Raw genomic sequence first — 461,373 nt, 5'->3', positions numbered from 1 at the left:
TCCACCTTGATATGGTCCCCTTCATATGTCACCGTTTCGCCCCGCATGAGACCGCGCCAGACGGTTAAAAATTCTTCAGTCGCCTTATAACGTTCATCGTGGCTGATAAACATGCCGTCTCCCGCCAGTTCATAAGGATCTCCGCCCGCTACGACATTTACGAGCAAACGGCCGTCTGACAGCCGGTCCATTGTCGACGCCATTCTCGCGGCGACAGACGGCTGCATCAGTCCCGGCCGGACCGCCACTAAAAATTTCAAGTCACTCGTTTCCCCCGCTAAAGCGGCAGCCGTCAGCCACGGGTCTTCACATGATCTCCCCGTCGGCAGCAGAACCCCCGTATACCCGAGTCTGTCCGCCGCCTGTGCCACTTGCTTAAAATAAAGATGATCCGCCGTTCTCCCTCCCGTTTGCGTCCCTAAATACCGGCCGTCACCATGCGTCGGAATAAACCAAAGAATCTCCATATGAATCTCTCCTTTTTTAATAGGTTACCCTTCATAACTGTTCCGCCATTTTAATAGTTTCCGCTCGAGCATTCTGACCAATGCATCTGTCAGCTTGCCGACAGCCGCAAAAATGATAATGCCGACAAACACCTTATTTGTCTGTGAAAATTGTCTCGCATCCATAATCATATAGCCGACGCCCGCGCTCGATCCCATCAGTTCCGCCACCACAAGGCCGAGCCACGCAATACCGAGAGAGAGCCGGATGCCGAGCAGGATATTCGGCAGAGACGCCGGAAGAATCAATTTCGCCATCTGCTGATACCAGTTAAACTCCAGCACCCGGGCGACATCAAACAGCTTTGCGTCCACGCTGCGGATTCCGAGAAACGTATTAATGTATACAGGGAAAAAAGCCCCCAATGCGATCAGCAGAATTTTTGATGTCTCATCAAATCCGAACCACAAAATAAACAGCGGGGTCACCGCCAAGTGCGGAACCGTCCTGAGCATTTGCAGAGACGGATCGAGATACGCTTCCGTCCGCTTTGAGAAACCGACCAGCAGCCCGAAAACAAGTCCGAGGCCCGCGCCAAGCAGAAATCCGGCAGCCGCCCGGTATAAACTGATCTCTAAATGACCCCACAGCTCACCTGAAAGAAGAAGTTCCTGAAACGTCTGCAAGATGACGACAGGTGACGGGAGCACCGTTGCAGAGACGATGCCCAGACTTGCGATAAACTGCCATACTGCGATGACCGCAGCCGGGAGTACAATCCCTTTCATCCATTGGTATGAATACTTCCGGGATCTTGCCAGAGCTTTCTTTTCTGATTGGCTTATTGCGCCGGCAGCCGTTGGTGCTTCTGCTTTCATTACTTGCCATCCCCCGTTTCACGCGCTTTTTTAATAAATGAATTGTCGACAACGTCTTTTACATGAATTTTCTTACGAATCGCTTTTGTTCGATATTGAAAATCAGCGGTTTCCTGCTGGGCTTTGACAATATCATCATTGATCGGTTCATTGAGAGGCTCAGTATTGTTAAGCACGTTTCTGACGACTTTCGGATCAAGATGTTTGATTTTCGCATATAAGGAGACGGCTTCATCTTTGTGTTCCTTTTGCCATGTAACTGCTTTATTGAACACTTTCAGAAAACGGACAACCTCATCCGGGTGTTCTTTGGAAAATCCCGTTCTGACTAACGTGAAACCGGGAGAATATAAATCCGTGCTCTCTCCGTTCGCTAATATTTCCGCCCCGTGCTGCAGCGTTTCAATCGACAAATACGGCTCCCAAATCGACCATGCATCAACTGATTTGTTTTCAAAAGCGGAAACCGCCTCATCAGGCTGAAGCTGAATGATGGTGACGTCATCGGCGGAAAGTCCGGCTTTATCCAAAGCTTTATAAAGAAAATCAAAGCCGCTGCTCCCTTTGGCTACGGCGATTTTTTTACCTTTCAATTCTTTCAGGCTCTGAATCCCGCTGTCCTTGTTTACGAGAATGCCGTTTGCTTTTAACCCGTCCTGAGACAGCCCGATCTCTTTAAAATCAATTCCTGCCGCCTGGCCGGAAATGACCGGTGAATTGCCGACCTGGGAAAAATCAAGCTTATCGGCGGCAAGACCTTCAAATTGCGGGGGACCGCTTTGGAATTCGACCCATTTTACTTTTATTCCGTCTTTTTTGAAGGTCTCTTCAAACCAGCCTTTTTCCTTGGCAATGAGAAGCGGGCTTAAACTCTGCTGGATGCCGATCCGGATTTCTTTCACCGTTTTCCCGCTCCCTCCTGTCCCGTCTGCACTGCATCCGGCTGACATCATGACTGCTGCGGCTAAAAGAATGATGATTTTTTTCACTTCGCTTCGTCCCTTCTATATCCCGGACCCGTCCGCAAACCGGAGGTCTTCCGTTTTCTCAAATTCAGAAAGCACCTTCTGCCGGACGGCCTGAAAATCCGCTGATGTCCGATTGCGCGGATGCGGAAGCTGAATCGGCATCAGGCTGTGCAGCCGGCCGGGCTTTGCCCTGAGGATCGCCAGCTTATCGCCTAAATAGACGGATTCATCAATATCATGCGTGACCAGAATCATCGTCGTTTTTTTCTCGCGCCATATATCAAGCAGCACATCCTGCAAATGTTTTCTCGTAAAAGCGTCAAGCGCCCCGAACGGTTCATCTAAAAGCAGCACCTCCGGCTCACGCAAAAGGGCTCTGGCGATGGCAACCCGCTGCGACATGCCGCCGGATAATTCGCGCGGATAAGCGTTCTCCGCTCCCTGCAGCCTGACAACCTCAATCAGATCATCCACTTTTTTCCGAACGGCCGGGTCGTTCATATTGAGATCGGCAGCGATGTTTTGTTTTACCGTCAGCCAGGGAAACAGCCGGTGCTCCTGAAAGATAAATCCCTGCCGGATGCCCGGTCCCGACACATGGCGGCCGTTTATTGCGACAGAGCCTTTATAATCGGTATCAAGACCGGCAATCAATTTTAAAAGCGTGCTTTTGCCGCATCCGCTCGGCCCGATGACAGTCAAAAATTCTCCCGATGCAATTGACAGCTCAATATCATTCAGCACCGGTGTTTTCCGGCCTCCATGCTCAAAAGCTTTTTCTTGTATGCTGATGGTTACAGCCATCTGTCTTCCCCTCTCTTTCTGCCGCATGCGATCGAAAAACAAAAAGGCCCCCATCTCCGATTGCTTGCAGAGATGGGAGCCTTCGGCGGTCCGATCGGCAACCCGTTTGTTTTTAAATTTGAATATCATGTTAATTCAAATTATTCCGACTTGTCAACTGTTTTTTATAAGGATTAAAATACGCCCTCCGGCATAACCCTGCCAGAGAGCGCATCAGCTGTATCACGTATTTACTTCCTTTTCTTGCCGGGCGATTTTTAATAATGTCCGCGCGTTGTTGCCGAAAATGTTTTCTATATCTTCTTCCCGCATATTGATTTCCCGGCAGGTCCTCACCTGCTCCTGAAGATATCTGTATACATATCCTCTCGGAAATCCGTTCGAATCCGTCCCGAAGATGATCCGATCAGCACCGATTAATTCAGATGTCTTTCGAAACAGAATTTCCAAATCAAGCGGGTACGGCATCCACCTCATCCACTGATTTGAGCCGGACGTGTCAATATACACATTCGGGCAGCTCCAGCACAGCTGCAGCAGTTCCTGATAATATCCGGCGCCGAAATGCGGAATGATGAACGGTATATCAGCATACTCTCTCGCGACGCGATAGATGGAGAGCGGGTTGATGTTGCGATGGCTGACAATGCCCCCCGCTCTCCCTAAAAGTCCGAAGTGAATTAATACAGGCAGTCTTTTGTCAGCCAGATACGTCCACAGCTTTTTCAGCGACGGATCATGAAACTCGATGTCTGTCAGCGGCCCGAACAGTTTATATCCTTTCAGACCGAGCTCTTCAACCGCTCTTTTCAGCTCCTCATACGCATCCTTTTGTTCCAAAGGATGATATGCAAATCCGGTAAACCTCGCCGGATTTGCTTGAATAAACGCCGCCATCCGGTCATTGCTCTCTGCAGTTAAAAAATTCAGCACATCAATGCCGTACTTATCTAATTCTTTCTCCCATCTTGTCATCAAAGCGATTTCGCCGTCATCGCCATCAACATCATGCGGATCAGGAAAATCCCAAGTGAGATTCATTCTTTCCGACCGCTCCCGGTTATAATCGGAAGAAGTCTTATCGTTTTTGCCGAAATTAAGGCTGTACGGCAGATGACCGTGAATATCGACAGGTTTAAAATGCTGCCGGAAAAGCATACAATCGCCGCCTCCCTTACCGCCTGACAATAAAAAAAGACCCTTATCCAGTGAAGAATAAGAGCCTCTTGTGTCCAAGTCAGCGGTTTCTATTTTTTCTCATATTAAACCTATTATTCCCCTCAGTCAAGTGGTCTTTCAAACCCAAACTTTCTTTCCGATAATAAAAATAATTATTTTATAATCATTATAAAATAATATTGACTTTTTACTGATAGGTGATATTATGTTCTTATAAATCTAAAGAGGTGATCACATGAGTTCAAATAAATTGACAACCAGCTGGGGCGCTCCTGTCGGAGATAACCAAAACTCAATGACGGCCGGCGATCGCGGTCCTGCTTTAATACAAGACGTCCATCTGCTTGAGAAATTGGCGCACTTTAACAGAGAACGAGTTCCGGAGCGTGTCGTTCACGCAAAAGGCGCGGGCGCACACGGTTATTTTGAAGTCACAAATGACGTTACAAAATATACGAAAGCCGCATTTCTGTCAGAAGTCGGTAAACGCACGCCGCTTTTCATCCGTTTCTCAACCGTTGCGGGCGAACTGGGCTCTAGTGACACAGTGCGCGACCCGCGCGGATTTGCCGTTAAGTTTTATACAGAAGAAGGAAACTACGATATCGTCGGAAACAATACACCCGTGTTCTTCATCCGCGATGCCATCAAGTTCCCTGACTTTATCCATACACAAAAAAGAGATCCGAGAACACATCTGAAAAATCCGACGGCCGTTTGGGATTTCTGGTCTTTGTCACCCGAATCCCTGCACCAGGTAACCATTCTGATGTCAGACCGGGGCATTCCGGCGACTCTTCGCCATATGCACGGATTCGGAAGCCATACATTTAAATGGACAAATGATAAAGGCGAAGGCGTCTGGATTAAATATCACTTTAAAACAGAGCAAGGCGTGAAAAACCTTGATGTTAATACAGCCGCAAAAATCGCGGGCGAAAATCCCGATTACCATACGGAAGATTTGTTCAATGCGATTGAAAACGGCGATTTCCCCGCATGGAAATTATATGTTCAAATCATGCCGTTAGAAGATGCAAACACATATCGCTTTGATCCGTTTGACGTCACAAAAGTATGGTCTCAAAAAGACTATCCGCTCATCGAAGTCGGCCGCATGGTTCTGAACCGCAATCCGGAAAATTACTTTGCGGAAGTAGAACAGGCGACGTTCTCTCCCGGCACATTAGTCCCCGGCGTCGACGTCTCACCTGACAAAATGCTTCAAGGCCGGTTGTTCGCATACCATGACGCGCATCGCTACCGTGTCGGCGCGAACCATCAGGCGCTGCCGATCAACCGTTCCCGCAATGAAGTGAAAAACTATCAGCGTGACGGACAAATGCGTTTTGATGATAACGGCGGCCGCTCCGTCTATTACGAGCCTAACAGCTTCGGGGGCCCGAAAGAGTCACCTGAAGATAAACAGGCGGCATATCCTGTATCAGGTTTCGCTGACAGTGTAAGCTATAACCATCATGATCATTACACACAAGCCGGCGACCTGTACCGCCTGATGAGCGAGGAAGAGCGCGCGCGCCTTGTCGCCAATATTGTCAGTGCGATGAAACCTGTGGAAAAAGAAGAAATTAAGCTGCGCCAGATCGGCCACTTCTACAAGGCTGATCCTGAATACGGCAGACGCGTTGCCGAAGGACTCGGACTGCCGTCACCAAAATAACATCAAAAAACCTGCCGGTCTGCCCGGCAGGTTTTTCCTGTTTATTATCAATAAAACCGTTTTTTTCTCAATTACACGAAGTGGCATGCCGCAAAATGATGAAGCCCTTTTTCTGACAGCGCCGGACTTTTCTCAGCACATATCTTCTCGGCTGCCGGACATCTCGTTCGGAATTTACAGCCTGAAGGCGGATCAGAGGGGCTCGGTATATCACCCTTTAAAATTATCCGCTCCCTTTTCGCTCCGGGATCAGGAACAGGCACGGCTGATAACAGCGCTTTCGTATAAGGGTGAAGCGGCCGTGAAAAGAGCTCCTCCTTTGACGCGTATTCCACAATCGTCCCTAAATACATAATGGCGACCTTCGTACATAAGTGCTCCACCACGCTTAAATCATGAGAAATGAACAAATATGACAGCCCGTGCTGTTTTTGAAGGCTGCTGAACAAATTGATCATCTGCGCCTGGATGGAGACATCTAACGCCGCCACGGGTTCATCCATAATGATAAATTGCGGCTTGAGCGCCATCGCTCTTGCAATCACGATCCGCTGCCGCTGCCCTCCGGAAAATTCATGCGGATATCGGTCGATAAAGTTTGCGGAAAGTCCGCAGGCTTCAAGAACCTCCGCCGCTTTATCACGCGCATTCCGCTTTACCGCCAATTGATGCTCGATCATCGCTTCACCGATGGCTTCTCCGATCCGGCGCCGGGGATTTAAAGAACTGAACGGATCTTGAAAGATGAGCTGCGCTTCCGATCTGAAAGTTTTGAGCTCGCGCCGGCTCATCCGAAACACATCACGCCCCTGAAAAAACACCTCTCCCCCTGTTTTCTCATGAAGCCTCAAAATGGTCTTGCCGATTGATGACTTTCCGCTGCCCGATTCTCCCGCTAAGCCGAACACTTCTCCCTTTCCTATCGTAAAACTGACGCCGTCGACCGCTTTTACGGGTTTTTTATGAGTCTTTCTCATCCCCCCATGCTCCTCGTAATATTTTTTCAGCCCCTTGACCTCCAGCAACACATCACTCATCTGCTTTCTCCTCTCTGTAAAGCCAGCACGCCGCCTGATGCCCCTTCCCGAATTCAGTAAAATGCGGGCTTGATCTCCGGCATATTTCTGTGCTGTGTTCACATCGCTCCGCAAAATAACAAGACGATCCGGACAGGTCCGCAAGCTCGGGGACCTGCCCCGGAATGGTGTAAAGCGTCTCCCTTTTTTGACCGATAACCGGCTTGGCCGCGAGCAGCCCTTTTGTATACGGATGCTTCGGATCAGAAAACAGCTCTGCAACCGGTCCTTCCTCCACAATTTTACCCGCATACATGACAATCACATAATCAGCCATTTCAGCAACCACGCCAAGGTCATGAGTAATGAATAAAATAGACGTGCGAAATTGCTTTTTCATATCCCGCAATAAATCCAATATCTGCGCCTGAATGGTTACGTCAAGCGCTGTCGTCGGCTCGTCGGCAATGATCAGTTTCGGATCGCAGCTTAGCGCGACAGCCGTCATGATGCGCTGCAGCATGCCGCCGCTCAGCTCATGAGGATATCGGTGCATAACCTGCTCGGCATTCGGGATCTCCACTAACGTGATCAGTTCAACGGCCCTCCGCCATGCCTCTTTCTTACTCAGCAACAAATGTTCGCGAATCGGTTCGGTCAGCTGCTCACCGATTGTAAATACCGGATTCAAAGATGTCATCGGTTCCTGAAAAATCATCCCGATTTCGCTGCCGCGGATTTTCTGCATGTCTTTTGGTTTCAATTCCAACAGGTTCCGTCCGGAAAAATGCACCGCTCCCCGTTCGATTCTCCCCGTCTCGGGAATAAGCTGCATAATGGACAATGACGCCATGCTTTTCCCGCAGCCGGACTCTCCTACAATACAAACCGTTTCCTCCTCATGTATCGTAAAGCTGACATCGTCCACGGCCTTTACCGCGCCCTCCTCTGTATAAAAAGCCGTTTCCAAATGCCTCACTTCTAAAAGCGGTTTTTTCATTTCATTTTCACCTGCCGTTTTACCTTAGGATCAAAAGCGTCTCTTAAACCGTCTCCAAGCAGATGAATCGCCACAACGGTCAAAAAAATGGCCGTTCCCGGCGGAATCCACAGCCACGGGCGGAGTGTAAAATCCATAAAATGATTCGCCGCTTCCATCATGTTTCCCCAAGAAGGTGTCGGCGGAGCAACGCCAAGCCCGAGAAAACTCAGCGCAGATTCACTCAGCATCGCTCCCGCCACATGCAAAGTCGCCGCTACCAGTAATAACGGCAATGTGTTGGGAAGCAAATGATAGAGGATTTTCCGTTTATCACTAAGCCCCAAAACTTCCGCGGCCATCATAAACGGCTGCTCCTTCAGCGACAAAATCTGTCCGCGTACAAGCCGCGCCAAACCGGGCCATCCGATCAGGCTTAACATCATCATAATCAGGTACATTCTGTATTCAGAAGGCACTTTCCACTCCGACATCACCGCAGCCAAAATCAAAAGCAGCGGCAGGCCCGGGATGGACATGAGCATATCAGCAATGCGCATAATGATCATATCAGCGGCTCCCCGATAAAACCCGGCCGCAGCCCCGAGTAAAGAGCCGATGACAAGCGACAGCACCATTGAAGCAAGCCCCACGGTCAGAGAAATCTGCCCCGCCAGCATCAGCCTCGTCAGCACATCTCTCCCGTACTGGTCGGTTCCAAGCCAATGATGAACCCCCGGCTGCTGATTGGCATTTGAAATATCCGTCCGATCTGTTATGTACGGAGAAAAAGACGGCCCGATAAAGCACAATAAAAACATAAAACATAAGAAAAGAAGACTGATGACCGTCAGCTTATGCTGCAGCAGGCGGCGGTACGTCTGCTTCCAAAGAGAAGGCGGCACCCCTTTTTGTTTTTTCATTCCGAACACCCCCTATTTCAGCCTGACCCGCGGATCAACCGCGGCATAAGCGATATCCGCCAAGAAGTTCCCCACAATCGTTAAACAAGACAAAAACAAGGTAAACGCCATCAAAACCGGATAATCACGATAATGCACAGATTCAAGCTGAATACGGCCGACACCCGGCCACCCGAAAATCTGTTCAATAATGATGGCTCCGGAAAACAGTCCCGGCAGTTCAAAAGCAAGCAGGGTGATGGCCGGAATAAGCGCGTTTTTCAACGCATGTTTCCAGATGACGGTGCGCTCTTTCAATCCCTTCGCTCTCGCCGTTCTGATATAATCCTGTCTGATCACGTCCAGCATGCCGGAGCGGAAATACCTTGTCAGCGAGCCGATGCCGAGCATAGATAAAATCACGACCGGAAGGATCATATGTCTGGCGGCTTCAAGCACGTACGAAAAACCTGTACTCGTGCTTCCGGTATCAATCATCCCGCCGACAGGCAATATTTTCAAATCCACCCCAAACCACTTAATAAACAGAAGGCTGATAAAAAAAGACGGGAACGCCATGGAAGCAAAAACAAGAAACGTCACGATCCCGTCAAACCATGAGTATTTCCTGACAGCGGATATGACACCCGTTATCATCGCGGCTGACCATGTGACAAGCAACGCCAAAAAGGCGACAAAAAACGAATTCCAGACATATTTCCGAAGCAGTGACAGGACGTTCTCCTGATATTTCAAAGAAAACCCAAAATCTCCGCTGAGCACATTTCCGAGCCACGTCACATAGCGCTTCCAAATCGGCTGATCCAGCCCGTAAAGCGCTTTTAACTCCTTCGCTCTTTCCGGAGTCAGGTTTACATTGGAATCAATATAATCGCCCGGCAGCATGGCGAATAAGAAAAAAATAATAAAGGACGTACCGAATAAGATCACAAGCATTTGAATGAATCGTTCTGCGGCATACCGTTTCATAAAAAGCCCCTCCTTTCCGCTGAAAGGGCAAAATCCCCAGGATGCATCGGGTATTTTGCCCAACCGTTCTATTGAATTGAGACATTTGAGAGACTTGAACTGATTCCAGAATAATTGTCAGGTTCAAGCCCTTTTATTTTTCCGCTGACCGCCCTTGCGCTCTGACGGTAATGAATCAGAATGTAAGGCGGGTTTTCCCCGAGCTCCCGGTACAGCTGGTGATAAATCTCTTTTCTTTTGCTGATATCAAGCGTGCCGGTTCCTTTCTCTATCAGCCGGTCCGCTTTCGGATTGGAATACCCCGTCACATTATTGGGATGGCCGGAAGCCAGCTTTTCCACCGTGTCATTCGGATCAAGGATCTGCGAGGTGGAAACGGCGGCAAGGTCATATTGTTTGTCATTGATTTTCGCTACTTCTGTATTAAAATCCATCACTTCCGGTTTTAATGAGATTCCGATGTCCGCATAATTTTCTTTCGCTATCGGGATGAAATCATCATCCGCTTTAGACGTGTAATAGCTGATTTCAAGCTTTTTGCCGTTTTTTTCACGTACACCGTCTTTGCCCGTTTTCCAGCCTGCTTCATCAAGAAGCTTTTTGGCTTTTTCAGGGTTAAACGCGTACCGATTGACACCCTTGTCATCATAAGCCCACGAAACCGGAGACACCGGAACATTCGCGACCTCTCCGTAGCGTTTAAAGCGGACATCGACGATTTTTTGACGGTCAAGTCCGTAAATAAGCGCCTGGGACACTTTCTTATCTTGAAAAGGCGGACGCTTGTGATTGACGTATACAAGCCCGTAATCATTCACGACAGATACGCTTATATTGGCAAAACCGAGACTTTTTAAATGCTGAACCGTATCATCATCAGGTGAGAAAGAAGCGTAATCAAGGTCACCCGTTTCAAACAGCTGAAGGGAAGTTGACGGATCGATAATTTTATAAATCAGCTTTTCCGTTTTCGGTTTTCCGGCATAATAGTGTTCATTAGCCTGATAGCGTATTTCCTGTCCCGGAAGGTATTCTGTAAATTGGTAAGGTCCCGCTCCGAGAGGTTTGGCATAAAGCTCTTTTAAATAATCCAGTTTGCCGAATTGATATTTCTTCCCGTAGTAAGCTTCTGACAGCACCTGCCCGCCCAAAAGAAGCAGCGACTTCGCACTGACTTTCTCAGTCGTGATTTGAATGGTTCTGTCATCAAGGACGCGAATGCCCTCTATCGTCTTTGCCTTTCCTTCTTTGTAAGCCTTACCGCCTTTAATATAAGCCGTGGTGATATCTTCATAGCCCGCGTATGCAGGATCATGCAGCAGTGTTAAAGTGAATGCGGCATCCTTTGCGGTCAGCGGTGAACCGTCGCTGAAAACGAGATTTTTTCTTAAACGGAACGTGTATGTAAGCTGATCTTTGGAAATTTTCCAGCTTTCCGCAAGAGCCGGAGCAGGCTTCCCCGTTTTATCCAGTTTGACTAACGGTTCAAAAATAGGATCTGTCGCATTTCCATCCCAGCCGTTTTCGTAAAAGTACGGCAGAAACACGCCGCCCGGCGCGGAAATCCCAGCAACAAAAGTGTCAGTTCTGGCTTTCGATTTAGCGGGAATCGCCGCCGGATGAGAAGCTTTAAATTCCTTTGTCTTGACATGGGCGATACGTGTTTCTTCCTTTTTATCAGCCGCAGATGACGGTTCTTCCCCGACACTCCCTAACGCGCACCCTGATAACACGATGGATACCGACAGCGCGAGTACCGTTGTTTTTATCCTCCATTTTCTCTCCTTCATCTTTATCGAACCCCCGCATGCTTTTCATCTATCTTTATATAAATCTGCTCCATCTGTTCCTCATTTCTCATAATCTCCCGTTTGTTTTTCTCTACAAGCAGTTCGAAATTCAATGTGTGTTTTCTGTACTTTTTCCGTTTTTTGCTCTTTTTGCGCACATGTGATACCTTTTTTAACGCCACTTTTCATCCCTCCGCTTTTCATTTCATTCAATGACTTTCACGCAAAAAAGGCCCTTATCTGTTTAATAGATAAGAGCCTTCGGTGATCCGATCAGCCATCGTTTGGAAATATGTAATGATTATGTTAATTCATACAATCCCTACCTGTCAACTATAATTTAAAATATCGTGTCCTTCCGGGGGTTTTCCTCATACACTCTCTCATTTTTCCGCATATGCTAGAAAACATAGCAGATTACAAGTGAAAGTGAGTGAGAATGTGGAAAAGACAACATTGACCGGTCGCATCGTCAAAAAAGATGACCCGGACTATAATGCTGCAAGAACCAATATCAATTTAAGCCTGCAAAGATATCCAGACATCATTGTGTTTTGTCAAAACAAACATGACGCCCTCAATGCGGTGAGATGGGCACGTGAGAACAATGTGCCCTTCCGTATCAGAGGCGGAAGACACAGCTACGAAAATTTTTCTCTGTTAAATGACGGACTAGTCATTGATCTCAGTGAAATGAAGAAAATAAGAGTAAATGAGGATAAGCGGCTGGTCTCGATTGAAGCGGGAGCCGAATTGGGGGAAGTCTACCGGACACTCTGGCGGTACGGCTTGACCCTTCCTGCGGGAACCATTGCGAATGTGGGAATCACGGGGCTGACGCTCGGGGGAGGAATCGGATATTTAACAAGAACTGCCGGACTGACTTGCGATCGTCTCCTCCAGCTTGAAATGATCATAGCGGACGAAAAAGCGGGTGCTGACTTGATCACGGTCAACCGCTCAAAGCACTCTGATCTATTTTGGGCATCTCAGGGCGGAGGGGGAGGCAACTTCGGCATTGTCACATCCATGATGTTTAAAGCCGTGCCGATCTCGTGCGTGTCTGTTTTTTCTGTCACTTGGGGCTGGGATGATTTCGAGGAAGTATTTAACACGTGGCAGCGCTGGGCTCCATTTACAGACAACCGGCTTACCTCATCAATTCAGTTTTGGCCTAAGGAAGTCAACCGCATAGAAGCGCTCGGTCAATTTACCGGGACAAAAGAGGAGCTGAAAGAACTGCTGGCTCCGTTAATGAAAGCGGGAAAACCGACAAGCGGCATGGTCAAGACAGTGCCATTTATTAAAGCGGCAGCCTTTTTTAACAGCCCGGGAGGCAATCAGCCGCAAAAGATGAAGCGGTCAGGATCCTTTATTGAAAAACCATTATCAACACGCGCAATATCCACTTTAAAGCGCTATTTAGAGCACGCTCCGAACGAAAACGCCAGTGTCTGGCAGCAATCTCTCGGCGGGGCGGCCGGACGGATCGCTCCGGACCAAACGGCATTCTACTATCGCAACGCAATCATTGCCCAAGAATATATTACAACTTGGACATCTGCTGAAGAAGAAAGACAAAATGTCCGCTGGATCGAAGGACTGAGAACGTCCCTATCAAGAGAAACGATGGGAGATTATGTGAATTGGCCTGATAGAGAAATCAGAAACTGGCTGCAAACGTATTACGGAGAAAATGTTCACCGCCTCCGTCAAATCAAAACGAAATATGATCCGGAAAATATATTCCGCTTCGAGCAGAGCATTCCGCCGCTTCGCCGTTCACCGTTTTTCTAAAAAAGATGAAGATGGACACACTCCATCTTCATCTTTTCTTTTATTGATATAAGCGGCTTCCCTTCTCTGCAAACTCTTTTGCTTTTTCTTTCAGCCCTTCATTGACGGCCTCGTCTTCAGTAAGTCCGTTTTCCTTCGCATAATCACGAATATCCTGAGAAATTCTCATGCTGCAGAACTTCGGGCCGCACATCGAACAGAAGTGAGCCGTTTTTGCGCCTTCAGCCGGCAGTGTTTCATCATGATATTCCATTGCTCTTTCAGGATCAAGCGACAAATGAAATTGATCACGCCACCGGAATTCAAACCGCGCCTTAGACAGAGCATCGTCACGGATCTGTGCACCCGGATGCCCTTTAGCAAGGTCTGCGGCATGTGCCGCGATTTTGTACGTAATGACGCCTTCTCTTACATCATCACGATTCGGCAGCCCCAAATGCTCCTTCGGCGTGACATAGCAAAGCATCGCCGTCCCGTACCAGCCGATCATCGCCGCGCCGATTGCTGAAGTAATGTGGTCATAGCCCGGAGCGATATCCGTCGTTAATGGGCCGAGCGTGTAAAAAGGCGCCTCTTTACAAATTTCCAGCTGCTTGTCCATGTTTTCCTTAATTTTATGCATCGGCACATGACCCGGTCCTTCGATCATCACTTGCACATCGTGCTTCCACGCAATCTCCGTCAATTCTCCGAGAGTCTCCAATTCCGCAAACTGCGCTTCATCATTGGCATCCGCAATCGAACCCGGACGAAGCCCGTCACCAAGTGAAAAAGCGATATCATAGGTCTTCATGATTTCACAAATTTCTTCAAAATGCGTGTACAGAAAGCTTTCCTGATGATGAGCCAGGCACCATTGCGCCATAATTGCCCCGCCGCGGGATACGATTCCCGTCGTGCGTTTAGCCGTTAACGGGACGTAACGAAGCAGTACGCCGGCATGGATGGTGAAATAATCCACGCCCTGCTCCGCCTGCTCAATCAATGTGTCACGATAAATGTCCCACGTTAAATCCTCGGCAATGCCATTAACTTTTTCAAGCGCCTGATAAATCGGCACCGTCCCCACAGGCACGGGGCAGTTGCGGATAATCCATTCACGCGTCGTATGAATGTCTTTTCCCGTGGATAAATCCATCATCGTATCGGCGCCCCAGCGAATCGCCCACGTCATTTTTTCGACTTCTTCTTCGATAGAAGATGTAACAGCCGAGTTGCCGATATTGGCATTAATTTTCACATGAAAATTCCGGCCGATAATCATCGGCTCGCTTTCCGGGTGGTTGACGTTAGAAGGAATAATCGCCCGGCCGCTGGCTACCTCGTCTCTGACAAATTCGGGAGACACATGCTCGCGAATTGCGATAAACTCCATTTCCGGCGTAATGATGCCTTTTCTCGCATAATGCAATTGTGTTACATTTTTCCCCGGCTTGGCCCGAAGCGGTTTCCGCTGCAGGCCGGGGTATTCGGCGGCACGGCCCTCTTTTTTATAGCCGTTGTCTTCAGGTCTCACGGTCCGGCCGTTATATTCTTCTACATCTCCGCGCCCGGTAATCCACTTTGTGCGGAGCGCCCCCAGACCTTCATGAATATCAATCTGTACATCCGGGTCTGTATACGGTCCGCTCGTATCATAAACACGGACCGGCGCATTCTCCTCTTCCCCGAATGCCCCCGTAGTCGCACTCAGGCTGATTTCCCGCATCGGCACTCGTATGTCGGGCGAAGAACCTTCTGCATAAACCTTTTTACTGCCGGAAAAACTCGACATAATGGAAATGTTCGCTTGCTGTACTGATTGATTTTGCATACAAATCTCTCCTTTATCATTTGAATAACAGAACCAAGCTCAGCACCAGCACAAAAAAACCGGGTTCAAAGAAGAACCCGGTTTTGCAGTCAGAAAGAAACTATTATTGTTTTCATTCATCAACAATAATAAAACCTTTACTTCCCCACGCTGGTACGAACCAGATCAGGTCCAAAGGGTTAAGAAGCCGCCGCTTCTCTCTCAGCCCGCTCAGACGGGCACCCCCAGTAACTATTGATTTCGCTCTCATCGTAACATAAGTTGTGTACAAAAAAAAGCATATTATCAAAATTCAGATAACGAGACGGTCATAAGCTCTGTTTCCCGAACGCCTTCTTCGGTATTAAAAACCCGATAACCCTTTGCGGTTTCCCGGGAAGAGACAGCGCGGAACAGCTGACCGTCTTTATAATGAAGCGCAGCGCCGTCATCAGCGGCATAGCCCTCCCTGAGTTTCTTTTCGGAAATCAGGCGGTGATACACCGGCCGGCGCTCCGCTTCTCCGTCATAGTGCGGACAAAAGCTGCCCGGCAAAAATCCTAAAGCTCTTAACTCTCGCAAATCCCCCGCTGAATCCGTCACTCCTTCTTCATACCAGCAAATCGCTCCGGCGCTGAGACCCGCCAAGATGATGCCGTTTTCCCAAGCTTCACGAAGAATAAGGTCAAGCCCCCACTCTTTCCATAAGACAAGCATATTGCGCGTATTTCCGCCGCCGACATATATAATATCTTTCTTCATGAGAAAGGATCTGAGATCAGAACCCGGCGGTTTAAACAGCGACAAGTGATCCGGCTCACACCACAGCTTTTGAAAGGCCTGATAAAACCTGCTGATATAATTCTCCGAATCTCCGCTTGCCGTCGGCAAAAAACAAACTTTCGGCTTTGACCGCGCCGACTGCTCTAAAATATACTGATCCAGCACAAGATGATCCGGCTCCATGGAAAACCCCCCGCCGCCCATTGCAATAATCTGCTTCAATGTCATCACCTCTTTTTTCTCAAGTATAACAGCTCATTAAAAAGGCGTTATCCCAATTTCGGATAACGCCTTCAAAAAGTATTTATTATCTGAAATACGCACCGTATAACATAACGGAGATCCCCGCGGCGATAATCGCCGGAACAAGCTTCGAACGGGCATACTTCACAACATTGATCCCCAACACCGTATTATCACTGAGGGGAGAAGCAAACCAAATGTTCCGCTCGCAAACACGGCCCCGATCGCTAATAATAAGCTGGTATGTAACTGAACCGCCAGCGTCCCAAGTCCCCCAGGATGACCCGATAAAATAGGATATAACAGCCCCCAGTATAAAAAGAGACGGCGCAATAAACATATGAGGGATCCATGATGTTAAATGAGAAGTAACATATTTCGAGAATCCCAGATTTTCAGCTACTGCTGTTACGGCCCAAATCAGCGATAACATAATAATAACGTTGACCAATTCGTTTCCGCCCTTAATAAAATGGGTAACAAGCTCGCCTGCAGGAAAGCGCTGAAACATAAAAAGAGCTAATGCTGCAATAACCGCTGCCAATAATGCGATTAACATGACCTCAAGCATATCGCTTTTGAATGGCAGCCCCACCAGCTGAGAAACAGTGTTAATAGCAAAAGCAGCCGATCGGAAAGATTAAACTCCACGGCCGAATCGGTGTTTCCTTAATATAAGCACGGTGCGCCGAATCCAGCTCCTCCTGCTGCAGGTATCATGTTTTCACAAGCCTTGGAGGATATTTTCATACAACAAAAAAGGCTTCTACAATATGTAGAAGCCTTTGTATACCGGTGGCCGGGGTCGAACCGGCACTCCAGAAGGAACACGATTTTGAGTCGTGCGCGTCTGCCAATTCCGCCACACCGGCATGTAATGCGTCGTGTTCAACCGACGTATATAAATATAACATGCATTTTATAAAGTGTCAATGGTTTTAGTAAAGTTTTTTCAAATGGTAATGCAGTATATACGATACAAGCAAGAAACTTATATTGATAGTCTTCACGCTTTTATTATATAAAAAAAAGCGACCTGCAATATGCAAATCACTCTCATATATGTTTTATAATAAGAAAATTGATGACCAATTTAACATAATTCGCTCAAAGTTAAATTGGTGCCGAGGGCCGGACTTGAACCGGCACGGTAGTCACCTACCGCAGGATTTTAAGTCCTGTGTGTCTGCCAATTCCACCACCCCGGCAATAGAAAGGCGACACCCGGATTCGAACCGGGGATAAAGGTTTTGCAGACCTCTGCCTTACCACTTGGCTATGCCGCCGTAATTGGAGCGGAAGACGGGATTCGAACCCGCGACCCCCACCTTGGCAAGGTGATGTTCTACCACTGAACTACTTCCGCAACATGTAAAAGAACTTAATACATCTTATGCTGTTGTTTTTAAAAAAATGCAACTGGGCTAGCTGGATTCGAACCAACGCATGACGGAGTCAAAGTCCGTTGCCTTACCGCTTGGCTATAGCCCAATGATAATATGGGGCGATTGATGGGAATCGAACCCACGAGTGCCAGAGCCACAATCTGGTGCGTTAACCACTTCGCCACAACCGCCATAATCTGAAGATGAATAAATAATATAGTGGCAGGGGCAGTAGGAATCGAACCCACACCGGAGGTTTTGGAGACCTCTGTTCTACCGTTAAACTATGCCCCTATTTATAAAATGGTGGAGGGGGGCAGATTCGAACTGCCGAACCCTGAGGGAGCGGATTTACAGTCCGCCGCGTTTAGCCACTTCGCTACCCCTCCATCATTTAGAGTGCCGGCCAGAGGACTTGAACCCCCAACCTACTGATTACAAGTCAGTTGCTCTACCAATTGAGCTAGACCGGCAAATGGTGGCTCGGGACGGAATCGAACCGCCGACACACGGATTTTCAGTCCGTTGCTCTACCAACTGAGCTACCGAGCCTTTTTATAAATGGCGGTCCGGACGGGACTCGAACCCGCGACCTCCTGCGTGACAGGCAGGCATTCTAACCAACTGAACTACCGGACCATTTTTTTGGTTGCGGGGGCAGGATTTGAACCTGCGACCTTCGGGTTATGAGCCCGACGAGCTACCGAACTGCTCCACCCCGCGATGATAATGGTGGAGGATGACGGGCTCGAACCGCCGACCCTCTGCTTGTAAGGCAGATGCTCTCCCAGCTGAGCTAATCCTCCATCATATAAGTGACCCGTACGGGATTCGAACCCGTGTTACCGCCGTGAAAGGGCGGTGTCTTAACCGCTTGACCAACGGGCCCTGGTATTTTTTCGTTTGTTATGTATTGATAATTAGTGGCGGAGAGCAAGGGATTCGAACCCTTGAGACGGGGTTACCGCCTACACGATTTCCAATCGTGCTCCTTCGGCCACTCGGACAGCTCTCCATAAATGGCTCCGCAGGTAGGATTCGAACCTACGACCGATCGGTTAACAGCCGATAGCTCTACCACTGAGCTACTGCGGAATGAAGTCTGCCTGGCGATGTCCTACTCTCACAGGGGGAACCCCCCGACTACCATCGGCGCTGAAGAGCTTAACTTCCGTGTTCGGCATGGGAACGGGTGTGACCTCTTCGCCATCATCACCAGACGTTTTAGTGACATGTATTATTATACTATGTATTTCAGAAAAAGCAAGAGTTTTTTTAAAAAATTCTCTCAAAACTAGATAACAGTAAGCATACATTCAAATTGGTTAAGTCCTCGATCGATTAGTATCTGTCAGCTCCATGTGTCGCCACACTTCCACCTCAGACCTATCAACCTGATCATCTTTCAGGGATCTTACTTCCTTGCGGAATGGGAAATCTCATCTTGAGGGGGGCTTCATGCTTAGATGCTTTCAGCACTTATCCCGTCCGCACATAGCTACCCAGCGATGCCCTTGGCAGAACAACTGGTACACCAGCGGTGCGTCCATCCCGGTCCTCTCGTACTAAGGACAGCTCCTCTCAAATTTCCTGCGCCCGCGACGGATAGGGACCGAACTGTCTCACGACGTTCTGAACCCAGCTCGCGTACCGCTTTAATGGGCGAACAGCCCAACCCTTGGGACCGACTACAGCCCCAGGATGCGATGAGCCGACATCGAGGTGCCAAACCTCCCCGTCGATGTGGACTCTTGGGGGAGATAAGCCTGTTATCCCCGGGGTAGCTTTTATCCGTTGAGCGATGGCCCTTCCATGCGGAACCACCGGATCACTAAGCCCGACTTTCGTCCCTGCTCGACTTGTAGGTCTCGCAGTCAAGCTCCCTTGTGCCTTTACACTCTGCGAATGATTTCCAACCATTCTGAGGGAACCTTTGGGCGCCTCCGTTACCTTTTAGGAGGCGACCGCCCCAGTCAAACTGCCCACCTGACACTGTCTCCCCGCCCGATAAGGGCGGCGGGTTAGAAGGTCAATACAGCCAGGGTAGTATCCCACCGATGCCTCCACCGAAGCTGGCGCTCCGGTTTCCAAGGCTCCTACCTATCCTGTACAAGCTGTACCAACATTCAATATCAGGCTGCAGTAAAGCTCCACGGGGTCTTTCCGTCCTGTCGCGGGTAACCTGCATCTTCACAGGTACTATAATTTCACCGAGTCTCTCGTTGAGACAGTGCCCAGATCGTTGCGCCTTTCGTGCGGGTCGGAACTTACCCGACAAGGAATTTCGCTACCTTAGGACCGTTATAGTTACGGCCGCCGTTTACTGGGGCTTCAATTCGCACCTTCGCTTACGCTAAGCGCTCCTCTTAACCTTCCAGCACCGGGCAGGCGTCAGCCCCTATACTTCGCCTTACGGCTTCGCAGAGACCTGTGTTTTTGCTAAACAGTCGCCTGGGCCTATTCACTGCGGCTCTCTCGGGCTTGCACCCTAACAGAGCACCCCTTCTCCCGAAGTTACGGGGTCATTTTGCCGAGTTCCTTAACGAGAGTTCTCTCGATCACCTTAGGATTCTCTCCTCGCCTACCTGTGTCGGTTTGCGGTACGGGCACCTCTCACCTCGCTAGAGGCTTTTCTTGGCAGTGTGGAATCAGGAACTTCGCTACTATAATTCGCTCGCCATCACAGCTCAGCCTTCACGGGAAACGGATTTGCCTATTTCCCAGCCTAACTGCTTGGACGCGGATATCCAATACCGCGCTTACCCTATCCTCCTGCGTCCCCCCATTGCTCAAATGGTGAGGAGGTGGTACAGGAATATCAACCTGTTATCCATCGCCTACGCCTTTCGGCCTCGGCTTAGGTCCCGACTAACCCTGAGCGGACGAGCCTTCCTCAGGAAACCTTAGGCATTCGGTGGAGGGGATTCTCACCCCTCTTTCGCTACTCATACCGGCATTCTCACTTCTAAGCGCTCCACAAGTCCTTCCGGTCTTGCTTCACAGCCCTTAGAACGCTCTCCTACCACTGTTCGAAGAACAGTCCGCAGCTTCGGTGATACGTTTAGCCCCGGTACATTTTCGGCGCAGAGTCACTCGACCAGTGAGCTATTACGCACTCTTTAAATGGTGGTGCTTCTAAGCCAACATCCTGGTTGTCTAAGCAACTCCACATCCTTTTCCACTTAACGTATACTTTGGGACCTTAGCTGGCGGTCTGGGCTGTTTCCCTTTCGACTACGGATCTTATCACTCGCAGTCTGACTCCCAAGGATAAGTCATCGGCATTCGGAGTTTGACTGAATTCGGTAACCCGGTAGGGGCCCCTAGTCCAATCAGTGCTCTACCTCCGAGACTCTTACCTTGAGGCTAGCCCTAAAGCTATTTCGGAGAGAACCAGCTATCTCCAGGTTCGATTGGCATTTCACCCCTACCCACACCTCATCCCCGCACTTTTCAACGTGCGTGGGTTCGGGCCTCCATTCAGTGTTACCTGAACTTCACCCTGGACATGGGTAGATCACCTGGTTTCGGGTCTACGACCACGTACTCAATTCGCCCTATTCAGACTCGCTTTCGCTGCGGCTCCGCATCTTCTGCTTAACCTTGCACGGGATCGTAACTCGCCGGTTCATTCTACAAAAGGCACGCCATCACCCGTTAACGGGCTCTGACTACTTGTAGGCACACGGTTTCAGGATCTCTTTCACTCCCCTTCCGGGGTGCTTTTCACCTTTCCCTCACGGTACTGGTTCACTATCGGTCACTAGGGAGTATTTAGCCTTGGGAGATGGTCCTCCCGGATTCCGACGGAATTTCACGTGTTCCGCCGTACTCAGGATCCACTCAGGAGAGAACGAAGTTTTGACTACAGGGCTGTTACCTCCTATGGCGGGCCTTTCCAGACCTCTTCATCTACCTCGTTCCTTTGTAACTCCGTACAGAGTGTCCTACAACCCCAAGAGGCAAGCCTCTTGGTTTGGGCTGGTCCCGTTTCGCTCGCCGCTACTCAGGGAATCGCATTTGCTTTCTCTTCCTCCGGGTACTTAGATGTTTCAGTTCCCCGGGTCTGCCTTCTCATATCCTATGTATTCAGATATGGATACCACTCCATTACGAGTGGTGGGTTTCCCCATTCGGAAATCTCCGGATCAAAGCTTGCTTACAGCTCCCCGAAGCATATCGGTGTTCGTCCCGTCCTTCATCGGCTCCTAGTGCCAAGGCATCCACCGTGCGCCCTTTCTAACTTAACCGTTAAAAAGAATCACTACGTGATATCTTGCATTACAATTGAATGTGAATTACTTCTGTTATCTAGTTTTCAAAGAACAACGCATAGGACATGCTAACACATGCGTTGCCACAGGAAGTGGCGCATTTAGCAGGTGTTCCTATGTTTTGAAGGAATGATCCTTCAAAACTAAACAAGACAGGGAACGTTCTGTTTATAAGACCCAAGGTCTTATATTCCGTTAAAATCCTTAGAAAGGAGGTGATCCAGCCGCACCTTCCGATACGGCTACCTTGTTACGACTTCACCCCAATCATCTGTCCCACCTTCGGCGGCTGGCTCCATAAAGGTTACCTCACCGACTTCGGGTGTTACAAACTCTCGTGGTGTGACGGGCGGTGTGTACAAGGCCCGGAACGTATTCACCGCGGCATGCTGATCCGCGATTACTAGCGATTCCAGCTTCACGCAGTCGAGTTGCAGACTGCGATCCGAACTGAGAACAGATTTGTGGGATTGGCTTAACCTCGCGGTTTCGCTGCCCTTTGTTCTGTCCATTGTAGCACGTGTGTAGCCCAGGTCATAAGGGGCATGATGATTTGACGTCATCCCCACCTTCCTCCGGTTTGTCACCGGCAGTCACCTTAGAGTGCCCAACTGAATGCTGGCAACTAAGATCAAGGGTTGCGCTCGTTGCGGGACTTAACCCAACATCTCACGACACGAGCTGACGACAACCATGCACCACCTGTCACTCTGCCCCCGAAGGGGACGTCCTATCTCTAGGATTGTCAGAGGATGTCAAGACCTGGTAAGGTTCTTCGCGTTGCTTCGAATTAAACCACATGCTCCACCGCTTGTGCGGGCCCCCGTCAATTCCTTTGAGTTTCAGTCTTGCGACCGTACTCCCCAGGCGGAGTGCTTAATGCGTTAGCTGCAGCACTAAGGGGCGGAAACCCCCTAACACTTAGCACTCATCGTTTACGGCGTGGACTACCAGGGTATCTAATCCTGTTCGCTCCCCACGCTTTCGCTCCTCAGCGTCAGTTACAGACCAGAGAGTCGCCTTCGCCACTGGTGTTCCTCCACATCTCTACGCATTTCACCGCTACACGTGGAATTCCACTCTCCTCTTCTGCACTCAAGTTCCCCAGTTTCCAATGACCCTCCCCGGTTGAGCCGGGGGCTTTCACATCAGACTTAAGAAACCGCCTGCGAGCCCTTTACGCCCAATAATTCCGGACAACGCTTGCCACCTACGTATTACCGCGGCTGCTGGCACGTAGTTAGCCGTGGCTTTCTGGTTAGGTACCGTCAAGGTGCCGCCCTATTTGAACGGCACTTGTTCTTCCCTAACAACAGAGCTTTACGATCCGAAAACCTTCATCACTCACGCGGCGTTGCTCCGTCAGACTTTCGTCCATTGCGGAAGATTCCCTACTGCTGCCTCCCGTAGGAGTCTGGGCCGTGTCTCAGTCCCAGTGTGGCCGATCACCCTCTCAGGTCGGCTACGCATCGTTGCCTTGGTGAGCCGTTACCTCACCAACTAGCTAATGCGCCGCGGGTCCATCTGTAAGTGGTAGCCGAAGCCACCTTTTATGTCTGAACCATGCGGTTCAAACAACCATCCGGTATTAGCCCCGGTTTCCCGGAGTTATCCCAGTCTTACAGGCAGGTTACCCACGTGTTACTCACCCGTCCGCCGCTAACATCAGGGAGCAAGCTCCCATCTGTCCGCTCGACTTGCATGTATTAGGCACGCCGCCAGCGTTCGTCCTGAGCCAGGATCAAACTCTCCGATAAATGGATCACAGACTAAGTTCACTGCATCCTGCAGTAACGTCTGTGTGATCTGCATCATGCAGACCTTAGTTTGACTGACTACGCACATCGCTGTGCGATTTATTTAAAACTTTGAATTAACAGGTACGTTTTGTCTTGTTTAGTTTTCAAAGATCATCTCAACCTCATCTCGAGGCGACTTTTTCAGTATAACATTTCAGCGTTTTGCTGTCAAATGTTTTTTGTTTTTATTTCTCCGCCGCTGTGAGCTTTTTGGTGAAGCGCATCAGCGACGTTTAATAATATACCATGCCTATGATTCAGCGTCAACACTTTTTTTGAAAGAATATCCTCGATGATATACTTCCTGCCCTTTGGTCTCTATTTGAGATACTTCAACAAAGCCTTTTTCCGTCAGGTAATCAAGCATGACACCGAGATCTTGGGTGAAGTGCACCAGTTCAGGGTGCTGAAGCAATTCTCCAAACTGCCACATTTCTTTTTCTTTCATCACTTGAAAAAGGTGCGCAGAACCGATTTCAGCTTTTGAATGGATGAGAAAATCATTTGCTAAGAATAATAATTCAAGCCTTTTCTCCAAGCTTTCGTGACTCTCGACAAGTTCGGAATATAGCTTATATACCTGCGGCTCAATGTGACGGACCTGGTTCCAGACTGTCGTTTCGGGATAAAACCCCCGGTCAATCACTTCTATGCGGGCCAAGTGGTGAAGAGCGTGCACTACCGCATAATATGCATCCAGAAAATGATCAGCTTCAAAAAACGCTTTTCCTTCTACAAATCTTCTGATCAGCTTGCCGTATTCCATTCCGATCTTTAATTTCCGCTCGGCGAAAGGAAAAGTGCTGAGCCGGTCATTGAGTTCAGATATATATTCATTGCGGTCAAACAGCACTTTACCGTTGATGATCCAATCTATGACTCTTCTATTTGTCCCAAGCAGAATCCATTCCTGAAGCAGAGCATCCGTTACAATATGTAAAGAAGCGGTTTTGTGTTCGAATTCATAATGCTTTATAAAAAGAGGTTCATCAGCCTGTTTGACAATGACAAGCATGACCGCATCAAAGTTATCCGTGATGGATGATGCTTTACTCCTTCTCTCAATCATAAGGACGGCCAGCGTATCGGGATGACTTGCTCTTTCTTGGTAAATTGGACGGAGAAGATTGTCCATTACGATTCCTCCAATGCGATTGTTTCACTAGCTATTGTTTCTACATTTCTATGATAAAACATGAAAGTCCTTTTTTCTAAACACATTGCACTATTATAACAAATTTCCTTTTAGGTGCCATATTTATTCTTCCCTTTTCTTACGAAAACATGAAGAATATGCCATCTGTTTTGTGCTATAGTTAAACCAGAGGGGGATGGACATGGCGAAATACTCAAGCAAAATTAATAAGATCAGAACGTTTGCGTTAAGTTTGGTTTTCGTTGGGTTTATCATTATGTACATCGGGCTGTTCTTTAAGCAGTCTGTTTTGCTTGCCAGCTTGTTTATGATTCTCGGCCTGCTGTCGATCGGACTCAGCACCGCCGTTTATTTTTGGATCGGCATGCTGTCCACAAAAGCGGTTCGGGTGATGTGCCCCGCTTGCGAGAAAGAAACGAAGATTCTGGGAAGAGTGGATATGTGCATGCATTGCAGAGAGCCGCTTACATTGGATAAAGGATTGGAAGGCCAAGCGTTCGATGAGTCTTATAACAGAAAAAACAGTGTAAAATAAACGAAGCTGACCGTATCAAAGCGGTCAGCTTCGTTTATTGGTTTTCTTTTTTGGAACATTCTTGGCAGACGCCGTAAATCTCCAAACGGTGGTGGCTTACCTTAAACCCTGTGACGTGAGCAGCAAGCTGTTCCACTTCGTCAAGCCCGGGATAATGGAAGTCCACTATTTTTCCGCAGCTTTCACAAATGGCGTGATAATGGTCAGAGGTGACAAAGTCAAATCTGCTGGACGCATCTCCGTACGTCAGTTCCTTTACAAGCCCCGCTTCCCGGAATACACGCAAATTGTTATACACTGTCGCAACACTCATATTAGGGAATTTCCCTTCCAAGGCTTTATATATATCGTCCGCTGTCGGATGTGCCATAGAATCCACGAGATATTCCAGAATGGCATGACGTTGAGGAGTAATCCGGACTCCCGTATCCTTCAACGTGTCTAAGGCTTCTTTTAATTCATGTGCAGCCATCCGTCATGCACCTCTCTTCTAAAAAAGATTCTTACTTTATAATGTTTATAATTAGTGTACATCTTTTTCCGGTCTCCTGTCAAATGTAATCTGAAGAAAACCCCGTGAGTTCAGCATTTGTCCATTAATTAGACGCAATTTGTTCCAATTCGCGAAGCGCCTCCGCAACGTGATCTTTCACTTTTACCTTTCTCCACTCCTTCACAAGACGGCCTTCTTTGTCTAACAAAAAAGTGGATCGCTCGATACCCATATATTCTTTCCCAAAATTCTTCTTCAGCTTCCACACATCAAAAGCTTCCGCCAGTTTGTGCTCATCATCAACGAGGAGCTGGAAAGGAAGATCGTGTTTTTGCTTAAATTTTTCATGTTTATCACGGCTGTCAGGGCTTACTCCGATGATAACCGCATCAAGTCCCGCGAAACTTTCGTGCTGATCACGGAAATCACATGCTTCCGTCGTGCATCCGGGTGTCATGTCTTTCGGATAAAAATAGAGAACGACGTACTTCCCTTTAAAATCCGTCAATGCTACTTCTTCCCCGCTGTCATTCACTAATTTCATATCCGGTGCTGTTTGTCCGATTTCAATCGTCATTTCTTATACCTCCGGGTTTTTTATTAAGCGTATCCAATTCACGTTAAGATTACAACCGTTATCCCCCCGCTCTTTTCTGGAAGCATGAACCCGTTGTGCTCGCAATGAAGCATGCTACAATAGAACATGATGTAAGGAGATATTAGGAGGGTCATTTTTTGTATACAAAATCAGTTGAACTTCATAAGGAAGCGTTAGAGCATATCGTCGGAGGCGTGAACAGCCCGTCCAGATCCTATAAAGCGGTAGGCGGCGGTTCACCCGTTGCGATGGAAAAAGCGAATGGCGCTTATTTCTGGGATGTAGACGGGAATCAGTATATCGATTATTTAGCGGCTTACGGCCCGATTATTACCGGACATGCCCATCCGCATATTACTGAAGCGATTAAAACAGCGGCTGAAAACGGCGTGCTGTACGGGACGCCGACCAAACATGAGGTCACTTTCGCCAAAATGCTGAAGGAGGCCATTCCTTCACTTGATAAAGTACGATTCGTAAACTCAGGCACTGAAGCGGTGATGACAACGATCCGGGTTGCACGCGCTTATACAGGCCGGACAAAAATCATTAAATTCGCCGGCTGCTATCACGGCCATTCTGATCTCGTACTTGTCGCTGCGGGTTCCGGCCCGTCTACGCTCGGCACCCCTGATTCCGCCGGCGTGCCGAAAAGCATCGCCAATGAGGTGATTACCGTTCCTTTCAATGACATTGAAAGCTACAAAGCCGCGCTGGATAAATGGGGTTCAGAAATCGCAGCGGTTCTCGTCGAGCCGATCGTCGGCAACTTCGGCATCGTTGAACCTGAAGAAGGATTTTTAGAACAGGTAAATGAATTGACCCATAAAGCGGGTGCGCTCGTCATTTATGATGAAGTGATCACGGCGTTCCGTTTTATGTACGGAGGCGCGCAGGATCTTCTTCAAGTGAAGCCTGATTTAACGGCGCTCGGTAAAATTATCGGGGGCGGCTTGCCGATCGGCGCTTACGGAGGCAAAAAAGAGATCATGGAGCAGGTTGCTCCGCTCGGCCCGGCATATCAAGCCGGCACGATGGCCGGAAACCCGGCATCTATCCTATCAGGCATCGCCTGCCTGGAAGTGCTGAAGGAAGAAGGCGTTTACGAGCGGCTTGATGAGCTCGGCGCCAGACTTGAGCAGGGCATTCTCGCCCATGCGGAGACACATGGCATTACCATCACCGTCAACCGTTTAAAAGGCGCGCTCACGGTTTACTTCACTGATGAAAAGATCGTCAATTACGAGCAGGCGGAAAATACAGACGGAGAAGCATTCGCCAAGTTCTTCAAGCTGATGCTTGAGCGCGGCATCAATCTCGCTCCATCGAAGTATGAAGCTTGGTTTATCACAACCGCACATACTGAAGAGGATATCGACGCCACTTTACAAGCCGTTGAAGATGCGTTCAGACATATGAAAAAATAACTGCTGAAACAAGCGGGAGCCCGGGGCTTCCGCTTTTTCTTTTTGTCCGATTTGTGAGATAATGGTTTTTTCAAAAAAAGACCTTGAATAATTGGTATGATCCCTGTATATTACTTTATTGTTTAGCAAATCAGCCGACAGGGAAATGTAAGTGTCAGCCGTTCGTTCGGCACATAATTTATTAGAGAAAGGAATGCACGCACAAACCAATGAAACTTGGTGCCCGCATTTTTAAAACAGGGATTGCGATTACGCTCGCGCTCTACTTAGCATCATGGATCGGACTTCCGTCGCCGATCTTTGCCGGGATTGCAGCTATATTTGCCATACAGCCCTCTATTTACAGGTCTTTTCTTATCATTATTGATCAGGTTCAGGCAAATATCATCGGCGCTGTCATCGCTACGGTATTCGGACTGATTTTCGGACCGAGTCCGATTATGATCGGATTGACCGCAGTGATTGTCATCACGATCATGTTAAAACTGAAAATTGAACACACCATTTCGATTGCGCTCGTGACAGTTATCGCGATTTTAGAAACACCGGGAAACAGCTTCCTGACGTTCGCTCTGATACGAACAAGCACCGTTATTTTAGGCGTGCTGTCTTCTTTTATTGTGAACCTTGTGTTTCTTCCGCCGAAATACGAAACGAAGCTGACTCATCATACGGTTGAATATACCGATGAGATCATGAAATGGATCAGGCTGACGATGCGTCAGTCCACGGAACACTCGATATTGAAAGAGGATATTGAGAAGCTGAAGGAAAAGATGATGAAGCTTGATCATACGTACCTTCTTTATAAAGAGGAGAGAAGCTACTTTAAGAAAACGACGTATGTAAAGTCGCGCAAGCTTGTTTTATTCAGACAGGCGATTATTACGGCAAATCGGGCGCTTGATACGCTGAAAAAGCTGCACCGCTATGAAAACGAGATTTATCATATGCCGGAGGAATTTCAGGAGACGCTGACAGAAGAAATTGATTATCTGCTTCATTGGCACGAAAGGATTCTGATGCGGACGGTCGGCAAGATCAAACCGCATGATGACGATGCTGAAGAAAGCATAAGATATAAACAGCTTTTGACGAAGTCTTTCTTGAAAAATCAGCAGAACTGCGAGGATGAACTGCTTGATTACAATATGCTCAGCATTATGGCTGCGGTTGCGGAATACCGCGAGCAGCTGGAGCATCTCGATACATTAATTACGAGTTTTCAGACATACCACCCGAAAGACAGCGAATTAGAAACAGACGAAGAGTAACCCGGTGCTTCCGTAAAACCGGGTTTTTTTGCATTCAAAAAAACGTATGCCGCCCATTCGGACGGCATACGTTTTTGTATCAGTTCAAATTCTGAATCGTAAATAAGTGTCTGTACTGGCCGCCTCGGGCCATTAATTCCTCGTGCGTGCCGGTTTCGACGACGGCGCCGTTTTCCATGACGACAATTTTATCCGCATGCGTAATCGTGGACAGCCTGTGGGCGACGATAAATGTCGTCCGGTTTTTCGCAAGCTTGTCCATCGCTTCCTGAATGTAGTGTTCACTTTCAAGATCAAGAGCCGATGTCGCTTCATCCAAAATCAGCAGCGGCGGATTTTTTAAGAATACACGGGCGATCGAAATCCGCTGCTTCTGCCCGCCTGACAATTTGACGCCCCGTTCGCCGACTTTGGTTTCGTAGCCTTCGGGGAAGTTCATAATAAATTCATGGGCATTTGCCGCTTTCGCAGCCGCAACCACCTCATCCAGAGACGCTCCCGGTTTACCGATGGCGATATTTTCACGAATCGTCTCACTGAACAGAAACGTATCCTGAAGCACCATTCCAACTTGATTGCGGAGGCTTCTCGCTTCATAATCGCGAATATCTGTGCCGTCAATCAGCAGGCTGCCGCCGGATACATCATAAAAACGCGGTATGAGGCTGACAAGCGTCGATTTTCCGCCGCCGCTCATTCCGACGAGCGCGACGGTTTCCCCTTTTGTCACCTTTAAGGAAACGTCCTGCAAAATCGTTTCTTTTCCTTCCTCATAACGGAACGAGACATTTCGGAATTCAACTTCGCCCTTAATGTCGTCAGCTTTTACTGCATTCGGTTTATCAGTCAGTTCATACGGCTCGTCGATAAATTCAAATATGCGGTCCATCGAAGCGATCGACTGGGTCAGCGTGGTCGATGAGTTGATCAATCTTCTGACCGGATTGTACATTCTGTCAATATAGCCGACGAACGCAACCATCGTCCCTACCGTCAGCGGACCGTTTATGACAAAATAACCCGCAAACGCGATAACAAGCAGCGGCGCCAAATCCGTAATGGTATTCACGACTGCAAACGTTTTTGCGTTCCAATTCGTATGACGGATCGCTCTGTCCAGAAAATGTCCGTTTTTTTCATCAAAATTGGCTTGTTCATAATCTTCAATGGCAAAACTTCTGATAACGGGCATCCCCTGAACTCTTTCGTGCAAATGTCCCTGAACTTGGGCGAGTGCCTGAGAACGCTCACGTGTCAGTTTTCGGAGGCGGCCGTAAAAGTATTTCACTGAAATTCCGTATAACGGAAACAAAATGACAGATATCAATGTCAGCTTGACATCGAGTGTAAACATAATGCAGATGACGATCAGCACCGTCATCATATCAAGCCAGATATTCATCAGTCCCGTTATGACAAAGTCTTTTGTCTGTTCAACATCATTTATCACCCGGGAAATGACTTCGCCCGTTCTCGTGTTGGCATAAAACCTCAGGCTCAATTTTTGAATATGATCAAACAATACCCCCCTGATATCGTAGAGCACCCGGCTGCCCGTCCATTGCGCGAAGTATTGCCGATAGTACTCTACCGGGGGACGCAGAATTAAAAACAGCACGAACATGATGCCCATTATCGTGAATAGCGATGAAGTTTTAGCGCTTGCCGTTCCGCTCCCTTGAATAATGTCATCGACCACGTATTTTAACAGAAGCGGGAGAGCCAGCGGGATGGAGAATTTTATAATGCCGATTAACACTGTGATAAAAATTTGTTTTTTATAAGGTTTTACAAATTGCATATAGCGTCTGATTACGCCCACACTTTATCCCCCTCTCTCTTTAAGGCGTGTGAGCCCATGTGAAAAACCTGTTGACACCCCAACAGGTTTTTTTATTGTATTCTTTATTTTGTATAGCGCAGATACCGTTCATACCACATATCAACAAATTCCGGAGCAAACGGTCCTTTCCGCTGATGAATCCAGTGCAGCAGCGTATTCAGATACTCCTTCAGAATGCTGTCGATCTCTTTAGGGTAATTCATTGATTTGCGGTGGTCATCGTATTCATCCTCGTCAAGAATGTTATATGTCATATCCGGAAACACCTTGACATCCAAATCGTAATCAATATATTTGATGGCCTCTCCGTCATAAGCGAACGGCGAGCTGATGTTGCAATAATAGTGTACCCCGTCATCTCTCAGCATTCCGATGACGTTAAACCACTGACGGGCATGAAAGTAGCAGATCGCCGGTTCTCTCGTCACCCACGTCCGTCCGTCGGATTCCGTCACCATTGTCCGGTCGTTGGCTCCGATGATACACAATTCCGTACTTTTTAAAATCGTCGTTTCATTCCAAATTCGATGAAGCAGCCCGTTATGCTTATAGCTGTGAATTTGAATGGTTTCTCCTTCCTTGGGATATCCCATATTTCTCCCCTACTTTCTGTAAAGCCCTGCAGTCAATGCAGCCGCAATTGCTTTCCGACAAGTCTTTTCACTATTATAACGTTACGAATTAAAAAATGAAAATAAAAGAACCACTCCGCTTCCGGAATGGCACATTCATTTCTGCACATAGGAAGACGGCTTTTCCGTGCTGCGATAAGACTGGATGACTTGCTCTGTCTGCCTTTGGAATAACTCCTGTATGCCGGCCAGGTCTTTTCGCTTTGTCGCAATTTCGTCCTGTACATTGTCCAGCTTTGCATCTCTTTCCAGACTGATAAGTTCCGCTTCCACCTGGCGGCAGCGGTCAAGTTCTGACTGCAGCTCGAGAAGCTGATCCATGATTTTCATCTGTTCACTTACAAGCTTTTCAAACTCTGACATCGGGTTCCTCCTTAGGCTTTTAGGTTGATACTCCTTACCATTTCGATTTTCCGCCGGAAAACCCTTTGACTCATTCTGTAGAGGAATCACAAGTTTTGTCGTTTCGGCAACAGAAAAAAGCACTTCCATCCGAAGATGAAGTGCTTTTTCGTTTCAGTGATTAGCTGTTTTGCTGTTTGTTTTGTTCAGCAGATTGGTTTTGCTTTCTAACCTGCTGCGCATCAGTTTCACTGGCGAATTCAGTGCCGAATTGACCCTGACCGGAAGCTGATTGCTGGTTTTGTCTTTTCACCTGCTGAACGTCTGTTTTGCTGTATTTTGAGTTTGCCATTGTTATCACCTCCACGCACTTTAGAATGCGCAGGAGACGATAAGGCTATTCATCTTTTTTAAAACTTATACGAGCAGAGAGCGTCCGCCGTCAATAATGATGGTCTGGCCGCGGATCATGTCCGCTTTTGAAGAAACTAAAAACTCCACCGTGTCGATCATATCTTTAATCTCGACCATTCTGCCGGCCGGCGTATTTTGGCGGGCATCTTCCAGCAGTTCATCTCTGTTAGGGAAATGCTTCAGCGCGTCCGTATCAATCGCTCCGCCTGACACCGCGTTTACGATGATGTTTTTCGGAGAAAGCTCAACCGCCAGATAACGGGTTAACGATTCTAAAGCGGCTTTTGAGACACCGACCGTCGTATAGTTTTCAAGATAGCGGATGCTGCCGAGCGAGCTGATGCTGACGATGTGGCCGCCTCCGTTTTTCTCCATCATCTTTGCCGCTTCCTGGGCGCAGAAAAGCAATGCTTTCGCGTTGATATTCATCGTCCAGTCCCAGTGTGTTTCTTCGAGTTCCATAACCGGTCTCAGCACGCCTGAAGCCGCATTATTGACGAACACGTCCAGTCTGCCGAATGTTTCGTCAATCTGGTGAAACATGTCTTTGATTTTTGCCGGCTGGCCGACATTAGCTTTAATGACGAGCGTTTTAACGCCGAGTTTTTCAATTTCTTCGGCGGTTTCTAATGCCGCTTTTTTACTGCGGGCGTAATTGATGACGATATTGTATCCTTTTTCCGCGAGTCTGATGGCGGCTGCTTTCCCGACGCCTCGGCTGCTTCCCGTGATCAGTGCGCATTTATTTTGTTCCATTTTTCCTCAGCTCCTTGCTGTGTATAGTTCTTTTCATTCAACAAACAATAAAAGCAATATCTGTTGAAAGGGGTCTTTTATATGTATGTCGGACGTGATATGGGCGAATTGGCCATGATGCCCAAACAAGATTGGAGAGATTCAGAGCTCGCCTATTTCCATCATGCCTTCCAGCAAATTATGCCGTATTTAAACGAAGAAGGCCAGTCCAAATACCGGGAACTGATTCAGGAAATCGAAGCCCGCGGCGGACTGAAACGGAATGAAGCGGATTACGGCCACGGCACTCGCGTCAGCTATGACTGACGCTTTTTAGCGGCCGCTTTCTTCCGCCATTTTCCATATCTTTTGATGGGAAACGGGAAATGCGTATTCCTTGAGCTCCTCTTTTGTGACCCGTATGAATTCCGTTGTATCCGACACTTGTTTTACTTTACCGAAAAAGACCGAAATATTCCAGACGAGATGGGTGAAAACATGTTCTACGATGCCTTCCAGCTCCCCGATTTCAGCGGTTATTCCCATCTCTTTTTCTAAATAGGCTTCAAGCTGCTCTCTTTCAGTTTTGATTCCTTTCTGGGTTTCGGTATTCGGAAACTCCCACAAGTTGGCGAGCAAGCCTTTTGGCGGCCGTTTATGAATATAGACATCGCCTTGTTCGTCTGTCAGCACAACGGCTGCCATTGTTTTTATTCCGGGCTTTTTCTTTTTGCTTTTAACGGGCAGCTCCCGCTCTGTCCCTTCCGCAAATGCCGAACAGTGCTTTTGTACGGGGCAAAGCAGGCATGACGGCGATTTCGGGGTGCAGATGATCGCGCCGAGCTCCATTAAACCCTGATTGAATTCAGATGGTTTTTCATGAGAAATGAAAGCGGATACCGCCTGTTCGAAAATGGTTCTGGTTTTAGGTTTTGCGATATCGTCCCATATGGAAAGAATTCTCGACATGACACGCATCACATTGCCGTCTACGGCGGGAATCGGTTTGTTGTATGCGATGCTGAGCACGGCGCCTTTTGTATAAGGGCCGACGCCTTTCAGTCCGCCAAATTCCTTTTCCCCGGCAGGGACGACTCCCCCGTACCGCTCATGCACTTCTTTTACGGCACTTTGCAGATTTCTTACACGGGAGTAATAACCTAGCCCTTCCCAGGCTTTGAGCACTTTTTCCTCATCGGCTTCAGCGAGCGCCGAAACGGTCGGAAATTGCTCAACAAACCGCAAGAAATAAGGAATAACGGTATCTACGCGCGTCTGCTGCAGCATCACCTCTGACACCCACACCCGATACGGGTCCTGATTTTCTCTCCACGGCAGAATTCTCTGTTCTCTTTCGAACCATGTAATTAAGTCCTCGCGAAATTTGTCTATATCTTTTTGTTTCATTTTTTCTTCAAGTGCGTTCATATCTTCTCCTCAGATGTTTCGGGTTCCGCTTTTCTTGACACTGTATTTTGGTGTAAACTAAGGGCACGTTACGATAATATGTTACATTAAATAGTGATAAAGAAAAAGCGGAAACATATGAGAACGGCGGATAAACGCCATGATTGGGCAAACAGAAAATGGGGAATATCTTATAATGCGAAATATGCGGGCGGCTGATTTTTAACGCCTGCTAGGAGGTCAACAATGGATACTGGCACTCACGTTGTCATGGGTATCGCGCTTGGCGGAATCGCAACTCTTGATCCTGCCGTCGGCATGCACACCCCCATGTCTCAGGCAGTTATGATCGCCGCGCTTGCCGGCTCTCAGGCACCTGATATTGATACCATATTGAAGCTGAAAAATAATGCCGTTTATATTCGAAATCATAGAGGATTCACGCACTCCATTCCCGCCGTATTATTTTGGTCCGTTCTGATTCCGGGCATTTTGTTTATGTTTTATCCGGAAGCGAACTTTTTGCACCTGTGGCTGTGGACGCTTCTGGCTGTCGTTTTGCATGTGTTTGTTGACATTTTTAACGCGTACGGCACACAGGCCATCCGTCCGTTTTCGAGAAAATGGATCGCTCTCGGTTTAATCAATACCTTTGATCCGTTTATTTTCGTCAGCCACTTGGCCGCGATTGCCGTGTGGTATATCGGAGGTCATCCGGGCGTGACATTTCTGATGCTTTATATCATCCTCGCAGGATATTACGCCGTCCGGTTTTTGATGCAGCTGCGGATAAAGCGAAGGCTGCGCGAAATGATTGAAGAGGAGATTGAAACCATCATTATTTCGCCGACGATGAAATTCAGGCAGTGGCGTATCGCCGTGACGACGGCGCATGCCTTTTATGTCGGCAGAAGCCTTGACGGCCATGTCGTGATATTGGATACATTCAACCGCGTGCCCGTTCCGGAAACCGACGTGATGAAGGCCGCGAAACAGGACGAAAATATTGCAGCCTTTCTTTCATTTTCCCCCGTTTACAGGTGGGAGGTCGATACTTTTAAAGATCATTATGAGGTGCGCTTTATTGATTTGCGCTACCGGAGCAAAGGCCACTATCCTTTTGTCGCCATCGTCCACCTCAGTCATGATTTAGAGCTTCTCTCTTCCTACACGGGCTGGATTTTCAGCGAGGAAAAACTGCAGAAAAAATTAAAGCTCGGCTCTGTTTAAGAGCCGGGCTTTTTTTGTCTTCTCACATATATAGCGGCAAACACGAGGCTGATCACCGATAGAGCGGCCGCGGGTTTAAAAAACGGCGGGTAATACGTTAATTGAATATCGTTTTTTCCTTTTTGCGCTTTAAATCCGATAAAGGAATAATCCGCTTTTTCAATCTGTTCTTTTCTGCCGTTTATCTTCAGCTCCCAGCCTTTTTCATATGGAATCGGAAGCATGATATACGGTGCGCGGGTTTTGTTTTCATACGAGATATGAAGCGTATTTCCGCGCCATCTGAGATCGGCCCGCGGTTCTTTTTCCGCTTTTCGGTATGCGTTTTTCAGCGTATCGTACCGTTCTTCGTAAAGCGCCAGTCTGTCAAGCTGATACGATCCTTTCGGCAGACGGATTTGGATGTTTTTTGTTTTCGGCACTCTGACAGTAAGATCGTTGACACCTGTTTTGTAAATGGATTGATTCGATTTTCTCGTTGTCGTGTAATCGTTCACTTTTAATGTAAAGCCCTGGTCCTTCGCTTTATTCTTCAAATAAAAGCTGACGTAATAATCGCCGCCGTCCATCTTAGCGGCTTGCGGCGTAATGATCAGGCCGCCGCCGTCTTCGTTTACCGTCAGGATGCCGTTATGATAATCGCCATGTTCGGCCGCTATCTCTGCATGGCGGATCATATTTTTCGCCTCAGGCGCTTTTTTCGTGTTGGCTGCGCTTGATTCCGTGATGATCCCGTCAAGCATTGCCCGTTCTCTGGCAAGGGCGGGCGCTTTTTTCAGGCCGTCCTCGTTATATATGCGATCAGCTGTCCGTACGAACGGAAGCATATATTGATTTTGATAAACCGCATAATGGGATGATTCCATGATTTTTTTGAACCCGTACGGCACGCCGGCCTCGTTTGTTTTTTCCGTCATATAATATTTTCCGTAAAGCAGGCTGTATAAATTAGCCCTGTTTCCTAATGTCGCATAGCGGCTGACGCTTTCTCTGCCCATATCAATCCGGAGATCGTTCCAGTAAAAGGACAGCAGATTGCGGTTCAGGATGCTTGAGTATACGCTGAATCCGTTGAACCCGTAAATGATCGGGGTGTTATTGAAAACACCGTTCATCCAATCTAAACGGGCAAACGGATCAGGGTCTTTTTCTTTCAGACGCTGAATAAGCTCTGTTTGTTCTTTGCCCTTATAGTCAGGACCCGTCATAAAGGTATGCGATACCGTATAAATCTTCCCGCCTTCTGATAACGCATATTTTTCATATGTATTAGCCGTCAGCACCGCCGTCAAGAGAATGACGGCATAGACGGCGGGCACCGCGCCTTTCAGTCTTGTCTTTGCTGCAAGGAAAGCGGCAATGGTCAGCCCCAGAAGGAGCAGGATAGGCAGGTTGGCCTGATCAGAAATATCCAGGCTGAACCGTCTCACTTGACTCCAATAGAGCAGAACGGCGAGTACGGCGGATATCAGCATACTCTTCATGCTGATGTCTGAAAGCTTAGAAAGCCCTGCTGCAACCGTTCCGGCAATCGTGAAGCACAGGACGTATTCAAACCTGTTTTGCGGAGCTGAAAAACCGTTAAAGGCGCTTGCCGCAAACGGACTGAAGTGAAACAGAATGTACAGCAGACTGATTCCCGCAAACAGCCGAAACAGCCGGTTTTTATATAAAGAAAATGTAAATAGAAAAAGTAAAAAAACCGCCGGCAGAATGATTATCCGGCTTGAAAATAAAATGTTGTCGGAAAAATCAAGCCATGCAATCTGCTCTGAATACGGCGGCCGCAGATTATGAAGATATCCGTATACGACAGGGATAAAGGAGACTGCGCTTATGCCGAAGCCGAGAAGGCCTGACAGAATAAACATTCTGCATTGAGTGAGCTTTTTGGCTTCATTGTCTTCAAGATGAATGATCCATCTGAATAAGATGTAAATGCCGATGAAAATCAGATTAATATACGCAAAATAAAAGTTGTTGATCAATGTCAGCGCACAGGCGAAGATAAACCACGCCGGCTTTTTTTCCCTGATGATTTTTTCCGCGCCGAGCACGAGCAGCGGCAGCCACACCATACTGTCAGTGAAAAAGTCCCAATACACCTCATGCCGGAAGTAGATAATCGAGACCCCGTACAACACGGCGCCGGCAAAAGCAGGCACCGTCCGTTTGACGAAATAGCGGAACACACACGCCGCCGTGAATATGATAAAACTCTGCTTGGCGATGCTGATAAAAACGGAGGCCTGCGCCCAAAACAGCGCATCAGCCTCACCCGTCAGCTGAATAAGCTGCAAAAAGCGGACAGCGGCGGAGATAAACAGGAATAGAAAAGAAGTAGAGAAATAATAGCCGAGCTGACTGTACACTCCCCCGCCCAGTCCGAACGAATAGCTGTAAAACAGCCTGCCGTTCATATATTGATCAAACAGCAGCTTTTTGAAGACCGCCATTTGGGCGATCCCGTCTCCAGACCCCGTCATATAGCGGCCTGCCGACCACTCTTTTAAGAAAAAAATATGAGCGGCTGCCGCAGCCAGCACACAGGCTGCCGGCAAGATCCATTTATTTTTTTTCATACAATGTCCCCAGACCCTGCGCACAGCGGCGGCTGTTTAATGGTTCCACTTGCGCTTTTTTGTATAATTCGTTTCATTTTGTTCTCCGTACGTTATATTCGCTTCTTTAATTAAATAGTGCGGGCGTTTTTTTGTTTCATAGTAAATCCGGCCGATGTATTCTCCGATGATGCCGAGACTCAAAAGCTGGATGCCCCCTAAAAACAGCACGGCGGAAATAATGGTGAAGTATCCGGGTACGGACACGCCGTGTGTCAGAATATGAACAAAGGTCGTTACAATATAAACCATCGACAGAAGCAATATCAGAATACCGGTGAAAAAGCATACCCTGAGGGGCTTGTTGTTGAAGGAGACGACACCGTCCATTCCGTAGTTGAACAAATTGCTGAATGACCATTTGGACGTGCCGTTCTTCCTTTCGACATTTTCATAAAATACGATTTTCTGGTCAAACCCGATCCAGCAGAACAACCCTTTCGAGAAACGGTTCCCTTCACTCAGCTTCAAAAGAGCATCAACGGCCTGCCGGCTCAGCAGGCGGAAATCTCCGACCCCGTCACGCAAGTCCACTTCGACGGCTTTGTTGATAAATTTATAATACAGGGAAGAAAGCACGGAACGCACGGGGCTGTCCCCTTTTCGGTTGCGCTGCGCGATGACTTGGTCATACCCTTCTTCATAGCCTTGAATGAAGTCTTTCAGCAGATGGGTCGGATGCTGCAGATCGGCGTCCATCACGATTACCGCTTCGCCCTGCACGTGTTCAAATCCTGCCAGAATGGCCGCTTCTTTCCCGAAGTTGCGGGAAAAAGATATGTATTTGACGCGATGGTTTCTGGCGGCCAGTTCTTTAATCTGCTGAAGGGTGTCATCCGCGCTTCCGTCATTGATGTAGAAAATTTCATAGTCATAATGAATCGTCTGAAATTCTTTTTTTAAAGATTCATGGATGAGCTTGACGTTGTTCCCTTCATTGTAAGACGGAATAATAATTGAGATTAACCTTTGTTTCATGAAGGCACCTTCTTTGTATTATTCTTTTTTTAGGACGGCCTTAAAGGAATTGTCCGCAAAACTTCAGTAAGGCTTTTCCTTTTTTTAATGACGTTTAAACCCTTTTTTTGTTACAGGGAAAGAAATTTTTTTCTGCATATGGTTTATATTTTGTCATGTTTTTCGGCAGATATGAGAAAAAAAAGAAAAAGTCTGTACGCGGGACAGACTTTATTGCTGAAGGTATTCATGAATCAAATGGCTGACGATGCGCGGTTTTTCGTGAATGACCCAATGTGAGGCATCATCTATGAAGATTAAGTCGCCGTTTGGAATCATCCGTTTTGTTTCCTTGGCGAGCTTTTTGCTCAGCGCGCGGTCGTTGACGCCCCATATTAACCGGTACGGAACGGGCATTTTAAGCGGAACGGCAGGGCCTAAACCGCCGGCTCTGATCGCCCGGTACCAGTTCAGCATCGCCGTGAGCGCTCCTTTTCTGCCCCATGCTTCTTTGTAGCTGTCGACATCTTCCCGTGAAAAAAGCGCCGGGCGTTCGGATAAGCCGATCGCGTGATCCAATACGCGGTAATCGTCTTCAGACAATCTCCGTTCCGGCTTTTCCGGAAGCTGAAAGAAAGCGATATAAGAGCTTTTCTTCCACTGCGGCGGGTAGAACGGTGTGACCTTCCGCATAACCGCCGGGTGCGGGATATTGACCGTGATCAATTTTTCAACGTATTGCGGCCGCGTGGATGCCAAATGCCAGGCCACGGCTCCTCCCCAATCATGTCCGATGACGACGGCTTTGTCATTTGTAAAATGAGTGATCAGCCCGATAATGTCGTCTCTGAGCGTATCAATGGTATAGTTTTCAATGCCCTCCGGTTTGTCACTGAGATTATAGCCGCGCTGATCAGGCACGACAACATGGTATCCGGCATCCGCCAGCGGTTTGATCTGACTCTTCCAGCCGTACCAGAATTCCGGAAACCCGTGCAGCAGCACCGCCAAAGGACCGTCTTTCGGACCGGCTGAAGCCGTGTGCAGCGTCACTCCGTTTGTTTCGATCATGTGAAACGTAATGTCATTCATCGATTCTCCTCCCCGTTTGTTTCAATCTTCTTTCTGTTAAGACGATGATCAGTACGCTGATCGCAATCAACAATACGGCCTGAACAATCAGGGCGAACGGCTGAGTCAGCCGGATAAGCAGGCTGCCCGAAAATCCAGCTGCCGCCGAAATAAGGCCGAACAGAATCATGAGGAGCGCACTGAATCGATTGCCTTCTTTCCACTGCGACTCATCCGCCATAGAGCGCTTCGTCCGATATCCGTATAGGCTGCTGATCGACTTCGGCGGAAAAAATGTGACTGAAATGCCGGCCGCAGCCATCAGAAGGCCGCCGATCACCATTATCATATCCATCACTCTCCTTTTCATCTTTTACGAAAGGAAAGGCGAAAGGTTTCAGAAAAAAAGCAGGCTCATTCGCCTGCCTGAATCTTTATTTTTGAGTTAAGTCGGCCGTTTTCACATAACCTGCTTTCCCGCCGTATGTGATGTACGCCCATTTACGGTCAAACCCTCCGTCATGGCTGAACCCCCAGCCGAGCACATTGACGGTTTCACCCGCTTTAACGGACCCTTTTTTGCCGGTTTCCAAAGTCGGCGTATAAAAATCGGTTTGTTTCGCGGTCACCGCCTTCACCGGCTGCTTCATCAGAAAATGCGTGGAAATATAGGCTTTGTGACCTTTGTAGTCAATTTCAGCCCACTCAGCTCCTTGAAGCCGTTTAACCTTTACGGAATCCTCTGAACGAAGCGTGCCGATAATCCGCCCTTGTTTATTGGGTTCTTTGCGGACATTAAGTTCTCCTGCTTTCACGATATATGTATCTGCTGCGGTGTCTATTTTTGTCTGGTGAACTGCTGCGGCATTCGCTGCCGGATCAAAAAAAACGGTGCCTGCGGCTAAAAATAAGCAAAGTCCTGCGGCCGGAATAAATGCGGTTAACCCCTTTTTCATGTTCATTGTGGTTCCTCCCCGCTATTTTATAAGTTATTACACATTTCCACATTCCGCCGGTCGTCAAACATGATTTTCCCATTTCTTTTATAAAAAGAAAAAACCGCCGGACGGTATCCGGCGGGCGCACTGCTATATTAATGCAGGAGACCCCTGCTTTGATCCAAATAATGAGAAACGTCTTCCCGAACGCTCTGGAACATATGGAGCTTGCTGCCGTATGATTCGATCCATTCCTTGACGACGCGTTCCGTCATTTGCTCTCCTTGATACGGGCGGCCGGCTTTTGCGTAAGTCGCTTCGAAATCTCCCCATAAAAGCTCAACCCAAGTTCGCGCTTGCAAATAGCTGAGCATGTCATTTTTCTCAAGCAGCAAATTCGTCAGTTTGTCGATATATGTATTCATGTCTCTGTCTCCTTTCCTTGGGAAAACCTGCTGCTTTTACGCAGCTTGTCACAGGCATATACTAACTTTACGTCTTCAGTCCAGAAGGCGCAACCTTTTGATATTGGCCGAGGGGGAAAACAAATGGTCCGGAACAAGGCAAAAGGATTTCCTAATCAGAACAATAATAAGTTTGAAGGCGAACCGCGGGCAAAGGATGACTACGCTTCTAAACGGGCGGACGGTTCAATTAATTCGCACCCGCAAGAGCGCATGAGAGCTTCAGGCAGACGATAACATACACCGTAAGAGACCGGGAATGACCCGGTCTTTTTTTTGCGAAAAAAAACATCCTCGTGCGGTCATAACGCTAAATAAATTCCATAATATGTTAAATGTTAAACCGCAAGCCGTAGACAAAAAAGGAGGGGTTTTATAAAATGAAGACAGTTTCAAAACGATTGCTGAGCCTTACCGCATTCTTACTGTCAGTTTCATTATTTGCTGTTTCAGCAGAAGCAGCGGGCAGCCCGCAGACATCTGTATCAAACAGCGGTGAGGAGTTTGACGCAAATCAGAATCAGCCTGTACAAACAACACAGACATCCCCCGCTTATGAAGGAACGGGCCTCACCAAAAGACAGCTTGCACAAAACAGCAAAGCTGACATCAAGTCATTAAAGCCTTCCAGTATTATTGGGACAGACGAACGAATCAGAATTTCTCCCACAACATCATTTCCATATCGCGCGACAGCACAGCTGACCGTTACATACAGCGGCAGCACAAGCACCTACGGATGCACCGGTTTTTTTGTCAATGCCGACACGATCGTTACGGCGGGACATTGCGTGTATGATCAGAAAAACGGCTGGGCATCGAAAATTACGGCAGCTCCCGGCCGCAACGGGTCATCGTACCCGTACGGCTCTTATTCAGGCAAGACATTCTACAGTGTCAAAGGGTGGACAGAAAACGGTGACACAAACTATGATTACGGCGCAATCAAAGTAAACGGATCGCCCGGGAATACTGTCGGCTGGTACGGCTACCGGACGACCAACAGTTCCAGTCCGGCCGGGCTTTCCTCAACCGTGACAGGATATCCGTGCGACAAAGTGTCCGGTTCCATGTGGTCGGACAGCAAGCCGATACGTTCTGCCGAGACATATAAACTCACTTACACGACAGATACGTTCGGCTGCCAGAGCGGATCGCCCGTTTACCGCAATTACAGCGACACCGGCCAGACCGCCATTGCCATTCATACAAACGGCGGGTCGTCTTACAATCTGGGAACAAGGGTGACAAACAGTGTATTCGACAACATTCAATATTGGTCAAATCAATAAAGCTTTTGTTATCTTTCTCGCGGCGGCCGTTTTATGCGGATGCGGCAAAGCGGATGATTCCGCCGCCAAAAAGGCAATGCCCGTTACGCTCCATGTTGAGGATGCAGACGGTTCACCGGCTGCCGGTGTGACGGTTACCGTGATGAAAGCGGCGGAGTCAGATCATCAGCCCAATATAGATCGCGGAGAGATAATAGGCAAGACTGATCACCACGGCGATATTGCATGGAAAAGCGGCGCGAAAGGAACCTATGCCGTCGTTTTTGAAAAAGACGGAGTACCGGAAACCCGGAATATTTCCTTAGCTGAGAGTGATAAACATACGGTGATCAGCATTACATTGAAACACTGAAAAAAGCTTGCAGGCGGAATATCCCCTGCAAGCTTTTTGTTATCCTTTATGCACTTGGTATTCATAAACATCTTTCTTCTCAGACAGATGAGCGAACGTGGAAAGCACAAGGCCGAGAGCCGTCATCAGCGCACCGCCGGCAAACAGCCATGAGTAAGATCCCGTTCCCCCGAGAATCAATCCGCCGATCCAGGCGCCGAGCGCGTTTGCCAGGTTAAAGGCGGAAACGCTCACCGCAGCGGCTATTGTCGTGCCGTTTTCAGAGGAAGAAATAACCTTGGTCTGCAAAAGCGGCGGCGTGCCGAACGCACATGCGCCGAACAAAAATGTCGCTGAAACGGCGGCGGCGGGAAAGACAGCGATATAAGGGAAAATCGCCAAGACGCCGATCAGGCCGATCATCACACCGATCATCGTGCGCGTCAGCAGTTTAAGCGGCACTTTCCCCGCGAAGAAATTCCCCGCCACTCCGCCGAGACCGTAGGCAAATAACGCGCCTGTGATGCCGACTGTGCCGAACCCCGCTGAATCTCTTAAAATCGGCTCAATAAACGTGTAAGCGATAAATACGCCTGAGTAGCCGAGAATGGTGATCGCAAAGGAAAAAATTACTTGTTTATGCTTAAAGACACTCCATTCATTCATCAGCATCGGAATCACTTTCGGTTTCCGGTTCGGTACGACCAGCATCAGTCCGATCAGCCCGATCAGGCCTAAAACGGAAATAATGAAAAAGACGGCCCGCCAGTTAAGGGCATCCCCTAAATAAGAGCCGAACGGGACGCCGAGCATCAGCGCCACGGTTAATCCGCCGTTCATGGAAGCCGCGGCGGCGGAACGTTTTTCAGGCGGCACCATTTCACTCGCAAACACCATGGCGATCGCAAAAAAGGCTCCGTGAATGGATGCGGATAAAATTCTGGAAATCGCCAGCACGGCGAAGTTCGGCGCAAAGACGCTCATCAGGTTGGCAAGGACGAAGATGCCCATCAACCCTAGCAGCACCGGCTTTCTCGGCAGCTTAACCGCGATAATGGTTACGATCGGGCCCGTCAGGCAGACGCTTGCCGCGTACGCCGTAACAAGCATGCCCGCTGAAGATACATGTATATGAAAGTCATCGGCAATCGACGTCAGAATACCCATGACAGCATATTCCGTATACCCGATGGAAAATGTGCAAATCATTAAAACAAAAATCATTAATTTCACAGATGGCTGTTTCATTTTGATATTCAACGCAAATCGCCTCCTTTTTATTAAAAAACAACGAATTCCATCTTAAAAGATATCAAAAATGAATTCAATCATTTTTTACTGAAAGGTTGAAACGAATGTGCCCGAAAAGAAAAAGAGGCCGGAACCGGCCTCTTTTGTTATTATTTTTCTTTTAAAACGGAAATCGGCAGTGCTTCTTCCCCGTCAGACGGGGAAGATCTGTGTCCCCAGGCGAATACGCCGTTGATGTAATCAATGCGGAAAGTGTCATCAGAACCTTCTATCTGATACACCCCGCCGGGCCGAAAGTCTTCCGGGTTCAGCATGTAAGCTTTGGCCATCGTCATTTTCCGTTCAAGCACGGCCAGTTCATTTACAATGCCCATCTGTTCCGCTTTTCGCGCTTTTTCCGTCAGTCCCGCAATTTCTGTCTGTAGTTCATGAGGCGTCATTTGACTGTATCGTTTGTCCATTTCAGTTTACTCCTCTTCCTGCAAGAATTGATCAATATCGTCAATCGAGAATCCTTTTCTGAATAAGTACTGTTTGACCTTCATTCCGCTTTCATAGCTGCCGTCATAGCGGTATTTCCTGATCGCTTTTTCCGCATGAGCCTTCAGAGCTTCCATCTCGGCTTCATCATCATTTTCATACTCCGTCTGCTCCAGAGCGGCATTGATGACGTCAAAAGGGAAACCTTTTCGCTGAAGCTGCATCTGCGCCCGCTGTCTGATCTCTTTTGTGGACAGCTTTTTGTCTTTTTTGAGGATTTTGCCGATATGTTTCAGCGCTTCTTGTATCTGCTCATCAAATGTAAACGCGCTGAGCGTCTCCTTGATGGTATCGTCGTCTATTCCTTTCGCTTTCAGCTCGCGGAACAGGACGTCAGGGCCTTTACCGTTTGTTTTTTTGTGGGTGCTCGCATAGGCTTCGGCAAATTCTTTGTCATTTAAGTAGCGGTAATCGTACAGTTTATGGATGACTTCAGAAATGACCATGTCCGGTGTTTCTTTTTTCTTCAGGTGATCCCGGACTTCTTTTTCAGACCGCATCCGATATGATAAAAATTCTACGGCGCGGTTAAAGGCTTTTTTCACGTCATCACCGTGCTGGATTTCAAGAATGTCAAGCTCGTCCAGTTCTTTCCCTTTTTTCAGGTCAAAACGCACAAGCACGTCGGCGTCGACGCTGAATGCATATTTCTCATCAAGAAAGATGTTGAAGCGCTCGGTATTTTTCTTTTGGGTCGATATTTTTGTAATAAACGGCATCCCGGTCTCCTTTCCCGCCCCGATGTTTAGGCGTTTTTCTTTTTGGCAAATGAGGTACAGTATATGTATCAACGTGTAAGGAGAGATGGATATGAATATCGCGATGACAGGCGGCACTGGTTTTCTGGGCCGGCATCTGACAGGTGTGCTTACCCGCCGGGGACATCATGTCTATATTTTATCAAGAAAACAGAGAGAAACCGAACAAAAAAATGTGACATATGTTCAATGGCTGGCCGAAAACGCGGCGCCTGAGCGCGAGCTTCCCCCTATTGATGTATGGGTGAACCTCGCCGGCAAATCCATCTTTGACCGCTGGACGGACACAACGAAAGAACAAATCATCTCAAGCCGGGTAGAAGCGACGAGAGAAGTCAGACGGATTATGAAGCAGCAGCCGAAAAAACCCCGGGCTTTAATTCAGGCAAGCGCAGTCGGCATTTACGGCACCAGCACAGAGAAAACGTTCACTGAGCAGTCCGATACGTCAAATGAAGACTTTCTCAGTCATACGGCTCATATGTGGGAGCGTGAAGGCCAGAAAATTGAAGCGCTCGGCATTCGGACGGTATATGCCAGATTCGGCGTGATGCTCGGTGAAAAAGGCGCCCTGCCGCTCATGGTTCTTCCTTATAAGCTGTTAGCCGGAGGCACCGTCGGCTCTGGACGGCAGTGGCTGTCATGGGTTCATGTCGATGACGCCGCGGAACTTATTGCTTTTGCGGCGGAGCATGATGACTTGTCCGGTCCCATGAATGTGACATCGCCGAACCCCGTAGAAATGAAGCAATTCGGAAAGACGATCGCAAGCGTCCTGCACCGCCCCCATTGGATTCCCGTACCGGAATTTTTTCTGGAGAAGGCCTTGGGAGAAATGAGCCTGCTGATCGTAAAAGGCCAGCGCGCCCTGCCTAAGCAGGCGCTGACATCCGGTTTTCAATTTACGTATGAAGAACTTGAGTTGGCTTTAAAGGATCTCTTATCTGCATAAAAACGGAAATAAAAGCCAATCCTATTGGTATTCTGTTTTGAAGGAGGGTCTTCTTTTATGGAAAAGAAGCGCGAAAAACATCAGCAGGGAGCCAATCTGAAAAAAATGCAGGAAGTCCTTTATTCCGGTGAATTCAAAAAAGCGGAAAGAGCAGCCAAACGGAAATAAACTGAATAAAGATCGGGACCGGGCAGATACTATGTTTGTTTGATATCACTTTTTTCAGGGGGCGATTGATATGGGCAGAAATCATACTCACAAAAACCGTGATAAAAACAAACAAAAACTTCCTCAAGTTCCGGATGCTTTGAAACGCGAAACAGACGGCACGTACGAGGAATATTCAAGCGAGCTTGCTGATTCCGCTGACCGCGAAGCGCAGGCGCGGATGAAAGCCGCTGACAACAGAGCTAAAAGCAAAACCCGCTAATACGAAATCCCCGCCTCTGTATGGAGACGGGGATTTTTTTACAACTCGGTAAACAGGCTTTTTGCCGGCGTCCGTTCTTTCGCCTTAGGCTGTTCATCCGGATAGCCCGTTTGAATGATGGCGGCGAAGCGCTCATTGTCTGCAAGGCCGAAGTCTTGGTGCACCTGTTTGTCATACATGATGCGGCCGCTTTTCCAGACCATGCCGATGCCGTTTTCATGTGCGAGAAGCTGAAGGTTTTGAATCATGCCGCTCAGCGCCGCGAAATCATCGTTTCTCGTAAATTCATTTTCATCTTCTTTTAAGACGACCAGCAAAAATCCCGGAACGGCGCTGAGGTTTTTTCTCATGTTCCGCTCTTTTTCCTCGTTGAAATCATCTTTTATTTTTTTGAAAAATGAGACGTAGCTGTCCGCAAGCTTTGCTTTTCCCGCTTCGCTTGCTGCGTAGATAAAACGCCATGGCTCCGTCAGTCTGTGGTTCGGTGCGTAAACGGCCGTTTCAAGCATATCTAATATGACTTCAGAAGGTACGGTTTCCGGTTTAAACGACCGGATGGATCTTCTGTTTCTGATTGTATGTGCAAGACTTTCGTTTTGCTGTAATTGTTCGGTTTTCGGCATGCCGATTCACCTTCCTATTCAATTGAAAATGATTATCATTTATAATATAACGGATACGACCGTCTTTTGTAAACCGTTACGGAAGCTGAAAATTGATTGATTCTGCATACACGGCCGTTCCCGTCATCTCGATGTTCATCTTTCCGTTATCTTCTGTAATCCTGATTTCCACTTTTCCGTCTTTCCCGATTTCCTGGCCTTGTTCGATCGTGAGGCATTCGGCTTCAGAGCCTCCGTATTGCCGCATATAGGCTGCCATGACGCCTGAAGCGGTTCCCGTGACGGGATCTTCGGTCGTTCCGGAGAAAGGGGAAGAAAAATGACGGCCGTGCAGATCACTTTCCGAATGAACGGTTTCCAGAGAAAACGGATGAACGCTCGCTTTCGGAAGATCGCGCAAAACAGCGGGGAATTGTGCGTTTTCAGGCACCATATTCCGTGATGCTTGAAGTGATCTCAGAGGAACAATCAGTGTCCAGATCCCCGTTGATCCGTAAACAATCGGCAGCTCGCTGTGAAAATCCTCAGCCGTAATCCCGAGCGAGGCCGCAAGCTTTTCTTTGTCGCCCGTAAACGGCAGAAATTGCGGGGGTGCCTGTTTGAGCGTGATGTATACCCGGCCGTTTCGTTCAGCGGCTTTTGCGGGAAGAATGCCGGCTTTTGTCTCAATTTGATATGTCTGATCAGCCTGAAGCCTTCCCTTTTCAATTAATGCGTAAAGAGAGGCGACGGTAGCATGTCCGCATAAATTCATTTCGTGGCCGGGTGTAAAATAGCGGATGCGCAGATCGGCTTCTCCGCTTTTGCAGAGAAATGAGGTCTCATTGTACCCTGCCATTTCGGCGATCATCTGCATCTCTTCATCTGAATAATCATCTCCGTTAAAGACGATTCCCGCGGGATTTCCCAAATCAGGAATATCGGTAAACGCTTCATATTTAAACACGGTTGCCTGTTTCATTCATCAGCCTTCCTTTCACCTTATGATCATGTTATTCAGTATAACAGAGTAAAATTAGAATTTTTAGTTAATTCTTCAAAAAAAAGACGCCTTTTAACGGCGTCTTTTTTTGGTTTTTCCGATCAGGCGGGTGACGAGAATCATCGTGACGGACAGCGATCTGTTTTTACGGTACGCCAAGTATTTCCCGCGCCACTCCGGTTTGTATTTTTCTTTAAAGGCCCGCAGCCCGCTGAAGCTGTACATATACCGGACGTTGTTGAAAATGACGGCCGCGATTCTTTCCGACCAGAAAGATGTAAAAGCCGTTCCTACGTTTGACAAAGGCGCCATGCCCATATTAAAGGTGGTATAGCCTTTTTCCTGCGCCCAGAGAAACAGACGGATGAAAAGCGCGTCCATAATACCGTTCGGCGCGCTTTTCCGATAACGCATCAAGTCGACTGATATCTCGCCTTCCTGATACATCGGCATCAGGTTGGCAAAAGCGATGATCTCCCCTTCCGCGTCTTTCACGTAAGCAATCGGCGCCTGTTCCAGATAATCCCGGTCGAAGAAACCGAGAGAAAAACCTTTCTCTTTTTTCGGTCCGAGCCATTCGTCCGAAATGTCTTTCAGCTTGGCGATAAACTCGGAGGAAAACGGCGGTTCCCCGACATGAAATGTGTAGCCTTCGCGGTCAAATTTATTGTTAATCGCCCGCAGCCCCGCTTTTTTCTTACCTGACAGCGTAAATGCTTCCATATCCACGAACGCCTCTTCTCCGAGCTTGAAGAAGTTATAGCCGAAGTCATGGTACAGCGCCAGATCTTCACGTTCGATCTGATAAAACATGACACTCAGCCCCTGCTTATGCGCTTCATTCAGAAATTCCTCAATCACAAGCGGAAAAGAGTCTCTCTGTCCTGACGGATCACCGAGCACGACAAGCCTTCTGGAAATCTGGCCGAACAATAAAAGCGCTTTGCCGTCGCTTGAGAAATAAAACCGCTTATCCCCGAGAAAGCCGAGATGGCTGAGGGCGTTTCCGCCTTCTTCCGCCAAAAAGGACTTCAGCCGTTCAGGATCGGCCTTTTCTCCGATCGGCTTCGATCTTTTATGATAAAAGACCGTAAACAAAAGGAAAAACAGCGGCACAACAATAATGGCCGTCATCGTGGCATATGTAATGTGAGAATTGTTATGAACGAAATAATCGTGGCGCAGCAGACGATTCATTTTATCCCAAATAAAGCCGGCAATGAGATTGTAGTTAAACAAGGCGATAATAAACAGAGCGGCGGCAAAAATCATCTGGCCGAGCGTATACGATGCCTGCTCTCTGATAAACTGCCGCTTTAACAGCACCAGCAATACAATGACGACAGGCAGAATAAAGATCGCGCTGATGTTCAATCCTTTTAAGAAACTGAACACAAAACCGCCGACCAGCGCGGCAACAGCCATTGAATAAGAACGTTTCGTCCGTTTGTATAATTCAATCGGCAAGATTAAAAGAATCAAAGCCGCGCTTAACGATAACGCGTTAAACGCAAGGAGCGCCGGGCGCGGAATATGCGGGATGACCGTCTCCCTGTCAATCGGCAGGGCGACGGACGCAAGCACAACGACTCCCGCCATAAAAACCAAAAGCGACAGCGAACCGTAAAGCACTCTGATTAAGATGGCGCGCTGGAATACGAGAAGCACGTTCGTCGTTTCCACGGCGGGCGCCATCTTCGGATTTGATTCCAGCCGTTTAAGCGTATTTTCCGTTAAATCGCCGGCCGCAAAGAACAGCCCGAACACAAACGGAATAAATGAATACACAATCCGGTAGATGACGATGGATGTCACAACCGCCTCCTGCGGAAAGCCCATATTCTGCATGCCGAGCAGAAACAGAAGGTCAAACGAACCGAATCCTCCCGGCACAAGGCTGATGATTCCCCCGATAGCAGCAATGGCAAATACACCGAATACATGGCGGACATCCGCGTGAATCCCCATGACATACAGGGAATAATACATGACGACGGCCGCCGCAAACCATTCGGCAAACGATGCCCCGATGTAAGAAAAAACCGGATGCCTCGGTTTTGCTTCACCGTCTTCTGCGCCAGCTTTTTTATTGTTGATCCAAGCGGCGATTAAGGCTGCCGGCACAATAAGCGCCACTCCGGCGATAACAGCCCACAGCCACGGTTTCTCACCTGTAATCTCTCCGACCGGCAGAATGCGGGCAATGGTCAGGATACTGAAGACGGACAGCCCGAGCAGCGCTGAGGACGTAAGCCAGGCGATGCCTGCGACGAGGCGTTTTACGTCATTCGTATGCTCTTTGTAAAGCATCGTCCGCAGCCCGACGCCCGCCAGACCGCCAAACCCAAGGACATTGTTAAAGGAATTGGCGATAAAGGAGACCCTGAATACTTTCCAATTCGGAATGTTGAGGCGAAGCGTCCGTTTCAGCACAAAGTCATAAAAGGACATCGCGCTGACGGCAAGGAGACCGAGCAGAACGAGAATAAATAAATCGTAACGCTCAATCCCGTTAATAATGTACAGCGTTCGTTTAAAAGAAAGGTCTGTCAATTCCTTTTTGGACTGATAAATGACTAAAAGCAAAACTGCAATAGGAAATAATACTTTTAATATCGATAAGGCATTCTTTTTAGTCAGCAATGTTCTCTCCAATCATCATAAAATAGCTTATTTATTATAATTCCCCCAATAATCTCCAACATATTATACACTACCACCTCACATTCAAACAAAACTCGTCTGCAACTTTCTTTCTCTGATTAAAATCAGTAATATGGTATGCAGGAGTATGAATGAGGAAGTGAGACGATGGATTATAATCTGCATGATACAACGGTATTAGGCGGCGATATTTTTTCTCCTGAGGAACGGGATATTTGGGTGCTGTACATGAAAGTGATGACCTCGGCGGGACTCGGCGATGTGTCGGAGTGGATGAAACTGGATATGAGCATGCCGCAAATGAAGGTGCTGATGCTTCTGAACAACCACGGAACGCTTAAGGTGAGTGACATAGCGGAGAAAATGGGCGCTTCCCTTTCAAATACGACGGGGCTGCTTGACCGTTTAGAAAAATCATGTTTCATTACACGCGCTCCGTCAGAAGAAGACCGCCGTTCAGTCGTCGTTCAATTAACGGAAAACGCGAAAGATATTTTCCGCAGCCTTTATCAAAAAGGACATGTGAAATTGAAGCGTTCATTGGAAACGCTGACCGCTGAAGAAAAACAAACGGTCAATCAAGGACTTGCCATCTTGGCAAGAGCCCTTGATTCTTCCAAACAGGCATAGAGATGAAAAAGGCCTGCCGGTATCGGCGGCCTTTTTTTGTTTGACATTTAATTCACTCTAAGTGAATAATATATTCGAAGTGAATTAAAACGGAAGGATTGATCAGTATGCCGGATCCATTGCAAACAGAAAAAAACCAGAGCCGGGCCATCACTCTTTTTACGATCGGTGTGTTCATGGCGGCGCTGGACAACGGAATTATTTCCGCTGCTCTGACGACGATTAACAGCTCTTTTGATGTTTCTCCTTCATGGGGATCGTGGGGAGTGACCCTTTACACATTGGGACTCAGTGTCAGTGTGCCGATTGTCGGCAAGCTGTCGGACCGATACGGGCGGAAAAAACTGTTTATGATGGAAGTCGGCCTGTTCGGACTCGGCTCTTTGCTTGTCGCACTCAGTCAGAGCTTCCCGATGTTTTTGGCGGCACGGCTCATTCAGGCGCTTGGCGGCGGCGGAATTTTTATAATCGGGAGTTCGCATGTGCTGGCCGTGCTTCCGAAGGAGAAACAGGGGAAAGCTCTCGGGCTTTTAGGGGCGATGAACGGTATGGCGGCCGTCCTCGGACCGAATATCGGGAGCTTTTTGCTTGATGTAACCGGGTCGTGGCATTGGCTGTTCTTGATTAACCTGCCGATTGCCGCCGCTTTGGTTGTGTGCGGCGGTTTGTTTATCGCTGAAACGAAAGAGCCTGAGGCGAAACGGCTTGATCTCGCCGGCACAATGCTGCTGTCTCTTGCGATCTTATCTTGTATGATCGGTATCACGAATCTCGATGGGGCGAAGCTGTCAGAAAGCATAATGGACGTAAAGGTGTACGGGTATCTTTTGGGAGCGGCACTTCTCTTTCTGGTGCTGCTTAAGGTCGAAAAGCGGGTTGAAAACCGGGGGGGCGATCCGATTCTCGCCTACTCGCTGCTGCAAAATAAAGTGTTTCAATGGACGCTCGTCATCGGATTTTTATCGGGAGGGCTGCTCGCTGCGGTCATTTTTATTCCTTCTTATGCGGAGCAATATTTGCACGTATCGGCGGAGAAAGCGGGTTATTGGATGACGCCGCTTGCGTTGGCGTCAGGCATCGGAGCGTGGCTCGGCGGGGCGGTCACGGATAAAAAAGGGCCGGTCTTCTCCGCGGCTGTATCAGGCGCCATCGCCTTTGCCGGATTCAGCCTGTTTCCGTTATGGGTGACGGATAAATGGGAATTTGTCACGGCGAGTGTCATTGCGGGGATCGGTTTCGGATTTCTGCTCGGGGCTCCGCTGAATGTGCTTGTATCAGAAACGGCGGGCCAAAACAAAGGAACAGCGCTCGGCACGCTGTCACTCGTAAGGCAGGTCGGGCTGACGCTCGCTCCGGCTTTATATGCCGGCTTCATTACAGCGGGCTTTGACCGGATCGGAGAGGACATTAAAAACCGCTTAATGAAAAGCGGCATTCCCGCTGATCAGGCGCAAACGCCCGATATTGGCGGCGAACTTTCTTCGTTGCAGGAGCAGGTAAGCCGAATCCCCGTTCCCGCCGTCAAAAAAGCGGTTTTTGATGCGATTGAAGCGGGCATTTCCAGCGGCTACCACCATCTTTATACGGCAGCCGCCGTCATTTCATTATGCACGATCGTGTCTGCGGCTGTTTTGGCGTTTTTCCGGAAGCCGGCATCCTCTAAGACAGATGCCAGCCCATCCGCCGGGAAAGCTCAGTAATATGGGCGATGTGATGTTCAGAGTGCCAGACATATAGCCCGAGCGCCTGTTCCAGCGTAACCGTCTCTTTAGATACAGGATGGAAGTATGCCCGTTTGAATTGGGCTTCCGTCATGGAGCGCAAAAGAGAGGCCCATCTTCTGTGCAGGATTGTTAACAGCTCAAGCGCATCCCCGCAAGCGGCGGTTTTGGAATCATGAAGATCGGCCCAGCCTTTTTCATCATAAGGACGGATTTCCGGTTCATTCTCCGTTAAGCTCAATTTAAACCGGGTATAGCCGTTCATGTGGCTGTCCGCCAGATGGTGAACCACTTGGCGGACAGTCCATCCCCCTTCGCGGTACGGCGTATCAAGCTGACTGTCCGACATCGCTCTGACAGCTTGTTTCAGATTGGCCGGAGCGTGTTCCAGCGCATTGATCCATTCTTGTTTCTGTCCGGACGAAATCCATTCAGCCGGCTGATATTCTCCAATCGGATAGCTGAGGGTTTGTTTTTCCATTTTTGTCTCTCTCCCGCTGATCGTATTATGAAAGTATGATGGTGATGTCGCAGCCTTCCGCTTTCGCTTCACGAAAGACCTGAAGCACACTCTCGGCGCCATTTTCTGTAAACTGCTTGCTTTGTTCAAACTGTCTCCATTCTAAAACGAGGGGATATTCCACCCAGCCGGTCAGACAATCCCATAAAGCGTCAAGGTTTTCACCGTAGTATTCAGGAAGGGCAAGTTCCTTTTTCAATGTCTGGTGCAGGTCGCTCATACTTCTGATTTGCTCCCCGTTAATAACTGCTTTATTCATGCGTTGCTCCTTTCTCTTGATTTTATTCTATCAGTTTACCATTTTCCTCTTCAGAAGTGACCGGAGTCTGCCGCGGTTCCAGCTGAACGATTCCTTGCCCGCCGTCAACGGCCACCCTGTCCCCCGTTCTCAGTTTTGACGTTGCATTTCCGCACCCGACAACGGCAGGAATCCCCAGTTCCCGGGCGACAATCGCCGCGTGGGACAAAGGGGCGCCGACGTCCGTTATGATGGCAGCCGCTCTTGGAAAAAGCGGGGTCCAGCCTACATTGGTTGTCGACGTCACTAAAATTTCCCCCGCCGCAAAAGAATCCCCGTCTTCCGGGACATCAAGGACACGGACAATGCCCTCCACTCTCCCGGCCGCTCCCGCGAAACCTTTTAAAGTATGCGCATCATCCGTTTCCGCAGGCATAAAAGCATCGTAATAATCCGCTCTTCTGTCAGGATCCTCAGCCCATTTAAACGGATTGAATCTTCCGTTAATAACGGATGGGAACGGCGGCAGTTTTTTATAGGTTTCATAGTTTTGCTTTCTCGCTTGAATCGATGCAACCGCCGGCTCTTTCCCCGCGAGCAGATCGGTTATTTCATGCAGATACAGAAAGAAAATATCGTCCTTCATGCCGGTCATTTCCGCCGCTCTGAGCGCGAATGCTCTGGCTGTCCGGTACACCCTGACAAATTCGGATCTGGTTGTTTCTCTCATATTCGCGTATTCTGACGCTTTTTCCATTTTGGCTTTGAGCCATTTGACCTTATGAGGATACTTTTCTGCAAATCTTCGGAAGGCCTGTTCATGCGCCCGCTGCTGTTTCAAAAGCAGTTGTTCGGCATCAATACCCGACTCCTTGTGTTCTTTGATCTGCTTCGTCAGCCAATCCCGGTTTTCTCCCGGATGCGGTATGGAAAGTTCGTATTCATGCGGACCACGGTGGCCTTGGTTCCTGAGATATTCTTCCTCGCTCATACGGCCTTTCATGACTTGATCAATGCCGATAATCGGCTCCAGGCTGGCCAGTCCGCCTTTTCCCCTCAGATTGGAAAGCAGGAGATTCGCATCTTCTATGCCTGCGAGTTTTGTTAATTGAGAGGTTAACGACGAAGAGGATTGCGCAGAATCACGCCCGCCGGATATTAACGCAAACCACGCGTTGCATAAATACGGATAGATCTCATTGTTCCATATCGCTAATAATGCCCGCTCCGTTTCGGCGCGTTTCAGCTTTTCCTCAATATTCCGGCACCACTCCGGCGATTCGTCCAAGTAGGAGGACATGTTTTTTTTCGCTTGCTTCATTTTCGACAGATACGGTTTCAGTTTTTTCGGGATGATCTTCAAAAGTTCATACTTTGAGAACGGATATAAAGGAATCTTCATTTCCGCCGGGATTTCTCCCAATGTATCGCTCATCATTTTTCCAATTTTTCCGCCTTTCGGATTCAGACCGAAAGCGGCGAGAACGGAAAGAGGCTGGCTCATATTGTTATAGGCTCTGCCGCAAATATTGCCGGACCAGACATAATAGCCCGGAATGATGCCCGACTCTTCATCCAGATTCCGGAGGAGCGACCATGTCAGCGGCGTCATCACATCGGGAATCGCTTCTCCTATATTGGTGTTTGTCCATAAAAAATCACCGCTGAAAGAATCGTTCCATTCATAGGTTTCCAGATTTCCGGCTTGTAAGGTCGTAATCGGGCGGGATTGAAGAATATACAATGTCCCGCCCGCGGCGGCCCATTCAATATCCTGCGGCCCTCCAAGATCTTTTTCCAGCTTTTTCGCCAGTTTATAGAGCTTTGACGCATATTTGCGAAATTCCCCGGGGCCGTCATATTTTTTCTTGGGCCGTGCCAGTTTAAAAGAATAGGCATCGGCTTCCCCGGAAACGAGCTGCTCCCCGAGACCGTAGACGTAATTGCCTGTCATCTCCCGCCTGCTCCCCGTAATCGGATCTGCGGTAAACAGCACTCCGGATATCTCAGACGGTATCATCAGCTGGATGACGATTGCGATTTCATGCTCATCTTCCATTCCCTGAACGGCGCTGTACGCTTTTACTCTTTCTGACTGTACCGACCGGCGGACTTCATCAATCGCCCTGGACATGTCTTGATCTGTTTTGACATTCAACACCGTATCGAATTCTCCGGCAAAGGAAGCCTGAGCGGAATCCTCGCTCAGCGCGGATGAGCGTACGGCAAACAACGCAGATGCATGGCGGCTGCGGATGGAATTCACATATTGATCAACAGCCTCTCTCGCCTGATGGCGGAGCTGTCCGTCCTGAAAGGCTGACGGCAAAATCACAAACCCTTCAGGCACAGGATACCCGCTTTGATACATTTTAGAGAGAATGCTTCCTTTTCCTCCCGCAAAGGAATAAAGTTCGGCCGGAAGTTCTCCGAATGTTTTGACACAGTCATTCATAATGTCCCCGCTCCTTTTTAGTCGTTCATCCAAGCTCACAGTTTTTCTCTTTTTCACTTTTTTTGAAAGTATTTCCTACAAGTATACAATATATCGGTCTTCACAAGGGAGAAAATCAATGGCGTTATTTTGTCATAAATGCATCCGTCAAAACAGCCGCAGGCGGGGGCTTTGTTTGCAGGATGTACAACTATCCGTCCTCGTGCCGGATAAAGCGGACCCGTATCAAAAAGGCGGCCGAAGCGCCGCCTTTTTTTCAGACTGTGCGGCCTTGATGCGCCGCCGTATTTCTTTTGGTCTGCTTCGGCTGATACACTTTCCCGACAAACAGGTATCCGTATCTGAAATGGTTGCACCCCCACGATACGAAAATGGGACCGAGCGTGCAGATCAAAAATAAAAGAAGAATGGCAGCCGCTAAAGGCATTGACCGCAAATAGCCTTCCAGAAGATATCCGCTGATTAAAAAGTAGGAGTGCAGCAGATAGATTGAAAACGAATAGTTGCTGATCATCATCACAATCGCGGGCACTTTTTTGAGCTTTGAAAACAGATGAAAACACAGAAAGATCATACTGACCGCGTAAATCATAATATCCGGACGCTTAGAGGAAATGGAGCCGCCGCTGATATATGAAACGGCCACAATCAATATTGCCGATACGGCCGCACTGAAGTAAACCGCATAACGGTACTGATTGATGAGCGATAAAAAACGCGGATATTCCTTTCCGCAATAAAATGCCAGACAGAAATAAAACACCCAGCCCGGAAACGGAACCCAAAAGAACGGAAAAATAGAATCAAGCCCCGATGATGCCGGCGGATGAAAGATCGAAAAGTAAGCCAGATAGACGGCGTTGATGATAAACGAAACAGACAGCACCCACACGGGGGATGTGTTGTTCAGCCAGCGGTGCAGCAGCATATGGAGAATGTAAAATTGAAAGATCACAAGAATGAAGTAGCCGATGAAGTTTCCTAAAAACACATTTTCTAAAAATTTACCGATCACTGAAACGAATCCGGCTCCTTCTTCCGCCACGCTTTTCATTAAAATGGCATCCACCGCGGCAATAAACAGAAACGGCACGAAAATGACTTTGCCCCTTTTCTTTAAAAAACCCGCTGGAACGCCTTTCGGGTATGACCTGGCAAGCAGAAATTCCGAAATAAAGATAAACGCCGGCGTGCTGAACATCAACAGGGTCCGAAACGCATCAACCGTATGGGCGGCACTGGCTAAGGACTCTTCCTGAATCATCAGCACCATTGAAACTGCGTGAAGCAGAACGACACTTAAACAGGACAGGCAGCGAATCACGAAAATTTCTTTTATCTGCATGCGGCCGCTCCTTTTTCACAAGCGCGCCGGACTTTGGCGTATGCTTGGCGCAGCCATTTTTCCCGCAGTTCGGGTGTGCTCGTTCTGACGACAGAAAAAAGGTTCCGCTCGGCTTTTTGAATGCCGCAAAATTGCAGAATACCTTTTTTCAGCGTAATCCAGTCCGAGTTTTTCCGGAACCACTTTAAGTACCAGCCCGGGGAGTCCGCCGTATAAAAGACCTGTGCCGTCTCTGCCCGGAGCAGTCCTTTTACGCGGCCGTTTTCATATGTGTAGGCTTCTCCGGCGACAAGCACTCTGTCAAAAAAGCCTTTCATAATCGCCGGAACGCCTCCCCACCACAGCGGGTAGATGAAAATGAGATGATCCGCTTCTTTCATCAGTTTCCGGTATTTCTTCGTTTCAGTGTCCCGGTTCATGTCAGAGCGCTTTTTTTCGCCGCCGTACTTCAGCACGGGATCAAATTGATCGGCGTATAAATCAATGACCGTATAGCTTTGGCCGCTGTCCTTTAAAGCCATGGCGACGTATTTTACGAGAGCCGCATTGAAACTGTTCTCATCTGGGTTTGCATACACAATCACCGTCTTCATATGTCCCTCCCAGTATTTAATAATTTTTACAATGATTATATCATGATGTCATATGAATGAGGCAAAGACATGAGAAAAGCTTTTTCCAGTTCTGCTGCCGTTTCGATAACCCCTTTCTGCATATTTTGCTGATTTTGCCGCCGCGGATTCAATGACAAGCATCCGGCGCTTCTGCGTTTTTAAGCGGCCGTATGGTATACTAGCTGTCAAATGAATGGGCTTGGAGGACAACATGAGAATTTTAAAGTACGCGATTTTAGGGCTTTTGCGAAAAGGCGAATTGAGCGGATATGATATATCGAGCTATTTTAAGGAAGAGCTCGGCCAGTTTTGGAGCGCAAAGCACAGCCAGATTTATCCGGAATTAAAAAAACTGACGGCTGAGGGATTTATTACGTTTCGCACTGCGATTCAAGGAACGAAGCTTGAGAAAAAAATGTACACGCTGACTGACAAGGGAGAGCTGGAGCTTGCTGCCTGGCTGACGAAAAAAGACCCGATTCCGGAAACGGTGAAGGATGAATTTATGCTGAAGGCTTATTTCATCTCAGCTTTGACGCAGGAAGAAGCGGATGAGCTATTCACCGATCAGCTCGTAAAGCGTAAGGAGAAATTGTCCGATCTGGAAAACAGTTATCAAGAACTGATGACATCGTCCGCGGAGGCGGATTCATTTTCTTCTCCTGATTTCGGCCATTATCTCGTGCTGACAAAAGCGCTTGAGCGGGAACGGAATTATATTTCCTGGCTTGAAGATATTTTGGCTCTCATCAAAAAAGCATAAACAAAACGGGGCGGCTCTGTATCTGCAGGCCGCCTGTTTACGTTCTGAGAACCGCATTGATAAACGAATCAGCCATTAAAATAAGAAAAAGCAGACTGAAATAAACAATCGAATAAAAAAACATCCCCTTCGACCATTGCGTGTCATCCGCCGCCTGAAAGCCTTTGACGCTCCGGTACAGCCAGATGGCCCCGAGCAGGAGAGCGGTTGCGGTATAAAACGGGCTGACGTCTATATAAAGAGGAACGAGCAGCGAAACCGCAGTCAGAACGGCGATATAGCGCAGCATTTTTATTTTTGTGACGCGATTGCCTTTTATGATCGGCAAAAGCGGAATGCCGGCGGCACGATACTCTTCCTTTCGCCTGATTCCGATCGCCCAGAAATGCGGCGGCTGCCACAAAAACATAATCGCGAATAACAAAATCGCGGGCATATCAATGTACCCGGCCAGCGCGCAATAACCGATTAAAGGCGGAGCCGCCCCGGGAAAGCTGCCGACAAATGTGCTCCAGACGGATTGTCTTTTAAACCAAAGCGTATAAACGACGGCATACAGCAAAAATGCAAGCAGGCCAAGAACGGCGGTCAGTACATTAAGCGAAGCAAGCATGATGAATCCGCATGCGCCGAGACATGTGCCGTACAGGATCATGACCGTCGGCGGTATTTTTCCCGTGACGCTGGCGCGGGTGCGGGTTCGCGCCATCTTTGCGTCCATGCCGCGGTCAAAGAAGTTATTAAAAACAGTGCTTGACGCCATGACTAACGCCGTTCCGATCATGGCAACCGCCATGGCGGCAAATATACCGGGCCCTCCGCCCGTCCTTTCCGACTGAAGCCACGCGATCCAAAATCCGCCCAATGCGGCGAGTGAATTTGAGATGATAATCCCCGGTTTGGCAAGAATGATAAAGTCCTTGACCGTCATCCGGTTTCCGTTATGCTTCATAGACTGTTCCGTCTGTGCTGCATTTGAATTCATTTGTGGAGGTTCTCCTTTTTCGGCTTATCATATCAGGAAGAATCAGGAAGCACAATTTATTTTGGGCATTTTTCACACAATTGTAAATTGTATATGAAAAGCCAATCTTGTGACCGGATGCGGCTTTTCCCTTTTTCTATTCAAAGTCTGCCCATACAGCTCCCTCATCCGCCGAACGGACACCCATTTTCAATCCAGCGGATGCCCTGAGTTCGGGCCGGCGATGGCAGGCTCCACGCGTCATTTTTGCGCCTCACTGAGATGTTCGCTCTCTTCAGTCACACAAAAGCCGGGTGTATATTGCAAATCGACGTTCTTCTTTCCCGAGCCTTTAGAAAAATAAAAACCCTTGCCGGTGAGACGGCAAGGGTTGTTTCTTACAGTGTAAATGCGATATCCGCCCCTGATACAGGGTCTTTGACGAATACGCCCTCTTCTTTTTCTTCGATCTCAAAGCCGGCATCGGTCAGCGCTTTTGTCACACGTGACAGCTCTTTTTGATGCGGCAGCGCGATGGTGTAATAATCCAGCCCGCTTGCATTTCCCGGTTTCGGCGGCGCATGTTTTCCGGCCCATATATTCAGACCGATGTGATGGTGATACCCTCCCGCCGAAACAAACAGAGCGGACATGCCCGCGTAATTGCCGACAATGTCAAAACCGAGGATATCGGTGTAAAACGCTTTGGCTTCCTGTAAATCCGTCACATGAAGATGGATGTGACCGATTACGGTTCCTTCCGGGAGACGGCTTTTCCGTTCAGCTCCGGCTTCTTCCAAAAGCCCGTCCACATCGACGGGCGCCGTTTGCATGACATAATTGCCCTCTGCATCCCGGCGCCACGTGCTGCGGGGACGATCGGCGTATATTTCAATGCCGTTGCCGTCCGGATCAGACAGGTAAAGAGCCTCACTGACCGCGTGATCCCCCTGCCCGAGCGCGATGCCGTTTTCAATCAGCCTGGCCAATGCGATGCCGAGTTCTTTCCGGTCAGGCAGAAGTATCGCGAAATGGTAAAGGCCGGTGACAGACCGCTCCGGCAGAACGACGGCGCTTGGATTTTCTTCAAGCACCAGCAGGACGCGTTTTCCGTCTGCTGACAGTTCTGCGGAACGATCGGTTTGCGAGATGACTTGAAGGCCGATCACATTTTGGTAAAAGCCGAGCGACCGTTCCATATTTTTAATGGTCAATTTGACATAACCGATTGCCGTATCTTGATGAATGCCGGTCATTTGAACGCCTTCTTTCTTATGCTGAAAAAGTTTCTCCCTTTTTTGATTTGAAAAGGAGCTGATCCAATGAAAGCAGTCGGCTTCCTGAAAGCGCTAAGTGAATTGACGCAACCAGTAAGATGAAATCAAATTCCGATCCGCCCATAAATGGTGAGGAAAGCTTCGCCGTGAAGATGGCGCCGACTAATGTGAGGGCAAACAGAACGCCGATTATGCGCGTCGCCAAACCGAAAAAGATCAGAACCCCGCCGACAAGCTCAATCGTTGCGATGACATAGACCATAAAGGCCGGAAGCCCGATGCTCTGGAAAAATTGCGTAGTTCCTTCCAACCCTTGAAACTTGGATAAACCGTGAACAAAAAAGATAATACCTGTTACAACCCTTAAAAGCAGTGTTCCTGTTTCGAATGATTTATTCATAAAATCCTCCTTGAAAATTATTATCACTTACTTTATGTAAGCTAGTATATATACATAACTTATTTACGTCAAGTAATTTTGTTACATTTAACGAAAATAACTTAAAAGTACTATTTGTCTTCGCAAAAAAAGACCTCCGCACTCTGTCGGAGGTCTTTTTCCCTATCTATGATTCCCGGAACTGGCTTTCATATAATTCCCGGTAAAACCCGTTCTGGCTGAGCAGTTCGGCATGGGTTCCTTTTTCAGCCATTTCGCCGTCTTTCAGCACAAGAATCTGATCGGCTTTTTGAATCGTGTTCAGCCTGTGAGCGATGATGACGCTTGTTCTGCCCGCCATTAAACGGCCGAGCGCTTCTTGTATTTTCACTTCCGTCACCGTATCAATGTTGCTCGTCGCTTCATCCAAAATGAGCAGCACAGGGTCCGCCAGCACAGCTCTCGCGATGGAAATAAGCTGTTTTTGTCCTTGGCTGATGCCCGCGCCGTTTTGGGTAAGGACGGTATCGTAGCCTTTCGGGAGCCGTTCGATGAATCCGTGGGCATTGGCGGCTTTTGCGGCTGCCTCCACCTCTTGGTCAGATGCATCCAGACGGCCGTAACGGATATTTTCCCTGATGGTGCCCTGAAAGAGAAAGGAATCCTGCAGGACAAACCCCATGTTTTTTCTCAGACTGGATCTCGTCAGTTTTTTGATGTCCGTTCCGTCGATGAGGATTTTCCCGTTATTCGGCTCGTAAAAGCGGGCGATCAGGCTCGTAACGGTCGTTTTACCCGCTCCGGTCGGTCCGACGAAGGCGATTGACTGTCCTTTCGGAACGCTGAAGGACAGATGTTTTAAGATCAGGCTGTCTTCCTGATAGCCGAAGGAGACATCTCGGAATTCAATCTCTCCCGTTTTGATCGGCTGGTGCGTCGCATGCTCTTCATCTTCCCGCTCCTCTTTTTCATCCAGCACGTCAAACACCCGTTCAGCCCCGGCGATGGCCGATAACATCGTATTGAACTGATTGGCTAAATCATTTAAAGGGCGCGTGAACTGCCGCGAGTATTCTGCGAATACGACGATGGAACCGATCGAAATCCACCCCTTCAGCGCAAACAGCCCGCCGACCGCCGCTATAATCGTAAAGCTTAAATTGTTTAAAGAGTTCATGACTTTCGGAATGAATCCCGAAATTGTCTGCGCCCAAAACCCTGATGATTGTAACGCCGCGTTTTTTTCTAAAAATTGCTCCATGACGCGGTCTTCCCTCGAATAGGCTTTAATGACCTTCGCTCCTGATATCGACTCTTCAATAAAACCGTTCAGCTCGCCGAGGTTTTTCTGCTGCTGCTTAAACAGGAGTCCCGTCCGATTGGTGATCCATTTAATGCTCAAAAGCATGATCGGAATAATCAAAAGCGTGATCAATGTTAAAAGCGGACTCATGTACAGCATGACGGCGATTGTGCCGACGAATGTAATGACGCTCGACAGCACTTGAATGACGGATGTATTTAAAGTGGAGCTGACATTTTCGATATCATTGGTAACCCGGCTCATCAAGTCGCCGAGGCGCTGTTTATCAAAAAACGGTATCGGCAGCTCATGCAGATGGGTGAACAGTTCGCTCCGCATTTTAAACACGGTGCTTTGCGAAATATTGATCATCCAATAGTTTTGAAACCATAAGGACAATGATTGCACGAGGTAAATCCCAAACAGCAAGAACAGCACCCCCGCCAATCCGTCCGTCGTCCGTACGACGATAAAATGATCAATTGCTTTCCCGATGACGAACGGTCCGAGCAGGCCGAATATGGCGCTTATGACTACCATGATGATCACAAGGGTTAAAAGCCCTTTTTTCTCGGCTACATACGACCAGATTCTGCGCAGCGTGCCTTTTGTATCTTTTGCTTTCGCGCGTTTTCTGCCTTCATTCGATTTGAGCGGTATTTTCGGATATCGGAAAGGTTTACGAATGTCTTTCTCCACTGTCAGCTCCCTCCTTTCCGAATTGTGATTCATAAATCTGCCGGTACAGATGAGACTGTGCCATCAGCTCTTTGTGCGTGCCTTTTGCCAGCAGTTCGCCGTCTTCAAACAATAAGATGGTGTCAGCCTTCATCGCGGTTGTTATTTTTTGCGTAATAAGCAGTGTCGTGCATTTATAGGATCTGATCGCTTGTAAAAGCTTTGCTTCCGTCTGAAGATCGAGCGCGCTCGTACTGTCATCTAACAGCAGGAGGGACGGCTTTCTGATAAAAGCGCGCGCGATGGAAATCCGCTGCTTCTGCCCGCCTGACAAATTGACGCCCCGCTGTCCCAGCACCGTGTCGTATCCGTTTGACAGTTTCATAATCGTGTCATGGATTTGCGCGTCTTTGGCCGCTTCCATTACTTCATCTAGTGAAGCATCCTCCCGTCCCCAGGCGATATTTTCACGGATTGTGCCCGAAAACAGAAGCACTTCCTGCGGCACATAGCCGATTTCCCTGCGCAGCCCGCAAGCGGAGAATTCACCGATCGGTTTGCCGTCTATGAAAATACTGCCCGAATCAGCCGTGTACAGGCGCGGAATCAGCTGAAAAAGCGTTGATTTCCCTGAACCTGTCGCGCCCATAATGGCAACCGTTTCTCTCGGGCTGGCTGAAAAGGACACGTGATGCAGCGCGTCTTTTTCCATGTCCGGATAGCGGAAGGACACTTCGCGAAACTCAATCCCGCCTGCTAGCGCCCGTGCCGGGTCGTGCCCCGTTCCCTCGCCGCCTTCTGTTTCCAGCACCTCGCCGATTCTTTCCCCGGAAGCCTTCGCCCGGGAAAATACCATAATGAGAAATGGCAGGACGGACAGCGCACCTGTAATCCGCGTCGCATAGTTAATGACGGAAACGACATCGCCGACCTGCGCTCCGCCCTGAGCAATGCTTTTGGCGCCGAACCATAAGATAAACAAAATGCAGCTGTTCATCAGCAGCATTAAAATCGGCATCGCCGCTTCCACGAGACGAAAAGCGGAGACCGTTTTTTCCATCAGCTTCGTATTCGATTTCAAAAAACGTTTCACTTCGTGGTTTGCACGGAGGAGCGCTTTAATCAGTTTGATCGCCGTCAGGTTTTCCTGCATGATCGTGTTGACCTGATCAAGCCGCTTTTGCACGGACCGAAACAGCGCGCCGCCTCTTTTCAGCACCCACAGCAAAAACAAAAGCAAAATCGGCACCGTGATCAGCAGAAAAAAACCGAGTTTCGCATTGACGGTCAGCGAGAGAATAATGCCGCCCGCGATCATTAACGGCGCCCTGAGCATAAACCGGAGACTCATGAAAAGCATATTCTGGACCTGCGTCACATCGTTTGTCAGCCGGGTGATAAACGATGTGGATGAGAATTGCGCAAACGTCGAATAAGAGAAGGATTGAATTTTTTGAAAAAGCCCTTTTCGCGTATCATACGCATAGCTCTGGCTGATGTGGGCGGAGTAGAATGAATTTAAAATTCCCGATGCGAATGAAACAGCGGTCAGTCCGATCATCACACCGCCCCACAGCCAAACCGTACCGAGATCCTGCTTTAAAATTCCTTCGTCAATGATTTTCCCGATCAGCAGGGGCTGTATCAGCTCTACCGCAAGCTCGATGAGCATGAAAAACAGAGCGATTCCCGCCAAAAGGGAATACGGTTTTACATATGATAAAGCCTTTGACATGTGTAAGCCTCCAAATCCTTTGTTCAATATTATTATTTTATGCCTTTCCGGCAAATGAATAAAGAAATTTGGTGTGCCGTTTTTTCAATAATCAGCGAAAAAGATAAAACCTTCCCGGGGAGGGGAAGGTTTTGACCTTATTGATCCAATTGCTGTTCAATGCGCTCCCGCATTTGCGGAACGCCTAATCCGACAATGACCTGAAGCGCCCTGCCTTTTCTGACGACGCCGTGGGCTCCCAGCTCTCTGAAATCGGCGTCACTTTTGACCTTTGATTCATCAGCGACAGTGACGCGTAGACGGGTGGCGCAATTGGTGACCTCCGTAATATTGTCCTTTCCGCCCAGCGCTTCAATATACAAAGCGGCTGTATCCCGCTGTGTTTCGTCTGCCGCGGCTGTTTCTTTTGAAGCCTGCTTCCGTTCTCTGTACTCCTTTTTCGAATAGAGCTTTGTTTCCTGCCCTTTCTCTTTTTCTCTGCCCGGTGTGGCGATGTTGAATTTGAGAATGAGGAAACGGAAGACGAAAAAGTAAACAGCGGTAAAACACAGCCCGATGATGATCTGGTATACATACGTCAAGCCGTGGCTTGACGCCAGCGGGATCCAGTTCAAGGTCGCAGCTTCGATCAAACCGCCTCCCATATTTCCGACGACGCCGGCCATATACATGACGGTTGCCATGGAAGCGGCAAGCAAAGCATGAACCGCAAATAAAAACGGCGAGATAAAAAGGAATGTAAATTCAATCGGCTCTGTAATCCCTGCGACAATGGACGTCAAGGTGACCGGGATCAAAAGGCCGGCGACGATTTTTTTCTTTTCCTTTGAAGCCGTGGCGTAAAAAGCGAGCGCGATTCCCGGAATGCCGAAGATTTTCGAGTTGCCGTGAAGCGCAAAGCCCCCCTGCGGGAACAATTCTTTCAGCGGTTTGACGCTTTGAGAGTATTCCCCGAGATGCTGGGCCCAATAGGTGACGATACCGCCTTCAGCCACAGCCGGACCGTAAATAAACGGCGAGTAAATAAAATGATGCAGGCCGGTCGGAATTAAAATCCGCTCCAGGAATGTGTAAATCCACACGCCGATCGCCCCGGAAGAAACGAGAAAACTTTGCAGCGAGCCGATTCCGGACTGAACCATCGGCCATACGTATGCCACCGCAAGTGAAATCGGTATCATAATGAAGAAAGAAATGATAACGATGTATGAAGAGCCTTGAAAAATCCCCAGAAAATCCGGCAGTTTTTTATCAAAATAACGATTGTGCAAATACACGACAATAGATGAAATAAAGATGGCGCCGATAATATTCGTATCAAGCGTTTTGATGCCGGCGATCATCGTCAGCCCGCTCGTTCCGCCGGCTTCCTGAGTCATATCGACATGAAAAGCCCCGCCCCAAACCGTTAGAATCGCATTGATAAAGTAATTGAATGTCAGATAAACTGTAAGCGCTTCCAAACAAGCCCGCGCCTGCGCTTTTTTCGCTAAGGCGACAGGGATGCCGATCGCAAACAGGAGCGGCATCTGATTAAAGACGGTCCAGCCGCCCTGTTCAATGACGTACCAGCATTGATACCAAAGCCCGTCAGGATCAGCCAGCGGCCCCATCAGCGTTTTATTTTTAAACAGCGTGCTCAGACCGACAATAATACCGGAAAATGCAAATAATAAAACAGGCACAAACATCGCGCTGCCGAAGCGCTGGACTTTTTGCATCATTTCACGTGACCTCCCGCTATTTATCAAAATTTTCGAGCTCTTTATAATCAACATATGCACGGAATAACGCTTCGCCCACCAGAAAAAACGGGGCAAATGCGACGATTTCCGTTTTATCGCTTAACGTCACCGGCTTGCTGGTCGCATAAAGATTATACGGCGTCGTTTGCGCCAGGACGTTGTTTTTCAGATTGGTGATTGAAATAAACGGAACTCCCTTTGCGGACAGGGTCCTTACCTGCGGAATTAATTCGGGTGTTTCGCCTGATAAAGAAATAATGATGAATACGTCATCAACCTTAAAATCATCACACATGATATCAAACTCTGTGATGTCCTGAATTAAAATCAGATACTTCCGCCGGGATACAAACATCCGCTGCAGCTCACGGGCGCACACCCTCTGAGCCGTCCCCGATCCGTAAACGAAAATCCGTTTTGCTTCATCTATCAGCCGGCACATCTCCGTCATATCTTTTGACTTCACGTATTTTACATTGGCTTCAATATCATCCAGCAGCTTTTCAAACGTCATATTCTCGCCCTCTTCAGGCTGATCCTCCCATTTCAGAAAAACACGGAATTCACTATAGCCGCTGAAGCCCAGTTTTTGGGCGAGCCGCAGGATGGAAGACCGAGAGACATTGCAGGCTTTCGCCATGTCATTGATACCGAGATGGTAGCACGTATGCTTATGATTCAATATATATTTTAAAATATAAAAATCGTTGTCATTTAATTTCGCGTAATGCTGATTAACCAGTTCTTCAAGACTCATCCCAAAAATCCCCCCGTTTTCTTTCTATTATATAGAATAACAGATAAAGAAAACGGGGAAGATTGTCATCAGGAAATAGGAGACGGGCTTACATCAAGCTCAGGCCAGTAGTCCTTATTAGCCTCCATCAGATCTTCAAGAATCAGTCTTGCCACACGGGCATTCGGCACTGTTTTTGACAGGATCAGCGCCTGCCACAGCTTTTGAAATGACCGCTCTTCCCACGCTTCAGCCGTCAGTTTTTCGACAGACACCTGCTGTTCCATCAGGCCTTTTTGAAATTGCGGTATGTTCCCGACTGAGAGCGGTTCCGGTCCGTTTGAACCTACGAGACAAGGAATCTCAACCATGGCTGACGGATCAAAGTTTGCGATCGCGCCGTTATTTTCAACGATTAACAGCATTCTCTCCCCTGTGTTGTAAGCGATGGCCCGGGCAAGATCGACGATATAGGAAGCATGATCATCAATTTTAATTTCACTGTTCTCCGATGATTGTTCGCGCGTAATCATATCGCATTGGCTGAAAATGAAAGCTTCCCGCCCTTCCATGACTTCGTTGGCTCTCGTATGGTTCGGATTTGATTTTTTCACCATATCATCCGGGAATAAGTAATATTGCAGATATGTGTTCGGAAGCGTATCCGGATCAGCCGCCTGTACGTCGCGCGCTTTTTTGAAGGTGTCATTCCAGCTTGCTTCAGTCTCTTCGGCCTCCGTCTTCGGAACGTAGCCGTATTCACGGACATGCTCTTTCAGCTTCGGCATTAAATCATTGCCATGCCGGTCTGTGATGGACGTCCACCAGCCAAAGTGGTTCAAGCCGTAGTAACGGACGTTCATTTCTTTTCGTGAAGAGAATCCGAGGATGTTCGCCATGCGATCCTCAATTCCGACCGGCATGTCACAGATGTTCAATATTTTTGAATTCGGTCTGAGGCGCCGTGTAGCTTCGGCCACAATCGCCGCCGGATTGGAGTAATTCAGCATCCATGCGTCAGGCGAGTACGTTTCCATATAATCAAGAATCTCAAGAACACCGCCGATAGAGCGCATGCCGTATGCGATTCCGCCCGGCCCGCATGTTTCCTGGCCGACCACGCCGTACTTCAGCGGGATTTGTTCATCGAGCGCGCGCATCGCATATTTTCCGACGCGGATATGCGCCATGACGAAGTCAACATCCGTAAAAGCCGTCTCTGGGTCATCAGTCGCCAAAAATTCAATGTCCGGCGCTTTTTCTTTTATGAATACCTCACACGCACCCGCAATCCGCTCCTGCCTTTCTTTATCATTGTCATAAAGTTTCAGCTTTCTGATCGGAAACTCTTCCAGGTGATTCAAAAGCATTAATACAATTCCGGGGGTAAATGTGCTGCCGCCGCCTGCAATAACGATTGAGAATGATTTGTCTGTCATGTGAAGCCCTCCTCTGATAACGTTTACATTTTATTTATATCATGAGAAGGTCCGATCTGTACCGGGTTTGGAGGAGTTAGATCATTTGATCATTTTTAGTTATTTTTCTCAAAAATCGGGAAAGTTCCCACAGGTACAAAAAAGGCCTGCTGTCATCAGCAGACCCCTTCTCAAAAATGCTCTTGTAAATCAGAAAGCAGCACTTCCTGCTCAAATTGTGGATTTCCGATCGGAAAAATCCTGGCTGTTTCCTTGTCTTCGTTGACATGCTGAATATAAATCGGAACTCCTTCATACGTCACATACGCCATGGCGGCGGATTCCGAAATGTCTTTCGCACGCTGTGTATTCACGTCTCAAACCTCCTTTAGGCCTCACACATAACGTGTCCGGCAGCCAAGAGAAGTATGCTTGTTTCTTACAATTGTCCGGCGGTGAGTTTGAATTTTTTGAGGCGTTTGTAAAACGTGCTCCGCGGGATTCCGGCCATTTTGGCGGCCTGTGTAACATTCCCCTTCGCTGATTCAAGCGCGTTTACGATGATGTTTTTCTGAATGTGCTCCCGGATGGAGACAGGGGACGCTTCTTCCTGTTCATAAGACTCGGCCGCCTCTTTAAGACCTGACGCTTCAAGCAGGGCTGCGATGGGGCGCCCTGACAGCCGTCCGTCCGGGAACATGACGGAAAGACGTTCAAATACATTAAACAATTCCCTGATGTTCCCCGGCCATTTCCGGCTCTTTAATAGGTCTAAAAAATCATCAGGAAGCTCCCCCCGCCAGCCGCGATTTCGCTGAAATTCAAGGAAGAGGCCGGGAATGTCTTCGGTGCGTTCTCTTAATGGAGGGAGGTGGATCGGACAGACGTGAAGCCGGTAAAATAAATCTTCTCTCAGCTTTTTGCATTCGACAAGCTGTCTCAGATCAGTGTGGGTGGCAGTGATGATTCTGATGTCAACGGGAATCTCTTTTGTCCCGCCGACCGGGGTGACTTTCCGTTCCTGCAGCACCCGTAACAGAGCGACCTGCATGGAGTGTGATATTTCTCCGATTTCATCGAGGAAAAGCGTGCCTTTATCGGCTTTTTGCAAAGCGCCGTTATGTCCTTTCCGTTTGGCCCCGGTGAAGGCGCCTTCCGAGTAGCCGAACAGTTCGCTTTCAATCAGCTTTTCAGGAACCGCTCCGCAGTTGACAGCGATAAACGGGCCGTTTTTCCTGGAGCTGTTGTTGTGAATCGCCCGGGCGGCAATCTCCTTTCCCGTCCCGGTTTCTCCCGTAAGACAAACGGTTGCGTCCGTTCGGGCGACAAGCTCCAGCTGCTGAAGCATATGTCGGGATGACGGGCTTTTGCCTGCCGCACCATGAAATATAAACGACGGCTTTTCTTCCCGTTTGGATAAGTAAATGCATGTGAAGCCGTTCTCCTCCCGCTTCGTCTGCTTGATGTGATAGCCCTGTTCCTCAAGCTCGCGCAGCATATGTCCGGTAAAATGCTGAACGGGACGGCTTGCGGCGATAACCCGGCTCATTTCATTGCAAAGCACGATCGGATCGTGAGACCGGGTAAGCCCGGCGAATTTGCTGATCATGTCAAGTTCTGTCATTTTGATCTTTAGGGCAAGCTCGCGTTCCGCCGTATAAGCGATGGAGGAGGCAATTCCGAGCATAAAAGGCTGAGCGCGGGCGGCGGGGCAGGAAATATCAATGACACCCGCCAGCCGCCCGTCTTCATAACGGATGGGCGCGGCGGAACAGCTCCATTGATGAGAAGCGAGCGAATAATGTTCAGAGCCGTGTATCATGACCGGTTCATTTGTATAAAGAGCTGTCCCGATCGCATTCGTGCCGACGGCCGTTTCCGTCCAGCGGGCGCCTTTTAAGAAATTGATGCGGTTCGCTTCATGAATGGTGCGCGGGTGGCCGTCAACTGAATGGACAACGCCGTCAGAATCAATCAGAAGAACCATCATTTCCATTTCCCGCATCGCCGTTTTCATTCTTTCTGCGTGCGGCGTTGAGGCTGCTAAAAATAACGCATGCTTTTCGGCCTGCCTTTCTAAATGATCTGCCGGCATTACATTCGGTCCCTTTTCTAGATAAGGGTTGACGTCGGCTTTTTTGCAGCGGTGCCATGAGGCGGCCACCCGCTTCTGAATACGGGATTCATCGAGCACGCCTTCTTTCACAAAACGCTTCCAGGTTTTAAAATCATTCCGAATGACATTCATTGTATTCGCTCCCCCCTGTTCAGACCATCTTTTCATATATTGTAGGGGAAAAGTAAAGCGCTTTCAACGAAAAATACCCCTTCTCATCTGAGAAAGGGTATTCCGGTTATACGGAATGCACCGCAAGTCCGGTGACATTCAGCAGGGCTTCCTGAAGCGTTTCTGACAGAGTCGGATGCGCCGCGATAAAGTGCTCCGACATATCCGCCGTCATTTCACCGTTCATCATCATGACCGCCTGACCGATCAATTCCGTCACGTCCGGCCCGATCATTGACACTCCGACGATTTCTCCGAATTCCGGTTCGGCAATGATTTTCATTTTGCCGCCGTGCTGATGCTTAATTAACGCTTTTCCGTTAGCAGAAAATGAGCATTCTCCGATTTTCACATCTCCGTATGTCTCTCTCGCCTGTGTTTCCGTCAGCCCGACAGCTGCCATTTCCGGCGATGTATAAATACAGCGGGGCACCGCCCGCATATTGACTTTGCTGTCCTTTCCCGAGGCATGCGCGGCGGCTGTGATTCCTTCATGAATGGCGGCATGCGCGAGCTGCATTCCTCCGGCCGCATCGCCGCACGCATATATATGAGGCACATTGGTCTGCATATGGTCATTGACTTCAATCCCGCGCGGAGAATACCGGATGCCGGCCTGCTCCAGATTCAGGCCTTGCAAACGCGGCTTTCTGCCGATTGCAACCAAAATGTGATCAGCCTGAGCTTCAATTTCTTTTCCGTCTTTTGTCCACACGGCGGTTTTCCTTTCTTTGTCAATCCGCTGAAGGGCGGCTTTTGTCTGAATATCAGCCCCGCTGTCTCTTAAAGAGTCTTCGAAAGCGGCGGCAATTTCCCCGTCTTCTGCCGGGAGCAGCCGGTCAGCCGATTCAATCACCGTCACTTTCGTTTTAAACCGGCTGAATAAAGAGGCAAATTCGCAGCCGATCACACCTCCCCCGACAATGAGCAGAGACGAAGGGATTTTCTGTAAAGAAAGCGCATCTTTGCTGTCGATCACCCAATCACCGTCAAATGGGGCAAACGGCAGCTCCGCCGATTCAGATCCGGATGCAATCAATATCCGGTCCGCTTCCAGAATGTCTTTTGCGCCTCCTTCTTCTTCAACAAGCAATGTCTGCTCTGTGAGAAATGAGGCTGTCCCGCTGATGACTTTAATCTGATTTGCTTTCATTAAGTATTGAATTCCCTGCACGAGCTGGCTGACGATTTGCCGTTTGCGCCCCTGCATGCGGTTCCAATTGAGTGTAATGTTTTGCGGCAGTTCGATGCCGAATGTATTTGCGTGCCTGATTTTATCGAGCACATTCGCACTTTCCAAAAGCGACTTTGTCGGGATGCACCCCTCATTGAGACAAGTGCCTCCGAGCGGCCCTTTGTCGATCAGAACGACTTCTGCTCCCCTCCGCGCGGCAGTCACGGCAGCTGCATATCCGGCCGGCCCGCCGCCGATAATGGCTAGTTTCATTTTTTCACCTCTCTCTATAAAATCAAACCGGCAGGCTCTTCAAGCAGCGCTTTGACCGTTTTCAGGAAGTCCGCAGCCGGGGCGCCGTCACATACTCTGTGATCAAAGGTAAGGCTCAGCGGCAGCATGGTGCTTTTGACAAGCTCATCTCCTTTAAACGCCGGCGTTTCATAGCTTGCGCCCACTCCGAGAATACCGGCTTCAGGCGGATTAAGAATCGGGGTGAAATGCTCAATTCCGTAACCCCCGAGATTTGTAATAGAAAATGTCGATCCGTGCAGGTCATCTCCGGAAGCATTGCCTTCCCGCGCCCGGCGTGCCGATGTGCTGATGTGATCCGCAAGCTCAAGAAATGAAAGCTTTTCCGCATCCCGGATCACCGGCACGACGAGACCGTTTTCAAGAGAAACCGCCATCCCGAGGTGGACATATGGATAGGTGATGATCCGCTCCTCTTGATAAGAGCTGTTCAGCTCAGGATGCTGTTTCAGCGCAAGCACCGCGGCCCGGGATACGAAATGTGTGACCGTCAGTTTAACACCGCTCCGCTTTTTCGCACTGTCGGCGAGCTGCTTTTGCCATTTCACAAGCTCCGTAATGTCCGCTTTCATCGTCAGCGTCAGCTGGGCGCTGTTTTGCAGGCTTTTGTGCATTCGGTCTGCAATCACTTTTCTCATCGCTGAAGCCGGTTTTCCCTCCGGCTGTGCCGTCTGAACCGAAGACTGCGGTTCAGCTTCTGTCTTCATGGCCTTGATGACGTCAGCTTTTACGATTCTGCCTCCGGGCCCCGTCCCGTTCAGCGTATCAACTTTCAACCCGGCTTTCTCCGCCATTTTTCGGGCAACGGGAGATATTTTCACGCGGTGTTTACGCTTTTGCCCGGCTTTGGGAGCGGGAATATGTTCAGGTTCAGATTGCGGTTTCCCTGCATTTTCAGGAGCCGGCGCCTCCTTCTCCCGCACTTCTTCGCCGTTTTCCCCGATATAACAGATGGGCGTTCCCGGGGGGACTCCTTCTCCCTCTTTGACTTTAATGTGAAGAAGCGTGCCGCTTTCAGGCGCTTCTATTTCCATTTCTATTTTTTCCGAGTTGATGCTGGCGATGCTCTCTCCCTTTTCAACCGGGTCGCCGACTTTTTTATTCCAGACGGATACTTCACCTTTCTTCATCGCCATTCCCAGCTTCGGCATTACTACTTTTACAGCCATTCTATATCCCTCCTTTAATTCATTGCCGGCTCGCCAAGCAATTCAAGCGTGACGCTGACAATTTGGTCTGGTGTCGGCAAATATTGATCTTCAAGCACCGGCGAAAACGGCACCGGTGTATGCGGCGCTGTAATCCGCTTAATCGGCGCATCAAGCAAATCAAAGCCCTTATCGGCGACAATCGCAGCAATATCCGTGGCGATGCTGCAGCGCGGATTGGCTTCGTCAATGATGATCAGCCGATTTGTTTTTTCTAGCGATGTGAAAATCGCTTCCTCATCTAAAGGAGACAGACTCCGGGGGTCAAGCACCTCGGCGTCGATGCCTTTCTCAGAAAGCTGTGCAGCCGCCTCAAGCGCGGTATTAACCTGCTTGCCGACCGCAAACAGCGTGATGTCGCTGCCTTCGCGTTTGATATCCGCTTTTCCGAGCGGAATTGTATAATAATCTTCCGGCACCTCGCCCTTCATGCTGTAGGACGTTTTGTCTTCAAAAAAGAATACCGGATCATTGTCTTCTATTGCCGCCAGCAGCAAACCTTTGGCGTCATACGGATTGGACGGCACAACCGTCTTCAGACCCGGGATGCTGGTGAACAGGCCATACAGCGCCTGCGAATGCTGAGCGGCTGCCCGGAACCCGGCTCCGTATGTGGTGCGGACGGTGATCGGCACTTGCGCTTTACCGCCGAACATATAGCGGAATTTCGCCCCTTGGTTGATCACTTGGTCAAAGCACGTTCCGATAAAATCATTAAACATCAGCTCGGCAATCGGTCTCAGCCCCGTGGATGCCGCAGCCATGGCCGCACCCATGTAGCCCGCCTCAGAAATCGGTGTATCCAGCACTCGGCTGCGCCCGAATTCCTGTACGAGCCCCTTTGTGACCCCGAGTACACCGCCCCATGCCTCATCATCTTGCAAATGATCGACCGCCGCTCCCCCGGCGACATCCTCACCGATTAAAAGCACATTTTCATCTCTTCTCATCGCAAGCTTCATTGCTTCATTGATCGCGTCCGACATGCTTATGACTCTCGCCATCTCACATTCCCCCTTTTTCATATGACACGTAGACGTCTGTCAACAGCTCTGACTCTTTCGGATACGGACTCTTTTCGCTGAACGAGACGGCTTTTTCAATCGATTCGCTGACTCGCTGTTCGATGTCTGACAATTTATTTGCATCTGTTTCTTTTAGAAGATAGTTTTTAAAGCCTTGGATAGCATCCTTTTCTTCAAGATGCTCAGTCTTTTCATCCTTTGTTTTATAAGTTTGGGCATCGCCTTCGAAATGGCCGTAGTTTCGGTAAGTCATACATTCAATCAAAGACGGGCCTCCGCCGTTTCTTGCTCTTTCTATCGCTTCCCCGGCTGCCTGATAAACTGCTAAAATATCTTTTCCGTCCACCGTGACCCCAGGCATGTTGTAGGCAGCCGCCCGATCGGCGATTGAATCACAGGCTGACGCGTACTCAAATGTCGTGGCTTCGCCGTAGCCGTTGTTTTCGGCGATGAACACGACAGGAAGGTTCCATACTGCCGCTAAGTTCAGCCCTTCATGGAAGGTGCCTTGGTTATTGGCTCCGTCCCCAAAGAAGCAAACGCTTACATTTTTAGTTTGTTTATATTTAGCCGTGAGCGCTGATCCGCATGCGAGCGTGAATCCGCCCCCGACGATTCCATTTGCGCCTAACATGCCTTTATCAAGATCCGCAATGTGCATAGAACCGCCTTTGCCTTTACACAGTCCGGTCGCTTTTCCGAATATTTCCGCCATCATGCCGTCCAGATCACAGCCTTTGGCGATACAATGGCCATGTCCCCTGTGTGTGCTTGTAATGCTGTCGCCATCATGTAAATGAGCGCACACCCCTGCTGCTACCGCTTCTTCACCGGCATACAAATGGACGAATCCGGGAAGCACTCCTTGCGCGAACAGTTCATGCACTTTGTCTTCAAAGCCCCTGATTTCCAGCATCTTTTGGTACATCCACAGCGCTTTTTCCTCAGTTAATGACAAGCCTTCTCGTTTTAACAATTCCATTTTGTGCGCCTCCTTCTATTTAGGGTTCACACTTATAAATGCAAGAAGCATGCCAGCCTTTGAAGCCCGTAAAATGAATGTTTTTATTTTTACAATGGAGACAGTTTGAGACAGGTGTCTCATTTTGTCTCGATCTGTTCCCTTTGTCTCGTTTTATGGCATAAAAAAAGACCGGGCATCACCCTGTCTTTGACAATGATCGACGTATTTATTTCCTCGGAAATCTTTTATTGCTTCATTCTTCCGCATACAGTCTATCGCGGCGTTTGAGTGGTTACACTCTTTTTTTCATATCCACGTGCTGCAGTTCATCCTTTTCTTCAACAGCCTGATTCAGCGCTTGAAGCATGTAGCCAATGCCTTTATACGATGACAGAGGCCAGGTGATATGCTGATGCTCTCCGATGACGGCATTTAGAACGCTTCGGTATTTTTTCCCGCCAAGCATGACAAGCTCTTCGACGTCGGAAAAGCCTTTTTCATGAAATTGACGGCGCAGCTCGTCCGCTGCCATGATCTCCGGGTGACCGGTTCCAAAAGTGACATCGTAATTTCCGGGAACAGTATCATCCGGACGAAGGAATCCGTGCTTCGCCGACAAAATCACCCACTCATCGAAAAATGCTTTCGCATATCGCTCGCATGCCTGATGAAACGGGCTGAGATAAGCGTCTTCCGCCCTTACCGGCCCTGTATCTGAATGGACATCCCAAATTTTTTTCTTGCCGCAGGGGATGATGCACAGTCGTTTCATTTTTCTCTCCCCCTTTATGATGTATGTCCTATCAATGTACCATTATTCGTTTATTTCTGCATGACGAAACCGGCCATGGATCTGTCTGGGTAAAAGCTGCACACAAAAAGACCCGGAATTCAAACCGAACTCCGGGCCGGATGAAGAGTTGTTTATGTCACTCTTGCTCCATCCCATCAAGATACTTTCTCTCAAAGTCATCGAGCAATGCACGCACTTCATCTGTTGACTTTGTATTCATGCATTGATTTCTTAATTCACTTGCTCCCCGGAACCCGCGGAGATATATCTTGAAAAAGCGAGGGAGCGGTTTATATGCTCTAGCTTCTTCTTTTGAATACTCATCATGGAGATCCAGATGCAATCTCAAAAGATCAAGCAATTCCTTACTGCTATGCTCTCTCGGCTCCTTTTCAAAGGCGAACGGATTAGTAAAAATGCCTCGTCCAATCATAATCCCGTCAACACCGTATTGTTCAGCGAGTTTCAAGCCGGTCTCCCGGTCAGGAATATCCCCATTGATCGTCAAAAGGGTATCTGGCGCAATCTCGTCACGAAGTTTCTTAATTTCCGGGATCAACTCCCAATGCGCATCTACTTTACTCATTTCCGCTCTTGTACGCAGATGAATGGAAAGATTCGCAATGTCTTGTTTCAGTATGTGTGTCAGCCAGCCGCGCCATTCGTCAACATCCGTGTAGCCAAGTCTCGTCTTCACACTTACCGGCAGACCTCCTGCTTTCGCCGCCTGTATTAATTCTGCCGCAACTTCAGGACGGCAAATCAGGCCGCTTCCCTTTCCATTCCCCGCCACATTAGGGACAGGACAGCCCATATTGATATCCAGGCCCTTAAACCCTAATTCCGCCATCCCAATACTCATTTGGCGAAAGTTTTCAGGCTTATCTCCCCATATGTGGGCAACCATCGGCTGTTCATCCTCCGTGAAAGTCAAACGGCCGCGTACACTATCCTTCCCATCCGGGTGACAATAGCTTTCTGAGTTTGTAAACTCTGTGAAAAACACATCAGGTCTGCCTGCTTCACTCACAACATGGCGAAAAACGACATCCGTCACATCTTCCATTGGTGCCAGTACAAAAAATGGCCGCGGTAATTCACGCCAGAAATTATCTGTCATAACAAATCCAAATCCTTTCATGATGGGATACAGCCAAACCTTTATCCCAAAATTAAAAACTGACCATGCTTCTTTTACACTTATAGCATGTGTCAGCACTTCTTATCAAACGATAGTAAATTTTGAACATTTCACTTTTTATACGTGAAAAAGCAAACTGGAGTAGAACACATTAATTGAGTTAACGTAATAGACTACCGCTATAGTTAACCCCATACCGTTCATTTCTGATCAAATCAGTCAACTCCTTAACCTTTAAAAGGGTTTGAGAGAGAAAAAAGTGTGATGATTATCTACACCTAATTTTTATTTATATGGTGGTTTATTAAGATTAGCGCTGACCTTCATCTTTCTTAGCGGCCTTACTTTTGCTCTTTTTGGATAAAAAGGAGTCCAACCTAAATAGAATATCATATGAGTTCTCCCTATTACCATAAAACAAATTTCAAGAAATAAGTTGATTAAGCAAATGGGGCTGGGGGGGTATATCTGAGTACTGAAGAGAATGTAAAAAGAAAAAGCCTTAACTTGCCGATTGTGAATCACATGAAGTAAAGAGGATGGGAAGAGAAAATAAACTCGAACTTAACAGAATTCAAAAACTTCAATCTGGATCTTTTGGGATTTGCTCATGGTTTAGAAATAACCAACGCAGCAAGTGGCTTCTGGCTCTATACAGTATATGTTCTAAGGGTCGATCGGCTTTCAAAGCCCATATGTTAATATCTTTATACAATCACCTATATATATTTGTATAAGGTTACGATCCGGTAATCCTGATCCAAAACCAATAAAATAGACTGCTGACTAAGTGCCGCAGTCTTCATTCATAAGATTAATAAGAAAGTGTTCATTTTCTTTCATCATTAAATAAGGCGTCAGAAGTTATTGCTTTCATTTCGAATATTCTTTGTTATACCTGTAATGATTTGTATAACAGTGAAAACCCCCAAGAAAACAGTGACAATATTAAACCATGGATTATCATAGAATGAAAGATATGTTTGAAAGAAATCCAGTTCAACTATGTTTGCTGGGAATCCATTCATTTCTCTATAGTTCGGACCCCATCCCGTTAATTCTACAAAATTAAAATAAAGCTGTGATATTAAAAATGCCAACAACGTGTGAAACCAACTTCTTTTATATACTTTACCCATTTCATTATCCATTTCCTTTTCTGCAATACTTTTTAGCCTAGTGTCAATCTAACATCATTATATGATGAAGCATGATTGTCGCAATAATTACTTATTAAGAATATAACCATCGCAGGTATTACTGTAAGAGTTGTTATCTCTTGCGGTTCCGCCTCATATTTATTCCTTTTTTTGGAACAAGAGAAATAATTGGGGTCCTTTTCCTGTTTAGGCTTTCATATTATGTATAACGACCAAACATGCTTTTTTAGTGTGTTTGATCTTTTATCGATGTGCCAACTGCCGCTGGTGATTAGTGTAAGTAAGCACCCTTGCCTTTTACAGCTTCTACTTCAGAACCTTCATTCAGTTGTTGAAATTCCAATATCTCTCATTCGGTTTCACCTCCTGTTTATCTTTTATTAAAGACCTACTTACTTTGGCATGATAAATACTTTACAGTTGAATAATGTTACAACTTCATCTCAAACCAATGATATCAAATTATTTATATTATCCCAATAATGTCATAATACACCACAGCGTCATTATACAAACGAGGTCAAAATTGGCTGTTTTTCACTCGCTTTTCCACACGTTTTTCACTCTTTTCGTCAGTTTAAATAAAGATCTCCGAGAAAAGAAGAAACATAAAGTTTAGAAAAGACAGCCAGGGCAAAGGCTCCGCATAAAAAAAACCCGGAAATCGGAAATGTTTATACCGAATCCAGGTCTGATTACGAATTGTTTATTTTAGTTAGACGATTTCAACACAAGCTTCGCCACGGCTTCCACATGAGCCGTCTGCGGAAACATATCCACAGGCTGAATATATTCGACGCGATAGTCCTTCGACAGCGTCTGCAAGTCTTTCGCCAGTGTGGAAGGATTGCAGGATACGTAGACGAAGCGTTTCGGTTTTACTTTTTTGATGGTATCTAAAAATGTTCTGTCACAGCCCGTTCTCGGCGGGTCGACGATGACCACGTCAGGACGGAAGCCTTCTTTCGTCCATTTCGGGAGCCAGTGTTCGGCTGTTCCTGTGACATATGCCGCGTTTTTGATGCCGTGTTTTTTGGCGTTTTTCTTCGCGTCATCAATTGATTCTTTAATGACGTCCATGCCGCGGATCTCTTTTGCGCCGCTTGAAACCCACATGCCGATCGTACCGACGCCGCAATACGCGTCTACGACTTTTTCTTTTCCTGTCAGCTGAGCCGCTTGTTTCACTTCGTCATACAGCTTGACCGTCTGCTCAGGGTTGAGCTGGAAGAAAGCGCGGGCGCTCAGTTCAAATGACACGTCACCGAGCACTTCTTGAATGGCATGGCTTCCGGCCAGCGCTTTTGTTTTGTCACCGAAAATGACGGATGTGCGCGCGCCATTGACGTTTTGAATAATCGATTTCACTTCCGGCAGCCGGTTCTGAATGGCTTTGACGATCTCATCTTTATTCGGCAGTGTCTCTTTCGCAGTGACAAGCACGACCTGCACTTCGCCTGTTTCAAAACCGACTCTCGTCACGATGGTGCGGACATCGCCTTTTTTGGTCCGTTCGTTATAAACGGATACGTTGTGTTTTTCCAAAATACGGCGGACGATACCCGTTGTTTTGTTTGTCGCCGGATGCTGGACAATGCATTCCTTAATCGGGACGATTTTATGGGAATCAAGTCCGTATAAGCCGGCAATGATGCTGCCGCTTTGCGAGCGTCCGACTTGGAACTGGCTTTTGTTCCGGTAATTCCAAGGGTTGTCCATTCCGATCGTATCTTTAATGTTCATTTCTTCGACATTGAATCTCGTATGACGTTCCAGAGACTGAATGACGATGTCGCGTTTTTCGCGAAGCTGCTGGGTGTATGCCAGATGCTGAAGCTGACAGCCGCCGCACTGGTCGTAGACCGGGCATGGCGGCGTGACGCGGTGTTCAGACGGCTTGCGGATTTTTTTGACGCGTGCTTCTGAAAATTTCGGCTGCACATTTGTCGCTTCGGCAACGACTTCTTCCCCGGGCAGAGCGCCGGGAACGAAGACAACTTTTTTCTTAAAATAGCCGACGCCCTCTCCGTTAATGCCGAGACGTTTGATGGTCAGCGGAAATGTCTGCCCGATTTTCAATTCGGCAGGCGCCTTTTTTTGATGTTGATTCACGTTTTTTTCTCTCCGTTTCTATATAAAGCCTTTCTCCTGGGAAAACGGCTGATTTGAAATATCACATCTTTTCAGTATAACATGCAGCCGGCGGTTCCTTCATGTTTTTCACTGGAAGTTTCCAAAAAATGATCAAAGCGGTTTTTCATTCAATACTTCTCCACAAATACAAGGACGCATAGCTTAAATACGGCGCCCATTCGCTGCTTACCTGAAGCATCACGTCTTTTGACGGTTTATCCTCAAGGGCGAAGCGGCGTTTGATGGCATTTTGCAGGCCGATATCCGCCAAAGGAAACAGATTCGGGCGGCCGAGGCCGAACATGAGGACGTTTTGGACGGTCCACGGGCCGATGCCTCTGATGGTGATCAGCTTTTTCATAATGTCTTCATCCGATAAATGGGTAAGTTCCGCCAGATTGAGCGCTCCGTCTGCAATCATGCGTGAAATGTCAATCGCATATTCCGCTTTTCTCATGCTGAACTGGAGCTCCCGCAAGTCCTGATAATCAAGCGCCGCGATCGTTTTCGGCTCGGGATAGCACCAGACGCCGTCTTTTTGTTCACCGAAGGCATGGACGAACCGTTCCGTTAAGGTAAATGCGAAAGACAGGTTGAGCTGCTGGTGGATGATGCATTTCATGAGACAGTTGTAGACGTCATATTCCAAGACGAGCGGGGTTCCCGCATGCTCCTCAAAAAGCGCCGACAGATTTGTTTTTGAGAAATGATCAAGCACAGGCTGAAGCGGCTGTTCCCATTGAAAAATGTGTTTGATCCGTTCAATCATCTCCTCGCGGTCCGTTTCTCCGCTGACGAGGAAGACCGGGTCTGCGGCGGTGCCTTCCGCTTGAACCGTGATGACGGACAGTTTGCCGTCCCGTGTTCTGAGCGGCACTTTGATTGATCTTGCATGAAGATCGACCGCATTCAGCGGATCGAGCGACAGCCTTTCAAGGACTTTATCAAAATGATACGGCGGCGTGACCGAAACCGTTTCCTTCCACATATGCTCCACCCCTTTTTGTCCAAGTATATCATGAAGCGGCCGGGCGGCAATTCGTATACTTTTCTTCATAACGCCGCATGATATAATGGCAGGCGGAGGGTTGTTTATGATACATATAACCGCAATCACAACACATAATGAGATATTAGATAATATCCCCCTATCACGTACAGAACAACCGGACATCGCATGGTACTGGATTGATTTTTTCGGCGCTGAGATGCATGAAACCGAGCTGCTGCGGGATTATTTTCACTTTCATCCGCTTGCGATCGAGGATTGCTTTCAGCACATGCAGCGGCCGAAAATCGACCATTATGACGGCTACCGTTTTTATGTGCTCCACGCCTTGAACCCGGACACACTGGAAATGGAAGAGGTGGACATTTTTCAGTCCGACCGTTTCATCGTCAGCTTCCATTTGCACGAATCGCCCGGCGTCTCAAGGGTGAGAGAACGGTTTTTCGCTTCTCCGGGTTTAGCCAAAAAAGGGCCCGGGCACATCACTTATATGATTATGGATCAGCTTGTCGATGAATATTTCCCCGTGCTGTACAAAATAGAAGACCGGCTGAATGAAATTGAAGACAGCAGAACACATAAATCTTACGGCACTTTAATGAATGAAGTGTTTGAATTGCGGACTGATCTTTTGAACCTGAGACGGACGATCATTCCGATGCGCGATTTAATGTACCGGATTTTGAGCCTTGACCATGTAAAAGAAAGCCGTGAAACGAAGGCATATTTCAGCGATATTTATGACCACCTGTTAAAACTGGCCGAGCTGATCGAGTCAAACCGTGATATGACGTCAGATTTGCGGGACAGCTATGTGACGCTGAATTCAAACCGGATGAACGCCATTATGATGACATTAACCATCGTCTCGACCATTTTTATCCCGCTGACGTTCATCGCGGGGGTTTACGGCATGAATTTCGATAACATGCCTGAGCTTCATTGGAAATACGGGTATTTTATCGTTTTGGGCGTCATGGCCGTTCTTGTGGCCGCCATGCTGTTTTGGTTCGCCCGCAAAGGCTGGTTTAATATTTTCAAGTAAGAACGGCTGCCGGCTGTTCTTTTTTTTGAGAAAACATGATATGTTGGAAAAAAACGTAAAGAGGTGTGCGCCGTTACCATCTTTTCTCACAAAATCATTTCTTCTGTCCTCCTGCTATTCAGTGTTATGTCCATTGCCCCGCTGTATAACGGCTGTACGGTGTCTGATTACATCTTTGAGTCGCTCGGCTTTTCTTCCTGGTCTGAAGACGGAGCCCATATCTCCGTCATTCCCGGGGTCGTCCTTTACTTTGCGGCGTTAATCTGGTGTGCCGCCGCGTTCAGGCGGACGCTTCCCGCGGCGGGGCTGTTTCTGATCTTTCTCAGTATGGGGGCCGCTTCCGGTATCAGTCCTGCCACCGAATATGCCGCTTTTTCCTTAAAACAGTTCGCGCCCGAAAAAGAGGCTGTCGAATATTTGAAGCACCGCAGCGAATGCAGCCATCTGATTGAGCGAAAAAGAGCGGGCATGAGCTGCACGCTTTATATCAATCATTATGGAAAAGGGGAACAAACCATTTCTGTCACGCCGGATTTATCAGAAAACATAAAGGACGTCACATTCAAATCAAAAACGTTCACTGTAAAACCCCGTTCAAAAACAATCATCAAAACGCGGTTTAGCGGATTTTATAAGGGGAAAGCCGCCTCAGACTCCGGATGGTCTTCAGAACCTGAACTGAAAGTGGCAATCCTGTACACAGCAGAATAACCATTTCGCATGTATAATGGTGGAAAACTTTTCATTGGAGGGACTGTCAAATGAAGATCGCCATCGTCGGACTCGGCAATATGGGCCGCCCCATCGCCGAAAATATCATGAAAGCCGGATACAGCCTGACTGTATATAACCGGACGAAAGAAAAAGCGGCTGACCTGCTGGATAAAGGGGCCGAATATGCCGAAACGCCCCGCCAGGCAGCTGAACATGCGGACATCGTGCTTTCAATGCTGTCAGACGATGAAGCCGTAACAGGCGTGACGTTCGGAGCTTGCGGCATTATTGCCGGGTTATCTGAAAACGGCATTCATATTTCAATGAGTACGATCAGTACGGCGCTGTCAGAACAGCTCTCCGCCGCACATTCGGGCAGAGGGCAGTCCTTTATTGCCGCTCCCGTCCTCGGCCGCCCCGATGCCGCCGAGAAGGCCGAGCTTCGCATCATCACAGCCGGACCGGCAGAAGCGAAGAAAAAGGCCGAACCGCTGCTTAACATCCTGAGTCAGCAAGTATTTGATACGGGTGAAGAAACAAAAACGGCCAATGCCGCGAAAATCAGCGTCAATTTCTTGCTCGTTTCTATGCTGGAGGCGTTATCTGAATCATTCTTAATGATGGAAAAGTTCGGTTTAGAACAAAAACAATTTTTAGAAATCGCCGGTGCGCTTTTTGGCTCTCCCGTCTATCAAAATTACGGCACGATCATGGCTGAGGAAAAATTTGAGCCTGCCGGTTTCAAAATGTCTTTAGGGCTGAAAGATACCAATCTGGCGCTCGCCGCCGCAGAACAGATTTCCGCAAAACTCCCTCTTGCCGAACTGGCGAAGAGCCATTTTGAAAGCGGGATCGCACAAGGCTTCGGAGATCTGGATTGGGCGGCATTGATTAAATGTATCAAATAACAAAACACCTCTCCATTACCAGGAGAGGTGTTTTTTACAGGCGCGGCAGCTTCATTTCTTTCTCAAACATCAGGTCATCAATGCTTTTAAACGTGTAGCCTTCTTTTTTCAAATCGGTAATGGCATCGTCCAGAGCTTCTGAATTGTCCTTTGAAACAGTGTGAAGAAGGTAGATCGCGCCGGGATGCGCCTGCTTTATCATGTGATCATAGGCGTATTGTTTCCCTTTTTGCTCGTTAACCTTCCAGTCGACAAATGCGACGGACCAGAAAACGGTTTGGTAGCCGAGACGCTTCGTTTCTTTGAGGACATATTCGCTGAATACGCCGCGCGGCGGACGGAGATACAGGTTGTCCCGCTTTCCGGTAATGTTGTACACAGCTTCCGTGACGGAATCGAGTTCGTCTTGAATCTGATCGCCCGTTTTTGTCGTCAGATCAGGATGATGAAAAGAATGATTGCCGATGATATGGCCTTCCTTTGACATCCGTTTAATCAAATCAGGCTGCTCTTTCACAAAATGACCCGTGACAAAAAAAGTGCCCGTGACGTGATGTTTTTTTAACACATCAAGCACTTTCGGGGTGTACCCATTTTCATATCCGTTATCAAACGTTAAATAGATGGTCTTTTCTTTCGTATTGCCCAAATAAAAGGCATCATATTTTTTGACCAGATTGTCCAGCTGTCTGCCGGCATCCGGCGGCTGATGATTGACGCTGCGTTTAAATCCCCAGTTTATCCGTTCATTCGGCACGGCTTCTGCGCTGTTGATGCCTCCCGCAAGTAAAACGGCCATGCAGCAAATTGAACAAAACCATTTCATGACCAGCACTCCTTCTGCATTTTTCCTTATTTTGCAGTTGGCCCTGCCCTTTTATACAGCCGCATTATGGAAAAAGAAAAACCCCGGCATCCGCCGGGGGTTATTCCCAATCCTTTTTAAAGCGTTCGTATTTTGCTTCCAGATCATCAAGCATGCCGATGAGCCGATCTATATCTTCAACGTCCGTTGATTCAGGGTCTAATGAATCAATGACATTCATAAACATATCGAGTCTGTTCTTCAGGTAATCAAGCTGCTGATCTTTGCTGTTTACTGCATTCCCCATACTTCCACTCCATTCATTTTTTATAATGGTAGCGTATTTTTTGGCGTTTTTCAATGGTTCCGCTACTTGCGATCTTGGCAGATCAGGTCTAAAATTAACAGTTGGCAGACGTTAGTATGCCCCATTTATAAAGGAGTTAGATAGTCATGACACAAAACACAGCACTGCGTCCGATCACACCGGAGTACGATCCTTGGGAAGCGTACATGGATGTCGACCAGTATGGAGATATGAAATTGACGAACGTTGAATTCACAACGACGACTTTGTGCAATATGAGATGCGAGCACTGCGCCGTCGGGTACACGCTCCAGCCGAAAGACCCGAATGCGCTGCCGATCGACCTTTTATTAAAGCGGCTTGATGAAATTCCTCTGTTGCGCTCTATCAGCATTACGGGCGGCGAACCGATGCTTTCGCTGAAATCGGTAAAGGAATACGTCGTCCCGCTTTTGAAATATGCGCATGAACGCGGCGTGCGCACACAGATCAATTCAAACCTGACGCTTGATATCGGGCGCTACGAACGGATTATTCCTTATTTGGACGTTCTTCACATTTCCCACAACTGGGGAACGGTCGAGGACTTTGCTGATATCGGATTTGCGATGATGGAGAAGAAACCGACATTTGAACAGCGGGCGCGCTATTTTGACAAAATGATTGAAAACAGCCGCACGCTGGTCGAAGCAGGCGTAATGGTTTCAGCGGAAACGATGCTGAACAAACGCACGCTGCCGCATATTGAACATATTCACCGGCAGATTACGGAAGAAATGAAATGCCAGCGGCACGAAGTCCATCCGATGTATCCGAGTGATTTCGCCAGCGCGCTTGAATCACTCAGCCTGAAGGACATGAGACAGGCCATTCATCATCTGCTCGACATTCGCGATGAAGAGACATGGATGCTGTTCGGCACGCTCCCGTTTTACGCATGCAGCCCTGATGAAGAAGACCAGAAGCTCCTCCGCCGCCTGCGGGAAGCGAAAAACGTTACGGTGCGAAACGACCCTGACGGCCGCTCCCGCCTGAATGTCAACATTTTTGACGGAAATATCATTGTCACGGATTTCGGCGATACACCGCCGCTCGGCAATATTAAAACAGACAGCCTTCCCGAAGCATATGACAAGTGGAGACAGACGAAGCTGAGCAAAGAGCTGAACTGCCGCTGCACAAACGTCCGGTGCCTCGGACCGAACGTCCTTGTCAAAAACAGTTATTATCAGGACACGGATTTTTCATTACGAAAAGCCAGAGGTTAACAGAAGATGGAAACGACAATTACGGATATTTTGAAAAGCAAAGTGGTTGAGATCATCATCGTCGCTCTCGTTCTTTACGCCGGTGTTTTTCTGATCAACCGCTTTGTCCAGGTGTTATTTAAACGCATAGATTTCTTGGAGGAACGGAAAGGGAAAACGATTGAAAGCCTCGTCCGATCCATCACCCAGTATACGGCGACGATCGGTTTTATCTTTTACGTCATTTCGTTATTCGTTCATGATTTCGGCCGAATTTTAGCCGGGGCGGGTGTTGCCGGTATCGTCATCGGTTTCGGCGCCCAGTCGTTAATCAAGGACATATTGGCCGGTGTCTTTTTGATATACGAACGCCAGCTTCATAAAGGCGATTACGTGACGATTAACAATCTGTTCAACGGCACAGTCGAAGAAATCGGGCTCCGTTCCCTTCAGATCCGTGAGTGGACCGGCAAGCTGCTTACCATTTCAAACGGTGAGGTCAGACAGCTTCAAAACTATAACATTGATTTTATGCGGATTACCGAGTCCGTCGTGATCAGTTATAAAGAAGATCCCGAGCGGGTATATGCCGTCTTAGAAAAAGCTTGCGACATGCTCAATGATGAGCTTCGCGATTCACTGAAGCGGGATGAATTTCTCAATGCGACGGAGCCGTTTCAAGTGCATGGAATCATGAGCCTGAACAAATTGACGAGAGGCATAGAATTTACCGTCAAAGGCATGGTTCAAGATAAAGAATACTTCTCGGCGAGCCTTGCGGTGAGACGCGTTCTTGCCCGGGAGCTGTACAACAACAATGTGCAATTGCTTGAGGAAATGTATCACACACAAAAAAGCTGATTCCCGAACCGGAATCAGCTTTTTTTAGTTATCTCGGCTGCGCTGTCATTTGAAAACCGAATGTGACGTGATCCTGAACCGGAATCCAAGCCCCGATTCCTTGCGAAGTCACATTTTTGACGACAAGTTTCCGCTTGCTGCCTTTCAGCACCAAATACACTTCACCGTATGTTACTTTTCCTTTTTCATTAACGGCCGGAGCGTAGGCGTGCAGGTAGCCGAGCCGCTGCGGAGAAATTTTGTAGGTTTGATCGCGTTTTGTGCCTGCGCCGATAACCGTTTCAAAAGCGAGCGGCAGTTTTGTTTTCTTCATCGCTTTTTGCATCATCATACTTTTTACGTCTTCTGCGTTCGGCACCTTCGCTGTGAGCCCGCCTTTGATTTTGTATTGCTGTTCTTGGGCGTATGAGATAACCGCGGTTTGCTGTCCGCCCCGGTTATCCGCTCTGTTCGTATTGATTTTTTTATATTCCCAGTTGGCGACCGTTTCGTTCGATTGATAGCCGAGCGCCCATTTCCCGAGAAATATTGTCGCCCGGTAGCCGATGGCAAGCGGTGAACCGGAAACCGAGGATTCATTCAGCATTTTTATCAGATGCGGATTTTCGATGTTGATCTCGGATGTATCTAACAATTCCTTTGCCAGTTTGCTCGGCTGAAGCATCGGCTGGTCCTGTGAAGCATTCGGATACGTATTTTCCTTTGAAATGCTTACGACAGAGTTAGGAACCTTAAACGGTTTCTTTGCACCGGCAGACGGCATTGCGAAAAAACTAAAGGATAACAGCAGAATCAATGTGGCATGAAACAGCTTTCTCATCATATCACTCTTTCTATAGCATTTTCCTTTAGTCTTTTCCTACGCAATCGTTGTTATCCGCATTTTTTACAGGTTAAAGCAGGAAAAAACCGATCGCCATGATGACATAAGCGGCAAGGAGCGTAGCCCCTTCAAACCAGTTCGAATCGCCGTCATTTGAAATCATCGTCATCAAAAGGACGGATGATATCATCGCCACAAGCTCGGGCAATGTGAATACAAGCGGCATATTGACCGGAAAAAAGATAGAACAGATCACAAGAACCGGGGCTACAAACATGGCGATCTGCAAAGTCGAACCTACCGCGATTTCAACGGCGACATCCATCTTGTCTTTGTACGCCATAATAATCGCTGACGCATGCTCTGCGGCATTTCCGACAATTGCGACGATAATCACCCCGATAAACAGCTCGCTCCAGCCGAACTGTTCAGCCACCGCATGAAACGTATGGACAAGGTTTTCAGATATGTAGGCGACAATAATAGTTGAAATAAATAAGACGGCCGTCGCTCTTTTCCCTGACCACTCAGGCTGCTCCTCTTCTTTCTTTGCCTCCGGCTGATTCGGCTGATAAACACCGCGGTGGGTGACGAGCTTGAAATAAAGAGCCGCCACGTACAAAAGGATCATGATAATGCTGATGCCGACACTCAAATTTAGCTTGCTTTTCTCCCCCATATCCATGGAAAACACTTCGGGAATGACAAAAGCTACGATAATGGCAAAAATCAGCAGGCCTGAATTATGCCGTGCATCATGAATATTGAATTCCTGCCGCTTATATTTCAAACCGCCGATAAAAAACGACAGTCCCGCGACGAGCAAAAGATTGCCGAGCACCGAACCGGTCAGTGAAGCAAGAACGATGCCCGTCAGCCCTTCTTTTAGGGCAAAAAGCGATATAATCAGTTCTACCGCATTGCCGAACGTGGCATTCAGCAGACCGCCGATCCGCGGTCCCGCGATAATGGCAAGAGATTCAGTCGCTCTCCCCATATAACTTGCAAGCGCAATAATCGTCAAGCAATAAATAATAAACAAAACCGCTGACGGCCAGTGCATCAGGCCGCCGATGACTGAAAGCGGAACTCCCGCCGCAGCCGTAAAGAAAAAAATCCGATTCATATCTGCCTGGCTCCTTTTTTCGAATAAGTCTTTTTATATCCTTCTCAAAAACTCCCTCAATTACACTTCCTCGGCAGCCCGAATTGGCATTTTCAGGTTGCCGGACGCGGAAAATCCGTGTACGATCAAGAAAGATACTGAAGAAGGAGAAATACGCGATGTCACGACTGTACTTCTTTATTTTGGTTCTGCTTGTTTCCATCTCCGGATTTTCCCAAGGCATGCTGCTGCCGGTGATCTCCGTCATTTTTGAAACGAACGGAGAATCCGCAGCCATAAACGGACTTCACGCAACCGGCCTTTATATCGGCGTGCTTCTGGCGTCGCCGTTTATGGAGGCCCCGCTGCGCAAGCTCGGATTCAAACCTCTGATGGTCATGGGCGGATTTCTTGTTATCATCAGCTTATTCAGTTTTATTTGGCTTCAATCCATATGGTTATGGTTTTTTCTTCGGCTGCTTATCGGAATCGGGGATCATATGCTGCATTTTTCAACCCAAACGTGGGTGACTTCCAAGTCAACGCCCCGAAACAGAGGAAGAAACATTTCGCTGTACGGACTGTCCTTCGGGCTTGGATTCGCTGTCGGCCCGTTCATGGTCCCTCTTGTGAAAACAAGTCCGTCCCTTCCGTTTATCGTATCCGGCTGTATCAGTCTTTGTGCCTGGCTGTTTGTGTTTGCCTTACGTAACGAGTACCCGGCGCAAGGTCCGGATGAAACATCCGGAGACAACAGCGCAAAACGGTTTTACCGCGCCCTTCTTTTCGGCTGGGTCGCTTTTCTCCCGGCTTTCGGGTACGGTTTTTTAGAAACGGCGCTGAACGGAAGCTTTCCCGTGTACGCCCTTCGTTTAGGCATATCCGTGGATGCCGTCGCGCTGATATTGCCCGCTTTTGCCATCGGAAGTATTGTATTCCAGTTCCCTCTCGGTTTATTAAGCGATCGATTCGGGAGAAAACGTGTCCTGCTCGTCATCTTATTAACGGGTGCCCTTTGCTTTTTGACGGCCGGACTGTTTCCGTCGCCTTCTGTCATCGGCTGCTGCTTTTTCACGGCGGGGATGGCGGTCGGCAGTATGTTTTCCCTCGGCATCAGCTATATGAGCGACCTGCTGCCGTCCCATCTGCTGCCGGCGGGCAACCTGCTCTGCGGCATTTCCTTCAGTCTCGGAAGCATGATCGGCCCGGTGGCGGGCGGCTGGTATATGCAGCGGTTTGAAAGCGCCAACTTGTTTTACTTTATTACGGTGATTCTGGTCTGTATTTGGCTTGCGCTCGTCTTCGGGAAAACAAAGCACAGCCCCGCTTCCGAATCCCATTCTTTTCCGGCCACATAAAAAAGCCGCCTGATCTGAGCCAGGCGGCTTCTTTCTAGTGGTATCCGTTCTGCCCGTTGGCGCTTCCGCTTGTTTTATTCTTCGGGCCGTTTTTTGAGTTTTGTTTATTATGGCTTCCGCCTTTTTTCGTATGCTTCGTCATAGCCGATTCCTCCGTTTTTCAGCTTGAACGTCATCCGTTCCTCTATAGCTTGCTCCCGCGGTACGGATTTTCATCAGGAAGCTTTTTACGTTTATGTAAAAGCGCGTTGATTTCTCCTCCTAAAATCAACAGGGTTCCCGTAAGGTAAAACCAGATCATAAGGACGATAATCCCCCCGATGCTCCCGTATGTGGCGCTGTAGTTGGCAAAGGTGCCGACGTAAAATGAGAACAGCATACTGACGATAATCCAGCCGGCTGCCGCGAATACGGCTCCCGGCAGGACAAAACGGAGGGAAAGCTTTTTATTCGGCGCGAATATGTAAAGCGCGGTAAACACGATTAAAAGGATAAGCGGACTGATACCCCAGCGGACAACCGACCACACCTGCAAAAACAGGTCCGAGGCGCCGATGAAATCCGCGGCCAGCATTCCGATTTCTCTGCCGAACACCGGCAGAAGCAGTGCGATTAAAATCGTAACCACCATCGCAATGGTTAAAAAAATTGAGGTCAGGCGAATGATGATAAATGAGCGGTTTTCCTCGACTTCGTAGGCATGGTTAAATGCTCTGACAATCGCGTTCATACCATTCGAAGCCGACCAGATGACGGCGATAATCCCGAATGACAAAAGCCCGCCGCTGCGCTTGTTCAGCGTTTGCTCCGTTATGGATTTCACCATGGACATGGCGCTGTCGGGCGCGTATTGATCGACCGCCCCGAGCACGTCTTCTGCCGATATGGGAAGATAGGCGGTGAGCGTCAGCATGAAAATCATCAACGGAAACAATGACAGCAGGAAAAAATACGCCAGCTCCGCCGATTTACTTTGTCCTTCATGCAGAGAAAACCTTGCAAACAGCTCCTTTATAAAACTCATGACATCCCACCTCAATGATCGTTTTTCGAAAAATGCTCCTTCGTTTCTTTTAACAGGTCAATGACCTGCGGTGTCGTCTGCTTCAGCTTGGTGATCTGCCCGTTTAAAAAACTCAGATCGTCCGATACGGTATTGGCGATGATTTTCACTTGATCCAGTTTTGCGGAAGCCTGCTGTTTCAGGGCTTCAGGATGTTTTCGGTAAAATGCCGCACGCCGCCTGCACGCGTCCATATTCCGGAAACATGCCTCTCTCGTCGGCTTATGTAATAAGGACAGTGCTCCGCCGGCGGCAGCGCCGATCAGAATCGCTTTTGCCATGATGCGTGTCTGCTTCATCGGTCAATCCCCCTTATAAATGATGGTCTTTCTTTATTGTCTCCAGCAAATGACGGCACCCGGACTCGACCAAAGCGTACACCTCGCTGAAATTTCCGGTATAATACGGATCGGGCACGTCGGCAAGGTCCGACTCCGGTACATAATCAAGCAGCCTTGCAATACGCGGCGCCGCTTTTTTATAACCGGCCATGCTGCGCAAATGTCCGATATTTTCTGCATCCATCGCAATGACGTAATCAAAATCGGTCAGATCAGACTCACGGACCTGCCTCGCCGTGATGCCGCTTGCGCTGATCCCTTTCTTCTCCAGGATCTCCTTTGTCCCTTCATGCGGCGGATTTCCCGCATGCCAGGCGCCGATTCCCGCTGAATCAATGTTAATCTGCCCGTTCAGCCCGTTTTTCTTCACCATATCAGAAAATACCGCCTCTGCCATAGGCGACCGGCAAATATTTCCCAGACAGACAAACAGCACATGTATCATATCGATAACCTCCCTATTCTTTCCCCGCATTTTGAGGATCAAAAACCTTATCAACATCTTAGCAATTTTTCTGCGGCTGTGGAAATAAGCTTTTATTCTAAATGAATTCTGTTAGAATAAAGGGTACGAAAACGGTCATGAAAGGATGCATGAATTTGCCGAGCCAACAAACAGAAACGTTAAACAAAATGATTGAAGACATTTCGCAAAAGCTCAACATGCTCAATGTCGGCGTCATCAGAGCGGAAGATTTCAGTGATGAAAAAATAGAAGATCTTACATACCTTCATCAAATGGTCATGAAAAAAGCATCATTCAGCCCGAGTGAAATGCAGGCCATTGCCGAGGAGCTCGCTTCTCTCAGAAAATAAACCCATGTCAGACCTGCCGAAAAACGGCAGGTCTTTTTTTATTTAAAAAAGTAAAAAATAAAAGTTCATCGGTTTGACACATATAAAAAGAAGGAGTATAGTAACTGTGAACTTGGTAGAACGATATACCAAATGAGCGGGCCGCTTATCTTTTTTTGTTTAGTAGAACGATATACTCATTGTGATATCAGCGTTATTCAAGTTTGTCTATGCAATCGTTTTATCAAACCAGTTTTCAAAGAAAGGCAGTGGTTCAATAAAGGGGAATGGTGCTGTGCTTTTATCAATTAAAAAAATAATTTAATTCTTTATTAACCGCATTAGGGGATGTCATCATGAAAAACATATACACCAAAATGGCAGCGGGTCTTTATATTAACTATTTCCTGCTGGGCATGATCAATATTATTATTGCATCCAATATGGAGGCATTATCAAAACAGCTTCATACTTCCGCAGCCGGTGTCAGCTATTTGGTCTCCGCCATCGGGATCGGGAAGCTGATTTCGCTTCTGTTTGCCGGGAAGCTTTCGGATACATTCGGGAGACGGCCGTTTATCGTGTCGGGCGCCTTTCTGTATCTGATTTTCCTAATCGGAATTCCGCTTTCGACAAACTATACGGCCGCGTTTATCTTCGCTATTTTCGCCGGGATCGCCAATTCCTTTTTGGATTCCGGGACATATCCGGCGCTTATTGAAGGATTTCCGAAAAACGCAAGCTCTGCAACCGTGTTAATCAAAGCGTTTGTATCCATCGGCGCGACGGTGCTTCCGTTTTTCATCGCGTTTATTGCGGACAGGCATTTGTTTTACGGCTGGACGTTTTTCGTACCGGGCATTATTTTCTTCCTGAACGGCTTTTTCCTGTTGAAAGTTCCGTTTCCGAATCATAAGCAAAAAGAAGACGGCGGCCGGACGGAAGCCTCTCCGTCTGATGACGCGTTCACATCACAGCCGTCGATATGGCGCGAAGGCCTCGCAATCATTCTGTTAGGCTTTTCATCAACGGCGCTGTTTATGCTCGTTCAAGTATGGCTTCCTAAGTTCGGGCAATCCGTTTTGGGCATGCCTGAGGTGCAGGCCGTCAAATTGTTGAGCTATTACAGTATCGGGGCGCTTGTGTCCGTGTTATTGCTGGCTGTGCTGTTAAACAGAGTGATTCAGCCGATTACGGTAATGGTGCTGTACCCTGTGATCGCGGCAATCGCGCTGCTTGCTCTGATTTTCATTCATCAGCCGGCCGTATCAGTCATCAGTTCCTTTGTCATCGGACTTTCAACTGCGGGCATTCTGCAATTGGCGATGACGGTTATGGCTGTTTTATTCCCTAAAAATAAAGGTACGATCACATCTTTTGTTAATATAGCATCAAGCTTATCTTTTATTGTCATTCCGCTTGTAACGGGAGCGATATCCAAAGCCGCCGGCCTGACGCCTGTTTTTCTGCTTGATATCGGAATTGCGGCCGTCAGCGCCCTTCTCGCATTGTTTATCGGAATCCGCTTTAAGCAAGTGATGAAAGCCTGACTATTTTTTAAGGGAGAGGATTTATCATGCATTCTATCACGATCAGAAACACGGTCATCGGCGAAGGGCTTCCGAAGATCATTGTGCCGCTGATGGCGGCCGGAGAGAAAGAACTGCTCGAAGAAATTGAAGCCGTCAACGGGCTTCGCCCGGATATCATTGAGTGGCGGGCGGATGTATACGAGCATGTTGACAGCCTGGACGCCGTAAAAGGCATGCTTGAAAAGCTGCGGAAAGCCGCAGACGCAACACCGCTGCTTTTCACATTCAGAACCCATAAAGAAGGCGGAAATAAAGTTATTGATGACCGCTTTTACATTGAATTGCTTAAAACCGCCATCGAAACAAAACATATTGACCTTGCAGACGTTGAGCTGTTTACGGGAGAAGCGGAAGTCAAATCAATTGTGAAAACCGCTGAAGACAACGGCGTATATGTCGTCATGTCCAATCATGATTTTCATCAGACACCGAAAAAAGAAGAAATCATTTCCCGGCTGCGGAACATGCAGGCGTACGGCGCGCACATTCCGAAAATCGCGGTGATGCCGCAAAGCACGGAAGATGTTTTCGTCTTATTGGATGCCACTCACACGATGAAAACACAATACGCGGACCGGCCGATCATCACGATGTCAATGGCGGGAACAGGCCTGATCAGCCGCCTGGCCGGCGAAGTCTTCGGCTCAGCGTGCACGTTCGGCGCGGGTAAAGAAGCATCAGCGCCCGGGCAGATTCCCGTTGAGGAATTGCGCAGCGTACTCAGCATTTTAAATAAACATATGTAATCAGCGTTTTTTGCCCTCAAAGCGGGTTGAAAAACAAATGAATGGACTAACGGAGGAATACATCATGAAGAAAGAATTAGGACGGATTAACGGAAAAACTCAGCTTATCGGATTATTCGCGACACCGATCGGACACTCTTTATCTCCGGCGATGCACAACCTGGCGTTTAAAAAATTAGGATTGAACTACGCTTACCTCGCGTTTGAAGTCGGCAATGAACAGCTGGAAGATGTGGTAACGGGAATGCGTGCCTTAAACGTCAGAGGCTTCAATGTCTCGATGCCGAACAAGATGAACATTCTCCCTTATCTCGATGAACTCGCGGATTCAGCGAAATTCACCGGCGCGGTAAATACAGTCGTTAATGAAAACGGCAGACTGATCGGACACTCCACTGACGGTATGGGATACGTCCGCAACTTAAAAGAACACGGCATCGATATCACAGGGAAAAAAATGACGCTGGTCGGTTCCGGCGGGGCCGCCACTCCGATAGCGATTCAATCCGCATTGGAAGGCCTCGGAGAAATCTCTATTTTCGCCCGCAATGACGCGTTTTTCGAAAAAGCGGAAGAAAATGTCCGCATCATCAATGAAGAAATGAAGGGATCTTCTTGTAAAGCGAAAGTCTTCCCGCTCGAAGATCAAGATGCGCTGCGTGCTGAAATCGCTTCAAGCGATATTTTCACAAACGGAACAGGTGTCGGCATGAAACCGCTTGAAGGCTTGAGCGTTATTGAAGATACATCCATGCTCCGTCCGGATTTGATTGTGACAGACGTCGTTTACAACCCCGTTACGTCGAAATTGCTTGAACAAGCTCAAGCGGCCGGCTGCAAAACCATTAACGGTCTCGGCATGATGCTTTGGCAGGGCGCCATGGCGTTTGAATATTGGACAGGCCGTGAAATGCCGGTTCAGTATATTAAAGAGCAAATGTTTGAATAACATATTGTGACAGAAGCGCCGAAGGACAATCCGTCTTCCGGCGCTTATCTTTTTCCCCCTCCTCTCTCTTTCTTCTCATGCGCCAAAACGCTTATAATGGATGTAACGAATAAAAACCAAGTGAGGAATGCGACGTATGAAACAGCAAAAAAAACGCCGGGTGACATTGCAGCAGGTCGCCGAACATGCCGGCGTCTCAACATCCACCGCTTCATTAATTGTCCGCAATAATCCCCGAATTTCCGAAGCGACCCGTGAGAAAGTGCTGCAATCCATGCGGGAGCTGGGGTACGTATATGATCGGGTCGCCGCGAATTTACGATCACAGACGTCTACAACGGTAGGATTGATTATCACTGACATTTCCAATACGTTTTTCTCAGAGTTTCTGATCGGCGTTCAGAATACGCTTGAGGAAGTCGGATTAACGGTGCTGTTAGGCACGACATTTGATTCCGTCGCCAAGCAGGAGCAGCTGATTTCGACCATGCTGGAGCACAGGGTCGGCGGATTGATTTTGTGTCCGGTTTCAGGTGCGGCTGAGGAAACCCTTTCCCGCCTTGAGCAGCTTGACATTCCGGTCGTGCTCGCCGTCAGGGAGATTGCCGATGCAGACTGTGATTTTGTCGGAGCCGATTATGAAGAAGGCACTTATAAGGCAGTGCGTCATTTCATTGAGAAAGGCCATCAGGAGATTGCGTTTCTGGGCGGCGTGAAGCACTCATCAACATGGACGAAGCGTATGAAAGGGTTTAAAAAAGCGCTCCGTGAAGCGGATCTGGAAGTGAAAAATGAATATGTCATTGACAGCGCGCCGACCCGCGAAGCAGGCTGTGAGGCCGTGACGGAGCTCCTCCGCCGGTCTGAGCGCCCGACCGCGATTTTCTGCTTCAGTGATTTGGTCGCGTTCGGCGTCATGCAAGGGATCAGAAAAGCCGGGCTCGTTCCGGGCGAAGATATTGACATTGTCGGCTTTGATAACGTGCCGGAAGCTGAAATTTCTTATCCCCCGCTTACAACCGTTTCTTCCTTTCCACGGCAGTCGGGAAAAGAAGCGGCTCAATTGCTGCATCATAAAATCACCAATGCCCAGCACAAAAAACAACGCATTATTCTGGCGCCTGAGCTGGTCATCCGGGAATCTTCACAAAAAAAGCGGAACGCCTGATACGGCGCTCCGCTTTTATATTACGCAAGCAGTTTTAATGATTCGCGGTTGAATGCCGGAATGTCATCCGGTGTGCGGCTTGTGACCAGCTGGTTCTGGCAGACGACGACTTCTTCATCCACCACATTCGCGCCCGCGTTTTCCATGTCGATTCGGATTGAAGTAAAACCTGTCGCTTTGCGCCCGTCCAATGCTTTCGCGTTGATGAGAAGCTGAGGTCCGTGGCAGATGGCGAACACCGGTTTTTTATCATCCATAAACGCTTTGGCAAATTGGACGAAACGGTCATCCGCACGCAGCATGTCAGGAGAGAATCCGCCCGGGATCAGCAATGCGTCAAAGTCTTTCGGATTCACATCATCGATGGACGCGTCCACTTTCACTTCCGCTTCCCCTTGTTTGCCTTTGACTGTTTTTCCTTTCTCCTGTTCAATTACGGTTAATTCATGACCCGCATCTTTAAAAGCTTTCGCAGGTTCAGTATACTCGACATCCTCAAAGTAATCCGTTAATACAACTGCAATTTTTTTACCCATAGTTACTACCTCCTGCTTGATGAAGTCTACATAAATCCATGTACCCCAGCCACACTAACATCAAACATAGGTAACGCGTTTACCGCCCGCCTGTTTTACATAGGTCATTATCCTCATTTTTTATCTTTTTACAAGAATCATCATGAAATCTATATAAACTTTCACAAAATATTCTTACAATGGTACTGCATGACAAAATTTGTTGAAAGGTGGAGAACAGGTGAGAATACAGAAAAGACGATGCAGCGTCAATATGACACTCCGTATTCTGCTGCCCCTAGTTATGATACTTAGTCTAATCCTCCCAACATCACCCATTAAAGCAGAAGAAAACAAATCCTCCAGTGTGAATCTCAGCATTTTAGCCACAACTGACGTTCACGCTAACATGATGGACTACGATTACTACAGCGACAAACCGACAACGGAATTCGGACTGGCCCGAACGGCTCAGCTTATTGAGAAGCACAGGCGCGAAAACCCGAATACGCTGCTTGTCGATAACGGAGACCTGATTCAGGGCAATCCCCTCGGAGAATATGCCGTAAAATATGAGAAAAATGATATCATTTCAGGCGCAAAGACCCATCCGATCATTGAAGTGATGAACAGTCTGCATTATGACGCAGGAACACTCGGCAATCATGAATTTAATTACGGGCTTGAATTCCTGGACGGGACAATCAAAGGCGCTGATTATCCGATCGTTAATGCCAATGTGAAAACAGTAAGCGGCGAAAACCGTTATACGCCTTATGTCATAAAAGACAAAACCGTCACGGATGAAAACGGCGGCAAGCATCAGCTAAAAGTCGGCTACATCGGCTTTGTTCCTCCTCAGATCATGACGTGGGATAAGAAAAATCTCGAAGGCCGCGTTCAGGTCGAGGACATTGTGGAATCCGCAAAGAAAACCGTTCCGAAAATGAAAGCTGAAGGAGCCGATATCGTCATCGCCCTCGCCCACAGCGGCATCGAAAAAAAAGCGCAGTCTTCCGGAGCGGAAAACGCCGTTTTTGACCTGGCAACGAAAGTCAGCGGAATTGACGCGATCGTATCGGGCCATCAGCACGGGCTTTTCCCTGATGCCGAATACAAAGGCGCTGCTCAATTCGACGTCGATAAAGGCACGATTAACGGCATCCCCGTTGTTATGTCAAGCAGCTGGGGCAAATATGCGGGCGTCATCGACCTTAGGCTTGAAAAAACAGACAGCGCGTGGCATGTGGAAGATGCAAAAGGCAGCATCGAGCCGATTGCCGGTAATGTGACTTCGGAAAACGAAACCGTCGTCAATACCGTCAAAAAAGCGCACGAAGGCACTTTAAAATACATCAGAGAACCCGTCGGCCAGACAAAAGCCGATATCAACAGTTTCTTCGCCCAAGTCAAAGATGATCCGTCCATTCAAATCGTAACGGATGCGCAAAAATGGTACGCCGAAAATAAGATGAAGGATACGGAATACAAAGATCTGCCTATCCTCTCGGCGGGCGCCCCGTTTAAAGCCGGCGGGCGGAACGGCTCAAATTACTATACAAACATTTCCGCGGGCGACCTCGCCATCAAAAACATCGGCGATTTGTACCTGTATGACAACACGGTTCAGATCGTCAAGCTGAACGGAAGCGAAGTGAAAGACTGGCTCGAAATGTCCGCGGGGCAATTTAATCAGATCGATCAGGCAAAAGGCGGCAGCCAAGCGCTTTTAAATGACGCCTACCGCTCATACAATTTTGATGTCATTGACGGTGTCACCTATCAGGTCGATGTCACAAAACCGGCGAAATACAACGAAAACGGAACAGTCATTCATCCCGATGCAAGCCGGATCGTCAACCTTTCTTATCAAGGAAAGCCCGTCAGCGCCAAGCAGGAATTTCTGATCGTCACAAATAATTACCGCGCTTCAGGCGGCGGAGGATTCCCTCACTTAAGCAATGATAAAATCGTATACTCTTCTGCCGATGAGAACAGGCAGGTCTTAATGGATTACATCATCCAGCAGAAAACGATTAATCCGCAGGCTGATCATAACTGGTCCATCCTTCCGGTCAAAGGGACAAACCTGACATTTGAATCTTCCTTGGCCGCAAAGCCGTTTGCCGACCGCGCAGATGACGTCGCCTATATCGGTGAATCACAAAACGCGGGCTACGGACAGTACAAGCTCCAATTCAAAGATGATGAACCGGGCACAGATCCGCCGAAAGATGACGCATGGAAACTCACCGTTATGCATACAAATGACACGCACGCCCACCTTGATAATGCGGCGAGGCGGATGACGAAAATCAAAGAAATCAGAAGCGAAACCGACCGCAGTATTTTGCTGGATGCGGGAGACGTTTTCTCAGGCGATCTCTATTTCACAAAGTGGCAGGGGCTGGCTGATTTAAAATTGATGAACAGCATGGGCTACGACGCAATGACCTTCGGAAATCATGAGTTTGATAAAGGGCCGGGCGCTCTCGCCAGCTTTCTGAGCGGTAACGGGAGCGCGTCTGACCCGTCCGGAAAATACAATTTTCAAGCGCCTGACTTTCCGCTCGTCAGCTCAAATGTCGATGTGTCCAAAGAGTCAAAACTCAGACCATTCATGAAAAAAGCAGACACATTTACGGCAGGGAAAAAGAAAAAAGCAGGCATCTATCCATATATTCTGCTTGATGTAAACGGAGAAAAAGTCGCCGTGTTCGGCTTGACGACAGAAGATACGTCCGTCACATCAAGCCCGGGAAAAAGCATTGTCTTTCATGATGCCTTCCAATCCGCACAAGATACAGTAAAAGAAATACAGAACAAGGAACATGTCAATAAAATTATCGCCCTGACCCATATCGGGCATCAGCGTGATCTCGATCTTGCCAAAAAGGTAAAAGGCATCGACTTAATCGTCGGCGGACATACGCATACGCTTGTAGATAAAATGGAAATTGTCAAAAATGAAGAGCCGACCATCGTTGCCCAAGCAAAAGAATACGGCGAATATTTAGGCCGTGTCGATGTCGCATTTGACAAAAACGGCGTCGTCCTGCCGGAACAATCCTCTCTTCAAGCGCTGCCGGTGAATGAGCAGACGAAAGAAGACCCGGATCTAAAAAAAGAGCTTGATCCGTTTAAAAAAGAGCTCGTCTCAGTCAAAAATGAAAAAGTCGGTTCAACGAAGGTCGCACTTGACGGCCAGCGCGAGCATGTCCGCTCCAAAGAAACCAATCTCGGAAACTTCATCGCGGACGGCATGCTGCAAAAAGCGAAGGAAGCGGCCGGCGCCCAAATCGCGATCACAAACGGGGGCGGCATCCGGGCAGGCATTGATAAAGGAGACATCACACTCGGCGACGTGCTGAATGTGATGCCGTTCGGCAACACGCTTTACGTCGCGGATTTAACCGGAAAACAGATCAAACAAGCCCTGGAACAAGGATTAAGCGGAATTGAGGCTCAAGGCGGCGCCTTCCCTCAAGTTGCCGGTTTAACATACACGTTTACACTGAATAAAAAGCCGGGACACCGCGTTCTTCAAGCTGCGGCCGTACAGGATGACGGCAGTGTAAAGCCGATTTCTGATAAGAAGACATACAGAGTCGCCACCAGTAACTTTGTCGGTGAAGGCGGAGACGGATATTCCGTCTTTAACGAAGCGTCCCATAAAGAAGACCTTGGCTTTGCCGACTATGAGGTCTTCGTTGAGCAGCTTGAAAAAGCGGGAAAAGCGGTGGAACCGAAAGTTGACGGCCGCGCGCAGGAAGTGTACCTGCCGACAAAACAAAAAAAAGGTTCGTGGACGCTTGAAGATGACAGCGCATTTGCCGTCTATGCCAAAAACGCCAACACGCCGATCGTGTATTACGATAAGAATGACGGCGCCAAAAAGCCGATTGATCTCAGCGTGACCAAAAAACAAATCAGCCTGTTAAAGGACAGAACATCGGATTCTTCCCTTACGATCCTGCATGACAAGTTCAGCATGAAAATGCCGATGGCAAACGCCGCTTCAGCTGATACACGATTCGGCGTGGCGCCGAAAGGAAAAGTTAGCGGGGCGCTTTCAAATGTATACGACTTTACAATGAAGCAGAAAAACAAAGACATCAAAACATTCAAAGCGCCGGTAAAGCTCACCCTGCGCATTGAGAATATGAAAAAGGCGAAACAGCCCGGCATTTATCATGTAGACCGGAAAAAGAACGTCTATACAAAAACAGACAACGGTTCGGTTTCACACGATCTCGTCACGGGCTATACAAATCATTTCAGTGAATACACCATATTAAACGCAAACACGAAGAGCGCGCCGCCGACAAGCGGAGATCACGGCTCCGGAAAGCAGCCAAGCGGACAAAAACCGTCATCCGGCCCTGCGCAGGACGGAGTATCGCCGGGCGGCCTGCTTCCTGATACGGCCACAACGATGTATTCCATCCTTCTTGCCGGGTTACTCATCAGCGCGCTCGGAACGGCACTGTATCTGTACCAAAGAAGAAAAGCAAAAAAAGTGAACGAAGCATAAAAAGACCGCTTTTATCGGGCGGTTTATCCCAAGAGCTCTCCTGATCTGATATCAGGAGAGCTTTTTCTGCCGGTCCCCCTCTGAGTCGACAGCCGTACGGCCGAGTGATAAAATATGAACGTTATTCGCGAAAGACTGCATCCGCATCGTTTAACACTTCACGGCGGGGCCTCTCTTTTACACGGCGCCGCCTGTTTGGAGGACTTTTTTTGAAGATTACAGGAAACAAACGAATCCGCATGTCTTACAAGAAAAAGCTGTTATACGTGATAACAGCGCTTTGTTTTATCAGCTCGCTCATTTTTGTCACTCACAACGCTTCTTTTTATGAGCGGCCGATTGCCAAAGTGACGAAAACAACATTGGAACATCAGTCTGACGTACAGGACATGCATAAAAACAAAGATAAGATTTTCACTCAGACGATCACAGCCAGACTTGAAAACGGAAGTCAGAAAGGACAGCTCATTCATTTGTCCAATCAGTATTCTTTATCCGGAGCAAATGATCAGAAATATTCGATTGGCGATGAAGTATTCGTTTCTATTGATAAAGGGAAACCATCAAACAAAGATATATCGGGAAGCATTATAGATAAAAAACGGGATAAACAGATTTTGCTGATCGCTTGGGTTTTCATCTTCACCTTGCTTATCGTCGGCAAAAAACAAGGCTTCTTTTCGATCGTCAGCCTGATGTTTAACGCCGTTTTACTGTCGTTTGCATTAGATTTGTACAGGAAGCATCCTAATATGGGGTTAATTTTCATCTGCGGTATCTGTATTCTCATCTTTACGGTCATCTCATTGCTGCTTGTCAGCGGTTTTCACGCGAAAACATACGCCGCCATAGCCGCGACGCTCGCAGGCACTTTCGTTTCCCTGCTGATTACGTATCTGGTGATGCTGGCAACCGGAGAGAAAGGTCTCAGATATGAGGAAATGCAGTATTTAACCCGCCCTTATCACACGGTGTTTATGGCCGGGGTATTTATCGGATCACTGGGAGCGGTCATGGATGTAGCCATTACCATGACGTCATCTGTCTTCGGATTATATGAAGAAAACAAGGGTATCTCATTACAAGCTCTCAGACGTTCCGGGATGGAGATCGGAAAAGACATCATGGGGGCGATGACCAACATTCTGTTTTTTGCTTATATAAGCGGCTCTATTCCGATGATGCTTTTGTATTTGAAAAATGATTCCCCGATAGGATTCACTCTTTCTATGAACATTTCCTTGGAAATAGCCAGAGCATTGGCCGGGGGGATCGGAATTGTATTAACCATACCCGCCAGTCTGTATGCTTCTGTCTTTTTTATTAAACGAAAGAAGGCAAGCTCATGAATGTCATCGTAATTCTCGCGGCGATTTTATTTCTATTAATGGTCATCATCGGCGGAAAAAAAGGAGCGAGGTCTTTTATTGCGTTATTCTTAAATTTCGGTGTTCTCTTTCTCACCATTATTTTCATGACAGACCCGCATATCAATCCGATTGTTTTAACATTGCTCTCTTCCGCCGTGATTTGCAGCATTACTCTTTTTTATATTAATGGAGGAAACGTCAAAACCGTAACCGCCTTTATTTCTGCAATGCTGACCATTGCATTGCTGCTGTTTTTTATTATGGCCGTAACAAAACATACTTCGATTCAGGGATTCGGTGAAGAAGAATTGGGGGATATCGGCATATTCACACTGTTTGTCGGGGTGGATTTTGTGAAGGTTACCGCAGCTATGATCATCATGGGCACGATTGGGGCGATTACCGATGTCGCGATTTCCATTACTTCACCCATGCGGGAAATTTACAGTCATAATCCGTCCATGAGCAGAAAAGAACTGTACACATTCGGATTAAGCATCGGGAGAGATATTTTAGGAACGAATACGAATACGTTATTCTTTGCTTTTTTCGGCAGCTATTTGGCTTTAATTATCTGGTTTAAAGACTTATCATACTCAGCTGAAAAAATAGTGAATTCAAAAGTATTCAGTGCGGAAGCCGTCACCATTCTCTGCGCCGGAATCGGGATCGGCATCATCATTCCCGTTACGTCCTGGATCACCGCCTGTTTTTTAGCAAAACCCAAATAAACATTAAAAGCTGCCGGGACACGCCCGGCAGCTTTTTTTATCTTATACCCACTTTACAACGTCTTTTGAGGCAGATCTTGTTTTCGGGCGCGGTTCTCTGACACGGTAGCCGAATGCGGCCATGACAGAGATGTCGAAACTTCCGTTTTCCAGAAGCCCTTCTTCTTCAAGAATCCGGTGGATTTCTTTGTAGTTGAAGCCTTCAACAGGACAGGAATCGATGCCGATCTGCGCAGCGGCTGTCATCATATTGCCGAGGGCGATGTAAGTCTGTTTGGATGCCCAGTCAAACAGCGCGCGATCTGATTCAAGCAGATTGAAATCATTTTTCTGGAATTCTTCCGTTTTGCTGATATAGCCTTCATACATATCTTCCGGCATTTTTTTGACTTCCCGCAAGTGATTTTTGACATAATCGGCGTCAAAACGGATATCCTTTGCCGTCCGGGCAAGCAGAAGTACGAAATGGCTTGCGGTCGGCAGCTGCTTTTGCGCCCCCCATGTGAACTCGCGGAGTTTTTCACGAAGCTCCGGATTTTGAACGACGACAAATTTCCAAGGCTCCAAACCGAGTGAGCTTGGGGATAATCTTCCCGTTTCTAAAATGAATTCAAAATCGCTTTCTGAAATTTTTTTCTCAGGATCAAATTCCTTTGTGGCGTGTCTGAATTGATACGCTTCGATGATCTGCTGTTTTTTATCTGACATTCATGATCTCTCCTTTTCATCTCGTTATGTACTATTGTAGCCATTATTTTTGAAAGTACCAGTACGCACATTTTTGTTGGATAGTATTCATTTTGATACTGACAAAAAAACGGGCTGCCGCGGCAGTCCGTTTTTATTTTTCTCTTCTCGCAAAGTCGACGAAACGGAATTTATCGAGCCTGTGCCGGCTTTCCGTATATTGGAAGAGGCTGGTATCCTCCAAAAAGACGCGGTTTTTCACGACCGCCATATGGCTGAACCCGCCGAGATCCAAATACTTCCGGTCTTCCTCCCCCGCCGGCTCCACGACAATTTCCTTTTGCGCGTAGCTGATGGACAGGCCGAGCTCTCCTTCGAGATACTCATAGATCGAATCTTCGCAAATCGCCTTCGTCAATTGAGGCACATGTTTTTTCACAAAGTAATCCTTGTCCAAAATAATATGTTCTCCGTCAATCCGTCTTGATCTGACGACTTCCCACACCTTTTCATCCGCTTCTGTACCAAGCTCTTTTGCGGCTTCTGAGGGAGGCAGGATCAGCCCGAGACGGTGAACCTCCGTTCTCGTCTCTTTTCCGAGCGTTTCCGAAAGCTCCTTGAAGCTGATCAGGCCTGAGACTGGAAAACGCATTTTTTCTCTGTCTAATATGACGGAGCCTTTGCCTTTGATTTTCTGGATGTAGCCGTTTTGCGCGAGCATATTGAGCGCTTTACGGACGGTTTCTCGTGATGTGCCGTATTGATCGCACAAATCATTTTCAGACGGAAGAACGTCTTCAGCCTTCCGCTGGCCGCTTTCAATCTGCCGCACCATATCTTTATAGATTGTGATATATTTATTCACTTTCATTCATGACCACCCAGATTAGTGTATCACGCTTTTGTCAGATGATAAACGATCGATTCATACGGACGGAGCGTCAATCGTTCCGGCCGCCCTTCCCTCGGTTCATCATTCGTCAGCAGCACCGTAAACCGCCAGCCGTCCGTGTCTTTAAGCGGAACCGTAAAGTCCGCTTCTTTCCCGTAGAAGTTGTTGATGCACAGAAGTTTTTCATCCTTGCCGTGTCTGACGTACGCCAGAACCGCCGGATCATCTTCAGCAAGCAGCTCAAACGTTCCTTCAGTCACGATGTCATATTCCTTTCTGAGCTTGATGAGCTTCTGATAATGGTAGAAAATTGAATCCGGGTCCCGCAAAGCCGCTTCCGCGTTAATGTCCCGATAATCATCCGCCGCCGGAATCCAAGGCGTTCCCGTCGTGAAGCCGCCGTGCGGTCCGCTGTTCCATTGAACGGGGGTTCTTGCATTGTCTCTTGATTTCTCTTTTAAAATGGCGATAATGTCTTTTTCTGACACGCCTTCTTCCTTCATCTTTTTGTAAATGTTCAGTGATTCGACATCGCGGTATGAGCCGATGTCATCGAACTTCGGATTGCCCATGCCGATCTCCTCACCTTGATAAATGTAAGGCGTGCCCTGCATCATATGAATGGCCGCCGCCAGCATTTTGGCTGATTTCGTCCGGTATTCGCCGTCGTCTCCGTATCTGGATACGGCCCGCGGCTGGTCATGGTTGCACCAGAATAATGCGTTCCAGCCTCCGCCGTTTTGCATCTCCGTCTGCCAAAACGCTAAAATCCGTTTCAGCTTCAGAAAATCAAACGGAGCGAGCGCCCATTTTTCACCATTCGGATAATCCACTTTTAAATGATGAAAGTTAAAGGTCATATCGAGTTCTTTATTTTCAGGGTTTGTGTACCGGATGCAGTGGTCAGCCGTTGTCGAGGACATTTCACCGACCGTCATGCTGTCATATTTCGAAAACACTTCCCGGTTCATCTCATGAAGAAATTCGTGCACGCGCGGCCCGTCCGTATAATAAGGGCGCCCGTCACGACCATCCTCGGCATCAGGAAACAATTGGTCTTTAGAAATGAGGTTGATCACATCCAGCCGGAAGCCGTCGATCCCTTTTCGGAACCAAAAATGCATCATGTCGTAAACCTGTTTTCTCATCTCTTCATTTTCCCAGTTCAAATCGGCCTGCGACACATCGAATAAATGCAGATAGTGCTGGCCTGAGGCCGGGTCGAGCTCCCAAGCGGAACCGCCGAATTTTGATTCCCAGTTGTTCGGCGCCCGGCCGTCTTCCTTTCCGTCTTTCCAAATGTAAAAATCCCGATACGGACTGTCGGGTGACGAAACCGCTTCTTTGAACCACTGATGCTCGACTGATGTATGGTTTACGACGAGATCCATGACGACCTTTATTCCTCTTTTATGCGCTTCATCGAGAAGGCGTTCAAAATCCTCCATCGTTCCGTATTCTTCATAAATGGTGCAGTAATCGCGAATGTCATAACCGTTGTCATTCTGCGGCGAATCGTAAATCGGCGTAAGCCAAATGACATCAATCAAAAGCTTCTGCAAATAATCAAGCTTCTCGATAATACCGTTCAGATCACCGATCCCGTTTCCCGTCGTATCATTAAAGCTCTTCGGATAAATTTGATATACCGCTGCCTTTTTCCACCATGGTGTGCTGTCTGTTTTCATTTTTCTTCACCGCCTGTATTGTTTTGAATGGAAAGGGAAAAGGGACAGCCTGTTAGAAGGCGCCCCGCAGGTTTTCTATTTTTGCCGTTTCAGCCGCGCATACCCGTATGTTCCCGCAAACGGGAGAATCAGCACAATCAGCATTCCGATCGCAAACGGACCCCAGTACCGGTTCATAATGGAGAAGATCCCCGGCACGCCGCCGACTCCGACCGAGCTTGCGAGAACGCCTTTGACGGAGATGAACATCCCCGCGATCCCCGAACTGATCATAGCGATCACAAACGGAAATTTGTAACGCAGATTCACGCCGAAAATCGCCGGCTCTGTAATGCCCAAATATGCGGAAATGCCGGCCGTCAGTGAAAGCCCCCGCTGTTTTTTATCTTTTGTAATCAGCATCATGGCCAGAGCCGCCGATCCTTGAGCGATATTTGACAATGCGAGCATCGGCCATAAAAATGTGCCGCCGAGCTTTGATCCGATTAATTGAAGATCGACCGCGAGAAACGTATGATGCATCCCCGTGATCACAAGCGCCGAATACAGCCCTCCGTACAGCAGGCCTCCGATGGCGGAGAATTGGCCGAAAACGGCAATCAATCCCGCCGTCAGCGCGTTACCGATCGCAAAGGTGATCGGACCGATGATAACAAAGGATAGAAAACCGATGACCAAAAGCGTCACCGGCGCGACGACCAACAGCTGAATGCCCTCCGGCGTCCGTTTCGTCAAAAAGAGCTCAAGCCTGGCAAGTAAATAAGACGCCAGCAGAATCGGAAGCACCTGACCTTGATACCCGACTTTCTGCACCTCAAGGCCGAACAGGTTCCACACCGGAATATCGCCGCTCTGCTCGGCGGCCCCGTAGCCCCATGCGTTTAACAGATCAGGATGCACCAGCATCAGCCCGAGCACGATGCCCAAAAGCGGGCTTCCTCCGAACCGCTTCACTGCCGACCAGCCGATTAAAGCCGGCAGAAAAGCGAAGGCCGTCCCTGCGATCAGATTAATCATATTGGCGAGATCCGCCCATTGCGGGTACACTTGGACAATCGATTTCGTGCTGTAGAAAATACCTTCCGCCGTTAAGATATTGTTCAGACCCATTAAAAGTCCGGCCGTAACGATCGCCGGCAAGATCGGAATAAAGATGTCCGCAAGCGTTTTCACAGCACGCTGCAAAGGATTCATGTTTTGCGCTGCCGCCTTCTTCACGTCATCCTTGGACGCTTCACCGATCCCCGTTTCCTTCACTAATTCCGCATATACTTTGTTGACCGTCCCCTGCCCGATCACGACTTGAAACTGCCCGTTTACCGCAAAAGATCCTTTGACAATGTCTATTGCATCAAGCATTTTTTGGTTTACCTTGGTTTCATCTATTAATGCAAACCGCAAACGCGTCACACAATGAGTCGCCGCCTCAATATTTTCGATTCCGCCGACAGCTTCAGCGATCTGCCGCGCAGCCCGGTTAAACTCACCCATGCCAACCCCTCCGTAACCGTTTTCATTTTGTCTCGCAAACTTGTATATACATGTTTATGACTCTATTGTAATGATGTATATACATGTCGTCAATCTATTTTTATAGCGCTTTCATCACAAATATACTGCGAAAGACCCTGAAACAAAAAAAGCCCCGCCGGAACCGGGCCTTGACTTCTTGTTTGGTCGTGAACATGTCCGGGCGGAATTCACAACAGGAGCACAAAAAGCATACAGTACTGTACAACTAAGTTAAAGAGGTGTGAAGAGATGCCATCCACTGTTATCAACCTGTACTATTTGAAGATTAACAGTATTTCTGGCAACGGATCTATTACGATTGGGGAAGCGGCATACAACAGTCCCACCACAAATAACAAATCACAAGGACTGAACTCTTCATTCGGCGATACGTCACCTATAGAATCGATGATGGAGAACTTGTTAAATGATCCTGATGTCAACGACCAGACAGCCATCGGAACCGCAGATACCGCAAATATTACGCCGGTGCCGCCCATTATAGATTAAAGGGGTTTTTATGAATGCCTTACCAAATTAACGTCGTCAATATAAAAGTAAACGGAGCAACGCAAAACGGAAACGTCGATATCGGTCAGACCGTACAAAACAGCCACACCGCCAACAGCAAGTTTGTCGGCGCAAACTTTTCTTTAGGGGATTTTTCGCCGGCCGCCGGATGTTTGAATTCGGGCCATCTTGACCCTGACGTGAGCGACCAGGATCAGATCGCCAACCCGTCAATGCCGATCGCAAATCAAATATAGGGAGGTTCTGCCGAAGTGGATATCGAAAAAATGAGAAAGTGGCTTGAGATTACGAACGAGCACAAGCCCAGCGACTTTTGGACCAATGTCCTGAAACGGAAATCTCCCGAAGATTTTTTCTCCTTACAAAAAAACACCCTGACTTATGATATTTATCAGGATGAACAGCACACATTTGTCATTGTGGAAATGCCCGGCGTTTACGAAGAAGAATTGACATTGAGGCTGCTGTCAAGAACACGGCTGCATATAAGAGGAAACATCACACCCCTTTTTCCGAAGAACATGGGCGTCTGCCAAAACCGGTATTACGGGGAAATCGATGAGACGATTGAGCTTCCTGAACCGGCTGAGCCCCACCTGTTACAGGCGCAGTGCGTAAACGGCCTGCTCCACATTTCCTACCCGCGCCTTATGGAGCACATTCCTTTTCAGAAAAAAATCTAAAGAGCCGGCTTACGGGCGGCCCAGCCGTCTGTATACTTTCTCCTTATAATGAGAAGATGCGGGTTTTGAGAACATGGCTTTCTCCTCCGTCAGTTTGTCGAGTCTGACTTGTTTTTCCGTCCGTTTGTTCCGCAGGTGATCCCGCTCCTGTTCATTGCGGCACTTGGCGATCAAATAATCGAGCGTCATCAGCTCTTTCTTCAGCGCGCCCTCATCCTCGGCGATCCCGGCGTTTTTTAATATGCGGTAGCCCATTCTGAGCGACTCCGGAAGATGTGCGGCATCGTCTTTCGGCAGGGGCTTTCCCATTCCATTGATGCCGGCGAACTCTCCATCCTTAATGGCGCGCTTGATTTTATCTTCAGCCACGATATGGGCAATATCCATCACTGTTCACCTCTTTCTTCAATAGAATCGGGTGTGATCATACGGAAATTCACATCCCAGTTTGTGCCATTTGTGTTTTTTAAAGCTGTCATTCAACAGATGAACCGCTGTTGCGACAGCGTTTTTCGCCCTTTTTCCGATGAGCCTTTTCCACCTTTTCTATTTGCTGGTTTCATGGTATATTGATTACGTTCGTTTTTTCTATCGTTCCGTGTAAACCGTGATCGGAAAAAAGGAGTGTAACAATGAAAACATTTATAAAAGAAAGAGGACTTGCCTTCTTCTTGATAGCGGTCGTGTTATTGTGGGTGAAAACATATGTCGCTTATATTTTAAACTTTAACCTCGGCATAGACAACACGATCCAGAAAATATTGCTTTTTGTGAATCCGCTGAGCTCCAGCTTGTTCTTTCTTGGATTTGGGCTTCTTTTCAAGAAAAAATTACAGCAGACAGCCATTATTGTGATTCATTTTTTATTGTCTTTTTTGCTTTTTGCAAACATCGTCTATTATAGATTCTTTAATGATTTCATTACCATCCCGGTCATGATGCAGGCAAAGACAAACGGCGGCCAGCTCGGAGACAGCGCGTTCTCGTTAATGAGATGGACAGACGCCTTCTACTTCCTGGATACCGTCATTTTGATTATTTTGGCCCTTAAGATGAAAAAACCGGCTGAAAAACCGGCGAAGAAATCATTCAGAATCGTTTTGGCTTCCGCCGTGCTTGTGTTCCTGATCAACCTCGCCGTCGCGGAATCCGACCGTCCCGAGCTTTTGACACGCTCATTTGACCGAAATTATCTGGTGAAATACTTGGGCACGTACAACTTTACGATTTACGATGCCGTGCAGAATGTGAAATCAAACAGCCAGCGCGCGCTTGCCGATTCAAGCGATGTAACGGATGTGGAAAACTATATGAAGGCCAACTATGACGTGCCGAATAACGTCTACTTCGGAAAAGCCGAAGGAAAAAACGTCATCTACGTCTCATTAGAGTCTCTGCAATCCTTTATCATTGATTACAAAATTAACGGCAAGGAAGTGACGCCGTTTTTAAACAAACTGGCGCACGATAATCAAACATTCTACTTTGATAACTTTTTCCACCAAACGGGACAAGGTAAAACATCTGATGCGGAATTTATGATGGAGAACTCTCTGTACCCGCTTTCGCAAGGTTCGGTTTTCGTCAATAAAGCGCAAAACACGCTGCAGTCCGTTCCTGCGATCTTAAAAGGCAAAAAGTACACGTCTGCCGCTTTCCACGGAAATACGCAGACTTTCTGGAACCGTAACGAAATGTACAAATCGGAAGGCATCGATAAGTTTTTCGATTCCGCTTATTACGACATGAGCGAAGAAAACACGAAAAACTACGGCATGAAAGACAAACCGTATTTCAAAGAATCCATGCCGCTCTTAAAGAGCCTGCCGCAGCCGTTCTATACGAAGTTCATTACGCTGTCCAACCACTTCCCGTTCGGAATGGATAAAGAAGACACGGACTTCCCGGCGGGAGACTTTGGCGATTCAGTCGTCAATAATTACTTCCAGTCCGCGAACTATCTGGATGAATCAATTGAACAGTTCTTTAATGACCTGAAAAAAGACGGCCTGTACGATAAGTCGATTATCGTGATGTACGGAGACCACTACGGCATCTCCGAAAACCATAATAAAGCGATGGCGAAAGTGCTCGGCAAAGATGAGATCACTGAATACGACAATGCCCAGCTTCAGCGGGTGCCGCTCTTTATCCACGCTCCCGGCGTGAAAGGCGGCCGCAATCATAAATTTGCCGGTGAAGTCGATGTCGCGCCGACCGTTCTTCATCTGCTCGGCGTCGATACGAAAGATTATCTCATGTCAGGTTCTGATATCTTATCGAAAGAGCACAGAGAAGTCATTCCGTTCCGTAACGGAGACTTCATCTCGCCGAACTATACGAAAGTGTCCGGCAAGTATTACGATACGAAAACCGGAAGACTTTTAGATGATTCAGAAGTCGACAAAAAAGAAGACTCTCTCGTCAAGACTGAGCTTGAAATGTCTGATAAGATCATCAACGGCGATCTGCTTCGTTTCTATCAGCCGAAAGGCTTCAAGAAAGTGGATCCGTCACAATTCGATTATACGAAGCGTGAAGATTTCTCAGCAGACGATCAAAAAGAATAAACAAAAGCCAGATCATATCAATGATCTGGCTTTTTTATGTTCAGCTCCCGGCGGCGGCCATAGTGCGCTTTTGCAGGCTGTCGGAAAGAACTGAATAAGCGACGACTTTCTTTTTCTGCTGCTTGACGACATCTACATGATCTTCGTAGCTGTATACAAACACCGTCACATCTTTTTTTCCTTTTCTCGTCTTAATGACAAGCGGATCGGCTCCGTTTTGCGGATGAAGATAACGCTCTTCATCCCCTGGGTATATATAATGCCGTTCGATAAACACGGCTTCGTTAAAATCATCAATCACCCGTCGTTTGTCTTCGCCTTCCAGACGTTTTCCGCCGAGGGAAACGGCAGCGGACTCGTCACTGAGCTTTGAATGGGTTTCAAACTTGCGGAGGATCCATTCCACCGCTCCGGTAGGAAGGCATGTCAGCACAATCTTAATCAGGCTTATGACAACAATTGAAACAACTGCAATCCATGTCACCTTACATCATCTCCATACTTGTTCTACATGAATCTTAACATAGAAGGAAACATTGTTTTTTGTACATTATGTGAAACTTGATATATGTTCAAAAAAATCCGGATCACATAGGTGATCCGGATTTTTCAAGTCTGCTTCTGATCGTCAAGGCGGACGGCCTCTCTCAGCTCTTCCGCGACAAATTCGACGTTCGGCCCGATAATGACCTGCGCCGTTTTATTCCCCGTTTTGATAACCCCTTTTGCTCCCGCTTTTTTAAGCGCCACCTCATTAATGAGAGACGTATCCTGCACGGTCAGCCTGAGGCGGGTCGCACAGTGATCAATCGTTTCGAGGTTTTGCCTGCCGCCGAGCCCCTTGAGCATGGCATGTTCTTCGACGGAACCGGCCGTATCTTCACTAAGCACTTCTTCCTCTTCCTCATCATCTTCCCGTCCCGGCGTTTTCAAGTTTAACGTTTTGATGAGCATATAAAAGACGACAAAATAGATCACCGCATAACAAAGCCCGACAACGAGCAGCAAAAGCGGTTTTTCGGCAATGCCGTAGCTGAGGAGATAATCGATCGCCCCCGCCGAGAATGAAAAACCTGACCTGATTCCGAGAACATTCACGATAAATAAAGAGAACCCGGTTAATATAGCATGAACCCCGTACAAAAGCGGTGATAAAAACATAAATGCAAATTCAATCGGCTCTGTAATTCCGGTAATAAATGCCGTCAGCGCGAGACCGATCATCATTCCGGCCGTCGCTTTGCGCTTACTTGGCTTAGCCGCGGCAATCATTGCCAGACATGCGGCCGGAAGCCCGAACATCATAATCGGGAAGAATCCCGTCATATAAGTCCCCGCCGTCGGATCCTTCGCAAAGAAGCGGGCCAGATCTCCCGTTTTTCCGTGAAAATCGCCAAACTGGAACCAAAAAATATTATTCAGCACATGATGAAGACCGAATGGAATCAAAAGCCGGTTAAAAATCCCGTAAATCCCGGCGCCGATCCCGCCAAGCCCGATCATCCATTCCCCGAAGGACGTAATCACCGACTGAATCGGCGGCCACACAAATCCGAAGATCCCCGCCAAAATAATGGTAATCAGCGCCGTTACAATCGGAACGAGCCTGCGCCCGCTGAAAAAACCGAGATATTCGGGCAGCTTCGTATCCTTAAAGCGATTATACGTGTATCCCGCAATTAACCCCGCGATAATCCCTCCGAAAACGGCCATATTATTTGTCGAATTGATTGATTTTACAGCCGCGTCCAGCATGATATAAGAAATGGCTCCCGACAGAGCGGCGGCCCCGTTGCTGTCTTTGGAAATCCCGATCGCGATTCCGATCGCGAAAATCAGCGGCAGATGATCAAATACCGCGGTCCCCGCCGCGTAAATGAACGGAATATTTAATAAGTCCTCTCTGCCGATGGCCAAAATAATACCAACGGCGGGCAGAACGGCAATCGGAAGCATAAAAGACTTTCCGAGTTTTTGCAAAAATTGAAGCATTTTACCCATCCCCCTTCTTTTTTCTTAAATATACCACATAAGTTATCTAGTGATCTATACCAATTTTCCTTCATTTATTCACATAAGGCTTGTTGGTTTTCTATTTATAAACCAGTTGTGGTAAGCTTGAATCAGATGATTAAAAATAGAAAGCGGGAATGACAATGATTGTAACGAACGATCAAGAATTAGAAGGCCTTAAAAAAATCGGCAGAATCGTCGCGCTGGCGCGTGAAGAAATGAAGAAAAAAGCCGAGCCCGGCATGAGCACGAAAGATCTTGACCTGATCGGAAAGGCGGTGCTTGACGAGCACGGAGCCGCTTCCGCTCCGGAGAAGGAATACGATTTCCCGGGCGTGACATGCATCAGCGTAAATGACGAAGTCGCTCACGGCATTCCGAGCGCCTCTAAAATCTTAAAAGCCGGAGATCTTGTCAATATCGATATTTCGGCGGAGTTCGGCGGTTTTTATTCCGATACGGGCATTTCATTTGTGCTCGGAGAAGGCGATGAACGTCTGCAAAAGCTTTGTAACTGCGCAGCATCCGCATTTCAGAAAGGATTGGATCAGGCAAAAGCCGGCAAACGTCAAAACCAGATCGGCAGAGCCGTCTACCATGAGGCCCGCTCCAACGGATTTACCGTCATTAAAACGCTGACGGGCCACGGAATCGGCAGAAACCTCCATGAAGCGCCGAACCACATCATGAATTACTACGATCCGTTTGATAACGCGCTGTTTAAAAACGGAACCGTGATCGCGCTTGAGCCGTTTATTTCCACGAAAGCGGAAACGATTGTTGAAGCGGGAGACGGCTGGACATATAAAACGCCGGATAAAAGCCTTGTCGCCCAAGTGGAACACACCATCGTGATCACAAAAGACAAACCGATTATTTTAACTGCATTGTAATGTTTCATCTCCCTCCCGAACAGGTATACAACAACTAACCCGAAGGAGGGAGACGCATGAAAAAAGATAAAGAAAAAATCAAAATCGAAAACGAAATACACGCCATGCACGGCGTAACGAAACAGCAGATTTTAGAGGATTTCGAGGAATTTAAGGCGTACCTTCATCAGAAAATTTCCGCCGGAAAAAAACTGGGTCTGGATGACAGCAAAATCATTAAAAGCGCCGCCATCCTCGGGGACTATCTCGCCAAACACGAGGAGCCCCGCAATGCGGAAGAAAAACTCTTACAAGAACTGTGGGACATCGCGGATGATAATGAAAAACAGCATTTGGCCCAGCTTCTCGTCAAACTTGCCGGACACTGATACAGTGCCCGGCTTTTTTATGCTCCGTTATAAGAGTTGTGCTACACTGGACATATGTCTGTGAAAGGAGCCATTTTTCAACATGTGGTTTATTATCTTCGGGTTTATTTTCTTTATTGAAAGCATCATTCTCACCGTTTACGGGGTGAAGAAAAAGAAGGGGATGCTGATTTATTTCGGCGTCGTTTTCGGAATCATGACACTCGGAACGGTGCTGTTAAAATTAACCGGCCATTAAGCATGAAAAGACCGCCCTTTACATATATATGTAAGAAAGCTTTACATCTCTGAATCGAAAGGCTCAGTTTTTGCATTATCCCTTTTCAGCGTCTTTTTATAGATGTTACAATGCCAAAAGTTTGGCAAAAACTGAAGAAACCTCCCCAGCGGGAGAACGGAGAAAGGAGTTTTCTGACATGCATTATGGCAGTAAAGGCTGGTATGTAGAAGAGTTAAAGAAAAAAGGAATTACCCACTATGAAGGAAGAAAGCTTCAAAGCTTCAAAAAGTACTTCCTTGCCAATCTGCTGGAAACAAAGAAACAAGCATAACGTAAATCAGCCGTGCTGTCAGTGCAGCACGGCTTTTTTTCTATACATTAGTGAGCCTGTCCCTTTTTTTAAGGAAGGACTCCCTCCAGCTTTCTGACAGCGCTTCTTCCCGCAGTATTTCTTCAATCGCTGACAGATTGCCTGAATCACGGTATTTCACTTCGTTCGCATACCAGACGGAAATGCTTTCTTTGCCTCTCGACAGACGCTTGAGGACGGGACGCGGATCGACATATCCTTCTTCAAGCACCCTGAAATAAAAGCCGGTAAATCCCGTCTGCTGTACACGGAGCACCATATCTTTGATGCCATATTTGAGCGCGAGTTTGACGCAGGGCTGGCGCGGCTGGCTTACTTGAACGACGGCTTCCCCCAGCTGAAAGACGTCTCCGATCCACACGTCTTGTTCGGCCAGTCCTTTGACCGTTACATTCTCTCCGAACGCGGCGGCGGGAAGTTTTCTCGCGAGCGTTGTTTCCCAATATGAATAATGCTCGGCGGGATACACGCACACCGCTTTATCGGGACCTCCGTGATGCTTCAGATCAGCCTGCCCGTCCCCGTCAAAATGGGTTTTATACAGCATGACGGGAGAATCTGCGGGCCGCTTGATGATGCCTGAATTGATTTGTCTGCCGGCAAATTCATGAATTGCGGGCTTTCCGAGATTGATAGATAAGACAGAATAGTCTTGCGTCATCTCGTTCACATCCTTTGCGAAATATCCTATCTTTCCTTTATCATAGTAAGAAAAAGGTGGTTTTTCCATGCTTCAGTATCATATGATTGCAGACGGCCGGGTTCAGGGCGTAGGTTTTCGCTACTTCGTCCAGATGGAAGCCGACAGACATAAGATAGCCGGCTGGGTAAAAAACCGTGATGACGGCCGGGTGGAAATCCTTGCCGAAGGCCCTGAAGAGTCGTTAAAACAATTTGCCGAAGCGGTCAGAAAAGGCAGCCCCTTCTCAAATGTCACAAACGTAACCATCGAAGAATCACACCGTCTGAAAGGGTACCGCACCTTTTCCATCAGTTACTGATAAGGCTTGTCCTGATAAAAATAATTCGGCTTCACAATCGTATCGTCATATAATTTATGGAAAATGTGGGTGGAAGCCGGCGAGATCGGCGGAATCAGCCAGGTCCAGTCGCCCGTCAGCTTTCTGCCCGCGTCTTGTTCCTGTTCTTCAAAACGTTTAAATTGATTCGCCGCCGTATGGTGATCGACAATGCTGACACCGTGTTTTTTGTATGAATAGAGCACTGCCTTATTCAGTTCCACCAGCACCTGATCTTTCCACAGGTCGGTATTCAGGCTGGCGGAAATCCCCATGACCGAAGCGGCTTTTTTGAGCATATCATACCGCTTTTCGTCAGCAAGATTCCTTGCGCCGATTTCGGTTCCCATATACCATCCGTTAAAAGGCGCCGCGTTGTACGACAGTCCGCCGATTTCAAGCCTCATATCGGCGATAATCGGAACCCCGTACCATCTGAGATTTAAATCGGCAAACTCTTCAATATCCGGATGGGTGATCGGCACTTCTTTCACGAGCGTCTGAGGCAGGTCATACCAGACCGGCTGCCCGTCCCCTTTCATCCGGAAAAGCAGCGGCAGAATATCAAAATCGGTCCGCTTTCCGCGCCAGCCGAGTTTTTCGCAGACAGCCGTCAGCTCATATGATGCCGGATCACCGACTCTTCCTTTTTCAGTCTCATATCCCGCATAGCGGATGAGCTGGTGATTCCAGATTTCCACTTGTTTCTCCCCGTTCTTCTCAGGAGGGAAAATCGTAATCGTCGGTTTAATTTTTCCGCCGTTCGTGGCGATTTCAATATGTTCAAATAATGCGTCACGCACCTCTTCTTTCGTGTTCACATTGCGCCGGTCAATGACGTTCAGCGATTGCCAGAACAGACGTCCAATACAGCGGTTGCTGTTGCGCCACGCCATTTTCGCCCCGTGTTCAAGCTCTTCCGCCGTATGGACGTAACTTCCCGTCCGCTCTATCTCATCTTTTATCGCGTGCAGTCGCGCGTTGATTTGCGATTCCATTCCGAGTTCCTGATAGCAGACATCAATAAAATCCTTCGCCTCATCCCAAAGTATTTCCGTATGTTTCAAAAAACTCTCTCCTTCAATTTACATCTGTTTCCCATTGTATCGTTTTTAGGTGTGAACACAATGGTTTTTTTGTATCATACTGGAAACTGCGAAGAAAAAACACCTGTGATTTTCGCAGGTGTTTTACAAAACGGAATGCAGTTTTTCAGCCAGTGTAAGCAAATCCTCACGGTAGTTTTTTCCCGTCATCGGAATTCCGTGACCCGTCAAAAGCGCTTCCGGCTCCAGTTCCGCCAGTTTCTGAACGGATGCGGCCGCCGTCTGCGTATCAGCTGTAAAATAGGCGGGCGGCCCGTGAAGCTCTTGCTTTTGTATGACAACGTCCGCAAGCGATTCCTGTTCAACAGTGATCACGGCATCACCGGCAAGCAGCACGCGGTCTTTATCCCGGAATAATGAAATATGGCCGGGTGTGTGGCCGGGCGTATGCACCCACCTCCATTCCTCAAGAAACGGAACGGTACCGTCTGAAGGCAGTGCCTGAACGGACGGAATGCGGATCGTATGGCGCGGAAACAGCGGTGACAGCTTTGCGACAAGCCCTTTTTTCGCATCGGGCCTGGCAGGCGGATAATCCGCTTTCCCCGTGACGTACGGGAGCTCCTTTTCATGAATGTAAACCGGCACATCCCAAAGCTCAAGCAGTTCTTCAATCGCACCGACATGATCAAAATGACCGTGTGTCAAAATGACCGCCTTCAGCTCATACCCCTCTTTGAATCGGCGTTTCATTTCTTCTGTTATCATCTCCGCCGATTGAGGCATTCCCGCGTCAACCAGAATGATTTCCCGCGGAGCTGAGGGATTTTCGATAAAGTAAACATTCGCAATCTGCACGGTCAGTCCGTAAACGCCGTCCGCCGCTTTAAAACCGGCGCCGCTTCTCACTGAAAAAAGCGGCATAAACGGATCACTCATCATGGCACCTCCTCTGATGCCTTTAGTGTGCGACGAACCGGGTGTTTTATGTTAAAAAATCGTGATTGCACCGATGATGAGCGCAAAGGCCGTCATGACGATAACGGCAAGAACCGCCCATTTCATCGCAAATTTCTGGTGTTCATCAATGGTGACCCCGGCAAGCCCGACTAATAAATGCGTCGACGGCACGAGCGGGCTTAACATATGAATCGGCTGGCCGATAATCGAAGCGCGGGCGATTTCCACCTTATCTACACCGTACGCCACGGCGGTCTCAGATAAAATGGGCAGCACGCCGTAAAAATAGGCGTCATTAGGCATCAGAAACGTAAAGATACCGCTCGTTAAGGCAACAATCGCCGGAATAAAACCTCCCATCTGTTCCGGAATAAGCGATACGAGGGAAATGGCCATTTCATCAACCATCTTCGTCCCCGTTAAAATTCCGGTAAACACGCCTGCGGCAAAAATCATCGAACCGATCGCAAGCACATTGCTCGAATGGGCTGAAATGCGCTCCCTTTGATCGTTAAGTTTCGGATAGTTGACAATCAGCGCGATACAAAACGCAATGATGAACAGCACGGTTAAATTCACTTTTCCTGACACTAAAAATCCCACTAAAGAAAGCGTTAACAGTAAATTGAACCACCACAGTTTCGGCCGCTTCCATTCATCTTCCGCAGCCGCAGCCGTTTCATTTGTATGGGACGGCTGCTTTAATTCGATCACCCCGAGCCGTTTCCGTTCCATCCTTCCGAGTACATAAGCGACCACAATCATACACACCATTCCGCTCGCGATGACGGGCAGCATCGGCCCCGTCAGCTCTGCCGGGTCAACGCCGAGCGCACTCGCCGCACGCGGCGTCGCGCCGCCCCATGGTATCGTGTTCATGATACCCATGCCGACACCGGCGATTCCCGCTAAAATAATCGGACGGATTCCGAGCATGATATACAAAGGCAGCATTGCGCTTGTCGTAATCATATACGTCGTCGAGCCGTCTCCGTCCAGTGCGACAAGCATGGTCAAAACGGCTGTTCCGACTACAATTTTGAGCGGGTCGCCTTTAACCAGCTTTAAAATACGCGACACCATCGGATCAAATAAACCGGTATCAATCATAATGCCGAAATAAAGAATCGCAAACATAATCATCACTGCGATCGGCGCCACCTGTTCAATACCGGAGATCATCATCTCGCCGACCCGGTTAAAAGAAAACCCGGCAATCAGCGCAAACACGATCGGCGTTAATACGAGCGCCGTTAACACTGAAAGCCGTTTTGTCATAATCAGCACCATAAAAACAAGCATCATAAGAAAGCCTAAGATTGCTAACACAGTATGTCCCCCTTATTATGAATACGCTTACATTTTAAAGGCCCGATTCCCTTTATCCGCCTTTTTGCTATCTTATGAGAATTGGATATTGAAGTAAATATTTTGGATTTTAAAGATTTTTAATTTTTTATAACCTTTTCGTTCATTTTGTTCATTTATAAATCAAAAGCCTTCCGCAAATATGCGGAAGGCTTATTTTTCGCTGCTCATCATCTCTTTATAGAACTCGGTCTGCTCTTCTAAAAAGCGTTTTGCGCCGCTGCTGTTTTTATAAAAGCTCTCCCAATCCCGTTTTTTCAACATTTGCTTCCACTCCGCGGATGAAGTAATCTGTTTCAAAGCCTGATCCCAATAGGCGATCTCGCCTTCGGTCATGTCTTTCGGCCCCATGATGCCTCTCCAGTGCGCAAAGACAAACGGCACCCCCTGCTCTTTCCATGTCGGCACATCGCTGAAGCCGGAGAGCCTTTTGTCAGACGTAACGGCCGCCAATGTGATTTTCCCTTTCCGATAGGCGTCTCTCGCTTCTGAAATGGTCATTGAGGCGGCGTCTATCTCGTGACTGATAAGAGCTTCAATGACTTCATTGCTGCTTCCGTATTGAAAAAAGCGGATATCAAACGGAGAAATTCCGGCCATTTCCGCCGCTCTCGCAAAGGAGAGCTGGTCATCATTTCCGAGGCCGGGCGCAAATCCGATTTTTATGCCGCCCGGATTTGCTTTAATATCGCCGAGCAGCCGCTTTCCGCTTTTTATCTTTGAATCCTTGGGAAGAGCGACGGTCTGCCACTCTTTTGCGATAATGGCCAAAGGCGTAAAATCAGCTGCCTTCAGCCGGCTTTGGCCCAAAATTTCATTGCTTAACAGCAGACTTGAATTCATACTGATGACATCCGTTTTTCGTTCGTTTACATATTTCCAGCCGCTGTCTCCGCCTCCGCCGGGTTTATAGATGATCTTTACGGGCCGGCCTAATATTTGCTTCCGCTCTATTACCGATTGCAAAGCTTTTGCCGTTACGTCCCAGCCCCCTTGAGGCGCTGCCGGGACGACAATTTCAATCGGCCCTTCAGCTGAGCGGAAGCCCTCCATCTGCCGTCCGTCAAAAGAAACCAGCGCCGCCAGCATGACAAGAAGCACTCCCAACCGCTTCATTTCTCCCATCCCTTATTCATGTGCTAAATAATATTTCCGTTCCGGCCTGCCGATAATGCCGTACTCTAATTCAGCGAGCGCTTCTTCCCGAGAAACGAGAAACTCGGCATAGCGCCGCGCCGTTGTTCTGGAGGCGCCCATTTTTTCTCCCAGTTCTTCAGCCGTCATCCCTTTTTGGGCCGTTCTGAGCGCGTTTTTGATTTTTTGAAGCGTAATCGAATTAATGCCTGTCGGCAGATCATTGTGCTGTTTTTGTTCTTTCTGACCGCTTCCGAAAAACATGTCGATCACAGACTGGCTGAGCTCCGGCTGTGAGTGCAGCCATTCTCTTTTTTCACGGTACTGCAAAAGCACTTCTGTAAATTTATGTGCCGACACCGGTTTTATGACATAATGGGAAACGCCTGATCTGAGCGCTTCCTGCAGCAGCCTTGTTTCGGCAGAAGCCGTAATAATGATGATATCAACGGAAGGAAAACGGCCGCGGATAAGCGGGAGCAGATCTGTTCCCAGCTCATCCGGCATATAAATATCCAAAAGCAGCAGATCAGGCTGCCGTTTCTCAAGCAGCGATATGGTGTCTTTGGCATTGATTGCTTTGCCGATGACATTGAATCCATCAAGATGTTCGATAAATTTTTCGTGAATTTGCGCTATTCGAAAGTCGTCCTCTGCAATCGCGATGTTAATCACACCGATTCCCCCTTTGGCCTTTCTTTCGGTATAAACACCGTAAATACAGCACCGCCGCTCTTTTGCTGCGAAATCTCTATCGATCCCTGCAATTCACTGACGGCTTCTTTCAGATTGGCTAAGCCGTATCCTCTCCTAGTCCCCTTTGAAGAGTAGCCCTTTTCAAATATCGTTTCTGTTTTTTCCTGAGGCACGCCGTCTCCTGAGTCCGCCACTTCGATGACGATATCCCTGCCGATATCGGTCATGAAAAAGGATACCTCTTTTTTCTCTTTTTCGGCGACGGCTTCGAAAGCGTTATCAATAAGATTTCCGATGATCGTAATGAGCTGGGATGAACCCACATGCTCCGGCAGCGATTCTAAAAAGCTGTTTTCATCTATTGAAAGCTTCACTTTCTTCTCAGACGCCTTTCCCATTTTTCCTAATAGTATGGCCTGAACCCGCTGTGAATGAATGTTTTGAAAGAGGATTTCATGCTGTTCATTCTGGATGGCGTACTCTTCTTTTATCAGTTCAATGGCTTCATTATATTCTCCCAGCTCTAACAGACCGAGTATCGCGTAAAGCTTATTCGAGAATTCATGCGTTTGCGCCCGGAGATCCTCCGAGTATTTTTTCATTTCAGTCAGCTTGTTGATCAGTTTCTTGAGCTCCGTTTTTTCGCGGAAGCTGATCACCGCTCCGTATACTTGTCCGGTCTGTTTCATTTCTTTCACATTTAAGATAAATACTTTATCTCCGGCACGCACCTCCACGTTCGGCGGTATTTCTCCCCCTGCCAACACCGGCATGAGCTTTGCGCCCGGCATGATTTCTTTTATATGCCTTCCGATCATCGGTTCCGGAAGATTCAGCATATCAGCCGCAGATAAATTCATCATGGTTACCGCGCCTTCTTTGTTTACGGCGATAATCCCTTCTTTCATCGCAAGGAGCATCGCATTGCGTTCCCTGTACAGCGCTGCAATTTCATGCGGTTCAAGGCCGAGTGTATCTTTACGGATGCTTTTTGCGAGCGCCGCCGCTCCCCCGATGCCGATAAGAAACACCAAACATGCAAAATAGCCTAAATGCCGCAGATGCGCTTTCATATCTTTTTCTATCTCATCTTGTAGAAACTCGACTGTCACCGTTCCGACGACTTCGTTATGATTTTTTTCCTCCAAAATAACCGGGGCGCTTCCCCGGACGGCCTTCATTCCGTCGGAAACCGGAGACCCGCCGAACATGACGGTTTTGTTTAGCAGATTTTGATTTTCTTTCGGAATACTGCTTCGGGCCGAATGAAATGCAACATGCCCTTTTTGATCAGTGATGTAGACGGCGTGCGCGCCTGCCTGTTCTTTCATTTGTTCAATGACGTCTAACTTTGTAAAAGCCTCTTGATCCGCAAGCCGGAACGCCTCTTTTACGGGAGGCAAATATGAAATGGTTTTTGCCGTTTGCACCGCCAGCTGTTCAGCCTGCTTCTGCCCTTCCTTTAATTGCTGAAAGGCAAATATAACCGTGAGCGTTCCGATAACAAGTATTAATAAAGCCGTAATTAATCCGGCGATTTTCATTTGCAGAGAGACATAAAACCGCTTCGCTTCCAACACAGCACCAGCCGTCCTTTCCTCCTAAAATCATACCATTTTTCAAATCTTTATTTCTCATTTTTGAGAATTTTCGTGATCTTTTTCTCTTGCGGCTTACCAAAAAGGTGATGATAGGTATATATTTACTTTTACACAATTGATATAACACATAAAAAAGACTGACCGAAGTCAGTCTGCAATCTATCAGGAAATTGTAACTCCCGCGCTTGCATATCCCGCCACTGTATTAATAAGCGAAAGGCCTGTCGCAGTGGCGGAGAATACCATTAACAGCCGGGTTTGAGGAGTTACCGCAATGTTCAGCCCTGTCGTGATTCCGTTGCTGATGCTGCCGATTGACAATACGCCGGTGAGGGGAGGAGCTAAAGTGACGGATGCTCCGGGGATCGGCGTGAACGTATTGTTCGGCACAGTAGAACTGTATAGTTGTGCGGTTATCGTAACAGTCGAGCCGACAAGCGACAATGCTGCGGTTGTACTGAAATAGGCGGCAATTGATGTAATGGTTCCGCTTCTCGGAGCAGAAAAAGCAAAGTTCAGCAGAGTTCCTCCAGCCCCGGTAAGATCAATTGCGCCTCCCCCTCCGACATTGACGCCCGTCACAGAATTGCCGAACCCGACAAGGCTCACCGTTCCGATTAATCCTCCGGCAATGGTCGTCACGGCAGTGGGAAGACCTGAAGCATAAGGAATGATCGCGCCTGCTCCGGTGATCCCAGTTGCTCCGGTTACTCCGGTGGCTCCCGTTATTCCTGTCGCTCCGGTTACTCCCGTTACCCCGGTGGCGCCTGTTACTCCAGTAGCTCCGGTGATCCCGGTTGCTCCCGTTACTCCGGTAGCACCTGTTACTCCGGTGGCGCCTGTTATTCCGGTTGCTCCAGTATCCCCGGTTGCTCCTGTTACTCCCGTTACCCCGGTTACTCCAGTTGATCCCGTTACTCCTGTGACTCCGGTGATCCCGGTGGCGCCTGTTTCTCCGGTGGCTCCCGTTATTCCTGTCGCTCCTGTTACTCCCGTTACCCCGGTGGCGCCTGTTACTCCAGTAGCTCCGGTGATCCCGGTTGCTCCCGTTACTCCGGTAGCACCTGTTACCCCGGTTGCTCCCGTTAATCCTGTAGCTCCTGTAGCTCCTGTTACTCCCGTTATCCCGGTTGCTCCGGTCAAGCCCGTTACTCCAGTAGCTCCGGTGATCCCAGTGGCTCCCGTTATCCCGGTGGCGCCTGTTACTCCGGTAGCACCTGTTACTCCGGTGGCGCCTGTTGCTCCGGTTACTCCCGTTACCCCGGTTGCTCCTGTTACTCCAGTTGATCCCGTTACTCCGGTTACTCCCGTTTCTCCGGTTACTCCAGTTGATCCCGTTACTCCGGTTACTCCCGTTACTCCGGTGGCTCCTGTTACTCCGGTGGCTCCTGTTATTCCGGTAGCACCTGTTACTCCGGTGGCTCCCGTTACTCCGGTAGCACCTGTTACTCCGGTGGCTCCCGTTACTCCGGTAGCACCTGTTACTCCGGTAGCTCCGGTTACCCCGGTCGCTCCGGTAGCCCCGGTTACTCCGGTGGCGCCTGTTACTCCGGTTACTCCGGTTACTCCAGTTGATCCCGTTACTCCGGTGATCCCGGTTACTCCGGTGGCTCCCGTTATTCCTGTCGCTCCGGTTACTCCCGTTACCCCGGTGGCGCCTGTTACTCCAGTAGCTCCGGTGATCCCGGTTGCTCCCGTTACTCCGGTAGCACCTGTTACTCCGGTGGCGCCTGTTATTCCGGTTGCTCCAGTATCCCCGGTTGCTCCTGTTACTCCCGTTACCCCGGTTACTCCAGTTGATCCCGTTACTCCTGTGACTCCGGTGATCCCGGTGGCGCCTGTTTCTCCGGTGGCTCCCGTTTCTCCGGTTACTCCAGTTGATCCCGTTACTCCGGTTACTCCCGTTACTCCGGTGGCTCCTGTTACTCCGGTGGCTCCTGTTATTCCGGTAGCACCTGTTACTCCGGTGGCTCCCGTTACTCCGGTAGCACCTGTTACTCCGGTAGCACCTGTTACTCCGGTGGCGCCTGTTGCTCCGGTTACTCCCGTTACCCCGGTTGCTCCTGTTACTCCAGTTGATCCCGTTACTCCGGTTACTCCCGTTACTCCGGTTACTCCAGTTGATCCCGTTACTCCGGTTACTCCCGTTACTCCGGTGGCTCCTGTTACTCCGGTGGCTCCTGTTATTCCGGTAGCACCTGTTACTCCGGTGGCTCCCGTTACTCCGGTAGCACCTGTTACTCCGGTGGCTCCCGTTACTCCGGTAGCACCTGTTACTCCGGTAGCTCCGGTTACCCCGGTCGCTCCGGTAGCCCCGGTTACTCCGGTGGCGCCTGTTACTCCGGTTACTCCGGTTACTCCAGTTGATCCCGTTACTCCGGTGATCCCGGTTACTCCGGTGGCTCCCGTTATTCCTGTCGCTCCGGTTACTCCCGTTACCCCGGTGGCGCCTGTTACTCCAGTAGCTCCGGTGATCCCGGTTGCTCCCGTTACTCCGGTAGCACCTGTTACTCCGGTGGCGCCTGTTATTCCGGTTGCTCCAGTATCCCCGGTTGCTCCTGTTACTCCCGTTACCCCGGTTACTCCAGTTGATCCCGTTACTCCTGTGACTCCGGTGATCCCGGTGGCGCCTGTTTCTCCGGTGGCTCCCGTTTCTCCGGTTACTCCAGTTGATCCCGTTACTCCGGTTACTCCCGTTACTCCGGTGGCTCCTGTTACTCCGGTGGCTCCTGTTATTCCGGTAGCACCTGTTACTCCGGTGGCTCCCGTTACTCCGGTAGCACCTGTTACTCCGGTGGCTCCCGTTACTCCGGTAGCACCTGTTACTCCGGTAGCTCCGGTTACTCCGGTCGCTCCGGTAGCCCCGGTTACTCCGGTGGCGCCTGTTACTCCGGTTACTCCGGTTACTCCAGTTGATCCCGTTACTCCGGTGATCCCGGTTACTCCGGTGGCTCCCGTTATTCCTGTCGCTCCGGTTACTCCCGTTACCCCGGTGGCGCCTGTTACTCCAGTAGCTCCGGTGATCCCGGTTGCTCCCGTTACTCCGGTAGCACCTGTTACTCCGGTGGCGCCTGTTATTCCGGTTGCTCCAGTATCCCCGGTTGCTCCTGTTACTCCGGTGGCGCCTGTTACTCCGGTAGCACCTGTTACTCCGATAGCCCCTGTTACTCCGGTAGCACCTGTTACTCCGGTTGCTCCTGTTACTCCGGTAGCCCCTGTTACTCCGGTTGCTCCTGTTACCCCGGTTGCTCCTGTTATTCCGGTAGATCCAGTATCTCCGGTTGCTCCTGTTACTCCGGTTGCTCCTGTTACTCCGGTTGCTCCTGTTACTCCGGTTGATCCCGTTACTCCGGTTACTCCGGTAGCGCCTGTTACTCCGGTGGCGCCTGTTACTCCGGTGGCTCCTGTTATTCCGGTAGATCCAGTATCTCCGGTGGCTCCTGTTACTCCGGTGGCGCCGATTTCTCCGGTCGAGCCCGTTACTCCCGTGGCGCCAGTTGCTCCAGTCGGGCCGGGATCTCCAGTGACGCCGGTTGCTCCAGTGGCACCGGTTACCCCAGTCGCGCCGGTATTCCCGGTCGAGCCCGTTGCTCCGGTAAACCCCGTTGCTCCGGTCAGCCCTGTTGCTCCAGTGAACCCCGTTGCTCCGGTCAGCCCTGTTGCTCCGGTCAGCCCTGTTGCTCCAGTGAACCCCGTTGCTCCGGTCAGCCCCGTTGCTCCGGTGCACCCCGTTGCTCCGGTGAATCCTCTTACATGAAAATGATTTGGATGACAGCATGGACACCATCTTTCATGACAGCAAGAGGTTTTGCAACAGAATTCTTCACAGCAATGGGCCCGATTTTGATAACTGCGCCTTTGATTTCTTCTTTTATGTTGAAAATGACAGCAGCACTCATTACAATTCCGGCAGTCGTAATCCCAAGAGTCGTATCTGTTATACCAAGTATCTCCTTTTCTCATTACACCACCTCTTCTTGCATAATATTTCCGCAAAAGAAAAAGGTGTGGCAAAATCCCATTTCTATTGGGCGAATTTTCAAATGTTCTTAAGGCTGCACCATGCACAGCTTTTAGAGAAAAAAGACCTAACTGTGCATAAGTCAGGTCTTTCATCTTTAAAATATCAGTCTGCTATTGTCATTAGGTTGTCGGGAAACGAATGCTGTTAAAATCGATATTGAGAGCTGACGCTGCTGTTATATTATTTGCAGTTGTGAAAACAACTCTCAACTGGTACGTATTTGTTCCTGCGGTCGGCGCTGTATCCACTGTTGTATCAGCAATCGAAAAACTATCCGTAGCTGCGGTAGTATTAGTTCGCGACAGAGTTCTTGTATGAATTTGCACTGCTCCCCTATATAATCTCACTTCAAAAACAAAGTTTGAATTCGCTGCAGTTGTTAGCGCGACACTGAGTGCATAATCAAGCTTTACATTCTGCAAAGCGTTAACCGGGATTGCCAGCGTAGCAATGGGAACCTCTGTATTTAACGGCGGATAAACAGTGAGCGGCCCGTTAGTTCTTGTGAAGAGCAAGGTTGGTGTACTGCCTGTGGCGCCGGTTGGGCCTGTTGGGCCTGTTGGGCCCGTTACTCCGGTTGCCCCGGTTACACCAGTCGAGCCGGTTGTGCCGGTTGCTCCTGTCACTCCCGTTGCTCCAGTTGGACCCGTTAGGCCTGTTGTACCTGTCGCTCCTGTTACTCCAGTTGAGCCGGTTGCACCTGTTACTCCAGTTACTCCGGTTACTCCGGTTACTCCGGTTGCACCTGTTGCTCCTGTTATTCCGGTTGAGCCTGTTGATCCGGTTGATCCTGTTGGGCCAGTTTCTCCCGTTGCACCAGTTACTCCGGTCGCTCCAGTTACTCCCGTTGCACCTGTTGGGCCGGTTGAGCCTGTTACACCTGTTGGGCCTGTTACACCGGTCGAACCTGTTACACCAGTTGGGCCGGTTTCTCCGGTCGAACCTGTTACACCAGTTGGGCCGGTTGAACCCGTTATGCCAGTCGATCCTGTTGCTCCTGTTACTCCGGTTGGACCGGTCTCTCCCGTTGGGCCGATTTCTCCGGTTACCCCCGTTGCACCGGTTTCTCCTGTTGGCCCTGTTGCGCCGGTTGGGCCTGTTACTCCGGTTGCGCCGGTTACACCAGTCGGGCCGGTTGTACCGGTTGAGCCTGTCGATCCAGTTGCTCCGGTTTCTCCTGTTGAGCCAGTAACCCCTGTTGGTCCAGTCACACCGGTTGGGCCCGTCGCGCCTGTTATTCCAGTTAGCCCGGTTGCACCTGTTGCTCCTGTTATCCCCGTTGCTCCAGTCACTCCAGTTGCTCCGGTTATTCCTGTTGACCCTGTTACACCGGTCGCTCCGGTTTCTCCTGTTGACCCAGTCACTCCGGTTGAACCAGTTACGCCGGTTGGGCCAGTTTCTCCTGTTGCACCGGTTACACCAGTCGAACCGGTTGATCCTGTTACTCCAGTCATTCCGGTTGAACCCGTGGTGCCTGTTACACCTGTTGGGCCTGTTACACCGGTCAAGCCGATTGCTCCGGTTGGACCCGTTTCTCCCGTTGAACCTGTTACTCCAGTTGGGCCGGTTGCTCCGGTCGAACCTGTTACACCAGTTGGGCCGGTTGAACCCGTTATGCCAGTCGATCCTGTTGCTCCTGTTACTCCGGTTGGACCGGTTTCTCCCGTCGCCCCAGTTTCTCCGGTCGCTCCAGTAACTCCAGTTGGACCGGTTGCTCCTGTCGGTCCTGTCGGTCCGGTTGTTCCCGTTCCCCCGGTTACACCAGTTACCCCAGTCGATCCGGTTGCTCCCGTTACACCAGTTGAGCCCGTGGTTCCGGTTGCTCCTGTTGATCCTGTTAAACCTGTTGGCCCTGTTGCGCCGGTTGGTCCTGTCGATCCGGTTAGACCGGCCTCTCCCGTTGGGCCGATTTCTCCAGTTACCCCCGTTGCCCCTGTTGCGCCGGTTACTCCAGTAGCTCCGGTATCCCCGGTCGAGCCAGTTTCTCCGGTTGCTCCAGTTACTCCCGTTGCCCCTGTTACTCCGGTTGAACCCGTGGTTCCGGTTTCTCCGGTTGGGCCGGTTACTCCAGTAGCTCCGGTTGCCCCGGTCGAGCCTGTTTCTCCTGTTGGCCCTGTTACACCGGTTTCTCCGGTTGTGCCTGTTACTCCTGTTGCACCAGTCGATCCAGTTGGACCTGTTACACCAGTTGAGCCCGTGACCCCAGTTGGGCCTGTTACACCAGTTGAGCCCGTGACCCCAGTTGGGCCGGTTTCTCCGGTTGAACCAGTCACTCCCGTTAAACCAGTTGACCCTGTTGGACCCGTTGCTCCAGTCTCCCCAGTTGACCCGGTTGTACCGGTTGCGCCAGTCACTCCAGTTGAACCGGTTTCTCCCGTTGTCCCAGTTACTCCGGTTGATCCCGTGGTTCCGGTTTCTCCTGTTACACCTGTTGGGCCGGTTGGACCGGTCGCTCCGGTTATTCCTGTTGACCCAGTCACTCCTGTTGCACCAGTTACGCCGGTTGGGCCGGTTTCTCCCGTTACACCGGTTGCTCCGGTTGAGCCTGTTACACCTGTTGGGCCTGTTACACCGGTCAAGCCGATTGCTCCGGTTGGACCCGTTTCTCCCGTTGCACCGGTTTCTCCAGTTGGGCCGGTTGCTCCAGTTACTCCCGTTGCACCGGTTTCTCCTGCTGCCCCTGTTACTCCGGTTGAGCCCGTGGTTCCGGTTTCTCCGGTTGGCCCTGTTGCGCCGGTTGGGCCAGTTTCTCCAGTTACACCAGTCGAACCGGTTGTTCCTGTTACTCCAGTTATTCCGGTTGAACCCGTGGTTCCGGTTACTCCTGTTGCTCCAGTTACTCCCGTTGAACCTGTTACCCCGGTTGGACCGGTTTCTCCGATTGAACCTGTTGCTCCGGTTGGGCCTGTCGATCCTGTTGGGCCCGTTATTCCAGTTACTCCGGTCGCTCCGGTTGAACCCGTGGTTCCGGTTGCTCCTGTTGATCCTGTTGGGCCCGTTATTCCAGTTACTCCGGTCGCTCCGGTTGAACCCGTGGTTCCGGTTGCTCCTGTTGATCCTGTTAAACCTGTTGGCCCTGTTGGTCCTGTCGATCCGGTTGTTCCTGTTACTCCGGTTGGACCGGTTTCTCCCGTTGCCCCAGTTTCTCCGGTCGCTCCAGTAACTCCAGTTGGACCGGTTACTCCTGTCGGTCCGGTTGTTCCCGTTCCCCCGGTTACACCCGTTACCCCAGTCGCTCCGGTTGGACCGGTCGATCCGGTTATTCCAGTTGAACCAGTTACTCCCGTGGCTCCGGTTGGTCCCGTTTCTCCCGTTGAACCTGTTACTCCTGTTGGGCCTGTTACTCCCGTCGCTCCTGTTTCACCGGTTATTCCTGTTGACCCAGTCACTCCTGTTGCACCAGTTACGCCGGTTGGGCCAGTTTCTCCCGTTGCACCGGTTACACCAGTTGAACCGGTTGAGCCTGTTACTCCAGTCATTCCGGTTGAACCCGTGGTTCCGGTTGCTCCTGTTGATCCTGTTACACCTGTTGGCCCTGTTGGTCCTGTCGATCCTGTTGCACCCGTTGCTCCGGTTGGACCGGTCTCTCCCGTTGGGCCAGTTTCTCCCGTTGCACCGGTTACACCAGTCGAACCGGTTGTTCCTGTTACTCCAGTCATTCCGGTTGAACCCGTGGTTCCGGTTGCTCCTGTTGATCCTGTTACACCTGTTGGCCCTGTTGGTCCTGTCGATCCTGTTGCACCCGTTTCTCCGGTTGGACCGGTCTCTCCCGTTGGGCCGGTTGCTCCGGTTTCTCCGATTGAACCTGTTGCTCCGGTTGGGCCTGTCGATCCTGTTGGGCCCGTTATTCCAGTTACTCCGGTCGCTCCAGTTGAGCCTGTTACCCCAGTCAAACCGGTTGAACCCGTGGTTCCGGTTGCTCCTGTTGATCCTGTTAAACCTGTTAGCCCTGTTGGTCCTGTCGATCCTGTTACTCCGGTTGGACCGGTTTCTCCCGTTGCCCCAGTTTCTCCGGTCGCTCCAGTAACTCCAGTTGGACCGGTTGCTCCTGTTGCACCAGTCGCTCCGGTTTCTCCTGTTGACCCTGTTACACCGGTTGAGCCTGTTATTCCGGTTGAGCCTGTTGATCCGGTTGGACCGGCCTCTCCCGTTGGCCCGGTTGCTCCTGTTGCACCAGTCACTCCGGTTGTTCCTGTTATTCCGGTTACTCCGGTTGCCCCGGTCGAGCCAGTTACTCCAGTTGGACCGGTTGCTCCAGTCAGTCCTGTTGCTCCAGTCAGTCCTGTTGCTCCAGTCGAGCCGGTTGAGCCCGTTACTCCTGCTGGGCCTGTTACACCGGTTTCTCCGGTTGGGCCTGTCATTCCGGTTGTACCGGTTGCGCCAGTCGCTCCAGTTGCACCGGTTTCTCCTGTTGAGCCAGTAACCCCTGTTGGTCCAGTCACACCGGTTGGGCCCGTCGCGCCTGTTATTCCAGTTAGCCCGGTTACACCAGTTGCGCCTGTTGCTCCTGTTATCCCCGTTGCTCCAGTCACTCCAGTTGCACCGGTTTCTCCCATTGTCCCAGTTACTCCGGTTGATCCCGTGGTTCCGGTTTCTCCTGTTACACCTGTTGCTCCGGTTGGACCGGTTTCTCCTGTCGCCCCTGTTACACCAGTCACTCCGGTTACACCAGTCGATCCTGTTATTCCAGTGGCGCCCGTTTCCCCGGTTTCTCCTGTTGTTCCAGTCACTCCGGTTGGTCCCGTTGCTCCTGTTGAACCAGTTGAACCGGTTCCTCCTGTTACTCCCGTTGCTCCTGTTTCACCAGTTGGGCCGGTTGAACCCGTTATGCCAGTCGATCCGGTTACTCCAGTTGGACCGGTCTCTCCCGTTGGACCCGTTACTCCGGTTGCGCCGGTTGTTCCTGTTGCACCAGTTGGACCCGTTACTCCGGTTGAGCCGGTTGCTCCCGTTACACCAGTTGGACCCGTTACTCCGGTTGCGCCGGTTGCTCCTGTTGAACCCGTTACTCCCGTTGCACCGGTTGCTCCAGTCAGTCCTGTTGCTCCAGTCGAGCCGGTTGAGCCCGTTACTCCTGCTGGGCCGGTTACTCCAGTAGCTCCGGTTGCCCCTGTCGAGCCTGTTTCTCCTGTTGGCCCTGTTACACCGGTTTCTCCGGTTGGTCCCGTTGCTCCTGTTGAACCAGTTGAACCGGTTCCTCCTGTTACACCCGTTGGACCTGTTCCCCCGGTTGCGCCGGTTTCTCCTGTTACTCCCGTCGCACCAGTTGAGCCGGTTGCTCCTGTCGGTCCGGTTGTTCCCGTTCCCCCAGTTACCCCCGTTGCCCCTGTTGCGCCGGTTGATCCCGTTGCTCCTGCTGGGCCGGTTACTCCAGTAGCTCCGGTTTCCCCGGTCGAGCCAGTTGCTCCGGTTTCTCCAGTCGCTCCGGTTATCCCCGTTGCCCCAGTCACTCCCGTTACACCGGTTGAGCCTGTCGATCCCGTTTCTCCTGTTACACCAGTTGGACCTGTTGAGCCAGTCGCGCCTGTTTCTCCTGTCGATCCCGTTGCGCCGGTAATCCCAGTTGAGCCTGGCGATCCAGTTGGACCGATCTCTCCCGTGGGTCCAGTTGATCCTGCTGCACCAGTCACTCCTGTTGAACCGGTTGGCCCGGTTGGACCTGTTATTCCGGTTGCGCCGGTTACACCCGTCGCCCCAGTTGGGCCTGTTACTCCAGTTGCACCGGTTACTCCTGTTGAGCCAGTATTCCCGGCTGCACCCGTTGAGCCTGTTACTCCAGTTGCACCAGTCACTCCGGTTGCTCCCGTTACTCCGGTTGAGCCGGTTGCTCCAGTCGCTCCGGTTATCCCCGTTGCCCCAGTCACTCCTGTTGAACCGGTTGAACCAGTTGGTCCTGTTGCACCAGTTGAGCCGGTCGTTCCTGTTGAGCCTGTTATTCCGGTTCGGCCGGTTACACCAGTTGAGCCAGTCACTCCAGTTGGACCCGTTACTCCGGTTGGGCCGATCTCTCCCGTTGGACCGGTCGAGCCGGTTACTCCCGTTATTCCCGTTGCGCCTGTCGCCCCGGATGCACCCGTTGCTCCGGTGGGGCCGGTTGCTCCCGTTGCTCCCGTTGAGCCCGTGGTTCCGGTTGCTCCTGTTACACCAGTCGAGCCGGTAGCTCCAGTTACTCCTGTCGGACCAGTTACTCCGTTTGGGCCGGTTACACCCGTCGCTCCTCTTGCCCCGGTTGAACCAGTTGCTCCAGTTGCACCAGTTGCTCCGGTCACTCCTGTGGGGCCCGTCACTCCAGTGGGACCTGTAATTCCTGTTACGCCAGGTTCACCCCCGGTTTGCGCCAATGAAACATCGTCTATTAAAACCGTGCCGGAAGAAACTTTACTTAATACAATGACGGCAGAGGCCGCGCCAGAAGGCACACTGCTTGTTTTATAGATTTCAGACCATGTGTGAAAGAGCACGTTCGGCAAATTTCCGGGTGTGATATTTTCTTGAATGGAACTGATTTGTTCACCTGCTGCGCTGACATAGATGATCTGGAGAGTGACTTGGGGACTTGGCTCATTTCCAAGCGTTGCGAGTGATACGAATAGAGTCACTGACTTGGCTGAAATGGGAACGATTTGACTGAGGTAAGCATATGGCTGAGCTCCAATAAATTGCGCAGAATATCTCCCTGAATGTGCAAACAAACTGTTAATCTGGGTATTTGCCGAACTCCAGCCCGCTAATGTGCCTGTTTCAAAGCTCCCGTTTATAATCGGATTATTCATTCAATCTTTTTCCCTCTCCTTCCCGTTGTTGACCGTCTTACTTATTAAGACAGCATATTAATACGGGCTGTGTTTTGACAACCTAAATAAAAAAGGTGATTTCTTTTCATCACCTTAATCCGATCCTTGAATGGGGAATCCCGTCGCAATGAGGGAGCGGTTTGCCGCTGCGACTTGTGTTACATAGTTCGAAGAAAGGACAGATAAATAGAGCTGATACGCGGCTGTTTCATCCGCCTTCATTTCGTCGATGTACGTAAAAGGAATTCCTATGATTTGCCCGCCTGAAGAAAAGAGGTTCCTCTCTTGTCTCTGTGTTTGTATCGATACGCCATTTCTTTGCAGCTCGACAGCTAAGACCAATGAGAAATGAGACGCGAGCGGATCTAATTCCACATTTACTTGTATGACGGCATCCGTTTTCACCAATTGATCTGTCGGCGCAGCTATCACTGCGCTTAACACGTTTATCGGTGTTCCTTCTAACGGAATCGTCATTAGTTCTGCTGTATTTTGAAAAGCTACCGCAGGAACCGCTCCCGGCGGACCCTCAGGCCCCGGGGGACCGGGCGGACCGGGCGGACCCGCCTCCCCTTGCGGACCGCGGGAGCCGGCGGGTCCTCTTTTGCCTTCGGGACCTCGCAGCCCGGGTACGCACAAGGCAGATCGATTTTCATCTGAAGACGGAAACCGTTTTTCCGTCCCTGTTTCCGGACTTTCAAGTTCACATGGTAATTGTTCATACCGGCGTTTCATATGTCTGCTCATATATTTGTAAGGTTTCTGTTTCAATATCATGTATTGATTACGGCCGCTGCTCATAATATCACCCCGGCAATATTCTATTCGCACTGAAGTCATCATGTGCAGGCCCTTCCCATTCCTTACAGAAATAAAAAAAGGCAGACCTGAGTCTGCCTTTTTTCTTCTACCATAACCCTAATACTTTCCACCATAATCCGCCGATCACAAGCCATGTCACAATATGGACGATTGACAGGATAAAGCCGATGGACCACCATTTGCTTTGCGATATATAACCCGCTCCGAAAAAGACCGGAGCCGCTCCTGATCCGTAATGCGTCGTCGAACCGAAAAGGTTGCTGAAAAACGCCAGGCTGAGCGCCGCCAACAGCGGCGGAGCGCCTGCCGCCACGATGACGGCGAGAAATGCAGCATACATGGCACTGATATGCGCGGTTGCGCTCGCAAAGAAATAATGCGTGTAATAATACACGACAATCAGAATCATAAATGCCACAATCCATGAAAAACCGGAAACAGATGATTTCATCATATCGCTGAACCAAGACACCATGCCGAGCTCATTCAGGAAATTCGCCAGCATCACAAGCGCCGCGAACCAAGTCAGCGTATCCCATGCACCTTGTTCTTTTTTGATGTCCTCCCATGTTAATACCTGTGACAAAAGCAAAACGGATAATCCGATCAGGGCCGTCGTCGTTGCGTCGATATTTAAGCTTCCTCCGAAAATCCACAGCGCAAGCACCAATAAAAAGACGATGACCATGGAGAGTTCGGATTTTTTAAACGGACCCATTTCTTTCAATTTTTCCGTTGCGATTTTAGCCGCGTCCGGTGTTTCTTTAATTTCCGGCGGATACAGCTTATAAATGACCAGCGGCGTAATGATTAAGCTCGCCAATCCCGGTACAATGGCCGCGATTGCCCAGCTTGTCCATGTGATGTCCACCCCTGCGACATCGTGGGCCAGCTTGGCGATCAGCGGGTTCGCCGCCATTGCCGTCAAAAACATCGCAGACGTAATCAAGTTTCCTTGAAAACCGGTTTTTAATAAGAAAGCGCCGATTTTCCGCTCTGTTCCGTCTGCCGGCGTTGATCCGAAAGTTTCGGATAATGATCTGATAATAGGAAAAATAATGCCGCCCGCCCGTGCCGTGTTGCTCGGAATGGCAGGTGATAAAATTAAATCACTGAAAAGCAGTGAATAAGAAAGGCCGAGTGTTTTCTTCCCGAACCGTTGTACGAATACGTAAGAAATCCTGGCGCCGAGCCCGGTTTTGATAAATCCCCGGGAAATAAAAAAGGCGATGACAATCAGCCAGATTGTCTTGTTTCCAAATCCGCTTAACGTATTTTCAATAGATAGCGTTCCCGTTAACGCGGTGACTGCCAATGCAAAAATTGCAATTGCGCCCATTGGCAAGGGCTTGGAGATAAAGCCGATAATTGTTGCGACAAAAATAGCGAACAAATGCCATGCTTTAGGTTCAAGTCCGGACGGCGCGGGAATAAACCAAATGATTAATCCCACAGCAACAGTAATAAGCAAAGGAATGATTTTTACTGCCTGCTGTTTTTTTGCGTCTTTTTCTGAAGCCATTACAGGTCTCCTCCTATTTTGTTGTCTTCCATCCCCTATCCCATTTTACTACTTAACTAAGTTAATAAACGTTTTTGTTAATTAAAAAACACAAAGGAATATTTTCCTTTGTGCTTCTTGTTTATTATTTTAATATACCCGACCCGGCTTTAGATATAACATCTGATTTTACATTTGATGATGAGCCGATGGAACCGTGCAATGACGGTGTCCAGCCGACGGACTGACTTAATCCGTTGGCGGCTGACGCATTAATTGCGGCGCCGTTTAAAAGAGTGCCGTCTTCATGAAGCGCTTTTCCGCCGCTGAAGACGCTGATGACTTTATCAGCAGCCAGTCCCGGCACTTCAAAGACATTATTCTGGGCATATATTTTTGACGCGTGGCCCGCGCCCCACGCATAGCTGAACGGGTATGCGGCGCTTTTAGAGCCTGCGTAAAAATTATTATAAATATGAACCTGCCCGTACCGGACCCGCGGTGCGCGCTGGACGATGTTCTGGTAATAGTTATGGTGAATGGTCACCTTCAGTTTTCCTTCATCCGACGTCTTGCTGTCGCTGTTTCCGATGACGGAGCCTTTGTCATGGTCATGATATTTATTATAGGACAATGTAATATAATTCGCCCCGTTGGCTATATCCGTCTGGCCGTCATGATGCTGATATTTTCTTCCGTAATAGTAGGGAAAACCGCTGTCGGGATTCGATCCGTCATTAAAGGTGCAATGATCGATCCAGATATGCGTCGCGCCGTTAATGGTGATATTGTCATATTCCGAGTTCCAGTTGCCGCTGCTGCCGTCCGTCGGGTCCCATTGCGGAAAATAGTCGTAAGCGTCTTGAAATTCAATGTTGCGGATGATGACATTGTCGACGCCGTTCTTTATATTAAAACTTCCGCCTGTCACTTTGGCATTTGAACCCGAACCGATGATCGTCGTATTGGAAGGAATGTCAATCACGACCCGTGCTTTCTGGTTTTTTTGAGATCGCTGTCTGGCGTCTTCCTGGGTGCCTGACGGCGCTTTTTTCCCCCATTTGTCCGGGTCGTACGCCTTCAGATAAGCGTTGAGATCATATGCCGGATCTTTATAATCATTAAAGCCGAGCGTTTTATTCCGGTCGTCCGTATTCATATTGATTGTGCCTTGTATGTAAATAATCTTCGGCGTGCTGTTGGCGCTCCCCCCTAATGCAGAAACGAGCTGCTGTCTGTTTGATACGGTGTATACATTCGATGAAGAGGCTTTCGCGCCGCCGGTTGTCCCGCCGGAAGCGGCTCCCCAGCCGTCATTTGTTCCTAACGTCTGCCGTCCCAGGTCAGCGGCATAGACGTCCGCAGGGATCATACATAAACAAACCGCCAGCATAAATAACATTTTTTTCATGAATTGTGCTCCTCCTGATTTTTCATTCCAATTTATTACAATTGAATTCTACCAAATCAGTTGAGAAACGGCACCGAAAATGTACAGCATGTGCCTTTCGGTTTTATTGCGGAAACCGCAAAAAAATCCCAAGGGACCGAAAACCCCTTGGGATCTGTTCAGCTTACGCCCATGATTTTACTTTTTCGTTATCCGTGACAAACAGAAGAACTTTTCCTTCATCTAAGCGCTTTTCAAATTGTGATGCTTCCTCTTCTGAAAAGCCGATTTCGTGAATTTTGTTGCGGAGCTCGTCGCCTTTTTTATTAAACATATTGCCGACCGCGTGTTTAATGCCCGTTTCTTTCGCTCCGATGGTATTGACATCAGTATTATCTGCCAGGCGGTCCGTTCTGTCGTCATCATGAGAAAGCACATATACGTCTTCTTTTGCGACACCCAATTGCTGAAGCTCTTTTACGTCCTGCATCAGTTTTTGATCATTTGTATATTCTCTTACTACCGGTTTCATTGATAAGTCCTCCCTTTTGTTTTTGTATATTGGATGTTTACCCGCTCAACCAAAGGTCAAACAAAAGAAAGAGAGTTCCGGGAAAAAACGGGCAGATTGTCGGTGGATATTTTCCGGCGGGACATGTTACAGTAGGGAAAGCTACATTTTCAGAAAAATAAAAATCTTCATGAGCCGATTAAGCAGGGAGGTGGTTCCTATTCATTACTTTTCACCGGAACAGCGATTTAACGCTTGGGTTGTCAGTGATTTAGTGAAGCAGGTATTCCGCCGGCATACCCGCTGCCCGGATGGAATAAAAGAGCTTACGGTCTTTGCTGAAGATACTTTTCATATTAATATCGATTTCGTTTTCTCTATCATTATCAATATCGGTGATATCGAATCCGTTCTGCCGAAAGAAATTGAAAATAAGCTGGGTTCTTATCTGACCGCGCTTCAGCCCGTGATTACCGCTGACATGCTTCATTCTTCAAAAACGAATGCCTATGAATATTTGGAACATGAGAAAAACACCGATGTGTACCGGTTATTCTTTTAAATACGCATATAAGGAAAGAAGGGCCCTGGCCCTTCTTTTTTTGTTGCCGGCGGACGGTTTGATTTTGTATTCGGGAAATGGTTCGTGTTACATTTGGAACAAACACTCATGTTGAAGGAGGATGCATCATGCCGAAAAATCAGCAGCAGATTCAATTGGCAAGACGCCCCAAAGGCGTTCCCGTCCATGACGATTTCCGCTTTGAAACGATTGCCGTTCCCGAACCGAAAGACGGCGAAGTGCTTGTGAAAACGAGTTATGTGTCCGTTGATCCGTACATGCGCGGACGGATGCAGGATACAAAATCATATGTAGAGCCGTTCGCTTTAGATGAAGCCATAACAGGCGGAGTGATTGCCGAAGTTCTGACAGACGGCGATAAGCTGAAAAAAGGAGATGTTGTGATCGGAAATCTCGCATGGCAGGAATATTCAGCCGTCAATGAGTCCGCCCTCCGCAAGTTGGATACGGATATCGCACCCGCCCAGGCGTATCTCGGCATTTTAGGGATGACCGGACTGACCGCTTACTTCGGGCTGCTCGATATCGGCCGTCCGAAAAAGGGCGAAACCGTCGTCGTTTCAGGGGCTGCGGGCGCCGTCGGCTCAACAGTCGGGCAGATTGCCAAAATCAAAGGCGCGCGGGTTGTCGGCATCGCCGGTTCTGACGAAAAAATCGCGTACCTGAAAGAGGAGCTTCAATTTGATGAAGCCATTAATTACAAAACGGCGGATGATATTCAAAAAGCGCTTGAACAGGCATGCCCTGACGGCGTCGATGTCTATTTTGACAATGTCGGCGGACCGATTTCAGATGCGGTGATAAACCTGCTGAATGAATTCGCCCGCATTCCGGTATGCGGAGCGATCTCTTCATATAATACCGAAAGTGAAGAGGAAGACATGGGCCCCCGCGTCCAGCCGAAGCTGATCAAAACAAAAGCGCTGATGCAGGGGTTCATCGTCAGTGATTATGCTGACCGCTTTTCCGAAGGCGCGAAACAATTGGCCGAATGGCTCAAGGACGGGAAGCTTCATTATGAAGAAACGATTACGGAAGGATTCAGCCATATTCCTGACGCGTTCCTCGGCCTGTTTAAAGGAGAAAACAAAGGCAAACAGATCATCAAAGTCAGTGATCTAAGTTAACATGATGATGAAAAAAGGAGGGCTTTGTCCCCTCCTTTTCTGCTTTTTCGCATCAGCCGCGAAGAATCAAAGTCAGAAAGCCGTCTTCATCAGGCTCCGTATCTTCCAAAGTGAATCCCGCTGCTTGAAAGCAGGCTAAACTGATTTGATTGTCTTTTTCGATGCTTGCCGCCCATTCCCGCACGCCGGTAAACCCAGGATCAGTCAGCAGTTTTTGCAAAATCTGTTTTCCGTACCCTTGAAGCTGGTACAAAGGATTGACGATCAATCCGATATACGCCCGTTCCTTCACAAACTCTATAGAGACCATTCCTGCCGGAAGCTGCCCGTCATATGCCATAATGACAGTATCGTCTTCATCTTTATTCAATCGTGCATACCACGCGTCTAATGGCAGCATCGCATCCATTCTCCGTCTGATGTTATCGTTCTTAAACCAGTGTTTAAGTATTTTCAGCTCACGTACCTTCAATATTTGAAATCGGTCTATTGAACCCATCTTCCCACTCCCCCGCCCGAACCTTTTCTATTATTTTACAATAAAAAAAAGAAGGGCTTCCCGCCCTCCGTTTCTTATTTCTCAGATAATTTTCCGCCTGAATAAACGGCCTCTTTCAGCTCAATTCCGAGTGATTTGGCCATTTTTTTCAGTTTGGATTCTTCCATCGGCGTGACAAGGCTGAGTACGGTTCCCTCTTTACCGGCCCGCCCCGTCCGGCCGGATCTGTGGATATATCCGTCTTCATTCGGGATGTCTGCGTGAATGACGTACGGAAGATCATCGATATCGAGTCCGCGCGCCGCAATGTCAGTCGCCAGAAGCAGCGGAAATTCTCCCCGTTCAAACGCTGATAATATCTTTGCCCGCTCCATTTTTTTCGCTTCTCCGTGCAGGATGCCGAGATCCACATGGTGATAGGCGAGTTTTTCCGCATAGACGCTTAAATTTCCGATATCTCTGACAAACACGAGCGCCTGCATGCCGTTCAGCCGTGACAGCTTTTGCAAAAGCTTCACTTTATCCCGCTGATCGCAGACGAGATATTGATGCGTGACGCGCGCTTTTTCCGCCGTATTCCGCTCCACTTTCAAAACGGCCGGTTCATGTGCGATGGCATTCAGCACCTCTTCTGTCTCCGGCTGCAGCGTAGCGGAAAAGCTTAAAAGCTGTCGGTCTTTCAGCGTCGTTTTAATGATTTTTTTCATCGTTTCGCGGTGTTCCTTTGTCACGAGCTGATCCGCTTCATCAAGAACGATCGTCTTGACTTCATGCATTTTCAGCTTTTTCGCCTGAATCAATTCGAGCACCCTGCCCGGTGTGCCTGCAATGATATGCGGTTTATTTTTGAGCTTCTCCACCTGCTTTTTCACGTTTGCCCCGCCGATCAAAGACAAAGCGCGAAGATCGGAGCCTTTTTTCCACTCCTGAATCACTTGAAAAATCTGCATCACAAGCTCGCGGGACGGCGCTAAAATGATCACTTGCGGATGTTTCTGTTCCGGGTTGATCCGCTCCAGAACCGGAAGCGTGTACGCCAATGTTTTTCCCGTTCCCGTCGGGGATTCGGCAATGACGTCTTTCCCTTCCATGATCACCTGAGCGGCTTTTTCCTGAATAACGGTCGGCTCCTGAAAACCTGACGTCTCCCAGTTTTCGGCGATAAATGGTTGTGTATGCTGTAAAAATGGCCATGTTTGGGTCATGTCGTTCTCCTCAATTCTTAAAATCTACTCCATAGTATCTCAAATGCACGCGCCAAACGCAATTTTCTTTTTCCTTCCAAGCCTTTTAACAAACGGTCTCCTCCTTTATAATCATAAATGAGAAAGACACATGATAAAAAAAGCGTGTCTGATAACGATAGAGGTGTAATGATGAGTATTTTATCCGTAAAAGATTTAAGCCACGGCTTCGGTGACCGTGTGCTTTTTAACAATGTATCGTTCCGTCTTTTAAAAGGGGAACACGTCGGCTTAATCGGAGCAAACGGCGAAGGTAAATCAACGTTTATGAATATTATTACCGGAAAGCTTGAGCCTGATGAGGGTAAGGTTGAATGGGCGAAAAACGTGCGTGTCGGCTATCTCGATCAGCATACCGTGCTTGAAAAAGGAAAAACGATCCGCGACGTGCTGAAGGATGCGTTCCATTACTTATTTGCGATGGAAGAAGAAATGAACGAGATTTACAACAAAATGGGCGAAGCGGACCCTGATGAACTTGAGCAGCTGCTTGAAGATGTCGGTGTCATTCAGGACGCCCTGACAAACAATGATTTCTACGTGATTGACAGCAAAGTTGAAGAAATCGCCCGCGGCCTCGGCCTGCAGGATGTCGGCCTTGACCGCGACGTCACTGATTTAAGCGGCGGACAGCGGACGAAAGTGCTGCTCGCCAAACTGCTTTTGGAAAAGCCGGAAATCCTTCTGTTGGACGAACCGACGAACTACCTTGATGAACAGCATATTGAATGGCTGAAACGCTATTTGCAGGAATATGAAAATGCGTTCATCTTAATTTCCCATGACATTCCGTTTTTAAACAGCGTAATCAATTTGATTTATCATGTGGAAAATCAAGAGCTGACGCGTTATGTCGGTGATTATCATCAGTTTATGGAAGTCTACGAAGTGAAAAAACAGCAGCTCGAAGCCGCCTATAAAAAACAGCAGCAGGAAGTGGCTGAGCTGAAAGATTTCGTCGCCCGCAACAAAGCCCGCGTCAGCACGAGAAATATGGCGATGTCCCGCCAGAAAAAGCTTGATAAGATGGATATGATCGAACTGGCGGCCGAAAAACCGAAACCGGAATTCCATTTCAAGCCTGCGAGAACGTCAGGCAAGCTCATTTTTGAAACGAAGGACTTAGTCATCGGCTACGATACTCCGCTGTCACGCCCGCTCAATCTCAGAATGGAGCGCGGACAGAAAGTCGCCCTGTACGGCGCAAACGGCATCGGGAAAACGACGCTGTTAAAAAGCCTGCTCGGTGAAATCCAGCCGCTGGAAGGCACGGTGGAGCGCGGCGAGCATCAATACACGGGCTATTTCGAGCAGGAAGTGAAAGAAACCAATAACAATACGTGCATCGAAGAAGTGTGGAGCGAATTTCCTTCCTTTACCCAGTACGAAATCCGCGCCGCCCTCGCCAAATGCGGCCTGACGACCAAACACATTGAAAGCCGCGTCTCCGTTCTCAGCGGAGGAGAAAAAGCGAAGGTCAGACTGTGCAAGCTGATCAATTCAGAAACAAATCTGCTTGTGCTTGACGAACCGACAAACCACCTGGATGTCGATGCGAAAGAAGAGCTGAAACGCGCGCTGAAAGAATACAAAGGCTCCATTCTGCTGATTTCCCACGAACCCGAGTTCTACATGGATATCGCGACGGAAACATGGAATTGTGAGTCTTGGACGACGAAAGTGCTGTAAACACAAAAAGGAACTCCCGCCCGTGCGGAAGTTCCTTTTTTTCTTAATGTCCGGCTTTTATTCCGGCGAGATGTTTGCGTCCCATGAGAAGGACAAGCATGCCTACAAAAACGACGATCCCGCCTACTGTATATGGTGTGCTCGCGGTGAAGTGTTCTGACAGCATTCCCGCAATCCACGGAGCGAGCGCACCGCCGATAAAACGGACTGAGCTGTAGGCTGAAGACGCGATTGAACGTTCAACCGGCGCAGCACCCATCACAGCGGTTGTCATGATCGTATTCACCATACCGAGAACGGCACCGGCAACAACGATACATGTAATGATCAACGTCTGATGGTCAGTCCAGACCCCCATAATAACGAGAATGGCCGCAAAGGCGATAAAGAGAACGACGAGCGAACGCACTGTGCCCAGCGCTTTGTGCACGAGCGGCGCCGTAAAGACTGACGTAATTGCCAGCAATAACCCCCAGCCGAAGAAGACATATCCAAGGCCGTGTTCATCTAAATCCAGCACGAACGGAGAATAAGCAAGCAAAATAAAAAATCCAAAGTTGTATAAGAATGCAGATACTGCCATTGTCAAAAGGCCTTTATATTTGAGCGCCTTCATCGCATCAAACACACCGACGCGTTTCGCCGGTTTCGGCAGCTTCGGCAGCATGAGTGAAATCGCGCAAAGCGCTATAAACATCAGGACAGACACTCCGAAGAACGGAGCGCGCCATGAAAGGCTGCCTAGCTCTCCGCCGGCAAGCGGTCCGACGGAAATTCCCAGTCCGAGCGCGGCCTCATACAGAATAATAGCTTTGGCGCTGCCGCCGACAGATACCCCGACGATGACGGCAAGCGCGGTTGAAATAAAGAGAGCATTCCCAAGCCCCCAGCCGCCGCGATAGCCGACAAGCTGAGCGATTGAACTTGAGCTTCCGCCGAGAGCGGCAAACACGATGATAAAAATAAGTCCGAGAAGCAGCGTCCATTTTGCGCCGATCCGGCTGGAAATCGCGCCGGAGAAAAACATCATAAAACCGGTAACGAGCAAATAACTTGTAAATAACAGAGATACTTCACTAGGTGAAGCATGTAATTGTGCGGCGATCGCCGGAAGAATCGGATCGACAAGACCGATTCCCATAAAGGAAATCACACAGGCAAACGCAACCGCCCAAACGGCTTTCGGCTGGCTGAATAAGCCTGTTTTCTGTTGTGATGATGTATCCATTTGACCAGACCTCCTGTTTTATCCATTAAAAGAAACGCTATATCCATAGCGTTTACAGCAAAATCATTCGATTGATTGAATGGCGCGGTCAGCTTGTTCTTTCATTCCGTTAAGGCGCGTTTTAAAATGCTGAAATGTGCTGATCTTCTCATCAATCATCTCAAGCTGGTGGTTCAAAGCGTGCTGAATCTCTTCCAGCTTTTCTTTCCGTTCCTTCGGATCCAGTGACAACAAGTACCCCTCTTTGTTTAATTCCAGCTGACGGCTCATCTCCATAAACTGCTGAAGTTCCTGAAGGGAAAAACCGAGCACTTCTTTAGTGCTGGTGACTTTTTCGAGCTCCTCCATATCATCTTCAGAGTAAAGCCGGACGCCGCCTTCTGTCCGTTTAGGAGCAGGAATCAAACCAATCTCCTCGTAAAAACGAATGGTTCGTTTTGTCAGTCCGCTTCGCTTGGCAACTTGATCAATCTTCATCCATTCCAAGGTGAATCCCCCTCTTGTCGTATCTGTTTCTATTATACACTATTTGAACCTTAACGTAAACGTAAACTTTCTATGCCGAATAAACTTGGCTTGGATGGAACCTTTGTCTTTAAAGCGCCGGGAGACATTTGTTTAAAACAAAAAGCCGGTATGACCCGCCATCTTCTCGGGGGCCGTACCGGCTTTTCTTAATTCTCAAGTTCTTCAATCATCAGTGACAATTCGGTCCAGCGTTCCATCGCCGCTTCAAGCTCTTCAGCCGTTTTTGCCTGTTCGGCCATCAGTTCTTGTATCTTTCCGAAATCACTTCCCGCTTCAGCGATTTCCGCTTCCAGACGCTGATGCTTTTCTTCAAGGCCGGCGATTTTGTCTTCGATGCCGTCCCATTCGATCTGATCCTTGTACGAAAGCTTTTTGCGCTTTTTCTTCGGCTCTTCTTCCGCCTTTTTCTCTTCGGCCGGCTGTTTTACCGCCGTCTTCTTCTCTTTTGCTTGTTCCATGTATTCACTGTATGAACCTTGGAAACGGGAAATGATGCCGTGTCCTTCAAATACAATCAGGCGGTCCACGACGCGGTCAAGGAAATAGCGGTCATGGGATACAGTGATGACGACGCCCGGGAACTGTTCGATATAATCCTCGAGCACGCTTAATGTTTCTGTGTCCAGATCATTGGTCGGCTCATCTAAAAACAGCACATTCGGCTCCTGCATCAGTACATTCAGCAAGTACAGACGGCGTTTTTCCCCGCCCGACAGCTTTCTGATATATGTCTGCTGCATCGGACGCGGGAACAGAAAACGCTCAAGCATTTGTTCCGCGGTGATGACATCGCCTTCCGCCGTTTTGACGATTTCAGCCGTCTCTTTTATATAGTCAATGACTTTCATATCACCGTTCATTTCGCTGTGATCCTGGGTGTAGTAGCCGATCCGGACCGTCTGCCCGATGGTGATATTACCGCTGTCAGGCTGAATTCTGCCGGCGAGGCTGTTTAAAAGTGTCGTTTTCCCGATTCCGTTCGGCCCGATGATGCCGATTCGTTCCCCCGGGATGACAAGCTCATTAAACTGGCTGATCAGCGCTTGGCCGTTATAGGTAATGGCGACGTTATCGGCTTCGATTACTTGTTTTCCGAGACGGTGGGAACCGATCGCGAAATCGAGTGATCCGGAGACTGCCGGCCCTTTTTGCTCCTTGAGCGCCTCCGCTCTGTCCACTCTCGCTTTTTGTTTCGTCGAGCGCGCTTTTGCTCCTCTTCTGAGCCACGCCAATTCGCGGCGCAGGAGGTTTTGGCGTTTTGTTTCTTTCTGCTCTGCCAGCGCCTCCCGTTCGGCCCGTTTTTCCAGGAATACTTCATAGTTTCCTTTATACGTATAAAGGCTGCCTCTCTCAAGCTCGTAAATTCTGTTCGTCACCCTATTCAGAAAATATCTGTCGTGCGTGACAAGCATAACGGCGCCCGGATATTGCGATAAGTAGCCTTCCAGCCATTCAATCGTTTCATTGTCCAAGTGGTTTGTCGGTTCATCCAAAATGAGCAGGTCAGCCGGCTGGATGACGTTTTTCGCAATCGCGACGCGCTTTCTCTGGCCGCCGGACAGCTCACTGACATCCTTCATCAGATCGGTGACGCCAAGTTTGGTTAAAACCGTTTTGGCTAACGTATTCGCCTCCCATGCATCATTCACGTCCATTCGGGCCTGCGCATCAAGCAGGTGTTTCTGGCGCTGGTCATTTTCCGGTTCTTCATTCAGCGCCTGAAGCGCTTTTTCGTATTCTCTCATCGTTCTCATGACGGCTGATCCGCCGGAATAAATATGTTCAAGAACGGTTTGTCCGGCCGGAAGCTCAGGGTCCTGATGCAAAAACTCAATATGCACGTTTCCTGAAGCCGTAATCTCGCCTTCCTCCGTTGATTCAAGGCCGGCAATGGTTTTCAGAAGCGTAGACTTCCCCGTTCCGTTCGGGCCGATTAAACCGATTCTTTCATTCTCTTCAATATGAAAGGAGATATGGTCGAATAATGTCTTATCTCCGTATGTTTTATAAAGGTTTTCCGCTTTTATGATGCTCATGGTTCCTATCAATCCTCACGTAAGTTCATGTGTTCATTTTAAATCAGGCGCTGGAATAAAACTAGTAAAAGGACAGACAAATTTCTTGGAAGAGATCATTTTGTCCGAAGAATGTTTCCGCCTCTCCTTTTATACACTGGAGGGGAAGAGGTGATGACATGATCAGCGTCAGTTTGTGCGTTATCGTGAAAAATGAAGAGGAAGTGCTTGCGGGCTGTCTTGATTCCGTCAAAGACATTGCGGATGAAATTGTGATTGCTGATACGGGCTCGACCGACCGGACGAAAGAAATCGCGGCCCGTTATACGGATAAGATTTATGATTTTGAATGGATCGATCACTTTGCGGCCGCCCGTAATTTTGTGTTTTCGAAAGCGGAAATGGATTATATTCTGTGGCTGGACGCCGACGATATGCTGACGGAAAAGGACCGTGAAAAGCTGATTGAACTGAAGGCGTCGCTTTCAAAAGAGGTGGACGCGGTATCCATGTACTATCACGTCGGCTTTGATGATCGGGGAGAGGTCAGCTTCAGATACCGCCGCAACCGACTCGTCAAGCGTGAAAAAGGATTCCGCTGGATCGGAGCCGTGCATGAGTATCTTGAGGTATACGGAAACATCATAGAAACCGATATTGCCGTCACACACCGGAAATCCGAGAAAAAGCACTCGCCTCCCTCAGACCGCAACTTGAAGATTTATGAGAAAATGGCGGAAAACAGTGAAACGATGACACCGCGCGATTTGTTTTACTTCGCGAATGAATTAAAGGATCACGGCCAGTATCAGCGCGCCATCACGTATTATCACCATTTTCTTTCCACAAAACAGTGCTGGATCGAAGACGAGATCAGAACGTGCCAATATCTATCCGATTGCTACAGGGCGGTCGGCCATGAAGAGGCCGCCATGACGTCTCTCTTAAAATCATTTCTGATCGATTGTCCGCGGCCGGAGTTCTGCTGCAGGCTCGGCGACTATTTTGCGGAGAAACGGCAATACCGGCAGGGCGTGTTTTGGTATGAGCTCGCCCTATCCGCCAAAAGCAGTGATGCAGGCTTTACCCAGCTCGAATATTCCACCTGGTACCCCCATCTGCAGCTCTGCGTCTGCCACTGGCAGCTCGGCGACAGAGAAAAAGCGAAGATTCATAACGACAAAGCCGCCTCCTATCATCCGTCACATCCGAGTGTCCTGTATAATCAAAACGTCCTCGGCACATAACATCGAAAAAAAGAGCTGCCCCCGTATGAAGGGCAGCTCCTTTTTGATTACGCTGTCGGAATTCCTCCGCTTACACTGTAAATTTGGGATGTCACATAACTCGATTCTTCTGAGGCCAAAAAGACATAAATTCCTGCCAGCTCCGCCGGCTGTCCGGCACGCTGTAATGGAACGGCCGGTGTTTCCTTGCCGAATTTCGGAATGTTTTCACCGGGCTGTCCTCCTGAAATCTGCAGCGGTGTCCAGATCGGCCCCGGCGCTACCGAGTTGACTCTGATTCCTTTATTCGCCAGCTGCTTTCCTAGGCCGACGGTAAAACCGATAATGGCATGTTTCGTCGCGGCATAATCCAACAGCATCGGGCTTGGATTATACCCTTCTACGGACGTTGTCGTGATAATAGACGCGCCTTCCGGCAGATACGGAAGCGCGGCTTTGACGAGCCAATACAGTGAGAATACGTTGACTTCAAATGTTTGATAGATTTGTTCTGTAGTAAGATCGCTGATATCATCCACTGCCTGCTGTTTGCCGGCAACAAGAGCGAGCGTGTCAAGACCGCCAAGCTCTTGATACGCTTTTTCCGCCAATTCTCCGCAAAACGCTTCATCGCTTAAATCTCCCGGCAGCAGAACGGCTTTTCTTCCCTCTTTTTCAATTAACGCTTTCACTTCTTCTGCATCCGGCTGTTCCTCAGGCAGATAGTTAATGGCCACATCCGCCCCTTCCCGGGCATAAGCAATTGCGGCGGCCCGGCCGATACCTGAATCGCCGCCGGTGACGAGGGCTTTTCTTCCCTTCAGCTTGCCGGCTCCTTTATAGCTTGTTTCACCGCAATCCGGCACAGGCTTCATCTCTTTCTGCAAGCCGGGCGGTTCTTGATATTGTTTTGGAAATTCATCATGATCATATTTCGTCAGCGGGTTGTGCAGATTTGCATCAGACATACAAGACTCTCCTTTATCATTGGTGATGTATTCGTATGTGTACCCCTTTAGCATGACGGATCAAACGTGTAAGTGCAGTTTCCGCTTGATAAAGGGAAAACAAAAAAGGAGCCCGTAAGCTCCCCTTTTTTTATGATTCTCCGAGAACGTTTTCAGCCATTTTCGCTAAATGCTGGGCGCTTCCTGAAATCTCCTGCATCGTGGCAGAAATTTGTTCAACCGCCGCCGCTTGGCCGTCCGTGTTCTGGTTGATGGATTCAATTGAGTCCTCCAGCCCTTTCAGCAGGCTGTGGATTTTTTTCGTAATCTGGTCAATTTGGCCGACATTGTCTTTTGAATGAGTGGCAAGCTTGCGGATCTCATCCGCCACCACGGAAAAGCCCTTGCCGGATTCTCCTGCTCTCGCGGCTTCAATGGCCGCATTCAAACCGAGCAAATTGCTTTGATCCGAGATGCCCTTGACAGTGACGGAAATGTCGGCGATTTCTCCCGCGCTTTCACTGACTTGTTTCGCCTGAGCGGAAATCCCGGTCATCTGTGCTGAGAAACCGCTGATGGATTCTGAGATATCCGCGATCGCCGAAGCGGTCTGTTCCACGACAGCGGACAGGCTTTCAGCGACATCATGAAGCTTGGCTGATTTTTCAAGGCTCGTGCCGAGACCGACGCCGCCGATGACTTTTCCGTTTTCATCGTGAAGCGGAATCGCTCTGGCGATCAGCGGAAATCCGAACAGCTCTTTCGGCACCATGCTTGTCTTCTTCTGATTCATGCGGATCGCGTCTGTAATGATGTCCCCTTTTTGCAGCGGATCTCCCGGCTTTACATTAAGAGAAAACGTTTTAGCCGGAATATTCACGATTAATTTTTCTGTATCATAAATTCCGATGGTGATGTCATCTTGGATCAGGCTGTTTAAAAAAGGCGCAACTTTGACAAAAGCGTCAAGCAGGCTGTGCGTTTGCTGCTCCGTCTGTATACTCATTTCTTTCACTCCTTCTTAATATGGGAATTGGCGTTTTTCATGCTGAACCGAAATCCATTTCAGCGTGGTGAATTCTTCAAGGCTCCATTCGCCGTTCAGCCTGCCGAGACCTGATTGTTTCTCGCCGCCGAACGCAACGTTCGGTTCATCATTAATGGTCGTATCGTTGACGTGAATCATGCCGGTTTCGATCCGCTTAGCAAACTCAACGCCAAGCTCCACGTTTGCCGTATGCACGGCTCCGCTTAAACCGAACGGTGTCGCGTTTGCGATGCTTACCGCTTCATCCTCCGTTTCAAACGGCATGATGCAGACGGCCGGTCCGAACAGCTCCTCCTTCGCGATGCTCATCTCAGGTTTCACATCTTTTAAAATGACGGGCTCAGCGACCGTTCCGCTGAATCGGCCGGACAGCACCGGAACCGCTCCCTCTTCTATCGCTTTTTCGACAGACCGTCTCAGACCTTCCGCCTGTCTCTCATTGATTAAAGGACCGATAACCGTATCAGGGTCCATCGGATCGCCGACTTTCAGCGATGACACTTTCGCTTCGTAAAGCTCTGTAAATTTGTCATATACAGATGTGTGAACGAGCACGCGGTTCGCCGACATACAGATCTGGCCTTGATGCGTAAACCGGCTGAATACGGCCGCATTGACGGCGTATTCAAGATCAGCATCCTCAAGCACGATCAGCGCGCTGTTTCCGCCAAGCTCCAACAGCGGTTTTTTAAAGTGTTTGACCGCAAGCTGTCCGATATAGCTGCCCACTCCGGTTGAACCTGTAAATGAGATTATCCGCGGCACGGGATGCTCAACAAAGCTGTCGCCGATCTCCCCGATATCCGTCACGATGACATTCAGCAGCCCGTCCGGTACGCCGGCCGCTTCAAAAATTTTCGCGATAAGCGTTCCGCCGCAGATCGGCGTTTCTTCATGAGGCTTCAGCACGACGCCGTTCCCCGCGCCGAGTGCCGGCGCAACAGATTTCATCGAAAGGAAAAACGGGAAATTAAACGGGCTGATCACCCCCACGACTCCGGCGGGTATTCTGTACAGCCTGTTTTCTTTTCCGTCAATCGTGGACGGGAGAATTTTCCCTTCCATCCGCACCGGAAATGTTGCGGCTTCTTTTATCATATTTTTGACAAGTCCGATTTCAAACTCAGCCTTCAGCCGTGTTCCGCCAAGCTCCTCCATGATTAAGTAAATAATCGCTTCTTCGTGCTCTTCAATGAAAGAAACGGCTTTTTCCAAAATGGCTCGCTTTTTAAAAGGGTTTACTTTGTCCCATTCTTGTTTCGCAAGAGCCGCGGCGCGATATGCCGCATCCACGTCATCAGGCGTCGCTTTTCGGAATGAGGTGATGACTTTTTGAGTATAAGGATTTCTGTTTTCCAATACGTTCCGGCTGCTTCCATCCCTCCATCGGCCGCCGATAAACTGCTTATTTAGTTCTTCATATTGAAACATGTAAACATCTCCCTTTCATCGAAACTTGAAATTAGTTGATGAGTCATCTTTTGTATCGGTCTTAAGGTGAGAAAATTGAACTATTTCACAATAAAATTCCCTTTCCTTCCGTGCATCGACGCTTTTTAGCTTTGTCCTTTTAAAGTGGAAAATTCTTTAATTGACTGCGAGAAATTTCGACAATATAATACAAACGTCAGTGTATATAATGATAAGAATATTATGAATTTTCAGGAGGACCCATATGTCTTTACTATTTCGGAAAAAGCCGCTGGCCGACTTAAAGGCCCAGAGCAAACAGACCAGCCTGTCCCGCTCGTTAAGCGCTTTTGACTTGGTTTTGCTCGGAATCGGCTGTGTTGTCGGCACGGGGATTTTTGTGATTACCGGGACTGTGGCCGCGACAGGCGCAGGACCGGCTTTGATTCTGTCGTTTGTGCTCGCGGGCCTTGCCTGCGCGCTCGCCGCGTTTTGTTATGCGGAATTTTCTTCATCCATTCCGATTTCAGGCAGCGTATATACGTATTCATATGTCACTCTCGGGGAGTGTCTCGCGTTTTTAATCGGATGGGACTTAATGCTTGAATATGTTATCGCGCTCGCCGCCGTCGCAACCGGCTGGTCATCTTATTTCCAGTCGCTTCTTGCAGGCTTCGGGCTGCATCTTCCGGAGGCGCTGACCGCCGCACCCGGCAGCAAAACGGGTGCCGTGTTCAACCTGCCGGCCGTTATCATTATTTTGGTCATTACCGCGATTGTTTCAAGGGGCGTGAAAGAAAGCACCCGCTTTAACAATGTCATTGTATTGATGAAAATTGCGATCATTCTGCTGTTTATCGTCGTCGGTTTCGGCTACGTGAAACCGGAAAACTGGTCGCCGTTTATGCCGTTCGGGATGAAAGGCGTCATCACGAGCGCCGCGACCGTTTTCTTCGCGTATCTTGGATTTGATGCCGTGTCAAACGCGTCGGAAGAAGTGAAAAACCCGCAGAAATCAATGCCGGTCGGAATCATCGGCGCGCTTGCCATCTGCACCGTCCTTTACATTACGGTATCGCTTGTCCTGACGGGAATGCTTTCGTACACCAAGCTGAATGTCGGAGACCCTGTATCTTTCGCGCTCCAATTTGTCGGCCAGAACAAAATAGCAGGCATTATTTCCGTCGGCGCGATTATCGGGATTACAACGGTCATGCTCGCTCTGCTTTACGCTCAGGTGCGCCTTACATTTGCGATGAGCAGAGACGGCCTCTTGCCCCGCATGTTTTCCAAGGTTCACCCGCGTTTTAAAACACCGTTTCAAAACACATGGGTGACGGGGATCGTTGCCGCCGGGATCGCAGGTTTTATTGACCTGGGAACCTTGGCGCATCTCGTCAATATGGGAACCTTGGCGGCCTTTACGGTCATTGCGATCGCCGTCATCGTTTTAAGAAAGAAACATCCGGAGATCAAATCTTCCTTCCGTGTTCCTTTCGTGCCTTTTGTGCCGATCATCAGCGCATGCTTATGCCTGTATCTCGCAAGCAGCCTGCCGGGCGTGACATGGCTCGCCTTTGTCATCTGGATCGCCGCCGGGATCGTCGTTTATATGATGTATTCTAGAAAACACAGTTTGTTAAATAAATAAAAAGGGAGGCTCTTTTTTCTGTTTGAGAAAGAAGAGCCTTTTTTGCACTTGATAATTCATTCACCTTATGAATAATATGGTGTATGCTTCGTTTACATAAAAAGGAGGAGAATCACTTTGGCAATTGCCGCCCCGCTTAAAGAAAAACCTGTCCATCGTCCCGAGACAACCATGTATTCTATTTTGTTCATTATCGGGATCTGTCATCTGCTGAACGATTCACTGCAAGCGGTGATTCCGGCGATGTTTCCGATTTTGGAACGTTCCATGAATCTTACATTTACGCAGCTCGGAATTATCGCCTTTACGCTGAATATGGTGTCTTCCGTGATGCAGCCCGTCATCGGCTGGTATACGGATAAACGCCCGATGCCGTATGCTTTGCCGCTCGGACTCACCGCAAGCATGCTCGGCATTTTAGGTCTCGCGTTCGCCCCGTCTTTTCTGACGATTTTATGCTGTGTCTTTTTTATCGGCCTTGGCTCCGCCGTCTTTCATCCTGAAGGATCGCGTGTCGCTTACATGGCCGCCGGCGAAAAGCGCGGGTTGGCGCAATCAATTTACCAAGTCGGAGGGAATACCGGCCAGGCGATGGCGCCCTTGATTACCGCGCTGATTCTCGTTCCGCTCGGTCAATTCGGCTCTGTCTGGTTTACGCTAGTCGCCGCAATCGCTGTGCTGTTTCTCATTTATATCGCCAAATGGTATAAAGGCCGCCTGATTCATTTGCGCGCCGCAAGTAAAAAATCACCGGCCGCCGCTGTGCAGACCGTGATTACAAAACCGATTATTCTCGCCCTTATCATGATTATCTTCTTAATTTTCGCGCGCTCCTGGTATGTGAGCGCGATCGGCAACTTTTATACGTTCTATGCGATGAATGCCTATCATGTCAGCATTCAGCAGGCACAGAGCTACATCTTCGTCTTTTTATTTTTCGGAGCTGTCGGAACGTTTCTCGGCGGGCCGCTTGCAGACCGTTTCGGAAAGCGGAACGTCATCATCGTTTCCATGACGGCATCGGCTCCCTTGACGATTTTCCTTCCGTTTGCGGGACCTGTCATCGCCTATGGCGTACTGGCGCTGATCGGCGTTGTTCTGATGTCCAGCTTCTCCGTGACGGTTGTCTACGCGCAGGAGCTTGTTCCCGGCAAAATCGGAACGATGTCAGGGCTTACGGTCGGGCTCGCCTTCGGAATGGGCGCGATCGGAGCGGTTGCGCTCGGAGCTCTTATTGATTCAGCGGGATTGACGCCGACCATGACAGCCGTCGCCTTTCTGCCCGTTTTAGGTCTGCTCGCCTTTGTCCTGCCGAGCGACAAAACATTAAAAGAATGGCATTCATAAAAAAATCCCTGCCGAAAAGGCAGGGATTTTATGTTTCAACCGTATAAAAATGAGTGTCAGGAACCGCATATTTCGGAATAAACCCGTCTCTGAAATCAGGAAACGCTTTTTGAATTTCATCAATCCATTTTTTTACGTTTTTGATGTACGGGACGTAAATCATACTGACTGTCGCCTCGTCATCAATGTGATAGTACCAGCAGAGATTGAATTCGTTCTCCGTGACGAGCGTAAAGCCTGAAAAATGATAAAAAATCAGCGGGGTGTCATTGACATATACAGCCCCGTCGCGCAGGCTGACGTCATATTGCTCAATATTCCACAGCGCCGCATTCGCGCCGATCGACTCCGTGACATGAACGTGTTCAAACTGCGCGGGCCACTTTTCAACATACCTTTGGTCACCGTATGTCTTTTTTTCTTCATTCATCTCCACCGTACAATAGGAGATGCAATCCTGTCTCCACTGCCAGACCGCCCGGTACGCTTCCCCGGTATTCCGCGCGCCGACAAACCCGGTGTTGTACTGCCCCGTCAGCTTGTAATAAGACGCAAACCGTTCTGAATTGCGGTGATCCGTCAGAAAAAGGGAAGCATCCGGCTTTTCCGCAAACAGCTCGCCCGCATCTGAGAAGAAAAAGAGATCGGTGTCCAAATGGGCAAAATATTCGGCTTCATCATACTCCGTCATCACATGGAACAGAAAAGCCGGCTTCAGCGTCCAGCAATATTCATGAAACGTCCGGCCGCCCTTTGCTTCCAGCAGCTCCGGGTCCTCCATTTCATGGAGCTGAACCGCCGTGACATGTTCCCACGGCACCTGCTGAAGCAGTTCGTACGCTTTCTGATCGACACACAGCACATACAGATGAAAATCCCGGCAATGCTCATGGAGAGAATGAATCATCGGCATCAGTTTAAAGATATGCGTTCTGGAAACAATGGTTGAAAAATGATATTTACTCACCATATCACATCCAATTTATTTAAGATCCACATGCAGTAAATCAGCAGTCAGCGCTTTGAACGCCCTTGCAAAATGCGTGACGCCCAGCTTTTTTTCCGCTTTTGCCAAAAGCTTTCCGACCTCCGGCAGCTGGAAGCTGTTCGCCGTGATCCGCGGGCTTTTCGTCTTCCAGTCCGGATCGAGGTTGCGTTCTTTAACCGCGTGCAGCAGCTCGAGAAAAATGTGCAGCAGGCTTTCATATTTCTCATAATCAAGCAGCACCTCGATGTCTGCCATTATACTGTTGGTTAACTCCGCGTCAAACGGGCCGTTAAACGCGAGGTGCACGTCAAGCGAATGAATGTCATTATACTTGTCGCACATGTACGCGATATTCGCCCTGATGTCATCAACGGAAGCGCAGTTGCTCGGATGCTCCTGATGGACGCTCATGATATCGCGCCGCAGCTGAAATCTCATTCCCGACTGATGAAGCCTGATGCCGAGATCATAATCTTCAAAGCCGTATCTGACAATGCCTTCATCAAACAGGCCGAGATCTTCCACGTGCTGCCTCTTAACTGATGAATTGTTCGTAATGAAAAAACGCCACGGCAGACGGTAGCCGTTCAAATCATCTCCGTATTTTCCCAAAATGCTTTTCAGCACCCGGATAAAGTCGGTATCTAAATCAAAGCATCTGTCAAGAAAGCTTCCGTCTCTGATGTCACTTTCATCAAGGAGCGCCTCTTTATCGCCCGGCAGCTCTTCATACAGTTCGGCGAGTTTTTCCTTATGCTCTTTTTCAAAACGGTCATAATAAAAGCTGTAAATCCGCTTCCAGAACATACCGCATACGACAAGATCGTCCCGGTTCTCATGAGCCTTGATATGCTTCGCCACCAAATCCTTTTCGGCAAGCATGTCGCTGTCATGGAAAATCAAAATATCGCCTCTGGCATTGCGGACCGCTTGATTCCGGCCGTAAGCGATCCCTCTGTTTTCTTTAATTCTTACAAAAATCAGCGGAAAATTCGCGCTGAATGATTCAAGCATGGATAAGGTTCCGTCTTCCGAACCGTTGTCAGCCACAATCACTTCGAACGGCTCTGTGCATTCCTGTTCATTCAGTGACAGCAGGCTGTTATAAAGCCTCTCCTTGGAATTATATGCGGGAACAATGACGCTTGCCTTCACTTTTCGTTCACTTCCTGTATATGATCATTTATTTGTTATCATCCTCAGATGCAAAGCCGCTGAACTCCGGGCAGACGGCGCTGACCGTCCCGATCACCCGCTTCAGAATGTCCTGATAAAGCTGATGGACAAACGGCAGGTCGGTCCGGTCCGTCTCATGAATCTGCCGAATGTCGCCGGCTGTGACGATCCGGTATCCGCTAAAATGATAGAAAATCAGCGGATTTCCGTCTTCGAGCACAAGACGCCCGTCCTTCCATGAAAACGTGTGGCGGCCGTAATTCCAATGGCCGATATTCACGCCGGGCGTGGTGATGTCACACACATTCGGGAACAGGCCGGACATGTAATCCAAGTAGCCTTGATCTCCGAATTTTCCTTCGCCCGGCGCATTTTTGCATTCTTCCAGGCAGCGTTCTTTCCACCATCTGAGACAATCTGTGCCGGCACTGTCGGTTTTGAAGCTGAGAAAACCGGAATTATACCGGCCTAAAAGACGCTGCAGCATGTCGATCTCCTGTTTTTCAAATGAGGGAATGACGATATCGCCCCGTGACAGAAGCACCGAACAATCCGGCTGATTGTCAAAAATCGCGCGCGGATCAGCGAAGAAAAACAAATCGGCATCAATGTACGTGACACGCTCTAATTCCGGATGTCCGTCCAGCACGAATTCGAGAAATACCGGCTTCACCGTCCAGCAGTATTCGCTCTGATTCCTCGTCCGCTTCAGTTCAAGGAGCTCCTCATTTTCCAGTGCGGACACCTGAATCAAGGTGACATTATCCGGCCGCATTGCCTGAAGCACGTCATAGGTGTCTTGATCCATACACAAAGTAAAAATGGGGGCGTCCGCCTGAACCGCTTTCAATGAGCCGAACAAAGCGATAGCCTGATACAGCCTTCCTTTTGATAAAACTGTGCAATATGCGCTTGTCACGTCTTTCTCTCACCTCTGTTTCTGTTACTTTTGAAAAAAGGCTTTATACCATTCGATCGTTTTTTCCAATCCTTCATCAATGGTATGCGCGGGCGTCCAATTCAGAAGCTTCCTCGCCTTTTCCGCTGATAAATATTGGTGCTTGATTTCGTGGCTTCCCTGGTTGAGCACTTTCGGCTTGAGGTCACTGTCCATGGCCTTAAGAATTTTTTCTACAAGTTCCAGCACCGTCAGCTGAATCTCATTGCTGAAGTTGAACGCTTCTCCCGCAAGATTGAGCTCCTCCATCTTTTCCGCCAGCAAAAGGTATGCCTCGACCGCATCCTCGATGTAAAAATAATCACGGATAAATGTGCCGTCGCTGCGGATTTCCGGCGCTTCACCGTTCAGCACGAGCTGAATCGTCTGCGGAATAATCCGGTTGAAGTTCAAATCCCCGCCGCCGTACAAGTTGCCGCAGCGCGTAATACAGACCGGAAGTCCGTACGTATTAAAATATGTGTGGCTTAACAAATCGGCACAGCTTTTTGATACGTCATACGGATGTTTGCCCTGAAGAGGCATGTTTTCATCGTACGGCAGTGTCGGCTGGTCGCCGTACGCTTTATCACTGGACGCGACGATCACCCGTTTGATGAGCGGATGCCTGCGGCACGCTTCAAGGATGTTCCATGTTCCGAGAATATTGGCTTCAAATGTGGAAATCGGATTGCGGTTTGCGACGCCGACGATCGCCTGAGCGGCTAAATGAAAGACCGTGTCAATTTCATATTCGCCCAGCGCCCGCTCAATCACATCCAGATCTTCAAGCGCGCCGTGCACGATATTCATTTGCTTCACTTGTTCTCCCTGATACAGGTTCGACTTGGGCACAGTGTCACGGACAAGTCCCGTCACATTAGCCCCCTGATCGATCAGTTCCTTCACCAAGCTGCTTCCTAAAAGACCTGTACATCCCGTCACAAACACATTTTTATTTTTCCAGAAACTCAAACTTGATCACCATACCTTCCATACATGTTGTCCCCGGTCCCACATCTTGTTGATTTCCAGCAGGTTTTTATACGTATCGATCGCCGTCCAGAAACCGTAATGCCGGTATACCGCCAATTCGCCGTCCTTTGCCAGCTCCTTCAGCGGTTCTTCTTCAAACATGACGTCCCTGTCTTTCGGCAGATAATCAAATACCTTCGGGCTGAGCACGAAAAATCCGCCGTTGATGATGCCGTCACTTGAGGTTTTTTCAGAAAAGCTTTTCGCCATACCGTCTTCAACCGTCAGCGTTCCGAATTGCGAGGTCTTTTCTATACCGGTGACGGTCGCCGCAGCCCCTTTTGATTGATGATAGCTGATCAGATGAAACAGGTTGATGTTCGCCAGTCCGTCCCCGTACGTCATAAGAAAGGTTTCATCACCGATGATGTCCTTCGCCTGTAAAAGCCGCCCCGCTGTCTGCGTGTGTTCCCCCGTGTCTAAAAAAGTGATTTTCCACGGCTCGGATGTTCCCAATATCCGCACTTCTCCGGTAGAGCTGTCCAGCGTCATGCTGTGATTCTTCCAGTCATAATCTAAGAAATATTCCTTAATCATCTCTCCTTTGAAACCAAGAAGCAGGATAAATTCGTTCACGCCATAGTATTGATAGAGTTTCATAATATGCCATAGAATCGGTTTGCCGCCTATCATGGCGAGCGGTTTGGGACGTTCATTGGTGATTTCGCTCATTCTCGTTCCTTTTCCGCCGCAGAGAATGACTGCTTTCATCTCTACCCCTCTTCTCTGTGAATATTGGATTCGAAACCGCCCGTATAAGAGAAACCAACCCGATAATTTGTCCGATTCTCTATCACCGGTTTCAAAATCTACTGTAAGATATGAGAGATTGGCGCCCTTTGTGACCAAAAGCTCTCTCTTTTTTCAGATTGGTGAAGATACACACAAAAAAAGAGCCTCACGGAAATTCCGTAAGGCTCTTTCTATTATTTATTATCCTGATTCAGCTTTTCTTTGCCGTAATGATATTTAGACGGATCAACCGGCGTAAAGTCGCTCAATTTGTGGAATCTGAGCAAGTCTTTGTACATCACGCTGTCAGACAGCTTCAGCTGCTCTGTGACTCTGGCTTTCAGGTTTTTCGTTTCCTGATTGCCTTTCAGTTCTTTTCCTGTCTTCGTATCGTATACGACATTGGAGATGGAAGTATATTTCGGCGTGACGTAATCTCCGTTACGGAACGTCACCGTATCATCATGGTCTTTCGAGAAGAGATCGGTGCCGAAATTAATATATTTCTTAGAATCGATGCCTTCCAAGTGAAGGATCGTCGGCACAACGTCCATTTCACCGCCGTACGTATGGTTCACCCCGCCTTTTTTGCCGGGGATGCGAAGCATAAGCGGCACACGCTGATTCTGCGCGTTTTGATAAGGCGTAATTTCTTTGCCGAGAATTTCTTTCATCGCGCGGTTATGGTTTTCAGAGATTCCGTAATGGTCTCCGTAAAGCATAATCACCGAGTTGTCATATAAACCGGATGACTTCAGATCTTTAAAGAACTGTTCAAGCGCTTCGTCAAGATAACGCGCCGTCTGGAAATAGTCATCCACAGTCGCGTCGCCCGTTTTCGCTTTTTCGATCGTTGCGTCTTTTTCATCAAGCGTAAACGGATAATGGTTCGTCAGCGTGAGCAAATGCGCGTAGAACGGCTGTTTCAGCGACTGAAGCTTCGGTATAGATTCTTTGAAGAACGGTTTATCCTTCAGTCCCATATTGACAAGGTTGTCATCAGACATATCGTATGTGCTGGCGTCAAAGAATTTATCGTAGCCGATATGTTTGTAAATCTGGTCACGGTTCCAGAATGATTTGTAGTCACCGTGTAAAACGGCGCTTGTATAGCCCTCACTTTGGTCAAGGATGGCAGGAAGCGATTGATACGTGTTTTCCCCTTTTGTCACGAAGGCTGATCCTTCAGGCAGTCCGAACAGACTGTTATCCATCATCAGCTCGGCGTCAGATGTTTTACCTTGGCCCGTTTGGTGGAAAAAGTTATCAAAGTACGTCATGTCCTCTCCGCCGCGGGCGAGTTTATTCAGGAACGGCGTGACTTCTTTTCCGTCAAGTTTGTAATTGATCAAAAATGATTGGAAGCTCTCCAGGTGAATCTTAATGATGTTCTTGCCTTTGGCCTTGCCGAAATACTCGGCGTTCGGCTTCGCATAATGCGACGATGTATAGTTTTCAACGCTCGTCAGGTCATCACTGCTGGCATATGCACGCTGTGATTCCGTCTGCGCCGTCTGTACGCCGTCATAAATCGTGTAATTATAAAGGCCTAAGTATTTTACAATGTAATTGCGGTCAAACGTTCTTGTCAGCAGCTCCGGGCGGTCCTCTTCGGCAATCGCCAGGTTCACGAAGAACAACACAATACCCGTCACGATAATTAATGACGTATACCGTTTTTTCAGCTTGAATTCCTTCAGCTCACGTCTCCACACCAGAAGCGCGATTAAAATAATAATATCAACAAAGTATAAAATATCATGGCCGGACATAATGCTGAAGATGCCGTCTCCCATATTTCCGACATTACCGGATTGCTTTAAGTTCGGGAATGTCAAGAAATCATCGAAGAATCGATAGAATAGGATATTGGCATACAAAATAAACGTCATGATGAAATCAATAATCACCATGATAATCGCTGATTTGCGGCCTTTCGCAAACAATGCCAGTCCTAAAAAGAAAATGGCGCTTGAGAACGGATTGATCACAAGCAGAAACTGCTGCGTCGGACCCTTCACCCCAAGGTTGAATTCAGCATGATAGGCTAAATACGTTTTGGCCCAAAACAAAATAATAGCCAGTACAAAAAAACTAAGTCTGTAAGAAAATAATTTCTTCATGGCAACCTCTACTTTCCTAAACACTTTAAATCTGTATTCTTACTTTTTGCTTCAATTCCTGCTTTCCAAGCAAAACGAAAGCATCACACAGCCCCATAAACACACCATTTTAAAAAACGATATATTTATCATTCGTGTCATGCCCATTGAACATCTTATCCCGCCAGCCATTAGACGCAGGATATCCGTTCTTCGTTTCACATTTTTTTCTGGCATTAAAAGGTACCGTATCAGACCCGGTCTGAAAATAGGAGATACCAAATATAAGAATAACACAAACTTCTAAAAACGAAAAATGAATATCAAAGACAGCCGCCCAACAGGCGGGCTGAAGTTATTGTATGCAAAGGGACTGAAAAACTTGAAGGTTTTTTTTGTGAGGTAAAAAAAGGACCGGAGTCATCCAGTCCTTTCCCTGTCAAATTATCGCTTAGACCCTAAAGATATACAAAAATGCTTTCTTCACGTATACCTTTTGTTTTTTATAATCCAACCATGCAGCAGAGCTGGCATTTGTGACTGCTTAAACTGTTCTCCAACACTGGTCCTTAAGGCGTCTTGCAAATTTCTGTTTCTCATTAGCGAAAAAAATTGTGAACTGGTTTCATCAAACCCGCCAATAAAGGAATTAGCTCCGTTTTTTTTCTGTTCAACAACGAGTTTTTTTCATACTTTTTAAATTGAGCCTCGACATACAGTTTTAGTTTTTCACTAATCATTTCCCGCTCTCCTTTTAGTCCCAGCTGCGTTTTAATATCTTAATTCTCACGGAGGTTTAATTTCTCGCCATTTTAATGTAATGTCTGTATCCAATTAGAGAAACTATAAATCCTAGTATTGTATAGCCCAGTACAACAAATGTTACCCATACTAGACTTTCTCCTCCCGATATCGTCGAGACCGATTGAATTAACCCTTGATGCGCCCAGTACTGAGGGAAGAGCATTCCAATAGTTTGAAGATAGCTTGGCAATTGATCATAAGGAGTCCATAAACCACATACAACAGCGGTACCTAATGCAATCACATTTGTCATGACCAAGCCGGTATTTTCAGTCTTTGCAAAGACCGAAATAGCAACTCCCCAGGATGTAACTAGTAAAGATATCAACACAACAACCCACAAATACGCCGGAAAATTATTAATTTCAATATCGTACAGAAATATTCCCAGAACGGAAAGGAGAAGAATTTGCATAAAAGTTATGACTAAAAAAGGGATACTTTTTCCTAAGAAGAAGTTATAAGGCTTTAAAGGAGTACTTGCCAGTCTTGATACAATTCCTTTTTCCCGATCCTTTACAAAACTTATAACGATGGAGATAATAATGAATGTTGAAAAGAATACGCTCATGCCGGTTACAGATTGAGAAGCTACTAAAGTTTTGTTTGCACTGTCTGTCGTAAATAGCTCAATCAGCAATATGATGGACACAATGGGTAATATAATCGTCCAAAAAAACAGAGACTTATCCTTTAACTGTTTTAGCGTTTCAATTTGAGCGAGCGGTAACATGATAAATTTCCCCTTTATTCTTCATCACGCAAATCAGTGCCGGTAAGTTTAAAGAATACATCTTCTAATTTTGGCTTATATAAAAACAACTGGTGAGGCACAATATTGTTTTCCTTACTGACCCTAATTAAGCGCTCCATGGTTTCTAAAGGTTCTTTGGTTTTTATTATCAACCCTGAATTAACGACTGAAAACTCAAAACCATGGCTCTTTATTAATTCAGGAGACAATGAGGAGTTAAACATAATAGATGATTCTTCATGTCGTTTAAGCAGTTCATTTATTTCTCCTTCATCGATAATTTGCCCTCTGTCGATAAAAGCTACATAGTCACAAAGAGTTTCAATCTCTTCCATGTAATGACTCACATAAATAATGGTTTTACCGGCTTTTTTGAGTCGATTTACGATTTTAAAAATGTAGCGGCGTGATTGCGGGTCCACACCTACCGTCGGCTCATCTAGAATAATTAAGTCTGGATCGTGCATTAATGCACACCCGATATTTAAACGGCGCTTCATTCCTCCAGAAAAGTTCTCCACAACGTCGTTTGCCCTTTCTAACAACCCGATATCTTCTAACAGTTTTTTTGTTGTTTGCTTTAGTTTTAAGCCATTCAGCCCGTGTAACTTTCCGAAAAATTCCATATTGGTTTTTGCGGTTAATTTTTCTTCAAGGCTGATATCCTGCGGAACATAACCCAGCCTGCCATTTTCCTTGCCGACAAATTCAACCTTACCGTCATATTCGCGGATGATGCGCGAGATGATCTTAATTAAGGTAGATTTGCCGGATCCGTTCGGTCCAACAAGTCCATAGCAGACTCCTTTCGGAATTGTTAAAGCAACATTGTCCAAAGCCAGAGTCATGCCATAGCGCTTACTTATATGTTCAACTTGCAGCATTTACACCATGCCCCCACTGTTATTTATTTTAAATATGGATTCAATCGTATTAATGTACTCCTTGTAGGCTGCTTTCCCTTCTTTCGTGATCTGAACAATAGTCTTCGGCTTTTTGGATACGAACTTCTTGGTTAGTTCTATATAAGCTGCATCTTCTAACTTTTTCAGATGCGAACCTAAATTCCCATCTGTGATGTCTAATGACTTTTTCAGGAAAGTAAAATCACATTGATCATAAGTCATCAATAAACTCATAATTCCCAACCGCACTTTGGCATGTATTAAATCATTGATATTGTTAACATTACTCATTTCCTTGCCCTTTTCTTTTCAAAATCATTCCTGTAAGTAATAGGCTGCCTCCGCCAATAAATGCAAAAACAATATTCATTGCATCAGGAAATAGGCAGAATGTAAGCATACCGAGTATGCTCAGCCAAAATCCCATAACAAAAATCTCTTTTGTTAACACGATGCCTAAGAATATGTACATAATAGACACCATTAAAACAATCAAAAACGATAGAAATTCTCCTGTTCGCGGCAATAATCCCATTAAAAACAGGAAAACAAAAATGCATACCACTAATATGAATCCAATCCAAGCATATTTTAATTGATTCTTTAAGAAAGTGGGCATAGGATCAAATTGTTTCTGCTTAAGATATGTCTTCAAAGTCAGTATCCATCCTAATACTGCCAGTATTAACCAGACACAAGCAAGGACTACAGAAAGTACCTTAAATAAAGAAACGGAATACGCAATAATCCATATACAGCCCCAAATAATGAAATATGGACTGGTTTGCCTTGAGTACTCAGTCTTGTAATTCGTCAAGACTTTGATATGAGATAAGTTTTCAGCTATCTCTGATTCACGAAAATTCTGATTTGACATAAGACAGGCTCCTCTTTTCGCAAAGTACTTTGTGAAACAGAGTATATTCTAATTCCATATATTTGTAAAGAGGTTTTATCCAAAATAGGCGCAACTATTTAGTCTTGGGAACAGCAGATGGGACTCTTTGCGCCGGTATGCTTCCATTACAGCATGAGACGTCCTTTATATAAGCATCCTAATAAAAAAGAGAAGCCTGCTGATCTTCAACTCAATAGATAGCATGCAATGGCTGTCTGAATTTCTGGCTAACGGAGGAACATATGGTAAAACTTTTAAGCCACACTTCTGATGACAATTTCTGCAGGTTTTAGAAATGACCAAAATAGAAGGTCCGGGAGTCAAGCAGGGAAGATATCTTGACCAGGTGTGGTTGGACAAGCCGAATGTATATCGATTGGAAAGCAATTCATTTTATTGAAGGAAAAAGGACCGGAGTCATCCAGTCCTTTTCATCACATCGGTCAAATCCCCGCCCAAACATCTTTTGCGTAAATGCCTTTTGTCTGGAGGTCCAAAAGCCATTCTTGCGCTTGCCGTTCGTCTGTTTCGTGGACCGACTGATACGCTTTTTGCAGCGTTGCCTCCACATCGGGCGCCATTTTGCTGCCGTCGCCGCATACGTAGAGGTGCCCTCCCCGGCCGAGGATGGAAATTAAAGCGCCGGCGTCTTTCGCCATTAAGTGCTGCACATACGTTTTCGGTACGCCTTCTTTGCGGGAGAAAGCCGTATGAAGCGTCACGATTCCGTCTTTTTCATAAGCTTCAAGCTCATCACGGTAAATAAAATCATGATCGTTTCTGCATCCGAAATACAGACGAGCCTCGCCCAGCTCTTTTCCTTCTTTTTTTAACGCCGCGCGGGCCTGCAGAAATCCGCGGAACGGGGCGACTCCTGTGCCGGGACCGACCATAATAATCGGTTTTTCCGGATCTTCCGGCAGCCGGAATCGTGTTTCCGGAGTGCGGACAAACATCACGATACCATCCTCAGGGCGGCGGTCCGCTAAATAATTCGAAGCAACTCCGCGATACTCACCCAAACCGCTCCGGGCGGGGCCTCGAACGACACCGACGGTAATTGAGGCCTGCCCGGGATGTTTCCGCGGCGAACTTGAAATCGAATAATACCGCGGCTTCAGCGGGCGCAAAAGCTCCAGAAATCGCTCAAACGGAAGTTCACACGCTTCATATTTTTCAAGGAGATCGAGCATTGAGACGCGCGATGTTAAGATTTGCTCCTGATAGACGACCTCCTCAAGAAAATCTTCCAATTCCCGTTTGTGCGGCGGACAGACCGTATAAGCGGCCATTTCCCGGATTTGGGCCCTTGATGCCGCTTCCTGCAATTCGACACAGCTGCTCAGAAGATCATGCAGCCTGACCGGCCGATCGAGCGGGAGATGAGCCGCGCTCTGTCCGCTGGCCGTCAGCAGCACTTGATCATTCCCGTTCAGATTGAACCGGCGGAGAACACGGCTGACCTGCTCTTTGCTGTTTACCGGCAGCACGCCGAGATGATCCCCTTCATGATAGGCAGCCTCTTTCGGCAGAGTGATTTCAATATGCCTTGTGCTCCGGCCGCTTTCCGGCGCCTGAAGTTCCCTGTTTTCCGCAACGGATGCGTAAACCGCTTCATACGTCTGTGCCAACGGAGACCCGCCAAGCCCGCTGACAAATTGAAGACCCAGCGCACTTCGCTCTTTTTCGGCATTTTCATTCAGCTTGAGACCGAATGCCTTCATGGCGTCCGTCCACATGCTTTTTTTCCATTCATCAAGCTTTCCTTCAAAATCGCCGCTGACGTCCCCTTCGCCTCGGGCAGAAAAGCGTTCCGCCCCTTTTTCGGCAAGCTTCTCATCAATCAGTCTCGGCACAGCCTGATATGTCGCCGCCCAGTTATGATCACCGCAGCCGAAGACGGCATATCGGACACCTTCCAGCTCCCCGGGTTTGACTTCTTCAAGCCATTGAACGAATTGTCCCGCGTTGCTCGGAGGCTTTCCGTTATAAGAGGACGTAATGATCAAGAGAGCTCCTTCTTTCGGCAGTTTTCCGATCCGGTCATTTAAAGGCGCCGTTTCAGTCCGGACGCCGTGCATCCCGGCAGTATCGGCAAGTTCCCGCGCCACGCCTTCTGCGGTTCCCGTATCTGAGCCGTACAAAATCAGAAGCGGTCGGTTATCAAGCCCGATAATGGATGCGCCTTTTGTTTCCCGTTTTTCTTTTTCGACGTCTTCCGCCGCTTTTTCAGCCGCCGGGAGAGCTGCCGCAACGGCTCCTTTGTTTCTCGGCCGCACCCGGATATGAAAGTCGCCGGGCTTAATCGTCAGTGTCTGTTTAATATCGAGCTCATAATCGGTGTGATCGATAAAGGTAAAATGCTGCAGAATCATCCCCAGAACAAGAGTTGCTTCATGCAGGGCGAACTGCATACCGATACACGCCCTCTGACCGTTTCCGAACGGCTTGTACGCATAGTGAGGCACTTGATCAGGATGTTCAAACCGCTCCGGATAAAATTCCTCCGCATTGTCTCCCCACGCGTCTTTATCACGGTGAAGCTGGGGAATTAAGACGGAAATTCTGTCTTTCGGCGTGATCGGATATTTCCCGCCGATCACCGTATCCTCTTTCGCATAAAGGCTGAACGCAGGCGCGGTCGGCCATAAGCGCAATGACTCCTGCAAAATCATTCGGATATAACTAAGCTCCAGTACTTGTTTATAAGAAGGAACGGGATCGGTCAAAACCCGATCGGCTTCTTCATAGGCTTTTTCCAAAACACGGGGATGTTTCAGCAGAAAGTAGATGGCAAAGGAAAGCAGGCCGCTGGTCGTTTCATGGCCGGCAATTAAAAACGTGATGATTTGAAACCGGATATTTTCATCATCAAGTTTTTCGCCCGTTTCCGGGTCTTCCACATTCAGCATTCTGGCCAGCAGATCCTTTTCATCCCGTCCGCCTGACCGGCGCTCTGCGATAATACTGTCTACTAACGAAAACATCGCCTGAATGTCATGATGAAATTGGCGCTTCGTCCTGATCATGAGCTTATCCTGAACATCGAGACGCTGCATTTGGTGCATCGCTTCATCAAGGGCGCGCACCATGCTGTTGATAAACGGATGAGGCGTTTCCCTGTAATAGCTGTTAAACCGATAGTTAAAGCCGCAAAGCCCGATCGTATCAAGCGTCAGGCGGGTCATATCAGCAGGCACATCAACGGCCTCATCCGGATTCAGCCTAGCCCATTTTTGAATCAGCTGCACCGCGATATCAGTCATCATCGAATGATAATCTTTCATCGCGCGCTGGCTGAAGGTCGGCATCAGAATATTATGCGCCTTTCGCCAGTTAGGCTCATGCGTCCAGCTTGTAAACAGCCCGTCACCGGAAAATGCCCGGACTTTCTCCAAAGCCCCTTCAATGCTTTTATCGAACCGCTCTTCATCGCAAACCTCTTTCACCAGTTCATGTCCGGACACGACGATAATGGCGCCCGCCGGGGTATGCAGCTGAAAAATAGGCCCTTGCTCGTTTGCCAGTTTGATCAGCGACATTGTAGGCTTGTCTTTATCAAGCAAAGGAAGATTGCCGAGCGGACCGAATGTCTTCGGCTGCGGAATCGGACCTGTTTCCTTCATGAATAACACCCTTTCTTACACATTGATGCGTTCCTTCCAACTACAGTGCCCTTTTCACCGGCCGATTATCCGCCGTTACGGATCAATCCCCGGATTGACGATCAATAACGGTTTTTTCTATACTGGAGAGGCTTGTTAAATACAGAAATAAGGTGAGTTCACATATGGATTTTGAAATCAAGTTTTTATCGTTTTATGTCATTCAAGTGGAAGGAAAAGACGAACAGGCAAATAAACAGTTCAAACATTTCCAGACCCTTGACACAGACGAATTTGAAGAAAGCGAGCTGAAGGATTTTCTTGACGGGGAATTGAAGAAAATCGTCAAACGGAAAGCTGAACGGCATCCGCAATCCGAGCAGGTCCCCACAAAAATCGGCCATTTTATCACGGAGCCGGGCCATGAGCTTGATTCAAATCCGAATTACAACCTTTTCAACCGCGCCAGACTTGCGGATACGAAGGAAGCATTTATCGAAGCAAGCGAGCAGTTCGTCCGTACTTATCTTGACACGAGCGCCGTGCGCGGCGGTGTTTTTATCGTGGCATCGGCCGTTCCGCGCAAATATTTTGAGGACAAATTCGTCTTTATGATGAAATGCGATTTCGAGCCGAAGGTCGCCCGCATCTCAGACGCCTCGTCTCTCATTAAAAAGGTCGAAATGGCCATCACGACAAAAAACATGAAAAGCATTCAATATCCGTATGTGCCGGAAGAAGGCATGACGGAAGAGCATGAGCTGAAAATCCACCAGGCCTCGCACGCCCGTTATTTCGAAGATTTTCTCAAATTTGTCGAATATGGCGAATCGATGCCGGAAATCATGAAAAACCAAGTCATGAACATGGTGCAGGAGCACGTGTATGAAACTTTTGAAGAAAACAGCGAAGAGCTTCAGCAGTTTGAGCACGACATTGAAATTTGGGAAGCGAGTGAAAAGCGGGAAATTCAGGAGCGCCTCGACACCCATCAAGTCATCGAGGCATCCGCGCAGATCATTGAACACACGCCGGAAGCCGAGCTGAAAATGAAAGTCGGAGAAACAGAGATTAAAGGATTACTGGCTGATTTCGGCGAATCCATCCATCTCGCAAAAGTGAACGGGCGCTATGTCGCGCTCATTGAGGCGGAGACGATCTCGTTTGAAAAAGGCAGTTCGCCGGTGGAGTTTCACAAGCCTGAGGGGCTGCATGAGGTGATTGAGCGGATACGGAATAAATCTGAACAAGACTGACAAAAGTCCAGACGCCATGTTCTGGACTTTCTTTATTTAATAAGGCTCTTTGAGCAATCGATAGCATTCACCGATGATGTCTTGGACGCCGGGCGTTCCCTTTATCTCGCGGCGGACGATTTCAGATGAGAGATTCTGCACCTGTAATGCCCGCTCCGCCCGTCTTTCAAAGTATGATTGACATGCAGTTTCATGGTTTTCGTGCTTTTGCAGTTCTTCACTAAGCACAATCGCGTCTTCAATCGCCATCGCCGCTCCCTGCGCCAATGTCGGCGCTCCTGCATGGACGGCATCCCCGCCCAGAACGACGCGGCCTCTGTGCCACGGTTCTTTGACCGCCATCTGCTCAATCTTATGAAACAAAACGGGATATTCCCTTGACATATTCTCTGTCACAAACTTTACTCCCGGAATTCCGCGCAGCAAGTCTCTCACCCGTTCAAAACGTGTGTCCTCGTCATCCCTGAAGTCAGCGTCATACGGCCGGATGATAAATACGTATCCTGTTTTTTCAGAGAGCGGCACGACCCCGACCTGCGTCTGCCCTTTTTTATACATCAGTGTTGAATCATGAAAAACCGGCTCGGGAAAAGAAATGTAAAATCTGCGCGCTCCCATGCCGAGATACTCTGTTTTCACTTCCCTTTGCAGCATTTGATCGCGGACAGCGGAGCGGATGCCGTCAAAGCCGGCGAGAATGTCAGCCGTCATCGCGGTTCCGTCTCCACAATGCACCGTTATTTCATCTGCCGTTTCTTCGTAAGACACGACTTTTTTACCGGGCAGAATCGTGACCCCCGCCGCTTCAGCATGCTTCCTGAGGATATCGTTTAATGTTTGCCGCAATATATTATTCCGCCCCGGCAATGTATCATCTAAAAACGCCTCACTCACTTTAAACTGCAGCGTTCCGTTTTCATCATGCTGCTTCAGCCAATCCGTTTGAAAGCCGTGTTGACAGCATTCATCATACACACCGATTTCCCGAAGCACCCGAAGCGCATTTTGAGGCTGAAGAATGCCCGCTCCGCTTTTTCGCATGTCGGACGCCGCCTCGCAAAGGGTCACTTCAAAACCCGCTCTGCCGAGAGAAATCGCTGCGGACAGGCCGCCGATCCCTCCGCCCGCTATGATGATCTTTTTCACTTCATGGTTCATCACGATACCGCCTTCTCGATTTATTTATCATTAATTAACTATTAGCCACCTTACTATATAGGCTGAAAAACTGTCAATCTTTATAGGTTGCCTTTTGAATCCGGCAAGCTTATACTTTGAATCACTAAAATGGTACGGAGGCTTACAAAATGGAGTTGAGACATTTGCCGGATTACTCGCAGATTGCCGGACGCGCTGAGATTTACGCCGATATGGATGCTGAATCATTGAAAACATTTTTGACGTTATTTGATATGTCTAAAAAAATGAATCAGGTCATGGAGCATTATTTCTCAAGTCACGGATTGTCCGAAGGGAAATTCAAAATTTTAATGTTTCTGTTTGACGCACCCGGCCACAGCCTGAGTCCGACGGAGCTGGCGAAAAAATCCAATGTCACCAAAGCGACCATCACCGGATTGATCGACGGACTCGCACGGGACGGCTTTGTAAACCGCAGCCGGCATACCGGTGACAGACGAAAAATCAGCATCGAACTTACAAGGGAAGGAAAAGAAAAGCTGATGCTGTTTCTTCCCGGCCACTTCTCCAACATTTCAGCAGTCATGGAAAGCTTCACTGCTGGAGAAAAAGCGGAATTGACAAAAATGCTTGAAGTTTTATTTGATAAGCTTCTGCTGTTTTCCGGAGACAGAACATAAAAAGGCGCCCCTCTCAGCAGGGCGCCTTTTTCGCGCGGTTAATCATCACTGTTTAAAATCCCGAAAAACCGAAGCAGGTTGATAAACAAGTTGATAAAGTCGATATAAAGCGTCAATGCCATCAAAGGAATCAGGTCAGCCGTGATGTCCCGGTGCTTGATCTGGTTCAGATCGTATAAGATGTACATTGAAAACACAATCGTTCCGATGACGGAATACGCCATCATGGCGGCGGAATTCAGCGGGCTGAAAATATTAAAGATCCCCACTGCGAGAAGCGCGATAAGAGCGACAAGCAAGAAGGACCATAAAAACGACAAGTCCTTTTTCGTCTTAGCGCCGATCGTGCCGAGCACCGCAAAAATCACAAACGAAGAACCGAATGCCTCCAATACGACATAGGCTCCGGCTGCGGACGCATAATGGCTGATGATCGGAAACAGCGTCATTCCGGAAATAAAAGCGAATGAAAAGACAAACACATATCCGACGGCTTTTTTTCGGCGCAGCCAAAAGGCGGCGATGATCATGACGACCTCTAAGATCGACAGCGGCAGCATCAATGCCGGCGGAATGAACTGGCCCGTATACAGGCCGATTGTCGCAACTAACAGTGTAAACACAAATACCGTGATAATGCGCTGCATAATAGATTGTTTGCTCTCATAAGCAGCAGTTTGCATGTCAAAAGTCCTCCCAAAAAATGATGGTGATAGGTCTATTATAAATAAAATGGGAGAAATTTGCATGATTTTAAGAAGATTTTAAGGATGTCAGGCCTGACGTTTTGCTGCGCACTCCTGCATATCCATGAAATCATGCAGTTTTTTCGTCAATCCGCCGTGCCCGAATCGGATATTCCCCTTCTGCCCCGGCGTTTTCACGAAATCGAGGAATGCCAGCACATAAAGACGCCTGACGGGAATCGGAATGACGCCCGCATCATAAAACCAGCCGTCAATTGTATTGAGCACGCCTTTATTTATGCCGTATTGCTTCGTGCACCAATGCAGAAAGCGCACTTCGGGCAGGTGCAGATACCGGCTCTCCCGGAAAGGAACAGTTGAATGCTTCATATGTACCGCCTCCTGTCATTGGCTGTTTTTTAAGATTGTTTTACTTCTTTGCTCTTCAGGGAAAATCGATATTTCTCCACCTTATCAATTTGTGTCACTTGGGAATTATGAACCGTAATCTGAACAGTCCCGAAATCGAGCGTTTCCAGCGCACTGATAATCTTTTCGATCACATGCGGATCTACGTTTCCTTTGGACGTCATCATGCTCCCCCTTTATGTCTGGCCGTTCGTCTTTTGACAATGAGCGTTTTAATTCATACTATTCTGATAAGAAATATATAATTATACTATTATGTTTTCATTCAGAAATCAACAGCATTTACACAATTTTCGGATATGTTTTCTTTGCGAAAACTTTCACTTCCTTCGCTTTGACATAAACCGTGTCGCCGACGCCCGCCCCCAAGGCGTCATATTGCTCTTTTGAGAGCTCAATCTCCAAGTGCTGGCCTGTGTCGGTACGGACGGCTTCCAATCTGACGGACGGTCCGATGGCGCGGATATGAGCCGCCTTTGCTTCAAATGAATGCAGACCGGACGGTTTTTTTTCTACGGTAAAATGGTGCGGCCTCACATAAGCGATCCCCTTGTCCTGATCAGCATGCCCGACAGGTATTGCTGCGTTTCCGGTGATCAGCTTTCCTTCCTCCACTCTTCCTTCAAATACGTTGACACTGCCGAGAAAGTCGTACACAAACGGATTTGCGGGGTGATCATACACCTCCTGCGGCGTTCCGATCTGTTCAATCGCACCTTCATTCATAATGACGATGCGGTCGGCCACATCAAGCGCTTCTTCCTGGTCGTGAGTGACGAAAATACTTGTCATGCCGAATTCATTATGAAGCCGTCTGAGCCATTGCCTTAACTCTTTTCTTACTTTGGCGTCAAGCGCGCCGAACGGTTCATCCAACAGCAGAATGTTCGGTTCTACGGCCAAGGCGCGTGCGAGGGCGGCTCTTTGTCTCTGTCCGCCTGACAGCTGCGAGGGATAGCGCTTTTCATAAGGTTCCAGTTTCACAAGCGCCAGAAGCTCTCTCACCTTTTCGGCAATTTCCTTTTTGGCGGGACGCTGCTTTCGCGGACGGACTTTTAATCCGTAGGCGACATTTTCAAAAATCGTCATCTTGCTGAATAACGCATAGTGCTGAAACACAAAACCGACATGTCTGCTTTTTACATGCGTATCCGTCACATCTTGTTTTCCGAACAGGACACGTCCCCCATCCGCCTGCTCGAGGCCGGCAATGACTCTCAATAATGACGTTTTGCCTGAGCCTGACGGGCCGAGAAGCGCAACCAGCTCGCCATTATTGACGTGAAGATTGATATCCCGCAATGCCTGATAGTTTCCGTAATGCTTAGAAATAGTGTCGATCGTAATCTCCATAATGACTCCTTCCTCATCCGGCTTTGACAGAACGATAACCGGCTTTCCATTCAATGATGTTTTTCAAAAACAGTGTCATAATCGCAAAAACCGACATGACGGAGGCCGCCGCAAAAGCGGCCGTAAACTGATATTCGTTGTACAAAATTTCGATATGAAGCGGGAGCGTGTTGGTAACACCCCTGATATGACCGGAAACGACTGATACGGCGCCGAATTCGCCGATTGTTCGGGCCGCGCTCAAAATCACCCCGTAGATCAGCCCCCATTTGATATTAGGAAGCGTCACATGCCAGAACGTTCTCCAGCCACCAGCACCAAGGGTAACGGACGCTTCTTCTTCAGCATTTCCTAAGCTTTGCATAAGCGGTATTAATTCCCGGGCGATGAAAGGGAGCGTCACAAACAAGGATGCAAGCACGATTCCCGGGACTGCGAATACGATTTTTATCTGGTGATCAAGTAAAAATGGACCAAGCCAGCCGTGAAGCCCGAACAAAAGGACAAAGATTAAGCCCGCGATTACCGGAGACACGGCAAACGGCAGATCAATCAGTGTCATAAACAGACTTTTCCCCCTGAATTCATATTTGGTCACAGCCCACGCCGCGGCGACGCCGAACAGCGTATTCAGCGGAACCGTGATAAAAACGACGAGGAGCGTCAATTTCATCGCGGCAAGGGAATCCGGATGCGTGACAAAGAGGATATATGCTTCCGCTCCCTTTTTAAAAGCTTCAATAAATATAAATGCAAGCGGCATGATTAAAAATATGGACAAAAAGAGCAGAACTGCTGAGATCAGCACCCATTTCACAACGGGTGATTCCCGTATCTCCCGCTTAGGCACGGCTGTTTTCGCTGTTTCCAGCTGCATGGCATATCCCCTACCTTCCTGCGTATTTTCTCGCGGTGAGCCATTGCAATCCATTGATGATGAATAAAATGAAAAATGTGATGACAAGCATGACTGCCGCAACAGCTGTTGCCCCGGCATAATCGTATTGCTCTAATTTCGTCATAATGATCAGCGGGGAAATCTCGGTTTTAAACGGCATATTGCCCGCGATAAATACAACAGAACCATACTCCCCGAGGGCGCGGGCAAAAGATAATGCGAAACCCGATATAATAGAAGGAAAAAGCTCCGGCAGAATGACCTTTTGGAAGGTTTTCCATTTCGAAGCTCCAAGTGACGCAGATGCTTCTTCCGTTTCCTTTTGGAGATTTTCTAAGACGGGCTGAACCATCCTGACGACAAAAGGCAGCCCGATAAACGTCAATGCGATGACAATGCCGATCGGTGTAAAGGAAATACGGAAAGGAAACAGCTGTCCGATCCAGCCGTCCGGTGAATACATTGCCGTTAATGTAATGCCTGCGACGGCGGTCGGCAGGGCAAACGGCAGATCAACCAGGCCGTCAGCCAGCCTTTTCCCCGGAAAGTCATATCTCGTCAGCACCCAGGCGATGACAACGCCGAAAACCGCATTGATCAAAGCGGCGCAGCCCGCCGTCAAGAAGCTCAGCCGATAGGAAGCCGCGGCCCTCGGCTCAGAAATGATATGCCAGACGTCCCCGGGCCCCATTGACATCGTATGAAAAAACACCATGGACAGCGGCACGATAACCAAAACGGCCATATATAAAAATGTAAATCCCATCGTTAATCCGAACCCCGGAATCACGGACGGTTTTGTTTTTTTGAAAAGTAACGTTCTCATACTCGTTTCCTCTTTCTATTTCTCATAGATGCTGTCAAAGGTTCCGCCGTCATTGAAATGGGTTTCCTGCGCTTTTTTCCAGCCGCCGAATTCCTTTTCGACCGTCACCGTTTTAATCTGCGGGAATTGTTTTTCATACTTTTTCAGAACCTCTTTATCGCGGGGCCGGTAAAAATTCTTCGCGGCGATCTCCTGCCCTTTTTTGCTGTAGAGGTAGGACAAATATGCTTCAGCCGCTTTTTTTGTTCCTTTTTTATCGGCGGTTTTGTCGACAACAGAGACAGGAGGCTCAGCCAGAATGCTGATTGAAGGATTGACAATCTCATATTTCTCCTTGCCGAATTCCTTCAGTGTGAGATAGGCCTCATTTTCCCAGGCGATCAGCACATCCCCCATCCCTCTTTCTGTAAAACTGGTCGTGGCTCCGCGCGCCCCTGAATCAAGCACTTCCACATTGCCGTAGAGGTCTTTCATAAACTGTTTGATTTTCGTGTCGTCATGATGATACGTTTCATCGGCATATGCCCATGCCGCTAAATAGTTCCATCTGGCTCCGCCCGATGTTTTCGGATTGGGCGTAATGACCGAAACGTCCTTTTTCACCAAGTCAGCCCAATCAGTGATGTGTTTCGGATTCCCTTTTCTGACTAAGAATACGATGGTTGACGTGTAAGGAGTTGATTGATCCGGCAGACGTGACTGCCAGTTTTGATCAATGAGTCGGGCTTTTTCTGCTATCGAATCAATGTCATAACCTAAAGCAAGCGTTACGACATCAGCGTCGAGTCCGTCTATTACGGATCTGGCCTGCTTCCCCGAACCTCCGTGCGACTGCTGAACGGTTACATCTTGACCCGTTTTCTTTTTCCAATAGGAAGAAAAGGCCTGATTATACTCTTTATACAGCTCCCGTGTCGGATCATACGATACATTCAGCAGCTGAACGGTCTTTCCGTCTGATGACGCGCTGCCGGACTCAGATTGACAGGCTGACAGCGCCCCTGCCAATAAGATCAATACTAAAAATGCCGCTGTTTTTTTCATGTGCCTGATTTCTCCTCTCTTTTTCCGCATAAAAAAAGGCATATTATCCCCTTTCAAAAAAGGGAAATAATATGCCTTCAGTTGACTGATGGGCAATTATACCGGTATCAGATTTGGGCAGAACGGCCAGCTTTCGTTTGTGTACGATCAGCTATTTGTGCCGGTTCGATGTGTATAAGAATAATTCAAACTATCCCTAGCTGTCAACTAAGTTTTAGAATATTTAAATTGTTTTCCGCTGACAAAAAAAGCGCCCCGCCTCTGGCCGGAGCACCTTTTTTCTATGCTTTTGCTTCCTCGATCACACATGTGACACCCATGCTGGCGAGCGCCTGCTCCAGGGAGCCGTAAGTTTGATACTCTGAAAAATCAAGCCCCAATTGGATAGAAGTCTGTGCCACATCAGGCCGAATGCCGGAAAACACGGTTCTGATGCCGAGGAGAAATAACGTTTTCGACAGCATATACAATTGCTGCGCCACCATCGTATCGACAATGGGCACACCGGACAGATCAATCACAAGGTTTGTGATCCGTTTGGCGACACAGTTTTCCGGCACCGACTCCAAAATCACACGCGCCCGTCTCGTATCAATCGGGCCGATGAGCGGCAGAGTGCCGATCGTATCCGCGATCAAAATAACCGGACAGCTCAATTCGGAAATAAGCTCCTGCTGAGATGACAGCCTCGCGATCATTAATTTCTGAAACTGTTCAGTAAAATCCGTCATCAGCTGATCAAACGAGCCGTTGACAATGTAATTCCAGCGGCGGGCATCCTCATTTGTTACGATGTCCTGATGCTCATCCATAAAACGGGTGACCGCCTCCCAAAAGACAGTTCTTGAATTGCCGATCGCCTCAACGACCTCATGAACCTCCGCGTCTTGCTCCACTCTGCTTTTCGCTACCTGTGCGGCCCATTTTTCTTTATTATGCTGAAAAACGGCCGGATCTTCCAAAAAAGCGCTTGCGATGACCGTGTTTGTAAAGGTATGCTGCTCGATCAGCAGCCGTTTCATTTCCTCGCTTAATTGATCCGCAGAATAAAAACGCCCTCTCAGCTTCCGTCTCAGCTTAAGCCATTTTTCCGTCAGCTCTGCCGAATGTGTAATAATATAATCATGAAGTAATTGGTCTTTGTTCACTGCCGTCTCCTCTTTCAAGAATGTACTTTTGTCTAAATTATAAATCGGAATCGCCGATCGCACTAGAGAAATTAAAAAAAGCCGGCACATTAAAGCTTTTGATTGCTTTTTCCGGCAGGAGGATACACTATAAAAGAAATGAAACAGGAGGTCAGTATGATGATCAAAAAAATCGCGACAGTCGCCGTATACACTGATGATCAGCAAAAAGCGAAAACATTCTGGACGGAAAAAGCGGGGTTTGAAACCGTTGCCGAGCATCCGATGGGACCGGGCGCCTTCTGGCTTGAGGTAGCGCCCAAAGGGGCCGCCACTCATTTGGTTATTTATCCGAAATCGATGATGAAAGGGGCCGAGCATATGAAGGCTTCTATCGTATTTGAGTGTGAAGATGTCTTTGCCGCATACGAACAGATGAAAAAGAACGGCATCACCTTTTTAGATGAACCGAAACAAATGGAATGGGGAAGCTTCGTGCAATTTAAAGATGAGGATGGTCATGTCTTTCTCCTGAAATCGTAATCCGTCAGGCATCTCAATTGACTTTGATAATCATTTTCATTTAAAATGTTGGATAAAGCGTGAAAATGATTGGAGAGCTGCCAGATGTTTGTGCAAATCAGAAAAATGACCGTAAAAGAAGGACATGCCGACAAAGTAATCGAACGCTTCAGTTCAGAAGGCGTGATTGAAAAGCAGGAAGGTTTGATAGACGTAACGGTTCTGGAAAAAAAAGTCCGCCGCGGTGATGAAGAAGTCGTCGTGTTAATCCGCTGGGAGTCTGAAGACCATTGGAAACAATGGGAAAAAAGCGAAGACCACATCGCGGCCCACAAAGCAAACCAAGGCAAGCCGAAACCTGATTATATGCTTGGAACGGATGTCGGTATGTATCATGTCAGAGCCGTTAAAACAGGCGTACACGAAAAATAATAAAGAGCATTTGCCCCAGGGCAATGCTCTTTTTAATTTTTCTCCTCATACGGCAGGACAAACAGCGGTTTATCGGGCTTCCATTCCGCATACAGCACGTCCTCCGTTCTTTTGATGTTCAGCTTTTTCAGCTCCTGAGTCAGCTGCTTTTCTTCCAGCCCGGCTTCTTTCAGATTTTCATACAGCACTTCGCCGTCAATAATCAGCGTGACCGGCAAAGAGACCTGCTTCGGCTTTATTTGCATGTCGCCGTTTTTCGTCGTGTCATATTGGAATTTCGGCAGGACGCTGACCATCCCGTTTGTTTCTAAAATCGCGTACTCCGCTTCCTGTATGGAAAAGCAATTCGCCTGTCTGAGAAGGCTTTGCAATTGATTAATGTCCAGCTTATTCTTTTTCAGCACATCATATTTCAGTTTTCCTTTATGTATGATAATACTCGGCTCGCCTTCCAACAGCTTTCTGGAGCTTTTTACTTTCTGCGTAATCAGTTCGATGAGATAAATTAAAACCCCCCATAACAGAGAAGCAAAAATGATTTCAATAATCCTGACGCCTTTATCATACACCGCATTTCCGACCAGTTCGCCGAGGATGAGCGCGGAAATAAAATCAAACGGCGTAATTTGCGAGAATTGGGTTTTTCCAAGCAATTTTAAAATCACAAATAAAATACCCAAGCCGCATACTAACTCCCAAGCCACTGTAAGTAAATGTCCCATATTCGCACCTTCTTCTTAAAAGTCATTACCATTATGGACATCCGCCTGTTTTCTATACAGCGGCCGGCAATACACAAAAAAACGCAGCCGAGGCTGCGTTTTTTTCACTTCTGCTTACTGTTTTTGATTCGATCTGACGACCCGTAAGCACACCTCAGCGGCATAACCGGCTGCCGCTCCGGAACCGGCAAACATCGCGGCAAGCCCTAAGCCCATTCCTTCCCAGCCGCCGACACCGAAAATGCTGTAAACAACCGTACCGAAAGCAGTCAGGCCCAGCACCGCCAAAAGGCACTCAGGCCACATCTTTTTCGGCCATTTCTTACGGAGCACAGCCGATACGGCAAAGTTAAGACAAAATGCGGCCAGACAGATCAGATAAAAAAACCCCATGTCTTTTGCACCTCCGTCATAAGGAGCTTTTTATTTACTCACCTTTTTTTCAAACAAATGATAACCCGGCGCGAGCCCTTTTGATTCGTAACCCATTCCGCTGTAAAACGACTGAAGCGCCTTGTTTTCGGCCACGCAGTCGAGCCGGATTTTCGTTTTTCCCGGACAAGACACACCCGTCTCCGCCCAAGTCATGATTGTCCGGCCGAGCCCCGCGCCTGCAAACCGCCTGTTAATCGCCAGCCGGTGGAGATATACGGACTCCTCATGTCCTTCATCGCCCCATAGACGTCTGTCCCACCCGCTTGCTTCGGGAAGCAGCATGACGACGCCGGCCAGCTCTTCATTCTGCCTGAATAAAAAAACATACCCTTTGGCGATCGCCTCCCGCATATTGTGGGTATCTTCCCCTTGCAGAAGACCGCTCCACTGGTTCGACCCTTTATCGCGAAGCCATTCTGCCGCCTGCACGAGCAGATCCATGACCTCTTCTTCATCATCCTTCCGGGCGGAGGTGACCCGGAATGCCCCCGCCTTCTCCTCCGTAATCGTAAATGGTGTCATAAAATCCTCCTATAATCAGAATATTCGACACCTTTATTATAGACCAAACGCAGAAAGGAAAAAAACAGCCGTCATGTTTGAGGGCCGTTTAAAAAATTTTCTTCTTATCACGTTCTTCTTTTAAAATCTCAACCGCTTCCCTGAAACGCATAGAGTGAACGATTTCACGCTCACGCAGAAAACGGAGTGAATCATTCAGGTCAGGATCATCGGAAATATCAATAATCCATTGATACGTCGCTCTCGCCTTTTCTTCAGCCGCAATATCCTCATATAAATCAGCAATCGGATCTCCCTTCGCCTGTATGTAAGACGCTGTGAACGGAACTCCGGCCGCATTGTGATAAAACAGCGCGCTGTCATGGTTGACGTAATGATCACTGAGCCCTGCATCACGCAGCTGCTCCGGTGTCGCATCTTTTGTCAGCTTATAAATCATCGTCGCAATCATTTCTAAATGCGCAAACTCCTCCGTGCCGATATCCGTCAGCAGGCCGATCACCTTATCAGGAATCGTGTAGCGCTGGTTTAAGTACCGGAGCGCTGCGGCCAATTCGCCGTCCGCCCCGCCGTATTGTTCAATGAGAAACTTAGCCAGCATCGGGTTGCATGTACTCACTTTAACCGGATACTGCAGCTTTTTTTCATATACCCACATTTACAGATCCCTCCTTATACTTGCCATGGCCAAGGACCGCGGCCCCAGTCCCATTGAGCGCCGGCCTGACTCACGCCGAATTGCAGAAGCGGTCCGTACTCAGGTTCAAACCGTTTTCTCAGCTGCCTTGAGTACCGGGAATATTCATGAAACTGCTGAAGCGCGAGACGGTCATGGGGATGCGTATCCAGATAAAGCGTCAGCTCCACCAAGACAAAGTCCGCCGCCTGGATTTGTTCCAGCAGCCGATAGTATTCATCATCAATCTTTTTCGCCATATTCGATTCCCCCCCGATAAGGATTATCATAGAAATCGTAAAGATCCTTCCAAAGGGTTCCTTTTCTCAATGCCTCCATCGGAGAAAACTGCTCCAAGTGATACGGCTGAAACCGCATATAAAGATGCGGCGGCGTTCTGTAGTATTTTCTTCCGATCGGCGGGCAGGGATCAAACCGGCTGTGGAAGGGTTTATAGGATTTGACCGGTGTAAACGGCTGATTTTCTTTCATTACGATCCTCCTTTCCTAAACACATGACCTTAATAGGTATGAATCCGTATCGGCATTTATGCCCTGTAAGAAAATAAAAAAGCCCGTTAAAAACGGACTCAATGCAACTCATCTGGAATTTGAAGTAAAAAACCATAATTTAAAAATCTGCTTGAAAACGCTGATAATGTTTCAATGTATATTCCGTAATTTGTTGATCATATTCAGGATATTCATATCTCAATAAATCAGCCACTGACTTTGAATATGCTCTAAAGAGACCTTGGCAGTCAAACAATGCCTTCCACACGCTTTCATAAGTATTGCCGACATAAGTATTCAGCAGAATTTCCCAATCTTTCGCATTCATGTAATGTTGAATATACTTATAATTCTTCCCTACACTTAATGAAAACTGATTCTCTATCCCGATATTCCACGCAATCATACGCAAAACATTAGGCCTTAAAATGTCATTCATATGATCCAGCGCAAACAGTATTTCTTTACGCATTAATCCTTTAATCACATAGGTTGAAACCATCCAAAATTCATTGCAGCAATCATCAAACTCTCTGGGAGTCGGTTTCTTTATATGATATTGTTCATCACTCGCAATCATCTTACTGTTGATTCGGTCATCCTTGTCTAATACTATTTCCGCCAAACCATCACTCTGTGTAAAATAATCCTCTGTTTGACTCAGAGGGATCAAAGTTAAGTCGATTTTATGATGATCTTTAAAAAGCATGAGATAGGAGAACCAGTCTCCGAGTTCCGGAGGGAAAAGTTCCATATCTTCAGGTTTTTGCATCATCATTCTTTCGCCAAACTGATCCAGCCAGCTTTCGTCAGATGTGAAAGAGTCCATATCGGTCACAAAATAAGAAATATCATAGTCTTGAAATTTGTCTCTCGGTACATTTTTATTGGTTCTTGATCCCTCTAAAGTGACAAGACGGATTCTCTCGTCCTTCATCGCAATATCAAGAATCAATTTCATCATTTCGTCTTCACTTCTCACATGTAAAACCTCCCGATAAAGAGTTTTTACAGATCATGCTTTTCAGTTTATAAACAACTTGCTCATAATTTACAGAAATGTCATATGTACTTGATGATTTTGCTCCAATCGTAACACAGCTGCAAGAACATGAGAAGAGCACTCTTGCTGTTCCAAGAGTGCTTTTCCCGAATGGTCAGATAAATTGGCTGTCCCGATGATGATGGTGATGGAACGGGTAGCCGCCGTAGCCTCCGCCATAGCCGCCAAAACCGTACCCCGGATATCCTCCGAAGCCGCCGTAGCCGCCAAAACCGCCGTAACCGCCAAAACCGTATCCCGGGTAGCCGTAGCCTCCGCCGAAACCGTATCCCGGATATCCTCCGAAGCCGCCGTAGCCACCGTAGCCTCCGTAGCCGCCAAAACCGTACCCCGGGTAGCCTCCGTAGCCTCCATAGCCGCCGCCGTAAATCGGTCTTCTTTCATTCATGATTTATCGCTCCTTCACATAGGTTACAGTCCAGTTTATGACATGCGGAAGGAAACGTATGGGCATCCGCCCAGTTTTGGTGAAATAATCAATAATTGCTTACGGAGAAATACGATACAGGCCGGCCGCATAAGCAAAATAAAAAGGCCGGAACTTATGCCGTCCCGGCCTTTTTGTCTTTATTCGCCTAAATCCACATTGTGATAAACCTGCTGTACGTCTTCGAGGTCTTCCAGCACATCGATCAGCTTTTCAAATTGAGCTTTCGCATCTTCCGGAAGCTCGACTTCATTTTGCGCAAGCATCGTCAGCTCCGCAACCGTGAACTCTTCAACGCCGGCATTTTTGAATGCCTCCTGTACGGCATGGAATTGATCAGGCTCGGCATATACGATAACACTGTCATCCTCTTCTAAAATATCGCGCACGTCCACATCAGCTTCCATCAGCAATTCCAGCGCTTCATCCGCCGTCTTGCCTTCAACGCCGATAACGGCGGTCGCATCAAACATGTAAGCGACAGACCCGCTCACACCCATATTTCCGCCGTTTTTCCCGAATGCGGCGCGCACTTCAGGCGCCGTGCGGTTTACATTATTCGTTAACGCATCAACGATGATCATTGAACCGTTCGGCCCGAAACCTTCGTAACGCAGCTCGTCAAAGTTCTCCTCCGCGCCGCCTTTCGCCTTTTCAATCGCACGCTCAATAATATTTTTCGGCACACTGTACGTCTTTGCGCGCTCAAGCACCACTTTTAACGCCTGGTTCGATTCCGGATCTGGCTCGCCTTGTTTTGCCGCCACATAAATCTCACGGCCGAACTTCGCGTAAATCCGGCTCGTATTTGCGTCCTTTGATGCTTTCTTTTCTTTAATATTGTTCCACTTACGGCCCATTTTGTTCCACTCTCTTTCACGAATTGAATCTGTATGATAAATACTCTGCTTCTATTATACCTCAGCGGTTGGGTTGTTTCGAGTGTAAGACATTAGAAACAACAGGTACGCTTAAAATCACCGGAGCGCAGTAAGCCGAATTTGAGGATTATTGTACAAAACATAAAAAAGCCTCCCTTCATACAGGAAGGAAGTCGCAAGTCAAAAGATTCATTTTATTCTTATTACCTATTTCCTACACTGTATATCCTGACTCCCGTGGTAAAATTTTGATATCGAACAAAAGAAAGGATATGGTCATGAAAGTTTTTGAAGCAAACACCCTCCTGGCCGCCGCCAAACAGCGCGCGGGTGAATACAAAAAACTGCGCGGCCAGATGGTCAATCTGAAAAAAGCGTTTCAAGGTATGGCTGATCTTGGTGACAATGATTTCTCAGGCCGGGGCGCTGACAACATCAAAGCCTTTTTCCAGGATCACGCCGGCGTCACAGACAGCTGGCTTGATCTGATCGATATGAAAATCGCATTTCTCACAAGCCTTCCCGGCAAGGTCGAAGATGCCGGACTTTCCAGTTCGCATGTGGAGGAATCTTTCCTGGAGCATGAACTCACCCACGCCCTCAGCAAATCAAAGGCGATGATGGAAGGGCAAAAAAAGGACATGGGGTCCATCCTCAGAGAGATCGAAGACATCATCTCGCTTGATCTGTTTTCAACGGAAAGCACGGATCAAAAGCTGTCTTCAGCTGACAAAAAAAGAAGCGAAACGATACATAAACTCGGCAAACTTGATCACGATCTAACGAAAGAATACGCAGAAACGGAAGCGAACGAACAGTTCATCCAAGCTGACTTCCAGCAGCTTCAAAACGCCACGGGCAAAGGAAAAAGCGCCACGCCGCTTCACTACAACGCCAAGGCGTACCGTGAAAGCGACATCCATAAGAAAAAAGGCGAGATTGCAAGACATTCGGATGCTTATTTGAAGATGAAGAAAGAGGAAGCGAAGGAACGAGAGATTGAAAAACTGAAAGAAAGACTGAAAAACTACGATTATGCGAATGCTGATGAATTCTACTCAATGGCCAAAACGATCGGCTATAAAAACCTGACAAAAGAACAGCAGCGCTACTTCACTCAAATTGAAAACACGCGTGAACTTACAGACGGTTTCAAAGGCGTTGCCGTCGGCCTTTATGATTCCGGAAAAGACGCGGTCACAGGCCTGTGGGATATGGTCACAGATCCGGGCGGAACGGTTGAAGCCATTACAGGAGCGGTGGCTCACCCGATCAAAACGTATGAAGCCATTTCAGCGGCAATCGAAGAATCGTACCAAAAAGACATGGTGAATGGCGACACCTACTCAAGAGCAAGATGGGTGTCATATGCAGTGGGCACCGTTGTGACATCAGTTGTCGGCACAAAAGGCGTCGGCGCCGTCTCAAAAACAGGAACAGCCGCCAAAGTGACAACCAAAGTCAAAACAGCAACACGCAAATCCGCCGCAGCTCAAAAAGCGATAACGGTCTCAAAACAAACCGTTGACCACATCAAGCAAAAGGTCAACACAGGCATAGAAGTATCAAAAAAACGTGTCAAAACCAAGTTAGATCAAATTGGAGATCTCACCCTGGCTGATATTCTCCCCTATCATCCGCGTCACGACTTAGTGCCGGCAGGCGTTCCTTACAACGCAGTCAACGGGGTCACACTTAAAGAGGGACTGCAGAAATTCGCCAAGGTCATCCTGCCGAAACCGTACGGAACCTCCGCAAGCGGCAGGCGGACACCGGCACCGCATGTACCGCCGGTAACGGTCAAATACGGCGAGCATTTTGCGAAATGGACCAGAAAGAAAGTATTGAAGCCGAATGTCATTTACAAAACAAAAGAAGGCTACACGTACACCACTGACAACTATGGTAGAATTACAAGTGTCAAAGCAGACTTGCAGCTGGGAGAAGCAAAACGCAACCAATATGCGCAATCAAAAGCAGGTAAACCAGACCGTCTGACAGATGACGACGGAGGCCACCTAATCGCCACCCAATTCAAAGGCTCAGGCCAATTCGACAACATCGTGCCGATGAATTCTCAGATTAATAGGAGCGGCGGGAAATGGTACAACATGGAGCAAGTATGGTCTAAGGCTTTAAGTCAAAAACCACCAAAACAGGTGACAGTTAAAATTAACAACATTTATGAGGGTGATTCTTTAAGACCTTCTAAATTTATTGTTGTATATAAAGTTGGGGATAAAGAACCTGTTAGAACAATCATTAAGAATAAAGCTGGAGGTTAATCTAATGGAAACTCAAAAAATGGGTGAATTATATCAAAAGATTGCTGAACATCTAAATGAAATGATTCCATCTCAATGGGAAAAGATCGTTTTATATGCTGAAATACTTGATGACTCAGCGGATATATACTTTTATTTTACAACACCAAATAACAGTGATTATTTATTTTCTCATTATATACCTGAACAATTTAATGTAAGCGAGGAGATTTACGATCAACTGCTGATTGAACTTCAAGAGCTATTTGAAGAACTAAAAGAAGAATTTAAACTAGACAATCAAGATATTTGGACAAATCTCACTTTAAAATTAGAAAACACCGGAAAGTTCTCAATTGATTATAATTATGATGATGTTTTATCCTCTCAACTTGATGACCTTCAAAGACGAGATGTTTGGAAATATCAAAATCTCGGCATACTGCCAGCTGATGAGGAAGATAGAAAATTCATAGAAGAGTATCTAAACATATAATAAGCTTTCAAACGGCAAAAAAATTAAAAAGGATTCTGATATTGTGGAAACTGAAAAAATGGGCGAACTATATCAAAAAATCTCTGAGCAAATAAATGAAATTATCCCCTCTGAGTGGGAGAAGGTTGCTCTTTATGCCGAAATTTTAGATGTTTCTTCAGAAGTTTACTTCTTCTTTACTACTCCACAAAATCAGGAATATATATATTCACACGATATTCCTGAACATTTTAATGTTGATGAAGATATATATGACGAACTTCTATATGAATTGCATGATTACTTTGAAGAGTTACGGGATCAATTTAAAACAAACAACGAGGACTTATGGACAAACCTCACTTTGCATCTCGAACGAAGCGGTAAATTCTCAATTGACTACGATTACACCGATGTCATCGCCTCAGACTTAAACGGAACACAACGGCAAGTGGTATGGGAATATCAAAACTTGGGGATTTTGCCTGAAGATGAGGATGATAAACAGTTTGTAATAAGCTACTTCGGTCTATAAATCAATAATGGCTCAGCGCTTTACTGCTGGGCTATTTTTTATAACTGGGATCTCTCGACGATTGAGGGTGAAAAAGGTTGGAAACTAAAAAAACGTAAGATTTGTATCAGAGAATTAAATGACATCATACCTTGTGAATGGGCAAAAATGTATCTTTATGCAGAAGTATTAGATGACTCTACCATGGTTCTCTTTCACTTCAAGACACCAAAAAAACGTCAACTGATTTATTCGCAAGATCTACCAGCCTGATACAGTGTAAATAAAGATATCTTCAACACTTTTTTAAGAGAAATCCGAGAACTTTTTGAGGAATTAAGAATTGAGCACAAAAGAATAATAATAAACAAAACAGGCAGCATCCAGTAAACGGATGCTGCCTGTTACATCGTTATGTATCGTCTGAAGAGGTCATTTATTTTGTTTTTTAAATATGAAAATAGATATGACGGTAAATATGATGGCTGTAATGACAATGACCCACAAGCTCGCAGCCGTACTGATAAAATGGCCGTTTAACTTGTAGACGATCCCGTAATGCTTTTCATATTCCTGTATTTGGTCCGCAGAAGCATGTTTAAATACTTTATCAACTGAGTCTGTCATAAACGCTTTTCTGAACAGAACGGCGGTGTGGCTGATAGGGAAATACATAATAATCTTCTGCACAAACACCGGTACGCCGCCGATCGGCACATATACTCCGCATAAAAAACCGATGGCTGTTCCGACAATCGTACTTAACGTCGAAAATGCATTTTGTGTGTGAATAAACAGCGTTAAAAATAAATTTATGGAACTTGAGAGTGCAACTGAAAGAATAATGATCCCCAATACTTCAAGTATATCTGTACCGCTTAAAAGCTTGCTGCCTGTTGAAACGAGAAAAATTTCACAGCCTAAAAAGGCGATGAAAGAAAAGATCAAGCCGATGACAAATGAATGAATGACATAGCTCAATTGGATGGTCGCCCTTGATAAAGGAGCTGTTAAAAAGTCATACGTTCTCTTGCTTTCTTTATCTTTCACCATAATTCCGAAAGCGCCTAAAGTCGTTGTCACAGCTGTAATGGACAGCAATCCCGCCACCATCCATTCGTTCACCATTGCTTTGGAATCATCTGTCGAACCGACCAGGGCCTTAATGGCGTCCAGTTGTGTCTGCTGTAAGAACACGGCATATAACAGAATGACGATAAATACTGACAGCAAAGAGAGAAGCAAAAGCGTTCGATCACGGAAGTATATTTTTATATTTCTGCTGATTAAACTGGATAAAGACTTCATTTATGCAATGCTCCCCTTTACTGGCAAACTGCTTCCTTGTTCTTCGATAATATGGATAAACACATCATCCATATTTCCTTTAATCACTTCGAAAGATTCAATTTTTCCTTCAAGACCTTTCAGTATGTCAAACGCTTGGAGAGTGGACTCTACACGAAGGGAATAAATAGAGTTTTTAACCGTAAAATCCAGTTGTTTATTTTCAAACCATGCCGTCGGATCAACGCCTTGCTTAAACATCATATGCAGACTGTCAAACGCATATTGATCTTTCAGCTGACTCGGTGTACCCTCTGCGATCAGGCGTCCTTCTTTGATGACCACAACGTTATCAGCCACAGCGGCCTCCTCCATGTAATGGGTCGTTAAAAAGATCGTCATGTTTGTTTCTTCCTGCAGCCTTTTAATCGCATTCCAAACAAATACTCTCGTTTGCGGATCAAGACCTGTAGTAGGCTCATCTAAAAATAATATAGTCGGTTTATGGATGATGGCACGGGCAATATCCGCTCTTCTTCTTTGTCCTCCTGACAAATCGCTGTATTTTTTCTCCTTAATATCATCCAATTTTAAATAGTCTGTTACAAACTGATAGTTCTCTTGCACTTGTGCCTTGCTTAAATGATAATATTGTCCGCGGTTCATGATATTTTCATAAACGGTCAATCGTTCATCCAAAATGCTCTCTTGGAAAACAACTCCGATCTTTTTGCGGATATGATTATTCTCTTTCCCCTCACCAAGAGTATAACCATCTATTACCACTTTTCCGGATGTCTTTTTAATCAGCGTACAGAGAATATCGATAGTGGTCGATTTCCCTGCACCGTTCGTTCCCAGAAATGCAAACAGCTCGCCGCGTTTGACAGAAAAGGATACCCCTTTCACTGCTTCAAATGATCCATATTTTTTGCGCAGATCAGTTACTGTAATAATGTCTTGTTCTTCTCCCATTCTGTTCACCTCGAAAAGTAAGATTACTAAATTATGCTAGATTGTTAGTCCTCCGTCAACTGCAATCATTTGCCCAGTGATGTATTTGGATCTATTTTCCGCCAAAAAAAGTGATAATTCACTTACATCATCCGGACTTCCTACATACTGCATTGGGATAAGATTAATCATCCTGTCCTCGTCCAAATTACTTGTCATGTCTGATTCTATAAAGCCTGGGCAAACGGAATTGACCCTAACATTATACTTTGCCAACTCTTTCGCTAATGTTTTTGTTAGCCCGTTAACCCCTGCTTTTGCCGCACCATAATTAGTCTGACCTTCAATACCTTTTATACCTGAAACCGAGGACATATTAATAATTGAACCATAACCTTGATTGATCATATATTTCGAGACGAATTTACAACAATTGAAAGTACCGTTCAGATTTGTATCGATCACTTCTGACCAAGACTTTTGATTCATAAAGGAAATTGTTTTATCTTTATTAATTCCGGCATTATTAATCAGACAATCTATTCGTTCATGCGTGTTATATATTTGCTCGATAAATTCTTTCACAAGGCTGTATTCTCTGACATCGACCTTTATAGCTTTTGTTCCAGGGTATTTTTCTTCAATCATTTTAGCTCTCTCGACATTTCCGAGATACGTAAAATAAACAATATAATTATTATGATGAAATTTATCAATAAGTGATTGTCCTAAATCTCCGGTACCACCCGTTATAATGGCTATTTTTTTCATAATCTGATCCTCAACTAATTTTTGAATTTATTTTAATGATGCTATCGTTTCCAACTTCATTCGTCTCGATCACTAATGTTTCACCTTCCATGTCCATTGATACCAGCAACTTCAAAAACCCGGATAAAGCATTGGACATCCCGGAGCTTCGAGATATATCCAATATATTTAATTCATCGTCAAATTTTTTGCTTTTTAAATAGTTAAAAATGATTTCATCATTGCAATTATTTGAACCATAAATTAAATTTTTTGTTATTCCGTCATTTAAATCTTTTTCTAAGTTCATAATGATTTTATCTCTATTATCTTCAGTATGTTGGAAACTATTTATATTTTCTATAATTGGATAGTTTTTTTCATCTTTTTCTATAATAAACGAAATTGCACCTGTAACAGCATTTACTTTTTTTTGAAGGTTCCCTTGTTGATAAATGGATCCTGCTTCGTTTCCCTCAACAGCAGTCACAATGGCAACATCAATAACATTATTATTTATGTATGAAACTGCCATTTTCAAAGCGTCTATTCCAGAAAGATTTCCTGAAATTACAGTTGAGTTTAAGCCTGTTATCCCGTAAACAATGGAAGCCCATCCGGAAATATTATTTAATACGGAACTAGAGAATTTAACCGGACTCACAAAATCCGGAGAAGCTTCATAGACATCTGTCATAAAGTGATAAGCGGCATCCAAAGGGTTTAATGTACTTCCCACAAAAACACCGATTCTTTCTGGAGAATGTTCACTGTATCTGCTTCCCGCATCTGTAATTGCCTCACTTATTGATGCAATTGCTAAATTAGTTGCTTTTGTTAATGAACGGAGTCCTTTATATTTAACATACTGTTTTATATCAAAATTCTCAGGTTCAAGAATACCGTTTATCTCTACGTTATTTCTTATGCTCTCCACGCTTATTGTTTCAGAAAGGACTTTACCTCTTCCAATAATATTCATTTTTACTCATCTCCATTTTTAGCAATTGTCTCTGAATTTCTTAAAAATGATGCTGGAATTGGCGCCACCAAAAGCATAAGAATTATTCATAGCATACTCAATAGGAAATGACCGTTTATTATTCGGAATACAATCCACATCACAATTTATATCTTTTAGTTCAAAGTTTATTGTTGGAGGTGCAACGTCTTCTTTTACAGCGTTACAACATACAATCGCTTCAAGAAGACTTGCCGCCCCCATAGAATGACCTATCATGGACTTAATTGAACTCATCGGCACTTTTTTATTAAATAATTGGTTAACTGCAAACGACTCCGCTTTATCATTGGCTTGAGTACCTGTACCATGAGCGCTGATGTAATCTACATCATCAGTTGTAATACCAGCCTTTTTTACAGCTTTTTCCATGGCTTGTATTATCCCTGTCGAATTAGGATGCGGCGCAGTGATATGATAGGCATCACATGAAACTCCATACCCTTTAACTTCTGCCAGGATATTAGCCCCTCTTTGTTGGGCGTGTTCTAATTCTTCTAATACTAAACAGCCCGCTCCTTCAGCAACAAGCATTCCATCTCTGTGAGCATCAAATGGTTTACATTCTTTTGCTGCAATAGCCTTTAATCGGTTAAACCCGTAATAAGCAATAGTCGAGAAAGGATCTTCTCCTGCTGTAAAACAGATAGATTGTTCTCCGTTTCTTATCTTTTCATAACCTTGAATAATTGCATAATTACCTGCAGAACAAGCGTTTGCAACAAGCATTGTCTCTCCCTGCAACTCAAATTCTCTGCAGGCATTTGCTAATAACGTATGCAAGAATCCTTGGTCTAAAAGATGTTGAGGGCTAGCTTCTTCCAAATGACGATTATAGTCAGTTTTTTCAATGGATATTTCACCCATAGTGGTTCCAACATATAAATCTGCCATTTTATAAGTTTCAGGCTTCAATTCAGCATTTTTGATTGCATCATACATACTTGCAATTAATAATTGAGAACCTCTTCCAATTGACTTATAATCGTTAACTTTAATCCATTCAGAAGCATTGAAGTTATGAATTTGACCGCCATATTTAGGATCCAATAATTGAAGTCCGTCTTTTTGAATAGGTGAAATGCCGGACTCTCCACTCAAACAAGATCTCCAAAAATCTTTTGAATTAAGGCCTATTGAAGTAATAGCTCCTGTACCGGTTACTACAACTCTTTTCAAATTATTCATCTCCCACAAGTGTAAAGGTCAATTCTCCCGATGCACATTTAGAATCATCTACTTTCACTTCAGCTTTCACAATTGCAGCCTTACTAATTTTCTTTATTATATTTAATGTAATAATCATTTGATCTCCAGGTACAATTGGCTTTTTAAATTTCACATTTGTGTGGTAAAGGAGAGGAAGAGTTTGTTTTGTTTCTGCAGAATTTTCGTTCTGTGAAAACAAAAGAATAGCTGTTTGAGCAATCGCTTCTGTAATATACACACCCGGAAATATTTTCTTTTCAGGGAAATGCCCTTGGAAGCACGGTTCATTTCCTGATACATTTTTCATAGCTGTTATGTAAGTTTCATTAGCCTCGATCACTCGATCTATCATTACAAAAGGGTATCTCTGCGGTAATTTCTCTAAAACCTCATCATGCGACAATGAATTCATATTATTTTTCCGTTATTCTTTCTTCAATAATTGAAATAATATTATTTACTGTGGTGAAGTTTTGTAACTCTTCTTCCGGTATTTTTATTTGAAACTCCTTTTCGACACAGGCTAAGATTTCTAAAGCCATCATTGAGTCAGCATCTAATTCTTCAACCAGATCTGTATCATCCTTTATTTCTTCTGGTTCCACTTCCAAGATTTCCGCGATCATTCCCACTAGCTTTTCTTTTTTTTCTACACTAATTAATGTTTCCAGACTCATTTGCTCCATCCCTTTCATTAAATAAATTCCGATATATTTACTACCTTTTCGCTTACTTTCATTACGTCAAGTTTCATAGGACATTGGTACGATTTTTCTCTGTATAATTTATAATCACCGATTTGTTTAAACCCTATTTTTTCGTACATTTTTTTAGATTTCTCTCTGCTCTGCAAGAGAAGATGAGTAATATTTTCAGAGATAATAATATCTTTCACTGTATCAAATAGAAGGTTCATTACTTTACCTTTCATTGAAATCGTTTTAGTAAAAGATGTTTCTAACACGACTAATCTCATGACTTCTGCATATTTTTCATTAGCTTGCGGTTTCAAATTATGAGTTTGTTCAACCTCTAATAATTCATCATCTTTTTTCACAATTAAAGTCATAAACCCAACTAATAAACTGCCTTCATAACAACCGATTTGGTAAGCATGATCATCAGAATGGTCCTTTAATAAACCGTCCTTATAATTTTCAGCAGGTACTGATTTTTCCTGTTCAACAAAGATTTTATATCTCGTTGCATATAGTTCTTTTTTCTCTTCTTCGGTTTCTAAGATCTTTACTTTAAACATTATTACCCCTCCCTTTGTCCCGTCTCAAGATTATATCCTGACTCTGTAACTCTTTAAAAAGTTTACTCTGTCTACACCTTAGCTGAAGTGCATCACAGTATTTTTTGAGGTGTATCAAAAAACAACATCAGTGAAAATAGTATATTCCGCCTCTTTTTAACCAATATTTTCTTCTCTACATAAAAATATCAAAATATTGACTCAGATGAAATCCGTAAATCACGCCAAAAATATGGCTCGATGTCGCCAACTTATTATTGTTAATTGCATGTTTTTTTGAGGCAATTATCAATTTAGGAAATTTGAGTAATTAAAAAAATGAATTATTAAGAAATATGTAACAAAAAGGGTTAGTATATTATACTTTTATCTAGATTAATAACAAGGGAAATGATATAATATTCCATAAGGACCATATTATAGACATATATCTATAAAAAAGTTTATAAACCTTCTTCCCAATGATCAGAATCTACATCATTTTAGAAATGACTAAAGCCCAATGCAGATATCTTATATTCGATCCTTTTCTGTTTTAATTTATAACCAAAGAGAAAACGTTTTAACACAATATTGTTACAACTACTTTTTCAATGAATGGAGTAAATCAGTTGAAAATCAAAGTATTGCTGTTAGATGATCATATGATGATGGTACAAGGTATTAAACAATTGCTAGAACGCGACAGAGTCGTTAAAGTAGTTAGCACTTTATCAAATCCTGCAGAGATATATGATGAAATTGACTATCATCGTCCGAATATTCTAATTATTGATATTAGGATGAAATCTTTTAATGGAATCTCCTTGACAAGAAACATTAAGAAAACATTTCCGGAGTTAAAAATTGTAATATTATCCGGTTATGAGTATGATGAATATATATATGCAGCATACAATGCCGGAGCTGCTGCTTATGTAAGGAAAGAAAATTCAATTAATGAACTAATAACTGCAGTCAAACAAACTTTTGCAGGAAACCATGTATTTCCTCAACATGCTGTAAACCTTTCTGTTGATCGCCTTACTCATAAGGAACTGGAGGTACTGAAGTTGATAGCAGAGGATAAAACAAATATGGAAATCAGTTCTGCATTAAAGTTAAGTAAAAGAACTGTAGAACGTCATATTTCTTCTATTATTCAAAAAATGGATGCCAACTCAAGAGTTGGAGCAGTTGTGAACGGAATTAAACGAGGGCTGCTACATGTATAACTTAAGGATTATAAAATAGCAACTTTCTTAAATGAGAGGAGTAAAGATATATATTATCTTTACTCCTTCTTCTTAGTAACAGTTAATGAACTGCACCCTTAGAATAAAGCACAGCCACACACTCCACATGATTCGTATGCGGGAACATATCCACAGGCTGCACTTCGAGCGTCTGATACCCGCCATCCTCAAGCACCCACAAGTCTCTTGCAAGCGTACCAGGATTACAGGACACATACACCACCCGCTTCGGTTTCATCTCGATGATCGTCCGCAACAGGGCTTCGTCGCAGCCTTTTCTTGGCGGGTCGACGACGAGGGTGTCGGCCGTGATGCCTTCTTCGTACCAATTTGGAATGACGGTTTCCGCTTCTCCGACTGCGAATTCCGCGTTTGTGATGCCGTTCAGCTCAGCGTTGCGTTTCGCATCCTCGATGGCTTCCGGCACGATTTCGACGCCGTACACTTTTTTCGCCTGCTTCGCCAAGAAGAGAGAAATGGTCCCGATGCCGCAGTAGGCGTCGATGACGGTTTCTTCTCCTTGCAGCTCTGCGTACTCAAGCGCTTTGTCGTAGAGCACTTTTGTCTGTTCCGGGTTGACCTGATAGAATGATCTGGCGGAGATGGCGAATTTGACGTCTCCGATGAGGTCGTAGATGTATTCTTCTCCCCAGATGACGTTTGTTTCGTCCCCAAAGATGACGTTTGTTTTATTTGGGTTGATGTTCTGCACGATTGATTTAACGTGCGGGAATTGCGCCGTAATGTCTTCGATGATCTTCGCTTTGTGCGGAAAATCACTTGTTCTTGTGATGAAGACGATCATCATTTCGCCCGTGACGACGCCGTATCTGACCATAATGTGACGGAGCCAGCCTTTATGGCGTTCTTCATTATAGGCTTTGACACCGTATGCTGCACAGATGTCTTTGACGGCTTGAACGGCTTCGTCGTTTTTGGATTGCTGAATCAGGCAGGCGCTCATGTCGATGATGTCATGGCTTCTTTGCTGATAGAATCCGGCGACGAGTCCGCCTTCTCTTTCTCCTACCGGCACCTGCGCTTTGTTTCTGTAGTTCCACGGGTCTTCCATGCCGAGCGTCGGGTGGACGGTGACGTTTGAGAGGTCCAGCTTGCCGATCCGTTCCAAGACGTCTTTAACTTGTTTCTGTTTAAACAAGAGCTGGCCTTCATAGGTCATGTGCTGAAGCTGGCAGCCGCCGCATTGTTTGTAGATCGGGCACGGGGCATCCGTTCTGTGCGGGCTTTCTTCCTTCAGCTCAATCAAGCGGCCGAAAGCGAAGCCTTTTTTGACGCGTGTCACTTTGATTTGCGCTTTTTCCTCAGGCAGGGCGTTCGGCACGAAGATCGGGAAGCCCTGAACCTTTGCGACGCCCGCTCCTTCGTGCGTCAAATCCTCAAATGTCACATCATAGTATTCATTTTTTTCTATCGGGGGTTTCATTTTCATCTATAATCACCTCTCGTTTTACCAAAAGCCTTGTTTCAGCGTGCTGGCAAACCTTCAAATTCAATGTCAGCCTTCAAAGGTTTCCGATCACGCTGAAAAGATGACAAAATCCTAAAACGAATACTGTTTTAGGATTTTGTCCGCGTATTAGTCATCCAGCTGTTCCGCTTTCTCCTTCGGCATGATGACGTGAATATGCCGATACAGGTTCACGAATTCGCCGGGCAGCATGCCGCCGTATTCGCCGTCCAGGTTCAGCTGCATCTTTTCTGATACATTGACTTTCACGCGGTTCGCTTTTGTGTAAATAATGTGCTGATCGTTAATATGATCGCCTCTGAGCGCCATGCTCGCGACTCTGATAAACTCCGCGAGATTGGCTTTTTTCAAAATAATTAAATCAAACATGCCGTCATTCAGGCTGGAATCAGGGGCCAGCTTCTCGAATCCGCCGACCGAGTTGGTCAGCGTCACTAAAAACAGCATAATTTCGCCTTGAAACAGCTTGCCGTCATATTCAATCTCGACTTCTGTCGGTCGAAGTGAAGGCAGCATTTCCATTCCCTTTAAATAATAAGCAAGCTGGCCGAGCATCGTTTTCAGTTTGCTTGGCACATCGTACGTCAGCTCCGTCAGACGGCCTCCTCCGGCGATGTTGATAAAATACTGACCATTCACCTGTCCGATGTCGATCGGGCGGGCTACGCCGTTAATGACGGTATCAGCGGCATTCAGTATATTCTCTCTCGGAATGCCCAGCGCTCTGGCGAAATCATTTGTCGTGCCGACCGGAATGATGCCCAGTGTCGGGCGTTTGTCTAACGGCGCAAGACCGTTGACGACTTCATTAATCGTTCCGTCTCCGCCGGCTGCGATAATCAGGTCAAACTCCCGCAAAGCGGCTTCTTTTGCGGCGTGGGTGGCATCCCCCGCGCATGTGGTGGCATGGGTGGAGGTTTCATAACCAGCTTGTTCAAATTTTTGCAGGACCTGGGCAAGATTTTTCTTAAAAAGCTCCCGTCCTGAAGTCGGATTGTATATTATGCGTGCACGTTTCATTATCTCATCATCCTACTTAAGAGTATCCGATCCATTATTAACACTAACAACCTTTAATTATACTATGACTTGAGAAAATCGCAACAATATGTACAGGAATTGCCAGAAGAAAAAAGGCCTCGGCTCCGTTTAAGGAGCCAAGGCCCGCTGTCTTACTCTTCTTCCGTTCCAGGTTTTTTCTTACGGAATTTCGCTAATACTTCATATACGATCGGTACAATCAGAAGGGTCAGCAGAGTCGAACTGATTAAACCGCCGATAACGGTGACACCGAGTCCTTTAGAAATGACCTGGCTTCCGCCTTCAAAGCCCAATGCCAATGGAAGCAGGGCGCCGATTGTCGCGATCGCCGTCATCAGAATCGGACGCAATCTCGTAGAGCCGGCTTCCAGGAGCGCTTCTCTCGTCGATAGGCCTTCCGCTTCTTTATGGATGACGCGGTCAATTAAGACAATCGCGTTTGTGACGACGATTCCGATCAGCATCAGCATACCGATCATGGCATTCAGACTGACCGTCTCTCCGGATACATACAGTCCGACTAATGCGCCGATGACTGTAAACGGAAGCGAGAACAGAATCGCAAACGGCGCTAATGCTCCGCCGAACGTGATCACAAGAACGAGGTATACGATGGCGATTGCGGCAAGCATCGCTAACCCGAGTTTCGTAAAGGAATCTGCAATATCCGCTGATACACCGCCGGTATCAATTGATACATTGTCCGGTTTATCCAGTTTGTCAACTTTCTTTTGAACGGCTGATGACACCTTCGTGACGTTGTCAGAAGTGACGGTTGCCGTTACGTCAGCGTACACTTTGCCGTCGCGTTTGGAAATGGTATCAGACGTCGTGCCGTTTTTCACTTTCGCCACATCGCCGATTTTTACTTCTTGGCCTGCAGGCGATGTGATAGTTTTATCCTCTAATTCTTTTACACTCTTATACTGGTCTTTTTCTGTTTTGATGTTGACGTCAAGCTCTTTGCCGTCTTTTTTCACCGTTGTCAAAGGAGACTGTGACGTTTGGGACATCAGGGCTTGGGAGATTTGCGAAGCCGTCAGGCCCTGCTTGCTGAGTTTCTCCTGGTCAGCGACGAACGTGTATTCGTCATATGTGCTGGAAAGGCCTGAGTTGACGTCTTTCAGATCCTTCTCCTTTTTCATGATGCCTTCGATGTCTTTGACCGTGCCTTTAATATCAGACTCTGAATCTCCGTACACATAGTACGTTAATTCGTTGTTGTTGCCTGACGAACTGAAATTTTGTGATTTCCATTCGCCGCGGCTCGATGTTTTTTTGATTTCTTTTAAGACATTGTCTTTTTCTTTGTCAAAATCAGGCGTGTCATCCTCGTATTTCACGTAGAACAATGCGCCGTTTGAGCTTCCGCCGAGCGGACTTTGCGATCCTAAAGAATACTGAACAGTATCGACATGTTTGCGTTTAAGCAGCATATCTTCCGCTTTTTGCGCAGCTTTTTCAGCTTCGCTTTTCGTTTCGCCCGGTTCAGGCGTGTATGTGAGCTGCATCGTTTTGTCCGCTTGCGCAGGCAGGTAGCTCGCGCCGATCAGAGGTACGAGGAACAAACTGCCGACAAGCATCAGAACCGCGATGATAGATGTAATCCATTTATGGCTTAATGACCAATTCAGCACTTTTTTATAGAAATTGGCCAATCTGCCCGGCTTATGCTCTTTCGCTTTAACAGGTGCGCCTGTGAGCGATTTTTTGAATAAGCTGTGCGCAAGCATCGGCACCAGTGTGATCGAAATCAACAGTGATGCGGCAAGCGCGAAGACGATTGTTAAGGCAAACGGCATAAACAGTTCGCCGATCTGTCCGCCGACCATGGCAAGCGGCAGGAATACGGCAATGGTTACGATCGTTGATGACATGATCGGTTTAAACATTTCTTTTGTCGCTTCACGCACCAATTGCTTCCCGCGTAAAGGTTCATCTTTCAGCCTCATGCGGCGGTAAATGTTTTCGATCACGACAATCGAGTCGTCGACTACCCGTCCGATGGCGACCGTCATCGCACCGAGCGTCATTATGTTCAATGTGACATCAAGCTGATTCAGCACAAGAAGTGCAATCAGCAGTGACAGCGGGATGGAAACGATAGAAATCATCGTTGATTTAATATCTCTTAAGAATAAGAGAATGATCACGACCGCAAAAATCGCGCCGAAAATCGCTTTGCTTAACATCGTATCCACTGACTCTGTAATCGGCTCTGCCATATCAAGAGTCGAGCTGTACTTGAACCCTTTATGGTCTTTTTTGTATTGATTCAGTTCATCTTTAATCGCATCGGCCACTTCTACCGTGTTGGCGTCATTGGCTTTTACGATATTAATTCCGATGCTGTCCTTTCCGTTCGTGCGGGAAATGGATTCAGCTTTTTTCACATCTTTAATGTCGGCAATGTCAGAAAGCTTGACTGTCGGCACCCCTGCTGACGCGCTTTGCTGTGCCTGCTGCATAGCCTGAGCATCCGCCGCAGATGCCGCACCGGCTCCGCCCGCTTGACCTTGAGCGGCAGAAGAAGATGTGACCGGAATTCTCATCTCTTTCAGATCTTTAATTGACGTAATATTTCCGTTAACGACAACTGATTTTTCTTTGTTGCCGAATGTGTACAATCCAAGCGGCGTATTGACGTCAGAGCCTTGGATCACTTTCTTGACGGTATCTTCATCAAGTCCGTACTCTTTCATTTTTTTGTCTTTGAAAGAGAATTCCACCTGCTCTTCCTGCTGCCCGGAAACTTGTACGGACGCAACGCCCTGAATGCCTTCAAGCTTAGGAACGAGAGTGTTTTCCACATTTTTAGTCAGATCTTCAAGCGAGCTTTTGCCGCTTGTCACACTGAGCGTCAAAATCGGGAAAGAGTTGAGGCTGTAACGGGAAATGTCAGGTTTTTTCGCGTCATCAGGAAGGCTGACACTGTCCAGCGCTTCAGCGACTTCGGTTTTCGCCTTGTCCATATCCTTGTTGTAATCATATTCAATCATAACCGATGAGACGTTTTCAGAGGATGTGGACGTTACGACGCTCACTCCTTCTAAATTCTGCACCGCCTGCTCGATCGGTTTTGTCACGTCATCCGCAACTTGACTCGGAGCAGCTCCGGGATAAGTCGTATTTACTGAGAGGTAAGGCATGTTGACGTCCGGTATGGATTCCTGCTTCATATTCATACCGGCATACAGCCCTGCTACAGTAACGATAATCGTCATCAGCCAAACTGCGAATTTGTTCTTCAGTACAAAGTTAATAATGTGGTTCATCATGTCCTCCGTTAATTTTTATTGACTGACTGGTCATTCTATATAATACTAAACGGTATAACTCAACATCGTCAACTAATAAGGCAGTAAATTTTTCTAAATTTTTCAGGATTAAGGGGAAGCACGTCATGAACGAAAAAAAAGAGAAAATCATAAAAACAGGCATCCATTTATTTGCCAAAAAAGGGTTTTCTTCAACAACCATTCAGGAAATCGCCGGTGAATGCGGAATTTCAAAAGGGGCCTTCTATCTTCATTTTAAATCAAAAGAAGACCTTTTGCTCTCAGCATGTGAGTATTACATCGGCATGTCTATGGAAGAAATAAAGAAAATCAAAACAGAACATCAGCATAAACCGCCTAAGGACGTATTCCGAAAACAAATCGCTTATCAATTCCAGGAATTTATGGAGCACAAGGACTTTATCATTCTCTTGCTGAGCGAAAAGGTCATTCCTGAAAATCAAAAGGTCAAACAGTATTTTCATGAGGTCAATATTCAATTTAACATGCTGTATCGGGATGCTTTGCTCTCCGTTTACGGAGATGCCGTCATACCGTTTATAGCGGATGCGTCCGTTATGGCGCAAGGAATAGTGAGCTCCTATATTCATTTCTTGATTTTTAATGAACATACGGCATTCCGGACGGAAAACGTGGCGGCCTTTCTGATTGCCAGAATCGATGATCTGATTACGGGACTGATAAGAGACAATCCCGATCCGCTGCTGCCGGAGGATATCTTCACTCAGCCCGCGGCGGACAGAGAAAGGCTGCTTGCGGATATTCAAAAGATAAAAGCACAGCAGGGGCTGCCTGAGGACGTCCTCGTATCGCTTGAAGTCATTGAAGAGGAATACGCAAAGGAAGAGCCGCGAAAACCGATTATTAAAGGAATGCTGTCCAACTTGGCAGGCAGCGGAAATGAGCAGATTGAAACGCTGCGGGCTTCCATTGAAACCTATTTCAGCTTATAAAAAAAGAGACCGGCGCTTACCGGTCTCCGTGTCAGCAGCGCCCTTGCAGGCGGCTGCTTTTTTTATCGTTTTTTGATTTCTTCAAGTAAGATTTTGTTGACCATCGGCGGGTTGGCCTGTCCTTTTGAGGCTTTCATAATCTGCCCGACAAGGAAGCCGATCGCGCGGTCTTTTCCGTTTTTGAAGTCTTCAATTGACTGCGGGTTGCTGTCAAGCGCATCTGTTACCAGCTTCAGAAGCACGCTTTCGTCAGAAATCTGCACGAGGCCTTTTTCTTTAACGATTTTTTCTGCGTCGCCGCCTTTTTCAATTAATTCTTTAAAGACTTTCTTCGCGATTTTGGACGAGATGGTTCCTTTTTCAATCAGCTTAATCATGCCGGCAAGGCCTTCAGGAGTCAGTGCGACATCCTCAAGCTCTTTTTGTTCGGCGTTCAGGTAAGCTGAGACTTCACCCATCAGCCAGTTTGATGCCTGCTTGGCTTCCGCGCCTTTATTGACCGTTTCTTCGAAGAAATCAGCCATTTCTTTCGTCAGCGTCAGAACCATTGCGTCATAAGCCGGCAGACCGAGCTCTTCGATATAACGCTTGCGGCGCTCGTCCGGAAGCTCAGGAATGGTTGCTCTTACGCGTTCTTTCCATTCGTCATCAATGCAGAGCTCGACAAGGTCAGGCTCAGGGAAATAACGATAGTCGTCCGAACCTTCTTTGACACGCATCAAAATGGTTTTTTTCGTCGCTTCATCGTAGCGGCGCGTCTCCTGCTGAATGACTCCGCCTGACAGAAGCACCTGCTCTTGGCGTTTTTCTTCATGCTCAAGTCCTTTTTGCACGAACGCGAAGGAGTTCAGGTTTTTCAGCTCCGTTTTTGTGCCGAATTTCTCCTGGCCGATCGGACGGAGGGAAATGTTGGCGTCACAGCGCAGTGAACCTTCTTCCATTTTACAGTCGGAAACGCCTGTGTATTGGATAATTGATTTCAGCTTTTCGAGATATGCGTAAGCTTCCTCCGGTGTGCGGATATCCGGCTCAGATACAATCTCGACAAGCGGCGTGCCCTGGCGGTTGAAGTCAACGAGGGAATAGCCGTCGCCCGTATGCGTCAGTTTTCCCGCATCTTCTTCAAGGTGAAGACGGGTAATGCCGATTTTTTTCGTTTTTCCGCCGACTTCGATTTCAATCCAGCCGTTTTCGCCGATCGGCTTGTCAAATTGAGATATTTGATATGCCTTCGGGTTGTCCGGGTAGAAATAGTTTTTCCGGTCAAACTTCGTATCCGTTGCGATTTCACAGTTCAAAGCCATTGCGGCTTTCATCGCGAATTCGACCGCTTCTTTGTTCAAAACGGGCAGCACGCCGGGATAGCCGAGGTCGATGACGCTTGTTTGGGTATTCGCTTCCGCGCCGAATGGCGTCGGTGAGCTTGAGAAAATTTTAGATTTTGTTTTTAATTCCACATGGACTTCAAGTCCGATTACCGTTTCAAAGTTCACTTCATTTCACCCCTTACAGTTCAGGTTTCGCTTTATGATGATCTGTTGCCTGCTCAAAAGCATGAGCGACGCGGTATACAGTGCCTTCATCGAAGTGTTTTCCGATGATTTGCAGTCCGAGCGGCAGTCCGTCCGCAAATCCGCACGGCACGCTGATTCCCGGCACACCCGCGAGGTTGACAGGGATCGTTAAAATATCGTTGGCGTACATTGTGAGCGGATCGCTGGTTTTTTCGCCGATTTTGAATGCCGGTGTCGGCGTTGTCGGTCCGACGATGACATCGTATTTCTCAAATACGTCTTCAAAATCTTTTTTAATAAGCGTGCGCACTTTTTGCGCTTTTTTGTAATACGCGTCATAGTAGCCGGAGCTGAGCGCGAAGGTGCCGAGCATGATGCGGCGCTTCACTTCGTTGCCGAAGCCTTCTGAGCGCGTCTGTTTATAAAGGTCGATCAGGTTGTCCGCATTGTCTGAGCGGTAGCCGTAGCGGATGCCGTCAAAGCGCGCAAGGTTTGCAGACGCTTCGGAAGAAGACAGCAGATAATATGTCGCAAGCGCGTATTTGCTGTGCGGCAGAGATACTTCTTCCCATGTCGCTCCGAGATCTTCAAGCACTTTTAAAGCGGCTAAAACCGATTCTTTCGCTTCTTTGCCGACGCCTTCTCCGAGATATTCTTTCGGCACGGCGATTTTTAAGCCTTTAATATCGCCAGTTAATGAAGAAAGAAAGTCCGGCACTTCGACATTGGCGCTCGTAGAGTCCATTTTGTCCGGGCCTGAAATCGCCTGAAGCAGGAATGCGTTATCTTCTACGTTTCTTGTGATCGGTCCGATCTGGTCAAGTGAAGACGCAAAAGCGACCAAACCGTAACGTGACACGCGTCCGTATGTAGGCTTTAATCCGACGACGCCGCAGAAAGAAGCCGGCTGACGGATGGAGCCGCCCGTATCAGATCCGAGTGAAAACGGCACTTCGCCGGCTGCAACCGCAGCTGCGGAACCGCCGCTTGATCCGCCGGGAACCGTATCGAGATTCCAAGGGTTTTTCGTCGCTTTGTACGCGGAGTTTTCAGTAGAAGAACCCATCGCGAACTCGTCCATATTCAGCTTTCCGATTGTGACGGCTTCAGCGGCTTGAAGGCGTTCCACAACTGTCGCATCGTAAATCGGATCGAAGTTTTCGAGGATTTTGCTTGAGCATGTTGTGCGAAGCCCTTTGGTCACGATGTTGTCTTTGACGCCGATCGGCATTCCGAAGAGAAGACCGTGTTCAGACCGTCCGTCAACCGCTTCGTCAAGTTCTTGCGCGTAAGCGCGGGCTCTTTCTTCATCAAGCTGTAAAAATGCCTGCACCTTATCATCCACGGATGCGATCCGTTTGTAAGATTCATCAACAAGATCGGAAATCTTGATTTCTTTTTTATGTATCATTTGTTTCAGTTCTGTGATTTTGTGATCAAATAATGACATACTGTCTCCCTCCTTTAATCCAGAATAGATGGCACACGGACATAGCCGTCTTTATGATCGGGAGCATTTTTCATGACATCCTCGACCGGAAGGCCTTTACCCGCTTCATCTTCTCTCATTACGTTTTTCATTTTCAGCACGTGTGTTGTCGGTTCCACGTTATCCGTGTCCACTTCATTAAGCTCCTCGGCAAACGAGATGATGCTGTCAAGCTGTTCTGTGAACATTTCAGCTTCTTCATCCGTAATGGCGAGTCTCGCCAAATGAGCGACATGCTTTACTTCTTCTATAGAAATTCGTGACATAAGATCCACCTCCGCATAATTCTCCGTTTCGTCATATAATACTGATCATATCAAAAACGAGCCCTCTAAAGCAACAAAACGCCGCCTTCTGAGGCATGATAAAACCCTCTCTATTTTATCCTAAATCGGGGAGAAAGAGAAACGAATTATATGTCAGAAAATTTTTACTTTTATAATTTATTGGTAGCGTTTTCATCTCTAAGCTGTTCTATGTTGGCGGGGATTTTTTCCTTGAGCGGGCCAGGTTTCGAGAGTTGATTGATCGGGGATACTTTGTTAGGTTTAGTAACCATAGCCGGCACTAAATATGTGATTCGCATGGAATGATGACTAAAGGCTGGATCGCCGGCGCATATTCCGGCACTACTAATCTACAGAGGTGATGCAACATTTACATGAAAGAAGAGAGGGTCCAAAAACGTGAGTATTGAATTAATTATATCTCTTGGCATTTACTTTGCTGCCATGCTGTTAATCGGCTGGTACGCATTCAGGAAGACAACGAATATTAATGATTACATGCTGGGCGGAAGAGGGCTCGGCCCGTTCGTAACGGCGCTGTCCGCAGGTGCGGCGGATATGAGCGCATGGATGCTGATGGGAGTTCCCGGCGCAATGTTCGCAACGGGGTTATCGACCTTATGGCTGGCGCTCGGTTTGACGATCGGCGCGTATTCAAATTATCTGCTGCTTGCTCCGAGGCTGCGCGCTTACACGGAAGTTGCGGATGATGCGATTACGATTCCCGATTTTTTCGATAAACGATTCCGCCACTCGTCATCATTGCTGAAAATTGTTTCCGCCGTGATTATTATGATCTTTTTCACACTGTACACATCGTCCGGGATGGTATCCGGAGGCAGGTTATTTGAATCGGCATTCGGCGCCGACTACAAATTCGGTTTGTTTTTAACGGCCGGTGTTGTTGTCCTTTACACGCTGTTTGGCGGTTTCCTCGCTGTCAGTCTGACTGACTTTGTACAGGGAGCGATCATGTTTGCGGCATTAGTGCTTGTGCCGATCGTTGCTTTTACCCAGCTCGGGAGCGTTTCAACGACGATTGATTCGATCAACGCCGTTAACCCGAAACTATTGGATATCTTTAAAGGCGCGAGCGTCATTAGCATTATTTCTTATTTGGCATGGGGACTCGGCTATTACGGCCAGCCTCATATCATCGTACGATTTATGGCGATTAAAGAAGTGAAAGATTTAAAACCCGCCCGCAGAATCGGGATGAGCTGGATGGTTATTTCAGTTGTCGGTTCATTGCTGACCGGGATTATCGGGGTTGCGTATTCTCATCACTTCGGGGTCTCCGTAAAAGATCCGGAAACGATTTTCATTATTTTTTCTAAAATTTTGTTCCACCCGCTGATTACGGGCTTCCTGCTGTCCGCGATTTTAGCGGCGATCATGAGTTCCATTTCCTCACAGCTTCTCGTAACGGCAAGCGCCATTACGGAAGATTTATACCGCGCCTTTTTCAGACGGGAAGCGAGCGATAAAGAATTGGTCATGACCGGACGCCTGTCGGTATTGATCGTGGCCGTTATCGCCATCCTGCTTTCCATGAATCCGAACAGCACCATTCTTGATCTGGTCGGATATGCGTGGGCTGGCTTCGGTTCGGCTATCGGCCCGGCGCTCTTGCTCAGTCTGTACTGGAAACGGATGAATGAATGGGGAGCGCTTGCGGCGATGATTACCGGGGCAGCGGCCGTTTTAATCTGGATCACCACAGGGCTTGCCGCTTCAACCGGCGTATACGAAATCATTCCGGGATTCTTCCTCAGTCTGATTGCCGGTATTGCCGTCAGCCTGCTGACCAAAAAACCGGCCGATGCTTCTTATCAGCTGTTCAGCCGGATGGAAGCTCTTTTGAAAAACAAGAAATAGACAAAAAGCCGTCAGATTTTATCCCTGACGGCTTTTTTCTTCCGCACTTGTCCTGCTATAAATACTGTGAGAAAATCATATCAATTTATTATAAGAAAAATTGCGGAGGTGCTGTGCAAATTGAGCTGGCCTATCGAACCAGACATTTTATTAAAGCTGGGCATTGCCACGCTGATCGGCATGATCATCGGTCTTGAACGCGAACTGAAAAACAAACCGCTCGGACTGAAAACCTGTATCGTCATCGCCGTCAGCTCCTGTATGCTGACGATCGTCAGCATTAATGCGGCATATCATTTCCCAAAATATTACCGTATCATGATGGATCCGCTCCGCCTTCCCGCCCAAATCATTTCCGGCGTCGGTTTTATCGGCGCGGGCGTGATCCTGCGTAAAAGCAATGACGTCATATCCGGCCTGACGACATCGGCTATCATCTGGGGCGCGGCCGGGCTGGGTCTGGCTACAGGCGCCGGCTTTTATAAAGAGGCGTTCGCAAGCCTCTTGTTTATCCTGATCAGTGTCGAATTTCTTCCGTGGCTGATCAGAAAAATCGGTCCCAACCGCTTGAAGGAAAAGGATATCCGCGTGAGAATGTCTCTTTCCGATAAAGACAAAATGACCGAGATTTTAAAGGAAATGAAAAGCAAACAGCTCCGCATTCACTCCGTCCGGATTGATGATCTGGGTGAAAAAGAATTTCCGATTATGGAAGTGAAAGTCAGTGTTCATAAAAACCGCTACACCACTGACGTCTATTATGATATTAAAGAAATTCAGGGCGTCGTCGGAGTGAAATGTGATACGTTATAAAAAACGCCGGGCTGGATTCAGCCGGCGTTTTTCTATTTATACGAATGCAGAAAATTGATACTCCGTAATCGGTGTTTCATTTTCGATATCGCGCCTGAAGGCTTTCAGCATCCCGAGTTCCTCGTCCCCGAGTGAATTGAGGTCAAACGCCTGATGCAATAATCCGTAGATCAGCATATGGCGCAGCCGGAGGAAATCCGGGATGTGTTCAAACCATGCGGAATCAAGGTCATTTTCTTCCCTGTAGCCTTTCATAAAGTGAGTCATGAATTCACCCGTAAACGCGGCCTTGTCTTCATATGGGATGACCGGATACCACAACATGTTGTACAGCAGAATACTGATATCATTCACAAACCAATTGTAGCCGATATCATCAAAATCAAATGCAGTGATTTTTCCGTTGTCCCAATTAAAATTGCCATGATGCAGATCGGCGTGCACAAGGCCGTAGTTTTCAGGATTCTTCGGCAAACGGCGCAGTTTTTCCATTAGAGCATCCGCCCGCTCAAATACGAGATGCTGATCTGCGGGCACGTATTTTCTCAGCTTCAGCTGCTCCTCTTCATCCCATTCCTGCCTTTTATATGCCGGATCGCTCAGACGGTAGCTTTTCGTCAGCCGGTGCATGTTCCCCGTGTACTTTCCAAGCTGGTAAAACAGAGTTCCGTTCCAGTCTGATTCCTCCACTTTGCGTCCGGGCGCTTTTTCATAGACTCTTAATAAAAACGCTCCGCCTTTTCCGTCCGGCACTTCTTCGACATCTTTGCCATTTAATGAAGGAATCGGCTTTGCTACTGAAAGCCCTCCCTTTGCCAGATGATGAAGCCATTCCATTTCTCCGAGAATATATTCCGGTGTTCTTCTGATCGTATGCGTAATTTTTAAGATATACGGTTCGTTATCTTTCACAATTTCATATACGTAGTTCTCTGCGTCCGCGATAAATTGAAACTTGGTAAATCCGTATATTTCACCTGCTTCAGCGAGCACCTTATCTTCCTCAAAAATCGCTTTAATATCTTTATGCATGCTGATTCACCCTTTTCATAACGTTTGTAGGCGGTGTGTGTACTCAGCAAATGTCATTCATCAACATTCCTGCCCTTCTTTTTTCACAGCAGATTCGTAACATCCGCTTAGAAATGCAATGTGTTTTCCTGTTAATTCCTAATTATACAAATATATTAACATACCTCATTCCTCTCTCCAACGATATTCACACTAAAAAACCCTTGCTCATACAGAAATGAACAAGGGCATCTTGGTTAATCGTAAATATGGACGGTCGGTTCTTTGTCACCCGCATTGCGGACGATCAGCGCTTCCTGCCCGTCAGACGAGGTAATGTTAATTTCGACATCAACTGAGCCTTTTGAATAATAATCCATCAGCTCACCTGTTAAGTATTGGGTAAAGGCGATGACTTCGCTTTTCCCGTAAAATTGCATCGGGATTTCAATCTTCATTTTTCTCATTTCATCGTTTTCGTACATTGCCGTTCCGACAACTCCGGTGTAATTCGGGAAGTAGCTGTCGATGGCGTTTTTGAAGCGTTTAAACACTTCGGAATCATCAGGGTATTTCTTAGCCGTGTCTGTATCCGCCGGATAGAAGACGTACTTTTCTTTGACATCATCCCAGTTTGAAATGGTGGATGAGCCGGCCTTGACTTCTGTTTTCGCAATGTAATTCCCCGGTACGATTGATGTTTTCGGCGCTTGTTTATAAAGGGCGACGGTAATCGGCACATTTTTCAGGTTATCCATTTTCCGAAGGCGGTTAACGACTTCCTGTGCGATTTCTTCACCGTGGCTGCGGATCGTTTTGTCGCTGAGCTCCACTTCCTGCTGCGGATCACCTGTGTTTTCGCGGTAATAGTATACAGAGTTGAGAGCGAGACCGATCATGACACCGCCAAGCTGGATGGAATTTTTATCTTTTCTTACTAAGTAATCCTGCTCAAGCATGGACGCTAAGTAAATCGGGCTGTTTTCGTTTTTCTCTTTTGCTGATCCCGAGCTTGGCAGCACCGGGTTTAAGCCGAGATTCTGGAAATTGGCGTCTGCCTTTTTCGCCTTTTTCAGATCACTGCCCTCTTTTTTGCGGTCAAGCCAGCTGAGTACCGTGTCCTCATCTAAATACTGGCCTTCCTGATACAAATAGTCATCCGTCGGGAACGTGTCTTGAGCGAGCCGCATCAGCCCCGTCTCGAATTCATCGATGTCCAGCCTCGTGTTCAGCCGGTCCGCGGTCAGGCCGCGCGCTTTTCCGGCCTTAAACGGGAGCACCATTTTATAGTAGGAATCAGAGATATTATATTTCGGTATGATCGCTTTTTCAGAAGACTTTGCCGTTTTCTGCGTGATCTCTTCCTCTTTTTTTCCCCCGAAACTCGGCGAACAGGCCGACAGCATGAGTACTGCCGCCGTTGCCGTCGCCGCCAATGCCAACATCTTTTTCAATAGAAAACACTCCTCTTATTTCTTTAGCTCTCCCAATAGCTGTGCTTCATTCCATACTTCAATGTTTAATTCCTGCGCTTTTGTCAGCTTGCTTCCGGCCGCTTCTCCGGCAATCAGCAAGTCTGTTTTTTTGCTGACAGATCCCGTCAGCTTTCCGCCGAGCGCTTCAATCTGCGCCTTGGCTTCATTTCTGGACAGCTCTTCAAGCTTTCCGGTTAACACGATGGTTTTGCCGGCAAAATAAGAGTCGCTGTCCTCCGCTTTTACTTTTTTCGGGCCTTTGTAGAGTGTGTTCACACCGAGTTCCTCAAGTTCATTCAAAAGCTCAAGCATTTCCTCTTTGCGGAAATAGGTGATAACGGCATCGGCCATCTTTTCGCCGATTTCATCTACCGCAAGCAGCTCTTCTTCCGTGGCTTGTTTCAGATTTTCCAGGCTTTCAAAATGCATGGCCAGTGTTTTGGCCGCTTTTGAGCCGATAAAACGGATGCCGAGACCGAACAGCAGGCGTTCCAGCGAATTCTCTTTCGACTTTTGGATGGAGCTGATCAGATTGTCAGTTGATTTTTCCCCCATCCGCTCAAGCCGGATGACCTGTTCTTTCGTCAGCTTATACAAATCAGCGACATTACGGACGAGATGTTCACGGAAAAGCTGTGTGATGACACGTTCTCCGAGTCCGTCAATATTCATCGCGTTGCGTGAGACAAAGTGAATCAGGCCTTCTCTGATCTGCGCCGGACATTCCGGATTGATGCAGCGCAGCGCGACTTCCCCTTCAATGCGGACAAGTTCGCTTTCGCACTCAGGGCAGCTGGTCGGCATATTGAATTCTTTTTCTTCCCCGGTCCGCTGTTCAATTAAGACATTGACGACCTCAGGGATGATGTCGCCCGCTTTTTTGACGACCACTTTATCGAGAATGCGGATATCCTTCTCTTTAATTAAATCTTCGTTATGAAGGGATGCTCTTGAGACCGTCGTTCCCGCGACTTTTACCGGTTCCAGAACGGCGGTCGGCGTAATAACGCCCGTTCTTCCGACATTCAGTTCGATATCGAGCAGTTTTGTCACGACCTCTTCCGCCGGGAATTTGTAAGCAATCGCCCAGCGCGGGCTTTTTGCCGTATACCCGAGTTCTTCCTGCTGGTCGAGCGAATCGACTTTGATGACGATTCCGTCAATTTCATAAGGGAGATCGGCCCGCTTCGCCTGCAGCTCTTCGATCATTTCAATGACTTCATCTATCGTGGCGCATTTTTTCCGTTCCTGGTTTGTTTTAAAACCGAGCTCATCCAGAAAATCCAGGCCCTGACTCTGTGTTTCCACACCCATTTCGTCAAGCTCCGCTATACTGTAGACGAAGATGTCAAGATTTCGTTTCGCTGCAATTTTCGGATCGAGCTGTCTGAGTGAGCCCGCAGCCGCGTTCCGGGGATTGGCGAACGGCTCCTCTTCATGTTTCAGCCTTTCTTCATTGAGCGCTTCAAATGACTGTTTCGGCATGTACGCCTCTCCGCGCACTTCTATGGAAAGATTCCGTTTCATTTTCAGCGGAATGTTGCGGATCGTTTTTAAGTTTTCCGTGATATCTTCGCCCGTCGTTCCGTCTCCTCTTGTCGCGCCTCTGACGAAATAGCCGTCTTCATAACGGAGAGAAACAGCAAGACCGTCTATTTTCAGCTCCACATTGTAAGCGACGCCGTCACCGACAGCCTGACGGACGCGGCGGTCAAAATCGCGGAGATCATCATCGTTAAATGCGTTGCCGAGACTGAGCATCGGCGTGCCGTGCTGCACCTTTTGAAAAGATTCAAGCACCGCTCCCCCGACCCGCTGTGTAGGCGAATCAGGCGTTCTGAGCTCCGGGTGCTCTTCCTCTATGGCAATCAGCTCCTGCATCAGTCTGTCGTACTCGGAATCCGGCACGCTCGGTTCATCTAAGGTGTAATATTCATAACTGTACTGATCGATGGTGCGGCGCAATTCTTCTGCCCGGTGTTTCGCTGTTTCTTTGTCCATCATGTTCTTCCTTTCCTCTTCAGGTTACTGCTTTTCAATCGGCGCAAAAGCTGCAAGCAGACGCTTCACGCCGACTGGGCTCGGGAATGCGATATCAAGCTCGGTGCTCTCGCCTTCTCCTTTTACGCTGACAACCGTTCCGGTGCCCCATTTTTTATGGCCCGCTTTATCGCCGACCGCCCAGCTGAGCGAGTCGCCGCCTGTTTTGTTCGCGTAGGAAACGGGACGGGATACGGGCCCGCGTTTCGGCTGCACTTTTCGTCCCGGCTGCATGCGAGGTGTTTTCTTCTCATTTAGGTTCTCCAATAAATCGCCAGGTATTTCCCTGATAAAGCGGGATTCCGGATTCATATTGGTGCGGCCGAATAAGGTTCGCATTTTGGCATTCGTTAAATACAGTTCTTCTTCCGCCCTCGTAATGCCTACATATGCGAGCCTGCGTTCTTCTTCCATCTCGGCTTCTTCCATCAGGGAGCGGCTGTGCGGGAACACGCCTTCTTCCATGCCCATTAAGAACACGACAGGAAATTCAAGCCCCTTAGCGGCGTGCAGTGTCATTAAAGTGACGGCATCCTTTCCGCCTGATTCCTCTTCCTTCTGGTCGAGCTGGTCAATATCCGCAATAAGCGCCAAATCGGTCAGAAACGCGACGAGAGACTTGTCTTCGCTTTTTTGTTCGAAGTTTTTCGTCACGGAAAGAAACTCGTCGATATTTTCAAGGCGGCTTTGGGCTTCGATTGATTTTTCGGCCTTCAGCATTTCTCTGTATTCCGTTTTCTCGAGAATTTCTTCCGTGAGTTCCGTAATAGACAGATAATCCTGCATGTTCGTCAGATTCTCAATCATCGCGCCAAAGCCGTCAAGCGCGTTTGCCGCTTTTGCGCTGACGCCGATGAAATCAACCTGTTTGATCGCCTGGAACATTGACATTCCGTTCATCGCCGCATATGAAGCGATTTTTTCTAGCGAAGTGGCGCCGACGCCCCGCTTCGGCACATTGACGATCCGCGTAAAACTGATGTCGTCGTCCGGGTTTGACACAAGGCGCAGATATGCGAGAATGTCTTTAATTTCTTTCCTGTCGTAGAACTTGGTTCCGCCGACGATATTGTAGTTCAGACCGGATTTTAAAAGGGTTTCCTCAATGACGCGCGACTGGGCGTTTGTCCGGTATAAAATCGCGATATCGGAAAGCTTCCGCCGCCCCGAGCTGTGCAGCTCATAAATTTTGCCCGCGACGAATTGGCCTTCGCCGAATTCATTGTCGCCGCTGTAATAAGAAAGCTTGATGCCTTCGTCATTTTCCGTCCACAGGTTTTTCGGCTTGCGGTTTGAGTTGTTTTTGATCACTTCGTTAGCCGCTTGCAGAATCCGCTTTGTTGAGCGGTAGTTTTGCTCGAGCAGAATCACGTTTGCGCTCGGATAATCTTTTTCAAAGGAAAGGATATTCGCGATATCCGCCCCGCGCCATCTGTAAATGGACTGGTCGGAGTCACCGACGACGCAGATATTTTCAAGGCGGGCCGCAAGCTGCTTCACAAGCAGGTATTGCGCCCTGTTCGTATCCTGGTACTCGTCTACGTGAATGTACTGGAATTTGCGCTGATAAAACTCAAGCACTTCCGGCACACGATCGAAAAGCTTAATCGTCGTCATGATTAAATCATCAAAATCGAGCGATTGGTTTTTCAGCAGTTTTTTCTGATAATCGGTATACACGTCACTCGTGACCTGATCGTAGTAGCCGCCGGCCGTTTTTGCGAATTCCTCAGGTTCGATCAGCTCGTTTTTGGCGCTGCTGATGGAGCCTAAAATACTTCTCGGATCAAACTTTTTCGGATCGATATTCCGCTCTTTCAAAATCCCTTTAATAACGGAAAGCTGATCAGCCGTATCAAGAATGGAAAAGTTTCGGTTGATGCCGATTCTGTCAATATCCCTGCGCAGAATCCGCACGCACATGCTGTGGAAGGTGGAAATCCAGATTTCATCCGCGCCGGGTCCGAGAATGCTCTCCACCCGCTCCTTCATTTCTCTGGCGGCTTTATTTGTAAAGGTAATCGCCAGAATGTTCCATGGCGCCACGTGTTTTTCCGCCATTAAGTATGCGATTCTGTGCGTCAGCACACGTGTTTTTCCGCTTCCCGCGCCCGCCATCAGAAGCAGCGGACCGTCCGTCGTCTTGACCGCTTCCTGCTGAACGGGATTTAATCCGCTTAATAATTGATTGCTAATGTAATTCATATCCGTTCACCGCCTATCAAACATATGTTCTATCATAAATCAATTTCGTTCGCTTGGCTACTTTGTCTTTACAGCCGCCACCGTTTTGAGCGCCTGATCAAAATCTTCATATACGGCATTTCCGACAACGATGACATCGGCATGACGGCCGAACCGTTCCGCCGTTTCCTCGTCTTTAATCCCGCCTCCGTAAAACAGGACGGACTTGTCCAGCACAGCCTTCGTTTTCTCCACCGTTTCTATGTCCGCCAGCATCCCGCTGTATTCCAGATAAAAAATCGGGAGATGAAGCAAATGTTCCGCGACCCGCGCATAGGCGAGAATATCTTCTGTTTCTATATGTGTATCCGCCTCCGTCAAAGCGGCCGCCTTACAATCAGGGTTGACGATGCAGTAGCCCTCCGTCACGATTTCCTCCATTGACATGAGCTCTCCGTATTCTTTCATCGCCTGATGATGCATGCCGACAATCCAGTCCGCCTTTTTGCTGTTGAGCACACTCGGAATGAAATAAAGATCAAACCCGGGCACAATGGAATCAATCGTCGACACCTCAAGTACGCACGGCACTAAAAACCGCCGCACCTTTGACATCAGTCTCAGCACATTGTCCTCGGTGATATTGTCGCTTCCTCCGATCACAATGGCGTCAGTCCCTGATTCACAAAGCCGTTCCAGCTGTTCATCCGGTAAATCTTTATTCGGATCGAGTTTAAAAACATGCTTCCACTCGTTAACATCGTACATGCGTTTTCGTTCCTCCATTCGTTTCTTGCCATTTAAACATTATAACAAATTCGTTTGGCCCGGAAAAACGGAAAAAGACGTCATTCACCTGATTCACAAAAAAAGATTGCGCTCCGCCGGACGGGAAACGTCTATGTTTGAAAACAGACAATATGTGGAATGTCAAAGAGAAAAAAGGCAAGGAGTCTGGTCTCAATGGAACAAGCCATTATCGTACTGATTTGTATATTGATTTTTATTATTTTAGTTCCCGCCGCATTGTTTCTCTGGATATACATAAGAGACGAAAAGCAGGAAGAACATTCAGTGCTGCGCAATTATCCCGCAGCGGGAAAACTGCGCTATATATTTGAAAAAATCGGACCTGAGCTGCGGCAGTATTTATTCAGCAATGATAACGAAGAACAGCCGTTTTCCCGGAGAGAATATGAACAGACGGTCATGTCGGGAAAGTATAAAAGCAGAATGATGGGCTTCGGCTCAGAACGGGATTTCGATCAGCCGGGCTATTATATCCGTAACGCCCTCTTCCCGAAACAAAGGGAGGAGCTGCGCACAGATCAGACGCCGAAGATCGACACGATGGTATACAAGATTGACAAAGACAACCTGCTGAAACGCAGCGAACACCGTGAAAAAGCAAAAGCGGACCCTTATTACCTGCATCCGGACGATGTGCAAGTGATCGGCCGCGACACGTGCAAGAAACCGTTTTATGTAAAAGGGTTAATCGGACAATCAGCGATGAGCTACGGCTCACTTGGCGACCGGGCAATCACCGCCCTGTCAAAAGGGCTGCACCAGGCCGGCGGCACATGGATGAATACAGGCGAAGGCGGTCTGTCTGAATATCACTTGAAAGGCGGCGCGGATATTATCTGCCAAATCGGCCCCGGGCTGTTCGGCGTGCGCACTGAAGATGGAGAATTTTCATGGGAAGAATTTAAGAAAAAAAGCCGCCTCGAGCAGATTAAAGCCTTTGAATTAAAGCTTGCGCAAGGGGCGAAAGCAAGAGGCGGTCATATTGACGGTTCAAAGGTGACCGAAGAAATTGCCGCCATCAGAAATGTGCAGCCCGGACAATCCATTGACAGCCCAAACCGCTTCAACGAATTCTCAAATGTTCCGGACATGCTTGATTTCATTGAGAAATTAAGAACTGTCGGTGAAAAACCGGTCGGCATCAAAATTGTCCCGGGCAGCCGCAAAGACCTTGAAGACCTTATTTCCTGTATGAGTTCATCAGGCAAACTTCCCGACTTTATTACGATTGACGGCAGTGAAGGGGGAACGGGAGCTTCTTTCCATGAACTGGCGGATTCCGTCGGCCTGCCGATTCTGACCGGCCTCCCCCTTGTTGACGGCCTTTTGAAGACATACGGTATAAGAGATAAGCTGAAAATTTTCGCATCCGGAAAGCTGCTCACTCCGGATAAGATTGCCGTTGCCCTCGCGTTAGGCGCGGATTTTGTCAATATTGCCCGGGGAATGATGTTTTCAGTCGGCTGTATCCGTGCTCAAGTATGCCACACCAATCATTGTCCTGTCGGAGTAGCGACAACCGATCCAAAACTTCAGCGCGCGCTCAGTATCGAGGATAAACAGCACCGCGTCTGCAACTACGTGCTCTCGTTGCGTGAAGGGCTGTTTCACCTTGCCGCGGCGGCGGGTATCAGCTCGCCGATTCATTTCTCAGCTGAACACATCGTATACCGGGAGGAAGACGGAAGCCTGAGGGAACTTCCCGGCCTTTTGAATCAGCACGCATAAAAAAAACCGCCTGCCGTCATCGGCAGAGCGGTTTTTTACGTAGCTGAGGAGGATTCTCCTTTGTTTACGCGGTCAAGCGCCATTTCATAGGCGTCGTTCCCGTAATTTAAGCAGCGCTTCACCCGGGAAATCGTCGCTGTGGAAGCACCCGTTTCGCTTTCAATTTTGTGATACGTATTTCCTTCGCGGAGCATTCTCGCCACTTCCAAACGCTGCGCCAGCGATTGGATTTCATTAATCGTACAAAGATCGTCAAAGAAACGATAGCATTCCTCCAGATCTTTCAGCGATAAAATAGATAAAAATAACTGGTCCAGTTCTTTTCCGCGTAATTTATCGATTTGCATCGTCAAACACCTTCTCCTTTACTAATGGAAGCTGCATCGAGATCAGGCACGATATTAATCCATGTCTTTCCTGGCACAAACGGAAGAATCTCACCGCCTTTTACGGGCAGAATACGGCCGTCTTTATATTCCCAGTCTGACTCTATAACATCGCCGTGCTGAAGCAGGAGGCCCTTCCCCCCTGACTGAATATCGATGGCCCGCCTTCCATCTTTGTCTGTCATGCGATGGCCGGCTTCAACAATAAAAATGTTGTGCATGGCTAAAGGCTTTCCGGTCTCCCGGTCTGTCGCTTTCACACCATCAGAGCTTCTTGTATAAGCATCAGCTTTTTTATCATAATCGTATTCGACAAGATTTGTAACGTTTTGTGTTCCATAATCTATCCGAATATTGTAGGTTTCGTTTCCGGGTTTTGCATCTGATGTCTGAAATGGGAGCGGTTCTGTTTTTCCGTTCAGCTTGTATCCTTTTTGTTCCGCCGCCTTCCTGATATTGTCATACGACGTGTAGGAATTGTGGGGCGGCTTGCTGAAATCGGCTCTCCAAAACAGGCTTCCGTCAAAATCCAAACCGTTTATATAATCGTAAGTTCCGGACTCCAGCTGCTTTTTAGCGCCGGGACTCCAGCCATGATGGACAAATATGCTGTTAAACCCGCTGCTGAGCGTGACAAAATATTCCCTCGCGCTCCGCACAGGCCCGACCGTTTCCGGCATCTCACTTTGAAAAATCGCGAGAAACCGCGTAATCCGGCCCTCCGCGAGCGCTTCGATGACAACATCCGCCTTTGACAGCCCGGATTGGGGCCTCGCCTTCGGATGATTGTTCACTGCGACTGCAATCGGACGGCGTTCTGCAAGCTTCTGCTCAGTTTTCAGCCCCGTTAAAGGAGCTTCCGCTTCTTTCGGCTGCACCTGATCGGCATTGTTCTGCCGGCAGGCGGCAAGCAGCAAAAACGCAAAACAAAGCATACAAACGGTTTTCCATCTTTTCATATGTCGGCTCCCTGCTTTTATATTTTAACGCATTATCGATGGAAAGAGTACAGTTTTTTTCATCACGTCGAATATTCCTCTCGGCGTAATGCGGATATAAGGCAGGTGTGTGCTCTGCAAAAAGAGCAGCGTATAGATCGGATCGCAGAATCGGTAGCCCCGCTCCTCCAGCAACGTCCTCAGTTTTTGCTCTTTCTCAAGCACTTCTTCATAATTCTCCGCGGATGCAGAACCGTTTAAGGCGAGGGGGATCTCATGCAGAATCTTCCCGTTTTCGGCAAGCACGATTCCGCCGCCGATTTCTTTCATCCGTGAGAAAGCGAGCAGGATATCTTCTTTATTTTTTCCGGCAGCGATAATATCTCCGGTTGTCGTGTAAGAACTGACAAAGCCCTGCACCCGATCGGCAAAACCTTTCAGCATCGTATTGACCCGCCATTTTCCATGCTTATCGAGAAGCGTGAGATAGCATTCATCATGATCAAAAGAAAGCTGGTCAACAGAATTATCAATCGCAATCATATACGGCTCCATAATGACGGCGTTGCGCATAATCACACCCATCGGCATTGAAAACTGTAAATCATCCATCGTCATATCATATGAAAGCTCAAGAGGGACAAGACCGCCCTTTTTCCAATCTGTTTCTGTAAACGCATTCATATTTCGGCCGTCTTCCCTCAGCAGGATGCCTTTGGAGATCACCGTGACCGGGTCCGGATTCATCGGGTCATCGAGAATGTTCAATGAAGCAAGCCGGCCCGGACCGATCACACCGAGAAAGTCATCCATCTGATAATACTTCGCGATATTAAAGGAGGCCATATTGTAGGCGTCAATCACCGGAACCCCTTCCTCCAAAGCGATTTTAATTAATTCATTCGTCATGCCGCCTTTATAAAAATGCGGCGTCGCTCCATCCGTCGTGTAAAAGAAATGATCATAATGCCGGAAGCCTTTTTGATGGAGATCCTGCAAAATCGTTCTCAAATCAGGGCGGATGGATGAATGTCTGAGCGAGACATAGTAACCCAATTCAAGCCGTCTCATCACCTCGTCTCCATTCATCGCCTCGTGGTCAGAATCAGCCCCGAACAGTTTCATCTTCGTCAGTGTTTTTTCAGAGGCTCCGGGAAAATGCCCTTCTATCCGCTTGCGCAGTTTCTTTGTCGCCTGCATGCAATGAAGCATCAAGTCATCGCCGTCCATGAGGCGCGGCCATCCGGTCAATTCTCCGCCTTGAATGACATCCGGGTGCTCAATCCATTGCTTGCGGACATCAAAAGAAAGGAGCTGATCCTCATTCAGCACTTCAGTCTGCAGATCATATCTGGACCACCAGAAATATTGCACCGGCTGTTTTTTCAGTTCTTCCAATATAGTAAGCGCTTTCTTTTTACCGCTGTGCAAAAGAAAAAACAAGTTATCATTAACAAACGTCGTTGTTCCGAATTGAGACACATATTCGGCGAGCGTTTGGGGATTATATATTTGAAAAGGATGTGTATGCGGTTCAATGTAACCTGGCACAATGTATTTTCCTTCACAATTTATGGTATGAATGTGCTCTGCTGCATCAGGAAGCTCATGACCAACATATACAATTCGGTCTCCGTAAATCCAGACGTTTTTTTTCAGCCATTGTTTTAAAAAAGGATTTAATACGAGAGCATCCCGTAAAAGTAGCGTTGGAAGCAGCTTTGAGTCTACAACATCCGCCTGTGATCTGATGTCTTTATTTTTCCAGTTAAAGGTACGTTCGGACATTCACATACTCTCCTTCGCTTATATTAGACCCATCGTATCACATCCGCACAATTATCGCACGGCTAAAACGTTACAAATTATTGAAGATGAATGAAAAACTTTTTCTAGGGAGCTGAAATGATGAAACCGAATATCAGTTTATTAAATGCCGTTATGCGCATCACTTGCGGCCTCACCATTTTGTCTGCCGCTTCAGCGAAATACACGAGAAAACCTTGGTGCAAGATGCATCTCTTCTGTATGATGATGGGCGCGATGAAAGCGGCGTCCGGCATCCTCCGCTTCTGTCCGGTGACATATATGTTCCAGACAGGAATGAATCAGGATGACAGCCATCAGCAAGAAAAATAACAAGCCGTTTCGGCGTGTTATTTTATTTTCTCCTGTTATCACGATTCCGAGAAGAACCATCTCTCACGGCAAATCGACAATCTTAGTCGTCATTCAGAAGAAAACCCGCATCTTTTAAGACGCGGGGGTTTCCTCTTTATCGCTGCGATGCTTTCAGCGCACGGGCGCCGATATCGCTTCTGTAAAACAGTCCGTGTTTTGTCAGCCCTGAAACGGCGCTGTACACTTTATCCCTCGCCGCTTCAAATGTTTCAGCAAATGCCGTGACATTGGCGACCCGGCCGCCGTTTGTAACAAATTGTCCGCCGTCTTTTTTCGTTCCGGCATGAAAAACGGCGATCCCGTCTTCAGCGGACGTCAAACTGCCGATCGGCGTCCCTTTCGCATAGCCTTCCGGATAGCCTTCTGAAGCCAGCACAACGCTGACCGCGGCCGTGTCCTTCCATCTCAGGTCAACATCCTTCTCATGCAGAAGATCTAAGAGCACCTGAATGAGGTCAGATTCCATTCTCGGCACGACGACCTGTGTTTCCGGATCTCCGAAGCGCGCGTTGAATTCAATGACTTTTGATCCGTCTTCCGTCAGAATCAGCCCCGCGTACAGCACGCCCGTGAAGGAGCGCCCCTCTTTCACCATTGCTTTTGCCGCCGGCTTCACAATCGTTTCGACTGCGCTTCTGACGATATCATCGGAAATGTGCGGCACCGGTGAGTAGGCGCCCATTCCGCCAGTATTCGGCCCTTTGTCTCCATCGAAGGCGCGTTTATGGTCTTGAGCGATGACCATCGGATAGACGGTCTCCCCTTTTACAAACGCCATTAAAGAAAATTCTTCGCCGGCGAGAAACTCTTCAATGACAACAGATGCGCTCGCCTCCCCGAATTTCTCATCCTCAAGAAAATCGTGCAGGCATTCAATCGCTTCTTCTTCCGTCATCGCGACTGTGACACCTTTTCCGGCGGCAAGCCCGTCCGCTTTAATGACAATCGGCGCGCCTTTTTGCTGTACATATGCTTTCGCCTCTTCAAATGAAGTAAACGTCTCGTACTCCGCCGTCGGAATGCCGTATTTTTTCATTAAATCCTTGGCAAACTGTTTGCTTCCTTCAATAATAGCCGCTTTTTCAGACGGTCCGAAAACAAGCAGTCCGGCTTTTTCAAACTCGTCGGCTATCCCTTCAATCAGAGGAACTTCGGGGCCGATAATCGTCAGCCCGACATGATGTTCTTTCGCAAACGCAATGAGTGCGGCATGATCGCTTTCTTCAATGTTGACCAGCGCCGCGCAGTCTGCCATACCGTCATTTCCGGGCGCGGCGTACACCGTGTCAACAAGCGGGCTTTGCGCCGCTTTCCAAGCCAATGTATGCTCTCTGCCGCCTTTTCCGATAATCAATACATTCACGCTTCGTTCCCCCCTTAATGTTTGAAATGTCTGATGCCGGTGAATACCATGGCGATTCCGTATTCATCCGCTTTTTTAATCGAATCTTCATCGCGGACCGATCCGCCGGGCTGGATAATCGCCGTGACACCGGCTTTTGCGGCTTCTTCGACTGTATCCGGCATCGGGAAAAACGCGTCTGATCCGAGCGCGCTGCCTTTTGCTTTTTCTCCGGCCTGCTCAATGGCGATTTTGGCTGAACCGACGCGATTCATCTGTCCTGCGCCCACACCGACCGTCATATGGTCTTTTGCAAGGACGATCGCGTTCGATTTCACGTGTTTGACGACTTTCCAGGCCAGCTTCAAATCTTCCCATTCCTGCTCGCTCGGCTCTCTTTTTGTCGGAATGCTGATGTCGGCGTCATCAAATCCATGGACGTCTAAATCTTGAATCAAAAGACCGCCCTGTACGGAAGTCAGCTGTTTTTCTTTCTTTCCTGATGCGGTCACGTCAAGCGTGAGCAGACGAAGGTTTTTCTTCGCCGTCAGCACGTTCAGCGCTTCTTCACTGAAAGAAGGGGCGATAATGATTTCTAAAAAGATGCCGTGAAGGGCTTCAGCCGTAGCCTGATCAACTTCACGGTTCAGCGCGATGATGCCGCCGAAAATGGAAGTTTTATCAGCTTCATACGCTTTATTGAATGCTTCCTCAATTGAAGCTCCCGTACCGACTCCGCACGGATTCATATGTTTAACGGCAACAGCTGCGGGTTCTGTAAATTCCCGGACGATTTGAACGGCCGCATCCGCGTCCTTAATGTTGTTGTAAGAAAGCTCTTTGCCGTGAAGCTGTTTTGCCGCCGCGATGGAACCGGAGACAGGAAGTGCGCTTTGGTAGAAAACCGCCTCTTGGTGAGGGTTTTCACCGTAGCGGAGCGACTGTTTTTTCTCAAAAGTAACGGTGAATTGCTCAGGGTCTTTCTCACCGGCCTCGCGTGTTAAGTAATCAGCGATTAATGCGTCGTATGCCGCGGTATGGCGGAATACTTTGGCCGCAAGCTCGCGTTTTCTTTTGAGTGAAACGCCGCCGTGTTCTTTCATCTCATTGAGCACGGAGCTGTAATCGGCCGGATCTGTGATGACCGTCACATCCTGATGGTTTTTCGATGCGGCGCGCAGCATGCCGGGACCGCCGATATCAATGTTTTCTATCGCTTCATCGTATGTTACGTCTTCTTTTGAAATCGTTTCTTTAAACGGATAAAGGTTGACGACCACAAGGTCAATCGGTGCAATGCCGTGCTCATTGATCTGCGCCATATGCTCTTCATTGTCTCTTACGGCAAGCAGTCCGCCGTGAATATTAGGATGGAGCGTTTTTAACCGTCCGTCCATAATTTCAGGAAATCCGGTCACTTCTGAAATGCCGATGACATCCACACCGTTTTCCTGAAGAAGTTTTTTTGTTCCTCCGGTCGAAATGACTTCGACGCCGAGCTCTGTCAGTTCCCTTACGAAAGGTACGAGATTTGTTTTATCAGAAACACTGATTAGTGCGCGTTTGATTGTCATGCCTTTTCACCTCTGTTATTTAGTCCCAGCAGCCGCTTCACAACGCTCGGATACCATTTGTGCTCAAGCTCGTGTATTGTATGCTCTATGTCTTCAAGCGTATCGTTTTCCTGTATTTCGAATGCTTTTTGCGCGATAATCGGTCCGGTGTCCATGCCTTCGTCGACGTAATGAACGGTAATACCCGCCACTTTCACACCGGCCCGATACGCCTGTCCGACAGCGTCAATCCCAGGGAATGCCGGAAGAAGCGAGGGATGTATATTAATAATGCGGCCCCCGTATGCTTCAAGCAGCGTATCTCCAATCAGTCTCATGTAGCCGGCGAGAACGATTAATTCCGCCCCGTGCAGACGCAGCTGTTCAATAATGGCCCGTTCAAAGGCCGCTTTGTTTTCAAAAGATGACGGTTCAAAGGCGAATGACGGGATATGTAAAGCCTCCGCCCTTTCCGCCGCCTTTGCCTGAGGCTTATCCGTCACGAGAAGCGAGAGCTCCGCATCCCACTTCTCTTCTCTCATGCGTTTGGCAATGGCCTCGAAGTTCGATCCGTTTCCTGAAGCAAATACCGCAAACTTTTTCATGAAAGAGCCGCACCGCCGAAAGAAATGCCTTCGCCCCGCTTGACCCGGCCGATCAGATAAGCCTTCTCGCCCTGAGCTTCAAGCGTGCCGATGACGTCTGTCAGGTTTTCTTCTTTAACGGCAAGGACAAAACCGATGCCCATATTAAAAACATTGAACATTTCTTCTTCTTTCAGCTTGCCGTGCTCCTGCAGAAACGGAAAAATCGGCGGGATCGGCCATGATCCGTGATCAATTTCCGCGCTCAATCCGTCCGGCAGCATCCGCGGGATATTCTCGATGAATCCTCCGCCTGTCACATGCGCCATGCCGTCCACCTTACCGCTTTTCACCGCCTTGAGCACCGGCTTCACATATATTCTCGTCGGTTCCAGCAATTCTTCGCCGAGAGGACGCGCAAACGGTTCATAGACAGTATCCAAATCAAGTCCGCCGTCATCAAGAAGCACTTTTCTCACCAGGGAAAATCCGTTGCTGTGAAGGCCGCTTGAAGTAAGTCCGATTAAGAGATGCCCCTCTTCGATATGTTCACCGGTGACGATTTCGTCTTTTTCCGCGACGCCGACTGAAAAGCCCGCAATATCGTATTCATCAGACGTATACAGCCCCGGCATTTCCGCCGTCTCACCGCCGATAAGCGCTGATCCTGACTGCTCGCATCCGTCCGCCACACCCTGAACGATCTGCTCAATTTTCACCGGATCAGCCTTGCCGACCGCCAAATAATCAAGGAAAAACAGCGGCTCCGCTCCCTGGGCAAGCACATCGTTTACACACATCGCGACCGCATCGACGCCGATCGTGTCATGCTTATCCATTGAAAATGCGAGTTTCAGTTTGGTGCCGACACCGTCTGTTCCGGAAATTAAAACAGGCTTTTGATACGGAAGCTCTGACAGATCAAACATTCCGCCAAAACCGCCCAGGCTTCCCATAACGCCGAGCCTTTTCGTGCGCTCCACGTGTTTTTTCATTCGTTTGACGGCTTCATATCCGGCTTCGATGTCAACCCCGGCATTTTTATAAGCATCAGACATCCCTATCACTCCTTGTCAATTCGTTTCTCCTTAAAAGGCAGAAAGAGAAAGGCAGCCTGAATTCCCGCTGCCTTTATATCATTTTCACATTTTATTTTGTCAGCACCGCTTCTTTTACGTGAGGAAGCACTGTATCCTGATAAATTTCCGTCGGATATTTGCCCGTAAAACAAGCGAGGCATTGTCCGCAATTGGTGTCTTCAAATTTTCGGCCGACTCCTTTTAACAATCCGTCTACACTTAAGAAAGAAAGCGTGTCGGCTCCGATGATCTGACGGATTTCTTCCACGGAATGAGAAGAAGCGATCAGCTCCTCATGGGTTGATGTGTCGATGCCGTAGAAGCACGGATGAGCGATCGGCGGTGAACTGATCTTGACGTGCACCTCTGTCGCCCCCGCTTCTCTGAGCATTGTGACAATCCGGCGGCTTGTCGTCCCGCGCACGATGGAATCATCAACCATGACGACCCGTTTTCCTTCGACAACACCGCGGACGGCGGACAGCTTCATTCTGACGCCTTGCTCACGGAGAGCCTGTGACGGCTGGATAAACGTTCTGCCGACATAACGGTTTTTAATGAGACCGAGTTCGTACGGGATGCCCGTTGCTTCGGCATAGCCGATGGCCGCAGAAATACTGGAATCAGGCACGCCTGTGACGACATCCGCTTCAACCGCGGACTCCTGGGCAAGCATTTTCCCGAGGTTTTTCCGGGCGCTGTGCACGTTAATGCCGTCGATATTGCTGTCAGGTCTTGAGAAATAAATGTACTCCATGCTGCAGATGGAACGGTTGATATTCATGGAAAAGCGCTCTGATTTCATGCCTTCATCGTTGATGATCAGCATTTCGCCCGGCTCTACCTCGCGAAGGTACGTTGCGCCGACGACGTCAAATGCGCACGTTTCTGAAGCGACCACATAAGCATCGCCCATGATGCCGATTGACAGCGGTCTGAGTCCGTTCGGGTCAAGCGCTACAATCATCTCTGTTTCTGTCATGATTAAAAAGGCGTAAGCGCCTTTCAGCATAGATAGCGAATTTTTGATCTGATCCTTCAGCGAAAAGTGTCCGCTGCGTTTAATCAGATGAGCCAGCACTTCCGTATCGGAGGAAGTCTGAAAAATGCTCCCTTGGTTTTCAAGCTGCTGCTTCAACTGTGTGGCGTTGACCAAGTTGCCGTTATGGGCGAGCGCGAGGCTGCCGTTGTTTTGCGAACGGAACAGGAGCGGCTGAACATTTTCATATCCGCCTCCTCCAGCCGTTGCGTAACGAACGTGCCCGATCGCGCCTTTTCCCTTTACTTTGCTGAGCTCGCCGTTTTGAAATACTTCAGTAATCAGCCCTTGGCCTTTGTGCGCCGTCAGCTTTTCGCCGTCAGTCGCGACAATTCCCGCGCCTTCCTGTCCTCTGTGCTGGAGGCTGTGGAGGCCGTAATACGTAATTTGCGGGGCTTCTTCATGTCCCCAGATGCCAAACACACCGCATTCTTCATTCAGGCCTTTGATTTCAGCAAGCATGGAATAGCTCCTTTCCACGCGCGCTCAAGTTCTTTCGTTAGCGCGTGAACCAATTGTTGTCCGTCCTGGTTTTGAATCGCCAGAAGTCCGTCAGCCGTTACCTCACCGATATGAACCGCATCAGCCGCAGTTGCTTCAAACGCCGCTTGGTGTTCTTTTTTGACCGAAACGACGAAGCGGGATTGAGATTCAGAGAATAATAATGCCGCTTCCCCTTCAACAGTCACGTTGGCGCCAAGGTTCTCCGTCGTCATGACACTTTCTGCAATCGCTACGCCTAAGCCGCCTTCAGACACATCATGCGCGGATTGAACGAGGCCTTTTTTAATTGCGTCAAGCAATGCTTTTTGGCGTGACAGCTCTATATCAAGATCGATTTGCGGCGCTTTGCCGTAAATGCGGCCTTCTGTCATTTTTTGCAGTTCGCTTCCGGCAAACTCAGGTTTTGTTTCGCCGATCACGTATACAAGATCCCCCGCTTGTTTGAAATGCTGTGTCGTAATATGAGCGGTATCTTCAATTAAGCCGACCATGCCGATAACAGGCGTCGGGTAGATGGCCGTTCCGTTCGATTCATTATAAAGTGATACGTTACCGCCGATGACGGGTGTGCTGAGAACATTGCACGCCTCGCTGATGCCGTCGGCCGCTTTTTCGATCTGCCAGAAAATTTCAGGTTTTTCCGGGTTTCCGAAATTCAGATTATCCGTGACCGCAAGCGGTTCGGCGCCGGAGCATACGATGTTGCGCGCCGCTTCGGCAACGGCGATTTTTCCGCCTTCTTCTGGATCAAGATATAAATAACGGGCGTTGCAATCCGTCGTCATCGCCAGCGCTTTTTTCGTGCCGCGGATTCTGAGCACTCCCGCGTCAGAGCCGGGAGCGACCACCGTATTTGTACGCACCATGTAGTCATATTGATCATACACCCACTCTTTGCTGGCGATTGTCGGCTGCTGCAGCAGGTCAAAAAGCGTCTCTGTCGCATCTTTCACTTCAGGCGCGGCAACTTCTGTTTCCTGAAACTCGCGGTAGTACGCAGGTTCCGCTGACGGTTTGTGGTATACAGGCGCCTCTTCTGCCAGTGCGTCGACCGGAAGTTCGCAAACAACCTCTCCGTTATGGCGGAGGCGGAGCATTTTATCATCCGTAACATGACCTACGGAAACCGCTTCAAGATCATATTTATCAAAAATATCGACAATTTCCTGTTCACGTCCGCGTTCAATGACGAGAAGCATGCGTTCCTGAGACTCGGAAAGCATCATTTCGTAAGCGGTCATACCCGTTTCCCGCTGCGGAATGAGATCAAGGTTCATTTCAATGCCGGAGCCGGCTTTGCTTGCCATTTCAGCACTCGAACTTGTCAGACCGGCCGCCCCCATATCCTGAATGCCGACTAAGGCGTCGCATTGGATGACTTCAAGACATGCTTCCAGGAGAAGTTTTTCCATGAAAGGATCGCCGACCTGCACGGCAGAACGTTTTTCTTCAGATGAATCTGACATTTCTTCTGATGCGAAAGTAGCGCCGTGTATGCCGTCGCGGCCCGTTTTAGCGCCGACGTACATGACCGTGTTGCCGACACCTTTCGCCTGGCCTTTTTTAATATCTTTATGATCAATCAAGCCGACGCACATTGCATTGACAAGCGGATTGCCTTCATAGCTAGCGTCAAACTGCACTTCTCCGCCGACCGTCGGGATGCCGATACAGTTTCCGTATCCCGCGATTCCCGCCACTACTTCTTCAAACAAGTACTTCACACGAGGTGAAGTGAGTTCACCAAATCGAAGAGAGTTTAATACAGCTATCGGACGGGCGCCCATTGAGAAAACGTCACGGATGATACCGCCCACTCCGGTCGCAGCACCCTGGTATGGCTCAAGCGCTGACGGATGGTTATGCGATTCAATTTTGAACACGACCGCCTGATTGTCACCGATGTCAACGATTCCCGCGCCTTCTCCGGGACCCTGCAGCACGCGTTCGCCGCTAGTCGGGAATTTGCGTAAAACCGGTTTTGAGTTTTTATAGCTGCAGTGCTCTGACCACATCACGGAAAAAATCCCGATTTCCGTGTAGTTCGGCAATCTTCCGATAATAGATTCAATGAGTGCGAACTCGTCATCACTGACACCCATTTGCTGATAGAGTTTCTCTTCTTTTATTTGTTCTTTACTTGGTTCAAGCAGTAGCGACATGAGTTTCCCTCCAATTTTTCACGATAGACCGGAACAATGTAAGACCGTCTGCGCTGCCGAGCAGTTCATCGACTGCGCGCTCAGGGTGAGGCATCATGCCTAATACGTTGCCTTTCTCATTCACGACGCCGGCAATGCCGCTGACGCTTCCGTTAATATCGCCGCCGTATGTGAAGGCGATTTGATTGTTTTCTTTTAATCTTTCAAGCGTTTCGTCATCACAGTAGAAATTGCCTTCGCCGTGGGCAACCGGAATCGTAATCGATTGTCCATTTTCATATGAAGATGTGAATAACGTATCGCCGTTCTGCACGATTAATTCAACCGGGCGGCAGATGAACTTTAAATCTTTGTTGCGTCTCATCGCGCCTGGCAGAAGTCCGAGCTCCTGCAGAATCTGGAATCCGTTGCAGACGCCGAGAACCGGTTTTCCTTCGGCAGCCGCTTTTTTCACGGCCGGCATGATGTTTGCGAATCTGGCGATGGCGCCGCATCTCAAGTAGTCGCCGTATGAAAACCCTCCGGGAATGAGCACGCCGTCAAATCCGTCAAGGCTTGTTTCCTCGTGCCAGACATACTCGACTTCTTCGCCGAGTTCATCCTTTACGGCGTGGAACATATCAATATCACAGTTGGAGCCGGGTAACACAATCACCGCAAATTTCACTGTGCGACAACCTCCTCAACTTCATATCGGTAGTCTTCAATGACTGTATTGGCAAGGAGCTTTTCACACATTTCTTTCACGAGCGCGTCAAGATCGCGGTCAGATTTTTCGATCGTCAGCTCCATGTATTTTCCGATGCGCACATCCTGCACTTCATTGTAGGTCATGCTGTGCAATGCATGCTGCACCGCGCTTCCTTGAGGATCGAGCACACTTTCTTTTAAGCTGACATAAACTTTCACTTTATACATTATGAAATGCCTCCCAGTCTTTTGAAAATCTCTTCATATGCGTCGGTTAAGCTTCCCAGGTTCCGTCTGAACAAATCTTTATCGAGCTTTTCGTTTGTGTCTTTGTCCCACAGACGGCACGTGTCAGGAGAAATTTCATCCGCTAAAAGCACCCGTCCCTCTGCGTCTAAGCCGAATTCCAGCTTAAAATCTATTAATCTGACGCCGCAGTCTTCAAAAATATGCTGCAGCTCTTGATTCACCTGGTTTGTAATCGATTTGATCGTTTTGACCTGCTCAGGAGCCGCTGCTTTTAAGAGCCAGATATGATCTTCAGTGATGAGCGGATCACCCAGTGCGTCATCCTTGTAGTAAAATTCGATAATCGGCTGCGGAAGCTCAGTTCCTTCCGGGATGCCGAGACGTTTCGACATGCTTCCGGCGGCAATGTTTCTGACCACGACTTCAAGCGGAATGATGCTCACTTTTTTGATGAGCTGCTCTGATTCTGAAACACGCTCCACAAAGTGGTTGTCAATTCCTTTGGCGTGCAGATGTTTGAAAATCAGGCTTGAAATTTCATTGTTCAGACGGCCCTTTCCGCTGATCTCCGCTTTTTTCTCACCGTTAAAGGCTGTTGCGGAATCCTTGTAGACCACGCGGAGAATCTGTTCGTCTTCAGTTTGATAAATTCGTTTCGCTTTTCCTTCATAAAGAAGATTATTGTTCACAATATTCACGGAAGGCCTCCTAACCCGAATGTTGGGAATATTCAATCTACGGCGGCTGAAGAAGCCGCCTCCGGCTGGCTTCTTCTATAAACCTAAACGCTCAAAGATCAAGTCGACGTTTTTCAGATGATAATTGTAGTCAAAGCAATCGGCAATCTGTTCCTGTGTGAGGCGGGACGTGATTTTTTCCTCCGCTTCGACAAGCTGGCGGAACGGCACTTGTTTTTCCCAAGCTTCCATCGCTTTCGGCTGAACCGTGTCATATGCTTCTTCACGAGGCAGACCCGTGTCGATTAAAGCGAGCAGCACGCGCTGAGAATAGATTAAACCGAGTGTGCGGTCCATGTTGCGTTTCATATTTTCCGGGAATACCGTTAAGTTTTTGACGATATTGCTGAATCGGTTCAGCATGTAATTCAGCGCGATTGTCGCGTCAGGAAGAATGATGCGTTCAGCTGATGAATGAGAAATATCACGCTCATGCCATAACGGTACATTTTCGTATGCCGTCAGCATGTACCCGCGGATCACGCGCGCCATGCCCGTCATATTTTCCGACCCGATCGGATTCCGTTTATGAGGCATAGCTGATGAGCCTTTTTGTCCTTTTGCAAAAAACTCTTCCACTTCACGTGTTTCACTCTTTTGGAGACCGCGGATTTCTACTGCGAATTTTTCAATGCTCGTCGCGATCAAAGCCAGTGCCGCCATGTAATCCGCATGACGGTCGCGCTGTAATGTCTGAGTGGAAATCGGCGCCGCTTTCAGGCCGAGTTTTTCGCAGACATACTGCTCTACGAACGGATCAATATTTGCATATGTGCCGACCGCGCCGGAAAGCTTCCCGACTTCGATCCCTTCTTTTGCCTGCTTGAAACGTTCAAGGTTGCGTTTCATTTCTTCGTGCCAAAGCGCGAGTTTCAGGCCGAATGTCGTCGGTTCCGCGTGTACGCCGTGCGTGCGGCCCATCATGACCGTGTATTTATGTTCTTTCGCTTTTTCTTTTATAATGTCAACAAATCTCTCAATGTCCTTGAGCAAGATCTCATTCGCCTGTTTTAATAGATAGGAAAGAGCGGTATCCACGACATCTGTTGACGTCAGGCCGTAGTGGACCCATTTTCTTTCTTCGCCTAATGATTCTGAAACCGCGCGGGTAAATGCAACGACGTCATGGCGCGTATCCTGCTCGATTTCCAAAATGCGGTTGATGTCAAAAGACGCGTTTTCGCGCATGACCTTGACGTCTTCTTTCGGAATGACGCCAAGCTCAGCCCAGGCTTCACAGGCTAAAATCTCGACTTCCAGCCATGCCTGGTATCTGTTTTCGTCCGTCCAGATCGCGGACATTTCAGGTCTTGAATAACGTTCGATCATTATGCTCGTCCTCCGTCTCTTTTCATCCATATGTTCGTGATGTCCTGAATCCATGTTTCATCAGGCTTCCGCAAAAATGTCATATGCCCCATTTTGCGGCCTTTTTTAATCTCATGTTTTCCGTACAGGTACAGTTTGGCTTCTTTTAAAAGCTCCGTATGCTCCTCCGCAAGCTTCACTTCATCACCGAGCAGATTCACCATCATCCCCGGTTTGAGAAGATCGGTTCTGCCGAGAGGAAGTCCGCAGACTGCTCTGATGTGCTGTTCGAATTGGCTCGTTTCACAAAGGTCGAGCGTATAATGCCCGGAGTTGTGAGGACGCGGCGCCAGTTCATTGATCAAAAGGTCTCCGTCTTCTGTGACGAACATTTCCACCGCAAGCGGCCCGACAAGCTCCAATTTCTCCGCGAGCTGAACGGCAAGCGCCTCTGCCCGCTTTTGAACCGTTTCCTCCGCTCTCGCGGGCACGATGCTTTGGAACAGAATATTATTTTTGTGGATATTTTCAGCAGCCGGAAAGGTTGAAATCTCACCGTGCACCGATCTCGTCACGATAACGGAAAGCTCCATCCGGAATGATACCCAGCTTTCCAGTATGCACGTGCCGTTTTCTAGCAGCGCGGCCGCTTCATCTGTCTGTCCTTCTTCCTTAATGACAAATTGGCCTTTGCCGTCATATCCGCCGCGGCATGTTTTCAGCACAGCCGGGAGCCCCAGGGCCTGAACAGCTTCCTCAAGCTCCCGTCCGCTGTTTACGATCCGATAAGGAGCGACTTGACAGCCCGCTGACTGGATCGCCTTTTTTTCCGTTTCCCTGTTTTGGGTGATGAGCAGCAGCTCGCTTCCCTGGGGAAGATATGCATGTTCTTTGAGCCAGTTGAGCGCCTCGTAATCGATATTTTCAAATTCGTACGTAATGATGTCACTGACTCCGGCCAATTTTTGAATCGCTTCACGGTCATTATACTGGGCGGTAATCTCAATATCGGCGATCTGTCCGCATGGCGAGTCTTTCACGGGATCGACGACTGCGACTTTATAGCCCATCTGTTTTGCGGCGACAGCCATCATTTTTCCGAGCTGTCCGCCTCCGATAATGCCGATGACGGCGCCGGGATAAATCGTTTTTTTATCAGACAAGCTGATCACTGCTTTCCAGCACCGTTTGTTTTGTCGCATTTCTTCTCGCCTCTAGTTTATCCGCAATGTCACCGTCAAATGCCGACAAAATCTGCGCGGCTAACAGACCCGCGTTCACTGCGCCCGCTTTTCCGATCGCCGTCGTCGCGACCGGCACGCCGCCGGGCATCTGTACGATAGACAGAAGAGAATCAAGCCCGTTAAGCGATTTCGTCTGAACCGGTACGCCGATCACCGGCAGCGTCGTTTTGGCCGCCGTCATTCCCGGCAGATGCGCCGCTCCCCCGGCTCCGGCAATAATGACTTTTAAGCCCCTGTCTCTGGCGCTTTCTGCATATGCAAACATCAAATCAGGCGTCCGGTGCGCGGATACCACCTGTTTTTCATAAGGAATGTGAAGTTCGTCAAGTATGTCGCATGCATGTTTCATTGTCTCCCAATCGGAGGTGCTTCCCATGATGATTCCTGCTAGCGGCTGCATTCTGTTCCCACCTTCTCATGCTTTGTTTTTCAGAAAAAAAAGCCCGGCTTATATTGCAACTATGAGGAAGCAATACAAACCGGGCATGGCGCGCGTATCGTCAGTCGTTCGCTTCTGCGATATCCATGTCAGCTGTTTATCACTTTCCTGCATAGTCCGGCCGTTTACGGCAGCCGGGTAGAAACTTATGGGCCATATTCCCAAGATTATATGAGGTCGTGTTTTGATTTCATGTTTATCTTAACAACGGACTTGGATAATGTCAACGACATTATCGAACGATATAAAAATTCTTTCTTTTAATGTTCGTGTTTAGATCAATTTCCCTTCAAATACGATTTTTTTCCCGCAAGGAACGACTTGAATTGATCCATTTTCTTTCTTTTCTGTAAAGATCGGCTCTTCCATCCGCCGGACGGGCATATAACCCTCTTCCTTCATTAAAGTGAGAATGGTGTCAATCGTTTCATCTTCCGTTACTTCAAACCGTTTCTTTTTTGGCTTTGTCATTCCTTAATTCTCCTCTTCTTCACTGCTTTCACCCAGAATCCGCCGTGGATCGTTTTCGGCTCAAAGGCGATGATAAACGCTTTTTCATCAAGCGTTTTAATCGTATCATAAAGCTGAAGCTCATATTTGCGCGGCGTCAGAATCTGCATGGCGGTCCGGTCTCCTTCAAGTCCGCCCGCAACCCAGCTTGTAACACCGTATCCTTTTTCCCGGAGCTGTTTCGGCAGGTCCAGATCAAGCTCTTTCGTAATGACGTTGACTGTTATGTAGCCGAGCGCCAGTTTTTCTTCAATTTTCATTCCCACTATGACGCCGAGGCCGTAGCCGAGCGCATAGGCAATGACGTTTTGAATTTGATTCAGATTGCCGAGAACGAGACTCAGGCCGGTCACATACACAAGGATTTCAATCGTACTGATGCCTGCGGCGAAATAGCGCTGTCCCTTTAATGTCAGAATCATCCTGATCGTAAAGAAAGAGACATATATAATGTTAATGATGAGAATAATGAGAACCATACCTATACTGTTGGATAAAATTGTCTGCATCACTGATTCCCCTCCTCTGACTTTGAAAAGCCAATCTTTCAATTAAGGATAGTTTACCCTCTTTTCATCATTTTCAAAAGAAAAAAAAGCCCGCCCCGCAAGGCAGACTTTCAAGCTCTTATCAGTGAAGCTCGGCTTTTTTCAATCGTTTGACGGCTTCATATTCCTTCTCAAGTTCACTCAGCGTGTATCCGGACAGTTCCTGAACATGGTCTTGATAAAACCCAGAGCGGATCAGTTTTGTCCTCAGGTGCTGTTTTTTCCGATTAATGGCTTCTCGCAACAACGGGGCCATCTTCATCATCCCTTTCCGAATCATAAAGAGTAGTGCCGCTTTCGAATTGCTGTTGCTCTCATCATATCTCGGCCGGGTCCTCAAAACAACACGCTTTATTAGAAAAATTTGTAAACATTGTGAAAGACAAATTTCGACTTATAAAGGGATCAGCGAAGCAGTAAAGTACTCGGAAATGAGCGGCCATGTCACAGCCGTAAAAACGAGCATGATGATGACCGCCGCGGAAATACAGTACATCACGTCAGCCGCAGGCTTTTCAGCCGATTTGTATAGAATCTGCACAAACTGCACCATCGCCGAGGCGGCCAGAAACAAGGTCAGCGCCGTAAACACCACGGTGATGACCGGCAGATTCAATATCGCGAAAATCATCCACACGATAGAGCAGGCGACAGCCGGAACCAAAAGCGATCCGACCCCCGCGGCCGCATCCCGCATCGTAATTTTCTGCTTCATCATATAACGTGATACAAGCCAGACCGCGCCCGCCGCAGCGGCAAAAAAGACGAGCGTGTACACGAGAACGACGGTAAAGCCGTCAAAAAACGTATGATGCCGCTCCCCGTATCCGAGAGGCCTTTGCTGGCTTGCCCTCAGCTGAAACCAATTTCCGATTGAGAAAAAGATACTGAATACAAGCATTGAAATAAGAGCATATTTAAAGCGGGAAAAGCCATCTTCCCCAACGACCTTCACCGGTGATGTCAAAATGCGCAGCGCGAAACGGCAATAACGTTTGACCGCGGCCCATGCAGAAGCGAGTTTTTCTGTAAAAGCCGGAGCCGGGCGCCGTTCCTTTTCTTTTTTCTTTTGCTTTTGATAACGTCCCGCATTTCTGGACATTCTCGACAGCGGTTCTTCATCAGTTCCCTGATGCTGTTTTTCTTCTTCCAACGTTTCTTTTCTTTCTTCCGTCATGTCAGCAACTCCTATCAAAAAAATACGGCGGAATTTGTTAAGCAAGAAAATAAAACACTTATATAAGGTACCGAAGCGGCCTTAAACAGTCAAGCGGTTTTCTTCACCCGGACACCCACATGACGTTTTATAGTATGTATTGGTTTTACGGAATAGGACAAAAACAAAAAACCGGCTGTCCTCAGCCGGTTTTTCCGTTATTTCAAGAAGATGAAATACAGGATAAAGATGACGAACAGCCCGTACATAATCGGGTGAACGCTTTTTCCTTTTCCTTTGCAGATCATTGTAATCGGGTAGAAAATAAAACCGATCGCAATCCCCGTCGCAATACTGTACGTCAGCGGCATCATAATCATCGTTAAAAATGCCGGAACAGCCACCTCGAATTTATCCCAGGCGATCTTACCGAGCGGCGCCACCATCAGCGCGCCGACAATAATTAAAGCCGGAGCCGTCACATTCGTGGTGACAACTGACAGAAGCGGCGAGAAAAACATCGCCAGCAAAAAGAGAATGCCCGTCACAACAGCCGCGAAGCCGGAGCGCGCCCCCGCCGCAACGCCTGAGCTGGATTCAACATAAGAAGTCGTTGTAGACGTACCGAGCACGGCTCCGATAACGATTGATGTTGAATCTGCCAGAAGCGCTCTTCCCGCGCGCGGAAGTTTGTTTTCCTTCATCAGTCCGGCCTGTGTCGCTACAGCTACCAGCGTACCGGCCGTATCGAAAAATCCGACGAACAGGAAAGTTAAAATGACAATCAGCATTTGTACGGAGAAGATATCCGGAAGGTGCATCCACGCCTGTCCGAAAGTCGGCGCAAGACTCGGCACGCTGCCGACAATGTGTGTCGGAACCGGAATCAGCCCGCAGATCATACCGGCAACCGCCGTCAGAAGCATTCCGATAAACACGCCGCCGTTTACGCGAAGCACCATCAGAATGACCGTCACAATAACACCGAAAACCGTCAGCAGCACAGGGCCGCTGTGAATATTGCCGATAGACACCAAAGTCGATGAGTTCGCTTCAATAATGCCCGAACCCTGCAAACCGACAAATGTGATAAACAAACCGATACCCGCGCCGACCGCCAATTTCAGCTCAGGCGGAATCGCATTAATGATTTTTTCCCGCAATCCCGTCAGTGAAAGCGCCACGAAGATAATTCCGGAAATCAAGACGCCGGAAAGCGCAGCCTGCCATGAAATCCCCATGCCGAGTACGACAGAGAAAGCAAAAAACGCGTTTAATCCCATACCCGGCGCAATCGCGATCGGATACTTTGCAATGAGCCCCATTAAAATACAGCCGGCCGCAGATGCCAAGGCTGTAGCGGTGAACACCGCGCCCTGATCAATTTTCAATGCTTCGGGAAATCCTTTCACACCGTTTAAAGACAATGTCAGCGGATTGACGAACAGAATGTACGCCATTGACAAAAAGGTCGTTAAACCGCCGATGATTTCATTACGATAGCTTGTCCCCAGCTCATCAAACTGAAAAAATTGCTTCAAGCCAATTGCCTCCTTCATTCTCTCCCATTTATTCTGCCCGTTATCCGCCAAATAAAAAACGCCCCAAATAACATTTTGGGACGCTTGACTACATACGTTCAGTCTGAATAAATAAGAATGGATTATTTATATCAAACGATTGAGATTGATCCGTAGTCAAGCCATTTACGGTAGCTTGGTAGAAACTTGCGGGCCATATCCCCGCCATTATACGATATCTGCATATTTGATTTCTGAGTCTATTGTATCAATTCAATTTTGAAAACTCAATAAAAAAAACGAACAATCCCGTTAAAAAAATTTGGTTTATTCGTTAATTGACCAAAAATGGAAGACGGCAAAAGCCGCCTTCCCGGCATTATTTTCCGTCCGCAGGCCGAACCGGCACCGCGAATGTGATCCCCTTGTCATCCGCCAGCAAGTTCATAACCGTTTGATTGACGTACAAAGCATATGAATCGAATGAGAAATCGCGCAATGAATAGTCTTTATCGGATGAATCATCCAATTCAAAAACGGATTCCATTTCACCCGTTTTAAGATTCGTGACTTTCGCCTTATTCCCTTTCAGATAATAGCCTTTTTCATACTCATTAAGCGATGGCCAAGTTTTCATTTTTTTCGTATTGCCGAGACCGATTGATTCACCGACATTCATCAGCTGATCTTCATCCGCCTTGCTTACATCAATTCCGCTGAATTGATAATCGACAATTACCCGTCTGTCTTGCTGTTTGATCTTTTTGATGGTAATGCCGACATGATGATGTTTCGTTTTATAACTGACGGGCAGTTTTGTTTTCAGAGGCACGATTTCTCCCGGCTCTGATTCTGATTTTAAATTACCCGTTATGAAAAGTGTTTTCGCTTTCGGGTCTATCGGTTTGCTGAATTGAGTTTGGCCGCGTATTCTTTTCCCGCCGCCGGGAAGATTCTTCCTGCCGCCAAGTTCAATATTCGACATCGTCATTTCATAATGGTTTCCAGCATCATCCGTTGCTTCGTCAATCGAGATGGTATCATTTTTAGCTGCATCATAGAAGTCGATAGAATACAGGAGAGCCGATCCCATCGTTCCGTTTTCCGCCCGGATATCGAAAAAACGGTATAATCCGTGATTTACATTCACAGCTTTCGTTCCTTCAAGAGAAACGGACTTTTGTTTTTTGATCGGAAGTGTAAAGCGCCAGTTTCCAGGGATATCCTTGATTTGTGTAATGACAAGCGGAAGCTTATCACCGTCTTTCAGCTTTGAGCCGTCCGTGAACAGGCGAAGCTGCCCCGCGTACCGCCCGTCTTTCATTTTTTTCATATCACTGCTGTCATAATCCTCTGCTAACATATTCCGTGGATCTTTATAATCAACTTGAAAAGAGATGCTCTCCTCATCTGATTTCAAATTATCAACGATAAAGTTATAAACGAGCTGTCCGCTGTCGTAATACACACTTTTCACTGTCACCGTGATTCCGCGTGATTCCGCTTTTTCGTTCAGTTTTGTCACCAAATTGCTTTTAAACAGCGCAGAACCTGCCTTATCCTGAAACAGACTGTAAATTTGTCCGGCAACAGGAATGTTTCCCATAGCCGTATTAACGGAGGGCATGAACAAGCCTGAGGACAGATACAGAATAAACAAAGCAGCAGCAACCGCAAGGCCGTTTATCACTTTTCGTCCCCATCTCCGTCTGACGGCGCCTTCTTTTCCGGCACGGACAGCAGCGCTGTGTATCACGTTTTTCAATTCAGCTTTCGGCACGTCAATGTTCTGATACAATTGCTTCATTTGATGCTTTTCCATATGTGTTTATCCTCCTTTTCCAGCTCCTGCTTCAATGCTTTTCTCGCCCTGTGGAGATGCGTTTTTACAGTGCCTTCGGCCATTCCGGTCTGTTCAGCGATCATACCAATCGAGAAATCTTGAAAATAATAAAGCTGAATGGTCAGCTGTATATGTTCGTCAAGCGTTTCCAGAGCATTCCGAAGATCTATGTATTCTTCAATGTTCTTATTCTCCGCGCGCGTATCGTGCTGCGGCTCAAACGGAATGACGTCTCCGTGCTTTTTCCTCATCGCAAAAATCGTATGAAGCAGAATCCGGATCAGCCACGTTTTAAAATATTTCGGCTCCTTCAGCTGCGCGATATGAAGAAAAGCCTTGTAAGCCGTTTCCTGCACTGCGTCCAGCGTATCTTCTTTGTGATGCAAATAGAGATAAGCTGTTTTATATAAAGTATCCTGGTGTGCTGTGATCAGTTTTTCAAAGGCTGAGGCATCACTTTTTTTCGCCTTTTTGATCAATCGTTCTTCCTTCACCTTATCCACCTCCTATGCTGTTAGATATGAATCAGGGCAAAACGGTTTCAAAAAGATAAAAAAAAACGCCTCTTTATTAAAAAGAGGCGTTTTTTTCTTCATTTATTCCCACTCAATCGTTGCAGGCGGCTTGCTCGTAATGTCATACACGACGCGGTTGATGTGTTTCACTTCGTTGACGATCCGTGTAGAAATCACTTCAAGCACATCCCAAGGGATACGCGCCCAGTCAGATGTCATGCCGTCAATTGATGTTACGGCACGGATACCGATTGTGTAATCATACGTTCTCGCATCTCCCATGACGCCGACGCTGCGGATGTCAGGAAGAACCGTGAAGTACTGCCAGATGTCGCGCTCTAGGCCGTGGTTCGCCACTTCTTCACGAAGAATCGCGTCTGATTCACGAACGATCTCAAGCTTTTCTTCCGTTACTTCACCGAGTACGCGGATGCCAAGGCCAGGGCCCGGGAACGGCTGACGCCATACGATATCATCCGGAAGGCCGAGCTCTGTGCCAAGCGCGCGCACTTCGTCTTTGAAAAGGGTGTTCAGCGGCTCGATCAGTTCAAACTGCATATCTTCAGGAAGTCCGCCGACATTGTGATGCGATTTGATCGTTTGCGCCGTTGCAGTACCGCTCTCGATAATATCCGTATAAAGCGTTCCTTGCGCAAGATAATCGATGCCTTTCAGCTTGTCCGCTTCATCATCAAATACGTAAATGAATTCGTTGCCGATGATTTTGCGTTTTTGCTCTGGATCAGAAACACCTTTCAGCTTGTTTAAGAATCTGTCTTTCGCATCAACTTTAATGACATTCATATTAAAGCCTTCGCTGAACGTTTTCATGACGCCTTCCGCTTCGCCTTTACGAAGCAGGCCGTGATCGACGAAAATACAAGTCAGCTGGTCGCCGATCGCTTTATGAATTAAAGCAGCCACAACAGAGGAATCAACACCGCCGCTTAGCGCGCAAAGAACCTGCTTGTCTCCGACTGTTTCACGGATTTTTTGCATTTCGATTTCGATAAAGTTTTCCATTGACCATTTGCCTTCACAATCGCAAACGCCGAATACAAAGTTTTTCAGAAGATCATTGCCGTATTCAGAGTGGCGCACTTCCGGGTGGAACTGAACGCCGTACCAATTCTTGTCCGCTTTGCTCATCGCTGAATTCGGGCAGTGATGGCTTGTTGCGTCAACAGTGAAGCCCTCTGGAACTTCTACAACCAAATCGCCGTGGCTCATCCAGACAACTTGTTCTGCCGGAAGATCTTTAAACAAGTCAGGAGTTCCTTGAATCTGAATGTTGGCTTTTCCGTATTCGCGCTGGCTTGCCGCCTCGACTTTTCCTCCGAGATAATGAGTCATCAGCTGCATGCCGTAGCAGATGCCTAATACAGGAATATCGAGTTCAAAGATTTTTTCGTCACAGCGGAAAGATCCTTCATCATATACACTGTTCGGTCCGCCTGAAAGGATAATTCCTTTTGGATTCATTTCTTTGATTTCCTCAGCTGTCAACGTATGGGGGTGCAGCTCGCTATATACGCCAAATTCACGGATCCGGCGGGTAATCAGCTGGTTATACTGACTGCCGAAATCAAGAACAAGAATCATTTCATTCACTAACTTCGTCATGGTTGTCACCTAATCTCCTCTAAGTTTTTGACACAGAAAAAACGGAGGACAAACGTTCAGCCCTCTGTCGCGCAAGACTTGTCCGGAAGCCCGGCTTTTTAACGCTCCCGGGCTCCCATTTAACATTCATTTATTCTAACAACAGGACGATATGCGGTCAAGACTATCTTGTTTTAATTATATTTTCCCACAACTGTCCCGATTCATTCCAAAGCTTTGCGGCATTATCCCTGCGGTATAAGGCCCGCTCATAGCGCAGCGTCAGCTCGGACATGTCGTTTGTATGGTACGCCTCGTCAATCCTCGCGGCAAAATCGCGGAGTGTTTCTCCGTCTCCCCTGCTGAAACCTTTTCGTTTCAGCTGACGGAGCAGCGCGGCATATGCGTCGAAAAAGACGTCTTCATCCGTTCGCCGCTTCAATCTGGCTGCTGTAACGTGCGGAATCCAGCGCGCCCGGAACAGCCAGGCGAGTGCCGCCGCGGCTGAAATTACGATGACGATGGCTGCATACGGCCACAGGTGTGCCGCGGTTTTGTTGCGGATCACAGGCTGCGGTGCCGCGCTGTGATCCCGCTTTTTCGGTGTTTCTTCTTTTTCCGGCTTTGTTTCCTGACGCTGCTTGTCAGACGGTGAATCCGAATTCCCCGCTGAGCCTCCGCTGTCTTTTGCCGCGGTATGATTTTGCTCTGACGTAAACTCCGTCGGATTGGTGAAGCCTTTTGTCGGCTCAAACGTCACCCAGCCCTGATCGGGAAAATACACTTCTACCCACGAATGGGCGTTGTTGTTTGTGACTTCATAAATGTGGCCGTTATGGTCGCCTGCCCCTTTATATTCGCCGGATGTATAGCCCTTCACCCAACGGGCGGGAATTCCCGCAGAGCGGAGCAGCACGGCCATTGCCGATGAAAAGTTATCACAATATCCTCTTTTCGTTTCGAACAGAAATTGATCGACATAATCCTGATTGTGCTCCGGAACCGCGACATCCTGTGTATTATACGAAAATGCGGAAGATCCGAGATAATCCTCGATCGCCTTCGCTTTATCGAACATATTATAATGATCCCGCGTCAGTCTGTCCGCAAGCTGTCTCACTCTTCCCGGAAGGCTGTCGGGGACTTGTAAATACCGGTCATTGAATTGATTCTGCTCACGGTATCGTTTCACTTTCACTTTTCTGAGATCATTCAGCTTAAAGACGGGCGCCTGAAAAGTCACCGTGTACCGTCCCATATTGCGGATGTTGCCCACTTGTTCACTGACCGGCGTAATTTGCTCGGTGTTTCCGTTCATTTCAAGCTGAATCGAGTGCTTCGGTTTAATATTGGAGACGCCGATCGGATACATGACGTGATTATAGAGATAATTCTCATCAATGGACACCTGTGCCGTATACCGTCTCGTCTGCACACTCCGGTCAAACCATACATCTTCCACATTGCCGCCGTTCAGTTTATAGGACATGCCCTGATCGGTCTCCACCCAGCCTTTTCCGGTGTATGTATCTTTCGTTTCCACCCGGAAGTACGCCCGTTCTTTTCCCTTCCATGTAAAAACCGGCGTATCATCCTCCTGAAAAGGGCCGCCCAATGTTTCATCATGATTGCCGTAGCCGATTTTGCTTTCGGCGGCGGGCACTTCTTTGTGGTTTGTTATTTTTTTTAGAAACGGCACGGGATCCGGCCAGTTCGGGTCTGATTTCGGAGCCGCCAGACCGAACACGACGGAAGCGCAGATAAACAGCATCAGCGGCAGAAACCATTTGAGTATCAATCTTTTTTTAAACGCTATGTGTTCCGTAAGCCTGATGCGCTCCATATACAAAAGCCCCATCATCAAAAAGCCGATAAAGACGATCCGGATGACGGCGTACGCGGCATCATAAGGAGTAAACGTATCAAGCACGGTGATATAAGCCACCGTCATGATAAAAAAGAATAATATTTTCCGCTGATAGATCACCCAGTAATGCAGCAAATACACGAGCAGCCATAAAAGCACAAAAAACAGCAACGTGCGGAATGACGGATTCATATCATTCCATCTTCCGGTCCCGATGTGGCGGGCATTTTGCATCACGTCCCGCAAAAAAGAAACGAGCCATTCCGGCTGAAAAATAGAACCTTTATAAAACAGGATGTGAATACTGATCAACGTAAACAGAATGCAGGACGGCACGGTGACGTACCACCTCATCCGGAAGAATGACAGCAGAAATGCCAAACCGATAAAAACGATGAAAAAACCGGTATGTTTTGTATCCGTAAAATTGTGCAGCGGCCTGAGCCATTCCCATAACAATAAAAAAGCGAGAAAATAAAACAGCAGCAGACTCAGCCTGCTTCCCTGGTTCTCGTCATGCGGCATGGCGCGCCACCTCTCTTTCTAAACAACATGGGACACCCGTTTGTCCCTGATCATTTGCACCTTAATATTTTTCTGAGCGAAGATGAGAGCGAGTTTCCGTTCTTTCTCCGAAAGCGCGGCATTCGTTTCTTTCGCCAAAAACACCGTCATGTCAGCACGGCCGGGCTCAGCCTGTTTGAGAAGGTCTTCTGTAAGACTGCCCGTCACGACGGCAATGGAAGCTTTACCCAGTTCTTTTCCTAAACGCCCGCCTTCATCGGCTTCTTCCGATTCTGAAGCTGATGCCAGGTAACGCAGCATCTTTCTGAAATGCCGGTCTCCCTCCCGGACGGGAAATACAGTCCGGTCGCTCCCCAATGAAATAAATCCTGCGGGAGAGCCCTTCACAAGCGCCGTGTAAAGCAGGGATGCCGAAGCTGACACCGCGGCTTCAAACGAAGGGGACGGCCTGCAGTCCAAAAGGAGAATCATATTCATACTCTGCAGCGGGTCAAATTCCTTCGTCATCAGCTCATTTCGCCGCGCCGATGTTTTCCAGTCAAGTGCGGAAAACCGGTCGCCCGGCTGATAATTTCTGACGCTCGCGGCCATTGCTGTGCGGTGTACCTGAAACGGAGCGCCGGCACCCGCACCCTCTTCTCCTGATGCAGCCTGCGGCTTATAGTGAACAGGCCCGTACGCCGGGAAAACCAGAACCGTATCCGTTACGGAAAACGACGCCGTCTTGTCCAAAAGCCCGAGAACATCTCCCGTCCGCACTCTGATCGTATGTAAATGATGCTCTCCGCGCGGCACCTGCGGCAGCTCATATTGTAACATCAGCTTCCTTTGAAACCACGGAAACACAAGCTGTTTCGCACTGCGCCTCTCACCAAGCGTTTCCGGCATCACATCTTCAATGACCATATATGTCAGCGGAAACGGCAGGCGCCTCGTCAGCCTGATGGTGACAGACAGCCTGTCGCCTGAGGTTAACTGGGCGGAGGACACGTCACGCGTCACCTGAAACGCCCGCAGCGGGTACACAGCGACCAGCCCGGCGTAAACGGTAAACGGCAAAAACGCATAAAATAAAAACCAGCTCACAAATCCGCCCTGAAACATGGCATAAGAAAAGACAGCCGCCGTCAGTACGGCCAACATAAGCAGCTTCCAACCATATAGAAGCCAATGCATCTTCTTTCTCATTAGCGGACCGACATCCTTTGAACGGGAACTTTTTCCGTTTGCATGATGTCTTCTATAACCGCTTCCGCCGTCACATCGTTAAATTTCGCCTCGGCGGTCAAGATCATTCTGTGCGGCAGCGTATACGGAGCTAAATACTGGACGTCATCAGGAATGACGTAATCGCGGTCATGAAGCAGAGCGTACGCCTGTGCGGCTTTCATTAATGAAATTGAACCGCGCGGGCTGACGCCCAGATGTACGGACGGATGCCGGCGGGTATGCTGAGTGATGCCGACGATGTACGCTTTAATTCCATCATCCACCCGCACCTGCTCCAGTTTTTGCTGAAGGCTGATAAACTGTTCTTTAGAAATGACGGGCTCGATTGTTTCAAGCGGATTGCGCCCTTCCTGCAAAGACAGAACCCGAAGCTCCTCCTCGGCAGTCGGGTAGCCCATGCGCAGCTTAAATAAAAACCGGTCAAGCTGGGCTTCGGGAAGCGGATACGTTCCTTCATATTCAACCGGGTTTTGTGTGGCCATGACGAAAAACGGCTCAGCCAGCCGCATTGTCTTTCCGTCAATCGTGACATTCCCTTCCTCCATCGCCTCAAGCAGGGAAGACTGCGTTTTCGGAGAGGTTCTGTTAATTTCATCAGCCAGCACGATATTCCCCATGATCGGTCCCGGGCGGTATTCAAATTCCATTGTTTTCGTATTATAAATAGAGACACCCGTCACATCTGACGGCAGAAGATCCGGCGTGAACTGAATCCTCTTAAAGTCAGCTCCTATCAGCTTGGCCAAAGCCCGGACCATCATCGTTTTTCCGACTCCCGGCACGTCTTCCAGCAGCACATGCCCTTTTGCGAGAATGGCGGCCAGACTGAGTATGGCGATATCCCGTTTTCCTATGATGATGTTTTCAATATGCTCAACGGCTTTCTCCAGCAGCGGAAGCAGCTCTTCTTTATAAGCCATTCTTCTCCTCCTAGTCATCTCTCAAATTTCAATTATCGTAACCTAACTTTACCACAAAATATAAACAGTATAAAAAAACGTTTCCAGCGAATTGTTTCCAGTCCGAAAAAGGAAAAAAGCTCCCTTTAGAAAGGAAGCTTTATTTCAGCTTGAGAGGCTCCATATGAACGTGTGAATGGTCAATGGCATGTTCCTCTTTCATCCCGGCGCCTTCTGCTGTACGAATGCGAAAAAAATGTCATATTTTCTTACATCATTTTCAACTGTCTATAGCATTTATGATAGAATAATACTTGTCGGAATATTCAGCATAAACAAACCAAAAGGAGGCAAAGAATGAATCAGCCTAACTCTTTATCTAAGGGATTAAAAACCCGGCATATGACCATGATTTCAATTGCCGGCGTGATCGGCGCCGGATTATTTGTCGGAAGCGGATCCGTCATTCATTCCACCGGACCCGGAGCGATTGTCTCCTACGCTTTAGCAGGATTATTAGTGATTTTTATTATGAGAATGCTGGGGGAAATGTCCTCCGTCAACCCGACAAGCGGTTCGTTTTCACAGTACGCGCATGACGCCATCGGTCCTTGGGCCGGTTTTACGATCGGATGGCTGTATTGGTTTTTCTGGGTCATCGTCATTGCCATTGAAGCCATTGCAGGCGCCGGAATCATACAGTACTGGTTCCCGGGCATTCCGTTATGGCTGACGAGTCTGCTTCTGACCGTGCTGTTAACACTGACGAATATTTATTCAGTTAAATCGTTCGGCGAATTTGAATACTGGCTTTCCTTAGTGAAGGTAGCGACGATCGTTGTCTTCTTAATCGCGGGATTTGCGTTCATTTTCGGAATCGTCCCCGGCAGCAAACCGGTCGGGCTGGAAAATCTGGCGGGCAGCGGCGGATTTTTCCCTAAAGGTCCGAGTTCCGTACTGCTCGGCATCGTCGTTGTCATTTTTTCTTTCATGGGATCTGAAATCGTCGCAATCGCAGCGGGAGAAACGTCAAATCCGGTCGAATCCGTCACAAAGGCGACCCGCTCAGTCGTTTGGCGGATCATTATTTTTTACGTCGGCTCCATTGCGGTTGTGGTCACACTGCTGCCGTGGGATTCAGCCAATATTTTGGAAAGCCCCTTCGTTGCCGTTTTGAGCCATATCGGGGTTCCCGCAGCCGCTCAAATCATGAATTTCATCGTCCTGACAGCCGTTCTGTCCTGCCTGAACTCCGGGCTTTATACGACGTCACGGATGCTGTATTCACTGGCAGAGCGAAATGAAGCGCCGCGGCGTTTTATGAAACTGAGTAAAAGAGGCGTACCGGTTCAAGCCATTATCGCCGGCACCTTTTTCTCCTACATTGCCGTTGTTATGAACTACTTTTCTCCCGACTCCGTATTTTTGTTCCTGGTCAATTCATCAGGGGCGATCGCACTGCTCGTCTATCTCGTCATCGCCGTCTCACATCTGAGAATGAGAAAGAAAATCGAACGGACAAACCCTGAATCTCTTAAAATCAAAATGTGGTTTTATCCGTACTTAACCTACCTGACGATCATCGCCATTTGCGCCATCTTGTTATCTATGCTGTTTATCAGTTCAATGCGGTCTGAATTTCTGCTGACAGGATTTATTACTCTGCTGGTACTTGCCTCATATGTATTCCGCAAAAAACAAAAACCGAAAGAGAGCGCTTCCGAAAGCCGGGTTGCGCAATAACCGCAGACACCCCCCTCAAAAAAGGGCGGGTGTTTTTTTAACCAACCTGTTCCAGGCAGCATTAACTGTAGTACAGGATTTCAATAAATGATAAGGACAGGATGAAAAATGGCACTAGAAAAATTTGCAGATGAACTGCCGATTATCGAAACACTCCAGCCGCAGAAGAAATCAGACGGCAGCACGTATTATGAAGTCACCATGAAGGAATGCTTTCACAAGCTGCACCGCGATCTCCCGCCGACCCGGCTTTGGGGGTATAACGGTTTGTTTCCCGGCCCGACGATCGACGTGAACAAAGATGAAAACATCTATATTAAATGGATGAATGACCTGCCGGATAAGCATTTTCTGCCCGTGGATCATACCATTCACCATTCAGAAAGCGGCCATCAGGAACCCGATGTCAAAACCGTCGTCCATTTACACGGAGGAGCAACGCCGCCGGACAGCGACGGCTACCCGGAAGCCTGGTTCACAAAGGATTTTAAGGAAACGGGTCCTTATTTTGAGAAAGAGGTATACCATTATCCAAACAAACAGCGCGGGGCTCTGTTATGGTATCACGATCACGCCATGGCGATTACGAGGCTCAATGTGTACGCCGGGCTTGCCGGGATGTATATCATCCGCGAGCGAAAAGAAAAGCAGCTGAAGCTTCCCTCCGGAGAGTACGACGTACCGCTTATGATTTTGGACCGCACGTTAAATGACGACGGTTCCTTGTCTTATCCGAGCGGACCTGCTAACCCTTCCGAAACGCTGCCCGACCCTTCCATCGTCCCGTTTTTTTGCGGAAATACCATTCTCGTCAATGGTAAAGCGTGGCCGTATATGGAAGTTGAACCGCGGACATATCGTTTCCGCATCCTTAATGCTTCCAATACGAGAACATTTTCTCTCTCGCTCAATAACGGCGGGAAGTTTATCCAAATCGGTTCTGACGGCGGACTGCTTCCCCGCTCTGTCAAAACACAATCTATCAGCTTAGCCCCGGCAGAGCGGTATGATGTGCTCATCGATTTCTCCGCCTTTGACGGGGAACATATCATTTTAACGAACGGCACCGGCTGCGGGGGCGACGTCGATCCGGATACAGACGCCAATGTGATGCAATTCCGCGTCACAAAACCGCTGAAGGGAGAAGACACAAGCCGGAAGCCTAAATATCTTTCAACAATGCCTAATGTGACATCAAAAAGAATACACAATATCAGGACGCTTAAACTCACAAATACGCAAGACAAATACGGCCGGCCCGTTTTGACGCTGAATAACAAGCGATGGCATGATCCTGTGACAGAAGCGCCGAAGCTCGGCGCAACGGAAATCTGGTCGATTATCAATCCGATGGGGGGAACCCATCCGATACACCTGCACCTTGTTTCCTTCCAAATCCTTGACCGGCGTCCTTTTGACTTAGAGCGTTATAACAAATTCGGCGACATTGTGTATACAGGCCCCGCCGTCCCGCCTCCTCCAAGTGAAAAAGGCTGGAAAGACACCGTGCAGGCGCACTCGGGGGAAGTCATCAGAATCGCGGCGACTTTCGCTCCTTACAGCGGACGCTACGTATGGCACTGTCATATTCTAGAGCACGAAGATTACGACATGATGAGACCGATGGACGTCACGGATAAGCAGTAAACAAACATCTCCCCCTTTTCTCCAGAAGGGGCTTTTTTCATTTATCCAAAAATAAAAAATAAGAAGGCGCTTATTTGCATATACTGTAATAACAGGAAGACGATGCACCCTCATTGGAAATCTGGATAGAAAAAGGAATTAGGAGATTAGGGAAAAGTATGAGACAATGAAGGAGTGCACGAAAATTCATAAGGGAAGAAGTGACTTTATGTCTTACTACAACAAACGTAATCAGGAACCGCTGCCTAAAGAAGATGTCAGTACGTGGGAATGCACAAAAGAGGACTGTATCGGCTGGAGCAGAAAGAATTTTGCCGGCAGTGATACCCCGACTTGCCCCCTTTGCGGCAGTAAAATGATCGACGGCGTCCGTTCGTTGGTAAATCTCCAAAACAATAATCAAACGGCATCAAGTTAGACCTCCCTTTTACGAGTCTCAACATAGAGAAGGCCTCCATGTCTCATGAGAGGCCTTTGCGTTATCATGTCCTTTTACGATGCAAAGGAGCAATGAACATGAAAAACGATCGGCAGCAGAAAGATCTGAAGGAAATGGCAAAACGGCGGAAAATGAACCTTGCCGCACAGTCATTCATCGAAACGCTTCATTTTGCCGTTCCGATTCTCCGTTTTTTCAAATGGCTCGCCTCAGCCGCAGCCAGCTTTGTTCATTAAAAAACACCCAGCGGGCGCTGAGTGTTTTTTTCATGATTGGATGACGGAAAAACTATTGATAATGCCGTTGTCATTTTCCCAGACTTTTTCGCATTTTTTCGTATCCAAATGATAAGCATAAATGGTCCGGACCTTCGCATTCCGCCCCGTTTCATCCTTCAGACGCTTAGCGCCTTTTGCTTCCGCCATGAAATAAATGATGCTGCCGTCTTTAGAAAACTGAGGCTGGGCATCAATCAGCGGAGCGAAGTCCTTCCCGTTTGAGATAATCGTTTCATCTTTTTTCGTTTTGACATTCATCAGACGGATGGACGCTTTTTGTTCCGTCCCTTTTTGTGTATAAGATGTAAAGACAAGGTTCTTACCGTCCGGTGACACCGCCACGCCGCTGATAAACTGTTCAAGGTTTGTCAGGTCCTGAAGGTGTTCGCCCGCTCCTGCTGCAAACCGGATATTCGTCGGTTCAGGGTCAATCCCCTTCTCATTTGCCTCATCCGTTTTTTGATAATCCTCTTTGACGGAATAATGCAGAAGCGCAAAATCGTTTTGGCTGCGGTTATAAAAGAAGCTGCTTACACTGTCGTCTTTCTCATCAGCGGCAGGATACAGATTTTCATAACGTTTCGTTTTCAAATCAAAAGATGCGAGACGGAAAATATCTTCATCCGCTTTTCCGAGACGGAAATAAATGTGCGTCAGATCCTTTGATAAAAACAGACTGTCAGCGCTTGCCGTTCCTTTATAAAGCACCGTCTTCTTTTTCGTCTTCAGATCAAGCTTATAAAGACGCATCTCATTTTGGTCATTATTCCCGACAAAATAGAGCACCTGATGGGCGTCATCGAGTGCAAACGCCGGATATGCCGAAAGCTTTTCCTCGTACAGCACGCGGCCGTCCTCGTAATATTTCGTCATCAGATCTTTGTCTGTAATGGAAACTAGCAGCTTGTCATGGCCGCCGGAGACAACAGCTTTTCCGCCGCCGTCGCTTTTTCCTTTAATCAGTAAAACGGACGCGATGACCGCCGCCGCCAAAACGGCGGCCAGCAACATCCAGATCCATCGTTTCTTCTTCATTATCAATCTCTCCGTCAATCAGAAAAAGCAAGAATCAGAGTCCTTGCTTTTTAAGATGGTCTATTTTAATAGCTGTAGTGTCCGGATACTCTTCCTTTGCTTAATGGATATCCGAGCGCTTTGAACGCTTTCGGGCTGACATCCAACACGGCATTCGGCAGACGGCCTACATCATTTTTGTATACTGTGATAACCTTTTTCGGTTTTGCTTTCGCATAAGCTCTGATTTTCGTTCCGTTTCTCGGAACGTCAAATCCTAATTTTGTCGCGCAATCCCAGTGTCCCAGTTTTTTACCGGAAGATCCTTTTTTACCGACTCCATTATACCATGTAATATTTCCGTTCACTTTTTTAGCACTTGCATCAGAAGAGTAACTGATCGCTCCCAGCGTGCTTCCTGCTAAAATCAATAAGGCTAAGAATAACTTCTTCAAGCTTTCGTCCTCCTGATTCTTTATTCTAGGCAAAATTATACACCAAGAAGACGATTATAATATTTCAATCACTTTACATGTTCATTACAACGTGATGAGACATGCACATAACGACGGCACAATTACCTGTTCTATATAATTCCATGGTAAATTATACTACAAAATTTAATTCATTAGCGTTATAATATTCATAGAGTATTTCTGCATTCAATATGGACTTTTTATAAGGCCTATTGATAGTTGCATAATATGATATATTTTGAGAAATCAGGCTTTAGGAAGCACTTTATTCCTTTTAACCGTGGTTCATATTGATCATGTACCTATACTCGTTTCAATCAGACTAGGAGTGATAATCAATGAAAGCGGCAAGATGGCACAATCAAAAAGACATTCGAATCGAAAACATTGATGAACCTAAAGCAGAACCGGGTAAAGTCAAAATTAAAGTCAAATGGTGCGGGATTTGCGGAAGCGACCTTCATGAATATTTGGGAGGCCCGATCTTTATTCCGGTCGGCAAACCTCATCCGTTAACAAACGAAATGGCGCCCGTCACGATGGGTCACGAATTCTCAGGAGAAGTCGTGGAAGTGGGCGAAGGCGTCAAAAATTACAGCGTCGGCGACCGTGTCGTCGTGGAACCGATTTTTGCCACACACGGACATCAGGGAGCCTATAACCTTGATGAACAAATGGGATTCTTAGGCTTAGCCGGAGGCGGCGGCGGATTTTCTGAATATGTATCCGTTGACGAAGAATTGCTGTTTAAGCTTCCTGAAGAGCTTTCTTACGAACAGGGCGCGCTTGTTGAGCCGTCAGCGGTAGCGCTTTACGCCGTCCGCCAAAGCAAATTAAAAGCGGGCGACAAGGCGGCAGTTTTTGGCTGCGGACCGATCGGGCTGCTTGTGATTGAAGCCCTGAAAGCGGCCGGCGCCACAGATATTTACGCGGTTGAACTTTCACCGGAACGTCAGGAAAAAGCGAAAGAACTCGGCGCTATCATCATTGATCCGTCAAAAACGGACGATGTCGTTGAAGAAATCGCTAAACGCACAAACGGCGGCGTTGATGTTTCTTATGAAGTAACAGGCGTTCCTGTCGTTCTCCGCCAGGCGATCCAGTCAACAAACATTGCCGGTGAAACGGTTATCGTCAGCATCTGGGAAAAAGGAGCGGAAATTCATCCGAACGATATCGTCATCAAAGAACGGACCGTAAAAGGCATTATCGGATACCGTGACATCTTCCCTTCCGTTCTTGCACTGATGAAAGAGGGCTACTTCTCAGCAGATAAGCTCGTCACGAAAAAAATCGTGCTCGACGATCTGATTGAAGAAGGCTTCGGCGCTTTAATCAAAGAGAAAAACCAAGTAAAAATCTTAGTCAAACCGAACTAAACCGTTCAGCTGAATATCAGACACATCCGAAAAAGAGCCGTTCCGGCTCTTTTTTTCATCTCATCGTCTTTCCTTCCTTTTCCTTTTAAAAATGATCCCCTCTGCGCAAACTATTTTTCACCCTGTCCCGTCTATCCTTAGGCAGCAGCCTATGATACGTATTTTTTAAAAAGGAGCCCTTTGAAGCAATGAAGAACGAAACAGCCAAAGCGTCGCTTGTGACGTGCATAACTGAGCGCAAGGAAGACTTTTACCGGCTTGCGTACAGTTACGTAAAGAACAAGGATGACGCGTTAGATATTGTTCAGGAATCAATTCAAAAAGCGCTGACATCGGTCGAATCCGTCAAAAACCCCGATGTGATCAAAAGCTGGTTTTATAAAATTTTAGTGCGCACGGCCATTGATTTTCTCCGCAAACAGAAAAAACTGAAAGTGATGGACGATGAAACGATCGAGTTTTTAAGCCGCGGAAAGGAAGATCACTACAAAGACACAGACCTTCACGAAGCGCTTGATGACCTGCCGCATCAATATAAAACCATTATCATTCTGCGTTTCTTTGAAGACCTGAAATTAGAAGAAATCGCGGACATCACGGGGGAAAACATCAACACCGTCAAAACACGCCTTTACAGGGGGCTGAAGCTCATGCGCATTCAGCTGACGAAGGAGGATCTTTCTTAATGGAAAAGAGATTAGAACAATTAAGAGAAGAGTATAAAAGTGTGCCCATTCCTAAGGAACTGGACAGCATTGTCGAAAAAGCCCTTCAGCAAAAACCGAAGAAAAAACGAATCGTGATGTGGCCGACATCCGCGGCAGTCGCTGCGGCCGTCTTATTTACCGCCGTTGTCAATATCAACCCGGATGCCGCACAAGCCATGTCTAAAATCCCCGTCATCGGCAAAGTCGTCCAAGCCATCACATTCGTGGAGATGAAGGAAGAAAAGAACCAATCAAGCATTGATGTGAAAACGCCCGCTCTGTCCGGACTTTCCGATCATAAACTCGAAGACAGCATCAACCGGCATTATATGAAAGAAAGCAAAGAGCTGTATCAGGAATTTATGAAGGCGACCTCAAAAAGCAAAAAAGGCCACCTCAGTATTTACAGCGATTATGAAACCGTTACTGACACAGCGGATCTGATCTCAATCCGCCGTGATATCGAAAAAACGCAAGCTTCATCTTATACGCAAAGCCGTTACATCACGATTGATAAAAAGAATGAGGCCGTGCTTACGTTAAAGAGTTTATTTAAAGATGACCGTTATATTAAAGTCATCAGCGAAAATATTAAAGAACAAATGAAAAAACAGATGAAAGAAGATCCGAATAAAATATACTGGGTCGAAGAAGATGATATGACGGAGCCTTTTAAAGCCATCCGCGCCGACCAGAATTTTTATATTACAGATAAGCACAAACTTGTTATTTCATTTGATGAATACGAAGCGGCACCCGGATATATGGGCGTTACAGAGTTTACAATACCGACCTCCGTCATCTCCAAGCTGCTTGTCGGACACCGCTACATCAGATAAAGAAAGAAAAAAATCCATGATATCCGCAGATCATGGATTTTTTCTTTCGTCCCGCAACAGCCAAGATGCATAAGGGACCCTTTTCATATAACAGACGCCGGACGGGGACTGAAAAGTTTAAGAAAATCACAGCATTTCATACATTTTTTTTGAAACAAAATCCCCTTCCGAATGCGTCTAATTAACGGAACAAATGGAAGACTGTACAGAAATCAGCTATAGCTATCCGCAAAACAGCGAGAATTTCCGCACACATTATTGGAGGAATACCATGTCAGACAAGTCACTGCATCACCGCTATATTCCCGGACTGGATGGACTTCGCGCCTTTGCCGTCCTCGCAGTTATCGCATATCATCTGAATTTTAACTGGGCCGACGGCGGTTTCATTGGTGTTGATATCTTTTTTGTTTTATCGGGGTATTTAATTACATCTATTATATTGCCTGCCCAAGGCAATGCCATCACCCTTGATTTGCGTGATTTTTGGGTGCGCCGGATCAGACGGCTTCTGCCGGCGGCTTATCTCATGATTATCACGACGGTCATTTGGGTCGTATTGTTTAACAGCGAGCTCCTGCATACCGTACGCGGAGATGCGGTCTCCTCACTTTTTTACATAAGCAATTGGTGGTTTATCTTTCATCAACTTTCTTATTTCGACAGCTTCGGCTCCCCTTCGCCATTAAAAAACCTTTGGTCGCTGGCGATTGAAGAACAGTTTTATATCATATGGCCCTTCCTGCTGCTTGCGGGAATGTACATATGTAAAACACGGGCCCGGCTTGCGGCCGCGGTCATGTTTATCGCGTTATGTTCGGCAGTCGTAATGAGTATGATGTATGTGCCCGGCGGAGATCCGAGCCGCGTTTATTACGGGACGGATACCCGGTCATTTGAATTGCTGATCGGCTGCGCTTTAGCTTTAGTGTGGCCGATGAAACGATTATCTTCCAAACGGCTGCCGAGCAGCATGAAACACCTGCTTCACGGGACGGAGCTTGCCGCTTTTGCCGCGCTGCTGCTTTGCGTCTTTTACACGGATGAATATGAACCCTTCCTGTACAAGGGCGGCATGCTTTTGATCAGCATCACCGCAGCGGTTCTTGTCGCATGTTTATGCCATCCGAGCAGCTTTTTGGGACATGTCCTTTCATGGAAGCCGCTTCGCTGGATCGGAACGAGATCATACGGAATCTACCTTTGGCATTACCCGGTTTTCGTACTGAGCACACCCGTGCAGGAAATCGGAAATCCGGTTTATTGGCACTGCGCCGTCAGAATCGGCGCCACTTTCATTCTTGCCGAGCTATCTTACCATTTCATTGAACAGCCGATCCGCACTGCGGGCTTCCGGCCATTTTTACGCCGCGTGTTTCTGAACCGCTTTCTGGAATGGAAGACGTCCTCTGTCATCAGCAGAATGTCGCTCGGCCTCATTCTTGCCGCCATTCTCGTATTTGCGGGCGGGCTGTCAGGGATAGCCGAAGAGAAAAAACAGCCGCAATGGACGTACGCGCAGAATGATCAGCAAGAAACCGCCGCCTCTTCGCACAAAACGGCCGATCACGATCAGCCTGCAAAAGAAGAAGACAGCAAGAAAAAACACGGCGGCGAAAGAACGAATACCGCGTCAGACAAAAACAAGAAAGAACCAGCAGACAAATCAGATACGAAGAAAAACGACGAGAAAAAGGAACGGTCATCTCAAAAAACGGCTGATCCAAAACAAGCACAGCCTCAGCAAGACGTGCTGGCCATCGGTGACTCGGTGATGCTGGACATTGCGTCATACCTGCGGCAGTCCCTCCCCCATGTCACCATCGACGGAAAGGTAGGAAGACAAGTCTCTCAAGCACTCCAGCTCACTTCGGAATATGCGTCATTTAATCAGCCGAACAAAGCGGTCATCATCGAGTTAGGGACGAATGGCTATTTCACAAACAGCCAAATTGAATCACTGATCAGCTCCTTTTCAAAAGCCGATATCTATCTTGTCAACACGCGTGTACCGCGGCAGTGGGAAAGCAAAGTAAACGAATCATTGCGCTGGCAGGCCGAGTCACGCAAAAATGTGACGCTTGTCGATTGGCACGCAAAAGCATTGCAGCACCCTGAATACTTCACACCGGACGGCGTCCATCTCATACCTGAGGGATCAAAAGCACTGACATCCCTCATCGTTCAAACAATGAAATCATGACAAAAAAAAGAGGCCCCAAAAAGGCCTCTTTTTCGTATATCATCAGGCAAGTTTCTGTCCGCAATTCGGGCAAAAATTCGCGCCTTCCGTTTTCGTTCCGCAGTTCGGACAGAATTTCGGCTTAGCCGCTCCTTCCGAGCTGTTTGCCGGCGCCGTCCCCTGATCCTGCTGACTTTGATCTTGCTGCGGCTGGTTCTGCTGATTTTGATTCATTTGGTTCATCATTTGATTTGCCACATTCATTCCCATCATCATGCCCGCCATGTCTGAGGCGGCGCCGCTTCCGCTCATTTTGCCGGATGACATTCCGTCCGTCATGGAAATCTGCTGATAGCGGTTCACATCCCCCACCATGCCGTAAGAAGCGTTTTTCGTAATCATATCCTGAACTTCCTGCGGATAGTTAAAGCTCATAATATTGAAGCCCGTAATCGACATGCCGTCTCCGATCAGCTGCATATCAAGATCTTCTTGAATCCCTTTTCCGATTTCAAATGAATTCGACTGCAGATTGAACATGTCTTTTCCTTCTCTGGTGATCCATTTCATCAAAAGCTGATCGAGAATAGACGTAATCCGGATTTTAATGTCCTCCACTAAATAGCTGTCTTTGACACCCGCAATCTTATCAATCAATCCGATGTAGTCAATGACCTTGAAGTTAAATGTGCCGTTTGCGCGGATCGGCATACCGCCCGGCATTCCTGCCGCCGGAATGTTGATGGCGTTTTTTGTGCCCCACTTCACGGTGAACTCCTTCGTATTCACAAACAGCACTTCCGCCCGCATGCCGCTGTTAAAGCCAAACTTAAACCCTTTTAGTGTCGATAGAAACGGAATAATTTCTGATTCGATATCATAATCGCCGTCATCACGGAAAATCCCTTCAATCTTCCCGTTGTATAAAAAGATGGCATCCTGTCCCGGCCGGATGATCAGACGGCTGCCTTTTTTAATTTCACGGTTGTTCCATTTATAGAAAACCATGTCGTCTCTGAATTCTTCCCATTCCACCACATTTGCTAACTGATTTCTGAAAAAACCCATGTATGCTCAAATCCTTTACATATAAATTAAAAACTTCCCTTGCTTCCGCTGTAACTCGTGCCGCCCCTCGTGACTCCGCCGTCATTGTCATTATCTTTATCTGGCTTTTTTTCTCTTGTAATGTCGGTCCGGATATATGTGTCATGCTGGCTCAGCACTTCAGACGTATCGTGATCCATATACGTGCTGCCGGTGACGGTGACCTTGCCGCCGGAATTGTACACCATCACGGTGACGGCGATTCCGGCCGCGGCTGCAGCGATAATCAGCTGAAACCACCATGTGAGCAGCAGATTGTCAGACTTGTCGTCCGGACTTTTCCCCATATCTTTATAAGCCATCTTGATGTAGGTCTGAAACGCCTTTTCATAATGGCCTGCGGAAATATCTGACGAGATCGTATTTCTGATCGTATTCAGCCGGCTGCTGTTCAAATACGTCTCCGCCTTTTTATACCCGGAGAGAAATACTTCCCGATCCTTCATATCAATAGTCAATATCGCCGTGCTTCCGCTAAAATGACTGTCATAAAAATCACCGGCATACTGTTCGATCTCCTTACCGCCCGTTCCGTTTGCGGTAAGAATGATAAAATCGGTATGGCGCTTTTCTCCCAGCTTCCCGGCCAATTCCTCAAGTTTCTTCGTTTCATCCTTCGTTAATAAATGAGCATTGTCATAAACATATTGCTTCTGTTCCGCGGCAGACGCCGATGTATGTAAAGAAAAAGACAGCATCAGAAAAAGGACGAAGCAGAAGAGACACGCTTTTTTCATCGATACTTTCATTAAAAACCGCCTCCTATCATAAGTGAGACGAGTCTTAATGCTAAAAACGCACCGGCAGTTATGCCGCCGAACCACGCGGCCACTTTTCCGGCACTGATCGGCGGTTTGCCGACAACCTTGCCCGTTTGCCCGTTCATCGCAAAAATGTGCTCAGCCCGCTCATAGTCGTAGCTGACCATCCAGACCGGAAGCAGTACGTAAAAGCTGCTGATTTTATCGGTCTGAATCTGCTCATCCGTAATGTCAGCCGTCGTATACCCGGAGAAGGTGGATCTGATATAAGAATCAATATAATGGCTGATTTTATCCTTCGCCCGCGGAAAGAGATCGTCATCGGTATAATTGTACTTTTCCGCTATATATCCCGCTAAATAGGCCGTATTAAACTCCTTCAGCTCACTGTAAGCGTAAGGCTCCAATTTGTCCATTAATTCATCATTCATTTTTTCTGAAGCGTCGACCGGAATTTTGAGATAATCAAGATTGATATCGCGGTACGCGTTGTAATACTCGGTCTCCGTCACCCGGTATTCTCCATCTTCATAGTGATGCACTCTCGTACAAACGGCATTGACCTGAACCTTGCTGTTTAAGTCAAACATCCAAAACGGCACGTACATGCCGGTTATGCTCTTCACCCGATCGGCAGTCATAAATCCTTTCGGTGTCAGACGGCCGTTTCGGCACCACTTTTTAAAAGCGCTCATGGCCTCTTCTTTACTGATCGTAAAAGGAATCACCATCGAAGGCGCGAGATTTCCCGATAATCGGTCGGCGAGAACAGCGGCTCCTCCGCAAAACCCGCACGTCGTGGCCGTCGTTTCCGCCTCAGTCATTAATACTGCGCCGCAGTTCTCACAGCGGTACTCGTTCGCCTCATTTTCGGAAAATCTCGTCGTTATATACTCTTTTGGCAGGCTTTCAATCTGATCCTGCCGCCCGCAGCTGTGACATGTCAGCGTGCCGGATGAACTGTCAAAGACCATATCATCGCCGCAGTTCGGGCATTTATAAGAAATGATCATTCTGTTTCTCTCACTTTCTCTTTATATCGGACAAAACTGCAGCCCGCTGTCTATTGATCTTTACTGAAAAGCATTTTCTGCTTAAGCGCCGCCAATTCATCATCGACACTGCTTTGATTGCTGTCATATTTAGCCGTCAGCTCGTCAATATCGTCTTTCGGAGACGCGTTCAGCTCAGCCATCGCATTGGCGTGATCAAGCGCCCGGTTGACCTTGTCTTCCATTCTGCCGAAAGCTGTCAGCGATTGACCCGCATTTGACACAGAGGACCCCAATTTGTTCATTCTCTCCTGCGTTTTTGCCACAGACCACTTCGCTTTGATGGCATTTCTTCGCGACTCAAGCTCTCCGATATCAGCGACAAGCTTGTCATGCATTTTGCGCATTTGAGACGCGTTGGAAGAAGCGAGCTGATAAGCCGTTTGCAGTTCAGTCAGTCTTGATTCAACAGCCGTTTTCCTTTCCAAAAATGTCCGCGCATCGGCTTCATTGCCGGCCTGCAACGCTTTCATCGCATAACTTTCCATCTTTTCGGCATCAGCCTGGCATTCCGTTAATGCTCTTTTCGCCCGCTGTTCCTCAGCCATGACAGAAGCTGTCTCCGCTTTCACTTTTCCTAAATCACTGTTCAGATTCCGTAAATATTGATCAACCATTTTTTCAGGGTTTTCAGCTTTATCCAGCAGCGCATTGATATTGCTTGACATAATGTCTTTAAATCTTCCTAAAATACTCATTTTTCATTTTCCTCCCAAAATTAAATAGTAACAAGTTCACAGTTATATATACTGTTTTTTTCGAAAAAGGTTTCATTTTCTCATGAATTTATGTATTTTTATATGAAAATAGTCTCACCCAGCCCATTTGTGCCGGCGGAAATTCTTCACGAGCAGATACAGTGAGAACAAAAAATAAACAAACAGCCCGATCATCAACCCGCTCACTAACGGATAATGCTTCGCAGCATACACAAAGAAATCCAGCTGCGAAATCTGTTCCGGACTTGTAATCGTATCCGTCCCATTCAAAAGCTTTGAGAATTTAGCCGTATCATTCCAATCAAACGAATCAGAAACAAGCTCACTCCCCTGATACCAATTGACAGCGGCGAGACAAAGAAAACAAAAAACAGAAAACGCGCATTGCACAATAAGAAAAACATGTTTCATAAAAAACATTCCTCCGCGGTTCAATTTACTGGATGCCTTTCTAAAGTATACCGTATATCGAAAAGGGTTTCAGACCTAAATAAAGAGGATGCTTCCCGAAGTCCGATGACTTTCAAGAAACATCCTCCATACTTTACAGTGATACTTCAACCTCTTTTAAGCTCGGCAAAGCATCAATCGCACCGATTTTGGTGCACACGAGCGCCCCCACCTTATTGGCAAATGAGACAATATCACGCAGCTTCGCAAAATCTTCGGCTGCCGTCTGAATCTCAGCCGTGCGCGCCAGCTGATACAGCGCCGCGCCGACAAACGCATCTCCCGCTCCCGTTGAGTCTATTGATGTCACCGGAATGCTCGGAATGACGTCAATATCCTTCCCATTTGAAAGAAGGGTGCCGCTTTTCCCGAGTGTCACCGCCACAATACCGGCCCCGAGCTCATGAAGAACCGCAACGCCTTCTTTATGATCCTTCGCACCGCTGATGATCTCAAGCTCTTCGTCACTGACTTTCACAAAATCACTTACGGCAATGGCTTTTTTTGCGGTGTTTATAAACTCTGAAACTCTTCCTTTCCATAAATCCTCACGATAGTTAGGATCGAAGGAAATAAACTGTCCATTGTCTTTCGCAATCGACATCAGCCGTAAATAGGCCGAGCAAAACGGATCAGATAACAATGCCGTCGCTGATCCGAAATGAAGGATTTTCGCATCGTTTACCTTTTCCAGATCAATATCATCCAGCGTAAACAAAGCGTCCGCTCCTCTGTTAAACACAAAGTCGCGCTCCCCATTTTGTTTTAATGAAACAAACGCAAGCGTGGTAGGCGCTTTCTCATCCATGACGAGCATAGAGGTATCGACGTGTACGGCGTCCAATGTCTGCTTCAGAAAATACCCGAACGGATCTTTGCCTGTTTTTCCGCTGAAAGCCGCGTCTCCGCCCAGCTTAGCAATGGCTGCCGACACATTCGCCGGTGCGCCGCCGGCACTTTTTAAGAAATTGCGCCCTTCCGTCAAATCAACATCCACATCGGTACAAAAGAAATCAATTAACAATTCTCCAATACAAATAACAGATTGGCTTCCCACATTATCACACTCATTTATCAATTCTCGATTATAGTTTCAGTATAGTGCTTTCAGTCATAAATACAACCGTTTACATAGAATATTTTAAATTTTACGTATACTCATCTTGCAGCCCTTTGCTCCAGATCAGACATCATCTGCTGATATTTCTTTTCAGTTAAAGGATAAAAAGAAATAAGAATAATAGACAGCAGAATGAACAATCCCGGAATGAGCGCATTCATATTTTTAATCGCAGTCAATGACGAGGCGGTCTGATCGGTATTCGCGGCATACCCGGCGATTCCGAGATAAACGGCCGAAAATGACCCGGCTAACGCAACTCCGAGCTTATTGATGAAACTCATGCTCGAAATCACCACGCCATCAGCCCGGACTCCGGTTTTCCATTCCGCATAATCGACACAATCGGCAACCATTCCCCAAGCAAGTGTATTTAAAGGCGTCGTGAAAAATCCCGAAACGAAAAGCCAAAAGAAAATAAGGGGAATGGAGGAATACGATGTAAACTGAAGGCCCGCATAAGAAATCAGCGATAACGCCGCCGTGATGATCATGACCTGCTTCCGGCCCCGCTTCTCAGAAAAGAAAGGAATAAACAGATTGCTGATCAGCGCGGCGCCGAAAAACAACACGGTTCCTAAAAACACAAATTCCTTATGGTTGACGTTATACGTAAAATAGTACACCATCGTGCTGAGCTTAATGTTAAACCCAATCGCAAACGCCAAAAATGCAGAAACCAAAATGAGCAAAGGCTTGTTTCGGAATAAAACAGACAACGTTTTTTTCATTCCTTGTTTTTTTCTTTTTTCAGGCTGAATCCGCTCCCGCACAGTAAAGAAACTGAACAGATTCAACGCGATGCTCACCGCCGCGTAGATAAGCGCCGTCATCTGAAATCCAAACGCCTGATCTTTCCCGCCGATGGCATCCGCAAGCGGGGTCGCACAGGAAATCGACAACAGAATTCCGATATAAACCAAAATCATCCGGGTCGTCGTCAGAACCGTCCGTTCCTCCACGGAATTCGTCATCCGACCCGTTAAGCTGTTGACCGGAATCGTCTGCATGCTGAAGGACATCCCAAGCAGAATATAAGTGATGTACGCATAAACCATGTTCCCCGTCTCGCCGAAATGAGGAGTCGTAAAGCATAAGAACGTAAATAACGCAAAAGGAAACGCCACCCACAAAAGATACGGCCTTGCCTTTCCCCATCTTGTATTCGTCTTGTCTAGAATCACGCCCATAATCGGGTCAAAAATAGCGTCCAGCACCCTTACGATAAGAAACAAAGCTGCGATGACCGCAGGCTTAATGCCGCCGACATCTGTATAGTAGAATAATAAGTATGCGTTTACAAACTGAAAGATAATATTGTACGACATATCGCCGAATCCGTAGCCGATCCGTTCCATCCAGGACAGGCCGCGATGTTTCGTCTTTACTGCCGCTGCTTTTTCTGTTTCAATCATCATTTCCCACCCCAAGAATCCGTTTTCATTTTTGATAAGCAAGAGGGAGAATGCAAAGATCCTCCCCGTTCACTCAGCGATTTGGATACACCATCACTTTTAAGCATTCATTTTTGTATTGAAAGGCGCGTTCCATCGCCTCTTGCGTCTTCTCCAGCGGATATTGGTCCGTTACAAGATGCTTCGTGTCCACTATGCCGGAAGCGAGAAATTCAATTCCCTTCGGATACGTATTCGCATAACGAAAGATTCCGTATATATCAATCTCGTTATCTGCAATAAACGGCACATTGAGCGGAATCTCGTTCTGAGAAGGCAAACCGACAATCGCCAGTTTTCCGCCCCGGCGCACGGAAGCCAGTGCGGCTTGCAATGCCGCCGGATTCCCCGCTGTTTCCCAGGCAGCATCAACGCCTCTGCCATTCGTGATCGTTTTGATTTCTTCACCGGCATCCTGTTCCCGGACATTGATGACATGCGTCGCGCCCATTTTTTTCGCGGCATCTAACCGCAGCGGCTCCAAGTCGGTCACAATGATTGTGCCTGCCCCGTATGCTTTCGCTGCCGCAACGGCCATCAGCCCCACAGGACCCATGCCCATGATCGCAACCGTGGAACCGGGCTGAAGCTTCGTTCTCGCGGCCGCATGAATGCCGACAGAAAACGGTTCGATCAAAGCCGCATCTTCATAGGAAAGTGAATCCGGAATCGAAAAAACAAAGTCCTGGCGCATTTTGATATATTGGACAAACGCGCCGTCAACCGGCGGTGTCGCCAAAAACTGTACATCCGGGCAAAGATTATAACGCCCTTCTTTGCACGCCTCACAGCGTCCGCATGTGACACCGGGTTCGACGGCGACACGGTCTCCTATTTTAAATTGACCGACAGCCGATCCGACGGCGGCAATTTCTCCCGCGCATTCATGACCGAGGATAAATGGTTTTTCCACTACATAATTGCCTATTCTGCCATTTGTATAGTAATGCAGATCAGATCCGCAAATTCCGACAGCCATCACCTTAATCAACACTTCATCATGATTGATGTCAGGCACGGGCAATGTTTCGATTTTGATTTCTCTCGTGTTGTGCATAACCGCCGCTTTCATGTTTTGAGGCACTGTGTGAGTCATTTGGCAAAATCCTTTCTCTGCTTTGAAATGTAAGTGCATACATTTTTGTTTTCTCTATTACTGCCCCTATTTTATCTGCTTTTCCATACGTTCAACAGCCTTTCCTGCTGTATAAAAGGACAGCCGCACTGTACTTTTTATTTTTTCATATACAAAAAACACTGAATTGATAAAATAGTACTAATAGGAGGTGCAGGCTAATGGCTGAACTAGAAAACCGGACACAATTTGCAGAACTGCTGGCACCTGCCGTCAAATCGCTGAAACATCATCCTGATTTCAAAATCAAAAGGACAAAGAACGTAAAAGCCGGACAGTCTTATATAGATCAGATCGCACTCCGATTAGGCGTTTCCTCTAACACGATCAAAAGCTGGATCGGACAGATGGGCGCAAACTACATTCCCGGACGAATTGACGACGGAAAGCTGTTCGGCATGATCTGGATCATTATCGAAAAGACCGACATGGATCCTGAATGGCTGACCGGCCTTCTGGAAGCCACCACCATTCCCGTCATCACACCCGCATTGCCCGTTTGGACGGCGTCTTGTCTAAAAAAAGCAAAAATACGCCGCAAAGACGGATCATTTGGAGCGCCGACTGATGAAGATGTTGAAAAAGCAGTGAAGCGGCTGTTTCATGACAGACCCGGCCATGAAACGAATGCGCTTACAGAACAGCTCGTCACGCATAACTTACCGTCACGCCGGACCGGGAACTTTATCGGACGCGGCTTTGATATGGAAGCGATCCGGCAATGGATGCTGTCTCCCTCACCGGTCTGTTTAATCACTGGCTGGGCCGGCATGGGAAAAACAACGATCGCTCTTGAAGCAGCCTACCTTTGTGCCGGCGGTTCACCAGATTGGCCGGCATTCAACAGCATCATCTGGATCAGCGCTGATTGGAAAGGATTGAGCTTCAGCGATTTTTTAAACACGATCGCCTATCAGCTTGGACGCGCAGAACAAATCGACAAATCTATCAACGAAAAACGCTTCGTCGTCCGCAATGCATTAGCCGCTCATTCAAATGAAAAACCCGTGCTGCTGATCGTTGACAGCATTGATACAGCGGAACGTGACATTCACGAATTTATCATCGGCCTTCCGCAAGGCGTAAAAGTCCTCCTTACGGCACGGGAAAACGTAAAACAGACTTACCGGGACGGCCTCGGGGAACTGGCGGCCATCCAGCTGAGCGGCCTTGAACAAACGGATGCCCTTGAATTTTTTCAGCAAGAAGTGCACCGCTGTCTGCAAACATGCAACCTCCCGCATAAACGGGAAAAGCTGGAGCAGCTACTGCGGCTATCGCCTGACCTTAAGAATGAATTCATCTCGGCAGCCGCCGGCAACCCGAAGGCCATGGCACTGAGCATTGCATACATGTCAGACGACGACATCCCCGCTCCCCAGCTCATTCAAGAACTTAAACAAGCGGGCTACTCATTATTGGAATTGTTTGAGGTTCTCTTTGGCCGCACATGGGACAGATGTCATGAAGACACACGGAAACTATGGCAGACGCTTTGCTTTTTCGCTAAGCCCCCTGATGAAAAAAGCTTGGCTCAAGCGGCCGGATTAGACGTCCGGCGGTTTCATTACGCCATTGAGCAAATGAGGTCATATGCTTTAATACAGCCGGAACGAAGCGAAGGAAGAATTCAATACGCAGCCCATCAAACCGTTGTCGCTTACGGAGAACAGCACTTATCCGAAAATCACGAATTTGAAAAAGGAGCCCGCAGCCGCTGGGCGCATTATTATATCGATTATGCGGAAACCCATATAAAGCGGGAACAGCCCAATTCTGTCTATTGGAGCTATCTGCTGGGACGGAATTTAGAGCAAATGAAAAAGGAATGGCCGAACATCCTAAAGGTCATCGAATGGTCGAGTGAAACCGGACAACATGACATCCTGATCAAACTCATCATCCGCATCAGCCATTTTCTAAGCAGAATCAACCTGCCCCTGCGAATCGAATACGGATTAAAAGCCGCCGATGCCGCCCGTCAATCAGGCGAACACACGCGGGAAGCTTACTTTCGGATCGACACGGCAGGCTGGGCGCTGATGGAAGTTAATGATGCGGACGAAGCCCTCAGGCAAATAGAAGCCGGCCTGAAGATACTCGAACAATCAGGCGCGCCGGATCACGACGACTTGAAAGTATGGGGAATCGCCCTGCAATCCAGGCTGCTGTTAAAAACCGGAGAACCGGACAAAGCGGCAGCAATGCTGGACGGCATCAAAGATCAGCCCGTCTCCCCCATTATCCGGCACAGGGTTCTTCTGGTCCGCGGCGACCTGAGTTTCGCCCGCTCTCACTACGAAGAAGCCATCACATTATACGAAGCGGCAAACACAACCAGCGCCGCATACGGCGGCGAAAAAACAATAGAAGCCTATTTCAACCTGGGCATGGCTTACGTCAAGTGTGATCAACTCGAAAAAGCTGAAAAAGCCTTTGAACAAATGCTCTATGACAAACACAACGCCAACCAAGTTGAGTTGATCTACTATCATTACGGAATGGCACAGCTGTTGTATCGTAAAGGAGAAAATACGAAAGCGATGGAATCGAATCAGAAGGCGATTCGTCTGATTGATTCGTGGGAGCCTGGGATTGGGATTCGGGGTGAGGTGGAGCAGCTGAGAATGGTGCTTGAAGGAAATGAGGAAATCACATTGTAGTTAGGAAAGTGTGAGTTCCATCTTAGATAAACCCCTCACACCTTATTTATAAATAAATCAGGCCTTATCAGTTGAGTAAACTGATAAGGTATTTTTTGCTAGAATGCATGAGCAATTTAGATGAAAATCAAATATCCAACCCTTGATATAACAAAGGTTTTTGCTGTTTATTTGCATTATTCCTCCTAACATCATAAAAAATTAGTTTTTAATAAATATTTGAATCACTGTTTAACAATCTGTCAAAATGATAAAACCAGACTAGGGCTACACTAGAACTTAAAGGATATCAAACTGTATGTGCCCTTTAATGTTTAAAGCTAGCAGTAAGTTGAATGATTTCCAACTTTGATATTTCAAGTGATATTTTATAGCTTATTCTCTTCCGCCAAGAATTTTTTAGAAAAAGTGGTAATATCCCCTTGAAATTTAATTGATTATAGCCGATTATATATAGGTATTATATAAACTGGGGGTTTTAGGTGAAGAAGTGAATCTTTTTATTCATGCCTTTAGTACTATCCTTAGTTTTTAGCGCCTTGTAGTACTCGACAAATGATGTCTCACAGGGATAGTGATTCAAAAAATAAAAAAGCTTGAGAGACTAAAGATGACTGTTCTAAAAAAGTAGATGCCAGCAAACAATATGCTGAAGCACTGGGCATGAGTTAATCTGGGCGATATAAAGATCATGAGAGACAAGATAAACGTCGGAATAAACATCAAAAATACAACTGACAAAACCTGACCTTTTATCCTGACCAAGGAAATGCCGTTATTGGCAATTAGCTGCAAACATGTTCTTAACTGATGGAGAAGTCCAAGGCGGAATAAAACAAAAGGTGTATTTGAATTCTCTGCTCCAGATGAAAAAAATGATGTTGATAGAGTCAAAAGAAATTAAATTGAACCTTGGAAATGTTGTCACATAGACTTCATGAAAAATAAAGCTGTATCAATTACAGTACCAGTTAAGTAAGGGAGAGTGTAACAATGAAAAGAACAACTGAATTTGTTTTAGGATTATTGGGTGGAATTTTTGGTTTTATTGGGGCGATCATGGCATTGATTATTGGTGGACTTGATGCCTCTTTTAATTCAAGCGGTACAAGCGAAATCATTGGTTTAGGCTGGGGAGCTGTTGTCCTATCAATTTTGGGTATTGTCGCTTCAGTAGTAGTTAAGAAAAAACCTAAAATCGGAGGAGTATTGCTTCTTATCTCAGGAATTGGCGGAGTAATTTGTATATCAATGTTCTATTTACTGCCTGCTGTTCTTCTTATTATTCCAGGTATCATGGGACTTGTCAGAAAAGATAAAACGACAACAACAGCAGCTTAAAGAAAGGCCCTTAGCAGGGCCTTTCTTTTTTGGCTAATAAAAAACAAAAGTTCTCGATATATTAATTTTATACATATTTTTAAAATTCCACCATTGTCAAGTTTATATAAGCAAATTGCAGATTTACTTGCCGTAATGTAAGAGCATAACAATACTAAAAGTTTATCCTTCAAAATGAAAGAGGATGCTTCGCAAAAGTCCATTAGACTTTCGGAAACATCCTCAATTTCTGGATTTCGTAAAGAAATGTTATTTTTTTGTTACTTTTTCAGCTGATTGGGGTGATGAAAAACGGTCAAACCCTTGGTGTATCAAGGGTTTTCTCCGTTTGATTACATCATTCCGCCCATACCGCCCATGCCGCCCATGTCAGGCATTCCTGCGCCGCCGGCGTTTTCTTCCGGTTTGTCAGCGACAACGGCTTCAGTTGTTAAGAGCATTGCTGCTACAGAAGCTGCGTTTTGCAGGGCTGAACGTGTAACTTTTGTCGGGTCAACGATACCTTTTTCGATCATGTTTACCCATTCGCCGGTTGCAGCGTTGAAGCCTACGCCGATTTTTTCGTTTTTCAGGCGCTCAACGATGACAGATCCTTCAAGACCTGCATTGTGTGCGATTTGACGGATCGGCTCTTCAAGCGCGCGAAGCACGATGTTGATACCTGTTTGCGCATCGCCTTCAGCTTCCACTGCAGCGACTTTGTTGTATACGTTGACAAGCGCTGTACCACCGCCGGATACGATACCTTCTTCAACAGCTGCGCGAGTTGAGTTGAGGGCGTCTTCGATGCGAAGTTTACGCTCTTTCAGCTCAGTTTCAGTCGCAGCGCCGACTTTGATGACAGCTACGCCGCCGGCAAGTTTCGCAAGACGCTCTTGTAATTTTTCTCTGTCGAATTCAGAAGTTGTTTCTTCCACTTGAGCGCGGATTTGGTTGACGCGTGCAGCGATTTTTTCAGTGTCGCCGGCGCCTTCTACGATTGTTGTGTTTTCTTTCGTTACCACAACTTTAGAAGCGCGTCCCAATTGTCCGATTTCAGTAGATTTCAGGTCAAGGCCTAAGTCTTCTGTGATTACTTCTCCGCCTGTAAGAACAGAGATGTCTTCAAGCATTGCTTTACGGCGGTCACCGAAGCCAGGAGCTTTAACGGCAACAGCGTTGAATGTGCCGCGAAGTTTGTTGACAACGAGTGTAGCAAGAGCTTCACCTTCAACATCTTCAGCGATCAGAAGCAACGGTTTGCCTTGCTGTACAACTTGCTCAAGCACAGGAAGGATTTCTTGAATGTTTGTGATTTTTTTGTCTGTGATTAAGATGTAAGGATTGTCAAGAACCGCTTCCATCTTATCAGAGTCAGTTACCATGTAAGGAGACGCATATCCGCGGTCGAATTGCATACCTTCCACAACTTCAAGCTCAGTTGTGAAGCCTTTAGACTCTTCGATTGTGATGACGCCGTCGTTTCCTACGCGCTCCATTGCTTCAGCGATAAGGCTTCCGACTTCCTCATCAGCAGCAGAGATCGCAGCAACCTGAGCGATAGACTCTTTGCCTTCGATCGGCTTAGAAATTTCTTTTAAGTTTTCGATTGCCACGGTTACGGCTTGTTCCATACCTTTACGCACGCCGACAGGATTAGCTCCCGCAGTTACGTTTTTAAGGCCTTCGCGGATCATAGCCTGCGCAAGTACAGTCGCAGTCGTCGTACCGTCACCGGCAACGTCGTTTGTTTTGCTGGCTACTTCAGCTACAAGCTTCGCACCCATGTTTTCAAACGCGTCTTCAAGTTCAATTTCTTTTGCGATTGTTACACCGTCATTAGTAATTAACGGAGAACCGAATTTTTTCTCCAGAACCACGTTGCGTCCTTTTGGCCCTAAAGTTACTTTTACAGCGTCAGCAAGCGCATCGACACCGCGAAGCATAGCGCGGCGTGCTTCTTCACTAAACTTAATATCTTTTGCCATGTTAACGAAACCTCCTCGAATTTTTAAAAATATTTATTTGCTTAGCCGATTACAGCTAAAATGTCGCTTTCACGTAAGATTAAGTATTCAGTACCTTCGTATTTCACTTCAGTACCGGCGTATTTTGAGAAGATAATGCGGTCGCCCTCTTTTACTTCTAAAGCAACGCGCTCTCCGCTTTCCAACACGCGACCTGAACCGGCTGCCACGATTTTGCCTTCTTGCGGCTTTTCTTTTGCAGAATCCGGTAATACGATTCCGCTGGCAGTTTTTTCTTCAGATTCTACGAGTTCAATGACAACGCGATCACCTAATGGCTTTAACAATGTAATAACCTCCTCAATAGTATGAATATGTAATTTTAGCACTCAGCTCTAAAGAGTGCTAACACAGTTATTATAATAAAGAATCTCACTTCCAATTTCAAGTCATAAGAATAAAAAATTTTCACGCTTACATGATTCTCTCTCACACTGATTTTCTCCTTTTTTCACGGCAAGTTCACTTGTGTTACAATAAGAACAAATAAGTTGATTTTATAGGATAAAGGAGTACATATCATTTGAGAAAACAGTATTGGTATATCATTTTGACATATGTTATCATGCAGCTTTCCGCATTGATCGGCATTCCTTTAATGTACAAATTCGGCTATGCGGGCGGGCACCCTACGAATGCGAATCTCACCATGGCTCAGGGGATTTATTCCGTCGTAAGCTTTTTTATCTGCCTGATTATCGTTCTCTTGATATTGAGAACCGCGCCGAAGCAGACATTAAGAAACGGGAAGAAAGCATCCGCCGGCATGTCCGTTCTCTGGGCGGTCGCGGGAATATGGCTCGCTTTATTTTCTCAGGGAATCGCCGGGATGATTGAGCAGTATGTCTTTCATGTGGGCAGCGGTTCCGAAAACACGAAAGCCATTCTTAACATTATTAAAGCCATGCCGCTCATGATTATCGTTTCTTCTATCGTCGGGCCGATTCTTGAAGAAATCATTTTCCGGAAGATCATCTTCGGTGTATTATATGAAAAAACGAATTTCTTTATCGCCGGACTGATCAGTTCCGTCATTTTCGGCATTGTGCATCAAGACCTCACGCACCTGCTGCTGTATACGGCCATGGGCTTTACCTTTGCGTTCTTGTATGTGCAGACGAAACGGATTATTGTGCCGATATTCGCCCATGTCATGATGAATACCATTGTCGTGGTCATGCAGCTCGGCCCCGCCCAAAAATATATTGAACAGCATAGTGAGCAAATGCAATTAATTATTGGAGGATTGTTTGTATGAGGAACCCAATGACTTGGGGCTTGATTTATTTCGCAGTCGGCTGTATCTTTACGTATTTGGCCGCAAGCTCTCCGGGAAGCATGTGGTCTTTTTATTCCATACTGCTGATGGTTTTCGCCGCTTATAATATCAGCATCTCGTTTAAAATGTTCGCCTTCTCATTTAAAGTGAAGAAAAATCAAAAATAATAAAAGAAAAGCCATTTCTCATCATTGAGAAATGGCTTTTTTTATGCTGATACGTCCTGGTCAGATTCACTGCCGGTCTGCCTTTTCCGATACGCCGCTTTTGAAATCAGGATACTGATCTCGTATAAAATGCAAAGCGGAATGGTAATCATCAAGTGAGACAGCAGCTCAGGCGGCGCAATCATCGCGGCGATCACGAGCAGCACAAAATATGCGTACTTCCTGATCTTCGATAAAAACATCGGCGTGATAACACCGAGTCTCGTTAAAAACATGATCAGCACCGGCATCTGAAACAGCAGCCCGAACGGAATCGTCAGCTGCAGCAGAAAATGAAAGTATTCGGTGATCCCGATCACCTGGTTGACATCCAGGTCATTCGAGACCCGCTTCATAAAATCAACGACCAGCGGAAATAAAATATAATAAGAAAACGACACACCGCCGACAAACAGCACGATCGAAATCGGAATATAGCTGAGTGTTACTTTGCGCTCCTTCTCATACAGACCCGGGCTGACAAACGCCCAAATCTGATAGAGAATAATCGGCGAAGTCAAAATGATGCCGATGATAAACGCGAACTGCAAAAAGATAAACAGCGGATCCGTCAGGTTAAAAGCATTAAGGGTGAGCTCTTTTACTTCATCGGCTTTTTGAAGATACACAATGATAGGTTTTGCCAGAAAAAAGCCGGCAATAAAGAAAACCGTAAAGGATAACGCCACAATCAGCAATCGTTTCCGAAGTTCAGCAATATGCTCCACAAGCGTCATTTGATTCACTCTCATACGCGTCATCCTATCTTACTGTTCTTCTTTCTTTTTTTCCTCTTCTTCACCGGCTAATCCCTTAGTAGCGTTCTTAAATTCACGAAGCGTGTCCCCCGCCGCTTTTCCTAATTCGGGAAGCTTCTTCGGACCGAAAATAATCACCGCCACCACACCGATAACCGCCAGGCTTCCAGGACCGATCATGTGCAGCTCCTCCTTTCGCTATTCAATTTCTTCCAAAACAGAATAATGCTTCAAGAAATAAACCAATGATTGAAGCTCTACAGCTAAATCTATATGATGAATTCGAATGTGATCCGGCACATTCAAACGGGCCGGCGTAAAGTTAAGGATTCCCTTGATTCCGAGCGACACGAGCCGGTCGGTGATTGACTGGGCGGCAACCGCCGGAACGGTAAGAATCGCCACGGGTTCATCCTTTATGTGAAGCTCTAAATCATCAAGATCAAAGACAGGCACACCGCCTACCTCAGTTCCTATTTTACTCTGATTCACATCAAAAGCCATAGATATTTTTGTGTTATTATTTTTTGTGAAATTATAGTGAAGAAACGCCGTCCCTAAATTCCCGACACCGATCAAAATGACGTTCGTCGTTTCATCCTGATCCAGTGTTTTTCTGAAAAATGACAGCAGGTAATCCACATTATAGCCGTATCCTTTTTTGCCGAGCGCCCCGAAATAGGAAAAATCCCGGCGGATCGTGGCCGAATCGACTTTTACCGCGTCGCTCAGTTCAGCTGATGAAACGCGCTGCTTTCCTGACGCGTGTAAATTCTTTAAAAAGCGATAATAAAGCGGCAGCCGTTTTGCCGTCGCCTGTGGAATTTTTGATTGATCCTTGTTCATGATTGGTCCTCCACTTTATACTCAGATGCATCTCTTTTAAAATCACCGTTTTTGCCTCCTGTTTTTTCCATGAGGCAGGTCGGGCCGATGACCATTCCTTTATCCAGCGCCTTGCACATGTCATACACGGTCAAAGCGCAGACTGAAGCGGAAGTTAGCGCTTCCATTTCCACACCTGTACTCCCTTTCGTTTTTACGCTTGCCTGTATATGAAGAACGGCTTCGGAATCCTTTTCCTCCCAGCCGAATGAAATGTCGACGCTGCTTAAAGAAAGCGGGTGGCACATCGGGATAATCGCTGACGTCTGCTTTGCGGCCATAATTCCTGCCACCTGTGCGACAGCCAGCACGTCTCCTTTTCCGATCTCGCGGTTTTTGATTCTGCTGTACACGTCATGCTTCATGTGTACGCTGGATATCGCAGCGGCAGTACGGACTGTTGAAGATTTATCGCTTATATCCACCATGCGGGCACGGCCTTCTTCATTAAAATGAGAAAATCCATTCATATTTAAACTCTCCTTACTTCTGATCATACACTATTTTCTCCCTGATGTCTTATCCTATAATGTTCCAATTCTGATGTATTGTTTGCTGACAGCAGGTTGATAAGCTACACTTAACTTATTATAACAGAGGTGAAATAATATGATGATCTTACAAATTAATCAGCTATCCAAATCTTTTGGCGCTGATCCTATTTTAAACAATATAAAGCTTGAAGTCAGATCTCGGGATCGCATCGCCATAGTAGGCAGAAACGGAGCCGGCAAATCAACTCTCCTTAAAATTATCGCAGGTCACCTTTCATATGAAAAGGGTGAATTAATCAAACCGAAAGAATTAACGATGGGATATCTTGCCCAGCACACTGGCTTGGAATCCCAGCTTACCATAAAAGAAGAACTGCTGAGCGTTTTTGATTTCCTGAAAGCAATGGAAAAAGAGATGCGCTCTATTGAAGAAAAGATGGCCACGGCCGCCCCGGCGGAGCTTGAGACGCTGATGAAAACCTATGACAGGCTTCAGCAGGATTTCAAGGATAAAGGCGGCTATCAATATGAAGCGGACGTCCGATCTATCCTTCACGGACTCGGCTTCGGAAAATTTGACGATTCCGTGAAAGTGCAAAGCCTGAGCGGCGGTCAGAAAACAAGGCTTGCGCTCGGAAAACTGCTGCTGACCCAGCCTGATCTGCTTATTCTGGATGAACCGACGAACCATCTCGACATCGATACGCTTACATGGCTTGAGCATTATTTACAGGGATATTCAGGCGCAATCCTGATCGTTTCCCACGACAGATACTTTCTTGATAAAGTCGTCAGCCAAGTGTACGAGGTCTCACGGACAGAAAGCAAAAAATACCTCGGCAACTACAGCGCCTATTTAGAACAAAAAGCCGAGCAGTATGAGAAAGACCTGAAGCTGTATGAAAAACAGCAGGACGAAATCGCCAAGCTTCAAGATTTTGTTGACCGCAATCTGGCCAGAGCTTCTACAACGAAAAGAGCCCAAAGCAGACGAAAACAGCTTGAACGGATGGACGTCATGGCAAAGCCGCTCGGGGATGAAAAATCAGCCGCCTTCCGTTTTGACATTACAAAACAGAGCGGAAACGACGTCCTGCGCGTACAGGATGTTTCCATCAGCTATGACGGCCAGCCGCCGCTCTTGAAAAACCTGACCTTCGGCATTACAAGAGGCGAAAGCGCCGCCCTCGTCGGACCGAACGGAATCGGCAAATCAACCTTGCTGAAAACGATTATGAATACAATCAGTCCGGAATCCGGGTCGATCACGTACGGTTCCAACGTCACAATCGGCTATTACGATCAGGAGCAGGCTGAACTGACATCGTCCAAACGCGTGCTGGACGAGCTGTGGGATGAATATCCGGACATGCCGGAAAAAGAGATCAGAACATGCCTCGGCAACTTTCTGTTCAGCGGAGACGATGTCCTGAAACCGGTCCGTTCGTTAAGCGGCGGGGAGAAAGCAAGAGTCGCGCTTGCCAAGCTGATGCTTCAAAAAGCAAACTTTCTCATCCTTGATGAACCGACAAACCACCTTGACCTGGACAGTAAAGAGGTGCTGGAAAACGCCCTGATCGACTACCCGGGCACTCTGTTATTTGTATCGCATGACCGCTACTTTATTAACAGGATCGCCACAAGAGTGCTGGAGCTGTCACCTGATCATGCAGAAGAATATTTAGGAGACTATGACTATTACACTGAGAAAAAAGCACAGCAGCTGGAACTGGAAGAAATGAAACGGCAGGAAAAAGAGCAGGCTCAGCCTGCCGGCAAGGTCAAACAGGATACGAAAAGAACTTACGAGGAAGAAAAAGAATGGAAGAAGAAAGAACGGCAGCGCCTGAGACGCATTGAGGAAATCGAAGCGGCCGTCTCATCCGCCGAAGAGAAAATCAGTGCCAATGAGGAGCTACTGTGCGATCCTGACGTGTATCAGGATCATGAAAAGGTACAGACCATTCACGCGGAGAATGAAGCCCTGAATCAAGAGCTCGAAAACTTATTAGCAGAATGGGAGGAACTCTCCTCAGAAGAATAGAAAAAGTCAAGCACCTCTTTAAGGGGTGCTTTTTTATCCACAGCTATCCTCCTTGTCAGCCATTTAAGTAAGCGTTTTATACACACTATCCACAAAATTTTCTGACTTTATCCACTTTACTAACAACTTTCAGTCCCTTATCCAGACTGGATTTCTGAATATATTCACAATCCTGTGGATATGTTAGAATTATCTGTTAATAAGTAAAAAAAGCCTCACGTTTTACAACGTGAGACGATCAAAGGATGTTAATTCCAAACCGGGCTGTCCGTTCATATCATATGAGCCCCGGATCCCCTTTTCAAAAGCAACGGTTCCGGCAGCCGCAATCATCGCTGCATTGTCCGTGCATAAAGAAAGCGGCGGGATGATAAGCTCGGGATCTCCCGAATGGCTGAATTCCTGCTGCAGTGCGGCTCTCAGCCCTTTGTTAGCGGCTACGCCCCCTGCAAGCAGCACTTGTTTAACCCCGTATTCTTTCGCGGCCTTAGAGGTTTTTGCCGTCAGTACATCAATGACACTCTGCTGAAAGCTTGCGGCAAGATCCTCCGGAGGAATCACCTCATTTTTTTGCGAGGCGTTATGAAGCGTGTTAATCACGGCTGATTTCAGGCCGCTGAAGCTGAAATTGTAAGACCCTTCTTCCAGCCACGCACGCGGAAGCGGAATGGAATCCGTTCCCGCAGCAGCCAGCTTATCAATCTGCGGCCCTCCCGGATAAGGAAGCCCCATCGTTCTTGCCACTTTGTCGTAAGCTTCGCCTGCGGCATCATCCAGCGTTTCACCGATAACCTCGAATGAACCGTGCTCTTTCATATAAACCAATTCCGTATGTCCGCCTGACACAACCAAAGCAATCGCCGGGAACTGAAGCTCTCCTATCAGCCTGTTTGCATAAATATGACCCGCAATGTGATGGACGCCGACTAACGGTATTTGATGGGCAAAACTTAACGCCTTTGCCGCATTGACTCCGATTAACAGGGCTCCGACAAGTCCGGGTCCTTCCGTTACAGCAATCGCATCAAGATCATCAAAGCCCATCTCCGCTTTTGAAAGAGCTTCCTCAATCACAAGGGTAATCTGCTCCACATGATGTCTGGACGCTATTTCAGGCACGACTCCGCCGAAACGTTTATGGCTTTCAATTTGAGAAGCGACAACGTTTGAAATGATGTCTTTTCCGTTTTTCACGACTGAGGCCGCAGTTTCATCACAGCTTGTTTCGATTCCTAATACATAAATATCTTGTTTTTCACTCATGTAATGTCACCCACATTAATAACGCGTCTTCCCCGTTATCTGTATAGTATTGTTTTCTGATTCCTCCGGCCTGAAGACCGAATTTCTTATATAAGGATTGGGCGGGATGATTTGAGACCCTGACTTCGAGAGAGAGCCTTCTTGCCTTTTTTTCTCTGCACAATTCTATCGCAGAGCGAAACAGCGCTTCTCCCAACGATTGGCCCCGATATTCCGGCTTAATGGCTATGTTCGTAATCTGCGCGTCATCTATAATAATCCAGATTCCGCAATACCCCGCCAGACAGCCGTCCTTTTCAATGACAAGGTAGTGGGCATACGGATTTTCCAAAAGCTCATGATAAAATGAATCCTTCGTCCATGGAGAAGTAAAGGATGCTGTTTCAATTTCATAAATTTGATCAATATCTTCCGGCCGCATGCTTCGAATCGCCGTTTTCGTTTTCATCCCTATCACCCTATTTTTGAGATTCCATCCATTTCGCTTCAGCCTCTGCCAGACGCAAATAATCCGGAACAAGGCTGTGGACATCCGTTTCTTCTTTTTCCAAGCCTAAAAACGCCAGCTCTGACGGCCGCGGATTATGCTGTGCAGCCGTTCCTATCACTGCTTGAGATGTCATTTCATGCAGAATGGTTTCTTCATGAATGGCTGTATCGTGCCCTAAAAATAAAACCGGAGACGCTTTTTCTTTCAGCATGCCGAGCCAATCAGTCAAAAGGACATTCTGATCAGGAAGAACGGATTGTAATCGGCCGTCCTGATATTCATAAAGTCCCGTATATACCTGTCCGCGCCGGGCATCAAATAACGGGCAGATCAGTCCTTGAAAGTGCCGTCCGTTAGCCGCCAGCACCTCCAGGCTCGAGACAGCGGAAACCGGAAGCTTCAGCGACCATGCCAATGTTTTTGCCAGCGTCACACCGATTCTGACACCTGTGTACGATCCCGGTCCTTTCGCCACCGCTATTTTCGTAAGGTCCTGCGGTGTCAGGCCGCAATCCTTCAGCAATGAATTGACAGCAGGCATCGCCCGCACGGAATGATTCTTTTTTAAATATGTAATATACTCCGCCATCACCGTTTTCTCTCGAACGAGCGCGGCACCCAGCGTGTAATTTGACGTATCAATTGCCAGTATTGTCATGTTTATTTATCTCCTCACAAAGCGTTTCATACCGTGTTCCGAAAGCCGTAAAGGTAATGTCCCTTGCCTCATCACCGGCTCTCTTGATGACGATCTGCAGCCGTTCAGCAGGCAGCTGATCCTGAATTAAATGAGCCCATTCAATTAAACAGACGCCTTGTCCCTCAAAATATTCTTCAAACCCTAAGTCTTCGCTTTCATCCTCCATACGATACACATCCATATGATATAGAGGAATCGAACCGTCATGGTATTCTTTTATAATTGTAAAAGTCGGACTGTTTACCACTCTCGTGATTCCCAGTCCTTCGGCAAAACCCTTTGTAAAAGTCGTTTTTCCCGCGCCTAAGTCGCCTTCCAGTGTCAAAATGTCTCCCGGCTTTGCCAAAGAAGCGGCAAGCTTGGCTACGGCTTTCGTTTCTTCGGGGTTTTTCGTTCTCCATTGTAATGTCTTCAAAGTGAGTCACCCGTCTTATTTAAAATGATTGTATCCTTTTTTCTCAAGGACGATTTGTCTCTGATCATTGGCTGTCAAAAGAACACATGCTTCCTTCCGTTCAGACACCGCCCCTATCTTCGCTATCGGAATGCCTGACTGAGAGCAGTAATCAAGCAGAGAGGTCCACTCTTGCTGAGAAACCGTTCCAACCAATTCAAAATCTTCACCGCCGAATAACACCCATTTCTTCCACTCAGAATTTGCCTCAGGCAAATCCGGATGCACCGGCAGAAGTTGTTCTTCAATTTCTATCGTAACTGAACTTGCCGCAGCTATTTCATGCAGCTCACTGGCCAATCCGTCACTGATATCATTCAGAGCCGCGCGCTGAAGCTGAGAGCAGAAGCGGCCGACTTGAACTCTCGGAACGGGCCGTTTATGTTTTCGGATAAAATAATCACTCGTGTGAAAAGCAGAAGGAAGTGTTTCTCCCAACAAAAGAGACAGTCCTGCTGCGGACGAGCCGATATCCCCCGTAACAAACACAACATCTCCGGGTCTTGCCGAGCTTCGCAGACAAGCGCAATCCTTCTCAACTTCTCCGATGACAGTAACGGTAATTACGGCTTGACCGGAAGCGGAGACGGTATCTCCCCCGATCAAATCCATTTGATATAGTTTCGCCAGTTCCGCCATCCCTTCATACATTGCCTGGACGTCAGCTTTCTGCCAGCAAGAAGGAACCGCTAGAGACACCAAATAAAACTTCGGAATGCCTCCCATCGCCGCCACGTCACTAATGTTAACAGCAAGCGCTTTATAACCGATATCATGAGGAGAGGAATACTCTAATTTAAAATGGACATTCTCCACCATTGTATCAAGGCAGACAATTTGCTGCATATGGGGTGACGCTGTATAAACCGCACCATCATCACCGATCCCTACATCGACGGAAGGATGATAATGCGAATGCGGAGTAATACTGTGAATCAACTCAAACTCATCCATATATCTCCCGTCTCCCTTTCTGACGCTCTTGTGAAATACAGCTCTTTCTAGTGTATCGGATTATGTTTCAATATCCAAGACTTTAACGATATAAAAGAAAGCTTGGTTAGATACCAAGCTGCCAGCATTTAAAAGAAAACACAAAAAAAACGAAAACATGATCGTTTCGTTTACAATAAAAATGGCGGTCCGGACGGGACTCGAACCCGCGACCTCCTGCGTGACAGGCAGGCATTCTAACCAACTGAACTACCGGACCATTTAATTTTTGGTTGCGGGGGCAGGATTTGAACCTGCGACCTTCGGGTTATGAGCCCGACGAGCTACCGAACTGCTCCACCCCGCGATGATAAAATTTTAGAAAAGCTTGGCGGCGTCCTACTCTCACAGGGGGAAACCCCCGACTACCATCGGCGCTGAAGAGCTTAACTTCCGTGTTCGGCATGGGAACGGGTGTGACCTCTTCGCTATCGCCACCAAACCATTGAGAGTGTTCTCTCAAAACTAGATAACAGTAAGCATACATTCAAATTGGTTAAGTCCTCGATCGATTAGTATCTGTCAGCTCCATGTGTCGCCACACTTCCACCTCAGACCTATCAACCTGATCATCTTTCAGGGATCTTACTTCCTTGCGGAATGGGAAATCTCATCTTGAGGGGGGCTTCATGCTTAGATGCTTTCAGCACTTATCCCGTCCGCACATAGCTACCCAGCGATGCCCTTGGCAGAACAACTGGTACACCAGCGGTGCGTCCATCCCGGTCCTCTCGTACTAAGGACAGCTCCTCTCAAATTTCCTGCGCCCGCGACGGATAGGGACCGAACTGTCTCACGACGTTCTGAACCCAGCTCGCGTACCGCTTTAATGGGCGAACAGCCCAACCCTTGGGACCGACTACAGCCCCAGGATGCGATGAGCCGACATCGAGGTGCCAAACCTCCCCGTCGATGTGGACTCTTGGGGGAGATAAGCCTGTTATCCCCGGGGTAGCTTTTATCCGTTGAGCGATGGCCCTTCCATGCGGAACCACCGGATCACTAAGCCCGACTTTCGTCCCTGCTCGACTTGTAGGTCTCGCAGTCAAGCTCCCTTGTGCCTTTACACTCTGCGAATGATTTCCAACCATTCTGAGGGAACCTTTGGGCGCCTCCGTTACCTTTTAGGAGGCGACCGCCCCAGTCAAACTGCCCACCTGACACTGTCTCCCCGCCCGATAAGGGCGGCGGGTTAGAAGGTCAATACAGCCAGGGTAGTATCCCACCGATGCCTCCACCGAAGCTGGCGCTCCGGTTTCCAAGGCTCCTACCTATCCTGTACAAGCTGTACCAACATTCAATATCAGGCTGCAGTAAAGCTCCACGGGGTCTTTCCGTCCTGTCGCGGGTAACCTGCATCTTCACAGGTACTATAATTTCACCGAGTCTCTCGTTGAGACAGTGCCCAGATCGTTGCGCCTTTCGTGCGGGTCGGAACTTACCCGACAAGGAATTTCGCTACCTTAGGACCGTTATAGTTACGGCCGCCGTTTACTGGGGCTTCAATTCGCACCTTCGCTTACGCTAAGCGCTCCTCTTAACCTTCCAGCACCGGGCAGGCGTCAGCCCCTATACTTCGCCTTACGGCTTCGCAGAGACCTGTGTTTTTGCTAAACAGTCGCCTGGGCCTATTCACTGCGGCTCTCTCGGGCTTGCACCCTAACAGAGCCCCTTCTCCCGAAGTTACGGGGTCATTTTGCCGAGTTCCTTAACGAGAGTTCTCTCGATCACCTTAGGATTCTCTCCTCGCCTACCTGTGTCGGTTTGCGGTACGGGCACCTCTCACCTCGCTAGAGGCTTTTCTTGGCAGTGTGGAATCAGGAACTTCGCTACTATAATTCGCTCGCCATCACAGCTCAGCCTTCACGGGAAACGGATTTGCCTATTTCCCAGCCTAACTGCTTGGACGCGGATATCCAATACCGCGCTTACCCTATCCTCCTGCGTCCCCCCATTGCTCAAATGGTGAGGAGGTGGTACAGGAATATCAACCTGTTATCCATCGCCTACGCCTTTCGGCCTCGGCTTAGGTCCCGACTAACCCTGAGCGGACGAGCCTTCCTCAGGAAACCTTAGGCATTCGGTGGAGGATTCTCACCCTCTTTCGCTACTCATACCGGCATTCTCACTTCTAAGCGCTCCACAAGTCCTTCCGGTCTTGCTTCACAGCCCTTAGAACGCTCTCCTACCACTGTTCGAAGAACAGTCCGCAGCTTCGGTGATACGTTTAGCCCCGGTACATTTTCGGCGCAGAGTCACTCGACCAGTGAGCTATTACGCACTCTTTAAATGGTGGCTGCTTCTAAGCCAACATCCTGGTTGTCTAAGCAACTCCACATCCTTTTCCACTTAACGTATACTTTGGGACCTTAGCTGGCGGTCTGGGCTGTTTCCCTTTCGACTACGGATCTTATCACTCGCAGTCTGACTCCCAAGGATAAGTCATCGGCATTCGGAGTTTGACTGAATTCGGTAACCCGGTAGGGGCCCCTAGTCCAATCAGTGCTCTACCTCCGAGACTCTTACCTTGAGGCTAGCCCTAAAGCTATTTCGGAGAGAACCAGCTATCTCCAGGTTCGATTGGCATTTCACCCCTACCCACACCTCATCCCCGCACTTTTCAACGTGCGTGGGTTCGGGCCTCCATTCAGTGTTACCTGAACTTCACCCTGGACATGGGTAGATCACCTGGTTTCGGGTCTACGACCACGTACTCAATTCGCCCTATTCAGACTCGCTTTCGCTGCGGCTCCGCATCTTCTGCTTAACCTTGCACGGGATCGTAACTCGCCGGTTCATTCTACAAAAGGCACGCCATCACCCGTTAACGGGCTCTGACTACTTGTAGGCACACGGTTTCAGGATCTCTTTCACTCCCTTCCGGGGTGCTTTTCACCTTCCCTCACGGTACTGGTTCACTATCGGTCACTAGGGAGTATTTAGCCTTGGGAGATGGTCCTCCCGGATTCCGACGGAATTTCACGTGTTCCGCCGTACTCAGGATCCACTCAGGAGAGAACGAAGTTTTGACTACAGGGCTGTTACCTCCTATGGCGGGCCTTTCCAGACCTCTTCATCTACCTCGTTCCTTTGTAACTCCGTACAGAGTGTCCTACAACCCCAAGAGGCAAGCCTCTTGGTTTGGGCTGGTCCCGTTTCGCTCGCCGCTACTCAGGGAATCGCATTTGCTTTCTCTTCCTCCGGGTACTTAGATGTTTCAGTTCCCCGGGTCTGCCTTCTCATATCCTATGTATTCAGATATGGATACCACTCCATTACGAGTGGTGGGTTTCCCCATTCGGAAATCTCCGGATCAAAGCTTGCTTACAGCTCCCCGAAGCATATCGGTGTTCGTCCCGTCCTTCATCGGCTCCTAGTGCCAAGGCATCCACCGTGCGCCCTTTCTAACTTAACCGTTAAAAAGAATCACTACGTGATATCTTGCATTACTAATTGAATGTGAATTACTTCTGTTATCTAGTTTTCAAAGAACAACATCTCGAAGAATCGAATGATCCTTCAAAACTAAACAAGACAGGGAACGTTCTGTTTATAAGACCCAAGGTCTTATATTCCGTTAAAATCCTTAGAAAGGAGGTGATCCAGCCGCACCTTCCGATACGGCTACCTTGTTACGACTTCACCCCAATCATCTGTCCCACCTTCGGCGGCTGGCTCCTAAAAGGTTACCTCACCGACTTCGGGTGTTACAAACTCTCGTGGTGTGACGGGCGGTGTGTACAAGGCCCGGGAACGTATTCACCGCGGCATGCTGATCCGCGATTACTAGCGATTCCAGCTTCACGCAGTCGAGTTGCAGACTGCGATCCGAACTGAGAACAGATTTGTGGGATTGGCTTAACCTCGCGGTTTCGCTGCCCTTTGTTCTGTCCATTGTAGCACGTGTGTAGCCCAGGTCATAAGGGGCATGATGATTTGACGTCATCCCCACCTTCCTCCGGTTTGTCACCGGCAGTCACCTTAGAGTGCCCAACTGAATGCTGGCAACTAAGATCAAGGGTTGCGCTCGTTGCGGGACTTAACCCAACATCTCACGACACGAGCTGACGACAACCATGCACCACCTGTCACTCTGCCCCCGAAGGGGACGTCCTATCTCTAGGATTGTCAGAGGATGTCAAGACCTGGTAAGGTTCTTCGCGTTGCTTCGAATTAAACCACATGCTCCACCGCTTGTGCGGGCCCCCGTCAATTCCTTTGAGTTTCAGTCTTGCGACCGTACTCCCCAGGCGGAGTGCTTAATGCGTTAGCTGCAGCACTAAGGGGCGGAAACCCCCTAACACTTAGCACTCATCGTTTACGGCGTGGACTACCAGGGTATCTAATCCTGTTCGCTCCCCACGCTTTCGCTCCTCAGCGTCAGTTACAGACCAGAGAGTCGCCTTCGCCACTGGTGTTCCTCCACATCTCTACGCATTTCACCGCTACACGTGGAATTCCACTCTCCTCTTCTGCACTCAAGTTCCCCAGTTTCCAATGACCCTCCCGGTTGAGCCGGGGCTTTCACATCAGACTTAAGAAACCGCCTGCGAGCCCTTTACGCCCAATAATTCCGGACAACGCTTGCCACCTACGTATTACCGCGGCTGCTGGCACGTAGTTAGCCGTGGCTTTCTGGTTAGGTACCGTCAAGGTGCCGCCCTATTTGAACGGCACTTGTTCTTCCCTAACAACAGAGCTTTACGATCCGAAAACCTTCATCACTCACGCGGCGTTGCTCCGTCAGACTTTCGTCCATTGCGGAAGATTCCTACTGCTGCCTCCGTAGGAGTCTGGGCCGTGTCTCAGTCCCAGTGTGGCCGATCACCCTCTCAGGTCGGCTACGCATCGTCGCCTTGGTGAGCCGTTACCTCACCAACTAGCTAATGCGCCGCGGGTCCATCTGTAAGTGGTAGCCGAAGCCACCTTTTATGTCTGAACCATGCGGTTCAAACAACCATCCGGTATTAGCCCCGGTTTCCCGGAGTTATCCCAGTCTTACAGGCAGGTTACCCACGTGTTACTCACCCGTCCGCCGCTAACATCAGGGAGCAAGCTCCCATCTGTCCGCTCGACTTGCATGTATTAGGCACGCCGCCAGCGTTCGTCCTGAGCCAGGATCAAACTCTCCGATAAATGGATCACAGACTAAGTTCACTGCATCCTGCAGTAACGTCTGTGTGATCTGCATCGTGCAGACCTTAGTTTGACTGACTACGCACATCGCTGTGCGATTTATTTAAAACTTTGAATTAACAGGTACGTTTTGTCTTGTTTAGTTTTCAAAGATCATTATAATGGAGCGGGTGATGAGAATCGAACTCACGACATCAGCTTGGAAGGCTGAGGTTTTACCACTAAACTACACCCGCATTTGAATTGGCGCGCCCGAGAGGAGTCGAACCCCTAACCTTTTGATCCGTAGTCAAACGCTCTATCCAATTGAGCTACGGGCGCTTATCAGGCGACTTAACTATCATACTACCAATTAGTTATGATGTCAAGTGTTTTTTTATTTCTTTACGAAGTCTTTTTTCTCGACCTCATTTATTATACACGCTTTTGAGAATTTGTAAAGTCTTTTTTTAAAAAGATCATTTTCTCATTTGTCGTTATCGCTTTGTTCATCAGCGACGTTTAATAATATACCACGCACTTTAAATTAGGTCAACACTTTTACGAAACTTTTTTCCCGCTTATTATTCCCTTCTATATAATAGTAAAAAGCGGGATTCCCAGGAACCCCGCGTCTATTCAGATTACCCGCTCACCTCGGCTTCTGCGCTATTACGATCTGTTTTTTCATAGGCACGGAAGTTTTGTTCAAGCTGTTCGAGCGACAGACCTTTCGTTTCCGGAAGGAACCTTTTCACAAATATAACGGACGCTATCCCTAACAGGACAAAAATGAAGAAGGTTGCAGACAATCCGATGTTTGCGAGCAGGACCGGAAAAGTTAAACCAACAATGAAGTTCACGATCCAGAGGCAGAAGACAGTGACCCCCATACCAAGCCCCCGCAATCGCAGCGGGAATATCTCCGACAGCATCAGCCAGGTCACCGGAGAGACAGCCCCCTGCTGAAACGCAAGGAAAGTGACTGTTAATGAAAGAACCACATAAGGAAGAGCAGGCGATCCTTTCAGCACGACAGACAGAACTCCGATCAAAAGCAGCATCGCAGTCGTTCCGATGAGCCCCGTCATCAGCATCGGGCGGCGGCCGACTTTGCCGAGAAGCCATATTCCCACAAAAGTCGCGAGCACTGAAATCACACCGTTAGCGATATTGCCGATTAATGCGGCTTTTGTCTCGAAACCGGCATCTTTTAAAATTTGAGTTCCATAGTACATAATCGAATTCACGCCGGTGAGCTGCTGCACTACCGCAATTCCGATCCCGATAAACACAATGCGGCGCACCCACGGAACGGCAAGATCCTTAAAGGTCGCCTGCTCCATCTCAGCTTCCTTACGAAAGGCAGATTCAATCTCAGCGAGCTCAGCCTTCGCTTTCTCTTCATTCCTTATTCGCCGGAGAACGTGCAGAGCATCTTCTTTTCTTCCTTTAGAAACCAGCCAGCGCGGACTTTCAGGAACTTTCAGCATACCGAAAAACAAGAATACCGCCGGAAGGGCCGCGATAACGAGCATATAACGCCAAGCGTGAGAGGTATCACCAAGCACATTGCCGATGATAGCATTACACGTGAAGGCAAGCAGCTGGCCCGTTACAATCATCAATTCATTTTGGGTAACCATTCTCCCTCGGCTTTCCGCCGGCGACATTTCAGCCAAATATGCTGGAACGGTTACGGATGCTCCCCCGACGGCAAGCCCCAGCAGAAAACGGGAGATGATCATAACCGACACGTTAGGCGCCAGTGTACATCCGAGTGTCGCTGCAAAGAACAAAACGGCAAGGATAAGGATATTTTTACGTCTGCCGTTATAGTCCGACAATCTCCCTCCGAAAACCGCGCCGATCGCAGCCCCCAAGAGCAGGGAGCTCGCCACCATCCCTTCAGTCAAAGCAGTAAGATTAAGCTGGTCAGCTTCCGCCATAAACGGCAGCGCCCCATTAATCACACCGGTATCGTAGCCGAAAAGAAGTCCCCCGAATGTCGATACTAAAATGATGGTTCTCAAAAATGAATGCTGGCTGCTATTTTTATTCATCTTCAAATCCTCCTAGTTTTTACACAGAGATAATATCCGAATATTCAGTTATCAATATTTACACCTCTAACGTCTGCATACAAGTTCTGACCGTCCAAAACAGTTTTATAAGAAGAAAATATTTCGAAAACGTTATCATTTATAGTGATTATTCGCTCTCCCCTCTCGTTATATTGTTATTTTATAGTTACTTTGTAGTGAAGTTATAATGATATTATTGGCACTTATGTTATTATCATAATTTTAAAAGCGCTTTCAGTCAATGAATATTTCAGAAAATTTTATAACTTACCTTTATATTACCTATATATAATCAATTTATGTTTTACATCAACTTATTTTCATAACATGATCAATGAATTACCCCTATCATAACCAACAATTGATTATATAATGAAAACCCCCAACTGCTAGTTGGGGGGTTTTTGTTTTATTCTTCGTTTATTGTAACAATCGTTCTCCCTCTCGCTTCTCCTTTTAAAAGGGCAGGAAGCGTATCCGGCAGCTCTTCAAGTGTAATTTCCTTTTGAATAAAGGCCTCCAGATCTGCAGGCTTGAAGTCATCAGCTAAACGCTGCCATATTTTCTTTCTTGTCTCCATCGGACAGAATACGGAATCAATTCCCAAGAGACTGACGCCGCGCAATATAAACGGAAAGACTGTAGCCGGGAGTTTCGTTCCCGCTGTCAGTCCGCTCACAGCAACTGATCCGCCGTACTGAATCTGACTGAGAACTGAAGCAAGCGGCTCACCTCCGACCGGATCGACGGCCGCTGCCCATTTTTGTTTTTGCATCGGTTTTAACGTTCCGTTATACACTTCGTCACGGTGAATGACCGTCTTTGCTCCGAGGCTCTTCAAATAGCCGCTTTCTTCTTCTTTTCCCGTACTGGCCTCGACCTCATAACCTAAGGTTGAAAGAATGGAGACGGCAAAGCTTCCGACGCCGCCTGTCGCTCCCGTCACCAGCACCTTCCCTTTTTCAGGAGCGGCATGGTTTTCTTCAAGACGCTGGACGGACAATGCGGCAGTGAAGCCGGCGGTTCCGATCGTCATGGCTTCTTTAAGTGTCAGACCTTCAGGCAGCGGCACGATCCAATCTGCCGGAATGCGGGCCATCCCGCTATAGCCGCCAAAATGGGAAACGCCTATGCCGTAGCTTGTCGCAATGACTTTGTCCCCTTCTTTAAAACGGGCGTCATCTGAAGAAACGACGATTCCCGCTAAATCAATTCCCGGCACGAAAGGATACGACGTTACGATCTTGCCGTCAGGAATGGCAGCCAAGCTGTCTTTATAATTCACCCCTGAGTAGCAAACCTTAATCAGCACTTCACCCTCGGGAAGGTCCTGAACCGCCAGCTCCCGTACGCTGACTGAAAACCGGTCTTCATGTTGATCGACTACTAACGCTTTAAATTGATCTGTCATCACTACGTCTCCTTAAAATGAATTGAATGGCTCTGGAAAAGCATAAAATAAGTTTGATTTGTTTTCAAATGTCCTGCCCTGTGTAGTATGATCAAAAGTAAAAACAGCGAAAGAGTGGTTACGCATCATGTCTGATAAACAAAACAAAGATAACAAAAACAACAGCAATCAGCCATTACCGGACATTATTCATACCGCCGTTTTCAAGGCGCCGATACAAGTTGTCTGGGATACGGTCTCTACGGCGGACGGCCTGTCTCTCTGGTTTATGCCGAATGATTTCACACCTCAAGAAGACAGTGAGTTTCAGCTGGAATCTCCGTTCGGTCCGTCTCCGTGCAAGCTGCTGGATATTGAAGCGCCGTACCGCCTTTCTTTTTCATGGGATACGGAAGGCTGGATCGTTTCTTTTGTCTTAAAGGAAACGGAAAGCGGAAATACTGAATTCACTCTCATTCACGGCGGATGGAAAGAGCCGGAAGCCGTTATCAATAAAGTCAATCGGAAAAGCTCCGAGATTCACAGTACGATGGATCAAGGATGGAACGGGCTTGTCAACACGAAACTTCGCGGGGCGGTTGAGGCTTAACACAAAAGGACGGACACGCTTTCCGTCCTTTTTTTGATGCCGATACATAAAAACTGACTTTGCAAAGACACTAACAGAAGAACCGAAAACTTCTTTCAGGGGGCGCTGTTTATGTATTATTACAAAGAAGAGCTGATCAATATCATTAAACCGGACAAGCCGGACCCGGCCGCGGCCAAGGTGCTTCAGGAAATTTTAGGCGGGCATTACGGGGAAATGCGGACGATGATGCAATACTTTTTCCAAAGCTCTAATTTCAGAGGAAAAGAAAAACAGTTCCGCGACCTGCTTCGCGGTGTATTTTTAGAAGAGATCGCACACGTTGAGCTCGTCCAGCATACGATTAATGCGCTGCTCGATGAAAGCGGCGCTGAGGGCGCCGGAAATCGGGCAGCAGATCAGGCGCCGCTTGACGAAGCGGTTAAACACGCCAATCCGCACCATTTTATCATCGGGGCGCAAAGTTCTCTTCCTGTAGACGCCGGCGGCAATCCATGGAACGGGTCTTGGGTATACAACCACGGGAATCTGATTGCCGACTTATTGGACAATGTCGTGCTGGAATCAACCGGCGTGCTGCAAAAAACGCGCATTTATGAAATGAGTTCTAACCAGACGTTCAGAGAAACACTCGGTTTCCTGATCGTCCGTGACAACGCCCATCAAAATGCATTTACAAAAGCGCTGGAAACACTGGGTGTCGAATGGGGCAAATTATTTCCCGTGCCGAATTATGATATTGAAAAATACCCGGAATGCCGGAAATTCGTTGAGATGGGTTATCATAATACCCAATTTAATTTCAGACTGGACCCCACACGGATCGGAGAAATTCTGCAGGGAACGACGCCGAGCCGAAACGGCGGCGAATTAAGTGTGTCCGAGCCTCCTAAAGGTTTCCCCGTCCCGGAACTTCCCGAGCTTCCGAATGAGCAAAGCCCCGGACTGAAAGATATGAACTTGTAACAAAAAACGCCTGTTTCGGGCGTTTTTTGTTTTTCTGAATATGAGGTTTGAATGTGTTCAAAACGGGGAATATAAGCCGGGAGATCTTGCCATACGGCCGTTATTTTGATGTGAGCACATTTCTGTACATACTTCGTTTCGAAAGTTGTCCTAATTTTCCAGCCGGCCGGCTGGGTATGTTTGAATGATAATGGGAATTATGTAAAGAGAACAATGTCTTTTTTAAGGAGGCAGCGAATGTCTAAGCAAGGAAACTTCCAGAAAACTATGTCACTTTTTGATCTTATTTTAATCGGCATGGGAGCCATATTCGGTTCGGCATGGCTGTTTGCCGTCAGTAACGTCGCCTCTAAAGCGGGCCCGTCAGGCGTTTTTTCCTGGCTGATCGGCGGGGGAATCATCTTATTGATCGGCTTGGTTTATGCGGAACTGGGCGCCGCGCTGCCGCGGACCGGGGGAATTATCCGGTATCCCGTATATTCACATGGACACCTGGTCGGATATTTAATTTCCTTTGTCACCATTGTGGCATACACGAGTCTTATTTCTATAGAAGTCACGGCAGTCCGCCAATACGTGGCGTATTGGTTTCCCGGTTTGACCGTAAAAGGCTCTGATTCGCCGACAATTGCCGGATGGATATTGCAATTTGCGCTGCTCTGCCTGTTCTTCCTCCTCAATTACTGGAGTGTCAAAACCTTTGCGAAAGCAAACTTCATTATTTCGATTTTTAAATATGTCGTACCGATTACGGTAATTGTTGTACTGATTTTTCATTTTCACCCGGGCAATATGACCGTTCACGGATTCGCGCCTTTTGGTTTCACCGGAATTCAGGCCGCGATTTCCACAGGCGGCGTCATGTTTGCATACCTTGGGCTGCATCCGATTGTGGCTGTCGCGAGTGAAGTGCAGAATCCGAAGCGGAACATTCCGATCGCATTGATTGTCTGTATTATCGTTTCTACTATTATTTACACCGTACTGCAGCTCACTTTTATCGGGGCGATCCCGGCGGATACCCTGAAGCACGGATGGCCGGCTATCGGGACTGAATTCTCCCTTCCGTTCAAAGATATCGCCGTTTTGCTCGGTTTGGGGTGGCTGGCGACATTGGTCATTTTAGATGCGATTTTATCACCGGGCGGTAACGGAAATATCTTTATGAATACGACTTCACGTCTCGTCTATGCCTGGGCCAGAAACGGAACATTATTCAGCATTTTTTCTAAAGTCAATAAAGAAACCGGGACACCGCGCGCCTCCCTTTGGCTTTCGTTCGGTCTGGCTGTTTTTTGGACGCTTCCGTTCCCTTCTTGGAACGCTCTTGTTAACGTATGCTCCGTCGCATTGATTCTGTCTTATGCGATTGCGCCGATTTCTTCTGCGGCGCTGAGAGTCAACGCGAAGAATATTAACAGACCGTTTTATTTAAAAGGGATGAGCATCATCGGGCCGCTGTCGTTTATTTTTACCTCTTATATTGTATATTGGTCCGGATGGCGCACCGTATCCTGGCTTCTCGGTTCTCAAATTGTCATGTTTCTGATCTATCTCTGTTTCAGTAAATATGCTCCCAAAGATGATGTCAGCATACGCCAGCAGCTGAAATCCGCATGGTGGATCGTCGGCTTTTATGTCATGATGCTGATTTTCTCCTATCTCGGCTCGTTCGGCCACGGATTGGGCATTATCAGCAATCCGCTTGACCTGATTCTGATCGCCATCGGTTCGCTCGGTATTTATTACTGGGCAAAATATACGGGTCTGCCGAAGGCTATGATCGACAGTGATAAATGACGAATGCCGGAAAGAAGTATGGTCTTCTTTCCGGTATTTTTATGTTAAGGGATGACAAAAAAGCGAACATACGATAAAATGAATGACAGTCATTCATAAAAGGAGGAACCCCTCTATTGGCAAAACAAAGCTCGGGAAAATACGAAAAGATCCTGCAAGCCGCGATTGAAGTCATTTCTGAAAAAGGATTGGATAAAGCATCCATTTCAGAAATCGTCAAAAAAGCCGGAACGGCCCAAGGTACGTTTTACTTATATTTTTCTTCTAAAAACGCACTGATATCCGCGATTGCAGAAAACCTGCTCGACACTACGCTGGACAGAATAAAAGGGAAAACGGACGGTTCTGAAGATTTTTGGACGTTGCTGGACATTTTGGTAGATGAGACATTTCACATCACCCGGCTTCATAAAGATATTATCGTTCTCTGTTATTCCGGTCTTGCCATCGATCATTCAATGGAGAAATGGGAAGCCATTTATCAGCCTTATTATTCCTGGCTGGAAGGTGTGATCAATACGGCCATTGAACAGGGTGAGGTCATCAGCGGCATTCATGTCAGATGGACGGCCAGAACGATTATCAACGTTGTCGAGAACGCAGCTGAACGGTTTTATATCGGCTGTGAACAGGATGTCGATCTCGAAGTATATAAAAAAGAAATATTCAGCTTTCTCAAAAGAAGCTTGCAGAAATGATTGGCGGAGACCGATCATTTTTGACCCCCGTAAAAATGACTGACATTCATTCATAACTGAGGTGACTGTATCATGTATTGGCTGCTTGTATTGATAGCCGGATTGTTAGAAGTAGTTTGGGCGTCCGCCCTGAAGCATGCGGATTCGCTCTTTGATTGGATTGGTATTTTCCTTTTGATTGCCGTCAGCTTTCTGATGCTGATCCGCTCTTATAAAAAAATTCCGATGGCTGCCGCATATACCGTTTTTGTCGGAATAGGCACCGTCGGCACATATGTAACGGGCGTCATTTTAGGCGAATCGTTTTCAATCGGGCAAATATTCTTTTTGGCTTTGCTGTTGTCCGGCATTTTAGGAATGAAGGTATTTACGAAAGAAACTGAAACAAGGGGTGAACATTAATGGCATGGCTGCTGTTATTTATTGCCGGAGCGGAGGAAGTTGTAGCGGCCGTTGCCATGAAACATATTGACGGTTTTAAAAAAAAGTGGCCGCTGATTGTCATGGTAACAGGCTTTATGCTTTCATTCTTTTGCCTTTCCGGCGCGATGCAGGTTCTTCCCACAGGTGTCGCGTATGCGGCTTGGACCGGCATGGGAAGCATCGGCGTTTCTGCCGTGGGCATACTTTGGTTTAAAGAAAAATTCAATCTGTCACAATTGGTGTCTCTGGGGCTTATCCTCATTGGTGTCATCGGCTTAAAACTGACAGCGTGACGGCCTGAGACAGCTTTTTAAACAAAAAACAAAGGACCCTAAACGGGCCCTTTGTTTTTTTATGCTGTTTTGATCTGTTCCGCTTTTCCCGCTCCGACTCCGAAAATGAAAATCAGAACGGAGACTGCGATCAGCATGAATAACGGAACCGTCCAGCCGTGCGTGATGTCATGCAGCAAACCGAATACAAGCGGTCCGAACGCGGCAAGCAGGTATCCGAATGACTGGGCCATGCCGGAAAGCGCCGCGGCTTCATGAACATGCCGGGTCCGCAGGCTGAAGAACATCATCGCCAGACTGAACGCACAGCCTCCCGCAATTCCGATCAAAATGACCCATAGCGGAGTGAGAGCCGGGCTTCCGAAAAGAACGCCGGCAATGCCGATAAGGAAAAATAAAGCCGTCAGTCCGGCGAGTGCGCGCTGATTTTTCATTTTAGCGGCAGCGATCGGCACGATAAAAGTAATCGGCAGGACTGAGAATTGCATTAATGAAAGCATCCATCCCGCCTTACTTGAGCTGAGTCCATTCTGCTGAAGAATTTCCGGCAGCCAGGCGATGACGGTGTAAAAAATAAGGGATTGCAGCCCCATGAACATCGTCACCTTCCAAGCCAGCGGAGACCGCATCAGACTGTTTTTCTTCTCTCCGTTTGTCCCAGTCGTGCGGACGGGCAGTTCGCGTCCTCGCATTTGCGGAATCCACATGACGAACGCAATAAAAGAAAGGATAGCCCAGCAGCCGAGCGCGCCTTTCCAGCCTAACCCCGCTGAAGAGGCGATCGGCACGCTGATGCCGGATGCAATCGCGCCGCACAGATTCATAGAAACCGAGTAGACGCCGGTCATGATGCCTAAATTTCCGGGAAACTTATGTTTAATGAGACTCGGCAGCAGGACGTTGCATACGGCGATCGACAATCCCAACAGGATCGTTCCGAAAAAGAGAGTGCCGATTCCGGCGATGGAGCGCAGCAGAGTTCCGGCTGTCAGGACAATTAATGATGACAGTAAGACAATCTCGGTCCCGAAGCGCCGGGACAATAATGGAACAAACGGCGACAGACATGCAAAGGCCAAAAGCGGCACTGTCGTAATGGTGCCGGCAGCCGCATTGGTCATGCCGAGGCTGTCCCGAATTGAGGAAACGAGCGGCCCGACCGATGTCAGAGGCGCTCTGAGGTTGGCCCCTATCAATATGACTCCGATGACCAGCAATATCAGTTTTTTACGATGACTTGCTTGCAGAATTTGATGTTCGTCTTCAATTTTCATGTTCATCCTCCATGTGTATTGTATCTTTAAATACTGTGATGTATTGGTTGACGGCCTCCATGGCCTGATCCGGTTTCTGTCCGATAATCGCGGCGGCAAGCTGGGTGTGGATCCGGATAGCAGGGGTGATTTCCAACAGGTTATGGACTGACGCACAAAGCGCCTCCGTCATATGCTCGTATAGATCAGAAAGCATATTGTTATGGGCCGCCTGTACAATTGTTTTGTGCAGCTTAATGTCGGCTTCGGCATACCGTTTTCGATCTTCATTTTGCAAGGCCGCTTCACATTCATCCAAGCATGCCTTCAGTGCTTTCAGGTCTTCGTCATTACGCCTTTCCGCCGCCAATCGTGCAGCTTCTCTTTCGAGTGCGTATCTGACTTCTAATGTTTCAAGCAAATTTGATTTTTTAATATGGCGGTAAAATGCCGCGCCGAGAACACTGGATGAGCTGACATACGTACCGCTCCCCTGCTTTGTCTGCAGCAGGCCGGCATGTACGAGCGCCCGAATGGCCTCACGTAACGTGTTTCGGCTCACATCAAATTGCTTCATTAAATCCAGCTCAGGGGGAATGCGCGTCCCGACCGGCCATTTATCCGATTGAATTAACGATTCAATTTGCGCCACCACTTGTTCTACGAGCGACAGTCTGCTTGTTTTGGATATCTCCATCAAAACACCTCTGAAATTTGTAGGATGATTCTATCATTGGGTAATATAACATAAAAGAAGCGACGATGTAAATCAGCGGCATCAAAAAAAGAGTGAGTTTTTCTCTCACTCTTCGGCGCTTTTATGAACGTTTTATATTGACTGAGGTCACGACAAACTTGTCATGACGGTGGCGGGAAAATGAATATTCAAAGGGAGTGCCGTTGTCCAAAAAGCCTACATGCTCGACTTCAAGTATCGGGTCATCCGGCCGGCAGCCGAGATATTGCTGATCCATGTCATCCGACTTGCACGCTCTGATTTTTCTGTGTGAGCCTGCGATTTTGAGCTGCAGTTCCCGCGTAATATGATCGTAGATGGAATGGTTGAGCACCTCGTCATTAATGCCGGGTATAAGGCTCGCCGGCATGTATGTTTTTTCAAGAACGTACGGTTCGCCTTCAACAATTCTGAGCCTCACTACATAATAGACGGGAGTCTTTTCATCGATGGCCAAATGTGCGGCGACATCTTGAGACGGAAACTGCACTTCAAACCGGATGACCTTGCTCTTGATATTTTTGCCTTTTAACAAATTGCTCAAGCCGAGAATTTCGTTGCTGACTACGTGAACGTGCTCATCCTGCATGGCTGATTGAATGATAAATGTGCCGTGCCCTCTTTTTCTGAAAAGCATCCCTTCGGCCGCAAGTGTATCAAGCGCCCGCTTCATCGTCATCCGGCTGCACCCGAACTCCGCAGCGAGCGTCTTTTCATCCGGGATCGGCTGATCTATGTCATATACACTGCTTTTAATCCTCTTTCTCATTTCGTTGGCGATTTTTTCGTACTTATTCATCGGTTTCCTCCGGCTGTATAATGTTTGATCTGTATAGACTCCTTACGGTTATCATAAATTTTTTTCCCTGCTTCATCAATGACGTTACAGCCGCCGATATTGAAATTGAAAGGATTTCCTCGAATTTTCTATGGAATCTCCCTCACTATTATGGTAGAATTTTTTGCAGAAACGGACACAGCCGAATATTGCATACATTGTATAACCTCAATGATATGGTTTGAGGGTGTCTACCAGGAACCGTAAAATCCTGATTACAAAAATTGTCCCGTACACTTTTTGTAATCAGGATTTTTTATTTTCTAAAAAATAAAAAAAGGAGTATCTGTACATGAATTTCAAAGTATTTCTGCTTGCAGCATCTACCATCGCAGTCGGTTTGGTTGAATTAATTGTGGGCGGTATTCTTCCGCAAATCGCTTCCGACTTAGATATATCCATCGTCAGCGCGGGGCAGCTGATCAGCGTGTTTGCGCTCGGTTACGCGGTATCCGGCCCGCTGCTTTTGGCAGTGACGGCAAAGGCTGAACGAAAGCGGCTTTATTTAATCGCACTGTTTATTTTCTTCCTAAGTAATCTGGTCGCTTATTTCAGTCCCAATTTCGCCGTTCTTATGGTGTCACGGGTGCTCGCTTCCATGAGCACAGGGCTGATTGTCGTCCTTTCTTTAACGATTGCTCCTAAAATCGTGGCGCCTGAATACAGAGCGCGGGCGATCGGCATCATTTTCATGGGGTTCAGCTCCGCAATCGCTTTAGGCGTGCCTGTCGGCATTATCATCAGCAATGCCTTCGGTTGGCGTGTTCTGTTCTTGGGAATCGGCGTATTATCTCTCATTTCCATGCTGATTATCAGCGTCTTTTTTGAAAAAATACCTGCTGAAAAAATGATTCCGTTTCGTGAGCAGATCAAGACGATCGGGACCGCCAAAATTGCCAGCGCACATCTTGTCACCTTGTTTACATTGGCGGGGCATTACACACTCTATGCCTACTTTGCGCCTTTTTTGGAAAGAACGCTTCATTTGAGTTCCGTTTGGGTCAGTGTATGCTACTTTTTGTTCGGTCTGTCAGCGGTATGCGGCGGCCCGTTCGGAGGCTGGCTGTATGACCGTTTAGGAGCATTTAAAAGCATCATGCTTGTGACCGTTTCTTTCGCTCTGATCCTGTTTATTCTTCCGCTGACAACGGTTTCTTTAATCATTTTCCTGCCTGCGATGGTGATCTGGGGATTGCTCAGCTGGAGCCTTGCGCCGGCGCAGCAAAGCTATTTAATCAAAATTGCGCCTGAGTCTTCTGATATTCAGCAAAGCTTCAACACGTCCGCTTTGCAGATCGGCATCGCGCTCGGGTCAGCCATCGGCGGCGGCGTGATCGGACAAACCGGTTCTGTCACAGCAACAGCCTGGTGCGGCGGTTTGATTGTCATTATCGCTGTCGCTTTAGCTGTATTCTCTTTAACGAGACCTGCCTTGAAAAGAAAATCCGCATAAATGTGAGACCGCAAAAAAGCCAAAGGAGTTCCTTCGGCTTTGGCGGTCTTTTTATTTTGCGGCAGCAAGCTCGTCTTCTGTCACCCATTTATGATTGGTTACTTTTTGGCCGCCGTCAGTCGGTGTATAGTCGACCATATAAACGGTTGTCTTTTTGGCTGAATCAATAACGGCTTCGGCGCCCTTCATGCCTTTCATATGGGATGCCTCGATCACGGCCTTGTCACCCGGTTTTAACGTTTGATCACCGGCGCCCTTCAGCTCTTCCTGAATGACCCATTTGTGATCTTCGACGCGCTTTCCTCCCGTTTCCGGAGTGTAAGATACACTGTAAACCGTTGTATCATAAGCACCTTTTACGGTTCCTTGCGCATTTTTCATGCCTTTCATATGAGAAGCTGAAATCATGACGTCACTGCCGACTTTATAAGTCGGATTTTCGGCCTTCTTTAAACCTTTCGGCACCTCGGATGAACCTGAGTGATTCATGTCTTCGTGAGAGTGCGTTTCTTTGTCTTTCGCTTTTTCGCTTCCTCCTGAAGATTGGCTGTTGCATCCGGCAAGCGCCAGAACGGGGATCAGGAGAAACATGCTGAATAAAAATAGTCTCGCTTTCATTTCAAGAACTCCTTTGCCTTTTTGATTTTTCATTTTCCCTTTCGTTTCTTCGGTAAAACAAAAAGATGGCCTGTCATTTCTCCTAATTCTTCAACTCTCTCTTTATTGCCTTTTATCAGGTGAAATTGTTCACAAAATGTACACATTAATAGAGATGCAGTATAATTCAATTATCAGATAATAGGGGGAACTCATCATGAAAACGAAGGTTTTTGCGGTGGTATTGGGCGCTGTTTTAATGATTGCGGGGTTGGTTTTGGCAGAAGTTTCGCTTTATATGGAATACATCACAATGGTCGGAGCTATGATTTTTTCTTCTATATTTATGTCAGAGCCGAAAAGAAAATTTCGCGTCATCAAAGGGGTTTGACTTCTCTATTACCGCCGTCTTCTCAGGACGGCGGTTTTGTTTTGCATGTCACTCAGTCTATCCGCAAAGCCGTTTCTTCTGTGCCGTCCTGATATAAAACGAAATGCGGGGCTGTTTGTGCTTTATCACCTGCAAATTCAATTTCAAGCGGCAGCGCCCTGACAAAATAACGGGTTTCCGTCATTGGGAATAATTCGAATGGTGTCTGCCCGTCTATTGTAAGATACAATCGGTTTTCTTTTACCGTCACCGATGCATGTGTGTCATCCTGAAATGAGTAATTGCCGGTAAATCTGCTGTAAATCGCAGGATCGATATCTGCTTTTTTCTGATCCGCCGGACGTTTCGGAATCACGTATGGCTGATCAAATAAGATGTTTACGGCCGCGGCAATCACAGCTTGTTCAAATTGATACGATTGTTCCATATTGCTGAGATAAATCAGTGTTTTGTTCTGGTCAATATACCGGATCATCAGAGTTGAATAGCCCGGCCAGCCTCCGTCGTGACTGATAACCTTCCCTTTTTGGCGGCTGTTTTGAATCATCCAGCCAAATCCGTATCCGAATTGCTCTTCTTCATTCCAATAGCCCGGCGTAAACGCTTGATCTTTAGACTCTTTGCCGATGATTTCTTCCGTATAAAGAGCCTGATCAAACAGATATAAATCTCTAATAGTGGAGTTAACGGTTCCGTCACCTTGTATCCCGTCAAGAAAGACGACATAATCGGTTTCCTCAAGTTCATCCGGCAGCACATATTCTCCGGAATGAACATCATACACATAGCCATATGCATAGTTCGGAATGTTTTCTTTACTCAGCCTTCTGTTATAAATCCGCGTATCATGCATACGAAGCGGATGAAATACGGCTTGTTTCATAAATTCAGCAAAACTCATGCCTGATACAATTTCTATAATAACCGCTAACACCGCATACCCCGTATTACTGTAAAGCCAATCCTTGCCCGGCGGGAAATAAGCATCCGGTTTATGCTGCTTAAGCATATCGATCACATCTTGATTAACGGCAATTCTGTCCCGGTCCCAATGTGTTAAAAATAACTCCATATAGTCCGGCAATCCTGACGTATGATGGAGTAGTTGCCGAATGGTAATGCCCGGATAAGGAAAATCAGGAAGCCACCGCTCTATCATATCGTCATAACGCAGCTTCCCTTGCTGCTCTAAAATGATAACGCCTAAAGCTGTAAACGGCTTCGATACTGAGGCCAATTCAAAGACCGATTGGTCATTCAGCATCCTCTTTGTTTTCAGTTCTGCAGCGCCGAATGAACCCTGATATAAGATGCGGCCGTTTTCCGCTGCCAATACAGCTCCGTTTATTTCATGTCTTCCGTCTAAAGTGCTGAAAAGCTGTTCAAAAGCTTGTTTTTTCTTATCGTTCATTTCACGAACCTCCATATACAAGCTGATTTACTCTTTTATACGAACAGCCGCTTTAGAAGTTTCAATATTTTTCCTTACTGGAACACCAGTCAGTAAACTGCCGTTCAGGCAGCCGCGGGGGTTTGATGAAGGTCTTTTATTCGCACCATACTGTGCAGGCTTCGAACTCAACATGCTTCTCGTCTTTTTTTGCACCGGCAATTTCCATAGTCGAAAACATCGCACAGACGACGGCTTTGTATTCGTTCATGACGGTTTGAATTTCAATCAGAAACCGTTCGGATGAAGCCGCGTATTCCGTTACGTATTCTTTCATTTTGCCGATAATATCATCTGCCTGACGGATGAAGCCGGCCGCCTCCAAGTCACTCTCAAACTGGTTTTTGTTGATCATATGAATATGCATTTTTCAAGGCCCCTTTCAGCAGCGTTTTGTGGTTATATCCACTGTAAAGGACAGGCTTGGATAAACTTTTAATAAAATATGAACAAAATATGAATTGGCTCATCGGCCTGACCGGCGGGCTTTCGGCTGTGCTCCGTTTCATTTGGACTACCTGAAATAATGACTTCTTTACTCTATGAAAAACAGCTCATATATGATCTAATACCAGTAAAATGAACGTTAGGAGGCGGCCTATGTCAGCAGCAGGAAATCGGCAAAAATTTTGGGTCATGGCGATGCTTATAGCGGTCTTTGCCGTGTTTGTTTTCTCTTTTTCTGAGAATCATTCACAAAAGAACTGGCACACGGCGGTTGACCAGGCGTCAGTGAATGTCTTCGGCCAGCAGATCTTTGAAAAAGACCGTCTGGCAAAAACACTCGACGCACGTGAGGCAGAATCTCTTCTGACTCTTGTGAAACTTGCAAATGAAGAACATCACATCATCTAAAAGCCATTATAAAAAGCCTGTTTCCCTTTGGCAGAGGAAACAGGCTTTTTCCATGTATTATTGAGCATGTTTTTGTTCAATAAACCGGTCGATCCGGGCCAGAACATCCTTCATGTCCATACATTCTTTAAAGCTTTCATTAATGGCTTGAATGCCTTGTTTGTATTTTCCGTTATGCAGCACTTCTTCCGCGGCAAGCTTTACCTTTTCAGCGCTCACTTCATCTTTTTGCACTGTATAGCCTGCATCCAATTCAGTCAGGCGGCGCGCAACCATCGGCTGGTCTTTATCATGCGGAATAACGACCAGCGGCACTTGATAATGAATGCCTTCATTTACACTGTTCATTCCGCCATGCGTGACAAACACGTCGGCCTGCTCCAGCACTTCAAGCTGCGGCACGTACGGGGCGATAATAAAGTTTTCCGGCGCCTGTTTGATTTTCGACAGATCGGCTTTTTCCCCGGCGGCAATGACTACTTTTCCTTCAAAATCTGAGAACGCGTCTATGCACAGATTGAAAAACGCTTCCGTGTCCCCGAGCACCGTTCCCATTGAGATATAAATGACTTTTTCATTCTTTAATGAGTCAATCGGGAAGTCGACGCGCCCTTTTCTCTTCGGAAAACTCGGACCGATAAATAAATACTCATCTCCGAATGTCTCACTTTCGGGCTGAAAATATCTGCTTGTATAGACGACGTTCAATTCACCTGTGTTGTTCATAAATTGAACCATGCTGTCAGGGGCGACACCGTATTTGTCTTTCATCTCGGCCAACAGCTCTTCACATTCCCTGTCCGGCTGAAACGGCACGCCCGATTCCGGATGGAGCGGCAGTATTTTCAGACGGTCTTCATTGAACAGGAAGGATGCTGAAGAAGAGATGCCGGGAATGTTGAGATAATCCCGCACCAGCTCTCCCGCACCGAATTTATCATAATAGACGGCGTCGAATTGAATGTCCTCTGCCAGCCGCTGCACAATATGTAAAATCTCCAGTGACGTTTTGATATGAACCTTTAAAAATGCAAGTATGCCGGACGGACTGCCGGGATCAATAGGTGTCATTCTGAGCAGATCGCTGTGAAGGTGAACTTTCGCTCCTACTCCTTCCAGTCTGCTTTTGTATTTTTCCGTTGAGATATAATGAACGTGATCGCCCCGTTCGCTGAAGGCCTTTGTCATACCCAAAGTCGGGTTTACGTGTCCTTCTGCGGGAAAATTGATCATCAGAATATGTTTCGCCATTTTTCAAACTCCTTTGCCTTTTTTGCGTCTCTTCTATATCCATCATAAATGACGCGGAAAAAATCATGCAAGGAACATCCGTCAGGTCTTTATGACGGTTCGATGACATCGGCAAAAAAGACAAGGCTTTTCACCTTGTCTATCGTGATGATTCGTCTGTTTCTCCCGCTTTGAGCACGCCTTTCAGATGTTCTTCATCATGCTTGAGATGCTCCGTCATATATTGCACGGCTTTTGTTTTATCGCCCTTTTTTATTTCTTCAAAGACTTTCCGGTGCTCATGCAGGATAACCTCCGCACGGTCATCTCCTTTAAAATTAAGAACTCTGCAAAAATGAATCAGCACATTGACATGCTCAAGCAGCATGGCCAGCCGGCTGTTGCGGCTGAAATCCACAAGAAGCCGATGAAACGACTCGTTTAAGGAAATAATCTCAGTCTCTTTGACGCCTTTATTGATGGCTTCTTCCGTCTCCCGCAGCTGTTTTTCAATGAGGTCAATTTCACTCTCAGCCGCTTCATCAATAACCAGTTCGACCGCCAGTGATTCAAGTGACATTCTGATTTGATAAATCTCTTCAACATCCTTAACGGACAAAGAATAAATGACAAAGCCGTTTCGATCGTCTGCTGTCAGAAGCCCGTCCTTTTCAAGGAGCCGCATGGCTTCTCTGACCGGCGACCGGCTGACTCCGAAATCCTTAGCCAGCTGAGTCTCATTCAGCCGTTCACCCGGTTTAAAAATCCCGTCAAATATCATTTTTTTCAATTGGGAATAAAATTGCAGATAATACGGGATTGGCTTATCTAATTTAAAATTATCCATCTTTCCTACCTCTTCATACAATTTAGGCCTTATTGTTACCAAGATCATATAACAGTTTATCTATGGAAGCAACATTCCCGAGCTTGTCAGCATATCGGATGTGGCGTAATATGGAATTATAGCGAACGACGGTCGACGGTCTGCCGTAAACCGAAAACAATTCATTCAGAGGTGACGGAAACATGAAAACATACAAGATTGCCAGCATACCGGGGGACGGTGTGGGGAAAGAAGTCGTTCCGCAAGCGGAGCGGGTGTTGAACGCGATCGCCGAATTACATGGAGGCATTGCCTTTGATTTCACTTCTTTTCCGTGGAGCTGCGAGTATTATTTGGAGCACGGGACTATGATGCCGGATGATGGACTAGAAACGTTACAGCACTTTGATGCTTTGTTTTTGGGAGCAGTGGGGAATCAAAAACTCGTCCCCGATCATGTTTCGCTGTGGGGGCTGCTCATCAAGATACGCCGGGAATTTGAACAGGTGATTAATGTGCGGCCGGCGAAGCTCCTGCCGGGAATCACTTCCCCCCTCGTTAACCCGAAGGATTTTGATCTGATAGTCGTCCGCGAAAACAGTGAGGGCGAGTACAGCTCTGTCGGCGGCAGAATCTATCAGGGTGAGGACGAAATCGCCATACAAAACGCGGTCTTTTCCCGACGGGGTACAGAAAGAGTGATGCGGTATGCTTTCGAACTGGCGGCAAGTCGGCGGAAACACGTCACAAGCGCGACGAAATCAAACGGTATTGTTCACTCGATGCCGTTCTGGGATGACATCTTTAAAGAGGTCAGCCGGGAGTACGCCGGGATTGAGACGGATTCCCAGCACATCGATGCACTGGCGGCCTTCTTTGTCACGCAGCCGGAACGCTTTGATGTCATTGTCGCTTCGAATCTGTTCGGAGATGTGCTGACAGATATCGGCGCGGCGATTATGGGAAGCGTCGGAATCGCTCCCGCAGCCAACATCAATGTAAACGGCAAATATCCTTCCATGTTTGAGCCTGTTCACGGTTCCGCCCCGGATATTGTCGGAAAAGGAATTGCCAATCCTATAGGACAAATATGGACGGCGAAATTAATGCTCGATTCATTCGGAGAAGAGGAACTGGGCCATCTCCTCTTACAATCTATTGAAACGGTCACAAACAGCGGCATTCTGACTCCTGATGCCGGCGGAAAACATTCAACGGAAGATGTCACTTCCGCTATTATTTCTCAAATAAACAAATAACATTTTATGAGGAGAGAGAAAATGGATTCTTTTCGTGAACAATTTGAAAAGCATGTGACCCATGATTCAATTAAGGTAAATGGCATCCGCCTTCATTACGTCTTTACGGGAAAGGAGGATGCTCCCCCCGTCATTCTCCTGCACGGCTTTCCGCAAAGCTGGGTGACGTGGCGTTATGTGATTCCGACGCTTGCCGCTTCTCATAGAGTCATCGCAGTTGATCTGAGGGGCTACGGCGATTCTGAAAAGCCGAGCGGCATAAACGGCTATGATAACAAAACGATGGCAGGCGATATACAAGGTCTGATGCGCCGCCTGCATATACAAAAAGCGTTAATTGCCGGGCATGACAGAGGCGCAAGAGTAGCAAGGCGGCTCGCTTTAGATGCGCCGGAGCTGGCGGCAGGCCTTGTGCTCATTGACATTATGCCGACTGAATACGTCTATGATTCTTTGACGGCAGCTGAAGCGGCAAAAAAATACTGGCACTGGACATTTCAGGTCGTTCCCCATCTGCCGGAAGAATTAATAAAAGGAAAAGAAGAGGAATATCTTAGATTTTTATTAAGCAGAGGTGACGGGCTTTTTGACCTGCTGGCATCAGACGGCGCCTGGGACCGGTACTTAGCCGCCTGGAAGCAGCCCGGCGCTGTTCAAGCTGCGCTTAATGACTACAGAGCCGCTTATCAAATTGATTTGCCGAGATATCGTTCAGAAAAGGAATCACAGAAAAAACTGGATGTTCCCACGCTTTTGCTGTGGGGAGAAAAAGGGAACTTAGCCGGCCTTCCCGTGCTTGACACATGGAGAGAATCAATTCGTGAAGTCAGCGGATATGAGGTAAAAGGCTGCGGCCATTATGTCCCCGAGGAAAAACCGACAGAAGCTGCCCGCAGGATTATCGATTTTTCAAAAACGGTTTTTTAAGGGGCGCACCACACCGAAACAGGCAGACTCTTAAAACCCGGCCTGATGATTTACCTTCTCTATCACAGGCCGGATCATTCATAAGTGAAATGGTGCTGAACCAGTTCCTCTCTTTTTCCTGCTTGCTGCCTTAATCAAAATAAACGGGTTCGTCCGGATGTTTGAGATATGCAAACATCTTTTCAATCTGACTTTCCGTATTGCGGGCTTCAGATAGCGGCGGCAGCTCCGTTTCCGCAAAAAAGCCGGCCGCGCTTGTTTCCGTTCCCTCCCTGAGCCGGCCGCCGATGATCTCGCATTTGATAAACACTTTGTAAACGTGGGCGGCGGACGGCGGGTGGGAATGGCATTTCTTATCCATTACAGCTAACAGTTTAACGGGCTTTACGTCGATTCCCGACTCCTCTTTTACTTCTTTGACAGCGGTCTCGCCCGGTGAAATCCCGATATCAGCCCATCCGCCCGGCAGCGCCCATCTGCCGTCGCTTTTCTCTCTTACCATTAATATACTCTGATCTTTAAAAACTGCCGCTCTGATATCAACTTTCGGAGTGGGATAGCCCGTGTCACCGGCGAATACGTCTTTGATGATCCTTTTGTCGATGCCGGTATGATGCGCCATGATATCCACGCTTATTTTTCTTATTTCTTCAAATCTCTCAATATCATATATGTCTTTGGAATAAGCCAGCCCCGCTTGCGCCGCGGATTGAAGCTGTTTTGCCCATTCAAGCCATTTTGACTCCATTTTTTCACCGCCTTATGTTAATTGACGAAACCCCGAATTGCACCTTGAGAGTACCGTTGCCCATGATCCGTTTCTGCTCCTTGTTTTCTGTTTATGGCGGAGCGAATCCTGCCGGGAAATCAGAAAAAAGCCATTCATTTGCTGAATGGCTTTTTTTCATTTTCTATTTTTCTTTCATGACGAGAACGACGCCTGAAACAATAAGGGCCGCCCCGATCCAGAAGGTTCCTCCGATCGATTCTCCCAACAGCAGCCAGCCGAGCAATGTCCCGGAAAGCGGCTGAAAGAAGAAAAACAGACCGCCGCTTGCCGCATTCAGCAATTGCAATCCGCGATTCCAAAGCATGAACGCGCAGGCGGTTGAGATCACACCCAGATATAAAAGTCCGCCCCATATCTCAGGCCGGGCAAGCTGAGACAAAGGAATCTCCCGAAGCGGGCCCGCTGTAAACGGGGTCAGGATGACAAATGCGACGCAAATAGAATACGTTGTGACGACAAGCGGTGAGTAATGGCCGGGAACCCGTTTCATCAGCACGGACATCAAAGCCCATGTCAGCGCCGCAGCCAGAAGCGAGAGACCGCCGAGCTGGCTCGACATATCGAGATCTCCGTTCCCCACAATGAGCAATACTCCGATCGTCGCCAGCCCTGTCGATATTCCTTTTTTCAGCGTTAACCGTTCTTTCAGCATCAGCCGGGCAAATACAACCATAAATGCGGGAGTGGATGCCGTAATAATCGCACCCATCTGCGCGGTTGATAATTTCGTGCCGATTTCCTGCGTGACGATCGAAATCGTGTTGCCGATCAATCCGATCGCAGCGATCAGTAATAAATCACGTTTATGAACTTTCCAGGATTGGCGTGTAAATAAACTGAGAATCAAAAGTGAAAGAAGCGCCACCGCATATCTCAGCCATACCAGTTCAAGCGGCGGAATGACCGCTACCACTACTTTTACAACGACATACATACCGCCCCAGATACTGGCGGCCAATGCCAAATAAATCGAACCGAACAATGTATTTTTCAATTGATGCACCCTCCGTTATCATATTAGGTCACGTCATATGCCCTAACGGAGAGAAGCGCAGTCACTTTCCTCCATTAAGGGCGGAGAAGTGCTGCCGGTACATCATGTTCAAATAAGGGCGCTAGAAACATATCGTTTTTCACCTCAATTGCAATCTGATTTTTCTCATTATACAAGGTTTGTCAGAAGACGTAAACGAACGGCGGCATCGGCTTTATCGATTGCGGACTGGCAGCTGGATTCTTGTGATCTGATTGTCAAACCCGTCCGCCACAACCTCATCAAGCATATATTCTTCATATGCATAATCGCCTATTTCCAGCCCATACTCTTCAATAAACTGCATGATGCTGCGGTAAGCCGCTTCCGCTTCATCCCCTATTTGGTACCCGACGGCATAAAGCCCTTTCGGCTTGATATGGAGGTCTCTATTCTCTATGCCTTCTTCTGTCTTCATATATAAATGGGTGTAGTTGTAGAATTCTTTTTTCAGAATCTGCTCCCGCGCAAACAGTCCGCCGACCGGATGCCCCTGATCGAGTTCATGTACCCGCATATAGCGGATCAATTCGGAAATGGCGGCAGTGTATTGCCGTTCTGGCAAATGGAGTACGGGTCGTCCTATCATAAGTGTCTCTTCATCTAATCGTTGCAATGAGATGGAGGAAAAGTCTGTCTCCAAGGCTTGTTCGGTCAGCTTCACCTTTGTCTGAATCATTCTTTGCAGGTGCTCCAGCTTTTTGATTTTGCTTTCGATTTCTGAAGATTTCTCTTTTAAAAGCGTGATGATACCTTCGGGGGTTTTGTCTGTTAAGAGCGGTTTGATCTGCTTCAAGGGCACCCCGACCTCCTTAAACAGACCGATGACCTGGAACAGTTCGAATTGATGATAGGAATAGTATCTGTATCCGTTCGCTTTTTTGATTTCCGGAGAAAGCAGGCCGATCTCGTCATAATGGAACAGGGTTTGTTTTTTTACGTGGCACAGTTTTGCAAATTCACCCGTTGTGAAGTATTTTCTGACGTCTTCGCTCATAATGCCTCCTTGACTATACGGTAACCATATCCTTTATGATGATCATTGTATCCGAGAGAAGGCTGATTCACAAATGGCTTACGCAATGAAAGCTTTACCGTCTCAGAAAAAGCGGAAGAGGAGTATCAAGTATGACGATTGAAATCAGAGCAGTCACGGAAGAGAACCGTGCCGATATACTGGCGCTTCATGTAAGGGAAAGCCAGACTTCATTTATTGAAACCGCGGAAGAGTGCTTACAAGATGCTGAGGATTGCCGGCATTATCAGCCGGCCGGTCTTTATGTTAACGGGGAATTGGTCGGCTTTGCCATGTACGGATGGTTTCCGGAATATGATGAGGAAAATGAAAACGGCAGAGTGTGGCTTGACCGTTTTTTTATTGATGAACATTATCAGGGACGGGGATTGGGCAGGCTGTTGCTTGATGCCCTTATCCGCCATCTCGTTCGAATATATGAGTGCAGACGGATTTATTTAAGTCTGTTTGAAGATAACGTGCACGCATTGCGGCTTTATCAAAAATTCGGCTTCTTATTCAATGGAGAGCTGGACTCAAACGGGGAAAAAGTGATGGTGAAAGAGCTGTAAACCCTCTGTATAAAAGCGATTCGGCTTCTTGCCAATCCCTCAAATTTGAGGTAACATAAAGATAATGAACGACGGTCGACGGACTACGGTCGATTGTCAAAAACCTGATAAAGCGGATCTGAACATGGTGATCAGGCATCTAAATGGAGGAGAAGATTGTGCTTATTATACTCGTTATGTTTCTTCTCGGGATTATTCTCGGGTTTATCGGCGCGGGGGGAGCCGGTTTTGTCATTGCACTTTTAACTATACTGTTTCACGTACCGATTCATACGGCTTTGGGCACCTCCCTCGCCGGAATGGCTTTCACAAGTTTATCGGGGGCTTTCAGCCACTACCGTGAAGGCAATATTCAGATGAAGATCGGCCTCATCGTCGGCGTTTTTGCGGCATTCGGTTCGTTTTTCGGGGCAAGGCTTACTTCCCTTATCCCCGCAGATTTGCTGCATTACTTGACGGCCGGCATGCTGTTTTTATCTGCTCTGCTTATTTTAGTCCGGTTATTTATTGTAAAAGAAACACAAGAAGATTCCGGACGGCAAAGCAACCTGAACATATGGGTGAAAGCCGTTGTACTCGGTATCATCGCAGGAATCTTGTCCGGAACGTTCGGTATCGGCTCTGCTCCTTTTATCCAAATCGGCTTAATGATTCTTTTGCGCTTATCCATCCGCCAGTCGGTCGGCACCACCATGCTTGTCATTATCCCGCTTGCGGTCGGCGGAGGACTCGGTTATGTGACGGAAGGATTTGTCGATTATATACTGTTGGTCAAAGTGCTGATCGGCACGATGTGCGGCGCATATGTCGGAGCGAAATTCACCAACCACGTGCCGAAAGTCATTCTGAAATCAGCCATCTTTTTAACACCGGCCATCGCCGGTTTGATGCTTTTATTTTAAACTGAAACGGGAGGCGGCCGCCTCCCGTTTTTTCTGTTCTTCACCTGTTTTCGAAGAGCTTTTTCAGCTTTGCTTCCGTTTCGGTATGATCTACCGGCGTATACACACTGCAACGCAGATCACTGTTGCCCTGAACCTGAAATGAAGTCAGGTTAAAGACCATTTTTCCCGCCTTCGCGTGGCGGAACTCAATTAATACTTCGGGTGCCGAGCTGACTTCGCTCTCATTCCACAGCGTATGAAATTCCGAATACGTTTTCTCCATTTCTTCTATAAACTGAGAATACCACGTATCAGCTACATACTGGCCGTAATACGTTCTGAAAATGGCGATGAATCCTTTCACAAAGTGCTCCCAGTTCACGGCTAAACTTCTTAATTCTTTTCTGGAAAACAATAGCTCTATGAGATTCCGTTTTTCAGGAGGAATTTGTTCAAAATCTAAAAACACGTGAGCCGCGGCCTGATTCCATCCTACGATATGACACCGCCTGTCCGAGATAATGGTGGGGCAATAACGGAGCTCCTGCAGGATTTTTGAAAGCGACGGGCTGATAACCGCTTCTTCCTCCGCGGTAAACGGCTGCTTCACGCCCTCCTCAATGGCAAGCGCGTATAAATAATTTCTCTCATCTTTATTGAGCTGCAGTGCATCGGAAACCGCGTCCAACACGGCTGCGGACACTTTAATGTCTCTGCCCTGCTCCAGCCACGTATACCACGTGGTGCTTACGCCGGCTAATTGCGCGACCTCTTCTCTTCGGAGTCCGGGCGTTCTTCTCCGTGTGCCCATCGGCAGCCCGGCCATCTGCGGAGAAATTTTGGCCCGCTGCGTTTTTAAAAACTCTGAGAGCGCCTGCAATCTTCCTTCTGGTATCATACCGAATCTCTCCTCTCTTACCCTGGTATTCATTATACTAGGATAATCAACAACTTGTAATAGGATAATTGCGAGTTACAATAAATACATACCGAAGGAGGAATGACCATGAAAAGAGTTGTGATCACCGGAATGGGAGTGATTTCACCTCTCGGCAATGATGTGCATACATTTTGGAAACACCTGACGGAAGGAACATCGGGAATCTCTCTCATCGATTCGTTTGATGTCTCCGGCTCCAAGACAAAAATAGCCGGCACCGTCCGTGATTTTGACGCAGAAGAAAGATGGGGCAGAAAAGAAGCGAGACGGCTTGACCGTTTCAGCCAGTTTGCTTTAGCGGCAGCGGAACAGGCGCTTGAAAGCTCCGGGATTCAGCTCGATCAGATTGACCGTGAACGCCTCGGCGTGTACGTCGGCTCGGGAATCGGCGGCATCACGACTTTGATTGATAACGTTCATACTTTAAATGAACGGGGAGCGCGAAAAGTGAGCCCGAGCCTTGTCCCCATGATGATCTCAAACGCGGCCGCCGCTCAAATCAGCATCAGATTAGGCGCGCTCGGCCCCTCACTTTCTCCCGTCACCGCGTGTTCCATCGGCAATACGTCGATCGGGGAAGCATTCAACGCCATTCGGAATGATGACGCAGATATTATGTTTGCCGGGGGAGCGGAAGCGGCGATTACGAATTTGTCATTAGCCAGCTTCGGCAATGCCCACGCGCTGTCAGCGAGAAACGAAGACCCCGCCGCGGCAAGCCGGCCGTTTGACGCTGATCGCGATGGGTTTGTCATGAGTGAAGGCGCGGGCATCTTAGTATTGGAATCATTGGATAGCGCAATCGGCAGAAACGCCCCGATCCTCTGTGAGGTGCTCGGCTACGGCGCAAGCTCTGACGCGTATCATATGGTGGCCTCCCATCCGGAAGGGACGGGCGCATACCTGGCGATGAAAAACGCTTTGAAAAAGGCGAACGTTTCAGCGAAAGACATTGATGTCGTAAGCGCCCACGCGACAAGCACAAAAGCCGGAGATCTTTCTGAAACATTGGCAATCAAAACATTATTCGGGGAGCTTGCGTATGACATTCCGGTTACGGCCAACAAATCAATGCTCGGCCACATGCTTGGCGCGGCAGGCGGCGTTGAAGCCATCGCTCTGACAGAAAGCCTGAGACACGGCATCATCCCGCCGACGATCAATCTGCAGCACCCTGATTCGGCATGTGATTTGGACTATGTGTCAGACGGGCCCCGCCATCAATCGTTAACGATCGGCCTTTCCAACTCATTCGGCTTTGGCGGACATAATTCGGCGATCGTGCTGAAGAAATATGAATAGCGGGCATCAAAAAAAGGAGTGAATCATTTCACTCCTTTTTTGCTTTCTCCGGTTTTGTTGTTAAGGCGAAAAAAGCGATGGAACCGATAACGGATGTCGTGAACATAATTGCCCCCATCGGCACGGCCGTCGCTTCATTCATCCCCACAAGCGGCGACACGATGGAACCGAGAAGAAGCGGAAGCATGCCGAGCAGTGCGCTTGCGCTTCCCGCGCGGTGTCCCTGCTTTTCCATCGCCAATGTAAAGGTGCTTGTCAGCGTCATGCCGATCGTAATCATATAAATAAAAATGGAAATCACCAGTGCCGCAAGCGGCCCGTGAATGATCGTCATGACGAGCAGAACGGCAGTCGCCGTCATCGCTGTAATCACGCCGATTCTCAGCAGGCTTTTTTCGTGAATGATCCCGCCGAAACGGCCGATGATAAAGCTTCCGGTAATGATCGCCAGACCGTTTATGCCGAATAAAACACTGAATACCTGAGGCGATACTCCGTAAATATCCTGATACACGAAAGGCGTTCCGGAGACATACGCAAAGCTCCCGCCGTGAATAAAACCGACCGTCAGCGCATAGCCGATAAATGACCGATCCTTCAGCAGGCTTCCCATTGTCCGCACGGAATTTCCGATGGAGCTCGGAATCCGCTTTTCCGGCGGCAGGGTTTCTGTCAGCTTGAGCGCAATGATGAGAACAAGCAAAAACCCGATAAAGGTTAAAAACAGAAAAATCGTATGCCATGATGCAAACGGAAGCAATAAAATCGCACCTCCCGTCATCGGCGCCACCATCGGCGCGACGGCGGTAATGACCATCAGCAGCGAGAAAAATTTAGAAAGTTCTCTTCCCGTAAACACATCTCTGACGATTGCACGGGATAAAACGAGTCCCGCCGAAGCGGTGAATCCTTGAAGAAAACGGGCAATCACCAGTGTTGCAATGTTCGGTGCAAGCGCGCAAAACAGAGAAAACAAAGCAAATAAAAAAATACATAGCAATAACGGTTTTCTTCTTCCCTTCGCGTCACTTAACGGGCCGACAACAACCTGTCCGATTGTCAGTCCGATCAGACAAGCGGTTAAACTGAGCTGGACAAGCGAAGCGCGGGCGCTTAAATCTTCGGCGATTTCAGGGAAGCTCGGCAGATACATATCTATATTGAGCGGCCCCAGTATCGCAAGCATTCCGAGTAGAAAAGCCAGCGCAAGCCGCTCCTTACCGGTCGGATTATGCAGCATATCGTTCCCACCTTTCCTTTGTCAATCTCTCAAAACATTTGTATATTGTATCATAATTTTTTCTTTATTTTTAAAAGTTTTCAAAGGGCATAAAAAAAACCAAGGGCTGTAACAGCCCTTGGTTCCGGGTCACGCGGTAAAAGGTTTTACGCGTGTTTTTCTTTAAATGCTTTTGCGTATTGATCAGCCGCTATAATGGCATCCGCCACGTCGTCAGCCGTCACGTCAAAAGCGGCATGAATCGTTTCTTCTTCAATCGTCGCGGCTTCTGCCACTTTCATAATGTCCTCTTTAGATGCGTCTTTCAATTTGATGTCTTCAAGTGTGATAGGCAGCCCTAAGCTGATATAAAACGCGATATACCGCTCAATTTCCTCAAGCGAACGTTTTTCCAGCGCCAATTGAACGAGCGTGCCGAATGCCACTTTTTCACCGTGGGTCAAGTGATGGATTTCACCTTCAAGCGCGGTAAATCCATTATGAATGGCATGTGCCGCAGCTAAGCCGCCGCTTTCAAATCCCAGTCCGCTCAGAAGTGTATTGGCTTCAACCACCGCTTCCAATGCGGGCGTAACGGCTTTCGCTTTCACAGACTCATAAGCGAGACGGCCGTATTTGAATAATACCGCTTCACATTTTTCCGCGATAGCCTCTCCGGCGATTGTCGGAATTCCGCCTGCCATCGTTTTACCGCCATTGGCGATGACACTGCGCGCCTCTATCCACGTCGCCATCGCATCGGCAATCCCTGATGCTAAAAAGCGCGGCGGAGCTTCCGCGACGATTTTCGTATCGACCAGAACCAAGTCAGGATTCTTATGATAAAAACGATAGTTTTCGAACGCGCCTTGTTCAGAATACACGACAGACAGCCCGCTTGTCGGAGCATCCGTTGAAGCGGCCGTCGGCACGATAACGGTGTAGCCGTTTATTTCATCTGATACGGCTTTGGCCGTATCAAGCGTTTTACCGCCGCCGACTCCGATGACAATAGTCGCCCCTGCTTTTTCTGCGATGCCGGCAATTCTTTTCATTTCTTCCTGGGAGGCTTCGCCGTTGAAAACCGCCTCTTCAGAAGAAATATTGCTTTTCTTTAATTCAGCCGTCACTTTATGGCCCGCGATATCCCATACGGTTTTGTCCGCGATGACGACGGCTTTTTCACCAACACCCTCCAGATGTCCGCCGATTGTTTCAATGGCGTTTTTTCCCTGCACGTATTTGGCCGGACTGATAAAAATCCGTTCCAATGTCATCATCCCTTCTTCGTTGTCTCTCATTACATTTCTCTTATTGATAGAGCAGAAATGAAAACTCTTCTGATATCATTCCTCGTTTTGGTTTGATTCAAACCTCATATACACTGCAGAAAAATCAATTTTCACGGCATTGACAAGATGTGAAGGTGTCTATATAATCTTCGATATTGAAGCTGATCATTCTTTACTGAATGAACAAACGAGATTGTGAATGATTCGTCTTAAAAATTATTTAGTTCTGCTGGATAATTTTTGAGGCGTTTTTGTTTTTTATATATTTTTGACTGCGGAGGAGGTTTGCATATGAAGAACATTTGCAAGGATATACTGATGATTATGGCCGGAGCCTTTCTTATCGCGGCGTCCGTGGAATTTTTCGTCATCCCGAATCATTTAGGGGACGGCAGCACCGTGGGAATCGCTCTCGTTTTATATTATCTTTTCCATATACCTGCAAGTATTACGACTCTGGTTGTAAATCTGATTTTTATCGGGTTGGCTTATAAATTTTTAACGAAAAAAACGATTTTATACACGATACTCGGTACGGGAATGACTTCTGTTTTTCTCAGCATCGTCAGCTTTATTCCATTCGGCGTGCACGACATGGTGCTCGGGATCGTATTCGGCGCTCTGCTGATGGGAGCGGGGCTGGCATTGATCTTTATCGCTGACGGATCTACCGGCGGGACCACGCTTTTGGCGTATTTATTGAATTACACAAAGGGCTTTAACATCTCCAAAAGCATGTTTTATATGGATTGTGTCATCATTTTCGCATCCGTTTTAGCGATCGGAATCAATCATATGCTGTATACGTTTATATTCGTTTATCTGTGCGCCAAAATCGTCGATATTGTCATTGAGGGTTTCCATAATAAAAAAGCCCTCACCATTATGTCTGACCAATACGAAGAAATCGCCAAAGCCATCACCTCCGAGTACGGCAACGCGGCGACGATTTTTTACGGATACGGGTATTACGGCAGCAAAGACAAGCGCATTATCTATGTTGTCATTAAAAAGAACGAATTGCTGAAAATCAAAAAACATGTTCAAAAAATTGATCCGAAATCATTTATCGTTATTCATGAAGTAAAAGAAGCTGTCGGAGGGCAATTCGGGTTTACAAACCTGCCCGCCGCCGCAAATGAAAAATAACCGCCTGCAGTGTATAGCTGCAGGCTTTTTTTATTCGGCTCTTCCCCGCTCAAAGGTTTTTTATATCTTTCAATCGAAGTAGTAAATGAAACCTTTTTTGATGGAGGAACATAAAAAAATGAATATCAAAACTGAAAGGCTCGTAATTCGGACATTTGAACCGGAAGATTGGCAGGATGTCTATGCGTACACCTCAAATCCGAGTGTCATGAAATATATACCAGAGGGTGTCTTTACCGAAGAAGATGCCAGGAAATTCGTTACTGAAAACAGCGGTGAACATGCCGGGAAGTTTCCCGTTTTATTGAAGGATGAGAAAACGGTCATTGGCCACATTGTTTTTTTTCAGTATTTTGGCGATCATACGTATGAAATCGGCTGGGTGTTTCACCCGGAATACCAGGGCAAAGGATATGCTTCAGAGGCGGCGCGCGCCGTGCTGGCATTCGGGTTTAACAAGATGAAATTACACCGGATCATTGCGACATGTCAGCCGGAAAACATGGCTTCGCACCGGGTGATGGAAAAGATCGGGATGAGGCGGGAAGGCTTTTTTAAAAAATGCATCCCCCATGATAATGAATGGTGGGATGAATATTATTATGCCGTTTTAGAAGAAGAGTGGGAAGCCTCCAATCTGGAATAAAAAGGATTATACCCTTTGCTTTTACAGATAAGTGTGTGCTACACTGTTCGTAACAAATACGAAGGGATGATGGGTGGACAATGATTAACTAATCTTATTTTGACCGTTTGAAATCAAATATTTCAAATCAGAAAAAATAGGATTAGTCTGCCCATTTTCTATACGATACGAGAAAGCTATGTAAAAATAGCTTATTTGATCATGCACAGGTACGGCTAATCCTTCCAAATCAATTGGGAGGATTTTTTTGTCCTCCCTTTAAAGCGAGGGATTGACATATGAAAGAAATGTTAAAGTTAAGCGGCATCAGTTACGAAATCAACAGTGTTCCCCTTTTTGAACAGATCAGCGCGAGTGTTCAGCAAGGCGACATCATCGGCGTTATCGGTAAAAACGGCGCCGGCAAATCTTTATTGCTGCAATTGATCTGCAATCAAAAAGCGCCGTCACAAGGACAGATCCAGATGATGCAAGATGTGAACATATATATGGTGGAACAAGAAACGGAAGCTTATAATTCCGGCCACACGGAGCCTGCGGAGGCAGCCTTGTTAGAAAAGTGGAACGTGCCCGCACGCGCCTTTTCGCAATTAAGCGGCGGAGAAAAATTGAAAGCCCGTCTTGCCAAAGGTTTCTCCTCCTCAAGCGGACTTTTGTTATTAGATGAGCCGACGAACCACCTCGATCAGCACAGTTTAGAAATACTGCTGAATCAGATCAAGAATTACAAAGGCACCATTATTTTTGTTTCGCATGATCGTGCTTTTATAGATGCAGCGGCGACAAAAATCTGGGCCATCGAAGGAAAGAAACTCATTGAGCATAAAGGGAATTATTCAAGCTATATGGAGGTCCGCAAACAGAGAAGGCTGACCCAGCAGCGGGAATATGAGAATCAGCAAAATATGATCAGACGGATTGAAGCTCAAATGAACGAGCTGAGCGCCTGGTCGAAAAAAGCCCACACCCAATCAACGAAAATAGAAGGCTTTAAAGAATACCACCGCGTAAAAGCAAAACGCACGGACGCCCAGATTAAATCAAAGCAGAAGCGTCTTGAAAAAGAGCTTGAAAAAGCGAAAGCAGAACCGGTTGAAGCGGAGTATGAAGTCCGTTTTTCCATTGAGCACCGCAAAAAAGCGGGAAAGCGTTTTTTAGAAGTAAGTGATGTCACAAAGTCATATGACGGCCGAACGCTTTTTAAAAACGTAAATTTCACTGTGATGCACGGTGAAAAGATCGCGATTACAGGCCCGAACGGCAGCGGGAAAACAACATTATTGAAGGTCATCCTCGGGCAGGAAAAAGCGCAGGGCGGCATATGGATTTCTCCGTCTGCAAACGTCGGATATTTAACCCAGGAAGTATTCGACCTTCCGCTTGATAAAACCCCCGAACAGCTTTTTTACAAAGAAACGTTCGAAGCTAGGGGCAATGTGCAATCCCTCATGAAGCATTTAGGATTTACCGCAGCGCAATGGACGGAACCCATCGGCAAGATGAGCATGGGAGAGCGGGTCAAATGCAAGCTGATGGCGTTTATTCTGGAGGAGAAAGATGTGCTGATTCTGGATGAGCCGACAAACCACCTTGATCTGCCGTCACGCGAGCAGCTTGAAGACACTTTGGCCCGATACGACGGAACGCTCATCATCGTATCGCATGATCGCTACTTTGTCGAAAAGACGACGGACATCCGGCTTGATATCTCAAACGGCAGCGTCCGAAAACAATGGAAAGAATCTCCCTCCGTCAGGGATGATGCTGAAGAACTGCGATTAAAGCTTGAAACCGAACGGCAGGAAGTCCTCGGAAAACTCAGCTTCATGACTCCGGCTGATAAACAATATCGTGAGCTTGATCAAAAATTCAAAGAGCTGACGGAAGAAATCAAGAAATTGAAATGAATGTAAAACCCCTGATTGTCACGGGTTTTTTTGGAAAGTTCACGTATCATGAAGAATAATTTCACACTGATTTGTACAACCTACGTTCAGATTTATACGAGAAGGTTCAGAAAGAAAGGTTCAGGTGAACGCAGGATGGCCAAACGCATCGGAATTACGGGAAACATTATGGCTGATCAATCCGGCCCTTTCCCGGGTTATAATCGGGCATATGTCAATAATGATTATATTCAGTCTGTTTCTGAAGCCGGCGGTGTGCCGTTTATATTGCCGGTGATTCAAGAGACGGCGCTTTTAAAGGAACAGGTCTCTCATGTTGACGGCATCATTCTCTCCGGCGGCCAGGATATAGACCCGCTGTTTTACGGCGAAGAACCTTTACAGGCTTTAAGAAAGACCTTTCCTGATCGGGATGCCTACGAGAAGGAGCTGATTCTCACGGCAGTTGCTTTAGAAAAGCCGATTCTGGCCATCTGCCGGGGGATGCATATGTTAAACGTCACTTACGGGGGAACTTTATATCAAGACCTGACACACGCTTCGTTTGCTGACATTAAGCACGATCAAGAAAAAGATCCGCCGTTAAAAACCCATCATGTTTCTTTTGAAAAAGGGACACGTCTCCATTCCTTGTTTGGCGATTCAGCGCGGGTGAATTCATTCCATCACCAGATCATAAAAGAGACGGCGCCTTCGTTTAAAGCCGCGGCTTATGCGAAAGACGGGGCCATTGAAGCGATTGAACGGACGGGTGAATTATTTGTCGTCGGCGTGCAATGGCATCCCGAAATGCTGACAAAAAAGCACGAAGACATGAAAAAGCTTTTTTCTCTGTTCATGAATGCGGTCAGCACATAAAAAAAGCAGATCATAACGATCTGCTTTTTCATTTTATTCTTCCGGTTTCTCCGGTGTTTTGCCTTGTGTCAGCTTATGGCCTTCGATATCCACGTTCGGAATGATTTTATCCAGCCACTTCGGCAAGTACCAGGCCGCATGTCCCATCAGCTTCATGACACTCGGAATGATGGTCATTCTTACAATGAACGCATCGAAAAGAACACCGAAGGTCATTGCCAATCCCATGGATTTGATCGTAGAGTCCCCCGCGAAGATGAATCCCGCAAAGACGAAAATCATGATCAGTCCCGCCGCTGTTACGACAGGTCCGCTATGTTTCAATCCGGCATGGATGGCTTGTACCGGATTTTTTGTTTTGACATATTCTTCTCTCATTCTGCTGACAAGGAATACTTGATAGTCCATCGCCAGCCCGAAAAGAATACCGATGGCTAAAATAGGCAGGAAGGCGAGAATCGGACCTTTTTCCGGAATGCTGAGCAAGCCGGTGAAATTCCCATCCTGCAGAACGAATACCGATAATCCGAGTGTAGCGGTCATCGTCAGCAAAAAGCCGACGACGGCGGCAAGCGGCACGAGAAGCGAGCGGAAAACAACGGTCAGCAATACAAACGCAAACCCGACAATGAGAATGGCGAATTCCGGAATCGCATCATTTAACCGGTCTGAAATATCAATATTCACCGCTGTTGACCCGGTGACGAGCAGGCGGATGCCGTTTTTGTCTGATCGTTTCCGTATATCCTGCACTAACTCTTTCGTTGCCTTATCATTCGGCCCGGTTTCAGGCACTGCCGTAATGATGGCATAATCCCCTTTTTGATTCGGCATGGCAGGTGTGACGCTCGCCACATTGTGCAAGTCCTTTATTTCTTTCACGGCTTCTTGAAATGCTTCACTTTTATTCCCCTTGACTCCTTTTGCATCGGCAACAATTGTCAGCTTGCCGTTAAAGCCTTCGCCGAATCCTTTAGACAACAGATCATAGGCGCGGCGATCCGGGCTGTCTTTCGCTTTCATTCCCGCATTAGGCAGCCCCAGCTCTAAATGCATGGCCGGCAGACTGATGACGGCTAAAAGAATAATACTGAAAATGCTTAACAGAATAGGCTTCTTTGTAACGAAGCGCCCCCAGGCATTCGTGTCGGCGCTTTTCTTTTCTTTCTTCTTGTTTGATTTCGGAATCATCCGTTTTCCTGCGATTGATAACACCGCAGGCACCAGCGTTACTGATGCCAATACAGCCATCAGCACACTGAGCGCCGCAGTCAATCCCATGGCAGACATGAACGGAATGCCGACAACGGTCAATCCGCAAAGCGCGACGACCACGGTCAGTCCCGCAAAAACGACGGCGCTGCCAGCCGTTCCCGCAGCCTTAGCGATCGATTCATTTTTTTGTACACCTTCGCCCAAAAACTGACGATGCTTCGTAAAGATAAACAGCGCATAATCAATCCCGACGGCCAGGCCGATCATTCCGGATAATGAGAGACTGACCGAGGCTATTGTAAAGACCTGTGTTCCGATTAACGTCAGCGCGACGCTTACGCCTAACCCAATCAGGGCTGTGACAATCGGCAGCCCCGCTATGACTAATGAACCAAACGTAATGGCCAGAACGACGAAGGCCAGCACAACGCCGACAATTTCAGAGACACCGCCGACTTCAACACCGGCCCCCGGCACATCGCCGCTGAGCTCCGTCTGCAGGCCCTTGTCTCCGGCGGCGGACAGACTGTGTTTAATATGTGAAACAGACGCATCCGTAATGTCATCCGCCGCTTTTTTGTACGTAATATCGGCATATGCCACTGATCCGTCTTTAGAAATGGTTCCTGTCTCAAAAGGACTTGCAATCGAAGCGACTGAATGATCTGTTTTGATCTTCTTTAATGTCTCTTCAATCGCTTGTTTTTCCGGTTTTGACGTCAATTTCTTCCCGTCTTCAGCTCCGAAAATAACCCGTATGCTTCCTTTATCGGGCCCCTTTGAAAATTCTTTTTGAATGATATCCATCGCCTTTTCAGAAGGTGTGTCGGGAATTGACATATCCTCAGAAAAAGCAGGTTTTAACGAGATGGCGATCACAATCGAAGCGATCAATATCACGAGCCACGCAATGATCATTTTGAATCGGTTGCGGGCAGACCATCCCCCTAATTTATATAAAAAACCAGACATCGAATACTCCTCTCCAATCATTACTTTCTGCCTAATTGTAGTTCACATTCACATAAAAAAAACGTACATAGGGGCATGTACGTTTGGGCAGTTTTTCATTATATATTCAGTTTCAGAATGCCTTTTTGCATGGCAATGGTGACGGCTTCCGTCCGCGAATCAGCGCCTAATTTGTTATAAATCGATGTTAATCTCGCTTTTACCGTCCGCTCTGAGATTCCTAAATCGAAGGCGATCGCTTTGCTTTTATGTCCTTTCGCAACGGCTTGCAGAACTATGATTTCCTTGTCCGTCAGCTGTGTTTCATTGGCATTTGCCCGTTCCATTTTCATTTCCCGGAAACGCCGCAAGATGTCCGGCTGCAGAAGCACTTCTCCCCTCACCGCCGCATCCATCGTATGAAATAAGGTTTCTGAGCTTGTGTCCTTCAGCAGATAACCGTTCGCGCCTGATTCGATGCCTTCTATCATCAGATGATCTTCATTATAGGTCGTCAAAATAATGATCGGCACATCAGAATGCTCTTTTATCTGTTTAATGGCTTCCAGCCCGCTCATTTCCGGCATGTACAGGTCCATGAGAATGACATCGGGCTTTAGTTCCGCTGCAAGGCGGACGGCGGTTTTCCCGTTTTCCGCCTCTCCCGTTATGGTGTAATGGTCATTTGTTTCTATCAAAAGCTTCAGACCTTCTCTGACGACAAGATGGTCATCTGCTATTAACACTTTATACATGTTCCGCTTCTCCTTGAATTGGTATGATGATCTCAATTTGAGTTCCCGCTGATCTGGCGCTTGTTATACGGAAAGTGCCGTTCATCATATTGACGCGTTCTTGTATCCCAAGCAGCCCGTAATGTCCGCTTTTTCTCATTTCTGTTCCGGCATCAAAGCCTCTCCCGTCATCTTTGACGGTTATGCGGATCTGTCCCTCTTCTTCCTGAACGGACACCCAGACATTCTTGGCTTCTGCATGCTTGGCGGCGTTTGTCAGGCCTTCGCCGATCATGTAATGGCAATTCTCCGCCGTATGAACGTCAAGCACATGATGCACGCTGTAATCTAAAAAACAAGACAGCCCGGAGGCTTCTGTAAAATGGTTGATTTGTTCAGTGATGCTTTCTTTTAAGAACCCGATCTCTTCTGATTTGCTGCGAAGGTTGTCAATGGCCGAGCGCGCATCAGCCAATGTGCCCTTCACTCTGTCCATTGACTGGCTGATGATGTCTTTCGCTCTGTCAGTGTTACCCTTTGAAAGATGAACATGCACCGCTTCAAGCTGCATATGCAAGCTGACCAGCCCTTGTGCAAGTGTATCGTGCAAGTCTCTCGCCATCCGCTGCCTTTCGTTTTGAAGCGTCAGCTGTTTCACTTGCCGGTGAGCGAGCTCTAATTTTTCAAGCGTCATCTGTGTTTTGATTTTTTCATCAACTTGCGCGAAAAATGTTGCCGCATATGTGATAATCACGATCATGATGGGAGCGGCGATAACGATGAAACGAAGCAGATGATGCGGATGCTCCTGGTGCAGGGCTGCTATGGACATTAAAATGAAAAGATAGAGTATGAGCAGCGTTTTGCCCTTATCCGCCATTCCGATAATCTGCCCGATTAAAAAGGCATAGAGACCGATGACCGCCGCGATATAGCCGCCGGTCATCAAGTTAGCCGATGTATATATAATAAATCCCTGTATGATGAAATAAAGAAACGTTTTTTTCTTGACCCAGCGATAGGAATGCCAGTGCAGCACGGCAAAAATGACGATCAATATCGTGAATAACAGCAGCAATAAAACCGTCCAGCTTTCATAAATGTACTGCAAAGAGACTGATGCGGCATATACCATAAAAATAAACGCCAGACCGGGCACCCGAAGCGCAAGCATATGCAATGAGCGTCTGTCACGGGAGACATAGTCTTCTTGATGTTTTGTACCAAGCAATCTCTGTCCACTTCCTTTTAGCCGACCGGCCTCACGATGTTTTATTCTATTTGTCATCATACCATAAGTGCCTTCTTCTCACCTTCCCCTTCTGTCCTGCATGACGGGTGAAAGAAAAAACAGCCTGCGGGATTGGTTATATATGGGCTTGCGTTCGGCTCATTGATCGGCCTGTTAAGCGCCAGCCGGATGATCTCGCGGAAGGGAACCAGGTTCGTTGCCCCGATCAGCGTTCTGTTTGATCACTGGGATATTTGTCATCAGCGCAGGTTGTTTTTCCGCTTTCAAAAGCATCGTGTTTGCCGGACTTATCATCTTCGGGATTATGCTTCCTCTTTTTTGATGTACCGTCAGATTTCTTCTCTCTTTTTTCTTATAAACAAAATTTGTAAGACTAGAGCTCTTTTCTCAGGGGAAATTAATTATGTAATTGAGAAGAGGAGGTTTAAAAGACGATTATGGAAAAGCGTGAATTAGCGGCTCACGAGTCGCTTGACTTACATGAAATGATTAACTTCAAGACGCTTTGTGTAGCGAAATCCAAGCTCATGCAAGGACTTGTGTTTAATCAGGACCTGAAAACGTTAATGGAGAAAGATGTTCAGCAAGCCTCTCAAGACCTGGCTGATTTACAGGCGGTTTATGAACGTGCATCTTTTCAGGCTCCTGTTCCTCAAAACCGGCCGACTTCGATCATCAATTGAAAGGAAGGTAAGCATCATTGAATCATGACTATTTAGATCCAATCAATTCATTACACGTCCCTGAACTCGCAGATATGACATTCGCAATGGATTTTCTTTTACGGGCAAAAGAAGGCGTCAGAAATACCGCCGTCGCTTTAACAGAAACCGCTTCACCTGATGTAAGAGCTTTGCTGCGCAAACAGCTCATGCAGGGAATCGCGATGCATCAGGAAATTACAGACTTGATGGTCAGCAAAAAGTGGTTTCATCCGCATGATCTGAGCGAACAGTATAAACTGGATCAGCTCTCTGCGAAAAATACCCTCATGGTCGGAAACATGAACCTGTTTCCCGTTGAAACGAACAGAAAAGGGATGTTTGACCGCACACCTGATGAACACTAACACTGGAGGTATTACAGCATGAAGGCCGTAACGTATCAAGGAGTGAAAAACGTCGTAGTCAAAGACGTGCCTGATCCGAAGATTGAAAAACACGATGACATGATTATAAAAGTCACAAGTACGGCAATTTGCGGATCAGATTTACATTTAATCCACGGACTCATTCCGAACTTGCAGGAAGACTATATTATCGGGCATGAACCGATGGGCATTGTGGAAGAAACCGGTCCCGGCGTGACGAAAGTCAAAAAAGGCGACCGCGTCATTATTCCTTTTAATATCGCCTGCGGAGAATGCACTTATTGTAAAAATCACCTGGAAAGCCAATGTGATCAATCAAATGAAAACGGCGATATGGGCGCTTATTTCGGCTATTCAGGGAGTACCGGCGGCTATCCGGGCGGCCAGGCCGAATATTTGCGCGTCCCTTTTGCGAACTTCACCCATTTTAAAGTCCCCGAAACATGCGAAGAACCGGATGAGAAATTGAGTGTTATTGCCGATGCGATGACAACCGGTTTTTGGAGCGTTGACAATGCCGGCGTAAAAGCAGGCGATACGGTCATCGTTCTCGGCTGCGGGCCCGTGGGCCTTTTCGCTCAAAAATTCTGCTGGTTAAAGGGAGCGAAACGCGTCATAGCCGTAGACTATGTCAACTACCGTCTCCAGCATGCGAAACGGACGAATAAAGTGGAAATCGTGAACTTCGAAGACCACGAAAATACGGGCAGCTACCTGAAGGAAATCACCAAAGGCGGCGCTGATGTGGTTATTGACGCCGTCGGCATGGACGGAAAAATGACAGATCTGGAGTTCCTCGCCAGCGGATTAAAACTTCAAGGCGGGGCCATGAGCGCATTGGTCATCGCGTCCCAAGCGGTGCGAAAAGGCGGAACGATTCAGATTACGGGTGTGTACGGCGGCAGATACAACGGGTTTCCCCTTGGCGATATCATGCAGCGGAACGTCAATATCCGATCAGGACAAGCTCCGGTTATCCATTATATGCCGTATATGTTTGAACTGGTGTCAACCGGCAAAATTGATCCTGGCGATGTTGTAAGCCATGTCATTCCGCTCAGTGAAGCGAAGCACGGCTATGAGATGTTTGACACGAAAACAGATGATTGTATTAAAGTTGTACTCAAACCTTAGAGAACGGAGGCTACAGAAATGGCCAGCGCCTTACATGAATTACTCGAAATTCAGGAGATGGCTTCTTTTAAGTCACTTTGTCTGACGAAATCCAAAACCATGAAAGCGCTCGTATCCGATCCGCAGCTGAAAGAAATCATGCAGCAGGATGCGGATACATCAACAAGGCAATTGCAGGAATTTGCCTCGATTTTATCTGATGCAAAGCACGAATAGGAGATGAATAACGAATGAATCCGATTATGGAATACTTGACGAGGATGGATGCACTGACAGACCAAATTGTCGCTATGGATTTATTGAATTCGGCAAAAAGCGGAGTCAGAAACTATGCGATGGCGGCGACGGAAGCCGGAACGCCTGAAGTGAAAGCGATCCTCACCCGTCACTTAGAAGAAGCCATCGACATGCACGAGCAAATCTCACGCTATATGATGGAAAAAGGCTGGTATCATCCGTGGAACACAGATGAACAAGTCCGGTTTAATTTACAAAATATTGATACGGCGCTCCGCCTGCCCGTCCTATAAATGTTTTGCTGCTGAGACAGCACCTCTGGCTCAAGCTTCAACGAAACAGCTCTGCAGCTTCTCCAGCCTTTCTTCGGGCTGTTATTGGAGCTTGCAGCGGTGAATGCGTGCGTGGCAGCTGCCGGGCGTTCGCAAATAGAGCAGAGAAGGCAGAACAATTTGTTCTGCCTTTTCATTATCTGCCCCATTCGAGCGATTATTCACGTAGCTTGAACTCCCTTAAACGCACTCATCACAAGATCATGCACATAGGAATCATTCACCTCATCACCTGTGATCAACAGGCGATAGAAAATCGGTCCGTAAATGAGATCGATGCTTACTTCAATATCAAGATTCTCTCTTAATTCACCTTTCTGAATTCCCTTTTCCAGAAGGCCTTTCGCTTGGAGGCGGCGGGGCTGGAAAAATCGCGTGCGATATTCTTCCGCCAATTTTGCATCCAGCTGTCCCGCACCGATTAATTCCTTAATAACGGTTCCTTCCCGGCTTGTCAAAAACTTTGCTAAATTCGCGGCGTGGATCAATATATCTTGCACTGTTGATCCTGTATCGGGCACAGGCAGTCTGTCCGTAGCGGTCGAAAGAAAGCTGTCCATGATAACGGCAGCCTTGTTTGACCACCATTTATAAATCGTTGCCTTACTCACTTTGGCACGCTCTGCAATTTTATCGACTGTCACCGCGTCAAAGCCATTTTCCAACAATAGGTCATAGGCAGCAGAAAGAATCGCCTTATGTGTTCCTTCATCACGCGGCCGTCCTCGTTTACTCTGCACATGAATCATTCCTTCCCGAATTATAAACGATACGTTCAGTATACTTAACATGATAAAAAAATAAAACAGAAGCCTATTTACAAAACTGAACGTTCAGTATATTATTTACTTATAAAAACTAAACGTACAGTTTAGGAAATACTCAACACTCCGCAAAACCTTAGCACTAAAAATCTATGGAGAGGAGATGAATCAGCAAAATATTTATCAAACCTCATAAAATCATTAAAAAGGAGTTCATTCACATGGCTACATTAAACAAACAAAAAGCAGATCAGAGAATCTCAACTGGTTTAACCCTTCTTCTCGCAACGGCATGCGGTATCATTGTCGCTAATCTTTATTATGCACAGCCCTTGGCAGGATTCATCAGTGCGGCAATCGGGCTTTCTCCAAGCAGTGCCGGACTGATTGTCACGCTGACCCAAATCGGATACGTTGCCGGCTTACTGTTTCTTGTCCCTTTGGGAGACATTGTCGAAAACAGAAAACTTGTCGTGGTATCGCTCCTACTAAGCGCAGCCGCTCTAACTCTGACAGCATGTGTGAAGCATGGAACACTGTTTTTAGCCGCTGCGTTTTTCATCGGACTGGGATCCATCGCAGCCCAAGTGCTAGTTCCGTTCGCATCATACCTTGCACCAGATGCCGCACGAGGCCGGGTTGTCGGCAATGTGATGAGCGGCCTGCTTCTCGGTATTATGCTTTCCCGTCCGATATCCAGTCTGGTCGCTGATATATGGGGGTGGAATGCCATATTTGCTTTATCCGCCGCGTTAAGTGTTGTCCTGGCAATCGTCTTATCAAAAGTGCTTCCTGCCAGAAAACCAACAGCAAACACAAGCTACACCGTCTTACTCGGTTCAATGTGGAAGCTGCTGCGCACGACTCCGGTCTTACGCCGCCGTGCCATTTATCATGCGTTTGTATTTGGAGCTTTCAGCTTATTCTGGACGACTGTACCTTTATTATTGTCCGGTCCTGCTTTTCATTTTTCTCAAAAGGCAATCGCGCTGTATGCATTAGCGGGCATTGCGGGTGCAGCGGCTGCACCGATAGGCGGCCGTCTGGCTGATCGCGGCTTGACCCGGCTTGCCACCGGAATCGCTCTCGGTGTTGTCATCGTTTCTTTATTACTCCCGCTCATGATTCAGAGCAGCTCCCCCGTCGGAATAGCAGTTCTGGTGGCCGCAGCTATCCTGTTGGATATGGGGGTATCTGCCAATCTCGTACTCAGTCAGCGTGCCATTTTTTCGTTGGCACCTGAATTTCGCAGCCGATTAAACGGATTATTTATGGCAATCTTCTTTCTGGGCGGTGCTATAGGATCATCAATCGGAGGATGGGCATACGCCTCAGGCGGGTGGAGTATCACATTATGGATTGGAATCGCTTTTCCGGTCATAGCATTGCTTTATTTCACCACGGAGAAATAACTCTTTCCCCAAAAATAAGCCGTCAGGACCAAGCTGACAGCTTTTTTTGGGGTGTATTCTTCTTTACATCCATCCGAACAAAACATCCGGATTCATGAAAAATTTTGCTTCATGCGGTTCCATATTCTCACCGTTAAGATCGTAATCAATAGAAACGAAACGATCACTAACACAATACCTGTAATTGACTCACTGAAATTGATAACGACAAAGCTGGACAATACGATGATAGGAATATTTGAAATCAATACAGTTAACATGTAGGCAGAATACTTTAACCCGACTGCAGCGGATAAAAAACAAATCACATCAGTAGGAGCTGCCGGACAAAGCATCCCCACTGCCAAAAACTTATAATTGTACGCCTCCAATAACTCTTTCAAGTCAGGGTATTTATCTTCCAGTAATTGAGTCGTTTTTTCGCTGGCGAATTTCCTTGAAAAAAGATAAACCAATGTTTCGCTTATAAACAGGCCGGCCATTGATAATAAAATGCTGACCATCGGATCAAAGCATATTCCGCCCAAAAACATCAGCGTCATGCCGGGAATAAAAAAGAAAAGCCTGACGACCCACAAAACCAAAAACAGCAGCATCGCGTATTCCGCATGCCCTGATATAAAGTCCGTTACATCATTCATATCAAATGACAGCAAGTCCAGTTCCTTTAAACAATAAACGCCTAAAAACCATATACATAATAAAATCATTTTATTTTTCAATTTCTCCACTCTCCTCGCTTCCTACCACATCATAAGCAAAGAAAATGAAGAAACAGCCGGTAAAATTCTTAAGGATTCTTAAGTTATTCTAAAAAAGCTTACGGAACGTTTGTCCCGCAAGCTCTAGTCAATCGGGTGTTCAACAGTAAAACGAAGCCAGCCGCCGCTGTAATCCGCATGAATACGGCCGCTGTGAAGCTCAACAATTCTTTTTGAAATGGCAAGTCCGAGCCCGGTACCCTGATGACCCGTTCTGGCCTTATCCCCTCTGAAAAACCGTTCAAACAATTGGTTTATATCGTCAGCAGGGATTTCGGCCTTGTTTGACACTTGCAAAATTGCTTTTTCATCTTTCAGCTCAAGGTTTATGAAGAATTCAGATGGTTTGATACTGTACTTTAACGCATTCATAAAAAGATTATCGTAAACGCGAACCATCTTTTCTATATCAATACATACAGGTACATGTTCTTCCGTAATTGATTTTCGGACAGTTAATTGTTCCTTTTCAAACATGGGAATGTACTCTCCGGTGATTTGTTCCAATAAGGCTGACAAGTCTGTTTTGCTGCGGTTCAAAATAACATCCGGACTCGATAAATGCGTATATTCAAACAGTTCATCAATTAAATATTTCAGCCTTTGCGATTTGGAATAAATCGTTTCAAGGTACTCCTGAAATTGTGCTTTACTATTGTATTGTTCTTTTTTAAGCAGATCCAAATATCCGATAATCGATGTTAACGGGGTTCTTAAATCGTGCGATACATTTGAGATCAGCTCACTTTTCGCTCGTTCTAATTCTCTTTCATGTTCAAATTTACTCTCTAATTCTTCGGACATATAATTGATATGTTGTGCAAGCTGTGTCAATTCATCCCTGCTTTCAATCCTGATGGTCAAACCCAATTTCCCATTGGCAATATGGTGAACACTCTCCGTAATGCGTTTCAAATATGATATTTTTTTCCGCACCAATAACAAGAAAACCGCGATGAAAGTAAGCAACGCCGCAAAGTACTCAATCAGTATCGTGACATAACTGCTGCGCACGCTGACGTTGGTCAGGCCGGTTATTTTATAAAAAGAGAAAATAATGAGAGACATCATCCCTAAAGAAACAAAAAAACTGATAGCGATCGCGATCAGAAGCCTGACAATCAGCTTATTTCCAAACTTCCTCATATTTTATATCCCGTTCCCCATACCGTTTTGATATAAATCGGATGTTTAGAATCCTCTTCTATCTTGTCTCTGATCTTTGTGATATGAACCATTACGGTATTGTCCGACTTAAAAAAGTCTTCCTTCCATACCGCCTCATATATTTTTTCAACACTCATGACAATTCCTTTGTTTCTCGAAAGAAGCTCCAGAATATCAAACTCTTTCGGAGTGAGCCTGACTTCTTCTCCCCGCACCCACACCTGCCTTGTATCCGTATTAACGGTCAAATCGCCGATTTCAATAATGTTCGCCGTGCTGATCGTATCTGTATTGTATTTTTTATACCTTCTCAGTTGTGATTTCACTCTGGCGATCAATTCCAATGGGTTAAACGGTTTCGTTAAATAATCATCTGCGCCGGAGGCCAGCCCTTGAATTTTATCCATATCTTCCGATTTGGCGGAAAGCATGATGATGGGCAGATTGCGTTCTTGCCTGATCTTCATGCATGCCTCAATCCCATCCATATTGGGCATCATAATATCCAAAATAATCAGGTCAAACTCCTTTTGCTCCAATAATTTCAATGCTTCAGCAGCATCTTCCGCCTTATGCGTGCTTATTCCTTCATTTTCTAAATAGACAGAGATCAGGTTTCGGATATCTTTGTCATCATCCACGATAAGAATGCTTGTCCCCATATGAATCCTCCCTCGTTTTTTGCGGCAATGAACAGCTGAAAACATAAGCCGGGGGAATATTCCTGAATTCTCTCCTTACTTCTGTTTTGGGAAAGAATTGCTCAATCAATGCCTTTTTATATTGAGTATATTGGAATGTAATAAATTCTCCATGATTTCTTAAGATTTTAGCTGTATCCGTCAAAATATCAGCAGAAACGTTTTTTGGCAGACTTGCAAAAGGAAGTCCGGAGACGACATAGTCGGCATAAGGGATTCCATGCTCTTTTATATGCCTCTCAATATGTTCGGCCGATCCGTGCACAATGAACAGGTTCTGTTCCTCTTTATATTTTTCTTTCAGTAAAGCATAAAATTCTTCATTTTGTTCTATCAATAAGATTATTGTTTCGGGCTGCCGTTTTTCAAGCAGCTTTTTTGTAAATACTCCCGTACCCGGCCCGTATTCAACAATGTATTCAGCTTTATGAAAATCAATTTTTCCCATTATCTTCTCAGCAAGAAAACGCGAGCTGGGCAGAACGGCGCCGACAGATCTGGGATTCATAATATATTGAAATAAAAATAACAGACGTTTCATCTTTAATCTCTCCATTTGTTTTGAATTTATAAAACACACTCTACATTCAAAACCTGAAGAAAAAGCGGTGAAAGTTCTTAAGAAATCTTAAGATATAAAAAAAGACGGCGGGATTTGCCGTCTTTTTCAGTTGCCGATTCTTTCAGCAACGGTAAAACCATGTCATAATATGTTAAGAAATAATTGCGCCATAGGCAGGTGAACACATGAAGAAGTATTTATATAAACACCTTTTGTTAGCTCTCGTTTCGTCCGTTTGCTTTTTATTGGTCTTTTATGTGGGTTTAAAAATGACACAGGAAGACACACCTCCGTTGTCTTCTTACCCGTTTTACCTTTTTATTTATCTGTACATAGCAGCCGGATATTTGACGGTCGGCCTTGTTTCAGCTTGTATGACTGATATCTTGAAGAATCGCTGGACATTGAATAAAACGTCTTCCATTCTATTAAAACTTATCGTTTACTTACTCATACCGTATGCTATTTTTCATTGTTTCTTCATTTTAATGGCGCCGTTGATTTATGTGCTGTTTGAGTCGTTATTCATCCTGAGAAAAGCTTCATAATCAGAAAAAAACATACCGCTTGCTGCCGATATGTTTTTAACATGCTTGTCAGTTGTCCGCGGTGATTCGTTTGATGTTTTCTTCCATCAAGCCGGAAATGAGCTGTTCGTTTGTATGCGGGATCTGTTTGAGCTGTTGTACGACCAGCCCTTGTCTTGCGGCTGAATGATTTTGACTCAGCTTTGCTTGCCCCTCTATTTTGCTGATTTTGATTTTAAAACCTTTTACCCCTTTGTTCATGCCTGCCAGCAATTTCGCATCAACATCCTCTAATTTGTACGGGCTCTCGGGGCTTTCGTATTTCAATACGAGATCACTCATCGACTGCACGGTTTCTTCCTCATCCAAAAGCTCCGCCTCTCCGTAAACATGAACCGCCACATAATTCCATGTGGGAACAGCCTGATTCGTCTCATACCATTTAGGCGAGATATAACAATGAGGCCCTTGAAAAACGGCTAACACGTTTTGGCCATCAATCTCTTTCCATTGGGGGTTCGGCAATGCAAAATGACCGTATAAGCATTCGTTATCCTTACTCATCATCAATGGCAGGTGGGTTGCATACGGCATGCCTCCCGCCGTTGAAAACAATGCTGCGAAACCATACTCTTTGATTACATCGCACGCTTCAGCTTCACTCAGCTGAAATGGAGCCGGAATATACATACAAAACTCTCCTCTCTGAACATGGATTGATAAAGCGCTTTCCGCTATAATAAGATATCAACTGACATTTAAAAAGATACAGTTTCAAATAAATACACATGTCAGAGGAGAATATCTGATGAAAAATATGATTTTCGCTTTCAGAAGCGGCACCCCGAAATACAAACAAATTTACGAGCAATTTAAAACATTGATTGAGCAGGGAAATATTCAGGCAGATGAGCGGCTGCCTTCGATTCGGGAGCTGGCGGATTCCCTGCGGGTAAGCCGCAATACAACGCTGATGGCTTATGATCTTCTTTTAGCGGAAGGATACATTCGCGGGGAAACACGCAAAGGTTATTTTGCAAATGAAGTAGAGCCTTCTTTATTTCAAAAAGAAAACGATGTTGTTTACGCTGAGGAAACCGAATCAGCTCAGCCGGTCCTGATTGATTTTCGCGCCGGAGCCGTCGATCAAAAGCATTTTCCTCTGAAAACATGGAGAAAATTATACAATCAAGTTTTGACATCAGAGAAAAGCTTCCTGTACGGTGAACCGTTCGGCGAGAGAGACCTGCGTGAGCAAATTGCCGCTTATCTCTTGGAATCCCGCGGGGTGAAAACAGATGCGGATTCCATTATCATCGGCAGCAGCACCCAGCAGATGCTGATTTATCTCAGCCGGATTCTGAAAGAGGATTTTTCGGGAATTATCGTTGAAGACCCTGGGTTTGACGGTGCCAGAGCGGCATTTCAATTTCACGGGCTATCTATGGAAACGATGCCTGTCTATGAAAACGGAGCTGATTTTTCTCAATTACATGCAATGAAAGAAAAATTAATCTATGTGACCCCATCCCATCACAGCCCTTACGGCGTAAGCATGTCCATTCAGCAGCGCCAAACACTGATCAATTGGGTGAATCATAGAGAGGGTTATATTCTTGAAGATGATTATGACAGTGAATTCCGTTATACACAGCAGCCGTTTCCCGCTCTTGCTTCCATTCAATCAGACCGGGTGATTTATTTAGGGAATTTCTCAAAATCCTTTCTACCGGGCATCCGCATAAGCTATATGGTTTTGCCGCAGCGCCTTTTGCACCGGTATAAAAAACGGTTTATTCATTTCGAAAGCACCGCTTCTTCGCTTAACCAGCTGACCATGGCTGAATTGATGAAGGCCGGTGAATGGACCCGCCATATTAAGCGCATGCGCACTGTCTACAAGCGTAAGATGCAGCACTTGACTTCACATATCAAGCAGCAGTTCGGCGATCAGGTGACGATCATCGGCGAGCAGTCGGGATTGTATATATTGGTGAGAGTTCACCTGAACTATACAGAAGAAACATTAATCGAACGCGCTTTTCAGTACGGAGTGAAGGTATATCCTACCGCTGTTTATTTCGTTGCCGGAAAGCCCGAACCGCCGATCATAAAGTTAGGTTTCGCCCATCTCGATACGGATCAGATCACACAGGGCGTACAGCTTTTGAGAAAAGCTTGGCTGTCATGAAAGAAAAAAGGCGCCGAACGGCGCCTTTTTTTATCTTTTATTTCGTATTTCTTGTGAATTTCGGCAGTCCAAATATAATGGCGGCGATGCCGCAGATTCCGATTAAAACGGGATAGAAAGAGTATGGCAGGATGCTGACGGGTGAAATATTCCCGAATTTCCCGGCTGATAACAGCTGCGCGCCATAAGGAATCAATCCTTGTATCATACACGAAAAGATATCCAGAATACTTGCCGATTTTCTGTTGTCGATGCTGAATTTATCAGCGATATTCTTTGCAATCGGCCCGGCTGCGATAATGGAGATCGTATTATTGGCCGCAGCCAGATTCGTCACGCTGACCAGTCCGGCAATGCCGGCTTCGGCGCCTTTTTTGGAACGGATTCGTTTCGTAATAAATTCCAGTAAAAAGTCGATCCCGCCGTTTTGTTTCATTACGCCGACCATCCCGCCGATCAGCATGGACAGGATGATCAGATCGCTCATTCCGGCGATTCCATCCGTAATCGCCTTAAAATAAGAGTCAAACGTCAGGCTGCCGCCCGCCAATCCGATGATCCCCGTCAAAACCAATCCGCCGAATATGACAGCCATCACATTAAAACCGATTAACGCAAAAACTAACACGGCGACATAAGGAAGCACCTTAATCCAGCTGTAAGATGCAGCGCCCGCATGGCCCGCGTGGCCTGCCGGAATAAAAAATAAGATAATAACCGTTAAAATAGCAGCGGGCAAAACAATCAGGAAGTTCGTTTTGAATTTATCCATCATTTGTGTTTTTTGCGTCCGGACTGACGCAATGGTCGTATCGGAAATAAAAGAAAGATTATCTCCGAACATAGCTCCGCCGACCACAGCTGCCATCGTAATCGCGCCGGAGATGCCAAGCTCTCCGCTCAGACCCGCGCTGATCGGCGCAACCGCCGCAATCGTGCCCATTGATGTTCCCATCGATATAGAAATAAAACAAGCAATGATAAACAGCCCCGGCAGCAAAAACTGCTGCGGAATTATGCTCAAAGCAAGATTGACAGTTGAATGCACCGCTCCCATCGCCTCAGCCGCTGAAGCAAAGGCACCTGCCAATATAAAAATCATAACCATAATGATAATATCAGGATGTCCCGCACCGGAAGCGAACCATTCTATTTTTTGATTGAGCGATTTCTTCCGGTTAAATAACAGCGCAAAAGCTGACGCAATGATCGCGGCAATCAAGATCGGCAATTTATAAAAATCTCCGGTCACCAGACCAGAGCCGACAAAAAGCCCTACGAATAAGACTAAAGGCAATAACGCCCAAGGATTCTTATGATTGTTCATCTGGGTAAACCACCTCTTTTCAGCATTAAAGTCGCTAATCACAGCCTAAGCAACATTTCACACTTTAAAAGTCTGCAGTAAAAAAGTCAAGCTGAAAAAAGGATAAGTAATGATTGATAAGATAGAAAAAGCTGTTTTGTTTCCTCTCTTTAGAAAATAAAAAAACCAAGGCTCGTTTCCCTTGGTACATTTCATGCGGCCCGGCGCCCGGGACACCTTCTCTTCATTCAGAAATACATTCAGCTTTCAATCTGTTTTTAAGTTTCGCTTCATTTTCAAGGATATCTTCGTAATCCTCAATCTTCCTGTTTAATCGTTTTATAGTTTCATCAATTTCCCTCTGTTTCTCCGTCAGCCTTTTCCTTTCATTTATAAGGATGTTTTTTCGGGGTTCGATCGTATGATCGGCTCCTTCAATAAATAAAGCGGTATATTCAATCAGCGCCTCAATCGACAGCCCGGCACTTCTCATGCATTTTATAAATTGAATCCAATTCACATCATCTTCGTCATAATCGCGGATGCCGCTTTCATCGCGTTTTACCGGAGGAATCAGTCCTATACTTTCATAATACCTAAGCGTCGCGGCTGATAACTCAACCAGCTTTGCAGCCTGCGCAATCTTCATATTCTAACCACCCATCCTTCATACCTTTCATAAGCGTGCCATTATAGAATATCATTTCATAGAAAAATAAACCAAACCCCTTGACTTAAAGTCCGCTTTAACATTTAAAGTAAAACCGAACAGAGGATTCATCACTTTATCTTGGAAAGGAAGATAACCATGTGCAATAATCATCCGACTCGTGTATTAAGCGCTCCGCATGCAAAAGCTAAATTTGAGCGGACGACGATTGAGAGAAGAGCATTACGGCCGCACGATATCCTGATTGATATTAAGTACAGCGGGATTTGTCACTCAGACATCCACAGCGCATTCGATGAATGGGGCGGCGGAATCTTTCCGATGGTTCCCGGCCATGAAATTGCCGGAGTTGTGGAAGCCGTAGGTGAAGAAGTCACCACATTTGCCGCCGGCGACCGTGTGGGTGTCGGCTGTTTTGTAGACTCCTGCGGAGAATGTGAATACTGCCTGAACGGAGACGAACAATATTGCACAAAAGGCGTTGTTCAGACCTATAATAACCTGGACTACGACGGAAATCCTACGTACGGCGGCTACAGCCAGAAAATAGTTGTCACTGACAGATTCGTTGTCCGTATTCCCGATCAGCTGGATTTGGATGCTGCCAGTCCGCTATTGTGCGCGGGCATTACCACCTATTCTCCGCTGAAACACTGGAATGCCGGTCCCGGCAAAAAAGTGGCGATTGTCGGAATGGGCGGGCTCGGACATTTAGCCGTTCAATTCGCGCACGCTTTAGGCGCAGAGGTCACCGTCCTCAGCCGCTCAATGAACAAAAAAGACGAAGCGCTTGAATTTGGAGCTGATCATTACTTTGCGACAAGCGATCCGGATACATTCACTGAGCTGGCCGGACGATTTGATCTTATTTTAAATACAGTATCCGCGAACCTTGACGTAGATGCTTACTTATCCCTGCTTCGCATTGACGGTACATTGGTAAATGTGGGAGCGCCCGCTAAGCCGGACTCATACAGTGTGTTCTCCTTAATCACGGGCCGCCGCAGCATTGCGGGTTCACTCGTCGGCGGTATTCCGCAGACTCAGGAGATGCTTGATTTCGCCGCCGAGCACGGCATTGCTCCTAAAATTGAAGTGATTCCGGCCGATCAAGTTGACGAAGCGTACGAACGGGTTCTCCAAAGCGATGTCCGCTACCGTTTCGTCATTGATATTGCAACTTTATAATTCTCATAAAAAACATACCAATATCTATTGGTATGTTTTTTTCAGCGCAGATTATTTTTTATTTGAGCAGCCATCCGGGCACCGCTTTGATATAAACCAATTCACCTATCAATTCAACAATCGTCTGAGTGACGATAACAGCGGCGGCTAATGAGGCCCAAGCATCCGGCAGAGCCAGCGCTAACGGAAGGACTGCGAGTGAATTCCTTGTGCCCGTGCTGAAGATCAATGCTCTTCCTTCACCTGTATCCAGACGGAACGCATATGCGATAAAACGGGAGACAAACGGCATAATGAGCAGGAATAACAGATAGATCGGAATCACACGTATAATGATGTCAGCATCACTGATGACCTTGCCGATTTGTGTGGCGACGACCGCCAATAAGACCAGAGCCATAAAAGGAACAGGCAGCCACGCCGTCCATTCCAACACCTTTTCTCCCGCCGGCTTCTTATCAGCCCATAGTTGAGTCATCACCGCCGCCAGCAGCGGCACCGCTATTAACAATAAGAATGCTTCCAGAAACGGTCCCGCATGAACAGCCCCTATCACTTCTTTCCCGATAAACAGCCACAGGTATAACGGAAGCAATACCATCTGAACGGCGAACAAAACCGGCGTGGAAGCCAGTATTAATCTCTCATTTCCTTTGCCGAGCTGAGTAAAGACGATGACGTAATCAATACAAGGTGTAAGCAATACCAAACAAACCCCTGATAATATAGGAGGAGATTGAGGAAAAATAGCGGTTAACACCCATACAACGACAGGTACAGCTAAGAAATTACCGATCAGTAAAGCCGCCATAAACTTGAGGTTTGACATGGCTTCCCTCAGCTTCAAGAATGGAATTTGGGCAAACATGGCATACATGAGAACAGCGATAAGCGGTGATATCGTCCATCCCCAGCGAAGTCCTGAATCTTTCCCGGCGATCCCCGCTATTCCGCCGATCACAAGAGTCACACCATATATCCAAATTTGCTGTTTTTCTAATGTCTCTCTGGTTATTTTCATTGGCTGACACCTCTTCTCCGCCCATTATACCTTCTTTTCTGCTGCTCTTGCATTAAGGTCCTGCCGGAATAAAAAAACACCAAGGGTCTGTGACACCTGGTGTTTTTGGAACGCGGCCGAGAGTTACGGGTTGAGAACCGTTAATTCTTTTAAATAACCCCCAAAAAGTATTTTTGGCGTACTGTTCCTTATCGAATAAAAGCATTCTCTTTCATTTCCAAAGCATCATCCAGCCATCTCGGGTGCATCGGCAAGAGATGTTCAGGTAATTCATGGATATCAAAATATCTGATTTCCATGGCTTCCTCTGTGGACTTTTTCAAAGTGCCGCCGATGACGTCACATTGAAAACAATTGGTAATAAAATGGCTGACTCTGCCGTCAGGGTATATAAAGGTTTGTGAACTCGGATCAGAATAAACGCCTATCATTTTAGAGACTTTCACCACTAATCCAGTTTCCTCTTCTATTTCTCTTATAATTGCTTGTTCTACTGTTTCACCAGGTTCCACATGGCCTGAAGGAATGCCCCATAAACCATTATCAGCACGCTTCATTAATAAAACGGAACTTGATTCTTTCATTATAATTCCAGCGACTCCGGCTTTCACTTGTTCTGTCCATTGGAAATCCGGTTTTTTCCGTACTTCTGCCTTTATTTCATTATCGAACAAGTCCTTCAGATCGCGGATCACAACATCCGGATTTCTAAAATCATGTTTTGCAGGAAATAAAGTATGTTGATCAGAAACTAATACGGAAGTTATGCCTATTTGGTTTGCTCCGACAATATCTGTTTCAGGCGTATCCCCGATCATAACGCATCTCTCTTTATCCTCAAAAGACTCGAGTACTTTTTCAAATATTGAAGACGCCGGTTTTCCAATTATCATCGGCTCTTTAGCAGCTGCTGTTTTAACAGCCGCGACTATAGCGCCTGTCGCGGGAGCTGGTCCGTTAGCGGCAGGAAATGTTTTATCCCCGTTTGCAGCGATAAATGAAGCTCCGCAGCGGATGAGGTTTACTGCCTTATGCACATCCTGAAATGTAATATTTTGATCCCATCCAATGACAACAGCCTCCGCTTGATCTTCCGTAAGATCAATACCGGCCTTTTGAATTTCACTTTTAAGTTGGTCATTTCCCAATATATATGCCTTCTTTATTCCTTCACTGACAAGGTAATCAGCTGTTGCCCACCCCGCAGTAACGACTTCATCAATACTTGCTGAAATCCCCAGTTTATGAAGGCGTTTCACAATCGTTTCTCTTGTAACACAAGGATCATTCGTTAAAAAGCGAATGACTTTCTTTTCTTCACGGAGTCGTTTTAAAGAGGCCACAGCTCCTGGTAAAGCTTTATCTCCTATATATATCACTCCGTCTAAATCAAATAAAAATACATCATAATTCTTGGAGATCATCGTAACACTCCTTAAGCGGTTGTCTCTTGGTTAATAGTTGAGCGATACGCAAAATGATTTGTAGGGCCTTGTCCTTTCCCGATTCCTAAGGGATATTTAATGGCTGCTGAAATGAATTCCTTTCCAGTTGCCACTGATTCCGGTATGCTGTGCTGCTTTGCAAGCTCTGCAGTTATCACAGCAGAAAACGTACAGCCTGTTCCATGAGTATGCTTTGTATCAAAGCGGGGAGAAACAAATTCCTCGAAGTCCTCGTCAAAGTACAAAATATCACGGGCTTCTCCGTTCAGGTGCCCCCCTTTTACGACAGCACTTTTCGCCCCGTATACCTCCACTATTTCTTTCGCCGCATCACGCATCTGCTGTACAGTCTCGATTGATTTGCCGATGATTACTTCCGCTTCCGGAATGTTCGGTGTAATAACAGTTGTTTGGGGTATTAATAATTTCTTCAAATGATCAATGGCGTCCTTATGGAGCAGATGATGTCCGCTTTTAGCAATCATAACCGGATCCATCACATACGATTGAATATTTGCGTCTTTTAACTTTTCTGCCAGCAATTCAATAATTCCTATACTTGCAAGCATACCGGTTTTGACAGCATCCGGTTTTATATCATCCATGACACAGTCTATTTGCTGAGATATATTCTGAAGAGACATCTCCTCAAAACTTTTCACACCAAGTGTGTTTTGTGCAACAACTGATGTAATAACAGCCATTCCATATACCTTTTGTTCCTGAAATGTTTTTAAATCCGCATGAATTCCCGCCCCTCCGGAAGGATCAGTCCCAGCAATCGAAAGCGCTTTATAAATATCCGTCAACTTACACTCCTCCTTCAGGCAGGTTTCACTGCTTTAAAAATGACAAAAGGCGGATATTCCTTTTCACATTTCCAATTATTAAATTGAAACTCTTTCTCTATGGCTTTTACATGCTCTTGGTCAATATCGTTTAACGTTGGTTCTGATAAAGTTACATTATCAAAACCTGCATGAGTTAATAGTTTATAATACATTGACTTCGGCCAATGAAAATCATTTAAAATTAAATCTGCTTGTCCCGGAACATGGAGCCATTCATTTCTTTCTTCTCCGTAAGAATATTCTTTCCCCGGTATTCCATTGCGGAAGGTTGAAAATTCAATTCCGGTTGAATCAGGATTCGTATCGAGTATGACAAATGAAGCTCCTGGTTTTAACACACGAAAAATTTCATTTATGATACCTTTGATACGCTGGTCACTATCCGTATTAATAAAAACATAACAGGCCATTGCAGCATCAACTGAGTGATCTGGTAAGAAGGAAAGATTATCGTGTTCAATTAAATGATAGTTCACATGAGGATGTTGTCTTTTTGCCTTTGCTATATCTAACATCTTCCTTGATTCATCGACTGCGATCACATTGCAGCCTATTCTGTCAGCCAGCCTGTAAGCTACCTTTCCCGGACCGCATCCGAAATCCAGCACCTTTTTAATCTCCGCTTTATCAAAAGTACGAAAAACAAACTCAAAACCTAACGTTTGTTCTAAAACGTCATTATAAGCATCGAATTTACCAGCAACACTGTCTTCTTTCCATGAAGTTTTCATTGAATTTCCTCCTTTTGCTCAATTGAGAAATAATGAAACCACTTATTCCTGACGAAAAATTGATATATAGGAAGTAAACTTTGAAATAGAGAATGATCCATATCCCGTTTATATGCAATATGCTGGTATATACTGAAAAGGAAAAGAATCTGTTTCCAGTAATCAGGTAAATCAAGCATTTCAATATCGTTTTTTGTCATAGAAATTTGATCTTTCCTAAGTAATTCTTCGTACTTTAAGACTGTTTCAATGGACGGCCAGTTATTTCCCTCAGGCATTTTCGGAAATTCAAATTCCGGAATATCATGGTGATTTTCAGCTTCCTCAAGCACCGTTTTCGCCCATTCATGATCTGAATCATAAATATGGATTGATCCCGCATTATGAAAATATTCTCCGACTTCTAAACGCAGTTCTCTGGCCATTAATTCCTGCATGAAGGTAAATGAGAAAAGATCACTGATCATCCCGCGAAAAGCATCATTTGCACGCATGACAGAAGACATGTATAATTCGCCTTCCCTCACAAAAAACTGCAAACCGATTGTGCAGGAAACATCTATATTTTCTGAAACGAAGAGTTCCGAAGCATCGAATATTTGAATAAATGCTCTTTTTGAATCAATATCTTCTTGTGTCAAAAGATTTTTTATTCGATTCCATTGATTTAGTTTTGCATTTCCGAATTCAAATATTTTAGGCCCGTACGCAGTGCCTGTTAATGTTTTTTTATTCATTGAATATGAAGGCATTTTTTTATTGTAATAACTGATAAAATCTAAGTCGTTACTCCCCGATAAATACCATAACACTTCAGCAAAATTAAACACGATATTGGTTTTTCTTGAGGATAAATAAGTGACACGTTCTATTGGATTTTCCAGAGTCAGATGGTAGTTCAATTGTTCTCTGCTTTTTTGTCCGCGCGGTGAATTGAAAAATTCAGGGTTGTGATAGATGTCATACAGCGTTTCCGTATATGCTTCATGAAAAGTTCTCTTTCTCATTGAGATTCCGCCTTATATGCTGCAAAGATATTTTTAATGTTCTCTAATAAATCATCTGTATCTTTATAGCTGATGTACTCAACATCCGCCACTGCATTTAACCCTTGAATTAAGAAAGCATAATCCTTGTCCTTTTCTAGAAATAGCACGATCTTTTTTTTCAAGGCGGAAGCCCATCCAATTTCTATATGTGTTCCGGGAGAAGCGGGTGATCCGGGGAATGCTGCAAAAAGGTCGCAAGTGCTTATTTCATCAAAATCAATTTTAGTGCATTGAAGGGGTGTCATGAAATCTTTCCCCCACCCTTCCCGCTTGTGAGCATTATGAACCAGCCATCCTTCATTCTCAAAAAAGGAAATTAATGATTCCAGCTTTCCCCTCTCATACGTACTCATCAATCCAGTTTTCTCATCTACTAAACTTTTAAAAGGCCCTGCCAGAAAAACTTTTTTAGTCGCCACTTCATATCACCCTTTCAAAATAAATAAAGCCACTTTCCTCTATGGAAAGTGGCTTAAATATAGATAAGATAAAGAATCTCTCTAATTTTTCACTTCCCTACGCTGGTATTAACCAAATCAGGTTCAAAGGGTCAGGACGTATTGTCTCTTCTCAGCTATTAAAGCTCCCCTAGTGACTTTTTATAAATATTTACTTTAATTCTATGCTATTCCATATAAATAGTCAAACAATGACCGGCAAAAAGCGCTGCGGATATCACTGGGATTCCCCTTCAATATTGCAGCTTACCCACTAGTTTTAAAACCTTCCGGCCTCTTTTTTCCTGCCAACGAATAAGGTCACGGCAACACTCGCTGAACTGACCAAAGTCCCCAGAACGGCAGCAAGAATTGTCAAAAAGCCATGGGGAATCAGAAATCCAATCGGAATGAGGCCCGCAAACGTGAGAACGATAAAACATTGATAGACTCCGGATATGATTCTTACAACCAAGCTGCTAAAAAAGGACATGACGAATGGCGGAATGAACAAACATAAAATGATTCCGAGTGAGATCAATAAAATCATAGGCTCGTCAAAAGAAGTGACACGATCGCCGGGAGACTCTTCAGCCGCCGCGAATACAGCAAATATAGACATCATCAGCGTAAGAAAAACAAGAAAAAACCTTTTCAGCAACGTTATGACTCCTTTTTATAAAAACGGGTATCCTTTTTTAATCACAATAACCATTTTATGTTATCAAATGAAATAATATGAAGTCAATTGATGAATGAATAATGTAACAAACGGCTTGCTGCTGTGTCGGTCTTATATAAGGAGGAAAAACAATCCGTACAAAATCAATATTGGTTTTCTCAATGTATTTCATCAGTTTGACGGCATCACTGGTTCTTACGGCTGAAACCCCGAACTTCAGTTCAACATCTTCAAATTTTCGCTGATTAACATACTCAATGATCTGAAGGCGCTCATCTATGCTGAGTGAATGCTGTTCACCAGTCGTGCCGCATATGAGTAACGAATGGATACCGCTGTTTTTCAAATGTTCGACAATAGCATCAAATCCTGCTGAATATAAACGCTCATCTTCATGAAAAGGCGTAGGGATAGCAATAAAATTTGCATGAGAATGACCTCCAAGTACTATTCTTGAATATCTGCAGAGTATCATATAACACTGTCTGACATTTAAAAAGGACAGTTTCAGATAACCCAACATGGCAGATGTAAAGGCTGACACACAAAAAAGGCAGGCAAAGAGAGCCTGCTTCATTGCTTCATCCTATAGCGATTCATTCTTTGGATTGCTTGACAAATAAGAGTAATAAGGCAAACTAAATATAAAATTGTACTAATGAGGCGGGGTTTTATGATTTTAGATTTAAAAGGTGAAACGCACATGGATCATCTTGTGGGAATGCTTTATTCTGCCGTTAATGAAAATTACAACCGCTTAATATCCATTGTGTCAGACATGTCACAGCAGGAGATCGATTATAAAGGACCAAATCAAACATACAATAGTACAGCTCAGCTAATAAGACACTTAGCATATGTTGATCTCAACTGGATATTTAGAATAAAGGGTGAACCGATACCAAAGCAGCTTGAAGAGAAGTATGGACCAATGTTAGATAAGAACAATAAGATTCCTTTCATTTCCGGTGTTTCATTAAAACAAATTCTCACTGATTATGAAGAAGTATTCAGCATGTTTAAGTCTGTTTGTTATCAGCTAACTGACGATCAACTGAATCACACAGTAGATTATGAAGCAGATAAACAAGCAACCATTCAATGGGGAATATGGCATATGGCAGACCATAATAGATATCATCAAGCTCATATTAATCAGCTTCGCAAATGGTTTGAAGAGAAACAGAAACCTGGCTGTTAAAGCCGCTTATAGGAGGAGCAAGGATAAATTTATTACAAATTCATGTTCACTGACTGCCAATCAATTAAAATGGTCAGACAAAAAACCACATTTGCTGTTGAAAAGTTGCGGAATAAAGCACCGCATCAACTGCACTATGACAAGCTGAAACGTTAATATTTTGTGTTTCAGCCATTCAATCGCTATATTTAATCATGCTGTCCCAATACGATTTTTTTATAGTCTTTGCAGCAGCAAAGTCCTCTGGAATCCTATACTAATCTTCCGCAGCCGCTGCATCGGCCTTTGTCACATGAACTGTACCAAACGGATGGTTGGGAGGAGCGTAAATTGAATATAGTTTTAACGGCGTATTACCCGTATTAATCACATTGTGCCACGTGCCGGCAGGGACAACAATGGCATAATCATCATAGACATTTCTTCGGAAACTTAAATGATCTTTACTCTTGCCCATTTTAACTAGCCCTCGGCCTTGCTCAATCCGTAAGAATTGATCTACGTTAGGATGGATCTCCAAACCGATATCTTCTCCAATACCAAGACTCATCAAAGTAATTTGAAAATGCTCTCCTGTCCATAGGGCCGTACGGAACGTATTGTTTTGTTTTGCGGCTTTATTGATATTCACGACAAATGGTTTTGGTCCATAATCTTTCAAGAGAAGGTTTCTATCTTCGTATGAAGGATCATAGTTATTTGGAACAGTCCAATAAACAGATCTTCCATCGCTATACATCGGTACGTTCACACAATAATAACATTGATGCGAAAAAGGTATATAATACATTTTTCATCCCCGCAATTTTAAATTTTTGTGATATTATCCTATGCTTTTTGTAATGAGAGTGTGCCACACTAAGAAATTCCCTTGTTCAGGCTAAAAGACTGAAGTTAGCAGAAACGTTTTGGCCACAAAACCCGTTTGCATAAAAAATACCAAAGGCCTGTAACTCTTGGGTAATACTGTTGCAGCCGAGAAACTTGAACCTGCCCGGGGTATGCACTCACCAGTCCGACAACCAAGAGATATTGTGTTTTCTGTTCCACAAGCCGATTAAAACAGCCACAGTCACATAACTGGACGTATTCAACACAAAAAAGAGCAGTAAACCCGTAAGTTACTGCTCTCCTCAGTCTATCCACCGTTCATTTGTTTTACAATGTATTCAGCATCATTTCCTACACCTTGAAGCAGCGCTGAACCTCGCCTATGCTGCCAAGGCAAACCAATAAAGTACAATCCCTCCGCAGCTGAAACACCCCGGTGATGTATAATTCGGCCTTCCTTATCCAAAACACCTTCTATTTTTATCCACCAAAGCGGATTCTTAAAACCAGTTGCCCAAATAACATTGTTTACTTCTATTGAAGATGAGTCTTTAAAAATGATTTCATTCTGCTTTCCGGCTATGACTCTTTGTTTTAAGATGATCTTCTTCTGTCTTATTGCATGTTTTAATTCATACCCAAATATGGGGTCGCCTTTCTTTTGAATGAACTTGCCTAATATTGATGTATGACTTGCATGTAAAACTCCTAATTTATCAAACCACCAAAAAATGCTTCTTTTTCCAATCCATAAAGGAAAATAAACCGGTTTATTACTGCAAGCCAAATATGTAACTCTTTCTTTGGATAATTCAACAGCTATCTGAGCCCCGCTATTCCCGCCGCCGACTACCAGTACATTCCCAGGCTCCAGTTGTTTTGAATGTTTATATTGTGAAGAATGTAATTGACGAATATGACCGGCTACATCCTTTGATATTGATGGGATGTTAGGGGTATGAAAAGGGCCTGCGGCCATCACAAGATTCTTCGTTTGATATTCTTCCCGGTTTGTTTTTATTAAGAAATAGTTGTTTAATTTTTGGACACTTATTACTTCTGTCCGTAATTGGATCGGGATTTCAAACCTTTCAACATATTTTTTCAGATAAGCAGCAATTTCATTTTTTGAAGGGAGTCCATGCTTGTCTCCTTCAAGCTGCATTCCCGGCAAAGAGCTGTACATTCGAGAAGTAAATAAGACCAATGAGTCATACCGGTTTTTCCAGCTTTCCCCCACTTCATGACTTTTATCCAAAATGATAAACTTTTGTTCCGACTTCTTTAGATAATATCCTACTGAGATTCCTGCCTGACCGGCTCCGATTACTATCGTGTCGTACATATGAAGCCCCCCTCCGGTTTTATCTTAATTGTCAGCAGACAAAGTGAGTCCCTATCTCCTCCTTTAATGATGATGATGGTCACGCGGATTCTCAGTTTGGGCCTGACAAAGAATCGTATTGTCGTGATTATGCGCAGCTGTTTCCATTTGAATGGTTACATGTGTAATGCCTTTATCTCCAAGTTCATGTTCAATTTTGCGTAAAATACTTTCACTTTCAGAAATGGTCAGTTGATCGTTAACAACAGCGTGGCAGGAAAGAGCATTCAATCCGCTTGTAATAGACCATATGTGCAAATCATGAATGCTTTGAATTCCTTCTGTCTCTTCAATTGTATGAATGATGTCAGTGACATTGATATTTTCCGGAGTTCCTTCCATTAATACGTGAATGGAGTCTTTCGTCACATGGTAACCGCTTTTCAGAACAAGAATAGCCACAATGACACTGGCCGCTGGATCTGCCCAGCTCCACCCGAAGAAGATGATAAGGATCGCAGCCAGTATGGCACCTACAGATCCGAGCATGTCACTTATCACATGTAAGTAAGCTCCTCTAATGTTCAGGTTATTCTTTGTATCTCCGCCGTTCAGCATAATCCAAGCGACCAATATATTCACAGCTAACCCGATGATACTAATCGTCAGCATGCCGGTTGTTGCTACCTCCGGCGGATGAGAGAAACGTTTGATTGCTTCATAAATGATATAAAGGGAAATCAATATTAATGCAACACCGTTGATCACAGCTGCAAGAATCTCAAATCGTTTGTAGCCGAATGTCTTATGATGACTTGCCTTTTTTTCGGCCAATTTAAAAGCAATCAGAGCAACCATTAAAGAGATTGAATCACTCAGCATATGGCCTGCATCTGACAAAAGCGCTAAACTATTGGTTAAAAATCCGCCTATCGCTTCTATTATCATATAACCTGTAATCATGATAAAAGAGATCAATAAAACCTTCTTATTGGATCCGCCAGCGTGATTGTGATTGTGACCCATAAAAATCTCCTCCTTATCTAATACACTGTATTTATTATTTCTTTTCTGCTATGAAGCATTCTAACACGGACACAAAAATAACCTTATATGATTATGTGCTCATATACGAATATATAGGTTCTTTACTGAAATGTCAAAATATTTTCAATGAAAATGTTTCTTATCATTAGCTTAGCTTGGGAGGTTGCATTGCTATGAAGCCGCGGATTACAGTAATTACTTTAGGCGCAGACAATTTAGAAAAATCGCTGCACTTCTATCGGGATGGCTTGGGTCTGCCTACAGAAGGAACAGCCGGTACAGATTTGAACGACTTGCAAACGGGGCTGAAACTTGCCCTTTGGGACCGCAAAAACATCGCACATGAATCAAACGTTACGATAACTGATCCCGCTCATGATACTTTTTGTGGCGGATACGCCGTTCACTTCCAAGACCCCGATGGACACTTATGGGAAATCGTTTGGAATCCGCACTGGGATGCAAGTGAATAACCAAATTTTATAGCAACAATAAAAACACACCTGAATGTTCTGGTGTGTTTTTTAATTTGTTTCCCACAACGATCAACCTATTTATACGATGGCGGGATGCTTTGCGGAAAACGGAATACATTTTCGGGATCGTATTTCGCCTTTATTCTTTGAAGCCTGGCAAAGTTTGAGCCATAATATGCTTTTCCGAAGTTCTCGATATTTTGATCCGGAACATTCACATATGAACCTGTTACATATGGTTTCATCAGCTGACGCACTCTTTCAACTGATGCAAGATTCGAAGCTTCTTGTGATTTATTTTCCCAACTGGCCGTCCATTCCGTATAAAATAATGGACGGCGCCAATAGAAGGCTGTTTCACTGCTTGGAACTCTGCTTATCGCGCCGCCCCAATTGATAAAAAAGAAGTTGGTTTCTGTCCCAGTCGCTTTTTCTAAAAATTGTCTCATTACTGCAATAGGTTCTTCCGGCCAAAGATTGAGCGCCCACGCCGAGGAGAATTTAACACTCTGATCAGATCTGCCGGGAATCGGTTCGTCAGGATCTAAGAAATCTATACAATCCGGATAGTATAGTGTTTTGATTACTGTTTGTGCCGGCGTTCCGGCATTTAATAAAGGTTTTAATAATTGAATCAGCTCCGGTTTTGAACCGAGGAACAACCCTTCCGCATGGCACAAACCATTTACTTTGCTGTAAATCTCAAGGTAGCATCCCAATCGTTCGTCTGTAAACGGCGCCCATTTTTGCCACGCTTTAAATACCGTTTCTAACTGTTCCCACGGCCAAATGATATTAAAGACGGTTGCGGTTTTAGGGGCACGGTGAACTTTGAATGTATATTGGGTGTTATATCCGAAATTGCCTCCCCCGCCGCCTCTGGAAGCCCACAGTAAATCTTCATTGCGGGAATGATTTGCTTGAATGATCCTGCCTTTGGCATCTACCATTTTCAGTGCGAGAAGGTTATCACTTATCAGGCCGATCGATCGTGAAAGCACTCCAAATCCGCCTCCCATCGTGATTCCTCCGATTCCGACGGTTGGACTGTCTCCGAACGGGGCCATAAAACCTTCCCGAGCTAAACCTTTTACAAGCGGGCCGACGTGAATGCCGGTTTGAACGGTTGCTACCGCGTTTTTTTCATCTAAGAAAACTTTATTCATGTCACTCACATCAATAACAATCCCATCACTTACCGTGGAAAGATTTTTATCCAGAGCATGGCGGCCGCTTCTGACACGTAAAGGCACATTCTTCTCACGAGCCCATTTAATAGCATTACTTACATCGTATGAATTTTGTGCAAAAACAAAGACAAGCGGACAGACATCAACATAAGGGTTCCAATTCTTAACCGCCTGTGTATAGCCGGGGTCCCCTTTGAAGATGACACGTCCCGTTAACTGTGCTGATCCCATCTATTTCACTCCCAATAAGCATTTGATTCCGATACCAGTATATGCAGGAATTGGACAAATTCTTAGACAGATGTTCTGCAAACTTAAAAATAGATACATATACGCGAAGATGATATAAAAACAAAAAAAAGACAAGAGCGGCAACCTGCCGAAACTCTTGTCTCTCCTGCCTTTTTATCATGATAGGCACTTACATTTATCGGCGTGATATCCCGACCTGACTATGGAAGTCCATAGAACATTATGTTTGCCCTGCCATGGGTGGTTCTGCTGAGACACCGGCTGAGCAATCTTTCTGTTTGATCCCCCGACAAGAATCTTTTTCTTTATCGTTTTTGCACCCCTGTACGGATAAAATCAATACACATTGAATCTTATCTTTTACATGATGAAAAGCTCTTATTTTTTCTTCTTGTGCTTACGTTTGCAATCATGTTTTTTCTCTTTCTTATGACGTTTTTTACATTTCGCTTTGGCTGCTAATTTTGCCGCTTCTACCTTTGCTTCTGCTGCTGCTTTTGCTGCTTCTGCCGCTCTGGCTCTTGCTTCTTCCGCCCTTGCTATGGCTTCTTCCGCTCTGGCTCTCGCTTCTGCTTCTCTTGCCGCTTCCGCTCTTGCTGCGTCGTCCGCCATATCAAAATCATGACCAAGGTCACAGGCTTCATTGTATGGCTTTTTCTTCGGAACGTACTGTTGATCTTCACCTTCGTTATAATACATTACGCCACTCCTTCTCTCATTTTTTAATCTCTACATACTATGTAAAGAAAGAACTGCAGCTTGGACTGGTATTTTGATGAACCGGCACATTTTTAGGGCAATTTTCATTTATCATTGCAACAGATTCTGGATGCTTGATGAAACTTGAATGATTTTGACGATTATCATAAACAGCTTAAAAAGGGAGACTACGAAAAAACCAAGGGGTTAAACCCTTGGTTTTTTTGTGAAAATGATAAAAAGGATGCTGCACGCTGCAGCACCCTTTTTATTGAACGATTGGAAAGTGTTTTTTGGCTTTTAGTTTGCTTGCTGTGTTTGTTTTACTGGTTCTTTGCTAAAAAGTCCGACAATGTTCCACAAGATAATAGCAGCAGCTATGATTACACGAGCCGTACTGACTTCTTGATTAGTAAACAATTTATAGCCATATATTGATCCCAATGCTGCTATGCAAAAAATATTGAACCATTTACTCCAACGCAATTAGAAAACTCCTTAAAAAAAAGATTACATTTCCAAACAATGTATTATAATATTAACAAATTTTTAAATATTTAACCTTAAATTATTCTTAATTGGTTTTCCTGATCATTGTCTCTAATGTCATTCGGTCTTTCGGAGTTTTGATCGTTTTTTGTTACAGGCTAGACCCAGACATCATTTTCAGCTGTTTGATCAGTTATTTCCTGCCCGGTATTCACAACACCTTTAGGTTCTACAAGCAAAATGTTACACTCTGATTCTGCATAAGGTTTATGTTCAACATTTTTCGGAATGACAAACATTTCACCTTCATTTAATTTTACTTCTCCATCACGAAATTCAATGATTAAATTACCCTTAATAACAATAAAGACTTCATCTGTTTCGTCATGCTTATGCCAAACAAAATCCCCTTGTACTTTAACAAGTTTAAATTGATAATCATTCATTTCAGCGATTACTTTTGGAGACCATTGATCTTGGAACGCAGCTAATTTCTCTTGGAAATTAATCGGTTTATATTCCATTCTTTCCCCTTCCCGTGTAAAACTCAATCATTTTACTAGTCCCAAATTAAAGGCCTGTCAACCTCAGCAGTTCTGAGGTAGTCTAAAAGCTGACCCGTATGTACAGACTCATGGTAAGCGATTCTTAATAACATGTCTCCCAGTTCGCGAATATATCCAACATCAGACCTGTCAATCTTTATATTTGTTAAATCTGTTTCGTTTAACGATTTGATGAATGACAAAAACTCGGCCCGATACGGTTTTGCGAATTCTAATTCTTCGGTTACTGTGGTAAACGTTTTTGATTCATACGGGTTTTCGGATTCCTCTGAAGACTCATTCATTTGTTTTAGTAAAATGTGATGATAAAGAAATTCCGCTTCTAATACATGTCTTATCATTTCCTTGCACGACATTGCTTCGGAATCCGGGCGCCAGTCCATTTTTTCCTCAGGTACAGCTGTCCATAACTTGATGCTTCGCCGTCTTACCTCTTCAAAATGTAAAACAATAAGGTCAATTGTATTCAAGTATTTTCCCCCTTTTATTTTTAAATAATAATTCTCCTTCTTCACGGAAAAAACCTCTTCAAATAAAAAACATATTCTTTCCCGACTCGCTGGATTGATAATCAAACCATTTTTAAGATAAGAAGATATTCATTCATCCATACAATAGACTCTGGCTGAACATATACTGAATGATAGTTTGCATCAGAAAGGAGAAATCAGCTTTGGCAAAATATCGGATCATGACCTTTGACGGGGGCGGTACATTAGGTGCTTTAAGTTTACAACTATTGAACAGACTGGCTGAAGAAAATCCGGCATTAATAAGCCGAACCCATGTATTTGCGGGAAATTCAATCGGTTCATTTACTGCCCTGGCATTAGCAAGCGGAAGATCTCCGAAGGAAACACTTCAGTATTTTGAGGATGAAATCCTGCCCGCATTCAGCACTTCCCGGCCGGGTGGACCTGTTTTCAATCAGCAATTACCATATTCCGGTTTTATTAAAGCGGTACGAAACTTTTTCCCGCCAGGCCTTCGTCTTAAAGATGTAAGAAAACGAATTGTTGTCCCTTCATTCAAATTATACTCCCCGGCACTGGATCGTTGGACGCCCGTATTATTTCACAACTTTCCCGGCTCTCCCTATTTAAATGAGAAAGTGAGTGATGTCATACTGCGGAGCAGCGGTGCTCCCGCGACACAGCGCGCCTATCAAAACTACGTGGACGGATATGTAGTGGCAACGAACCCCAGTACAGCCAGTATCGCGTTTGCGGTTGGTAAAGCCAACGTGCCATTGGATCAAATTGCGGCGCTATCCATCGGTACAGGTGAAGCCCCGACTCGGTTAAGAAGAGATACGAGGGGATGGGGAATGGTAAGTGCGGATAACATACGTCCCGAAAATCTGAAGAACCTTCCTCCAAATTGGGGAGTCCTTTTGGACAGGTCGCCTAATGAACCTTTACTGCCATTTCTTCAGATGATCTCCGGCGGAAATGGCTACTATGAATCCATGGTCAGCGCGAATCTGCTGGGAGATCGCTTTTTCCGGTTAGATCCGCGGATTCCTAACTTCTCCAAAACAGACCCTTCCGTGGTTCCCGCTGTCATTGAAATTGCGAACAAAACCAACTTACAGCCTGCGAATACATTTATAGAGAAAAACTGGAACGACAGCGCTAAATAAGCAAGAAGTTTACATCATCATACAATGAACAAAAAATACCAAGGGACTCAAACCCTTGGTATTTTTAATGCGGCTGAGAGGATTTGGACCTTCATGGGTTATTCACACGCTGGGATACTGTTTCATTTGAAGCTGAATCGGTCGGTTTTTGCTCTTTTTTTATTTTCACCGTTTCAGGCAGTAAGAAAGTAAATATTGCCGCTCCCAACAAAATAATAATTGAGAAATAAAAAGAAAGATCATAGTTACCCATTTCACTATAGAGAAAACCCGGTACATAAGCTCCCAGCGCTGATCCTATCTGATGGCTCAGGAATAACCAGCCTAAAATAAAACCAACTGAATATTGTTTAAAATATTGCGTGGCTAACATTTGAGTAGGGGCTACAGTTGCAAAATCAACTAGTCCAAACAGGGTGGCAAAAATAAGTAATATGACCGGATGATGACTATATAACAGGATACAAATTGATAATGCGCGTATGGCATATAAAAGAATAAGCATCTTTTTACTGCTCCAACGGTCTGCCGCAATTCCTGAAATGATTATCCCCAATATATTAAATCCCGCCAATACACTAACTGCGGCACTGGTTACACTTGTTGAAAATCCATGGTCATGAGAAAAAGGGATAAGGTGAGTATCCATCAGCCCTGTAGTTGTAAAACCGCATATAGCAAAAGGTAATATTAAAAACCAGAATTGTTTCTTGCAAAACACAGCCCAAACAGAAAAGCGGGCCGTATGCTGTTCACTTTCAACTCCTGCTTTCATAAAACCGCCCATAGGAGATAACCCCATCTCGCCGGGATGATTCCGTAAAAATAACAGTATGACAGGAAACACAATAACCATTAAAAGCAGACCCAAAATCACTACAGTTAACTTCCAGTTAAACCATTGAATCAAAATGAGAGAGCCGGGAACAAGAAGCATCTGACCCGCGCCAAACCCTGCCTCCATAATTCCAAAAGCAAGTCCGCGTTTTTCATTAAACCAATTTGTAACAACAACTGTTGCGGCTACATTGGATGCCCCTCCGACACCGACGGAGATAACAATTCCGTAAAGGATAAATAATTGCCATGGATGATTTACAAAAGAAGTCAATATAAAGCTGATCCCGACTACGAAAGTGCTGACTGACAAAATCATTCGGGGACCTAATTTATCAACCAGCCTCCCTATTATGGGCTGAGATATGCCATATATGATAAAACTCAGAGTGGAAATAAGTGAGATTGTTCCTCTATTCATAGAAAAATCTTTTTCCCATGGTTCAACAAAAGCTCCAAATGAAAGACGCGCGCCTTGAACTGCTAAAAAGGTAAAAAAAGTGACAAACACAATGATCCATGCATAGTGATATTTTATTCGCATCCTATCCCCCCTCACTTTATAATTCCAAATCCCAGCGCTCTTCTATTAAATTTGATCCCCATAAAGGTTTTTCTTCATGAATTTCTGTAATTTCGAATCCATTCTTTTTATACAATGGCCGGGCTGTTGACATGTCTCTTACCGTCCAAAGAAATATACGCTCGTATCCATTTTCTTTACAATATTGAACAAGTGCCTTAATCAGACGGCTGCCGACACCTTTTCTTTGAAATGACGGATCGACTAAGAACCACCTTAACTGACCTGTTTTTTCATCGTCATTCACTAAGCCGATACAACCCGCAAATTGATTCCCGCTTTCTGCCACCCATATTTTTTCAATATCCGCTTTAAACGTATCGTGAAGATAGGATAAAAATGTTTCATCCCAGCCATGGGATTCGGCATAAAATAATCGCTGTTTCTCAATTATGTTTTTGACATCCTCTGAAGTATAATAGTCTCTTATTGAAATCGGAGATTCTTTATCATAAAAAGAATGCTGCAAAATGTTTTGAATGATTTCCATTGAATGTACAAGTTTTTCTTGTTCCTCTTTGTCTATGCGTTCAAGGATATATTCAACTTGCTGATTGGCTTTTTTCTCCAGGCTTTTATAAATACTTTTCCCTGACTCGGTGACATAAAGGAAATGGTTGCGTCCGTCTTCTCTGCATTTTTGCTTGTATATGAAGCCTTCTTCTTCAAATTTTCTGATAATTCTGCTTACATATCCTCTGTCCAGGTCTAACCTTTCTTGAATGATTTTTGCTGTACAATCGGGCGTATTATAAATTTCGTATAAAATCCTGGTTTCCGTTAAAGAGAATGGACTGTCATAAATATGTTCATTTAGAAAACCCAAAACATCTGTATAAAATCTATTAAATTGTCTGAATGCCAAAACACGTTTTGTTTCCAAATTGATGAACCTCCTCCAAAAGATTGACTTAAGCAACTTTTTCCATCGTAATCGAAACAGTTGCTTGAGTCAACTATTAATTTTCATCCTCTTTCAATTTGATGATTTTCTTACCGTAAAAAAACACATTGAAAATAAACGACACTGTTACATCGGAAAACAGTTACGTACCGGGATACATTCTTTTGACGTTAATATGGACATACAAAAAGTCGCTTCCCATACGTAAAGAAAGCGACTTTTTAGATTTGATTTTCAAGTTCCTTTTACAAATTTTGAAAAGACCATTGACTATTCAGTTGTACTGTATTAAGTTTAACTATATAGTAGAACTGAATAGAGGATGAGGATATGAAACATAAATTATTACCGCTGTCTGAAACCATGCATTATATTTTATTAGCTCTGCGTGAGCCGCTTCATGGCTATGCCGCCATGCAGAAGATCGAAAAGATGAGTAACGGAACTGTTATTTTAGCGGCCGGCACATTATACGGCGCGATTGAAAACTTGAATAAGCATGGCTGGATTGAGCCTGTTGGAGAATCAGGCCGGAGAAAAGTCTATAAGATAACTGCGGAAGGAAGCGCCATTTTGAAGATGGAACAAAACAGGTTACTGCATATTTTATCCCTGCACGAAGGAAGTGAATCGAATGAAGAAATTTAAGATGTTTTTTGATATTGAAAAAGAGGAGCAATGGCTGAACGAGCAATTACAAAAAGGCTATCGCTGTACAAATATCAGCGGATTAGGAATATACACTTTCGAAAAAACCGACAAAAAATATGTGATGAGACTGGATTATCAAGATTATTTATCAAAGAAAAAATTTAAAGATTACAGAGAGATCTATGAAGACTTCGGCTGGAGTTATATAAATGGCCCTTGGGGGCTTGGAACTCGATATTGGCAAAAAGAAGATGATGATCAAAATGAAATCTTCTCGGATCGCCAGTCAAAGAGTAATTATTATAAAAGACTAATGAGTTTTTCATCTTGTTTTGGGTTACTGTGCTTGTTTTATTGTAATATGATTTACACGAATTCAGGTTTGTATTTAGCTGAAGGTCTGTGGAGTATGGAAGGCGCAATGTTTTGGAAAGCATTTTTATTTGAAACTCCATTTGCCCTTTTGAGATCGCTTCCCGCCCTTATGGCTGTTCTATTTGGCTGCAGCTTCTATAAAGCGTATCGAAAGTATTCAAGGTTAAAAGAACAATAACGCGGGGAAGTTCCATTCAAAGAAGTAATTGAGGATCATGTATCTGCCGAAGCCGGGCGCTTTAAAGGAAAAAAGCGCCCTGAATTTGCTGATAAATCAGATGACTTATTTTGTTAATGATACATACTTATTTACAATGGCTTGAGCGAGACAGGCTGATGAATCAACAAAGGTAAGCCTGCTTCTTTTTTGATCCGTAACCATATTTAAATCCGTACATGCAATGATAACCGTATCAGCCTTTTCTGCTAAGTTATGGTGTAATTCATCATATAATGTACCAGCCTCATCGATTTGACCTTGTTTAATCTTTTCTATTATTTGATTGACATAGATTTGCCAACTATCTTGATGTAAAAAATCATAACCTTCTCTGTTTAAGGCTTCTTGAAATATTCCGGATTGAACCGTAGGAACGGTGGCTAAAAGAGCCGCTTTTTTTGAGCCTTTAGGTATTTTTTTTATGGTTTCATCAATCATGTTTAGTAAAGGGACTGAAATCGATTTTTTTATTTGATTAAAATAGAGATGTGCGGTGTTACATGGGATGGCAATAAAATCAACACCCGTTTTTTCAAGCTTTACAGCACCCTTAATAATTGCCTTTTCCATGTCCGTATGATTGAGAGGTTTATTCATGTAGAAAGGTGTCGGACAGGAATAAATCATCATATGAGGAAAATCCATGTCATGTATTGCTCCATATATTTTTTGGCACTCGTCTACTACTTTATCTACAAATGGCCCAGTAGATTTTGGTCCCATGCCTGCCAGTATTCCAATCATAATTGTCCTCCTCTGTAAAAATGTGTACGAATACGATCATGATGAGTTATTCTTGTGTTTCTCATCTGAATCTGCACTCATTTCTTTTCTGGCTTTCTTCTCCTATTTTATCATTTCATTAATCGAATTATCATATCTAATTCCGCCGCACGCAGAAGAATGGCAGATACACTAAGGTTATGAAAGCTTGTTTTCATTACTATGTTTTCATGAATGATGGTTAAAAATCGGTGATTAAATTGTGCCCATATAGATTAGTAAACGTGTCATTGATGTCAAGTCATGAACTCCTAATGGATATTTAATAACTCATTTTCAACGAAAAACTGATCTCTGTTAATTAGTCGAGATTCCAAGATATACCCCGACCAATTGGCCTTTCCTTTTTTAGGAATCCCGCAGGTTCCCTCTTGTTTTGATGTTGTTTTTTTTAAAAAAGTTATTGACACAAATAAACGATCATGTTATTATTAAAAATTTGATATCTCACTCCATATATGGTAACCTTAAGTTAAGTTCCCATATATGGAGGTGGATTATATATGTTTCAAATTGGCGATAACATTGTTTATCCAATGCACGGAGCAGGTACAATTGAAGCCATAGAAGAAAAACAATTCTTAGAGGAAAAACAACAGTATTATGTCATAAGAATGTCAATCAGTAATATGACAGTTATGATTCCAACGCGTAAAATATCGAGTTCAAATATACGGCCAGTTACTGATATACGTGCATTAAAACACATTATACACATTTTTCAGCATGGAGAATCAGATAGGTTACTGCCGTGGAAACAAAGGTATATAGTAAACACGAACAAAATAAAAACGGGTGAAATACAAGAAGGTGCTGAAGTTGTACGTGATTTAATGCGAATGAAGAAAGAAAAAGCACTTAATTCAAGCGAAAAAAAAATGTTGGATAATGCATATGAATTTTTGATTAGTGAACTGGAAGTCATTAAAGGAATCACTGAAAAACAAATAAAAAGTTTCTGTTAAGGTTAACGATAGATATTTTTTCAGAATATTACGATTAGACGTTCAACTTCTTCAACTTACTTTTTAAACATTAACCGCTTTTATTACTCCTCAATCTAATCTGTTTTATTTTTTCTTCAACGAACACTTGAATTCTCGATGAAATAGTCACTTGATTTTTGTAATCCTGATTCACACTGGCACGGACAAGGAGCCGTAAGGATGGAAGAGAGGCAGGGCTTTCATTGTTTTAGGTCTAAGTGATTATTTCCGGAAGAAAAAACAACCACTCCCCTCTTTATCTTTAAGAATTCCTTACATCTCTTGCGACAGTGAATAGCAGTTGTTTATCTTCTTTTCATAAAAGAGATATGCGAATCGTAACAAAGAATAACATACAGTTATCTTGAGAACATAAAAACAAATCATTTATATATTCCACATATCGTCAATCCGGTATGTTATACTGTAAACAATCCTTTGAGGTTTTAAACCTTTTTCTTACCTTGTAGCATCTGTCCCTACTCGAACGTTGAGTAGGGTTTTTTATTCAGTATGATACAGAGAACATAAAAAAACAGGCCCTATATAAAGAGCCTGTTTGTATAAACGATTGAAGATTAAGCAGTTTTTTGAACGTTAGCAGCTTGAGCTCCACGAGCACCTTGCTCAACGTCAAACGTTACTTTTTGACCTTCGTCTAAAGATTTGAATCCGTCACTTTGGATTGCAGAAAAGTGTACGAATACATCGTCTCCATTTTCACGTTCGATAAATCCAAAACCTTTTTCTGCATTAAACCATTTAACTGTACCTTGTTCCATTTTTGTTGCCTCCTAGTGTATTACACATTGTATTACTATCCTTGCCCAAAGTATCATCAAGACGAAAAGTCGATATTCATACTATCCTTTACACGAACAAAAATAATTCTCCTTTATCATAGCACGAAACGGAAATAACTGCAAATTAATAATATGTTCATTCATGTTTTATTTGTTAAACGTGCGGCAGGTTTTTTAGTGAGAACCTTCATTTGTAATTTAGAAGTTTTGACGGACCCCTTACCGTACTTAATAAATATCATGTTGAGAGGTGTATTTTTAAAAAGCCCACTCATGAAAACGAGTGGGTTTACAAAAGCTCTAACTAACCCGCAAAGGTTTTAGTCAGAGCTATTTATACGTATTTTTTTGATCCAACTCACTAAGCACCTGCTCTGTCATCAGCTCGATAATATTCATTGGAACATGATAAATCCCCTTTTTCATAAAAATAATCAGCTACTCTGATTGCAAAGTTTTCAATGTCTCCGTACATTCTTAAAAGGAAAATGCCATTAGCAATGACGCTAATGGCACCCTTTGTTTCTACTCAGTAACTTATTCAGCTTCTCCCACAACTGTAAAGCGTTCATTTATATGTTTTGGATTTTCTATTTCATCCAATACTGCAATTGCATAGTCTGCATAGCTGATATAACTTTCGCCTTTCGAATTCACAAGAAGATGATCTTTTCCTGACTGATAAAACCCAGTTCTTTTCCCGTCTGGGTCAAATACCGCTGAAGGACTGATAAATGTCCAGTTAATATCAGAAGTCTCCTTTAGCTCTTGCAAGTTACGACCTTGCCCTTTAGCTGTTGGAATAAAAATCTCCGGGAAATCAGGTGTATCCATTACACTGACAGTTTTATTTTCGTCTACATAAAGACTCCCTGCTCCGCCTACAATTACGGCTCTTGTACCCATTCCTTTTAATGCCCTAATTAATGCCCGGCCAGCATCTACATGTGCCTGTTCTTCTCCTAATGGAGCTCCGAAGGCATTAACTACTACATCTAACTTTTTTAGATCATCCGATGTAAGATCAATTATATTTTTTTCAATGATTGAGATCTTTTCCTCTTTAAGTTTTGCAGCATCTCTTACAATTGCAGTTACTTCATGTCCCCTGCTTACCGCTTCTTTCAAGATAAGACTTCCAGCTTTTCCGGTTGCACCAATGATTCCAATTTTCAATTTAAAGTCCTCCTAATCATTCAAAATTTTAAATGTAACCATATTGATTACATGTAATAATTTTAGTTACACCTTATTTATTTGTCAATACTTTTATCATTTTGTTAATTGAGCATATTAGAGTAAAATAAACTTGTAATACATTCAGTTACAAGTGTACTATAAAGAGTGTTAAGTAATTAGGATGGTGAAGAAATCATGTCTATTAGCAGCCGTTTTGCTGTAGGAATTCATATATTGGCTCTTATTGAAATAAATGAAGACGGAATTAGCACTTCTGAATTTTTAGCTGGAAGTGTAAATACAAATCCCGCCTTAATAAGAAAAATTATGGGGATGCTGAAAAAAGCAGGTTTAGTAAATGTACGGCCAGGTATTGCAGGAGCTGAATTAGCGAAGGATTTAACTGAAATCACCTTACTTGATGTTTATAGAGCAGTTAATGTTGTTCAAGATAAAGAATTGTTTAGTATACATGAAAACCCCAATCCTCAATGTCCTGTAGGCCGGAACATTCAAAGTACAATTGGTCCAATATTTGAACTCGCCCAATCTGCCTTGGAAAAAGCTCTTGGACATATAACAATTGAGGATGTGGTAAAGGATATTATCGAAAAAGAAATATCAGCCAATAATTGTTAAATGATTCACAGAAAATCTTTTATCAGACTGGTGATAAGAAAAATCAATAAAACAAAAAGGGACTGGATCATATTGAATCCAGCCCCGAATTGATATTGATTTTTTGATTGAAAAAATGGCTTTTTAAGCAGTAAGCTTGCGAGAACTTTCTTCTGGCTGCTAAAACGCAAGCTGAATATACTGCCCGTCATCATATACACGAATTATGGTGTTATCTCTCTTGTACTCATCAGAATCTGCTCGCATTTCTTTTCTGACTTTCTTCTCCTGCTTAATCACTTCATTAATTGCATTATCCTATTTACTACCGCCGCACGCAGTCAGCAGAAGGATGAAGGTGACTGACAAATCATACGACCTACTATAGTAAGTCTATAAACAAAAAATACCAAAGGTGTCAAAACCCTTGGTGTCATTGGGATCGGCCGAGAGGACTTGAACCTCCGCAGGTTATCACCCGCTGGGCCACCATCTATATTCACAAAACTATTGCTCAGTTGTCAGCATGTGAAGTAAATTACGAATTTCCTTGTTATAACTTTTAATTTCTTCTTCATTACAACCGGTTTTATCAAATACTGCATTAGGGATCATTGTGACTTTTTCTTTAAACTCATTCCCTTCAGTTGTTAACGTAATAATTACACTTCGTTCATCCTCTTTTGAACGCTCTCTTATAATAAGACCTCGCTCCTCAAGTCGTTTTAAAACTGGAGTTAATGTTCCGGAGTCCAGATATAATTCTTCGCCTAAACCTTTAACAGATATTTTTTCCTTCTCCCATAAAACAAGAAGAACCAAATACTGTGGATACGTAATTCCTAATTCTTTTAAGAGAGGATGGTATAACTTTATCATTTCACGGGAAGCTGCATAAATCGCAAAACATAGATGATTACTTAACAGTAATTTATCATTCTTCATGTTAAATCCCTCACAATATTTATATTCATTACTACAGATAATAGCATAAGAATTAAATTAAGTAAAATTGAATGACTAACAATTTAATTAATCATAACTTATGCAAAATCAGAAAGAATCTATCACCAATAATATGATCTCCTTTTTTCTCAATATGGTTATTATGTACACTAACTTTAAACTGCCGAAAACTGTTCTTTATTTTAGTCTAATCAATCATTTAGAGGATTTTAATTGCGAATTTCAATTGAGAACAATTTAATTTTCAAAAATTTAATTGACAACGCTTGTTATATTGATTAAAATTCAATTGTGTTAAATTTAATTTATAGGAGTGTTTGATGATGACAGTATATTTTACAGCAGAAGCTACAACAAAAGGCGGAAGAGAAGGTCATGTAACATCTAATGATCTTATTATTGATTTGGATTTAGCTATGCCAAAACGAAATCAAGTATCCACGGCTACAAATCCAGAACAATTATTTGCGGCAGGCTATTCAGCTTGTTATGACAGTGCTCTTCATTTAGCAGCCCAGAGACAACGATTAAAAATCGAATCAGCTGTTACCGGTAAAGTAAGTTTATTAAAAGATGAAAGTGATAATGGTTATAAAATCGGAGTTGTTCTGGAGGTGGAAATTCAAGGGGTATCTCAAGAGCAAGCGGAAGAATTAACACATGCAGCTCATCAAGTATGTCCATATTCTAAAGCTACTCGCGGAAATATTGATGTACAAATCATTACAACAGCAATATAAGACGAAAGTTGCCAAGATCAATAGGTAATGGAATAAAAAATTTTGATTAAAACATATAGGTGACCAACCTTCAAATAAGGAGTGAGATTGATGTTAAAGAAAGTACAATTAGAAAAAGCAGCTCAAGAATTTGCAGAAGCAACCGCGAACCCACCCTATCTATTCGACCTTGGACCTGAGAAAGGACGAGAAGCTGTAGATGAGGTTCAATCTGACCCAATTGATAAACTGCCAGTTGATATTGAAGATATTATGATTTCAGGAGGACCGAGCGGACAGGTATCAGTAAGAATAATGCGCCCGCAGAATGCACCTGCGCACCTTCCTGTCATCGTGTACATTCATGGGGCCGGCTGGGTATTTGGTAATGAGCATACACATGATCGGCTCATCCGTGAGCTAGCAGTTGGAGCACAAGCTGCTATTGTCTTTCCAAATTACACCTTATCTCCAGAAGCAAAATATCCGACAGCCATTGAAGAAATCTATGCAGTAGTGAAGTGGGCAGCTGAAAATGGCCGTGAGAACGGCATGATTCCCGAGAGTCTAACAATTGCAGGTGATAGTGTTGGAGGCAATATGACTGCTGCTGTCACGCTAATGGCCAAAGCACGAGGTGACTTGAATATCCGGCAACAATTACTTTTCTATCCGGTAACAGACGCTTCTTTCGATACGGAATCCTATCAGCAGTTTGCTACGGGATACTTTTTGCGCAAGGATGCGATGATGTGGTTTTGGGATCAGTACACAACCAATTCGAATGAGCGTGCTGAGATTACAGCATCACCTCTGCGTGCAACTGCTGAGCAGCTTCAAGGGCTTCCACCTGCATTGATTATCACAGCTGAAGCTGATGTACTTCGTGACGAGGGAGAAGCATATGCCAATAAACTTCGTGAAGCTGGTGTTCCGGTCACCGCCGTACGTTTCCAAGGTATCATTCACGATTTCGTGATGCTCAACGCCTTAGCTAAAACTGAAGCTGCGCGCGGAGCAATTGATCTCGCCGCAACCTGGCTGCGTAAAGGGTTTTAATCCATCTATTGTTTCGTCACATAGAGACTGCTGCAAATAAATAAAAAACAAACAGATCCACTCAAATAATTGAGTGGATCGTATATTGGAATAATGGAACTTTTGATGAGCTTTTTAATCGGGCTGGTTATTATTTTGTTGTTGAGATGTCCCCCTAATTGAAAAGCTAACTCCACAACAAACTCCATTTTTTCACCACTTCACCCTCTTCATATCCAAAAAACCTTTGTTGATTAGTTAGCGTACAAGTTCTCGTTTTCTGCTTTGGACCCCATATAGAAAATAAAAAGCCAGCTCTCCTTCGGGAGAAGAACTGGCATAACAAAGCTTCTTATTTTGCTGTATTGCCCGGACCTTTTAATTTCTCTTCGTTCTTGCGTCAATGTTTTATTATTAGGACACAACCAATAAAATAATGACGATCGAGAATAGCAACGCTGCTTTTGCAAAGCAGTGAGCCCTCCAGAATATAAAAGAGCTGCAGTCATTGCTGCTCGGATAATCCCAGCTTATTCTGAGTCTGTATTTCGAGTAGTCGTTCAATTAAATGGATGTTTTTTTCATTCCTTTTCTGTTTGTTCCATTTTCCACCACAGGGAATCTTTTGGATTTTCAACAGCTTCTTGAAATTCAGCTTTAGAAGCAACTGTTGGGTAAGAACCTTTTAAAGATTTACCTGAAGTATCTTTAAATAAGGTTAACACAACTATTAAGCCAATTAAACTGACTGCCAATAAATAGAAACCCGGCGCCAAATTGTTTCTTGTCACATGGGTTAACCAAGAAGCAACTAAAGGTGTTGTTCCGCCAAAAATAGAAACTGATAAGTTGAATGTCCAGGATAATGTACGATATCTAATGTCAGTATGGAACAACGTAGGTAAAGATCCTGGCATAGTACCTTCGTATACAGATAATACAATACCTAACATTAAAAGTCCTATAAATAAGAAAGTTATATTCCCCATATTAAGAAATTGGAAAGAGATAATCGAAAATACAATTCCTAATACTAATCCAATTGCTATAACTTTTTTATTTCCTAATTTATCTCCCAGTTTACCAAAAGTTAAAGCGAACGGTACCATAATAATCAATACAATTGCTGTAACCGGTGTACTTATATTATCACTTATACCAAGGTTCTCATCTAAATAAGAAGGCATATACCCTAACAATAGGTAATTGGTTATATTGAAAAATGCCACAAATACGATACATAAAAAGATATCTTTTTTATATGTTTTAATGACTTCTAATAAACCTGGTTGTTGTTCTTGGTTTTCAGAGAGGTCATTTTCAAAGATTGGTGATTCATCTAAATGACTTCTCAAATATAAACCAAATAATCCTATTGGAATACTTAAGAAGAAAGGAATTCTCCATCCCCAACTATTCATTTGAACATCAGATAAAGTCCAGAAAAGTACTGTAACTAAAACAGAAGCTACTATATAACCAGATAATGTGCCGATTTCTAAACCGCTGCCTAACCTTATACGTTTATTATCTGGAGAAGATTCTGCGATATATACCATTGCCCCAGCGTACTCTCCACCCACAGAAAAACCTTGCAGAATACGAGCTAAGAGTAATAATATAGGGGCCCATACACCAATCTGATCATAGGTAGGAAGCACACCAATTATTAAAGTAGATAAAGCCATCATTAAAATAGTAATTGTTAATACTATTTTCCGACCAAATTTATCACCCATTTTACCAAAAATAATTCCGCCTACCGGTCTAAGTAAGAAGGCAATTGCAAATGTAGCAAAAGTAAATATTAACTTTAATTCATCGTTTTGAACTGGACTGAAAAAGTTTTTACTAATAATAACTGCCAAATAAGAATATAAAGCAAAATCAAACCATTCCATCGCGTTTCCTATCCCTGTAGCAAACACGCTTTTCTTCGCTTTTTGAATGTCTACAACGTTAATTTTTTTCTTGTTAAACTTCATTTAATAATATCGACTCCTTAATTATCAAATCCACATTATACAAGCGCGTAAACGGTCCGAGCATGCAGTCCCAGAATGTATAGCGTAATGCTTCTCTAAAAGTCTGGGGGTTTCTGTTTCACCTGATGGAGAGCTAACGGCATATTGGCTGATTGGTTCAACTGTACCTTAAAAGACTAGACTAATATCCATATCAGCGCCAAATAACATTGTAAACCAGGAAAGAAGGCTGAAATTCAGTGTTTTCGCTGGTTTCCTTAACTTATTTTTGCCGATTGGACTAAAAATAATACAAGAAGCAACAAAAAGAGAAACAGCCAACAGATAATACCAGCCAAAACGGTTAGTGACATATCCTCGGGCTGCGGTTGGTATTTTCTGCAGACTATTTGGAGAAATGATTCCCCTTCATACAGCTCTATTGTGAATATGATCACAATCGAAAAAAAACTTTTATTTCTTCAAAGTATCCTAAACCTTTATTTTAGATCTTCCATTACGTCTTCCAATATGTTTATTATAAGATTGAGGTCGTTCCTAAGAATTATTTACTGATTCTATCTTTATTACCCCACAATCAGGTGAAACAAAACACTATAAACGTAGCATACCTTTTTAAAATCTGACAAGCCCAACAGGGTGATAGAAACCCGGCTAAAGCTAAGCTAGTCAATGGATAGAAGAAATTTTTTTTGTTTTTCCCAAGGAATAACCGTCTGCGTTTAATCTAGCCCAATTAGAAAGAAAAAGAGCAGGAGTAATCCTGCTCTTTCATTCAAAACTTTAATTTGTATGACGAATTTCGTATACCTTTTCGACTTTTCTTACCTATTAATCAGTATGCAGACTACAACAGAAATAAGTAGCACCGGGTATGAAATAATGGTTTTATTTTTGTTCAATGATTAAATGATCCCCAATGACAATAAAGACTAATAATTACTAAAATTTCAGGAAACCCCAATATTGCTTATCTTAATTATTGTTTAACTAATTGGTAATTGCAACAGTAAACTTATACTTATGGAAAGTTATACCAACCGAAAATTTTCCGACTCAAGTCTGTTTAACCAGTTGTGAACCAATGAATTAAATACATCGGTTTGTTCGATTTGCAGGTTGTGACCAGCCATATCAAGTACTGCAAAAGTTGCCCTTGGGTAATCTTCGAGTAGCCGCCACGCATCATGGTATCCGACTACATTGTCCTGACGCCCTGTGATAATTAGCGTGGGATACTCAAGTTTAGATGAAATATCGAAGGTAAACCCATATCCATTTTGACGAATGTTGTTTACGAATTCATAATTTGTTTGTTTAGATGGAAATAAAATTTCATCCCGGAACCTCTCCCATTCAGTTTTACCTTGCACAATCCCCATAGAGCAAAATTCATCAGCCTCCTCTGAAGACAAATGTGATATCAAGTCGCTGTCTCTTTTTAGAACAGTCTTCTGCGGTACTACCCTTTCATCGAATTCGGGTATAGTTAATGGTGCCATCAGCAGTAATCCACGAACTGTTTCCTTACGTGAACGAACGATACCTCTGGCAATGTACCCTCCATATGAATTACCACAAACAATAAACTGTTGATCAGGAATAATCTCGTCCAAAAGACGCAATATCGCTTCTAAAACATCATCAGAGTTCTGAATAGACGGTTGTGGCTTAGAATGTCCCATACCTGGTAAGTCTATGTATATTCTCTTCCAACCGCTTCGTTTCTCGAATAACGGTTCCATTGCATGTAACATCACCTGATGGTCAAGTGTCCAACCATGCAACATAACGATCGGATATCCATCTCCAATTACTTTATGGTAAATCGACATGTATTTGTTCCCCTTCCCTGTAATCCTAATGTTTCGATATGAACATTTAATCCTTTCATGCATTTATCACAATTTTAACAAACTTTTAACTGAACTTGGTAAGTTGAACAAGGGTAATACATTGAATTTTGACAATCGCAAACTGTCATATGTGTCCGTCACATTAAAAGAATCTCTTTAATATGTTGTTTAGTGCTTTCGTCACGGCGACTATCGACAAATAAGAACCAAGCAAAGTATTGTCCAGATACTTTGAGTATTTTGATCACTTTGAAATAAGTGATTGAAAATACACTACCTAAAATCACTGCAGCCAATAGAACCCGGCTGATTTTCATCAATCATCTCCCCTTTTTTAATTTTCGTAGAGAGCATTAAATTTCCTCGTTTATGAGATAATCAGTGACTTCAATCGAAAAATCTTCAACATCAGCAAACATTCTCCTAGAAGTCTTGGTTTTCTTCCATGCTTAGCAGCACTTTCTCTACTTTTGCAAATTGGAGTTTGAGGCATTAGTAGCTAACTATAAATGATGAAAATATTTGTGCGATGTCTACTGCAGATGACTTACTTTAGGTAAGTGGGCAGTAGATCATTTAAAAATAAGCGCAAAAAAATACCAAGGATCTCTCTATTACCCTTGGTATTATTGAGATGCGGCCGAGAGGACTTGAACCTTCACGGGTTATTCACCCGCTGGGCCCTCAACCTAATGAAAACGTATCAAGTATTACATAAACCTTATAAATAAAGCATTCTTTATCTTCATTTCCACCTATTTTCAAAAATCACTGAAAATATTACCTTTAAATTTGTAATTTCAGCTAAGACCTAAGAAACCACTAACAAGAGAAGTAATGCAGTCTCGCCCACTAGGTGCGATAGTTTTTGCGTTTTGCGGGTATCGGAAAATCTTTGCTAGTAGCAGTGCCTCAATAAGAAGATCGCAATTTCCACTTACCTAGCTATATCAAGGTTTACTTGTCTGATTTGGGATGTTTGGGGTACAAAAGTTGAGTTACAAACATTATTATCCAAAAGAACGTTTACTGTAATTATTTTACATGGTATTATTTGTATTGTGCATGCGAATATGTATGTGTAATAAATGAAATTAAAAGGAGTGCTTGATCGTGAATCTTAAATCCATTTTCAAAGGAGTAACATCGACTCTGATAGCTGGTGTAATTGTTGGAACTTGTACTATACCTGCTTTTGCGGAGTCGACTACAAGTGTATCGCCGAAAAATTATGCAGTTACAAGTGGGGTATTCAAAGCTCTAGACAAGGAGGTTTCAGAGGGCTCTGTTGATCAATCAAGCTGGAGTCGGGAGTTCGAATTAGATGAGAATGACGGAGCACAAGTAAACTTCTGGATTTCAAATAACGGAAGTAATGACATAAAAATATCAATTGATGGAAAAGTCTCAAGAACCATCGCACCAGGCAAGCAAGGCAACATTTCTGCCGAGGTTAAAAATGGTTGGTTTGGTTGGACATACAATTACACATTTACAGCTTCACCAACGGCTCAAGGTGGCAGTGTTAAGATGAAATATAAAATTGCCCAAAGAAATAATTAACGAATTACGGAAAGGTAATCACTCATTACCTTTCCGTAATTTCATCATTTTTTAGTTTTTTAAAAGATTCCTTACTTTCTATACTTTGGAGATAAATTCACTCCAGGTTTTTCATCTTCTCTTTTTCCAGAAATAAAAGGTTTTTGTATTAAATCCTATATGATGCAAATCAAACCGATTAGTAATTACTTTTCTCCAATTTTCTGCTCCTGCTTTTCTTGCTCTTTTCCCCTCAGCCTTATGAAATATTATCATGTCCTATATTTAAGGGTTATACAGCGCTCATTATCATTATTTACACCTTTTTTGATGTTTTTTCATATTTTCTGGACAGTAAATGGGAGTAAAGAAACCTTGACCACTCACCAAGATAAGTAAAATAAAAAACGAAGGGCATCAAACTAGGTGACTGACTATAAGTAAGTGGGCAGTAACAGACAAATTTTCTACAAACAAAAAAATACCAAGGATCTCTATTATCCTTGGTATCATTGATGCGGCCGAGAGGACTTGAACCTCCACGGGTTATTCACCCACTAGGCCCTCAACCTAGCGCGTCTGCCATTCCGCCACGACCGCGTGCTATGAAGCTGTCTTTCCACTAAGCATATAAGCTAGTGATGATCAGCACTTTGAAAAGAAAGTGCGGGTGAAGGGACTCGAACCCCCACGTCGTAAGACACTAGATCCTAAGTCTAGCGCGTCTGCCAATTCCGCCACACCCGCGTGACAAGTGGTGAGCCATGAAGGACTCGAACCTTCGACCCTCTGATTAAAAGTCAGATGCTCTACCAACTGAGCTAATGGCTCGCTCTAAAAGTGATTCAAAAATTTTAAATAAAATGGCTGGGCTAGCTGGATTCGAACCAACGCATGACGGAGTCAAAGTCCGTTGCCTTACCGCTTGGCTATAGCCCAACGAAGGTAAATGGTGACCCGTACGGGATTCGAACCCGTGTTACCGCCGTGAAAGGGCGGTGTCTTAACCGCTTGACCAACGGGCCGTCTGGTTGAGAACTTATCTGGCGGAGAAGGAGGGATTTGAACCCTCGCGCCGCTTACGCGACCTACACCCTTAGCAGGGGCGCCTCTTCAGCCACTTGAGTACTTCTCCATAATGGCTCCACAGGCAGGATTCGAACCTGCGACCGATCGGTTAACAGCCGATAGCTCTACCACTGAGCTACTGTGGAATAATCAGACTTTCTTCATTATAAATGATGCGACATATTGTGTCAATAAGCAACATTTATTTTTTTGAGAAAGTATCGTTGTCTCTCAACGACTTTTATAATTTAACACAGATCATTGAGATGAGTCAAGCCTTTTCAAAAAATTCTTTTGATTTTTCCTCTGCATTTTCCGCAGGCATATCTTTCCGGGTTCATTGCCCGCTTCTTTATATACTGTTGGCCGCAAGCCTCGCATCTATACATATATGTTTTCTTTTGTGTCTTTTTGGTTTGCAGCGGCGTGCAGAATCTTGGCGCTCCGACTTTCTGAAGCAGGTCTCTGAAGTCTTTGTCTCTGTGCTTGTACCCTTTTCCCTCAAGATGAAGATGGTAATGGCACAGCTCGTGCTTGATGATGCCTATCAGCTCGCTCCGCCCGTGTTCGAGAAGATATTTGCGGTTTAATTCGATGTTATGGGAAGACAGCATGTAGCGGCCGCCTGTCGTTTTCAGCCGGTCATTGAAAAAGGCCCGGTGACGGAACGGCTTTCCGAAATCCTGTGCAGAGATGTCTTCCGTCAGCTTTTGAAGTTGTTCGTTATCCATATGTGCACCCCGCTTTAAAAACATTGAACGGGACAATTCACCGTTCGCATACAATGTGTTAAAACCGACCTCTAACTAAAAGCTGAGGAGGAATGAGCCATGCCGAATTGGCTGATGAAACAAATGCAAAAAGCGTTTTTAGAAAAGGACAATTACCAAATCAAACTGCTGAACCAGTGCTGGTATTTCTACAGAAAAAAACACTGCTCGTAAGCAGTGCTTTTATTTTACCATAGACAGCGACACTCTGCCTTTTTGCACGTCCACCCCTTCGACCCATACGGTGACGATGTCTCCGACCGATACGACGTCGAGAGGATGTTTGACGAATTGATTACTCAGTTTTGAGATGTGCACAAGCCCGTCCTGCTTGACGCCGATATCAACGAAAGCGCCGAAGTCCACAACGTTGCGGACGGTGCCCTGCAATTCCATTCCTTCCTTTAAATCCTCAAGCTGCAGAACGTCTTTTTTCAGCAAAGGCTTCGGCACTTCGTCACGGGGATCTCGCTCCGGCCTTGTCAGCTGCCCGCAAATATCCGCAAGCGTAATCTCCCCTATACCGAGCTCTTCAGCCGTTTCAGAAAGCGGCAATGCGCTTATTTTCTCTTTTGCGTCCGCGCTTCCGATCTGATCCGCAGTGAGCTGCAGTTTTTTGAGCAGCGCCTTTGTCTCTTTATAGCTTTCCGGGTGTATTCCGGTGCGGTCGAGCGGCTCCCGTCCTCCGGGCACTCTCAAAAAGCCGATGCACTGTTCATATGTTTTTGCGCCGAGACGCGGGATTTCTTTCAGCTCTTTGCGGTTTGTAAATTTTCCGAGCTCTTCCCTTTTTTTAACGATATTGCCGGCAACGGTTTTGGATAACCCGGCTACATATTGAAGCAGCGCGGCTGATGCTGTATTGACATTCACCCCGACTTGGTTGACGACGGTCTCTACGACAAAACGGAGAGATTCGTTTAAATGCTTTTGGCTGACATCATGCTGGTATTGCCCGACACCGACGGATTTAGGATCAATTTTCACAAGCTCGGCCAGCGGGTCCTGCAATCTCCGCGCGATGGAGACGGCGCTGCGCTCTTCGACCTGAAAATCCGGAAATTCCTCACGGGCGATTTCTGATGCGGAATACACGCTTGCTCCGGCCTCATTGACGATGACATAATAAATGTCCCGCTCTGTTTCTTTCAGCACATCAACGACGAATTGCTCTGTCTCCCGTGATGCCGTGCCGTTTCCGATCGCCACAACCTCGACTTCGTACCGGTCCAGCAATTCTTTGATTTTTTTCCGGGCTTCCGCTGTCTTTTTTACGGGAGCGTGCGGGTAAATGACGTCGATTTTCAGCACTTTTCCCGTCTCATCAACGACTGCCAGTTTGCACCCCGTACGGAAGGCCGGATCGACGCCGAGCACGACTTTTCCCTTCATCGGCGGCTGCAGCAGGAGCTTACGCAGGTTTTCAGCGAAAATATGGATCGCCTGGGCGTCTGCTTTTTCTGACAGCTCTTTGCGGATGTCACGCTCAATAGCCGGCTGGATCAGGCGCTTGTAACTGTCCTCAATGGCTTCTTTCAGCGTTTCTTTCACAGGTGTTTCACGGTGTTTGATGATTTGCTTTTCTAAATAAGCTTTTATCTGATCGGCGGGCGGTTCGATCGCAATCTTTAAAATGCCTTCTTTTTCACCGCGGTTCATCGCAAGCACTCTGTGAGGAACGACCTTTTGGATCGGCTCTTCGTACTCGTAGTACATTTCATAGACGTTTTTCTCGTCATCTGCGGCTGACTTGCCTGCCGCGGAAGTGAGAATTCCTTTTTTATACGTTTCCTGGCGGATCCACTTTCTGAAATGAGGATCATCCGAGATTTGTTCGGCTATGATGTGCTTCGCGCCTTCAATGGCTTCCTCTCTTGAAGCGACTTCTTTTTCTGCACTGATATATTGATCAGCGACGTCGTGAAGGCGGTCTTCTTTCGGGAGAGAAAGAATATAGTCCGCAAGCGGTTCAAGGCCTTTGCTTTTGGCGACGGTGGCTTTTGTTTTCCGTTTTTGTTTGAAGGGGCGGTATAAATCCTCGACTTCCTGAAGCTTCACCGCTTGCTCGATTTTTTGCTTCAGCCCGTCCGTCAGCTTGTCCTGCTCAGAGATCAATCTGATGACTTCCTCTTTCCGCTGCGTCAGGTTTTGTATGTATTGCCACCGCTCGGAGATTGCCTGAATCTGCACCTCGTCCATTGAGCCGGTCTGCTCTTTTCGGTACCGCGCAATAAACGGGACGGTATTGCCGTCTTCCAGCAGGCGGATGACACTTTCGACATGTTTTTGGGATAACGCTGTTTCTTCAGCAATTTGTTTTTTCAAAAGGGCTAACGTTTCCATATCACAAAAGCCTCCATCTCTTCTTTCTTTCTCTAGTGTATCAAAAAACGGCGGAACATAAAAAAAGCAGCCTTACGATAAAAGCTGCCCGAGAATATAGGTCAAATCATCACGTCTGGATGTTGTGTACGGATGAAGTGATTTTGATATTTCTTCTATTGAGTGTCCCTGCTTTAAGCAGGTGCGGATATGCGGAACCTCAAGCCCATCCGTGTAGATGATGAATGTCGCCCCTTTTTCGTATGATGACGTATACGTTTTGTATCTTTGCGGTTTGCCTGAGAGGTAACCCGAAATCGGCAGCGGATGAAAGACTTCGCCTGATGGGGAGTGCAGGAAGAAACGGACGTTGCCGATCGAGCAGTATGTCAATTCCCTTTTGATGAAATTGATTTTTAAGATGGAGGCAGTCGCCCCTCTTTTGTTTTTCATCGCTTGATTGCAGCGCTCAATGATGCTTTCCACATCCTCATTCGCATACGTTTCCACGATGTCTTTAATGGCTGACGAGGATTCGTTGGCAAGAGATCCGCTGCCGAGACCGTCCGCTACCGCGCAAACTAATTCTTCTTCATTCGCCTTCATAAAAAAGCTGTCGCCGCATATGGACTTGCCTTCTTTATTTAATTGGTATACGAGAGTTTGAACATGTTCATTTTCTTCAACCTGAATCATTACATTAGCTCCATGGAGGGATCTCCAATCAAGGCCTCTCTCAGTTTTTTCACCGCTTTCCGCTGCAGGCGCGAGACGTGCATTTGAGATATTCCGAGAATGTCCCCTGTTTCTTTTTGGCTTTTATTTTGCACAAATGTTAGATCGATAATCTGTTTTTCGCGGTCGGACAGCACATGAAGCACGCTTTTGATCATCATCTGCTGGTTGACGCGTTCGTATCCTTCCTCCTGCGACCCGACGATATCTAAAATCGTGACGGTGCTTCCGTCCGCATCCGCTTCGATGCTGTGATCGACAGAAAGCGCCTGATAGCTTTTTCCCATCTCCATCGTTTCAAGCACTTCCTCTTCTGACACATCGAGAAAGGCTGCGATTTCTTCGACTTTCGGCGACCGCTGCGTCTCTGTCGTCAGCTGATCCACCGCCATTTTAATGCGCGGCCCGAGTTCTTTAATCCGTCTCGGGACGTGTACGCTCCATGTTTTATCCCTGAGGAAGCGTTTGATCTCGCCGATGATGGTCGGAATCGCAAATGCTTCAAAGGATTTGCCGACCTCGGGATCATACCGTTTAATGGCTCCGAGAAGTCCGATCATCCCGACCTGGCGGAGGTCTTCGTGAAAGCTTTTTCCTTTTGAATATTTCTTTGCCAGCATTTCGACGAGATTGGTATACACCTCGACGAGTGTTTCCTGGGCTTCTTTATTATCATGTGTTTGAAAGTCGCGTATGAGCCGATCAACTTCATCTTTAGTTAGTTTCGTAGTTTTTGATGGTTGTGCCATGATCAACTCGCTCCCCATTTAAATACTTTGTCATCGCCACGGTTACGCCAGAGTTGCTTTGAACTTTGACTTCATCCATGAGCGTTTCCATTAAATACAGACCGAGCCCTCCTTCTGACAATTGATCGACTGTGTGCGAAGGTGTGTACGGCCCGAGATCCTGCTGCTTCTGATCAAAATCAAAGCTGTCTCCCTGATCGGCGACAATGACCTCCAGCCGATCCTCAAACACACCGAACCGCACGGATACTTCTCCCTTATTTTCATCTTTGTATGCATGCTGGACAGCGTTTGTACAAGCTTCGCTGACAGCGATTTTCAAATCTTCAATGTCATCATAGGTATAGCCCATTCTGCTTGCGACCCCTGATAACGTAAGCCTGACGATTCCTACATATTCCGGTTCGGCCGGAATTTTCATCTCTATATAATCAACTGATGTACTCATTGCACGCCACCTTCTGACTTTGCCGAAATGTCGATGATGTCCTTAAGCCCCGTAATTTCAAACAGACGGACGAGCCGGTCGGAAAGATTCTCAAGCTTCAGAGAGCCGCCTTCCTTGCTCACCGTTTTAAACACGCCTACAAAAACGCCTAAACCCGTACTGTCCATATAATTTACATCTTTTAAGCAGATTCTCATGTCCTTCCCCTCGTTTGCCAGGGGCATCAGCTTTTCACGAACCACCGGAGCTGAGTATACATCGATTTCTCCAGCGATATTGATTTGTATATCTGAAAGATTCTCCTTCATATCTACCGTTAAATTCATCGTATCACCTCTGAAAGTTATCCTTACTCGTGCTAATGGCTTTTTACCCGTGCTGCTGTTTTTTTAAACCTTTCTTTTCAAAACAATTAACGTAAAATCGTCATGAAGCTGAAAGTCCTGAAGTCTCAGCAGGCTGTCGTAAATATTTTTGACCATATCCTGCGCGGAGCAGTCCATATGTTCTTCCAGCATGCGCTGAATGTCGCTGCGTTCTAAGAAACCGTTTTCGGTGCGGCATTCGGTGACGCCGTCAGAAAAAAGAACGATCATGTCTCCTTCGTCCATGTGCTGTTCATATTGGCTGTAATCAAAATCCTGGGAAATTCCCAGCACCAATCCTTTTGCCTCCAGATCATAAAACTTTTTTTCTTTTTCAGAGTAGTAGAAGCCCGGTTCATGCCCCGCAGAAGCATATGTAAATTGGTGATTTTTCGTATTGTAGTTTGCGTAAAACATGGTGATAAACATGCTTGAGTCCACGTTCTGTTCTACAACGCGGTTAAGATTTTTCAGCACTTGGGAGGGGTGAATGCCGATCTCCGGAAGAGAGTCCATGGCATACTTGATCATCGACATGCACAATGCGGCGGGTATTCCTTTTCCGATGACATCGGCTATCGCGATGTTAATCGATTCCTTGTCTTTGACAAAGTGATAATAGTCCCCGCTCATTTGCTTGGCGGGGACGCTGATCGCCCCGATATCCAGCTCTTCTTCTTCAGGAATTTTTGTGCCCAGCAGCGTCTGCTGAACATTTGCGGCAATTTCAATTTCTGAACGAAGCTCCTGCTGGATATCTCTCAGACTTTGGTGTTCCTGATAAGCCATCCCGTAGCCAATCATGACTTCTATTAAAAAATCCAGCGAATGAAAAACATCTTCCGGCAGATCCGGATACAGTTCCTTTACCACTTTTCGGTGGATGCTGATGATCTCCTCCGGAGGAACCTGATGTTCAATCGTTTTTCGGCTGAATTTTTGGGCTTGATATAAAGATGTTTCTGTTAATTCGGCTATATATCGGCTAAGCAGCTGATGATACCGCTGCTCTATAACCTCCCTGAAATCCACGTTCTAACCTCCTACCGAAGCCATTTTACGGCTTGAATCTCTGTTCCTTCCTCTGCAACAGATTGCAGGCTGAATTCGTCCATCAGCCTTTTGACGCCCGGAAGTCCCGCTCCCAGTCCGCCTGACGTTGAAAAGCCGTCTTCCATCACTTTACGGATGTCGGGGATTCCGGGTCCTTTGTCTTCTGCTATAATTTTAAGGCCTTTTTTCCCTCTGTCGTTTACTTGTTCTATGCTGACCTGGCCCTTGCCTGCATATAAGTAAATGTTTCTGGCCAATTCTGAGATTGCCGTCGTGATTCTGGCCTGGTCCACCGTGCCGAAGCCTAATTCCTTCGCAACGTTGCGGCCAAGCTGTCTGGCGGCTACGATATCCCATTCTGTCATGATTTTCACACAGGATTGGTCGTTCATCGCTATTCCCCCAATTCCCGCTTCAATGTCTCAAGCCCTTGCTCTAAATCGAGCGCCGTTTCGATTTCCTCAAGTGAGATTCCGAGTTCAATCAATGTGACCGCCACAGCCGGCTGAATTCCCGTCAATACGACCTTTGCACCCATCAATTTAGACATGGTGATGACATCGCCGAGCACTTTCGCGATAAATGAATCGATCATGTCAACGGATGTCAGGTCAATGACGACCCCGTTTGCGCCGGTTTCATAGATTTTGTTCAGCAGATCTTCTTGAAAATGCAAAGCTGTCTGGTCGTCAAGCTCCCATTGGATGGATACCAATAAGCAGTTATACAGTTTCAGGATCGGGATTTTTGGATGTCTCACAATGTTATTCCCCCAATGAAACGATTTTTCGATTTGTCATTTCAAGCGCTGTTTGAATTCCTTTTTGAAGGGTATTCTTCGTAATAACCTGCGACAAATCAATTCCCAGATTAACGATCGTCTGCGCGATTTCCGGACGGATTCCGACGAGCAGACATTTCGCGCCGACAAGCCGCACCGCTTCTGATGCCTGAATAATATGGTGCGCCACCATCGTATCAACGACCGGCACGCCCGTGATATCAATTAATACAACCTGTGAACGGTGCTTTACGACGCCGTTTAACAGATTTTCCATAATATGCTTTGCACGCTCCGTATCAATCGTCCCGACAAGCGGCATGACCGTTACATGCTCAAATACCGGGATCAGCGGAGCCGACAATTCCTGAAGCGCGATTTTTTGCAAAGTAACCGTTTTTTCCCAGGAGATAGAATACTGATTTAAGATTTCCGTGTTGATCGGATTGAAAAAGCTGTCTATTTCCAAAATCAAATCTGCTCTGTCCTGATCGGCCATATTAAGGTCGACCATCGTTTCATAAAGCAGTTTCCAAAACTCTGACAGGGTGGCTGAAAGAAGTTTCAGCGACAGGCCGAGCTGAACGGCGCGCAGTGCGAGTTCACTGATCTGCTCTTCCGTAGCCTCGTCATTTTTTGTCGATAATAAAAGAATGTCTATATAGTCTTTACAAATATTTTCACATATGTGATTCGTAAGCTGATAGTCTTCCTGATTGCCTACTTCTTTTAGTTTGGCTGTCCAAGTATCAAGCAGTTCATCATGCTGATCAATAATGAACTGATACACTTTCTGATTCGACATGGGTTTCACTGACCTCCCGACACAAAACAACAAATTTTGTTTGATTATCTCTTTATTATAGCGCTTATGTTTTTCGAAAACAAAAAAAGTTGCTCTATATGAGCAACCAAAATATGACTAAAAATCAATGAGTGCCAAACTGATTTGCAGGGCTTCATCAACCTTATCCATCATTTCATCATCCAGATGAGTTATTTTATCCGTTAATCTTTGCTTGTCAATCGTCCGAATTTGCTCCAGCAAAATAACGGAATCTCTTTCAAAACCGTAGCGTTTTGCATCAATTTCGACGTGGGTTGGTAATTTCGCTTTCTGTATTTGGGCTGTTATGGCTGCAACAATAGCAGTCGGGCTAAAGCGATTTCCGATATCATTCTGGATCACTAAAACCGGGCGTACGCCGCCTTGCTCTGAGCCAACAACAGGAGATAAATCAGCAAAATAAACATCGCCGCGCTTTACAATCAAAATGATTATCCTCCGCTGACTAAGCGCTCAACGGTCGTTTCTGCTTCGCACTCAGCATAGTGAGCCTCAGAAGAGATATTCAAGTTGATTTTCGCCATTTCCATATACCCGCGTCTCATCAAATCACGGTTATGGCGAGTTGTCCGTTCGCTGACATACGCTCTCACTGCTTGTGATATCAGTTCGTTTCTGCTTCGTTTCTCCCGCATCGCTACACCATCCAATTCAGCTACTAAGTTTTCGGGCAAGCTGATTTTCATTTCGGTTCTTGCGCTGGATTCAGACAAAGAACATACACCTCCACCAAACTTACGGATACGACCAATTCATCCATCCAGACATAATGATACCATTATTCAAACGTCAAGCAAAGCTGTTTTATAAATTCTCTTTTTCCGGATGACGGCTACTTGTTTGTATTATCTTGCAGTAAAGGATTTCTTACTTCCATTATACTCTCATTTTCCAAAAACATACGGGGAACGCGGGAACTAATGGTACAAGGGACCTCGTAATTAATCGTCTCAAGCCGCCCTGCGATTTCATCCATCGTGATCGTTTCTTCCTTCTGGCTGCCGATCAGGGTGACTTTGGTGCCCGGCGGATAAGAGTGATCTAATTCGACCATCAATTGATCCATGCAGATTCTTCCCGCGATGTTCATCCGTTTGCCGCCGATCAGCACAGACGTGCCGCTCAGCTTGCGGAGCCACCCGTCTGCATAGCCGATGGGAACCGTTCCGATCCATTGATCCTTCTCTGCCGTATATGTTGCGCCGTAGCTGACGCTTTCCCCTTTGCGGATCTTTTTCACATGGGATAACACAGAGTGCAGCGCAAAAGCCGGCTTTAATTGAAACGGAATTTCGCTTTGGATGTCAGCAGAAGGACGAAGCCCGTACATACTGATGCCGAAACGAACCGCGTTAAAGAAGCCTTTTTTAAGGCGAAGTCCGGCGGCGCTGTTCGCGCAGTGCACCATCAATTCTTTTAAAGGGAGCGGAGCGATCAATGTTTTAAAGCGGTCAAACTGGAAGAGGAAATAATCTCTGTTTTTCTCATCCGCGGTAGCAAAATGGGTGAATACGCCTTTACAGACTAAACCGGGATTTTGGCTGAGGATTTTTAACACGCTTTGGATTTCTTCCTCCGTTTTGACTCCGAGTCTGTTCATGCCGGTGTCGACTTTCAGATGAAACGGCAATGTGGCACCTCCGAGGTGGCGCGCAGCTTCCTGAAGCCATTCAACAGAATACCCCGTGAGTGTTACGTCATACTCGGCAGCTGCTTGTACATATTCGGGCGGCACGGCGCCAAGCACGAGAATCGGCGCTGTAATGCCCCGTTTTCTCAATGAAATCGCTTCATCCAGTATGGCTACGGCAAGACAAGAGGCACCCGCTTCAAGCGCGGCTTTCCCAACTTCCAAATCTCCGTGGCCGTAAGCGTTCGCCTTTACAACCGCCATGAGATGGACATTTTGCCCGATGTGTTTTTTCATATGCGTGACATTTTTTTTAATCGCGGACAGGTTGATTTCCGCCCACGTTTCTCTGTAAAAGGATGCTGTGTTCATTCGATACACTTCCTAGCATTATTTTCAATTCATATTGTTATTATCATACTAAAATTATTCTGCAAAGTGAAATGGAATCAAAAAAGAGACCGACAGCGGCGGCCTCTTTTTTGACATTATTTTGACGACTGTCCCTGCATGCTTTTAGCGGCGGCCACCATTTCATCTTTTGTCAGATCCTGTGATGACAGAAGATAATCGACTCCGTCATATGTCCACGTTAAAGACGTATCAGATAATGCGGCCACCGTGAAGCCGAGATTAACCGGTTCGCCTTTCAGCGTGACGGCAGAGGCGGCTTTTGCGATATGGGCTTTTTCTTGAATAAGGGTGAAGGATTTTTCTCCGCCGTAAGTCATGACGATCCGTTTGCCGTCCGCCGTTGAAATATCTTTCTCTTCAAGCTTTTTGACGCCGGCCGGCACTTGAAGCGGTGTTTTGACCGCAAATGAATCAGACGGCTTGGCGCTTGTGGCGACGTCCATCTGGGAAAGCGTCATATTTTTCTTCTCGTCAAAAGAGTCTTTATCAAACGGCTTGTTGAATTCAAAGCTTTTGAATTCGACTTTTACCATCACTTTCCGGTCTGTATCCATCACTTTGACGAGCGATGGGCTCATGTCCTTTTTGTTGAAAGTGATTTCCTGAGTCGGCAGCATTTTGTTGTGCTGATAGTTTGTTTTTGTTTCAAACGTGTACTTTTTATCTTTGGCGGAATAGACGGCGTCTTTGTCATGCTGCACGTCCTTTACAAGTGACTCAAACAAATATACTTGGCTGCTGTTATTCGGCCAATCGCTTTGGAACCTGAAGCTCTTATTTAAAGACGGCGTAAGGACAAAGACTCCGTTGGCGTTCCGTAAAATGACTTGGTTTTGGTCTTTTTTCGGATTTTCCAGATAGACCCGGTACAGGGAAGGTTTTTTATGCCAGATTTCCACATTGTATACTTGCGGATCACTCCCCGTCTGAATGGTCATTTTGGCTTTCGCTTTGTACGAGGTGTATTCTTTCGCCTTCTTATCTAAACCGTTCACGATATCTTCCTGTGATTTTTGGCCGCAGGCCGAAAGAATAAGGACGGCAAGCAGTCCCGTTAAAAGCAAAACAAAGCTTTTTCTCACCTTTTTTCAACCCCTTCTTCTCAATTGATGTAAAGGGAAGAAATCGCTTGTTTGACTTTAACGGTACGCCCTGAACGGACGGACGCGTACCATAAAAGCCTCAAACAACTTGTCTCCCTTAATGCACTATCAAATATATGAAGGGGTTTCGGCTAATATGCAGACTAGCGTGACAACCTTTCAATCACGACCTGTGCCGCGGCGTATTCTTTTGTATGGGTAATGGAGACGTGAACCGCCGCGCCGTCCAGCTTGGCGCAGGTCAGCACCGGCTTGCCCGCCGTGTCGTTTCCGGTTTCAATATCCTGAAAGCTGAGCTCTTTGCCGATACCTGTGCCGTATGCTTTCGAAAAGGCTTCTTTTGCCGCAAATCTTCCCGCGAGAAATTCAATTTTCCTTTTGTCCGACAGCAATGTAAAACGGGCGTATTCAGCCTCCGTCAATATTCTTTGCGGAAACCTCGCCTGCCGGCTGAGCATGTTTTCAATTCTGTGCAGTTCAACGATGTCGATTCCGATTCCGAAAATCATGTGAATTCCTCCTAAAAGTCCGTACTAAAAAACGGTTTATGTCATAAACGTGTTACTATATATGTAACAAATCAGATGCAAAGGGGCTTGCGATGTTTATACGTACGGAAAATTTCCAGACTTTTATCAGACGTTATCCGGCCGTCAGCTGTATCTTGGCGCTGCAGGCGTTCTTGTGGCTGTTTTTCAGTATGCCGCTTCATTCCGTCATGATGTGGTCAGATGCAGTGACCGGCTATAATTACGGCGTTTCCTCGGGAGAATGGTGGCGGCTGGTGACACCGATGTTTTTACATGCGAATTTCACTCACCTTTTGTTTAACTCCATGTCTCTCTTTTTATTCGCGCCCCCGCTGGAGCAGATGCTCGGAAAAGTCCGTTTTCTGATTGTGTACATCGCATCGGGCATTATCGGCAATATCGGCACGTATCTTGCCGAACCGCTTGATTATGTGCATGTCGGCGCATCCGGCGCGATCTTCGGACTTTTCGGCGTGTATGTGTTTCTGACTGTTTTCCGAAAGGAGCTGATCGGCCGGGATCAGTCGAAAATGATTATGACCCTGCTTATCATCGCGGTACTGTCGACGTTTATCAATTCTAATATTAACATTATGGCGCATTTGTTCGGACTGGCAGGCGGATTTTTGCTTTCCTTTTTATGCGTGCAGCAAAAAAAGCGGCGGTATTAACCGTCCGCTTTTTCATATGAATACCAGCGCCCGATGCGTTCGGCATCTTCCTCGCTGACATCCTTCAGCATGACATGCTCCATGTGGTGAGCTGATTTCACTGCGGTAGCCACAGATGCGAGCCGCCTTCTTTTTTGCAGAAAGGAGCGGCTGACTTCAAACATCTGCATTCTTCTTCTCAGCATAATCGTGGTCGTCTTCCCGAGCAGCCTTGTGGTGAGCTGCAGCCGGCCGCCGTTTAAGCACCATGACGCGCTCTTAAATGAGGCGTAGCCCAGCACCAGTTCGACGGGAAGCACAAGGAGCGATGCATATCCCCACGGTTTAAACAGAATACAAAGCGGAATGATCACGAAAACCGAGAAGATAACGGAGCGGAATAAATACCGGCGCAGCGCCCTTTTCGGCAAATGATTCCGATTTTCTTCCAGTACGTAATCCGGTGTGAAACCGTTCAGCATCACACCGAGCTTTGATTTGCGGATGATCGGAAACAGAATCGTCTGAGCTCCTTCTTTCTCATTCCCCGCACTCCCGGCGCTGACAATCGCAACCGTCGCGTATCCGAATAACTGCCTGATCACATTTTCTTTAATTTTAATGGCTTGGATTTTACGGAGCGGGATGGTCACTTGATGTTTTTCAATAATTCCTCTCGTAATGACCAATTCGTGTTCCTTTTTTTCTATCTTAAAGTTGGCATGCTTGATCATCATACCGGCGATGCTTAACAGCCAGGCGATGAACAATCCTATGAAAATGATCACGGCGTATATGCCGATGCTCGCATGCTTGAGAAAAGAAAACCTGTCGTAGAGCCAGTCCATCGGAAGTACTTCATCAAGCTGAGAAAAGAGGGCGAATACCGCTGAGATGATGACACCGATTCCCCCGGATGTTGAGGCGGCCATAAGCAGCTCACCTACAGACAGGCGGTAAACGGATTGCACATCTTCCCCGCGCATCGGCTCCTGCTCCGCTGCGGTCTCCCCTCGTTCTTCTTGCTCCGCTTTTTGCTGAAAAACAGCCGCTCTGATCCGTTCCGCCTCTTCCACCGTAATGGCGGATAAGACAGCCTCGGCGTTTTTCCCGTCGCCGGCCGTTTCGATTTGAAGCTTAACAAGCTTAAACAGCTGCTGAATGATGCCGGCACTCGTATTCATTGATTGAATCCGGTCAATGGAGATGTATCTCTTTTTCGTAAAAAACAAGCCTTCTTCAATTCTGAATTCTCCGTCCTCAATCCGGTATGTAAATTTTCTCCACTCGATCACACTTGCCGTAATCAGCCAGATAAGCAGGACGGCGAGCGCAATGCCTCCGTAAAAGCGGATGAAGTGGTTGGAATTAACAATATAGACGAGAAAAAATGGCAGAATAATGTTTTTAATGGTTTCGATAATAATATGGAATAAGTTCAAAATCACGGCCGCCGGGTGCAGACGTTTCGGCTCAGACATCATCTTCCGTCACCCTTGCCAGACGGGAAATGGAATCCCTCAGCCGGTCAGCTTCCTCCATATCAAGCGCCGGAATGGAATGAACGGTTGCCGCCGTGGAGATTTTGACTGAGGCCAGACGGTACCTTCTGAGGAGCGGGCCTTGTGAAGTATCTACGTGCTGCACCCTCACCATCGGCACAATGACCCGTTTGACTATAAAAATGCCGGATTGAATATCAATTTCATTTTCATGGACCTCATAGCGCCAGATCCTGTGCCTGATTTTCGGTATGGCATAGACGGATATCACTGAACCGATGACCCAAATGATGCCGAGGACTCCGGTGATCCAATACGGCCAATGGAAGAAATGGCTTAAAACAGCTGCTGCTATAACGGCCAGAAGACAGAAGGCGGACAGGATGATTTCCTGAAGACGCCAGACTTTTAAGCCGCTTGGACTGATTCGATTTTTTGGCTGTGCTCTCAACATACCTACCTCCCATTTTTATCATACATACAAATACGGCTGATTTGCAAAAAAGATTCACTTTCCGGCATATCAAAAAAAGCGGACCCCGTAAAAGGGTCCGCTTCCTGTGTTTTAGTATGATTTTTTCTGGCGTCTGTCACCTGAAGAACGGCGGTCGCTTGAGCGTTTTTTATCGTAGGAAGAACGGTTGTTGTTTTTCCCTTTGCCGCCGCGGTAGCCGCCGCCTTGGCCGTCTCTGCGCTTAGAAGTACGCTGGTTTTTATAGCGTTTGCTGACCATCGGCGCTTCATCAGTGAGGCGTACAGGCGTGCTGTCCGGCTCTTTTGTCGCCATTTTAATGGCTGCAGCCACAACTGTCACTGCATCATGATCTTCTAACAATTCCGCAGCTGCCGTCATGTAGAAGTTCAGGTTGTTTTCGCTGATCGCCGTGCGCAGACGGTCAACCGTCACCTGTTGCTGACCTTCTAATGCTTCGTCAAGCGTCGGCTCTTTCATGCGGTCCATTTTGCGTTTTGTCGTTTGTTCGATCGCGCGAAGCATGTTTTTCTCACGCGGTGTGATAAACGTCATCGCCATACCCGTTTTTCCTGCGCGTCCCGTTCTTCCGATACGGTGAACGTAACTTTCAGGATCTTGAGGCACGTCAAAGTTGTAAACGTGGGTAACACCTGAGATATCAAGTCCGCGGGCAGCAACGTCAGTCGCTACAAGCACTTCGATCGCACCTTCTTTAAACTTGCGGAGCGCTACCATACGCTTCGCCTGCGTTAAGTCGCCGTGAATTCCTTCAGCCGCATATCCGCGAAGATTCAGCGCTTCCGTCAATTCGTCAACACGGCGTTTTGTACGGCCGAATACGATCGCAAGTTCCGGAGACTGAATGTCAAGAAGACGAGTCAGCGTATCGAATTTTTTGCGCTCCTGCACTTCCAAGTAGAACTGCTGAATGTTGGACACAGTCATTTCTTTCGCTTTTACTTTTACGTGTTCCGGCTCAGTCATGAAACGCTCTGCGATCCGTTTGATCGGCGCAGGCATTGTTGCTGAGAATAAGAGCGTTTGGTGGTCGCTCGGCACGTTTGAGAGAATGGATTCAATATCATCAATGAATCCCATGTTCAGCATTTCATCAGCCTCGTCCATGACAACCGTGTTCACGTTGTTTAAACGGATCGTGCGGCGGTTGATATGGTCAAGAAGACGCCCCGGCGTACCTACGATGATATGCGGGTTTTTCTTCAATGCGCGGATCTGACGACCGATATCCTGACCGCCGTAAATAGGCAACACTTTCGCACGCTTATCTTGTCCGATTTTATATAACTCTTCAGATACTTGAATGGCTAATTCACGGGTTGGCGCGATTACGATTGCTTGAATATTAGGAGACTCGGGGTTCATTTTTTCAACAAGGGGTATACCGAACGCAGCTGTTTTACCTGTACCTGTTTGCGCTTGTCCGATGACATCTTTATTTAAAAGTCCGAGCGGAATCGTTTGTGCCTGAATTGGTGTTGCTTCTTCAAATCCCATACGATTGATTGATTTCATGAGATCAGAACTTAATTGGAAATCTTGAAACGTTATAGTCAAATTATTCAAACTCCTTCTGATTGCTGTTTCAGTAATGTCGTGATTTACCACTAAAAACTGCCCTTTCATCCAAAGGACAGGATCATACGTATACAAAGCCCGAATTACTTTACGTTTAATCTTACCATTACACTATGTGTTTTTCAATAAGGCGAGATGGTCAGGCGGCCGGAAGCGGCCTGACCGGATTCTTCCCGCGAACGAGGCCGGACCCCGCGCCGGACGGGATTTCCCAGCCGGCGGCCTTTCTTTTTCATACGGACAGAATTATTTCACCCTGAATTAGTTTCTTCATTTTTGTATATTTTTATGATGCTGATCGGTATTTTTTCAGTTCTTCTCTAATAAATCTTTAACGATTTCTTCGAGCTTCATACCTCTCGATGCTTTAAACAGAAGAAGATCCCCGGAAGCGGTCTTTTCCTGTATGGCGCAAAGCAGTTCTTTTTTGTCAAGATAATGGCTGACGCGCCCTTCTTCAAAATGCCGGCGCGCTCCGTCAGCGAGGAATGCGCCGAGTGTGCCGTAAGTAAATACATGGTCGATTTCCGCCGGATTGATCGCAGCTCCGCATTCTTCGTGGAATGCTTTTTCTTCATCACCGAGTTCAAGCATATCACCGAGCACGAGCATTTTCTTCCGATAGCCTTTCATCGTTTCGATTAATTCGACCGCCGCTTTCATTGACGTCGGGCTCGCATTATACGCATCGTTTACGATCGAGATGCCGTTTTCCGTTTTGACCAGTTCCAATCTCATCCCCGTCACCTTCAGGCGGCTCAGTCCCAGAGCGGCATTTTCCGGCGTAATGCCGAAATAGATGCCGGCGGCGTATGCAGCCATGGCATTCATCACATTATGTCTGCCGAGAACGGGAATAAAGAAAGAACGTTCGATCCCGTCGATATTGAAGTACGTGCCTTCTTCCGCCTGTTTTATTTCTTTCAGACGGAGATCATTGTCAGCGCCTGCGCCGTATGTCGTTGTCCGGCAAGTGTACGCCTTTTCGCGGAGCAGCGGCTCATCCCCGAAATAAAACAGAACGCCGTCTTCCCGAAGTCCGTTTATAATTTCAAGTTTCGCCTCCGCAATTCCTTCTCTTGAGCCTAAATCCTGCATGTGGGATTCGCCTATATTGGTAATGACGGCAGCTTCCGGTTCAGCAAGACGGCTCAGAAAATCAATTTCGCCTCTCGCGCTCATTCCCATTTCTAAAACGGCGATTTCTGTATCTTCAGGCATGGCAAGCACGGTCAGCGGCAGGCCGATATGGTTGTTGAAATTGCCGGCGGTTTTGTGAACGCGGTACTGAGTGCCGAGAACGGCGTGAAGCATGTCTTTCGTTGTCGTTTTTCCGTTGCTCCCGGTCACCCCGATAACCCGTGTGCCGAGTTCTTTCAAATAAGCTTTTGCCAATGTCTGCAGCGCCTCCAGCGTGTCATCGACAAGGATGACCGCACGCTCTTCCGGCGGATTCGGTTCAGAGCGGTCCCACAACACCGCGGAAACGCCTTTTTCGAATGCTTGCGGCACAAAAGTGTGACCGTTAAAATGCTCGCCTTTTAAAGGAATGAACAGCTGATTTTTTTCCAAAGTCCGCGTATCGGTTGCGGCGCCCTCAATCATTGTTTGTTCAAATACAGGATTTGTCAGTGTGCCTTTGACCATGTCGGCGATTCGTTTTACAGTTCGCTTTATCAAAGGTGGCACCTCGCTTTCTGAAAATGTTGTCTGTTACGGGAAAAGACACTGCCCCTTCAGGCAGTGTCCGTCTTCATTAAAATGTATGTTTAATCAGCTGTTTTTCGGCATGGCGTTCTTTTGCCAGCTCAACCAGCTGTTCGATCAGATCACTGTAATCTACGCCTGCTTCTTTCCAAAGCAGCGGGAACATGCTGAATGGCGTAAAGCCCGGCATTGTGTTCACTTCGTTAATGAGCACTTGACCGTCATTGGTCAGGAAGAAATCGGCGCGGACAAGGCCTGATCCGTCAATCGCTTTGAAGGCTTTAATCGCCATCTCGCTGATTTCCGCATATTGTTCATCCGTCACTTGCGCGGGAATCATTAAATCCGTGTCGCCGTCTTCATATTTCGCTTTGTAATCGTAAAAGTCGGTTTTCGGCGCGATTTCACCGACGGCGGAGCATTTCGGTTCGTCATTTCCGAGCACGCCGATTTCGATTTCTCTGCCGGCGATTCCTTCTTCGACCACAATTTTCCGGTCATACTCAAAAGCCAGTTCGAAGGCTTTTTCAAGCTCTTCACGGTTTCGGCATTTGCTGATTCCGACGCTTGACCCGAGGTTCGCCGGTTTGACGAAGCACGGATATCCCAGCTCCTCTTCAACTTGCTGTAAGCAGCTGTCCGGCGTCTGTTTCCAGTCCTTTTTTAAAAAAGCGGCGTACTTCGCCTGCGGAAGCCCCGCTTGAGCGAACAAATGCTTCATGATGACTTTATCCATGCCGGCTGATGATGCAAGCACGCCGTTGCCGACATAAGGAACGTTCAGCAATTCCAGCAGACCCTGAATCGTGCCGTCTTCACCGTTCGGTCCGTGGAGAAGCGGAAATACGACATCGATCGGCGCCTTTTCGTCAGGCGACGCTTCTGGAAACATTTCCCGGTTCAATGCTGATAGAGCGAAACTTTCACCGTTTTGTTCCAGCTGAAGCATTTTCACGTTGGAAACCGGCTCAGTCAGCAGCGGGCCTCTTTGCCATTCTCCTTTTTCAGTGATGTAAATCGGATGTATATCAAACTTCTCAGTATTAAGCGCTTTTGTTACAGCTAATGCTGTCTGCAGCGATACATTGTGTTCGGCTGACTTTCCGCCGTACACCAAACCTAGACTTGTTTTCAATGGATATTCCCCCCACAACAATTCATCTTTACTATCTTATCACTTTCCTCAGAAAATGATCTAATTATTTTTGGGCATTCTGAATATGAAAGCATTTGTATGTAATTCCTTTTTATTTTATATTAAAATGGCATGGAAAAGGAGATGTGTCATATGAAAAAAATCAGTACAACAGAACAATTTAATGAACTTATTCAATCCGACAAGGAAATCATCGTGAAATTTTTCGCTGACTGGTGCCCTGACTGCACGCGCATGAATATGTTCATCGGCGATATTTTGGAAGAATATAATCAAAATGATTGGTATGAGCTGAACAGAGACGAGCTCCCTGAGCTTGCCGACAAATATCAGGTAATGGGCATACCGAGCCTTCTGATCTTTAAAAACGGCGAAAAGAAAGCGCATCTTCACAGCGCAAACGCGAAAACGCCCGAAGAAGTCACAGAGTTTTTATCACAGCATATTTAATTCGTTTCACGATCTTTGTTTATGACTTCAGGCTCTACATGAACATGGACATGAGTCACATCATGTTCATGTTTTATTGCATATTCGACTTCATCGGCTACTTCATGGCCTTCTTTCACAGACAGTCCCGGATCTACCGTAATGACCATTTCCACATGAACCGTGCTCCCCAAATACCTTGCTTTCACATCCTTCAGCCTGCTGACCTCTTTTATTTCTTTCACTGTGTGTTTATACGGCTCCAAATCTTTCAGATCAAACCCGTCCGTTAATGAGTGGGAAGCATCTTTGAAGATGTCCCATGCCGTCTTACAGATGATAATTCCGATCAGAAAGGCAATGACCGGATCAATCCACGGCAGATGAAGCCGGGCCGTTAAGACGCCTATAAACGCCCCAATACTGACATAGGCGTCAGAACGGCTGTCTTTCGCCGCCGCATGAAGCGCAGAACTTTTAACCCGATCCGCAAGACGGCTGTTATATACATACATGCCGTACATGACAATCGCGCTTCCGAGCGCCGTCCATGCCGCAATGAAGCTCGGCTCGGCCTCCGTTCCGCTGACAATCGCCTTTGCTCCTCCGATCAGCACTTCAATACCGACCGCCATCATAATAAAAGACGCAATTAATGAAGAAATTGTTTCAGCCCGATAATGTCCGTAGGCATGATCACTGTCCGCGGGGCGCTGGGAAATCCGGAGCCCGATCAGCACAGCCAGTGATGCGACAATATCCGTGGCATTATTTAACCCGTCCGCTCTGAGCGCTTCGGAATGATAAATAAGACCGATCACCAGTTTGACGGCGGCAAGGATGAGGTACGCGGCGATATTCAGAATCGCGCCTTTTTCGCCCCGTTTTAAGTTTGCCGTTTGATCATTCATGTAAGGACTCCTCCATTCTCATTCATAGTATGGATGGAAAAGCGGAAAAATAGCAGCTTTGATCTGACCAAATGCAATATTCGACAGCATTATTCCCCGGGAAACTTTTTGTCGAAAAATTGGCGGTATTTTTCCTTTACATATGAATATGTCCATTGTATACTTTCATTAACTGATAATGATTCTCAATATCATTTGATTAGGAGGGTAATCATGAGGTCTTCTCCTCAGCTCAGATCATCAGTTGAAGGACGAAAAAAACATCTGATCCATTTGCTGATCAATAACGGAATATACAAAAAGTCGGAACGGCATTTATATGAATTATCGCTCGGAGAATTAGAAAGCGAATACAAATATGTAAGGAAGGTGCGGGCTCATGGCGAAACGTAAAATAAAAACATACGAACAGCTGATAAAAGAAAACAAGGCGGCCATTATGAATAATCAAAAGCTGATGAATGTAATCTATGACAGAATTGACCGCAAGCATCAAAAACTGCTCCGGCACAACAGCCATACATAAAAAGAGCCTTTTTCAGGCTCTTTTTTTTATTGCTCAAAGGCTTCCGCCGCTAATTTGCCGATGACCGCATCGTCCATCGGCGGATTGTGAAGACCGGCCCGGGCATCCCGATAATACCGCTGAAGCGGATTATTTCGCTCCAGGCTTTTTGCGCCGGTGATTCTCATTGCTTTGTCAACAACAGAAAGGACGGCATTTGTCACAATATGTTTTGCCGCACCGAGCTCGCTTTTGATGAAAGGGCGGCGTTTCGGGTCATCATACATTTGCGCCGCCGTGAAGAGAAACTGTCTCGCTTTTAACAATTCAAGCTCCATTTCCCCGACACGCTGCTGAACGGCCGGCACGTCTTTAATCGGTCCGTTCAGGCTGTTCGGCGAATATTCGGATGCAAACCGGACGGCATAGTCCCTTGCCGCTTGAGCGATGCCCAGATAAGCAGCGGGAATGTGAAGCAGCCAGCCATTCACTTTCGCCGCTCTCGGCCCGCTGATAAGCTCCACAAGCCGCTCGTCACTGACCGTGACATGATCTAAGAGGAGATCATGGCTTCCGGTCGCCTTCATGGCAATCATATCCCATGTTTCTTCGACTGAAACGCCTGCCTGATCTTTATGAATGAGAAAAACACCGGTCGTTTGTTTTTCTTCAATCCATGCCGTCACAAGCATATAATCCAAAGTCAGCGAAAGGGTTGTAAAGGTTTTTCGGCCGTTCAGCACCCATTTTCCGTCTTTTTTGACAGCGGAGGTGCCGGGTCTTCCTCCCCTCGTCGGACTGCCGGTCTGCCGTTCCGTCGCTGCCCTGTTCAGGACGGCTCCCTTTTTCACCTCTTCTGTGATAAATGAAAAGACATCTTCATCCCAGCTGTTTCCTTCTCCGAGCTCACCCATGACGGATAAATGCCAGCCGATTCCGAGAGCGACGGCCGCGTCTCCCCGTGCCAGCCGTTCCTGAAACAGCACCATATCATAAACGGAAATGCCTGCACCGCCGAATGCCTCAGGTACCGTTAACGCCGTATATCCCGCGTCGCGCAGTCTTTGAATTTTCTCCGCGGGAAAACGGCCCGCCTCGTCATCAAGCGCGGCTGTTTTTTGAAATTCGTCTGCAAGCAGGCCGATTTTTTCCATCCATTCCCGCTGCCGTTCATTCTGTATCCATAAAGACACTGGAATCCCCCCATTATAATTCCGATAAAGTTAATAAGTATTATAGAGATTCAAGTCTCGTTTCGCAACTGTGAGGCTGTATAAAAAAAACACGCTATTCCATGGAATAGCGCGTTCAGACTGCTTCCGGGCCGCGGTCCTGCTTGAGCCCGAGATAAATCAGCATATATGTGAGATAACCCATCGTCATCACAAGCCCGCCAAAGAAAAAGCTTGAAAAAATCGGCTCTTCAAACGCGGTAACCGCCGCAAGCACGATCCAGCTTGCATACAGGTAGATGATGAAATAACGGAATCCCGTCTTCATTTTATATAAGAGAAACAGCCCCACTGTAGAAAACAAACCCAGCGCAAGCCTGAAATAAACAAGATGTTCGAATTGAAACATGAATGACACAAAGGAAAAACCAAGCAATAACACAATCGGTAATGCGGTAATAAAATTTCTCAAGTGAGCACCTCCGTCATTACCTTTATTATAAATCAAAATAGCATAAATTATTGATTTATCGTGATCTTTTTCACAAAAATGTCATTCCTTTACTTTATACCCGAACATCTCGTTTGCAAAAGCTCCACCAAGCGACGGCTAAAAAGAATACGATATGGATAATGATAATGCCTGCGGAAAATAACGGCGTCATTCCCGCAAACAGCGGCTTCGCCCCGCTCATATATTGCGTCAGGTCAGTATTTGCGAACAGCAGAAAACTTCCCCATTTGTTTTGGAAGAGCGACATAATCGTCACGAGTGATTTTGCGCCGTACAGCACGATAAATGACAAAATGACGGCCGTTGCACTGTTTCGGAATACAGAAGAACACAACAAGCCAAAGCATGCCATCGCAAACGCCTCGACCCAGTTCGTGCCGATTACTTTCAGGGTGTTCACAAGAAGCGTCCCTGATTCAGATGTCACCGACACTCCGAAGAAAGCCATGCCGAACAGCAGAGACAGAATATAGTACGCCGCATACAGGTACAAGCTGACCAAAAATACGGTAATGAGTTTAGATACAAAAATCCGCTCCCGCTTTACCGGACGGATCAACAAAAATTTGATCGTTTTCTTATCAAATTCAGCGGAAATGATCGTTGCCGCGATAACGATTGTTAATGCCTCAAGCAGAATATTCAGCCCGGGGGCGTACGCCATATAGCCGATGAAATTCTCATCCGTTCCGGAACTGATGACAAGCCGTTTAATGACAAGCGCCATAATAAATTGGAGAACAGCCATCAGAATCAGCGCCACTAATGAGACTTTTCGGTTAAAGAGTTTCATATGCTCATTCGCTGTCAATTTAAACATTCGTCTCCCCCTCCTCTTGAAGCGCCGTCGTCACTTTCATGAATTCATCCTCCAGCGATTCCGCATACGGCATGATGGAATACACGAGAAAGTCTTGTCCGACGAGTGCACGGTTTAATGCCGGGATGTCCTTCTTCGCTACGGTGACGGTAATGCTCCCGCCGTTTTTCTCCGGAACGAATTGCTGCTGGGACAGCCATTCGAATGCTTCGTCAGCCGGCTGAATGTCGAGGATGGCTTTTTCTTCTTTTTCCGCAGCGCCGCGCAGAACAACCTCTGTTTTGATCTCACCTTTTTGAATGATGATGACACGGTCGCAAAGGTCCTCCACTTCACGCAATAAATGCGTCGCAAAAAGGATGCTCGTCCCTTCAAGCTCCGCGAGTTCCTTTAAGTGATCGCGGAAATCCTTCATTCCGCCGGGATCAAGCCCGTTTGTCGGTTCATCTAAAATGAGCAGATTCGGACGGTGAAGAATGGCCTGTGCAATCCCGAGACGCTGACGCATGCCAAGGGAATACGTTTTAACTTTGTCATGAACGGCATTTGTGAGCCCGACCCGCTCGATGACTTCCTGAAGCCTGTCCTCTTTGATGTTTTTGTGCATGTTGGCAAAGTGCTTCAGATTTTCCCACCCCGTCAGGTACGGGTAGAATTCAGGATTTTCCACGATCGCTCCGACGGATTCAAGCGCTTTTTCGAAATCAGCATCGTGCTGAAAGCCGTTAATTGTAATCGTGCCGCTGTTTTTCTTTAAAAGGCCGACGATGATTCGGATAAGTGTGGTTTTTCCCGACCCGTTCGGACCGAGCAAACCGATGATCTCGCCCTGCCTGACATCCATGCTGATGTTTTTTAAAATGTGCTTTTTGCCTATTGTTTTGTCAAGGCCTTCAATATGTAAAATCGGCTCAGTCATACAGCCTTCCTCCTTTTTCACAAAAAATAAACAGTGCCCGTACATAGGCACTGTCTGCATTATAACATTAGTCATATATTCGTGAAGAGCCGGAGCCGACGTTATGTCTTATCCGGGACCGGTCCGTTTTTTTCCTTCTCCTCATTATTGACGACATCCAGAATATCAAGCAGGAACACAAAAATCGGAATTCCGATAATCAAGCCCCAAATGCCGAAGAAATGTTCTGAGAAAATCAGAACCGTAAAGGTAAAAAAGATCGGCAGTTCCGTTTTTGCTGACATCAGTTTCGGATTAAGGAAGTACGTCTCAATCGCATGAATGACGAAAATGACCAGCACGATGTAGATGACGTACGCAGCGCCGCCCGTCGTATACGCGATGATGCTGAGCGGAATGAGCGAAATCACCACACCCGCAACGGGAATGAGCCCGAGGAAAAAGACCATGATGGACAGGCCGAACAGCTGCGGAAAATGCAGAATGGCCAATGCGATCAAGGTGAGGATACAGTTCACCAGCGCGATAATAAATTGGGCTTCAAGCACTTTGCCGAATGTTCTCGCAAATTTGCTGCCGAAATAAGCAAGTTCGTAGTAAAAAACAGACAGCTTGCTGTGCTGAAATTTTTTCATAAACTCCGTGAGCCGCTTTTTCTCGAACAGGAAAAACATGCTGAGAATCAGTGACATCACGACCTGCAAACCGAAAGTGCTGATATCGGCCAAGTATGTATACAGTACATTAAAACCTTCTTTTACATAGGAACCGATATTGATATCGCCGAACACGCTCGATATCTCATCATAAAACGGAATAACATCGGGATGATACGCGATGTGCTTGATCTGCTTAATCAGCTGTTCAATCTGCTTGGCAACAATCGGGTAAAAGACAAAGCCTCCGACAGTCGCCCCGACAGCCAGCGCAATATATAAAATGGTGATGACCACCCTCTGGCTGATCCGGAAAAAATGGTTCAACACATGCCGGATGACAGTCTCCAGCCGATCCATCAGAAAAGTAAAAATAAACGTAAGCAAAATCAAATTAATCATACTTCGGAATACAACTAACACCCCAGTCAAAACAAGAAAAACGGAAAAACGTCTGACACCCGGATGCTGAAAAAATTTAAAAATAGCCGCCATTTATACACTCCTGCTAGGACAAAAAGCCCTTAGATTTCATCTTTCACTCTCTAATTGTAAATTATATAACAAAATGACGCTAAGGTCTTTGTCCACCTCCTAATAAATTTAAACAAATTTATCTTTTTTACTCATGGCAGCCGAAAAAAAGAACGGCATGCCGGATGCATGCCGTTCTTTCCCTTTTATACCGCCGTTTTCATTTCTTTTACGGCCTGTGTGCTTTTCGCTTCGTCAAACTCATTTTCGCTCTTAGCTACGATGATGGTGGCGATTCCGTTTCCGATCAGGTTGACGATCGCCCTTCCTTCACTCATAAAGCGGTCAACGCCGAGGAGCAGCGCCAGTCCCTCCAGCGGAATAACCTGAAGCGCCGATAAAGTGGAGGCCAGCACGATAAATCCGCTTCCGGTTACGCCCGCCGCGCCTTTTGATGTCAGCATCAGCACGAGAATGATCGTAACCTGCTGGCCGATGGTAAGGTCAACGCCGAACACCTGCGCCAGAAAAACCGTCGCCATGGACAGATAGATCGAGGTGCCGTCCAGGTTAAAAGAATATCCTGTCGGGATGACAAGGCCGACAACCGATTTGGAACAGCCGTAACGCTCCATTTTATCCATCATCCGCGGAAGGACGGACTCAGAAGAGCTTGTGCCGAGAACGATGAGCAGTTCATCTTTAATAAAACGGAGATAGTTCCACAAGCTGAAACCGAATAGTTTGCAAATGATATTCAAAGCGACAAATACAAACAGGAACATCGTAACGTATACAGACAGCATCAGACTCGCCAGCGGCTTGATGGAATCAAGGCCGAAGTGACCGATCGTATAGGCCATGGCCCCGAATGCGCCGATCGGCGCCGCGCGCATGATGTAGCCGATGATTTTGAAAAAAACGTGCGACAGTTTATCGAAGAAATCAATAATGCTTTTGCCTCTTTCACCGAGCGCCGCCAGGCCGACACCGAATAAAACAGAAAAGAATAAGACCTGAAGAATGTCGCCTTTTGCGAAAGCGTCAACCATATTTGACGGAACGATGTGAGTGATAAATTCAATCCAGTCAATCCCCTGTCCCCCGTTTTGGGTGTACTGAGAGACATCCCCTTTTTCAAGCTTGCTGTAATCAAGGCCCTCACCGGGTTTCATGATATTGACGACCAGAAGTCCGATAATAAGGGCAATGGTGGTCACGACTTCAAAATAAATAAATGCTTTTCCCCCGACTTTGCCGACTTTTTTCATGTCTCCCATCTTGGCGATGCCAAGCACGATCGTCAGGAATATGATCGGTGCGATAATCATTTTTACCGCATTGATAAATGTATCGCCGAGCGGCTTCATCTGCTTCCCGGCATCAGGCCATACGAGTCCGACAATGACGCCGATAATAACCGCCGTGATGACCTGCACTGTAAGATTTTTGAAAATTTTCATCCCTACTCCCCCTTGCCTCTCGCTGCGTCTATACAAAAATGATAGCGTTTTCATACAAGGAGGGGAAGCTTATGATCATAACGGACATTTTGGTCTTTTTGGTCTCGGCTAGCGGACGAATTTGTAGCGGTTAACCGGCCGTCCCACTCCCCCGTATTGAATGTCGAGCTTAATCTGGCCGTCCTTCTCAAGAAAATCAAGATAACGCCGCGCCGTCACCCTTGCAATTCCGAGCGCTTTGGCGGCTTCTTCAGCTGAAAGCGGCTCCGTCTGCTGTTTCATATAGGTCAAAATTTCATTCATCGTAAAATGATTTAACCCCTTCGGCAGATCCCGGGACGGATTTTGCGGAATTTTAAGCAGCATGTCAAGCTGCTCTTGCGACATGGTGTCATGCTCTTCAATTTTCCGTTTATATTGTTTATAGTTTTCGAGCGCCTGCCTCATCCGCTCCAGCTTAAACGGCTTCAAAATATAGTCGGCCGCACCGTTTTGCAGCATAAGCTGGATTGTTTCTTTGTCTTTTGCGGCCGAGACGATGATGACGTCCACTTCGAGCTTTTGTTTTCTGATTTCCTGGAGTGTTTTAATTCCGTCTTTTTTCGGCATGTATACGTCTAATACCACGAGCCCGGGCCGCAGATCTTTTATAAGCCTGATTCCCTCGTCTCCGTCAGCGGCCGTGGCGATGACGCTGAACCCCGAAACACCGGTGATAAATTCTTTATTCACCTCCTGCACCATCGGATCATCTTCAATAAGCAGCACCTTGATGTCCATCGAATGATTCCTCCCCCTTCATCGGAAATAATATAGAAAATGCCGTTCCCTGTCCCTGCCGTGTGTCGACTTCAATCACGCCCATCCCTTTGTCGACGATTTGTTTGACGAGGTACAAGCCGTATCCCGTTCCTCCCGTTTTATTGACGGTAAACCCTTTGTCATAAAGGCGCGGGATGTGCTGATCGGAAATCCCGCTTCCGTTGTCTTCTATTAATATAGCAAGCACTTCATCATTTTGCTCGATACTGATGTCAATATGTTTGTCCTCCGTGTCCGCTGTTTCGAATGCGCCGAACGCATTTTCAATTAAATTGCCGAGCAGGACGACGATGTCATGCTGGTCGACATGCTCCGGAAATGCCGAGAAACTGCTGTTTTCATCAATTTTCACAGAAATGCCAAGCTCTTTTCCTCTTTTGATTTTGCTTAACAGCAGCCCCGCCGCAGCGTCATTCTGAATGGCCTGATGAAGAAAATCAGTGACGCTTTCTTGTTCTGATGATTCCTTAAAAGCAAGCTGGAGCGCTTTTTCTGATTTTCCGAGCTGAATCAGCCCCGCGATGGTGTGAAGCTTGTTCATATGTTCATGATTTTGGACTCTGAGCGCATCGACAAAATTTTTCACACCTGTCAGTTCTTCCGCCATTTTCGCCGCTTCCGTCCTGTCCTGAAAAATGGCGACGGCTCCGATGACCTTCTTTTTCATGACGATCGGAATTCTGCTGCTCATGATCACCTTTCCGCTGACTTGGATTTCTTCATTATATACGGCTCGGTTCCGCTCGACGATTTCAGGGAGCCGCGAATCTTTTAACACGTCCCAGATCAGCCTGCCGTCGGTCTCTTGTCTGACATTGAATATCTGCTTCGCTTTTTCATTAAAAATGGTGATGTGATGCTGATTATCGATCGCAATGACGCCCTCATTCATTGAATGAAACGTAGCGGTCCGTTCCTCATACATTCTCACGATCTCATGGGGCTCCAGCCAAAACATTTGTTTTTTGATGTGGCGGGCCAGCAAAAAGGAGCCGGCCAGTCCGAACCCGAGCGCCAGCAGAACGATAAACAGTATTTCATGTTTCAGCTGAAGAAGAATTTCACCGAATCCGGGCAGCGTTTTACCGGCCAGAACGACACCGATCTGATTCAAATCCCGGTCTTTGATGGGATAAAAAGCGCGGACGGCGGTGCCGATCTCTCCCTTTGCTTCGGAAAAATAAATGTGCTCGGCGAACGCCGCGGCTTCGTCCTCACCCCTTGAACGCTTTCCGATCATTGTGCTGACGGGATGTGAATAGCGGATATGATCCATATCCATGACGACGATGTAGTCCGCTTCATTGATGATCCTTATTTCTTCGACCGCATGGCGCACGTCTTCCCTTTGTTTTTTCTGCTCCAGGGCGCGTTTGACATCGGTCATCTCAGATACCGTCCGCGCGGTATTCATCAGCCGTTTTTTCAGCTCGCGCTCCTCTGTATGCTGGATATTGCCGATCAGCACGATGCCGACGATCAAAAAGGTAAAAAGCACGACGATATACGAAAGTATGGTGATTTTCCAGCGGATGGTGAGCTTTTTTTTCGTCATTGGCCTCTTCCTTTCCGTCTCTTTACGAAAACGGCCCGCCCGATTATGCTTGTTATAGAAAATGGCGGAGGGGGTTTTCGATGAAAAGCTTGCTGACTTGTCTCAGCCTGATGGTACTCGGTATCGGAACCGCTTTATTCATCGGCTTTCATGATCGTTTCTCAACGGAAGAACCGTATTATGATGACGAACAGGAAGGCCTGAAAGATCAAATGGTTTTCAAATTCAGCCATGTCGTTGCTGAAAACACGCCTAAAGGGCGGGCGGCGAATAAATTTGCCGACCTGGTCTATCAAAAGTCCGGCGGCACCATTAAAGTAGAGGTATTTCCAAACGGGAGCCTCTATTCAGATAATGAAGAAATAAACGCCCTCCAAAACGGGGACGTGCAATTCATCGCCCCCTCCACCTCAAAGCTCGGATCACTGTCTCCCGAATGGGGTGTTTTGGATCTGCCGTACGCGTTTACAAACTATAAAGCCGTGCAAGAAGGCCTTAACGGCAAAATCGGCACACGCCTGTTCACTTCATTAGAAAAGCATCATTTGAAAGGACTGGCGTACTGGACGAACGGGTTTAAGCAGCTCACGTCAAATAAAGGGCCGATCTTCACTCCGGACGACTTGAAAGGACAGGCGCTCAGGATCATGCCGAGCAGCGTGATCGAAGACCAGTACCGCCTGCTCGGCGCGCACCCGCGGCAGGATTCCTTTAATTCCACGTTTCAGCTCTTGGAAAGCAATCTCGTAGACGGAGAAGAAAATACGATTTCAAATATCTATTCTAAAAAATTTTATAATGTTCAAGATTATTTGACAATCAGCAATCACGGATACCTCGGTTATGCCGTGATGACCGACGAGCATTTCTGGAATTCGCAGACAGAAAAAACGAGAACCATCTTAACGGAGGCGATGAGAGAAACGACGGAATGGAACGAAGCCTCCGCTGAGAAAATGAATAAAGACCAGCTTGAAGAGATAAAGAAGAATTCATCCATTCATATTCATGTGCTGAGCAAAGCGGAAAAGAACACATGGATGAAACGCCTCGACCCGATTTACGGACAATATGAACAGGTGATCGGCCGCGGGCTTGTGCAGGATTTGTTATCCTTGCGCCGCGAGCCTTAGCAGAACCAATACGCCCATCTCCGTTTCATCCCTTTTACCGCCGGGGAAGTAAATAGGGACAGAGCAAAAAAAGGAGATGGAGACATGTTTACACATACGAAAAAACTGCAGCATCCGGCAAAACCGGATCGTCCTGACCCGCTGTTCGCAAAAAAGATGCAGGAAATTTTAGGGGGACAATACGGGGAAATATCCGTCGCCATGCAATATTTGTTCCAAGGATGGAATACACGGGGCAATGAAAAATATAAGGATCTTCTGATGGATACCGCGACGGAAGAAATCGGCCATGTCGAAATGATCGCGACGATGATTGCGAGACTGTTAGAAGACGCCCCGCTGGCAGAGCAGGAAAAAGCGGCTGATGATCCGGTCATCGGGTCCATTTTAGGCGGGGTGAATCCGCATCATGCCATTGTCTCAGGACTCGGCGCAATGCCGGAGAGCAGCACGGGCGTTCCGTGGAGCGCAGGCTATATCGTCGCAAGCGGAAACCTTCTGGCAGACTTCCGCGCCAATCTGAACGCCGAATCACAAGGAAGGCTTCAAGTCGCACGCCTGTATGAAATGACCGATGATAAAGGCGTGAAAGATATGCTCAGCTTTTTATTGGCCCGCGATACCATGCATCAAAACCAATGGCTTGCGGCCATTAAAGAATTAGAAGAACAGGAAGGTCCGATCGTTCCTTCCACATTCCCGAAGGCGCTGGAAAAACAATCATTCTCCCATAAGCTTATTCATTTCTCAGATGGAGCAGAAAGCGCTGAACAAAATTGGCTGAAGGAAACAGCGCCGGACGGAGAACCATTTGAATACGAAAAGGAACCGAAAGCGCACGGCGAAATAGCTAAGCTGGACCCCGTCCCGCCGTATGTCCACAACACGCTTCCCGGACGAAAATAAAAAAGCCTCTAAAGGGGCTTTTTTTATGTGCGCACAACTGTCCAATCCGGTTCATATCGGATGTCCGGGTGATGTAACAGCTCGTGAATGACAGGTTCATCCCCCTCGTATAGCATCACTTCTATTGAAAGAATCGCAGCCTTCTGCTCGTTTTCTTCGTATATGCGGTCATGTTCGTTCTCCATAAAATCATCATAGGCCTGTCTGTTCTCCCAAACGCTGATGATCTCTGCGATGAACAGGCCGTCTGCGTTTTTCCGCCAGCCGCCGGCCTGTTTGACGAAGCCATTTACACAGGATAATGCTCCCCACCTTGACTGTGCTTGCCCAAATGCTTCAGCGTTTGCAGCGTCTGTTTCACATACAATCTTTTTGATCAGCATGACCGTTCCTCTGTGATGACTGTTTTCGCATGCGTATGCTCGACACAGAGATTCACGGTTCTGACGTATGAGCGGGTGCGGTGAATCGTGCCTTTCGGGATGAGCAGGCTGTCATTTGCTTTGAGCACTGCGGTTTCTCTGTCCTTAAAATCGATCAGCAGCTCACCTTCCAGAACGATGAACCATTCATCTGAGTCAGGGTGATGGTGCCAGTCATATTCTCCCGTAAACACTGCGAGGCGCACACAGTGGTCATTGATCTCCGCGATTGAAAAATTGTCGTGTTTTTCTTTGACTTTATTGGCGATAGCGAGCAAATTCAGCATGTCAGACACGAGTGAAAAACCCCTTTTTCATTTTATTGTATCGTAACGGCGGCTCAGATCAAGATTTTCCCAAAATAAAAAGCGATCCAGCTGATGTGCCGGATCGCTTTTGATCTGCAGGTTGTCTGCCTTTTATGCTTTTATTAGCTGCTTCGTCTGTTTCCGCCTTTTTGGCCGATTTCCTTATAAAAATCTTTGTCATGATTTTTGCTTGTAGCTTCTCCGCCTTTTTGGCCGATTTCCTGATAGAATTCCTTGTCATGGTTATTGCTTGTGGCTTCTCCGCCTTTTTCACCGATTTCCTGATAGAATTCTTTGTCGTGATTTTTGCTTGTGGCTTCTCCGCCTTTTTCACCGATTTCCTGATAGAATTCTTTGTCGTGATTTTTGCTTGTGGCTTCTCCGCCTTTTTGACCAATTTCCTGATAGAATTCTTTGTCATGGTTATTGCTTGTAGCTTCTCCGCCTTTTTTACCTGCTTCTTCTCTGCTCATTTTGTTATTATCTTGTGCCATTTTTGAATTCCTCCTTTAATTGGTGTTGGTTGTTGGTTTCCCGATTTCAGAACTGCTAAACAAAGAAAACACATTGAATGTGTTTTCGGGTGGTTTTTTATCATTCTGTATCGTTCATGCGTTTTAGAATCCGGCGTTTCTTATAAAGCATGATGCCTGTTTCCGCGATGCTTTCTAAAGCTGAACGGTTGGCGGACGCGCCGAAGATGATGCCTGCGGCCGGAACCATTTGCAGCAGTTTTTTCGCGGCGAACGTATCGCGGTAGCTGTAAACGACTTCCCGCCAGCCTTGGATTTGCGAGGCGACGCGCTGATAGGTTTGGTCGTTTTGATCATATTGCCGTAAATCTTGCAGGATCGCTTTTTTTCCGATGACGTCACTGGATGCAAGCTGAAGCAATTTGACGATAAACACGCGTTCTTTTTTGTCTTTCGGATCAAAGCCGTAAGCAACCGCGATGTCTTGCAGCGTCTTTAAGGACAGGCCGAGCATCGCCGGAATGTCTGCCGCAAGCGTAAACACGCCGCCGACTCCCGTTGCGGCTCCCTGCACCGTCGCGGCCTTTACGCTTGTACGCGCTATGGCTTCTGCGATTTCGTCCATGACGGCAAGCGGCGCATTGCGGATGTCGTGAAGCGTTTGACATGTACCGTGCGGCAGCCGTTTTTGAAACTTTTTCATGATGCGCTTTTCTGATGTAAGGTACTGTCCGCCTGACTGAATAAACGTTCCCGTTTCATCGAGTATGAGTCCGATTTTCCTCTTAATAAATTGCGGTGTCAGCTTGTCCAAAAGCTGAAACGGCAAGCGGGTGAATGTTTGCCAGAACATCGCCCTCTGCTGCGCCTTTTCCCATTTTTGAATGTCTCTCAGTTGTCTTTCCAGGTCTGTCCGCTCTTCTGTCACCCGTCCTGCACGTCCTTTCTGATTTCTTTCTACATAGTATACCTTTATGGCGTTTTCTTTTTACACCCGGCCAGACTTTTTATCCGGAAAACATTCCATTGTTTAATTTTCTTCAAATTCTATATATTGTATAATTTTGAATAATACGATTGAAGGAGAATGCTGTATGCAATGGATTTATTTAAGTTTAGCGATTATTTTTGAAGTATTGGGTACGGTCAGCATGAAATTATCAAATGGATTTACAAAACTTGTCCCAAGTATTTTATTGTTATTGTTTTATATCGGCAGCCTTTGTTTTCTTACTTTGACTTTGAAATATATAAGTGTCTCCATCGCATATGCGGTCTGGTCGGGAATGGGGATCGTGCTGATTTCCATGATCGGAATTTTTTTCTTTCATGAACAGTTCTCTGTCATAAAAGCCGTCTCTGTTCTTCTGATCATCATCGGTGTCGTTTCCTTAAACTTTATTTCTGAAAGTGAAACGTCATCAAACGGCATCAGCGTTCATACGGACAGAAACAGATGATGAAAGGGTTAAAGGTTCTCTTCTTCATTACAGATATTGGATTTATCGTTTATTGGATTGTTACTTTTTTTGAGTGGATTCCAAAAAACATGGTGTTTAAAGATTATGATAACGCCATGATAATGGCCTGGAACTGGTCATTCTTTCCCTTAGATATTTTCATTTCGATAACCGGGCTGTACAGCTTGTTTCTTTATAAACGGAAACATGCATTATGGCGCCCTTTCGCATTAATATCACTTGTGCTGACCTTTTGTTCAGGCCTGCAAGCGATTGCCTTTTGGGTATTTATCGGTGATTTTGATCTGATGTGGTGGGCATTCAATCTGTACTTGCTTCTTTATCCTTTATATTTTATTCGGAAATTGCTGGCCTCTCGTAAAAATAGCTGTCATTCTTTTTGATGAGGCGGTTTTCTTTTTCTTCAGGCGGGAAACACTTTTCATAAAGGAGTGATAGACATGCCTTGGTCTATGAAAGATTATCCGCAATCATGGAAGAATCTCGAGGAACCTGTGAAGAAAAAAGCGATCGAAATCGCGAATGCGATGGTAGATGAGGGTTATGAAGAAGGACGGGCTATTCCCATTGCGACAAGTCAAGCGAAAGAGTGGAAAAAAAACGCTTCTAAAGAAGAAATCGATCAGCTGATGAAACACGATGATGAAACGAAACGCGGAAATTGAATCGGAATAAAGGAAAAACCCCGCTCTCAAGAGAACGAGGTTTTTCTGCTTATAAACCGTAATAATAAGATAATGTGGTGACTGAAACGTAGCCTGTCGCTCCTGCATACGTGACTTTCAGCCATTTATTAGAATTGGTGTAGTGGCCTTGAACATATTCTCCGGTGACCCAAGAACCTGTAATTTTTTTACCGCTTGAGAATGTTGTGATCGTTGAACAGCTGACCTTAGAGCATGAGCGCATATTAGCACCGTAAATACCGACTGTACCCCCGCTGGCTAAAATGGAAACGTCCGGTTCAGCTTTAGGTTTGAAAGCTGCTGCTGATGCAGAGCCGCCAAAAGCGAATAAAGAAACAGCAAAAATCATGGCTAAAGAAATGATCGACAAACGACGTACCAAGAAAATTCCCCCTCTTTTATCATATGGCTGGAAAGCTTTCCTGACGTTATTATACTTTTTTGCCCGGGAGACTGAAATAAGTCTAATGCTCCAACTTCTTTTCTTCGCAAGTGACCATGCCGATTCTTTATTTGATAAATAACAGCCGTTTATTGGACTTGAATCACTGATATATCGTTGATTCAAACATTTATTCAGAGCGGCCGGAGTTTTTACGGAGGTCATTTGAATGGTACAGAAAGGTTTTATCTTCCAATGGAAAGAAACATTATTATTCTATTTACCCGGGAAAACGGAGGAAATACTGCGTCTTTTTCTCAGGATCAGTTGCACCGGACAGAAAGTTGTGAAGTGATATGAGCAAGTGTCCTCTTTTCACCTTTTTAAAAGAACGCTCAACGCATCCGCGCATGATCGGACGCGGAAACACGCTTTGCGAACGGCATCGCTTCTTTCCCGGAACGATGCCGTTTTCATTTTCGGACCTTTCTTCGGCGGGATACATACCATAGATAAAACAGGGCATCAATGTACCGGTTTATTGAACATAAAGAACTTGACATCTCATAATAGCGGATTTATGATGTAGATAAAATAATTTGCATCTAGGAAACTTTTTGTTATTTAGCTAAAAATCTATCAGAATTTAGGTGAGACATAATGAGCAAAGACATCTCAGCACAATCACTGCAAGCAAAAGCCGTGCAGGATGCACTTGACGGCAAAAGCAAGGGATTCAAGCGGCTTCTGCCTTTCTTAGGCCCAGCCTTTATCGCGGCGATTGCCTACATTGATCCGGGAAACTTCGCTACGAATATCTCAGCTGGTTCGAAATTTGGGTATATGCTGCTGTGGGTCATCCTCTTTTCAAACTTGATGGCTTTTTTAATCCAAGTTCTTTCCGCGAAGCTCGGCATTGCCACGGGTAAAAACCTTCCGGAAATCGCCAGAGACCGGTATCCGAAATGGGTATCCGCCGGGCTGTGGATACAGGGTGAACTGGTGATTATGGCAACTGACCTGGCAGAATTTATCGGGGCGGCGCTCGGGCTCAACCTGCTGTTCGGCATACCGATGGTTGAAGCGGCCATTATCGCGGCAATCGGATCATTCGCGATTTTAGAGCTGCAGCGCCGGGGTTACAGGGTGCTGGAAGCGGGCATCGCCGGACTTCTGTTTGTCGTGGTGATCGCCTTCGCTCTGCAAACCTTCTTTGCCAAACCTGACGCCGCCTCCGTTCTCGAAGGGCTGTTTATCCCGAAAATTGACGGAATGGACAGTGTGCTCTTGGCAACCGGTATACTCGGCGCAACCGTGATGCCGCATGCCATTTACTTACATTCCGCACTGACACAGCGCCGTGTCGTCGGAAAAACGGATAGTGAGCGGAAAAAGATTTTTAGATTTGAGACGATTGACATTCTCATCGCGATGGTGATCGCCGGGGCGATTAACGCAAGCATGCTCATCGTCGCTGCCGCGCTTTTCTTCAAGAACGGGCTGTATGTAGAAGATTTAGACGTGGCTTATCAGCAATTCGGCCACTATATCGGACCGGCTTCAGCCATTCTCTTCGGGATCGGGCTGCTGGCCGCAGGGCTTTCAAGCTCTTCTGTCGGCACATTGTCAGGCGATATTATCATGCAGGGCTTCATCCGTTACCGTATCCCGCTTTATTTGCGGCGTTTCATTACCATCATTCCGCCGATGATCATCATTATCTCGGGGGTCAACGCCACAGAAGCGCTCGTATGGAGCCAGGTCGTTCTTTCATTCGGCATCTCCTTTGCACTCGTGCCGCTGATTATGTTTACAAGCAACAAACGCCTGATGGGCGCCCTGACGAACCGAAAATGGGTGACGGCTCTCGCCTGGCTGATTGCGGTTTTGGTGATCGCGCTTAATCTGTTTGTGATCTACGATTCATTCCGTTAGAAAAAAACCGGCCATAGCGGCCGGTTTTTCTTTTGGCACCGGGTGCCGTTCGTATCTTTTTCCGGGCGTTTTTGGTATGATAGAAGAAAAATCGGAGTTTTGCTTATGTCAGTATTTATCCTTTTTTATCTGTGGATTGTGCCGATTGTCATCGGTATCTTCTGTTCTCTTTTTGCTTATCGGACAACGGGTAAGAAACGTCTGGTTCCCGGCTTTGTGATGATCGCATTAAGTATCATTTCCTTAATCACGGGGCTTTGGATCGGCGGTGTGAACTATCATGTGTTCATCGGAGGCATGTTTTTATTCGGTACGTTATTGGCCGGTTCCGCCTTTCCGTTTTTCTTCGCTCTCTCACGCAAACGAAAATAAACAGGCATGCTGCCTGTTTATTTTTTTACCTAAGCCTAAATGATAAAAACCGCTCCGATAATGTGATTCCGCCCCAAACAGCCTGTACATGCAGGCTCCAGCCCATGTTCTATTTCACGAAACTGCAGCTAAAATAAATCCTGCCAAAGAAGATTTTGAATTGCGAGAAAAATATCGTATTAAAATCCTATTTACCCAAAAAATACCTATTGATAGAATGGTATCTGAGAGGGAAAAATGTTCAAAGCGGATCATACAGGTCCCGCCTAAATACATAGTCTTTCATTTCTCTCTACACTACATTTCTAAAGGAGGATTTCCCATTAGACACGCAGCTAAAGGCATTCTGTTTGCCGCATCTTTAGCCCTTGTAACTACTGCTTTTGTCCCCGCATCCTTAGCTAAAGAAAATCATAATAATACTGCCAATGCCACTGGAACGACAAAATCATTTTTTTATCAGACTGATACGCAATTTTCCTACGGACTTAAAGCACAAAGCGATGCATCTGTGTCAAAACCAGTCAAAGATGCAATCAGAGAGGTGCTGAAAAATAAAACAAAATTATTCAATCTTGTTGAAAAATTAGCGGGAAAGAAAATAAGAAATGAACTCGAATCCGTTTTCAATGAACACATAGAACCGGTTTTAAAGAAAATGCTGAACGAGTATGTCGCCTTAAGCTGGACTGACGTGGAAAAGAATCTTTATCTTTCACTTAAAAAGTCCGGACTTTCTGACAGCCAGGCTAAAAACCTCGCTCATTTGACAACTTTAGCAATGAAAGCATTTTAAACTCATTCATCAATGATCAGCAGGAAAATACGTATGAAGTAATGCAAAGTGCTGTTAGATTCACTCTAATAGCACTTTTTCATTGGAGATTTCACATGACTGTCTTTTTTACTGTTTTGCTCACTTTCTTATGCTGCCTTGTGATTTCATCTCTTATTTTTATGATTCTATTAAAAAAAGAGATCGTGGATACACCGCCAAACCGCTTAGCTCATACAGCATTCATAGGGCTTATTGGATTCTCCCTGTTCTTCGCTATAACTGTACCTAGCCTGATTATTTGTTTTGCAGCTGTAACAATACATCATTTTTTCGGAGATTACATCATATATGATTCTCTTTCAGACTTATACATATTTTCTGTCGTCGTCAGTATCTTAGCTTTAGTTTATATGCTTATCCTTACGGCAATTGTTAAAGGAATGACTCATGTTTTGACATTGCCTGCTTGGTCAGCCTATATCCTTGAATTCATTTTTGCATGGGCTGCTGTTTACTTCTCAGTTCAATACGTTTCCAATCATATCATTGAGAACATATCTATATTTCAAGGCGGAGAAGTGCTTCTTTCATTGTTCATCACTTTCTTATTTTCGGGATTGGATTTCCTTTTTACTAATTTGGATAAGATTTCAAAAGAGAAATTAGGCTAATAAGGGGGCAATGGGTATGAAGAGCATTAAATATATATCCTATTTTTCTATTTCTTTAGTTTTGCAGGTGGTATGGCTGCTACTCATAAAAGAAACCTCTAATCTATCTCTGATAGATATGATTACGGTGTCCTTTTTATTCACTCTCTTTATGTTCATCTTGGATCAAATTTTCAAAAAAAAGCGGACAAATTAGGGTCTGTTTTTTTATAATCCTAGGGCTTCTCTTTCATTTTGAAATTGTTCCGGATTTGGGGATGTTGCGGCGAACCGTTCATTAATGTTTAACACCGGCCTCTGTAAAATACTTCTCCTTTTATATAACATCCTGACTTCTCCGTCATATATTCAAATGAAAAAACGGCAAAAGGGAGTAATGAAACATGATATTGTTTATTGGCAAGTTCATGTTGCTCTTTTTATTCTGTTCGCTGGCATATTATTTGTTTAAAGTTGTTTATTACAATATAGGGAAGAACATTGCGCTTAAAACTCCGAAAGGGACTAAGACAAACCGGACGGCACGTGTGTTAGTCAAAATGGAACTAAACTGAATGATGGAGATTACTTTATGATCGCTGTTGTGACCGCTCTCTGGCTGTTCTTCAGATGAAACCGCGCTGATCCACCACGAGTTTTTTGATCAGCCATCGCTCGCCAGCTTCGGCTTTTCACAATCTCCGTTTCCGTTTAGGACGGTTATATGCAAGCCAAGTAGCTCAACAAACAAAAAAATAAACAGGCATGCTGCCTGTTTATTTTTTTGTTTTTCCTTGAATTATTGAAGAAAGGCTTAAAAATGGACGGCGTCTTTCTCATGCATGCATCGTTCAAGAAATCATCACAGTAAAACGGAAAGGTGAACGCAATACACGCAGCGGTTAAGAACCTTATGAGGCTGCGTATGTTGATTACTGGATAAGAAAAAGAAATCCCCCAGTCTTAAAAGGTGGAGGTCAAAAATTGGAGAACACTTTAAATATTTATAGCTTTTTCAGCGATGCGGAAAGTTCCAGAATCACTCATTTCAGCAGTAAAAACATTTGTTACACTTAATAATCCAGTAAAAAGAATACCGATTAAAGCGGAGCTGATTATAACCTTCTTCATTATATAGCCTCCGTAACCTTAAGGATTTGTGTTTGGGCATGTATAGTTTTCTTTAAAAAGGTTCTTCCCTCTGCATAGTTTCTCTTTTCAAAATGAAAGTCACCTAATTTTTCAGTCAGCTCTGCGAAATCAGACCAAAGGCACTTCTCTTCTAAGTAGCGTCTATTGCCTTTTTAAAATTCTCTTCAGCGGCACTCAAACTTTCCCCTCTTAAATAAACTAAGCCTAAGTTATGAAAGATCACTCCGATAATTCTTTTCCCTTTTTCCTCATCCAACCCACGGGCGATACTTAATGCTTCCCGATAAACCGGAGATAAATAGCTCCCCGTCATCATAGCCATCCACCTGAAAAATGTCGGCTCGGCACCTATTACAATAAACATAAATGTCAATGACAATGAATACAACAGCCATAATCCATACTTTTTTGAAGATGAGATACCCTAAAATCCCCAACAGAAAAGAAACTGCCGGAAAAATGATGAGAATGATATAAACAGGACTCAATGGCATGCTAATATAAACACCTTCAACTTATTTTAAAATTTCAAAACGTGCAATTTCCCACTCTTTTTTTGCTTTTAGCGGGATTGTTTTTACCTTTTTGCCTGATTTCAAATCATAAGACGTGATATCTCCAAGCTTGTTATCACGCTGGATATCAAAGTTTTTGAGTAAAACATACATCTCTTTGTCATTGAATTGAACATCATTCATTAATTTGTTATCATCCCCAGCATAAAAATCAAAAGATTTTTTCTTAACCATTTTTTTATCAAACACCTGCATCAACCCATCAAAAGAAACAGCTAAGATGCTATCTTTTAATATTTTCAATTTTGCAGGATGAAACCCTTTCTCCATCTCGACTTCTTTTTTTACCTTAAGAGTCTCTCTGTCTATTAATATGAGCTTAGAATTCTCTTTCTCATTCACGTTATCATTAACTGCCAGTACAAATGTATTTTCATCTAGAGCTTGGAATGCATCCTTTTCATCCATGAAGTATATCCCTTTATTCGGTACGGATGCCTTGTTCTCTTGCTTATTTGTCTCTGGGTTAATTGAAAGGATGGACATACTTTCTTCATCACTTGAAATGACATAAATTTTATTTTTAGCGACGATTGCTGATCCAAGTTCTCCGTTAAGCTTTATTTGTTTCTTGTTTTTTCGGCTGTTTCCCTTCCAATATACCAGTTCACTTTCCAGCCCTTTGTCTGTATATCCAACGTTAATGTCATGGATGATATAACCGTCAGAACTATTTATAAAGAAAGCACCTTCATCCTCAGTTGTTTTTGACAAACTCTTTTCATTTATTTTGTTTATTTTTCCGGTTTTATTGTCTATCATCAAGTGATTATTGCTTCTATTTGATGAGAAGAACGTATCGTTTTTGTTATATGAAGACATCGTGAAATTTATACCATCTTTCAATTCCAAGCTATCCATTTTAGTACCATCTTCACCGTAAACCCCAATCTCACTTCCCCTATCTAAAGTGTTAGAAAAAACAACAATAAATTTTGCATTGTCAATATCCTTTAATACAGTCTTTTTATTGCTGCTTCTTTCCTCTTTTTCATTCCCAGTTGGGATGAGACCGCAAGAGGTTGTGACTATCAGTATGCAAATGAAAATAAACAGGGTCTTAAGTCTATTCATATTTTCCTCCCTTTGAAATGACAAAACAACCGGTGCATCACCGATTGTTTTTGTCAATTTGTTTAACCCTTGTGATAAAAGATTGTTGTGTTATTGGATTTTACAAGCTCCATTGGTGTTACAACGGTGTCCCATTTGACATTGTCAATATCAATACCTTGGTTTTTCCAAGAACGCCAAGCTAATTGAGAACAATAAAATTTAGCAGTTGTCTTTTTATTCAAAAAGTTGAAATTATATTTCTTTTTATTATTTGCTTGCTTTTCCGCAAATTTTGCAGCGTTTATATACTTATTGTTATTCGATCCTTTAACCCATAGACCATAAACTTTCTTTTTACTTCCCCAGTTATTATTATATCTGCGAACTCCATCTTGGTTTATAGGGCTCCAGCTTTTCGCCCATGCTTCAACTGTTTTTGATTTGTTAGTTGAAACAATCGCAGCATGTCCTACACCAATAGACCAACTTCCAGAATTAATTTCATAGCTTGTAAGAACATCACCTTTTGTACCTAACGCTTTTGCTGCAATTTGGTTCTTGGGCTGATATTCAGGCTCCTTGTATTTAGGAAGAACTTCATCAATTTGACCAGAGGCTTTCAATTCTTTGATTTCTTTTTGGGAATCCTTATACAAGTCTTCTGCATGTTCTTGTACATACGCATACTCTTCTTTACTCATTTCATAGAATTTCTGTACTTCCTCACTTGTCATGCCGGCATCTTTCATTTCCTGTATTTCCGTTTGGACTTTTTCATTAGTAAGTTGCGGAAATCCTTCAGCATGTGCACTTTTCCCAAATCCCAATCCTAAATCGGAAATCAACATAGTTGTAGAGAACATGGTGGTAAGTAAAAATTTAATCTTTTTCACATCAGTATCCCCCTACTATTGAATAATTTTTCCTTCTATTCTAAGATATAGGATGTAAATAAGGTTGCAAACACATTTTTTGAATTATTTGGGATATTTTAATCATTTCTATTGAGTGTATAATGTCACACAAAATCGGGACATGTAGTGCCAACTGAACTATAGGATTTGGGCTTTAAACAATGTTTACCAGGCAATGTGTTGTTTCACTATTTCTTCGTAAGGTTAACCTTCAAATTTTACATAAATTCACAAGCATTCAAAATACCATTCTCAACAAACATATTCTACCATTAATGCGAACCGCAATTCTATATACTTCTTTATTTTTATGAAATATATAGAATTGTGGTACAGCCTTATTAAAGGGTTGTTTCATTTATTTCAGAAGAGGCAACATTTTTTCTTTCGTTTTTGGCCTGTAAATGCCGTTATCAGATAGGCCATACAAGGACTGGAACCGTTTGACTGCATTTGCTTTCTTCGGTCCGTAATAGCCTCTATTCTGTTGTTCTTTGCCCCTTTAATAGAGAGCCGCTAACGCCGATTGAATTTGCTTTACGGACGTTCCCTTAGTTAAGGGGCTTTGTCACTTTAAAAATGTCTGGCGGCAGCGTGTAAGATGATGTCTTTTTACCGAATGGAGAGCTGGACGAGCCAGTCAGCTTTAATACTTGGCCAACTTTGATCAGGTTCGGATCCTTGATGCCATTCAAGCTTTGCAGGGTTGCCATGCTTACGCCTGACTCCTATGCAATGACGATAATATTCCACCTTTTTTGACAGTGGACGTCGCCACCGGTCCTTTTTCCTGTTTTTGCTGATCAGGGGGGCTGACGGCGCTAATGTGCGAACCACATTTGGCAGGAACTGTCCTGGCCCTTCAAAAGCTTTTTTTATCAGCCATCGCTCGCTAGCTGCAGATTTTATGATCTCTGTTACCGTTTCAGCAAATTTGAATATGATAGACTTCCTGTGTCCAAGCGGGCTCGAACTGCTGACCTCTTCCTTACCATGGAAGAGGTCAGTAAAACTGATAATAACTAATCTTCTCAATAAATCAAGGCAGACAGCGAATACTGGCTGAAGCCTTTTGCTTAGCCGTAGTGATTTTTCCCGGAAGCGGCGGCTCGTCGCCGATGACAGCGTCGATGACGACCGGCTCATTTGAGTTAAGGGCTTCATGAGAATGGTTCCGCCTTCTTATTATTTCTTAAACAACAAACCGGTTCAAAACCAATTTAAAGTATTGAATAATTTAGAATGTTTGTGTAAGTTTTGTATAACAAAAATTAAAAAAAGAGTGAGGAGGGAAACATTTGATAATCAGAAGCGCAGAACACTATGATGTAAAACAATTGACCGATTTAATGTATTTATATATCGTGGATTTTTATAAAAGACCTAAGCCACCGATTGAAAAGATACATCATTTGATTGAAATGTTATTTGAGAAGAACAGGGGTATTCAATTCGTTGCTGAACAAGATGGGAAACTTATTGGCTTTGCAACATTATATTTTAGTTTTAGTACGACGAAAGCAGATAAAATAACAATAATGAATGATTTATTCGTGGCAGAAAAAGCAAGAGGCACAGGAGCAGCCCAAGAACTGTTTAAAAGATGCGAAACTTTTACAAAAGAAAACGGGTATGCGCATATGTCATGGATAACTGCATCTGATAATTACCGTGCACAAAAGTTCTATAAAAAGATGGGTGGCTCCCTTGGGAATTGGCTGACCTATTCCATATAACCCGGGATGACCTTATTGAAGAAAAAACTAAAATAAAAAGCCGGGCTTTTACTATGGCTTATCTGGGTAAATAAATAAAAATAAACAGGCATGCTGCCTGTTTATTTTTTATAAGCGCCGGCTTCTTAAAACAGCCGTTTTAAGCTTTTCTTGAGTGACGGCATTTCGATTTTTTGGTTTTCAAAGAAGTTTTTCAGCATGTATTTGCTGAAGCCCTTCGCTTGGCCGTAAGTGATTTTTCCCGGAAGCGGCGGCTCATCGCCGATGACGGCGTCGATGACGACCGGCTCATTTGAGTTGAGCGCTTCATGAAAAGCGGGAGCCAATTCCTCGTGTTTCGTCACTTTGATGCCTTTTGCTCCGCAGCTTTCTGCAAAAGCGGCGTAATCCATATTTTGCAGCTGGGTGACGTAGTCAATGTTGCCTTTGACCCGCTGTTCATATTCAATCATGCCTAAATTTTCGTTGTTTAATATGACAACCGTAATCGGCAGTTTATATTTAACAGCCGTCGGCAGATCCTGCATCACCATTGAAAATCCGCCGTCTCCGCAAATGGCGATGGACTGCCGCTCAGGTTCGGCAAGGCTTGCGGCAATCGCTCCCGGAAGCCCGCATCCCATTGTGGCGAGCCAGCTTGAGACGATAAAGTCCTGCTTCTTCATTTTAAAATGGCGGGCCATCCACACCGTAACCGTTCCGACATCCACTGACAGGACGGCGTCCTCTGCGGCGGCATCCTGAAGCCGGGCAATGACCTGCTGCGGCTTGAGCGGATGAGTCGCTTCGGTTTCATCCTTCTCGATTTCCTTCCACCAATGCTTCATGTGCTCGGTGCAGGCGTCTAAAAATCTTCTGTCTTCTTTATATTCAATGTATTCCGTCAGCTCTTTCAGCCCCAGAGCCGCATCACTGACGATTCCCGCATTGACGGGATAGCGCTTGCCGATTTTCGCCGGATCCGAATCAAGCTGAATGGCAGGCGTATCATCCGGGAGATAATCCCTGTATGGGAACGATGTGCCGAGCATGATCAGCAGATCGCATTCCTCCATGGCTTCGTAGGCGGGCTTTGTGCCGATTTGCCCGAGATTCCCGAGAAAGTGGGGATGGCTGTCAGGCACGACGCCTTTTGCCGGAAGGGTAATGACAATCGGGGCGGCCGCTTTATCGGCGAATGCGAGCAGCTCCTCTTTTGCCGATTTTAACCCTTGGCCGGCGAGAATGACCGGTTTTTTTGCGTTGTTAATATATTGCGCGCATGTCACGAGATGTTCTTTTTTCGGCTCTATATCGGCTTTGAGGTATATCGGCGATGTGTAAACCGGCTCCCGTTTGATTTTTTGCGCGAATAAATCATCAGAAACGGTTAAAACGGCAACGCCTTTTTTGCTGTAAGCCGTGCGGATCGCCTGATTCAGAAGATCGGGCAGCGCTTCTGCCGTATGTACTTGCTGGTTGAATACCGCCACGTCCTCAAACATTTGCTCTAATTTGATTTCCTGAAAGCTGTCACGGCCGATTTCATCGGAAGCCACCTGTCCCGCAATCGCCAGCACCGGAACGCCGTCCGCTTTGGCGTCGTATAAACCGTTCAGCAGATGAACGGCCCCCGGTCCTGCGATTGAAAGGCAGACACCGATCTGTCCGGTCAGTTTTGCCTCAGCCGCGGCAGCCAGGGCGGCGACTTCCTCGTGCCGGGTTTGGATGAATGTCAGGTTATTTCGTTCATGTCTCAGTTCTTCGATAAATTCATTAATGCTGTCTCCGGGAATGCCGTATATATGACCGACTCCCCATTGTTCAAGCAGCTCCGTCATTACGTGTCCTGCTGTTTTACTTGGCATACTGCATCCTCCTTTTACCTGTATTCATCCCCTTTTTCATACGGGTTGAAACACGGGCTATACTCTCAGCTTTTTTCTCAGCCGATCAAGGATGGATAACAAATTTCGGTCTTTAAGGACTGCCTTACGATTTGCCGCCCCATTGAGTCCGTCTTTTACTTGCCGTTTTCTGTTCGGCACCATGAACAGCGGCAGCCGGTTTGGGGAAAACCAGCGTAATGCGGCGGTTTCCGGCCCGTTCATCAGCGGTGTTCCTCCGGTAATGGCTCCGATGAATACGTGCTGTGTATCTTCAAATGCCGGCCTTTCATACTCACCGGCTTTATACAGGATGGTCACGTTATAACCGGTTTCTTCACAGGCCTCTCTGACGGCTGCGGCTTCAGGTGTTTCACCTTCTGCGATCCTGCCCCCGGGCAAATCCCATAAGGGAATGTCTTTTCGTTTTACGAGCAATATCTTCCGCCCGTCATTTTGTATGATGACAAACGCGCCTTGTGCCATGTCGTCCTCCTTTACAAAAAAGACCGCGGCATTTTAGCCTGCGGTCTTTACCGTTACTTTTTAAAATGATACGGCAGGGTGGCGACAATGATGTCCTTCTTCCAAAACAGCCGGACGCGGAGCAAGAAGGCTGATTGGTTGTGAAGGATGGTCTGCCAGCGTTTTTTCGTAATAAATTGCGGAAACAGCACCATCACGGAGAACTGTTCTTTTTTCGCTTTTTGTTCGACCGTTTCTAAAAACTTATCAAACGGGTGAACCAGACTGCGGTATGAGGAATGCAGGGTGACGAGGCGGACGCCGTTATGAAGCTCTTCCCAGCGCTTTTCCACCTTTTTTTCGTGTTCTCTGTCAAAGGAAACATGGACCGCAATGACCTGATCCGATAATGATTTCGCATACTGAATCGATTTTTGGACGACGGTGGTGACACCGGCGACAGGCACGATGACAACGGTTCCCTTGATTTCCTCAGGCTGCTGATCAACGACCCGCAGCTGTTCGCCGACCGCGGTGTAGTGATTTTTAATGACGAAAAACAGCATGACGACAGCAGGCATGAATAACAGCACCGGCCAGACAAGATTGAACTTCGTCGCGAATAAAATACACAGCACCATAAATGAAATGGCGGCGCCGCATGAGTTGATCAGCATTTTTACCGCCCAGCCCTTCGGCTTCTGCCTGATCCACTTGATGCACATTCCCGTCTGCGACAGCGTAAACGGAATGAACACGCCGACGGCATAAAGCGGAATTAAATGTTCCGTGCGGCCGCCGAATAAAAGAATGAGCAAGATGGACGCGATACCGAGAAAGATGATTCCGTTTGAAAATCCTAATCGGTCGCCTCGTACCGTAAACATTCTCGGCATATACTGATCGCGCGCTAAATTAAACGCCAGCTGCGGAAAAGCAGAAAAGCCCGTATTTGCCGCAAGCACGAGAATCAGGGATGTAACGCCTTGAATGAAATAGTACACCGTATGCCGTCCGAAAGTTTCCGCTGCGATTTGTGAAATAACGGTCTCGTTAGGCTTCGGACCCGTACCGTAGCCGTACGCCAGCACCGTAATCCCCGTAAATAAGATCGCCAGCAGAATCCCCATCATGGCCAAAGTGCGGGCCGCGTTTTTCGCCGGAGGATTTTTAAAGGCCGGGATCGCGTTTGAAATGGCTTCAACACCGGTCAGTGCCGAGCAGCCGGATGAAAAGGCCTTCAGCAGCAAAAACAGCGTGATGCCCGCCACGGGTGTGCCGATCGGTGTATGCTCGGCCGGATGAACCTGCCCCGTCATGAGCTTAAACAGTCCGACGACGATCAAAAGGACAAGCGCCGCCACAAACAGATAGACGGGATACGCCAAAATGGACGCCGACTCTGACAGTCCTCTCAAATTTAAAATCATAATCAGAATCACAAGCAAAACAGCAATGAGCAAATGATACGGGTGCAAAGCCGGAAATGCCGATGTAATCGCATCAGTTCCGGCAGAAATGCTTACCGCCACCGTCAGAATATAATCAACAAGCAATGAGCCGCCCGCAATCAGGCCCGGCTTCTCACCAAGGTTTTCTTTTGACACCATATAAGCGCCCCCGCCTTGCGGATAAGCGTAAATAATCTGTCTGTAGGACAGAATCAAAGCAAGCAGCAAAATGAGAACACCCGCTGCGATCGGAATGGAATACCAAAACGCGGCCGCGCTTACCGCAGCCAAAATGATCAGAATCTGTTCCGTTCCGTAAGCAACTGATGACAGCGCGTCTGAAGAAAGCATGGCGAGCGCCTTGAGTTTCGTGAGTTTCTGCTCTCCGGCCGCCTGTGATTTCAGCGGTTTCCCAATCAAAAATCTTTTGATTGAATGGTACATTTTTTGTCTTCCCCTTTTTTTCATTTTCCGTTTGATTTACAAACCCTTACTGCTATGATGTCTCCGAATAACGATTGCATGCCATATTTCAGCACAGCAAAAAGACACAGAGGCAAACGGATGCCCCTGCGCCATAATCGTGCACAGGTTTCATTCATCTCCTCTCATGAACGCTTACGAGGTTAGCTGTCGGATTCGGGCTGATGAGAGTTGGCCCTACCTGAAAAAGGATTCACCCCAAGCGGCATGACGCGCCGCAAATTGGTTCCCCCGCTCTGATTACAGATTAAGCGATATAGATTATAAAAGAGATCATACTCCCGTCCCGTTCAGTTGTAAAGGGGCTTTTATGCTGTTTCCAAAATAAAAAAATCACCGCCAAAAATGGAAATAAAAATACAAAAAAAGAGGCCTGTTAACGGCCTCTTTTTCCTTCATTACTCTTCACTTTTTTCATTGTCCGCTTTTCTTTTTTTCCTTCTTGCCGTCAGCCAGATCAGACCGGCCGCAATAATTATAAGCGCCGCGAAAACAGCGATATACGTGACGTTCAGTGCTGCGGAACGGCTTTTCGTATCAGCCGCCGGACTGCTGTCATCGGATTTGATTTGCTGATGGTTTGAAAACAGCTGCTTGCCGGCCGTTTCGTTGACGACGGTTGCGGCATCGTTTGTGCTGTCTAAAAAGCTGATCAGCTCTTTTGTGACAGACGCGCCGCTGCCTGATAACGGAGCAAAAACAGCGATGCTCCGGCCGGAGTCCCAAGGTGATTCCTGTGTAAACGCGACTTGTTTCGTTGTCTCATTCAGCATCTGAAACGGAGAAACATCGTACGCGCCGCTGCGGTCTGACGGCACGAGAAGCTTAGAGGCGTTTGATTTCAAAAGCGGAATTTGCGGCAGGCCTCCGATAAACACAACATTCCGGCCTTTGGCATCCGCTTCCTTCATGTCTGATGCCGTCTTTACGGTAAAGCCGTTTCCGAATGAATCCGCCACCAGAGAAAGTTCTTTCAGTGTCTGTATGTTTACGTCATCCGGGATGACGATCACTGTTTTCTCTTTCACGCCGCCCGCAAACGGGAGCGGCCATTGCCCGAAATCCGCTTTCTGCGCCGCATCACTTACCGGATACGTCAGCATGCTGCTTTTATCAATATAGACCCATTTATTTTCGTCACGGTCGATACACGGGTTGTTATGTTTCAAACCTGACGTGACAAATTGCAGATCAATGTACCTGCTGCTTCGCAAAAGCTTCGGATCAATCGGGATTGAGACGTGGTAAAAGCCGTCTTTATCTTGATTGCCGAGATCGTCAAGACGCACCGCATTCGGCTGTCCGTTGACCATGACGTTCAGCTCCGCTCTCTCGGCGTCATTAGCTGAATCCGCCTTCGTCCGGATCGATTCCGACGTTTTTAATGTAAGTGAAAGCTTAACCTTACCGTCTTTATCAACAGCGGCCGCCGCAGGGTAAAAGAAGTGCTCTGACGCCGTTTTGTTTGATCCGACCGTTACATTTCCCGCGCCGAAGTCCTCTAATGTCAGTTTATTGCCTGTTTTTTCCGCAGCGGGATGAAGGCGGCCGATTGTCAAAGTATCTCCGCCCAGCTGGCTTGAATAAGCGCTGTCTGTGATGACGCGGATTTTATCCGCCAGCGTTTTGTCTGAGTGCGCCGTGACAAACAGGACGGGCTGCCGTTTGTCCCCTGATGTCAGAACCCGTTCGGCGAGAAGAAGTTTGTTGTCTTCCGCTTTGAGGTTCCCCCGTTCGAAAAGCTCTTTTATTTTCCCGTTCCAATGCTGATCAGCGCCGATGACAATTGACGGATTGCTGATTTTGCCGGCATCGGATTCTTTTACATAGGATACCTTCAGCCTGCTGTCTGCCGTTTTCAGAAATCCTTCTGTTTTGACTGCGGCTTCAGCTTCCGCCGAGGTCGGTTTGTCAGGAAGGATAATATCGGTTTCTTCACCCGTATTGCCTGATTGGGCAAACGGATACGGGAAATGGCCGAGATCCGCTCCCTTTGACTTGCTTGCTTCTGAAAGCACAAGGCGGCTGTCCGGATAAATTTTTATCCAGTTGCCTGACGTATCCTGCCTGACGCAGACGCCCTCTTTTAATACGCCGTAAAACCGTAATGATACATTGTGATAGCCTTGGGCGGATTGGCTTTTGCTGAGATTGAGCTTCACCGTTTTCCGCTTGGAGCTGCCGTCAAGCTTTATGGATTTGACGGGTTCATCATCAATGGCGATGGTTAAAGAAGACGGGGCAATTAATAAGTTTGACGCCTCGTAATCAATCAGAAGCGACTGATCGGCATTCGAAGCTCCCGCAGGAATCTGATAGGTCAGCTCTGAGCTGTCTTTCGCCCCGTACAGTGTCATCAGATCGCCAGTCAGCGCCTGCTGCTCTTTTGCGCCGGCGCTTGTCCCGAGGGCGGAACCGTCCGTTTTCAGCTCCCGGGCCGCGGCCGCCTGCCCGTTATACATCAATAGCAAAAGGCCGGTTATCAATATGATCGCTTTTTTCAAAAAGGTCACCCGCTTTTATTTTGATTGTATCGCTCCGTTTTGTACCACTTGACTTCCTGCTTGAACAAGCGGTGCTTGATCTCTGTGAATAATGACCAGATGACGAGCACGATCCAAGCCTGGGAGTATGTAAAGTACATCAGAAATACGATAAAGAAGTTTTGTTTGTTCATTTCTGTTTTTTCAATGCTCAAAGTAATCATGACCTCAGTCATAAACAGGAAAAAGGCCAGTATCCACAAAATCATCGCCAAAAACCCGACTGCCAGATGCAGGTCGTAAAAAAGATTGATGATAAAAATCGTGTTTGACATGATCACACCGAAGAAAAACAAAAAATACGTAAAAAAGAAATAAAACAGATCGAAGATGATCCGCTTGCGTTTCAGCTTGAAAAATTGGGATAAAAACTTAAGAACGACGTACTGGTTGCCGCGCGCCCATCTTGTCCGCTGACGCCACCAGACCTTCCATGTCTCAGGCTCCTGCTCCCATGTCACAGCCGCCGGGAAAAAGCGGATATGATAGCCAAGATTATACACGCGGATGGTCAGCTCGGTATCCTCCGCCAGCGCCTTATCATCCCAGCCGCCGAGCTGTTCGATAATGCTCCGCCTGATCGCGAAGTTCGTTCCCGGGATGGTGGCGATTTTGAACCATTTCCATCTGCCTCCCTGCGCCATCCACTGAAAACAGATGGTTTCAATATTGATAAACTTCGTCAGGATCGTTTTGGCCGCATTGATAACACGGAATTTCCCGACAACCGCTCCCGCTTTCTCATCATTCATCAGACCGAGAACCAGGTAGTACACCGCCATTTTTTCCGGCGTATTGTCCGCATCATACACGCAGATCACGTCTCCGTTCGATTCCGCGAACCCTGAGTTCAGCGCCGAAGATTTTCCTTTTCCGGCGTTAGGGGGCTTTGTGATAACCATTTTAATGAAGTCATACTGACGGGAAAATTCATTGACGATATCTCCCGTCCGGTCGGAGGAATTATCATTAACGACAATGATCTCAAGCCTGTCTTTCGGATAATACAGATTCACCATCGCCTTCAGCGTCTGCCTGATGACGACCTCCTCGTTGTGCGCGGGAATGAGCACGCTGACCTTCGGGAGCTCCCCCATCTTTGCGCGCCATTTCGGAATGTTCCGTTCGAAGGTCATATAATGCCTGAATCCGCCCTGCATCAGAAACATGTGATAGAGAAGCATCACCCATATTAAACTTAATGAGATAAAAAACAGAATGTTACTCAAGGCTTCTTCTCTCCTTAAAGATTCGTTTTTTTAATGTGGCGCGCAAATAAAGGACGTAACAGGCGAACATGATGATAAACAATAACACCACGCCGGAGAGAATCCAAAGCGCTTTTTCCAGAGGCGTCTGCTGATGATGATTGAAAAAGGCCGTTACCGGATGAATCTTGTTTTCCACATGAATGGTTCCGTCTCCGTCCGTTTTGATCCTGACGCTGTCCGACGTTACCGTTTGCTTCGTTTTCTTCAGATCGAGCCACTCGCCGCCGGGAATCCGCTCCATCTGATTGACGAGCTCGGGAAGGTATTTCATGCCGAGATACGGATGGTAGAAACCGCCCGCCGTTCCGCCGCCGAAATCAATCATCTGCGAGATATGATTCTCCATATCTCCGAGCGGATTTTCCTTTGAGTTATCGGCATAACCGATTGTTTCAGGGTACAGCGTCATCCCGTCCAGCATAGCCGGCTTTGAGACGAACGGAGGGGCGCCCGAGGTTTTCCACGTCGCGCCGCTGAGCTGCACTTGTCCGAAAATACTGGAGAAATAAGAAGATGCGATTTTGTAGCCTTCTTCAGACATCGTGTAGTGCGGCGCTTCGAATGACAGCGGGTAAAGGCCGAGCTCTGTCAGATCGTCAATCGCCTGCTCCAGCTTCGTTCTCGTGTAGATGTTTTCTTTTTCACGAAAAGGTTTCACATACGCCCGGTACGCTTTTTCATTCGGAAAATCCTGTTCCTTTTCAAGCTTGACCGGAGTATTATCCGCATTTTCTGACGTAATCGGCTGATCCGCTTTGGCATCCCAAAATTCAAAGCCTTCTCCCGTTTCGCTGTATCGGTATGCGTGCGTGTAGCCGTGAATAATGATGCTGCCGCCCATTTGCTGAAGTTTTTTCAGGACGCGGACCATTTTCGGCTTGTCCGCCAGGTATACTTTTTCTCCGTTTTCCGGATTGAGATAGACCGGAATGACCGCCAGAATAAACGGAATGTGTCTTTTATGCAGGTAAGCGCCCGCTTCGTAAAGCAATGTTTCATCTGACATCGGACTGATGTCTTCAAGCCGCAAATAAAGGAGGGTGCCGCCCTCTGATTCTCCGAATGCGTTGCGCATCGCTTTCGCCGTCAGAAACGAATCATTTAACAGGCTCGTCACACCGAAATAATAGTCAGAGCGCGCCGTTTTCCACATAAAAGGGCGGGTGCTGCCGTCACCGGACCGGTATGTATAAAGGGACTTTCCTTTTACTCCCGATACGCCGAGCACGGACATCCCTTTTTCAAGCGGCATGTCTGTTTTTTCTTTCTTGCTGTAAATGCGGTATACCGTTTCTTTTTCTGTCAGGGACAACCCCGCAAATTGGCGGAACTGTCCGGCGTTATAGCCGATGCTGATAAGCTGCTGCGGCATGCTGCTGATCAGTGACACAAATGATGTGCTGAGCTTTTTTTTCGTGACACCGTAATAGATGACGCGCCGATTCTTTTTGAGGTCCGCGGCTGTGATGTCTCCGTCGCTTTTCACAGTCACGGCGGATGAGAAATGGCCCGCGGTCAGATCAAGCATTTTGACCTCAGCGGTTTCTTTGCCGTCCGTGCTTGTATAAATAATGAGAATGCCGTCCTTTTTGTCTTTTGCTTCCGCCGGACGGGGAACATAAACCGCCGAAATCATGAAGAGCGCCGAGAGTAAGAGACGTATCCATTTAGAGTTCATTCATCATCATCTCGTTTTCCAGTTCGTTTAAAAATTGCTCGGCCGTTTGTAAATCTTTTCGGTACGCCAAGTAACATACACGGAAGGTGATGGAGATGTATTTACCGTTTTGCAGCCGGTACGTATCCAATTCCTTTTTCAGCTTCGCCAGAACGGCCGGCATGTTTTCTTCAGGCGTATGGGTCAGCACGATGCCGAACCGTTCGGCGGACGGCCTGAATTTTTTGTCTGTTTCCCGAACGCTTGACCGGATTTGGCGGCTGATAAACGCCAGCAGCCGATCGGTCTCTTTTTCTCCGTACAGGGATTTGAATTCCTTGAAATAATGCATGTGCAGCAGCAAAAAGACGAAGGAATTGCCGTAGCGTTCCGCCCGCTTGATCTCCTCGGAAAGCTCCAGCTTCATCCGCAGATGGTTGTCAAAGCCTGTCACCCTGTCGACGGCGACAAAGCTCGTAATCTCTTCACGCAGCTGTTTCACTGAGCGCTCAAGCCCCTTCGCCAACTCGTGAATCCTTCCCGCTATGTAAGAAAAGAGCAGCAGCGCAATCCCCCAAATGACCAGCACCTGCAGACTTTCGGCACCGGCAGACGCCATAAAACTCCCGGTCTGAAACCACAGGAGCAGGCTGCCGAGAACAAATAAGACGAGTAAGGTGATGACGAGCGCGTAGATTGCCCCGAACCATATGCCGGCTCCCGCAACAAGCAATGTGATGCAGGTTATCAGAAGCCCTGCGGATTGCTGAGACGCATAGTAAATAAAAAAAGACAGCAGCACCAGCATAACTGCTGTGTAGCTGCACAGTTTTTGTGATTCATTGAATGATATTTTCATTAAACAATTTCCTTTCAGCCAGAAGCGGCAGCAGGTTATCGAAAGAATGTGTATCGCTCCCGCTCATATAGCCGCCGTAATCGGGTTTCAGCGTGTCCAGTGTTTCAAATGAAGTCATTCTTTCATAAAGCGGCTTGATGACAGCCGGATCAGCTTTTTGTTCTGCTAAAAAAAGAACGGCCAGGGCGTAAACGGACGGTGATTCGTATTGAACCGCCGGCTCCTTCGTGTCTGCGCTGTATCGTCCGTACAGCTGTCCGCGCGACTTCCATTCTTCTGTGATCCATTTTGACAGCGCGGCGGCCTTGTCATCGCCCCGCTTCAGATTCACGGCGGCGTACAGCTGGTCGATGACATTCACTTCGCTGTCATATTTGTATTCCTTTGTTTCGGTATTGAATGATTTCGGCAGAAAACCATTTTTCAGGGGCGCAAGATTGAGAACATCAAGGTTCCGGTTTTCCGTTTTCTCATCGATAATCCCCTTTTCTCTGAGCATCTGTAAGGCGCCGGGGTCAACATAGGACAACGTCACGGTCTTTGATGCGGCATTTGAAGCGGCATCATAATAATCCGTAAAATACCCGTCATTCGTATTGTATTTTTCCAGCGCCTTCCCGATCTGCACCGCTGTTTTCCCGTATTCACTGTTTCCCCACAGGGTTCCGGCCTCATTCAGACAGTTCATGATTCTGAAATCGTCAATTAAGGCATTGGTGCCGCTCGCTTTATTCCCGTCAATCTTCCACGACACGAGCCCGTTTTTCGTCAGAAACGAATCGGTGAGAAGCTGATATTGCGCTTGAAACTGCCGTTCATCTTTCCTGTTCAGCAAAAATGCCATCCATAGTCCGAGAGACTCAGATAAATATTCCGGCTCACCGGATATGTTCGTCCGGATCATCCCCCGCCCGTTCATCAATTTATGATAAATAAAATGCTCTGCGGGCTGAAGCGGTCCGGACGGTTCGGCCGCCGTCTGTTTTTCAGTGCCGGCCTCCGCGCACCCCGCAGTCAGAACGATCGAAATCAAAAGGATCATCAGACGAAAAACGAATTGCTTCACAGTCCATCCTCCTATTTTACAAATCCTTTTTTAGACCCATATCTTATTTTTTCACAAAGTATTTTTACTATAAAGGAAACGATAAAAGAATACTAGCATTTTTTCACATTGGAAAATTTTAAATGGAAGCGCCGCCTCTCACCTTTTCCCTCTTCACATGGATCGTATTCCCATTACAGTAAAAAACACAACAAAAGGCAGCATTTCTTTACAAATGCTGCCTTTCTCTGATCTATTTATCCAGGCCGAGTTTTTTCAGCTGTTCTGCCAGCGCGTTGTTCATCGGCTCCTCTTTGTTTTGGCTTTTCATATAAGAGTTGATGTCCCGCTTGGATGCGCGTCCGGATTTATCTTTCGCCTTGCGCTTTTCAAAGACGGACAGTTTCTCCCGGTGGCCGCATACACATGCGAAGGTTTGGCCTTCGCCCTGGCCGCGAAGCTCCATTTTCTTATGACAGTTCGGACAGCGGGCGTTTGTTTTTCTTGCCAGCGTTTTCCGGCTGCCGCACTCACGATCCTGACATACGAGCATCGTGCCGCGTTTGCCGTTGACTTTAAGCATCATTTTGCCGCAATCAGGGCAGGCGGTGCCTGAAATGTTGTCATGTCTGAAAGTCTGGCTGCTGTTTTTGATTTCCTTCACCGTTTTGCCCGCATATGTTTTCATGTCTTTAATGAACACGGCGGATTTCAGTTTGCCCGCTGCGATGGCGGAGAGCTTTTGCTCCCACTCAGCGGTTAAGGCCGGCGATTTTAAATCTTCCGGGACGAGCTGTAAGAGCTGCTTCCCTTTTGACGTAATGAAAATATCTTTTTCTTTTTTCTCGATCAAGAAACTGTTGAACAGTTTTTCAATGATATCAGCGCGGGTGGCGACTGTTCCGAGTCCGCCGGTTTCACCCAATGTTTTCACAAGGTTCTTCTCTTCTCCCTGCATAAAGGCGCTTGGGTTCTCCATCGCGGATAACAGCGTGCCTTCATTAAAGCGCGCCGGCGGTTTCGTCTGACCGCTCGTTTCTTTCAATGATGAGACAGTGAGGCGCTGCCCCTGCTGAAGATCCGGGAGCGTCTGGTCTTTGTCTTCCTCATGATCGTCGTCATCCTCGTACATATCATACACGGCTTTCCAGCCAGGCGATTGAACCGTTTTCCCTTTTGCGGTAAATGTTTCGCCGCCGATATCGGCTGTGACCTTTGTTTCTTCGTATTCGAACGCCGGCATTAAAACGGCGAGAAAACGTTTGGCAATCAGATCGTAAAGCTTTCGTTCTTTGTCGCTGAGGCTTGAAAGGATCAGCGGCTCCTCTGTCGGAATGATGGCATGGTGATCCGATACTTTCGCATCATTGACGAATCCTTTATGCGCTTTGACGCCCCGCTTCAGTATTTGATTGACGTACTGGGCGTACGGCTTAACTTCCATGCCGTTTAAACGGTCTTTTAAAGTCGGCACGATGTCTGCGGAAAGGAATCTGGAATCCGTCCGCGGGTAAGTGACAAGCTTATGCTGTTCATACAGCTTTTGAAGCACGGACAGCGTCTCTTTTGCGGAGAAACCGAAGCGCTTATGAGCGTCCCGCTGCAATTCCGTCAAGTCGTAAAGACCGGGAGCGAAGCTTTTCTTCGCCGTTTTTTTCAATTCTGAAATGACTGCCGGCTTTCCTTGCAGGTCTTTTGCCAAACGGCCGGTCACCGTCTGATCGAACGTTCTTGTCTGCTTTGTTTTTTTATCCTGCCATGTCAGCGTCATCTGATCAGCCGCCGCGCGGAGACCGTAATAAGGAACGGGTTTGAACGCCTGAATATCCGCTTCGCGTTTGGCGATCATCGCCAGTGTCGGAGTCTGGACGCGTCCGCATGACAGCTGCGCGTTAAATTTCGTGGTCAGGGCGCGGGTCGCGTTGATGCCGACGATCCAATCCGCTTCCGCTCTGGCAACAGCGGAATGATACAGGTTTTCGTACTCTTTGCCGCTGCGGAGCTTTTGAAATCCTTCTTTAATCGCCTTATCTGTCACAGAGGAAATCCACAGCCGCTTAATCGGTTTGCGGACGTTTGCCTTTTCGATAATCCAGCGGGCCACAAGTTCCCCTTCCCGTCCTGCGTCTGTAGCGATTACGATCTGGCTGACGTCTTTCCGGACAAGCTGAGCTTTGACCGCATTGAACTGTTTTCCTGTTTTTTTAATGACGACGAGCTTTAAAGGCTCCGGAATAATCGGAAGATCCTCAAGCCGCCATGATTGAAATTCTTTGCCGTATCCTTCAGGGTCAGCGAGCGTTACCAGATGCCCGAGCGCCCATGTGACGATGTAGCGGTCGCCTTCAAGATATCCGTTTCCTTTTTTATGACACTTCAGAACGCGGGCCAAGTCCCGGCCGACTGAAGGTTTTTCAGCTAATACAACTGTTTTTGACATGCTTTTCACTTCTCTTTCTTTCACACTCATCCTGTTATTATAACAGACTTCCTCACGCTCTCTCTAATCGAGGACGTTTTTTGTGTCAATTTCTGAGAAAATGACGTGGGTCACGGTTTGGGCATACGGAGAGGTGCGATTGATGAAGTGTTCGATCGTTTCCAGACTGTCCGCGTTAATCTTCAGCATATAACACGCCGCCCCGGCGACCCGAAAACAAAATTCAATGTTGGGAATGGATTGAATGTAGGTTTTGAATTGATCGTATTTTCCGTTTTTCACCGTCGCTTCGACAATGCAGGAGACGGGGAGCCCGATCTTTTTTTGATCAATGTCCAATGTATAGCGCTTAATAACGCCGAAGGATTCAAGCTGTCTGACACGCTCTGTGACGGACGGGGCTGACAATTTGATTTTTCTGCCCAGCTCCCGCATGGACAGGCGGCTGTCCCGCTGCAGCTCTTTAATGATGCTCAGATCCACATTATCTAGTTTCATGACTGTAGTCCTTCCTTACCCTTTTGGCTATATTATCAAGAGAAATCCGAAAAATGACAAGAACAACAGGCTGAAATCATGAAGGTTTTTTCAGGAACTGACGCGAAATGGTCATATTAGGACTGCCCTTTGCTTATAGTATAGAGGAAAAAAGATGTCCGACAGGAGGGAGCTGTATGTTACACACGCCGATCGGCAGACTTCGCACGATGGGGTTTATTGAAGGAATGTCACTTTTGGTGTTGCTGTTTATCGCGATGCCGCTGAAGTATTGGGCTCATCATCCGCTCGCCGTCACCATTGCCGGTTCCATTCACGGCGGTTTGTTTATCATTTATCTGGCGGTGCTGGCGTATGCGGCATTTACTGTCAAATGGCATGTGAAATGGTCAGCCGCCGGTTTTATCGCGGCCTTTATTCCGTTCGGTAATTTTATTTATGATCGCGGCCTGAGAAATTATCAATAAAAAAGCTCCTCTTCTGCAGAGGAGCTTTTTTCATGCGTTACATCCATTTCGTCACCCAGGCGATATAATAAGCGCCGGGGAGGAATACGAGCTGGGCGAGAAGCGTGCCCGCGACCCTTGATGTGACCATCGTCAATGATGTCCATTTTAAGGAGACGTAGCTGCGCTTGCCCTTCGCCACATCGTCTGCCAGTACGGAGACTTTCGGGTCAACAAACACGGCCAACAGCATAGTCGCAACTCCGTTGATTAAGCCTGATGCCATCACGGCCGTCGTGCTGTGCTCAGGCGCCAGAAGGCCGGCGTACAGAGCGGACAGAACGCCGATCGTGTAAATCGACGTAATGACCATATTAATGACAAACAAGCGTTTCGGGATCATTCGGAATTGAAGCCCCTTTAAATAGGAGACTGACGGCAGTCTGATATAAGAACGCGCATGCTTAAGCCCGTTCAGTGAAAATCCTTTTTTAAATACCTGCATGACGGAGCCTCCTCCGTCCGCCAAGTGTATAATCGCCCTGGAGAATAACGCGACGAATGTCGGCAAAAGACAGATGCCGAGCATCGTTCCGACCGTGGAGCCGAATATTAAAAATCGAAACTGGGCGCCCACAACAGACAGAGCGTTTGATCCGGCGGCATCAATCAGATGTCCGGTAAACGGCTGCTGAACCATGTTTGACATGCGCGACACGATAACCATGACATTAAATAATGACAGCGCGGACGCGATAAATCCGACTCTCGCGCCGGAAAGCCGTGTTGCATAGGCAAGCGTTTCAATCGAATGTATCAGCAGCAGAAAACAGAAGATAAACAGTACTTGTGAAGTAATAACGTGCAATGTATGATTCCTCCAAATCTTTTCATACTGATTAGACTCTGCAGACTGCGGCGAGGTTTCGGCCGTTTACATAAAAAAACCGCCCGGATGTCCGGCGCGGTTTTGTCTTATTCTTTTCTTACGCAAATAAATAATATATGGTTGCCCGCCTTAGCCCGCGGGTGATTCGTATTAACAGTTCCGACAGAATCATTCTTCGAAAGTAAACACCATGGAAGTTCTTGAACACAAGACAACGAAAGCCCTACCTCTCAATCGTCACTGCGGCTCCGAAGCCGCGCCGGTGTGAATTGTAAAACAAAAAGTCTTTTTTCCATCTCTTCGTTAGGGGCGAATATCAGAAGGAAAAGAATAAGCTCAGCTTTTTTTCAAGCTGTCCGTTGAAGCCTGAAGCTTCTATATCAAAACAGAAAAAAGAAGTTTACTTTCTTTTTTATTTGCATGTTGTCACTTAGCAGTTAAGTATAACAGATTGCCCCTGAATAATCAAATGATTTATTAAAGTTCCAGCTCGGCCGGCGTTTTTTCACCCGCATTCATGAGCTTGATCTGCTTCGGTTCAATTTCGAGAATCACCAGGTTCGGATCGTCTTTTCCGTCAAACCAGCGTTCCAGTTTCGGATCCCACAGCTTTTCTTTTAAATCTGCTGAGTTGTTCAGTTTGGCGGTTCCGGCCACTTCCACATAAGCGTCACCGAATCCTTCACAGTCATACCCTAACAGAATATGAACATTCGGATTGTTTTCAATTTCTTCCGCTTTATGAGTGTCTTTGCTCGTCGGCGTGTAAATCGTTAAGCCGTCATGGAAAAATGTCATGTAGCGTGAATGCGGTTTGCCTTGCTCTACCGTCGCAAGCGAACCGACTTTATGATGATCCAGTACTTCAAGCACTTTTTCTTTGATTTCATTTTGATTCATGAAGAATCACTCCTTTTTAACGTCTCCGCTGTTACTTTTCCACATTGGGGAGACATTTAAACCAAGAAATGTGCTCTTCTGCCGATCTTCGCTCCATTCCCGCTTCAGCATGCTGTAGTTCACCGTGTCATGATAGGCGCCCTGTACGAAAATGCCTTCTCTCGTCAGTCCTTCTTTCTGAAATCCGAGCCGTTCCGCCACCGCCCTGCTTTTCGTGTTTTTTTCAGCCGCGCTGATCATGATGCGGTTCAGCCCGAGGTCCTGAAATGCATGGGTGATGACCGCCCGGCAGCTTGCGGTGATAATGCCGAATCCTTCATGCTCTCGATCCAGCCAGTAGCCGATCTCTGCTTTTTGATTGACTGTATCGACATTATGGATGCTGATCATGCCGCAAAACCGGCCTTTCACAAAAATTCCGGCGTCGAACCCATTCTCTTCCGCATATTTATAGCGCCATTCTGGGATGATCACATCGCGGTACGTATCGATATCAGCCAGTTCTTCCGCCCAGCTGAGCCATTCGCTGAGATGGTTTTGATTTCGCTTCATAACAGAATACAATTCGTCCGTATCTTCTTTGGCAAGCAATCTGATCGTCAGATGTTCCCGGATTTGACAGGAAAACACGACCGCACCTTCTTTCCTTTATTAGCCATTATACAGGTAAATTCATTTTTTTCCATACAAAAAAGATGAGGCGTGCAGCCTCATCCTTAAATGCGCGGGTCGGTGAAAACATCGTGATCATCCGTGCTTGTCGATGACATTTCCGTAACGACCGCCCCTTCTTCTCCCGCTTGAAACCAATGCTTCGTATCCGGCGGAATGGTGTATTGTCCGCCTGGCTCAAGCACAATCTCATGCCAGACGGTGTAGTATTCCTTGTCTTCTTCCGGCGGGAGGACGCTTGGGTTCTCTGTCTTTTCGCCTTCCACGTAGAGATACACCTTCCCCCAGCGACAGCGGAATGTCTCTTGTTTTCCCTTCTCGCCGCCGACCGGCGGATGGCGGTGTTCCGGACACGTCTGGCGCGGGAAGAGCACCAATTCTTTCGAACAGTAGCGGTCGGTATTCACGTAAATAAACAGCTGAAGCCCGGTTTCCTCAAGCTTGCCTAGACCGTAATCCATGATTTGAATGTCTTCGACTTCATCATCAGTCAGAACGATTCCCGCTTTTTGATAGTATGCATTCACGTCATGCTTCGATATCGTCATCGGTCTGCCTCCTTATGTGGTCACAAATCTGCCGCCGTTGACATGCAGCGTCTGTCCGGTCATATAAGAAGATTCGTCTGAGGCCAAGAGCACATAGCATCCGACATGCTCAACAGGCTGGCCTGCCCGGCCCATCGGCGTATCCTGACCGAAGGAAGCGACTGTTTCTTCTGAGAATGTCGCCGGAATAAGCGGTGTCCAGATCGGCCCCGGCGCCACGGCGTTGACACGGATACCATCGTTGACGAGCGCTTGCGCCATGGATCTCGTAAAACCGTTAATCGCGCCTTTCGTAGCCGTGTAGTCAATCAGCTGCGGATTGCCTGTGTAAGGATTAATGGATGTCGTATTGATGATCGCGCTGCCCGGCTTCATGTAATCAATTGCTTTTTTAGTCAAATAAAATTGTGAGTAAAAGTTTGTCTTAAAGGTTCTGTGAAGCTGCTCGCTTGTGATGTCTTTAATGCTTTCTTTCGGATGCTGTTCCGCGGCGTTATTCACGAGAATATCAAGACGCCCGAATTCTTCAACCGTTTTTTCAACGGCTTCATTGCAAAAGTCTTCCTCACCGACATCGCCGGGGATTAACAGACATTTTACGCCTTCTTCTTCCACTCGTTTTTTTGTATCTTCCGCATCACCGTGTTCATCAAAATAGACGATCGCGACATTTGCGCCTTCCTTCGCGTAAGCAACCGCAACGGCGCGTCCGATACCGCTGTCGCCCCCTGTAATGAGCGCGGTTTTCCCTTTTAATTTGTCAGCGCCTTTATATTCTTTGTATTCGTAAACAGGCGCCGGATTCATTTCGTTTTCAATGCCCGGCTGGCGGTTTTGTGATTCCGCCGGGAATTCCTTCGGATAGTTTTCCATGTCAAGTTCCTCCTTCTGGTTCGTTGTCATATTTCTTGTCTACCTCGGCTGTCCTCCGGATAAACATGATTGAGACAGTTCAAAACGTTTTCGGAGAAAAATGTTTCACATGGAACGCAAGAAAAAAACCCGGCTGGCAGCCGGGTTTTTGTTCTCTATTATGAACGTACCGCTTGTTTGCGGAGCACGTCTTTTCTCACTTTTCCAAGGTTGTTTTTCGGAAGTTCGCTGACGAACTCAATGTCCGGTATTTTAAAGGCAGCAAGACGTTCTTGAAGGAATCGGGTCACTTCTTCTTCTGTCAGGTCTTCTCTGCCGTTTGTCACGATGAACGCTTTCGGCTTTTCGCCGTAAAGCGGATCAGGGATACCGACAACCGCTGTTTCGAGAATTCCCGGCACTTGCTGAATGACTTCTTCAATCTGGTCGGGATAAATATTATCGCCGCCGTAGATGATGACATCTTTATAACGTCCGGTGATAAAAATAAATCCGTCTTCATCCACATAGCCGGAATCGCCGGTATGGAACCAGCCGTCTTTCAGCACTTTTCGTGTCGCTTCTTCATTACCTTCGTAGCCTTTGAATAAAAACGGACTTGTCACAACGACTTCTCCGATTGAGCCTTGCGGAAGGACTTCACCTGTTTCCGGATCTACAACGCGGACGTCCACTTCTTCCATCGGTTTACCCGCGGAAGCGGCTTTATCCATTCCCATTTGCGGATTCCAAGAGCTGATGCCCCACGCTTCCGTGCTTCCGTATCCGTGCATGAGCGGGATGCCGATGTCGAGATACTGCTGGATCAGGCTGCTTGGCACCTTTGTGCCTCCCGTCATCATATAAACGATAGAAGACATGTCAGTCTGGTGCGTTTCCCATGCTTTCAGCAGGTATGTGAAATAGACTGGCAGCGCCATGATGGTTTGAATTTTTTCTTTTTCGATGAGCTTCAAGTTTTCCACAGGGTCCTGATTGTCTGTCATAATGAATGTCGTTCCGCTCATCGTGCCGACCATCTGGCAGATAATCGCGCTCGTATGGTAATTCGGATGGCATGCTAAGAAGCGGACATGCTGCATTCTCCCCGTGTAAGCCAATGTCGCGTTTACGTAGTTGTATATGCCGCCGTGAGTGATCATGCAGCGTTTCGGATTGCCGGTTGTACCTGAAGTAAACATCAGCAATGCCGTATCGTTTTCAGACACCGTTTCGACATCCGGTGTATCACCGGAGCCTGTCAATAAAGCGTCAAACTCAGGCGTTGTCTCCGCAGCTGTTCCTGTCTCGACCTTCAGTTTAAGAGAAGATACCAGCGCAGGAAGCACTTCTTCCATAATCTCTTTAAATTCAGTGCCGAAAAAGACAGCTTTCGGTTCACAGGCTGCTAAAATGCCTTTCATTTCGTAAGGTGTTAATTGCCAGCTGACCGGCACAACAACCGCGCCGATTTCGAGTGCCGCAAACATGACAATGGATGACGCGTGGCCGTTTTTGCAAAGCATCGCCACTCTGTCGCCTTTTTTTATTCCTTTATCAAGAAGCGCTTGTGCAAGCTGGTTGATTCGTTTTCGATATTCCGCGTAGGTCAGGGTATGCGCACCGCTTTTTACAGCTTCGATCTCTTCGCTATTTGAAATGTCATGCAGAATCAGATGCTGTAATGTCTCCATATTTTCATCTCCCATAATCATAAATCACAAAAAACTCTGTCAGATTTTCTTCCTCACGCAACCCATTTTAAACCAAAAAATATAACTTGTAAAACAATTTTGTTTTAGAACTATTCCATTCGTGAATGATACAATAGTCCCATGTTTTTAGTTTCTTCCCTTCCCCTTACCCTCATACATGCAGAAAAAAACACACCCCATATGAGGTGTGCGCTTTCTGTTTACCGCTGTCCTTTCTCCTGAATGAAATGATAAAACAGCTTGTTTAAACGTTTGTATAAATCGGCTTCATCCTCCGTCTGGAAGGCTTTTATACTGTCTTCGGACTCGATGATGGCCGAGCTGACCGCACTTAGTATTTCCGACCCTTCAGCGGGCATATCAGCCGGCGCCATCATCACCAAAGCGCGGCCGACGGTCAGGGAATTTCCGTCCATGCCTTTGACACTGCATGGAGCTGTCAAATCATAAATTTTGAAAAAAGGCGTGACAATTTCTTCATTTTTGAGATGGTACAGCGCCATCGCCGTTCCCGGAATGCCGAGTCCGCCCTGTCGTTCACGCTCTGCAAGGCGCTGTGCGGTTTGTTTGGCATTACGGACAAATCCTTCTTGCTCAAGCATGGCAAACAAACGATTCAAAAACAGTTCGTACGCCGTGTTTGACTCAATGGATTTGACCGAAAAGTTCCGCAGCACGCTTTGGATAACCGCCGCATAATGTGCCATACGGCCGGCCGCTTCCAGCATATCAGGCGTCTCCGGCTGCTTCTCTTCTCTTTTACCGTTTCTTTTTTTGTCAAGAATCAGCGGAATTTTTCTTTTGATGTACTGCTTCACCTGATCAGCGTCTTCTTCGTTTAAAAGCGGACTGACCATGACGTAATCAATGTTTCCATACGGGATCGGAACGGTGGATACGATCATGTCATACGCGGTGATGTCTCGGTCCTTCAGTTCGATGAGGGAAGACATATCAAAGGAACGGATTTCCGGAAGCTCCTTTTTCAGTCTGGATGCGAGCATTTTGGACGACCCGATGCCGCTGGAACAGACGATCAGCGCCCTGATCTTCGCTTCTTCCCGTTTGATTTCCAGAGCGGAGCCGAAGTGAAGAACGATGAAAGCGATCTCATCATCAGAGAAAAGAAGCCCCGGAAAGAATTTTTCCATTCCTTCTTCTACGGCCATGTACAGCAGAAAGTAGTCGCGTTTAATTTGCTCGGTCATCGGGTTGTACATGTCGATATTTTCTTTCACCCGGTTGATCGCAGGCTCCAGATGGGCGATTAAACCGTCGTATAAAGAACCGTTTTCCGTCAGATCAATTTTGATTTTTTCAGAAATGAAGCCGATCAGCTGCTTCGTTTGCAAGGCCGTTTCAACTTCAATGTTTTCCGGTTTGAATTCCGTTTTGTATTGGCGGTTGGCGCTCCGCAAATGAATGGTGATATAACCGATCTCAGCTTCCGGAATTGAAACGCCGAACGCTTTTTCAAGCTCTTTTGCCATTTCCAGCGCAGAGCCGTACTCCTTCGTCTGCTGCAGCGCTTTTAGTTCCGAAGCCTCCATCGTGATGGTTTCTCCGAGTCTGATCCGGTCCATTGCAAAGGTTAAATGAACCGCAAGCGCCATGTATGAGCTGTCAGATAAGGCGATCGCGATTTTTTCCTTGAGCTGAATCAAGAGCCGGTCCATTTTCAAAAGTTCCGCTTTATTTACGACGCCGAACATTTTTTCAGCATCGTCCGGTTTTCCTTTAATATTGAATTCAACCGCTTCCAAAAAACTCTGAATATCAAGCCGGTTGACGATGAGATTGCCGACGATTTTCCGTTTCGCATTTTCCGGCCCCGTCAGCTGAATGCCGAAACCCCTTTTTCGGATCAGCGTCAAGCCGAAGGGCGCAATCCAAGTCTCCAGCTCATCCAGATCATAACTGATTGTCGCGTTTGTCACTTGCAATTCGTTCGCCAGACTGTAGAGCTTGATCGGCTCTTGCGACTCTAATAGAGAACATAGAATTAAAAGTTTCCGCTCCTCAGCGCTGTATTCATGCTGTTCATAGGACAGGTCTGACAGGAGTTTTTGTTTGTCCTCCGGGTTTCCTACCGCTTTCAGTCCTTTGCCGGGCTGTTTATCAAGTGCCAGACCGAATGATTCCATTATCGGTTTGATTGTTTTTAACTCGCGGTGAACGGTTCTTGTGCTGACTTGTAAAGCTTCTGCCAGTTCATGCACTGTCTCGTAACGGTTCTGCAGTAATAGATGTTTCATTAATTTTTGTTCTCTCGCTGTCATATACATGAAACGCGCCTCCAGATTTTCTAGTTGTGAGAAGTATGGCATATGGGGAGTGCTGCCGGGGAAAGTGGTGTAAATTATAATATAAAACGCTTTCAATGATTATTCAACCATTTTCAAATGGCAATTTGGCACTGGGCCGTGTGACAGTATTGAAAAAGAAAATTGTGTCAGATAATATGCCATGACGCTTGTTACTCTTGATCCGCACGGCTATACTTCAAAGTGACCTTACTTGTTTTTAGACATTGCACACCACATAAACAAACGCCCGGAAGATACCTTCCGGGCGTTTGTTCTGTTTATGGAATATCGCAGCCTTGGACACCGGTATAAATCCGGAACCACTGATCATGGCTGAGTTTGTATGCGGATGCACGCACCGCGGCGGAAATGCGGTTCTCTTTTCCGCTGCCGACAATCGGCATGATGTCTGCCGGGTGGGTGAACAGCCATGCGTACATGACTTCGTCAATGGAAGCGGCGCCGATTTCTTCCTGTACGGAACGAAGCGCGGCACGGATTCGGAGGTCCTTATCTGATTGTCCTGTAAAGACGCTCCCGCCCGCAAGCGGTGACCACGCCATCGGCGGAATGCGTTTTTCCTGACAGAAATCCAGCGTGCCGTCATGAATATTTTGCAGCTCGTACGCCGATATTTCAATTTGGTTTGTGATGAGCGGATCATCCAAATAGGATTCGAGCATTCTGTACTGGTGCGCTTTAAAGTTCGATACCCCGAAATATCTGACCTTGCCCGAGCTTTTCAGCGCGTGAAACGCTTCAGCCACAGCCTCCGGGTCCATAAGCGGGTCCGGTCTGTGAATGAGCAGCACATCCAGATAATCCGTATTCAGATTCAAAAGCGACTGCTCCGCCGACGCTAAGATGTGAGACTTCGACGTATTATAATGATGCGACTTGTTTCCGGGCCGCTCCGGTGATTCAATGACAATCCCGCATTTTGTGACGATTTCGATTCGCTCCCTTATTGAAGGCGAAAGGGACAAAGCGCCGCCGAACAGCTTTTCACACGTATAACCGCCGTATATATCGGCATGGTCGAAGGTGGTGATGCCTTGGCTGATACACCATTCAATCAGATTCAGCAGCTCTCCGTCTGAAACATTCCATTCGTTCAGGCGCCAAAGCCCGTGTATCACTCTTGAAAATTCCAGGTCTTCAGCCAATTGAATGCGCTGCATGTGAAATCCCCCTTTTTCTTAGAGCCTCTTGTATCTCTGTTTTCAGGAATTGCCCATGCTGTTTCATTCTGCTTCGGCGGCCGATTTTCCTTTCAGCCCGCAAAAATCGTCATTTAATGATTCTGAAACTGCTTTTTCGCTTTTTCAACGACGTAATGGCTTCCGCCGCGTTTTTTGACGTCTTGAATCATCATCGCGATCAAGAGGTCTTTCTTTTTATAATCGTAACCGACAAACCAGCCGTTTTCTTTGCCGTCTTTATCTTCTTTAGACGTTTTCAGCTCGGCTGTGCCGGTTTTTCCGGCTACGGTAATGCCGCTTACGGCCGGCTGATATGCAGAGCCGCGCGGATCTTCAACGACGCCTCTCAGCCCTTTTGTGATTTCTTCGGCATTGGCTTTCGACACCACTTGCTTATGCCAGATTTGCGGTGTTTTTTCTCCGTCTTTGATCAATGTCGGTTTGACGAGATTTCCGTCTGTTACAAATGCGGTATAGTCAGCCGCTAAGTGCAGCGGAGACATCAGCATCTGCCCCTGGCCGTAGCCCGTATCTCCGAGAAGGATCTCGGAATCAAGCTTGCCGTTAGCGATTGAGGACTTTTCAATCGGAAATTGGTACGGAATCTCTTCATCAAAGCCAAATGTTTTTAATCCTTTTGTAAACGCGTCCGCTCCGGCATCTATGGCATTTTGCGCAAAGTAGATGTTGTCCGATGTGATCAGCGCGTTTTCGAGATCCACTTCATTCAGGCGTTCTGATACGCGTGTGACATGGTAACCGCCCCAGCTCGAATCTTTCTGCCACTCTTTTCCGGTGATTTTTTTCTTTTCCGACGCTTTCAATGTGCCGTTTGTCAGGCCGACTGCCGCGGCAATCGGTTTAATCGTTGATCCCGGCGCATAAAGTTTGTTGAATTTCGCTGAAAACGGATTGTTTTTATCATCATTCAGCTTTTTCCACTCTTTTCCGCTCCAGCCGAAAAGAAAGCCGTTCGGGTCATAAGACGGTGCGCTGACGAGCGCGAGGGTCTCTCCCGTTTGCGGTTCGAGGGCGACTGCCGCTCCGCTGTCGTCTTTCATAGAATCATACAGCTTCGTCTGCGTTTTCATGTCAATCGTTACATGAATATCCTGCCCGCTTTCGGCTTTCTTTTCAGCAATGACCTCACCTGTTTGCGGGACGTAAATTTTCCAACCGGTCTTGCCGCGCAGCTTGTCTTCATATACATTCTCAAGGCCGGCGATGCCGATTTTGGAAGTATCGCTGTATTGGCCGTCTTTCGCTTTTTTCAGCTGCTCCGCTGTGATGGTTTTAATATAGCCGGTCAGATGGGCCGCTTTTTCGCCGTACGGATAGTAGCGGGAGCTGACTTTCGTTTTCGTCACGCCGTCTAGTGCGAGCAGGCTTTTGACCTTGCTTTCATCATCCGGTCTGATTTTTTGAATCGGGACATAGGAGTCGTCTTTTACCCAGCCCTGGTTCAGTTTGCTTTTGATATCGTCTTCAGAAAGGTCCAGTTTTTCAGACAGTTTTTTGATCACGCTGTCTTTATCCTTGCCGAGTTTTCCAGGGATAACGCCGATTTCCGGCACCTCGGTATTCACGGCGAGACCTTTTCCGTCTTTGTCGTAAATTTGTCCGCGCTTCGGTTCCTCATTTGCGATCTGCACGGTTTTGTCATTGGAAAGCTGTTTGAAAATAAAAGAAGGATTCCAGTCAATGTTCCATGATTCGCCATCGTCTGTTTTCTCTTTTTTCAGGACGGCCGTGTTTTCAAAAGCGACCTTCCCTGCTTTTGTATCCATGCTGACTTTATAATCGATGTGCTGGAGGTCATCTTTTTTCTTATCGTCTTCGTCCTGTTTTTCGGCAGTGACTTTCAGATTTTTGACCCCTGCTTGTTCATAAATGGTTTCATATCGTTTTACAAAATCCTTTTTGGATCGTTTTTTCTTTTCATCTTGGGTGAGGCTTTGGTACATCTTATCGTAATGACCGCCGTTCCAGTCTTTTACGAAATCTTTCATTCTGTCTTCGGCCGATTCCGTTTTCGAGCAGCCGATCAAACCTATGATTCCTGCGAGTAAAAGTAATAGGTATAACCCTTTTTTCACTGTCTATTCCCCTGCCTTCCAACTGTTATTTTCTCCTAAACCAAATCAGGCTGGCAAGGATTTTTTTCTCATAGCGTTTAAAATTTTTTTGTTTTTCCGGCCGTCACGGCCCATATTCTTATACAATGTATCTATTAAAAAAAGGAGGAATCTCAGATGATCAGAGAAGCAGCCATGCTGTATGTAAAAGAAGGCCTTGAGGGGGAATTCGAAGAGGCATTCCGCCGGGCGGAGCCGATTATCGCGGGCATGAAAGGTTATCTGTCCCATTCCTTGTCCAAATGTATGGAAAAGACGCATAAATATTTGCTGCTTGTGGAATGGGAGACATTAGAAGATCATACAAAAGGCTTTCGCGGATCGCCGGAATATCAGGAATGGAAAGCCTTACTGCACCGTTTTTATTCACCATTTCCCGTTGTGGAGCATTTTCAGGATCTATCAGACTCAGATCGCGTGAAGCGTAAAACCGATTAAGGAGATCGACCATACAAAAACGGCGGTATAGATATTGAATTTCCCGGAGCCGTCGTTTTCTTTCCGTTTTTCCTCCAGCCCCTGAATGAACATGACCGCACCGAGAAACACGAGCATAACCGGCTGTATGACAGAGGTATGTTCCGCATACGTAAATGCGGCGGCCGCAAGTATAATAATCAGCATCGCGAGTGACAGTTTTAAGGCGCGCAGCAAAGCAATCCATCCTTTCTGTTATCATTTTTTGAACACAATTCTATTTCTGTCTTTATCCCCCATTATTCTAGCGTACTTTTTGCGCGGATAGAACGAAAGTCGGACAATTTTAAGTTTGTTTTAAGGAGCACGAAAAGCGCGCTCCCCATGAAAAGGAGCGCGCGGTTTATGAGCGGGCGAGGCTTCCGTATCCGAGCCCCCGCAGGACGCATGCCATGACTTCATACCCCTTGCTGTTGGGGTGTACGCGGTCATGAGAAAGATATTCATTCATTTTTCCTTTGAAAGCGCTGTGGACGTCGGCAATTTTGACGTGCGGCGCCGATGCGAGCGTGCTGAGGTGCGCATTATAAGAGGATATCCATTTTTCTGCAATGGAGATGCCCGGGAAAGGATTGTATAAATTGAAGACGCGGATCTCATAAGGAGACGGGTGCGGTCCTTTTAAGGCAGCAATCTTGGCTATCATCTTTTCAAAGTTCTCATGGCAGTGACTGGACACGCTGGTGAATACCGAAGCATCCGATGTTTGCTGATATGCCTGAACCGAATCAATCAAATCGTTGCCGCAGCCTGTAATCGTAATCATATCAGCAGCCTGAATCCGCCTCTGAATATACGGTAAGGACATAAGCCCGAGAATTTCTCCAGTCTCAAGGCCTGATTTGGCAAAGATGGATACGTCGGTTTTTGTCTGTAAATCTTCTGCCATCATGCGCCCGAACCGCTGGACAAAACCGGCGGAAAACGGTCCGGATCCCCTCCCCGTCGTCAAAGAATCCCCCAGCGCCGTATAAACAAGTCCCATTTACTTTCCTCCACTCGTTACTATCGATATTGTAATGTACGCGAGTGAAGAAAAATTGGCTCGGTCAATAACCTAATTTCTCAGAAATATGCTGTGCGGCGTTTTTGACCTTTTCGGTTAAATACGGCAGCCTGTCCTCTGAAAACCGGGCTTCGAAGCCGGCGATGCTGATTCCGGCAGCCACCTTACCTTCGTGATTGAAAATCGGCGCCCCGATCGCCGCCGTATAATCTTCTAATTCCGAATAGCTGATCGTATAACCTGATTGCAAGGATCTTTCAATGGAGTGAAGCAGTTCAGCCCGATCCGTCATCGTGCCTGAGGCGATTGCGGCAAGCTTTGTCTTCTGAATGTATGTGTCAATCTCCTCTTCCGGCAGAAACGATAAAATGCTTCTGGCGCACGCTCCCGCGTACAGCGGCGACCGGCGGCCGATTGCCGTATACAGGCGGACGGTTTGGGTGCCTTCAATTTTTTCGACGTAAATGGCTTCATCCCCGTCCCTCATGATCAGCTGAACGGCCTCATCCACTTCGCTGCACAGCTCTTCCATAATCGGTTTGGCTATTTTCCTGATATCCAGACGTTCAGAGACGAGCTGGCCGAATTGTAAAAAGATCAGGCCAAGCTGATAACGGCCGTCCGCTGCCCGGGTGAGAAATCCCGTTTCTTCCAGTGAGCTTGCCATCCGGTGAACCGAAGTCTTCGGCATTTCCGATAGAGAAACCAGCTCATTTAAGCTCAGGCTCGGTTCAGTCAGAAACAAATGAAGCAGTTCCATTGATTTGATGACGGTTTTGTTTTTGTTTTCCATGGTCTTTAGCCCCTTTGTCAGATCACCCATTCCATTTTGAGCCTTGCTTTCAGCTCCTTCAGCTGCTGTTCCTTCTCCAAAAGCAGCATTTCCGCTTCCTCCAGCGAAACGGCCCGGAACGTAATATGTTCCCCCGGCATCGTTTGGGCGACGAGAGGAAGATCGGCGGATATGATATGCGCCATCCGCGGATAGCCCCCCGTCGTCTGTCTGTCAGCCAGCAGAATAATCGGATTGCCGTCCGGCGGCACCTGCACCGTTCCGAACGTCACGGCCTCAGATACCATTTCCAGCGGCTCCCGCAATTCAAGCGGAGCGCCCTTCAGCCGGTAGCCCATTCGGTCGGATTGAGGCGTGACCGTATATGACTCTTGATAAAAACGTAATTTTGCTTCTTCTGTAAAAGCGTGAAATTGAGCGCCTTCAAGCACTCGTATGACCGGATTTTTTTTCAGCGGCAGAAACCCTCTGCTGCTGACAGACCAATCAGGCGCTGAGAAACCATGCTGTCCGAAAGAATCGCTCAGACGGTACGCGATTGATTCCGAACATGGCGTCATACGGCCGAGCGGCAGCTCATCATCTTTTTGCAGCGCTCTTCCGCAAAAGCCGCCGATCCCCGCTCTGACATACGTGCTTTTGCTTTCCATGACGGCGGGCACGTCAAATCCCCCCCCGACGGCGAGATAAGCGCGGCTCCCCATCTTGCACGGCCCGAATGAGACGACGCTGTTTTCCTTTATCAAAACCGGGTTCCACAGAGGGGCGGGCTCCCCATTAATATGAAAGGCGAAATCCGCTCCCGTAACGGCAATAACCGCGGGTTCTGAGAACTCAAAGGAAGGCCCTGGCCCCATAAGCGTAACTTCAAGCCCCGCCTCTTTTTCTTGATTTCCGGCAAGAAGATTGGCGATGCGCAGAGAGATCGTATCCATTGCGCCGCTTCCCAATACACCGTATTTTTGATATCCCGTCCGTCCCGTGTCCTGAACCGTCGTCAAGAGACCGGGTTTTACCACTTTCATACTCATTCGGCTCCCTCCTTGATGCGGCTGTACTCCTCTGCTGTGATCCGGACGAATTTCACCGTATCGCCCGCTCTCAAAAGACTCGGCGGATGTTCTTCCGGCCTGAAAAGCCGGAGCGGGGTGCTGCCGATCAGCTGCCAGCCGCCGGGAGTGGATATCGGATACACACCGGTCTGCATTCCCGCGATTCCTACTGAACCGGCCGGGATGGACGGCCTTGGCGACGCCTTTCTCGGCGCTCTGATCCGCTCAGACATTCCTCCTAAAAACGGAAATCCCGGCGCAAATCCGAGCATATAAACGAGATATTCGCCTTCAGTATGAATGCGGATGACGTCTTCCGGGGTCAGATCGTTCATCTCAGCCACCTCTTCTAAATCGGGACCGAAATCACCGCCGTAGCAAACGGGGATTTCCATCACCCGGCGCTCTTCTTTGCGGCCGGTCATTATATGACTGAGACGTTCTGTCACTTCTTTCTTGACCAGGGCAAAAGGAGAGATGCCTTTTTTTATGTTTGAGACTGCATACACGTCATAAAAGATCGTTAAGCTTGTGAATGCCGGAATACATTCAACGAAGCCCGGAAACGGCCGTTCTTCCATACAGGCTGCCGCCGCATGCACCCGGCTGTTGACCTCTTCGCTGATGTGCCCGCCAAAGCGGATGATAACGGCGGAATCACCGTACGGCTGTATATCAAGCGCTGTATTTCCGCTATACTGCATCATTGTCATCACCTCGTTGTATTCTTTCTCACTTACAGGACAGCAAGCGATTCATTTCGTATATCGGTGATCAGCATATGCCCCGGTGAATGTGTTATTACGATATCAGGCTTTGCTTCCATGATCACCGCCTGGGGTGTAACGCCGCAGGCCCAGAATACGGGAACTTCACCTTCCCGCACCGTTACGGCATCTCCGAAATCCGGCTGATGCAAATCGCTGATGCCGATGCTTTGCGGATTTCCGATGCGGACGGGGGCGCCGTGCACGGCGGGAAAACGTGACGTGACCTGCGCCGCGCGGACTGCAAGCCTTTCCGGAATCGGTCTCATACTGACGACCATCTTTCCTGAAAACGGGCCCGCCGGAACACAGTCAATATTTGTTTTATACATGGGAACGTTCACGCCTTCATCAATGTGCCTGATTGGAATGTGCTGATTGATAAGGGCCTGCTCGAATGAAAAACTGCAGCCGATCAAAAACCCGATATAATCATCCTTCCAATACGGTGTAATATCCGTTACCTCTTCAGTAAGCACGCCATGCCGATAAATCCTGTATTTCGGAAAGTCCGTCCGGATATCAGCTCCCGGCGCCGCTATTGCCGGAACAGGCGAACCCGCATCCGTCACATCAAGCACCGGACAAGGCTTTTGATTGCGCTGGCAGAATAAAAGAAAATCAAAGGCAAGATCCTTTTGCAAAACGACGAGATTGGCTTGTGCGTAAGAAGCGGCCAACCCCGCCGTCGGCCCGGTCATCTGCCCTTTCCTGATAAGCTGTCTGACTTCTTCGGGACTCGTATCACTCATATGGTTTTTCATATCATCAGCTCCATAGCTGCGGCATTTGCGAGAATAATGTATAGATGCCCATAACCGCCATGACAACCACTACGATCGCCCCTGCAATCGTGAGCCAGATCGGATGCTTGTAATCGCCGACGATTTTTTTCTTATAAGCGCCCAACAGAATCATCGCTAATGCAAGCGGCAGAATTAAGCCGTTAAGCGAACCGACCGCGACCAGAATTTTGGCAGGCTGGCCGATCGTGACAAAAATAAGAGTGGATACGATGATAAAACCGATAATTACGCCATGTGAGTGCTTTTCGATTTTTGCCGAAAACGATTTGAAGAATGACACCGATGTATAGGCGGCGCCGATGACAGACGTGATAGCGGCAGACCACATGATGACGCCGAAAATTTTATAGCCGACATTTCCCGCCGCAAGCTTGAACACAGAAGCCGCGGGATTATCAGGATCGATGCGCAGGCCCTTTGAAACGACGCCGAGCACGGCGAGAAACAGGGCAATCCGCATAACAGATGTAATCAAGACGCCCGTGATGGAGCTTTTCGTCACCTGAGGAATGACTTCCTTCCCCTGGATTCCTGAATCAAGCAAGCGGTGGCCGCCGGCAAATGTAATGTATCCGCCGACCGTGCCGCCGACAAGCGTCACGATTGCCAGCACACTGATATGATCAGGCATAAAAGTTTTCACAACGGCGTGTCCGACCGGCGGAGCCGTCGTTACGGCAACATACACCGTCAATACGATCATGACGATTCCGGCGATCTGCATAAAACGGTCCATGACTTTTCCGGCTTCCTTTATGACAAAAATCAGCACCGCAATCGCAGCGCTGATTAAAGCACCGATCTCCGGTTTGATTCCGAATAATACTTGAAGACCGAGACCCGCGCCGCCGATGTTTCCGATATTAAACGCAAGTCCGCCGAGCACGACCAGAAAAGCAATGGCATAACCGGCGCCCGGAAGCACCATATTGGCAATCTCTTGGCCGCGCTTTCCGGAAACCGCGATAATCCGCCATACATTGGTTTGCGCGAAGATGTCCAAAATAATAGAGATTAAAATGATAAAGCCGAAGCTTGCCGCCAATGTATTGGTAAACGTGGCCGTTTGCGTCAGAAAGCCGGGCCCGATTGATGATGTCGCCATCAAAAATGTCGCGCCTAAAAGAAGCGACCATTTGCCGGAAGCCTTTCCGGCTGTTTTTTTCTTTTGCTCCATGCTGTCTTCCTCCCTCTGCTGCTCAGTCTTTTGCAAGCGCGCTGATTTGAATGTCTGCCGCTTTTAATTCTTTTTTGATTGTTTTTGCGAATGTCAGCGCGTGGGCGCCGTCTCCGTGAATGCAGACCGTGTCCGCTTTCAGGTTTACAGCTTGTCCCTTACGTGATGTCACCGTGCTGTCTTTCACCATTTGAATCACTTGACCGACCGCTTTTTTGTCATTCTGAATCAGCGCATCCGGCTCTGAACGCGGCGTCAGCGTGCCGTCTTCCTGATAGGTGCGGTCCGCAAACACTTCGCTTGCCGTCCTCAGTCCGATTCGATCTCCCGCTTTAATCAGCTCGCTTCCGGAAAGCCCGAAAAGAATAAGTCCGGGATCAAAATGACAGACCGCCTGAGCGATGGCTTCTGACAGGCCGGGATTGACGGCGGCCATATTATATAAAGCGCCGTGCGGCTTCACATGCTGCATCTCGACACCTTCCGCTTTTAAAAACCCTGACAGCGCGCCGATTTGATACAGCGTCAGATCATACGCTTCCTCGGGTGTAATCGCAATCTGCCGCCGCCCGAACCCCTGCAGATCGAACAGCCCGGGATGAGCGCCGATTTTCACGCCTTTTTCCGCCGCAAGCGCAACCGTTTTGCGCATCACGCTGGGATCACCCGCATGAAAGCCGCAGGCGATGTTTGCAGATGTCACATAATCCAAAATCTCTTCATCCAGTCCGATTTTATAAGCACCGAAACTCTCTCCTAAATCACAATTGATGTCAATCTGAAACATAAGCTCCCTCCTGTATTGTAAACGTTTTATTTTATTATCATTCCGATATTCGGAACGATTATTCCGAATTGTTGAATTTCTCTTCATTATATTTAATTCTGACAGGTTTGAACATCCTTTTGTCAGAAAACCTACCATAGACCTAGTCACAAATCTGACAAAACAAAAAAAGAGAGCCTCATGCTGAGACTCTCTCTTTTTTCTATTATAACACCCAGTGGCGGATCGCTTTGGCGACCCCGTTTTCCGTGTTGACATCAGTCACCCAGTCAGCTGTTTCTTTCACGATGTCCTGCGCGTTCCCCATGGCGACGCCGACACCCGCTTTTTCAATCATGGCAATGTCATTCAGACTGTCACCCATGGCCATCACATTTTCCATCGTGAAGCCGAGTTTTTCCGATACCTTCGCCAGCGCAGCCGCTTTGTTGATACCGAGGGCATTGACTTCGATGTTGATCGGACTTGAGTTTGTGATTTCGAGCTCCTTGTATTCTTTGAGCTCTTTCAGCACCTCATTCCGCACTTCGTCATCCTCGATTTCGAACCCGAACTTGAGCCACTGATGATCCGTAATCGTTTCCGGGAATTCCCCTCTCCACACTCTATCGACGGTAGAAGCCCAGAAATTCGTGTTGTGCTTGTTCCTCAGATCCCATAATTTTTGAATATGATCGGTATGAAGAAGCTTGCGCTCAACCAGCTCAAAGTTGGAATCCCAGATTTCGCTGCCGTTTGCCGTGATTAAAAAGGATGACAGCTCGAGAGACTCAGCCAGTTCGCGGCAGGTCATCAGCGTGCGTCCTGTGCTGATGACGACGTGAATTCCTTTCGCCTCCGCTTCCTTGATCGCCCGCCGGTTTTCCTCCGGGATGAGCTGCTCGTCATTGAGCAGGGTTCCGTCCATATCAATCGCGATCAGTTTAATATCTGCGTCTTCTCTTTGTATCGGCATATATGTACCTCACTTTTTATATTGTAGTCGTCTCTATTTTAATACATATGACCCACAGGAACAAAAAACCGCTTCCTGCGTTTGGCAGGGCGAGCGTTGAGGAAAATAAATATTGAGGTGATGGAGGATGAAAGAAAGAAAACAAAAGAACAAACCGAATGAAAATCCTGAACATCATGATTTAACCGATCCGATTCCGCTGGAAGAGCTGAAGGAAAACGCCAATGACGAAAAACACAAACATGACCAAAGGGACAATTCACAAAGTGAAAGAGATTATGATACAAAATAACACGCTTGTCCGAAAGCCGCCGCTGGAGGCGGCTTTTTTTACGATGGCTGGATAAATATGCTGAGCTCCGCTTCCGCCACAGGCTTCCCGGCAACGGACGCTTTCGCCCGGCCGAACACAAAACCGCGTCTGATTCGCGTGACCTCAAAAAAAAGATCCAGACGGTCTCCCGGCAAAGCGGCACCTAACCTTTCCGCTTTCTTCACCGCGGATAAGAGACCGAGACCGTCACCGCCGGTAATTCCCGCGCAAGCCGCCGTTTGGGCCATTGCTTCAACGACGAGCGAAAATGGCATCTCTCTTTGGGATTCAGTTATAAACCAGTCATTTTCACTGATGTTTTTGTAAGCACCCGCCCATTTTCCGGCTTCACTGTTCGTCGTGCCGTCAATCAAAAGAAACGGAAAACGATGGGGCAATAGCGTCTGATTCATCACGCAGCCTCCCTTCCCTCTCATTATAACGCAAGAAAAAACCCGCGTCCCCCCGACGCGGGTTCATTTTTATTGATTGAGCTTTCTGAGCACGATGCCATGCAGCGGTTCATGCGGCTGAATACCGCAAATGTCTTGAAGAACGCCGCTCGTGCCTTTTTCCGCGATAAGCTTTTGCAGCTCAACCGCTTCCGGATCATCCTGATAGTCAAAGCGCAGGGCGGCGGCGATACCTTCCGCCAGCGCGTTCGGTTCTTTTATTTTTTTGGCCGGCCCTACTAATCTGTCATTCGCTCCGAGTTTTCTGAGCGGTGATCTGGCGACTCTTGTCACATCATCCGTGATGTATTCATTTTCAAAGCGGCCGATGATTTTTTTCATGTACTGCTCATGTTCGGATTGCTTAAAGCCGTACGCTTTCACCAAGTACTCGCCCGTTTCTGAAAGTGCATCGTACACGACACGCCGGATTTCCGGATGGCCGATGGCCTCTTTGACGGTTTTTAATCCGCGCTGATAGCCGACATACGCCGTGACGGCATGCCCGGTATTGACGGTAAACAGCTTTCTCTCAATGAAAGGCGTAAGATCATCCGTAAACAACGCGCCTTTAAGTACCGGCTGATCGCCGGCAAAGCCGGTTCTGTCTATGACCCATTCAAAAAACGGTTCTACGGATACTTTCAGCGGATCTTCATGGTGCTGAATCGGCACGATCCGATCTACCGCAGAATCCGGGAAGCCGACTGTCCGGTTCACGAGTTCCCGCTCCGCTTCCGTCAAATGTCCGAAAACTTCTTTTTTCAGAAAACTGCTGCCGCCGATCATATTTTCACAGGCAATGATATTGAGAGGCTCAAAGGACGTTCTGCGCTTCAGACCTTCCGCGATGGACGGGGCGATGAGTCTGAGAACGTTCGGGCCCACCGCCGTCGTAATGATCGCCGCTTCATTAATCAGCCCGTACAGCTCTTGTTCTTGCACCGCGCTGTTGATGGCTGAAACGGGGCCGATGATTTCTGTCCGCCTGCCGCCGTCGGCAAGCTCCACGGTATATTCCTTCTTTTCATTGAGAAGGCTGACCATCGTTTCATTCACATCAGCGAAAACTACGTCATAGCCGGAATGATGGAGCAGGGCGCCGATAAAGCCCCGCCCGATGTTTCCCGCTCCGAAATGAAGGGCAATCATGTCAGTTCACCTCGCTGAAAATAGCGGCCAGTTCTTCTTCCGTCTTTGCACTGATCAGCCGTTCGATGTTTTCTTCCTCTGAGCAGATGATGGCGATGTTTGACAGGATGTCTAAGTGTTCATTGTTTTTTCCGGCGATACCGAAAACGACCTTTGCCGTATTGCCTTCACCATATTCCACACCGTTCGGAATCTGGATGACGGAAATGCCTGAATGAAGCACCTCATCCTTCGCATCTTCCGTTCCGTGCGGAATCGCAATGAAATTTCCCATGAACGTGGATGATGTTTCTTCACGTTCGAACATTTTTTCCACATAGCCGTTCTTCACGTAACCGTTATCAATCAACGTCTGTCCCGCCAGGCGGATGGCATCCTCTTTTGAGTTCACTGTCTGGTTCAGTTTGATGTTCGCTTTAGCCAATACTTCCATGATGAAGATCCCTCTTTCTGTTTGATTAGTTTTTAAGCTTTTCAATCAGTTCATCGTATTTCGGGCTGTTTAAGAAATTATCAACCGAAATGTGCACCGCCTGCGGCAGCTTCGCTTTCGCGCGGTCAGTCAGGTCCTTATGCGTAATGACGATATCCGCGTCATTCGGAAGATTATTGATCGACGTATTTGTCACATCAATATCCAGGTCTGCTTTTTTCACTTTGTTTCTTAAAATGGAGGCGCCCATTGCGCTCGATCCCATACCCGCGTCACATGCGAAGATAATGCGGCTGACTTGGTCAGCGGAAATATCAGCGGCGCTGTTTTCCGGCTCTTCCTCTTTGTCTGCCAATGCGGCCGCCGCTTCACTTTTCCTGCCTTTCATTTCCTGCATTTTTTCCGCCGCGGCTGTCAAATCTTCTTCGCCCGCTTTAGACGATTTCAGAATAAGCGCCGAGACGATAAACGATACGGCCGCGGCAACGATGACGCCCGCCAGCACGCCGAGATAGCTTCCTTTCGGTGTCAGCGCCAAAATGGCGATGATGCTTCCCGGAGATGATGCGGCGACAAGACCCGCGTTAAAGATCGAGAATGTAAGCAGTCCGCTCGCTCCCCCGGCGATCGCCGCGAGGATCAGCATCGGTTTCATTAAAATGTAAGGGAAATAGATTTCATGAATCCCCCCGAAGAAATGAATGATGGCCGCTCCGGGAGCCGTCGATCTTGAAGAACCTTTCCCAAAGAACATATATGCCAGTAAAATACCGAGTCCCGGTCCGGGGTTCGCTTCCACTAAGAACAGAATGGATTTACCCGCTTTGGCGGCCTGCTCGATTCCGATCGGACTTAAAATGCCGTGGTTGATCGCGTTATTCAGGAACAGGACTTTCGCCGGTTCTACGAAAACGCTTGCAATCGGCAGCAAATTCGCGTGGACAATGACTTCCACACCCGCCGCCAGCAATTTGTTAAGAGACAGGACGACCGGGCCGATCGCATAAAACGCGATAATCGTCAGCACTGCGCCGATAATTCCCGCCGTGAAGTTGTTGATCAGCATTTCAAAACCCTGTCTGACTTTATCTTTAAACACACGGTCTAATTGTTTAATGAGATAACCGCCCAAAGGCCCCATAATCATTGCCCCTAAGAACATCGGAATGTCCGCTCCGACAATGACTCCGATGGCGGCCGTCGCCCCGACGACTCCCCCGCGGTGATCATAGATCATTTTTCCGCCCGTATATGCGATTAAAAGCGGCAGAAGATACGTAATCATCGGGCTTACCAATGTATTCAGCTGCGGATTGGGAAACCATCCCGCCGGAATAAACAGCGCGGTGATAATTCCCCATGCGATAAATGCGCCGATATTCGGCATGATCATACCGCTTAAATAACTGCCGAACCGCTGTATCTTCACTTTCATGCCAGCTTGCTGTTCTTGCTGCATGTTCATTCCCTCCCTGTTTGCCTGCCTTCAGATGAAAATAAATAAGACACGGGGTTTCTCTCTCCCCTGTGTCTTCATCATAAAACGCTTACAATCCCCATTCAATGAAAAGTAAAGAGGAGTTTGGCACAGAGACTGTGACAAATCCTTAACAAAAAAAAGACACCTCATCAAAGGTGTCTTACCGCTTTCTGTATATAATGTGTCCTTTTGTGACGACGAGTTTGGCAATGAGCCGCTCACTGACAATAAACACCGGATACGCACATACGAGCGCGAAAATGGCGGCCGGCACATACCGCGCTGCCGGAAACATCGGCATGACGGCGGTTCTGGCCATCTGCACAAGATAAATCAAAAGCACCGTGATCGCAATGGCCGCAGCCATAATCGGAGCTGATACTTTATATTCACGCAATTTCACATGGCAATGCCCGCACTGAAACTGGCACGGGATCATGGATGATCTGACCATGTCGCCTGTAATCGGCTTGCCGCAGTTCGGGCAGGTCGTTTCTTTCATGTTTATTCCTCCATTCAACTCTTCTATTATAACAGAGTCTGACTGCGTGTTTTACATTTGTGATTGTTCAACATTTTTTCACATATTTTATCATCAGGCTCTTGTGTGCATTTGTGAAAACATCTACTCTTAGAGGGAGGTTCATCACTCATTCGCATAAAAAGGAGGATGCAGAATTGCTTCCGATTCACAGACAGCAAACCTTGCTTGAATGGCTGAAAGAAGAGGGCGCGCTGAAAATCTCTGACATAAGCGAGAGATTCGGCGTCTCCGAGATGACCGTGTACAGAGACGTCAATCAGCTGGCGGATGCAAACCGGATTATCCGGACACCCGGCGGCATTACGCTCCCTCCCGCTTCAGAACAAAGCGCCAATCAATGCGGCTATTGCCTGCGGCCGATTCAGCATTCGTATTCTGTTCAGCTTATTACCGTTTCACAAGCCGTTGAGCAGATGTGCTGCATTCATTGCGCGATTTTGCGGTATGAGGATAAAAAGGAAGAAGTGTCCCACGTCATTTGTAAGGATTTTCTTCTCCAGACGACACTGACGGCCGCTTCCGCATACTTTTTAGTCCATGCCGATATTGACCTTCACTGCTGCCGGCCTCAGGCGATTCCCTTCTCAACGCTTGATTACGCAGAACGGTTTCAAAAAGGATTCGGCGGGGTCATTTGCACCTTTGACGAGGCGGCGGACATCATCTTACACGACAGGCAGAAGGGATGCACCTGCAGCAAGACATAACAACAACCAACCGGAAGGCGGTGTCATCATCCATGAGACAGAACAAACGCTGGCTCATCTTTTTGCTGTTCCTTGTTTTGATTCCGAAAACAAGCTTCGCCCACGCCTACATCACAAACTCAAATCCGGGAGAGAACAGCGAATTAAAACAAGCGCCGAAGCAGATTGAAATTGAGTTTAATGAACAGATTGAAGAAGGCTTCCACTCCATTAAGGTCTATAATTCATCCGGCGAACGGGTTGACGCGGGCAAAACGGTGATTCAAAAAAATAATGCCCGCATCATGACCGCGGCATTGAAAAAAAATCTGCCGCATGATATTTACAGAGCGGAATGGAACGCGGTATCGGCCGACGGACATCCGGTATCCGGCGTCATCCCTTTCAGTATCGGAAAAGCCGGCGGTGAACTTCAGGAGCAGACATCATCGCAAGCGGCGCTTCATCCCGAAGCGGCCATCGACCGCGGTATTTTGTACACCGCTATCTCCCTGTTTATCGGCACGGCTTTTTTCCATCTGTTTTGGTACAGAAATAATAAAGATTCATCAAAAGCAAAACGAACTGTAAAGCTGCTCGTGATTTCTTTATGTTTAACGGGGCTCGCGCTCGTGTGCCAGCTCCCGATCCAGACGAAAGAAAACGCGGGCGGCGCTTGGAGCGCCGCGTTTCAGCCGGACTATGTAAAAGAAACGCTTCTGAAAACGGCAGGCGGGTACGTCTGGATGATCCAGATCAGCTTATTTATCCTGCTCGCCCTGTCCATGATCCCGCTGTTGAAGAAGAAAGCATTCCGGTCATTTGCGTACTGGACGGCGCCGCTGTTGTTCTTCTTCGCTTCGCTTTTGGCAAAAGCATTCGCCGGGCATGCGGCCGTTATCGACGAAAAAGCGGTCGGCATCGCGATGGACTTTCTCCATTTATCAGCCGCGTCTGTATGGATGGGCGGTATAGCCGCTCTTGTGCTGCTTCTTTCATCAGAGTGGAGAAAAACCGATAAAACCATCGCTTGGGAAACGGTCAGACGGTTTTCTCCTTGGGCGTTCGCCTCTGTCGGCGTGCTGTTATTTTCAGGTGTGCTGAACGGATTTTTCATTATCCGCTCGTTTGATTCACTCTTTCACACCGCTTACGGCAAGACGCTCCTTTTGAAAATCGGACTGTTTGTCATCATGCTTGCGCTCGGCGCCGTTCACGTATGGATGACGAAGTTCAGCAGAAAAAGGAGCATCAGCGCAACGATAAAGGCCGAATGGGCACTTGGTATTGCGGTGTTATTCACAACCGCCGTCTTCACAAGCCTGCCCAGCCCGCCGCCGCCCGCGCCATTGCCTTTTAACGGCTCAGAAACGATCGGAAACGGGGAGACCCTGTCCTTGCACATTACGCCGAACCAGCCGGGTAAAAATGAATTTCAAGTCATTGTCACCGATCATAACGGCAGCTTAGTAAAAGACATTCAGCAATTTACGGTCACTGTTTACCAGACGGGCTTCAGCGGCAAACAGCATGAAAGCACCTTTGATTTGAAGAAAACGAAGGAAGGCACATTCGAAGCCGCCAACCTGTCCATCACCGAAAAGGGAAACTGGAAGATCAAAGTCCACGGGCTGACAAACGATTTTAATGAAATCAACCAAATATTCTCAACGACAAACTAAGGAGTGTATCTCATGTTGAAAAAAAAGGCTTTAATATTCATATCCGCCGTGACCCTGTCACTCGTCGGTTTTACGGCGGCAGCAAGCGCCCACGTCTCAGTCAAACCTGCGGAATCCGCGGCCGGTTCTTGGGAAACGTACACGATGAAAGTGCCTGTGGAAAAGAATGAGCCGACAACGAAAGTCGTGCTGAAAATGCCCGCCGGCGTTGAATTTCAGCAGTATCAGCCGATTCCGGGCTGGAAAACATCCGTATCCAAACATGATGACAAAGCGGTCTCCGTCACTTGGGAAGCAAAGGACGGCGGCATTCAGCCCGGCCAATTCCAGCAGTTCACGTTCGTTGCGAAAAATCCTGAAAAGAGCGGAGATGCCGCTTGGGACGCTTACCAATATTACAAAGACGGCAGCATTGTAGAATGGACGGGGGATGAGAAAGCCGACACGCCTCACTCGATTACGAAAATCACGAAATCGGCCAGCGTGACGGATGCGCACGGAGCTGAACAGTCAAACGAAGAAAGCAAATCCGGCGTATCAGCGCTTGATATTGCGGCCATCGTTCTGTCAGCTGCGGCGATTATCCTTTCCATCGCGGCGCTTGTAAAGAAAAAACGCGCGTAAGCAAAAAGCGATCCGGCTCTAAAGAGCCTGCGATCGCTTTTTTTCTTATCCGCGGCCTGCCTGGAAAGACGGATATTTTGTCATTCCCCCGTCAGCAAACAGCGTAATGCCGGTCACATAGCTTGATTCCTTTGAAGCAAGCCAGACGGCGACAGCCGCGATTTCTTCCGGCTCACCGATATATCCCATCGGAATCATGCTTTCCACATCTTTTCTCTGAACGGGATCGGCAAATTTTTCCGCGTTGATCGGCGTATTGATGGCGCCCGGTCCGATATTGTTAACACGGATGCGCTTCGGCGCGTACTCAAGCGCCAGCGTTTCCGTCATCAATTTGATACCGCCTTTACTCGCCGCGTAGTGAACAAACAGCGGCCACGGAATCATTTCATGTACACTTGACATGTTAATGACGTTTCCTTGAATATCATTCTCTACGTAATATTTAATGGCTTCGCGGCTTCCTAAGAAAGCGCCGGTCAGATTGGTATTGATGACTTTGTTCCAGTCTTTGAGCGGCATTTCATGCGACTGAACCGGATTCTCCATGCCGGCGTTATTGATCATGACATCCAATGTGCCGAATTCCTTCACTGCGGTCTGCACGATGTTTTTGACATCTTCTTCTTTTGTGACGTCTCCTTGAACGATGACCGCTTCGCCTCCCGCTTTTTGAATCTCTTCTTTAACGGTTTGGGCGTCTTTTTCATTACTATAGTAGTTAACCACGACTTTCGCCTGCTCCTGTCCGAAGCGGATCGCCATCGCTTTTCCTAATCCTGATGAAGCTCCCGTAATGGCAACGACTTTTCCTTTTAAATCCGTGTACATGTTCAAACCTCCTGCATATGTTATGAATTTGATTTCGCAACGCCTAAGAATACCGCCGCTACAATGATCAGGATAATCCCGATGGCAATGGCGACCAGCTGACGCTTCGTTTTGCTCTCACGGAGAATGAAGATTCCGCCGAGCGTGCTGATGACGATCCCCATTTGAGAGAGGGAAAAACTTGTCGCAACTCCGACACGCGGCTGTGAGATGAACAGAAACATGTTCCCGAGCGCCCAGATGATTCCCGGCAGAATGTTCTTGAGGGCGTACTTATTAAACGGTTTATGCTTGTACGTCAGGAGCAGTCCGCCAATGACCATCCCGATCGCCTGCGGCAGAAGTGCTGACCATCCGGATACGCCGAACAGCCGGGCGACGACGACATAGACCAAATAGCCGAGCGTGGAGATCAGCAGGATAACAATGCCTTTTTTTAAGTTTCCCGGTTCTCCGTCCGCCCGCCCCTTTTTATCTTCTAAAGATGTGAGCACAATCCCGATGATGATAAAAATAAGGGCGAGAATACCCAGCGTAATCGCGATCGGGGTTGACCATTCTTTGAATACGATCACACCGAACAAAGAAGTCGAGACGAGCTGCATTCCCGTTGATATCGGCATCGTTTTTGAAACGCCCATCAGCTGTATGCTTTTAAGCTGATTGCTTTGGCCGAGCGACCAAAACAGCCCCGAGATAATGCCGACAATAAAAATGCGCCCGGACAGCACCGGATGGACAAACAGATACAGCACAAACGAAACGATGAGCGCCCCGATTGTCGTTCCCAGCGTCTGGCTGTAAGGCCCGCCGCCTAATTTGACGTTAAATAACACGATGCTCCCCCAAAATAAAGCCGGGAGAAGAGCCAGTAATATATCCATGATGGCGACCTTCTTTCAATCGTATTTGCTGTTATTTTGTCTGGAATCGAACCGATTATTCCCGCAAGATCAAAAAAGCCTGCCGGCGATATTCACCGGCAGACCGCTCCATAAAAAAGCCCCGCTTAGAAGCGGGGCTTTCTTTTCGGCTCATTAAAGTCCGATAGACATGTATTTGGTTTCCAGGTACGGTTCAATGCCTTCCGTACCGCCTTCACGGCCGATGCCGCTTTCTTTCATTCCTCCGAACGGCGCTTGAACCGCGGACGGACCGCCGTCATTCCAGCCGATGATGCCGTATTCAAGCTGTTCAGAAATATAGATGCCGCGGCGGTAGTTTTCTGTGAAGAAATAAGCCGCAAGCCCGAACGGCGTATCGTTCGCAAGCTTGATCGCTTCATCAATATCTGAGAACGTAACGATCGGCGCAACCGGGCCGAAAGTTTCTTCATGCATGATGTTCATGGATGTGTCTACATTTGAAAGCACGGTCGGCGTCACGAAATAGCATCCTTTTTCATCGTTTTGGTCATACGTTCCGCCCGTCAGCACTTCTGCGCCTTTTTCCACGGCGTCATTAATTTGGCCGACGATTTTATCGAAGCCTTTTTTGTTGATGACAGGGCCGACGTTTACGCCTTTTTCAAGACCGTTTCCGACTTTGAGTTTCGCAGCTT

443 protein-coding genes, 27 tRNA genes, 6 rRNA genes, 11 pseudogenes and 6 riboswitches (2 of these 493 only partly in view) are annotated in these 461,373 nt (G+C 46.8%); of the genes and pseudogenes, 132 read left to right on the top strand and 355 right to left on the bottom strand.

The annotated features are described in order from the left end of the window. From ssuD to VP472_RS04445, 5 genes are all read right to left on the bottom strand, one after another. On the bottom strand, nucleotides 1-467 hold the beginning of the coding sequence (ssuD, locus tag VP472_RS04465; protein ID WP_146276393.1) for an FMNH2-dependent alkanesulfonate monooxygenase. Its footprint begins 670 nt before the window's first position; only the first 467 of its 1,137 coding nucleotides appear in the window; the start codon lies at nucleotides 465-467; its stop codon lies off the left edge, out of view. A 24-nt stretch (nucleotides 468-491) separates the two neighbouring features. Then, complete coding sequence (locus tag VP472_RS04460) at nucleotides 492-1,325, bottom strand: ABC transporter permease (RefSeq protein WP_146276391.1); 834 nt, start codon at nucleotides 1,323-1,325, stop codon at nucleotides 492-494. Further along, nucleotides 1,325-2,314 carry an aliphatic sulfonate ABC transporter substrate-binding protein gene (locus VP472_RS04455; RefSeq protein ID WP_102422626.1) on the bottom strand — a complete coding sequence of 330 codons (990 nt, stop codon included), beginning with the start codon at nucleotides 2,312-2,314 and terminating at the stop codon, nucleotides 1,325-1,327. Before VP472_RS04455 ends, VP472_RS04460 begins: the two co-directional genes overlap by 1 nt. A 15-nt stretch (nucleotides 2,315-2,329) precedes the next feature. Beyond that, complete coding sequence (locus VP472_RS04450; RefSeq protein ID WP_146276389.1) at nucleotides 2,330-3,097, bottom strand: ABC transporter ATP-binding protein; 768 nt, start codon at nucleotides 3,095-3,097, stop codon at nucleotides 2,330-2,332. Nucleotides 3,098-3,319: 222 nt separating this feature from the next. Beyond that, nucleotides 3,320-4,255: an amidohydrolase family protein gene (locus VP472_RS04445; protein ID WP_146276387.1), complete on the bottom strand. Its 936-nt coding sequence runs from the start codon at nucleotides 4,253-4,255 to the stop codon at nucleotides 3,320-3,322. 256 nt (nucleotides 4,256-4,511) lie between these two features. Between VP472_RS04445 and katA the strand changes: the two genes are divergently transcribed. Then, on the top strand, nucleotides 4,512-5,957 hold the full coding sequence (katA, locus tag VP472_RS04440) for a catalase KatA (protein WP_003155420.1): 1,446 nt from the start codon (nucleotides 4,512-4,514) through the stop codon (nucleotides 5,955-5,957). Between the two features lie 71 nt (nucleotides 5,958-6,028). Here katA and VP472_RS04435 read toward each other — a convergent pair whose 3' ends face one another. The 6 genes from VP472_RS04435 to VP472_RS04410 form a co-directional block, all read right to left on the bottom strand. Then, nucleotides 6,029-6,994 (bottom strand): ABC transporter ATP-binding protein, encoded by a 966-nt coding sequence (locus VP472_RS04435; RefSeq protein WP_146276385.1) that lies wholly within the window; start codon nucleotides 6,992-6,994, stop codon nucleotides 6,029-6,031. Beyond that, the gene (locus VP472_RS04430) at nucleotides 6,987-7,973 is read right to left on the bottom strand and encodes an ABC transporter ATP-binding protein (protein WP_146276383.1); all 987 of its coding nucleotides are present in this window, start codon (nucleotides 7,971-7,973) and stop codon (nucleotides 6,987-6,989) included. The genes VP472_RS04435 and VP472_RS04430 overlap by 8 nt, the downstream gene beginning before the upstream one ends. After that, entirely contained in the window at nucleotides 7,970-8,875 is a 906-nt protein-coding gene (gene opp4C, locus VP472_RS04425; protein ID WP_058906657.1) for an oligopeptide ABC transporter permease, read from the bottom strand. The genes VP472_RS04430 and opp4C overlap by 4 nt, the downstream gene beginning before the upstream one ends. 12 nt (nucleotides 8,876-8,887) lie before the next feature. Then, nucleotides 8,888-9,844 (bottom strand): ABC transporter permease, encoded by a 957-nt coding sequence (locus VP472_RS04420; protein WP_003155429.1) that lies wholly within the window; start codon nucleotides 9,842-9,844, stop codon nucleotides 8,888-8,890. Nucleotides 9,845-9,912: 68 nt separating this feature from the next. Next, on the bottom strand, nucleotides 9,913-11,634 hold the full coding sequence (locus VP472_RS04415; RefSeq protein WP_146276381.1) for an ABC transporter substrate-binding protein: 1,722 nt from the start codon (nucleotides 11,632-11,634) through the stop codon (nucleotides 9,913-9,915). A gap of 2 nt (nucleotides 11,635-11,636) precedes the next feature. Beyond that, the gene (locus VP472_RS04410) at nucleotides 11,637-11,816 is read right to left on the bottom strand and encodes an FbpB family small basic protein (protein ID WP_003155431.1); all 180 of its coding nucleotides are present in this window, start codon (nucleotides 11,814-11,816) and stop codon (nucleotides 11,637-11,639) included. 259 nt (nucleotides 11,817-12,075) lie between these two features. On the opposite strand from VP472_RS04410, the gene VP472_RS04405 reads away from it, so the two are divergent. Continuing rightward, nucleotides 12,076-13,431 (top strand): FAD-binding oxidoreductase, encoded by a 1,356-nt coding sequence (locus VP472_RS04405; protein ID WP_071392594.1) that lies wholly within the window; start codon nucleotides 12,076-12,078, stop codon nucleotides 13,429-13,431. Nucleotides 13,432-13,471: 40 nt separating this feature from the next. On the opposite strand, the gene thiC is transcribed toward VP472_RS04405, so the two are convergent. The 23 genes from thiC to VP472_RS04290 form a co-directional block, all read right to left on the bottom strand. After that, nucleotides 13,472-15,244, bottom strand: a complete 1,773-nt coding sequence (gene thiC, locus VP472_RS04400) for a phosphomethylpyrimidine synthase ThiC (RefSeq protein ID WP_042634986.1) — start codon at nucleotides 15,242-15,244, stop codon at nucleotides 13,472-13,474. Between the two features lie 125 nt (nucleotides 15,245-15,369). Next, a riboswitch (TPP riboswitch) is annotated at nucleotides 15,370-15,480 on the bottom strand. Between the two features lie 49 nt (nucleotides 15,481-15,529). Beyond that, nucleotides 15,530-16,228, bottom strand: a complete 699-nt coding sequence (locus tag VP472_RS04395; protein WP_146276379.1) for a Type 1 glutamine amidotransferase-like domain-containing protein — start codon at nucleotides 16,226-16,228, stop codon at nucleotides 15,530-15,532. 85 nt (nucleotides 16,229-16,313) lie between these two features. Further along, entirely contained in the window at nucleotides 16,314-16,820 is a 507-nt protein-coding gene (locus VP472_RS04390; RefSeq protein ID WP_254455495.1) for a Na+/H+ antiporter NhaC family protein, read from the bottom strand. Between the two features lie 219 nt (nucleotides 16,821-17,039). Beyond that, nucleotides 17,040-17,121: transfer RNA gene (locus VP472_RS04385), tRNA-Leu, on the bottom strand. A gap of 247 nt (nucleotides 17,122-17,368) precedes the next feature. Next, a tRNA-Leu gene (locus tag VP472_RS04380) sits at nucleotides 17,369-17,457 on the bottom strand. Nucleotides 17,458-17,464: 7 nt separating this feature from the next. Beyond that, nucleotides 17,465-17,535: transfer RNA gene (locus VP472_RS04375), tRNA-Cys, on the bottom strand. Between the two features lie 5 nt (nucleotides 17,536-17,540). Next, nucleotides 17,541-17,615: transfer RNA gene (locus VP472_RS04370), tRNA-Gly, on the bottom strand. A 53-nt stretch (nucleotides 17,616-17,668) separates the two neighbouring features. Further along, nucleotides 17,669-17,740, bottom strand: a tRNA-Gln gene (locus tag VP472_RS04365). A gap of 9 nt (nucleotides 17,741-17,749) precedes the next feature. Further along, a tRNA-His gene (locus tag VP472_RS04360) sits at nucleotides 17,750-17,825 on the bottom strand. Nucleotides 17,826-17,854: 29 nt separating this feature from the next. Next, nucleotides 17,855-17,928: transfer RNA gene (locus VP472_RS04355), tRNA-Trp, on the bottom strand. 10 nt (nucleotides 17,929-17,938) lie between these two features. Then, nucleotides 17,939-18,023: transfer RNA gene (locus tag VP472_RS04350), tRNA-Tyr, on the bottom strand. An 11-nt stretch (nucleotides 18,024-18,034) separates the two neighbouring features. Continuing rightward, nucleotides 18,035-18,107: transfer RNA gene (locus tag VP472_RS04345), tRNA-Thr, on the bottom strand. Nucleotides 18,108-18,110: 3 nt separating this feature from the next. Continuing rightward, nucleotides 18,111-18,186 (bottom strand) — tRNA-Phe (locus tag VP472_RS04340). A gap of 10 nt (nucleotides 18,187-18,196) precedes the next feature. Further along, nucleotides 18,197-18,273, bottom strand: a tRNA-Asp gene (locus VP472_RS04335). 7 nt (nucleotides 18,274-18,280) lie between these two features. After that, a tRNA-Met gene (locus VP472_RS04330) sits at nucleotides 18,281-18,357 on the bottom strand. A gap of 7 nt (nucleotides 18,358-18,364) precedes the next feature. Beyond that, nucleotides 18,365-18,440, bottom strand: a tRNA-Val gene (locus VP472_RS04325). A gap of 10 nt (nucleotides 18,441-18,450) precedes the next feature. Further along, nucleotides 18,451-18,522, bottom strand: a tRNA-Glu gene (locus tag VP472_RS04320). Nucleotides 18,523-18,558: 36 nt separating this feature from the next. Next, nucleotides 18,559-18,649: transfer RNA gene (locus VP472_RS04315), tRNA-Ser, on the bottom strand. Between the two features lie 5 nt (nucleotides 18,650-18,654). After that, a tRNA-Asn gene (locus VP472_RS04310) sits at nucleotides 18,655-18,729 on the bottom strand. A 9-nt stretch (nucleotides 18,730-18,738) separates the two neighbouring features. Continuing rightward, nucleotides 18,739-18,854 (bottom strand): 5S ribosomal RNA (rrf, locus tag VP472_RS04305). Between the two features lie 101 nt (nucleotides 18,855-18,955). Beyond that, a 23S ribosomal RNA gene (locus VP472_RS04300) occupies nucleotides 18,956-21,884 on the bottom strand. 232 nt (nucleotides 21,885-22,116) lie between these two features. Next, nucleotides 22,117-23,665 (bottom strand): 16S ribosomal RNA (locus VP472_RS04295). The 16S, 23S and 5S rRNA genes sit together here with 16 tRNA genes alongside, the layout of an rRNA operon. Before the next feature lie 292 nt (nucleotides 23,666-23,957). After that, complete coding sequence (locus VP472_RS04290) at nucleotides 23,958-24,842, bottom strand: nucleotidyltransferase-like protein (protein ID WP_003155463.1); 885 nt, start codon at nucleotides 24,840-24,842, stop codon at nucleotides 23,958-23,960. Nucleotides 24,843-25,044: 202 nt separating this feature from the next. Between VP472_RS04290 and VP472_RS04285 the strand changes: the two genes are divergently transcribed. Further along, on the top strand, nucleotides 25,045-25,398 hold the full coding sequence (locus VP472_RS04285) for a YgzB family protein (RefSeq protein WP_003155464.1): 354 nt from the start codon (nucleotides 25,045-25,047) through the stop codon (nucleotides 25,396-25,398). A 34-nt stretch (nucleotides 25,399-25,432) separates the two neighbouring features. On the opposite strand, the gene perR is transcribed toward VP472_RS04285, so the two are convergent. Then, nucleotides 25,433-25,870 (bottom strand): peroxide-responsive transcriptional repressor PerR, encoded by a 438-nt coding sequence (perR, locus tag VP472_RS04280; protein ID WP_146276377.1) that lies wholly within the window; start codon nucleotides 25,868-25,870, stop codon nucleotides 25,433-25,435. Nucleotides 25,871-25,994: 124 nt separating this feature from the next. Further along, complete coding sequence (gene bcp, locus VP472_RS04275) at nucleotides 25,995-26,468, bottom strand: thioredoxin-dependent thiol peroxidase (RefSeq protein WP_003155466.1); 474 nt, start codon at nucleotides 26,466-26,468, stop codon at nucleotides 25,995-25,997. Between the two features lie 158 nt (nucleotides 26,469-26,626). On the opposite strand from bcp, the gene VP472_RS04270 reads away from it, so the two are divergent. Continuing rightward, entirely contained in the window at nucleotides 26,627-27,916 is a 1,290-nt protein-coding gene (locus VP472_RS04270) for a glutamate-1-semialdehyde 2,1-aminomutase (RefSeq protein ID WP_007408567.1), read from the top strand. Between the two features lie 209 nt (nucleotides 27,917-28,125). Further along, on the top strand, nucleotides 28,126-29,190 hold the full coding sequence (locus VP472_RS04265) for an aromatic acid exporter family protein (RefSeq protein ID WP_003155468.1): 1,065 nt from the start codon (nucleotides 28,126-28,128) through the stop codon (nucleotides 29,188-29,190). 79 nt (nucleotides 29,191-29,269) lie between these two features. On the opposite strand, the gene VP472_RS04260 is transcribed toward VP472_RS04265, so the two are convergent. From VP472_RS04260 to fabL, 5 genes and pseudogenes are all read right to left on the bottom strand, one after another. Continuing rightward, nucleotides 29,270-31,012: an ABC transporter ATP-binding protein gene (locus tag VP472_RS04260; protein WP_146276375.1), complete on the bottom strand. Its 1,743-nt coding sequence runs from the start codon at nucleotides 31,010-31,012 to the stop codon at nucleotides 29,270-29,272. 83 nt (nucleotides 31,013-31,095) lie between these two features. Continuing rightward, complete coding sequence (ntdP, locus tag VP472_RS04255; protein ID WP_003155475.1) at nucleotides 31,096-31,626, bottom strand: nucleoside tri-diphosphate phosphatase; 531 nt, start codon at nucleotides 31,624-31,626, stop codon at nucleotides 31,096-31,098. Between the two features lie 135 nt (nucleotides 31,627-31,761). Beyond that, nucleotides 31,762-32,028 carry a YgaB family protein gene (locus VP472_RS04250; protein ID WP_003155476.1) on the bottom strand — a complete coding sequence of 89 codons (267 nt, stop codon included), beginning with the start codon at nucleotides 32,026-32,028 and terminating at the stop codon, nucleotides 31,762-31,764. A 160-nt stretch (nucleotides 32,029-32,188) separates the two neighbouring features. Beyond that, nucleotides 32,189-32,341, bottom strand: a pseudogene (locus VP472_RS04245) (gamma-type small acid-soluble spore protein); the annotation flags it as partial. Nucleotides 32,342-32,424: 83 nt separating this feature from the next. Then, nucleotides 32,425-33,177, bottom strand: coding sequence for an enoyl-[acyl-carrier-protein] reductase FabL (gene fabL / locus VP472_RS04240; protein WP_070081527.1), 753 nt, complete (start codon nucleotides 33,175-33,177; stop codon nucleotides 32,425-32,427). 81 nt (nucleotides 33,178-33,258) lie between these two features. Between fabL and VP472_RS04235 the strand changes: the two genes are divergently transcribed. Further along, the gene (locus tag VP472_RS04235; protein WP_003155479.1) at nucleotides 33,259-33,483 is read left to right on the top strand and encodes a hypothetical protein; all 225 of its coding nucleotides are present in this window, start codon (nucleotides 33,259-33,261) and stop codon (nucleotides 33,481-33,483) included. Nucleotides 33,484-33,489: 6 nt separating this feature from the next. Here VP472_RS04235 and mutY read toward each other — a convergent pair whose 3' ends face one another. Continuing rightward, nucleotides 33,490-34,584: an A/G-specific adenine glycosylase gene (gene mutY, locus VP472_RS04230; RefSeq protein WP_146276371.1), complete on the bottom strand. Its 1,095-nt coding sequence runs from the start codon at nucleotides 34,582-34,584 to the stop codon at nucleotides 33,490-33,492. A gap of 225 nt (nucleotides 34,585-34,809) precedes the next feature. Here mutY and VP472_RS04225 point away from each other — a divergent pair, with 225 nt between their 5' ends. Continuing rightward, nucleotides 34,810-35,793, top strand: a complete 984-nt coding sequence (locus VP472_RS04225) for a metal-dependent hydrolase (protein ID WP_003155481.1) — start codon at nucleotides 34,810-34,812, stop codon at nucleotides 35,791-35,793. Here the strand turns inward: VP472_RS04225 and VP472_RS04220 are convergent. From VP472_RS04220 to VP472_RS04195, 6 genes are all read right to left on the bottom strand, one after another. Further along, complete coding sequence (locus VP472_RS04220; protein WP_153986652.1) at nucleotides 35,790-38,375, bottom strand: YfhO family protein; 2,586 nt, start codon at nucleotides 38,373-38,375, stop codon at nucleotides 35,790-35,792. The two genes, VP472_RS04225 and VP472_RS04220, sit on opposite strands and share 4 nt — an antisense overlap. Before the next feature lie 36 nt (nucleotides 38,376-38,411). After that, a complete protein-coding gene (locus tag VP472_RS04215; RefSeq protein WP_003155484.1) occupies nucleotides 38,412-39,392 on the bottom strand; it encodes a glycosyltransferase family 2 protein in 981 nt (326 codons plus the stop codon). 210 nt (nucleotides 39,393-39,602) lie between these two features. Next, a complete protein-coding gene (locus VP472_RS04210) occupies nucleotides 39,603-40,463 on the bottom strand; it encodes an alpha/beta fold hydrolase (RefSeq protein ID WP_070081525.1) in 861 nt (286 codons plus the stop codon). Further along, entirely contained in the window at nucleotides 40,456-40,791 is a 336-nt protein-coding gene (locus VP472_RS04205) for an SdpI family protein (protein WP_138091930.1), read from the bottom strand. Before VP472_RS04205 ends, VP472_RS04210 begins: the two co-directional genes overlap by 8 nt. Nucleotides 40,792-40,876: 85 nt before the next feature. Beyond that, nucleotides 40,877-41,404 carry an SH3 domain-containing protein gene (locus tag VP472_RS04200; protein ID WP_146276367.1) on the bottom strand — a complete coding sequence of 176 codons (528 nt, stop codon included), beginning with the start codon at nucleotides 41,402-41,404 and terminating at the stop codon, nucleotides 40,877-40,879. A 131-nt stretch (nucleotides 41,405-41,535) separates the two neighbouring features. Beyond that, entirely contained in the window at nucleotides 41,536-41,805 is a 270-nt protein-coding gene (locus VP472_RS04195) for a YfhJ family protein (protein WP_003155492.1), read from the bottom strand. 123 nt (nucleotides 41,806-41,928) lie between these two features. Between VP472_RS04195 and VP472_RS04190 the strand changes: the two genes are divergently transcribed. The 3 genes from VP472_RS04190 to VP472_RS04180 all read left to right on the top strand — a co-directional run bounded on the left by VP472_RS04190 (nucleotide 41,929) and on the right by VP472_RS04180 (nucleotide 43,488). Next, nucleotides 41,929-42,081 carry a small, acid-soluble spore protein K gene (locus VP472_RS04190; RefSeq protein WP_003155495.1) on the top strand — a complete coding sequence of 51 codons (153 nt, stop codon included), beginning with the start codon at nucleotides 41,929-41,931 and terminating at the stop codon, nucleotides 42,079-42,081. 143 nt (nucleotides 42,082-42,224) lie between these two features. Beyond that, on the top strand, nucleotides 42,225-43,136 hold the full coding sequence (locus VP472_RS04185; RefSeq protein ID WP_003155497.1) for a trypsin-like serine peptidase: 912 nt from the start codon (nucleotides 42,225-42,227) through the stop codon (nucleotides 43,134-43,136). After that, on the top strand, nucleotides 43,099-43,488 hold the full coding sequence (locus VP472_RS04180; protein WP_146276365.1) for a DUF2606 family protein: 390 nt from the start codon (nucleotides 43,099-43,101) through the stop codon (nucleotides 43,486-43,488). The genes VP472_RS04185 and VP472_RS04180 overlap by 38 nt, the downstream gene beginning before the upstream one ends. 39 nt (nucleotides 43,489-43,527) lie before the next feature. Here the strand turns inward: VP472_RS04180 and VP472_RS04175 are convergent, their stop codons facing one another. The 3 genes from VP472_RS04175 to recX all read right to left on the bottom strand — a co-directional run bounded on the left by VP472_RS04175 (nucleotide 43,528) and on the right by recX (nucleotide 45,977). Beyond that, nucleotides 43,528-44,721, bottom strand: a complete 1,194-nt coding sequence (locus tag VP472_RS04175) for an MFS transporter (protein ID WP_025650229.1) — start codon at nucleotides 44,719-44,721, stop codon at nucleotides 43,528-43,530. A 146-nt stretch (nucleotides 44,722-44,867) separates the two neighbouring features. Continuing rightward, the gene (locus VP472_RS04170) at nucleotides 44,868-45,179 is read right to left on the bottom strand and encodes a YfhH family protein (RefSeq protein ID WP_025650230.1); all 312 of its coding nucleotides are present in this window, start codon (nucleotides 45,177-45,179) and stop codon (nucleotides 44,868-44,870) included. Between the two features lie 6 nt (nucleotides 45,180-45,185). Further along, a complete protein-coding gene (gene recX / locus VP472_RS04165) occupies nucleotides 45,186-45,977 on the bottom strand; it encodes a recombination regulator RecX (RefSeq protein WP_003155502.1) in 792 nt (263 codons plus the stop codon). A 91-nt stretch (nucleotides 45,978-46,068) separates the two neighbouring features. On the opposite strand from recX, the gene VP472_RS04160 reads away from it, so the two are divergent. From VP472_RS04160 to VP472_RS04150, 3 genes are all read left to right on the top strand, one after another. Then, nucleotides 46,069-46,968, top strand: a complete 900-nt coding sequence (locus VP472_RS04160; RefSeq protein ID WP_025650232.1) for a TIGR01777 family oxidoreductase — start codon at nucleotides 46,069-46,071, stop codon at nucleotides 46,966-46,968. Between the two features lie 57 nt (nucleotides 46,969-47,025). Continuing rightward, on the top strand, nucleotides 47,026-47,136 hold the full coding sequence (locus VP472_RS04155) for a YfhE family protein (protein WP_003155504.1): 111 nt from the start codon (nucleotides 47,026-47,028) through the stop codon (nucleotides 47,134-47,136). Between the two features lie 70 nt (nucleotides 47,137-47,206). Further along, nucleotides 47,207-47,398 carry a YfhD family protein gene (locus VP472_RS04150; protein WP_003155508.1) on the top strand — a complete coding sequence of 64 codons (192 nt, stop codon included), beginning with the start codon at nucleotides 47,207-47,209 and terminating at the stop codon, nucleotides 47,396-47,398. Between the two features lie 38 nt (nucleotides 47,399-47,436). Here VP472_RS04150 and VP472_RS04145 read toward each other — a convergent pair whose 3' ends face one another. The 3 genes from VP472_RS04145 to mprF form a co-directional block, all read right to left on the bottom strand. Next, nucleotides 47,437-48,021 carry a nitroreductase family protein gene (locus tag VP472_RS04145; protein WP_007408549.1) on the bottom strand — a complete coding sequence of 195 codons (585 nt, stop codon included), beginning with the start codon at nucleotides 48,019-48,021 and terminating at the stop codon, nucleotides 47,437-47,439. Nucleotides 48,022-48,097: 76 nt separating this feature from the next. Then, nucleotides 48,098-48,982 (bottom strand): PhzF family phenazine biosynthesis isomerase, encoded by an 885-nt coding sequence (locus VP472_RS04140; protein ID WP_070081521.1) that lies wholly within the window; start codon nucleotides 48,980-48,982, stop codon nucleotides 48,098-48,100. Nucleotides 48,983-49,075: 93 nt separating this feature from the next. After that, nucleotides 49,076-51,646, bottom strand: a complete 2,571-nt coding sequence (gene mprF, locus VP472_RS04135) for a bifunctional lysylphosphatidylglycerol flippase/synthetase MprF (protein ID WP_060386825.1) — start codon at nucleotides 51,644-51,646, stop codon at nucleotides 49,076-49,078. Nucleotides 51,647-51,814: 168 nt separating this feature from the next. On the opposite strand from mprF, the gene VP472_RS04130 reads away from it, so the two are divergent. Together VP472_RS04130 and VP472_RS04125 are read left to right on the top strand one after the other, a co-directional pair. Further along, nucleotides 51,815-52,297, top strand: a complete 483-nt coding sequence (locus VP472_RS04130; RefSeq protein WP_003155512.1) for a MarR family transcriptional regulator — start codon at nucleotides 51,815-51,817, stop codon at nucleotides 52,295-52,297. A gap of 107 nt (nucleotides 52,298-52,404) precedes the next feature. After that, the gene (locus VP472_RS04125; RefSeq protein WP_070081519.1) at nucleotides 52,405-53,997 is read left to right on the top strand and encodes an MFS transporter; all 1,593 of its coding nucleotides are present in this window, start codon (nucleotides 52,405-52,407) and stop codon (nucleotides 53,995-53,997) included. Here the strand turns inward: VP472_RS04125 and bstA are convergent. The 5 genes from bstA to VP472_RS04100 all read right to left on the bottom strand — a co-directional run bounded on the left by bstA (nucleotide 53,957) and on the right by VP472_RS04100 (nucleotide 59,169). Continuing rightward, the gene (bstA, locus tag VP472_RS04120; RefSeq protein WP_146276361.1) at nucleotides 53,957-54,499 is read right to left on the bottom strand and encodes a bacillithiol transferase BstA; all 543 of its coding nucleotides are present in this window, start codon (nucleotides 54,497-54,499) and stop codon (nucleotides 53,957-53,959) included. The genes VP472_RS04125 and bstA overlap by 41 nt on opposite strands. Before the next feature lie 25 nt (nucleotides 54,500-54,524). Next, nucleotides 54,525-54,797 carry a ribonuclease inhibitor Barstar gene (locus tag VP472_RS04115; RefSeq protein WP_025650237.1) on the bottom strand — a complete coding sequence of 91 codons (273 nt, stop codon included), beginning with the start codon at nucleotides 54,795-54,797 and terminating at the stop codon, nucleotides 54,525-54,527. A 22-nt stretch (nucleotides 54,798-54,819) separates the two neighbouring features. Next, nucleotides 54,820-57,231 (bottom strand): PEP/pyruvate-binding domain-containing protein, encoded by a 2,412-nt coding sequence (locus VP472_RS04110; RefSeq protein WP_070081517.1) that lies wholly within the window; start codon nucleotides 57,229-57,231, stop codon nucleotides 54,820-54,822. A gap of 256 nt (nucleotides 57,232-57,487) precedes the next feature. Then, entirely contained in the window at nucleotides 57,488-58,576 is a 1,089-nt protein-coding gene (locus VP472_RS04105) for an acyltransferase family protein (RefSeq protein ID WP_003155518.1), read from the bottom strand. Continuing rightward, on the bottom strand, nucleotides 58,567-59,169 hold the full coding sequence (locus tag VP472_RS04100; protein ID WP_070081516.1) for an NAD(P)H-dependent oxidoreductase: 603 nt from the start codon (nucleotides 59,167-59,169) through the stop codon (nucleotides 58,567-58,569). The genes VP472_RS04105 and VP472_RS04100 overlap by 10 nt, the downstream gene beginning before the upstream one ends. A gap of 232 nt (nucleotides 59,170-59,401) precedes the next feature. On the opposite strand from VP472_RS04100, the gene VP472_RS04095 reads away from it, so the two are divergent. Further along, nucleotides 59,402-59,953, top strand: coding sequence for a PadR family transcriptional regulator (locus tag VP472_RS04095; protein WP_012117104.1), 552 nt, complete (start codon nucleotides 59,402-59,404; stop codon nucleotides 59,951-59,953). Between the two features lie 37 nt (nucleotides 59,954-59,990). Here the strand turns inward: VP472_RS04095 and cyoE are convergent, their stop codons facing one another. The 19 genes from cyoE to VP472_RS04000 form a co-directional block, all read right to left on the bottom strand. Then, nucleotides 59,991-60,938, bottom strand: coding sequence for a heme o synthase (cyoE, locus tag VP472_RS04090; protein ID WP_070081515.1), 948 nt, complete (start codon nucleotides 60,936-60,938; stop codon nucleotides 59,991-59,993). Between the two features lie 377 nt (nucleotides 60,939-61,315). Next, a complete protein-coding gene (locus VP472_RS04085) occupies nucleotides 61,316-62,173 on the bottom strand; it encodes a catechol 2,3-dioxygenase (protein WP_070081514.1) in 858 nt (285 codons plus the stop codon). 16 nt (nucleotides 62,174-62,189) lie between these two features. Further along, nucleotides 62,190-62,594, bottom strand: coding sequence for a DoxX family oxidoreductase CatD (locus VP472_RS04080; RefSeq protein ID WP_014304646.1), 405 nt, complete (start codon nucleotides 62,592-62,594; stop codon nucleotides 62,190-62,192). A gap of 166 nt (nucleotides 62,595-62,760) precedes the next feature. Beyond that, nucleotides 62,761-64,575, bottom strand: coding sequence for an ABC transporter ATP-binding protein (locus tag VP472_RS04075; RefSeq protein WP_146276356.1), 1,815 nt, complete (start codon nucleotides 64,573-64,575; stop codon nucleotides 62,761-62,763). Then, nucleotides 64,556-66,289 (bottom strand): ABC transporter ATP-binding protein, encoded by a 1,734-nt coding sequence (locus VP472_RS04070; RefSeq protein ID WP_025650245.1) that lies wholly within the window; start codon nucleotides 66,287-66,289, stop codon nucleotides 64,556-64,558. Before VP472_RS04070 ends, VP472_RS04075 begins: the two co-directional genes overlap by 20 nt. A 137-nt stretch (nucleotides 66,290-66,426) precedes the next feature. Next, nucleotides 66,427-68,013 carry an alpha-glucoside-specific PTS transporter subunit IIBC gene (locus VP472_RS04065; protein ID WP_146276354.1) on the bottom strand — a complete coding sequence of 529 codons (1,587 nt, stop codon included), beginning with the start codon at nucleotides 68,011-68,013 and terminating at the stop codon, nucleotides 66,427-66,429. A gap of 16 nt (nucleotides 68,014-68,029) precedes the next feature. Next, a complete protein-coding gene (locus VP472_RS04060) occupies nucleotides 68,030-68,791 on the bottom strand; it encodes a MurR/RpiR family transcriptional regulator (protein WP_007408530.1) in 762 nt (253 codons plus the stop codon). 68 nt (nucleotides 68,792-68,859) lie between these two features. Then, the gene (gene glvA, locus VP472_RS04055) at nucleotides 68,860-70,209 is read right to left on the bottom strand and encodes a maltose-6'-phosphate glucosidase (protein ID WP_146276352.1); all 1,350 of its coding nucleotides are present in this window, start codon (nucleotides 70,207-70,209) and stop codon (nucleotides 68,860-68,862) included. A 170-nt stretch (nucleotides 70,210-70,379) separates the two neighbouring features. Beyond that, nucleotides 70,380-70,562: an H-type small acid-soluble spore protein gene (locus tag VP472_RS04050; RefSeq protein WP_003155535.1), complete on the bottom strand. Its 183-nt coding sequence runs from the start codon at nucleotides 70,560-70,562 to the stop codon at nucleotides 70,380-70,382. Nucleotides 70,563-70,627: 65 nt separating this feature from the next. Continuing rightward, nucleotides 70,628-72,436, bottom strand: a complete 1,809-nt coding sequence (locus VP472_RS04045) for a sigma-54-dependent Fis family transcriptional regulator (protein WP_102421919.1) — start codon at nucleotides 72,434-72,436, stop codon at nucleotides 70,628-70,630. Between the two features lie 106 nt (nucleotides 72,437-72,542). After that, nucleotides 72,543-73,922, bottom strand: a complete 1,380-nt coding sequence (lpdA, locus tag VP472_RS04040) for a dihydrolipoyl dehydrogenase (protein ID WP_146276350.1) — start codon at nucleotides 73,920-73,922, stop codon at nucleotides 72,543-72,545. A gap of 14 nt (nucleotides 73,923-73,936) precedes the next feature. After that, nucleotides 73,937-75,130, bottom strand: coding sequence for a dihydrolipoamide acetyltransferase family protein (locus VP472_RS04035; protein ID WP_077721945.1), 1,194 nt, complete (start codon nucleotides 75,128-75,130; stop codon nucleotides 73,937-73,939). Between the two features lie 14 nt (nucleotides 75,131-75,144). Beyond that, complete coding sequence (gene acoB, locus VP472_RS04030; RefSeq protein ID WP_146276348.1) at nucleotides 75,145-76,173, bottom strand: acetoin:2,6-dichlorophenolindophenol oxidoreductase subunit beta; 1,029 nt, start codon at nucleotides 76,171-76,173, stop codon at nucleotides 75,145-75,147. Nucleotide 76,174: 1 nt separating this feature from the next. Next, nucleotides 76,175-77,176 (bottom strand): acetoin:2,6-dichlorophenolindophenol oxidoreductase subunit alpha, encoded by a 1,002-nt coding sequence (acoA, locus tag VP472_RS04025; protein ID WP_025854017.1) that lies wholly within the window; start codon nucleotides 77,174-77,176, stop codon nucleotides 76,175-76,177. A 274-nt stretch (nucleotides 77,177-77,450) separates the two neighbouring features. Beyond that, nucleotides 77,451-77,930, bottom strand: a complete 480-nt coding sequence (locus VP472_RS04020) for a DUF6884 domain-containing protein (RefSeq protein WP_070081510.1) — start codon at nucleotides 77,928-77,930, stop codon at nucleotides 77,451-77,453. A 157-nt stretch (nucleotides 77,931-78,087) separates the two neighbouring features. Beyond that, a complete protein-coding gene (locus VP472_RS04015) occupies nucleotides 78,088-79,071 on the bottom strand; it encodes a tRNA dihydrouridine synthase (RefSeq protein ID WP_057080401.1) in 984 nt (327 codons plus the stop codon). A gap of 878 nt (nucleotides 79,072-79,949) precedes the next feature. Further along, entirely contained in the window at nucleotides 79,950-80,231 is a 282-nt protein-coding gene (locus VP472_RS04010; RefSeq protein ID WP_094247152.1) for a YfzA family protein, read from the bottom strand. Nucleotides 80,232-80,963: 732 nt separating this feature from the next. Next, nucleotides 80,964-82,364 carry a 23S rRNA (uracil(1939)-C(5))-methyltransferase RlmD gene (gene rlmD, locus VP472_RS04005; RefSeq protein WP_007408520.1) on the bottom strand — a complete coding sequence of 467 codons (1,401 nt, stop codon included), beginning with the start codon at nucleotides 82,362-82,364 and terminating at the stop codon, nucleotides 80,964-80,966. 145 nt (nucleotides 82,365-82,509) lie between these two features. Next, entirely contained in the window at nucleotides 82,510-83,373 is an 864-nt protein-coding gene (locus VP472_RS04000; RefSeq protein ID WP_043866920.1) for a DNA-3-methyladenine glycosylase family protein, read from the bottom strand. A 106-nt stretch (nucleotides 83,374-83,479) separates the two neighbouring features. On the opposite strand from VP472_RS04000, the gene corA reads away from it, so the two are divergent. From corA to VP472_RS03985, 3 genes are all read left to right on the top strand, one after another. After that, nucleotides 83,480-84,439, top strand: a complete 960-nt coding sequence (corA, locus tag VP472_RS03995; RefSeq protein WP_003155549.1) for a magnesium/cobalt transporter CorA — start codon at nucleotides 83,480-83,482, stop codon at nucleotides 84,437-84,439. A gap of 63 nt (nucleotides 84,440-84,502) precedes the next feature. Next, nucleotides 84,503-85,150 carry a hypothetical protein gene (locus VP472_RS03990; protein ID WP_094247154.1) on the top strand — a complete coding sequence of 216 codons (648 nt, stop codon included), beginning with the start codon at nucleotides 84,503-84,505 and terminating at the stop codon, nucleotides 85,148-85,150. A gap of 50 nt (nucleotides 85,151-85,200) precedes the next feature. Next, a complete protein-coding gene (locus VP472_RS03985; protein WP_146276346.1) occupies nucleotides 85,201-86,061 on the top strand; it encodes an NAD(P)-dependent oxidoreductase in 861 nt (286 codons plus the stop codon). A 34-nt stretch (nucleotides 86,062-86,095) separates the two neighbouring features. Here the strand turns inward: VP472_RS03985 and pdaA are convergent, their stop codons facing one another. Both pdaA and VP472_RS03975 read right to left on the bottom strand, forming a co-directional pair. Continuing rightward, a complete protein-coding gene (gene pdaA, locus VP472_RS03980; protein WP_003155556.1) occupies nucleotides 86,096-86,887 on the bottom strand; it encodes a delta-lactam-biosynthetic de-N-acetylase in 792 nt (263 codons plus the stop codon). A gap of 100 nt (nucleotides 86,888-86,987) precedes the next feature. Beyond that, nucleotides 86,988-87,173 carry an SE1561 family protein gene (locus VP472_RS03975; RefSeq protein ID WP_003155558.1) on the bottom strand — a complete coding sequence of 62 codons (186 nt, stop codon included), beginning with the start codon at nucleotides 87,171-87,173 and terminating at the stop codon, nucleotides 86,988-86,990. A 146-nt stretch (nucleotides 87,174-87,319) separates the two neighbouring features. Here VP472_RS03975 and yfkAB point away from each other — a divergent pair, with 146 nt between their 5' ends. Then, the gene (yfkAB, locus tag VP472_RS03970) at nucleotides 87,320-88,441 is read left to right on the top strand and encodes a radical SAM/CxCxxxxC motif protein YfkAB (protein WP_071181636.1); all 1,122 of its coding nucleotides are present in this window, start codon (nucleotides 87,320-87,322) and stop codon (nucleotides 88,439-88,441) included. Nucleotides 88,442-88,447: 6 nt separating this feature from the next. Continuing rightward, nucleotides 88,448-89,281, top strand: coding sequence for a mechanosensitive ion channel family protein (locus tag VP472_RS03965; protein WP_015388541.1), 834 nt, complete (start codon nucleotides 88,448-88,450; stop codon nucleotides 89,279-89,281). Between the two features lie 28 nt (nucleotides 89,282-89,309). Here the strand turns inward: VP472_RS03965 and VP472_RS03960 are convergent, their stop codons facing one another. Both VP472_RS03960 and cax read right to left on the bottom strand, forming a co-directional pair. Then, a complete protein-coding gene (locus VP472_RS03960) occupies nucleotides 89,310-90,104 on the bottom strand; it encodes a YfkD famly protein (protein WP_088005349.1) in 795 nt (264 codons plus the stop codon). A 70-nt stretch (nucleotides 90,105-90,174) separates the two neighbouring features. Continuing rightward, entirely contained in the window at nucleotides 90,175-91,230 is a 1,056-nt protein-coding gene (gene cax, locus VP472_RS03955; protein WP_070081505.1) for a calcium/proton exchanger, read from the bottom strand. A gap of 158 nt (nucleotides 91,231-91,388) precedes the next feature. On the opposite strand from cax, the gene VP472_RS03950 reads away from it, so the two are divergent. Then, complete coding sequence (locus VP472_RS03950) at nucleotides 91,389-92,567, top strand: MFS transporter (RefSeq protein WP_014304624.1); 1,179 nt, start codon at nucleotides 91,389-91,391, stop codon at nucleotides 92,565-92,567. Between the two features lie 184 nt (nucleotides 92,568-92,751). On the opposite strand, the gene VP472_RS03945 is transcribed toward VP472_RS03950, so the two are convergent. The 3 genes from VP472_RS03945 to VP472_RS03935 are packed head-to-tail and all read right to left on the bottom strand — an operon-like array spanning nucleotide 92,752 to nucleotide 94,416. Continuing rightward, entirely contained in the window at nucleotides 92,752-93,591 is an 840-nt protein-coding gene (locus tag VP472_RS03945) for a YihY family inner membrane protein (RefSeq protein WP_003155567.1), read from the bottom strand. An 11-nt stretch (nucleotides 93,592-93,602) separates the two neighbouring features. Further along, nucleotides 93,603-93,929: a hypothetical protein gene (locus tag VP472_RS03940; protein WP_063095962.1), complete on the bottom strand. Its 327-nt coding sequence runs from the start codon at nucleotides 93,927-93,929 to the stop codon at nucleotides 93,603-93,605. 13 nt (nucleotides 93,930-93,942) lie between these two features. Continuing rightward, nucleotides 93,943-94,416 carry a low molecular weight protein-tyrosine-phosphatase gene (locus VP472_RS03935; RefSeq protein ID WP_115941313.1) on the bottom strand — a complete coding sequence of 158 codons (474 nt, stop codon included), beginning with the start codon at nucleotides 94,414-94,416 and terminating at the stop codon, nucleotides 93,943-93,945. Between the two features lie 155 nt (nucleotides 94,417-94,571). Between VP472_RS03935 and VP472_RS03930 the strand changes: the two genes are divergently transcribed. The 5 genes from VP472_RS03930 (at nucleotide 94,572) to VP472_RS03910 (ending at nucleotide 99,221) form a co-directional block, all read left to right on the top strand. Continuing rightward, nucleotides 94,572-94,787 carry a DUF1128 domain-containing protein gene (locus tag VP472_RS03930; RefSeq protein WP_003155571.1) on the top strand — a complete coding sequence of 72 codons (216 nt, stop codon included), beginning with the start codon at nucleotides 94,572-94,574 and terminating at the stop codon, nucleotides 94,785-94,787. Between the two features lie 335 nt (nucleotides 94,788-95,122). Next, nucleotides 95,123-96,316, top strand: coding sequence for an MFS transporter (locus tag VP472_RS03925; protein WP_003155573.1), 1,194 nt, complete (start codon nucleotides 95,123-95,125; stop codon nucleotides 96,314-96,316). A 26-nt stretch (nucleotides 96,317-96,342) separates the two neighbouring features. Further along, nucleotides 96,343-97,104: a type I 3-dehydroquinate dehydratase gene (aroD, locus tag VP472_RS03920; RefSeq protein ID WP_063095960.1), complete on the top strand. Its 762-nt coding sequence runs from the start codon at nucleotides 96,343-96,345 to the stop codon at nucleotides 97,102-97,104. Between the two features lie 64 nt (nucleotides 97,105-97,168). Continuing rightward, on the top strand, nucleotides 97,169-98,053 hold the full coding sequence (locus VP472_RS03915) for a shikimate dehydrogenase (protein ID WP_024085012.1): 885 nt from the start codon (nucleotides 97,169-97,171) through the stop codon (nucleotides 98,051-98,053). Between the two features lie 136 nt (nucleotides 98,054-98,189). Then, the gene (locus VP472_RS03910) at nucleotides 98,190-99,221 is read left to right on the top strand and encodes a LacI family DNA-binding transcriptional regulator (RefSeq protein WP_153986651.1); all 1,032 of its coding nucleotides are present in this window, start codon (nucleotides 98,190-98,192) and stop codon (nucleotides 99,219-99,221) included. A 20-nt stretch (nucleotides 99,222-99,241) separates the two neighbouring features. Here the strand turns inward: VP472_RS03910 and VP472_RS03905 are convergent, their stop codons facing one another. Beyond that, nucleotides 99,242-99,757, bottom strand: a complete 516-nt coding sequence (locus tag VP472_RS03905) for a type 1 glutamine amidotransferase domain-containing protein (protein ID WP_003155578.1) — start codon at nucleotides 99,755-99,757, stop codon at nucleotides 99,242-99,244. A gap of 220 nt (nucleotides 99,758-99,977) precedes the next feature. On the opposite strand from VP472_RS03905, the gene VP472_RS03900 reads away from it, so the two are divergent. The 3 genes from VP472_RS03900 (at nucleotide 99,978) to VP472_RS03890 (ending at nucleotide 106,371) form a co-directional block, all read left to right on the top strand. Beyond that, nucleotides 99,978-104,270 (top strand): multifunctional 2',3'-cyclic-nucleotide 2'-phosphodiesterase/3'-nucleotidase/5'-nucleotidase, encoded by a 4,293-nt coding sequence (locus VP472_RS03900; RefSeq protein WP_146276340.1) that lies wholly within the window; start codon nucleotides 99,978-99,980, stop codon nucleotides 104,268-104,270. A gap of 209 nt (nucleotides 104,271-104,479) precedes the next feature. Then, on the top strand, nucleotides 104,480-105,619 hold the full coding sequence (locus VP472_RS03895) for a YibE/F family protein (RefSeq protein WP_146276338.1): 1,140 nt from the start codon (nucleotides 104,480-104,482) through the stop codon (nucleotides 105,617-105,619). After that, nucleotides 105,616-106,371 (top strand): YibE/F family protein, encoded by a 756-nt coding sequence (locus VP472_RS03890; RefSeq protein ID WP_146276336.1) that lies wholly within the window; start codon nucleotides 105,616-105,618, stop codon nucleotides 106,369-106,371. Before VP472_RS03895 ends, VP472_RS03890 begins: the two co-directional genes overlap by 4 nt. 42 nt (nucleotides 106,372-106,413) lie before the next feature. Here VP472_RS03890 and VP472_RS03885 read toward each other — a convergent pair whose 3' ends face one another. From VP472_RS03885 to treP, 4 genes are all read right to left on the bottom strand, one after another. Beyond that, nucleotides 106,414-107,079: an NAD(P)H-dependent oxidoreductase gene (locus VP472_RS03885; protein ID WP_031378881.1), complete on the bottom strand. Its 666-nt coding sequence runs from the start codon at nucleotides 107,077-107,079 to the stop codon at nucleotides 106,414-106,416. Between the two features lie 133 nt (nucleotides 107,080-107,212). Further along, nucleotides 107,213-107,929 carry a trehalose operon repressor gene (treR, locus tag VP472_RS03880; protein ID WP_146276334.1) on the bottom strand — a complete coding sequence of 239 codons (717 nt, stop codon included), beginning with the start codon at nucleotides 107,927-107,929 and terminating at the stop codon, nucleotides 107,213-107,215. A gap of 23 nt (nucleotides 107,930-107,952) precedes the next feature. Next, nucleotides 107,953-109,638, bottom strand: coding sequence for an alpha,alpha-phosphotrehalase (treC, locus tag VP472_RS03875; protein ID WP_146276332.1), 1,686 nt, complete (start codon nucleotides 109,636-109,638; stop codon nucleotides 107,953-107,955). Between the two features lie 75 nt (nucleotides 109,639-109,713). After that, on the bottom strand, nucleotides 109,714-111,129 hold the full coding sequence (gene treP / locus VP472_RS03870) for a PTS system trehalose-specific EIIBC component (RefSeq protein WP_146276330.1): 1,416 nt from the start codon (nucleotides 111,127-111,129) through the stop codon (nucleotides 109,714-109,716). Nucleotides 111,130-111,399: 270 nt separating this feature from the next. Here treP and VP472_RS03865 point away from each other — a divergent pair, with 270 nt between their 5' ends. Genes VP472_RS03865 through VP472_RS03855 form a run of 3 tightly spaced genes read left to right on the top strand, consistent with a single transcriptional unit; the run spans nucleotide 111,400 to nucleotide 112,364 of the window. Then, a complete protein-coding gene (locus VP472_RS03865) occupies nucleotides 111,400-111,660 on the top strand; it encodes a spore germination protein (RefSeq protein ID WP_007408496.1) in 261 nt (86 codons plus the stop codon). Nucleotides 111,661-111,674: 14 nt separating this feature from the next. Continuing rightward, a complete protein-coding gene (locus VP472_RS03860) occupies nucleotides 111,675-111,917 on the top strand; it encodes a spore germination protein (protein WP_003155595.1) in 243 nt (80 codons plus the stop codon). 15 nt (nucleotides 111,918-111,932) lie between these two features. Next, nucleotides 111,933-112,364 (top strand): Hsp20/alpha crystallin family protein, encoded by a 432-nt coding sequence (locus tag VP472_RS03855; protein ID WP_003155596.1) that lies wholly within the window; start codon nucleotides 111,933-111,935, stop codon nucleotides 112,362-112,364. Nucleotides 112,365-112,373: 9 nt separating this feature from the next. Here the strand turns inward: VP472_RS03855 and VP472_RS03850 are convergent, their stop codons facing one another. Further along, entirely contained in the window at nucleotides 112,374-112,751 is a 378-nt protein-coding gene (locus tag VP472_RS03850; protein WP_003155597.1) for a DnaJ family domain-containing protein, read from the bottom strand. A gap of 245 nt (nucleotides 112,752-112,996) precedes the next feature. Between VP472_RS03850 and VP472_RS03845 the strand changes: the two genes are divergently transcribed. After that, nucleotides 112,997-114,934, top strand: a complete 1,938-nt coding sequence (locus VP472_RS03845; RefSeq protein ID WP_146276328.1) for a lipoteichoic acid synthase — start codon at nucleotides 112,997-112,999, stop codon at nucleotides 114,932-114,934. A 40-nt stretch (nucleotides 114,935-114,974) separates the two neighbouring features. Here VP472_RS03845 and VP472_RS03840 read toward each other — a convergent pair whose 3' ends face one another. Next, entirely contained in the window at nucleotides 114,975-115,418 is a 444-nt protein-coding gene (locus VP472_RS03840; protein WP_003155601.1) for a YfmQ family protein, read from the bottom strand. A gap of 125 nt (nucleotides 115,419-115,543) precedes the next feature. Continuing rightward, nucleotides 115,544-116,926: an N-acetylglucosamine-specific PTS transporter subunit IIBC gene (nagE, locus tag VP472_RS03835; RefSeq protein WP_146276326.1), complete on the bottom strand. Its 1,383-nt coding sequence runs from the start codon at nucleotides 116,924-116,926 to the stop codon at nucleotides 115,544-115,546. 164 nt (nucleotides 116,927-117,090) lie between these two features. Between nagE and map the strand changes: the two genes are divergently transcribed. The 4 genes from map to VP472_RS03815 all read left to right on the top strand — a co-directional run bounded on the left by map (nucleotide 117,091) and on the right by VP472_RS03815 (nucleotide 118,759). After that, nucleotides 117,091-117,840: a type I methionyl aminopeptidase gene (map, locus tag VP472_RS03830; RefSeq protein WP_003155605.1), complete on the top strand. Its 750-nt coding sequence runs from the start codon at nucleotides 117,091-117,093 to the stop codon at nucleotides 117,838-117,840. Nucleotides 117,841-117,896: 56 nt separating this feature from the next. Continuing rightward, a complete protein-coding gene (locus tag VP472_RS03825) occupies nucleotides 117,897-118,208 on the top strand; it encodes a DUF3243 domain-containing protein (RefSeq protein WP_003155607.1) in 312 nt (103 codons plus the stop codon). Nucleotides 118,209-118,290: 82 nt separating this feature from the next. Continuing rightward, nucleotides 118,291-118,446, top strand: coding sequence for a hypothetical protein (locus tag VP472_RS03820; protein ID WP_003155608.1), 156 nt, complete (start codon nucleotides 118,291-118,293; stop codon nucleotides 118,444-118,446). Between the two features lie 178 nt (nucleotides 118,447-118,624). Beyond that, complete coding sequence (locus VP472_RS03815) at nucleotides 118,625-118,759, top strand: YflJ family protein (RefSeq protein WP_003155609.1); 135 nt, start codon at nucleotides 118,625-118,627, stop codon at nucleotides 118,757-118,759. A gap of 40 nt (nucleotides 118,760-118,799) precedes the next feature. On the opposite strand, the gene VP472_RS03810 is transcribed toward VP472_RS03815, so the two are convergent. Continuing rightward, nucleotides 118,800-119,459 (bottom strand): MOSC domain-containing protein, encoded by a 660-nt coding sequence (locus VP472_RS03810; protein WP_015239385.1) that lies wholly within the window; start codon nucleotides 119,457-119,459, stop codon nucleotides 118,800-118,802. Nucleotides 119,460-119,526: 67 nt separating this feature from the next. Between VP472_RS03810 and VP472_RS03805 the strand changes: the two genes are divergently transcribed. Continuing rightward, nucleotides 119,527-119,799 (top strand): acylphosphatase, encoded by a 273-nt coding sequence (locus VP472_RS03805; protein ID WP_003155611.1) that lies wholly within the window; start codon nucleotides 119,527-119,529, stop codon nucleotides 119,797-119,799. On the opposite strand, the gene nosA is transcribed toward VP472_RS03805, so the two are convergent. The 12 genes from nosA to VP472_RS03745 all read right to left on the bottom strand — a co-directional run bounded on the left by nosA (nucleotide 119,793) and on the right by VP472_RS03745 (nucleotide 141,685). After that, complete coding sequence (nosA, locus tag VP472_RS03800) at nucleotides 119,793-120,884, bottom strand: nitric oxide synthase (protein WP_146276324.1); 1,092 nt, start codon at nucleotides 120,882-120,884, stop codon at nucleotides 119,793-119,795. The genes VP472_RS03805 and nosA overlap by 7 nt on opposite strands. Before the next feature lie 123 nt (nucleotides 120,885-121,007). Beyond that, nucleotides 121,008-121,802, bottom strand: coding sequence for an MBL fold metallo-hydrolase (locus VP472_RS03795; RefSeq protein WP_031378875.1), 795 nt, complete (start codon nucleotides 121,800-121,802; stop codon nucleotides 121,008-121,010). A gap of 51 nt (nucleotides 121,803-121,853) precedes the next feature. Continuing rightward, the gene (locus VP472_RS03790; protein WP_003155615.1) at nucleotides 121,854-123,152 is read right to left on the bottom strand and encodes an Mg(2+)/citrate complex secondary transporter CitM; all 1,299 of its coding nucleotides are present in this window, start codon (nucleotides 123,150-123,152) and stop codon (nucleotides 121,854-121,856) included. A gap of 192 nt (nucleotides 123,153-123,344) precedes the next feature. Beyond that, a complete protein-coding gene (locus VP472_RS03785; RefSeq protein WP_146276322.1) occupies nucleotides 123,345-124,307 on the bottom strand; it encodes a tripartite tricarboxylate transporter substrate binding protein in 963 nt (320 codons plus the stop codon). A gap of 12 nt (nucleotides 124,308-124,319) precedes the next feature. Further along, on the bottom strand, nucleotides 124,320-125,000 hold the full coding sequence (locus VP472_RS03780; protein ID WP_046559422.1) for a response regulator: 681 nt from the start codon (nucleotides 124,998-125,000) through the stop codon (nucleotides 124,320-124,322). Beyond that, nucleotides 124,997-126,601 carry a sensor histidine kinase gene (locus VP472_RS03775; protein WP_146276320.1) on the bottom strand — a complete coding sequence of 535 codons (1,605 nt, stop codon included), beginning with the start codon at nucleotides 126,599-126,601 and terminating at the stop codon, nucleotides 124,997-124,999. Before VP472_RS03775 ends, VP472_RS03780 begins: the two co-directional genes overlap by 4 nt. Before the next feature lie 183 nt (nucleotides 126,602-126,784). Continuing rightward, nucleotides 126,785-130,585, bottom strand: coding sequence for a collagen-like protein (locus tag VP472_RS03770; protein WP_153986650.1), 3,801 nt, complete (start codon nucleotides 130,583-130,585; stop codon nucleotides 126,785-126,787). Between the two features lie 180 nt (nucleotides 130,586-130,765). Next, nucleotides 130,766-137,419 carry an NTTRR-F1 domain gene (locus VP472_RS03765; RefSeq protein ID WP_153986649.1) on the bottom strand — a complete coding sequence of 2,218 codons (6,654 nt, stop codon included), beginning with the start codon at nucleotides 137,417-137,419 and terminating at the stop codon, nucleotides 130,766-130,768. 114 nt (nucleotides 137,420-137,533) lie between these two features. Then, the gene (locus VP472_RS03760) at nucleotides 137,534-138,241 is read right to left on the bottom strand and encodes a hypothetical protein (protein WP_146277454.1); all 708 of its coding nucleotides are present in this window, start codon (nucleotides 138,239-138,241) and stop codon (nucleotides 137,534-137,536) included. Between the two features lie 106 nt (nucleotides 138,242-138,347). Beyond that, the gene (locus VP472_RS03755) at nucleotides 138,348-139,784 is read right to left on the bottom strand and encodes an anion permease (protein WP_015417012.1); all 1,437 of its coding nucleotides are present in this window, start codon (nucleotides 139,782-139,784) and stop codon (nucleotides 138,348-138,350) included. A gap of 124 nt (nucleotides 139,785-139,908) precedes the next feature. After that, the gene (locus VP472_RS03750) at nucleotides 139,909-141,174 is read right to left on the bottom strand and encodes a pectate lyase (RefSeq protein ID WP_043866906.1); all 1,266 of its coding nucleotides are present in this window, start codon (nucleotides 141,172-141,174) and stop codon (nucleotides 139,909-139,911) included. A gap of 163 nt (nucleotides 141,175-141,337) precedes the next feature. Then, nucleotides 141,338-141,685, bottom strand: a complete 348-nt coding sequence (locus tag VP472_RS03745; protein ID WP_003155650.1) for a YflT domain-containing protein — start codon at nucleotides 141,683-141,685, stop codon at nucleotides 141,338-141,340. A gap of 190 nt (nucleotides 141,686-141,875) precedes the next feature. Between VP472_RS03745 and VP472_RS03740 the strand changes: the two genes are divergently transcribed. Both VP472_RS03740 and VP472_RS03735 read left to right on the top strand, forming a co-directional pair. After that, nucleotides 141,876-142,226 carry a DUF3212 family protein gene (locus VP472_RS03740; protein WP_050515827.1) on the top strand — a complete coding sequence of 117 codons (351 nt, stop codon included), beginning with the start codon at nucleotides 141,876-141,878 and terminating at the stop codon, nucleotides 142,224-142,226. Between the two features lie 128 nt (nucleotides 142,227-142,354). After that, complete coding sequence (locus VP472_RS03735; RefSeq protein ID WP_033574968.1) at nucleotides 142,355-143,374, top strand: NADP-dependent oxidoreductase; 1,020 nt, start codon at nucleotides 142,355-142,357, stop codon at nucleotides 143,372-143,374. A 52-nt stretch (nucleotides 143,375-143,426) separates the two neighbouring features. Here the strand turns inward: VP472_RS03735 and VP472_RS03730 are convergent, their stop codons facing one another. Continuing rightward, entirely contained in the window at nucleotides 143,427-143,873 is a 447-nt protein-coding gene (locus VP472_RS03730; RefSeq protein ID WP_146276310.1) for a GNAT family N-acetyltransferase, read from the bottom strand. Nucleotides 143,874-143,947: 74 nt separating this feature from the next. Continuing rightward, entirely contained in the window at nucleotides 143,948-145,078 is a 1,131-nt protein-coding gene (locus VP472_RS03725) for a DEAD/DEAH box helicase (RefSeq protein ID WP_146276308.1), read from the bottom strand. Between the two features lie 171 nt (nucleotides 145,079-145,249). Between VP472_RS03725 and VP472_RS03720 the strand changes: the two genes are divergently transcribed. Further along, a complete protein-coding gene (locus tag VP472_RS03720; RefSeq protein ID WP_146276306.1) occupies nucleotides 145,250-146,806 on the top strand; it encodes an ABC-F family ATP-binding cassette domain-containing protein in 1,557 nt (518 codons plus the stop codon). A gap of 43 nt (nucleotides 146,807-146,849) precedes the next feature. On the opposite strand, the gene VP472_RS03715 is transcribed toward VP472_RS03720, so the two are convergent. From VP472_RS03715 to VP472_RS03705, 3 genes are all read right to left on the bottom strand, one after another. Continuing rightward, a complete protein-coding gene (locus tag VP472_RS03715) occupies nucleotides 146,850-148,034 on the bottom strand; it encodes an MFS transporter (protein ID WP_014304592.1) in 1,185 nt (394 codons plus the stop codon). Between the two features lie 63 nt (nucleotides 148,035-148,097). Further along, a complete protein-coding gene (locus tag VP472_RS03710; protein ID WP_017419084.1) occupies nucleotides 148,098-148,520 on the bottom strand; it encodes a MerR family transcriptional regulator in 423 nt (140 codons plus the stop codon). A gap of 188 nt (nucleotides 148,521-148,708) precedes the next feature. Continuing rightward, the gene (locus tag VP472_RS03705) at nucleotides 148,709-150,598 is read right to left on the bottom strand and encodes an ABC-F family ATP-binding cassette domain-containing protein (protein ID WP_146276304.1); all 1,890 of its coding nucleotides are present in this window, start codon (nucleotides 150,596-150,598) and stop codon (nucleotides 148,709-148,711) included. A 158-nt stretch (nucleotides 150,599-150,756) separates the two neighbouring features. Here VP472_RS03705 and VP472_RS03700 point away from each other — a divergent pair, with 158 nt between their 5' ends. Continuing rightward, nucleotides 150,757-151,824, top strand: a complete 1,068-nt coding sequence (locus tag VP472_RS03700; RefSeq protein WP_025649929.1) for a glycosyltransferase — start codon at nucleotides 150,757-150,759, stop codon at nucleotides 151,822-151,824. A 47-nt stretch (nucleotides 151,825-151,871) separates the two neighbouring features. Here the strand turns inward: VP472_RS03700 and VP472_RS03695 are convergent, their stop codons facing one another. From VP472_RS03695 to VP472_RS03685, 3 genes are all read right to left on the bottom strand, one after another. After that, on the bottom strand, nucleotides 151,872-152,771 hold the full coding sequence (locus VP472_RS03695; protein ID WP_014304589.1) for an SDR family oxidoreductase: 900 nt from the start codon (nucleotides 152,769-152,771) through the stop codon (nucleotides 151,872-151,874). Between the two features lie 130 nt (nucleotides 152,772-152,901). Next, nucleotides 152,902-153,306 (bottom strand): methyl-accepting chemotaxis protein, encoded by a 405-nt coding sequence (locus VP472_RS20065; protein ID WP_369719111.1) that lies wholly within the window; start codon nucleotides 153,304-153,306, stop codon nucleotides 152,902-152,904. A gap of 465 nt (nucleotides 153,307-153,771) precedes the next feature. Beyond that, nucleotides 153,772-155,229, bottom strand: coding sequence for a benzaldehyde dehydrogenase (locus VP472_RS03685; RefSeq protein WP_146276302.1), 1,458 nt, complete (start codon nucleotides 155,227-155,229; stop codon nucleotides 153,772-153,774). A gap of 244 nt (nucleotides 155,230-155,473) precedes the next feature. Here VP472_RS03685 and VP472_RS03680 point away from each other — a divergent pair, with 244 nt between their 5' ends. Together VP472_RS03680 and VP472_RS03675 are read left to right on the top strand one after the other, a co-directional pair. Continuing rightward, on the top strand, nucleotides 155,474-156,859 hold the full coding sequence (locus VP472_RS03680; protein WP_025649927.1) for a branched-chain amino acid transporter BcaP: 1,386 nt from the start codon (nucleotides 155,474-155,476) through the stop codon (nucleotides 156,857-156,859). A gap of 117 nt (nucleotides 156,860-156,976) precedes the next feature. Beyond that, nucleotides 156,977-158,206 (top strand): MFS transporter, encoded by a 1,230-nt coding sequence (locus tag VP472_RS03675; RefSeq protein ID WP_003155670.1) that lies wholly within the window; start codon nucleotides 156,977-156,979, stop codon nucleotides 158,204-158,206. Between the two features lie 28 nt (nucleotides 158,207-158,234). Here the strand turns inward: VP472_RS03675 and VP472_RS03670 are convergent, their stop codons facing one another. The 11 genes from VP472_RS03670 to VP472_RS03620 all read right to left on the bottom strand — a co-directional run bounded on the left by VP472_RS03670 (nucleotide 158,235) and on the right by VP472_RS03620 (nucleotide 172,163). After that, entirely contained in the window at nucleotides 158,235-159,173 is a 939-nt protein-coding gene (locus VP472_RS03670; RefSeq protein WP_003155671.1) for a putative nucleotide-diphospho-sugar transferase, read from the bottom strand. A 15-nt stretch (nucleotides 159,174-159,188) separates the two neighbouring features. Continuing rightward, nucleotides 159,189-160,349: a glycosyltransferase family 2 protein gene (locus VP472_RS03665; protein WP_070081489.1), complete on the bottom strand. Its 1,161-nt coding sequence runs from the start codon at nucleotides 160,347-160,349 to the stop codon at nucleotides 159,189-159,191. A gap of 28 nt (nucleotides 160,350-160,377) precedes the next feature. Next, nucleotides 160,378-161,289, bottom strand: a complete 912-nt coding sequence (locus VP472_RS03660) for a putative nucleotide-diphospho-sugar transferase (protein ID WP_070081488.1) — start codon at nucleotides 161,287-161,289, stop codon at nucleotides 160,378-160,380. 24 nt (nucleotides 161,290-161,313) lie between these two features. Continuing rightward, nucleotides 161,314-162,282, bottom strand: a complete 969-nt coding sequence (locus tag VP472_RS03655) for a GDP-mannose 4,6-dehydratase (RefSeq protein WP_063637010.1) — start codon at nucleotides 162,280-162,282, stop codon at nucleotides 161,314-161,316. Nucleotides 162,283-162,288: 6 nt separating this feature from the next. Next, nucleotides 162,289-163,053, bottom strand: a complete 765-nt coding sequence (locus tag VP472_RS03650; RefSeq protein WP_003155676.1) for a glucose-1-phosphate cytidylyltransferase — start codon at nucleotides 163,051-163,053, stop codon at nucleotides 162,289-162,291. 215 nt (nucleotides 163,054-163,268) lie between these two features. Next, the gene (locus VP472_RS03645) at nucleotides 163,269-165,197 is read right to left on the bottom strand and encodes a lipoteichoic acid synthase (protein WP_003155677.1); all 1,929 of its coding nucleotides are present in this window, start codon (nucleotides 165,195-165,197) and stop codon (nucleotides 163,269-163,271) included. A gap of 775 nt (nucleotides 165,198-165,972) precedes the next feature. Continuing rightward, nucleotides 165,973-166,713 carry an ABC transporter permease gene (locus VP472_RS03640; RefSeq protein ID WP_077721926.1) on the bottom strand — a complete coding sequence of 247 codons (741 nt, stop codon included), beginning with the start codon at nucleotides 166,711-166,713 and terminating at the stop codon, nucleotides 165,973-165,975. A 14-nt stretch (nucleotides 166,714-166,727) separates the two neighbouring features. Then, nucleotides 166,728-167,618, bottom strand: a complete 891-nt coding sequence (locus tag VP472_RS03635; RefSeq protein WP_077721925.1) for an ABC transporter ATP-binding protein — start codon at nucleotides 167,616-167,618, stop codon at nucleotides 166,728-166,730. Continuing rightward, nucleotides 167,619-167,930, bottom strand: coding sequence for a winged helix-turn-helix domain-containing protein (locus VP472_RS03630; RefSeq protein WP_007609957.1), 312 nt, complete (start codon nucleotides 167,928-167,930; stop codon nucleotides 167,619-167,621). Further along, on the bottom strand, nucleotides 167,923-168,516 hold the full coding sequence (locus tag VP472_RS03625) for a hypothetical protein (protein WP_077721924.1): 594 nt from the start codon (nucleotides 168,514-168,516) through the stop codon (nucleotides 167,923-167,925). The genes VP472_RS03630 and VP472_RS03625 overlap by 8 nt, the downstream gene beginning before the upstream one ends. A gap of 464 nt (nucleotides 168,517-168,980) precedes the next feature. Then, on the bottom strand, nucleotides 168,981-172,163 hold the full coding sequence (locus tag VP472_RS03620) for a bifunctional cytochrome P450/NADPH--P450 reductase (protein ID WP_146276300.1): 3,183 nt from the start codon (nucleotides 172,161-172,163) through the stop codon (nucleotides 168,981-168,983). Between the two features lie 164 nt (nucleotides 172,164-172,327). Between VP472_RS03620 and VP472_RS03615 the strand changes: the two genes are divergently transcribed. Then, nucleotides 172,328-173,398 (top strand): DUF3900 domain-containing protein, encoded by a 1,071-nt coding sequence (locus VP472_RS03615; protein ID WP_060674500.1) that lies wholly within the window; start codon nucleotides 172,328-172,330, stop codon nucleotides 173,396-173,398. 36 nt (nucleotides 173,399-173,434) lie between these two features. Here the strand turns inward: VP472_RS03615 and VP472_RS03610 are convergent, their stop codons facing one another. Further along, the gene (locus VP472_RS03610) at nucleotides 173,435-174,556 is read right to left on the bottom strand and encodes an FAD-dependent oxidoreductase (RefSeq protein ID WP_146277452.1); all 1,122 of its coding nucleotides are present in this window, start codon (nucleotides 174,554-174,556) and stop codon (nucleotides 173,435-173,437) included. Nucleotides 174,557-174,705: 149 nt separating this feature from the next. Between VP472_RS03610 and VP472_RS03605 the strand changes: the two genes are divergently transcribed. Further along, nucleotides 174,706-175,218 carry a MarR family winged helix-turn-helix transcriptional regulator gene (locus VP472_RS03605; protein WP_146276298.1) on the top strand — a complete coding sequence of 171 codons (513 nt, stop codon included), beginning with the start codon at nucleotides 174,706-174,708 and terminating at the stop codon, nucleotides 175,216-175,218. A gap of 38 nt (nucleotides 175,219-175,256) precedes the next feature. Here VP472_RS03605 and VP472_RS03600 read toward each other — a convergent pair whose 3' ends face one another. The 8 genes from VP472_RS03600 to VP472_RS03565 form a co-directional block, all read right to left on the bottom strand. Then, the gene (locus VP472_RS03600; protein ID WP_060674493.1) at nucleotides 175,257-175,901 is read right to left on the bottom strand and encodes a Bax inhibitor-1/YccA family protein; all 645 of its coding nucleotides are present in this window, start codon (nucleotides 175,899-175,901) and stop codon (nucleotides 175,257-175,259) included. Between the two features lie 90 nt (nucleotides 175,902-175,991). After that, nucleotides 175,992-176,294, bottom strand: coding sequence for an FMN riboswitch-binding regulator RibR (locus VP472_RS03595; RefSeq protein ID WP_003155691.1), 303 nt, complete (start codon nucleotides 176,292-176,294; stop codon nucleotides 175,992-175,994). A gap of 29 nt (nucleotides 176,295-176,323) precedes the next feature. Further along, nucleotides 176,324-176,497 carry a YezD family protein gene (locus tag VP472_RS03590; protein ID WP_003155693.1) on the bottom strand — a complete coding sequence of 58 codons (174 nt, stop codon included), beginning with the start codon at nucleotides 176,495-176,497 and terminating at the stop codon, nucleotides 176,324-176,326. Nucleotides 176,498-176,615: 118 nt separating this feature from the next. Further along, nucleotides 176,616-177,686 carry a sulfate/molybdate ABC transporter ATP-binding protein gene (locus VP472_RS03585; RefSeq protein WP_146276296.1) on the bottom strand — a complete coding sequence of 357 codons (1,071 nt, stop codon included), beginning with the start codon at nucleotides 177,684-177,686 and terminating at the stop codon, nucleotides 176,616-176,618. A 13-nt stretch (nucleotides 177,687-177,699) separates the two neighbouring features. Continuing rightward, nucleotides 177,700-178,563 (bottom strand): sulfate ABC transporter permease subunit CysW, encoded by an 864-nt coding sequence (gene cysW / locus VP472_RS03580; protein WP_146276294.1) that lies wholly within the window; start codon nucleotides 178,561-178,563, stop codon nucleotides 177,700-177,702. A 10-nt stretch (nucleotides 178,564-178,573) separates the two neighbouring features. Beyond that, nucleotides 178,574-179,410 (bottom strand): sulfate ABC transporter permease subunit CysT, encoded by an 837-nt coding sequence (gene cysT, locus VP472_RS03575; RefSeq protein ID WP_060674487.1) that lies wholly within the window; start codon nucleotides 179,408-179,410, stop codon nucleotides 178,574-178,576. A 15-nt stretch (nucleotides 179,411-179,425) separates the two neighbouring features. Then, complete coding sequence (locus tag VP472_RS03570; RefSeq protein WP_063174337.1) at nucleotides 179,426-180,454, bottom strand: sulfate ABC transporter substrate-binding protein; 1,029 nt, start codon at nucleotides 180,452-180,454, stop codon at nucleotides 179,426-179,428. Nucleotides 180,455-180,735: 281 nt separating this feature from the next. Next, a complete protein-coding gene (locus VP472_RS03565; RefSeq protein WP_146276292.1) occupies nucleotides 180,736-181,602 on the bottom strand; it encodes an STAS domain-containing protein in 867 nt (288 codons plus the stop codon). Nucleotides 181,603-181,761: 159 nt separating this feature from the next. Here VP472_RS03565 and VP472_RS03560 point away from each other — a divergent pair, with 159 nt between their 5' ends. Continuing rightward, complete coding sequence (locus VP472_RS03560; protein WP_007408938.1) at nucleotides 181,762-182,124, top strand: VOC family protein; 363 nt, start codon at nucleotides 181,762-181,764, stop codon at nucleotides 182,122-182,124. 84 nt (nucleotides 182,125-182,208) lie between these two features. Beyond that, nucleotides 182,209-182,535, top strand: a complete 327-nt coding sequence (hmoA, locus tag VP472_RS03555) for a heme-degrading oxygenase HmoA (protein WP_003155696.1) — start codon at nucleotides 182,209-182,211, stop codon at nucleotides 182,533-182,535. A 32-nt stretch (nucleotides 182,536-182,567) separates the two neighbouring features. Here the strand turns inward: hmoA and VP472_RS03550 are convergent, their stop codons facing one another. From VP472_RS03550 to VP472_RS03510, 9 genes are all read right to left on the bottom strand, one after another. Beyond that, the gene (locus VP472_RS03550) at nucleotides 182,568-183,257 is read right to left on the bottom strand and encodes a YetF domain-containing protein (protein WP_077721920.1); all 690 of its coding nucleotides are present in this window, start codon (nucleotides 183,255-183,257) and stop codon (nucleotides 182,568-182,570) included. Nucleotides 183,258-183,371: 114 nt separating this feature from the next. After that, nucleotides 183,372-183,650 carry a YesK-like family protein gene (locus VP472_RS03545; protein ID WP_017419062.1) on the bottom strand — a complete coding sequence of 93 codons (279 nt, stop codon included), beginning with the start codon at nucleotides 183,648-183,650 and terminating at the stop codon, nucleotides 183,372-183,374. A gap of 30 nt (nucleotides 183,651-183,680) precedes the next feature. Further along, a complete protein-coding gene (locus VP472_RS03540) occupies nucleotides 183,681-184,214 on the bottom strand; it encodes a GNAT family N-acetyltransferase (protein ID WP_060674483.1) in 534 nt (177 codons plus the stop codon). 88 nt (nucleotides 184,215-184,302) lie between these two features. After that, on the bottom strand, nucleotides 184,303-184,872 hold the full coding sequence (cotJC, locus tag VP472_RS03535) for a spore coat protein CotJC (protein ID WP_003155700.1): 570 nt from the start codon (nucleotides 184,870-184,872) through the stop codon (nucleotides 184,303-184,305). A gap of 14 nt (nucleotides 184,873-184,886) precedes the next feature. Continuing rightward, entirely contained in the window at nucleotides 184,887-185,150 is a 264-nt protein-coding gene (gene cotJB, locus VP472_RS03530) for a spore coat protein CotJB (RefSeq protein WP_003155702.1), read from the bottom strand. Beyond that, nucleotides 185,134-185,382 (bottom strand): spore coat-associated protein CotJA, encoded by a 249-nt coding sequence (cotJA, locus tag VP472_RS03525; RefSeq protein ID WP_003155704.1) that lies wholly within the window; start codon nucleotides 185,380-185,382, stop codon nucleotides 185,134-185,136. Before cotJA ends, cotJB begins: the two co-directional genes overlap by 17 nt. A gap of 139 nt (nucleotides 185,383-185,521) precedes the next feature. Further along, nucleotides 185,522-186,385 carry an aminoglycoside 6-adenylyltransferase gene (gene ant(6) / locus VP472_RS03520; protein ID WP_146276290.1) on the bottom strand — a complete coding sequence of 288 codons (864 nt, stop codon included), beginning with the start codon at nucleotides 186,383-186,385 and terminating at the stop codon, nucleotides 185,522-185,524. Nucleotides 186,386-186,560: 175 nt separating this feature from the next. Continuing rightward, nucleotides 186,561-186,854 carry a spore coat protein gene (locus tag VP472_RS20060; RefSeq protein WP_115996197.1) on the bottom strand — a complete coding sequence of 98 codons (294 nt, stop codon included), beginning with the start codon at nucleotides 186,852-186,854 and terminating at the stop codon, nucleotides 186,561-186,563. A gap of 179 nt (nucleotides 186,855-187,033) precedes the next feature. Then, nucleotides 187,034-187,753 (bottom strand): YebC/PmpR family DNA-binding transcriptional regulator, encoded by a 720-nt coding sequence (locus tag VP472_RS03510; protein WP_003155709.1) that lies wholly within the window; start codon nucleotides 187,751-187,753, stop codon nucleotides 187,034-187,036. 299 nt (nucleotides 187,754-188,052) lie between these two features. On the opposite strand from VP472_RS03510, the gene VP472_RS03505 reads away from it, so the two are divergent. The 4 genes and pseudogenes from VP472_RS03505 to VP472_RS03490 form a co-directional block, all read left to right on the top strand. Next, nucleotides 188,053-190,059, top strand: coding sequence for a T7SS effector LXG polymorphic toxin (locus tag VP472_RS03505; RefSeq protein ID WP_146276288.1), 2,007 nt, complete (start codon nucleotides 188,053-188,055; stop codon nucleotides 190,057-190,059). Nucleotides 190,060-190,063: 4 nt separating this feature from the next. Beyond that, entirely contained in the window at nucleotides 190,064-190,534 is a 471-nt protein-coding gene (locus VP472_RS03500) for an immunity protein YezG family protein (RefSeq protein ID WP_146276286.1), read from the top strand. A 43-nt stretch (nucleotides 190,535-190,577) separates the two neighbouring features. Next, the gene (locus VP472_RS03495; RefSeq protein WP_129093616.1) at nucleotides 190,578-191,048 is read left to right on the top strand and encodes an antitoxin YezG family protein; all 471 of its coding nucleotides are present in this window, start codon (nucleotides 190,578-190,580) and stop codon (nucleotides 191,046-191,048) included. Between the two features lie 147 nt (nucleotides 191,049-191,195). Then, a pseudogene (locus tag VP472_RS03490) lies at nucleotides 191,196-191,381 on the top strand (immunity protein YezG family protein); the annotation flags it as partial. A 78-nt stretch (nucleotides 191,382-191,459) separates the two neighbouring features. On the opposite strand, the gene VP472_RS03485 reads toward VP472_RS03490, so the two are convergent. From VP472_RS03485 to VP472_RS03450, 8 genes are read right to left on the bottom strand one after another with little or no spacing between them, the layout of a single operon-like run. Then, on the bottom strand, nucleotides 191,460-192,335 hold the full coding sequence (locus VP472_RS03485; RefSeq protein ID WP_003155719.1) for an ABC transporter permease: 876 nt from the start codon (nucleotides 192,333-192,335) through the stop codon (nucleotides 191,460-191,462). Next, nucleotides 192,336-193,289: an ABC transporter ATP-binding protein gene (locus VP472_RS03480; protein ID WP_003155721.1), complete on the bottom strand. Its 954-nt coding sequence runs from the start codon at nucleotides 193,287-193,289 to the stop codon at nucleotides 192,336-192,338. 36 nt (nucleotides 193,290-193,325) lie between these two features. Continuing rightward, complete coding sequence (locus VP472_RS03475; protein ID WP_017419046.1) at nucleotides 193,326-194,039, bottom strand: SDR family oxidoreductase; 714 nt, start codon at nucleotides 194,037-194,039, stop codon at nucleotides 193,326-193,328. A 10-nt stretch (nucleotides 194,040-194,049) separates the two neighbouring features. Next, complete coding sequence (locus tag VP472_RS03470) at nucleotides 194,050-195,000, bottom strand: beta-ketoacyl synthase N-terminal-like domain-containing protein (RefSeq protein WP_058906627.1); 951 nt, start codon at nucleotides 194,998-195,000, stop codon at nucleotides 194,050-194,052. A gap of 18 nt (nucleotides 195,001-195,018) precedes the next feature. Beyond that, a complete protein-coding gene (locus tag VP472_RS03465) occupies nucleotides 195,019-196,218 on the bottom strand; it encodes a beta-ketoacyl-[acyl-carrier-protein] synthase family protein (protein WP_017419044.1) in 1,200 nt (399 codons plus the stop codon). Nucleotide 196,219: 1 nt separating this feature from the next. Next, on the bottom strand, nucleotides 196,220-196,660 hold the full coding sequence (gene fabZ, locus VP472_RS03460) for a 3-hydroxyacyl-ACP dehydratase FabZ (protein WP_007609902.1): 441 nt from the start codon (nucleotides 196,658-196,660) through the stop codon (nucleotides 196,220-196,222). A 1-nt stretch (nucleotide 196,661) separates the two neighbouring features. Next, the gene (locus VP472_RS03455) at nucleotides 196,662-196,925 is read right to left on the bottom strand and encodes an acyl carrier protein (RefSeq protein ID WP_025853972.1); all 264 of its coding nucleotides are present in this window, start codon (nucleotides 196,923-196,925) and stop codon (nucleotides 196,662-196,664) included. A gap of 17 nt (nucleotides 196,926-196,942) precedes the next feature. After that, complete coding sequence (locus VP472_RS03450) at nucleotides 196,943-197,506, bottom strand: N-acyl amino acid synthase FeeM domain-containing protein (protein ID WP_017419042.1); 564 nt, start codon at nucleotides 197,504-197,506, stop codon at nucleotides 196,943-196,945. Nucleotides 197,507-198,117: 611 nt separating this feature from the next. Here VP472_RS03450 and VP472_RS03445 point away from each other — a divergent pair. Then, nucleotides 198,118-198,720: a response regulator transcription factor gene (locus tag VP472_RS03445; protein ID WP_017419041.1), complete on the top strand. Its 603-nt coding sequence runs from the start codon at nucleotides 198,118-198,120 to the stop codon at nucleotides 198,718-198,720. A gap of 82 nt (nucleotides 198,721-198,802) precedes the next feature. Here the strand turns inward: VP472_RS03445 and rlmD (VP472_RS03440) are convergent, their stop codons facing one another. The 3 genes from rlmD (VP472_RS03440) to VP472_RS03430 form a co-directional block, all read right to left on the bottom strand. Then, nucleotides 198,803-200,191 (bottom strand): 23S rRNA (uracil(1939)-C(5))-methyltransferase RlmD, encoded by a 1,389-nt coding sequence (gene rlmD, locus VP472_RS03440; RefSeq protein WP_146276284.1) that lies wholly within the window; start codon nucleotides 200,189-200,191, stop codon nucleotides 198,803-198,805. Between the two features lie 147 nt (nucleotides 200,192-200,338). Next, nucleotides 200,339-201,250, bottom strand: coding sequence for a diacylglycerol kinase (locus VP472_RS03435; protein ID WP_020955460.1), 912 nt, complete (start codon nucleotides 201,248-201,250; stop codon nucleotides 200,339-200,341). Nucleotides 201,251-201,402: 152 nt separating this feature from the next. Beyond that, a complete protein-coding gene (locus VP472_RS03430) occupies nucleotides 201,403-204,546 on the bottom strand; it encodes an efflux RND transporter permease subunit (RefSeq protein ID WP_070081472.1) in 3,144 nt (1,047 codons plus the stop codon). Nucleotides 204,547-204,674: 128 nt separating this feature from the next. On the opposite strand from VP472_RS03430, the gene VP472_RS03425 reads away from it, so the two are divergent. Further along, on the top strand, nucleotides 204,675-205,523 hold the full coding sequence (locus VP472_RS03425) for a TetR/AcrR family transcriptional regulator (protein WP_146276282.1): 849 nt from the start codon (nucleotides 204,675-204,677) through the stop codon (nucleotides 205,521-205,523). 62 nt (nucleotides 205,524-205,585) lie between these two features. On the opposite strand, the gene gatB is transcribed toward VP472_RS03425, so the two are convergent. Genes gatB through gatC form a run of 3 tightly spaced genes read right to left on the bottom strand, consistent with a single transcriptional unit; the run spans nucleotide 205,586 to nucleotide 208,792 of the window. Further along, nucleotides 205,586-207,016: an Asp-tRNA(Asn)/Glu-tRNA(Gln) amidotransferase subunit GatB gene (gene gatB, locus VP472_RS03420; RefSeq protein ID WP_015388583.1), complete on the bottom strand. Its 1,431-nt coding sequence runs from the start codon at nucleotides 207,014-207,016 to the stop codon at nucleotides 205,586-205,588. 13 nt (nucleotides 207,017-207,029) lie between these two features. After that, nucleotides 207,030-208,487, bottom strand: coding sequence for an Asp-tRNA(Asn)/Glu-tRNA(Gln) amidotransferase subunit GatA (gene gatA, locus VP472_RS03415; RefSeq protein WP_146276280.1), 1,458 nt, complete (start codon nucleotides 208,485-208,487; stop codon nucleotides 207,030-207,032). Nucleotides 208,488-208,501: 14 nt separating this feature from the next. Then, on the bottom strand, nucleotides 208,502-208,792 hold the full coding sequence (gene gatC / locus VP472_RS03410) for an Asp-tRNA(Asn)/Glu-tRNA(Gln) amidotransferase subunit GatC (protein WP_003155732.1): 291 nt from the start codon (nucleotides 208,790-208,792) through the stop codon (nucleotides 208,502-208,504). Nucleotides 208,793-209,212: 420 nt separating this feature from the next. On the opposite strand from gatC, the gene putP reads away from it, so the two are divergent. After that, on the top strand, nucleotides 209,213-210,691 hold the full coding sequence (gene putP, locus VP472_RS03405) for a sodium/proline symporter PutP (RefSeq protein WP_007408914.1): 1,479 nt from the start codon (nucleotides 209,213-209,215) through the stop codon (nucleotides 210,689-210,691). A 120-nt stretch (nucleotides 210,692-210,811) separates the two neighbouring features. Next, nucleotides 210,812-211,504, top strand: a complete 693-nt coding sequence (locus VP472_RS03400; RefSeq protein WP_003155735.1) for an MgtC/SapB family protein — start codon at nucleotides 210,812-210,814, stop codon at nucleotides 211,502-211,504. Nucleotides 211,505-211,540: 36 nt separating this feature from the next. Here VP472_RS03400 and VP472_RS03395 read toward each other — a convergent pair whose 3' ends face one another. The 5 genes from VP472_RS03395 to VP472_RS03375 form a co-directional block, all read right to left on the bottom strand. After that, nucleotides 211,541-212,536, bottom strand: a complete 996-nt coding sequence (locus VP472_RS03395) for a phosphotransferase enzyme family protein (RefSeq protein WP_015388584.1) — start codon at nucleotides 212,534-212,536, stop codon at nucleotides 211,541-211,543. A gap of 236 nt (nucleotides 212,537-212,772) precedes the next feature. Next, a complete protein-coding gene (locus tag VP472_RS03390) occupies nucleotides 212,773-213,969 on the bottom strand; it encodes a CamS family sex pheromone protein (protein ID WP_003155737.1) in 1,197 nt (398 codons plus the stop codon). Nucleotides 213,970-213,984: 15 nt separating this feature from the next. Then, on the bottom strand, nucleotides 213,985-215,991 hold the full coding sequence (gene ligA / locus VP472_RS03385; protein ID WP_017419034.1) for an NAD-dependent DNA ligase LigA: 2,007 nt from the start codon (nucleotides 215,989-215,991) through the stop codon (nucleotides 213,985-213,987). Between the two features lie 24 nt (nucleotides 215,992-216,015). After that, a complete protein-coding gene (pcrA, locus tag VP472_RS03380; protein WP_071391407.1) occupies nucleotides 216,016-218,235 on the bottom strand; it encodes a DNA helicase PcrA in 2,220 nt (739 codons plus the stop codon). 57 nt (nucleotides 218,236-218,292) lie between these two features. After that, nucleotides 218,293-218,982: a heptaprenylglyceryl phosphate synthase gene (locus VP472_RS03375; protein ID WP_146276278.1), complete on the bottom strand. Its 690-nt coding sequence runs from the start codon at nucleotides 218,980-218,982 to the stop codon at nucleotides 218,293-218,295. A gap of 195 nt (nucleotides 218,983-219,177) precedes the next feature. Between VP472_RS03375 and VP472_RS03370 the strand changes: the two genes are divergently transcribed. Then, nucleotides 219,178-220,752 carry an FMN-binding glutamate synthase family protein gene (locus tag VP472_RS03370; protein WP_073981994.1) on the top strand — a complete coding sequence of 525 codons (1,575 nt, stop codon included), beginning with the start codon at nucleotides 219,178-219,180 and terminating at the stop codon, nucleotides 220,750-220,752. A 35-nt stretch (nucleotides 220,753-220,787) separates the two neighbouring features. Here the strand turns inward: VP472_RS03370 and VP472_RS03365 are convergent, their stop codons facing one another. The 3 genes from VP472_RS03365 to VP472_RS03355 are packed head-to-tail and all read right to left on the bottom strand — an operon-like array spanning nucleotide 220,788 to nucleotide 223,864. Then, on the bottom strand, nucleotides 220,788-221,099 hold the full coding sequence (locus VP472_RS03365; protein WP_003155745.1) for a YerC/YecD family TrpR-related protein: 312 nt from the start codon (nucleotides 221,097-221,099) through the stop codon (nucleotides 220,788-220,790). 2 nt (nucleotides 221,100-221,101) lie between these two features. Further along, nucleotides 221,102-222,097 (bottom strand): DUF3048 domain-containing protein, encoded by a 996-nt coding sequence (locus VP472_RS03360; RefSeq protein ID WP_063174586.1) that lies wholly within the window; start codon nucleotides 222,095-222,097, stop codon nucleotides 221,102-221,104. 24 nt (nucleotides 222,098-222,121) lie between these two features. Then, nucleotides 222,122-223,864 carry an adenine deaminase gene (locus tag VP472_RS03355; RefSeq protein WP_077721902.1) on the bottom strand — a complete coding sequence of 581 codons (1,743 nt, stop codon included), beginning with the start codon at nucleotides 223,862-223,864 and terminating at the stop codon, nucleotides 222,122-222,124. 120 nt (nucleotides 223,865-223,984) lie between these two features. On the opposite strand from VP472_RS03355, the gene VP472_RS03350 reads away from it, so the two are divergent. Beyond that, nucleotides 223,985-224,215, top strand: a complete 231-nt coding sequence (locus tag VP472_RS03350) for a YgaP family membrane protein (protein ID WP_017419030.1) — start codon at nucleotides 223,985-223,987, stop codon at nucleotides 224,213-224,215. A gap of 136 nt (nucleotides 224,216-224,351) precedes the next feature. Here VP472_RS03350 and purD read toward each other — a convergent pair whose 3' ends face one another. From purD to VP472_RS03235, 23 genes are all read right to left on the bottom strand, one after another. Next, entirely contained in the window at nucleotides 224,352-225,620 is a 1,269-nt protein-coding gene (gene purD / locus VP472_RS03345) for a phosphoribosylamine--glycine ligase (RefSeq protein ID WP_146276272.1), read from the bottom strand. A gap of 14 nt (nucleotides 225,621-225,634) precedes the next feature. After that, nucleotides 225,635-227,173 (bottom strand): bifunctional phosphoribosylaminoimidazolecarboxamide formyltransferase/IMP cyclohydrolase, encoded by a 1,539-nt coding sequence (gene purH / locus VP472_RS03340; protein WP_146276270.1) that lies wholly within the window; start codon nucleotides 227,171-227,173, stop codon nucleotides 225,635-225,637. After that, complete coding sequence (gene purN / locus VP472_RS03335) at nucleotides 227,170-227,757, bottom strand: phosphoribosylglycinamide formyltransferase (RefSeq protein WP_003155752.1); 588 nt, start codon at nucleotides 227,755-227,757, stop codon at nucleotides 227,170-227,172. The genes purH and purN overlap by 4 nt, the downstream gene beginning before the upstream one ends. Further along, a complete protein-coding gene (gene purM, locus VP472_RS03330; protein ID WP_003155753.1) occupies nucleotides 227,754-228,794 on the bottom strand; it encodes a phosphoribosylformylglycinamidine cyclo-ligase in 1,041 nt (346 codons plus the stop codon). The genes purN and purM overlap by 4 nt, the downstream gene beginning before the upstream one ends. Before the next feature lie 91 nt (nucleotides 228,795-228,885). Next, on the bottom strand, nucleotides 228,886-230,316 hold the full coding sequence (purF, locus tag VP472_RS03325) for an amidophosphoribosyltransferase (RefSeq protein ID WP_060674456.1): 1,431 nt from the start codon (nucleotides 230,314-230,316) through the stop codon (nucleotides 228,886-228,888). Continuing rightward, the gene (gene purL / locus VP472_RS03320; RefSeq protein WP_146276268.1) at nucleotides 230,292-232,520 is read right to left on the bottom strand and encodes a phosphoribosylformylglycinamidine synthase subunit PurL; all 2,229 of its coding nucleotides are present in this window, start codon (nucleotides 232,518-232,520) and stop codon (nucleotides 230,292-230,294) included. Before purL ends, purF begins: the two co-directional genes overlap by 25 nt. Beyond that, the gene (gene purQ / locus VP472_RS03315) at nucleotides 232,504-233,187 is read right to left on the bottom strand and encodes a phosphoribosylformylglycinamidine synthase subunit PurQ (protein ID WP_007609853.1); all 684 of its coding nucleotides are present in this window, start codon (nucleotides 233,185-233,187) and stop codon (nucleotides 232,504-232,506) included. The genes purL and purQ overlap by 17 nt, the downstream gene beginning before the upstream one ends. Next, complete coding sequence (gene purS, locus VP472_RS03310) at nucleotides 233,184-233,438, bottom strand: phosphoribosylformylglycinamidine synthase subunit PurS (RefSeq protein ID WP_003155758.1); 255 nt, start codon at nucleotides 233,436-233,438, stop codon at nucleotides 233,184-233,186. Before purS ends, purQ begins: the two co-directional genes overlap by 4 nt. Next, nucleotides 233,438-234,157: a phosphoribosylaminoimidazolesuccinocarboxamide synthase gene (purC, locus tag VP472_RS03305; protein WP_014417101.1), complete on the bottom strand. Its 720-nt coding sequence runs from the start codon at nucleotides 234,155-234,157 to the stop codon at nucleotides 233,438-233,440. The genes purS and purC overlap by 1 nt, the downstream gene beginning before the upstream one ends. Nucleotides 234,158-234,232: 75 nt before the next feature. Further along, entirely contained in the window at nucleotides 234,233-235,525 is a 1,293-nt protein-coding gene (gene purB, locus VP472_RS03300) for an adenylosuccinate lyase (protein ID WP_146276266.1), read from the bottom strand. Next, nucleotides 235,525-236,706, bottom strand: coding sequence for a 5-(carboxyamino)imidazole ribonucleotide synthase (purK, locus tag VP472_RS03295; RefSeq protein WP_042634928.1), 1,182 nt, complete (start codon nucleotides 236,704-236,706; stop codon nucleotides 235,525-235,527). Before purK ends, purB begins: the two co-directional genes overlap by 1 nt. Continuing rightward, the gene (purE, locus tag VP472_RS03290; protein WP_146276264.1) at nucleotides 236,660-237,148 is read right to left on the bottom strand and encodes a 5-(carboxyamino)imidazole ribonucleotide mutase; all 489 of its coding nucleotides are present in this window, start codon (nucleotides 237,146-237,148) and stop codon (nucleotides 236,660-236,662) included. Before purE ends, purK begins: the two co-directional genes overlap by 47 nt. A 132-nt stretch (nucleotides 237,149-237,280) precedes the next feature. Beyond that, a riboswitch (purine riboswitch) is annotated at nucleotides 237,281-237,382 on the bottom strand. Between the two features lie 78 nt (nucleotides 237,383-237,460). Next, nucleotides 237,461-237,658, bottom strand: a complete 198-nt coding sequence (locus tag VP472_RS03285; protein ID WP_007609843.1) for an NETI motif-containing protein — start codon at nucleotides 237,656-237,658, stop codon at nucleotides 237,461-237,463. Beyond that, nucleotides 237,655-238,209, bottom strand: coding sequence for a DUF2179 domain-containing protein (locus tag VP472_RS03280; RefSeq protein ID WP_014469850.1), 555 nt, complete (start codon nucleotides 238,207-238,209; stop codon nucleotides 237,655-237,657). Before VP472_RS03280 ends, VP472_RS03285 begins: the two co-directional genes overlap by 4 nt. 118 nt (nucleotides 238,210-238,327) lie before the next feature. After that, nucleotides 238,328-238,501 (bottom strand): Fur-regulated basic protein FbpA, encoded by a 174-nt coding sequence (locus tag VP472_RS03275; protein WP_003155777.1) that lies wholly within the window; start codon nucleotides 238,499-238,501, stop codon nucleotides 238,328-238,330. 138 nt (nucleotides 238,502-238,639) lie between these two features. Continuing rightward, a complete protein-coding gene (locus VP472_RS03270) occupies nucleotides 238,640-239,422 on the bottom strand; it encodes a hypothetical protein (protein ID WP_014304542.1) in 783 nt (260 codons plus the stop codon). Between the two features lie 197 nt (nucleotides 239,423-239,619). Further along, the gene (locus tag VP472_RS03265) at nucleotides 239,620-240,942 is read right to left on the bottom strand and encodes an NCS2 family permease (RefSeq protein ID WP_003155780.1); all 1,323 of its coding nucleotides are present in this window, start codon (nucleotides 240,940-240,942) and stop codon (nucleotides 239,620-239,622) included. Nucleotides 240,943-241,075: 133 nt separating this feature from the next. Next, a riboswitch (purine riboswitch) is annotated at nucleotides 241,076-241,177 on the bottom strand. A gap of 123 nt (nucleotides 241,178-241,300) precedes the next feature. Continuing rightward, the gene (locus VP472_RS03260; RefSeq protein ID WP_101562790.1) at nucleotides 241,301-242,743 is read right to left on the bottom strand and encodes a DUF4179 domain-containing protein; all 1,443 of its coding nucleotides are present in this window, start codon (nucleotides 242,741-242,743) and stop codon (nucleotides 241,301-241,303) included. Beyond that, a complete protein-coding gene (locus VP472_RS03255) occupies nucleotides 242,725-243,258 on the bottom strand; it encodes a sigma-70 family RNA polymerase sigma factor (RefSeq protein ID WP_146276262.1) in 534 nt (177 codons plus the stop codon). Before VP472_RS03255 ends, VP472_RS03260 begins: the two co-directional genes overlap by 19 nt. Nucleotides 243,259-243,360: 102 nt before the next feature. Next, on the bottom strand, nucleotides 243,361-244,902 hold the full coding sequence (guaA, locus tag VP472_RS03250; RefSeq protein WP_146276260.1) for a glutamine-hydrolyzing GMP synthase: 1,542 nt from the start codon (nucleotides 244,900-244,902) through the stop codon (nucleotides 243,361-243,363). Between the two features lie 163 nt (nucleotides 244,903-245,065). After that, nucleotides 245,066-247,273, bottom strand: coding sequence for a DUF4129 domain-containing transglutaminase family protein (locus VP472_RS03245; RefSeq protein ID WP_146276258.1), 2,208 nt, complete (start codon nucleotides 247,271-247,273; stop codon nucleotides 245,066-245,068). A gap of 18 nt (nucleotides 247,274-247,291) precedes the next feature. Beyond that, complete coding sequence (locus VP472_RS03240; protein WP_146276255.1) at nucleotides 247,292-248,461, bottom strand: DUF58 domain-containing protein; 1,170 nt, start codon at nucleotides 248,459-248,461, stop codon at nucleotides 247,292-247,294. Further along, nucleotides 248,461-249,423 carry an AAA family ATPase gene (locus tag VP472_RS03235; protein WP_146276253.1) on the bottom strand — a complete coding sequence of 321 codons (963 nt, stop codon included), beginning with the start codon at nucleotides 249,421-249,423 and terminating at the stop codon, nucleotides 248,461-248,463. Before VP472_RS03235 ends, VP472_RS03240 begins: the two co-directional genes overlap by 1 nt. A 336-nt stretch (nucleotides 249,424-249,759) precedes the next feature. Here VP472_RS03235 and gabP point away from each other — a divergent pair, with 336 nt between their 5' ends. From gabP to VP472_RS03215, 4 genes are all read left to right on the top strand, one after another. Beyond that, nucleotides 249,760-251,145: a GABA permease gene (gene gabP / locus VP472_RS03230; RefSeq protein WP_012116987.1), complete on the top strand. Its 1,386-nt coding sequence runs from the start codon at nucleotides 249,760-249,762 to the stop codon at nucleotides 251,143-251,145. A 108-nt stretch (nucleotides 251,146-251,253) separates the two neighbouring features. Then, nucleotides 251,254-252,792, top strand: a complete 1,539-nt coding sequence (cotA, locus tag VP472_RS03225; RefSeq protein WP_153986647.1) for an outer spore coat copper-dependent laccase CotA — start codon at nucleotides 251,254-251,256, stop codon at nucleotides 252,790-252,792. 208 nt (nucleotides 252,793-253,000) lie between these two features. Then, nucleotides 253,001-253,210: a cold-shock protein gene (locus VP472_RS03220; protein WP_007408879.1), complete on the top strand. Its 210-nt coding sequence runs from the start codon at nucleotides 253,001-253,003 to the stop codon at nucleotides 253,208-253,210. A 98-nt stretch (nucleotides 253,211-253,308) separates the two neighbouring features. Further along, nucleotides 253,309-253,467 (top strand): hypothetical protein, encoded by a 159-nt coding sequence (locus VP472_RS03215; protein ID WP_003155794.1) that lies wholly within the window; start codon nucleotides 253,309-253,311, stop codon nucleotides 253,465-253,467. A gap of 30 nt (nucleotides 253,468-253,497) precedes the next feature. Here VP472_RS03215 and VP472_RS03210 read toward each other — a convergent pair whose 3' ends face one another. Both VP472_RS03210 and VP472_RS03205 read right to left on the bottom strand, forming a co-directional pair. Beyond that, nucleotides 253,498-254,544: a TolB family protein gene (locus VP472_RS03210; RefSeq protein WP_101562784.1), complete on the bottom strand. Its 1,047-nt coding sequence runs from the start codon at nucleotides 254,542-254,544 to the stop codon at nucleotides 253,498-253,500. 65 nt (nucleotides 254,545-254,609) lie between these two features. After that, nucleotides 254,610-254,978, bottom strand: coding sequence for an RlpA-like double-psi beta-barrel domain-containing protein (locus VP472_RS03205; RefSeq protein WP_007408877.1), 369 nt, complete (start codon nucleotides 254,976-254,978; stop codon nucleotides 254,610-254,612). A 359-nt stretch (nucleotides 254,979-255,337) separates the two neighbouring features. Between VP472_RS03205 and VP472_RS03200 the strand changes: the two genes are divergently transcribed. From VP472_RS03200 to VP472_RS03185, 4 genes are all read left to right on the top strand, one after another. After that, nucleotides 255,338-256,378 (top strand): 2,3-butanediol dehydrogenase, encoded by a 1,041-nt coding sequence (locus tag VP472_RS03200; protein ID WP_007408876.1) that lies wholly within the window; start codon nucleotides 255,338-255,340, stop codon nucleotides 256,376-256,378. A 188-nt stretch (nucleotides 256,379-256,566) separates the two neighbouring features. Further along, nucleotides 256,567-257,064, top strand: coding sequence for an RNA polymerase sigma factor SigV (locus VP472_RS03195; RefSeq protein ID WP_003155802.1), 498 nt, complete (start codon nucleotides 256,567-256,569; stop codon nucleotides 257,062-257,064). Continuing rightward, nucleotides 257,064-257,924 (top strand): anti-sigma-V factor RsiV, encoded by an 861-nt coding sequence (rsiV, locus tag VP472_RS03190; protein ID WP_146276249.1) that lies wholly within the window; start codon nucleotides 257,064-257,066, stop codon nucleotides 257,922-257,924. Before VP472_RS03195 ends, rsiV begins: the two co-directional genes overlap by 1 nt. Nucleotides 257,925-258,195: 271 nt before the next feature. Next, nucleotides 258,196-260,127: an acyltransferase family protein gene (locus tag VP472_RS03185; protein WP_146276247.1), complete on the top strand. Its 1,932-nt coding sequence runs from the start codon at nucleotides 258,196-258,198 to the stop codon at nucleotides 260,125-260,127. Between the two features lie 42 nt (nucleotides 260,128-260,169). Here VP472_RS03185 and VP472_RS03180 read toward each other — a convergent pair whose 3' ends face one another. The 8 genes from VP472_RS03180 to gutB form a co-directional block, all read right to left on the bottom strand. Then, nucleotides 260,170-261,174 (bottom strand): SPFH domain-containing protein, encoded by a 1,005-nt coding sequence (locus VP472_RS03180; RefSeq protein ID WP_146276245.1) that lies wholly within the window; start codon nucleotides 261,172-261,174, stop codon nucleotides 260,170-260,172. Between the two features lie 26 nt (nucleotides 261,175-261,200). Next, a complete protein-coding gene (locus VP472_RS03175) occupies nucleotides 261,201-261,962 on the bottom strand; it encodes a TPM domain-containing protein (RefSeq protein ID WP_039062723.1) in 762 nt (253 codons plus the stop codon). Further along, a complete protein-coding gene (locus tag VP472_RS03170; protein WP_146276243.1) occupies nucleotides 261,962-262,987 on the bottom strand; it encodes a TFIIB-type zinc ribbon-containing protein in 1,026 nt (341 codons plus the stop codon). The genes VP472_RS03175 and VP472_RS03170 overlap by 1 nt, the downstream gene beginning before the upstream one ends. 50 nt (nucleotides 262,988-263,037) lie before the next feature. Continuing rightward, nucleotides 263,038-263,724 carry a PspA/IM30 family protein gene (locus VP472_RS03165; protein ID WP_025853951.1) on the bottom strand — a complete coding sequence of 229 codons (687 nt, stop codon included), beginning with the start codon at nucleotides 263,722-263,724 and terminating at the stop codon, nucleotides 263,038-263,040. Between the two features lie 114 nt (nucleotides 263,725-263,838). Then, nucleotides 263,839-264,156, bottom strand: a complete 318-nt coding sequence (locus VP472_RS03160; protein ID WP_146276241.1) for a YjdJ family protein — start codon at nucleotides 264,154-264,156, stop codon at nucleotides 263,839-263,841. Between the two features lie 133 nt (nucleotides 264,157-264,289). Beyond that, complete coding sequence (locus VP472_RS03155) at nucleotides 264,290-265,252, bottom strand: carbohydrate kinase family protein (RefSeq protein ID WP_060674424.1); 963 nt, start codon at nucleotides 265,250-265,252, stop codon at nucleotides 264,290-264,292. Between the two features lie 101 nt (nucleotides 265,253-265,353). Then, entirely contained in the window at nucleotides 265,354-266,730 is a 1,377-nt protein-coding gene (locus tag VP472_RS03150; protein WP_070082688.1) for an MFS transporter, read from the bottom strand. Nucleotides 266,731-266,803: 73 nt separating this feature from the next. Next, nucleotides 266,804-267,865: a sorbitol dehydrogenase gene (gene gutB / locus VP472_RS03145; RefSeq protein WP_146276239.1), complete on the bottom strand. Its 1,062-nt coding sequence runs from the start codon at nucleotides 267,863-267,865 to the stop codon at nucleotides 266,804-266,806. A gap of 200 nt (nucleotides 267,866-268,065) precedes the next feature. On the opposite strand from gutB, the gene VP472_RS03140 reads away from it, so the two are divergent. Further along, nucleotides 268,066-270,567 (top strand): tetratricopeptide repeat protein, encoded by a 2,502-nt coding sequence (locus VP472_RS03140; RefSeq protein WP_146276237.1) that lies wholly within the window; start codon nucleotides 268,066-268,068, stop codon nucleotides 270,565-270,567. Nucleotides 270,568-271,560: 993 nt separating this feature from the next. After that, on the top strand, nucleotides 271,561-271,908 hold the full coding sequence (locus tag VP472_RS03135) for a DUF4064 domain-containing protein (RefSeq protein WP_146276235.1): 348 nt from the start codon (nucleotides 271,561-271,563) through the stop codon (nucleotides 271,906-271,908). Nucleotides 271,909-272,240: 332 nt separating this feature from the next. On the opposite strand, the gene groL is transcribed toward VP472_RS03135, so the two are convergent. Together groL and groES are read right to left on the bottom strand one after the other, a co-directional pair. Then, nucleotides 272,241-273,875: a chaperonin GroEL gene (groL, locus tag VP472_RS03130; protein ID WP_003155941.1), complete on the bottom strand. Its 1,635-nt coding sequence runs from the start codon at nucleotides 273,873-273,875 to the stop codon at nucleotides 272,241-272,243. Nucleotides 273,876-273,916: 41 nt separating this feature from the next. Next, entirely contained in the window at nucleotides 273,917-274,201 is a 285-nt protein-coding gene (gene groES, locus VP472_RS03125; protein WP_003155970.1) for a co-chaperone GroES, read from the bottom strand. Nucleotides 274,202-274,437: 236 nt separating this feature from the next. Between groES and VP472_RS03120 the strand changes: the two genes are divergently transcribed. Both VP472_RS03120 and VP472_RS03115 read left to right on the top strand, forming a co-directional pair. Then, a complete protein-coding gene (locus VP472_RS03120) occupies nucleotides 274,438-275,172 on the top strand; it encodes a CPBP family intramembrane glutamic endopeptidase (protein WP_003155972.1) in 735 nt (244 codons plus the stop codon). Beyond that, complete coding sequence (locus VP472_RS03115; protein WP_003155975.1) at nucleotides 275,169-275,360, top strand: YdiK family protein; 192 nt, start codon at nucleotides 275,169-275,171, stop codon at nucleotides 275,358-275,360. Before VP472_RS03120 ends, VP472_RS03115 begins: the two co-directional genes overlap by 4 nt. A gap of 41 nt (nucleotides 275,361-275,401) precedes the next feature. Here the strand turns inward: VP472_RS03115 and tatC are convergent, their stop codons facing one another. Genes tatC through moaC form a run of 4 tightly spaced genes read right to left on the bottom strand, consistent with a single transcriptional unit; the run spans nucleotide 275,402 to nucleotide 277,512 of the window. Further along, on the bottom strand, nucleotides 275,402-276,160 hold the full coding sequence (tatC, locus tag VP472_RS03110; protein ID WP_088005343.1) for a twin-arginine translocase subunit TatC: 759 nt from the start codon (nucleotides 276,158-276,160) through the stop codon (nucleotides 275,402-275,404). 6 nt (nucleotides 276,161-276,166) lie between these two features. Then, nucleotides 276,167-276,337, bottom strand: a complete 171-nt coding sequence (locus VP472_RS03105; protein ID WP_003155981.1) for a twin-arginine translocase TatA/TatE family subunit — start codon at nucleotides 276,335-276,337, stop codon at nucleotides 276,167-276,169. A gap of 18 nt (nucleotides 276,338-276,355) precedes the next feature. Beyond that, nucleotides 276,356-277,003, bottom strand: coding sequence for a redox-sensing transcriptional repressor Rex (locus VP472_RS03100; RefSeq protein WP_146276233.1), 648 nt, complete (start codon nucleotides 277,001-277,003; stop codon nucleotides 276,356-276,358). After that, nucleotides 277,000-277,512: a cyclic pyranopterin monophosphate synthase MoaC gene (gene moaC, locus VP472_RS03095; protein WP_003155986.1), complete on the bottom strand. Its 513-nt coding sequence runs from the start codon at nucleotides 277,510-277,512 to the stop codon at nucleotides 277,000-277,002. Before moaC ends, VP472_RS03100 begins: the two co-directional genes overlap by 4 nt. A gap of 139 nt (nucleotides 277,513-277,651) precedes the next feature. On the opposite strand from moaC, the gene VP472_RS03090 reads away from it, so the two are divergent. Next, nucleotides 277,652-279,580, top strand: a complete 1,929-nt coding sequence (locus VP472_RS03090; RefSeq protein WP_020953910.1) for an ABC-F family ATP-binding cassette domain-containing protein — start codon at nucleotides 277,652-277,654, stop codon at nucleotides 279,578-279,580. Between the two features lie 222 nt (nucleotides 279,581-279,802). Here the strand turns inward: VP472_RS03090 and tsaD are convergent, their stop codons facing one another. From tsaD to VP472_RS03020, 14 genes are all read right to left on the bottom strand, one after another. Further along, nucleotides 279,803-280,843 carry a tRNA (adenosine(37)-N6)-threonylcarbamoyltransferase complex transferase subunit TsaD gene (gene tsaD, locus VP472_RS03085; RefSeq protein ID WP_128575078.1) on the bottom strand — a complete coding sequence of 347 codons (1,041 nt, stop codon included), beginning with the start codon at nucleotides 280,841-280,843 and terminating at the stop codon, nucleotides 279,803-279,805. Further along, nucleotides 280,836-281,291, bottom strand: a complete 456-nt coding sequence (rimI, locus tag VP472_RS03080) for a ribosomal protein S18-alanine N-acetyltransferase (RefSeq protein WP_003155993.1) — start codon at nucleotides 281,289-281,291, stop codon at nucleotides 280,836-280,838. The genes tsaD and rimI overlap by 8 nt, the downstream gene beginning before the upstream one ends. Nucleotides 281,292-281,301: 10 nt before the next feature. Further along, nucleotides 281,302-281,991 carry a tRNA (adenosine(37)-N6)-threonylcarbamoyltransferase complex dimerization subunit type 1 TsaB gene (gene tsaB / locus VP472_RS03075; protein ID WP_070081451.1) on the bottom strand — a complete coding sequence of 230 codons (690 nt, stop codon included), beginning with the start codon at nucleotides 281,989-281,991 and terminating at the stop codon, nucleotides 281,302-281,304. Then, the gene (gene tsaE, locus VP472_RS03070; protein ID WP_146276231.1) at nucleotides 281,972-282,448 is read right to left on the bottom strand and encodes a tRNA (adenosine(37)-N6)-threonylcarbamoyltransferase complex ATPase subunit type 1 TsaE; all 477 of its coding nucleotides are present in this window, start codon (nucleotides 282,446-282,448) and stop codon (nucleotides 281,972-281,974) included. Before tsaE ends, tsaB begins: the two co-directional genes overlap by 20 nt. Nucleotides 282,449-282,463: 15 nt before the next feature. Next, nucleotides 282,464-283,441, bottom strand: a complete 978-nt coding sequence (thiL, locus tag VP472_RS03065) for a thiamine-phosphate kinase (RefSeq protein WP_110085613.1) — start codon at nucleotides 283,439-283,441, stop codon at nucleotides 282,464-282,466. Between the two features lie 182 nt (nucleotides 283,442-283,623). Then, nucleotides 283,624-283,700 (bottom strand) — tRNA-Asp (locus VP472_RS03060). Nucleotides 283,701-283,710: 10 nt separating this feature from the next. Continuing rightward, nucleotides 283,711-283,787, bottom strand: a tRNA-Met gene (locus VP472_RS03055). A 19-nt stretch (nucleotides 283,788-283,806) separates the two neighbouring features. Beyond that, nucleotides 283,807-283,922: ribosomal RNA gene (gene rrf / locus VP472_RS03050) — 5S ribosomal RNA — on the bottom strand. Between the two features lie 50 nt (nucleotides 283,923-283,972). Beyond that, a 23S ribosomal RNA gene (locus tag VP472_RS03045) occupies nucleotides 283,973-286,895 on the bottom strand. Nucleotides 286,896-287,070: 175 nt separating this feature from the next. Then, nucleotides 287,071-288,616, bottom strand: a 16S ribosomal RNA gene (locus VP472_RS03040). A 162-nt stretch (nucleotides 288,617-288,778) separates the two neighbouring features. Next, nucleotides 288,779-288,852, bottom strand: a tRNA-Gly gene (locus VP472_RS03035). 8 nt (nucleotides 288,853-288,860) lie between these two features. Further along, nucleotides 288,861-288,937: transfer RNA gene (locus tag VP472_RS03030), tRNA-Arg, on the bottom strand. Nucleotides 288,938-289,239: 302 nt separating this feature from the next. Next, on the bottom strand, nucleotides 289,240-290,658 hold the full coding sequence (locus VP472_RS03025) for a sugar porter family MFS transporter (protein ID WP_025650424.1): 1,419 nt from the start codon (nucleotides 290,656-290,658) through the stop codon (nucleotides 289,240-289,242). Between the two features lie 430 nt (nucleotides 290,659-291,088). After that, nucleotides 291,089-292,090, bottom strand: coding sequence for an NADPH:quinone oxidoreductase family protein (locus tag VP472_RS03020; protein WP_039062714.1), 1,002 nt, complete (start codon nucleotides 292,088-292,090; stop codon nucleotides 291,089-291,091). 127 nt (nucleotides 292,091-292,217) lie between these two features. On the opposite strand from VP472_RS03020, the gene VP472_RS03015 reads away from it, so the two are divergent. The 6 genes from VP472_RS03015 (at nucleotide 292,218) to VP472_RS02990 (ending at nucleotide 296,859) form a co-directional block, all read left to right on the top strand. Further along, nucleotides 292,218-292,679 (top strand): SRPBCC family protein, encoded by a 462-nt coding sequence (locus VP472_RS03015; protein ID WP_071392078.1) that lies wholly within the window; start codon nucleotides 292,218-292,220, stop codon nucleotides 292,677-292,679. Between the two features lie 111 nt (nucleotides 292,680-292,790). Then, entirely contained in the window at nucleotides 292,791-293,645 is an 855-nt protein-coding gene (locus VP472_RS03010) for a manganese catalase family protein (RefSeq protein WP_146276229.1), read from the top strand. A gap of 237 nt (nucleotides 293,646-293,882) precedes the next feature. Next, complete coding sequence (locus VP472_RS03005) at nucleotides 293,883-295,445, top strand: APC family permease (RefSeq protein ID WP_007409293.1); 1,563 nt, start codon at nucleotides 293,883-293,885, stop codon at nucleotides 295,443-295,445. 116 nt (nucleotides 295,446-295,561) lie between these two features. After that, nucleotides 295,562-296,143: a TetR/AcrR family transcriptional regulator gene (locus VP472_RS03000; RefSeq protein WP_014304461.1), complete on the top strand. Its 582-nt coding sequence runs from the start codon at nucleotides 295,562-295,564 to the stop codon at nucleotides 296,141-296,143. Nucleotides 296,144-296,215: 72 nt separating this feature from the next. Next, nucleotides 296,216-296,545 carry a DMT family transporter gene (locus VP472_RS02995; protein ID WP_003156023.1) on the top strand — a complete coding sequence of 110 codons (330 nt, stop codon included), beginning with the start codon at nucleotides 296,216-296,218 and terminating at the stop codon, nucleotides 296,543-296,545. Then, nucleotides 296,545-296,859 (top strand): DMT family transporter, encoded by a 315-nt coding sequence (locus tag VP472_RS02990; RefSeq protein ID WP_003156024.1) that lies wholly within the window; start codon nucleotides 296,545-296,547, stop codon nucleotides 296,857-296,859. The genes VP472_RS02995 and VP472_RS02990 overlap by 1 nt, the downstream gene beginning before the upstream one ends. A gap of 59 nt (nucleotides 296,860-296,918) precedes the next feature. Here the strand turns inward: VP472_RS02990 and VP472_RS02985 are convergent, their stop codons facing one another. The 3 genes from VP472_RS02985 to VP472_RS02975 form a co-directional block, all read right to left on the bottom strand. Beyond that, the gene (locus VP472_RS02985; protein ID WP_015416938.1) at nucleotides 296,919-298,133 is read right to left on the bottom strand and encodes a CynX/NimT family MFS transporter; all 1,215 of its coding nucleotides are present in this window, start codon (nucleotides 298,131-298,133) and stop codon (nucleotides 296,919-296,921) included. After that, nucleotides 298,123-298,809: a FadR/GntR family transcriptional regulator gene (locus VP472_RS02980; protein ID WP_102422393.1), complete on the bottom strand. Its 687-nt coding sequence runs from the start codon at nucleotides 298,807-298,809 to the stop codon at nucleotides 298,123-298,125. Before VP472_RS02980 ends, VP472_RS02985 begins: the two co-directional genes overlap by 11 nt. Nucleotides 298,810-298,930: 121 nt before the next feature. Continuing rightward, nucleotides 298,931-299,647, bottom strand: coding sequence for a GntR family transcriptional regulator (locus VP472_RS02975; protein ID WP_007409298.1), 717 nt, complete (start codon nucleotides 299,645-299,647; stop codon nucleotides 298,931-298,933). Between the two features lie 177 nt (nucleotides 299,648-299,824). Then, nucleotides 299,825-299,924, top strand: a riboswitch (purine riboswitch). Between the two features lie 54 nt (nucleotides 299,925-299,978). Between VP472_RS02975 and VP472_RS02970 the strand changes: the two genes are divergently transcribed. Then, nucleotides 299,979-301,139: an MFS transporter gene (locus VP472_RS02970; RefSeq protein WP_015388619.1), complete on the top strand. Its 1,161-nt coding sequence runs from the start codon at nucleotides 299,979-299,981 to the stop codon at nucleotides 301,137-301,139. 51 nt (nucleotides 301,140-301,190) lie between these two features. On the opposite strand, the gene VP472_RS02965 is transcribed toward VP472_RS02970, so the two are convergent. After that, nucleotides 301,191-301,757 carry a YdhK family protein gene (locus VP472_RS02965; RefSeq protein ID WP_146276227.1) on the bottom strand — a complete coding sequence of 189 codons (567 nt, stop codon included), beginning with the start codon at nucleotides 301,755-301,757 and terminating at the stop codon, nucleotides 301,191-301,193. 196 nt (nucleotides 301,758-301,953) lie between these two features. Here VP472_RS02965 and VP472_RS02960 point away from each other — a divergent pair, with 196 nt between their 5' ends. Further along, on the top strand, nucleotides 301,954-302,127 hold the full coding sequence (locus tag VP472_RS02960; RefSeq protein ID WP_003156030.1) for a hypothetical protein: 174 nt from the start codon (nucleotides 301,954-301,956) through the stop codon (nucleotides 302,125-302,127). 52 nt (nucleotides 302,128-302,179) lie between these two features. On the opposite strand, the gene VP472_RS02955 is transcribed toward VP472_RS02960, so the two are convergent. After that, complete coding sequence (locus VP472_RS02955) at nucleotides 302,180-303,538, bottom strand: serine hydrolase (RefSeq protein WP_077721876.1); 1,359 nt, start codon at nucleotides 303,536-303,538, stop codon at nucleotides 302,180-302,182. 136 nt (nucleotides 303,539-303,674) lie between these two features. Further along, the gene (locus VP472_RS02950; protein WP_015416934.1) at nucleotides 303,675-303,944 is read right to left on the bottom strand and encodes a hypothetical protein; all 270 of its coding nucleotides are present in this window, start codon (nucleotides 303,942-303,944) and stop codon (nucleotides 303,675-303,677) included. Nucleotides 303,945-304,177: 233 nt separating this feature from the next. On the opposite strand from VP472_RS02950, the gene VP472_RS02945 reads away from it, so the two are divergent. Continuing rightward, on the top strand, nucleotides 304,178-304,432 hold the full coding sequence (locus VP472_RS02945) for a hypothetical protein (RefSeq protein ID WP_015416933.1): 255 nt from the start codon (nucleotides 304,178-304,180) through the stop codon (nucleotides 304,430-304,432). 57 nt (nucleotides 304,433-304,489) lie between these two features. On the opposite strand, the gene VP472_RS02940 is transcribed toward VP472_RS02945, so the two are convergent. Both VP472_RS02940 and VP472_RS02935 read right to left on the bottom strand, forming a co-directional pair. Further along, nucleotides 304,490-305,683, bottom strand: a complete 1,194-nt coding sequence (locus VP472_RS02940; protein WP_053573708.1) for a macrolide family glycosyltransferase — start codon at nucleotides 305,681-305,683, stop codon at nucleotides 304,490-304,492. A gap of 139 nt (nucleotides 305,684-305,822) precedes the next feature. After that, on the bottom strand, nucleotides 305,823-306,509 hold the full coding sequence (locus VP472_RS02935) for a GntR family transcriptional regulator (protein WP_060386780.1): 687 nt from the start codon (nucleotides 306,507-306,509) through the stop codon (nucleotides 305,823-305,825). A gap of 182 nt (nucleotides 306,510-306,691) precedes the next feature. Here VP472_RS02935 and VP472_RS02930 point away from each other — a divergent pair, with 182 nt between their 5' ends. Then, nucleotides 306,692-307,747: a tartrate dehydrogenase gene (locus tag VP472_RS02930; protein ID WP_077721874.1), complete on the top strand. Its 1,056-nt coding sequence runs from the start codon at nucleotides 306,692-306,694 to the stop codon at nucleotides 307,745-307,747. Between the two features lie 21 nt (nucleotides 307,748-307,768). After that, the gene (locus VP472_RS02925; protein ID WP_077721873.1) at nucleotides 307,769-308,674 is read left to right on the top strand and encodes an alpha/beta fold hydrolase; all 906 of its coding nucleotides are present in this window, start codon (nucleotides 307,769-307,771) and stop codon (nucleotides 308,672-308,674) included. Nucleotides 308,675-308,804: 130 nt separating this feature from the next. Here VP472_RS02925 and VP472_RS02920 read toward each other — a convergent pair whose 3' ends face one another. The 3 genes from VP472_RS02920 to VP472_RS02910 all read right to left on the bottom strand — a co-directional run bounded on the left by VP472_RS02920 (nucleotide 308,805) and on the right by VP472_RS02910 (nucleotide 311,494). Further along, entirely contained in the window at nucleotides 308,805-309,422 is a 618-nt protein-coding gene (locus VP472_RS02920; RefSeq protein WP_146276225.1) for an NUDIX hydrolase, read from the bottom strand. Nucleotides 309,423-309,585: 163 nt separating this feature from the next. Further along, complete coding sequence (locus VP472_RS02915) at nucleotides 309,586-310,458, bottom strand: DMT family transporter (protein ID WP_071181560.1); 873 nt, start codon at nucleotides 310,456-310,458, stop codon at nucleotides 309,586-309,588. A gap of 214 nt (nucleotides 310,459-310,672) precedes the next feature. Beyond that, on the bottom strand, nucleotides 310,673-311,494 hold the full coding sequence (locus VP472_RS02910; protein ID WP_146276223.1) for a MerR family transcriptional regulator: 822 nt from the start codon (nucleotides 311,492-311,494) through the stop codon (nucleotides 310,673-310,675). Nucleotides 311,495-311,625: 131 nt separating this feature from the next. On the opposite strand from VP472_RS02910, the gene VP472_RS02905 reads away from it, so the two are divergent. Both VP472_RS02905 and VP472_RS02900 read left to right on the top strand, forming a co-directional pair. After that, nucleotides 311,626-312,084, top strand: a complete 459-nt coding sequence (locus tag VP472_RS02905) for a GNAT family N-acetyltransferase (protein WP_146276221.1) — start codon at nucleotides 311,626-311,628, stop codon at nucleotides 312,082-312,084. 158 nt (nucleotides 312,085-312,242) lie between these two features. After that, nucleotides 312,243-312,986: a sulfite exporter TauE/SafE family protein gene (locus VP472_RS02900; protein WP_146276219.1), complete on the top strand. Its 744-nt coding sequence runs from the start codon at nucleotides 312,243-312,245 to the stop codon at nucleotides 312,984-312,986. A gap of 40 nt (nucleotides 312,987-313,026) precedes the next feature. Here VP472_RS02900 and VP472_RS02895 read toward each other — a convergent pair whose 3' ends face one another. Then, nucleotides 313,027-313,866 carry a helix-turn-helix transcriptional regulator gene (locus tag VP472_RS02895; protein WP_014417044.1) on the bottom strand — a complete coding sequence of 280 codons (840 nt, stop codon included), beginning with the start codon at nucleotides 313,864-313,866 and terminating at the stop codon, nucleotides 313,027-313,029. A gap of 108 nt (nucleotides 313,867-313,974) precedes the next feature. Between VP472_RS02895 and fabF the strand changes: the two genes are divergently transcribed. Then, on the top strand, nucleotides 313,975-315,210 hold the full coding sequence (gene fabF, locus VP472_RS02890; protein WP_003156054.1) for a beta-ketoacyl-ACP synthase II: 1,236 nt from the start codon (nucleotides 313,975-313,977) through the stop codon (nucleotides 315,208-315,210). 28 nt (nucleotides 315,211-315,238) lie between these two features. On the opposite strand, the gene VP472_RS02885 is transcribed toward fabF, so the two are convergent. After that, nucleotides 315,239-316,450 (bottom strand): Bcr/CflA family efflux MFS transporter, encoded by a 1,212-nt coding sequence (locus VP472_RS02885; RefSeq protein ID WP_017419177.1) that lies wholly within the window; start codon nucleotides 316,448-316,450, stop codon nucleotides 315,239-315,241. Between the two features lie 146 nt (nucleotides 316,451-316,596). Then, on the bottom strand, nucleotides 316,597-317,730 hold the full coding sequence (locus tag VP472_RS02880) for a glycerol dehydrogenase (RefSeq protein WP_077721869.1): 1,134 nt from the start codon (nucleotides 317,728-317,730) through the stop codon (nucleotides 316,597-316,599). Between the two features lie 282 nt (nucleotides 317,731-318,012). Here VP472_RS02880 and VP472_RS02875 point away from each other — a divergent pair, with 282 nt between their 5' ends. The 4 genes from VP472_RS02875 (at nucleotide 318,013) to VP472_RS02860 (ending at nucleotide 322,281) form a co-directional block, all read left to right on the top strand. Then, nucleotides 318,013-318,870: a YitT family protein gene (locus VP472_RS02875; protein WP_003156057.1), complete on the top strand. Its 858-nt coding sequence runs from the start codon at nucleotides 318,013-318,015 to the stop codon at nucleotides 318,868-318,870. Nucleotides 318,871-318,988: 118 nt separating this feature from the next. Further along, nucleotides 318,989-319,516 carry a GNAT family N-acetyltransferase gene (locus tag VP472_RS02870; protein ID WP_101563142.1) on the top strand — a complete coding sequence of 176 codons (528 nt, stop codon included), beginning with the start codon at nucleotides 318,989-318,991 and terminating at the stop codon, nucleotides 319,514-319,516. Between the two features lie 278 nt (nucleotides 319,517-319,794). Beyond that, nucleotides 319,795-321,423, top strand: coding sequence for a ribosomal protection-like ABC-F family protein (gene abc-f / locus VP472_RS02865; RefSeq protein WP_146276217.1), 1,629 nt, complete (start codon nucleotides 319,795-319,797; stop codon nucleotides 321,421-321,423). Nucleotides 321,424-321,558: 135 nt separating this feature from the next. Beyond that, on the top strand, nucleotides 321,559-322,281 hold the full coding sequence (locus VP472_RS02860; RefSeq protein WP_029326195.1) for a gamma-glutamyl-gamma-aminobutyrate hydrolase family protein: 723 nt from the start codon (nucleotides 321,559-321,561) through the stop codon (nucleotides 322,279-322,281). Between the two features lie 33 nt (nucleotides 322,282-322,314). On the opposite strand, the gene VP472_RS02855 is transcribed toward VP472_RS02860, so the two are convergent. The 3 genes from VP472_RS02855 to VP472_RS02845 form a co-directional block, all read right to left on the bottom strand. After that, the gene (locus VP472_RS02855; protein WP_146276215.1) at nucleotides 322,315-324,468 is read right to left on the bottom strand and encodes an MMPL family transporter; all 2,154 of its coding nucleotides are present in this window, start codon (nucleotides 324,466-324,468) and stop codon (nucleotides 322,315-322,317) included. 98 nt (nucleotides 324,469-324,566) lie between these two features. Then, nucleotides 324,567-325,202, bottom strand: a complete 636-nt coding sequence (locus tag VP472_RS02850) for a two-component system response regulator YdfI (RefSeq protein WP_003156063.1) — start codon at nucleotides 325,200-325,202, stop codon at nucleotides 324,567-324,569. Next, nucleotides 325,195-326,355: a sensor histidine kinase gene (locus VP472_RS02845; protein WP_192897772.1), complete on the bottom strand. Its 1,161-nt coding sequence runs from the start codon at nucleotides 326,353-326,355 to the stop codon at nucleotides 325,195-325,197. Before VP472_RS02845 ends, VP472_RS02850 begins: the two co-directional genes overlap by 8 nt. A gap of 515 nt (nucleotides 326,356-326,870) precedes the next feature. Between VP472_RS02845 and VP472_RS02840 the strand changes: the two genes are divergently transcribed. The 6 genes and pseudogenes from VP472_RS02840 to VP472_RS20055 form a co-directional block, all read left to right on the top strand. Beyond that, nucleotides 326,871-327,116, top strand: a complete 246-nt coding sequence (locus VP472_RS02840) for a spore gernimation protein GerQ (protein ID WP_101562767.1) — start codon at nucleotides 326,871-326,873, stop codon at nucleotides 327,114-327,116. Nucleotides 327,117-327,133: 17 nt separating this feature from the next. Beyond that, a complete protein-coding gene (locus VP472_RS02835; protein WP_070081429.1) occupies nucleotides 327,134-327,502 on the top strand; it encodes a spore coat protein in 369 nt (122 codons plus the stop codon). An 18-nt stretch (nucleotides 327,503-327,520) separates the two neighbouring features. Beyond that, nucleotides 327,521-328,657, top strand: a complete 1,137-nt coding sequence (locus VP472_RS02830; RefSeq protein ID WP_003156072.1) for a zinc-dependent alcohol dehydrogenase — start codon at nucleotides 327,521-327,523, stop codon at nucleotides 328,655-328,657. 18 nt (nucleotides 328,658-328,675) lie between these two features. Further along, nucleotides 328,676-328,873: a hypothetical protein gene (locus tag VP472_RS02825; RefSeq protein ID WP_003156073.1), complete on the top strand. Its 198-nt coding sequence runs from the start codon at nucleotides 328,676-328,678 to the stop codon at nucleotides 328,871-328,873. A gap of 14 nt (nucleotides 328,874-328,887) precedes the next feature. After that, nucleotides 328,888-329,187, top strand: coding sequence for a spore coat protein (locus VP472_RS02820; protein ID WP_146276211.1), 300 nt, complete (start codon nucleotides 328,888-328,890; stop codon nucleotides 329,185-329,187). A 51-nt stretch (nucleotides 329,188-329,238) separates the two neighbouring features. Continuing rightward, nucleotides 329,239-329,316: pseudogene (locus tag VP472_RS20055) on the top strand (hypothetical protein); the annotation flags it as partial. Nucleotides 329,317-329,387: 71 nt separating this feature from the next. Here the strand turns inward: VP472_RS20055 and VP472_RS02815 are convergent. Further along, nucleotides 329,388-329,966 (bottom strand): TetR/AcrR family transcriptional regulator, encoded by a 579-nt coding sequence (locus VP472_RS02815; RefSeq protein ID WP_102422381.1) that lies wholly within the window; start codon nucleotides 329,964-329,966, stop codon nucleotides 329,388-329,390. Between the two features lie 245 nt (nucleotides 329,967-330,211). On the opposite strand from VP472_RS02815, the gene VP472_RS02810 reads away from it, so the two are divergent. Beyond that, the gene (locus tag VP472_RS02810) at nucleotides 330,212-331,402 is read left to right on the top strand and encodes an MFS transporter (protein ID WP_146276209.1); all 1,191 of its coding nucleotides are present in this window, start codon (nucleotides 330,212-330,214) and stop codon (nucleotides 331,400-331,402) included. Between the two features lie 92 nt (nucleotides 331,403-331,494). Here the strand turns inward: VP472_RS02810 and VP472_RS02805 are convergent, their stop codons facing one another. The 4 genes from VP472_RS02805 to VP472_RS02790 all read right to left on the bottom strand — a co-directional run bounded on the left by VP472_RS02805 (nucleotide 331,495) and on the right by VP472_RS02790 (nucleotide 334,572). Continuing rightward, nucleotides 331,495-332,133 (bottom strand): TVP38/TMEM64 family protein, encoded by a 639-nt coding sequence (locus tag VP472_RS02805; protein WP_225979781.1) that lies wholly within the window; start codon nucleotides 332,131-332,133, stop codon nucleotides 331,495-331,497. A gap of 114 nt (nucleotides 332,134-332,247) precedes the next feature. Further along, nucleotides 332,248-333,309: a sensor histidine kinase gene (locus VP472_RS02800; protein WP_146276206.1), complete on the bottom strand. Its 1,062-nt coding sequence runs from the start codon at nucleotides 333,307-333,309 to the stop codon at nucleotides 332,248-332,250. Continuing rightward, entirely contained in the window at nucleotides 333,306-333,992 is a 687-nt protein-coding gene (locus VP472_RS02795) for a response regulator transcription factor (RefSeq protein WP_100001247.1), read from the bottom strand. The genes VP472_RS02800 and VP472_RS02795 overlap by 4 nt, the downstream gene beginning before the upstream one ends. Further along, nucleotides 333,964-334,572: a class I SAM-dependent methyltransferase gene (locus VP472_RS02790; RefSeq protein WP_146276204.1), complete on the bottom strand. Its 609-nt coding sequence runs from the start codon at nucleotides 334,570-334,572 to the stop codon at nucleotides 333,964-333,966. The genes VP472_RS02795 and VP472_RS02790 overlap by 29 nt, the downstream gene beginning before the upstream one ends. A gap of 206 nt (nucleotides 334,573-334,778) precedes the next feature. Here VP472_RS02790 and VP472_RS02785 point away from each other — a divergent pair, with 206 nt between their 5' ends. Beyond that, nucleotides 334,779-335,141, top strand: a complete 363-nt coding sequence (locus VP472_RS02785; protein WP_146276202.1) for a hypothetical protein — start codon at nucleotides 334,779-334,781, stop codon at nucleotides 335,139-335,141. Between the two features lie 48 nt (nucleotides 335,142-335,189). Here the strand turns inward: VP472_RS02785 and VP472_RS02780 are convergent, their stop codons facing one another. Continuing rightward, nucleotides 335,190-335,810 carry an FMN-binding negative transcriptional regulator gene (locus VP472_RS02780; protein ID WP_146276200.1) on the bottom strand — a complete coding sequence of 207 codons (621 nt, stop codon included), beginning with the start codon at nucleotides 335,808-335,810 and terminating at the stop codon, nucleotides 335,190-335,192. A 118-nt stretch (nucleotides 335,811-335,928) separates the two neighbouring features. On the opposite strand from VP472_RS02780, the gene pdxR reads away from it, so the two are divergent. After that, nucleotides 335,929-337,311 (top strand): MocR-like pyridoxine biosynthesis transcription factor PdxR, encoded by a 1,383-nt coding sequence (gene pdxR, locus VP472_RS02775; protein WP_146276198.1) that lies wholly within the window; start codon nucleotides 335,929-335,931, stop codon nucleotides 337,309-337,311. Between the two features lie 37 nt (nucleotides 337,312-337,348). On the opposite strand, the gene VP472_RS02770 is transcribed toward pdxR, so the two are convergent. Together VP472_RS02770 and VP472_RS02765 are read right to left on the bottom strand one after the other, a co-directional pair. Beyond that, nucleotides 337,349-338,638 (bottom strand): Na+/H+ antiporter NhaC family protein, encoded by a 1,290-nt coding sequence (locus VP472_RS02770; RefSeq protein WP_070081424.1) that lies wholly within the window; start codon nucleotides 338,636-338,638, stop codon nucleotides 337,349-337,351. A gap of 223 nt (nucleotides 338,639-338,861) precedes the next feature. After that, a complete protein-coding gene (locus tag VP472_RS02765) occupies nucleotides 338,862-339,266 on the bottom strand; it encodes a MerR family transcriptional regulator (RefSeq protein ID WP_146276196.1) in 405 nt (134 codons plus the stop codon). A gap of 159 nt (nucleotides 339,267-339,425) precedes the next feature. Here VP472_RS02765 and VP472_RS02760 point away from each other — a divergent pair, with 159 nt between their 5' ends. After that, on the top strand, nucleotides 339,426-340,475 hold the full coding sequence (locus VP472_RS02760) for an NAD(P)-dependent alcohol dehydrogenase (protein WP_003156089.1): 1,050 nt from the start codon (nucleotides 339,426-339,428) through the stop codon (nucleotides 340,473-340,475). 58 nt (nucleotides 340,476-340,533) lie between these two features. Here VP472_RS02760 and VP472_RS02755 read toward each other — a convergent pair whose 3' ends face one another. The 8 genes from VP472_RS02755 to VP472_RS02720 all read right to left on the bottom strand — a co-directional run bounded on the left by VP472_RS02755 (nucleotide 340,534) and on the right by VP472_RS02720 (nucleotide 347,268). Beyond that, nucleotides 340,534-341,496, bottom strand: coding sequence for an arsenic resistance protein (locus VP472_RS02755; RefSeq protein ID WP_146276194.1), 963 nt, complete (start codon nucleotides 341,494-341,496; stop codon nucleotides 340,534-340,536). A gap of 188 nt (nucleotides 341,497-341,684) precedes the next feature. Then, a complete protein-coding gene (locus tag VP472_RS02750; protein ID WP_146276192.1) occupies nucleotides 341,685-342,920 on the bottom strand; it encodes an HAD-IIA family hydrolase in 1,236 nt (411 codons plus the stop codon). 11 nt (nucleotides 342,921-342,931) lie between these two features. Continuing rightward, the gene (gene thiD, locus VP472_RS02745) at nucleotides 342,932-343,750 is read right to left on the bottom strand and encodes a bifunctional hydroxymethylpyrimidine kinase/phosphomethylpyrimidine kinase (RefSeq protein ID WP_146276190.1); all 819 of its coding nucleotides are present in this window, start codon (nucleotides 343,748-343,750) and stop codon (nucleotides 342,932-342,934) included. Nucleotides 343,751-343,764: 14 nt separating this feature from the next. Further along, nucleotides 343,765-344,523 (bottom strand): class I SAM-dependent methyltransferase, encoded by a 759-nt coding sequence (locus VP472_RS02740; RefSeq protein ID WP_146276188.1) that lies wholly within the window; start codon nucleotides 344,521-344,523, stop codon nucleotides 343,765-343,767. Then, complete coding sequence (locus tag VP472_RS02735) at nucleotides 344,520-345,530, bottom strand: thymidylate synthase (RefSeq protein ID WP_146276186.1); 1,011 nt, start codon at nucleotides 345,528-345,530, stop codon at nucleotides 344,520-344,522. Before VP472_RS02735 ends, VP472_RS02740 begins: the two co-directional genes overlap by 4 nt. Further along, nucleotides 345,527-345,991: a TIR domain-containing protein gene (locus VP472_RS02730; RefSeq protein WP_014417011.1), complete on the bottom strand. Its 465-nt coding sequence runs from the start codon at nucleotides 345,989-345,991 to the stop codon at nucleotides 345,527-345,529. The genes VP472_RS02735 and VP472_RS02730 overlap by 4 nt, the downstream gene beginning before the upstream one ends. A 77-nt stretch (nucleotides 345,992-346,068) precedes the next feature. Then, nucleotides 346,069-346,172: riboswitch (TPP riboswitch) on the bottom strand. 117 nt (nucleotides 346,173-346,289) lie between these two features. Further along, nucleotides 346,290-346,670: a hypothetical protein gene (locus tag VP472_RS02725; RefSeq protein WP_146276184.1), complete on the bottom strand. Its 381-nt coding sequence runs from the start codon at nucleotides 346,668-346,670 to the stop codon at nucleotides 346,290-346,292. A gap of 55 nt (nucleotides 346,671-346,725) precedes the next feature. Beyond that, on the bottom strand, nucleotides 346,726-347,268 hold the full coding sequence (locus tag VP472_RS02720; RefSeq protein ID WP_225979780.1) for a dihydrodipicolinate synthase family protein: 543 nt from the start codon (nucleotides 347,266-347,268) through the stop codon (nucleotides 346,726-346,728). Between the two features lie 96 nt (nucleotides 347,269-347,364). Between VP472_RS02720 and VP472_RS02715 the strand changes: the two genes are divergently transcribed. Beyond that, nucleotides 347,365-347,892 carry a DinB family protein gene (locus tag VP472_RS02715; RefSeq protein ID WP_225979779.1) on the top strand — a complete coding sequence of 176 codons (528 nt, stop codon included), beginning with the start codon at nucleotides 347,365-347,367 and terminating at the stop codon, nucleotides 347,890-347,892. A 256-nt stretch (nucleotides 347,893-348,148) separates the two neighbouring features. Here the strand turns inward: VP472_RS02715 and VP472_RS02710 are convergent, their stop codons facing one another. The 3 genes from VP472_RS02710 to VP472_RS02700 form a co-directional block, all read right to left on the bottom strand. Beyond that, nucleotides 348,149-348,682 carry a cupin domain-containing protein gene (locus VP472_RS02710; protein WP_146276182.1) on the bottom strand — a complete coding sequence of 178 codons (534 nt, stop codon included), beginning with the start codon at nucleotides 348,680-348,682 and terminating at the stop codon, nucleotides 348,149-348,151. A 348-nt stretch (nucleotides 348,683-349,030) separates the two neighbouring features. Continuing rightward, complete coding sequence (locus tag VP472_RS02705; RefSeq protein ID WP_146276180.1) at nucleotides 349,031-350,068, bottom strand: flavin-containing monooxygenase; 1,038 nt, start codon at nucleotides 350,066-350,068, stop codon at nucleotides 349,031-349,033. 63 nt (nucleotides 350,069-350,131) lie between these two features. Further along, nucleotides 350,132-351,073 carry a cation diffusion facilitator family transporter gene (locus VP472_RS02700; RefSeq protein ID WP_146276178.1) on the bottom strand — a complete coding sequence of 314 codons (942 nt, stop codon included), beginning with the start codon at nucleotides 351,071-351,073 and terminating at the stop codon, nucleotides 350,132-350,134. A 194-nt stretch (nucleotides 351,074-351,267) separates the two neighbouring features. Between VP472_RS02700 and VP472_RS02695 the strand changes: the two genes are divergently transcribed. Further along, on the top strand, nucleotides 351,268-351,567 hold the full coding sequence (locus tag VP472_RS02695) for a VOC family protein (protein WP_077721849.1): 300 nt from the start codon (nucleotides 351,268-351,270) through the stop codon (nucleotides 351,565-351,567). Between the two features lie 77 nt (nucleotides 351,568-351,644). On the opposite strand, the gene VP472_RS02690 is transcribed toward VP472_RS02695, so the two are convergent. From VP472_RS02690 to VP472_RS02670, 5 genes are all read right to left on the bottom strand, one after another. Then, a complete protein-coding gene (locus tag VP472_RS02690) occupies nucleotides 351,645-352,991 on the bottom strand; it encodes an FAD-binding oxidoreductase (protein ID WP_070081415.1) in 1,347 nt (448 codons plus the stop codon). Nucleotides 352,992-353,390: 399 nt separating this feature from the next. After that, nucleotides 353,391-353,711 (bottom strand): hypothetical protein, encoded by a 321-nt coding sequence (locus VP472_RS02685; RefSeq protein ID WP_070081414.1) that lies wholly within the window; start codon nucleotides 353,709-353,711, stop codon nucleotides 353,391-353,393. Nucleotides 353,712-354,011: 300 nt separating this feature from the next. After that, a complete protein-coding gene (locus tag VP472_RS02680; RefSeq protein WP_015388652.1) occupies nucleotides 354,012-354,197 on the bottom strand; it encodes a hypothetical protein in 186 nt (61 codons plus the stop codon). A gap of 161 nt (nucleotides 354,198-354,358) precedes the next feature. Continuing rightward, the gene (locus VP472_RS02675) at nucleotides 354,359-354,724 is read right to left on the bottom strand and encodes a cupin domain-containing protein (RefSeq protein WP_044802983.1); all 366 of its coding nucleotides are present in this window, start codon (nucleotides 354,722-354,724) and stop codon (nucleotides 354,359-354,361) included. Nucleotides 354,725-354,759: 35 nt separating this feature from the next. After that, nucleotides 354,760-355,236 carry a DinB family protein gene (locus tag VP472_RS02670; protein ID WP_070082684.1) on the bottom strand — a complete coding sequence of 159 codons (477 nt, stop codon included), beginning with the start codon at nucleotides 355,234-355,236 and terminating at the stop codon, nucleotides 354,760-354,762. A 203-nt stretch (nucleotides 355,237-355,439) separates the two neighbouring features. Between VP472_RS02670 and cotR the strand changes: the two genes are divergently transcribed. Beyond that, nucleotides 355,440-356,408, top strand: coding sequence for a sporulation hydrolase CotR (cotR, locus tag VP472_RS02665; RefSeq protein WP_003156127.1), 969 nt, complete (start codon nucleotides 355,440-355,442; stop codon nucleotides 356,406-356,408). Nucleotides 356,409-356,499: 91 nt separating this feature from the next. On the opposite strand, the gene VP472_RS02660 is transcribed toward cotR, so the two are convergent. Then, a complete protein-coding gene (locus VP472_RS02660; protein WP_146276168.1) occupies nucleotides 356,500-357,789 on the bottom strand; it encodes an MFS transporter in 1,290 nt (429 codons plus the stop codon). Nucleotides 357,790-357,805: 16 nt separating this feature from the next. Beyond that, a complete protein-coding gene (locus VP472_RS02655; protein ID WP_102422365.1) occupies nucleotides 357,806-358,711 on the bottom strand; it encodes a bifunctional helix-turn-helix transcriptional regulator/GNAT family N-acetyltransferase in 906 nt (301 codons plus the stop codon). A gap of 351 nt (nucleotides 358,712-359,062) precedes the next feature. On the opposite strand from VP472_RS02655, the gene VP472_RS02650 reads away from it, so the two are divergent. Both VP472_RS02650 and VP472_RS02645 read left to right on the top strand, forming a co-directional pair. Next, the gene (locus VP472_RS02650) at nucleotides 359,063-359,380 is read left to right on the top strand and encodes a PadR family transcriptional regulator (RefSeq protein WP_014304415.1); all 318 of its coding nucleotides are present in this window, start codon (nucleotides 359,063-359,065) and stop codon (nucleotides 359,378-359,380) included. Continuing rightward, nucleotides 359,367-359,936, top strand: a complete 570-nt coding sequence (locus VP472_RS02645) for a DUF2812 domain-containing protein (RefSeq protein ID WP_146276166.1) — start codon at nucleotides 359,367-359,369, stop codon at nucleotides 359,934-359,936. Before VP472_RS02650 ends, VP472_RS02645 begins: the two co-directional genes overlap by 14 nt. 105 nt (nucleotides 359,937-360,041) lie before the next feature. Here the strand turns inward: VP472_RS02645 and VP472_RS02640 are convergent, their stop codons facing one another. Beyond that, on the bottom strand, nucleotides 360,042-360,722 hold the full coding sequence (locus VP472_RS02640; RefSeq protein WP_146276164.1) for an aspartate/glutamate racemase family protein: 681 nt from the start codon (nucleotides 360,720-360,722) through the stop codon (nucleotides 360,042-360,044). A 542-nt stretch (nucleotides 360,723-361,264) separates the two neighbouring features. On the opposite strand from VP472_RS02640, the gene VP472_RS02635 reads away from it, so the two are divergent. Next, nucleotides 361,265-361,726, top strand: coding sequence for a CarD family transcriptional regulator (locus VP472_RS02635; RefSeq protein ID WP_060563139.1), 462 nt, complete (start codon nucleotides 361,265-361,267; stop codon nucleotides 361,724-361,726). 599 nt (nucleotides 361,727-362,325) lie between these two features. Here the strand turns inward: VP472_RS02635 and cspC are convergent. Together cspC and VP472_RS02625 are read right to left on the bottom strand one after the other, a co-directional pair. Next, nucleotides 362,326-362,529, bottom strand: coding sequence for a cold shock protein CspC (gene cspC, locus VP472_RS02630; RefSeq protein WP_003156143.1), 204 nt, complete (start codon nucleotides 362,527-362,529; stop codon nucleotides 362,326-362,328). A gap of 558 nt (nucleotides 362,530-363,087) precedes the next feature. Then, entirely contained in the window at nucleotides 363,088-363,726 is a 639-nt protein-coding gene (locus tag VP472_RS02625) for an NAD(P)-dependent oxidoreductase (RefSeq protein WP_101562752.1), read from the bottom strand. 198 nt (nucleotides 363,727-363,924) lie between these two features. Between VP472_RS02625 and VP472_RS02620 the strand changes: the two genes are divergently transcribed. Beyond that, a complete protein-coding gene (locus VP472_RS02620; RefSeq protein ID WP_146276162.1) occupies nucleotides 363,925-364,368 on the top strand; it encodes an Rrf2 family transcriptional regulator in 444 nt (147 codons plus the stop codon). Between the two features lie 159 nt (nucleotides 364,369-364,527). Here the strand turns inward: VP472_RS02620 and VP472_RS02615 are convergent, their stop codons facing one another. Both VP472_RS02615 and VP472_RS02610 read right to left on the bottom strand, forming a co-directional pair. Beyond that, on the bottom strand, nucleotides 364,528-364,656 hold the full coding sequence (locus VP472_RS02615; protein WP_404799126.1) for a hypothetical protein: 129 nt from the start codon (nucleotides 364,654-364,656) through the stop codon (nucleotides 364,528-364,530). A 198-nt stretch (nucleotides 364,657-364,854) separates the two neighbouring features. Then, the gene (locus tag VP472_RS02610) at nucleotides 364,855-365,292 is read right to left on the bottom strand and encodes a MarR family winged helix-turn-helix transcriptional regulator (protein WP_003156155.1); all 438 of its coding nucleotides are present in this window, start codon (nucleotides 365,290-365,292) and stop codon (nucleotides 364,855-364,857) included. A 341-nt stretch (nucleotides 365,293-365,633) separates the two neighbouring features. Between VP472_RS02610 and VP472_RS02605 the strand changes: the two genes are divergently transcribed. Continuing rightward, nucleotides 365,634-366,053, top strand: coding sequence for an organic hydroperoxide resistance protein (locus tag VP472_RS02605; protein WP_070081408.1), 420 nt, complete (start codon nucleotides 365,634-365,636; stop codon nucleotides 366,051-366,053). Nucleotides 366,054-366,143: 90 nt separating this feature from the next. Continuing rightward, nucleotides 366,144-367,091, top strand: a complete 948-nt coding sequence (locus VP472_RS02600) for an alpha/beta hydrolase (RefSeq protein WP_071181551.1) — start codon at nucleotides 366,144-366,146, stop codon at nucleotides 367,089-367,091. Nucleotides 367,092-367,651: 560 nt separating this feature from the next. Here VP472_RS02600 and VP472_RS02595 read toward each other — a convergent pair. The 5 genes and pseudogenes from VP472_RS02595 to VP472_RS02575 all read right to left on the bottom strand — a co-directional run. Further along, nucleotides 367,652-369,055: an MFS transporter gene (locus tag VP472_RS02595; RefSeq protein WP_146276160.1), complete on the bottom strand. Its 1,404-nt coding sequence runs from the start codon at nucleotides 369,053-369,055 to the stop codon at nucleotides 367,652-367,654. 38 nt (nucleotides 369,056-369,093) lie between these two features. Continuing rightward, nucleotides 369,094-369,460: pseudogene (locus tag VP472_RS20050) on the bottom strand (BCCT family transporter); the annotation flags it as partial. Nucleotides 369,461-370,086: 626 nt separating this feature from the next. Continuing rightward, a complete protein-coding gene (locus VP472_RS02585; RefSeq protein ID WP_146276158.1) occupies nucleotides 370,087-370,890 on the bottom strand; it encodes an alpha/beta fold hydrolase in 804 nt (267 codons plus the stop codon). A gap of 210 nt (nucleotides 370,891-371,100) precedes the next feature. After that, nucleotides 371,101-371,228 (bottom strand): annotated as a pseudogene (locus VP472_RS02580) (hypothetical protein). Further along, nucleotides 371,185-371,339 (bottom strand): annotated as a pseudogene (locus tag VP472_RS02575) (tetratricopeptide repeat protein); the annotation flags it as partial. The pseudogenes VP472_RS02575 and VP472_RS02580, both read right to left, overlap by 44 nt. Nucleotides 371,340-372,024: 685 nt before the next feature. Here VP472_RS02575 and VP472_RS02570 point away from each other — a divergent pair. Then, a complete protein-coding gene (locus tag VP472_RS02570) occupies nucleotides 372,025-372,474 on the top strand; it encodes a hypothetical protein (RefSeq protein WP_077721839.1) in 450 nt (149 codons plus the stop codon). A gap of 495 nt (nucleotides 372,475-372,969) precedes the next feature. Here the strand turns inward: VP472_RS02570 and VP472_RS02565 are convergent. From VP472_RS02565 to VP472_RS02530, 8 genes are all read right to left on the bottom strand, one after another. Further along, nucleotides 372,970-373,053, bottom strand: a tRNA-Leu gene (locus tag VP472_RS02565). A gap of 65 nt (nucleotides 373,054-373,118) precedes the next feature. Further along, a tRNA-Leu gene (locus VP472_RS02560) sits at nucleotides 373,119-373,200 on the bottom strand. Nucleotides 373,201-373,208: 8 nt separating this feature from the next. Further along, a tRNA-Lys gene (locus VP472_RS02555) sits at nucleotides 373,209-373,284 on the bottom strand. A gap of 33 nt (nucleotides 373,285-373,317) precedes the next feature. Continuing rightward, a tRNA-Gln gene (locus tag VP472_RS02550) sits at nucleotides 373,318-373,392 on the bottom strand. Between the two features lie 11 nt (nucleotides 373,393-373,403). Next, nucleotides 373,404-373,478: transfer RNA gene (locus tag VP472_RS02545), tRNA-Glu, on the bottom strand. Nucleotides 373,479-373,497: 19 nt separating this feature from the next. Then, nucleotides 373,498-373,588: transfer RNA gene (locus tag VP472_RS02540), tRNA-Ser, on the bottom strand. Between the two features lie 4 nt (nucleotides 373,589-373,592). Further along, nucleotides 373,593-373,667: transfer RNA gene (locus VP472_RS02535), tRNA-Asn, on the bottom strand. 135 nt (nucleotides 373,668-373,802) lie between these two features. Next, the gene (locus VP472_RS02530; RefSeq protein ID WP_015416877.1) at nucleotides 373,803-374,252 is read right to left on the bottom strand and encodes a SprT family protein; all 450 of its coding nucleotides are present in this window, start codon (nucleotides 374,250-374,252) and stop codon (nucleotides 373,803-373,805) included. Between the two features lie 99 nt (nucleotides 374,253-374,351). Here VP472_RS02530 and cmpA point away from each other — a divergent pair, with 99 nt between their 5' ends. Beyond that, nucleotides 374,352-374,465: a cortex morphogenetic protein CmpA gene (gene cmpA, locus VP472_RS02525; protein WP_003156164.1), complete on the top strand. Its 114-nt coding sequence runs from the start codon at nucleotides 374,352-374,354 to the stop codon at nucleotides 374,463-374,465. Nucleotides 374,466-374,474: 9 nt separating this feature from the next. On the opposite strand, the gene VP472_RS02520 is transcribed toward cmpA, so the two are convergent. From VP472_RS02520 to acpS, 14 genes are all read right to left on the bottom strand, one after another. After that, nucleotides 374,475-376,634, bottom strand: coding sequence for a Tex family protein (locus VP472_RS02520; protein WP_146276156.1), 2,160 nt, complete (start codon nucleotides 376,632-376,634; stop codon nucleotides 374,475-374,477). A 72-nt stretch (nucleotides 376,635-376,706) separates the two neighbouring features. Then, nucleotides 376,707-377,309 carry a phosphoserine phosphatase RsbX gene (locus VP472_RS02515; protein WP_146276154.1) on the bottom strand — a complete coding sequence of 201 codons (603 nt, stop codon included), beginning with the start codon at nucleotides 377,307-377,309 and terminating at the stop codon, nucleotides 376,707-376,709. Next, nucleotides 377,309-378,097, bottom strand: a complete 789-nt coding sequence (gene sigB, locus VP472_RS02510; RefSeq protein WP_003156171.1) for an RNA polymerase sigma factor SigB — start codon at nucleotides 378,095-378,097, stop codon at nucleotides 377,309-377,311. The genes VP472_RS02515 and sigB overlap by 1 nt, the downstream gene beginning before the upstream one ends. Then, nucleotides 378,063-378,545, bottom strand: coding sequence for an anti-sigma B factor RsbW (rsbW, locus tag VP472_RS02505; RefSeq protein WP_003156173.1), 483 nt, complete (start codon nucleotides 378,543-378,545; stop codon nucleotides 378,063-378,065). The genes sigB and rsbW overlap by 35 nt, the downstream gene beginning before the upstream one ends. Further along, nucleotides 378,542-378,871 carry an anti-sigma factor antagonist RsbV gene (gene rsbV / locus VP472_RS02500; protein ID WP_003156176.1) on the bottom strand — a complete coding sequence of 110 codons (330 nt, stop codon included), beginning with the start codon at nucleotides 378,869-378,871 and terminating at the stop codon, nucleotides 378,542-378,544. The genes rsbW and rsbV overlap by 4 nt, the downstream gene beginning before the upstream one ends. A gap of 63 nt (nucleotides 378,872-378,934) precedes the next feature. Further along, nucleotides 378,935-379,942: a PP2C family protein-serine/threonine phosphatase gene (locus VP472_RS02495; protein ID WP_003156177.1), complete on the bottom strand. Its 1,008-nt coding sequence runs from the start codon at nucleotides 379,940-379,942 to the stop codon at nucleotides 378,935-378,937. Nucleotides 379,943-379,953: 11 nt separating this feature from the next. Continuing rightward, on the bottom strand, nucleotides 379,954-380,355 hold the full coding sequence (locus tag VP472_RS02490) for an anti-sigma regulatory factor (protein WP_003156178.1): 402 nt from the start codon (nucleotides 380,353-380,355) through the stop codon (nucleotides 379,954-379,956). A gap of 2 nt (nucleotides 380,356-380,357) precedes the next feature. Beyond that, complete coding sequence (gene rsbS / locus VP472_RS02485) at nucleotides 380,358-380,723, bottom strand: RsbT antagonist protein RsbS (RefSeq protein WP_003156180.1); 366 nt, start codon at nucleotides 380,721-380,723, stop codon at nucleotides 380,358-380,360. A 4-nt stretch (nucleotides 380,724-380,727) separates the two neighbouring features. Then, a complete protein-coding gene (locus VP472_RS02480) occupies nucleotides 380,728-381,549 on the bottom strand; it encodes an STAS domain-containing protein (RefSeq protein WP_003156182.1) in 822 nt (273 codons plus the stop codon). Between the two features lie 117 nt (nucleotides 381,550-381,666). Then, on the bottom strand, nucleotides 381,667-382,017 hold the full coding sequence (gene ndoA / locus VP472_RS02475; protein WP_003156187.1) for a type II toxin-antitoxin system endoribonuclease NdoA: 351 nt from the start codon (nucleotides 382,015-382,017) through the stop codon (nucleotides 381,667-381,669). Nucleotides 382,018-382,022: 5 nt separating this feature from the next. After that, nucleotides 382,023-382,304, bottom strand: a complete 282-nt coding sequence (gene endB, locus VP472_RS02470) for a type II toxin-antitoxin system antitoxin EndoAI (protein WP_003156188.1) — start codon at nucleotides 382,302-382,304, stop codon at nucleotides 382,023-382,025. Nucleotides 382,305-382,423: 119 nt separating this feature from the next. Further along, nucleotides 382,424-383,593, bottom strand: coding sequence for an alanine racemase (gene alr / locus VP472_RS02465; RefSeq protein WP_146276152.1), 1,170 nt, complete (start codon nucleotides 383,591-383,593; stop codon nucleotides 382,424-382,426). 116 nt (nucleotides 383,594-383,709) lie between these two features. Then, nucleotides 383,710-384,717 (bottom strand): LolA family protein, encoded by a 1,008-nt coding sequence (locus VP472_RS02460; RefSeq protein WP_003156191.1) that lies wholly within the window; start codon nucleotides 384,715-384,717, stop codon nucleotides 383,710-383,712. A gap of 164 nt (nucleotides 384,718-384,881) precedes the next feature. Continuing rightward, complete coding sequence (acpS, locus tag VP472_RS02455) at nucleotides 384,882-385,247, bottom strand: holo-ACP synthase (RefSeq protein WP_014304402.1); 366 nt, start codon at nucleotides 385,245-385,247, stop codon at nucleotides 384,882-384,884. 92 nt (nucleotides 385,248-385,339) lie between these two features. On the opposite strand from acpS, the gene VP472_RS02450 reads away from it, so the two are divergent. Beyond that, the gene (locus VP472_RS02450; protein WP_003156193.1) at nucleotides 385,340-385,939 is read left to right on the top strand and encodes a rhomboid family intramembrane serine protease; all 600 of its coding nucleotides are present in this window, start codon (nucleotides 385,340-385,342) and stop codon (nucleotides 385,937-385,939) included. Here VP472_RS02450 and VP472_RS02445 read toward each other — a convergent pair. The 5 genes from VP472_RS02445 to VP472_RS02425 all read right to left on the bottom strand — a co-directional run bounded on the left by VP472_RS02445 (nucleotide 385,936) and on the right by VP472_RS02425 (nucleotide 392,333). Continuing rightward, nucleotides 385,936-387,402: a PH domain-containing protein gene (locus VP472_RS02445; RefSeq protein WP_063174885.1), complete on the bottom strand. Its 1,467-nt coding sequence runs from the start codon at nucleotides 387,400-387,402 to the stop codon at nucleotides 385,936-385,938. The two genes, VP472_RS02450 and VP472_RS02445, sit on opposite strands and share 4 nt — an antisense overlap. After that, on the bottom strand, nucleotides 387,392-387,871 hold the full coding sequence (locus tag VP472_RS02440) for a PH domain-containing protein (protein WP_003156195.1): 480 nt from the start codon (nucleotides 387,869-387,871) through the stop codon (nucleotides 387,392-387,394). The genes VP472_RS02445 and VP472_RS02440 overlap by 11 nt, the downstream gene beginning before the upstream one ends. Before the next feature lie 114 nt (nucleotides 387,872-387,985). Beyond that, entirely contained in the window at nucleotides 387,986-389,470 is a 1,485-nt protein-coding gene (cshA, locus tag VP472_RS02435; RefSeq protein ID WP_003156196.1) for a degradosome RNA helicase CshA, read from the bottom strand. 330 nt (nucleotides 389,471-389,800) lie between these two features. Further along, the gene (locus VP472_RS02430) at nucleotides 389,801-391,171 is read right to left on the bottom strand and encodes a UDP-N-acetylmuramoyl-tripeptide--D-alanyl-D-alanine ligase (protein WP_063174886.1); all 1,371 of its coding nucleotides are present in this window, start codon (nucleotides 391,169-391,171) and stop codon (nucleotides 389,801-389,803) included. 76 nt (nucleotides 391,172-391,247) lie between these two features. Continuing rightward, nucleotides 391,248-392,333: a D-alanine--D-alanine ligase gene (locus VP472_RS02425; RefSeq protein WP_003156199.1), complete on the bottom strand. Its 1,086-nt coding sequence runs from the start codon at nucleotides 392,331-392,333 to the stop codon at nucleotides 391,248-391,250. 153 nt (nucleotides 392,334-392,486) lie between these two features. Between VP472_RS02425 and VP472_RS02420 the strand changes: the two genes are divergently transcribed. Beyond that, on the top strand, nucleotides 392,487-392,804 hold the full coding sequence (locus VP472_RS02420; protein ID WP_003156200.1) for a thioredoxin family protein: 318 nt from the start codon (nucleotides 392,487-392,489) through the stop codon (nucleotides 392,802-392,804). Here the strand turns inward: VP472_RS02420 and VP472_RS02415 are convergent. Beyond that, nucleotides 392,801-393,694: a cation diffusion facilitator family transporter gene (locus VP472_RS02415; protein WP_007410221.1), complete on the bottom strand. Its 894-nt coding sequence runs from the start codon at nucleotides 393,692-393,694 to the stop codon at nucleotides 392,801-392,803. The two genes, VP472_RS02420 and VP472_RS02415, sit on opposite strands and share 4 nt — an antisense overlap. A gap of 213 nt (nucleotides 393,695-393,907) precedes the next feature. Here VP472_RS02415 and VP472_RS02410 point away from each other — a divergent pair, with 213 nt between their 5' ends. Together VP472_RS02410 and fbpB are read left to right on the top strand one after the other, a co-directional pair. Then, the gene (locus VP472_RS02410; protein WP_003156203.1) at nucleotides 393,908-394,087 is read left to right on the top strand and encodes a Fur-regulated basic protein FbpA; all 180 of its coding nucleotides are present in this window, start codon (nucleotides 393,908-393,910) and stop codon (nucleotides 394,085-394,087) included. After that, nucleotides 394,074-394,220: a Fur-regulated basic protein FbpB gene (fbpB, locus tag VP472_RS02405; RefSeq protein WP_003156206.1), complete on the top strand. Its 147-nt coding sequence runs from the start codon at nucleotides 394,074-394,076 to the stop codon at nucleotides 394,218-394,220. Before VP472_RS02410 ends, fbpB begins: the two co-directional genes overlap by 14 nt. A 26-nt stretch (nucleotides 394,221-394,246) precedes the next feature. On the opposite strand, the gene VP472_RS02400 is transcribed toward fbpB, so the two are convergent. From VP472_RS02400 to VP472_RS02365, 8 genes are all read right to left on the bottom strand, one after another. Beyond that, nucleotides 394,247-395,392, bottom strand: coding sequence for an acyl-CoA dehydrogenase family protein (locus VP472_RS02400; protein WP_063174887.1), 1,146 nt, complete (start codon nucleotides 395,390-395,392; stop codon nucleotides 394,247-394,249). 115 nt (nucleotides 395,393-395,507) lie between these two features. Beyond that, nucleotides 395,508-395,843 carry a hypothetical protein gene (locus VP472_RS02395; protein WP_003156210.1) on the bottom strand — a complete coding sequence of 112 codons (336 nt, stop codon included), beginning with the start codon at nucleotides 395,841-395,843 and terminating at the stop codon, nucleotides 395,508-395,510. A 94-nt stretch (nucleotides 395,844-395,937) separates the two neighbouring features. After that, nucleotides 395,938-396,678, bottom strand: coding sequence for an ABC transporter permease (locus VP472_RS02390; RefSeq protein WP_088005483.1), 741 nt, complete (start codon nucleotides 396,676-396,678; stop codon nucleotides 395,938-395,940). A 19-nt stretch (nucleotides 396,679-396,697) separates the two neighbouring features. Next, nucleotides 396,698-397,624 (bottom strand): ABC transporter ATP-binding protein, encoded by a 927-nt coding sequence (locus VP472_RS02385; protein ID WP_069013422.1) that lies wholly within the window; start codon nucleotides 397,622-397,624, stop codon nucleotides 396,698-396,700. A gap of 101 nt (nucleotides 397,625-397,725) precedes the next feature. After that, nucleotides 397,726-398,775 carry an AI-2E family transporter gene (locus tag VP472_RS02380; RefSeq protein ID WP_003156215.1) on the bottom strand — a complete coding sequence of 350 codons (1,050 nt, stop codon included), beginning with the start codon at nucleotides 398,773-398,775 and terminating at the stop codon, nucleotides 397,726-397,728. A gap of 185 nt (nucleotides 398,776-398,960) precedes the next feature. Further along, nucleotides 398,961-400,217 (bottom strand): C4-dicarboxylate transporter DctP, encoded by a 1,257-nt coding sequence (gene dctP, locus VP472_RS02375; RefSeq protein ID WP_058906576.1) that lies wholly within the window; start codon nucleotides 400,215-400,217, stop codon nucleotides 398,961-398,963. 108 nt (nucleotides 400,218-400,325) lie between these two features. After that, the gene (locus tag VP472_RS02370) at nucleotides 400,326-400,997 is read right to left on the bottom strand and encodes a two-component system response regulator DctR (protein WP_003156219.1); all 672 of its coding nucleotides are present in this window, start codon (nucleotides 400,995-400,997) and stop codon (nucleotides 400,326-400,328) included. After that, nucleotides 400,972-402,594, bottom strand: coding sequence for a two-component system sensor histidine kinase DctS (locus tag VP472_RS02365; protein ID WP_014416956.1), 1,623 nt, complete (start codon nucleotides 402,592-402,594; stop codon nucleotides 400,972-400,974). The genes VP472_RS02370 and VP472_RS02365 overlap by 26 nt, the downstream gene beginning before the upstream one ends. Before the next feature lie 80 nt (nucleotides 402,595-402,674). Here VP472_RS02365 and VP472_RS02360 point away from each other — a divergent pair, with 80 nt between their 5' ends. Together VP472_RS02360 and VP472_RS02355 are read left to right on the top strand one after the other, a co-directional pair. Further along, the gene (locus VP472_RS02360) at nucleotides 402,675-403,727 is read left to right on the top strand and encodes a TRAP transporter substrate-binding protein (RefSeq protein WP_102422354.1); all 1,053 of its coding nucleotides are present in this window, start codon (nucleotides 402,675-402,677) and stop codon (nucleotides 403,725-403,727) included. Between the two features lie 84 nt (nucleotides 403,728-403,811). Further along, on the top strand, nucleotides 403,812-404,633 hold the full coding sequence (locus VP472_RS02355) for a manganese catalase (protein WP_146276150.1): 822 nt from the start codon (nucleotides 403,812-403,814) through the stop codon (nucleotides 404,631-404,633). A gap of 23 nt (nucleotides 404,634-404,656) precedes the next feature. On the opposite strand, the gene VP472_RS02350 is transcribed toward VP472_RS02355, so the two are convergent. From VP472_RS02350 to VP472_RS02335, 4 genes are all read right to left on the bottom strand, one after another. Beyond that, on the bottom strand, nucleotides 404,657-405,016 hold the full coding sequence (locus tag VP472_RS02350) for a YdbC family protein (protein ID WP_077721829.1): 360 nt from the start codon (nucleotides 405,014-405,016) through the stop codon (nucleotides 404,657-404,659). Further along, a complete protein-coding gene (locus VP472_RS02345) occupies nucleotides 405,010-405,351 on the bottom strand; it encodes a cupin domain-containing protein (protein ID WP_094247223.1) in 342 nt (113 codons plus the stop codon). The genes VP472_RS02350 and VP472_RS02345 overlap by 7 nt, the downstream gene beginning before the upstream one ends. 134 nt (nucleotides 405,352-405,485) lie before the next feature. Continuing rightward, on the bottom strand, nucleotides 405,486-405,857 hold the full coding sequence (gsiB, locus tag VP472_RS02340; protein WP_012116853.1) for a glucose starvation-inducible protein GsiB: 372 nt from the start codon (nucleotides 405,855-405,857) through the stop codon (nucleotides 405,486-405,488). A gap of 100 nt (nucleotides 405,858-405,957) precedes the next feature. Further along, the gene (locus VP472_RS02335) at nucleotides 405,958-406,764 is read right to left on the bottom strand and encodes an EcsC family protein (RefSeq protein WP_128574973.1); all 807 of its coding nucleotides are present in this window, start codon (nucleotides 406,762-406,764) and stop codon (nucleotides 405,958-405,960) included. A 166-nt stretch (nucleotides 406,765-406,930) separates the two neighbouring features. Here VP472_RS02335 and VP472_RS02330 point away from each other — a divergent pair, with 166 nt between their 5' ends. The 3 genes and pseudogenes from VP472_RS02330 to VP472_RS02320 form a co-directional block, all read left to right on the top strand. Beyond that, entirely contained in the window at nucleotides 406,931-407,296 is a 366-nt protein-coding gene (locus VP472_RS02330) for a DMT family transporter (protein WP_017419236.1), read from the top strand. Then, the gene (locus tag VP472_RS02325) at nucleotides 407,293-407,700 is read left to right on the top strand and encodes a DUF5360 family protein (RefSeq protein ID WP_146276148.1); all 408 of its coding nucleotides are present in this window, start codon (nucleotides 407,293-407,295) and stop codon (nucleotides 407,698-407,700) included. The genes VP472_RS02330 and VP472_RS02325 overlap by 4 nt, the downstream gene beginning before the upstream one ends. Before the next feature lie 57 nt (nucleotides 407,701-407,757). Next, nucleotides 407,758-407,973, top strand: a pseudogene (locus VP472_RS02320) (DUF2188 domain-containing protein); the annotation flags it as partial. Nucleotides 407,974-408,031: 58 nt separating this feature from the next. Here the strand turns inward: VP472_RS02320 and VP472_RS02315 are convergent. Beyond that, nucleotides 408,032-408,385 (bottom strand): hypothetical protein, encoded by a 354-nt coding sequence (locus VP472_RS02315; protein ID WP_007410203.1) that lies wholly within the window; start codon nucleotides 408,383-408,385, stop codon nucleotides 408,032-408,034. A 657-nt stretch (nucleotides 408,386-409,042) separates the two neighbouring features. Between VP472_RS02315 and VP472_RS02310 the strand changes: the two genes are divergently transcribed. The 5 genes and pseudogenes from VP472_RS02310 (at nucleotide 409,043) to VP472_RS02285 (ending at nucleotide 412,754) form a co-directional block, all read left to right on the top strand. Further along, entirely contained in the window at nucleotides 409,043-410,320 is a 1,278-nt protein-coding gene (locus tag VP472_RS02310; RefSeq protein WP_146276146.1) for an Nramp family divalent metal transporter, read from the top strand. A 105-nt stretch (nucleotides 410,321-410,425) separates the two neighbouring features. After that, nucleotides 410,426-410,692, top strand: a complete 267-nt coding sequence (locus VP472_RS02305) for a hypothetical protein (RefSeq protein WP_063174391.1) — start codon at nucleotides 410,426-410,428, stop codon at nucleotides 410,690-410,692. Between the two features lie 88 nt (nucleotides 410,693-410,780). Next, complete coding sequence (locus VP472_RS02300; RefSeq protein ID WP_225979777.1) at nucleotides 410,781-411,488, top strand: hypothetical protein; 708 nt, start codon at nucleotides 410,781-410,783, stop codon at nucleotides 411,486-411,488. Between the two features lie 95 nt (nucleotides 411,489-411,583). Continuing rightward, nucleotides 411,584-412,141 carry a hypothetical protein gene (locus VP472_RS02295; RefSeq protein ID WP_146276144.1) on the top strand — a complete coding sequence of 186 codons (558 nt, stop codon included), beginning with the start codon at nucleotides 411,584-411,586 and terminating at the stop codon, nucleotides 412,139-412,141. A gap of 383 nt (nucleotides 412,142-412,524) precedes the next feature. Next, nucleotides 412,525-412,754 (top strand): annotated as a pseudogene (locus tag VP472_RS02285) (hypothetical protein). A gap of 362 nt (nucleotides 412,755-413,116) precedes the next feature. On the opposite strand, the gene VP472_RS02280 reads toward VP472_RS02285, so the two are convergent. The 7 genes and pseudogenes from VP472_RS02280 to VP472_RS20040 all read right to left on the bottom strand — a co-directional run. After that, complete coding sequence (locus VP472_RS02280) at nucleotides 413,117-413,251, bottom strand: hypothetical protein (RefSeq protein ID WP_264080680.1); 135 nt, start codon at nucleotides 413,249-413,251, stop codon at nucleotides 413,117-413,119. Between the two features lie 151 nt (nucleotides 413,252-413,402). Further along, a complete protein-coding gene (locus VP472_RS02275; RefSeq protein WP_225979776.1) occupies nucleotides 413,403-413,594 on the bottom strand; it encodes a hypothetical protein in 192 nt (63 codons plus the stop codon). Further along, nucleotides 413,574-413,766 (bottom strand): annotated as a pseudogene (locus VP472_RS20045) (DUF2651 family protein); the annotation flags it as partial. The pseudogene VP472_RS20045 and the gene VP472_RS02275, both read right to left, overlap by 21 nt. A gap of 21 nt (nucleotides 413,767-413,787) precedes the next feature. Then, nucleotides 413,788-414,921 carry a hypothetical protein gene (locus VP472_RS02270; protein ID WP_146277442.1) on the bottom strand — a complete coding sequence of 378 codons (1,134 nt, stop codon included), beginning with the start codon at nucleotides 414,919-414,921 and terminating at the stop codon, nucleotides 413,788-413,790. 62 nt (nucleotides 414,922-414,983) lie between these two features. Further along, complete coding sequence (locus VP472_RS02265; protein ID WP_146277440.1) at nucleotides 414,984-415,751, bottom strand: YiiX/YebB-like N1pC/P60 family cysteine hydrolase; 768 nt, start codon at nucleotides 415,749-415,751, stop codon at nucleotides 414,984-414,986. Nucleotides 415,752-416,175: 424 nt separating this feature from the next. Continuing rightward, nucleotides 416,176-416,589 (bottom strand): annotated as a pseudogene (locus tag VP472_RS02260) (peptidoglycan-binding protein); the annotation flags it as partial. Between the two features lie 277 nt (nucleotides 416,590-416,866). Further along, nucleotides 416,867-416,982 (bottom strand): annotated as a pseudogene (locus tag VP472_RS20040) (hypothetical protein); the annotation flags it as partial. A gap of 133 nt (nucleotides 416,983-417,115) precedes the next feature. Here VP472_RS20040 and VP472_RS02255 point away from each other — a divergent pair. Further along, nucleotides 417,116-417,553: a GNAT family N-acetyltransferase gene (locus tag VP472_RS02255; RefSeq protein WP_070081385.1), complete on the top strand. Its 438-nt coding sequence runs from the start codon at nucleotides 417,116-417,118 to the stop codon at nucleotides 417,551-417,553. Between the two features lie 125 nt (nucleotides 417,554-417,678). Here the strand turns inward: VP472_RS02255 and VP472_RS02250 are convergent, their stop codons facing one another. From VP472_RS02250 to VP472_RS02205, 10 genes are all read right to left on the bottom strand, one after another. Next, a complete protein-coding gene (locus tag VP472_RS02250; protein WP_014416943.1) occupies nucleotides 417,679-419,400 on the bottom strand; it encodes a pyruvate oxidase in 1,722 nt (573 codons plus the stop codon). A gap of 57 nt (nucleotides 419,401-419,457) precedes the next feature. Then, nucleotides 419,458-419,904 (bottom strand): NUDIX hydrolase, encoded by a 447-nt coding sequence (locus VP472_RS02245; protein ID WP_146276142.1) that lies wholly within the window; start codon nucleotides 419,902-419,904, stop codon nucleotides 419,458-419,460. Between the two features lie 53 nt (nucleotides 419,905-419,957). Further along, on the bottom strand, nucleotides 419,958-421,778 hold the full coding sequence (locus VP472_RS02240) for an APC family permease (protein ID WP_003156252.1): 1,821 nt from the start codon (nucleotides 421,776-421,778) through the stop codon (nucleotides 419,958-419,960). Nucleotides 421,779-421,934: 156 nt separating this feature from the next. Next, nucleotides 421,935-422,081, bottom strand: a riboswitch (cyclic di-AMP (ydaO/yuaA leader). A 134-nt stretch (nucleotides 422,082-422,215) separates the two neighbouring features. Continuing rightward, nucleotides 422,216-424,321, bottom strand: a complete 2,106-nt coding sequence (locus VP472_RS02235) for a cellulose biosynthesis cyclic di-GMP-binding regulatory protein BcsB (RefSeq protein WP_146276140.1) — start codon at nucleotides 424,319-424,321, stop codon at nucleotides 422,216-422,218. A gap of 5 nt (nucleotides 424,322-424,326) precedes the next feature. Continuing rightward, nucleotides 424,327-425,589, bottom strand: a complete 1,263-nt coding sequence (locus VP472_RS02230; protein ID WP_017419244.1) for a glycosyltransferase family 2 protein — start codon at nucleotides 425,587-425,589, stop codon at nucleotides 424,327-424,329. Then, entirely contained in the window at nucleotides 425,582-427,309 is a 1,728-nt protein-coding gene (locus tag VP472_RS02225; RefSeq protein ID WP_146276138.1) for a DUF2334 domain-containing protein, read from the bottom strand. Before VP472_RS02225 ends, VP472_RS02230 begins: the two co-directional genes overlap by 8 nt. After that, complete coding sequence (locus tag VP472_RS02220; protein ID WP_146276136.1) at nucleotides 427,299-428,147, bottom strand: diguanylate cyclase domain-containing protein; 849 nt, start codon at nucleotides 428,145-428,147, stop codon at nucleotides 427,299-427,301. Before VP472_RS02220 ends, VP472_RS02225 begins: the two co-directional genes overlap by 11 nt. After that, on the bottom strand, nucleotides 428,128-429,213 hold the full coding sequence (locus tag VP472_RS02215) for a lipoprotein YdaJ (RefSeq protein WP_146276134.1): 1,086 nt from the start codon (nucleotides 429,211-429,213) through the stop codon (nucleotides 428,128-428,130). The genes VP472_RS02220 and VP472_RS02215 overlap by 20 nt, the downstream gene beginning before the upstream one ends. 232 nt (nucleotides 429,214-429,445) lie before the next feature. Continuing rightward, nucleotides 429,446-431,632 (bottom strand): DNA topoisomerase III, encoded by a 2,187-nt coding sequence (locus VP472_RS02210; RefSeq protein WP_003156261.1) that lies wholly within the window; start codon nucleotides 431,630-431,632, stop codon nucleotides 429,446-429,448. Between the two features lie 63 nt (nucleotides 431,633-431,695). Next, nucleotides 431,696-432,130, bottom strand: coding sequence for a transcriptional regulator LrpC (locus VP472_RS02205; RefSeq protein WP_003156263.1), 435 nt, complete (start codon nucleotides 432,128-432,130; stop codon nucleotides 431,696-431,698). Between the two features lie 176 nt (nucleotides 432,131-432,306). Between VP472_RS02205 and VP472_RS02200 the strand changes: the two genes are divergently transcribed. Further along, nucleotides 432,307-432,597, top strand: coding sequence for a DUF3817 domain-containing protein (locus tag VP472_RS02200; protein WP_003156265.1), 291 nt, complete (start codon nucleotides 432,307-432,309; stop codon nucleotides 432,595-432,597). A gap of 37 nt (nucleotides 432,598-432,634) precedes the next feature. Here the strand turns inward: VP472_RS02200 and VP472_RS02195 are convergent, their stop codons facing one another. The 9 genes from VP472_RS02195 to VP472_RS02155 all read right to left on the bottom strand — a co-directional run bounded on the left by VP472_RS02195 (nucleotide 432,635) and on the right by VP472_RS02155 (nucleotide 443,756). Further along, nucleotides 432,635-433,444, bottom strand: a complete 810-nt coding sequence (locus VP472_RS02195) for a lipid II flippase Amj (protein WP_063174376.1) — start codon at nucleotides 433,442-433,444, stop codon at nucleotides 432,635-432,637. Nucleotides 433,445-433,942: 498 nt separating this feature from the next. Further along, on the bottom strand, nucleotides 433,943-434,365 hold the full coding sequence (locus VP472_RS02190) for a pyridoxamine 5'-phosphate oxidase family protein (RefSeq protein WP_003156270.1): 423 nt from the start codon (nucleotides 434,363-434,365) through the stop codon (nucleotides 433,943-433,945). Between the two features lie 6 nt (nucleotides 434,366-434,371). Continuing rightward, a complete protein-coding gene (locus VP472_RS02185; protein WP_014304361.1) occupies nucleotides 434,372-434,995 on the bottom strand; it encodes a GNAT family N-acetyltransferase in 624 nt (207 codons plus the stop codon). 86 nt (nucleotides 434,996-435,081) lie between these two features. Further along, a complete protein-coding gene (locus VP472_RS02180) occupies nucleotides 435,082-435,585 on the bottom strand; it encodes a D-lyxose/D-mannose family sugar isomerase (protein WP_014304360.1) in 504 nt (167 codons plus the stop codon). Between the two features lie 12 nt (nucleotides 435,586-435,597). Further along, complete coding sequence (locus VP472_RS02175; protein ID WP_146276132.1) at nucleotides 435,598-436,458, bottom strand: SDR family oxidoreductase; 861 nt, start codon at nucleotides 436,456-436,458, stop codon at nucleotides 435,598-435,600. A gap of 158 nt (nucleotides 436,459-436,616) precedes the next feature. Next, nucleotides 436,617-438,131: a class I adenylate-forming enzyme family protein gene (locus tag VP472_RS02170; RefSeq protein ID WP_063174392.1), complete on the bottom strand. Its 1,515-nt coding sequence runs from the start codon at nucleotides 438,129-438,131 to the stop codon at nucleotides 436,617-436,619. Between the two features lie 221 nt (nucleotides 438,132-438,352). Further along, nucleotides 438,353-440,437: a BglG family transcription antiterminator gene (locus VP472_RS02165; RefSeq protein ID WP_065180962.1), complete on the bottom strand. Its 2,085-nt coding sequence runs from the start codon at nucleotides 440,435-440,437 to the stop codon at nucleotides 438,353-438,355. A 299-nt stretch (nucleotides 440,438-440,736) separates the two neighbouring features. After that, nucleotides 440,737-441,639, bottom strand: coding sequence for an aldo/keto reductase (locus VP472_RS02160; protein WP_017419253.1), 903 nt, complete (start codon nucleotides 441,637-441,639; stop codon nucleotides 440,737-440,739). 113 nt (nucleotides 441,640-441,752) lie between these two features. Then, entirely contained in the window at nucleotides 441,753-443,756 is a 2,004-nt protein-coding gene (locus tag VP472_RS02155; RefSeq protein WP_146276130.1) for a penicillin-binding transpeptidase domain-containing protein, read from the bottom strand. Nucleotides 443,757-443,912: 156 nt separating this feature from the next. Between VP472_RS02155 and VP472_RS02150 the strand changes: the two genes are divergently transcribed. Then, on the top strand, nucleotides 443,913-444,233 hold the full coding sequence (locus tag VP472_RS02150; protein ID WP_003156282.1) for an antibiotic biosynthesis monooxygenase family protein: 321 nt from the start codon (nucleotides 443,913-443,915) through the stop codon (nucleotides 444,231-444,233). On the opposite strand, the gene VP472_RS02145 is transcribed toward VP472_RS02150, so the two are convergent. From VP472_RS02145 to VP472_RS02105, 9 genes are all read right to left on the bottom strand, one after another. Then, a complete protein-coding gene (locus tag VP472_RS02145) occupies nucleotides 444,204-444,419 on the bottom strand; it encodes a YczI family protein (protein ID WP_369719110.1) in 216 nt (71 codons plus the stop codon). The genes VP472_RS02150 and VP472_RS02145 overlap by 30 nt on opposite strands. Nucleotides 444,420-444,615: 196 nt before the next feature. Further along, nucleotides 444,616-445,257: a spore germination lipase LipC gene (locus VP472_RS02140; protein ID WP_063174372.1), complete on the bottom strand. Its 642-nt coding sequence runs from the start codon at nucleotides 445,255-445,257 to the stop codon at nucleotides 444,616-444,618. Nucleotides 445,258-445,321: 64 nt separating this feature from the next. Next, a complete protein-coding gene (locus VP472_RS02135; protein WP_003156285.1) occupies nucleotides 445,322-446,071 on the bottom strand; it encodes an IclR family transcriptional regulator in 750 nt (249 codons plus the stop codon). A 17-nt stretch (nucleotides 446,072-446,088) separates the two neighbouring features. After that, nucleotides 446,089-447,096 (bottom strand): 5-oxoprolinase subunit C family protein, encoded by a 1,008-nt coding sequence (locus tag VP472_RS02130; RefSeq protein WP_146277438.1) that lies wholly within the window; start codon nucleotides 447,094-447,096, stop codon nucleotides 446,089-446,091. Between the two features lie 2 nt (nucleotides 447,097-447,098). Next, the gene (pxpB, locus tag VP472_RS02125) at nucleotides 447,099-447,830 is read right to left on the bottom strand and encodes a 5-oxoprolinase subunit PxpB (protein ID WP_094247233.1); all 732 of its coding nucleotides are present in this window, start codon (nucleotides 447,828-447,830) and stop codon (nucleotides 447,099-447,101) included. A gap of 29 nt (nucleotides 447,831-447,859) precedes the next feature. Next, on the bottom strand, nucleotides 447,860-448,654 hold the full coding sequence (locus tag VP472_RS02120) for a putative hydro-lyase (RefSeq protein WP_146276128.1): 795 nt from the start codon (nucleotides 448,652-448,654) through the stop codon (nucleotides 447,860-447,862). 4 nt (nucleotides 448,655-448,658) lie between these two features. After that, entirely contained in the window at nucleotides 448,659-449,873 is a 1,215-nt protein-coding gene (locus VP472_RS02115) for an NRAMP family divalent metal transporter (RefSeq protein WP_063174370.1), read from the bottom strand. A 22-nt stretch (nucleotides 449,874-449,895) separates the two neighbouring features. Then, nucleotides 449,896-450,660 (bottom strand): 5-oxoprolinase subunit PxpA, encoded by a 765-nt coding sequence (locus tag VP472_RS02110; protein ID WP_146276126.1) that lies wholly within the window; start codon nucleotides 450,658-450,660, stop codon nucleotides 449,896-449,898. A 205-nt stretch (nucleotides 450,661-450,865) separates the two neighbouring features. Then, complete coding sequence (locus VP472_RS02105) at nucleotides 450,866-451,615, bottom strand: Cof-type HAD-IIB family hydrolase (RefSeq protein ID WP_003156292.1); 750 nt, start codon at nucleotides 451,613-451,615, stop codon at nucleotides 450,866-450,868. Nucleotides 451,616-451,742: 127 nt separating this feature from the next. Between VP472_RS02105 and VP472_RS02100 the strand changes: the two genes are divergently transcribed. Next, nucleotides 451,743-451,907 carry a hypothetical protein gene (locus tag VP472_RS02100; protein ID WP_003156294.1) on the top strand — a complete coding sequence of 55 codons (165 nt, stop codon included), beginning with the start codon at nucleotides 451,743-451,745 and terminating at the stop codon, nucleotides 451,905-451,907. A gap of 38 nt (nucleotides 451,908-451,945) precedes the next feature. Here VP472_RS02100 and VP472_RS02095 read toward each other — a convergent pair whose 3' ends face one another. The 5 genes from VP472_RS02095 to VP472_RS02075 form a co-directional block, all read right to left on the bottom strand. After that, a complete protein-coding gene (locus VP472_RS02095; protein ID WP_146276124.1) occupies nucleotides 451,946-452,341 on the bottom strand; it encodes a 3-hydroxyacyl-ACP dehydratase FabZ family protein in 396 nt (131 codons plus the stop codon). 69 nt (nucleotides 452,342-452,410) lie between these two features. After that, complete coding sequence (locus VP472_RS02090; protein WP_146276122.1) at nucleotides 452,411-453,532, bottom strand: mannitol-1-phosphate 5-dehydrogenase; 1,122 nt, start codon at nucleotides 453,530-453,532, stop codon at nucleotides 452,411-452,413. A 1-nt stretch (nucleotide 453,533) separates the two neighbouring features. After that, on the bottom strand, nucleotides 453,534-453,965 hold the full coding sequence (locus VP472_RS02085) for a PTS mannitol transporter subunit IIA (protein ID WP_003156302.1): 432 nt from the start codon (nucleotides 453,963-453,965) through the stop codon (nucleotides 453,534-453,536). 25 nt (nucleotides 453,966-453,990) lie between these two features. Beyond that, complete coding sequence (locus VP472_RS02080) at nucleotides 453,991-455,430, bottom strand: PTS mannitol transporter subunit IIBC (protein ID WP_014720723.1); 1,440 nt, start codon at nucleotides 455,428-455,430, stop codon at nucleotides 453,991-453,993. Nucleotides 455,431-455,605: 175 nt separating this feature from the next. Next, nucleotides 455,606-455,947, bottom strand: a complete 342-nt coding sequence (locus VP472_RS02075) for a hypothetical protein (RefSeq protein ID WP_003156306.1) — start codon at nucleotides 455,945-455,947, stop codon at nucleotides 455,606-455,608. 176 nt (nucleotides 455,948-456,123) lie between these two features. Between VP472_RS02075 and VP472_RS02070 the strand changes: the two genes are divergently transcribed. The 3 genes from VP472_RS02070 to VP472_RS02060 are packed head-to-tail and all read left to right on the top strand — an operon-like array spanning nucleotide 456,124 to nucleotide 458,981. Next, complete coding sequence (locus VP472_RS02070) at nucleotides 456,124-456,696, top strand: DeoR family transcriptional regulator (RefSeq protein WP_070081369.1); 573 nt, start codon at nucleotides 456,124-456,126, stop codon at nucleotides 456,694-456,696. Nucleotides 456,697-456,728: 32 nt separating this feature from the next. Next, on the top strand, nucleotides 456,729-458,357 hold the full coding sequence (locus tag VP472_RS02065) for a copper resistance CopC/CopD family protein (protein WP_146276120.1): 1,629 nt from the start codon (nucleotides 456,729-456,731) through the stop codon (nucleotides 458,355-458,357). 12 nt (nucleotides 458,358-458,369) lie between these two features. Then, on the top strand, nucleotides 458,370-458,981 hold the full coding sequence (locus VP472_RS02060; protein ID WP_043866834.1) for a YcnI family copper-binding membrane protein: 612 nt from the start codon (nucleotides 458,370-458,372) through the stop codon (nucleotides 458,979-458,981). A gap of 45 nt (nucleotides 458,982-459,026) precedes the next feature. Here VP472_RS02060 and gdh read toward each other — a convergent pair whose 3' ends face one another. The 3 genes from gdh to gabD all read right to left on the bottom strand — a co-directional run. Further along, nucleotides 459,027-459,812 (bottom strand): glucose 1-dehydrogenase, encoded by a 786-nt coding sequence (gene gdh, locus VP472_RS02055; protein WP_007609424.1) that lies wholly within the window; start codon nucleotides 459,810-459,812, stop codon nucleotides 459,027-459,029. A 20-nt stretch (nucleotides 459,813-459,832) separates the two neighbouring features. Beyond that, nucleotides 459,833-460,696 carry a RhaT/GlcU family sugar-proton symporter gene (locus VP472_RS02050; RefSeq protein ID WP_003156317.1) on the bottom strand — a complete coding sequence of 288 codons (864 nt, stop codon included), beginning with the start codon at nucleotides 460,694-460,696 and terminating at the stop codon, nucleotides 459,833-459,835. A gap of 153 nt (nucleotides 460,697-460,849) precedes the next feature. Continuing rightward, nucleotides 460,850-461,373, bottom strand: partial view of a succinate-semialdehyde dehydrogenase gene (gene gabD / locus VP472_RS02045; RefSeq protein WP_003156319.1) — the 3' portion only. The gene runs 865 nt beyond the window's last position; the window shows 524 of its 1,389 coding nt (coding positions 866-1,389); its start codon lies beyond the right edge, outside the window; its stop codon occupies nucleotides 460,850-460,852.

This window comes from Bacillus sp. MT(2024), assembly GCF_036362845.1.
Taxonomy (GTDB): domain Bacteria; phylum Bacillota; class Bacilli; order Bacillales; family Bacillaceae; genus Bacillus; species Bacillus velezensis.
The sequence above is the reverse complement of the archived record's forward strand: the minus strand, read 5'-3'. Positions and strand labels throughout refer to the sequence as shown.

Bases quoted from the DNA above. Each gene is read 5' to 3' on its own strand.
- VP472_RS04435 (WP_146276385.1), bottom strand. From the start codon at position 6,994: ATGAGTGATGTGTTGCTGGAGGTCAAGGGGCTGAAAAAATATTACGAG.
- VP472_RS02365 (WP_014416956.1), bottom strand. From the start codon at position 402,594: ATGACGAAAAAAAAGCTCACCATCCGCTGGAAAATCACCATACTTTCG.
- VP472_RS03950 (WP_014304624.1), top strand. From the start codon at position 91,389: ATGTCACGACTGTACTTCTTTATTTTGGTTCTGCTTGTTTCCATCTCC.
- VP472_RS02595 (WP_146276160.1), bottom strand. From the start codon at position 369,055: ATGAAGTTTAACAAGAAAAAAATTAACGTTGTAGACATTCAAAAAGCG.
- VP472_RS03135 (WP_146276235.1), top strand. From the start codon at position 271,561: ATGAAAAGAACAACTGAATTTGTTTTAGGATTATTGGGTGGAATTTTT.
- acoB (WP_146276348.1), bottom strand. From the start codon at position 76,173: ATGGCGAGAGTCATAAGCATGTCGGACGCGATCAATGAAGCAATGAAG.
- VP472_RS03160 (WP_146276241.1), bottom strand. From the start codon at position 264,156: ATGAAACATGTTTTTCTTATTGTGCAATGCGCGTTTTCTGTTTTTTGT.
- VP472_RS02515 (WP_146276154.1), bottom strand. From the start codon at position 377,309: ATGATTCAGGTTGAAGAAAATGAACATGTTCAAACTCTCGTATACCAA.
- VP472_RS03700 (WP_025649929.1), top strand. From the start codon at position 150,757: ATGATCAGCGTCAGTTTGTGCGTTATCGTGAAAAATGAAGAGGAAGTG.
- VP472_RS03550 (WP_077721920.1), bottom strand. From the start codon at position 183,257: ATGGGACATTTACTTACAGTGGCTTGGGAGTTAGTATGCGGCTTGGGT.
- VP472_RS02875 (WP_003156057.1), top strand. From the start codon at position 318,013: ATGAAGAACATTTGCAAGGATATACTGATGATTATGGCCGGAGCCTTT.
- VP472_RS02830 (WP_003156072.1), top strand. From the start codon at position 327,521: ATGAAGGCCGTAACGTATCAAGGAGTGAAAAACGTCGTAGTCAAAGAC.
- VP472_RS04390 (WP_254455495.1), bottom strand. From the start codon at position 16,820: ATGCTTGAGGTCATGTTAATCGCATTATTGGCAGCGGTTATTGCAGCA.
- VP472_RS03605 (WP_146276298.1), top strand. From the start codon at position 174,706: ATGGAGTTGAGACATTTGCCGGATTACTCGCAGATTGCCGGACGCGCT.
- VP472_RS02710 (WP_146276182.1), bottom strand. From the start codon at position 348,682: ATGTATTATATACCTTTTTCGCATCAATGTTATTATTGTGTGAACGTA.
- fabZ (WP_007609902.1), bottom strand. From the start codon at position 196,660: ATGAATTCATTGTCGCATGATGAGGTTTTAGAGAAATTACCGCAGAGA.
- VP472_RS02110 (WP_146276126.1), bottom strand. From the start codon at position 450,660: ATGTTTCAGATTGACATCAATTGTGATTTAGGAGAGAGTTTCGGTGCT.
- hmoA (WP_003155696.1), top strand. From the start codon at position 182,209: ATGTTTGTGCAAATCAGAAAAATGACCGTAAAAGAAGGACATGCCGAC.
- glvA (WP_146276352.1), bottom strand. From the start codon at position 70,209: ATGACAGACAAATCATTCTCAATCGTTATTGCAGGCGGCGGCAGCACA.
- VP472_RS03695 (WP_014304589.1), bottom strand. From the start codon at position 152,771: ATGTCTGATGCAAATCTGCACAACCCGCTGACGAAATATGATCATGAT.
- VP472_RS03370 (WP_073981994.1), top strand. From the start codon at position 219,178: ATGGAACAAGCCATTATCGTACTGATTTGTATATTGATTTTTATTATT.
- VP472_RS02415 (WP_007410221.1), bottom strand. From the start codon at position 393,694: ATGAATGATCAAACGGCAAACTTAAAACGGGGCGAAAAAGGCGCGATT.
- VP472_RS02205 (WP_003156263.1), bottom strand. From the start codon at position 432,130: ATGAAACTAGATAATGTGGATCTGAGCATCATTAAAGAGCTGCAGCGG.
- VP472_RS04235 (WP_003155479.1), top strand. From the start codon at position 33,259: ATGTATGTCGGACGTGATATGGGCGAATTGGCCATGATGCCCAAACAA.
- VP472_RS02170 (WP_063174392.1), bottom strand. From the start codon at position 438,131: ATGGAGACATTACAGCATCTGATTCTGCATGACATTTCAAATAGCGAA.
- VP472_RS03100 (WP_146276233.1), bottom strand. From the start codon at position 277,003: ATGAACAAGGATCAATCAAAAATTCCACAGGCGACGGCAAAACGGCTG.
- VP472_RS03945 (WP_003155567.1), bottom strand. From the start codon at position 93,591: ATGAGTTTTATAAAGGAGCTGTTTGCAAGGTTTTCTCTGCATGAAGGA.
- VP472_RS03245 (WP_146276258.1), bottom strand. From the start codon at position 247,273: ATGCCGCATGACGAGAACCAGGGAAGCAGGCTGAGTCTGCTGCTGTTT.
- VP472_RS02175 (WP_146276132.1), bottom strand. From the start codon at position 436,458: ATGGAAAACTATCCGAAGGAATTCCCGGCGGAATCACAAAACCGCCAG.
- purH (WP_146276270.1), bottom strand. From the start codon at position 227,173: ATGACAATCAAACGCGCACTAATCAGTGTTTCTGATAAAACAAATCTC.
- VP472_RS02785 (WP_146276202.1), top strand. From the start codon at position 334,779: ATGAAGAAGTATTTATATAAACACCTTTTGTTAGCTCTCGTTTCGTCC.
- VP472_RS02050 (WP_003156317.1), bottom strand. From the start codon at position 460,696: ATGGATATATTACTGGCTCTTCTCCCGGCTTTATTTTGGGGGAGCATC.
- VP472_RS04065 (WP_146276354.1), bottom strand. From the start codon at position 68,013: ATGATGCAAAAAGTCCAGCGCTTCGGCAGCGCGATGTTTGTGCCTGTT.
- purK (WP_042634928.1), bottom strand. From the start codon at position 236,706: ATGCGACAAAACAAACGGTGCTGGAAAGCAGTGATCAGCTTGTCTGAT.
- VP472_RS02245 (WP_146276142.1), bottom strand. From the start codon at position 419,904: ATGGCACAAGGCGCGTTTGTCATCATACAAAATGACGGGCGGAAGATA.
- VP472_RS04150 (WP_003155508.1), top strand. From the start codon at position 47,207: ATGGGCAGAAATCATACTCACAAAAACCGTGATAAAAACAAACAAAAA.
- VP472_RS02990 (WP_003156024.1), top strand. From the start codon at position 296,545: ATGGCATGGCTGCTGTTATTTATTGCCGGAGCGGAGGAAGTTGTAGCG.
- VP472_RS02675 (WP_044802983.1), bottom strand. From the start codon at position 354,724: ATGGAATATAAACCGATTAATTTCCAAGAGAAATTAGCTGCGTTCCAA.
- VP472_RS04110 (WP_070081517.1), bottom strand. From the start codon at position 57,231: ATGAATGACTGTGTCAAAACATTCGGAGAACTTCCGGCCGAACTTTAT.
- ligA (WP_017419034.1), bottom strand. From the start codon at position 215,991: ATGGACAAAGAAACAGCGAAACACCGGGCAGAAGAATTGCGCCGCACC.
- VP472_RS04250 (WP_003155476.1), bottom strand. From the start codon at position 32,028: ATGTCAGAGTTTGAAAAGCTTGTAAGTGAACAGATGAAAATCATGGAT.
- VP472_RS02065 (WP_146276120.1), top strand. From the start codon at position 456,729: ATGAGACAGAACAAACGCTGGCTCATCTTTTTGCTGTTCCTTGTTTTG.
- pxpB (WP_094247233.1), bottom strand. From the start codon at position 447,830: ATGATGCAGTATAGCGGAAATACAGCGCTTGATATACAGCCGTACGGT.
- VP472_RS03025 (WP_025650424.1), bottom strand. From the start codon at position 290,658: ATGAATAAAAATAGCAGCCAGCATTCATTTTTGAGAACCATCATTTTA.
- cysT (WP_060674487.1), bottom strand. From the start codon at position 179,410: ATGAGAACGTTACTTTTCAAAAAAACAAAACCGTCCGTGATTCCGGGG.
- VP472_RS04210 (WP_070081525.1), bottom strand. From the start codon at position 40,463: ATGAATGACATTACGTTTCACATGATCGAAACAAACGGAGTGACGCTG.
- cmpA (WP_003156164.1), top strand. From the start codon at position 374,352: ATGCCGAATTGGCTGATGAAACAAATGCAAAAAGCGTTTTTAGAAAAG.
- VP472_RS02980 (WP_102422393.1), bottom strand. From the start codon at position 298,809: ATGGAGATATCCAAAACAAGCAGACTGTCGCTCGTAGAACAAGTGGTG.
- VP472_RS20060 (WP_115996197.1), bottom strand. From the start codon at position 186,854: ATGAATGAAAGAAGACCGATTTACGGCGGCGGCTATGGAGGCTACGGA.
- VP472_RS04145 (WP_007408549.1), bottom strand. From the start codon at position 48,021: ATGCCGAAAACCGAACAATTACAGCAAAACGAAAGTCTTGCACATACA.
- VP472_RS04265 (WP_003155468.1), top strand. From the start codon at position 28,126: ATGAAACTTGGTGCCCGCATTTTTAAAACAGGGATTGCGATTACGCTC.
- VP472_RS02250 (WP_014416943.1), bottom strand. From the start codon at position 419,400: ATGCCAAGTAAAACAGCAGGACACGTAATGACGGAGCTGCTTGAACAA.
- VP472_RS04045 (WP_102421919.1), bottom strand. From the start codon at position 72,436: ATGAATGTCATTCGGAATGATTTTAAAACCTGGAAGCGTTTTGTGAAA.
- rlmD (WP_146276284.1), bottom strand. From the start codon at position 200,191: ATGAAAATGAAACCCCCGATAGAAAAAAATGAATACTATGATGTGACA.
- VP472_RS03960 (WP_088005349.1), bottom strand. From the start codon at position 90,104: ATGATGAGAAAGCTGTTTCATGCCACATTGATTCTGCTGTTATCCTTT.
- VP472_RS03795 (WP_031378875.1), bottom strand. From the start codon at position 121,802: ATGAGTGATCCGTTTATGCCGCTTTTTTCAGTGAGAAGCGGCGCCGGT.
- VP472_RS04225 (WP_003155481.1), top strand. From the start codon at position 34,810: ATGGATACTGGCACTCACGTTGTCATGGGTATCGCGCTTGGCGGAATC.
- VP472_RS03430 (WP_070081472.1), bottom strand. From the start codon at position 204,546: ATGAACCACATTATTAACTTTGTACTGAAGAACAAATTCGCAGTTTGG.
- VP472_RS02200 (WP_003156265.1), top strand. From the start codon at position 432,307: ATGTTACACACGCCGATCGGCAGACTTCGCACGATGGGGTTTATTGAA.
- VP472_RS03975 (WP_003155558.1), bottom strand. From the start codon at position 87,173: ATGGGGAATGCAGTAAACAGCAAAGATCAGCAGCTTGATTACCTGAAG.
- VP472_RS02480 (WP_003156182.1), bottom strand. From the start codon at position 381,549: ATGTCGAATCAGAAAGTGTATCAGTTCATTATTGATCAGCATGATGAA.
- VP472_RS02090 (WP_146276122.1), bottom strand. From the start codon at position 453,532: ATGATTGCCCTTCATTTCGGAGCGGGAAACATCGGGCGGGGCTTTATC.
- bcp (WP_003155466.1), bottom strand. From the start codon at position 26,468: ATGACGATTGAAATCGGACAAACAGCACCGGATATGAAATTAGTGAAT.
- VP472_RS02885 (WP_017419177.1), bottom strand. From the start codon at position 316,450: ATGCTGCATAATCCGACCGGTAAGGAGCGGCTTGCGCTGGCTTTTCTA.
- VP472_RS04285 (WP_003155464.1), top strand. From the start codon at position 25,045: ATGGCGAAATACTCAAGCAAAATTAATAAGATCAGAACGTTTGCGTTA.
- acpS (WP_014304402.1), bottom strand. From the start codon at position 385,247: ATGATTTTCGGAATCGGAATCGACATCGTTGAACTGCACAGAATTGAA.
- VP472_RS03350 (WP_017419030.1), top strand. From the start codon at position 223,985: ATGAAACCGAATATCAGTTTATTAAATGCCGTTATGCGCATCACTTGC.
- VP472_RS02355 (WP_146276150.1), top strand. From the start codon at position 403,812: ATGTTTACACATACGAAAAAACTGCAGCATCCGGCAAAACCGGATCGT.
- VP472_RS02720 (WP_225979780.1), bottom strand. From the start codon at position 347,268: ATGAAGCAGGCTCTCTTTGCCTGCCTTTTTTGTGTGTCAGCCTTTACA.
- VP472_RS02445 (WP_063174885.1), bottom strand. From the start codon at position 387,402: ATGATGTCTGAGCCGAAACGTCTGCACCCGGCGGCCGTGATTTTGAAC.
- VP472_RS04130 (WP_003155512.1), top strand. From the start codon at position 51,815: ATGGATTATAATCTGCATGATACAACGGTATTAGGCGGCGATATTTTT.
- VP472_RS03640 (WP_077721926.1), bottom strand. From the start codon at position 166,713: ATGTTACCGCTCGCTCAAATTGAAACGCTAAAACAGTTAAAGGATAAG.
- VP472_RS02850 (WP_003156063.1), bottom strand. From the start codon at position 325,202: ATGTATAAAGTGTTAATAGCAGATGACCATCTTGTCGTCAGAGAAGGT.
- VP472_RS02265 (WP_146277440.1), bottom strand. From the start codon at position 415,751: ATGTTGATTTCCGATTTAGGATTGGGATTTGGGAAAAGTGCACATGCT.
- cotJB (WP_003155702.1), bottom strand. From the start codon at position 185,150: ATGGCGAAAAAGATTGATGATGAATACTATCGGCTGCTGGAACAAATC.
- VP472_RS03715 (WP_014304592.1), bottom strand. From the start codon at position 148,034: ATGGATACATCATCACAACAGAAAACAGGCTTATTCAGCCAGCCGAAA.
- VP472_RS02945 (WP_015416933.1), top strand. From the start codon at position 304,178: ATGTCAGCAGCAGGAAATCGGCAAAAATTTTGGGTCATGGCGATGCTT.
- VP472_RS02145 (WP_369719110.1), bottom strand. From the start codon at position 444,419: ATGCTGATTATTATACTTGCGGCCGCCGCATTTACGTATGCGGAACAT.
- gatA (WP_146276280.1), bottom strand. From the start codon at position 208,487: ATGTCATTATTTGATCACAAAATCACAGAACTGAAACAAATGATACAT.
- katA (WP_003155420.1), top strand. From the start codon at position 4,512: ATGAGTTCAAATAAATTGACAACCAGCTGGGGCGCTCCTGTCGGAGAT.
- VP472_RS04450 (WP_146276389.1), bottom strand. From the start codon at position 3,097: ATGGCTGTAACCATCAGCATACAAGAAAAAGCTTTTGAGCATGGAGGC.
- VP472_RS02240 (WP_003156252.1), bottom strand. From the start codon at position 421,778: ATGTACCATTCAATCAAAAGATTTTTGATTGGGAAACCGCTGAAATCA.
- purF (WP_060674456.1), bottom strand. From the start codon at position 230,316: ATGCTTGCTGAAATCAAAGGCCTGAATGAAGAATGCGGTGTGTTTGGC.
- VP472_RS02270 (WP_146277442.1), bottom strand. From the start codon at position 414,921: ATGAATAGACTTAAGACCCTGTTTATTTTCATTTGCATACTGATAGTC.
- VP472_RS03485 (WP_003155719.1), bottom strand. From the start codon at position 192,335: ATGAAGTCTTTATCCAGTTTAATCAGCAGAAATATAAAAATATACTTC.
- VP472_RS03750 (WP_043866906.1), bottom strand. From the start codon at position 141,174: ATGAAAAAAATGTTATTTATGCTGGCGGTTTGTTTATGTATGATCCCT.
- tsaB (WP_070081451.1), bottom strand. From the start codon at position 281,991: ATGACAATACTGGCAATTGATACGTCAAATTACACGCTGGGTGCCGCG.
- VP472_RS04125 (WP_070081519.1), top strand. From the start codon at position 52,405: ATGCCGGATCCATTGCAAACAGAAAAAAACCAGAGCCGGGCCATCACT.
- VP472_RS03610 (WP_146277452.1), bottom strand. From the start codon at position 174,556: ATGAACCATGAAGTGAAAAAGATCATCATAGCGGGCGGAGGGATCGGC.
- thiL (WP_110085613.1), bottom strand. From the start codon at position 283,441: ATGGATGAGTTTGAGTTGATTCACAGTATTACTCCGCATTCGCATTAT.
- VP472_RS02410 (WP_003156203.1), top strand. From the start codon at position 393,908: ATGAGGTCTTCTCCTCAGCTCAGATCATCAGTTGAAGGACGAAAAAAA.
- fabF (WP_003156054.1), top strand. From the start codon at position 313,975: ATGAAAAGAGTTGTGATCACCGGAATGGGAGTGATTTCACCTCTCGGC.
- VP472_RS04060 (WP_007408530.1), bottom strand. From the start codon at position 68,791: ATGAGTCTTGAAGAACTGGTTAATCAGCATTACGCGAAATTAAATGAC.
- VP472_RS02845 (WP_192897772.1), bottom strand. From the start codon at position 326,355: ATGCTTGCGCTTCGGGTGCCCGGTCTGGCGTTTATTTTTATGGTATAT.
- VP472_RS02330 (WP_017419236.1), top strand. From the start codon at position 406,931: ATGCAATGGATTTATTTAAGTTTAGCGATTATTTTTGAAGTATTGGGT.
- VP472_RS02700 (WP_146276178.1), bottom strand. From the start codon at position 351,073: ATGGGTCACAATCACAATCACGCTGGCGGATCCAATAAGAAGGTTTTA.
- cspC (WP_003156143.1), bottom strand. From the start codon at position 362,529: ATGGAACAAGGTACAGTTAAATGGTTTAATGCAGAAAAAGGTTTTGGA.
- VP472_RS04035 (WP_077721945.1), bottom strand. From the start codon at position 75,130: ATGGCTGTAAAAGTAGTAATGCCGAAGCTGGGAATGGCGATGAAGAAA.
- thiC (WP_042634986.1), bottom strand. From the start codon at position 15,244: ATGCAAAATCAATCAGTACAGCAAGCGAACATTTCCATTATGTCGAGT.
- VP472_RS02600 (WP_071181551.1), top strand. From the start codon at position 366,144: ATGTTAAAGAAAGTACAATTAGAAAAAGCAGCTCAAGAATTTGCAGAA.
- purL (WP_146276268.1), bottom strand. From the start codon at position 232,520: ATGTCGCTACTGCTTGAACCAAGTAAAGAACAAATAAAAGAAGAGAAA.
- VP472_RS02970 (WP_015388619.1), top strand. From the start codon at position 299,979: ATGAATTTCAAAGTATTTCTGCTTGCAGCATCTACCATCGCAGTCGGT.
- VP472_RS02715 (WP_225979779.1), top strand. From the start codon at position 347,365: ATGATTTTAGATTTAAAAGGTGAAACGCACATGGATCATCTTGTGGGA.
- VP472_RS03645 (WP_003155677.1), bottom strand. From the start codon at position 165,197: ATGAAGAAATTATTTTCTTACAGACTTAGTTTTTTTGTACTGGCTATT.
- VP472_RS04160 (WP_025650232.1), top strand. From the start codon at position 46,069: ATGAATATCGCGATGACAGGCGGCACTGGTTTTCTGGGCCGGCATCTG.
- gutB (WP_146276239.1), bottom strand. From the start codon at position 267,865: ATGACTCACACAGTGCCTCAAAACATGAAAGCGGCGGTTATGCACAAC.
- VP472_RS02120 (WP_146276128.1), bottom strand. From the start codon at position 448,654: ATGAAAAACCATATGAGTGATACGAGTCCCGAAGAAGTCAGACAGCTT.
- VP472_RS02910 (WP_146276223.1), bottom strand. From the start codon at position 311,494: ATGAGCGAAGACGTCAGAAAATACTTCACAACGGGTGAATTTGCAAAA.
- VP472_RS02795 (WP_100001247.1), bottom strand. From the start codon at position 333,992: ATGGGGACAAGCATTCTTATCGTGGATGATGACAAAGATATCCGAAAC.
- gdh (WP_007609424.1), bottom strand. From the start codon at position 459,812: ATGTACACGGATTTAAAAGGAAAAGTCGTTGCCATTACGGGAGCTTCA.
- VP472_RS04095 (WP_012117104.1), top strand. From the start codon at position 59,402: ATGAGAATTTTAAAGTACGCGATTTTAGGGCTTTTGCGAAAAGGCGAA.
- VP472_RS02660 (WP_146276168.1), bottom strand. From the start codon at position 357,789: ATGCGAATAAAATATCACTATGCATGGATCATTGTGTTTGTCACTTTT.
- VP472_RS03915 (WP_024085012.1), top strand. From the start codon at position 97,169: ATGAAGAAAGAATTAGGACGGATTAACGGAAAAACTCAGCTTATCGGA.
- VP472_RS02115 (WP_063174370.1), bottom strand. From the start codon at position 449,873: ATGGAGCAAAAGAAAAAAACAGCCGGAAAGGCTTCCGGCAAATGGTCG.
- VP472_RS02685 (WP_070081414.1), bottom strand. From the start codon at position 353,711: ATGTATTATAACGAAGGTGAAGATCAACAGTACGTTCCGAAGAAAAAG.
- gatC (WP_003155732.1), bottom strand. From the start codon at position 208,792: ATGTCACGAATTTCTATAGAAGAAGTAAAGCATGTCGCTCATTTGGCG.
- VP472_RS03275 (WP_003155777.1), bottom strand. From the start codon at position 238,501: ATGGCCCCGTTGTTGCGAGAAGCCATTAATCGGAAAAAACAGCACCTG.
- VP472_RS03560 (WP_007408938.1), top strand. From the start codon at position 181,762: ATGATCAAAAAAATCGCGACAGTCGCCGTATACACTGATGATCAGCAA.
- VP472_RS02895 (WP_014417044.1), bottom strand. From the start codon at position 313,866: ATGATACCAGAAGGAAGATTGCAGGCGCTCTCAGAGTTTTTAAAAACG.
- VP472_RS02925 (WP_077721873.1), top strand. From the start codon at position 307,769: ATGGATTCTTTTCGTGAACAATTTGAAAAGCATGTGACCCATGATTCA.
- VP472_RS03090 (WP_020953910.1), top strand. From the start codon at position 277,652: ATGATGATCTTACAAATTAATCAGCTATCCAAATCTTTTGGCGCTGAT.
- VP472_RS03150 (WP_070082688.1), bottom strand. From the start codon at position 266,730: ATGATTGAAACAGAAAAAGCAGCGGCAGTAAAGACGAAACATCGCGGC.
- VP472_RS04195 (WP_003155492.1), bottom strand. From the start codon at position 41,805: ATGAATACATATATCGACAAACTGACGAATTTGCTGCTTGAGAAAAAT.
- VP472_RS02840 (WP_101562767.1), top strand. From the start codon at position 326,871: ATGGAAAAGCGTGAATTAGCGGCTCACGAGTCGCTTGACTTACATGAA.
- VP472_RS03480 (WP_003155721.1), bottom strand. From the start codon at position 193,289: ATGGGAGAAGAACAAGACATTATTACAGTAACTGATCTGCGCAAAAAA.
- VP472_RS02920 (WP_146276225.1), bottom strand. From the start codon at position 309,422: ATGGAGTCAAAATGGCTTGAATGGGCAAAACAGCTTCAATCCGCGGCG.
- acoA (WP_025854017.1), bottom strand. From the start codon at position 77,176: ATGGAATTGTTAAAACGAGAAGGCTTGTCATTAACTGAGGAAAAAGCG.
- VP472_RS03595 (WP_003155691.1), bottom strand. From the start codon at position 176,294: ATGAAGCATTCAACTGTTCCTTTCCGGGAGAGCCGGTATCTGCACCTG.
- VP472_RS04445 (WP_146276387.1), bottom strand. From the start codon at position 4,255: ATGCTTTTCCGGCAGCATTTTAAACCTGTCGATATTCACGGTCATCTG.
- VP472_RS02210 (WP_003156261.1), bottom strand. From the start codon at position 431,632: ATGTCAAAAACAGTTGTATTAGCTGAAAAACCTTCAGTCGGCCGGGAC.
- VP472_RS04115 (WP_025650237.1), bottom strand. From the start codon at position 54,797: ATGAATAAAGCAGTTATTAACGGGGAGCAAATCAGAAGTATGAGCGAC.
- VP472_RS02800 (WP_146276206.1), bottom strand. From the start codon at position 333,309: ATGAGGAAGTTTGGAAATAAGCTGATTGTCAGGCTTCTGATCGCGATC.
- VP472_RS03765 (WP_153986649.1), bottom strand. From the start codon at position 137,419: ATGAATAATCCGATTATAAACGGGAGCTTTGAAACAGGCACATTAGCG.
- gabP (WP_012116987.1), top strand. From the start codon at position 249,760: ATGAATCAGCCTAACTCTTTATCTAAGGGATTAAAAACCCGGCATATG.
- VP472_RS03240 (WP_146276255.1), bottom strand. From the start codon at position 248,461: ATGAGAAAGAAGATGCATTGGCTTCTATATGGTTGGAAGCTGCTTATG.
- VP472_RS04155 (WP_003155504.1), top strand. From the start codon at position 47,026: ATGGAAAAGAAGCGCGAAAAACATCAGCAGGGAGCCAATCTGAAAAAA.
- VP472_RS02080 (WP_014720723.1), bottom strand. From the start codon at position 455,430: ATGAACATGCAGCAAGAACAGCAAGCTGGCATGAAAGTGAAGATACAG.
- treC (WP_146276332.1), bottom strand. From the start codon at position 109,638: ATGAAAACAGACAGCACACCATGGTGGAAAAAGGCAGCGGTATATCAA.
- treR (WP_146276334.1), bottom strand. From the start codon at position 107,929: ATGAAAGTGAATAAATATATCACAATCTATAAAGATATGGTGCGGCAG.
- VP472_RS03745 (WP_003155650.1), bottom strand. From the start codon at position 141,685: ATGAAACCGGTAGTAAGAGAATATACAAATGATCAAAAACTGATGCAG.
- VP472_RS04205 (WP_138091930.1), bottom strand. From the start codon at position 40,791: ATGATAATGGTGATCGGCGGCCTTCTGATGGCTGCGGCCGGCATTTCA.
- VP472_RS02190 (WP_003156270.1), bottom strand. From the start codon at position 434,365: ATGAATCAAAATGAAATCAAAGAAAAAGTGCTTGAAGTACTGGATCAT.
- bstA (WP_146276361.1), bottom strand. From the start codon at position 54,499: ATGGAAAAACAAACCCTCAGCTATCCGATTGGAGAATATCAGCCGGCT.
- VP472_RS03375 (WP_146276278.1), bottom strand. From the start codon at position 218,982: ATGTACGATGTTAACGAGTGGAAGCATGTTTTTAAACTCGATCCGAAT.
- VP472_RS03890 (WP_146276336.1), top strand. From the start codon at position 105,616: ATGAATGTCATCGTAATTCTCGCGGCGATTTTATTTCTATTAATGGTC.
- VP472_RS03615 (WP_060674500.1), top strand. From the start codon at position 172,328: ATGGATTTTGAAATCAAGTTTTTATCGTTTTATGTCATTCAAGTGGAA.
- VP472_RS02295 (WP_146276144.1), top strand. From the start codon at position 411,584: ATGACTGTCTTTTTTACTGTTTTGCTCACTTTCTTATGCTGCCTTGTG.
- tsaD (WP_128575078.1), bottom strand. From the start codon at position 280,843: ATGAGTGAAAAACAAGATATTTATGTATTAGGAATCGAAACAAGCTGT.
- VP472_RS02140 (WP_063174372.1), bottom strand. From the start codon at position 445,257: ATGGGACTTGTTTATACGGCGCTGGGGGATTCTTTGACGACGGGGAGG.
- VP472_RS03585 (WP_146276296.1), bottom strand. From the start codon at position 177,686: ATGGAGATTACGATCGACACTATTTCTAAGCATTACGGAAACTATCAG.
- VP472_RS03850 (WP_003155597.1), bottom strand. From the start codon at position 112,751: ATGGATATTGCCCATATCGTGGCTGAAGATAAAATCAAGCGCGCCATT.
- VP472_RS02150 (WP_003156282.1), top strand. From the start codon at position 443,913: ATGATCAGAGAAGCAGCCATGCTGTATGTAAAAGAAGGCCTTGAGGGG.
- perR (WP_146276377.1), bottom strand. From the start codon at position 25,870: ATGGCTGCACATGAATTAAAAGAAGCCTTAGACACGTTGAAGGATACG.
- abc-f (WP_146276217.1), top strand. From the start codon at position 319,795: ATGAAAGAAATGTTAAAGTTAAGCGGCATCAGTTACGAAATCAACAGT.
- VP472_RS04290 (WP_003155463.1), bottom strand. From the start codon at position 24,842: ATGGACAATCTTCTCCGTCCAATTTACCAAGAAAGAGCAAGTCATCCC.
- VP472_RS04140 (WP_070081521.1), bottom strand. From the start codon at position 48,982: ATGAAACAGGCAACCGTGTTTAAATATGAAGCGTTTACCGATATTCCT.
- VP472_RS04015 (WP_057080401.1), bottom strand. From the start codon at position 79,071: ATGACAGATAATTTCTGGCGTGAATTACCGCGGCCATTTTTTGTACTG.
- nagE (WP_146276326.1), bottom strand. From the start codon at position 116,926: ATGCTTCAATTTTTGCAAAAACTCGGAAAGTCTTTTATGCTTCCGATT.
- VP472_RS03860 (WP_003155595.1), top strand. From the start codon at position 111,675: ATGCCTTACCAAATTAACGTCGTCAATATAAAAGTAAACGGAGCAACG.
- VP472_RS02390 (WP_088005483.1), bottom strand. From the start codon at position 396,678: ATGAAACTCTTTAACCGAAAAGTCTCATTAGTGGCGCTGATTCTGATG.
- rimI (WP_003155993.1), bottom strand. From the start codon at position 281,291: ATGAAAACGAAAACGGCGATTCGAAGCATGCGGCCGGAAGATATTGAT.
- VP472_RS03720 (WP_146276306.1), top strand. From the start codon at position 145,250: ATGAGTATTTTATCCGTAAAAGATTTAAGCCACGGCTTCGGTGACCGT.
- VP472_RS04460 (WP_146276391.1), bottom strand. From the start codon at position 1,325: ATGAAAGCAGAAGCACCAACGGCTGCCGGCGCAATAAGCCAATCAGAA.
- VP472_RS03450 (WP_017419042.1), bottom strand. From the start codon at position 197,506: ATGTTTAAAGTAAAGATCTTAGAAACCGAAGAAGAGAAAAAAGAACTA.
- VP472_RS02095 (WP_146276124.1), bottom strand. From the start codon at position 452,341: ATGAATCAGACGCTATTGCCCCATCGTTTTCCGTTTCTTTTGATTGAC.
- VP472_RS02965 (WP_146276227.1), bottom strand. From the start codon at position 301,757: ATGAAAGCGAGACTATTTTTATTCAGCATGTTTCTCCTGATCCCCGTT.
- VP472_RS03355 (WP_077721902.1), bottom strand. From the start codon at position 223,864: ATGTCCGAACGTACCTTTAACTGGAAAAATAAAGACATCAGATCACAG.
- rsbW (WP_003156173.1), bottom strand. From the start codon at position 378,545: ATGAGTACATCAGTTGATTATATAGAGATGAAAATTCCGGCCGAACCG.
- VP472_RS02860 (WP_029326195.1), top strand. From the start codon at position 321,559: ATGGCCAAACGCATCGGAATTACGGGAAACATTATGGCTGATCAATCC.
- VP472_RS03725 (WP_146276308.1), bottom strand. From the start codon at position 145,078: ATGACCCAAACATGGCCATTTTTACAGCATACACAACCATTTATCGCC.
- VP472_RS03005 (WP_007409293.1), top strand. From the start codon at position 293,883: ATGTCTAAGCAAGGAAACTTCCAGAAAACTATGTCACTTTTTGATCTT.
- VP472_RS03685 (WP_146276302.1), bottom strand. From the start codon at position 155,229: ATGTTTCAATATGAAGAACTAAATAAGCAGTTTATCGGCGGCCGATGG.
- VP472_RS03820 (WP_003155608.1), top strand. From the start codon at position 118,291: ATGTGGTTTATTATCTTCGGGTTTATTTTCTTTATTGAAAGCATCATT.
- pdaA (WP_003155556.1), bottom strand. From the start codon at position 86,887: ATGAAATGGTTTTGTTCAATTTGCTGCATGGCCGTTTTACTTGCGGGA.
- mutY (WP_146276371.1), bottom strand. From the start codon at position 34,584: ATGAACGCACTTGAAGAAAAAATGAAACAAAAAGATATAGACAAATTT.
- VP472_RS03020 (WP_039062714.1), bottom strand. From the start codon at position 292,090: ATGACAGATCAATTTAAAGCGTTAGTAGTCGATCAACATGAAGACCGG.
- cysW (WP_146276294.1), bottom strand. From the start codon at position 178,563: ATGCAGCTGGAAACAGCGAAAACAGCCGTGCCTAAGCGGGAGATACGG.
- pcrA (WP_071391407.1), bottom strand. From the start codon at position 218,235: ATGAATTACATTAGCAATCAATTATTAAGCGGATTAAATCCCGTTCAG.
- VP472_RS02825 (WP_003156073.1), top strand. From the start codon at position 328,676: ATGGCCAGCGCCTTACATGAATTACTCGAAATTCAGGAGATGGCTTCT.
- yfkAB (WP_071181636.1), top strand. From the start codon at position 87,320: ATGACACAAAACACAGCACTGCGTCCGATCACACCGGAGTACGATCCT.
- VP472_RS02940 (WP_053573708.1), bottom strand. From the start codon at position 305,683: ATGGCGAAACATATTCTGATGATCAATTTTCCCGCAGAAGGACACGTA.
- sigB (WP_003156171.1), bottom strand. From the start codon at position 378,097: ATGGCACAACCATCAAAAACTACGAAACTAACTAAAGATGAAGTTGAT.
- VP472_RS03940 (WP_063095962.1), bottom strand. From the start codon at position 93,929: ATGAAGCAGACACGCATCATGGCAAAAGCGATTCTGATCGGCGCTGCC.
- rsbV (WP_003156176.1), bottom strand. From the start codon at position 378,871: ATGAATTTAACGGTAGATATGAAGGAGAATCTTTCAGATATACAAATC.
- VP472_RS03510 (WP_003155709.1), bottom strand. From the start codon at position 187,753: ATGGGCCGTAAGTGGAACAATATTAAAGAAAAGAAAGCATCAAAGGAC.
- VP472_RS03505 (WP_146276288.1), top strand. From the start codon at position 188,053: ATGAAAGTTTTTGAAGCAAACACCCTCCTGGCCGCCGCCAAACAGCGC.
- VP472_RS03760 (WP_146277454.1), bottom strand. From the start codon at position 138,241: ATGAGCAGCGGCCGTAATCAATACATGATATTGAAACAGAAACCTTAC.
- VP472_RS02820 (WP_146276211.1), top strand. From the start codon at position 328,888: ATGAATCCGATTATGGAATACTTGACGAGGATGGATGCACTGACAGAC.
- rsiV (WP_146276249.1), top strand. From the start codon at position 257,064: ATGGAAAAGAGATTAGAACAATTAAGAGAAGAGTATAAAAGTGTGCCC.
- VP472_RS03815 (WP_003155609.1), top strand. From the start codon at position 118,625: ATGCATTATGGCAGTAAAGGCTGGTATGTAGAAGAGTTAAAGAAAAAA.
- VP472_RS03590 (WP_003155693.1), bottom strand. From the start codon at position 176,497: ATGACGTCCAAAGGAAACGTAGATCCGCATGTGATCGAAAAGATTATC.
- VP472_RS02930 (WP_077721874.1), top strand. From the start codon at position 306,692: ATGAAAACATACAAGATTGCCAGCATACCGGGGGACGGTGTGGGGAAA.
- VP472_RS02640 (WP_146276164.1), bottom strand. From the start codon at position 360,722: ATGATTGGAATACTGGCAGGCATGGGACCAAAATCTACTGGGCCATTT.
- purS (WP_003155758.1), bottom strand. From the start codon at position 233,438: ATGTATAAAGTGAAAGTTTATGTCAGCTTAAAAGAAAGTGTGCTCGAT.
- purB (WP_146276266.1), bottom strand. From the start codon at position 235,525: ATGATCGAACGTTATTCAAGACCTGAAATGTCCGCGATCTGGACGGAC.
- VP472_RS02135 (WP_003156285.1), bottom strand. From the start codon at position 446,071: ATGGAAAACAAAAACAAAACCGTCATCAAATCAATGGAACTGCTTCAT.
- VP472_RS04215 (WP_003155484.1), bottom strand. From the start codon at position 39,392: ATGAAACAAAGGTTAATCTCAATTATTATTCCGTCTTACAATGAAGGG.
- VP472_RS02060 (WP_043866834.1), top strand. From the start codon at position 458,370: ATGTTGAAAAAAAAGGCTTTAATATTCATATCCGCCGTGACCCTGTCA.
- VP472_RS02880 (WP_077721869.1), bottom strand. From the start codon at position 317,730: ATGAGAGACAACGAAGAAGGGATGATGACATTGGAACGGATTTTTATC.
- VP472_RS04105 (WP_003155518.1), bottom strand. From the start codon at position 58,576: ATGCAGATAAAAGAAATTTTCGTGATTCGCTGCCTGTCCTGTTTAAGT.
- VP472_RS04100 (WP_070081516.1), bottom strand. From the start codon at position 59,169: ATGAAGACGGTGATTGTGTATGCAAACCCAGATGAGAACAGTTTCAAT.
- VP472_RS02950 (WP_015416934.1), bottom strand. From the start codon at position 303,944: ATGCATATTCATATGATCAACAAAAACCAGTTTGAGAGTGACTTGGAG.
- VP472_RS03215 (WP_003155794.1), top strand. From the start codon at position 253,309: ATGAAAAACGATCGGCAGCAGAAAGATCTGAAGGAAATGGCAAAACGG.
- VP472_RS02380 (WP_003156215.1), bottom strand. From the start codon at position 398,775: ATGGCGGCTATTTTTAAATTTTTTCAGCATCCGGGTGTCAGACGTTTT.
- VP472_RS04190 (WP_003155495.1), top strand. From the start codon at position 41,929: ATGGTCCGGAACAAGGCAAAAGGATTTCCTAATCAGAACAATAATAAG.
- VP472_RS03965 (WP_015388541.1), top strand. From the start codon at position 88,448: ATGGAAACGACAATTACGGATATTTTGAAAAGCAAAGTGGTTGAGATC.
- VP472_RS03115 (WP_003155975.1), top strand. From the start codon at position 275,169: ATGAGGAACCCAATGACTTGGGGCTTGATTTATTTCGCAGTCGGCTGT.
- VP472_RS02790 (WP_146276204.1), bottom strand. From the start codon at position 334,572: ATGAAACGTCTGTTATTTTTATTTCAATATATTATGAATCCCAGATCT.
- VP472_RS02585 (WP_146276158.1), bottom strand. From the start codon at position 370,890: ATGTCGATTTACCATAAAGTAATTGGAGATGGATATCCGATCGTTATG.
- VP472_RS03140 (WP_146276237.1), top strand. From the start codon at position 268,066: ATGGCTGAACTAGAAAACCGGACACAATTTGCAGAACTGCTGGCACCT.
- cotA (WP_153986647.1), top strand. From the start codon at position 251,254: ATGGCACTAGAAAAATTTGCAGATGAACTGCCGATTATCGAAACACTC.
- VP472_RS03175 (WP_039062723.1), bottom strand. From the start codon at position 261,962: ATGAAAGTATCGATGAAAAAAGCGTGTCTCTTCTGCTTCGTCCTTTTT.
- VP472_RS03905 (WP_003155578.1), bottom strand. From the start codon at position 99,757: ATGGGTAAAAAAATTGCAGTTGTATTAACGGATTACTTTGAGGATGTC.
- VP472_RS03910 (WP_153986651.1), top strand. From the start codon at position 98,190: ATGAAACAGCAAAAAAAACGCCGGGTGACATTGCAGCAGGTCGCCGAA.
- guaA (WP_146276260.1), bottom strand. From the start codon at position 244,902: ATGACGAAGTTAGTGAATGAAATGATTCTTGTTCTTGATTTCGGCAGT.
- VP472_RS02165 (WP_065180962.1), bottom strand. From the start codon at position 440,437: ATGTATATGACAGCGAGAGAACAAAAATTAATGAAACATCTATTACTG.
- VP472_RS02605 (WP_070081408.1), top strand. From the start codon at position 365,634: ATGATGACAGTATATTTTACAGCAGAAGCTACAACAAAAGGCGGAAGA.
- VP472_RS02695 (WP_077721849.1), top strand. From the start codon at position 351,268: ATGAAGCCGCGGATTACAGTAATTACTTTAGGCGCAGACAATTTAGAA.
- VP472_RS02075 (WP_003156306.1), bottom strand. From the start codon at position 455,947: ATGAAAGAAACGACCTGCCCGAACTGCGGCAAGCCGATTACAGGCGAC.
- VP472_RS02755 (WP_146276194.1), bottom strand. From the start codon at position 341,496: ATGAAAATAACCAGAGAGACATTAGAAAAACAGCAAATTTGGATATAT.
- VP472_RS02780 (WP_146276200.1), bottom strand. From the start codon at position 335,810: ATGTATATTCCGGCTCCATTTCAGCTGAGTGAAGCTGAAGCGTGCGAT.
- VP472_RS04420 (WP_003155429.1), bottom strand. From the start codon at position 9,844: ATGAAACGGTATGCCGCAGAACGATTCATTCAAATGCTTGTGATCTTA.
- VP472_RS02740 (WP_146276188.1), bottom strand. From the start codon at position 344,523: ATGAAAACTTCATGGAAAGAAGACAGTGTTGCTGGTAAATTCGATGCT.
- VP472_RS02180 (WP_014304360.1), bottom strand. From the start codon at position 435,585: ATGACGATATCGAAGCATGACGTGAATGCATACTATCAAAAAGCGGGA.
- alr (WP_146276152.1), bottom strand. From the start codon at position 383,593: ATGAACACAGCATCCTTTTACAGAGAAACGTGGGCGGAAATCAACCTG.
- dctP (WP_058906576.1), bottom strand. From the start codon at position 400,217: ATGAAAATTTTCAAAAATCTTACAGTGCAGGTCATCACGGCGGTTATT.
- VP472_RS03985 (WP_146276346.1), top strand. From the start codon at position 85,201: ATGAAGATCGCCATCGTCGGACTCGGCAATATGGGCCGCCCCATCGCC.
- VP472_RS02490 (WP_003156178.1), bottom strand. From the start codon at position 380,355: ATGAACGACCAATCCTGTGTGAAAATCATGACAGAATGGGATATCGTA.
- VP472_RS03620 (WP_146276300.1), bottom strand. From the start codon at position 172,163: ATGAAGGAAACAGGTCCGATTCCGCAGCCGAAGACATTCGGTCCGCTC.
- VP472_RS03630 (WP_007609957.1), bottom strand. From the start codon at position 167,930: ATGAGTAATGTTAACAATATCAATGATTTAATACATGCCAAAGTGCGG.
- purE (WP_146276264.1), bottom strand. From the start codon at position 237,148: ATGCAGCCGCTAGCAGGAATCATCATGGGAAGCACCTCCGATTGGGAG.
- ntdP (WP_003155475.1), bottom strand. From the start codon at position 31,626: ATGGGATATCCCAAGGAAGGAGAAACCATTCAAATTCACAGCTATAAG.
- VP472_RS02650 (WP_014304415.1), top strand. From the start codon at position 359,063: ATGAAACATAAATTATTACCGCTGTCTGAAACCATGCATTATATTTTA.
- VP472_RS03735 (WP_033574968.1), top strand. From the start codon at position 142,355: ATGCCGAAAAATCAGCAGCAGATTCAATTGGCAAGACGCCCCAAAGGC.
- VP472_RS03935 (WP_115941313.1), bottom strand. From the start codon at position 94,416: ATGATACATGTGCTGTTTGTCTGTCTGGGAAATATTTGCCGGTCGCCT.
- VP472_RS03770 (WP_153986650.1), bottom strand. From the start codon at position 130,585: ATGAGAAAAGGAGATACTTGGTATAACAGATACGACTCTTGGGATTAC.
- VP472_RS03825 (WP_003155607.1), top strand. From the start codon at position 117,897: ATGAAAAAAGATAAAGAAAAAATCAAAATCGAAAACGAAATACACGCC.
- VP472_RS02280 (WP_264080680.1), bottom strand. From the start codon at position 413,251: ATGAAGAAGGTTATAATCAGCTCCGCTTTAATCGGTATTCTTTTTACT.
- VP472_RS02130 (WP_146277438.1), bottom strand. From the start codon at position 447,096: ATGAAAGTGGTAAAACCCGGTCTCTTGACGACGGTTCAGGACACGGGA.
- VP472_RS03365 (WP_003155745.1), bottom strand. From the start codon at position 221,099: ATGCAAATCGATAAATTACGCGGAAAAGAACTGGACCAGTTATTTTTA.
- VP472_RS02620 (WP_146276162.1), top strand. From the start codon at position 363,925: ATGTCTATTAGCAGCCGTTTTGCTGTAGGAATTCATATATTGGCTCTT.
- VP472_RS03845 (WP_146276328.1), top strand. From the start codon at position 112,997: ATGAAAACATTTATAAAAGAAAGAGGACTTGCCTTCTTCTTGATAGCG.
- VP472_RS04220 (WP_153986652.1), bottom strand. From the start codon at position 38,375: ATGAAAAAAAATAAATGGATCTTGCCGGCAGCCTGTGTGCTGGCTGCG.
- VP472_RS02635 (WP_060563139.1), top strand. From the start codon at position 361,265: ATGTTTCAAATTGGCGATAACATTGTTTATCCAATGCACGGAGCAGGT.
- VP472_RS04010 (WP_094247152.1), bottom strand. From the start codon at position 80,231: ATGGGTAAAGTATATAAAAGAAGTTGGTTTCACACGTTGTTGGCATTT.
- VP472_RS02870 (WP_101563142.1), top strand. From the start codon at position 318,989: ATGAATATCAAAACTGAAAGGCTCGTAATTCGGACATTTGAACCGGAA.
- purM (WP_003155753.1), bottom strand. From the start codon at position 228,794: ATGTCTGATGCTTATAAAAATGCCGGGGTTGACATCGAAGCCGGATAT.
- VP472_RS03570 (WP_063174337.1), bottom strand. From the start codon at position 180,454: ATGAAAAAAACAGCGGCATTTTTAGTATTGATCTTATTGGCAGGGGCG.
- VP472_RS03180 (WP_146276245.1), bottom strand. From the start codon at position 261,174: ATGGGTTTTTTCAGAAATCAGTTAGCAAATGTGGTGGAATGGGAAGAA.
- VP472_RS02935 (WP_060386780.1), bottom strand. From the start codon at position 306,509: ATGGATAATTTTAAATTAGATAAGCCAATCCCGTATTATCTGCAATTT.
- corA (WP_003155549.1), top strand. From the start codon at position 83,480: ATGATACATATAACCGCAATCACAACACATAATGAGATATTAGATAAT.
- VP472_RS04185 (WP_003155497.1), top strand. From the start codon at position 42,225: ATGAAGACAGTTTCAAAACGATTGCTGAGCCTTACCGCATTCTTACTG.
- VP472_RS04430 (WP_146276383.1), bottom strand. From the start codon at position 7,973: ATGAAAAAACCGCTTTTAGAAGTGAGGCATTTGGAAACGGCTTTTTAT.
- VP472_RS03545 (WP_017419062.1), bottom strand. From the start codon at position 183,650: ATGGGGTTTTTTTATCTGATCTGTCTGGCCGCATTTTGTCTTAACTTT.
- cax (WP_070081505.1), bottom strand. From the start codon at position 91,230: ATGAATCGGATTTTTTTCTTTACGGCTGCGGCGGGAGTTCCGCTTTCA.
- VP472_RS02645 (WP_146276166.1), top strand. From the start codon at position 359,367: ATGAAGAAATTTAAGATGTTTTTTGATATTGAAAAAGAGGAGCAATGG.
- VP472_RS02100 (WP_003156294.1), top strand. From the start codon at position 451,743: ATGAAAGAAAGAAAACAAAAGAACAAACCGAATGAAAATCCTGAACAT.
- VP472_RS20065 (WP_369719111.1), bottom strand. From the start codon at position 153,306: ATGACCGGGATTTCCGCTCAGGCGAAACAAGTCAGTGAAAGCGCGGGA.
- VP472_RS03475 (WP_017419046.1), bottom strand. From the start codon at position 194,039: ATGAAAAAAATAGCCATTATAACGGGTGGTACCGGAGATTTAGGACAA.
- VP472_RS04020 (WP_070081510.1), bottom strand. From the start codon at position 77,930: ATGAAACGACTGTGCATCATCCCCTGCGGCAAGAAAAAAATTTGGGAT.
- purN (WP_003155752.1), bottom strand. From the start codon at position 227,757: ATGAAAAAGTTTGCGGTATTTGCTTCAGGAAACGGATCGAACTTCGAG.
- VP472_RS02220 (WP_146276136.1), bottom strand. From the start codon at position 428,147: ATGAAAATATCATTCAATGAATCACAAAAACTGTGCAGCTACACAGCA.
- VP472_RS03105 (WP_003155981.1), bottom strand. From the start codon at position 276,337: ATGATCGGTCCTGGAAGCCTGGCGGTTATCGGTGTGGTGGCGGTGATT.
- VP472_RS03360 (WP_063174586.1), bottom strand. From the start codon at position 222,097: ATGAAAAGATGGAAAACCGTTTGTATGCTTTGTTTTGCGTTTTTGCTG.
- VP472_RS02765 (WP_146276196.1), bottom strand. From the start codon at position 339,266: ATGAAGATTGCGCAGGCTGCAAAGCTGGTTGAGTTATCAGCCGCGACG.
- VP472_RS02855 (WP_146276215.1), bottom strand. From the start codon at position 324,468: ATGTCTGGTTTTTTATATAAATTAGGGGGATGGTCTGCCCGCAACCGA.
- VP472_RS02690 (WP_070081415.1), bottom strand. From the start codon at position 352,991: ATGGGATCAGCACAGTTAACGGGACGTGTCATCTTCAAAGGGGACCCC.
- VP472_RS02985 (WP_015416938.1), bottom strand. From the start codon at position 298,133: ATGAAAATTGAAGACGAACATCAAATTCTGCAAGCAAGTCATCGTAAA.
- VP472_RS03210 (WP_101562784.1), bottom strand. From the start codon at position 254,544: ATGAAGAAGAAACGATGGATCTGGATGTTGCTGGCCGCCGTTTTGGCG.
- fabL (WP_070081527.1), bottom strand. From the start codon at position 33,177: ATGGAACAAAATAAATGCGCACTGATCACGGGAAGCAGCCGAGGCGTC.
- VP472_RS03170 (WP_146276243.1), bottom strand. From the start codon at position 262,987: ATGATCATTTCTTATAAATGCCCGAACTGCGGCGATGATATGGTCTTT.
- VP472_RS03185 (WP_146276247.1), top strand. From the start codon at position 258,196: ATGTCAGACAAGTCACTGCATCACCGCTATATTCCCGGACTGGATGGA.
- VP472_RS04085 (WP_070081514.1), bottom strand. From the start codon at position 62,173: ATGACCGGCATTCATCAAGATACGGCAATCGGTTATGTCAAATTGACC.
- gsiB (WP_012116853.1), bottom strand. From the start codon at position 405,857: ATGGCACAAGATAATAACAAAATGAGCAGAGAAGAAGCAGGTAAAAAA.
- VP472_RS03705 (WP_146276304.1), bottom strand. From the start codon at position 150,598: ATGAGCATCATAAAAGCGGAAAACCTTTATAAAACATACGGAGATAAG.
- VP472_RS03730 (WP_146276310.1), bottom strand. From the start codon at position 143,873: ATGGGTTCAATAGACCGATTTCAAATATTGAAGGTACGTGAGCTGAAA.
- map (WP_003155605.1), top strand. From the start codon at position 117,091: ATGATTGTAACGAACGATCAAGAATTAGAAGGCCTTAAAAAAATCGGC.
- VP472_RS02370 (WP_003156219.1), bottom strand. From the start codon at position 400,997: ATGGACATCAAGGTGCTGCTTATTGAAGATGATCCGATGGTGCAGGAG.
- VP472_RS02300 (WP_225979777.1), top strand. From the start codon at position 410,781: ATGCAGGCTCCAGCCCATGTTCTATTTCACGAAACTGCAGCTAAAATA.
- VP472_RS02810 (WP_146276209.1), top strand. From the start codon at position 330,212: ATGGCTACATTAAACAAACAAAAAGCAGATCAGAGAATCTCAACTGGT.
- VP472_RS03220 (WP_007408879.1), top strand. From the start codon at position 253,001: ATGTCTTACTACAACAAACGTAATCAGGAACCGCTGCCTAAAGAAGAT.
- VP472_RS03600 (WP_060674493.1), bottom strand. From the start codon at position 175,901: ATGCAAACTGCTGCTTATGAGAGCAAACAATCTATTATGCAGCGCATT.
- VP472_RS04170 (WP_025650230.1), bottom strand. From the start codon at position 45,179: ATGGACAAACGATACAGTCAAATGACGCCTCATGAACTACAGACAGAA.
- VP472_RS03925 (WP_003155573.1), top strand. From the start codon at position 95,123: ATGAAAAACATATACACCAAAATGGCAGCGGGTCTTTATATTAACTAT.
- VP472_RS02275 (WP_225979776.1), bottom strand. From the start codon at position 413,594: ATGGCTATGATGACGGGGAGCTATTTATCTCCGGTTTATCGGGAAGCA.
- VP472_RS02420 (WP_003156200.1), top strand. From the start codon at position 392,487: ATGAAAAAAATCAGTACAACAGAACAATTTAATGAACTTATTCAATCC.
- VP472_RS02975 (WP_007409298.1), bottom strand. From the start codon at position 299,647: ATGAATAAGTACGAAAAAATCGCCAACGAAATGAGAAAGAGGATTAAA.
- VP472_RS04000 (WP_043866920.1), bottom strand. From the start codon at position 83,373: ATGTGGAAGGAAACGGTTTCGGTCACGCCGCCGTATCATTTTGATAAA.
- VP472_RS02160 (WP_017419253.1), bottom strand. From the start codon at position 441,639: ATGCAGCGCATTCAATTGGCTGAAGACCTGGAATTTTCAAGAGTGATA.
- VP472_RS02105 (WP_003156292.1), bottom strand. From the start codon at position 451,615: ATGCCGATACAAAGAGAAGACGCAGATATTAAACTGATCGCGATTGAT.
- VP472_RS03680 (WP_025649927.1), top strand. From the start codon at position 155,474: ATGTCTTTACTATTTCGGAAAAAGCCGCTGGCCGACTTAAAGGCCCAG.
- VP472_RS03650 (WP_003155676.1), bottom strand. From the start codon at position 163,053: ATGAAAGCAGTCATTCTCTGCGGCGGAAAAGGAACGAGAATGAGCGAA.
- VP472_RS03435 (WP_020955460.1), bottom strand. From the start codon at position 201,250: ATGAAACGTGCACGCATAATATACAATCCGACTTCAGGACGGGAGCTT.
- VP472_RS04415 (WP_146276381.1), bottom strand. From the start codon at position 11,634: ATGAAGGAGAGAAAATGGAGGATAAAAACAACGGTACTCGCGCTGTCG.
- VP472_RS02905 (WP_146276221.1), top strand. From the start codon at position 311,626: ATGACGATTGAAATCAGAGCAGTCACGGAAGAGAACCGTGCCGATATA.
- VP472_RS03865 (WP_007408496.1), top strand. From the start codon at position 111,400: ATGCCATCCACTGTTATCAACCTGTACTATTTGAAGATTAACAGTATT.
- lpdA (WP_146276350.1), bottom strand. From the start codon at position 73,922: ATGAAACTAGCCATTATCGGCGGCGGGCCGGCCGGATATGCAGCTGCC.
- VP472_RS03625 (WP_077721924.1), bottom strand. From the start codon at position 168,516: ATGTCAAATCAGAATTTTCGTGAATCAGAGATAGCTGAAAACTTATCT.
- VP472_RS02325 (WP_146276148.1), top strand. From the start codon at position 407,293: ATGATGAAAGGGTTAAAGGTTCTCTTCTTCATTACAGATATTGGATTT.
- moaC (WP_003155986.1), bottom strand. From the start codon at position 277,512: ATGAATGGATTTTCTCATTTTAATGAAGAAGGCCGTGCCCGCATGGTG.
- VP472_RS03260 (WP_101562790.1), bottom strand. From the start codon at position 242,743: ATGGAAAAGCATCAAATGAAGCAATTGTATCAGAACATTGACGTGCCG.
- VP472_RS02960 (WP_003156030.1), top strand. From the start codon at position 301,954: ATGAAAACGAAGGTTTTTGCGGTGGTATTGGGCGCTGTTTTAATGATT.
- VP472_RS03010 (WP_146276229.1), top strand. From the start codon at position 292,791: ATGTATTATTACAAAGAAGAGCTGATCAATATCATTAAACCGGACAAG.
- VP472_RS03195 (WP_003155802.1), top strand. From the start codon at position 256,567: ATGAAGAACGAAACAGCCAAAGCGTCGCTTGTGACGTGCATAACTGAG.
- VP472_RS03285 (WP_007609843.1), bottom strand. From the start codon at position 237,658: ATGACAAAGCCAAAAAAGAAACGGTTTGAAGTAACGGAAGATGAAACG.
- VP472_RS02760 (WP_003156089.1), top strand. From the start codon at position 339,426: ATGTGCAATAATCATCCGACTCGTGTATTAAGCGCTCCGCATGCAAAA.
- VP472_RS03785 (WP_146276322.1), bottom strand. From the start codon at position 124,307: ATGAAGCGGTTGGGAGTGCTTCTTGTCATGCTGGCGGCGCTGGTTTCT.
- aroD (WP_063095960.1), top strand. From the start codon at position 96,343: ATGCATTCTATCACGATCAGAAACACGGTCATCGGCGAAGGGCTTCCG.
- VP472_RS02995 (WP_003156023.1), top strand. From the start codon at position 296,216: ATGTATTGGCTGCTTGTATTGATAGCCGGATTGTTAGAAGTAGTTTGG.
- VP472_RS03540 (WP_060674483.1), bottom strand. From the start codon at position 184,214: ATGACACCATTTACGATTACGGAGGAGAAGGCGGGGGCATTCCGGGTC.
- VP472_RS03755 (WP_015417012.1), bottom strand. From the start codon at position 139,784: ATGGCTTCAGAAAAAGACGCAAAAAAACAGCAGGCAGTAAAAATCATT.
- VP472_RS03635 (WP_077721925.1), bottom strand. From the start codon at position 167,618: ATGCTGCAAGTTGAACATATAAGTAAGCGCTATGGCATGACTCTGGCT.
- cyoE (WP_070081515.1), bottom strand. From the start codon at position 60,938: ATGAATTCAAATGCAGCACAGACGGAACAGTCTATGAAGCATAACGGA.
- VP472_RS03500 (WP_146276286.1), top strand. From the start codon at position 190,064: ATGGAAACTCAAAAAATGGGTGAATTATATCAAAAGATTGCTGAACAT.
- VP472_RS03470 (WP_058906627.1), bottom strand. From the start codon at position 195,000: ATGAATATTATTGGAAGAGGTAAAGTCCTTTCTGAAACAATAAGCGTG.
- VP472_RS03395 (WP_015388584.1), bottom strand. From the start codon at position 212,536: ATGCATAAAGATATTAAAGCGATTTTTGAGGAAGATAAGGTGCTCGCT.
- opp4C (WP_058906657.1), bottom strand. From the start codon at position 8,875: ATGAAAAAACAAAAAGGGGTGCCGCCTTCTCTTTGGAAGCAGACGTAC.
- VP472_RS03200 (WP_007408876.1), top strand. From the start codon at position 255,338: ATGAAAGCGGCAAGATGGCACAATCAAAAAGACATTCGAATCGAAAAC.
- VP472_RS03235 (WP_146276253.1), bottom strand. From the start codon at position 249,423: ATGGCTTATAAAGAAGAGCTGCTTCCGCTGCTGGAGAAAGCCGTTGAG.
- VP472_RS04070 (WP_025650245.1), bottom strand. From the start codon at position 66,289: ATGTCAAAGGCTTTATCATATGTAAAACCGTATTCCCTTTTGGCGGGA.
- fbpB (WP_003156206.1), top strand. From the start codon at position 394,074: ATGGCGAAACGTAAAATAAAAACATACGAACAGCTGATAAAAGAAAAC.
- VP472_RS02735 (WP_146276186.1), bottom strand. From the start codon at position 345,530: ATGAGAAAGAGAACTTTTCATGAAGCATATACGGAAACGCTGTATGAC.
- recX (WP_003155502.1), bottom strand. From the start codon at position 45,977: ATGCCGTTTATTACAAAAATATCGACCCAAAAGAAAAATACCGAGCGC.
- VP472_RS02385 (WP_069013422.1), bottom strand. From the start codon at position 397,624: ATGACTGAGCCGATTTTACATATTGAAGGCCTTGACAAAACAATAGGC.
- VP472_RS02750 (WP_146276192.1), bottom strand. From the start codon at position 342,920: ATGATCTCCAAGAATTATGATGTATTTTTATTTGATTTAGACGGAGTG.
- VP472_RS02350 (WP_077721829.1), bottom strand. From the start codon at position 405,016: ATGCTGATCAAAAAGATTGTATGTGAAACAGACGCTGCAAACGCTGAA.
- VP472_RS02225 (WP_146276138.1), bottom strand. From the start codon at position 427,309: ATGAACTCTAAATGGATACGTCTCTTACTCTCGGCGCTCTTCATGATT.
- VP472_RS02450 (WP_003156193.1), top strand. From the start codon at position 385,340: ATGTTTATACGTACGGAAAATTTCCAGACTTTTATCAGACGTTATCCG.
- groL (WP_003155941.1), bottom strand. From the start codon at position 273,875: ATGGCAAAAGATATTAAGTTTAGTGAAGAAGCACGCCGCGCTATGCTT.
- tatC (WP_088005343.1), bottom strand. From the start codon at position 276,160: ATGACGCGTATGAGAGTGAATCAAATGACGCTTGTGGAGCATATTGCT.
- VP472_RS03455 (WP_025853972.1), bottom strand. From the start codon at position 196,925: ATGAGTCTGGAAACATTAATTAGTGTAGAAAAAAAAGAAAAGCTAGTG.
- VP472_RS03270 (WP_014304542.1), bottom strand. From the start codon at position 239,422: ATGACGGAAGAAAGAAAAGAAACGTTGGAAGAAGAAAAACAGCATCAG.
- VP472_RS02520 (WP_146276156.1), bottom strand. From the start codon at position 376,634: ATGGAAACGTTAGCCCTTTTGAAAAAACAAATTGCTGAAGAAACAGCG.
- treP (WP_146276330.1), bottom strand. From the start codon at position 111,129: ATGGGTGAGTTTAACCGGGCTGCGCGGCAGATCGCTGAAGCTGTCGGC.
- VP472_RS02770 (WP_070081424.1), bottom strand. From the start codon at position 338,638: ATGAACAATCATAAGAATCCTTGGGCGTTATTGCCTTTAGTCTTATTC.
- VP472_RS03805 (WP_003155611.1), top strand. From the start codon at position 119,527: ATGCTTCAGTATCATATGATTGCAGACGGCCGGGTTCAGGGCGTAGGT.
- VP472_RS02305 (WP_063174391.1), top strand. From the start codon at position 410,426: ATGTCAGTATTTATCCTTTTTTATCTGTGGATTGTGCCGATTGTCATC.
- cotJC (WP_003155700.1), bottom strand. From the start codon at position 184,872: ATGTGGGTATATGAAAAAAAGCTGCAGTATCCGGTTAAAGTGAGTACA.
- VP472_RS04200 (WP_146276367.1), bottom strand. From the start codon at position 41,404: ATGAACATGAAAAAGGGGTTAACCGCATTTATTCCGGCCGCAGGACTT.
- pdxR (WP_146276198.1), top strand. From the start codon at position 335,929: ATGAAAAATATGATTTTCGCTTTCAGAAGCGGCACCCCGAAATACAAA.
- cotJA (WP_003155704.1), bottom strand. From the start codon at position 185,382: ATGAAAGAAAATCAGCCGTTTACACCGGTCAAATCCTATAAACCCTTC.
- VP472_RS03165 (WP_025853951.1), bottom strand. From the start codon at position 263,724: ATGAGTATTTTAGGAAGATTTAAAGACATTATGTCAAGCAATATCAAT.
- VP472_RS03885 (WP_031378881.1), bottom strand. From the start codon at position 107,079: ATGTCAGATAAAAAACAGCAGATCATCGAAGCGTATCAATTCAGACAC.
- VP472_RS02530 (WP_015416877.1), bottom strand. From the start codon at position 374,252: ATGGATAACGAACAACTTCAAAAGCTGACGGAAGACATCTCTGCACAG.
- VP472_RS02955 (WP_077721876.1), bottom strand. From the start codon at position 303,538: ATGAACGATAAGAAAAAACAAGCTTTTGAACAGCTTTTCAGCACTTTA.
- VP472_RS03810 (WP_015239385.1), bottom strand. From the start codon at position 119,459: ATGACGCAAGACTATTCTGTCTTATCTATCAATCTCGGAAAGCCCGCA.
- VP472_RS02610 (WP_003156155.1), bottom strand. From the start codon at position 365,292: ATGAAGAATGATAAATTACTGTTAAGTAATCATCTATGTTTTGCGATT.
- VP472_RS04080 (WP_014304646.1), bottom strand. From the start codon at position 62,594: ATGAATAAATCATTCGAAACAGGAACACTGCTTTTAAGGGTTGTAACA.
- VP472_RS02705 (WP_146276180.1), bottom strand. From the start codon at position 350,068: ATGTACGACACGATAGTAATCGGAGCCGGTCAGGCAGGAATCTCAGTA.
- VP472_RS02360 (WP_102422354.1), top strand. From the start codon at position 402,675: ATGAAAAGCTTGCTGACTTGTCTCAGCCTGATGGTACTCGGTATCGGA.
- VP472_RS03015 (WP_071392078.1), top strand. From the start codon at position 292,218: ATGTCTGATAAACAAAACAAAGATAACAAAAACAACAGCAATCAGCCA.
- VP472_RS02085 (WP_003156302.1), bottom strand. From the start codon at position 453,965: ATGGAAGTATTGGCTAAAGCGAACATCAAACTGAACCAGACAGTGAAC.
- VP472_RS03425 (WP_146276282.1), top strand. From the start codon at position 204,675: ATGAACGAAAAAAAAGAGAAAATCATAAAAACAGGCATCCATTTATTT.